The organism is Streptomyces sp. CB02400 (assembly GCF_001905725.1).
Classification (GTDB): domain Bacteria; phylum Actinomycetota; class Actinomycetes; order Streptomycetales; family Streptomycetaceae; genus Streptomyces; species Streptomyces atrovirens.
Genome location: NZ_LIWB01000004.1, coordinates 1 through 450832, shown reverse-complemented (window position 1 = coordinate 450832; position 450832 = coordinate 1). Strand labels below are relative to the sequence as shown.

429 protein-coding genes, 4 tRNA genes, 10 pseudogenes and 3 riboswitches are annotated in these 450832 nt (G+C 71.2%); of the genes and pseudogenes, 282 read left to right on the top strand and 161 right to left on the bottom strand.

Annotation, left to right across the window (positions count from 1 at the left end; genetic code table 11):
* Positions 1 to 67 precede the first annotated feature (67 nt).
* The gene (locus AMK33_RS41350; protein ID WP_073932960.1) at positions 68 to 913 is read right to left on the bottom strand and encodes a hypothetical protein; all 846 of its coding nucleotides are present in this window, start codon (positions 911 to 913) and stop codon (positions 68 to 70) included.
* Positions 914 to 923: 10 nt separating this feature from the next.
* Entirely contained in the window at positions 924 to 1652 is a 729-nt protein-coding gene (locus AMK33_RS13110; protein WP_079194851.1) for a methyltransferase, read from the bottom strand.
* A gap of 340 nt (positions 1653 to 1992) precedes the next feature.
* Between AMK33_RS13110 and AMK33_RS13105 the strand changes: the two genes are divergently transcribed.
* On the top strand, positions 1993 to 3942 hold the full coding sequence (locus tag AMK33_RS13105; protein ID WP_235618085.1) for a helix-turn-helix domain-containing protein: 1950 nt from the start codon (positions 1993 to 1995) through the stop codon (positions 3940 to 3942).
* Between the two features lie 97 nt (positions 3943 to 4039).
* On the opposite strand, the gene AMK33_RS13100 is transcribed toward AMK33_RS13105, so the two are convergent.
* The 4 genes from AMK33_RS13100 to AMK33_RS13085 form a co-directional block, all read right to left on the bottom strand.
* Positions 4040 to 6268: a protein kinase domain-containing protein gene (locus tag AMK33_RS13100; protein ID WP_073932959.1), complete on the bottom strand. Its 2229-nt coding sequence runs from the start codon at positions 6266 to 6268 to the stop codon at positions 4040 to 4042.
* A gap of 7 nt (positions 6269 to 6275) precedes the next feature.
* The gene (locus AMK33_RS13095; RefSeq protein ID WP_143203826.1) at positions 6276 to 8741 is read right to left on the bottom strand and encodes an outer membrane protein assembly factor BamB family protein; all 2466 of its coding nucleotides are present in this window, start codon (positions 8739 to 8741) and stop codon (positions 6276 to 6278) included.
* Between the two features lie 87 nt (positions 8742 to 8828).
* Positions 8829 to 10961: a serine/threonine-protein kinase gene (locus AMK33_RS13090; RefSeq protein WP_079194829.1), complete on the bottom strand. Its 2133-nt coding sequence runs from the start codon at positions 10959 to 10961 to the stop codon at positions 8829 to 8831.
* A 104-nt stretch (positions 10962 to 11065) separates the two neighbouring features.
* Complete coding sequence (locus tag AMK33_RS13085; protein ID WP_073932957.1) at positions 11066 to 12022, bottom strand: hypothetical protein; 957 nt, start codon at positions 12020 to 12022, stop codon at positions 11066 to 11068.
* Between the two features lie 193 nt (positions 12023 to 12215).
* Here AMK33_RS13085 and AMK33_RS13080 point away from each other — a divergent pair, with 193 nt between their 5' ends.
* The gene (locus tag AMK33_RS13080; protein ID WP_073932956.1) at positions 12216 to 12494 is read left to right on the top strand and encodes a heavy-metal-associated domain-containing protein; all 279 of its coding nucleotides are present in this window, start codon (positions 12216 to 12218) and stop codon (positions 12492 to 12494) included.
* An 87-nt stretch (positions 12495 to 12581) separates the two neighbouring features.
* Entirely contained in the window at positions 12582 to 14840 is a 2259-nt protein-coding gene (locus AMK33_RS13075) for a heavy metal translocating P-type ATPase (RefSeq protein WP_073932955.1), read from the top strand.
* Here the strand turns inward: AMK33_RS13075 and AMK33_RS45165 are convergent.
* A complete protein-coding gene (locus AMK33_RS45165; protein ID WP_383462032.1) occupies positions 14824 to 15087 on the bottom strand; it encodes a TetR/AcrR family transcriptional regulator in 264 nt (87 codons plus the stop codon). The two genes, AMK33_RS13075 and AMK33_RS45165, sit on opposite strands and share 17 nt — an antisense overlap.
* Before the next feature lie 17 nt (positions 15088 to 15104).
* On the opposite strand from AMK33_RS45165, the gene AMK33_RS13065 reads away from it, so the two are divergent.
* Both AMK33_RS13065 and AMK33_RS13060 read left to right on the top strand, forming a co-directional pair.
* The gene (locus AMK33_RS13065; protein WP_073932954.1) at positions 15105 to 15323 is read left to right on the top strand and encodes a hypothetical protein; all 219 of its coding nucleotides are present in this window, start codon (positions 15105 to 15107) and stop codon (positions 15321 to 15323) included.
* Positions 15324 to 15487: 164 nt separating this feature from the next.
* Entirely contained in the window at positions 15488 to 15898 is a 411-nt protein-coding gene (locus tag AMK33_RS13060) for a four-helix bundle copper-binding protein (protein ID WP_073932953.1), read from the top strand.
* A gap of 74 nt (positions 15899 to 15972) precedes the next feature.
* On the opposite strand, the gene AMK33_RS13055 is transcribed toward AMK33_RS13060, so the two are convergent.
* The 4 genes from AMK33_RS13055 to AMK33_RS13040 all read right to left on the bottom strand — a co-directional run bounded on the left by AMK33_RS13055 (position 15973) and on the right by AMK33_RS13040 (position 18519).
* Entirely contained in the window at positions 15973 to 16491 is a 519-nt protein-coding gene (locus AMK33_RS13055; RefSeq protein WP_073932952.1) for a DUF4396 domain-containing protein, read from the bottom strand.
* A gap of 144 nt (positions 16492 to 16635) precedes the next feature.
* Complete coding sequence (locus tag AMK33_RS13050) at positions 16636 to 17289, bottom strand: DUF305 domain-containing protein (protein ID WP_073932951.1); 654 nt, start codon at positions 17287 to 17289, stop codon at positions 16636 to 16638.
* Positions 17290 to 17411: 122 nt separating this feature from the next.
* Complete coding sequence (locus tag AMK33_RS13045) at positions 17412 to 17813, bottom strand: DUF6153 family protein (protein WP_073932950.1); 402 nt, start codon at positions 17811 to 17813, stop codon at positions 17412 to 17414.
* A gap of 250 nt (positions 17814 to 18063) precedes the next feature.
* The gene (locus AMK33_RS13040) at positions 18064 to 18519 is read right to left on the bottom strand and encodes a MarR family winged helix-turn-helix transcriptional regulator (protein ID WP_073932949.1); all 456 of its coding nucleotides are present in this window, start codon (positions 18517 to 18519) and stop codon (positions 18064 to 18066) included.
* A 68-nt stretch (positions 18520 to 18587) separates the two neighbouring features.
* Between AMK33_RS13040 and AMK33_RS13035 the strand changes: the two genes are divergently transcribed.
* Complete coding sequence (locus AMK33_RS13035) at positions 18588 to 19415, top strand: alpha/beta fold hydrolase (RefSeq protein WP_073932948.1); 828 nt, start codon at positions 18588 to 18590, stop codon at positions 19413 to 19415.
* A gap of 12 nt (positions 19416 to 19427) precedes the next feature.
* On the opposite strand, the gene AMK33_RS13030 is transcribed toward AMK33_RS13035, so the two are convergent.
* Both AMK33_RS13030 and sigJ read right to left on the bottom strand, forming a co-directional pair.
* Complete coding sequence (locus AMK33_RS13030; RefSeq protein ID WP_073933053.1) at positions 19428 to 19619, bottom strand: hypothetical protein; 192 nt, start codon at positions 19617 to 19619, stop codon at positions 19428 to 19430.
* An 80-nt stretch (positions 19620 to 19699) separates the two neighbouring features.
* The gene (gene sigJ / locus AMK33_RS13025) at positions 19700 to 20608 is read right to left on the bottom strand and encodes an RNA polymerase sigma factor SigJ (RefSeq protein ID WP_073932947.1); all 909 of its coding nucleotides are present in this window, start codon (positions 20606 to 20608) and stop codon (positions 19700 to 19702) included.
* Between the two features lie 101 nt (positions 20609 to 20709).
* On the opposite strand from sigJ, the gene AMK33_RS13020 reads away from it, so the two are divergent.
* Together AMK33_RS13020 and AMK33_RS13015 are read left to right on the top strand one after the other, a co-directional pair.
* Positions 20710 to 21078 carry a hypothetical protein gene (locus AMK33_RS13020; RefSeq protein ID WP_073932946.1) on the top strand — a complete coding sequence of 123 codons (369 nt, stop codon included), beginning with the start codon at positions 20710 to 20712 and terminating at the stop codon, positions 21076 to 21078.
* 267 nt (positions 21079 to 21345) lie between these two features.
* Positions 21346 to 21735, top strand: coding sequence for a hypothetical protein (locus AMK33_RS13015; RefSeq protein WP_235618084.1), 390 nt, complete (start codon positions 21346 to 21348; stop codon positions 21733 to 21735).
* A gap of 13 nt (positions 21736 to 21748) precedes the next feature.
* On the opposite strand, the gene AMK33_RS13010 is transcribed toward AMK33_RS13015, so the two are convergent.
* The 3 genes and pseudogenes from AMK33_RS13010 to AMK33_RS13000 all read right to left on the bottom strand — a co-directional run.
* Complete coding sequence (locus AMK33_RS13010; RefSeq protein WP_073932944.1) at positions 21749 to 22252, bottom strand: DUF6098 family protein; 504 nt, start codon at positions 22250 to 22252, stop codon at positions 21749 to 21751.
* Positions 22253 to 22279: 27 nt separating this feature from the next.
* Entirely contained in the window at positions 22280 to 22507 is a 228-nt protein-coding gene (locus AMK33_RS13005; RefSeq protein ID WP_073932943.1) for a DUF5133 domain-containing protein, read from the bottom strand.
* A 127-nt stretch (positions 22508 to 22634) separates the two neighbouring features.
* Positions 22635 to 22844, bottom strand: a pseudogene (locus AMK33_RS13000) (CBS domain-containing protein); the annotation flags it as partial.
* A 176-nt stretch (positions 22845 to 23020) separates the two neighbouring features.
* Between AMK33_RS13000 and AMK33_RS12995 the strand changes: the two are divergent.
* The 3 genes from AMK33_RS12995 to AMK33_RS44895 are packed head-to-tail and all read left to right on the top strand — an operon-like array spanning position 23021 to position 24284.
* Positions 23021 to 23932: an SDR family oxidoreductase gene (locus AMK33_RS12995; RefSeq protein ID WP_073932942.1), complete on the top strand. Its 912-nt coding sequence runs from the start codon at positions 23021 to 23023 to the stop codon at positions 23930 to 23932.
* 37 nt (positions 23933 to 23969) lie between these two features.
* Positions 23970 to 24146: a DMT family transporter gene (locus AMK33_RS44900; RefSeq protein ID WP_327379178.1), complete on the top strand. Its 177-nt coding sequence runs from the start codon at positions 23970 to 23972 to the stop codon at positions 24144 to 24146.
* 9 nt (positions 24147 to 24155) lie between these two features.
* Positions 24156 to 24284: a hypothetical protein gene (locus AMK33_RS44895; RefSeq protein ID WP_327379177.1), complete on the top strand. Its 129-nt coding sequence runs from the start codon at positions 24156 to 24158 to the stop codon at positions 24282 to 24284.
* Between the two features lie 127 nt (positions 24285 to 24411).
* Here the strand turns inward: AMK33_RS44895 and AMK33_RS12985 are convergent, their stop codons facing one another.
* Positions 24412 to 24999 (bottom strand): hemerythrin domain-containing protein, encoded by a 588-nt coding sequence (locus AMK33_RS12985; RefSeq protein WP_073932941.1) that lies wholly within the window; start codon positions 24997 to 24999, stop codon positions 24412 to 24414.
* Between the two features lie 10 nt (positions 25000 to 25009).
* A complete protein-coding gene (locus AMK33_RS12980; RefSeq protein WP_073932940.1) occupies positions 25010 to 26209 on the bottom strand; it encodes a hypothetical protein in 1200 nt (399 codons plus the stop codon).
* Positions 26210 to 26759: 550 nt separating this feature from the next.
* Between AMK33_RS12980 and AMK33_RS12975 the strand changes: the two genes are divergently transcribed.
* The gene (locus AMK33_RS12975) at positions 26760 to 27443 is read left to right on the top strand and encodes a hemerythrin domain-containing protein (RefSeq protein WP_327379176.1); all 684 of its coding nucleotides are present in this window, start codon (positions 26760 to 26762) and stop codon (positions 27441 to 27443) included.
* 95 nt (positions 27444 to 27538) lie between these two features.
* On the opposite strand, the gene AMK33_RS12970 is transcribed toward AMK33_RS12975, so the two are convergent.
* Genes AMK33_RS12970 through AMK33_RS12960 form a run of 3 tightly spaced genes read right to left on the bottom strand, consistent with a single transcriptional unit; the run spans position 27539 to position 29885 of the window.
* Positions 27539 to 28240 carry a phosphodiesterase gene (locus tag AMK33_RS12970; RefSeq protein WP_073932939.1) on the bottom strand — a complete coding sequence of 234 codons (702 nt, stop codon included), beginning with the start codon at positions 28238 to 28240 and terminating at the stop codon, positions 27539 to 27541.
* An 8-nt stretch (positions 28241 to 28248) separates the two neighbouring features.
* Positions 28249 to 29400, bottom strand: a complete 1152-nt coding sequence (locus tag AMK33_RS12965) for a zinc-dependent alcohol dehydrogenase (protein WP_235618083.1) — start codon at positions 29398 to 29400, stop codon at positions 28249 to 28251.
* Between the two features lie 20 nt (positions 29401 to 29420).
* Positions 29421 to 29885 (bottom strand): hypothetical protein, encoded by a 465-nt coding sequence (locus AMK33_RS12960; protein ID WP_073932937.1) that lies wholly within the window; start codon positions 29883 to 29885, stop codon positions 29421 to 29423.
* Positions 29886 to 30174: 289 nt separating this feature from the next.
* Here AMK33_RS12960 and AMK33_RS12955 point away from each other — a divergent pair, with 289 nt between their 5' ends.
* Positions 30175 to 30705, top strand: coding sequence for a hypothetical protein (locus AMK33_RS12955; protein ID WP_073932936.1), 531 nt, complete (start codon positions 30175 to 30177; stop codon positions 30703 to 30705).
* Positions 30706 to 30712: 7 nt separating this feature from the next.
* On the opposite strand, the gene AMK33_RS12950 is transcribed toward AMK33_RS12955, so the two are convergent.
* From AMK33_RS12950 to AMK33_RS12940, 3 genes are all read right to left on the bottom strand, one after another.
* Positions 30713 to 31255, bottom strand: a complete 543-nt coding sequence (locus AMK33_RS12950) for a DUF1360 domain-containing protein (protein ID WP_073932935.1) — start codon at positions 31253 to 31255, stop codon at positions 30713 to 30715.
* Positions 31239 to 32168 (bottom strand): Rieske 2Fe-2S domain-containing protein, encoded by a 930-nt coding sequence (locus AMK33_RS12945; protein ID WP_073932934.1) that lies wholly within the window; start codon positions 32166 to 32168, stop codon positions 31239 to 31241. Before AMK33_RS12945 ends, AMK33_RS12950 begins: the two co-directional genes overlap by 17 nt.
* A gap of 412 nt (positions 32169 to 32580) precedes the next feature.
* Positions 32581 to 33192, bottom strand: a complete 612-nt coding sequence (locus AMK33_RS12940; RefSeq protein ID WP_073932933.1) for a hypothetical protein — start codon at positions 33190 to 33192, stop codon at positions 32581 to 32583.
* Between the two features lie 241 nt (positions 33193 to 33433).
* Here AMK33_RS12940 and AMK33_RS42135 point away from each other — a divergent pair, with 241 nt between their 5' ends.
* Positions 33434 to 33697, top strand: coding sequence for a hypothetical protein (locus AMK33_RS42135; RefSeq protein ID WP_143203825.1), 264 nt, complete (start codon positions 33434 to 33436; stop codon positions 33695 to 33697).
* Between the two features lie 67 nt (positions 33698 to 33764).
* Here the strand turns inward: AMK33_RS42135 and AMK33_RS12935 are convergent, their stop codons facing one another.
* Positions 33765 to 34577, bottom strand: coding sequence for a hypothetical protein (locus AMK33_RS12935; RefSeq protein ID WP_073932932.1), 813 nt, complete (start codon positions 34575 to 34577; stop codon positions 33765 to 33767).
* A 254-nt stretch (positions 34578 to 34831) separates the two neighbouring features.
* Entirely contained in the window at positions 34832 to 35254 is a 423-nt protein-coding gene (locus AMK33_RS12930; RefSeq protein WP_073932931.1) for an arsenate reductase ArsC, read from the bottom strand.
* 95 nt (positions 35255 to 35349) lie between these two features.
* Between AMK33_RS12930 and AMK33_RS12925 the strand changes: the two genes are divergently transcribed.
* The 4 genes from AMK33_RS12925 (at position 35350) to AMK33_RS12910 (ending at position 39270) form a co-directional block, all read left to right on the top strand.
* Positions 35350 to 35658, top strand: coding sequence for an ArsR/SmtB family transcription factor (locus tag AMK33_RS12925; protein WP_073932930.1), 309 nt, complete (start codon positions 35350 to 35352; stop codon positions 35656 to 35658).
* Entirely contained in the window at positions 35655 to 36764 is a 1110-nt protein-coding gene (arsB, locus tag AMK33_RS12920) for an ACR3 family arsenite efflux transporter (protein ID WP_073932929.1), read from the top strand. Before AMK33_RS12925 ends, arsB begins: the two co-directional genes overlap by 4 nt.
* Positions 36761 to 37825: an ArsO family NAD(P)H-dependent flavin-containing monooxygenase gene (locus AMK33_RS12915; protein WP_073932928.1), complete on the top strand. Its 1065-nt coding sequence runs from the start codon at positions 36761 to 36763 to the stop codon at positions 37823 to 37825. The genes arsB and AMK33_RS12915 overlap by 4 nt, the downstream gene beginning before the upstream one ends.
* 116 nt (positions 37826 to 37941) lie before the next feature.
* Complete coding sequence (locus tag AMK33_RS12910; protein ID WP_143203824.1) at positions 37942 to 39270, top strand: hypothetical protein; 1329 nt, start codon at positions 37942 to 37944, stop codon at positions 39268 to 39270.
* On the opposite strand, the gene AMK33_RS12905 is transcribed toward AMK33_RS12910, so the two are convergent.
* Positions 39262 to 40308 carry a flavin-containing monooxygenase gene (locus AMK33_RS12905; protein WP_073932926.1) on the bottom strand — a complete coding sequence of 349 codons (1047 nt, stop codon included), beginning with the start codon at positions 40306 to 40308 and terminating at the stop codon, positions 39262 to 39264. The two genes, AMK33_RS12910 and AMK33_RS12905, sit on opposite strands and share 9 nt — an antisense overlap.
* Before the next feature lie 46 nt (positions 40309 to 40354).
* On the opposite strand from AMK33_RS12905, the gene AMK33_RS12900 reads away from it, so the two are divergent.
* Positions 40355 to 40702: an ArsR/SmtB family transcription factor gene (locus tag AMK33_RS12900; protein ID WP_073932925.1), complete on the top strand. Its 348-nt coding sequence runs from the start codon at positions 40355 to 40357 to the stop codon at positions 40700 to 40702.
* A 23-nt stretch (positions 40703 to 40725) separates the two neighbouring features.
* Here the strand turns inward: AMK33_RS12900 and AMK33_RS12895 are convergent, their stop codons facing one another.
* Positions 40726 to 41091, bottom strand: a complete 366-nt coding sequence (locus AMK33_RS12895) for an ArsR/SmtB family transcription factor (protein ID WP_073932924.1) — start codon at positions 41089 to 41091, stop codon at positions 40726 to 40728.
* Positions 41092 to 41175: 84 nt separating this feature from the next.
* On the opposite strand from AMK33_RS12895, the gene AMK33_RS42815 reads away from it, so the two are divergent.
* From AMK33_RS42815 to AMK33_RS12885, 3 genes are read left to right on the top strand one after another with little or no spacing between them, the layout of a single operon-like run.
* Positions 41176 to 41346, top strand: coding sequence for a hypothetical protein (locus AMK33_RS42815; RefSeq protein ID WP_167748566.1), 171 nt, complete (start codon positions 41176 to 41178; stop codon positions 41344 to 41346).
* A gap of 31 nt (positions 41347 to 41377) precedes the next feature.
* The gene (locus AMK33_RS12890; RefSeq protein WP_073932923.1) at positions 41378 to 42709 is read left to right on the top strand and encodes an NAD(P)-binding domain-containing protein; all 1332 of its coding nucleotides are present in this window, start codon (positions 41378 to 41380) and stop codon (positions 42707 to 42709) included.
* A 24-nt stretch (positions 42710 to 42733) separates the two neighbouring features.
* On the top strand, positions 42734 to 43984 hold the full coding sequence (locus tag AMK33_RS12885; RefSeq protein ID WP_073932922.1) for an IS701 family transposase: 1251 nt from the start codon (positions 42734 to 42736) through the stop codon (positions 43982 to 43984).
* 582 nt (positions 43985 to 44566) lie between these two features.
* Here AMK33_RS12885 and AMK33_RS12875 read toward each other — a convergent pair.
* The 3 genes from AMK33_RS12875 to AMK33_RS12865 all read right to left on the bottom strand — a co-directional run bounded on the left by AMK33_RS12875 (position 44567) and on the right by AMK33_RS12865 (position 47348).
* Positions 44567 to 45181, bottom strand: coding sequence for an FMN reductase (locus AMK33_RS12875; protein WP_073932920.1), 615 nt, complete (start codon positions 45179 to 45181; stop codon positions 44567 to 44569).
* Positions 45178 to 46278 carry an LLM class flavin-dependent oxidoreductase gene (locus AMK33_RS12870; RefSeq protein WP_073932919.1) on the bottom strand — a complete coding sequence of 367 codons (1101 nt, stop codon included), beginning with the start codon at positions 46276 to 46278 and terminating at the stop codon, positions 45178 to 45180. Before AMK33_RS12870 ends, AMK33_RS12875 begins: the two co-directional genes overlap by 4 nt.
* A gap of 491 nt (positions 46279 to 46769) precedes the next feature.
* Positions 46770 to 47348, bottom strand: a complete 579-nt coding sequence (locus AMK33_RS12865; RefSeq protein WP_073932918.1) for a Dps family protein — start codon at positions 47346 to 47348, stop codon at positions 46770 to 46772.
* A gap of 236 nt (positions 47349 to 47584) precedes the next feature.
* Here AMK33_RS12865 and AMK33_RS12860 point away from each other — a divergent pair, with 236 nt between their 5' ends.
* Together AMK33_RS12860 and AMK33_RS12855 are read left to right on the top strand one after the other, a co-directional pair.
* The gene (locus AMK33_RS12860) at positions 47585 to 48952 is read left to right on the top strand and encodes a dihydrolipoyl dehydrogenase family protein (RefSeq protein ID WP_073932917.1); all 1368 of its coding nucleotides are present in this window, start codon (positions 47585 to 47587) and stop codon (positions 48950 to 48952) included.
* 50 nt (positions 48953 to 49002) lie between these two features.
* A complete protein-coding gene (locus AMK33_RS12855; RefSeq protein ID WP_073932916.1) occupies positions 49003 to 50121 on the top strand; it encodes a low temperature requirement protein A in 1119 nt (372 codons plus the stop codon).
* Positions 50122 to 50332: 211 nt separating this feature from the next.
* On the opposite strand, the gene AMK33_RS12850 is transcribed toward AMK33_RS12855, so the two are convergent.
* The gene (locus AMK33_RS12850) at positions 50333 to 50737 is read right to left on the bottom strand and encodes a RidA family protein (RefSeq protein ID WP_073932915.1); all 405 of its coding nucleotides are present in this window, start codon (positions 50735 to 50737) and stop codon (positions 50333 to 50335) included.
* A gap of 376 nt (positions 50738 to 51113) precedes the next feature.
* Here AMK33_RS12850 and AMK33_RS12845 point away from each other — a divergent pair, with 376 nt between their 5' ends.
* The 5 genes from AMK33_RS12845 to AMK33_RS12825 all read left to right on the top strand — a co-directional run bounded on the left by AMK33_RS12845 (position 51114) and on the right by AMK33_RS12825 (position 56746).
* A complete protein-coding gene (locus tag AMK33_RS12845) occupies positions 51114 to 52991 on the top strand; it encodes an amidohydrolase (protein ID WP_201263021.1) in 1878 nt (625 codons plus the stop codon).
* 131 nt (positions 52992 to 53122) lie between these two features.
* Positions 53123 to 53785 (top strand): hydrolase, encoded by a 663-nt coding sequence (locus AMK33_RS12840; protein ID WP_073932913.1) that lies wholly within the window; start codon positions 53123 to 53125, stop codon positions 53783 to 53785.
* A 56-nt stretch (positions 53786 to 53841) separates the two neighbouring features.
* On the top strand, positions 53842 to 54366 hold the full coding sequence (locus tag AMK33_RS12835) for a DoxX family protein (RefSeq protein ID WP_073932912.1): 525 nt from the start codon (positions 53842 to 53844) through the stop codon (positions 54364 to 54366).
* Positions 54347 to 55084: a YoaK family protein gene (locus tag AMK33_RS12830; RefSeq protein ID WP_073932911.1), complete on the top strand. Its 738-nt coding sequence runs from the start codon at positions 54347 to 54349 to the stop codon at positions 55082 to 55084. The genes AMK33_RS12835 and AMK33_RS12830 overlap by 20 nt, the downstream gene beginning before the upstream one ends.
* A gap of 15 nt (positions 55085 to 55099) precedes the next feature.
* Positions 55100 to 56746, top strand: coding sequence for an MFS transporter (locus AMK33_RS12825; RefSeq protein WP_079194849.1), 1647 nt, complete (start codon positions 55100 to 55102; stop codon positions 56744 to 56746).
* Positions 56747 to 56783: 37 nt separating this feature from the next.
* Here AMK33_RS12825 and AMK33_RS12820 read toward each other — a convergent pair whose 3' ends face one another.
* The 7 genes from AMK33_RS12820 to AMK33_RS12790 all read right to left on the bottom strand — a co-directional run bounded on the left by AMK33_RS12820 (position 56784) and on the right by AMK33_RS12790 (position 65092).
* A complete protein-coding gene (locus tag AMK33_RS12820; RefSeq protein WP_235618081.1) occupies positions 56784 to 57212 on the bottom strand; it encodes an SsgA family sporulation/cell division regulator in 429 nt (142 codons plus the stop codon).
* A 31-nt stretch (positions 57213 to 57243) separates the two neighbouring features.
* Positions 57244 to 58260 carry a helix-turn-helix domain-containing protein gene (locus AMK33_RS12815; RefSeq protein ID WP_073932909.1) on the bottom strand — a complete coding sequence of 339 codons (1017 nt, stop codon included), beginning with the start codon at positions 58258 to 58260 and terminating at the stop codon, positions 57244 to 57246.
* Positions 58261 to 58373: 113 nt separating this feature from the next.
* On the bottom strand, positions 58374 to 59189 hold the full coding sequence (locus tag AMK33_RS12810) for a carbohydrate ABC transporter permease (RefSeq protein ID WP_073932908.1): 816 nt from the start codon (positions 59187 to 59189) through the stop codon (positions 58374 to 58376).
* 12 nt (positions 59190 to 59201) lie between these two features.
* Positions 59202 to 60056, bottom strand: a complete 855-nt coding sequence (locus tag AMK33_RS12805; RefSeq protein WP_073933050.1) for a carbohydrate ABC transporter permease — start codon at positions 60054 to 60056, stop codon at positions 59202 to 59204.
* 31 nt (positions 60057 to 60087) lie between these two features.
* Positions 60088 to 61341 (bottom strand): sugar ABC transporter substrate-binding protein, encoded by a 1254-nt coding sequence (locus tag AMK33_RS12800; protein WP_073932907.1) that lies wholly within the window; start codon positions 61339 to 61341, stop codon positions 60088 to 60090.
* A 180-nt stretch (positions 61342 to 61521) separates the two neighbouring features.
* Positions 61522 to 62259: an alpha/beta fold hydrolase gene (locus tag AMK33_RS12795; protein WP_235618079.1), complete on the bottom strand. Its 738-nt coding sequence runs from the start codon at positions 62257 to 62259 to the stop codon at positions 61522 to 61524.
* Between the two features lie 88 nt (positions 62260 to 62347).
* Positions 62348 to 65092, bottom strand: a complete 2745-nt coding sequence (locus AMK33_RS12790) for a helix-turn-helix transcriptional regulator (RefSeq protein WP_073932906.1) — start codon at positions 65090 to 65092, stop codon at positions 62348 to 62350.
* A 470-nt stretch (positions 65093 to 65562) separates the two neighbouring features.
* Between AMK33_RS12790 and AMK33_RS12785 the strand changes: the two genes are divergently transcribed.
* Positions 65563 to 66399 (top strand): alpha/beta fold hydrolase, encoded by an 837-nt coding sequence (locus AMK33_RS12785; protein ID WP_073932905.1) that lies wholly within the window; start codon positions 65563 to 65565, stop codon positions 66397 to 66399.
* 266 nt (positions 66400 to 66665) lie between these two features.
* Here the strand turns inward: AMK33_RS12785 and AMK33_RS12780 are convergent, their stop codons facing one another.
* Entirely contained in the window at positions 66666 to 67103 is a 438-nt protein-coding gene (locus AMK33_RS12780; protein ID WP_003992141.1) for a hypothetical protein, read from the bottom strand.
* A 473-nt stretch (positions 67104 to 67576) separates the two neighbouring features.
* Here AMK33_RS12780 and hemL point away from each other — a divergent pair, with 473 nt between their 5' ends.
* The 7 genes from hemL (at position 67577) to ccsB (ending at position 75407) form a co-directional block, all read left to right on the top strand.
* Entirely contained in the window at positions 67577 to 68893 is a 1317-nt protein-coding gene (gene hemL, locus AMK33_RS12775) for a glutamate-1-semialdehyde 2,1-aminomutase (RefSeq protein ID WP_073932904.1), read from the top strand.
* A gap of 41 nt (positions 68894 to 68934) precedes the next feature.
* Positions 68935 to 69582, top strand: coding sequence for a histidine phosphatase family protein (locus AMK33_RS12770; RefSeq protein WP_201263020.1), 648 nt, complete (start codon positions 68935 to 68937; stop codon positions 69580 to 69582).
* A gap of 190 nt (positions 69583 to 69772) precedes the next feature.
* Complete coding sequence (locus AMK33_RS12765) at positions 69773 to 71044, top strand: hypothetical protein (protein WP_073932902.1); 1272 nt, start codon at positions 69773 to 69775, stop codon at positions 71042 to 71044.
* Positions 71045 to 71110: 66 nt separating this feature from the next.
* Positions 71111 to 71764 carry a TlpA family protein disulfide reductase gene (locus tag AMK33_RS12760; RefSeq protein ID WP_073932901.1) on the top strand — a complete coding sequence of 218 codons (654 nt, stop codon included), beginning with the start codon at positions 71111 to 71113 and terminating at the stop codon, positions 71762 to 71764.
* A 1-nt stretch (position 71765) separates the two neighbouring features.
* Positions 71766 to 72539, top strand: coding sequence for a cytochrome c biogenesis CcdA family protein (locus AMK33_RS12755; RefSeq protein ID WP_073932900.1), 774 nt, complete (start codon positions 71766 to 71768; stop codon positions 72537 to 72539).
* Between the two features lie 4 nt (positions 72540 to 72543).
* The gene (gene resB, locus AMK33_RS12750) at positions 72544 to 74277 is read left to right on the top strand and encodes a cytochrome c biogenesis protein ResB (protein WP_073932899.1); all 1734 of its coding nucleotides are present in this window, start codon (positions 72544 to 72546) and stop codon (positions 74275 to 74277) included.
* The gene (gene ccsB / locus AMK33_RS12745) at positions 74274 to 75407 is read left to right on the top strand and encodes a c-type cytochrome biogenesis protein CcsB (protein WP_073932898.1); all 1134 of its coding nucleotides are present in this window, start codon (positions 74274 to 74276) and stop codon (positions 75405 to 75407) included. The genes resB and ccsB overlap by 4 nt, the downstream gene beginning before the upstream one ends.
* A 63-nt stretch (positions 75408 to 75470) precedes the next feature.
* On the opposite strand, the gene AMK33_RS12740 is transcribed toward ccsB, so the two are convergent.
* Positions 75471 to 75929, bottom strand: coding sequence for a nucleoside deaminase (locus AMK33_RS12740; RefSeq protein ID WP_073932897.1), 459 nt, complete (start codon positions 75927 to 75929; stop codon positions 75471 to 75473).
* Positions 75930 to 76026: 97 nt separating this feature from the next.
* Here AMK33_RS12740 and AMK33_RS12735 point away from each other — a divergent pair, with 97 nt between their 5' ends.
* The 3 genes and pseudogenes from AMK33_RS12735 to AMK33_RS12725 all read left to right on the top strand — a co-directional run bounded on the left by AMK33_RS12735 (position 76027) and on the right by AMK33_RS12725 (position 79314).
* Positions 76027 to 76791: a CDP-alcohol phosphatidyltransferase family protein gene (locus tag AMK33_RS12735; protein ID WP_073932896.1), complete on the top strand. Its 765-nt coding sequence runs from the start codon at positions 76027 to 76029 to the stop codon at positions 76789 to 76791.
* 125 nt (positions 76792 to 76916) lie between these two features.
* Positions 76917 to 77288, top strand: a pseudogene (locus AMK33_RS12730) (hypothetical protein); the annotation flags it as partial.
* A 217-nt stretch (positions 77289 to 77505) separates the two neighbouring features.
* Entirely contained in the window at positions 77506 to 79314 is a 1809-nt protein-coding gene (locus tag AMK33_RS12725; RefSeq protein ID WP_235618078.1) for a protein kinase domain-containing protein, read from the top strand.
* A 34-nt stretch (positions 79315 to 79348) separates the two neighbouring features.
* On the opposite strand, the gene AMK33_RS12720 is transcribed toward AMK33_RS12725, so the two are convergent.
* Positions 79349 to 79948, bottom strand: coding sequence for a TetR/AcrR family transcriptional regulator (locus tag AMK33_RS12720; protein WP_073932894.1), 600 nt, complete (start codon positions 79946 to 79948; stop codon positions 79349 to 79351).
* 146 nt (positions 79949 to 80094) lie between these two features.
* On the opposite strand from AMK33_RS12720, the gene AMK33_RS12715 reads away from it, so the two are divergent.
* Together AMK33_RS12715 and AMK33_RS45160 are read left to right on the top strand one after the other, a co-directional pair.
* Positions 80095 to 81672, top strand: a complete 1578-nt coding sequence (locus tag AMK33_RS12715) for a serine/threonine-protein kinase (protein ID WP_443030913.1) — start codon at positions 80095 to 80097, stop codon at positions 81670 to 81672.
* A 3-nt stretch (positions 81673 to 81675) separates the two neighbouring features.
* A complete protein-coding gene (locus tag AMK33_RS45160) occupies positions 81676 to 81921 on the top strand; it encodes an RICIN domain-containing protein (RefSeq protein ID WP_443030915.1) in 246 nt (81 codons plus the stop codon).
* Positions 81922 to 81954: 33 nt separating this feature from the next.
* Here AMK33_RS45160 and AMK33_RS12710 read toward each other — a convergent pair whose 3' ends face one another.
* The gene (locus AMK33_RS12710) at positions 81955 to 82296 is read right to left on the bottom strand and encodes a PLD nuclease N-terminal domain-containing protein (RefSeq protein ID WP_073932893.1); all 342 of its coding nucleotides are present in this window, start codon (positions 82294 to 82296) and stop codon (positions 81955 to 81957) included.
* Positions 82297 to 82372: 76 nt separating this feature from the next.
* Between AMK33_RS12710 and AMK33_RS12705 the strand changes: the two genes are divergently transcribed.
* The gene (locus AMK33_RS12705) at positions 82373 to 83824 is read left to right on the top strand and encodes a menaquinone biosynthesis decarboxylase (protein WP_073932892.1); all 1452 of its coding nucleotides are present in this window, start codon (positions 82373 to 82375) and stop codon (positions 83822 to 83824) included.
* Positions 83821 to 84726: a menaquinone biosynthesis prenyltransferase MqnP gene (gene mqnP / locus AMK33_RS12700; RefSeq protein ID WP_073932891.1), complete on the top strand. Its 906-nt coding sequence runs from the start codon at positions 83821 to 83823 to the stop codon at positions 84724 to 84726. Before AMK33_RS12705 ends, mqnP begins: the two co-directional genes overlap by 4 nt.
* A 23-nt stretch (positions 84727 to 84749) precedes the next feature.
* On the opposite strand, the gene AMK33_RS12695 is transcribed toward mqnP, so the two are convergent.
* Positions 84750 to 84950, bottom strand: coding sequence for a type II toxin-antitoxin system VapB family antitoxin (locus AMK33_RS12695; RefSeq protein ID WP_006133221.1), 201 nt, complete (start codon positions 84948 to 84950; stop codon positions 84750 to 84752).
* A 174-nt stretch (positions 84951 to 85124) separates the two neighbouring features.
* Here AMK33_RS12695 and AMK33_RS12690 point away from each other — a divergent pair, with 174 nt between their 5' ends.
* From AMK33_RS12690 to AMK33_RS12650, 10 genes are all read left to right on the top strand, one after another.
* The gene (locus AMK33_RS12690; protein ID WP_201263017.1) at positions 85125 to 85775 is read left to right on the top strand and encodes a UbiX family flavin prenyltransferase; all 651 of its coding nucleotides are present in this window, start codon (positions 85125 to 85127) and stop codon (positions 85773 to 85775) included.
* A gap of 72 nt (positions 85776 to 85847) precedes the next feature.
* Complete coding sequence (locus AMK33_RS12685; RefSeq protein WP_073932889.1) at positions 85848 to 86306, top strand: Lrp/AsnC family transcriptional regulator; 459 nt, start codon at positions 85848 to 85850, stop codon at positions 86304 to 86306.
* Positions 86307 to 86356: 50 nt separating this feature from the next.
* On the top strand, positions 86357 to 87520 hold the full coding sequence (gene mqnE, locus AMK33_RS12680; RefSeq protein ID WP_073932888.1) for an aminofutalosine synthase MqnE: 1164 nt from the start codon (positions 86357 to 86359) through the stop codon (positions 87518 to 87520).
* 235 nt (positions 87521 to 87755) lie between these two features.
* On the top strand, positions 87756 to 88394 hold the full coding sequence (locus tag AMK33_RS12675; RefSeq protein ID WP_073932887.1) for a UdgX family uracil-DNA binding protein: 639 nt from the start codon (positions 87756 to 87758) through the stop codon (positions 88392 to 88394).
* A 16-nt stretch (positions 88395 to 88410) separates the two neighbouring features.
* Positions 88411 to 88935: a GNAT family N-acetyltransferase gene (locus AMK33_RS12670; RefSeq protein ID WP_073932886.1), complete on the top strand. Its 525-nt coding sequence runs from the start codon at positions 88411 to 88413 to the stop codon at positions 88933 to 88935.
* A gap of 96 nt (positions 88936 to 89031) precedes the next feature.
* Complete coding sequence (locus AMK33_RS12665; RefSeq protein ID WP_073932885.1) at positions 89032 to 89343, top strand: DUF4229 domain-containing protein; 312 nt, start codon at positions 89032 to 89034, stop codon at positions 89341 to 89343.
* 151 nt (positions 89344 to 89494) lie between these two features.
* Positions 89495 to 89596 (top strand): putative leader peptide, encoded by a 102-nt coding sequence (locus tag AMK33_RS45155; protein WP_311709939.1) that lies wholly within the window; start codon positions 89495 to 89497, stop codon positions 89594 to 89596.
* A gap of 67 nt (positions 89597 to 89663) precedes the next feature.
* Positions 89664 to 90980 (top strand): dicarboxylate/amino acid:cation symporter, encoded by a 1317-nt coding sequence (locus AMK33_RS12660; RefSeq protein ID WP_073932884.1) that lies wholly within the window; start codon positions 89664 to 89666, stop codon positions 90978 to 90980.
* Positions 90981 to 91174: 194 nt separating this feature from the next.
* A complete protein-coding gene (locus AMK33_RS12655) occupies positions 91175 to 91942 on the top strand; it encodes an SPFH domain-containing protein (RefSeq protein WP_443030912.1) in 768 nt (255 codons plus the stop codon).
* A 24-nt stretch (positions 91943 to 91966) separates the two neighbouring features.
* On the top strand, positions 91967 to 92659 hold the full coding sequence (locus tag AMK33_RS12650) for a TetR/AcrR family transcriptional regulator (RefSeq protein ID WP_073932883.1): 693 nt from the start codon (positions 91967 to 91969) through the stop codon (positions 92657 to 92659).
* On the opposite strand, the gene AMK33_RS12645 is transcribed toward AMK33_RS12650, so the two are convergent.
* Together AMK33_RS12645 and AMK33_RS12640 are read right to left on the bottom strand one after the other, a co-directional pair.
* Positions 92629 to 93495 (bottom strand): MaoC family dehydratase, encoded by an 867-nt coding sequence (locus AMK33_RS12645; protein ID WP_073932882.1) that lies wholly within the window; start codon positions 93493 to 93495, stop codon positions 92629 to 92631. The two genes, AMK33_RS12650 and AMK33_RS12645, sit on opposite strands and share 31 nt — an antisense overlap.
* Positions 93496 to 93502: 7 nt before the next feature.
* Positions 93503 to 94810, bottom strand: coding sequence for a 3-oxoacyl-ACP reductase (locus tag AMK33_RS12640; RefSeq protein WP_073932881.1), 1308 nt, complete (start codon positions 94808 to 94810; stop codon positions 93503 to 93505).
* Between the two features lie 87 nt (positions 94811 to 94897).
* Between AMK33_RS12640 and AMK33_RS12635 the strand changes: the two genes are divergently transcribed.
* Positions 94898 to 96223, top strand: a complete 1326-nt coding sequence (locus AMK33_RS12635; RefSeq protein ID WP_073932880.1) for an acetyl-CoA C-acetyltransferase — start codon at positions 94898 to 94900, stop codon at positions 96221 to 96223.
* 201 nt (positions 96224 to 96424) lie between these two features.
* Positions 96425 to 98344 (top strand): AMP-dependent synthetase/ligase, encoded by a 1920-nt coding sequence (locus tag AMK33_RS12630; RefSeq protein ID WP_073932879.1) that lies wholly within the window; start codon positions 96425 to 96427, stop codon positions 98342 to 98344.
* Between the two features lies 1 nt (position 98345).
* Here AMK33_RS12630 and AMK33_RS12625 read toward each other — a convergent pair whose 3' ends face one another.
* The 3 genes from AMK33_RS12625 to AMK33_RS12615 all read right to left on the bottom strand — a co-directional run bounded on the left by AMK33_RS12625 (position 98346) and on the right by AMK33_RS12615 (position 100417).
* Complete coding sequence (locus AMK33_RS12625; protein WP_073932878.1) at positions 98346 to 99002, bottom strand: class I SAM-dependent methyltransferase; 657 nt, start codon at positions 99000 to 99002, stop codon at positions 98346 to 98348.
* 384 nt (positions 99003 to 99386) lie between these two features.
* Entirely contained in the window at positions 99387 to 99701 is a 315-nt protein-coding gene (locus tag AMK33_RS12620) for an AzlD domain-containing protein (protein ID WP_073932877.1), read from the bottom strand.
* Positions 99698 to 100417 (bottom strand): AzlC family ABC transporter permease, encoded by a 720-nt coding sequence (locus AMK33_RS12615; RefSeq protein WP_073932876.1) that lies wholly within the window; start codon positions 100415 to 100417, stop codon positions 99698 to 99700. Before AMK33_RS12615 ends, AMK33_RS12620 begins: the two co-directional genes overlap by 4 nt.
* A gap of 68 nt (positions 100418 to 100485) precedes the next feature.
* Here AMK33_RS12615 and AMK33_RS12610 point away from each other — a divergent pair, with 68 nt between their 5' ends.
* On the top strand, positions 100486 to 101052 hold the full coding sequence (locus tag AMK33_RS12610) for a helix-turn-helix domain-containing protein (RefSeq protein ID WP_073932875.1): 567 nt from the start codon (positions 100486 to 100488) through the stop codon (positions 101050 to 101052).
* 133 nt (positions 101053 to 101185) lie between these two features.
* Here the strand turns inward: AMK33_RS12610 and AMK33_RS12605 are convergent, their stop codons facing one another.
* Positions 101186 to 101389: a cold-shock protein gene (locus tag AMK33_RS12605; protein ID WP_003992177.1), complete on the bottom strand. Its 204-nt coding sequence runs from the start codon at positions 101387 to 101389 to the stop codon at positions 101186 to 101188.
* Between the two features lie 309 nt (positions 101390 to 101698).
* On the opposite strand from AMK33_RS12605, the gene AMK33_RS12600 reads away from it, so the two are divergent.
* The 4 genes from AMK33_RS12600 (at position 101699) to AMK33_RS43770 (ending at position 107553) form a co-directional block, all read left to right on the top strand.
* Positions 101699 to 102547 carry a menaquinone biosynthetic enzyme MqnA/MqnD family protein gene (locus AMK33_RS12600; RefSeq protein WP_073932874.1) on the top strand — a complete coding sequence of 283 codons (849 nt, stop codon included), beginning with the start codon at positions 101699 to 101701 and terminating at the stop codon, positions 102545 to 102547.
* A gap of 74 nt (positions 102548 to 102621) precedes the next feature.
* Positions 102622 to 104592 (top strand): serine/threonine-protein kinase, encoded by a 1971-nt coding sequence (locus tag AMK33_RS12595; protein ID WP_073933048.1) that lies wholly within the window; start codon positions 102622 to 102624, stop codon positions 104590 to 104592.
* Positions 104593 to 104711: 119 nt separating this feature from the next.
* Positions 104712 to 107024: a serine/threonine-protein kinase gene (locus AMK33_RS12590; RefSeq protein WP_073932873.1), complete on the top strand. Its 2313-nt coding sequence runs from the start codon at positions 104712 to 104714 to the stop codon at positions 107022 to 107024.
* Positions 107025 to 107274: 250 nt separating this feature from the next.
* Positions 107275 to 107553 (top strand): hypothetical protein, encoded by a 279-nt coding sequence (locus AMK33_RS43770; protein WP_235618074.1) that lies wholly within the window; start codon positions 107275 to 107277, stop codon positions 107551 to 107553.
* 101 nt (positions 107554 to 107654) lie between these two features.
* On the opposite strand, the pseudogene AMK33_RS12580 reads toward AMK33_RS43770, so the two are convergent.
* A pseudogene (locus AMK33_RS12580) lies at positions 107655 to 108026 on the bottom strand (helix-turn-helix domain-containing protein); the annotation flags it as partial.
* A 651-nt stretch (positions 108027 to 108677) separates the two neighbouring features.
* On the opposite strand from AMK33_RS12580, the gene AMK33_RS12575 reads away from it, so the two are divergent.
* Positions 108678 to 108905 (top strand): hypothetical protein, encoded by a 228-nt coding sequence (locus AMK33_RS12575; RefSeq protein WP_073932871.1) that lies wholly within the window; start codon positions 108678 to 108680, stop codon positions 108903 to 108905.
* A 54-nt stretch (positions 108906 to 108959) separates the two neighbouring features.
* On the opposite strand, the gene AMK33_RS12570 is transcribed toward AMK33_RS12575, so the two are convergent.
* Together AMK33_RS12570 and AMK33_RS12565 are read right to left on the bottom strand one after the other, a co-directional pair.
* Positions 108960 to 109169, bottom strand: coding sequence for a DUF397 domain-containing protein (locus tag AMK33_RS12570; RefSeq protein WP_073932870.1), 210 nt, complete (start codon positions 109167 to 109169; stop codon positions 108960 to 108962).
* A gap of 7 nt (positions 109170 to 109176) precedes the next feature.
* Positions 109177 to 110028: a helix-turn-helix domain-containing protein gene (locus tag AMK33_RS12565; protein ID WP_073932869.1), complete on the bottom strand. Its 852-nt coding sequence runs from the start codon at positions 110026 to 110028 to the stop codon at positions 109177 to 109179.
* A gap of 218 nt (positions 110029 to 110246) precedes the next feature.
* Here AMK33_RS12565 and AMK33_RS12560 point away from each other — a divergent pair, with 218 nt between their 5' ends.
* The 4 genes from AMK33_RS12560 (at position 110247) to AMK33_RS12540 (ending at position 113894) form a co-directional block, all read left to right on the top strand.
* Positions 110247 to 110672, top strand: a complete 426-nt coding sequence (locus AMK33_RS12560; RefSeq protein ID WP_073932868.1) for an ATP-binding protein — start codon at positions 110247 to 110249, stop codon at positions 110670 to 110672.
* Between the two features lie 602 nt (positions 110673 to 111274).
* The gene (locus AMK33_RS12550; RefSeq protein WP_073932866.1) at positions 111275 to 112018 is read left to right on the top strand and encodes a prepilin peptidase; all 744 of its coding nucleotides are present in this window, start codon (positions 111275 to 111277) and stop codon (positions 112016 to 112018) included.
* A 69-nt stretch (positions 112019 to 112087) separates the two neighbouring features.
* Positions 112088 to 113287 carry a cyclic dehypoxanthinyl futalosine synthase gene (mqnC, locus tag AMK33_RS12545; RefSeq protein ID WP_073932865.1) on the top strand — a complete coding sequence of 400 codons (1200 nt, stop codon included), beginning with the start codon at positions 112088 to 112090 and terminating at the stop codon, positions 113285 to 113287.
* A 7-nt stretch (positions 113288 to 113294) separates the two neighbouring features.
* Positions 113295 to 113894, top strand: a complete 600-nt coding sequence (locus AMK33_RS12540; RefSeq protein WP_073932864.1) for an imidazolonepropionase-like domain-containing protein — start codon at positions 113295 to 113297, stop codon at positions 113892 to 113894.
* Positions 113895 to 113913: 19 nt separating this feature from the next.
* Here AMK33_RS12540 and AMK33_RS12535 read toward each other — a convergent pair whose 3' ends face one another.
* On the bottom strand, positions 113914 to 114939 hold the full coding sequence (locus tag AMK33_RS12535) for a chitinase (protein WP_073932863.1): 1026 nt from the start codon (positions 114937 to 114939) through the stop codon (positions 113914 to 113916).
* A 187-nt stretch (positions 114940 to 115126) separates the two neighbouring features.
* Here AMK33_RS12535 and AMK33_RS12530 point away from each other — a divergent pair, with 187 nt between their 5' ends.
* From AMK33_RS12530 to AMK33_RS12515, 4 genes are read left to right on the top strand one after another with little or no spacing between them, the layout of a single operon-like run.
* Positions 115127 to 115498, top strand: coding sequence for a hypothetical protein (locus AMK33_RS12530; protein ID WP_073932862.1), 372 nt, complete (start codon positions 115127 to 115129; stop codon positions 115496 to 115498).
* A complete protein-coding gene (locus tag AMK33_RS12525) occupies positions 115495 to 117759 on the top strand; it encodes a bifunctional polysaccharide deacetylase/glycosyltransferase family 2 protein (protein WP_073932861.1) in 2265 nt (754 codons plus the stop codon). The genes AMK33_RS12530 and AMK33_RS12525 overlap by 4 nt, the downstream gene beginning before the upstream one ends.
* The gene (locus tag AMK33_RS12520) at positions 117759 to 118850 is read left to right on the top strand and encodes an acyltransferase family protein (protein ID WP_073932860.1); all 1092 of its coding nucleotides are present in this window, start codon (positions 117759 to 117761) and stop codon (positions 118848 to 118850) included. The genes AMK33_RS12525 and AMK33_RS12520 overlap by 1 nt, the downstream gene beginning before the upstream one ends.
* Complete coding sequence (locus tag AMK33_RS12515) at positions 118847 to 119542, top strand: demethylmenaquinone methyltransferase (RefSeq protein WP_073932859.1); 696 nt, start codon at positions 118847 to 118849, stop codon at positions 119540 to 119542. The genes AMK33_RS12520 and AMK33_RS12515 overlap by 4 nt, the downstream gene beginning before the upstream one ends.
* Here the strand turns inward: AMK33_RS12515 and AMK33_RS12510 are convergent.
* Complete coding sequence (locus tag AMK33_RS12510; protein ID WP_073932858.1) at positions 119529 to 119870, bottom strand: PASTA domain-containing protein; 342 nt, start codon at positions 119868 to 119870, stop codon at positions 119529 to 119531. The genes AMK33_RS12515 and AMK33_RS12510 overlap by 14 nt on opposite strands.
* A 120-nt stretch (positions 119871 to 119990) precedes the next feature.
* Complete coding sequence (locus AMK33_RS12505) at positions 119991 to 120497, bottom strand: GNAT family N-acetyltransferase (protein ID WP_073932857.1); 507 nt, start codon at positions 120495 to 120497, stop codon at positions 119991 to 119993.
* Positions 120498 to 120595: 98 nt separating this feature from the next.
* Between AMK33_RS12505 and AMK33_RS12500 the strand changes: the two genes are divergently transcribed.
* From AMK33_RS12500 to AMK33_RS12490, 3 genes are all read left to right on the top strand, one after another.
* Positions 120596 to 121879, top strand: coding sequence for a geranylgeranyl reductase family protein (locus AMK33_RS12500; protein WP_073932856.1), 1284 nt, complete (start codon positions 120596 to 120598; stop codon positions 121877 to 121879).
* A 307-nt stretch (positions 121880 to 122186) separates the two neighbouring features.
* Positions 122187 to 123395, top strand: a complete 1209-nt coding sequence (locus AMK33_RS12495; protein WP_073932855.1) for an RNA-guided endonuclease InsQ/TnpB family protein — start codon at positions 122187 to 122189, stop codon at positions 123393 to 123395.
* Between the two features lie 117 nt (positions 123396 to 123512).
* Positions 123513 to 123692, top strand: coding sequence for a hypothetical protein (locus AMK33_RS12490; protein WP_073932854.1), 180 nt, complete (start codon positions 123513 to 123515; stop codon positions 123690 to 123692).
* Positions 123693 to 123971: 279 nt separating this feature from the next.
* On the opposite strand, the gene AMK33_RS12485 is transcribed toward AMK33_RS12490, so the two are convergent.
* Entirely contained in the window at positions 123972 to 124805 is an 834-nt protein-coding gene (locus tag AMK33_RS12485) for a C40 family peptidase (RefSeq protein ID WP_073932853.1), read from the bottom strand.
* Positions 124806 to 125721: 916 nt separating this feature from the next.
* Between AMK33_RS12485 and AMK33_RS12475 the strand changes: the two genes are divergently transcribed.
* From AMK33_RS12475 to recQ, 15 genes are all read left to right on the top strand, one after another.
* A complete protein-coding gene (locus tag AMK33_RS12475) occupies positions 125722 to 126081 on the top strand; it encodes an NADH-quinone oxidoreductase subunit A (protein WP_003974383.1) in 360 nt (119 codons plus the stop codon).
* 13 nt (positions 126082 to 126094) lie between these two features.
* On the top strand, positions 126095 to 126649 hold the full coding sequence (locus tag AMK33_RS12470; RefSeq protein ID WP_016640165.1) for a NuoB/complex I 20 kDa subunit family protein: 555 nt from the start codon (positions 126095 to 126097) through the stop codon (positions 126647 to 126649).
* Positions 126646 to 127389 (top strand): NADH-quinone oxidoreductase subunit C, encoded by a 744-nt coding sequence (locus tag AMK33_RS12465; RefSeq protein WP_073932851.1) that lies wholly within the window; start codon positions 126646 to 126648, stop codon positions 127387 to 127389. The genes AMK33_RS12470 and AMK33_RS12465 overlap by 4 nt, the downstream gene beginning before the upstream one ends.
* Positions 127386 to 128708 carry an NADH-quinone oxidoreductase subunit D gene (locus tag AMK33_RS12460; RefSeq protein ID WP_073932850.1) on the top strand — a complete coding sequence of 441 codons (1323 nt, stop codon included), beginning with the start codon at positions 127386 to 127388 and terminating at the stop codon, positions 128706 to 128708. The genes AMK33_RS12465 and AMK33_RS12460 overlap by 4 nt, the downstream gene beginning before the upstream one ends.
* The gene (nuoE, locus tag AMK33_RS12455) at positions 128705 to 129625 is read left to right on the top strand and encodes an NADH-quinone oxidoreductase subunit NuoE (RefSeq protein WP_073932849.1); all 921 of its coding nucleotides are present in this window, start codon (positions 128705 to 128707) and stop codon (positions 129623 to 129625) included. The genes AMK33_RS12460 and nuoE overlap by 4 nt, the downstream gene beginning before the upstream one ends.
* Positions 129625 to 130974 carry an NADH-quinone oxidoreductase subunit NuoF gene (gene nuoF / locus AMK33_RS12450; RefSeq protein WP_073932848.1) on the top strand — a complete coding sequence of 450 codons (1350 nt, stop codon included), beginning with the start codon at positions 129625 to 129627 and terminating at the stop codon, positions 130972 to 130974. The genes nuoE and nuoF overlap by 1 nt, the downstream gene beginning before the upstream one ends.
* On the top strand, positions 130971 to 133475 hold the full coding sequence (locus AMK33_RS12445; protein WP_073932847.1) for an NADH-quinone oxidoreductase subunit G: 2505 nt from the start codon (positions 130971 to 130973) through the stop codon (positions 133473 to 133475). Before nuoF ends, AMK33_RS12445 begins: the two co-directional genes overlap by 4 nt.
* On the top strand, positions 133472 to 134848 hold the full coding sequence (nuoH, locus tag AMK33_RS12440) for an NADH-quinone oxidoreductase subunit NuoH (RefSeq protein ID WP_073932846.1): 1377 nt from the start codon (positions 133472 to 133474) through the stop codon (positions 134846 to 134848). Before AMK33_RS12445 ends, nuoH begins: the two co-directional genes overlap by 4 nt.
* Positions 134841 to 135482, top strand: a complete 642-nt coding sequence (gene nuoI, locus AMK33_RS12435; RefSeq protein ID WP_073932845.1) for an NADH-quinone oxidoreductase subunit NuoI — start codon at positions 134841 to 134843, stop codon at positions 135480 to 135482. The genes nuoH and nuoI overlap by 8 nt, the downstream gene beginning before the upstream one ends.
* Positions 135479 to 136336 carry an NADH-quinone oxidoreductase subunit J gene (locus AMK33_RS12430; RefSeq protein ID WP_073932844.1) on the top strand — a complete coding sequence of 286 codons (858 nt, stop codon included), beginning with the start codon at positions 135479 to 135481 and terminating at the stop codon, positions 136334 to 136336. Before nuoI ends, AMK33_RS12430 begins: the two co-directional genes overlap by 4 nt.
* Positions 136333 to 136632 carry an NADH-quinone oxidoreductase subunit NuoK gene (nuoK, locus tag AMK33_RS12425; RefSeq protein ID WP_004927567.1) on the top strand — a complete coding sequence of 100 codons (300 nt, stop codon included), beginning with the start codon at positions 136333 to 136335 and terminating at the stop codon, positions 136630 to 136632. The genes AMK33_RS12430 and nuoK (AMK33_RS12425) overlap by 4 nt, the downstream gene beginning before the upstream one ends.
* A 14-nt stretch (positions 136633 to 136646) precedes the next feature.
* Complete coding sequence (gene nuoL, locus AMK33_RS12420; protein WP_073932843.1) at positions 136647 to 138611, top strand: NADH-quinone oxidoreductase subunit L; 1965 nt, start codon at positions 136647 to 136649, stop codon at positions 138609 to 138611.
* Positions 138612 to 138616: 5 nt separating this feature from the next.
* Positions 138617 to 140188: an NADH-quinone oxidoreductase subunit M gene (locus AMK33_RS12415; RefSeq protein ID WP_073932842.1), complete on the top strand. Its 1572-nt coding sequence runs from the start codon at positions 138617 to 138619 to the stop codon at positions 140186 to 140188.
* Positions 140185 to 141834 (top strand): NADH-quinone oxidoreductase subunit NuoN, encoded by a 1650-nt coding sequence (gene nuoN / locus AMK33_RS12410; RefSeq protein WP_073932841.1) that lies wholly within the window; start codon positions 140185 to 140187, stop codon positions 141832 to 141834. The genes AMK33_RS12415 and nuoN overlap by 4 nt, the downstream gene beginning before the upstream one ends.
* Positions 141835 to 142009: 175 nt before the next feature.
* Entirely contained in the window at positions 142010 to 143959 is a 1950-nt protein-coding gene (recQ, locus tag AMK33_RS12405; RefSeq protein WP_073932840.1) for a DNA helicase RecQ, read from the top strand.
* 111 nt (positions 143960 to 144070) lie between these two features.
* On the opposite strand, the gene AMK33_RS12400 is transcribed toward recQ, so the two are convergent.
* Positions 144071 to 145009 (bottom strand): M56 family metallopeptidase, encoded by a 939-nt coding sequence (locus tag AMK33_RS12400; RefSeq protein ID WP_073932839.1) that lies wholly within the window; start codon positions 145007 to 145009, stop codon positions 144071 to 144073.
* Between the two features lie 169 nt (positions 145010 to 145178).
* Positions 145179 to 146393, bottom strand: coding sequence for a fumarylacetoacetase (fahA, locus tag AMK33_RS12395; RefSeq protein WP_073932838.1), 1215 nt, complete (start codon positions 146391 to 146393; stop codon positions 145179 to 145181).
* Between the two features lie 244 nt (positions 146394 to 146637).
* Here fahA and AMK33_RS12390 point away from each other — a divergent pair, with 244 nt between their 5' ends.
* A complete protein-coding gene (locus AMK33_RS12390) occupies positions 146638 to 147897 on the top strand; it encodes a DegT/DnrJ/EryC1/StrS family aminotransferase (protein ID WP_073932837.1) in 1260 nt (419 codons plus the stop codon).
* Complete coding sequence (locus AMK33_RS43765; protein WP_235618069.1) at positions 147890 to 150577, top strand: lipopolysaccharide biosynthesis protein; 2688 nt, start codon at positions 147890 to 147892, stop codon at positions 150575 to 150577. Before AMK33_RS12390 ends, AMK33_RS43765 begins: the two co-directional genes overlap by 8 nt.
* 31 nt (positions 150578 to 150608) lie before the next feature.
* On the opposite strand, the gene AMK33_RS12380 is transcribed toward AMK33_RS43765, so the two are convergent.
* The 6 genes from AMK33_RS12380 to AMK33_RS12355 all read right to left on the bottom strand — a co-directional run bounded on the left by AMK33_RS12380 (position 150609) and on the right by AMK33_RS12355 (position 157500).
* A complete protein-coding gene (locus AMK33_RS12380) occupies positions 150609 to 151775 on the bottom strand; it encodes a glycoside hydrolase family 26 protein (protein WP_107425093.1) in 1167 nt (388 codons plus the stop codon).
* Complete coding sequence (locus tag AMK33_RS12375; RefSeq protein ID WP_235618067.1) at positions 151772 to 152263, bottom strand: DUF1616 domain-containing protein; 492 nt, start codon at positions 152261 to 152263, stop codon at positions 151772 to 151774. Before AMK33_RS12375 ends, AMK33_RS12380 begins: the two co-directional genes overlap by 4 nt.
* A gap of 25 nt (positions 152264 to 152288) precedes the next feature.
* The gene (locus tag AMK33_RS12370) at positions 152289 to 154205 is read right to left on the bottom strand and encodes a hypothetical protein (RefSeq protein ID WP_235618065.1); all 1917 of its coding nucleotides are present in this window, start codon (positions 154203 to 154205) and stop codon (positions 152289 to 152291) included.
* Positions 154206 to 154345: 140 nt separating this feature from the next.
* Entirely contained in the window at positions 154346 to 155143 is a 798-nt protein-coding gene (locus tag AMK33_RS12365) for a polysaccharide deacetylase family protein (protein ID WP_073932833.1), read from the bottom strand.
* A complete protein-coding gene (locus AMK33_RS12360) occupies positions 155143 to 156414 on the bottom strand; it encodes a glycosyltransferase (RefSeq protein WP_073932832.1) in 1272 nt (423 codons plus the stop codon). Before AMK33_RS12360 ends, AMK33_RS12365 begins: the two co-directional genes overlap by 1 nt.
* A gap of 15 nt (positions 156415 to 156429) precedes the next feature.
* Complete coding sequence (locus AMK33_RS12355; protein ID WP_073932831.1) at positions 156430 to 157500, bottom strand: GNAT family N-acetyltransferase; 1071 nt, start codon at positions 157498 to 157500, stop codon at positions 156430 to 156432.
* A 222-nt stretch (positions 157501 to 157722) separates the two neighbouring features.
* Here AMK33_RS12355 and AMK33_RS12350 point away from each other — a divergent pair, with 222 nt between their 5' ends.
* Entirely contained in the window at positions 157723 to 158595 is an 873-nt protein-coding gene (locus tag AMK33_RS12350; RefSeq protein ID WP_073932830.1) for a Cof-type HAD-IIB family hydrolase, read from the top strand.
* Here the strand turns inward: AMK33_RS12350 and AMK33_RS12345 are convergent.
* On the bottom strand, positions 158559 to 159050 hold the full coding sequence (locus AMK33_RS12345) for a transglycosylase SLT domain-containing protein (RefSeq protein ID WP_073932829.1): 492 nt from the start codon (positions 159048 to 159050) through the stop codon (positions 158559 to 158561). The two genes, AMK33_RS12350 and AMK33_RS12345, sit on opposite strands and share 37 nt — an antisense overlap.
* 3 nt (positions 159051 to 159053) lie before the next feature.
* Positions 159054 to 159223: riboswitch (cyclic di-AMP (ydaO/yuaA leader) on the bottom strand.
* Positions 159224 to 159797: 574 nt separating this feature from the next.
* Between AMK33_RS12345 and AMK33_RS12340 the strand changes: the two genes are divergently transcribed.
* From AMK33_RS12340 to AMK33_RS12320, 5 genes are all read left to right on the top strand, one after another.
* Positions 159798 to 160808: a polyprenyl synthetase family protein gene (locus tag AMK33_RS12340; protein ID WP_073932828.1), complete on the top strand. Its 1011-nt coding sequence runs from the start codon at positions 159798 to 159800 to the stop codon at positions 160806 to 160808.
* 241 nt (positions 160809 to 161049) lie between these two features.
* The gene (locus AMK33_RS12335) at positions 161050 to 162282 is read left to right on the top strand and encodes a LolA family protein (protein WP_073932827.1); all 1233 of its coding nucleotides are present in this window, start codon (positions 161050 to 161052) and stop codon (positions 162280 to 162282) included.
* Positions 162283 to 162323: 41 nt separating this feature from the next.
* Positions 162324 to 163298, top strand: coding sequence for an ABC transporter ATP-binding protein (locus AMK33_RS12330; protein WP_073932826.1), 975 nt, complete (start codon positions 162324 to 162326; stop codon positions 163296 to 163298).
* Positions 163285 to 164157: an ABC transporter permease gene (locus AMK33_RS12325; protein WP_073932825.1), complete on the top strand. Its 873-nt coding sequence runs from the start codon at positions 163285 to 163287 to the stop codon at positions 164155 to 164157. The genes AMK33_RS12330 and AMK33_RS12325 overlap by 14 nt, the downstream gene beginning before the upstream one ends.
* A 47-nt stretch (positions 164158 to 164204) precedes the next feature.
* On the top strand, positions 164205 to 164798 hold the full coding sequence (locus AMK33_RS12320; protein WP_073932824.1) for a hypothetical protein: 594 nt from the start codon (positions 164205 to 164207) through the stop codon (positions 164796 to 164798).
* 13 nt (positions 164799 to 164811) lie between these two features.
* On the opposite strand, the gene AMK33_RS12315 is transcribed toward AMK33_RS12320, so the two are convergent.
* The 3 genes from AMK33_RS12315 to AMK33_RS12305 all read right to left on the bottom strand — a co-directional run bounded on the left by AMK33_RS12315 (position 164812) and on the right by AMK33_RS12305 (position 167158).
* Positions 164812 to 165396: a flavodoxin family protein gene (locus AMK33_RS12315; RefSeq protein ID WP_073932823.1), complete on the bottom strand. Its 585-nt coding sequence runs from the start codon at positions 165394 to 165396 to the stop codon at positions 164812 to 164814.
* Between the two features lie 98 nt (positions 165397 to 165494).
* A complete protein-coding gene (locus tag AMK33_RS12310) occupies positions 165495 to 166667 on the bottom strand; it encodes an amidase (protein ID WP_235618058.1) in 1173 nt (390 codons plus the stop codon).
* Positions 166664 to 167158, bottom strand: coding sequence for a DUF6668 family protein (locus AMK33_RS12305; protein ID WP_073932822.1), 495 nt, complete (start codon positions 167156 to 167158; stop codon positions 166664 to 166666). Before AMK33_RS12305 ends, AMK33_RS12310 begins: the two co-directional genes overlap by 4 nt.
* Positions 167159 to 167318: 160 nt before the next feature.
* Between AMK33_RS12305 and AMK33_RS41330 the strand changes: the two genes are divergently transcribed.
* Entirely contained in the window at positions 167319 to 168524 is a 1206-nt protein-coding gene (locus AMK33_RS41330; protein ID WP_073932821.1) for a hypothetical protein, read from the top strand.
* Between the two features lie 46 nt (positions 168525 to 168570).
* On the opposite strand, the gene AMK33_RS12295 is transcribed toward AMK33_RS41330, so the two are convergent.
* The 3 genes from AMK33_RS12295 to AMK33_RS12285 all read right to left on the bottom strand — a co-directional run bounded on the left by AMK33_RS12295 (position 168571) and on the right by AMK33_RS12285 (position 171121).
* Positions 168571 to 169044, bottom strand: a complete 474-nt coding sequence (locus AMK33_RS12295) for a VOC family protein (protein ID WP_073932820.1) — start codon at positions 169042 to 169044, stop codon at positions 168571 to 168573.
* A gap of 38 nt (positions 169045 to 169082) precedes the next feature.
* The gene (rarD, locus tag AMK33_RS12290; RefSeq protein WP_073932819.1) at positions 169083 to 170102 is read right to left on the bottom strand and encodes an EamA family transporter RarD; all 1020 of its coding nucleotides are present in this window, start codon (positions 170100 to 170102) and stop codon (positions 169083 to 169085) included.
* A gap of 164 nt (positions 170103 to 170266) precedes the next feature.
* Positions 170267 to 171121: an SDR family oxidoreductase gene (locus AMK33_RS12285; protein ID WP_073932818.1), complete on the bottom strand. Its 855-nt coding sequence runs from the start codon at positions 171119 to 171121 to the stop codon at positions 170267 to 170269.
* Positions 171122 to 171219: 98 nt separating this feature from the next.
* On the opposite strand from AMK33_RS12285, the gene AMK33_RS12280 reads away from it, so the two are divergent.
* A complete protein-coding gene (locus tag AMK33_RS12280) occupies positions 171220 to 171600 on the top strand; it encodes a winged helix-turn-helix transcriptional regulator (protein WP_073932817.1) in 381 nt (126 codons plus the stop codon).
* Positions 171601 to 171634: 34 nt separating this feature from the next.
* Here the strand turns inward: AMK33_RS12280 and AMK33_RS12275 are convergent, their stop codons facing one another.
* The 5 genes from AMK33_RS12275 to AMK33_RS12255 form a co-directional block, all read right to left on the bottom strand.
* Positions 171635 to 172693 carry a 2-oxoacid:ferredoxin oxidoreductase subunit beta gene (locus AMK33_RS12275; protein ID WP_073932816.1) on the bottom strand — a complete coding sequence of 353 codons (1059 nt, stop codon included), beginning with the start codon at positions 172691 to 172693 and terminating at the stop codon, positions 171635 to 171637.
* Positions 172686 to 174614 (bottom strand): 2-oxoacid:acceptor oxidoreductase subunit alpha, encoded by a 1929-nt coding sequence (locus AMK33_RS12270; protein WP_073932815.1) that lies wholly within the window; start codon positions 174612 to 174614, stop codon positions 172686 to 172688. The genes AMK33_RS12275 and AMK33_RS12270 overlap by 8 nt, the downstream gene beginning before the upstream one ends.
* A 133-nt stretch (positions 174615 to 174747) precedes the next feature.
* Entirely contained in the window at positions 174748 to 175407 is a 660-nt protein-coding gene (locus AMK33_RS12265) for a response regulator transcription factor (RefSeq protein WP_327379181.1), read from the bottom strand.
* A gap of 267 nt (positions 175408 to 175674) precedes the next feature.
* Entirely contained in the window at positions 175675 to 177039 is a 1365-nt protein-coding gene (locus AMK33_RS12260; RefSeq protein ID WP_073932813.1) for a sensor histidine kinase, read from the bottom strand.
* Between the two features lie 110 nt (positions 177040 to 177149).
* A complete protein-coding gene (locus AMK33_RS12255; RefSeq protein ID WP_073932812.1) occupies positions 177150 to 178421 on the bottom strand; it encodes a sensor histidine kinase in 1272 nt (423 codons plus the stop codon).
* A 232-nt stretch (positions 178422 to 178653) separates the two neighbouring features.
* On the opposite strand from AMK33_RS12255, the gene AMK33_RS12250 reads away from it, so the two are divergent.
* From AMK33_RS12250 to AMK33_RS12190, 13 genes are all read left to right on the top strand, one after another.
* Entirely contained in the window at positions 178654 to 179046 is a 393-nt protein-coding gene (locus AMK33_RS12250) for an NADH-quinone oxidoreductase subunit A (protein ID WP_030860845.1), read from the top strand.
* A complete protein-coding gene (locus AMK33_RS12245; protein ID WP_073932811.1) occupies positions 179037 to 179654 on the top strand; it encodes an NADH-quinone oxidoreductase subunit B in 618 nt (205 codons plus the stop codon). The genes AMK33_RS12250 and AMK33_RS12245 overlap by 10 nt, the downstream gene beginning before the upstream one ends.
* Positions 179651 to 181123, top strand: coding sequence for an NADH-quinone oxidoreductase subunit C (locus tag AMK33_RS12240; protein WP_073932810.1), 1473 nt, complete (start codon positions 179651 to 179653; stop codon positions 181121 to 181123). Before AMK33_RS12245 ends, AMK33_RS12240 begins: the two co-directional genes overlap by 4 nt.
* A complete protein-coding gene (locus tag AMK33_RS12235) occupies positions 181120 to 182088 on the top strand; it encodes a complex I subunit 1/NuoH family protein (RefSeq protein ID WP_073932809.1) in 969 nt (322 codons plus the stop codon). Before AMK33_RS12240 ends, AMK33_RS12235 begins: the two co-directional genes overlap by 4 nt.
* A 2-nt stretch (positions 182089 to 182090) precedes the next feature.
* Positions 182091 to 182642 carry a NuoI/complex I 23 kDa subunit family protein gene (locus tag AMK33_RS12230; RefSeq protein WP_073932808.1) on the top strand — a complete coding sequence of 184 codons (552 nt, stop codon included), beginning with the start codon at positions 182091 to 182093 and terminating at the stop codon, positions 182640 to 182642.
* The gene (locus AMK33_RS12225) at positions 182639 to 183274 is read left to right on the top strand and encodes an NADH-quinone oxidoreductase subunit J family protein (RefSeq protein ID WP_073932807.1); all 636 of its coding nucleotides are present in this window, start codon (positions 182639 to 182641) and stop codon (positions 183272 to 183274) included. Before AMK33_RS12230 ends, AMK33_RS12225 begins: the two co-directional genes overlap by 4 nt.
* On the top strand, positions 183274 to 183681 hold the full coding sequence (gene nuoK, locus AMK33_RS12220) for an NADH-quinone oxidoreductase subunit NuoK (RefSeq protein ID WP_073932806.1): 408 nt from the start codon (positions 183274 to 183276) through the stop codon (positions 183679 to 183681). Before AMK33_RS12225 ends, nuoK (AMK33_RS12220) begins: the two co-directional genes overlap by 1 nt.
* Positions 183678 to 185675, top strand: a complete 1998-nt coding sequence (locus tag AMK33_RS12215; protein ID WP_073932805.1) for an NADH-quinone oxidoreductase subunit 5 family protein — start codon at positions 183678 to 183680, stop codon at positions 185673 to 185675. The genes nuoK (AMK33_RS12220) and AMK33_RS12215 overlap by 4 nt, the downstream gene beginning before the upstream one ends.
* Positions 185676 to 185681: 6 nt before the next feature.
* Positions 185682 to 187256, top strand: a complete 1575-nt coding sequence (locus AMK33_RS12210) for a complex I subunit 4 family protein (protein ID WP_073932804.1) — start codon at positions 185682 to 185684, stop codon at positions 187254 to 187256.
* Positions 187253 to 188752, top strand: a complete 1500-nt coding sequence (locus AMK33_RS12205) for an NADH-quinone oxidoreductase subunit N (protein ID WP_073932803.1) — start codon at positions 187253 to 187255, stop codon at positions 188750 to 188752. The genes AMK33_RS12210 and AMK33_RS12205 overlap by 4 nt, the downstream gene beginning before the upstream one ends.
* Positions 188753 to 188984: 232 nt before the next feature.
* Entirely contained in the window at positions 188985 to 189845 is an 861-nt protein-coding gene (gene htpX, locus AMK33_RS12200; protein WP_073932802.1) for a zinc metalloprotease HtpX, read from the top strand.
* Positions 189842 to 190237, top strand: coding sequence for a YccF domain-containing protein (locus AMK33_RS12195; protein ID WP_073932801.1), 396 nt, complete (start codon positions 189842 to 189844; stop codon positions 190235 to 190237). Before htpX ends, AMK33_RS12195 begins: the two co-directional genes overlap by 4 nt.
* A gap of 106 nt (positions 190238 to 190343) precedes the next feature.
* Positions 190344 to 190910: an SMI1/KNR4 family protein gene (locus AMK33_RS12190; protein ID WP_073932800.1), complete on the top strand. Its 567-nt coding sequence runs from the start codon at positions 190344 to 190346 to the stop codon at positions 190908 to 190910.
* A 239-nt stretch (positions 190911 to 191149) separates the two neighbouring features.
* Here the strand turns inward: AMK33_RS12190 and AMK33_RS12185 are convergent, their stop codons facing one another.
* Positions 191150 to 192406, bottom strand: coding sequence for an APC family permease (locus tag AMK33_RS12185; protein ID WP_073932799.1), 1257 nt, complete (start codon positions 192404 to 192406; stop codon positions 191150 to 191152).
* A gap of 93 nt (positions 192407 to 192499) precedes the next feature.
* Between AMK33_RS12185 and AMK33_RS12180 the strand changes: the two genes are divergently transcribed.
* Positions 192500 to 192766: a GlsB/YeaQ/YmgE family stress response membrane protein gene (locus AMK33_RS12180; RefSeq protein WP_073933046.1), complete on the top strand. Its 267-nt coding sequence runs from the start codon at positions 192500 to 192502 to the stop codon at positions 192764 to 192766.
* A gap of 142 nt (positions 192767 to 192908) precedes the next feature.
* Here the strand turns inward: AMK33_RS12180 and AMK33_RS12175 are convergent, their stop codons facing one another.
* Positions 192909 to 193397, bottom strand: a complete 489-nt coding sequence (locus AMK33_RS12175; protein WP_030823445.1) for a YajQ family cyclic di-GMP-binding protein — start codon at positions 193395 to 193397, stop codon at positions 192909 to 192911.
* Positions 193398 to 193632: 235 nt separating this feature from the next.
* Between AMK33_RS12175 and AMK33_RS12170 the strand changes: the two genes are divergently transcribed.
* Together AMK33_RS12170 and AMK33_RS12165 are read left to right on the top strand one after the other, a co-directional pair.
* Positions 193633 to 193714: transfer RNA gene (locus tag AMK33_RS12170), tRNA-Tyr, on the top strand.
* Between the two features lie 109 nt (positions 193715 to 193823).
* Positions 193824 to 194036 (top strand): hypothetical protein, encoded by a 213-nt coding sequence (locus AMK33_RS12165; RefSeq protein ID WP_073932798.1) that lies wholly within the window; start codon positions 193824 to 193826, stop codon positions 194034 to 194036.
* 10 nt (positions 194037 to 194046) lie between these two features.
* Here AMK33_RS12165 and AMK33_RS12160 read toward each other — a convergent pair whose 3' ends face one another.
* Together AMK33_RS12160 and AMK33_RS12155 are read right to left on the bottom strand one after the other, a co-directional pair.
* A complete protein-coding gene (locus AMK33_RS12160) occupies positions 194047 to 194703 on the bottom strand; it encodes an NAD(P)H-binding protein (protein ID WP_073932797.1) in 657 nt (218 codons plus the stop codon).
* Positions 194704 to 194766: 63 nt separating this feature from the next.
* Positions 194767 to 196065 (bottom strand): amidohydrolase family protein, encoded by a 1299-nt coding sequence (locus AMK33_RS12155; RefSeq protein ID WP_073932796.1) that lies wholly within the window; start codon positions 196063 to 196065, stop codon positions 194767 to 194769.
* Positions 196066 to 196264: 199 nt separating this feature from the next.
* On the opposite strand from AMK33_RS12155, the gene AMK33_RS12150 reads away from it, so the two are divergent.
* The 7 genes from AMK33_RS12150 (at position 196265) to AMK33_RS12120 (ending at position 199612) form a co-directional block, all read left to right on the top strand.
* Positions 196265 to 196337, top strand: a tRNA-Thr gene (locus AMK33_RS12150).
* 46 nt (positions 196338 to 196383) lie between these two features.
* Positions 196384 to 196456: transfer RNA gene (locus tag AMK33_RS12145), tRNA-Met, on the top strand.
* An 89-nt stretch (positions 196457 to 196545) separates the two neighbouring features.
* Positions 196546 to 196710 (top strand): 50S ribosomal protein L33, encoded by a 165-nt coding sequence (rpmG, locus tag AMK33_RS12140; RefSeq protein ID WP_003948671.1) that lies wholly within the window; start codon positions 196546 to 196548, stop codon positions 196708 to 196710.
* A gap of 146 nt (positions 196711 to 196856) precedes the next feature.
* Positions 196857 to 197309, top strand: a complete 453-nt coding sequence (locus tag AMK33_RS12135; RefSeq protein WP_073932795.1) for a MaoC family dehydratase N-terminal domain-containing protein — start codon at positions 196857 to 196859, stop codon at positions 197307 to 197309.
* An 8-nt stretch (positions 197310 to 197317) separates the two neighbouring features.
* Positions 197318 to 197746 carry a MaoC family dehydratase gene (locus AMK33_RS12130; protein WP_073933045.1) on the top strand — a complete coding sequence of 143 codons (429 nt, stop codon included), beginning with the start codon at positions 197318 to 197320 and terminating at the stop codon, positions 197744 to 197746.
* A 59-nt stretch (positions 197747 to 197805) separates the two neighbouring features.
* Positions 197806 to 198861, top strand: a complete 1056-nt coding sequence (locus AMK33_RS12125; RefSeq protein ID WP_073932794.1) for a UDP-N-acetylmuramate dehydrogenase — start codon at positions 197806 to 197808, stop codon at positions 198859 to 198861.
* Positions 198862 to 198922: 61 nt separating this feature from the next.
* Positions 198923 to 199612 carry a hypothetical protein gene (locus tag AMK33_RS12120; RefSeq protein ID WP_073932793.1) on the top strand — a complete coding sequence of 230 codons (690 nt, stop codon included), beginning with the start codon at positions 198923 to 198925 and terminating at the stop codon, positions 199610 to 199612.
* Positions 199613 to 199712: 100 nt separating this feature from the next.
* Here the strand turns inward: AMK33_RS12120 and AMK33_RS12115 are convergent, their stop codons facing one another.
* Together AMK33_RS12115 and AMK33_RS12110 are read right to left on the bottom strand one after the other, a co-directional pair.
* Positions 199713 to 200783, bottom strand: coding sequence for an adenosine deaminase (locus AMK33_RS12115; RefSeq protein ID WP_073932792.1), 1071 nt, complete (start codon positions 200781 to 200783; stop codon positions 199713 to 199715).
* Between the two features lie 123 nt (positions 200784 to 200906).
* Positions 200907 to 202133 carry a pyridoxal phosphate-dependent aminotransferase gene (locus tag AMK33_RS12110; protein ID WP_073932791.1) on the bottom strand — a complete coding sequence of 409 codons (1227 nt, stop codon included), beginning with the start codon at positions 202131 to 202133 and terminating at the stop codon, positions 200907 to 200909.
* 273 nt (positions 202134 to 202406) lie between these two features.
* Between AMK33_RS12110 and AMK33_RS12105 the strand changes: the two genes are divergently transcribed.
* From AMK33_RS12105 to AMK33_RS12055, 10 genes are all read left to right on the top strand, one after another.
* Positions 202407 to 202479 (top strand) — tRNA-Trp (locus AMK33_RS12105).
* A gap of 109 nt (positions 202480 to 202588) precedes the next feature.
* Positions 202589 to 202876, top strand: a complete 288-nt coding sequence (secE, locus tag AMK33_RS12100) for a preprotein translocase subunit SecE (RefSeq protein ID WP_073932790.1) — start codon at positions 202589 to 202591, stop codon at positions 202874 to 202876.
* A gap of 80 nt (positions 202877 to 202956) precedes the next feature.
* On the top strand, positions 202957 to 203808 hold the full coding sequence (gene nusG / locus AMK33_RS12095; RefSeq protein WP_073932789.1) for a transcription termination/antitermination protein NusG: 852 nt from the start codon (positions 202957 to 202959) through the stop codon (positions 203806 to 203808).
* Between the two features lie 178 nt (positions 203809 to 203986).
* Complete coding sequence (gene rplK, locus AMK33_RS12090; RefSeq protein WP_073932788.1) at positions 203987 to 204421, top strand: 50S ribosomal protein L11; 435 nt, start codon at positions 203987 to 203989, stop codon at positions 204419 to 204421.
* Between the two features lie 83 nt (positions 204422 to 204504).
* Positions 204505 to 205230 (top strand): 50S ribosomal protein L1, encoded by a 726-nt coding sequence (gene rplA / locus AMK33_RS12085; protein ID WP_004927356.1) that lies wholly within the window; start codon positions 204505 to 204507, stop codon positions 205228 to 205230.
* A 166-nt stretch (positions 205231 to 205396) separates the two neighbouring features.
* Entirely contained in the window at positions 205397 to 206344 is a 948-nt protein-coding gene (locus AMK33_RS12080; RefSeq protein ID WP_073932787.1) for a hypothetical protein, read from the top strand.
* A 392-nt stretch (positions 206345 to 206736) separates the two neighbouring features.
* On the top strand, positions 206737 to 207267 hold the full coding sequence (gene rplJ / locus AMK33_RS12075; RefSeq protein WP_073932786.1) for a 50S ribosomal protein L10: 531 nt from the start codon (positions 206737 to 206739) through the stop codon (positions 207265 to 207267).
* A 123-nt stretch (positions 207268 to 207390) separates the two neighbouring features.
* On the top strand, positions 207391 to 207774 hold the full coding sequence (gene rplL / locus AMK33_RS12070; RefSeq protein WP_073932785.1) for a 50S ribosomal protein L7/L12: 384 nt from the start codon (positions 207391 to 207393) through the stop codon (positions 207772 to 207774).
* Between the two features lie 580 nt (positions 207775 to 208354).
* Complete coding sequence (rpoB, locus tag AMK33_RS12060; RefSeq protein WP_073932784.1) at positions 208355 to 211840, top strand: DNA-directed RNA polymerase subunit beta; 3486 nt, start codon at positions 208355 to 208357, stop codon at positions 211838 to 211840.
* Between the two features lie 95 nt (positions 211841 to 211935).
* Entirely contained in the window at positions 211936 to 215835 is a 3900-nt protein-coding gene (locus AMK33_RS12055) for a DNA-directed RNA polymerase subunit beta' (RefSeq protein WP_073932783.1), read from the top strand.
* A 123-nt stretch (positions 215836 to 215958) separates the two neighbouring features.
* Here the strand turns inward: AMK33_RS12055 and AMK33_RS12050 are convergent, their stop codons facing one another.
* Together AMK33_RS12050 and AMK33_RS12045 are read right to left on the bottom strand one after the other, a co-directional pair.
* A complete protein-coding gene (locus tag AMK33_RS12050) occupies positions 215959 to 217002 on the bottom strand; it encodes a hypothetical protein (protein ID WP_073932782.1) in 1044 nt (347 codons plus the stop codon).
* Between the two features lie 33 nt (positions 217003 to 217035).
* A complete protein-coding gene (locus AMK33_RS12045) occupies positions 217036 to 217302 on the bottom strand; it encodes a hypothetical protein (RefSeq protein WP_073932781.1) in 267 nt (88 codons plus the stop codon).
* A 218-nt stretch (positions 217303 to 217520) separates the two neighbouring features.
* Between AMK33_RS12045 and AMK33_RS12040 the strand changes: the two genes are divergently transcribed.
* On the top strand, positions 217521 to 218075 hold the full coding sequence (locus AMK33_RS12040) for a DUF1707 and DUF4190 domain-containing protein (protein ID WP_073932780.1): 555 nt from the start codon (positions 217521 to 217523) through the stop codon (positions 218073 to 218075).
* Between the two features lie 46 nt (positions 218076 to 218121).
* Here the strand turns inward: AMK33_RS12040 and AMK33_RS12035 are convergent, their stop codons facing one another.
* From AMK33_RS12035 to AMK33_RS12010, 6 genes and pseudogenes are all read right to left on the bottom strand, one after another.
* Positions 218122 to 219348, bottom strand: a complete 1227-nt coding sequence (locus AMK33_RS12035) for a M48 family metalloprotease (protein ID WP_073932779.1) — start codon at positions 219346 to 219348, stop codon at positions 218122 to 218124.
* A gap of 42 nt (positions 219349 to 219390) precedes the next feature.
* A complete protein-coding gene (locus AMK33_RS12030; protein WP_443030911.1) occupies positions 219391 to 219975 on the bottom strand; it encodes a Pycsar system effector family protein in 585 nt (194 codons plus the stop codon).
* Complete coding sequence (locus AMK33_RS12025; RefSeq protein ID WP_073932778.1) at positions 219972 to 221600, bottom strand: hypothetical protein; 1629 nt, start codon at positions 221598 to 221600, stop codon at positions 219972 to 219974. Before AMK33_RS12025 ends, AMK33_RS12030 begins: the two co-directional genes overlap by 4 nt.
* Positions 221601 to 221613: 13 nt before the next feature.
* Complete coding sequence (locus tag AMK33_RS12020) at positions 221614 to 223827, bottom strand: hypothetical protein (RefSeq protein WP_073932777.1); 2214 nt, start codon at positions 223825 to 223827, stop codon at positions 221614 to 221616.
* Between the two features lie 29 nt (positions 223828 to 223856).
* A complete protein-coding gene (locus AMK33_RS12015; protein WP_073932776.1) occupies positions 223857 to 224735 on the bottom strand; it encodes a hypothetical protein in 879 nt (292 codons plus the stop codon).
* Positions 224736 to 225187: 452 nt separating this feature from the next.
* Positions 225188 to 225886, bottom strand: a pseudogene (locus AMK33_RS12010) (Crp/Fnr family transcriptional regulator); the annotation flags it as partial.
* A gap of 423 nt (positions 225887 to 226309) precedes the next feature.
* Here AMK33_RS12010 and rpsL point away from each other — a divergent pair.
* From rpsL to AMK33_RS11980, 6 genes and pseudogenes are all read left to right on the top strand, one after another.
* A complete protein-coding gene (gene rpsL / locus AMK33_RS12005) occupies positions 226310 to 226681 on the top strand; it encodes a 30S ribosomal protein S12 (RefSeq protein ID WP_003948652.1) in 372 nt (123 codons plus the stop codon).
* Positions 226682 to 226683: 2 nt separating this feature from the next.
* Positions 226684 to 227154 carry a 30S ribosomal protein S7 gene (gene rpsG / locus AMK33_RS12000; RefSeq protein ID WP_003992340.1) on the top strand — a complete coding sequence of 157 codons (471 nt, stop codon included), beginning with the start codon at positions 226684 to 226686 and terminating at the stop codon, positions 227152 to 227154.
* 39 nt (positions 227155 to 227193) lie between these two features.
* Positions 227194 to 229320 carry an elongation factor G gene (fusA, locus tag AMK33_RS11995; protein ID WP_073932775.1) on the top strand — a complete coding sequence of 709 codons (2127 nt, stop codon included), beginning with the start codon at positions 227194 to 227196 and terminating at the stop codon, positions 229318 to 229320.
* 169 nt (positions 229321 to 229489) lie between these two features.
* A complete protein-coding gene (tuf, locus tag AMK33_RS11990; protein ID WP_016434619.1) occupies positions 229490 to 230683 on the top strand; it encodes an elongation factor Tu in 1194 nt (397 codons plus the stop codon).
* Between the two features lie 200 nt (positions 230684 to 230883).
* Positions 230884 to 231772, top strand: a pseudogene (locus AMK33_RS11985) (hypothetical protein).
* A complete protein-coding gene (locus AMK33_RS11980; RefSeq protein ID WP_073932774.1) occupies positions 231772 to 232005 on the top strand; it encodes a hypothetical protein in 234 nt (77 codons plus the stop codon). The pseudogene AMK33_RS11985 and the gene AMK33_RS11980 overlap by 1 nt, the downstream one beginning before the upstream one ends.
* Before the next feature lie 264 nt (positions 232006 to 232269).
* On the opposite strand, the gene AMK33_RS11975 is transcribed toward AMK33_RS11980, so the two are convergent.
* Positions 232270 to 233634, bottom strand: a complete 1365-nt coding sequence (locus AMK33_RS11975; protein WP_079194822.1) for an alpha-lytic protease prodomain-containing protein — start codon at positions 233632 to 233634, stop codon at positions 232270 to 232272.
* Between the two features lie 91 nt (positions 233635 to 233725).
* On the bottom strand, positions 233726 to 234673 hold the full coding sequence (locus AMK33_RS11970) for a LysR family transcriptional regulator (RefSeq protein WP_073932773.1): 948 nt from the start codon (positions 234671 to 234673) through the stop codon (positions 233726 to 233728).
* Positions 234674 to 234894: 221 nt separating this feature from the next.
* Here AMK33_RS11970 and AMK33_RS11965 point away from each other — a divergent pair, with 221 nt between their 5' ends.
* A complete protein-coding gene (locus AMK33_RS11965) occupies positions 234895 to 236067 on the top strand; it encodes an endo-1,4-beta-xylanase (protein ID WP_073932772.1) in 1173 nt (390 codons plus the stop codon).
* A gap of 59 nt (positions 236068 to 236126) precedes the next feature.
* On the opposite strand, the gene AMK33_RS11960 is transcribed toward AMK33_RS11965, so the two are convergent.
* Positions 236127 to 236927, bottom strand: a complete 801-nt coding sequence (locus AMK33_RS11960; protein WP_073933042.1) for an SAM-dependent methyltransferase — start codon at positions 236925 to 236927, stop codon at positions 236127 to 236129.
* A gap of 343 nt (positions 236928 to 237270) precedes the next feature.
* Positions 237271 to 237459 (bottom strand): annotated as a pseudogene (locus AMK33_RS43760) (helix-turn-helix domain-containing protein); the annotation flags it as partial.
* Between AMK33_RS43760 and AMK33_RS11950 the strand changes: the two are divergent.
* Positions 237449 to 237784, top strand: a pseudogene (locus AMK33_RS11950) (transposase); the annotation flags it as partial. The pseudogenes AMK33_RS43760 and AMK33_RS11950 overlap by 11 nt on opposite strands.
* A gap of 76 nt (positions 237785 to 237860) precedes the next feature.
* Here the strand turns inward: AMK33_RS11950 and AMK33_RS11945 are convergent.
* A complete protein-coding gene (locus tag AMK33_RS11945; protein ID WP_073932771.1) occupies positions 237861 to 238391 on the bottom strand; it encodes a hypothetical protein in 531 nt (176 codons plus the stop codon).
* A gap of 208 nt (positions 238392 to 238599) precedes the next feature.
* Between AMK33_RS11945 and AMK33_RS11940 the strand changes: the two are divergent.
* From AMK33_RS11940 to AMK33_RS11930, 3 genes and pseudogenes are all read left to right on the top strand, one after another.
* A pseudogene (locus AMK33_RS11940) lies at positions 238600 to 239037 on the top strand (DUF5753 domain-containing protein); the annotation flags it as partial.
* A complete protein-coding gene (locus tag AMK33_RS11935; RefSeq protein WP_073932770.1) occupies positions 239034 to 239243 on the top strand; it encodes a DUF397 domain-containing protein in 210 nt (69 codons plus the stop codon). The pseudogene AMK33_RS11940 and the gene AMK33_RS11935, both read left to right, overlap by 4 nt.
* A gap of 255 nt (positions 239244 to 239498) precedes the next feature.
* Entirely contained in the window at positions 239499 to 239936 is a 438-nt protein-coding gene (locus AMK33_RS11930) for a hypothetical protein (RefSeq protein ID WP_073932769.1), read from the top strand.
* 47 nt (positions 239937 to 239983) lie between these two features.
* On the opposite strand, the gene AMK33_RS11925 is transcribed toward AMK33_RS11930, so the two are convergent.
* Together AMK33_RS11925 and AMK33_RS11920 are read right to left on the bottom strand one after the other, a co-directional pair.
* Entirely contained in the window at positions 239984 to 240646 is a 663-nt protein-coding gene (locus AMK33_RS11925) for a response regulator (RefSeq protein WP_073932768.1), read from the bottom strand.
* The gene (locus AMK33_RS11920; RefSeq protein WP_073932767.1) at positions 240643 to 241860 is read right to left on the bottom strand and encodes a sensor histidine kinase; all 1218 of its coding nucleotides are present in this window, start codon (positions 241858 to 241860) and stop codon (positions 240643 to 240645) included. The genes AMK33_RS11925 and AMK33_RS11920 overlap by 4 nt, the downstream gene beginning before the upstream one ends.
* Positions 241861 to 242107: 247 nt before the next feature.
* Here AMK33_RS11920 and gdhA point away from each other — a divergent pair, with 247 nt between their 5' ends.
* Positions 242108 to 243466 (top strand): NADP-specific glutamate dehydrogenase, encoded by a 1359-nt coding sequence (gdhA, locus tag AMK33_RS11915; protein ID WP_073932766.1) that lies wholly within the window; start codon positions 242108 to 242110, stop codon positions 243464 to 243466.
* A 16-nt stretch (positions 243467 to 243482) separates the two neighbouring features.
* On the opposite strand, the gene AMK33_RS11910 is transcribed toward gdhA, so the two are convergent.
* Positions 243483 to 244232 (bottom strand): YqjF family protein, encoded by a 750-nt coding sequence (locus AMK33_RS11910; RefSeq protein WP_073932765.1) that lies wholly within the window; start codon positions 244230 to 244232, stop codon positions 243483 to 243485.
* A 130-nt stretch (positions 244233 to 244362) separates the two neighbouring features.
* Between AMK33_RS11910 and AMK33_RS11905 the strand changes: the two genes are divergently transcribed.
* The 37 genes from AMK33_RS11905 to truA all read left to right on the top strand — a co-directional run bounded on the left by AMK33_RS11905 (position 244363) and on the right by truA (position 269213).
* The gene (locus AMK33_RS11905; RefSeq protein ID WP_073932764.1) at positions 244363 to 244695 is read left to right on the top strand and encodes a cupin domain-containing protein; all 333 of its coding nucleotides are present in this window, start codon (positions 244363 to 244365) and stop codon (positions 244693 to 244695) included.
* A 538-nt stretch (positions 244696 to 245233) separates the two neighbouring features.
* On the top strand, positions 245234 to 245476 hold the full coding sequence (locus AMK33_RS11900; protein ID WP_235618052.1) for a hypothetical protein: 243 nt from the start codon (positions 245234 to 245236) through the stop codon (positions 245474 to 245476).
* Positions 245477 to 245539: 63 nt separating this feature from the next.
* A complete protein-coding gene (locus tag AMK33_RS11895) occupies positions 245540 to 247585 on the top strand; it encodes a hypothetical protein (RefSeq protein ID WP_143203823.1) in 2046 nt (681 codons plus the stop codon).
* A 2-nt stretch (positions 247586 to 247587) separates the two neighbouring features.
* The gene (locus AMK33_RS42130; protein WP_143203822.1) at positions 247588 to 248121 is read left to right on the top strand and encodes a hypothetical protein; all 534 of its coding nucleotides are present in this window, start codon (positions 247588 to 247590) and stop codon (positions 248119 to 248121) included.
* Between the two features lie 78 nt (positions 248122 to 248199).
* Positions 248200 to 249390: an AAA family ATPase gene (locus AMK33_RS11885; RefSeq protein ID WP_073932761.1), complete on the top strand. Its 1191-nt coding sequence runs from the start codon at positions 248200 to 248202 to the stop codon at positions 249388 to 249390.
* Between the two features lie 8 nt (positions 249391 to 249398).
* Positions 249399 to 250997 carry a VWA domain-containing protein gene (locus tag AMK33_RS11880; protein WP_073932760.1) on the top strand — a complete coding sequence of 533 codons (1599 nt, stop codon included), beginning with the start codon at positions 249399 to 249401 and terminating at the stop codon, positions 250995 to 250997.
* Positions 250998 to 251427: 430 nt separating this feature from the next.
* Complete coding sequence (gene rpsJ, locus AMK33_RS11875; RefSeq protein ID WP_003948644.1) at positions 251428 to 251736, top strand: 30S ribosomal protein S10; 309 nt, start codon at positions 251428 to 251430, stop codon at positions 251734 to 251736.
* A gap of 17 nt (positions 251737 to 251753) precedes the next feature.
* Entirely contained in the window at positions 251754 to 252398 is a 645-nt protein-coding gene (gene rplC, locus AMK33_RS11870; protein WP_030046373.1) for a 50S ribosomal protein L3, read from the top strand.
* 8 nt (positions 252399 to 252406) lie between these two features.
* Entirely contained in the window at positions 252407 to 253066 is a 660-nt protein-coding gene (gene rplD, locus AMK33_RS11865) for a 50S ribosomal protein L4 (protein WP_073932759.1), read from the top strand.
* On the top strand, positions 253066 to 253485 hold the full coding sequence (rplW, locus tag AMK33_RS11860; RefSeq protein ID WP_073932758.1) for a 50S ribosomal protein L23: 420 nt from the start codon (positions 253066 to 253068) through the stop codon (positions 253483 to 253485). The genes rplD and rplW overlap by 1 nt, the downstream gene beginning before the upstream one ends.
* Before the next feature lie 38 nt (positions 253486 to 253523).
* Positions 253524 to 254360: a 50S ribosomal protein L2 gene (rplB, locus tag AMK33_RS11855; protein ID WP_004927281.1), complete on the top strand. Its 837-nt coding sequence runs from the start codon at positions 253524 to 253526 to the stop codon at positions 254358 to 254360.
* 12 nt (positions 254361 to 254372) lie between these two features.
* A complete protein-coding gene (gene rpsS / locus AMK33_RS11850) occupies positions 254373 to 254654 on the top strand; it encodes a 30S ribosomal protein S19 (RefSeq protein ID WP_003948639.1) in 282 nt (93 codons plus the stop codon).
* Between the two features lie 43 nt (positions 254655 to 254697).
* On the top strand, positions 254698 to 255045 hold the full coding sequence (gene rplV, locus AMK33_RS11845) for a 50S ribosomal protein L22 (protein WP_019329637.1): 348 nt from the start codon (positions 254698 to 254700) through the stop codon (positions 255043 to 255045).
* Entirely contained in the window at positions 255045 to 255872 is an 828-nt protein-coding gene (gene rpsC, locus AMK33_RS11840; protein ID WP_037929573.1) for a 30S ribosomal protein S3, read from the top strand. The genes rplV and rpsC overlap by 1 nt, the downstream gene beginning before the upstream one ends.
* Positions 255873 to 255877: 5 nt before the next feature.
* The gene (rplP, locus tag AMK33_RS11835) at positions 255878 to 256297 is read left to right on the top strand and encodes a 50S ribosomal protein L16 (RefSeq protein ID WP_007443989.1); all 420 of its coding nucleotides are present in this window, start codon (positions 255878 to 255880) and stop codon (positions 256295 to 256297) included.
* Positions 256297 to 256521 carry a 50S ribosomal protein L29 gene (rpmC, locus tag AMK33_RS11830; protein WP_007494763.1) on the top strand — a complete coding sequence of 75 codons (225 nt, stop codon included), beginning with the start codon at positions 256297 to 256299 and terminating at the stop codon, positions 256519 to 256521. Before rplP ends, rpmC begins: the two co-directional genes overlap by 1 nt.
* Entirely contained in the window at positions 256518 to 256805 is a 288-nt protein-coding gene (gene rpsQ / locus AMK33_RS11825) for a 30S ribosomal protein S17 (protein WP_004927263.1), read from the top strand. Before rpmC ends, rpsQ begins: the two co-directional genes overlap by 4 nt.
* A gap of 130 nt (positions 256806 to 256935) precedes the next feature.
* Entirely contained in the window at positions 256936 to 257304 is a 369-nt protein-coding gene (gene rplN, locus AMK33_RS11820; RefSeq protein WP_030831680.1) for a 50S ribosomal protein L14, read from the top strand.
* A 2-nt stretch (positions 257305 to 257306) separates the two neighbouring features.
* Positions 257307 to 257630, top strand: a complete 324-nt coding sequence (gene rplX / locus AMK33_RS11815; protein WP_030860979.1) for a 50S ribosomal protein L24 — start codon at positions 257307 to 257309, stop codon at positions 257628 to 257630.
* Positions 257630 to 258187, top strand: coding sequence for a 50S ribosomal protein L5 (rplE, locus tag AMK33_RS11810; protein ID WP_030860981.1), 558 nt, complete (start codon positions 257630 to 257632; stop codon positions 258185 to 258187). The genes rplX and rplE overlap by 1 nt, the downstream gene beginning before the upstream one ends.
* A 5-nt stretch (positions 258188 to 258192) precedes the next feature.
* Positions 258193 to 258378: a type Z 30S ribosomal protein S14 gene (locus tag AMK33_RS11805; protein WP_003948630.1), complete on the top strand. Its 186-nt coding sequence runs from the start codon at positions 258193 to 258195 to the stop codon at positions 258376 to 258378.
* 212 nt (positions 258379 to 258590) lie between these two features.
* Entirely contained in the window at positions 258591 to 258989 is a 399-nt protein-coding gene (rpsH, locus tag AMK33_RS11795) for a 30S ribosomal protein S8 (RefSeq protein ID WP_030831671.1), read from the top strand.
* 24 nt (positions 258990 to 259013) lie between these two features.
* A complete protein-coding gene (gene rplF / locus AMK33_RS11790; protein WP_073932757.1) occupies positions 259014 to 259553 on the top strand; it encodes a 50S ribosomal protein L6 in 540 nt (179 codons plus the stop codon).
* Between the two features lie 3 nt (positions 259554 to 259556).
* On the top strand, positions 259557 to 259940 hold the full coding sequence (rplR, locus tag AMK33_RS11785) for a 50S ribosomal protein L18 (protein ID WP_030860987.1): 384 nt from the start codon (positions 259557 to 259559) through the stop codon (positions 259938 to 259940).
* A 40-nt stretch (positions 259941 to 259980) separates the two neighbouring features.
* Entirely contained in the window at positions 259981 to 260586 is a 606-nt protein-coding gene (rpsE, locus tag AMK33_RS11780; RefSeq protein ID WP_030860989.1) for a 30S ribosomal protein S5, read from the top strand.
* A gap of 2 nt (positions 260587 to 260588) precedes the next feature.
* Positions 260589 to 260771, top strand: coding sequence for a 50S ribosomal protein L30 (rpmD, locus tag AMK33_RS11775; RefSeq protein WP_004984515.1), 183 nt, complete (start codon positions 260589 to 260591; stop codon positions 260769 to 260771).
* Between the two features lie 2 nt (positions 260772 to 260773).
* Entirely contained in the window at positions 260774 to 261229 is a 456-nt protein-coding gene (gene rplO, locus AMK33_RS11770; RefSeq protein ID WP_030745257.1) for a 50S ribosomal protein L15, read from the top strand.
* Between the two features lie 243 nt (positions 261230 to 261472).
* Positions 261473 to 262786 carry a preprotein translocase subunit SecY gene (gene secY, locus AMK33_RS11765; RefSeq protein ID WP_073932756.1) on the top strand — a complete coding sequence of 438 codons (1314 nt, stop codon included), beginning with the start codon at positions 261473 to 261475 and terminating at the stop codon, positions 262784 to 262786.
* Positions 262786 to 263439, top strand: a complete 654-nt coding sequence (locus AMK33_RS11760; protein ID WP_073932755.1) for an adenylate kinase — start codon at positions 262786 to 262788, stop codon at positions 263437 to 263439. Before secY ends, AMK33_RS11760 begins: the two co-directional genes overlap by 1 nt.
* A 332-nt stretch (positions 263440 to 263771) precedes the next feature.
* On the top strand, positions 263772 to 264608 hold the full coding sequence (gene map / locus AMK33_RS11755; RefSeq protein WP_073932754.1) for a type I methionyl aminopeptidase: 837 nt from the start codon (positions 263772 to 263774) through the stop codon (positions 264606 to 264608).
* Between the two features lie 318 nt (positions 264609 to 264926).
* Positions 264927 to 265148, top strand: coding sequence for a translation initiation factor IF-1 (gene infA, locus AMK33_RS11750; protein WP_003948620.1), 222 nt, complete (start codon positions 264927 to 264929; stop codon positions 265146 to 265148).
* A gap of 59 nt (positions 265149 to 265207) precedes the next feature.
* Positions 265208 to 265321 carry a 50S ribosomal protein L36 gene (rpmJ, locus tag AMK33_RS11745; protein WP_003998809.1) on the top strand — a complete coding sequence of 38 codons (114 nt, stop codon included), beginning with the start codon at positions 265208 to 265210 and terminating at the stop codon, positions 265319 to 265321.
* 192 nt (positions 265322 to 265513) lie between these two features.
* Positions 265514 to 265894: a 30S ribosomal protein S13 gene (gene rpsM / locus AMK33_RS11740; protein ID WP_004984507.1), complete on the top strand. Its 381-nt coding sequence runs from the start codon at positions 265514 to 265516 to the stop codon at positions 265892 to 265894.
* Between the two features lie 67 nt (positions 265895 to 265961).
* Positions 265962 to 266366 carry a 30S ribosomal protein S11 gene (rpsK, locus tag AMK33_RS11735; RefSeq protein WP_003956432.1) on the top strand — a complete coding sequence of 135 codons (405 nt, stop codon included), beginning with the start codon at positions 265962 to 265964 and terminating at the stop codon, positions 266364 to 266366.
* A gap of 144 nt (positions 266367 to 266510) precedes the next feature.
* The gene (locus tag AMK33_RS11730) at positions 266511 to 267533 is read left to right on the top strand and encodes a DNA-directed RNA polymerase subunit alpha (protein WP_003966937.1); all 1023 of its coding nucleotides are present in this window, start codon (positions 266511 to 266513) and stop codon (positions 267531 to 267533) included.
* Positions 267534 to 267719: 186 nt separating this feature from the next.
* Entirely contained in the window at positions 267720 to 268214 is a 495-nt protein-coding gene (gene rplQ, locus AMK33_RS11725; protein WP_073932753.1) for a 50S ribosomal protein L17, read from the top strand.
* 141 nt (positions 268215 to 268355) lie between these two features.
* Positions 268356 to 269213, top strand: a complete 858-nt coding sequence (gene truA / locus AMK33_RS11720) for a tRNA pseudouridine(38-40) synthase TruA (RefSeq protein WP_073932752.1) — start codon at positions 268356 to 268358, stop codon at positions 269211 to 269213.
* Between the two features lie 15 nt (positions 269214 to 269228).
* Here the strand turns inward: truA and AMK33_RS11715 are convergent, their stop codons facing one another.
* Positions 269229 to 269576, bottom strand: a complete 348-nt coding sequence (locus tag AMK33_RS11715; protein ID WP_327379123.1) for a hypothetical protein — start codon at positions 269574 to 269576, stop codon at positions 269229 to 269231.
* Between the two features lie 577 nt (positions 269577 to 270153).
* Between AMK33_RS11715 and AMK33_RS11710 the strand changes: the two genes are divergently transcribed.
* Genes AMK33_RS11710 through AMK33_RS11700 form a run of 3 tightly spaced genes read left to right on the top strand, consistent with a single transcriptional unit; the run spans position 270154 to position 274408 of the window.
* Positions 270154 to 271569 carry a glycosyltransferase family 2 protein gene (locus tag AMK33_RS11710; protein WP_073933041.1) on the top strand — a complete coding sequence of 472 codons (1416 nt, stop codon included), beginning with the start codon at positions 270154 to 270156 and terminating at the stop codon, positions 271567 to 271569.
* Positions 271569 to 272582, top strand: coding sequence for a glycoside hydrolase family 26 protein (locus tag AMK33_RS11705; RefSeq protein WP_073932751.1), 1014 nt, complete (start codon positions 271569 to 271571; stop codon positions 272580 to 272582). The genes AMK33_RS11710 and AMK33_RS11705 overlap by 1 nt, the downstream gene beginning before the upstream one ends.
* Positions 272582 to 274408 carry a glycosyltransferase family 39 protein gene (locus tag AMK33_RS11700; protein ID WP_201263015.1) on the top strand — a complete coding sequence of 609 codons (1827 nt, stop codon included), beginning with the start codon at positions 272582 to 272584 and terminating at the stop codon, positions 274406 to 274408. The genes AMK33_RS11705 and AMK33_RS11700 overlap by 1 nt, the downstream gene beginning before the upstream one ends.
* 14 nt (positions 274409 to 274422) lie before the next feature.
* Here the strand turns inward: AMK33_RS11700 and AMK33_RS11695 are convergent, their stop codons facing one another.
* Positions 274423 to 275310, bottom strand: a complete 888-nt coding sequence (locus AMK33_RS11695; RefSeq protein ID WP_073932749.1) for a hypothetical protein — start codon at positions 275308 to 275310, stop codon at positions 274423 to 274425.
* Positions 275311 to 275384: 74 nt separating this feature from the next.
* Here AMK33_RS11695 and AMK33_RS11690 point away from each other — a divergent pair, with 74 nt between their 5' ends.
* The 4 genes from AMK33_RS11690 to glmM all read left to right on the top strand — a co-directional run bounded on the left by AMK33_RS11690 (position 275385) and on the right by glmM (position 279477).
* The gene (locus tag AMK33_RS11690; RefSeq protein ID WP_073932748.1) at positions 275385 to 276581 is read left to right on the top strand and encodes a glycosyltransferase 87 family protein; all 1197 of its coding nucleotides are present in this window, start codon (positions 275385 to 275387) and stop codon (positions 276579 to 276581) included.
* Positions 276582 to 276813: 232 nt separating this feature from the next.
* Positions 276814 to 277257, top strand: coding sequence for a 50S ribosomal protein L13 (gene rplM / locus AMK33_RS11685; RefSeq protein WP_004927173.1), 444 nt, complete (start codon positions 276814 to 276816; stop codon positions 277255 to 277257).
* Positions 277258 to 277299: 42 nt separating this feature from the next.
* Positions 277300 to 277812 (top strand): 30S ribosomal protein S9, encoded by a 513-nt coding sequence (gene rpsI / locus AMK33_RS11680; RefSeq protein ID WP_004927169.1) that lies wholly within the window; start codon positions 277300 to 277302, stop codon positions 277810 to 277812.
* 306 nt (positions 277813 to 278118) lie between these two features.
* The gene (gene glmM / locus AMK33_RS11675; RefSeq protein WP_073932747.1) at positions 278119 to 279477 is read left to right on the top strand and encodes a phosphoglucosamine mutase; all 1359 of its coding nucleotides are present in this window, start codon (positions 278119 to 278121) and stop codon (positions 279475 to 279477) included.
* Between the two features lie 311 nt (positions 279478 to 279788).
* Here the strand turns inward: glmM and AMK33_RS11665 are convergent, their stop codons facing one another.
* A complete protein-coding gene (locus tag AMK33_RS11665) occupies positions 279789 to 280733 on the bottom strand; it encodes a DUF389 domain-containing protein (protein WP_073932745.1) in 945 nt (314 codons plus the stop codon).
* 113 nt (positions 280734 to 280846) lie between these two features.
* On the opposite strand from AMK33_RS11665, the gene AMK33_RS11660 reads away from it, so the two are divergent.
* Positions 280847 to 281398, top strand: coding sequence for a hypothetical protein (locus AMK33_RS11660; protein ID WP_073932744.1), 552 nt, complete (start codon positions 280847 to 280849; stop codon positions 281396 to 281398).
* 12 nt (positions 281399 to 281410) lie between these two features.
* On the opposite strand, the gene coaA is transcribed toward AMK33_RS11660, so the two are convergent.
* Positions 281411 to 282379 (bottom strand): type I pantothenate kinase, encoded by a 969-nt coding sequence (coaA, locus tag AMK33_RS11655; RefSeq protein ID WP_073932743.1) that lies wholly within the window; start codon positions 282377 to 282379, stop codon positions 281411 to 281413.
* Positions 282380 to 282628: 249 nt separating this feature from the next.
* Between coaA and AMK33_RS11650 the strand changes: the two genes are divergently transcribed.
* The 3 genes from AMK33_RS11650 to glmS all read left to right on the top strand — a co-directional run bounded on the left by AMK33_RS11650 (position 282629) and on the right by glmS (position 286413).
* Complete coding sequence (locus AMK33_RS11650) at positions 282629 to 283435, top strand: hypothetical protein (RefSeq protein WP_073932742.1); 807 nt, start codon at positions 282629 to 282631, stop codon at positions 283433 to 283435.
* A 217-nt stretch (positions 283436 to 283652) separates the two neighbouring features.
* On the top strand, positions 283653 to 284441 hold the full coding sequence (locus AMK33_RS11645; RefSeq protein WP_073932741.1) for a hypothetical protein: 789 nt from the start codon (positions 283653 to 283655) through the stop codon (positions 284439 to 284441).
* A 124-nt stretch (positions 284442 to 284565) separates the two neighbouring features.
* Positions 284566 to 286413 (top strand): glutamine--fructose-6-phosphate transaminase (isomerizing), encoded by a 1848-nt coding sequence (gene glmS, locus AMK33_RS11640; protein WP_073932740.1) that lies wholly within the window; start codon positions 284566 to 284568, stop codon positions 286411 to 286413.
* Here glmS and AMK33_RS11635 read toward each other — a convergent pair.
* Together AMK33_RS11635 and AMK33_RS11630 are read right to left on the bottom strand one after the other, a co-directional pair.
* The gene (locus AMK33_RS11635; RefSeq protein ID WP_073933040.1) at positions 286374 to 286583 is read right to left on the bottom strand and encodes a DUF397 domain-containing protein; all 210 of its coding nucleotides are present in this window, start codon (positions 286581 to 286583) and stop codon (positions 286374 to 286376) included. The two genes, glmS and AMK33_RS11635, sit on opposite strands and share 40 nt — an antisense overlap.
* 8 nt (positions 286584 to 286591) lie before the next feature.
* Positions 286592 to 287428 (bottom strand): helix-turn-helix domain-containing protein, encoded by an 837-nt coding sequence (locus AMK33_RS11630; protein ID WP_073932739.1) that lies wholly within the window; start codon positions 287426 to 287428, stop codon positions 286592 to 286594.
* A 206-nt stretch (positions 287429 to 287634) separates the two neighbouring features.
* Here AMK33_RS11630 and AMK33_RS11625 point away from each other — a divergent pair, with 206 nt between their 5' ends.
* The 5 genes from AMK33_RS11625 (at position 287635) to AMK33_RS11610 (ending at position 290009) form a co-directional block, all read left to right on the top strand.
* Positions 287635 to 288048: an ATP-binding protein gene (locus tag AMK33_RS11625; protein ID WP_073932737.1), complete on the top strand. Its 414-nt coding sequence runs from the start codon at positions 287635 to 287637 to the stop codon at positions 288046 to 288048.
* Between the two features lie 162 nt (positions 288049 to 288210).
* Entirely contained in the window at positions 288211 to 288381 is a 171-nt protein-coding gene (locus AMK33_RS11620) for a hydrophobic protein (protein WP_073932736.1), read from the top strand.
* 195 nt (positions 288382 to 288576) lie between these two features.
* A complete protein-coding gene (locus AMK33_RS11615) occupies positions 288577 to 288948 on the top strand; it encodes a holo-ACP synthase (protein ID WP_073932735.1) in 372 nt (123 codons plus the stop codon).
* Positions 288949 to 288953: 5 nt separating this feature from the next.
* On the top strand, positions 288954 to 289076 hold the full coding sequence (locus AMK33_RS44700; protein WP_268817365.1) for a hypothetical protein: 123 nt from the start codon (positions 288954 to 288956) through the stop codon (positions 289074 to 289076).
* Positions 289077 to 289172: 96 nt separating this feature from the next.
* Positions 289173 to 290009: an RNA polymerase sigma factor SigF gene (locus tag AMK33_RS11610; protein ID WP_079194821.1), complete on the top strand. Its 837-nt coding sequence runs from the start codon at positions 289173 to 289175 to the stop codon at positions 290007 to 290009.
* Positions 290010 to 290068: 59 nt separating this feature from the next.
* Here AMK33_RS11610 and AMK33_RS11605 read toward each other — a convergent pair whose 3' ends face one another.
* Positions 290069 to 291253, bottom strand: a complete 1185-nt coding sequence (locus AMK33_RS11605) for a hypothetical protein (protein WP_073932733.1) — start codon at positions 291251 to 291253, stop codon at positions 290069 to 290071.
* Positions 291254 to 291401: 148 nt separating this feature from the next.
* On the opposite strand from AMK33_RS11605, the gene AMK33_RS11600 reads away from it, so the two are divergent.
* The 4 genes from AMK33_RS11600 (at position 291402) to tsaE (ending at position 295915) form a co-directional block, all read left to right on the top strand.
* Entirely contained in the window at positions 291402 to 292835 is a 1434-nt protein-coding gene (locus AMK33_RS11600) for a bifunctional ADP-dependent NAD(P)H-hydrate dehydratase/NAD(P)H-hydrate epimerase (protein WP_073932732.1), read from the top strand.
* 161 nt (positions 292836 to 292996) lie between these two features.
* The gene (gene alr / locus AMK33_RS11595; protein ID WP_073932729.1) at positions 292997 to 294196 is read left to right on the top strand and encodes an alanine racemase; all 1200 of its coding nucleotides are present in this window, start codon (positions 292997 to 292999) and stop codon (positions 294194 to 294196) included.
* Complete coding sequence (locus AMK33_RS11590) at positions 294193 to 295416, top strand: alpha/beta fold hydrolase (protein WP_073932728.1); 1224 nt, start codon at positions 294193 to 294195, stop codon at positions 295414 to 295416. Before alr ends, AMK33_RS11590 begins: the two co-directional genes overlap by 4 nt.
* The gene (gene tsaE / locus AMK33_RS11585) at positions 295385 to 295915 is read left to right on the top strand and encodes a tRNA (adenosine(37)-N6)-threonylcarbamoyltransferase complex ATPase subunit type 1 TsaE (RefSeq protein ID WP_073932727.1); all 531 of its coding nucleotides are present in this window, start codon (positions 295385 to 295387) and stop codon (positions 295913 to 295915) included. Before AMK33_RS11590 ends, tsaE begins: the two co-directional genes overlap by 32 nt.
* A gap of 28 nt (positions 295916 to 295943) precedes the next feature.
* On the opposite strand, the gene AMK33_RS11580 is transcribed toward tsaE, so the two are convergent.
* Together AMK33_RS11580 and AMK33_RS11575 are read right to left on the bottom strand one after the other, a co-directional pair.
* A complete protein-coding gene (locus AMK33_RS11580) occupies positions 295944 to 296132 on the bottom strand; it encodes a hypothetical protein (protein ID WP_073932726.1) in 189 nt (62 codons plus the stop codon).
* A 288-nt stretch (positions 296133 to 296420) separates the two neighbouring features.
* Positions 296421 to 296969, bottom strand: coding sequence for a hypothetical protein (locus AMK33_RS11575; RefSeq protein ID WP_073933039.1), 549 nt, complete (start codon positions 296967 to 296969; stop codon positions 296421 to 296423).
* Between the two features lie 119 nt (positions 296970 to 297088).
* On the opposite strand from AMK33_RS11575, the gene tsaB reads away from it, so the two are divergent.
* Genes tsaB through AMK33_RS11555 form a run of 4 tightly spaced genes read left to right on the top strand, consistent with a single transcriptional unit; the run spans position 297089 to position 299670 of the window.
* The gene (gene tsaB / locus AMK33_RS11570; protein WP_073932725.1) at positions 297089 to 297742 is read left to right on the top strand and encodes a tRNA (adenosine(37)-N6)-threonylcarbamoyltransferase complex dimerization subunit type 1 TsaB; all 654 of its coding nucleotides are present in this window, start codon (positions 297089 to 297091) and stop codon (positions 297740 to 297742) included.
* Positions 297739 to 298320 (top strand): ribosomal protein S18-alanine N-acetyltransferase, encoded by a 582-nt coding sequence (gene rimI / locus AMK33_RS11565; RefSeq protein ID WP_073932724.1) that lies wholly within the window; start codon positions 297739 to 297741, stop codon positions 298318 to 298320. Before tsaB ends, rimI begins: the two co-directional genes overlap by 4 nt.
* Positions 298313 to 299410, top strand: coding sequence for a tRNA (adenosine(37)-N6)-threonylcarbamoyltransferase complex transferase subunit TsaD (tsaD, locus tag AMK33_RS11560; protein WP_073932723.1), 1098 nt, complete (start codon positions 298313 to 298315; stop codon positions 299408 to 299410). The genes rimI and tsaD overlap by 8 nt, the downstream gene beginning before the upstream one ends.
* Positions 299407 to 299670 carry a hypothetical protein gene (locus AMK33_RS11555; RefSeq protein ID WP_073932722.1) on the top strand — a complete coding sequence of 88 codons (264 nt, stop codon included), beginning with the start codon at positions 299407 to 299409 and terminating at the stop codon, positions 299668 to 299670. The genes tsaD and AMK33_RS11555 overlap by 4 nt, the downstream gene beginning before the upstream one ends.
* Positions 299671 to 299680: 10 nt before the next feature.
* Here the strand turns inward: AMK33_RS11555 and AMK33_RS11550 are convergent, their stop codons facing one another.
* Complete coding sequence (locus AMK33_RS11550) at positions 299681 to 301993, bottom strand: glycoside hydrolase family 3 N-terminal domain-containing protein (protein ID WP_073932721.1); 2313 nt, start codon at positions 301991 to 301993, stop codon at positions 299681 to 299683.
* A 139-nt stretch (positions 301994 to 302132) separates the two neighbouring features.
* Between AMK33_RS11550 and AMK33_RS11545 the strand changes: the two genes are divergently transcribed.
* Positions 302133 to 303185, top strand: a complete 1053-nt coding sequence (locus tag AMK33_RS11545) for a LacI family DNA-binding transcriptional regulator (protein ID WP_073932720.1) — start codon at positions 302133 to 302135, stop codon at positions 303183 to 303185.
* Between the two features lie 99 nt (positions 303186 to 303284).
* Positions 303285 to 304394, top strand: coding sequence for an LCP family protein (locus tag AMK33_RS11540; RefSeq protein WP_073932718.1), 1110 nt, complete (start codon positions 303285 to 303287; stop codon positions 304392 to 304394).
* 15 nt (positions 304395 to 304409) lie between these two features.
* Here AMK33_RS11540 and AMK33_RS11535 read toward each other — a convergent pair whose 3' ends face one another.
* Positions 304410 to 305597: a THUMP-like domain-containing protein gene (locus AMK33_RS11535; RefSeq protein ID WP_073932716.1), complete on the bottom strand. Its 1188-nt coding sequence runs from the start codon at positions 305595 to 305597 to the stop codon at positions 304410 to 304412.
* 135 nt (positions 305598 to 305732) lie between these two features.
* On the opposite strand from AMK33_RS11535, the gene AMK33_RS11530 reads away from it, so the two are divergent.
* From AMK33_RS11530 to groL, 4 genes are all read left to right on the top strand, one after another.
* Positions 305733 to 306617: a polysaccharide deacetylase family protein gene (locus tag AMK33_RS11530; protein WP_073932715.1), complete on the top strand. Its 885-nt coding sequence runs from the start codon at positions 305733 to 305735 to the stop codon at positions 306615 to 306617.
* Positions 306618 to 306646: 29 nt separating this feature from the next.
* Complete coding sequence (locus AMK33_RS11525) at positions 306647 to 307366, top strand: polysaccharide deacetylase family protein (RefSeq protein WP_383612109.1); 720 nt, start codon at positions 306647 to 306649, stop codon at positions 307364 to 307366.
* A gap of 402 nt (positions 307367 to 307768) precedes the next feature.
* Positions 307769 to 308077: a co-chaperone GroES gene (gene groES / locus AMK33_RS11520; protein ID WP_073932713.1), complete on the top strand. Its 309-nt coding sequence runs from the start codon at positions 307769 to 307771 to the stop codon at positions 308075 to 308077.
* Positions 308078 to 308229: 152 nt separating this feature from the next.
* Entirely contained in the window at positions 308230 to 309855 is a 1626-nt protein-coding gene (groL, locus tag AMK33_RS11515; RefSeq protein WP_073932712.1) for a chaperonin GroEL, read from the top strand.
* 74 nt (positions 309856 to 309929) lie between these two features.
* Here the strand turns inward: groL and AMK33_RS11510 are convergent, their stop codons facing one another.
* Both AMK33_RS11510 and AMK33_RS43755 read right to left on the bottom strand, forming a co-directional pair.
* The gene (locus tag AMK33_RS11510; RefSeq protein ID WP_235618089.1) at positions 309930 to 310742 is read right to left on the bottom strand and encodes a pectate lyase; all 813 of its coding nucleotides are present in this window, start codon (positions 310740 to 310742) and stop codon (positions 309930 to 309932) included.
* A gap of 42 nt (positions 310743 to 310784) precedes the next feature.
* Positions 310785 to 311162, bottom strand: a pseudogene (locus tag AMK33_RS43755) (RICIN domain-containing protein); the annotation flags it as partial.
* A 269-nt stretch (positions 311163 to 311431) separates the two neighbouring features.
* Between AMK33_RS43755 and AMK33_RS42810 the strand changes: the two are divergent.
* Positions 311432 to 312481, top strand: coding sequence for a hypothetical protein (locus AMK33_RS42810; protein ID WP_073932711.1), 1050 nt, complete (start codon positions 311432 to 311434; stop codon positions 312479 to 312481).
* Between the two features lie 170 nt (positions 312482 to 312651).
* Here the strand turns inward: AMK33_RS42810 and AMK33_RS11500 are convergent, their stop codons facing one another.
* Positions 312652 to 312999 carry an ATP-binding protein gene (locus AMK33_RS11500; RefSeq protein ID WP_235618051.1) on the bottom strand — a complete coding sequence of 116 codons (348 nt, stop codon included), beginning with the start codon at positions 312997 to 312999 and terminating at the stop codon, positions 312652 to 312654.
* A 568-nt stretch (positions 313000 to 313567) separates the two neighbouring features.
* On the opposite strand from AMK33_RS11500, the gene AMK33_RS11495 reads away from it, so the two are divergent.
* Positions 313568 to 314815: a hypothetical protein gene (locus AMK33_RS11495; RefSeq protein ID WP_143203820.1), complete on the top strand. Its 1248-nt coding sequence runs from the start codon at positions 313568 to 313570 to the stop codon at positions 314813 to 314815.
* Between the two features lie 87 nt (positions 314816 to 314902).
* On the opposite strand, the gene AMK33_RS11490 is transcribed toward AMK33_RS11495, so the two are convergent.
* Positions 314903 to 315226 (bottom strand): DUF3293 domain-containing protein, encoded by a 324-nt coding sequence (locus AMK33_RS11490; RefSeq protein ID WP_073932709.1) that lies wholly within the window; start codon positions 315224 to 315226, stop codon positions 314903 to 314905.
* Between the two features lie 227 nt (positions 315227 to 315453).
* Between AMK33_RS11490 and AMK33_RS11485 the strand changes: the two genes are divergently transcribed.
* The gene (locus tag AMK33_RS11485; RefSeq protein WP_073932708.1) at positions 315454 to 316548 is read left to right on the top strand and encodes a hypothetical protein; all 1095 of its coding nucleotides are present in this window, start codon (positions 315454 to 315456) and stop codon (positions 316546 to 316548) included.
* A gap of 164 nt (positions 316549 to 316712) precedes the next feature.
* Here AMK33_RS11485 and AMK33_RS11480 read toward each other — a convergent pair whose 3' ends face one another.
* The 4 genes from AMK33_RS11480 to AMK33_RS11465 form a co-directional block, all read right to left on the bottom strand.
* On the bottom strand, positions 316713 to 317909 hold the full coding sequence (locus AMK33_RS11480) for an alpha/beta hydrolase family protein (RefSeq protein ID WP_073932707.1): 1197 nt from the start codon (positions 317907 to 317909) through the stop codon (positions 316713 to 316715).
* Positions 317910 to 318074: 165 nt separating this feature from the next.
* Positions 318075 to 318782: an ester cyclase gene (locus AMK33_RS11475; protein ID WP_073932706.1), complete on the bottom strand. Its 708-nt coding sequence runs from the start codon at positions 318780 to 318782 to the stop codon at positions 318075 to 318077.
* A gap of 156 nt (positions 318783 to 318938) precedes the next feature.
* Complete coding sequence (locus AMK33_RS11470; protein ID WP_073932705.1) at positions 318939 to 319712, bottom strand: SDR family NAD(P)-dependent oxidoreductase; 774 nt, start codon at positions 319710 to 319712, stop codon at positions 318939 to 318941.
* A gap of 61 nt (positions 319713 to 319773) precedes the next feature.
* Positions 319774 to 320454: an MOSC domain-containing protein gene (locus AMK33_RS11465; RefSeq protein WP_073932704.1), complete on the bottom strand. Its 681-nt coding sequence runs from the start codon at positions 320452 to 320454 to the stop codon at positions 319774 to 319776.
* Between the two features lie 80 nt (positions 320455 to 320534).
* Here AMK33_RS11465 and AMK33_RS11460 point away from each other — a divergent pair, with 80 nt between their 5' ends.
* Positions 320535 to 321431 carry a LysR family transcriptional regulator gene (locus AMK33_RS11460; protein ID WP_073932703.1) on the top strand — a complete coding sequence of 299 codons (897 nt, stop codon included), beginning with the start codon at positions 320535 to 320537 and terminating at the stop codon, positions 321429 to 321431.
* 122 nt (positions 321432 to 321553) lie between these two features.
* Here AMK33_RS11460 and AMK33_RS11455 read toward each other — a convergent pair whose 3' ends face one another.
* Entirely contained in the window at positions 321554 to 321883 is a 330-nt protein-coding gene (locus AMK33_RS11455; RefSeq protein ID WP_030221185.1) for a WhiB family transcriptional regulator, read from the bottom strand.
* Positions 321884 to 322263: 380 nt separating this feature from the next.
* Here AMK33_RS11455 and AMK33_RS11450 point away from each other — a divergent pair, with 380 nt between their 5' ends.
* The 4 genes from AMK33_RS11450 (at position 322264) to AMK33_RS11435 (ending at position 327678) form a co-directional block, all read left to right on the top strand.
* On the top strand, positions 322264 to 322875 hold the full coding sequence (locus tag AMK33_RS11450) for a response regulator transcription factor (protein WP_003948568.1): 612 nt from the start codon (positions 322264 to 322266) through the stop codon (positions 322873 to 322875).
* A gap of 1286 nt (positions 322876 to 324161) precedes the next feature.
* Positions 324162 to 324749, top strand: coding sequence for a sigma-70 family RNA polymerase sigma factor (locus tag AMK33_RS11445; RefSeq protein WP_030829597.1), 588 nt, complete (start codon positions 324162 to 324164; stop codon positions 324747 to 324749).
* Between the two features lie 171 nt (positions 324750 to 324920).
* Complete coding sequence (guaB, locus tag AMK33_RS11440; protein ID WP_073932702.1) at positions 324921 to 326426, top strand: IMP dehydrogenase; 1506 nt, start codon at positions 324921 to 324923, stop codon at positions 326424 to 326426.
* 127 nt (positions 326427 to 326553) lie between these two features.
* Positions 326554 to 327678: a GuaB3 family IMP dehydrogenase-related protein gene (locus tag AMK33_RS11435; protein ID WP_073932701.1), complete on the top strand. Its 1125-nt coding sequence runs from the start codon at positions 326554 to 326556 to the stop codon at positions 327676 to 327678.
* 588 nt (positions 327679 to 328266) lie between these two features.
* Here AMK33_RS11435 and AMK33_RS11425 read toward each other — a convergent pair.
* Complete coding sequence (locus tag AMK33_RS11425) at positions 328267 to 329475, bottom strand: nucleotide sugar dehydrogenase (RefSeq protein WP_073932699.1); 1209 nt, start codon at positions 329473 to 329475, stop codon at positions 328267 to 328269.
* Between the two features lie 272 nt (positions 329476 to 329747).
* Here AMK33_RS11425 and AMK33_RS11420 point away from each other — a divergent pair, with 272 nt between their 5' ends.
* On the top strand, positions 329748 to 331454 hold the full coding sequence (locus AMK33_RS11420) for a glycerol-3-phosphate dehydrogenase/oxidase (RefSeq protein ID WP_073932698.1): 1707 nt from the start codon (positions 329748 to 329750) through the stop codon (positions 331452 to 331454).
* A 113-nt stretch (positions 331455 to 331567) separates the two neighbouring features.
* On the opposite strand, the gene AMK33_RS11415 is transcribed toward AMK33_RS11420, so the two are convergent.
* Positions 331568 to 332611, bottom strand: a complete 1044-nt coding sequence (locus AMK33_RS11415) for a serine hydrolase domain-containing protein (protein WP_073932697.1) — start codon at positions 332609 to 332611, stop codon at positions 331568 to 331570.
* Between the two features lie 170 nt (positions 332612 to 332781).
* Here AMK33_RS11415 and AMK33_RS11410 point away from each other — a divergent pair, with 170 nt between their 5' ends.
* From AMK33_RS11410 to AMK33_RS11375, 8 genes are all read left to right on the top strand, one after another.
* Positions 332782 to 334854 (top strand): serine/threonine-protein kinase, encoded by a 2073-nt coding sequence (locus AMK33_RS11410; RefSeq protein ID WP_073932696.1) that lies wholly within the window; start codon positions 332782 to 332784, stop codon positions 334852 to 334854.
* A gap of 153 nt (positions 334855 to 335007) precedes the next feature.
* Positions 335008 to 337572 (top strand): protein kinase domain-containing protein, encoded by a 2565-nt coding sequence (locus AMK33_RS11405; protein ID WP_073932695.1) that lies wholly within the window; start codon positions 335008 to 335010, stop codon positions 337570 to 337572.
* Positions 337573 to 337731: 159 nt separating this feature from the next.
* Positions 337732 to 339408 carry a serine/threonine-protein kinase gene (locus AMK33_RS11400; RefSeq protein ID WP_073932694.1) on the top strand — a complete coding sequence of 559 codons (1677 nt, stop codon included), beginning with the start codon at positions 337732 to 337734 and terminating at the stop codon, positions 339406 to 339408.
* An 82-nt stretch (positions 339409 to 339490) separates the two neighbouring features.
* Positions 339491 to 340702 carry a serine/threonine-protein kinase gene (locus AMK33_RS11395; protein WP_073932693.1) on the top strand — a complete coding sequence of 404 codons (1212 nt, stop codon included), beginning with the start codon at positions 339491 to 339493 and terminating at the stop codon, positions 340700 to 340702.
* Between the two features lie 80 nt (positions 340703 to 340782).
* Positions 340783 to 342435 carry a serine/threonine-protein kinase gene (locus tag AMK33_RS11390; protein ID WP_073932692.1) on the top strand — a complete coding sequence of 551 codons (1653 nt, stop codon included), beginning with the start codon at positions 340783 to 340785 and terminating at the stop codon, positions 342433 to 342435.
* 131 nt (positions 342436 to 342566) lie between these two features.
* Positions 342567 to 344180, top strand: a complete 1614-nt coding sequence (locus AMK33_RS11385; protein ID WP_073932691.1) for a succinic semialdehyde dehydrogenase — start codon at positions 342567 to 342569, stop codon at positions 344178 to 344180.
* Between the two features lie 76 nt (positions 344181 to 344256).
* Complete coding sequence (locus tag AMK33_RS11380; protein ID WP_073932690.1) at positions 344257 to 346047, top strand: GMC family oxidoreductase; 1791 nt, start codon at positions 344257 to 344259, stop codon at positions 346045 to 346047.
* Positions 346048 to 346324: 277 nt separating this feature from the next.
* Positions 346325 to 347554 (top strand): hypothetical protein, encoded by a 1230-nt coding sequence (locus AMK33_RS11375; RefSeq protein ID WP_073933037.1) that lies wholly within the window; start codon positions 346325 to 346327, stop codon positions 347552 to 347554.
* A gap of 313 nt (positions 347555 to 347867) precedes the next feature.
* On the opposite strand, the gene AMK33_RS11370 is transcribed toward AMK33_RS11375, so the two are convergent.
* Positions 347868 to 348164: a chorismate mutase gene (locus tag AMK33_RS11370; protein WP_073932689.1), complete on the bottom strand. Its 297-nt coding sequence runs from the start codon at positions 348162 to 348164 to the stop codon at positions 347868 to 347870.
* Between the two features lie 334 nt (positions 348165 to 348498).
* Here AMK33_RS11370 and guaA point away from each other — a divergent pair, with 334 nt between their 5' ends.
* The gene (gene guaA, locus AMK33_RS11365) at positions 348499 to 350079 is read left to right on the top strand and encodes a glutamine-hydrolyzing GMP synthase (RefSeq protein WP_030861174.1); all 1581 of its coding nucleotides are present in this window, start codon (positions 348499 to 348501) and stop codon (positions 350077 to 350079) included.
* Positions 350080 to 350088: 9 nt separating this feature from the next.
* On the opposite strand, the gene AMK33_RS11360 is transcribed toward guaA, so the two are convergent.
* Positions 350089 to 350568, bottom strand: coding sequence for a pyridoxamine 5'-phosphate oxidase family protein (locus AMK33_RS11360; RefSeq protein WP_073932688.1), 480 nt, complete (start codon positions 350566 to 350568; stop codon positions 350089 to 350091).
* Between the two features lie 126 nt (positions 350569 to 350694).
* On the opposite strand from AMK33_RS11360, the gene AMK33_RS11355 reads away from it, so the two are divergent.
* The 3 genes from AMK33_RS11355 to AMK33_RS11345 all read left to right on the top strand — a co-directional run bounded on the left by AMK33_RS11355 (position 350695) and on the right by AMK33_RS11345 (position 353891).
* Entirely contained in the window at positions 350695 to 351489 is a 795-nt protein-coding gene (locus tag AMK33_RS11355; protein ID WP_073932687.1) for a class II aldolase/adducin family protein, read from the top strand.
* A 173-nt stretch (positions 351490 to 351662) separates the two neighbouring features.
* Positions 351663 to 352943 (top strand): hypothetical protein, encoded by a 1281-nt coding sequence (locus tag AMK33_RS11350; RefSeq protein ID WP_073932686.1) that lies wholly within the window; start codon positions 351663 to 351665, stop codon positions 352941 to 352943.
* Between the two features lie 417 nt (positions 352944 to 353360).
* Positions 353361 to 353891 carry a DoxX family protein gene (locus AMK33_RS11345; protein ID WP_073932685.1) on the top strand — a complete coding sequence of 177 codons (531 nt, stop codon included), beginning with the start codon at positions 353361 to 353363 and terminating at the stop codon, positions 353889 to 353891.
* A gap of 7 nt (positions 353892 to 353898) precedes the next feature.
* Here the strand turns inward: AMK33_RS11345 and AMK33_RS11340 are convergent, their stop codons facing one another.
* Together AMK33_RS11340 and AMK33_RS11335 are read right to left on the bottom strand one after the other, a co-directional pair.
* Entirely contained in the window at positions 353899 to 354135 is a 237-nt protein-coding gene (locus tag AMK33_RS11340; protein ID WP_073932684.1) for a hypothetical protein, read from the bottom strand.
* A complete protein-coding gene (locus AMK33_RS11335) occupies positions 354122 to 355489 on the bottom strand; it encodes a PspC domain-containing protein (protein ID WP_073932683.1) in 1368 nt (455 codons plus the stop codon). Before AMK33_RS11335 ends, AMK33_RS11340 begins: the two co-directional genes overlap by 14 nt.
* A gap of 179 nt (positions 355490 to 355668) precedes the next feature.
* On the opposite strand from AMK33_RS11335, the gene AMK33_RS11330 reads away from it, so the two are divergent.
* Both AMK33_RS11330 and AMK33_RS11325 read left to right on the top strand, forming a co-directional pair.
* Complete coding sequence (locus AMK33_RS11330; protein WP_073933036.1) at positions 355669 to 356961, top strand: ATP-binding protein; 1293 nt, start codon at positions 355669 to 355671, stop codon at positions 356959 to 356961.
* Positions 356958 to 357671, top strand: coding sequence for a LuxR C-terminal-related transcriptional regulator (locus tag AMK33_RS11325; RefSeq protein ID WP_073932682.1), 714 nt, complete (start codon positions 356958 to 356960; stop codon positions 357669 to 357671). The genes AMK33_RS11330 and AMK33_RS11325 overlap by 4 nt, the downstream gene beginning before the upstream one ends.
* Positions 357672 to 357680: 9 nt before the next feature.
* On the opposite strand, the gene AMK33_RS11320 is transcribed toward AMK33_RS11325, so the two are convergent.
* On the bottom strand, positions 357681 to 358721 hold the full coding sequence (locus tag AMK33_RS11320; protein ID WP_073932681.1) for a C40 family peptidase: 1041 nt from the start codon (positions 358719 to 358721) through the stop codon (positions 357681 to 357683).
* 361 nt (positions 358722 to 359082) lie between these two features.
* Here AMK33_RS11320 and AMK33_RS11315 point away from each other — a divergent pair, with 361 nt between their 5' ends.
* Positions 359083 to 359436 (top strand): hypothetical protein, encoded by a 354-nt coding sequence (locus AMK33_RS11315; RefSeq protein ID WP_073932680.1) that lies wholly within the window; start codon positions 359083 to 359085, stop codon positions 359434 to 359436.
* A gap of 229 nt (positions 359437 to 359665) precedes the next feature.
* On the opposite strand, the gene AMK33_RS11310 is transcribed toward AMK33_RS11315, so the two are convergent.
* Positions 359666 to 360850, bottom strand: a complete 1185-nt coding sequence (locus tag AMK33_RS11310; RefSeq protein WP_073932679.1) for a C40 family peptidase — start codon at positions 360848 to 360850, stop codon at positions 359666 to 359668.
* Positions 360851 to 360857: 7 nt separating this feature from the next.
* Positions 360858 to 361008, bottom strand: a riboswitch (cyclic di-AMP (ydaO/yuaA leader).
* Between the two features lie 261 nt (positions 361009 to 361269).
* Between AMK33_RS11310 and pcrA the strand changes: the two genes are divergently transcribed.
* Positions 361270 to 363750 carry a DNA helicase PcrA gene (gene pcrA, locus AMK33_RS11305; protein ID WP_073932678.1) on the top strand — a complete coding sequence of 827 codons (2481 nt, stop codon included), beginning with the start codon at positions 361270 to 361272 and terminating at the stop codon, positions 363748 to 363750.
* 30 nt (positions 363751 to 363780) lie between these two features.
* Here the strand turns inward: pcrA and AMK33_RS11300 are convergent, their stop codons facing one another.
* Positions 363781 to 365235 (bottom strand): M23 family metallopeptidase, encoded by a 1455-nt coding sequence (locus tag AMK33_RS11300; protein ID WP_073932677.1) that lies wholly within the window; start codon positions 365233 to 365235, stop codon positions 363781 to 363783.
* A gap of 376 nt (positions 365236 to 365611) precedes the next feature.
* A complete protein-coding gene (locus AMK33_RS11295) occupies positions 365612 to 366478 on the bottom strand; it encodes an esterase/lipase family protein (protein WP_073932676.1) in 867 nt (288 codons plus the stop codon).
* 413 nt (positions 366479 to 366891) lie between these two features.
* Between AMK33_RS11295 and AMK33_RS11290 the strand changes: the two genes are divergently transcribed.
* Positions 366892 to 367308, top strand: coding sequence for a cobalamin B12-binding domain-containing protein (locus tag AMK33_RS11290; protein WP_030871236.1), 417 nt, complete (start codon positions 366892 to 366894; stop codon positions 367306 to 367308).
* Between the two features lie 221 nt (positions 367309 to 367529).
* Here the strand turns inward: AMK33_RS11290 and AMK33_RS11285 are convergent, their stop codons facing one another.
* Both AMK33_RS11285 and AMK33_RS11280 read right to left on the bottom strand, forming a co-directional pair.
* Entirely contained in the window at positions 367530 to 369158 is a 1629-nt protein-coding gene (locus tag AMK33_RS11285; protein WP_073932675.1) for a DUF5691 domain-containing protein, read from the bottom strand.
* Between the two features lie 112 nt (positions 369159 to 369270).
* A complete protein-coding gene (locus AMK33_RS11280) occupies positions 369271 to 370623 on the bottom strand; it encodes an SWIM zinc finger family protein (RefSeq protein WP_073932674.1) in 1353 nt (450 codons plus the stop codon).
* A 132-nt stretch (positions 370624 to 370755) separates the two neighbouring features.
* On the opposite strand from AMK33_RS11280, the gene AMK33_RS11275 reads away from it, so the two are divergent.
* The 6 genes from AMK33_RS11275 (at position 370756) to sucD (ending at position 379226) form a co-directional block, all read left to right on the top strand.
* Positions 370756 to 371922 carry an ATP-binding protein gene (locus AMK33_RS11275; protein ID WP_073932673.1) on the top strand — a complete coding sequence of 389 codons (1167 nt, stop codon included), beginning with the start codon at positions 370756 to 370758 and terminating at the stop codon, positions 371920 to 371922.
* Positions 371919 to 374255, top strand: a complete 2337-nt coding sequence (locus AMK33_RS11270; protein ID WP_073932672.1) for a DUF5682 family protein — start codon at positions 371919 to 371921, stop codon at positions 374253 to 374255. The genes AMK33_RS11275 and AMK33_RS11270 overlap by 4 nt, the downstream gene beginning before the upstream one ends.
* Positions 374252 to 375433, top strand: a complete 1182-nt coding sequence (locus tag AMK33_RS11265; protein WP_073932671.1) for a VWA domain-containing protein — start codon at positions 374252 to 374254, stop codon at positions 375431 to 375433. Before AMK33_RS11270 ends, AMK33_RS11265 begins: the two co-directional genes overlap by 4 nt.
* Before the next feature lie 157 nt (positions 375434 to 375590).
* A complete protein-coding gene (locus AMK33_RS11260; RefSeq protein ID WP_143203819.1) occupies positions 375591 to 376610 on the top strand; it encodes a hypothetical protein in 1020 nt (339 codons plus the stop codon).
* 530 nt (positions 376611 to 377140) lie between these two features.
* Positions 377141 to 378319: an ADP-forming succinate--CoA ligase subunit beta gene (gene sucC / locus AMK33_RS11255; RefSeq protein WP_073932669.1), complete on the top strand. Its 1179-nt coding sequence runs from the start codon at positions 377141 to 377143 to the stop codon at positions 378317 to 378319.
* Between the two features lie 22 nt (positions 378320 to 378341).
* Positions 378342 to 379226: a succinate--CoA ligase subunit alpha gene (gene sucD, locus AMK33_RS11250; RefSeq protein WP_030829714.1), complete on the top strand. Its 885-nt coding sequence runs from the start codon at positions 378342 to 378344 to the stop codon at positions 379224 to 379226.
* A gap of 135 nt (positions 379227 to 379361) precedes the next feature.
* Here sucD and AMK33_RS11245 read toward each other — a convergent pair whose 3' ends face one another.
* On the bottom strand, positions 379362 to 380537 hold the full coding sequence (locus tag AMK33_RS11245) for a helix-turn-helix domain-containing protein (protein WP_073932668.1): 1176 nt from the start codon (positions 380535 to 380537) through the stop codon (positions 379362 to 379364).
* A 96-nt stretch (positions 380538 to 380633) separates the two neighbouring features.
* Between AMK33_RS11245 and AMK33_RS11240 the strand changes: the two genes are divergently transcribed.
* Positions 380634 to 382604 (top strand): cell division protein PerM, encoded by a 1971-nt coding sequence (locus AMK33_RS11240; RefSeq protein WP_235618049.1) that lies wholly within the window; start codon positions 380634 to 380636, stop codon positions 382602 to 382604.
* 9 nt (positions 382605 to 382613) lie between these two features.
* On the opposite strand, the gene AMK33_RS11235 is transcribed toward AMK33_RS11240, so the two are convergent.
* Positions 382614 to 383378: a hypothetical protein gene (locus AMK33_RS11235; RefSeq protein WP_073932667.1), complete on the bottom strand. Its 765-nt coding sequence runs from the start codon at positions 383376 to 383378 to the stop codon at positions 382614 to 382616.
* Between the two features lie 374 nt (positions 383379 to 383752).
* Here AMK33_RS11235 and purN point away from each other — a divergent pair, with 374 nt between their 5' ends.
* Both purN and purH read left to right on the top strand, forming a co-directional pair.
* A complete protein-coding gene (gene purN, locus AMK33_RS11230) occupies positions 383753 to 384391 on the top strand; it encodes a phosphoribosylglycinamide formyltransferase (RefSeq protein ID WP_073932666.1) in 639 nt (212 codons plus the stop codon).
* On the top strand, positions 384388 to 385950 hold the full coding sequence (gene purH, locus AMK33_RS11225) for a bifunctional phosphoribosylaminoimidazolecarboxamide formyltransferase/IMP cyclohydrolase (RefSeq protein WP_073932665.1): 1563 nt from the start codon (positions 384388 to 384390) through the stop codon (positions 385948 to 385950). Before purN ends, purH begins: the two co-directional genes overlap by 4 nt.
* A gap of 47 nt (positions 385951 to 385997) precedes the next feature.
* On the opposite strand, the gene AMK33_RS11220 is transcribed toward purH, so the two are convergent.
* The 4 genes from AMK33_RS11220 to AMK33_RS11205 form a co-directional block, all read right to left on the bottom strand.
* Complete coding sequence (locus AMK33_RS11220; protein ID WP_073932664.1) at positions 385998 to 386747, bottom strand: ALF repeat-containing protein; 750 nt, start codon at positions 386745 to 386747, stop codon at positions 385998 to 386000.
* Between the two features lie 272 nt (positions 386748 to 387019).
* Positions 387020 to 387583, bottom strand: a complete 564-nt coding sequence (locus tag AMK33_RS11215; protein ID WP_073932663.1) for a peptidoglycan-binding domain-containing protein — start codon at positions 387581 to 387583, stop codon at positions 387020 to 387022.
* Positions 387584 to 387672: 89 nt separating this feature from the next.
* Positions 387673 to 388080 carry an ATP-binding protein gene (locus AMK33_RS11210; RefSeq protein WP_073932662.1) on the bottom strand — a complete coding sequence of 136 codons (408 nt, stop codon included), beginning with the start codon at positions 388078 to 388080 and terminating at the stop codon, positions 387673 to 387675.
* A complete protein-coding gene (locus AMK33_RS11205; protein WP_073932661.1) occupies positions 388077 to 388289 on the bottom strand; it encodes a hypothetical protein in 213 nt (70 codons plus the stop codon). The genes AMK33_RS11210 and AMK33_RS11205 overlap by 4 nt, the downstream gene beginning before the upstream one ends.
* A 122-nt stretch (positions 388290 to 388411) precedes the next feature.
* Here AMK33_RS11205 and AMK33_RS11200 point away from each other — a divergent pair, with 122 nt between their 5' ends.
* Complete coding sequence (locus tag AMK33_RS11200; protein WP_201263013.1) at positions 388412 to 389266, top strand: helix-turn-helix domain-containing protein; 855 nt, start codon at positions 388412 to 388414, stop codon at positions 389264 to 389266.
* Positions 389244 to 389447 (top strand): DUF397 domain-containing protein, encoded by a 204-nt coding sequence (locus tag AMK33_RS11195; RefSeq protein WP_073932660.1) that lies wholly within the window; start codon positions 389244 to 389246, stop codon positions 389445 to 389447. Before AMK33_RS11200 ends, AMK33_RS11195 begins: the two co-directional genes overlap by 23 nt.
* Here the strand turns inward: AMK33_RS11195 and AMK33_RS11190 are convergent.
* Both AMK33_RS11190 and AMK33_RS11185 read right to left on the bottom strand, forming a co-directional pair.
* The gene (locus AMK33_RS11190; RefSeq protein ID WP_073932659.1) at positions 389444 to 390781 is read right to left on the bottom strand and encodes a serine/threonine protein kinase; all 1338 of its coding nucleotides are present in this window, start codon (positions 390779 to 390781) and stop codon (positions 389444 to 389446) included. The two genes, AMK33_RS11195 and AMK33_RS11190, sit on opposite strands and share 4 nt — an antisense overlap.
* On the bottom strand, positions 390778 to 391518 hold the full coding sequence (locus AMK33_RS11185) for a hypothetical protein (protein ID WP_073932658.1): 741 nt from the start codon (positions 391516 to 391518) through the stop codon (positions 390778 to 390780). The genes AMK33_RS11190 and AMK33_RS11185 overlap by 4 nt, the downstream gene beginning before the upstream one ends.
* 470 nt (positions 391519 to 391988) lie before the next feature.
* Here AMK33_RS11185 and AMK33_RS11180 point away from each other — a divergent pair, with 470 nt between their 5' ends.
* Complete coding sequence (locus tag AMK33_RS11180) at positions 391989 to 393014, top strand: MarR family transcriptional regulator (RefSeq protein ID WP_073932657.1); 1026 nt, start codon at positions 391989 to 391991, stop codon at positions 393012 to 393014.
* Between the two features lie 82 nt (positions 393015 to 393096).
* Here the strand turns inward: AMK33_RS11180 and AMK33_RS11175 are convergent, their stop codons facing one another.
* Positions 393097 to 393687: a proline-rich domain-containing protein gene (locus AMK33_RS11175; RefSeq protein WP_073932656.1), complete on the bottom strand. Its 591-nt coding sequence runs from the start codon at positions 393685 to 393687 to the stop codon at positions 393097 to 393099.
* Between the two features lie 282 nt (positions 393688 to 393969).
* On the opposite strand from AMK33_RS11175, the gene AMK33_RS11170 reads away from it, so the two are divergent.
* The 10 genes and pseudogenes from AMK33_RS11170 to AMK33_RS11125 all read left to right on the top strand — a co-directional run bounded on the left by AMK33_RS11170 (position 393970) and on the right by AMK33_RS11125 (position 406786).
* On the top strand, positions 393970 to 394824 hold the full coding sequence (locus AMK33_RS11170; RefSeq protein WP_073932655.1) for a bifunctional methylenetetrahydrofolate dehydrogenase/methenyltetrahydrofolate cyclohydrolase: 855 nt from the start codon (positions 393970 to 393972) through the stop codon (positions 394822 to 394824).
* Entirely contained in the window at positions 394814 to 395341 is a 528-nt protein-coding gene (locus AMK33_RS11165) for a DUF3017 domain-containing protein (protein ID WP_073932654.1), read from the top strand. The genes AMK33_RS11170 and AMK33_RS11165 overlap by 11 nt, the downstream gene beginning before the upstream one ends.
* A gap of 742 nt (positions 395342 to 396083) precedes the next feature.
* Positions 396084 to 397262, top strand: a complete 1179-nt coding sequence (locus AMK33_RS11160) for a helix-turn-helix domain-containing protein (RefSeq protein WP_079194817.1) — start codon at positions 396084 to 396086, stop codon at positions 397260 to 397262.
* 453 nt (positions 397263 to 397715) lie between these two features.
* A complete protein-coding gene (locus tag AMK33_RS11155) occupies positions 397716 to 398705 on the top strand; it encodes a malate dehydrogenase (protein WP_073932652.1) in 990 nt (329 codons plus the stop codon).
* 221 nt (positions 398706 to 398926) lie between these two features.
* A pseudogene (locus AMK33_RS11150) lies at positions 398927 to 399244 on the top strand (hypothetical protein); the annotation flags it as partial.
* 299 nt (positions 399245 to 399543) lie between these two features.
* Positions 399544 to 401064: an aldehyde dehydrogenase family protein gene (locus AMK33_RS11145; protein WP_073932651.1), complete on the top strand. Its 1521-nt coding sequence runs from the start codon at positions 399544 to 399546 to the stop codon at positions 401062 to 401064.
* Positions 401065 to 401159: 95 nt separating this feature from the next.
* Positions 401160 to 402701, top strand: coding sequence for a GMC family oxidoreductase (locus AMK33_RS11140; protein ID WP_073932650.1), 1542 nt, complete (start codon positions 401160 to 401162; stop codon positions 402699 to 402701).
* Complete coding sequence (locus tag AMK33_RS11135) at positions 402701 to 403885, top strand: quaternary amine ABC transporter ATP-binding protein (RefSeq protein WP_073932649.1); 1185 nt, start codon at positions 402701 to 402703, stop codon at positions 403883 to 403885. The genes AMK33_RS11140 and AMK33_RS11135 overlap by 1 nt, the downstream gene beginning before the upstream one ends.
* Entirely contained in the window at positions 403885 to 405834 is a 1950-nt protein-coding gene (locus tag AMK33_RS11130) for an ABC transporter permease (RefSeq protein ID WP_073932648.1), read from the top strand. The genes AMK33_RS11135 and AMK33_RS11130 overlap by 1 nt, the downstream gene beginning before the upstream one ends.
* A gap of 1 nt (position 405835) precedes the next feature.
* Positions 405836 to 406786, top strand: coding sequence for an ABC transporter substrate-binding protein (locus tag AMK33_RS11125; RefSeq protein ID WP_073932647.1), 951 nt, complete (start codon positions 405836 to 405838; stop codon positions 406784 to 406786).
* Positions 406787 to 406795: 9 nt separating this feature from the next.
* On the opposite strand, the gene AMK33_RS11120 is transcribed toward AMK33_RS11125, so the two are convergent.
* Both AMK33_RS11120 and AMK33_RS11115 read right to left on the bottom strand, forming a co-directional pair.
* Positions 406796 to 407275 carry a carboxymuconolactone decarboxylase family protein gene (locus tag AMK33_RS11120; RefSeq protein WP_073932646.1) on the bottom strand — a complete coding sequence of 160 codons (480 nt, stop codon included), beginning with the start codon at positions 407273 to 407275 and terminating at the stop codon, positions 406796 to 406798.
* Entirely contained in the window at positions 407272 to 407772 is a 501-nt protein-coding gene (locus AMK33_RS11115) for a carboxymuconolactone decarboxylase family protein (RefSeq protein ID WP_073932645.1), read from the bottom strand. The genes AMK33_RS11120 and AMK33_RS11115 overlap by 4 nt, the downstream gene beginning before the upstream one ends.
* 46 nt (positions 407773 to 407818) lie before the next feature.
* Here AMK33_RS11115 and pdxR point away from each other — a divergent pair, with 46 nt between their 5' ends.
* From pdxR to AMK33_RS11095, 4 genes are all read left to right on the top strand, one after another.
* A complete protein-coding gene (gene pdxR, locus AMK33_RS11110) occupies positions 407819 to 409204 on the top strand; it encodes a MocR-like pyridoxine biosynthesis transcription factor PdxR (RefSeq protein ID WP_073932644.1) in 1386 nt (461 codons plus the stop codon).
* A gap of 156 nt (positions 409205 to 409360) precedes the next feature.
* Complete coding sequence (locus AMK33_RS11105) at positions 409361 to 409699, top strand: hypothetical protein (protein ID WP_073932643.1); 339 nt, start codon at positions 409361 to 409363, stop codon at positions 409697 to 409699.
* 6 nt (positions 409700 to 409705) lie between these two features.
* On the top strand, positions 409706 to 410890 hold the full coding sequence (locus AMK33_RS11100; protein WP_073932642.1) for a glutathionylspermidine synthase family protein: 1185 nt from the start codon (positions 409706 to 409708) through the stop codon (positions 410888 to 410890).
* Positions 410891 to 411067: 177 nt separating this feature from the next.
* A riboswitch (ZMP/ZTP riboswitch) is annotated at positions 411068 to 411169 on the top strand.
* A 29-nt stretch (positions 411170 to 411198) separates the two neighbouring features.
* The gene (locus AMK33_RS11095) at positions 411199 to 412644 is read left to right on the top strand and encodes a glycine hydroxymethyltransferase (protein WP_073932641.1); all 1446 of its coding nucleotides are present in this window, start codon (positions 411199 to 411201) and stop codon (positions 412642 to 412644) included.
* Positions 412645 to 412713: 69 nt separating this feature from the next.
* Here AMK33_RS11095 and AMK33_RS11090 read toward each other — a convergent pair whose 3' ends face one another.
* The 3 genes from AMK33_RS11090 to AMK33_RS11080 form a co-directional block, all read right to left on the bottom strand.
* Entirely contained in the window at positions 412714 to 413424 is a 711-nt protein-coding gene (locus AMK33_RS11090) for a hypothetical protein (protein WP_167748565.1), read from the bottom strand.
* Between the two features lie 152 nt (positions 413425 to 413576).
* Entirely contained in the window at positions 413577 to 414446 is an 870-nt protein-coding gene (locus AMK33_RS11085) for a hypothetical protein (protein WP_073932639.1), read from the bottom strand.
* Entirely contained in the window at positions 414439 to 414999 is a 561-nt protein-coding gene (locus tag AMK33_RS11080) for an RNA polymerase sigma factor (RefSeq protein ID WP_073932638.1), read from the bottom strand. The genes AMK33_RS11085 and AMK33_RS11080 overlap by 8 nt, the downstream gene beginning before the upstream one ends.
* A 152-nt stretch (positions 415000 to 415151) precedes the next feature.
* Between AMK33_RS11080 and trpS the strand changes: the two genes are divergently transcribed.
* Together trpS and AMK33_RS11070 are read left to right on the top strand one after the other, a co-directional pair.
* Positions 415152 to 416144 carry a tryptophan--tRNA ligase gene (gene trpS, locus AMK33_RS11075; RefSeq protein ID WP_073932637.1) on the top strand — a complete coding sequence of 331 codons (993 nt, stop codon included), beginning with the start codon at positions 415152 to 415154 and terminating at the stop codon, positions 416142 to 416144.
* A 231-nt stretch (positions 416145 to 416375) separates the two neighbouring features.
* Complete coding sequence (locus tag AMK33_RS11070) at positions 416376 to 416954, top strand: 2'-5' RNA ligase family protein (protein ID WP_073932636.1); 579 nt, start codon at positions 416376 to 416378, stop codon at positions 416952 to 416954.
* 18 nt (positions 416955 to 416972) lie between these two features.
* Here the strand turns inward: AMK33_RS11070 and AMK33_RS11065 are convergent, their stop codons facing one another.
* Positions 416973 to 417728: a decaprenylphospho-beta-D-erythro-pentofuranosid-2-ulose 2-reductase gene (locus AMK33_RS11065; protein WP_073932635.1), complete on the bottom strand. Its 756-nt coding sequence runs from the start codon at positions 417726 to 417728 to the stop codon at positions 416973 to 416975.
* A gap of 23 nt (positions 417729 to 417751) precedes the next feature.
* Positions 417752 to 419107, bottom strand: a complete 1356-nt coding sequence (locus AMK33_RS11060; RefSeq protein ID WP_073932634.1) for an FAD-binding oxidoreductase — start codon at positions 419105 to 419107, stop codon at positions 417752 to 417754.
* 134 nt (positions 419108 to 419241) lie between these two features.
* On the opposite strand from AMK33_RS11060, the gene AMK33_RS11055 reads away from it, so the two are divergent.
* The 3 genes from AMK33_RS11055 (at position 419242) to AMK33_RS11045 (ending at position 421796) form a co-directional block, all read left to right on the top strand.
* On the top strand, positions 419242 to 419784 hold the full coding sequence (locus AMK33_RS11055) for a phosphatase PAP2 family protein (protein ID WP_073932633.1): 543 nt from the start codon (positions 419242 to 419244) through the stop codon (positions 419782 to 419784).
* Positions 419781 to 420716 carry a decaprenyl-phosphate phosphoribosyltransferase gene (locus tag AMK33_RS11050; protein WP_073932632.1) on the top strand — a complete coding sequence of 312 codons (936 nt, stop codon included), beginning with the start codon at positions 419781 to 419783 and terminating at the stop codon, positions 420714 to 420716. The genes AMK33_RS11055 and AMK33_RS11050 overlap by 4 nt, the downstream gene beginning before the upstream one ends.
* Positions 420717 to 420878: 162 nt before the next feature.
* A complete protein-coding gene (locus AMK33_RS11045; protein WP_073932631.1) occupies positions 420879 to 421796 on the top strand; it encodes a YihY/virulence factor BrkB family protein in 918 nt (305 codons plus the stop codon).
* Here the strand turns inward: AMK33_RS11045 and AMK33_RS11040 are convergent.
* Positions 421744 to 423033, bottom strand: coding sequence for a D-alanyl-D-alanine carboxypeptidase family protein (locus AMK33_RS11040; protein WP_073932630.1), 1290 nt, complete (start codon positions 423031 to 423033; stop codon positions 421744 to 421746). The two genes, AMK33_RS11045 and AMK33_RS11040, sit on opposite strands and share 53 nt — an antisense overlap.
* A gap of 172 nt (positions 423034 to 423205) precedes the next feature.
* Here AMK33_RS11040 and AMK33_RS11035 point away from each other — a divergent pair, with 172 nt between their 5' ends.
* From AMK33_RS11035 to AMK33_RS11025, 3 genes are all read left to right on the top strand, one after another.
* Positions 423206 to 423454 carry an SCO4848 family membrane protein gene (locus AMK33_RS11035; protein WP_030829790.1) on the top strand — a complete coding sequence of 83 codons (249 nt, stop codon included), beginning with the start codon at positions 423206 to 423208 and terminating at the stop codon, positions 423452 to 423454.
* A gap of 24 nt (positions 423455 to 423478) precedes the next feature.
* Positions 423479 to 424795 (top strand): metallophosphoesterase, encoded by a 1317-nt coding sequence (locus tag AMK33_RS11030; protein ID WP_073932629.1) that lies wholly within the window; start codon positions 423479 to 423481, stop codon positions 424793 to 424795.
* Positions 424796 to 425003: 208 nt separating this feature from the next.
* Positions 425004 to 425525, top strand: coding sequence for a cysteine hydrolase family protein (locus AMK33_RS11025; protein ID WP_079194815.1), 522 nt, complete (start codon positions 425004 to 425006; stop codon positions 425523 to 425525).
* On the opposite strand, the gene AMK33_RS11020 is transcribed toward AMK33_RS11025, so the two are convergent.
* From AMK33_RS11020 to AMK33_RS11010, 3 genes are all read right to left on the bottom strand, one after another.
* Complete coding sequence (locus AMK33_RS11020) at positions 425512 to 425901, bottom strand: PPOX class F420-dependent oxidoreductase (RefSeq protein WP_073932627.1); 390 nt, start codon at positions 425899 to 425901, stop codon at positions 425512 to 425514. The two genes, AMK33_RS11025 and AMK33_RS11020, sit on opposite strands and share 14 nt — an antisense overlap.
* 106 nt (positions 425902 to 426007) lie before the next feature.
* Positions 426008 to 427477, bottom strand: a complete 1470-nt coding sequence (locus tag AMK33_RS11015) for a sensor histidine kinase (protein WP_235618046.1) — start codon at positions 427475 to 427477, stop codon at positions 426008 to 426010.
* A gap of 71 nt (positions 427478 to 427548) precedes the next feature.
* Positions 427549 to 428238 (bottom strand): response regulator transcription factor, encoded by a 690-nt coding sequence (locus tag AMK33_RS11010; protein WP_073932626.1) that lies wholly within the window; start codon positions 428236 to 428238, stop codon positions 427549 to 427551.
* Between the two features lie 163 nt (positions 428239 to 428401).
* Between AMK33_RS11010 and AMK33_RS11005 the strand changes: the two genes are divergently transcribed.
* Positions 428402 to 430816, top strand: coding sequence for an MMPL family transporter (locus AMK33_RS11005; protein ID WP_073932625.1), 2415 nt, complete (start codon positions 428402 to 428404; stop codon positions 430814 to 430816).
* Here AMK33_RS11005 and AMK33_RS11000 read toward each other — a convergent pair.
* From AMK33_RS11000 to AMK33_RS10965, 8 genes are all read right to left on the bottom strand, one after another.
* Positions 430809 to 431582 (bottom strand): TetR/AcrR family transcriptional regulator, encoded by a 774-nt coding sequence (locus tag AMK33_RS11000; RefSeq protein WP_073932624.1) that lies wholly within the window; start codon positions 431580 to 431582, stop codon positions 430809 to 430811. The two genes, AMK33_RS11005 and AMK33_RS11000, sit on opposite strands and share 8 nt — an antisense overlap.
* A 31-nt stretch (positions 431583 to 431613) precedes the next feature.
* Positions 431614 to 432117, bottom strand: a complete 504-nt coding sequence (locus AMK33_RS10995) for a thiol-disulfide oxidoreductase DCC family protein (RefSeq protein ID WP_073932623.1) — start codon at positions 432115 to 432117, stop codon at positions 431614 to 431616.
* Positions 432114 to 432521 carry a hypothetical protein gene (locus AMK33_RS10990; protein WP_073932622.1) on the bottom strand — a complete coding sequence of 136 codons (408 nt, stop codon included), beginning with the start codon at positions 432519 to 432521 and terminating at the stop codon, positions 432114 to 432116. Before AMK33_RS10990 ends, AMK33_RS10995 begins: the two co-directional genes overlap by 4 nt.
* A 164-nt stretch (positions 432522 to 432685) precedes the next feature.
* Positions 432686 to 433465, bottom strand: a complete 780-nt coding sequence (locus AMK33_RS10985; protein WP_030829816.1) for a succinate dehydrogenase iron-sulfur subunit — start codon at positions 433463 to 433465, stop codon at positions 432686 to 432688.
* Complete coding sequence (gene sdhA / locus AMK33_RS10980) at positions 433465 to 435219, bottom strand: succinate dehydrogenase flavoprotein subunit (RefSeq protein ID WP_073932621.1); 1755 nt, start codon at positions 435217 to 435219, stop codon at positions 433465 to 433467. Before sdhA ends, AMK33_RS10985 begins: the two co-directional genes overlap by 1 nt.
* A 19-nt stretch (positions 435220 to 435238) precedes the next feature.
* The gene (locus AMK33_RS10975) at positions 435239 to 435721 is read right to left on the bottom strand and encodes a succinate dehydrogenase hydrophobic membrane anchor subunit (protein ID WP_073932620.1); all 483 of its coding nucleotides are present in this window, start codon (positions 435719 to 435721) and stop codon (positions 435239 to 435241) included.
* A gap of 5 nt (positions 435722 to 435726) precedes the next feature.
* Positions 435727 to 436107, bottom strand: coding sequence for a succinate dehydrogenase, cytochrome b556 subunit (sdhC, locus tag AMK33_RS10970; protein ID WP_073932619.1), 381 nt, complete (start codon positions 436105 to 436107; stop codon positions 435727 to 435729).
* A 178-nt stretch (positions 436108 to 436285) separates the two neighbouring features.
* A complete protein-coding gene (locus AMK33_RS10965; RefSeq protein ID WP_107425085.1) occupies positions 436286 to 436948 on the bottom strand; it encodes a 2-oxo-4-hydroxy-4-carboxy-5-ureidoimidazoline decarboxylase in 663 nt (220 codons plus the stop codon).
* A 173-nt stretch (positions 436949 to 437121) separates the two neighbouring features.
* On the opposite strand from AMK33_RS10965, the gene AMK33_RS10960 reads away from it, so the two are divergent.
* From AMK33_RS10960 to AMK33_RS10940, 4 genes are all read left to right on the top strand, one after another.
* Positions 437122 to 438735, top strand: coding sequence for a beta-N-acetylhexosaminidase (locus tag AMK33_RS10960; RefSeq protein ID WP_073933033.1), 1614 nt, complete (start codon positions 437122 to 437124; stop codon positions 438733 to 438735).
* 109 nt (positions 438736 to 438844) lie between these two features.
* Positions 438845 to 439351 carry a hypothetical protein gene (locus tag AMK33_RS10955; protein WP_073932618.1) on the top strand — a complete coding sequence of 169 codons (507 nt, stop codon included), beginning with the start codon at positions 438845 to 438847 and terminating at the stop codon, positions 439349 to 439351.
* Positions 439352 to 439456: 105 nt separating this feature from the next.
* Positions 439457 to 440014, top strand: coding sequence for a hypothetical protein (locus AMK33_RS10950; protein WP_073932617.1), 558 nt, complete (start codon positions 439457 to 439459; stop codon positions 440012 to 440014).
* Between the two features lie 314 nt (positions 440015 to 440328).
* Entirely contained in the window at positions 440329 to 440724 is a 396-nt protein-coding gene (locus AMK33_RS10940) for a hypothetical protein (protein WP_073932615.1), read from the top strand.
* A gap of 91 nt (positions 440725 to 440815) precedes the next feature.
* Here AMK33_RS10940 and AMK33_RS10935 read toward each other — a convergent pair whose 3' ends face one another.
* Positions 440816 to 443446, bottom strand: coding sequence for an FG-GAP-like repeat-containing protein (locus tag AMK33_RS10935; RefSeq protein WP_443030914.1), 2631 nt, complete (start codon positions 443444 to 443446; stop codon positions 440816 to 440818).
* Between the two features lie 360 nt (positions 443447 to 443806).
* Here AMK33_RS10935 and AMK33_RS10930 point away from each other — a divergent pair, with 360 nt between their 5' ends.
* The 6 genes from AMK33_RS10930 to AMK33_RS10905 all read left to right on the top strand — a co-directional run bounded on the left by AMK33_RS10930 (position 443807) and on the right by AMK33_RS10905 (position 449421).
* Positions 443807 to 444238 carry a hypothetical protein gene (locus tag AMK33_RS10930; RefSeq protein WP_073932613.1) on the top strand — a complete coding sequence of 144 codons (432 nt, stop codon included), beginning with the start codon at positions 443807 to 443809 and terminating at the stop codon, positions 444236 to 444238.
* A 320-nt stretch (positions 444239 to 444558) separates the two neighbouring features.
* Positions 444559 to 445353 (top strand): DUF3152 domain-containing protein, encoded by a 795-nt coding sequence (locus tag AMK33_RS10925; RefSeq protein WP_073932612.1) that lies wholly within the window; start codon positions 444559 to 444561, stop codon positions 445351 to 445353.
* 174 nt (positions 445354 to 445527) lie between these two features.
* Complete coding sequence (locus AMK33_RS10920) at positions 445528 to 446145, top strand: RNA polymerase sigma factor (RefSeq protein WP_073932611.1); 618 nt, start codon at positions 445528 to 445530, stop codon at positions 446143 to 446145.
* A gap of 222 nt (positions 446146 to 446367) precedes the next feature.
* Complete coding sequence (locus tag AMK33_RS10915) at positions 446368 to 447264, top strand: hypothetical protein (RefSeq protein WP_073932610.1); 897 nt, start codon at positions 446368 to 446370, stop codon at positions 447262 to 447264.
* Positions 447265 to 447661: 397 nt separating this feature from the next.
* The gene (locus AMK33_RS10910) at positions 447662 to 448336 is read left to right on the top strand and encodes an RNA polymerase sigma factor (RefSeq protein WP_073932609.1); all 675 of its coding nucleotides are present in this window, start codon (positions 447662 to 447664) and stop codon (positions 448334 to 448336) included.
* Entirely contained in the window at positions 448336 to 449421 is a 1086-nt protein-coding gene (locus tag AMK33_RS10905; RefSeq protein ID WP_073932608.1) for a hypothetical protein, read from the top strand. The genes AMK33_RS10910 and AMK33_RS10905 overlap by 1 nt, the downstream gene beginning before the upstream one ends.
* A 200-nt stretch (positions 449422 to 449621) precedes the next feature.
* Here the strand turns inward: AMK33_RS10905 and AMK33_RS10900 are convergent, their stop codons facing one another.
* Positions 449622 to 450488 (bottom strand): L,D-transpeptidase family protein, encoded by an 867-nt coding sequence (locus tag AMK33_RS10900; RefSeq protein ID WP_073932607.1) that lies wholly within the window; start codon positions 450486 to 450488, stop codon positions 449622 to 449624.
* Positions 450489 to 450832: the final 344 nt, after the last annotated feature.

Sequence of the window (450832 nt, the reverse complement as noted above, 5' to 3'; positions counted from 1 at the left end):
GGCATCCCGCAAACGCCGGGCCGCGCAACACCCCCCGCCCACCCACAGCACGCGGCACGCAGCCGCACTACGCAGGCTCCTTCAACCGATGAGCCACCGCCAGCACCGCCGCCACCGCGTCACCCTCCCGCGGCCCCCCGATCACCTCACACCCGGGCAGCAGCCGAGCCAACGTCTCCGTCACCCCGTCGACCCCATTCCGCGCCCCCGTGACGACGAACCGCCGCATCCGCCGCCCCAGTTCCCCCGCGGCCCGCCGCAGCCGCACATCATCCAGATACACCAGATGCGCGTGCGCCAGCCACGGCGCCACCCCCCGAGCCTCCCGCGCCAGCCGCGTCCCGTCCTCCCCGACCGACACCAGACACACCGACTCCTCGCACGCCCCGGGAGACTCCCAGCTCACGACCGGAACCGGAGCCCCGGCCACCAGGTCCCCCCGCGACCGGTACGGCCGTACGACGGTCCCCACCCGGATGTGGAACGGCCGCTCCGCACCGGCCGCCTCCCGCACCACCGCCCGCGTCTCGGCGTCACCGCAGGGCACCGCCAGCGTCACCTCCGCCAGTCGCCGCAGCACCGGGTAGTCCTCCAGGAAACCGGCGTACGGCGTCACCACCGTGGCGCCCGCCTCCAGATAGCGGGTGAGCAGCCCGAGGCTGCCCGCCGTACCGAGGCCGGCGCGCGCGGGGCCGGTGCAGACGAACGGCCGGAACCCGGCGGTGACCAGCCCCGACACCACGTCCACCATGGCGGAGGCGGCACGCGGCAGCCCGAAGAAGCGGTCCGGGTGGGCCAGTTCGAAGGGATGGCCCGCTCCGACGGGTGTCGCCGCGAGGCACACCACGCGACCGTCGTGCGCGGCGAGGGCGGTGAGCTCCTCGCGGTAGGCGTCGTACCCGGAGAGTGACATCGCCTCCTCCTCAGTGGATCTCCAGCAGCAGGTGCTCGACGAGGTCGTCCCCGTACTCGCCCTCCAGTACGGTCATCGACCGCGCCGTGCGCAGCTCGCGCCCGCACGCCCCGGCGAGCCGGTGCAGCTCCGCCACGTCGCCGCGGCTGCTGAAGTGCAGCAGCGCCACCCCGCCCGGAGCGAGCCGCTCCGGGGCCTGCAGCAGATAGCGGCGGTGCGCGCGGTACCCGGGGTCGACATAGGCGTACTCGTGCAGCGAGCGGTAGAGGTAGTCCTGCGGCGCCCGTACGTAGTTGGAGCTCCAGAAGATCGTGTCGAACCGCTCGTCGCCGAGCCCCGAGAACAGGTCGCTGTGCACGGCACGCACCCGCGCCCCGTGACGGTCGGCGTTGATCGTGGTGTTCTCCACCGCGCGCGGATTGATGTCCGCCGCCACCACCGGGGAGCGGCCCGCCAGCGCGGCGAGCACCGCAGCCACGCCGGCCCCGCAGCCGATCTCCAGGAACGAACCCCCCTGACCGCGCCCCGCGTTCCCCGCGTTCCCCGCGAGACCCAGGAACTCCAGCGCCACCTCGGTCGACGGCGAGTAGACCGGCGCGAACACCTCGTCCACCAGGTCCCAGTCGCGTCCCGCGAGAGCGAACTCCTTCGGCCGGTCGCTTCGGCGCAGCGACCGGCGGCTGCGTTCCAGGGAGCGTTCGAAGCTCTGTAACCGCCCCTGCCCATCGGACTCGGCCACGTCCCGCTCCAAGATCGGCGACGCGTCACTGTGGTCGTACGACACTCGGTTCCCCCTGTCGATACGGAGCTGTCGCGGCGGCCTCCCGAGCGGCAGCCGCACGACGATGCTGTCCAACGGGGGCCGTACACATAAGGTGTTCGGACAACCACCTTGCGCACCGACACGGTGCCTGGGTCACCGATCCCCCCGATGACCTGCTGCGACTGCCCGACGGAGCGGGGCGGACGACCCCGTTCCCGCCATTGTTGACGGTGGCGGCGCACACAATTTAGGTTCACCAGGGCCCGTTTGTGGACACTCGCGTCTTCTCCCGGGCTCGCTTGGGGGGTGAGTGAGGGTGGCGGACGCGGACCATCTGGTCTCCGACGGGTTGCTCAGGCTGCTCGAGCTGCTGGCCATGGAGGCGCCTCCGCAGCGGTTCGACGGCCTCACGGAACAGGCGCGGGTCGCCGGCGCGTCCACCGAGGCGGTGGCCGTGCTCGACCGGGCCGCCGGGCTCGCGCTGGACATCCACGGCCTGTTCGCCCGCCGCCAGCAGCGCGAGGCGGGCCTGTCGGCGCTCGTGGACACCGCCCGCGAACTCACGCTCCCCTATGACGTGGACGCCCTGCTCCGGGTCATCGCCCGGCGTGCCCGGCTGCTGCTGGGCTTCGACATGGCCTGGGTGAGCCTCACCGACCGGGCCGACGGCCGCTCCTACGTGGTGAGCGCCGACGGACACGCCAGCAGCATCACCGTCGGCTTCGCGGTGCCGTCGATCGGCGGGGTGGGCAACGCGGCGGCGATCCGCTCCGCGCCGTTCTGGACCCCCGACTACCTCGCCGACCGGCGGTTCGAGCACGACTCGGCCATCGACGAAGTGGTGCGCGAGGAGGGGCTGCACGCCCTGATGGCGGTGCCGCTGAAGGAGGGGCACTCCGTCGTCGGCGCGCTGTACGTCGCCGACCGCGGGGTGCGCCACTTCACCCCGGACGAGATCACCCTGATGTCGTCCCTGGGCGACCTGGCCGCCCTGGCCATCAAGAAGGCCCGGCTGCTGACCCAGGCGCACGACGAGATAAGCGAGCTGGAGCGGGACACCTCCCGGGCCCTCGGCTCCTCCTCCGCGGCCCGGCGGCTGAACCGGGTCCACTCCCGGCTGATCGACCTGGTGCTGCGCGGCTGCGAACTGGAGGAACTGGTCGCCCACGCCGCCGCCGAACTCGGCAGCCCCCTCATGGTGCGCGACGCCGTCGGCTCCACCCTGACGGTGACGGAAGGGTTCCCCGAGGTCGACGAGTCCGAACTGTTCCAGCGCACCCTGGACGTGCACGCCGAGCGGGCCCCGATCCGCTCCTCCGGCGGCCTGTGGCTGTGCCCCGCCATCGCGGGCAAGGAGATCCTGGGCACCCTGGTCCTCGCCCCCGGCCCCCGGCCCGCCGCCGACCGGGTGCGGCTGCTGGAGGCCGTCGCCCAGTCCACGGCCGTACTGCTGCGGATGCAGGCCTCCGCGGCGGCGGCCGAGGGCGCGGGCCGTGACGAGCTGCTGCGCGAACTGCTCGGCGACTCCCCGCGCGCGCCCGAACAACTCGCGTTACGCGCCCGCCGGCTGGGCGTCGCCCTGGACGAACCGCACGTCGTGCTGGTGGTCCGTCCCGAGGGCGGCCCCCAGGGCAGGGTCCTGGTCTGGGCCTCCTCCTACGTCCACCGCCACGCCGGCCTGAAGACCACCACCGACGACTGCCTCGTCCTGGTGCTGCCCGGCACCGACCCGTCCACCGCCGCACGGCACGCCTCCGACACGCTGAACGCGGTCATCGGCCACCCGGTGACGGTCGGTTCGGCGGGCCCGGTCGCCCATCCCGGCGCCATCCACCGCACCTACGCCGAGGCCCGGCGCTGCCTCGACGCGCTCACCGCCCTCGGCGGCACGGGCGGTACCGCCTCACTGCGCGAACTCGGCTTCCTCGGACTGCTGCTCGCGGACACCCCGGACACCTCGGCGTTCATCGCGGGCACCATCGGACCGGTCCTGGAGTACGACGAACGGCAGGCCACCGAACTGACCCGCACCCTGGAGGCGTACTTCACCTCCGGCGGCTCACCGAGCCGCGCCGCGGAGAGCCTGCACGTCCACCCGAACACCGTCTCCCGCCGCCTGGAACGCATCACCGACCTGCTCGGCCCCGGCTGGCAGGAACCCCTCCAGGCCGTCGAGGTCCAACTGGCCCTCCGCCTGCGCCGCACCCGCCACACGGTACGCAACCACACCGGCCCACCGGTCCTCCCGCACGACGAACTGCCCTGAGCGCGCGAGCACGGCGTCCCGGGACCGGCAGCGGGCCCGTCGCCCCGCCTCCCGCGATCGGTGCGGGAAGCCCTGCCGCTCGTGCGGGCCGGTCTCGCTACCGCAGGGGCAGTGCCGTGAGCGTGCCCGCCCGGAGGACGTAGACGTGTCCGGGCGTCGCCGCGAGGGAGTTGGAGACCGTGTCGTGCGCGGGTCCGGAGTAGGTCCACGCGGTCCTGTGGTCACGCAGGTCCACCGCGTACAGCAGCCGGCGCTCGTCGAAGGGGGTCAGCAGGGCCAGCCCGTCGCGCAGCAGGGGCTCGCCGGGCCACAGCCGCAGCGGGGCACGGTGGTCCCAGCGGAACTCACCGGTCGCGGCGTCCAGCGCGATCAGCCGCCAGGCGGCCTGCTCGGCCGTGCCCTGGGTGTCCTCGGGCGCCGCCACGACGTACACCGTGCCGTCCTGGACGGTCGGTGCCCCGTAGACCGGTCCGCCGGGCCAGGTGCTGGGCTCCTCGGCCCCCCAGCGCCAGAGCGTCTCACCGCTGCGCGCGTCGAGTGCCAGTACCTCGCCCTGGCTGACGTGGATCCGCCCGTCCCGTACCACGGCCGCGCTCGGCGCCGGCAGGTCGCTCTCCTCGTCCACGTCGTACCGGGCCGGGTCGACCAGCCGCTCGCCGTACAGCGTCCGGCCGGTGTCGGCGGCGCGGACGGTCAGCCCGAGCCGGGTGACGCAGACCAGCCGCCCGCCCTCGACGACGGCGCTCAGCGGCTCGGCCCCCACCCCCTTCTCCGGCAGTGCTTCGCGCCAGCGCTCCGCGCCGCTGTCGAGGTCGTACGCGCTCAGGAACGGCCGCGCGGGCTCCCCGCCCCGGCCGGGCAGCCCGGCCAGGACGTAGACCGTTCGCCGGTCGGCCGTCAGCAGGGCCGTCGGTTCGAGGGCGGGGTCGCCCAGGGAGTCGTGCAGCGGGCTCGTGCGGCCCGTCTCCGGATCGAGCCGGAGGAGCGCGGGGCGCACCGGGGACGATCCCGCCGCGGTTTCGTCCTCGTCGAGGACGGCGAGCAGCCCGCCGTCCGTGCCCAGGACGTCCCGCAGCGGGTCCCGCGTCCACTTCTTCCGCCCGGTGGCGACGTCCACGGCGGTGTAGCGGGGCCGGATCGCGTCCCTGACCAGGACGACGCCGCCCGCCGCCACGGGCCGGACCTTGTTGTCGAAGGTCCCCTCGAACGTCCAGGCGGCCTCGGGCGGGCCCGTCCCGGCGTCCGCCGCGGTCCGCTCGCCGCCCCCGGGGTCCTGCCGGGTGTACGCGACGGCGCCCGCCGCCAGAGCGCCGGCCGCGAGGAGCCCTCCGCCCAGCGCGAACAGGGCCCGGCGCCGTGACGGCGGCGGCGCGTCCGGTGGTACGTCGGTCGGCGTACGCTCACCGGCGTCCGGGCCGGGTGCCGGTGAGCGTACGGGTTGCAGATCCCACAGTCGCGTGGTGCGGTCGGCGAGGTCGGCGAGGACCGCCTCCGGCAGCGACTCCGCGAACGTGCCCCCTCCCGCCCCGAGTTCCGGGGAGAGCCGGGACGGCGCCGGGCGGTCCGCGGCCTCCTTGCGCAGGCAGGACGCGACGACCGTCCGCAGGCCGTCGGGTACGAGGGTCAGGTCCGGCTCCCCGTACCGGACGCGGTGCAGGATGTCCGCCGCACTGTCCCCCGGGAACGGTGGACGTCCGGTCGCGGCGAAGAGCAGCACACCGCCGAGGGCGAAGACGTCGCCCTCGGGGCCGTGGTCGTGCCCCGTCGCCTGCTCCGGTGACATGTAGGCCGGGGTGCCCACGACCTGTCCGGTCCGGGTGAGCCGCTGGGCGCCGAGCGCACGGGCGATGCCGAAGTCGATGATCTTCGGACCGGCCGCGGTGAGCAGGACGTTGGACGGCTTGAGGTCGCGGTGCACGATGCCCGTGCGGTGGATCTCGCCGAGCGCGTCCGCCAGGTGGGCGCCCACGGCGCGCACGGTGTGTTCGGGCAGCGGCCCCGCCAGGCCCACCGCTTCGTCGAGCGCGGGTCCGAGCAGATACTCGGTGGCCAGCCAGGGCACGGCCCCGTCGGGGTCGCAGTCGACCACGGTCGCGCCGTGCCGGGCGCCGATCGCGCGTGCCGCCTCCGCCTCCAGACGGAACCGGATGCGGAACTCGGGTTCGGCGGCGAACCGCGGGTGCACCGTCTTGAGCGCGACGGTGCGCCCACCGGGCGAACGGGCCAGGAAGACCGTCCCCATGCCGCCGCTGCCCAGCCTGCCGATCAGCCGGTAACGGCCCAGGCGGTCCGGGTCGTCGTGGGTGAGGGGTTGCAGAGTGCTCATGTGACGCTCACTCCACCGGGACGCCGTAGAAGGACCTGCCGTACCGGACCACGCAGATCCCGTCGACGGTCAGCAGCCCGTACGGTTCGAGGCCGCCGGTGTCCTGCTCGCCCACGGCCTGGAACTTCCACAGCCGCTCACCGCTCGCCGCGGCGAACGCGGTGACCTGGACGGCGTCGAGGGACAGCACGGCCGCGCCGGACGCGCTGACGGCCACGGAGGGGGGTGAGTCGACCCCGTCCAGGAAGCCGGTCTTACGGCTCCACTGCTGTCGGCCGCTGACCGGGTCGAGGGCGTACACGACCTGGTCGTTGTCCGCGACGTACAGGGTGTCCCCGGTGAGGACCGGCTCCCCGTACCTGCCGTCCGGGGACGCGTGGCGCATCCGCCAGAGCTCCCGGCCGGTACGCAGCTCGTACGCCCGCAGCTCGCGGTCCTGCGCGGCGTACAGCGTTCCCGTGCCGGACAGGGTGGGCAAGGAGCCGACGGTCAGATCGTCGATCGTCCTCGCCCACACCTCCTCGCCCGAGGCGCGGTCCAGCGTGTAGAACTCCTGCAACCCCTCGGGCTGCTTCTTCCGCGCCTTCGCGTCCCTGGGCCGGGGTGCGTCCCGCGACGACACCAGGAGGCCGCGGTGCGGTAGGGCCCAGGCGACGTATTCGTGCTCCGCGAGGGGTCTCCGCCACAGCGGTTCGCGCCGTACGACGTCGTATGCGAACAGGGTGATCGTCTTCTCGTCGGCGCCGTCGGTCCTCGTGCCGGCGCCCGCGGCCTTCTCGACATTGCCCTTGAACCAGACCACCGCACCGTCCCGGGCCACCAGGTGGGTGCTGCTCATGTCCTCGCCGGTTTCGAGGAGTTGCCCGTAGGGGACCTTGTGCCGGCGGGCACCGTCCTTCACGGAGCGCCACAGCAGCCCCTGGACGCCCAGCACCACGAGAAGCTCGTCGTCGACCCGCACGGGGTGGGAGGCGTTGTCCACCGGCTCCTTGCGCCGCCACAGCTCCCTGCCGGTACGGACGTCGAGGGCGACGAGGGAGTCCCCCGGCAGCAGCAGCACGTCGCCGTGCAGGGCGGGGCTGCCGTAGAACAGCGTGTCCGGCATGTCGTACGCCCACAGCGCCGCCGGGGGCACTCCGGGGACGGGTTCGCGCGGCTTCCGCGCGGCCGGCTTTCCGGTCGCGGCGGGGCGCGGGCGGTCGTCGGTCGCCCACGCCGTGACGCCGCCGCCGAGCGCCAGCCCCGCCGCGCCGGACAGCACCCCGGTCAGCAGGGCCCTGCGGTCGGGGCCCGCGGCACGGCGCGTGGTGGGCCGGGCCGGTGGGACGTCCCGCTCGCCCGCCGGGCCGGCTTCGGACGCCGGGCTCGCGCCGGTGGCGGCCGCCGGGCTCGCGTCCGGCACGGTCGGTGTGGCCGGGACGGCGGGCACGGCCTCCTCCCGGTCATCCCGGTCCTCCCGCGCCTCCAGCCCGAGCACGGCCGACGCCTGCTCCGCCAGGGCGGCGGTCAGCCGGGCCGGCAGCCGGCCCGCGCTCACCGCCGCCGCCGCGCCGGAGGGAGCGAGGACGGCCGCGAGCACGGACGGCTCCGGACGCTGTGCCGGGTCCTTGGCCAGGCACCGGGCGAGCACCGGACGCAGCTCCTCGGGGACGGAGGCGAGATCGGGCTCCTGGCGCGCGATGCGTTCGGCGGCCCGGTGGCGTGCGGCGCTCCCGGAGACGTCCCCGGCGACGGGACGCGCGCCGGAGTGGTCCGCGCCTGCGGGGCCCGTATCCGCGGGGTCCGTACCCGCGTGATCCGCGTCGAGGGGGTCCGCGCCCGCGTCGTTCGCGTCGAAGGGGTTCGTGCCCGTGGCCGCGTACGCCAGCAGTGTGCCCAGTACGAAGACGTCGGCGGGCGGCCCCGGCCGGTGGCCGGCGACCTGTTCCGGTGTCAGGTAGCCGAGTGTCACGGCCAGTCCGCCTCCCGGCCCCTCCGCCGCCGCCGTGGCCGCGCCCAACGGGCCGAACGCGCTGATCCGAGGACCGTCGGCGGCCAGCAGCACCACCTCGGGACCGAGCCCCTGGAACGCCCCGCCGGCCGCCGCGCGGGTGCGCTCGAGCGTCTCGGCGAGGGCCGCGCCCAAGGCCCGTACGACCGGTTCGGGCAGCGGTCCCGTCAGGGCCACGGCCTCGGCGAGCGAGAGGGAAGGGGTGAACGGCGAGGCGAACCAGGGCACCGGGTCGTCCGGGGCGGAGTCGAGTACGGGCTGCGCCCACGGCCCTGCCAGCCGTGCCGCCGCCGCGAGTTCCTGGCGGAAGCGGCTGCGGAAGACGGAGACCGCCGCCAGCCGTGGCTCCGCCGCGGTGACGGTGACGGTGCGTCCGTCGCCCCCTCGTGCCAGGTAGCTGCGAGTGGTGCCCGCCTCCCGCAGCACCGCGAGTGTCCGGTACGGGCCGAACCGCCGTGGGTCTGCCCCGTTCAGATCCCTCAAAGCCCTCAACCCCCCTTTGCCGCAAGGACGGTGGGAAATCCTAGGACACCGCGACGACACGTGTCGGCCCGCGCCGTCACGACCGGGTCACAGTGGAGGCAGGGCGAACAGCCGCTCCCCGCACTGCATGACCGGTACGCCGTGCACCACCGCCACCAGCCACGCGCCCGCCGGATCGCCCGGCGGGACGAAACGGTACTGCTCCTCCATCGTGCTGATCCGTACGGCGAGGACGCCGGCCGCCGGGTCGGCCGGCGTCAGGTGGACGCCGTCGCCCGCGACGACGGGGGCGACACCGGCACGCGGCCCCGACGGACCGCCGAACGGGTCCCACGTCCCGCCCATGTCGAACTCCGCTCCGGAGGCGGGGTCCTGGCGCGCCACCCTGCGCAGGACGTCGCCGTCCGCCGCGTACAGATGGTCGCCGCGTACCGTGGGCGGCCCGAAGCCGGTGGAACCCTCGGCGGAGTCCTGGCTCGGCAGCTCCCAGAGCCGCTCGCCGTCCGCCGGCCGCAGGGCGCGCAGCCGCGCGCCGCCCAGGTAGACACCGCCGTCGCCCGCGGCGGGCCGCAGCGCGGTGTCGGTGCCGGTGTCCTGCCGCCAGGCCTCCGCGCCGTCCCGGGTGCGCAGCGCGTGCACCACGCCGTCGTCCCCGGTGAGCAGGAGCAGCCCGTGGGCGACGGTGGCCTGCGCGGTCGCACCGGTGCCGGAGGGCGCCGTCCGCCGCCAGCGCCGGGTGCCGTCCCCGGTGCGCACGGCCGTGATCCCGCCGGAGCCGTCGAGCCCGTACACGGTGTCGCCGTCGGCGGCCAGGAGCGTACGCAGTCCGCCGGAGCCGCGCCACCGCACGTCCCCCGTGTCCGCTGCGAGGGCGACCGGCGCACCGTCCTCGTCGAGGGCGAGGGGCCGCTCGGCGGTCACCACGGTGCGGATGTTCTCCGTCCGCCAACGCTCCTCGCCCGTACGGGCGTCGAGAGCCACCACGCCGTTGCCGGGGAGCGCGGCCAGCAGCAGTGTTCCCGCCGCGGTCGGCGGGAACGGCGGCTCGGGTGCGAGGCCGGGGACCTCCCACAGGGGATCCGGCTGGGTGCCGGGGGCGCCCGTCCAGCGCGGCACGGGAGCCGCGGCCGCGTCGCTTCGGGCGCCGTCGTCGGCGTACCACCGCCAGGCCGCGGTGCCCGCGCCGGCGAGCAGCAGTGACCCGCCGGCCGCGGCGAGCACCGAGCGCCGTCGCGGTGGCCGCCGGCCACCCGGACGTTCCTCGGGGACCGGGTGCCCGGCCAGTTCGGCGGCGCGGCGCTCGCGTGCGGCGATGTCCAGCAGGACGCCCGACGGCAGCCAGTCCGCCGGAACCGGGACACGGGCGGGTACGCGCCCGAGGAGCGCCGCGCCCGCGCCCGCCCTCGCACGGCCGCCGCCCCCGCTCCACAGCTCCTGGAGCCGCGCCGCCGTCGGCCGCAGCGCGGGGTCCTTGGCCAGGCATCGGGCGAGCACCTGGCGCAGCCCGTCCGGTACGGAGGTGAGGTCGGGCTCCTCGTGGGCGATGGCGAAGTCCACCAGCGCGGCATGGGCGCCGAACGCGTGGTGGCCGGTGCTCGCGAAGGTGAGCAGCGCTCCCAGCACGAAGACGTCGCTCGGGGGCCCGAGTTCACCGCCCAGTACCTGCTCCGGTGACATGTAGCCCGCGGAGCCCGGTCGCTGCGCGGCCAGGGTGAGAGCCGTCGCGTCCGGCATCCGCGCGATGCCGAAGTCCACGACGCGCACACCGTCGGCGGTCAGCAGCACATTGGACGGCTTCAGATCCCGGTGCACGACTCCGGCCGCGTGCAGCGCCAGCAGCGCGTGCGCGAGCAGGGCGCCCAGCACCCGGACCGCCTCCGGCGGCAGGGGCCCCCGGTCGGTGACGGTGCGCTCCAGCGTGGGCCCGGGTACGAACTCTCCGGCGAACCACGGCACACGGCCGTCGAGGTCGGCGTCGTACACCCTCGCTATGCACGGATTGCGCACGGCGCCCGCCGCGCGTATCTCGCGCTTGAAGCGCGCCAGGAAGTGCGGGTCACCCGCGTTCTCGGACCGCAGGGTCTTCACCGCGGCCAGTCGCCGTCCCGCCTGCCCCAGATAGACGGTCCCCATGCCACCGGCCCCGAGCACCCCCAGCAGTCTCCACGGCCCGAGCCGTTCCGGATCGCCGGTCCCCAGAGGCCGCACCAGTTCCGCCACGGCGTTGATCGTATGGGGTCGGGGCCGAAGACGGTGGGGTGCCGGCCATGCCGGTGCTCGTGGGACCGGCCGTCGGCCTCTCGTCCGGCCTCCTTCTCGCGGAGTCAGTGCCGGTGGTCGCCGTCGCTGTGCTCCTCACCGGTCGTCGGCTCCGGTGTGCCGGCGGGAGCGGTCTCTCCGGTGTGGACGGTGAAGGCCGCGGTGCGGACGGTGCCGTCGTGCTGGAAGTCGAGGAAGAGGCGGTACGTCCCGGCGGTGGGCGCGGTGGCGGTGAAGGAGACGTCGGGGCCGGGCTCGGTGGTGCCGTCGCCGGGTTCGCCGTTCGGGTGGACGTGGAGGTAGGCGAGGTCGCCGGAGCGCAGGGCGACCAGGTGGCCGTAGGCGCCGAGGTAGGGCTCCAGGTCGGTGACCGGGCGGCCGTCGCGGCTGACACTCAGGGTCAGTTCGGAGGCCTTGCCGGGGCGCAGGTCACCGCGGAGTGCGACGGTGTAGCCGTCGACCGAGGCGGTGGCGGCGGGTTCGGGCAGGGCCGGCGCCCTGTACGTGCCGGAGGCGGCGAGGTCCGCGCCCAGGGTGAGGTTGCCGGCGCCTCCGGCGGCCGGGGTGAAGTCGGCGAAGACCCGGTAGGTGCCGGCGGCGGGCAGGTCGACGGGGGTGCTCCAGGTGCCGTCGGCTGCCCGTGTGGGATGCAGGTGCCGGTAGGTGACCAGGTCGCGCGAGGCGAGGATGAGGTGGAGCTCCTTGCCGTGCTCGCGTCGGTAGGAGGTCACCTGCCGTCCGTCCCGGTCGCGGACGGTGAAGCGGAGTTCGCTCTTCTCTCCCGCGGTCACGCGGGGCGTCCCGAGGTCCAGGGTGTATCCCGCCTGGGAGACCTGCAGGCCCGCGGGGGCCGTGTCCGCGTGTCCGCCGTGGCCGGAGGGCGCCGGGCTCTCGTGTTCCGCGTGGGCCGCCGGTTCCTGGTCCGGGGCGGCGGGGTCGACCGCCGTGCCGACGCCGTAGGCGGTGCCGAAGGTGGCCGCGAGCGCGGCGGCGAAAGCAGTGATCTTTACGCCGGTGTTCATGACGTGCCCTCTCGTGTCGGTGTCGTGTCGCCGCTTCTGCTGGACTGAGCTCCGACTATATACCCCTGGGGGGTATACGCAAGCGGGTCGTCGATGTTTGCCAAACATACCCGGAGGGGGTATATCTGGTTGGCATCGGCGGTACCCCCCAGGGGTACGCCATCGTCTCGTCTCGTTTCGTCTAGGAGGAACCATGTCCTGCTGCACCCCTGACGGCAGCTGCTCCACCGCCACCGCCACCACCACGGCGACCAAGGGCACCGCCACCGTCTACGACGTCTCCGGGATGACCTGCGGGCACTGCAAGGCCACGCTCACCAAGGAGATCGGCGCCCTGGACGGTGTCCTGGCGGTCGACGTCGACCTCGAGGCCGGCCAGGTCACCGTCACCACGGCGGACGAGCCCGACGACGCGCTGCTGGCCAAGGTCGTCGACGACGCCGGCTACGAGCTCACCGGCCGCGCGGCCTGACGGGCCCGCACACCGGCCGGGCCCGCCCGAGGGCCCGGCCCCCTTCTCCCCACGTTCCCTCTGCCCCGATCAGCCCGAGGAGCAGCAATGGCCACCACGGTCCCCGACACAGCCGAGGTCGAACTCGCCATCGGCGGCATGACCTGCGCCTCGTGCGCCGCCCGGATCGAGAAGAAGCTCAACCGGATGGACGGGGTCACCGCCACCGTCAACTACGCGACGGAGAAGGCCAAGGTCCACTACAGCGGTGACGTGTCCGTCCCGGAGCTGATCGCCACGGTCGAGGCGACCGGATACACCGCCCGCGAACCCGAGCCGGTGCGTACCGGGCCCGCGCCCGGCACGGAGAGCGCCGAGCCCGCCGACGAGCTCCGGCCGCTGCGGGAGCGGCTGATCACCGCCGTACTGCTGGCCGTCCCGGTCATCGCGATGGCGATGGTGCCGGCGCTGCAGTTCGAGTACTGGCAGTGGCTGTCGCTGACGCTGGCGGCACCCGTGGTGACGTACGCCGCCTGGCCGTTCCACAAGGCCGCCTTCACCAACGCCCGGCACGGCGCGGCCACCATGGACACGCTGATCTCGGTCGGCACGTCGGCGGCGTTCCTGTGGTCGCTGTGGGCGCTGTTCTTCGGTACCGCCGGCACGCCCGGCATGACCCACCCCTTCGAGCTGACCATCGCCCGCAGCGACGGCGCCGGGAACATCTACCTGGAGGCCGCCGCCGGGGTGACCGCCTTCATCCTCGCCGGCCGCTACTTCGAGGCCCGCTCCAAGCGCAAGGCCGGGGCCGCCCTGAAGGCCCTGCTGGAACTGGGTGCCAAGGACGTGACCGTGCTGCGTGGCGGCCGTGAGGAGCAGGTGCCGGTCGCCGAGCTGAGGGTCGGCGACCGCTTCCTGGTCCGTCCGGGCGAGAAGATCGCGACCGACGGCACGGTCGTCGAGGGCACCTCGGCCGTCGACGCCTCCATGCTCACCGGCGAGTCGGTGCCGGTCGAGGTCGGCGTCGGGGACGCGGTCACCGGCGCGACCGTGAACGCGGGCGGCCGGCTCGTGGTCGAGGCGACGCGGGTCGGCGCGGACACCCAGCTCGCACGGATGGCGAAGCTGGTCGAGGACGCGCAGAACGGCAAGGCCGCCGCCCAGCGGCTCGCCGACAAGATCTCCGCGGTCTTCGTTCCGGTCGTGATCGCCCTGGCGCTGGGCACCCTGGGCTTCTGGCTCGGCAACGGCGCGGGCCTGACGGCCGCGTTCACCGCCGCCGTCGCCGTCCTGATCATCGCCTGCCCGTGCGCCCTGGGTCTGGCCACGCCGACCGCGCTGATGGTCGGCACCGGGCGCGGCGCCCAGCTCGGCATCCTCATCAAGGGCCCCGAGGTCCTGGAGTCCACCCGCAAGGTCGACACCGTGGTCCTGGACAAGACCGGCACCGTCACCACCGGCCGCATGACCCTGCTCGCCGTGCACACCGCCGACGGCACCGAGGAGGCCGAGGTGCTGCGCCTCGCGGGCGCCCTGGAACACGCCTCCGAGCACCCGATCGCCCAGGCGGTGGCGGCGGGCGCCGCAGGCCGCGTGGGCGCCCCGCCCGTTCCCGAGGACTTCGCCAACGTCCCCGGTCTCGGCGTGCAGGGCATCGTCGACGGCCACGCCGTCCTCGTCGGCCGCGAGAAGCTGCTCGCCGAGTGGGCCATGGAGCTGCCGGCCGGTCTGGCGCGTGCCAAGGCCGACGCCGAGGCGGCGGGCCGTACGGCGATCGCGGTCGCCTGGGACGGTGAGGCACGGGCGGTCATCGAGGTCGCCGACGCCGTCAAGGACACCAGCGCCGAAGCCGTCACCCGGCTGCGCGCCCTGGGCCTGACCCCGATCCTCCTCACCGGGGACAACAAGGCCGTCGCCGAGTCGGTGGCCGCGGAGGTCGGCATAGCCGCCGAGCACGTCATCGCCGACGTCATGCCCGAGGACAAGGTCGACGTCGTCAAGCGCCTCCAGAACGAGGGCCGTTCGGTCGCGATGGTCGGCGACGGCGTCAACGACGCCGCCGCGCTCGCCCAGGCCGACCTGGGGCTGGCCATGGGCACCGGCACCGACGCCGCCATCGAGGCCGGCGACCTCACCCTCGTCCGCGGCGACCTGCGCGCAGCCGCCGACGCCATCCGCCTCGCCCGCAAGACGCTCGGCACCATCAAGTCCAACCTCTTCTGGGCCTTCGCCTACAACATCGCCGCCCTGCCGCTCGCCGCCGCCGGACTCCTCAACCCGATGATCGCCGGAGCCGCCATGGCCTTCTCCTCCGTCTTCGTCGTCGGCAACTCCCTGCGACTGCGGGGCTTCAAGGCCGCGAGCTGAGACGCTCCCCAAGGGGTGGGGGCGGGCCCTCGGGCCCGCCCCCACCCCTTTTCGGCGTCCCGCACCGGTGAACGGCCGAGGGCGGTGCGGGGGTCGGCGGGGTGCCCGCGATGACGGCGGTGAGGAGCGCTTCCTTGCTGCCGAAGTGGTTGTAGACCGTCACCTCGGAGAGGCCGGCCGTGGTGGCGATGGCGTCCATGCCGACGCCGAAGCCCTCCCGGAGGAACGACTCGCGGGCGGCCCGCACGATGGCCTGCCGCTTGAGTGCGGCACGCGCCCCGCTCGGTGGCCGCCTGGTCCGCCTCCGGCTTCCAGCGGGGATCCGCCGACCGATTCTCCGACGCGTTCACGCTGTGCGCGGTCGCCGCCGTCGGCGCGGCCCTCACGCTGTGCGCGGTCGCCGCCGCCGTCGGCGCGGCCCTGGCGCCGGTACTCGTACCACGGGGCAAGCCCCGGAGGACGGGTGGACCGCACGTCCACTGACGCCCTCCTCCGGCGTCCGCCGCGGATGCCGGAGGAAGCCTCGGGGCTTTCCGTCCGCGGGACTCGGGGACGGCCGTTTGAGGCGCGGCGCCCGGTGTCACCCGGCCACCACCGAGGCGAGGGGCACTGTCCGGTGCCCTGCCGGCCGCAGAACAGGAGGTCCCATGACCACTTCCGTGAGCGACATGCTCCGTACGTACCCCGCCGATCTGGGCGGGGTGGACCGGGAAGCCATGGCCAGGTGCATCGAGGAGTGCCTCGCCTGCGCGCAGGCGTGTACCGCGTGCGCGGACGCCTGCCTGTCGGAGGGGATGGTCGGCGATCTGACCAAGTGCATCCGTACCGACATGGACTGCGCCGACGTCTGCAACGCCACCGCGTCCGTCCTGTCCCGGCACACCGGCTATGACGCCAACGTCACGCGGGCCGTCCTGCAGGCCTGCGCCACCGTCTGCAAGGCGTGCGGCGACGAGTGCGCCGGTCACGCGGACATGCACGAGCACTGCCGGGTCTGCGCCGAGGCGTGCCGGCGCTGCGAGCAGGCGTGCGACGAACTGCTGGCCGGTCTGGGCTGAGGCGGGACGGCGGCGGCGACGCCGGGCGGCCCCTGGAAGCTTCCAGGGGCCGCCCGGCGTCGTGGTGGTGCGGGTCAGTGGTAGGCGTGGACGACGGCGTGGCCCTTGCCGCGGCCGATCATCCACTTGTTGACCGGTGTGGTGATCACGAACGCCACGGCGAAGCCGCCGAGCAGCGCGTACCAGAACAGTCCGTCCGACAGGTGTGCGTCCATCGCTCCCGGCGTCAGCGCGATGATGCCGTTGTCGACCAGTTCCATCACCGCGATGGAGACGGTGTCGGCGGCCAGCGCGACCTTGACCGCGGCCTTCAGGGACACCCCGGCGCGCACCACCGCGAAGAGGGTGAAGGAGTAGCCGAAGGCGAAGGCCAGGGTGATCGCGAGGGCCATGGTCGGCACGTTGCCCCACATCAGGGCGGTGCCGATGACCATGCCGAGGATCTCGCCGATGGCGCACCCGGTGAGGCAGTGCAGCGTCGCCTTCATGGCCGTGGCCCAGGTCGTGCCGTGCGCGTGACCGCCGTGGTCGTGGCCACCCGTGTGGGCGGTGTGGTCGTGCGCGGTACCGGAGTGGTGCGTGCTGTGGTCCATGACCCTCATCCCCAATCGACGTGCCGCAAGGACCCGGGCGGCCCCACACTCGGAACCATATACCCCCAGGGGGTATTCCGGAAGCCTGGATCCGCCACGGGGGCGGGCACCGGTGATGCCCGCCCCCGTGCTGACGTGATGCGGTCAGTCCTCGCCGAGCAGCTTGTTCATCTGCTCGATCTCCGCGCTCTGCGAGGTGATGATCTCTCCGGCCGTCTTCTTGGCCGGGGCGTGGGCGCCGTCGGCCTGCTCGGTCTTCGCCATCTCGACCGCGCCCTCGTGGTGCTTGACCATCAGCTCCATGAAGGCGGTGTCGAACGCCTTGCCCGAGGAGTTCTCGAGCCCGGTCATCTCCTCGGCCGTCATCATGCCGCCCATGTCGTGCACGGAGTGGTCCGTGGCACCTTCGGCGGGCACGTCCTCGCCCCACGAGGTCAGCCAGCCGGAGAGTGTCCTGATCTCCGGGTCCTGGGCCTTCTTGATGTCCGCGGCGAGCTTCCTCACTTCGGCCGACTGCGCCCGGCCGGGCGCGAGGTCGGCCATCTCGATCGCCTGACGGTGGTGGGGGATCATCCCCTTCGCGAAGGCCACGTCGGCGGCATTGTGCTGCCCCTGCGACGCCGAAGCCGAAGCCGAAGCCGATGCGGAGGTGGAGGCGGTGGCGTCGTGGCCGCCGTGCCCGGCTGAGGCCGAGGCGTCGCCGTCGCCGCCCCCGCCACACGCGGCGAGAACGAGCGCTGCCGCACCCGCGGCGACAACGGCGGCAGTACGGCGGACGAGTGAACGCTTGTGGATCATGGTGGTGCAACTCCTTGGCGCGCGCCGTTCGCGGCGCGCGGTAGGAACGGATGTCAGAGCGTGCGGAAGCACGGCACCCGTCACCGGAAAACACCGGGCACAGGGGTGTCGAGCGGGCCGCTCTACATCCGCAGGAGCTGCAACTCGGAAAGGTCGGGCGGGGCCCGGCCGTCATGGGGCGACCCCATGGCCGCCGCGGTGGGCGCGAGGGCCTGGGGCGGGGCCGGCAGGGCGCCGGTCAGCGCGGGCGGCGTGTACGCCGACCCGATTCCGGCAGCCGCACACGTCCCGTCGGCGTGATCGAGGTGACTCGGTCCACCGTCCGTGTGCATGCACCCCGCGCCCGCGTGCGGAACACCATCCGCCGCGGCCGTCACCATCTCGTGGCCGGCACCCGCCCGCGCCGGCACCGTCACGCCGGGGGCGAGGCCGTGCATGCCCAGCACACCCGCCAGCACCGTCATCACCAGCAGCGCGAGCAGCCGCCCGGCCGGGCGGCTGCTGGATCGGGTGCTCCTGGTCACGCGCTCATCGTACGGTCCTGTCGTGGGAGCGGCTTCCGGGCCGGGCCCGAAGACCACGGTCCCGGTGGTACCGGCCCTGGCGCGGGCCCTCCAGCACGAGGTGAGGGGCAGGACGTGCCCAAGAGCCACGGCATCGGACACACCGCCCGAAAGACACCCACCCCCCTCGGGCCCTCGGGCCGGACGGCGATGAGCCTGTCGAAGGTCCGCGTCACCACCGGAACCGCCACGACACCGCGCCGCAGCCCCATCAGGCCGAACGCACCCGCCGGGTGGACTCCAGCACCGAGGTCAGAAAGCGACGCACCGTCTCCAGCTCGCCCGCCTCGAAACCTTCCGCGGCCGTCACCACCTCGCCGATCACCGGCCCGAAGAAGGCCCATCCGAGTCGTGTGGCCTCCTCCTCCACCTCCAGCAGCACGCGTCGCCGATCGGCCGTGTCCCTGCTGCGCCGGACCCATCCGAGCCGCTCCAGCCGGTCCACCAGGGCGGTGGTCCCGGACGAGTTCAGGCGCAGTTGCTCGCCGAGCCAGCCGGGCGTGGCACGGGTGCCGGCCCGTGCCGCGTCCAGCAGGTGGATCAGTGCGCGCACATCGGTGGGATGCAGCCCGTGGCGCGCGGCGAACTCGGCGCCGAGCAGGTCGAACTCCACGGTCACCGCGCGCAGCGAGTGAACCAGCCCCATCACCGGACTCTGATCGTCCATGCACACTCCCTCGGACCCTTGCATAGTATCTCGCTGAACGAGATTATCGCCGAGCGAGAGGAACGCCCGTGTCCCTGTCGGCTTTCGACCTTGCCTACGACGAACTCCGCGCCCGCTGGCCCGACTCCACCGAGGAGCGTGACGTCGCCACGCCGTACGGGCGCACCCGGGTCCATGTGCACGGCCCGGCGGACGGCAGCCCGCTCGTGCTGCTGCCCGGCGGATCCGCCACCGGCCTGGTCTGGTTCGCCAACGCACCGGCCCTGGGCGGGCGGTACCGGATCCACGCGGTCGACCTGCTGGGCGACGCCGGCCGCACCGAACGCCGGGGCACCCCGTTGAAGAGCGCCGACGACCTGACAGCCTGGCTGGACGCGCTGCTGGACGGGCTGGGGCTCGCCCGCACGCACCTGTGCGGGCACTCCTACGGCGCCTGGCTGGCCGTCAGGTACGCCCTGCACGCACCACAGCGGGTCGACCGCCTCGCCCTCGTCGATCCCACCCAGGTCTTCGCCGGATTCCGCCCCGGCTACCTGCTGCGCGCGCTGCCCACCCTGATCCGCCCGAGCCGGGCCCGTGCCCGCGCCTTCCTCGCCTGGGAGACGGCGGATGCCCACCCCGACGAGACCTGGCAGCGCCTCTACGCGCTGGCCACCACCGTCCCCGGCCGCAAACTCATCGCCGGCACCCGCCCCCGGGCCGCCGGTCTCCGCATGCCGGTACTGGTCCTGCTCGCCAAGCGCGGTCGCGCCCACGACGCCGCCAGGGTCGCCGACAGGGCCCGCCGGACCCTCTCGCGTGGCGAGGTGGCACTGCTCCCCGGAGCCACCCACCACTCCCTGCCACTCACCGGGCCGAAGGAGTTGAACGACCGGCTGATGGATTTCCTGGGCTGACGGCGCCGGACGTCACCTGCCGCCCGTCCTGATCCAGCGCCAGGCGACGGCGCAGGTCACGACGGGCGCGACGAGCATGGCCACCATCCACAGGCCCACGCTCGCCGGGGAGTAGACGTAGTAGTGCCACTGCTCCGGCAGGAGCGAGGGCGCGAGCAGGAGCAGGACCAGCGCGGTCCACGTGCCCAGTACCGCCGCTGCCATGCGTCCCGCCGTCGCCATCATTCCCGGCCCCCTCGACAACTGCTCATCCCTTCGATTCACGGTGTACCGACGCACAGGCCTCAGCCGTCCCGCGCCCACGGCCGCAGCTTCTCCGGGTTGCGGACCGCCCAGATCCGGGTGACGCGCCCGTCGGAGACGTCGAACGAGGCCACGGTCATGACGACGCCGGCACGCTGGGCCACCAGGCCCGGCACCCCGTTGACCGACCGCTCCAGGAGTTCGAGCCCCGGCGCCTTGTCGGCGATGGCGACCATGTACTGGGCGATGCGCGTGCCGCCCTCGACCGGACGCAGGACGGTACCGACCATGCCGCCGCCGTCGGCGGTCATCACGGCGGCCGGGTCGAGGAGGCCGACGAGGGCTGAGATGTCCTTGGTCTCCCACGCCTCCTTGACGCGCCTCACCACGTCGGCCCGGCCGCTCGCCGTCACCTCGGCGCGCGCGACGGTCAACCGCCGCCGGGCGGACGCCGCCAGTTGTTTGCAGGCCGCGGGGGTCCGGCCGAGAACGTCGGCGATCTCGGCGAACGGGTACCGGAAGACGTCGTGCAGGACGAACGCCACCCGCTCGGCCGGGGTCATCGACTCCAGGACGACGAGGAAGGCCATGGACACCGACTCGTCCAGGACGATCCGGTCGGCGGGGTCCGCAGGGCCGGTGCCGCCCTCACGGTTCCACTCGGTGCGGTCGGGCAGCGGCTCGGGCAGCCACGCGCCGACATAGCGTTCACGGCGGGCCCGCGCCGAGCCGAGCACATCCAGGCAGATGCGTCCGGTCACCGTCGTCAGCCAGGCGCCGGGGGACAGGATCTCCTCCTGCCGGCTCCGTGACAGCCCGAACCAGCGCGCGTAGGCATCCTGTACGGCGTCCTCGGCCTCGGTCACCGACCCGAGCAACCGGTAAGCGACGTTGATCAGCCGGCCCCGCTCGGCGGCTACCGCATCCGTTCCGCTCCCGACGGTCCCCATGCCTTCGGCCCCCTCGCCTTACCTTTCGCGGGCCCGCGTCGTCGGGCTGGTGAGACCATTATCGATTCGCCCTCCCCGAGGGCGGAAAAGGGGACTGTGACATGGCCACTCAGGTGACGGCGGACACGGAGCGCGGTTTCTCGTTCCTGCGGACCGCGATCGCCCTGCAGACCCTGACCATTTTCCTCCAGGCGGTCTCCGCCGGACTGCTGCTGACCTCGGCCTACGGCGAGACGCTGCACAGCGTCGGAGCCCGTGTGATGTACGGGGCGTCGATGCTGTACCTGCTCGCGGCGGTCCTGGCGTGGAAGCCGGGCGGCGGCTCACCCCGACCCGTCCGGCACGCGACGGGTTTCCTCGTACTCGCCTCGACCCAGGTCGTACTCGGCATCGCACACGTTCCGTCGGTCCACCTCCCCCTGGGCGTCCTGATGTTCGGCCTGAGCGTGCTGGCACTGGCCCGGCGCTGAGGTCCGACGCGAAGCCCGCCGGATCGGCCGGGACGCGCATCGGAAGCGAGCCGGGCCCCGGCCGGGCGTCGGATCCGCGGGCCGGCCCCGGCTCCGTCGAAGGGGAGCCCTTCGGTGTGCCGACGCGCGGGGGACCCACCCGGTGCCTGCGGCGCAGGCGGGGCCCGGCCGGCTCGATCGTCTGCATGATCCGGGCGACGCGCTTGTGAACCACCGCCTCGCCGTGACTCCCACGTGCCCGCCCGCACCTTGGAACGTCTGACCGGCATGCGGGAGCATCCCGGTCGTCAGCCCGTGCCGGTGAACCTGGCCATGCACGTGGGGCAGGGTGCCCTCCTCGGCGTGCTGCGGTCGGTGATGGCGCACGCCGGGCTGCGCGGGCCCTGGTCGTCGGGGAAGTTCGCCGTCGTCCGCGTCACCAGTGACCAGATCCTGGAGAACGCCACCGGTGTCGGTGCCCCGCCCCAGACCTGGCCGCGTCGTGAACTGGTCGTCGACCTGCTGCACAAGACGGTGTACGCCTTCGCGACCGGTGCCGTCGCCGACGCCTTGGCCGCCCGTTCGGGTCCCGGCCCGGGACAGCGCCACGCCGCGGTCCGCACCGGCCGACAGGTGGACGTCGGCCCCGTGCCTCGCGACCGGGCCCGGAGGCGGTGACGCCGCCGGAGGGTCACCGGCGGTCGTCCCACCTCGGCGACCGCCCTGGGGATGGCGAGAGCCGCTCAGGAGGCTCGTCCCGTTCGAGCGGACCCCAGCGCCCGGGCTGTTCGGTGATGATGCGGCAGGCGTCCGTGATCACCTGGTCGGCGATCCAGCCGAGGGGTTCGATCTCCGTCACCAGTGGTTCGTTGTCCGGCCCGCGGGCTGTCTCGGAGCCGTGCAGGACCCAGGGTCGGGTGCGGGCGTCCTTGACGTGCGGCAGGTGGCAGTAGTCGTACAGTCGGCGGGCGACCCAGACGCGCACGGGTCGCTCGCCCCACCAGTCTTCGAGGTCCAGCGGGCTGGCCGACAGGCCCGGCAGCTTGATCCCGGTCAGGTCGTCCGTACTGCTCGTCTTCGGCAGGTCGCGTTGCGGCCCGCGGGACCAGCGCACGTAGAGGCCGCGGCGGCGGGTGATGAGCCGGGTGAGCTCATCGAGGCTGCTGAACGTCGGCAGGTCGACGGTCTTGGTCATGGTGTGGTGGGGCGATGCCGGGGGCAGTCAGATGGCCAGAAGGGAGTCGTCTTCGGTACGCGCTCCGGGCAGCCGGTGGCGGGCGGCGACGAGGGCGGCGTCAACGTCGCTGGTCCCGGTCGACACGCACAGCGTGTGAGCGACGTCCTCCATACGCCGACGCGCCTCCTCGGCGCCGTCTTCGGCGCGCAGGGCGCGCAGCGTCTCGTACTGCTCGATGAGGTTCTTCAGCACGACGGGGTGTGCCAAGAGCATCGGGAGCCTCCCTCGTCACCATCGCTCGCGTGGGTCATACACCGACCCGTGTGCCCCGGGCCCGGGCCCGCCAATCCGGTGTGTTCCCGCACCCGGCGGCCAGGAGGTCCGGAGGCCGGTGTCGAGCTCAGCCGGTGGACGGGGCCCGGAGCAGGTCGCCGACCTCGGGGCCGGGCAGGGAGCGGGCTACGCCGGCCTGGGCGACCACGCCGACCAGGCCGTGCCCGTCGATCACCGGCAGGCGGCGCACCTTGTGCTCCGTCATGGTCCGCGGGATCTCCTCCACGTCGTCGTCGGCGCCGATGGTCACGGCCTCGCCCTGGACCGGGTCGCCGGCCGGGCAGAGCGGTGATCCGCCCCCACAGGGGCACGGGGGTTCGCGGTCAGGACTCGGGGTCCGACCTGTGGCGGCCGCGCCCCGGACAGTCATCGGGCCTGGCCGGGGGTGTGCGGGACCGCCCGTGGGATACCTGACTGCCGAGCGCGACCCACGTCCTCAGGAGGCTCACGAACATGCAGGACAACGGCAGGACCGAAAGCGCCGACCCGCAGAACGGCGCCGAGCCGAAGCCGCCCTACCCCAAGCAGCGGCAGCAGGCCCCGGGGCTGGAGCGTGACATGCGCCCACGGCCGCGCTACGAGGCGAAGCGTTACCGTGCGGCGGACAAGCTCCGCGGCAAGGTCGCGCTCATCACCGGCGGTGACTCGGGCATCGGTCGCGCCGTCGCGCTGCTGTACGCGCGCGAGGGCGCGGACGTGGCCATCGTGTACCTGCCCGAGGAGCAGCCGGACGCCGATGAGACCCGCGACGCGGTACAGGCCGCAGGGCGGAGGTGCCTGCTCCTGCCGGGCGACCTCGCCGACGGCTCCTTCTGCCGGGAGGCGGTCGAGCGGACGGTACAGGAGCTGGGCGGCCTGAACATCCTGGTGAACAACGCGGCACACCTGAACAGCCAGACCGACCTCTCGCAGCTCAGCTTCGAGGACTGGGACAGGTCCTTCAAGGTCAACGTGTACGCCTACTACCACCTGGTACAGGCCGCGCGCCCATACCTCGAGACGGGTGACGCGATCATCGCCACCGCCTCGGAAGAAGCCCTCAGGGGCAGCGACACCATGATCGACTACGGGGCGTCCAAGGCGGCGTTGGTCAACTTCACCAAGTCCATCGCCGAGCACCTCGCCAAGGACGGCATCCGCGCGAACGTGGTCGCGCCCGGTCCCACCTGGACGGTGCTGAACGTCGCCGACCCGAACATGCCGCAGGAAGGGCTCGCCCATCTGGGCAGTGAAGGTCCGCTCGCGCGTGTCGCGCAGCCGGAGGAGATCGCGCCGGTGTACGTGTACCTGGCCTCCGACGCCGACTCCAGCTTCACCGTGGGGGAGATCATCGCCGTCACCGGCGGCATCACCACCACCGACTGACCCGCCCACCGTCCCCGTCGACCCGAAGGCACAGACCGTGGCATGGATCGTCCTGATCGTCTCCGGAGCCATGGAGGCCGTGTGGGCCACCGCACTCGGCAAATCCGGGAACTTCTCCCGGCTCGTGCCGACGCTGGTCTTCCTCGCCGGACTGGCCGCCAGCATGATCGGCCTGGCCTATGCGCTGCGCACTCTGCCGGTGGGCACCGGGTAAGCCGTATGGGTGGGCATCGGAGCCGTGCTCACGGTCACGTACTCCATGCTCACCGGCGGTGAGTCGGCGACCGCGCTCAAACTGCCCATGCCGGCGGGAATCGTGGGCTGTGTCGTCGGACTGGAACTCCTGGACTGACACCACGAGCGTACGCGGTCGGCGTACAGGACTCCGGGGAGGCGCCGAGGAGCCAGGCTGCCGAGGCGATGGGACGACCGGGGCCGGGCCATGGGCCCGGCCCCGGTCACGGCTGGCCGTCCCGGACCTACTTGCCCATGGCTTTGCGGACGGTGTCCTTGGTGCGGTCCATGAGGGCGGCGACGGGTCCCAGGGCCATGTTCTTCGCCCCGGACTCGACGCCCGGGTGGGGGCGGGTGGGTGCCATCGCCTCGGCGGCCTTGATCGCCTTGGCCATCGCGGCGAGGCCGGTGACGTCGGTGCTGCGGCGGATGTGGGTGAACTCGTAGCGTTCCTCGGCCCGCGCGTGCTCCTGGACGTCCTTGCGCAGCTTCAGCAGCTGGGGCATGAACTTCGGATCGTCGGTGTCCAGTTCGTCGAGGGCGGCCAGTGTCTCCTTGGCGGCCTTCTCCTCGGCGAGACGGTCCTTCACGACCTGCTCGCCACCAGGGAAACCCTTGCGGGCGAAGGGGTGGACGACCTCTTCCTCGGCGGTCTCGTGCACGGCCAGCAGGCGCACCAGGCGGCGGAAGGCGTCGCGGCGTTCCTCACCCCTGGTGGCCTCGACCTCGTCGAAGAGGTTGCGGATGTCGCCGTGCTGGCGCATCAGCAGGGAGACGACGTCGTCGTCCTTGGCCAGGTCGTCCCCGGCGTGCGGGGTCTTCAGCTCGGACATCGAGGCCTCCCTACTTCTCGCGCTGGGAGGGGTCGGGGTGCTCGCCCTCGGTCTGGACGCGGTACTCGCGGCCGAACATGTCCTGGTGCTCGTGGATCACCCGGTCGCTGGGGGGTGCCTCGCCGCCGTGGATCCGCTCCTGCATCTGCTCGAACCGCTCGTGCGCCTCACGCACGTAGCCGGCGCCCAGTGTCGTGAGGTCCATCTGGGTGTCCAGCAGCTCGCGCAGGTAGCCCTTGTTCGGCTCGAAGGTGAGCACGTTGGGCAGCTCGGGTGCGAGCACGGAGGCGGGATCGCGGCCGTCGTGGCGGCGCATGAGGTCGCAGGCGGCGTGCAGGTGCTCCAGCTCCATGTTCAGGTGCAGCTCCCAGATCGCCTTGACCTTGGGGTCGCTCTCCTGCTCCATGAAGGAGTGGTAGAGGTAGCACTCGTTGTACTCGTGGTTGACGAGCTGCTCCCACCACGTCTCGCCCGGGTCCACGAGGGACTCGTAGTGGGTGACGTGCTCCTCCTCGATCAGCCCGATCTCCTGGTAGAGCTGGCGGGCGATCGGCTCCATGTAGGTGGGGCCGGTGTTCATGTAGAAGTTCATGGTCTGCTGCTCCGCCGACATGATCGTCAGCGCGTGCAGCTTGGACAGCGGGTTCGTCTCGTCCTTGGCGTAGGGGTCGCGGACGTTGTCGACCGGATCGCGGTGGTGGAACCGGGTGGGTCGTCCGGGCATGACCTCGGTCAGGCCGTCGACGATCGACTCCGCCTTGCGGTGCTCGATCATCTCGTACAGGTTCGCGTACCGGTACAGATGGTCGAAGTCCTCCAGCACACCGAACTGGTACGCCTGCTTCAGGTACGGGTCCGGCTCCATCCGGGCCACCCACGCCGTCAGGTCCACCGCCACCTGCTCGTACGCGATCGTCGTCTCCAGCACCGAGGAGACACCGGGGAGCAGCCAGTTCACGACCTTCTGCTGCTGCGCCTCGATGTAGCGCACCCGCGCCAGCTGCCGCTTGATCTCGGGATCGACCGTGTGCCGGGCGAGCTGGTGGCTGAACAGGATCGCCTCCACCTCGATCCCGTTCATCGTGATGATCCGGCACCGGGTGTACGGGTCGCAGTGGTCCGGGTCGATCGGATCCACGTTCAGCTCACGCCAGCTGCGCAACTGGCGGTCCAGCGGGATGCCCCGCTGCTCCAGCGGATTGAACGTCATGGGGGGTGCCTCCTGAAGACGAGGGGACTCGCGCGCCGCTGGGGTACCCCGCCTCAGGCGACGAGCACAGACGTGGTCCTCAGTCTGTTCACGACGGGCGCTTTCCAGCCACCACTCAGGTCCGCGGGCCGCGTGATTCCCCCTGGTGGACCAACCGAGCGGGCGGACGCCGTGCTCATCGGCGAGTGTGTCCGCACCTCACCGGACCGGACGGCACGGCGGCCGGCGGCAGACGACGGTGACCCGCCCGCCACCCGGGGGCGCCGACCTCGGACACACCGGTGTGCCCTCGACGCGCTTCGGCCGCCTGACGGCCCCTCCAGCACCTGGCGAGGGCGGAAAACGAAGGCTCCGTCGACGGCCACGCCGACGGCACGGGCGCAGGAGGCGCGCAGACCAAGGCCGTAGAAGGAAAGGTCGCAGAAGGAGCGGTGTCGGACGGTGGGGCGCGCCTGTGACGGGAACCCGGACTCTGCGGACCGGCCGCCCCTCCGGCACGGAGGACGGCACCGGTCCGGGTATCAGGCGTCACCGCGAGGCAGGAGCGGCCGTGACCATCTCGATCACCCGCCGGGATTCCGCAGCGCTGGGAGGCAACGGCAGCATCCTGATGCGCCAGCGCAGGGACCACGCTCGGCTCGACACGATGATGAACCGCTGGCTGGCCGGTGGTGCGGACGACGAGCTCGACGCCTTGTGGCAGGGCATCGTCCAGCTGGTGTTCAGCCACGCCTTCGCGGAGGAGACCGTCCTGTGGCCCCTCCTGCGCCGTGCGGCCCCCCACGGCGAGGAACTCACCAGTCACGTGGAGGAGGAGCACCAGGCGATCAACGATCTGGTGGCACGGGTCGAGAAGTCGCCCGACGACCCCCGGCGTGCCGAGTGGATCCAGCAGGCGTTCAGCCTCATCCGCCAGGACATCCGGGACGAGGAGGACGAGCTGCTGCCCCGTCTTCGGGACGAGTTCAGCGACCGTCAGTTGCGGCGGATCGGCGCCGCGTGGGAGACGGTGCGGGCGACCGCTCCGACCCGCCCCCACCCTGGCGTGCCGCGGCGCCCGCCGGGCAACGCCCTGCGAGGCGTCCCCCTCAGCGTGTTCGACCGGCTGCGTGACCTCGCGCCGGTCAGCGGCCCCGTCGCCCGCCGCGCCTCCTCGGTCGCCTTGGGCGCCGTAGGAGCCGCGGCCGTCGTATTCTGCGTGGTCCGTACCACCCGTCGTCCGGGGCGCCACTGACGTCCGAGGAAGTCCTGCCGTCCGTGCCGCCGCGTCCGGCGGTCGGGCCTCCTGTCGTCCGCCGGCGGTCGGCACCCACCGTCGGAGGACCCACCTCACTCGTCGCGACCGTCGCCGGTCCGCCCGTGGCGGGAACCGGCGTACGCGGCGTCGCGAAGCCGGCGCAGCCGCCCGGTGGGGCGCAGACCGGTCAGGTTGTGGGCGTACGGGTCGTAGGACACGGTGCGGGAGGACGGAGCGGTGCGCACGGCTTGCAGGCTCAGGTTGGCGAAGGTGCGCCAGTGCTCGTCCGGGGCGGCCGCCCGCAGTGCGAACCGGACGGGCCCGCGGGCGAGCTCCTGCCGCAGCGTCGGCCGCACGTCGTCCCGGCGGCCGTCGGTGACCGGGAAAGCCGCCAGCACGCGCTCTCGATCCCCCACCCGGTAGGACAGCAGGGTCGAGTACGGCCCCTTCAGGGCGTCGGGCCGGGGGAGAGGCAGATGGCGGCCGAACCGGCCGGGGCGGCTGGACGTGAACAGCAGGTCGAGCGTGCTGCCCGGTCCGTCGGCGTCCTCGACGCGGACGGCCAGTCCCAGGCCGTCCGGCAGCCCTCGGGGCAGGCCCAGCGCCCGTGACCAGCGCACCGTCACCGGGTAGGAGCCGGGCCGGTCGAGCCACGGCACGCCCCAGGCGGTGCCCGTGTGGGCGGTGACGGTCAGTGTCCCCGTGCACAGCAGCCCGTGGGGGTGCAGGGCCGGTGCCGAGCGCCACCAGGCCAGGCGCCGGGCGAGTCCGTGGGCGACCCGACTGATGATCATGCGGTCCTTCAGGGCTGGGGGCGGATGACGGCGCGTACGCAACCGTCGGTCTTCTCCTTGAACATGTCGTACGCCGTGGGCGCGTCGTCGAGCGAGAGGCTGTGGGTAGCCAGGTGGGACGTCTGGATCTCGCCCGCGGCGAGCCGGTCGAGCAGCATGGGGATGTAGCGCTGGCCGTGCATCTGGGCGCCGCGCACGGTGAGCCCCTTGTTGATCACGGCGCCGAGCGGGAACTTGTCGACGGCGCCCGCGAAGACGCCCAGGACGAAGACGGTGCCGGCCTTGCGGCAGGCGTGGATGGCCTGGCGTACGGCGGTGGGCCGGTCGGTCTGGAGGCGGAGCTGCTGCTTGGCCTGGTCGTACAGGTGCATCGGACCGTCGCTGTGGGCCTCCATGCCGACGGCCTCGATGCACACGTCGGGGCCGCGTCCGCCGGTGCGCTCGCGCAGTTCCGCGGCGACGTCGGTGGTGGTGTAGTCGATGGTCTCCGCGCCGGCGTACCGCTCGGTCATGGCCAGCCGCTCGGGGATGCGGTCGATGGAGATGACCCGTTCGGCGCCCTTCAGGATCGCCGCCCGGGCGGCCATCTGCCCCACGGCGCCGCAGCCCCAGACGGCGACCACGTCACCGGGCTTCACCCCGGCCAGGTCGGCGCCCATCCACCCGGTGGGCACGGAGTCGGAGACGAACAGGGCGCTGGTGTCGTCGATGCCCTCGGGGATCTTGAAGGCGCCGTAGTCGGCGAAGGGGACGCGGACGTACTCGGCGTGGCTGCCGCGCAGGCCGCCCATGGCGTGCGAGTAGCCGAAGATGCCGGCGGCCTCGTAGCCGAAGAGGGCCTGGCCGATGCCGGGGTTGGTGTTGGTGTTGTCGCACAGGGACCACAGGTCGTTGGCGCAGTACCAGCAGCGTCCGCAGCCGACGAAGGAGCAGACGACGACCCGGTCGCCGACCTTGTGCTTGCGTACGGCGGAGCCGGTCTCGACGACCTCGCCGACGAACTCGTGGCCGATGACGTCGCCGGCGCGCATGGCCGGGATGTAGCCGCCGATGAGGTGCAGGTCGGAGCCGCAGGTGGTGCCCGCGATCAGCCGCACGACGACGTCCTGGTCGTTGCGCGGCTCCGGGTCGGGGACCTGCTCGACGGACAGCTTGTTCACGCCTTCCCAGCACAGCGCCTTCACAGCACTCCCTCCCCACCGGAGCGACGGGTGAACACCTCGACCAGCTTGCCGCCCGGTGTGGAGCGGGTCGTGGGCGGCGCGTCGGGCCGCAGTACCTCGCCCGCCTCCAGCAGGGACTTCGCGTCGCGCAGCGCGCGCCGCAGTTCCTGACGCGGGTCCTGCCCGGCCAGACGCGAGGGCACGGAGGTGGACGCGGCGGGCACGGGCTCCTTGAACCGTGCGGCCAGTTCCGTGCCGCGGTCGCCCGGCGCCGGGCGGATCCGCACGTCGATCCGTTCCGCCAGGTCGTCCAGGGGCGGTGGCGGCTTCCCCTCGGACCCCACGTCCGTGGGCGGCCGGTTGACCGTCACGGTGAGCCAGCGGTCGCCCGCCCGCTCGTCGGCCCGGTGCGCCGGCCGGGACCGCCGCACGGCCGCCGCCCCGGCGACCGCGACCGGAACCGCCCACCACAGCTTCTTCATCGAACGCCCTCCGCTTCCGGTGTCCCGGCGGCCACCGTCGGGCGCCGGGTTTCCGTGGTCACCCGCATGAAACGGTGACGGTCGGGACAAGGCGGGGCCGCGAGTACGCGGAGCCCTCCCGCACGCCGGGACACGGACGGCCCGCCCCCGCCTGCGGGTGCCCTCCGCCTCGGTGCCCGGCGGCCGCCGTCCGGCGCAGGCTTCCGCGGCCTCCCGGACAGGACGGTGACGGCCGCCGGGCGAGGCCGGGGAGCAGGTAGGTCGGGGAGCCTTGGGTACTCGCCGGGGCATGATGAAGCGCGCGCTGTGGCAAGGGCTGGTGGCCGGCACGGCCGGGGTGCTGGTGATGACGCTGGGCGAGAAGGCGGAGCAACGGCTGACCGGCCGCCGTGACTCCCACGTGCCCGCCCGCACCTTGGAACGTCTGACCGGCATGCGGGAGCATCCCGGTCGTCAGCCCGTGCCGGTGAACCTGGCCATGCACGTGGGGCAGGGTGCCCTCCTCGGCGTGCTGCGGTCGGTGATGGCGCACGCCGGGCTGCGCGGGCCCTGGTCGTCGGGGAAGTTCGCCGTCGTCCGCGTCACCAGTGACCAGATCCTGGAGAACGCCACCGGTGTCGGTGCCCCGCCCCAGACCTGGCCGCGTCGTGAACTGGTCGTCGACCTGCTGCACAAGACGGTGTACGCCTTCGCGACCGGTGCCGTCGCCGACGCCTTGGCCGCCCGCTCGGGTCCCGGCCCGGGACAGCGCCACGCCGCGCTGCACTCCGGCCGTCACCCCGACGTAGGACCTCCGCCCCGGGGGCGGTCGGGCGTGTGAGAAGTGGTCACTCGCCGGTCGACTTGGCCACCAGCGCGCTGTACGTCAGCTGCAGGGCGTCCGCGCCGGCCAGCGCGGTGAGCGCCCCCATGGCGGTGCGGGTGGCGCGCGGCCAGAGCAGCTGTCCGGCGGTGAGGGTCGAGGCCACCCAGACGCTCATGCAGAACGGGCACGTCACCAGCTCGCCGGCCGTGCTCTTGGCGCCTTCGGACCGTGCCTCCTCGTGCAGCTCGGCCGGCCCCTGCGAGCCCTGAAACGTGGTGAGGGGGGCCCTCAGCGGGCTGGTCACCGACGCTTTGCTCAGCAGTCGGCTCAGTCGGAAGGTGGCCACCGCGGTCAGTGCCACGTCCCAGGGCGCGGGCCGGTCCGGCACGGGACGACCGCGCATCTTGACCACCGTCGCCCACCCCGCCGTGTAGACGCCGAAAGCCGTCATGGCCGCCGCGTAGCCGCGCAGCGGGCGGTCTTCTCCCGCCGAGTAGGTGCGTTCGACGCGTCGCAGCCGTCGCTTCAGGCGCTCCGTGATACGGCCGTCAGATGCCGGGACCATGGCCTTCGTCCTCTCCTGCCCGCTCCGGTGCCTCGGCCGGGCTCTCCGTCCCGTCCGCACGGCGCAGGCTGATCTCCACGTGTCCGTCGACGACGCGGGTGTCGAAGGCGGGCTGGGGCGCGGTGGCGGGTCCGCGGACGTTCCAGCCGTCCGAGAGCCGGAAGACGCTGCCGTGCCAGGGGCACTGGACACACCCGTCGGCGATCGTGCCCTCGGACAACGGGCCCGCCAGATGACTGCACCGCTCGGCCAGGGCGTGGAAGGTCCCCCCGGTCTCGCGCACCACCAGGACCGGCACGTCGTCCACGGCGCGCCGCACGGGCCGGCCGGCGGGGAACTCGTCCACGGTGCCGATCCTGTGCCAGCCTTCGCCGACGACGTGCGGTACTTCCTCGGCGTGGTTGGCGCCGGAAGCCTGCCGGTATGCCAGGTGGCCGCCCAGCATGCCTCCCAGGCCGACCGCCGTCAGCCCGAGGAAGCCGTACGCGCGGCCCGCTCCGGCCCGTCCGGTGAGGCGGCAGAGGAGCGAGGCGCCGTACAGTCCCACGGCCGCCGTGTTGGTCACGGCGTGCACCAGCCCCACCCGTTTCTGCTGACGATGCAGTTCGGCCCAGTCGGCCGCGCCCGCCAACGCGGCGGGGCCGGCCGCGGCCAGCCCGACGCCCACGAGGAGACCGGCCTCCCGGTCGCGGCCGGGACACAGGTCGAGCACGGCGGCGGACATCCAGGTGCCGATCGGCACCTGGACCATCAGGGGGTGCACAGGATGCCCCAGCCACCTGCCGTGCAACGCGTCTCGCGTCCGGCCTGGCAGGAGCGCTCGCACGCTCCTGGCGAGCTTGTCGATCGCCGCGTCCGCCCTGGGATCACGCTCCAGGGCGTCGAGCAGCCACAGCATCCGGTTCTGGCCCATACGGCGGCGACCTGGCTTCTTGCTCATGGGCGGAGGGTCCCCCCGACGGCAGGGGACAAACAGCCGGCCCAGAACGCGGAGTCGGCCCTCGCCCATGGCTTGGCGCACGGCGTCCGGAGGCAGACAACGACCGCCCACCACCCGCGGCACATCAGCACCCCGGCAAAACCAACGCGCCCCGGCCACCTGACGGCACCTCTCCGGCACGGAAATGGGCGGGGCCCGAAGACCCCGCCCGACCCCTACGAAACCCCGGCTCAGGGCCACACCAGGCAATAAGCCTGATGCCCCGCCTCGTGCAGCCGGTGCGAGAAGTCCTGCCACTCGTGCAGCGATCGGACACGGTGGTGCGCTGACCTGGTCCTTCTCGGTGAAGTGTGCGTTGACCTGCGGAAACTGCTTTCGGTAGTTCTCACGGGCCAACGCCGTCTCCCAGGCTCACGTGCCCTGGATGTGCCCTCGCGGGCGCCTGACGAAGCACGTCGATGAGGCATTCACACAGGGCTTTGGCATCGTCCAGAGCTCGACGGCACGTAGTGTCGGTGAGTACGAGGCATTGGCCGATCCGTGCGGACGACCCCGGCACCCGAGTCAAGTACTTCTGGTCCACAATGCCGTCGTTGTGGGTGAAGACGTGTCGGGCGGCCCAGGTTTCGAGGAGACGCTGCCACGTCTGCGTGCCAAGGTTCGTCCGCAGGTCGGCGAATCCTGCTGCGACGATGAGGTCGGCCATATGGTCGAGGCGTTGGAAGATGGCGCCTTTGCCGTTCAGGAGGCTGTCTGCGTTGGGTACGGCCGAGCGGAAGAGGGATGAAGCCAGAGCTTCCACGGCTCCAACCACGTTCTCAACGGTGTCGACCCAGTTGCGCGTGAAAACTCCCTGCTCGCGGAGGAGGGCCTTCGCGTCAGAGGGCAGGGTCTCCAGCGCGTCCAGCCGGGCGGTATCCGCCTGGAGGGCATCGAAGGCGATCGACGCTGCCGGGAGTTGCCCGCACACGGGGCAGTACCGGTGTTCTCCGAACACTGCATAGTCGTTTTGGCAGCCGGCGACAGGTGCGCACGCGGACGAGTTGCTCCTCGTCGATCTCCGGAAGCGGGCGAGGATAGAAGGGGCGGGACTTGTATGAGAACGAGGAGCTGCCACCGCGCATGCCGCGGGACAACTCGCCGAACGCCTTGGCCAATTCTTGACTCACGGTTTGCATGGCGAAGTCACCTGTGGCTCGCATGACGCGGTTGCGCTGCTGTTCGGTGATGAATTCTGAGTGCTCCGCGTGGTGTCCGCAGTAGACGCACCACAAGGTCAGGTCATCAGGCAGTGCCTTGTACTGCTCGGCATCCATGCGGAAGACCAACGAACAGTCCGGGCACTGTCGGCCTACGAACCCGCTGTCGTCGAAAGGGATACTCACCCGTATCTCGAACGGTTCGTCTTGGCGGCTCACAAGCTCCGCGCCATCGGCCATCCTGAACTCACGATCATTACTCATGACTTGAGCGTCTCCCTCGGCAACGGCAGTGCCTTCTGAACGTGTGCCGTGCGTCTAGTTTGTTGGGGGCATCCGAAGCGACGTGGTCACCGCCGAGGAGTTGAAGTCAGCGATGGCAGGTGGCGCGTTCTTTGAATAGGTCAAAGCCGCGCTGCATCATCGCGACGGTGCGGTCTGTGGCCCAGAACAGCACCATGGTTGAGCTGGTGACCTGCGTGAGATGCACGCGTCTCTGGGTGTCCACGATGTTGCGTTCCAGGACGCTGAGCGTGCCGTAGCCGTCACCGTGGGCTAGTGAACTGCAGCTGCTCCACACGGCCTCGGCCTCGGCGGCTCCCATGGACATGAGAGCTCCTGCCTCTCGCACGACCTCCGAGTAAGGCACTGGCCTGAGAGCCCTTTTTGCGTCGGCCGCGTCTGTGCCTGCATGTATGACGAGGTCCGTCAGCTGCTGCATCCGTACATCCAGTGGTCGCTTGGGCTGTTGCTGGAGCAGCGCTCTCATGCGGTCGGAGTTCTTGTGCTCACCGGCCTGAATGCACAGCCGCTGCTGCACCCGTATCAGGCGCTGGGCAGGACCAGGCATCCATACCGCGCGGGCGCTGTTCTCGAAGGCCCCGCGTAGAAGCGAATATTGCCCGTGGGTGTGGAGCGCGATCGGTACCGACTTGTCCTTTACGTCGTCCGCGAACGTGGAGCGGAAGCAGTGCAGGTGGCCGACGGCCACGCTCAGAGCGTTCCAGACGTTGTGCGACACCTGATAGGGGTCGGTTTTCGCGTCGTCCCCGGCTAGGGCACTGCCGGGCTGGACCTGCCATTGCCGTGAGTCGGACTGGGTGAGGCTCTCGAACGGCCTGGCACTGTCCAGCAAGGCGAGGATCCGTCTGAGGTGGCGATCTTCCTCAGTAATGGTTGTCACGAGTCGTGAGTAGACGTGAGAGTCGTACTAGTGTGCGGCTATTTACGTACTCTGTCGAATCGTCAAGCTGACCGTCCGGGCGGCTTGGTGCATGAGTCGGCTCTCCCGATAGCCCGAGCATTCAGATTGGAAAGGCGATCAATGCAGCCTCGGCGCTCCCGTGGTGAAGTGCGGCGACACGGCGCTCTGCGTTCACTGCGGTCGGCACCCGCTCGCAGCGCGGCGCTAGGTGATGACGACCTCGCGTATCTCGCTCACGCCGTCGCCTCCGGCTTCTCCCGGGCGATCTCGGCGATCAGGCCCTCGACCAGAGTCTTGATCTCGTCGCGGATCGGGCGCACGGCCTCGACGCCCTGGCCGGCCGGGTCGTCGAGCCTCCAGTCGAGGTAGCGCTTGCCGGGGAAGACGGGGCAGGTGTCGCCGCATCCCATGGTGATGCAGACGTCCGACTCGCGGACCGCGTCGATGGTGAGGATCTTCGGCGTCTCCTTGGAGATGTCGATGCCGACCTCGGCCATGGCCTCGACGGCGGCCGGGTTGACCTGGTCGCCCGGGTTGGAGCCGGCGGAACGGACCTCGACGCGGTCGCCGGCCAGGTGGGTCAGCCACGCGGCGGCCATCTGGGAGCGGCCGGCGTTGTGGACGCAGACGAACAGGACGGACGGCTTGTCGGCCATGGTGATCGTTCTCTCTCGTCGCATGGCGGAACCCGGCCGCCAATGACTTCAGCCCCCGCTGGTATCAGCGAGTGGTGATGTGAGAGTATCAGTGCATGCTGACTTCAGTCGATACTGATGTGATCCGGGTGTTGGGTGATCCGCTCCGCCTGAAGATCGTGACCCTGCTGGCGCGCGAGACGCTGTGCACGACGCACCTGGTCGAGGAGACCGGAGCCAAGCAGACCAACCTGTCCAACCACATGAAGGTGCTGCGCGAGGCCGGGATCGTGGAGACCGAGCCCTGCGGCCGCTTCACCTACTACAAGCTCAGGCCTGAGGTCCTGGCCGGCCTGTCCGAGCAGTTCGCCGAGCTCGCCGCCTCCGCCCGTACCGCCGCCGAGAACAAGAGGGCCTGCCCGTGACCTCCACCGAGCCCACCACCTCCGTGCAGACCGGGGGTGGCGACGGCCCGATCGTCAAGAGGCTCTCCACCCTCGACCGCTACCTCGCGGTCTGGATCCTGCTCGCCATGGCCGTCGGCCTCGGGCTCGGACGGGCCATTCCAGGGCTGAACGACGCGCTGGCGAAGGTCGAGGTCGGCGGTATCTCCCTGCCGATCGCGCTCGGCCTGCTCGTGATGATGTACCCGGTCCTTGCCAAGGTCCGCTATGACAGGCTGGACGCCGTCACCGGCGACCGGAAGCTGATGATCTCCTCCCTGGTCGTCAACTGGGTCCTCGGACCTGCGGTGATGTTCGCCCTGGCGTGGATCTTCCTGCCGGACCTGCCCGAGTACCGCACCGGCCTGATCATCGTCGGCCTGGCCCGTTGCATCGCCATGGTGATCATCTGGAACGACCTCGCCTGCGGCGACCGCGAGGCCGCGGCCGTGCTCGTCGCGCTGAACTCGGTTTTCCAGGTCCTCGCGTTCGGTCTGCTGGGCTGGTTCTACCTCGACCTGCTGCCCGGTTGGCTCGGCCTCGGCGACGGAGAGCACCTGGACATCTCGATGTGGGAGATCGCCCTGAACGTGGTCATCTTCCTCGGCGTCCCGCTGCTGGCCGGCTTCCTGACCCGCCGGATCGGTGAGCGGAAGATGGGCCGCGAGGGCTACGAACAGCGCTTCCTGCCGAAGATCGGGCCGTGGGCGCTGTACGGGCTGCTGTTCACAATCGTCATCCTCTTCGCCCTGCAGGGCAAGACCATCACCTCCCAGCCCCTGGACGTCGCCCGGATCGCCCTGCCGCTGCTCGTCTACTTCGCGGTCATGTTCTTCGGCACCTTCCTGCTCGGCAAGGGCCTGGGGCTTGCCTATGACCGCACCACCACGCTGGCGTTCACCGCGGCGGGCAACAATTTCGAGCTGGCCATCGCGGTCGCCATCGCCACCTTCGGCGTCACCTCCGGCCAGGCCCTGTCCGGCGTTGTCGGCCCGCTCATCGAAGTCCCGGTGCTGATCGGCCTGGTCTACGTCGCGCTGGCCTGGCGTAAGAAGTTCGCCGCCGGCGCGGTGACGACAGCACCGTGACGCAGCACACGGACGTGGTGGTGGTCGGCGGCGGCCAGGCTGGGATCGCCGCCGGCTACCACCTGCGCCGCCAGGGTCTCGGCCACGTCATCCTGGACGCCGACGCGGCACCGGGCGGGTCCTGGCAGCACATGTGGGACTCGCTGCACCTCTTCTCGCCGGCGGATCACTCTTCCTTGCCTGGCCGCCTCATGCCCGCCCAGCCCGGTGAGACCTACCCGGACGCCGGGCACGTGGTCGACTACCTCACCGACTACGAGAAGCGGTACGACCTGCCCGTCCAGCACGGCACCCAGGTCGACGCCGTGCACCGTGACGGCGACCGGCTCCTGGTCGAGACCGATTCCGGCACCTGGCGGGCCCGGACAGTCATCAGCGCCACCGGTACCTGGTCACGGCCTTTCGTCCCCGCCGTGCCGGGCAGCACCGATTTCACCGGTCGGCAACTGCACACCGTGAACTACCACCGTCCAGGCGATTTCGCCGGTCAACGCGTCCTCGTAGTCGGTGGAGGGAACTCCGGCGCCCAGATCGCAGCCGACCTCGCACTGGATGACAACGTCGAGACGACCTGGGTGACCCAGCGCCCGCCCCGTTTCCTCCCCGACGACGTCGACGGCCGCGTTCTGTTCGACGTCGCCACCGCACGCCGCCGCGCCCTCGACGAAGGACGCAGCGACACCGGTGGGGTCGCCTCGCTCGGGGACGTCGTCGCCGTCCCCCCTGTCCGCGCCGCCCGTGATGCCGGACTCCTGCGAGCCCGGCCGATGTTCACCCGGCTCACTGCCACCGGCGTCCAGTGGGCTGACGGCAGCCGGTCGGACGCCGACATGATCATCTGGTGCACCGGCTTCCGGCCCGCCCTGGCTCACCTCGCCCCGCTCGGACTGCGCGGCCCGCGCGGCCACGTCGCGACCTCCGGGACCCTCGCCATTGGTGAGCCCCGTCTGCACCTACTCGGTTACGGCGACTGGACCGGACCTGCCTCCGCCACCCTTATCGGTGTGGGTCGCCCTGCCCGCGGGGCCGCCCAACAGATCGCGCGTCAGCTGAATATCTGACTTCGCGACTCGGCCTGCACGATTACCAGAGTTCAGATGCCGGACATGCTGCCGCCGCCAGCGGAGCCGTGGTAACTCGCCGTACCAGCCATGCCGCGCGGCGTCTAATGGGTGCCATGACCGACACGGCTTCCTCTACTACTCAGTTGTGGCGCTACATCCAGGTTGACGACCCCAGCGCGTTCACCCTCATCGTGGAGACGCCCAACGGGCCGTACATGCGACGGATACCTCCGGCGCTGCCGTTGCCGTCCGGCGTCGAGCACGGCCCGGGCGCTGAGGCTGCCGCTCACACTGCAGCGACCACCTGGGGAATGCCCGACTTCGTTTTTCAACAGGCCGAACATGCGACCAAGGGATCGGGCCTACGGGAACTGGGCGATCGACTGCTGCTGGCCGGCCGCCGAGGCGCAGTCGTGCAGGTGAAGGCCCGCACGATCAAGCCCAAGCCGGATGCTCAGGAGACCGCCTGGATCCAGAAGGTGGCGACCAAGGCGATGAACCAGGCCAAGGGCACTGTGCGGCAGTTGCGCATGCTGCCCGCCGAAATGATCAACGGCCGGGGGCGGGCACTGCAGGTCGACGGCAACGCGTACGAGTGGGTCGCGGTGTTCCTGCTGGACCATCCCCAGGTCCCGGAAGAAACTCAGATCAGCTTGAAGCCGATCGGCATACCCGCCATCGCGCTGACCCGCCGCGACGGGGATTTCCTGTTCGACCAGTTGCGCTCCACCACCGCCGTACTCGATTACCTCTTCCGCGCAGCCGACGAAGAGCCCGTTCCGCTGGGCGAGGAGCCGGTCCGCTTCTACGAGCTGGCCGCCGCCGATGCCGCCGCGCCGGCCAAGGACATCGACACAGAGCTGGTCGGTCCGGGTGGCACGCTGTTCTCCACACCGCGGCTGCCGCAGGCTCCGGCGGGGGCCGACGGTACCCATGCCCACCTCATGATCCGCATCATGCTGGAAGACGTTGCCACCAGCTTCCTGCGCGATTCGGTGGCTGAGGCAGACCGCTTCACGGTGCTGTCCGACTTCGACCGGCTGCCGGTGCCGGCCCGGGCTGAATGGGGTCACCTGCTGTTGGACATGCTCCGTGACGTGCCGGAGGTACCGGATGAGCACTGCAAGTGGCGCTTCCGGCGTCTTCTCGAAGAGGACGGAGCCCGTCAGCTGATCGTGGGCGCGGCCACCCGCTTCGATCCCATCGTCCAGGCTTCGTTCTCCGCGTACGTGCAACTGCGCCACCATGAGGTCACCGCGCGCACTGGCATGGCAGAGGAATCTTCCACGCTCGGAGTCCTGCTCACTCCACGCCACGACGGCGTGCGCCCGTGGGATACCAACGTGGTGCGCGTCCACGGCGACCTGGACCTGTCCGAAGAAGAGATCCAGGTCTACAGCGAGGCATGGAACCGTGCGGCCGAGGACGCTGAGTCAGCGTGAGCGACTGAGCCGGGACAACACGTGCGCGGCATCGCGGCCCACGCCACGCAAGGTGTTGGAAGAGAAGCTGCGCTGGAACTCGATGCCGACGAACCCGAGCCCGGGAACGGTGGCGATGCCGCCGTGGTGGCGGGGCCGGCCATCAGTGCCCAGGACACCGCTTCCGTTCAGGTAGGGATAGGCGAGGCGGTACCCGGTGGCCCAGATGACCGTGTCGACAGGTTCCTTGGCACCGTCGGCCCACACGACACCGTCCGGCGTGAGACGGGCGAACATCTCGCGCCGCTCGACGCCGTGGGTGTCGAGAGCCCTGCGGTAGCGCCCGTCGTCGAGGACGGACACCGGCACCTTCTCCAGCATCCGGCTCAGCGGGGCGATGTCGAACCCGGTGCGCCGGAGCCACCAGTGGATGTCCCGGCCCAGCGGGCGCTGCTTCACCCAGCCGATCGGCCGGCGGCTGGCCAGCGTGGTCTCGGCGACTGCGCCGAGTTCGGCGGCAATCTGGACGGCCGAGTTGCCACCGCCCACGACCACGACGCGCTGGCCGGTGAACGGCTCGGGGGCGCGGTAGTCGGCGGCGTGGAGCGACTGCCCGGCGAACTCCTCACAGCCGGGCACGGCCGGCGTGTAGGGACTGCGGAAGGCGCCGGTCGCGGCCACGACCGCACGCGCCGTGAACGCGGCACCGTCCTCCGCGCGAATCACCCAGGCACCGTCGCGCGGTTGTACCGAGGTGACGGTGGTGGAGGTGCGGATGTCGGCGTCGAGCCGACGGACGTAGGCGCGCAGGTAGTCGACCACCTCGTCCCTGGTCGGGTAGCGGTCGCCGTCACCGGAGAAGCGCATGCCGGGCAGCGAGGAGTACCGGGCGGGGGAGAACAGGGTGAGGCTGTCGTAGTAGCGCGGCCAAGACCCGCCCACCTGGTCGGCGGACTCCAGGACGAGCGCACGGGCGAAGCCGTGGCGGGGCGCGAGCGCGGCGGTGGCCAGACCGGACTGGCCGGCGCCGAGAACGATGAGGTCGGCGTGGTGCTCCATGAGAACCTTCTCCTGTAAACGTCGTCGTTTCGGGAAGTGACGAAGTATGAGTCGCGGATCAGCCGAGGAAGTGGCGGGTGGCGGTGCGGGCGAGGGGGTCGACCCGGCGACGGCCGACTTCCTCAAGGCCCTGGCGAGCGAGACCCGTCAACTGGTCATGCAACAGTTCGCGGGCAGTCGCGAACTGACCGTCGGAGAGATCGCCGAGCGGTGCGGCCTCAAGCCGTCAACGGCCTCCGAGCATCTGAGCCTCCTGCGCCGCAGCGGCCTGGTCCTCTCCCGCAAGGAAGGTAAACAGGTCTTCTACCGCGCCGACGGCGCCACCATGGCTGACCACCTGGACGCCCTCAAGGCATACCTGCTGCGCTGTTGTCCGCCCGGCTGCGGCGCCTGACGGTAGCCCGGCTCGGGCGGCGGTCAGTCGCGCAGGTCGAGCAGGGCGGCCATGGCCGCCACCACGGACGGGGCGACCTGGTAGTAGACCCAGGTGCCACGCCGCTCGGAGGTCAGCAGGCCGGCCTCGCGGAGCTTCTTGAGGTGGTGGGAGACGGTCGGCTGGGAGACGCCGACATCGGCGATGTCGCATACGCACGCCTCCCCGCCCGGATGCGAGGCGATCTTGGAGAACAGGCGCAGGCGCACCGGGTCCGACAGCGCCTTGAACATAGCGGCCATCTTCTCCGCGTCCGCCGGGGACAGCTCACCGGCGGTGATCGGCGGGCAGCACGGCACGACGTCACTGTCCTGCAGGACGGGCAGTTCCACGACCTCTGATTTCGACATGTGTCTATGTTGACACTCGTCGATACGGGTGGCAAGCTCCGAGGCGTAGACAGGTATCGACAGACATCGAAATAAGGAGTCGTCGTGGCCACCACCCTCCGTACTGCGCTCACCGCGGCCCGAGCCCGTCGCACCGCCCGCCACCTGGCCGGCGTCAGCTTCTGCGACAGCTGCGCTCAGGTCAGCGACAGCGCCACCCGGGCGGCCGAACGCCGGCAGCACGTCCAGCTGACCGCCCTCACGCACGCGCGCTGACCCCCTTCGCCCTTCAAGGAGATCGAGCATCATGAGCACCCAGCAGCTCCCTGTCGTCGTCATCGGGGCCGGCCCCGTCGGGCTCGCCGTCGCCACCCACCTCGTTGAGCGCGGCATCGAGCCCCTCGTCCTGGAAACGGGCAGCCGTGCCGGTGCAGCCGTGCGTGAGTGGAGCCACGTGCGCCTGTTCTCCACCTGGGGCGAGGTCGTCGACCCGGCCGCCGAGAAGCTCCTCGCCCCCACGGGCTGGACCCGCCCCGACCCGGCGACGTACCCGACCGGCGGAGACTGGGCCGAGCAGTATCTGCAGCCCCTCGCGGACGCCCTCGGCGACCGGGTGCGCACCGGGGCCACCGTCACCGGTGTCTCCAGGACCGGCCGCGACCGGATTGTCGACGCCGACCGGGAGCAGCAGCCGTTCGTGGTGCACGTCGAGTACGCCGACGGCCGCGAGCAGCGCGTCTTCGCCCGCGCCGTGATCGACGCCTCCGGTACCTGGGCCACGGCCGGCCCGGCCGGCGGCAGCGGTCTGCCCGCGCTCGGCGAGAGGGCGGCGGCCGACCGGATCACCTACCGCGTACCGGATCTGAAGGACCCGGCCGTCCGCGCCCGGTACGCGGGTAAGCGCACGGCCGTCATCGGCTCAGGTGCCTCCGCCTTCACCGCGCTCGCGTACCTCGCCGAGCTGGCCGAGTCCGAGGGCGGTACGGGCACGCACGCGGTGTGGATCCTGCGCCGCGGCATCTCCGGCTCCACCTTCGGCGGCGGCACCGCCGACCAACTGCCTGCCCGAGGAGCCCTCGGCCTCGCCGCGAAGGCCGCTGTCGACAAGGGGCACGCGGACGCGGTCACGGGCTTCCGTACCGAGGCGTTCGAACGCGACCGTGACGGCCGCCTGGTCCTGGTGGGTGAGGACGGACGTCGCCTCGACCCGGTGGACGAGGTGATCGTGCTGACCGGCTTCCGCCCCGACCTCTCGTTCTTGGACGAGCTGCGCCTGGGCCTGGACGAACGCCTCCAGGCCCCGCTCGCCCTGGCCCCGCTGATCGACCCGAACCAGCACTCCTGCGGCACCGTCTACCCGCACGGCCACCGCGAGCTCTCCCACCCCGAGCAGGGCGTCTACCTGGTCGGCATGAAGTCCTACGGCCGCGCCCCCACCTTCCTGGCCATGACCGGCTACGAGCAGGTCCGCTCCGTCGCCGCCGCCATCGCCGGCGACCTCGAGTCCGCCGACCGCGTGGAACTCACCCTCCCTGAGACCGGGGTCTGCGGCGGTGCGGGCCTGTTCGACACCCCGGACGCCCAGCAGACCGAAGGCGGCGGATGCTGCGCTGTACTCCAGCAGCGGTTCGTGTCCTGAGCTGGTGATTGTCGTTGTCCTGGTATGGAGGGCATGACTGAAGTCGGTTGCTGGGCTGCGGAGTTGGAGTCGGTGTTCGCCCGGGTGGCGGGCCGGTTCGCTCGGGCGGATCTGCGGTGGCGGATGCGGGACTACGTCCGCGGTCTGCTGGGGCGGGCGGCACGGAAGAACGGCTGGCAGCTCGCGGAATGGGCAGGCCACCGCACACCGGACGGCTTCCAGCGGCTGCTGAACAGCAGCGTCTGGGACGCGGACGCCCTGCGTGACGACGTCCGTGCCTACGTCGGTGAGTCCCTTGGCCCCCATGGAGTGTTGATCATTGACGACACCGGGTTCATCAAGAAGGGCACCACCTCGGCCGGGGCCGGCCGGCAGTACACCGGCACCTCAGGAAAGATCGACAACTGCCAGATCGGCGTATTCGCTGCCTATGCCACCCGTTCGGGCCGGGCCCTGGTGGACCGGGAGCTCTACCTGCCCAAGGCCTGGACGTCCGACCGCGACCGCTGCCGGGCGGCGAAGATCCCCGACGAACGCGGCTTCGCGACCAAGGGAGAGCTGGCCCGGGACATCGTCCGCCGCTGCCTGGCCGCCGGCCTGCCCGCCCCGTGGGTCACCGCGGACGAGGCCTACGGGCAGGACTGGCACTTCCGCCGCCTGCTCGAGCAACTCGACGTCGGCTATGTGGTGGCGGTGCCCAAGTCGCAGCAGACCAAGTCCCTGGCCGGCATCTGGCGCATCGACCAGCTCATCGAGGACGCCCCTGCCGATGCCTGGCAGAGACTCTCCTGCGGCGACGGCGCCAAGGGCCCGCGTGTCTACGGCTGGGCCGCAGCCAAGCTGCCCGCCAACCTCGTCTTCGACCCCGACCCGCCGACCCATCACCGCTGGGTGATGGCCCGCCGCAGCCTGTCCGATCCCGAAGAGGTGGCCTCCTACCTGGCCTACGCCCCCGTCGGCGTCGAGATCGCCGAGCTGGCCCAGGTGGCCGGCTCCCGCTGGGCGATCGAGGAGTGCTTCCAGGCCGCGAAGAACGAATGCGGCCTGGACGAGTACGAGGTCCGCCGCTATCCCGGCTGGTATCGGCACATCACCCTGGCCCTGCTCGCCCACGCGGTCCTGACGGCACTCGCCGCCCAGGCCAGCGAGGCCGCAAAGGGGGCTGCAGAAACGGATCAGCCCTCGTCCCGCTCACCGTGGCAGAGATCCGGCGGCTCCTGGACGCTCTCCTGCCCCACCCATGAGCCGACCGCGACCCCGTCACCCACGCACTGAAGTGGTCGGCCTGGAGAAGACACCGCCAGGCCGTCGCCCGCCGCTGCCACTACCGAAAACGCAGCTCAGAACACGATCCGCTGCTGGAGTACTAAGAACTGACCACCTTCCCCCGTCTGAGGGGCGACGACGACACGGCCCGCAGCAACGGGACGAGTTGGGTGACGCCGTTGCGACCACCACCGGTGAGGGTGGCGGCGACCAGCATGCAGTGACGTCGGTGATCAGGTGGGGGTTTACCGCTCTGCCCCGGTCGACGGGGCTCCGTATTTGGTGTCCCCTGTAGCGCCCGGTCGGCGGCGTCATCGACCGCCCGCCGGGAAACGTTCAGGGCGTTCGCACTACGGAGCTTGGTGAGGAGGGCCCGGGCAGTCGGGCCATACTCAGGCTTCGGCTCATCCGCCGGCGGCGCCAGCAGGCCATACTCGAGCCGAAGCCGAGGTCCTGCGGCAGGTGCTCCAAGGCTGATCCGGTGTGCAGCACGAACAGTATGCCCTGGACCACCAGTCGGCCCGGATGCCACTTGCGGCACAACAGGCCTTCACACGACTGCCTGTTTCGCGTGTGGCAGTGGGAGCGTGCTCAGTCGAAGCGAAGATCGGACAACTGCTTGCCGACCAGAGTGGCGTCGTCGTAGGGGAGGGGATCGGTCGCTCTGGTGATGAGAACTGACGCCATCTCCCGGCCCGCCCTGCGTACGCGGGCGGACAGACCTTCCGCATGCGCGCCGCTGCCGGATCCCCAGTCCTCCGACGCCGCGTATACGCCGGTGGGGAGGACCACGGCTTTCAGATAGGAGAAGAGGGGACGCATGGCATGGTCCAGAACCAGAGAGTGCCGGGGCGTACCACCGGTCGCACCTATGAGGACCGGCTTGCTTGTGAGGGCAACTGGGTCGATCAGGTCGAAGAAGGACTTGAACAGTCCGCTGTAGGACGCTGAAAACACTGGCGTCACAGTCACGAGACCATGGGCGTTGGTCACCGCCCCGATCGCGGCGGCCAGCGGCGGTGGGGGAAACCCGGTGACGAGGTTGTTGGCGATGGCGCCTGACAGGGGGCGCAGTTCGATGACCTCCACCTCCGTCTTGTGGCCTTGAGCAGCGACCTCGTCGCGGACCGCCTCTGTAAGACGGTCGGCCAGCAAGCGGGTGGATGAGGGGGTGCTCAATCCCGCGGACACAGCGACCAGCTTCATGCGGCGGTCGCCTCCTTGGAGGCTGCTTCTGCGGTGGCCAGCAGGGAGGCGTGGGTGGGGGCGTCCGGCACGTTCGCCGGGCGGTTCTTGGCGAACTCCTTCCGTAGCACCGGCACGACCTCCTCGCCGAGCAGGTCGAGCTGCTCGAGGACGGTCTTCAGCGGCAGCCCGGCGTGGTCCATCAGGAAGAGCTGGCGCTGGTAGTCACCGGCGTACTCGCGGAAGGCGAGCGTCTTCTCGATCACCTGCTGCGGGGAGCCCACGGTCAGCGGGGTCTGCTCGGTGAACTCCTCCAGCGAGGGCCCGTGCCCGTAGACCGGCGCGACGTCGAAGTACGGCCGGAACTCGCGCACCGCGTCCTGGCTGTTCTTCCGCATGAACACCTGCCCGCCGAGCCCGACGATCGCCTGCTCGGGGGTGCCGTGCCCGTAGTGGGCGTACCGGGCCCGGTACAGCTCGACCATCCGCTTGGTGTGGTCGGCCGGCCAGAAGATGTTGTTGTGGAAGAAGCCGTCGCCGTAGTACGCGGCCTGCTCGGCGATCTCCGGCGAGCGGATCGAGCCGTGCCAGACGAACGGCGCGACGCCGTCCAGCGGGCGGGGCGTGGAGGTGAAGCCCTGCAGCGGGGTGCGGAACTTCCCCTCCCAGTCGACGACGTCCTCGCGCCACAGGCGGTGCAGCAGGGCGTAGTTCTCGACCGCGAGGTTGATGCCCTGGCGGATGTCCTGCCCGAACCAGGGATAGACCGGGCCGGTGTTGCCGCGCCCCATCATCAGGTCCACCCGGCCGTCGGCCAGGTGCTGGAGCATCGCGAAGTCCTCGGCGATCTTCACCGGGTCGTTGGTGGTGATCAGGGTGGTGGAGGTGGACAGGACCAGCCGCTCGGTGCGGGCCGCGACGTAGCCGAGCATGGTGGTCGGGGACGAGGGCACGAACGGCGGGTTGTGGTGCTCCCCGGTCGCGAACACGTCCAGGCCCACCTCCTCGGCCTTCAGCGCGATGGCGACCATGGCCTTGATCCGCTCACGCTCGGTCGGCGTACGCCCCGTGGTCGGGTCCGGCGTGACGTCGCCGACCGTGAAAATACCGAACTGCACTGGTCCTCCAGTCTTTATACTGATCGGGTACTTTCTGAAGGTATGAGACCCCAGGGCGTGCGAGATGCCTCTACGTGCACAGGAAGTGGCCTCGCAGTGCTCTTGCTCGGGCTTCGACCTCCGATCCGTGGGATCGGCAACGAGGAGGCGCCTGCGACCGCCAGTCGACGTGCCGCTCGCCCACGCCCGCGCGGTGGCCCACTCGCGCGAGGCCGGCGGACTCCCGGGCCGATCCGGCGGCGCGGAGCGTCGCGCGAGAGGTGGAGACGAATGCTCTCGTCAGGGCTAGGGGCGACACGGTGCGTGATGCGCCAGAACCGGAAAGCGTCCAGTTCTGCGGCACGGGCCTCGTTGCACGGTGGGTCCCACTGTGTGGCCACCGCGTCGTAGCAGCGACCGCCCGCGCTCGCCAGAGCAGGCAGGCGGACGGTTGCGCGTCGTATGGGATGCGCTGGATCCCCCTCCAGTGATCCGAAACCGCAGCAGGCTGGTCAGGTACGGACCAGGGGTGTGTCGACCAGGTGCTCGGCCAGGAACCACGCCTGTCGCTCACCGGTCCTGATCACTTGGGAGACCAGCAGATCGTTGGTGCCGTCGTCGCCGTTTCCGGTCGCCCGGGCTGCGGCGTCATGGGCGTCCACGAGGATCGTCTCGTGTGCCTCCAGCAAACGGGAGAGCATGGCGGGCACTTCCTCCGCCCCGTTCGGCGGCCTCGGGATCGACGTGATCTCAGCGACGTGTCGGGAATCTCCCACCGCGACACCGCCCAGCGACTGGACCCGCTCGGCGAGGGCGTCGATGATCTCCAGCTGTTCCCCCGCGTGTTGGTCCAGAACCAGGTGCAACTGGTAGAAGGTGGCACCCCGCATCAACCAGTGGTGCTTCTTGTAGAGGCCGTGGAGGATCTGCGTGTCGGCGAGGACCTTGTTCAGGCGCTGGCAGGAGTACATCCGCGTCTCGTACGAGAGGGCGACCGGGAACTGCTTGACGGTCCCGAACTCCTGGATCACCGCCCCCTCCTGATGCAGCCAAGGCTGACTTCCATGGTGGCCGGACGAGTTGATGGTCATGCGCGTCTCCCGCGTGTGGTGCTGCGTGTACCTCGGGGACGTTAGGTTCCTGGTCCGGTGCCGCCTTGACCGGCAGCGCACGCGGTGGCGACTGACGGCGCACTGTGCCCTGCCCCCGTGCCGGCCTTTCACTCTCGGGCAAGTACGCGTGCGTCGGCGGACTCGGCCCGCCTTCCGGCCGCTCTAGCGTCGGCCGAAGAGCCTGTGCCCTGTGAGCCGGCGGAACGAGGAGAGGTATGAGCGGGAACGAGCAGGCCGACGTTGTGGTCGTCGGACTGGGACCGGGCGGCGAATACGTCGCCGGCACGCTGGCCGAAGCAGGGCTGGACGTGGTCGGCGTCGAGGCGGAACTCGTGGGCGGCGAGTGTCCGTACTGGGCGTGCGTGCCGAGCAAGATGATGATCCGGGCCGGGAACGTGCTCGCCGAGGCAGGCCGGGCGCCCGTCCTGGCCGGAGCGGCCGCTGTGACTCCGGACTGGACGATCGTGGCGGGACGGGTCCGCGACGAGGCCACTGACGACTGGAAGGACGATGCCGCCGCGGGCCGCTTCACGGCGAAGGGCGGAAGACTTGTCCGGGGAACTGGGCGGCTCGCCGGGCCCGGCCGGGTGACGGTGGAGGGCCGCACCCTCGAGGCCCGGTGCGGTGTGGTGCTCGCCACCGGCACCCGGCCCCACATCCCTCCGGTGCCTGGCCTGGAGCGGACGCCGTACTGGACCAGCCGCGACGCCATGGCTGCCGGGGAACTGCCGGCATCCCTGGTCGTACTGGGCGGTGGTGCCATCGGCGCCGAACTCGCCCAGGTCTTCGCCCGTTTCACCAGCGATGTCACGGTGATCGAGGAGCGGGACCGGTTGCTGCCGCAGGAAGAACCGGATGCGGGGGAGTTGGTCGCGCGGGCGCTTCGTGCCGATGGTGTCACCGTTCTCACAGGTGTGCGAGTACGGGAGGTGAGCCATGAGGGCACCGGGTTCACCGTGCGCCTCGACGGCGATGGCAGGCTGTTGAGGGCCGAACGGGTCCTGGTCGCCACCGGACGGTACGCCGACCTGGCCGCCCTAGGGGTCGACACGGTGGGGCTCGATCCGGAGGCGGGAGTGGTCCCCACGGACGGGCGGATGCGCGCCGGTACGAGGCTGTGGGCGGTCGGCGACATCACCGGGCGGGGCTCCTTCACTCATGTGTCGATGTACCAAGCCGAGATCGCCGTACGGGACATCCTCGGGCAGCCCGGTCCCGACGCCGACTACCGGGCTTTGCCCCGAGTCACGTTCACCGATCCGGAGATCGGGGCCGTGGGACTGACGGAGCGGCAGGCCCGGGACCGAGGGCTGCGGATCCGCACCAGCGTGGTGCCTCTGTCCTCCTCCACACGTGGCTGGATCCACGGGCCGGGCAACGAAGGGTTCGTCAAACTCGTCGAGGACGCCGACCGGGAGGTGCTGATCGGCGCGACCTCGGCGGGACCGGTGGGCGGCGAGGTGCTCTACGGGCTCAACGTGGCCGTCCACGCGGAGGTACCGGTCGACCGGCTGCGGCACATGCTCTACACGTACCCCACGTTCCATCGGACGGTCGGGGCGGCTCTGGGAGCTCTCCGCTGAACCGCCGACTCGCCTCGCTGACACCGCGGGACACCAGGCGGTGGCGCACGATGGCCGGCCGCGATTCCGGTGAGCCGCACCGGACCTCCACCCCTCTGGAGCTCTTCTTCGACCTGTGCTTCGTCGTCGCGGTGGCGCAGGCGTCCGGGAGCCTGCACGCAGCCCTGGAGACCGGCGATCCCGTCACCGGCGTGCTGCGCTTCGCGCTGGTGTTCTTCACCATCTGGTGGGCGTGGATGAACTTCACCTGGTTCGCTTCCGCCTACGACCCGGACGACGTTCCGTACCGTCTCTCGGTGCTCCTGCAGATAACGGGATCACTCGTGCTCGCAGCAGGCGTGGACCGCGCCTTCGAAGCCGGTGACCTGACCGTCATCACCGTCGGGTACGTCGTACTGCGCACGGCTCTGGCCGCACTCTGGCTGCGTGCCGCGCTGGCCGACCCCGTTCGGCGCAGGACCGCGCTGCGTTTCGCCTCCGGTGTGGCTCTGTGCCAACTCGGCTGGGTGGGACTGCTTCTCGTCCCGACGAGCTTGATGCTTCCGGGCATAGTGGTGATGATCCTGGCCGAGTTGTCCGTTCCCGTGTGGGCCCAGTCCGCCGGAATGACACCCTGGCATCCGGGCCACATCGCGGAGCGCTACGGGCTGTTCACCCTCATCGTGCTGGGCGAATCCGTGGCGGCGGCCACCGTCGCAGTCCGTGGTGCCTTCAACCGGCACCACGGTACCGGCCCACTCTGGGCGCTGGCGGCGGGCGGCCTGCTCATGGCCTTCGCCATGTGGTGGTTGTACTTCGCCCGCCCCGCGCACGCCCTGCTCGCGACAACCCACCAGGACCACCGCAGGAGGTTCCCCTGGGCCTACGGCCACTACCTCGTGTTCGCCTCGGCGACTGCGGAGGGCGCCGGCCTTGCCTCCTACGCCGACCACGTCACGCGCCACACCACGGCCACGTCGGCCGCCGCGATCACCGTCCCGGCAGCCGTGTTCCTGCTGACGGTCTGGGCGGTGCAACTGCGCCCGCACCAGAAGAGCCCGGCCGAACGCCTTCTGTTCCCTGTGGCGGCGGTCGGGGTCCTGGCGGCTTCCTGGACCGCCGCACCCGCGCTGGTCTCCGGGCTGCTCCTGGCGGCTGCGGCCGTGGTGGCCGGGGCGCGGCGCCGCTGATCCACTCCTTTCCGGTGGGTGGCCTGCGCCGATGTACACAGAGGGGCGCGCGGAACCAACAGGGCCCCTTCGGCCGCCGGCGTGCTGAGCGAAATCACCACGCCGACGACGTAAGGGGCCCTGCCTCGTCACCGCCCCCGATGACCCGCCCACGTCGCCCGCCGGTACCGGATGAAAGTGCTCACTGAAGGAGGCGGAGCGGCTTCTCCACCTATGGCTTCACATCGAGACGCACGAGCGCGCCGATCTCGACGAGTTGGTCCGGCAGTGCCAAGTCGGAAACACCCATGACCGTGCTGGTGGGCCGGTGCTCCCCGAAGTGCTCGGCGTGGAGGCGTGCCGTCGTGTCGAAGTTCTCGCGCAGGTTTCTCACCAGAACCGTGGTCTCTACTACCTGGCTACGCTCGGCCCCGAACTGCCTCAGCACCAGATCGAGATTCTCCAGCGTGGTCCGGACCTGCAGTTCGAAGTCGTCGGCCCCCACGAAATGGCCGTGACGGTCGTGAGACAGCTGCCCCGACACGTAAACCGTGTCACCGACCTGAATGGCTTGGCTGTACCCGTACAACGATTCCCACGGCATGTCGAACCCGAATGCCTTCACTTGAGCGCTCATGGATCACTCCCTTGAAACAGTTCGTGGGCCGTCAGTTGCAGACAGGCCCCTTGAGCGCTGAGGTTATGGGTCCGTGTAGATGATGCTTGTCCGAAAGCGCTGTCGATGTGTTCTCCGCGTGCGCACAATCGGCTGCAATGGGCCCCTCCGGCACAGGATGAAGGCTCGGTGCACTCTGGGAACGCATCCCGTGCACTACTGGAAAAAACGGTTCCTGGGGTGCGGCCTAGGTTTGCGGTGCAGGAAACAAGTGACGACCGAATGCACACGCAGGCAGATTGCTCCCCCGTCCGCTGATCGTGGCGTGCGTTGAAGTCGGTGCGGACGGCATCGGCGTTTCCAGTTCTGTAAGAAGGAGGACGAAAAGGTGTCTACGATGCCGGTCGGTGGGCTTACTCACCGCGCCACCGACAACGCCGCAGACCTGGTCGTTCGCAACGCCAAAATCCACACCGGAGATGCGATCCGTCCGCAGGCCGAGGCGATCGCCATTCGCGACGGCGTCATCACCGTGGTCGGTGACGACAACGACGTCGCCCCGCACGTCGGTCCAGACACGAAGGTGGTCGACGCGCTCGGCCGCCGGATGATCCCGGGCCTGAACGACGCGCACCTGCACGTCATTCGTGGCGGTCTCAATTACGTACTCGAACTGCGCTGGGACGGCGTCCGCACGCTTCGCCAGGGGCTGGCGATGCTGCGCGAGCAGGCGGCACGCACGCCCAAGGGCCAGTGGGTACGGGTCGTGGGCGGATGGTCCGCCGAGCAGTTCGCCGAACGGCGGCTGCCGACCGTCGCCGAGCTGAACGCCGCCGCGCCCGACACTCCGGTCTTCGTCCTGCACCTCTACCAGGCCGCGGTACTCAACCGGGCAGCCGTCAAGGCCGCCGGATTCACTCGGGAGACGCCCGACCCCCAAGGCGGCCAGATCATACGGGGGCGGAACGGCGAGCCGACGGGCATGCTGCTGGCGGCTCCCAGCGCGCTCGTCCTCTACTCGACTCTCGCGAAGGCCCCGATGCTGGAGGGGGAGGACAGGAAGACCTCCACCCGGCACTTCCTGCGGGAGCTGAACAGGTTCGGCCTGACATCGGCGATCGACGCAGCCGGAGGGTTCCAGAACTTCCCGGACAACTACAGCACGGTCGTCGAACTGGCGCAGGCGGGACAACTGTCCTTGCGCATCGCCTATCACCTGTTCCCGCAAACCGCCGGCCAGGAGATCGACGACCTGAGGCGCTGGATCGAAGTGGCCCGGCCCGAGGACGGAGACGAATGGCTCCGTCTCAACGGAGCGGGCGAGAATCTGACGTGGGCGGCGGCGGACTTCGAGAACTTCACCGAGCCCCGGCCGGAACTGAGCGATTACGAGACGGAGTTCGAGAAGGCCGTACGTCTCCTGATGGAGAACGGTTGGGGTTTCCGGCTGCACGCCACCTATGACGAGACCATTCGCCGGGACCTCGCGGTTTTCGAGAAGATAGCGGCGGACGGACTCTTTCCGGCCGACAACCGATGGCTGTTCGACCATGCGGAAACCGTCTCCGCGGACAGCCTGGACCGCATCGCGGCCCTCGGCGGCGCCATGTCCGTGCAGAACCGCCTTTCCTTCCAGGGCGAGGCGTTCCTCAGCCGCTACGGCCCTGGAGCTGCTGCGGACGCCCCGCCGCTGCGGGCCATGCTGGAGCGTGGACTGACCGTCGGTGCCGGCACCGACGCCACCCGGGTCTCCACCTACAACCCGTGGATCGCCCTGCACTGGCTGGTCACCGGCCGCACCGCGGGCGACCTGGTCCTGCGCCCACCGCACAACCGGGTCGACCGCCGGACCGCGCTGGCGATGTTCACCGAGGCGGGCGCCGCACTGACCGGGGAGGAAGGGGTCAAGGGCGTCCTGCGCAGGGGTTTCCTCGCCGATCTGGCAGTCCTTTCCGAGGACTACTTCAACGTCCCCGACCAGGACATCGCGCACATCGAGTCCCTGCTGACGGTAGTCGGTGGCCGGATCGTCCACGCGGCCGCCGAGTACGAGGGCCTCGAGGAGGAACTGCCGCCGGTCAGCCCCGCATGGAGCCCGGTGGCTCACTTCGGCGGCTACCAGGCCACGCCCGCCACGGGATTGTCCGGCGCTCGCCAGGCGGAACTGCTGGGCCAGGCCGTCACCGAGTCCGAGCAGCACCGCCAGTGGCGGGCCCGGCGCACTCTCGACCCTCAGCCGTCGAGCGCGTTCTTCGACCCCTGCTTCTCCCTCTGATCTCCCGGGAACCGCCGGTCACGAGCCGTCCCTCCCGGGTGTTCCACCGCATAGCGGCACACCGCGCACGGCGCGGCCGTACTCACCCGCGGACAACTGTCCGCGTCCATCCCATCAGGAAAGGCTTTTCCATGGTCAACGTCTCCGAGGTCACCGCGGCCCCCAGCCCCGACCTGCTCACCCCGGACAACTGTGCCGTTCTGTTCGTCGATCACCAGCCGCAGATGTTCTTCGGCACCGGCAGCGGTGACCGCACGGCGATCATCAACGCGACCGTCGGGCTGGCGAAGGCCGCCAAGGTCTTCGACGTACCGGTCGTGCTGAGCACCGTGGCCGCCGAGTCCTTCTCCGGACCGCTCATGCCGCAGCTGGCCGGGGTCTTCCCCGAGCAGGAGATCGTCGACCGGACCACGATGAACGCCTGGGAGGACGCCGCCTTCGTCGACGCGGTCAAGGCCACCGGCCGCAAGAAGCTCGTCATTGCCGGGCTGTGGACCGAGGTCTGCGTCGTCCTGCCCGCCCTCTCCGCCCTGGCCCAGGGCTACGAGGTCTACGTGGTCACCGACGCGTCCGGCGGCGTCAGCCCGCAGGCCCACGAGCACGCCGTCCAGCGCATGGTCCAGGCTGGCGTGGTCCCGGTCACCTGGGTCCAGGTACTGCTCGAACTGCAGCGTGACTGGGCGCGCGGCGAGACGTACATGTCGGTCATGGACGTCGTGAAGGAGCACGCCGGTACCTACGGCCTCGGCGTCGTCTACGCGCAGGCCGTCATCGGAGCCCACGCCGCCGGCTGATTCCGCTCACGCACGCCGCGGTCACGGAAACCGAGTCAGGAACAGGCAGGGAAACCATGGATGCTGGACTGCTGGCCCTCCGGCTGGTGACGGGATTGCTCCTCGCCGGTCACGGAGTCCAGAAGGTGAGCTTCCGGCTGGGGGGCAACGGCCTCGCGGGCGGAGCCGAGGAGTTCCGCCGCGACGGGTTCCGCGGTGGCCGGATCACCGCGGTCGTCGCGGGCGCCAGTCAGATCGGCGCCGGCCTGTTCCTGGCCGCCGGCCTGCTCACCCCGTTGGCCGCGATGGCGGCCATGGGAGTGATGACGGTCGCGGGCACCGTCAAGCGGCACAAGGGCCTGTGGGTGCAGAACGACGGATACGAATACCCGACGGTCCTCGTCGCCGTCTTCGCTGCGCTGGCCCTCACCGGGCCCGGCCGGTGGTCGCTCGACCGTGCGCTGGACCTCGACCCCTGGCCGCTGTGGGTCGTCCTTTGCGCGCTCCTGGCCGGCCCGGTCAGTGGACTGCTCACGCGCGCCGTGCTGCACCGCCCGGCCACCGATACGGAAAGGAAGCACAGTGCGCAGGCTGCTGAATGACATGGTCCGCACTCTCGCGCCGCCCAGGCAGGACCGCCACGGCCCGCTGCCTCCCCTGATGCTCACGCTGACGCTGGTGACCGGCCTGGTCGACGCGGTGAGCTATCTGGCGCTCGGGCATGTCTTCGTCGCCAACATGACGGGCAACGTGGTGTTCCTGGGGTTCGCCCTGGTCGGCGCCGCGGACCTGTCCGCGGTCGCCTCCGTCGTGGCGTTGGCGGCCTTCCTCACGGGAGCGCTCGCCGGCGGCCGACTCGCCGACCGGTTCGCGACCCACCGAGGAAAGCTGCTGAAGGCGGCCACAGCCGTACAGACGGTGCTGGTCGCTGTCACCGTGGCCGCCGCGGCGGCCACCGACGGGCAGGTCACCACGGCCGTCCGGTACACACTGATCGTCTTTCTCGGACTCGCCATGGGCCTGCAGAACGCCGCCGCCCGGCGACTCGGAGTCCCCGACCTCACCACGACCGTGCTGACCCTGACATTGACGGGCCTGGCCGCGGACTCCGGCCGGGCCGGCGGCGAGGGACCGCGGCCCGGCCGCCGGATCCTGTCGGTGCTGATCATGTTCCTCGGCGCCTACGCGGGCGCACAGCTGGTGCTGCACGACCACCTCGTGCTCACCCTCGCCCTGATCCTCCTGTTCCTCGCCCTCACGACCGTGATCACGCACCGTCTCTCGGCCGCCGAACCGGCCTGGACCCGGTCGCCGTCCTGAGCCGTGGGTGCCCCGGTGTCAACGACGACGCGTCGACGGCGGGCTTCGGCCTGGTCTCCGCTCACAGCGCGCGTCTTCCGCGCCCTGTGGATCGCACAGCTCGTCTCCAACGTCGGCAGCTGGATGCAGACGGTGGGCGCGCAATGGCTGCTGATCGGGCACAGTGCCGAACTGGTGACGCTCGTCCAGACCGCGTCCAGCCTGCCCGTCATGCTGCTGGCCCTGCCCTCGGGGGCGCTGGCCGACCGTTACGACCGTCGCAGAGTGCTGCTGGCCGCTCAGATCGCCATGCTCTCCGTCTCCTCCGGGCTGGCCGTCCTCGCGTTCGCCGGGAAGCTCACGCCCGGTGTCCTGCTCGGCCTCACCTTCCTGATGGGGTGCGGAACCGCCCTGATGGGTCCGGCCTGGCAGGCGGTCCAACCGGAGCTGGTGGAGCGGGACATGCTCGGCGAGGCCGCCGCGCTCGGCGCCGTGAACATGAACCTGGCCCGTGCGCTCGGTCCGGCCCTCGGCGGCGCGGTCGTCGCGGCGGCGGGCGCCGGCTGGGTCTTCGCCTTCAACGCGGTGTCCTACCTGGGTATCGCCGCCGTACTCCTGTCCTGGAGGCGGCCGCAGCCCCAGGCACCCACGGCCGGGAACGAGAGCGTCCTGACGGCTCTGGGCATCGGTCGCCGGTACGTGTGCAACGCGCCCGGGGTCCGCCGGATCCTGCTCCGCACGGTGCTGTTCATACCGGGCGGCGCCGCGCTGTGGTCGCTGCTCCCCCTGGTCGCGAGCCGCTCCCTGGAACTGGGCTCGGGCGGGTACGGTCTGCTGCTCGGCGCGGTCGGGGTCGGTGCCGTGGGCGGTGCCTTCGTCCTGCCGGCCGTGCGACGCGCCCTCGGTGCCAGCGGCACACTCGCCGCCGGTGCCGTCGTGTTCGCGGCGGTGCTGGCCGTCCTGGCGACGGTGCGGGTTCCCTGGCTGACGGTGGTCGTACTGCTCCCCGCCGGGCTGGCCTGGATCGGCGTGCTGTCCACCCTCAACGCGGTTCTCCAGGCGAGGCTCCCCGGCTGGGTGCGGGCACGGGGGCTCGCGGTGTACCTCCTGGTCTTCCAGGGCGGGCAAGCCCTGGCGGCGCCCGTGTGGGGTGCGCTGGCCGCCGGAGCGGGACTGACCGTCTCCCTCCTGACAGCCGCCGCGTCGCTCCTGGCCTGTGCGGCGAGCACGCGCCGCTGGCCGCTGAACGCGGACGCGGTCGACCCGACGCCGTCCGACCACTGGCCCGCCCCGCCGCTGGTGTTCGTGCCGGGCCCGACCGACGGCCCGGTTCTGGTCTCGGTGTCCTACCGGGTCGGCTCCGAGAGCAGGTCCGCGTTCACCGGCCACATGGCCCACGTGGCTCGTTCGCGTCGGCGTACGGGAGCCTACGCCTGGGGGCTCTACCAGGACGGCAACGATCCGGGAAGGTTCATCGAGAACTACCTGGTCGCCTCGTGGTCCGAGCATCTCGCCCAGCACCACGACCGGCTCACGGCCACCGACCGCGGACACGAGGAGCTCGCCCGTCGCTTGTTGGTGCCGGGTACCGCACCCGAGGTGACGCATTCGTTCGACGTCACCGCCGGGCCCGTGGTGCGCGACGCGACGCGGCCGGCCGACGGGGCCCGCACATCGGGTTGATGTCCACCCGGCAACCCGGCGGGCTGTACCGCGCGGGTCAGTCCCATCGGCCGGTGAGCGCGTCCAGGGTTCGGTCCAAGTCGATGTGGAAGCTCTCCGTTCCAGGCGGTACGAGAGAGACGGACCGCCGCAGGAACGCGGTGACCGGTGACTCCGCCACGTCGATCAGCGCCACGCCGGCCGGGGACCTCAGGACGATCCGCATGGACCGCGGATGGCGACCGTGCCGGGGGATCACCAGCACGTCCCCGATACCGACGGGGCGACGCAGGCCCTCGATGAGCAACGAGCGGGCGAACACCCAGTCCACGGGGTCGGTTGCCGGCGCGCCGAAGGAGAGGCGGACGGCGTATGGGTCATCCGGATCGTAGAGCAGCACCGCGGGGAGCGGGGCCGGCATCCCGCCCGGGACGCTGACGTGCACCGTCGTCCTGTGGGCGACCGACGGTTTCCGCGGATCGTTCACTTACTTTCCCCCCGGAGGAGCGGCGGGTTTCTCAGACATCCGTGAGCTGTGCGGACGAGACGCGCTGCGGCGTCAGTTGTTGAGTCGCCCGCCACTCACGAGGTGCCATGCCGTAAGCGGTCCGGAACACCCGGCTGAAGTGCGCGGCGCTGGTGAAGCCCCACCGGTGTGCCACCGCGGCGATCGCGGTGTTCCTGTGCAGCGTCAGGTCGCGTCGGCATGTCTCCAGGCGACGGCGCTGAATCCATCGGCCGACTGTTGCGTCCTCACTCTCGAACAGCTTGTGCAGATAACGCAGGGATATGTGGTGGGCCTCGGCGATGGCCTGCGGGGTCAGATCGGGATCCGCGAGGTGCCGGTCGATGAACGCCTGGATCCGCAGCAGCAGTGCCCGGTTCCCACGGGGCGTGTCCTCGGTCGCTCGGCCCAGGACGTCGTCGGCCAGCACGTCGAGCAGATCCACCACGTTGCGTGCCATCAGCTCTCCGGTGCGCGGCGCGCAGTTTCCGGCACCGTCCACTAGTCCGGCCAGGAAGGGCGCGAGCAGACCGCCGAGAGACGTGTCGGGGCCGAGTGGACGGGCGGTCACTTGGGCCAGGTCGGACTCGCTCAGACTCAGGACGTCTTTCGGCAGAACAAGGGACTTGGTCCGAAAGGGCTCGAGGAAGGACAACCGGAGGGGGCGTGCCACGTCGTGGACGAAGACGTCTCCGGCGGCCAGGAGCGCCACGCGGCCGTATTGCTCCACGCGGCCGGACCCGCTGTCCAGCAACGTGACCACGATGTACCCACTCCGGCTGTCCCTCGCGACGAGTCGGTGCGTTCGCACGGCGGTCAGGGCGTCGCCGACCACGGTGACGGCCTGGAGGCGCCCGAGCGGTGTGGCACTGACCGTGCCGGTGCCTGCGTCGTCCGGGGCGGTCAGGTCCACGACGCCGAGCATCCGGGACAAGGTCGCGCGCCAGTACGCACGCCGGTGTGGGGCGGAGCGCGAGTCGGGGGTGTGGCGGTCGTGGAGAGGGCTGGGTTCCTGGACGTCTGGGGCCACTGTTCTCTGTCCTTCGGCCGGTGTGTGCCTTCCTCACCACCGTGCCAGCGGGACCGGACCGGCACATCGCGTGAACCCGCTAGATCAGGTCCCCGCTCTGAAGCGACGTGGTGTCACCTGACGGCTCCCTCGGTGGCGCCGGCGGCGATGTGGCGCTGGGCGACGACCAGCAACAGGGCGGCGGGGGCGGAGGCCAGGACCGCGGTGGCCATGGCGGCGTTCCACTGGTCCGTGTGGGCACCGAGGTACTGGTAGACGCCGAGAGTGATCGGCTGAACGGTCTGCGTGGTGGTCAGGGTGAGGGCGAAGAGGAAGTCGCTCCAGGCGAAGAGGAAGGTGAAGACCGCAGCGGTGATCAACGCGTTGACGCTCAGCGGCAGCACCACAGAGCGGAAGACACGCAGCGGGCCGGCGCCGTCCACGCGAGCGGCGTCGATGATCTCTTCGGGGATGGTCCGCATGAACGAGTACAGGATGACGATGGCGAGAGGGGTGCCGGCGGTGGAGTCGGCGAGGATCAGACCGAGGTGGGAGTTCAGCAGACCGAGGTCGGTGTAGGCGCTGTAGAGCGCGTTCGCCACGACGATGCCGGGCACCATCTTCGTGATCAGGACCCCCAGGAGCATGAGGTCGGTACCGGGCAGGGAGAACCGTGCCAGCGCGTGGGCCGCCGGCGCGGCGAGCCCGAGGCTGAGCACCACGCTGCCGAGGGACACGATGATGCTGGTGAGGAGAGCGCGTCCCTGAGCGCGCAGTGCGACGGCATATCCGCTGAAGTCGGGCCGGAGGGGGAACCAGCCTCCTCGCAGCGTGTTCCCGTTCGGCTGGAGGGAGGCGTTCACCACCCAGTAGACCGGGAACAGCATCAGCGCGAGGAGGACGATCCCGACCAGGGTGGACAGGAGACCGCGGCGCGGGACCCGCTTCATGGGCGCTCCGTCTCACACGTTCCGGGCGCGGCGGTCGACGCGCAGGTAGACGAGGGCGAAGAGGAGCGAGAGCGCGATGAGCACGTTGCCCAGCACGGCACCGCGCCCGAACTCGAACTGCTGGAAGGAGAGCTCGTACGCGCGGGTGGCGGCGGTCTCCGTGGCGTCCGCCGGGCCCCCTCCCGTGACCACGAGGACGATGTCCAGCACCTTGACCGTGTAGACCACGTCCAGTACGAGCACGACGCTCACCACAGGCCGCAGCAGTGGCCAGGTCACGTGGCGGAAGGACCTGACCGGTCCGGCACCGTCCAGCTTCGCTGCCTCGAACAGGTGCCCGGGGAGGCTCTGCAGGCCGCTGTGGAGGATCACCGTGTTGAAGGGGATGCCGACCCAGACGCTGACGACGATCACCGACACCAGGGCGTGTGAGGTGCTGGTGAGCCAGGGGACACCGGACGCGGAGAGGTGCAGACCGCGCAGCAGTGCGTTGACGGCACCCGTCTCGGGATCGAGCATCCGCCTCCAGGTCGTACCGGTGACGACCAGGGGCATGAGCCAGGGCAGCAGCAGAAGTCCACGCAGGATGCCACTGAGCGGGAAGCGGCGCTGAAAGAACAGCGCGAGGAACAGGCCGATGACGAACTGCCCGAGGACTGAGGCCGCGGTGAACAGGACGGTGTTCGCCAGGGCTTCGGAGAACAGCTCGGACGAAAGGATCCTCGAGTAGTTCAGCAGCCCTACGAACGGGGCGGCGCCCGTGTAGAACGTGGTGGTCGTGTACTGCTGAAAGCTCATCACGACGTTCTTGACGAGCGGATAGCCGAAGAAGAGCAGCAGACAGGCCGCGGCGGGCAGGACGAACATCCACCGGGCGAGACGCCCGGGGCCGGACAGGTCAGTCACCGGTCGCGATCTGCTGGGCGTGTCTCAGGGCCTGCTCCGGTGTCTGCTCCCCTGTCAGCGCGGACTGGATCGCGGTGTAGATCCCGGTCGCCGCCTTGGGCCACCTGACGCCGAGCTCCTCGGTGCGGGAGCGTGCTCGTTCCACACTCTCGACGAAGACGGCCGATGAGGGGTTCTGTTCGGCGTACCGGGCGGCTACCTCGGTGCGGGAGGGGACCGTGAAGTGCTGCTCGGCCAGAGCGAGCATGTTGGCGGAGTCGTTGAGGCAGGCGAGTACCTGGGCGGCCTTCTGCTGCCGGGCCTTGGAGGGGCCTTGCGGGACGGTCCACACCTCACCGCCCAGAGGGGTGATCAGGTTCTGCCCCGTTCGGGGAACAGGGACGGGGGCTACTCCCCAGTTCAGGTCCTTGTCCGCGTTCAAAGCGGGGATCCGCCACGGACCATTGATCATCATGGCCGTCCGCCCGGCGGCGAACTGGTCGTGGACCTCGGCCTGAGTCCAGTTCAGCACCGACTTCGACATGGACCCGCTAGACACCAGATCAACCCACAGCTGAAGCGCCTGCGCGGCCTGCGGGGTGTCCAGTTGTCTCTCGTGCCCGCCGTTGGACCACAGGAAGGGCAGGAACTGCCAGCTGCTTTCGAAGGTGGCGCTCGCGTCGACCGCCATGCCATATCTTCCCGAGCGGGTCAGCGCGGCCGCCGCCCTCTTCAGGTCGTCCCAGGTTCTCGGCACGGTGACACCGGCTTCGGCGAGCATGTCCTTGTTGTAGAAGAGGGCGACTGTGCTGACATAGGGAGCCAGCCCGTACACCTCTCCTTCGTACGTACCCGCTGACAGGATGCCCTCGGAGATGCCGGAGGTGTCGATGCCGTACGGCTCCAGCGGGGTCAGCGCGCCGGTCTGGGCGATCTGCTGGAGGTCGGCGTTGTCCAGCATCAACAGGTCGGGAAGGGTCCGCGAAGAGGCTTGCCGCAGCACTCTGGGAACGAGTGAGGCCGGTGGGACGCTCGTGTGCTCCACCTTGACGCCGGCCGCCTTGCCGCAGGTCACCAGCATGTCGTTCCATTGGGCGTGCTCGGACGTGTCGGTGTAGTAGTCGAGCACGGTGATGGAGGTGACCTCGTCCCCGGCGGACTCGACGCCGGACCCGTCGACGCATCCGGTGATGGCCGAAGTGAGCGCCAGAATGGCGGCCAAGTGGGTGGAGACGCGCCATGCCCGCCGTCCGGCCGGTGAGATCATGCTGGTGCCCTTACCGAGTGACTGTTCGAGACTGAGGCCGTACCGCGGAGGTGGGGCTCCAAGGGCCGTCGGGCTCGCCCGGACCGGTGATTCTGTTCGAAGGCATCCTAAATGGTCCCGGAGGGCTCACTACGCGGGGCGTTCCCGAGGCGGGATTTCGGGCGGTGGTCGTCGTGGTCGTCAGAGACACCGGCTCTGCTCGGCGGCTTCGAGGATCATCGCCACCACGGCGTCGGGCTGGGACAGAAGCACGGCGTGAGATCCGTCCAGCATGTGCTCGGCTGCTGCCATGCGCTGGGCCATGAAGCGCTGGGCGGTGGGGTTGAGTATCCGGTCGGCGGTCGCGATCGCGTACCAGGACGGTGTGGAGGCCCAGGCGGGCCTGCCCGATCTGCCGGTCAGTGCGTCGCAGGCGATCGGGCGTTGGGTGACGGCCAGTGCCTCTGTGACGAGGGGCGGGAGGTCGGCCGCGTACGCCTGGGGGAACAGGTCCTCGCGAAGGTGGATGCCGCGTTCAGGGCGACCGGAAGTGCGCGCGGGGAGGTCCGCGGTGACGATCGCACCGGCCCCCGGCGCGGGGGCGAAGCGGTTCACGACGTCCAGGACGCACTCGCCCGTGTCGAGACCGAAGGCTGCGACGTAGCACAGGGCCACGACGTTGTCGGTGTCGGTGGCGGCCTGTGTGATGACCGCGCCGCCGTAGTCGTGGCCGACCAGCACGACGGGGACGTCGATGCCCTGGACCACGCTTCTGATCCAGGCGGCATCCTGTGCCAGATCACGCAGTGGGTTCGCCGGGGCGAGTACCGTCCGTCCGTCAATGTGAAGGAGGGCTATGACCTCCGCCCACGACGACGCGTCCGTGAACGCACCGTGCACGAGCACGATGGTCGGCGATGGGTGGCTGGGTCCGTGCATGCCGGTGTCCTCCGACGGGCTGGGGGGATCCCTCAACCAAGCGTGTCCGGTCACGGCGTCGCATCGCGTGAACGTACCAACCTTGTCGTCAGTCCCCGGGCAGGGCCGTGACCAGATTGGCGAGCTGCACCCGGGAGTTGATCGACAGCTTGCGGAACACGGACGTCAGGTGGGTGTTGACCGTGTGCGGGGAGATGACGAGCAGGTCGGCGGCCGACCGGTTGGTGTGGCCCTGGGCCACGAGCCGCGCGATCTTCCTCTCCGACGCGGTGAGGGCCTCCCACCCCTGCACGGGGCGCTGGACGGCCGCCGGCCTGCGACTGCCGCCCCCGGCCTTCTCCAGGTCGCGCTGCACCAGCGTCGCCGCGGCGCGAGCGCCCGTCGCGGCGAGGGTGTCGCGGGCGTGAGTCAGCGCGGGCACGGCCCGGTGTGTCCGGCCCGCCGCCAGGAAGGTGCGTCCGAGATCCGCTGCCGCAGCGGCCCTGACGAGAGGGCGGGGGCCTGAGTCGAGCACTTCCACGGCGCGCTGGAGCGCGGTGAGATCGTTCTCCACGAGTCCACGGGCGTGCGCCGCGACGCCCGTGGCGGTCGGCACGGAGGGGTTGCGTTCGGCGTGGGCCGCGGCCTGTGCGGCCAGTTTCCCGGCCAACTCCTCGTCGGCACCGTTCAGGGCCATACGTATCGCGGGGCCCGCCCAGTCGCGCAGGACACGCCAGCGCATGAAGGGGCCTACCCGTTCCACTTGGCGAATCCTGTCGACGGTAAGGCCGGTGTCCCCGTCGGCGTCGGCGTGAAGCGCTTCGAGGAAGCGCACCGCGGCCGTGTTGCCCGGATTGGGTTTGGCCTCCAGCCCCTCCCGAGCCGCGGCCAGATGCAGCCGCGCGGCATCCCGGTCACCGCACAGCAGTGCGATCCAGGAGCGGATCACCCGGCCGTTCACCTGCTGGACCGGTGCGTTGACCTCGTTCTCCAGGTGCTCCATGGTCGCGAAGGCGGCGTCGGCGTCGTCGAGTCGGCCCAGACCCAGGTCGTGCTGGCCCTGGGCCCACGACAGCATCGCCTGACGCGTCGTGCCGGCCTCCGTCGCCTGCAGGAGCAGCCGTCCACCGGCGTCGAAGTCGTCCACGTGCAGGTGCGCGATGATCTCTTCGGGCAGGAAGGCGGAGTCGAGGGCGCTCAGCGCGGCGAAACGGTCCAGCGCGAGCGCGTTCTCCCCGGCGTTCTGAGCGATCTCGCCCAGCCCGGAAAGGGCCAGGGTGTGCGCGTCCCGGTCACCGGCCTGGACCGCGGCCCGCAGCGCGGCCTCACCGGCCTCGCGCGCGGCCACCAGATCGTGGTCCCGGGACAGAGCCAGGGTTCGCAGGGCGGTCAGCCTCGCGGTGATCCGAGGGACGGCACCTGCCGTGGCGAGGGCCGCTTCGGCCCTTCGCCGCAGTTCCGCTGCGCGGTCCATGTTCCACAGCGCCCCGCCGAGGCCGGCCTGGAGCCGGCTGAACTCCTCCAGGGGCGGTCTCTCCGCCAGCAGCCGGTCTCCCGTCGACAGGGCTTCGCCGTTCCGGCCGGCCCGGGTCAGGAAGAGGATCGTCTGCTCTCCCACGGCGTACCTGAGGGGCCGGGCGGGCGGCACCAGCTCCAACGCGTGAGTCATCAGGTCGGCCGCGAGTCCCGGTGTGACCGGCAGCACGTCCTCGGCCGCGCGCCGCAGGAGCGACACGGCTTCCTCGTCTCCGGGAGCCGCCCCCCTGAGGATGTGCGACACCGCGTCCACCGGGGGACGTCCCGCGGCGACAAGACCCCGAGCGGCCTCCCTGTGGAGGGCTTTCCGGGCCGAGGGTGATATGTCGACGTACACCGCCTGGCGCAGCAGGTCGTGCCGGAAGACCAGGTGATCACCGTCATCGTCCAGAATGCCGGCGCCCACGGCCTCCTCGAGGGCGTTGATCAGGGCAGCGGCCGGTCGGCCACAGAGGGCGGCGGCGTCGTGGAAGCCGAACCTGCGTCCCAGTACGGCGCCCATCTGAAGGAAGCGGAGGGTGTCGGCCTGCAGGGACCTGAGTCTGCCGCGCACCCCCACCACGAGTCCGCGGGGGACGAGGTCATCCGAGGATTGGGCGTCGCGCAGGGCTGCGAGCATCTCGACTGCCAGGAACGGGTTCCCGCCCGCTCCGTCGAGCAGGTCCCGTACCCGCTCGTCGGCCGCCGTACCGAGGGTGTCTCCGGCCAGTTGGGCGATCGCGGCGCCGGACAGGGGGCCCAGGGCCACGGTGGCCACCGGGAGGCTGCCACGTGCAGCCTCGACGATCTCCTCGGCCGGGCCCGCGGGCTCCCGGCGCCCGGCCAGCAGCCACAGCACCGGCGAGGTGCGCAGGCGTACCGGAAGCTGCCGCAGTGCGAAACGGCTCAGCGGATCGGCCCACTGCACGTCGTCCAGGCCGATCAGGACCGGCATGTTGCCCGCCCGGGCTTCGATCGCCTCCGCCAGGCGTTCCAGCAGCCAGATCCGCTGGTCGTGGTTGCGGGCGATATCGGCGAACGTGTCGGCGGACAGCAGCGGTCGATCACCGTGCAGGACACACGCGGCCAAGGACGAGAGCGGCACGATGTGGTGCAGTTCGTCGGCCTTGCCGACGCCGACGGAGTACCCCGACTGCCGGGCCATGGAGACGGCTGCCGCGAGCAGCGTCGTCTTGCCGATACCCGGCTCGCCCCGGATGAGGGCCAGTCCGCTGCTTCCCGTGCGGACCACAGAGGCGACCAGTGCCTCGAGCTCGCCCAGTTCGTGCTCTCGGCCGCGTAGACCGCTGCGGGACAGCGGACCGCCCGCCCCTGCCATGGATGACCCTTTCCGTCCGCGCTCTTCCGTCGAGACCGCTACCTGTCGCAGTGGGTGTGCGTGGATCCCGAAGCCGGTGACGAGCGCGGTCCGACTACGGGGGAGGCGGTGCGTTGGTGAGCCCTTGCCTGTCCGTGCACTGTAACTGGTCCCTGCGTGCACCGTGGGGCGCCTGTCCAGGTCAGGAGGCTGCCGCAGGGGGACACGAAGGTATCCCGGACGATGCCGGAAGATCCGCGGCATCGTCGTTCACCGCCCCCGCGGGCTTTCGGCGCCGCTCGGCGGTCCAGCGGCGAAGGACGAGGGGGTTGCGCACAGGGCCCCCCGGTACATCCGCCTTCCGGCGCTCCCCGGCAAGAAGCGATGCGCTCACGGACAACGCGGGGGAGGTGGCCGTCCTAGCGTCGTTCTGTCCCGTCCCGGCCGCGCATCCGACCGCGCACCAGACACATCGAACGAAGGAAAAGACCTTGCCTTACATCACCGTGGGTCAGGAGAACTCCACCACCATCGACCTGTATTACGAGGACCACGGCTCCGGCCAGCCGGTCGTCCTCATCCACGGGTTCCCGCTCGACGGACACTCCTGGGAACGGCAGAGTGCGGTGCTGCTGCAGGCGGGCTACCGCGTGATCACGTACGACCGCCGCGGGTTCGGGCAGTCGAGCCAGCCGACGACCGGGTACGACTACGACACCTTCGCGGCCGACCTGAACACCGTGCTGGAGACCCTCGATCTCCGGGACGCCGTCCTGGTCGGTTTCTCCATGGGCACCGGTGAAGTCGCGCGGTACGTGTCCACCTTCGGCTCCGCCCGGGTCGCCAAGGTCGCCTTCCTGGCCTCGCTGGAGCCCTGCCTGCTGAAGACCGACGACAACCCCGACGGGGCCGCTCCGCAGGAGTTCTTCGACGGCGTCGTCGCGGCCGTCAAGGCCGACCGCTACGCGTACTACACGGACTTCTACAAGGACTTCTACAACCTGGACGAGAACCTCGGCTCCCGGATCAGCGAGGAGGCCGTGCGCAACAGCTGGAACGTCGCGGCGGGTGGCGGCTTCTACGCCGCGGCCGCCGCGCCTTCCACCTGGTACACCGACTTCCGCGCCGACATCCCGGCCGTCGACGTGCCGGCGCTGATCCTGCACGGCACGGGCGACCGCATCCTGCCGGTCGAGGCCACGGGGCGGCCGTTCCACAAGGCGCTGCCGTCCGCCGAGTACGTGGAGATCGAGGGCGCCCCGCACGGACTGCTGTGGACCCACGCGGAAGAGGTCAACGCCGCGCTCCTCAGCTTCCTCAGGAAGTGAACTTGAACGCAGGCCGCTCGGCGGCCTGCGGACCGCGGCCGTCCGTTCGGGATCACCGAGACAGGTGAACCCGACGGGCGGCCGTGCGTTTGCCGTCCCCACTGTGGCGTGGCCCGCCCGCCCGGAGCAGGCGATCCCGACCACGGGACGCGGCCGGGCCGTGCGGCACAGTGAAAACCAATGTGCCCTGGCCGTCTGACGGCCCCTCCCCGGCAAGCAAAAGGGCGAGGCCCGAAGACCCCGCCCGACCCCTACGAAACCCCAGCTCAGGGCCACACCAGGCAATAAGCCTGATGCCCCGCCTCGTGCAGCCGGTGCGAGAAGTCCTGCCACTCGTGCAGCAGCTGGTACACGTTGAACGCGTCCCGCGGGCCGCCGCGGTCCGGGACCGTCGACCAGATGAAGGCCGCCGCGCCGACCGCCTCCTCGCCTATGCCGCGCAGGGGGTCGACGACCGTCATGGGGAGTTTCACGACCGCGTAGTCGGGGTGCAGGACGACCAGTTCCAGGGGTGGGACCTTGTGCAGGGGGACGCCCTCGATGCCCGTGAGGACCATCGCGGCCATGGTCTCCGGCTTGATCTTGGTGAACATGCCGTTCATGCCGAGTTCGTCGCCGCCGAGTTCCTCGGGGCGCATCGATATCGGGACGCGGGCCGCGGTGGCGCCGTCCGGCGCGCCGAAGTACTTGTACGTCACCCCCACCCGACCACCATTCCTGCTCCCCGCCCCCTTCAGAGGGCCGATCCGCTCCGGCTCGCCGCGTGCCTGACGCGTCTCGTCCGTGTCCTCCGCCTCGCGCCGGTGCCTTCCCCGCCGGGCACGTCGAGGACCCAGGTCATCAGTCCCCTCGCCCAGTCCGCCACCGCGATGCATATCTCCACCCGACTGCTTTTCTAGGACGCGTGGCCCCCGCCGCGCAACCCGATCATCGTGTCAGTGACCTCCCCCACGGCCGCCCGCCGAAACGTGCGGTGAAACATCTGCCCGCGGGATGTCCGCAGCCTCCGGCCGGCCCCGGCCGTGTGAGCTGTGTGTATCAGACGCCAGTTTCGCAGATCACGGCCGAACGGGGGCCGGATGCCGCAGGCCGCCCCTGGCCTACCCTGGACACGTCATACGCACCCGGAGCCGGGAAGCCCCCGGAATGTCGGAGAAGGTCGGAGAAGTCGCAGGTCATGAGCGAACTGCCATATTCATACGAAGCCCCAGCCTCGCAGGCGCTGTTCGACCGTGCCGCGGCCGTCACGCCCGGCGGCGTGAACTCGCCGGTGCGCGCCTTCCGCGCCGTCGGCGGCACGCCCCGTTTCATGGTGTCGGGCACCGGCCCGTACCTGACCGACGCCGACGGACGCGAGTACGTCGACCTGGTCTGCTCCTGGGGGCCCATGATCCTCGGACACGCGCACCCCGAGGTGATCGCCGCCGTACAGGAGGCCGTCGCGCGCGGTACGTCCTTCGGCACGCCCGGTGAGGGCGAGGTCGCGCTCGCCGAGGAGATGACCGCCCGGATCGAGCCGCTGGAGCAGGTGCGGCTCGTCTCCAGCGGGACCGAGGCCACCATGTCCGCGATCCGGCTCGCCCGCGGGTTCACCCGGCGCACCAAGGTGGTCAAGTTCGCCGGCTGCTACCACGGGCACGTCGACTCGCTGCTCGCCTCCGCCGGCTCCGGGGTGGCCACGTTCGCGCTCCCCGACACGCCCGGCGTGACCGGCGCCCAGGCCGGCGACACCATCGTCCTGCCGTACAACGACCTCGACGCCGTGCACGCCGCCTTCGCCGCGCACCCCGGTGAGATCGCCTGCGTGATCACCGAGGCGTCGCCGGGCAACATGGGCGTCGTACCGCCGCTGCCCGGGTTCAACCAGGGGCTGAAGGACGCGTGCGCCGCGAACGGCGCGCTGTACATCTCCGACGAGGTCATGACGGGGTTCCGTACCAGCCGGGAAGGGTGGTACGGCGTCGACGGCGTCCGGCCCGACCTGATGACCTTCGGAAAGGTGATGGGCGGCGGCTTCCCGGCCGCGGCCTTCGGCGGGCGCGCCGACGTGATGGGCCACCTCGCCCCCGCCGGACCCGTCTACCAGGCCGGCACCCTCTCCGGGAACCCCGTCGCCACCGCCGCCGGGCTCGCCCAGCTCCGGCTGCTCGACGACGCCGCGTACGAGAAGGTGAACGCCGTCTCCGGGCAGATCCAGTCGCTCGTCACCGAGGCGCTCGGCAAGGAGGGTGTCGCGCACACGCTGCAGAACGCCTCCAACATGTTCTCGGTGTTCTTCACCGACCGTCCGGTGCGCAACTACGAGGAGGCGAAGACGCAGGAGTCGTTCCGCTTCACCGCCTTCTTCCACTCCCTCCTCGAGAACGGCGTCTACCTCCCGCCGTCGTCCTTCGAGTCCTGGTTCGTGTCCACCGCGCACGACGAGCGGGCCGTCCAGCGGATCGCCGACGCCCTCCCGGCGGCGGCCCGAGCGGCAGCGGAGGCGACCGCGTGAGCACCGTGAAGAAGGACGGCGACGTCACCGTCGTCCACCTCATGCGGCACGGCGAGGTCGAGAACCCGGACGGTGTGCTGTACGGCCGTCTCGCCGGCTACCACCTCTCCGAGCTGGGCCGGCGCATGGCCGACCGGGTCGGCGAGCACCTCGCCTCCCGCGACATCACGTACGTCGTCGCCTCCCCGCTGGAGCGGGCGCAGGAGACGGCCGAGCCCATCGCCAAGGCGCACGGCCTGGACATCGCCGCCGACGAGCGGCTGATCGAGGCGGAGAACGTCTTCCAGGGCAAGACCTTCGGCATCGGCGACGGCGCGCTGCGCCGCCCGGCCAACTGGAAGCACGTCGTCAACCCGTTCAGGCCGTCCTGGGGCGAGCCGTACATCGAGCAGGTCATCCGCATGATGGGCGCGCTGAACGCGGCCAAGGACGCGGCCCGCGGACACGAGGCGGTGCTGGTCAGCCACCAGCTCCCGATCTGGATCGTGCGGTCCTACGTCGAGAAGCGGCGGCTGTGGCACGACCCGCGCAAGCGGCAGTGCACGCTCGCCTCGCTGACCACCTTCACCTACCAGGGCGACAGGATCGTCTCCGTCGGCTACAGCGAGCCGGCCCGCGATCTCGTCCCCGCGCATCTGCTGGCCGGCGCCAAGCCGGTGAAGGGGAAGAGCAAGGCCTTCGGGGCGTAAAGCCCGTCCGGGACCGGCGTAAAGCCCGTCCGGGACCGGCGCGGCGCCCGACGGGAACCACGCTTTCGAAAACCGTTGCGAAACCCTCGCATCCGGCCGGGAACCCCCGGCTCCGTCGCGTCCTCTGAGTGAGTGACCACCAGAGGACGTGACGAACGGGGTTGCCATGCGCAGTCTCACCCGTAGGGGAATGCTCGGGCTCGGGGCGGGAGCCGCTGCCGCCGCCTCGCTGGCCGGCTGCGGCGGCCACAAGGACTCGGACGGACCCGGCGGTTCCGGTCCTTCCGGGGACCGGCCCGACACACCGAAGCCGGACCCGAAGCCGACGAGGACGGCCCGCCCGATCGGTGACGGCTCCACCTCCTTCACCGGCGAGCAGCCCCACCAGCCCGAGGCGCCGGTGCCGCTGGAGCCGGGGCAGACCCCGCCGCAGTTCGTCGTCTTCTCCTGGGACGGGGCCGGCGAGGTCGGCAACGGCCTCTTCCCGCGCTTCCTGGACCTCGCCGAGGAACACGGCGCGTCCATGACCTTCTTCCTCTCGGGCCTCTACCTGCTCCCCGAGTCGAAGAAGCGGCTCTACGACCCCCCGAACAACCCGCGCGGCGCCTCCGACATCGGCTACCTCACCGACGGCCACATCAAGGACACGCTGAAGAACGTCCGCCGTGCCTGGCTCGAAGGGCACGAGATCGGCACCCACTTCAACGGCCACTTCTGCGGCGGCTCCGGCAGCGTCGGCAACTGGACCCCGCAGCAGTGGCGCAGCGAGATCGAGCAGGCCAAGTCCTTCGTCAAGGAGTGGCGGACCAACTCCGGCTGGACCGACCTGGAGCCGCTCCCCTTCGACTACGACAAGGAGCTCGTCGGCGCCCGTACGCCCTGTCTGCTCGGCCAGGACAGGCTGCTGCCCACCGCCCGCGAGCTCGGCTGGCGCTACGACGCCTCCTCGCCCGGCGGACGCCAGGTCTGGCCGACGAAGAAGCAGGGCATATGGGACCTTCCCCTCCAGCAGATACCGTTCCCCGGCCACTCCTTCGAGGTCCTGTCGATGGACTACAACATCCTCGCCAACCAGTCGGTCAACTCGACCAACGCGCCCGCCCACAACCACCCCGGCTGGCGACGGCAGGCGACCCAGGCGTACATATCCGGCTTCAAGCGGGCATACGAGTCGAATCGCGCACCCTTCTTCGTCGGCAACCACTTCGAGCAGTGGAACGGCGGCATCTACATGGACGCCGTGGAGGAAGCGCTCAAGCACATCGCGCGGGAGAAGGAGAAGGGCGGCGACGTGAGGCTCGTCTCCTTCCGGCAGTTCACCGACTGGCTGGACGTGCAGAAGCCGGAGGTGCTGGAGCAGTTCCGCACCCTGGACGTCGGCCAGGAACCGGCCGGTGGCTGGAAGGCGTTCGCCAAGGACACCGGCACCACCACCGGAACAGGTACTGGCAACGCCGCCTGATATGCGGGTTTCCGCCCGCAAGGGGGGTGCTCAAGATCCCCGGAACGGGCATGCGAAACTTTTCACATGAGTGCCGCCAGCCGCGCCCCCCAGCGCTCGAACCGGGCCGTTCCCCGCCCGAACCGCGCCCTCCGCGTCCGCCGTCGCGCCACCCTGGCCGCCGCCGGTGCCGCCGCGGCCGCGCTGCTCGTCTCCGCGTGCGGCTCGGGCGGAACGTCCGGCGGGGGCGGCAACACCAACTTCGTCGCCGGCACCGACGGCATCTCCACGGTCCCCGAGGGCAAGCGGGTCGCCGCACCCGAGCTGTCCGGGGAGACCATCGCCGGCGAGCAGCTCGACGTCGCCGACTACAAGGGCAAGGTCGTCGTCCTCAACGTCTGGGGCTCCTGGTGCAACCCGTGCCGCGCGGAGGCCAAGTACTTCGCCAAGGTGTCGAAGGAGTACGCCGACCAGGGCGTGCAGTTCGTCGGCATCAACACGCGGGACGGCAGCACCACGGCCGCCCTCGCCTTCGAAGAGGACTTCGGCATCCCCTACCCGAGCCTGTACGACCCCACGGGCAAGCTGATGCTCCGCTTCGAGAAGGGCACCCTCAACCCGCAGGCCGTCCCCTCCACCCTGGTCCTGGACCGGGAGGGGAAGATCGCGGCCCGCTCGCTGACCTCGCTCAGCGAGGAACGCCTGCTGAAGATGCTCAAGCCGGTCGTCGCGGAGAAGTGACGTGACGGCCCTGCACACGCTCGCCGCAGAGACGGGCTACAACGGCACGGTGCTCAACGGAGCCCTGCTGGTCGCCCTGCCCATCGCCCTGCTCGGCGGACTGGTCTCCTTCTTCTCGCCCTGCGTGCTGCCGCTGGTCCCCGGCTACCTCTCCTACGTCACCGGCGTCTCCGGCACCGACCTGGCCGAGGCCCGGCGCGGACGCATGGTCGCCGGCGCCTCCCTGTTCGTACTCGGCTTCACCGCCGTGTTCGTCTCCGGCGGCGCCTTCTTCGGCTACTTCGGACAGACGCTCCAGGAACAGTCGGGCGTCCTGTCCAAGGTGCTCGGCGTCCTCATGATCCTCATGGGCGTCTTCTTCATGGGCCTGATGCCCTGGCTCACCCAGCGCGAGTTCCGCTTCCACAAGCGCCCGGCGACCGGACTGGTCGGCGCCCCCGTCCTCGGCGCCCTGTTCGGCATCGGCTGGACCCCCTGCATCGGCCCGACGCTCGCCTCCGTACTCACTCTCTCCGCCCAGCAGGAGAGCGCCGGACGCGGCGCCATACTGACCATCGCGTACTGCCTGGGACTGGGCGTGCCCTTCGTGCTCGCCGCCGTCGCCTTCCGCAAGGCGCTCGGCGCGTTCGCCTGGGTCAAGCGCCACTACACCTGGGTGATGCGCATCGGCGGCACGATGATGATCGTGACCGGCGTGCTCCTGCTGACCGGCGCGTGGAACAGTCTCGTGGCGGAGATGCAGACCTGGTCCAACGGCTTCACTGTGGGGATCTGACCCGATGAGCAAGACGACGACCGACGACGACACCCCCAAGGCCACCGACGACCAGGAGCTCGGCGCCGCCGGCTCCCAGCTGTCCACCGCGCCCAGGGAGGACGCGCCGAACCTGCCCTCCCTCGGAGTCATCGGCTGGGCCCGCTGGTTCTGGCGGCAGCTCACCTCCATGCGGGTCGCGCTGCTGCTGCTCCTGCTGCTGTCGCTCGGCGCGATCCCCGGCTCGCTCATCCCGCAGACCGGGATCGACGAGACGGCGGTCGCCGACTTCCGCGAGCGTCACGACGTCCTCGCGCCGATCTACGACAAGCTCGGGCTCTTCAACGTCTACAGCTCGGTGTGGTTCTCCGCGATCTACATCCTGCTGTTCGTCTCCCTCATCGGCTGCATCGTGCCCCGCACCTGGCAGTTCGTGGGCCAGTTGCGCGGCCGCCCACCGGGCGCGCCCCGCCGGCTGACCCGGCTGCCCGCCCACACCACGTGGCGCACCGAGGCCGAGCCCGAAGCCGTCCGCGAGGCCGCGCTCGCCCTGCTGAAGAAGCGCCGCTTCCGCGCCCACGCCGCCGGTGACGCCGTCGCCGCCGAGAAGGGCTATCTGCGCGAGGTCGGCAACCTGCTCTTCCACATCGCGCTGATCGTGATGCTGATCGCCTTCGGCTGGGGCCAGCTCTTCAAGTCCGAGGGCAACAAGCTGATCGTCGAGGGCGACGGCTTCGCCAACACGCTCACCCAGTACGACGACTTCAAGTCCGGCAACCTCTTCACCAACGACGACCTGGTGCCGTTCAGCTTCGACGTCAAGGAGTTCACCGGCACCTACGAGCGCACCGGACCCAACAAGGGCACCCCGCGCACGTACCAGACCGAGGTCACCTACGCCGAGGGAGCCGACGGCGAGGAGAAGACGGCCCTCATCAAGGTGAACGAGCCGCTGAAGATCGGCGACGCCAAGGTCTACCTCGTCAGCCACGGCTACGCACCCGTCGTCACCGTCCGCGACGGCAAGGGCGAGATCGTCTACCAGGACGCCGTGCCGCTGCTGCCGCTCGACTCCAACGTCACCTCCTCCGGCGTGGTCAAGGTCCTCGACGGCTACCGCAACTCCGAGGGCAAGAAGGAGCAGCTCGGCTTCAACGCCTTCTTCGTGCCCACCTTCGGCGGCTCCGCCACCGGCACGATGCTCTCCCAGTTCCCCGCGCTGGACTATCCGGTGCTCGCGCTCTCCGCCTACCACGGCGACCTGAAGGCCGACTCCGGCATTCCGCAGAGCGTGTACCAGATGGACAAGACCAAGATGAAGGAGTTCAAGGACGCCGAGGGCGAGCTGTTCAAGAAGCTGCTCATGCCCGGCGAGACCATGACGCTCCCGGACGGCGCCGGTTCGGTCACCTTCGAGAAGGACGTCAAGGAGTGGGCCGGCTTCCAGGTCGTCCAGGAGTCGGGCGAAGGCTGGGCGCTCGGCGGTGCCGTCGCAGCGATCGCGGGCCTCGCCGGCTCCCTGTTCATCCAGCGCCGCCGCGTGTGGGTGCGCGCGGTGCGCGGCGACGACGGCGTGACCGTCGTCGAGATGGCCGGCCTCGGCCGCAGCGAGTCCGCGAAGGTGCCCGAGGAACTCGGCGACCTCGCCGGAATCCTCTACGACCAGGCACCGGCCCCGTCCGATTCCACGGACACGGACACAGACCCAGACACCGACACCGATCCCGAAGCCGTACCTGCCGAAGGGGCTGAGAAATGACTCTCGCCGCCGCAACAGATCTGGCCGCCGCGGCCAACGAGAACCTCGCGGAGATCAGCAACGTGCTGATCTACTCCGCGATGGCGGTCTACACCCTCGCCTTCTTCGCGTACATCGCGGAGTGGTCCTTCGGCAGCCGCAGCAAGGTCGCCCGTACCGCCTCCGCCCTCACCCCGAAGACGGCGGCCCAGGAGAAGAAGGCACCGGCCGTCACCGTCAACCAGGCCGGCGGCACCGCCGTACTGGAGCGGCCGAAGGTCGTCGTACGCGCCGCGACCGGCTCCCGCGACGTGCCCGACGGGCCCGGAGCGCACGGCGGCGACGAGAAGGGCGACCTCTACGGACGGATCGCCATCTCCCTCACCGTGCTCGCGTTCCTCCTCGCCTTCGGCGGCGTGCTCACCCGCGCGCTGTCCGTGGAGCGGGCGCCGTGGGGCAACATGTACGAGTTCAACATCACCTTCTCCACCACCGCGGTCGGCGTGTACCTCCTGCTGCTGGCGCTGAAGAAGAACGTCCGCTGGCTCGGCCTGTTCCTCACCACCTCGGTCCTCCTCGACCTCGGTATCGCCGTCACCTGGCTCTACACCGAGAGCGACCAGCTCGTCCCCGCCCTCCACTCGTACTGGCTGTACATCCACGTCTCCACGGCGATCCTGTGCGGCGCGGTCTTCTACGTCGGCGCGGTCGGCGTGATCCTCTACCTGTTCAAGGACGCGTACGAGAACAAGCTCGCGAGCGGCGGCAAGCCCGGCAGCTTCGCCACCTCCGTCCTGGAGCGCCTGCCCGCCGCCGCCTCGCTGGACAAGTTCTCCTACCGGGTCAACGCGGCCGTCTTCCCGCTGTGGACGTTCACGATCATCGCGGGCGCCATCTGGGCCGGCGACGCCTGGGGCCGCTACTGGGGCTGGGACCCCAAGGAGGTCTGGTCCTTCATCACCTGGGTCGCCTACGCCTGCTACCTGCACGCCCGCGCGACGGCCGGCTGGAAGGGCCGCAAGGCCGCCTACCTGGCCCTGCTCGCCTTCGGCTGCTGGCTGTTCAACTACTACGGCGTCAACATCTTCGTCTCCGGCAAGCACTCGTACGCGGATGTGGGCCTGGGCGCGCTCCAGTCCGTGGGCTTCTGAACCCACGCCCCACGAAGGCCGGTTCTCGTGACCTGAGTCACGAGAACCGGCCTTCGCCGTTCTTCAGTCCCCGATGTCCTCGCTCCACAGCCGTGGATGACGGGCGACGAACTCCCGCATCATCGCGGCGCACTCCGGATCGTCCAGCAGCACGATCTCCACGCCGTGCCCGGCCAGCCAGTCGTGCCCGCCGTGGAAGGTGACCGCCTCGCCGATCACCACCCGGGAGATGCCGAACTGCCGGACGAGCCCCGAGCAGTACCAGCACGGGGAGAGCGTCGTCACCATCGTCGTACCGCGGTACGACCGCTGCCGTCCCGCCGCGCGGAAGGCGGCGGTCTCCGCGTGCGTCGACGGGTCGTCGTCCTGTACGCGACGGTTGCGGCCACGGCCGAGCAGGGTCCCGTCGGCGCCGTACAGCGCGGCGCCGACGGGGATGCCGCCCTCCTCCAGCCCGGCGCGGGCCTCCGCGAGGGCGGGGGCGAGCCAGGCGCGGGCGGTGACCGGATCGATCGGCTCCATGGGGTCAGTGTCCCCTGTCGCTGGCCCGTCGTACGTGCTCTGTACCCTGGCCCGATCATCGCCGCACGCGCGGTGGTCGGGCCTGGGGAGGAACGTCATGGGTGCTCCGGTACTGGAGGAGCTGCGGGAGGTCTGCCAGCCGCAGGCCAAGATGGACAGCCGCAACGGCGAACACTGGGCCGGCCGCCTCTACATGCGGAAGATCTCCCTGCGCACCACCCGCCACCTGGTCCGCACCCCCGTCACCCCCGACCAGCTCACCTGGACCATGGTGGTGTGCGGAGTGGCCTCCGGCGCCGCGCTGATGATCCCCGGCCTGACCGGCGCGGTCCTCGCCGTGATCCTCATGCAGCTGTTCCTGCTCTTCGACTGCGTGGACGGCGAGGTCGCCCGCTGGAAGGGCCAGAACAGCGCGGCCGGCATCTACGTCGACCGCCTCGGCGCGTATCTCGCGGACGCGGCGCTGATGGCGGGCGCCGGCTACCGCGCCGCCGAGTCGGGCGTCGGCGGCTGGCTGTCGATCGGCATCGCCACCGCCCTCGGCGTCGTCCTCCTCAAGGCCTCCACCGACCTGGTGGACGTCGCCCGCGCCCGCCGCGGTCTGACCGTCGCCGACGACGAGTCCACCCGCCCGCGCTCGGAGGGCGTCGCGACCGTGCGCCGCATCGCCGCCGCGTTCAAGATCCACCGGGTCACCAACGGAATCGAGGCGTCCCTGGTCCTCCTCGTCGCGGCAGCAGCCGACGTAGTGGTCGACAGCATCGAACCGACCCGCTGGGCCCTGGGCGCACTCGCCGTCATCACCTGGGTGATGGTCCCGGCCCACCTGCTGTCGATCCTGTCGTCGTCCCGCCTGCGCTGATCCCGCCCCGGGAGCGGTGCGCCGCCCCGCCCGCGGAGCCACCCCTGTCGAAATCGGGTGAGCACTTTCCAAGGACGTGCGCACGCCGTGGGACGGCGTGCGTGCCCCCGACTGCTCTTGCCGGAATACTGAAGACCCTGTCCACCGCACTGCGGGACGTGCCCGAAGACATCGCGGACCCCATCGTCGAATTCACCGCACAGGGCCTGGGCAAGCACCCGGCCAAGCACCTCCGGAGGAGCCTGGTGGCCGTGGACCTCTCCTTCTGCAAGTCCTACCTCGTCGAAGAGATCCGAGACGAAGCCCGCGCGGAAGCCCGCGTCGAAGCTGAGGCGCGACGCGCCGCCGAGGACGTCCTGGCGGTACTCGCGGAACGTGGCATCGACGTACCCGAGGACGCCCGTGAGCGCATCACCGGCTGTGATGATCCTCAGACCCTGAGCCTCTGGCTCCGGCGCGCCGTCACCGCCCCGAAGGTCGAAGAGACCTTCGAATGACGGTGACTTCCTGGGCGCCCGACTCCGTGTAGAGGCACCGCGCGGCGTCCAGGAGGGGAACGATGGCCGAAGTGCCGTACGGCGTACGGTACTTCGGCGAACACGGGTGCGATTGGCTTTATGCTTGGCCCTGCCCGCACGGGCCGAGATCGCACGCCGGGAGGCATTTGTGTCAGCGCTGGAGCCGGACGACCCGGGCTCCGTCGGGGGATACCGGTTGATCAGTCGACTGGGCGCGGGCGGCATGGGCAGGGTCTTCCTCGGTCGCTCCCCGGGCGGGCGGCTCGTCGCGGTCAAGGTGGTGCACGCCGAGCTGGTGCGTCGGCCCGAGTTCCGCGACCGGTTCCGGCGGGAGGTCCAGGCGGCCCGGCTGGTCAGCGGTGCCTTCACCGCACCGGTCATCGACGCCGACCCGGACGCGCCCCTGCCGTGGCTGGTCACCAGCTACATCGCCGGTCCTTCGCTGGAGCAGGCGGTCGTCGAGCGGGGGCCGTTCGAGGCGGGGGCGGTTCTCGCGCTGGCGGCCGGGCTGGCCGAGGCGCTGGTGTCGATCCACGCCGCGAACCTCGTCCACCGCGACCTCAAGCCCTCCAACGTGCTGCTCGCCGAGGACGGGCCGCGCGTCATCGACTTCGGGATCGTCCGCAGCGTCGAGGCCGACTCGATCACCGGCACCGGCCTCGTCGCCGGCTCGCCCGGATTCATGTCGCCCGAACAGGTCAACGGCGATGCGATCACTCCGGCCAGCGACGTCTTCTGCCTGGGCGCGGTGCTGGCCTTCGCGGCGACCGGCGCCAATCCCTTCGGCGAGGGACCGACCCCCGCGCTGCTCTACCGCGTGGTGCACAACACCCCCGACATCGGCGCCGTCACCGACCCCGCCCTGCACGCCCTCATCGGCGACTGCCTCGCCAAGGACCCGGCCCGTCGCCCCACCCCGCAGGAGATCCTCGCCCGGGTCGGCGCACTGGGCGACGAGAGCACGATGGCCCTGCGGCACCTCGGCCCCTGGTCGCAGCAGGGCAACGGTCCCGGGTCCCCGACTCCGGCCGGTACGCCCTTCCCGGGTGCCCGTGCCACGGATCCGGGGGCCCCGACGAACGTACTGCCGCGCGACGCCGGACCCGGTGCCCTCCCGCAGCAGGCGACCACGGTGGCGCCGCGGTTCCACGACCAGGCCACCCGCGTGGGCGCCACCCCGGAGCCCGCCCCCGCCGCGACGGAGCCCCCCGGCCGCCGGGCGGGCCGGGAACGTGGCGGCAGCCGGCGGGCCTTCCTGTTCCTCGGCATCGGCGGGGGCGCGGTCGCCGCGGCCGGTGTCGGGACGGGGTTCTGGCTCAACCGGTCGGCCGCCGCGGACCGGGACCGGGCCACGTCCCCCTCCTCGGCCTCCCCTTCGTCCTCACCCTCCGCCACCGCCCCTCAGCCCGTCGGGCACTGGCCCCTCGACGAGACCTCGGGCACGGTCGCGAGGGACACCGCGGGCGGCCACCACGGCACCGCGACCGGCGTCACCTGGGGGCCCGGCGGAGGCGGAGCCGTCTTCGACGGGCGGGGCAGCCAGATCGTGACCGGGGGACCGGTGCTGGAGACCGGGGAGGGCCGGAGTTTCACGGTCGCCGCCTGGGTCCGGCTCTCCACCGCGCCGGGGAACTGGGCCACCGCCGTCAGCCAGGACGCCGAGGACGCCAGCGCCTTCTACCTCCAGTACGCCGTCGGAGAGAACCGCTGGGCCCTCTCCCGCCCCGGTCAGCGCGCCGTCGGCCGCAGCGAGCCCGCCGTGAACGTCTGGACCCACCTCGTCGGCGTCTGCGCCGGCCAGGCGCGCACACTGCGGCTGTACGTCAACGGCGTACAGGAGGCGGAGGCCGAGGACACCAACCCGATGTCCGCCACCGGCCCCTTCATCATCGGCCGGGCGTCGTACGGCGGTCAGGCCGTCGACTTCTTCCCCGGTGCCGTCCGGGACGTACGGGTCTTCGACCGGGCCCTCACCGCCGCCCGGATCAAGAACCTCGTCGGCTGACCCGCCCCGGCGCCCCGCCCGCGCTCACTCGCACTCACCCCGGATCCGCGCTGATCGACCGCCAGATCCGGTCCGGCAGGACGCGGGCCGCCTCGTCGAGGTCGACGTCGCCGAGGGTCAGCCAGCGGCGGCTGACGCCGATGACCGGCCCCAGGATCAGGGACTCGAGCAGGGGCACCGACAGGGGTGCGACCTCGCCCGACTCGACGTGCCGGCTCACCCACGCGGACAGCGGTGACAGCCGGGCCTCCTGGGCGTCCCGCAACTGCTTCGCCTGGCGCATCCCGATCTCGTCGGCGCGGGAGGAGTGCAGGAGGAGGCCCGCGTCCCGGTGGTCGCGGATGAACGCGAGATACGCGTCCACGAGGGCGTGGACGCCGGCCCGGGCGGAGTCCGACTGCTCCAGGGCCGTGACCATCCGGACCAGCAGCCGTTCCAGCCAGCGCATCAGCAGGGCGGTCAGCAGGCCGTCCATGCTGCCGAAGTGGTGGTAGAGGCTGCCCGGACTGACGCCGCTCGCCGCGGTCACCGCGCTGACGGTGAGGCCCTGCTCACCCGCTTCCCCGTAGACGCGCAGCGTCGCGTCCAGAAGCTGGTCGGCGGTGACCTCACCACGGTGCTGCTTGGGGCTCATCGCAGGGTCGCTGTACCTTCCAGGTGCTTCTGGAGCGAATTTCTAGAATTCCCTTCCAATTCTAGTCCGCGCTGGTTCAGACTGACCCGTGCCGACGTGCGGTCCGCCCGCCACGGGGGAACGGGCGGGCCGCCATCAGTGGCGCGGTGACGGAACACGACGACGGGGCAGGCGTGATCGAGCTGGGCGGAAGCGGCGCCGAGCCGCTGGAGGACGAGGACCCGCGACGGATCGGACCGATCCCGCTCGTCGGACGGCTCGGGGCCGGCGGCATGGGCCGTGTCTATCTGGGCGTGCACGAGGGGCGGTACGCCGCGGTCAAGCAGTTGCTGCCGTCGGTCGTCGCGGAGGACAAGGACTTCCTGCGCCGCTTCGGACACGAGCTGGACAACCTGGCCCGCTTACCCGAACACGCCACGGCCCCGCTGCTCGCGGGCGACCGCACCGCCCGGCCCCCGTGGTTCGCCACCGCCTACGTCCCCGGCCTCACCCTGCGGGAGGCCCTCGAAGCCCACGAGGGGCCGCTGCCCGCCGCCGCGCTGTGGCTGCTGCTGCGGGAGGCCGCCGCGGGGCTCGCCGAGGTGCACGCGCTGGACATGGTGCACCGGGACATCAAGCCGTCCAACGTCATGCTCACCCTCGACGGCCTCACCCTCATCGACTTCGGTGTGGCCCGTGCCGCCGAGCAGAGCCAGCTCACCCGGACCGGCATGGTGGTGGGCACCCCCGCCTACATGTCCCCCGAACAGGCCTCGGGGGCGCGCAGCTCGACCGGGGCCGTCGACATCTTCGCGCTCGGTTCCGTCCTCGCGTACGCGGCGAGCGGCCGGCCGCCCTTCGGCGACGAGTCCGGGCACGGCGTGCTGTACCGGATCGTGCACGAGGAACCCGACCTCGACGCCGTACGGGCCCTCGACCCCGAACTCGCCGAGGTCGTCGCGGCCTGCCTGGACAAGGACTACGAGGGCCGGCCCACCGCCGCCGAACTGGTCGAACTCGCCGACCGGCACGGCCCGTTCAGCCCGCCCCTGTGGCCCGAGGCCATCACGGCGCAGCTGACCGAACGGGCCGCGTTCACGGAGCGGACGCCGACCGTTCCAGAGGTCCCGGAGGAACCGGAAGAGCCGGAAGAACCGGCGAAGCCCCAGGAACCGGAAGAGTCCGGGGCGTCCGGGCCGGCGCGGGAGAAGCACGGTCGCCGGACCCGGGTGATCCCCGTGGTCGTCCCCGTCGTTGTCGTCACGACGGGCGCCACCCTCGCCTTCACGCTCCTGCCGTACACCTTCGACACCGACGACGAGGCGGGACCCACCCCCTCCGCGTCGGTCACGGTCTCCGCCACCGCGACGCCGTCGGGGACGGCCGGCGGGTCCGCGAAGCCGTCGCCGTCCACCGGCGCGTCCTCCGTGAAGGACTCGAAGAACCCCAAGGACTCGAAGGACTCGAAGGACTCGGACAAGCCGGGATCCGGCTCCCAGGAGTCACCGGCCGCGGCCGGGGCGGAGGGCGCGGGCGCCGGCTCGGACGCGGACGACGGAGCCGCGAAGGGCAGCGGCAGTGACGGGGACGGCTCCTCCTCGGACACGGACACGGAGGTCGAAGCCCCGTCGACGGGCGGCTTCACCCTGCGCAACGCGTCGAGCGGACAGTGCCTCACCGCCTCCGACACCGCCTCGTACGGCAATGTCGGCGGGGGCGGCTGCACCGCCGCGACGGCCCGCTAGAGCCTGCGGAGCGTCTCCTCCGGCACCTACCGGATCGTCCACCAGGCGTCCGGCACCTGCCTGTCCGGCTACGGTTCGATGCACAGCGCGACCTGCGGTGCGGACAACGCCCAGGAGTGGCGTCTCGGTTCGGGCGGCACCGTGATCCTCACGAACAAGGGCCTGTGTCTGGAGCACGCCACCCCGAGCGGCATGGTCATGCGGCGGACGTGCACCGGCTCGGCCGCCCAGAGCTGGACCCGGGGCTGACGCGGGGCTGACGCAGGACTGACGCGGGGGCGGTCAGGCGGGTCCGCCCCGCTCGCCGTCCCCCGGCCTGTCGTCCTTGTCCTTCTCCTCGTCCAGTGACTTGAGGAACTCGGGGTTGTCGTCCGGCGCGACCCATTGCTGTCGGCCGCCGCCCCGGCTCCAGGCGGAGCCGACGGCACCACCCGGGCCCGCGGGGTGCCGCTTCTTGCCGGCGATCAGCCAGGAGATCGAGCCGACCAGCGGGAACAGCAGGACGAGGATCGCCCACAGGGGCTTGGGCATGTGCCGGATGTCGTCGTCCTTCGTGCTGATGCAGTCGATGAACGCGTACACGCTCAGGGCCAGTGGCACGAGGAACATCAGCACCCGCAGCATGGGCCTCTCCAGCGAAAGCAAGCGAAAGCGGTGGGCGGTACAGGGCCAGCGTAACCGCTCGGGGATACTTGACCGCATGGCTTACGACGATCTTCGCTCCCTGCTCAGGGCGCTGGAGCGCGAGGGTGACCTCAAGCGCATCAAGGCCGAGGTCGACCCGTATCTGGAGGTCGGTGAGATCGTCGACCGGGTGCAGAAGGCCGGCGGTCCCGCCCTGCTCTTCGAGAACGTGCGCGGCTCGGACATGCCCCTCGCGATGAACGTGTACGGCACCGACCGCCGCCTGCTGAAGGCGCTCGGCCTGAAGTCGTACGCGGACATCTCCGAGAAGATCGGCGGGCTGCTGAAGCCCGAGCTGCCGCACGGGTTCGTCGGGGTGCGCGAGGCGTTCGGGAAGCTCGGCGCGATGACGCACGTACCGCCGAGGAAGGTGAAGGACGCGCCCGTGCACGAGGTCGTGCTCACCGGCGACGACGTGGACCTCGACCGGCTCCCCGCGCTGTTCACCTGGCCCAAGGACGGCGGCTCCTTCTTCAACCTGGGGCTGACCCACACCAAGGACCCGGAGACGGGCATCCGCAACCTCGGCCTGTACCGGCTCCAGCGCCACGACAAGCGCACCATCGGCATGCACTGGCAGATCCACAAGGACAGCCGCAACCACTACCAGGTGGCCGCCCGGCGCGGTGAGCGCCTGCCCGTCGCCATCGCCTTCGGCTGCCCGCCCGCAGTGACGTACGCCTCCACCGCCCCCCTCCCCGGCGACATCGACGAGTACCTGTTCGCCGGGTTCGTGCAGGGCAAGCGGATCGAGATGGTCGACTGCAAGACGGTCCCGCTCCAGGTCCCGGCGCAGGCGGAGGTCGTCATCGAGGGCTGGCTGGAGCCCGGCGAGATGCTGCCCGAGGGGCCGTTCGGCGACCACACCGGGTTCTACACCCCGCAGGAGCCGTTCCCCGCGCTGAAGATCGACTGCGTGACGATGCGGAAGCGCCCGCTGCTCCAGTCGATCGTGGTCGGCAGGCCCCCGACGGAGGACGGGCCGCTGGGACGGGCGACGGAACGCTTCTTCCTCCCCCTCCTCAAGATCATCGTCCCGGACATCGTGGACTACCACCTCCCCGAGTCCGGCGGCTTCCACAACTGCGCGATCGTCTCGATCGACAAGAAGTACCCCAAGCACGCGCAGAAGGTCATGCACGCCATCTGGGGCGCCCACATGATGTCGCTGACCAAGCTGATCGTGGTCGTCGACTCCGACTGCGACGTCCACGACCTGCACGAGGTGTCCTGGCGGGCCCTCGGCAACACCGACTACGCCCGTGACCTCACCGTCGTCGAAGGCCCCGTCGACCACCTCGACCACTCCTCGTACCAGCAGTTCTGGGGAGGCAAGGCGGGCATCGACGCGACGAAGAAGTGGCCCGAGGAGGGGTACACGCGCGACGGCGGCTGGCCCGACATGGTCGAGTCCGACCCGGACACGGCCGCGCTCGTCGACCGCCGCTGGAAGGAGTACGGACTGTGACCTCGGCCTCCGCCGCGCTTCCGCAGCAGCCGGGACGCACGAAAGCCTTCCTGCGCCTGGTGATGATCGAGCACTCGGTCTTCGCCCTCCCCTTCGCCTACATCGCCGCCCTCACCGCGATGTACGAGTGGGACGAGAACATCCACTGGGGCAGGCTGCTCCTGGTCACCGTCGCCATGGTCGGCCTGCGCACCTTCGCCATGGCCGCCAACCGGATCATCGACCGCGAGATCGACGCCCGTAACCCGCGCACCGCCCACCGCGAGCTGGTCACCGGCGCGATGTCGGTCAAGCACGCCTGGACGGGCGCGCTCGTCGCCCTCGCCGTCTTCCTGGGCGCGGCGGCCCTGCTCAACCCGCTCTGCCTCGCCCTCGCGCCCGTCGCCGTGATCCCGATGGTGGTGTATCCGTACGGCAAGCGGTTCACCAACTTCCCGCAGGCCATCCTCGGACTCGCGCAGGCGATGGGCCCGGTCGGCGGCTGGCTGGCGATCACCGGGTCGTGGTCCTGGGACGCGGTGGTCCTCGGCCTCGCGGTCGGCGTCTGGATCGGCGGCTTCGACCTGATCTACGCCTGCCAGGACGTCGACACCGACCGCGAGATCGGCGTGAAGTCGGTCCCGGCCCGCTTCGGCATCCCGGCCGCGATCTGGGGCGCCCGCGCCTGCCACACCGTGACGACGGCCCTCTTCGTCTGGTACGCGATCCTCACCGACGCCGGCGCCTTCTTCTGGCTCGGCCTGCTGATCGTGGCCGGGGCCTTCGTCTACGAGCACACCATCGTCCGCCCGACCGACCTCTCCCGCCTGAACCGGGCGTTCTTCAGCGTCAACGGCTTCATCGGCATCGCCCTGTTCGTGTGCGCGCTGCTGGACCTGCTGGTGAGGGGGCTGACGGTGTAGGGCGCCGGTGCGCGGCCGGGGACTCAGCCCTGGGGCTCCTGCGGCTTGGCGTCGACCTCGCGCAGGCCCTGGTCCCTGAGTTCGGTGCGCGCCTCGGTGCGGTGGCCGCGGGCGATGTAGTCCCGTACGACCACCTCGATCGCGTCCTGGGGCGAGCCGACCCCCGCCAGGACCATCACTTCCACCACGAGTTCGGCGTCGAGACTGATATTGACCTTGGCCACCGTGTCCCCCTCATCGCGTCGCACCGGCACTCTATCCACCCGGGGCACGGCGGTACGAGATCGAGGCCCGACCGGTGGCCATGTACCGCCGGTGGGGCCTCCGACCGGTCCTGAGCGCGGCTGCCTGCCGTCCGCCGGTAGGCTCAAGATGTGAACGCAGGAGAAACGCGGCGCATGCCTTGGATCGTGGGGGTGTCCGGGGCATCCGGGACGCCCTACGCAGCCGCTGTGCTGCGTGCGCTTCTGGCGGCGGGCGAGAGTGTCGACCTCGTCGTCAGCCGGGCCTCCCGGCTCACCCTGCTGGACGAGACCGGCCTCGCCTTCCGGGACGCCCACTGGCGGGACGACCTGCGGGAATGGCTGTCCCGAGGCGCGGACGGCAAGCCGGACACGTTCACCGTCGACCTCGACGGCGTACGGCACTGGGCCGCCGGTGACCTCGCGGCCGGGCCGTCCTCGGGGTCGTATCCGAGCAAGGGCATGCTGATCGTGCCCGCCTCCACGGCCTGTGTGGCCGGGGTGGCGCTCGGGCTGTCCAAGGACCTGTTGCAGCGGGCGGCGAGCGTCACCCTGAAGGAGGGGCGCACGCTGATCGTGGCCGTACGGGAGACCCCGCTGAACGGCCAGACCCTGCGGCACCTGGTGACGCTGGACGACGCGGGCGCGACCGTGGTGCCCGCCTCGCCGGCCTTCTACGCGGGCGCGACGCACATCCAGGACCTGGTGGACTTCGTCGCCGGACGCGTACTCGACGCGGCGGGTGTCGAGCACCGGCTCTACCGTCGCTGGAAGGGCGAACTCGGCGGCGGATCCCGCACGGACTGAGCACTTCCCGCAACACCCCGGCACGTGCAGAACTTTCAGACCTCTTCAGTTCCAGTGGAAGGCTTCGATTCGATGGACGCGGTGGACAGGCAGCTCATCCAGGCCCTGAGAGAGAACGGCCGGGCCTCCTACGCGGAGCTGGGACGCCTCGTCGGACTGTCGGGCCCCAGCGTCACCGACCGCATCAACCGGCTGGAGGCGGCCGGTGTCATCACCGGCTACCGCGCCACCGTGGACGCCGCCTCGCTCGGCCTCGGCGTCACCGCCCTGATCGGCATCTCGCTCTCCGACGCCGCCGACCACGAGGACGTGGCGCAGCGGCTGAAGGACCTGCAGGAGATCGAGGACTGCTGGTTCATCGCCGGCGACGACTCCTTCATGCTCAAGGTGCGGGCGACCGACGTGGACGGCCTGGAGAAGATCATCCGCCGGCTGTCCGGCACCAAGGGCGTCTCCCGGACCCGTACGACCATCGTGCTCTCCACCAAGTGGGAGAACCGCGTCGGTGAGCTGCCGGAAGAAGTGGAGTAGCCGGGGCGTACGGTTGACCAGGTCTGCCTAAGAGGGAAAGAGGGATCGGCATGGACGTCGGGCTCAAGCGCGAGCTGGAGGAGAAGGTCAGGGCGGGCGAACGCCTGACCCGTGAGGACGGCATCGCGCTGTACGAGTCGGACGACCTGGCCTGGCTGGGCGGGCTGGCGCACGAGGTGCGGACGCGGCTGAACGGCGACGTCGTGCACTTCAACGTCAACCGTCACCTCAACATGACGAACGTGTGCACCGCCTCCTGCGCGTACTGCTCCTTCCAGCGCAAGCCGGGGGAGAAGGACGCGTACACGATGCGCATCGAGGAGGCGGTGAAGCTCGCCAAGGCGATGGAGTCGGAGAACCTCACCGAGCTGCACATCGTCAACGGGCTGCACCCCAACCTGCCGTGGCGCTACTACCCGCGCTCGCTCAGGGAGTTGAAGGCCGCGCTGCCGGAGGTCTCGCTGAAGGCGTTCACGGCGACGGAGATCCATCACTTCGAGACGATCTCCGGGATGTCCGCCTCCGACATCCTGGACGAGCTGATCGACGCCGGTCTGGAGTCCCTCACCGGCGGTGGCGCGGAGATCTTCGACTGGGAGGTGCGGCAGCACATCGTCGACCACCGGACCCACTGGGAGGACTGGTCGAGGATCCACCGGCTGGCGCACGAGAAGGGGCTCAAGACGCCGTGCACCATGCTGTACGGCCACATCGAGGAGCCCCGCCACCGCGTGGACCACGTGCTGCGGCTGCGTGAACTCCAGGACGAGACCGGCGGTTTCCAGGTCTTCATCCCGCTGCGCTACCAGCACGACTTCGTGGACATGAAGGACGGCAAGGTACGCAACCGGCTCCAGGCGCGGACGCAGATGGCGACCGGGGCGGAGGCGCTGAAGACGTTCGCGGTGTCGCGGCTGCTGTTCGACAACGTTCCGCACGTCAAGGTGTTCTGGGTGATGCACGGCGTGCAGACGGCGCAGCTCGCGCTGCAGCACGGGGCGGACGACATGGACGGGTCGGTGGTCGAGTACAAGATCACGCATGACGCGGACGACTTCGGTACGCCGAACAAGCTCACCCGTGAGGATCTGCTGGACCTCATCCGTGACGCGGGGTTCCAGCCGGTGGAACGGAACACCCGGTACGAGGTGATCCGGGAGTACGACGGTCCCGACCCGGCGCGTCGGGAGTCCCCCCAGCCGATGCGGGTGTGAGGCGAAGGGGCTCCGCCCCTTCGACCCCGCCAGGGGGCCCCCGCCCCCTGGACCCCCGGCCTGCGCCCACCCACCACCCGACTCGGCACCTCGAAAAGCGAGGCCCGGCGCTCGGCAAGTGAACAGCGCGGGGTGCCTGGTCCCACCTATAAGGGGAGCGGGGGACTGCGCGACCAGCCCCCACTCAGCCGCAGCCGGCACGGGTCCGAAGCCCCGCGGCGGGTACCCGGCCGCCATGGCCTCCGAAGACGCCTACACGGCGGAACCCTTCGTGCCGTCCCGCGGCGGCCTCCCCGCCCTGCGCAAGGCAGCCGCCGACTGCCGAGGCTGCCCCCTGCACAGGGACGCCACGCAGACCGTGTTCGGCACCGGAAACCCCCACGCCCGCGTCATGCTCATCGGCGAGCAGCCCGGTGACCAGGAGGACCGCCAGGGCGAACCCTTCGTCGGCCCCGCGGGCAAACTGCTCGACCGGGCGCTCGAAGAAGCCGGCCTGAACCCGGCGGACGCGTACGTCACCAACGCCGTCAAACACTTCAAGTTCACCCGGGCCGATCCCCACAAGCGCCGCATCCACAAGTCCCCCACCCGGCGCGAGGCGACCGCCTGCGCCCCTTGGCTCGCCGCCGAGCTGGCCCTCGTCGAGCCCGAGATCGTCGTCGTACTGGGCGCCACCGCCGGAAAGGCGCTGCTCGGCTCCTCGTTCCGGGTCACCCGGGTGCGCGGCACGGTGCTGGAGGAGGAGATCCACGGGCGCCCCGAGCGGCTGGTGCCCACGGTCCACCCCTCGGCGGTGCTGCGGGCGGACGACAGGGAGGCGGCGTACCGCGGACTGGTCGCCGACCTGAAAGTAGCTGCACAAGCCCTGGGGTAATGGTTAGTATCGCCGCATGCCCCTTACTTTTACCTTCGATCCCGTCGTCACCCCCGAACTCCGCGACGGCGTCCTCGACCTGTGGACCGATGTCACCAACGCCGGCGGAGCCGTCGGCTTCGTACCGCCCGTGACCCGTGAGGACATCCGCCCCGGCCTGGTGCGCCAGTTCGTGTCGATGGCGGAGGAGCGCTCGCGCCTCCTCGTCGGGCACGACGAGGAGGGCAGGGTGGCCGCGACGGCGTTCCTCACCTTCAACACCCACCACCTGATGACCCACTGGCTCTGGCTCTACACGGTGATGGTCCACCCCCGCCACCAGGGCAAGGGCTACGGCCGTGACCTGCTCGCCGCCGCCGAGGAGTCCGCCCGCACCGTCGACGGCATCGAGGCGATACGGCTCACCTGCCGCGGCGGCCTCGGCCTGGAGCGCTTCTACGCCTCCTGCGGCTACAAGGAGGTCGGCCGGGTCCCGGACGCCATCCGCGTGGCCCCGGGCGACGACCGCGACGACGTCGTCATGCTGCTGCCGCTGACCTGAGCCCCGTACCCCGCTGAAAGATCCGTGCCCGGTCGTGCTTCACTGGACGTCGTCCCTTTGGGACGTTCTGACCGTACGCAGGGAAGAGTGGATGAGATGCTCCGCTACACACTGATGCGCCTCGGGATCTTCGTGGGCTGCCTCGTGGTCGTCTGGGGCCTCGTCTACTCCGGCCTCGCCCCGCGCGGCCTCGGCGACTCCAACGGCCTGTGGATCGTACTGCTCGCGCTGCTGATCTCGGCCCCGATCAGCTTCGTCGTGCTCCGCAAGGAGCGGGACCGGGCCTCCGAGCGGATCGTGCAGCGGGTGGACCGGGCCAAGGCCAACCTGGAGGCCAACCGCAACATGGAGGACACGGCCGACGAGGCCGCCCGCACGCAGGGGCAGGCGCAGGGCCAGGCCTCGTAACGTACGTCACACCCGCGCACCGCACTCGGTCGCCCCGGTTTCCGAACTTCCCTGGAAACCGGGGCGCTTTGCGTTGTATGGGTGCCTTTGGTTCCCCACCTCTCAAAGCAAGGCTTTGAGGATCCCAAAGCTCAGGTGTTACGGTCTTCGGGTGAAGTCAGCAGCCGTGTTCCCCACGCCCCGGAGTGTTCCGCTCGTGGCGCGCCTGCACGTGGACCTCTGCCGGGTCACCGCCGCGAACTGTCGTCCCTGACGTTCCGCCGCCACCCGCGTCACCCGGTCCCACGTCACCTTCCTTACGCGTCCCCCCTCAACGGAGCATGTCCGTGTCCACGAACACGCAGTTCAAGCTGCCCATACGCGCGCCCTTCTGGGCCCAGATACTCGCCGGCCTCGTCCTGGGCGTCCTGCTCGGCTGGCTCGCCCGCAGCCAGGACGTCTCCTGGCTGGTCACCACCCTGGAGAAGGTCGGCGGCACCTTCATCGGCCTGCTGAAGCTGGCCGTCGCCCCGCTCGTCTTCTTCGCGATCCTGGTCTCCATCACCAACCTGCGGAAGGTCAACAACGCGGCCCGGCTGGCCTCGCGCACCCTCCTCTGGTTCATGATCACCTCGCTGATCGCGGTGGCGATCGGCCTGGTCATCGGCCTGGTCACCAACCCGGGCGCCGGCACCGGCCTCACCCCGGCGGACGGCGCCGCACCGGAGAAGTCCGGCTCCTGGATCGACTTCCTGACCGGCATCGTGCCGACCGACGTGATCACGCCGTTCACCGAGCTGAACGTCCTCCAGATCGTCTTCATGGCCGCCGTCGCCGGTATCGCCGCCCTCCAGCTCGGCGAGAAGGCCCAGCCGATCCTCAACCTGAGCGAGTCCGTCCTCGAACTCCTCCAGAAGGCCCTGTGGTGGGTCATCCGCCTCGCCCCGCTCGGCACCGTCGGCCTCATCGGCAACGCCATCGCCACCTACGGCTGGGACCTGATCGGCAAGTACGCCACCTTCACCGCCGACATCTACGTCGGCTGCGCGCTCGTCCTCTTCGGCGTCTACCCGGCGCTGCTGGCGACCGTGGCCAAGGTCAGCCCGGTGCAGTTCTTCAAGGGCGCCTGGCCCGCGATCCAGCTCGCCTTCGTCTCCCGCTCCTCCGTCGGCACCATGCCGCTCACCCAGAAGGTCACCGAGCGCCTCGGCGTACCGAAGGAGTACGCCTCCTTCGCCGTCCCGTTCGGCGCGACGACGAAGATGGACGGCTGCGCCGCCATCTACCCGGCCATCGCCGCGATCTTCGTCGCCCAGATCTTCGACATCCAGCTCGGCGTCGGCGACTACCTGCTGATCGCGTTCGTCTCGGTGGTGGGCTCCGCCGCCACGGCCGGCCTCACCGGCGCCACGGTCATGCTCACCCTCACCCTCTCCACCCTGGGCCTGCCCATGGAGGGCGTGGGCCTGCTCCTCGCCATCGACCCGATCCTGGACATGATCCGCACCGCGACCAACGTCGCGGGCCAGGCCCTGGTCCCGGTCATCGTCTCCGCCCGTGAGGGACTGCTCGACCGGAAGGCGTACGACTCGGTCCACGCCTCGCCGGTCGACGAGAACCCGGCCGACGAGCCCCGGCGGGTCCCCGCGGTGGCCTGACCGTCCCCGTCCCCGGGTGTGAGGGGCGCTTCCCGGCAACCACCGACAGGTGACCGTTGCTGGAGGCGCCCCTTACTCCTGTCCCCCTGTCGAGCAGGGCACCAACGGTGTGCTGACCCGCTACGGCGCCGTCACCCGCACCCTGGACGCCGGCCGACACTACCTGTGGCACCGTTCCTGGTCAGTGAGCAGGAGTGGGTCCTGGACCCGTTGCTGCTCGCTGCGGACATCCCGAACGGGTGCTGTCCAGCGCCGTACAGGACGCGATCCGGCAGCGGGCCCGCCGGATGCGCACCCAGCGCGCCTACGACCTGCGCGGCTCGGACGTGGCCGACATGCAGGAACTGCTCAACCGGCAGCTCTCCGGCCACGGCGTGCGCATCACCGGCTGCAACATCCCCGACGTGCGGCTTCCGACGCAGTACCAGCACCACCTGGCCACCCGGGAGCGGATCGCCAAGGAGCGCACCGCCTACGAGCAGGAGTGGGGCCTGACCCGCAAGCGGCGCATCGACAGCCTGGGCATGGACATCGAGCGGGCCAAGAAGGTGCGCGACGCCCGGATCGTCGAGGTGAAGGCCGCGCTGAACCGGGCCCGCGAGGAGGCCGCCCAGTTGCTGGAGCGGCAGGAGACCGAGGCCCAGCGGGTGCGGTTCGAGATCGAGACGCGCGGCCGCAGCGGGCTCATCGCCGCCGAGAACGAGGCCCGCGCCCAGCGCGCCCTGGCCAAGGCCTACCGTGACAACCGGGCGGTGCTCCAGTACGAACTGGCCCGCAGGCGCCTGGAGGTGGGCGCCGGGCCGGCCGGGAAGGCCCCGCAGCCGGTGGTGGTCCGTACCGACGGCGGCACCGACACCTCGGCGCTGTCCACGCTGTTCACCGCGCAGCTCCTGCCGCGGCTGACGGCGGGCGAACGGCCCGTCCTCGGTGACCGGAGCCACGGCGGCCGGGACTCCGAGTGAGGGACGGACCGTACGCTGTGTCCCATGGGTGCCGTGAAGACGAAGCGGATGCCGCGTGCGGTCCGTGAACAGCAGATGCTGGACGCCGCCGTACGGACCTTCGGTCAACGGGGGTACATGGCCGCGTCGATGGACGAGATCGCCGAACTGGCGGGCGTGTCCAAGCCGTTGGTGTACCTGTATCTGAACTCCAAGGAGGACCTGTTCACCGCGTGCATCCGGCGTGAGGCGAAGGCCCTCACCGAGGCCGTGCGCGCCGGTGCCCGCCCGGAGCTGCCGGCCGACCGGCAGCTCTGGTCGGGTCTGACGGCGTTCTTCACGCACACCGCCCGGCGTCCGGACGGCTGGGCGGTGCTGCACATCCAGGCCCGCACCCACGGTGAGGTGTTCGCCGCCGAGGTCGCCGCGATGCGCGCGGAGATCGTGGCGTTCGTGACGCAGCTCATCCTGGTCGCCGCCCGCGACGCCCACCGGGACCCGGATCTGCCCGAGCGTGAGGTCTCGGGGCTCGCGGAGGCCCTGGTCGGGGCCGCCGAGTCCCTCGCGGACTGGGCCAACGCCACCCCCGGTGTCACGGCCCGGCAGTCGGCGGGGACCCTGATGAACTTCGCCTGGGCGGGGCTCGGCGACCTGATGGCCGGCCGCCGCTGGACCCCGCCGGACGACGAGCCCGGCCCGGAGACGGCTCAGAGCGGGCCGACCTCCCCGGTCACGTGAACCCGGCCGCCGTCGCCGCGTAGTTCGAAGCGTCCGCCCTCCGCCGCGTACGTCACCGTCCCCGGCAGCAGCACCGGCGCCCGGAAGTCCGCGCGGACCTCCGCCGCGTCCGGGGTGCCGTGGGCGGCGAGGCAGCGGGCCACGGTCCACATGCCGTGCGCGATGGCGCGGGGGAAGCCGAAGAGCCGGGCGGTGAGCGGGTGCAGATGGATCGGGTTGCGGTCGCCGGACGCGGCACCGTAGCGCCGTCCGACGTCCCCGGCCAGCCGCCACTCGTCGACGGCGGGCAGCGGCTCGCGTTCTTCCTCCTGGCCCTTCCGGTGTCCGGAGGTGGTCCGGTGGCGGGCCAGATACGTGCTCCGCGACTCCCATACGACGTCCCCGCCGTCCCGCATCTCGGTGACCACGGCGGCCTCCGTGCCGCGCCGGTGCGGGGCCAGTCCTTCGACGTACACCGTCAGCTCGTACGCGCCCGTGGCCGGTGCCGCCCGGTGCCGGGTGATCCGTATCGACGTGTGGACGAGGCCGAGGAGCGGGAGCGGGAAGTCCGGCCCGCTCATCAGGCGCATGGCGAGCGGGAAGCCCAGCACGTGCGGATACGTCACCGGCAGCGCGTCTTCGTGGCTTGCGGAACCGGTCGGGAAGCCGCACACCCGCTCGTACGCGACGAGCCGGGCGGTGTCGGCGCGCAGGGCGGGCAGCACCAGCCGGGTGCGGGGGTGGGCGGCGTCGGGACGGGGGCGCTTGAAGGGGGACAGCAGGGCGCCGCGGGCGAGGAGCGGCGCGAGGGCGGGGGCGTCGGAGAGCTCCACGGTGGGCGCGGGTGCGGACGTCATGGAGCGTTCACGCCCCCAGCAGGCTCTGGCCGCAGACCCGTACGACCTGCCCGTTCACCGCGCCGGAGGCCGGGTGGGCGAGCCAGGCGGTGGTCTCGGCGACGTCGATGGGCAGGCCGCCCTGGGCGAGGGAGTTCATCCGGCGGCCCGCCTCCCGGATGAACAGCGGAACGGCGGCCGTCATCTTCGTCTCGATGAAGCCGGGCGCGACCGCGTTCACCGTCACCCCGTGCCCGTCGAGCGCGTGCGGCGCGAGGGCGCGGACCAGGCCGGTGACGCCCGCCTTGCTCGCCCCGTAGTTGGTCTGGCCGGCGTTCCCGGCGATCCCCGCGATGGACGCCGTGGCGACGATCCGCCCGCCGCGCCTCAGGGTCCCGGCGGCGAGCAGCGCGTCGGTGGTGCGCAGCACGCTCGCCAGGTTCACCTCCAGCACCGGGCTCCAGAGCTCGGCCGGCATGTTGACCAGCCGCCGGTCACGGGTGATGCCCGCGTTGTGGACGAGCACGTCGAGGCCGTCGGGGAGGGCTTCGGCGATGCGGGCGCCCGCGTCGGCGGCGGTGATGTCGAGGGGGAGCGCGGTCCCGCCGAGCCGCTCGGCGACGCGCCGGGCGTCCGCCTCGGCCCCCGGTACGTCGAGGACGACCACCTTGGCGCCGTCCCGCGCCAGCGTCTCGGCGACCGCCTCGCCGATGCCGCGCGCGGCGCCGGTCACCAGGGCGGTACGGCCGGACAGGGGACGGTCCACGTCGTACGGGGCGGCGGTCTCGTGCGCGCCGACCCCGATCACCTGGCCGCTGACGTAGGCCGATCCGGGGGAGAGCAGGAAGCGGAGGGTGGACTCGGCGGCGGGGGCGTCGGTGAGGCGGACCAGGTTCACGGTGATGCCCCGCCCGGTCTCCTTGCCGAGGGAGCGGGTGAAGCCCTCCAACGCCTGCTGGGCGGCGGCCTGATGGTGGTCGGCGGGGTCGAGCGGGGCACCGAGCACCACGATCCGGCCGCTCGCGGCGACCGACCGCACGACGGGATGCAGGGCCGCGTGCACCTCTGCGAGCCCCTCCACGTCCCGTATCCCGCTGGCGTCCAGGACGACGGCGGCGGGCCGGCCCGTGGCGTCGTCCGGGGCGGGTCCGGTACGGGCCAGGACGGGGGCGAGGTCGAGGTCGGACTTGCCGGCCGTGAGGTGGAGCAGGCCGCCGTCCAGGTCCGGCCGCTCCGGTGACCGGCGCCGCAGCGGCGCCGGCCGGGGGAGTCCCAGGCGGCGCGTGAGGAAGCGGCCGGGCGCGGTGCCGGTGAAGCTCAGATAGCGGTCGGCCATGGGGGACTCCCGGTGTGGTCTCGCTTTGCTTACTCTGGAGTAAGGTTACTGGAGGTAAGGGTATGTCACAGTGAGGAGCAGGTCGAGATGAGCACCCTCAAGCCGAGCCCCCCGGGGCCGGCCGCCGTCCGGCGCGTCGCGGTCATCGGCGGCAGCCGCGTCCCCTTCGCCCGCTCCGACGGCCCCTACGCCACCGCCTCCAACCAGGAGATGCTCACCGCCGCGCTGAACGGACTCGTGGAGCGGTACGGACTGCGAGCGCCGGGCGCGGTGGGGGAGTTGGTCGCCGGGGCGGTCCTCAAGCACAGCCGTGACTTCAACCTCGCCCGCGAGACCGTCCTCGGCTCGGCGCTCGACGCCCGCACCCCCGCCTACGACATCCAGCAGGCCTGCGGCACCGGGCTCCAGGCGGTCGTCGCCGCCGCCAACAAGATCGCCCTCGGCCAGACGGAGGCCGCGATCGCCGGTGGCGCCGACACCGCGAGCGACGCGCCCCTCGGCGTCAACGACACTCTGCGCAAGGTGCTGTTGGAGGCGCGGCGCGCCAAGTCGCTCGGCGGCCGGCTGAAGGCCCTGGCGAAGGTGCGCCCCGGCCACCTCGTCCCCGACATCCCGCGCAACGCCGAACCGCGCACGGGTCTGTCCATGGGCGAGCACGCCGCGGTCACCGCACGCGCCTGGGGCGTCAGCCGCGAGGACCAGGACGAACTGGCGGCGACCAGTCACCAGCGGCTGGCGGCGGCGTACGAACGCGGTCTGTTCCAGGACCTGGTGGTGCCCTTCCGGGGCCTGGCCCGCGACCAGAACCTGCGCCCCGGCTCGACGGTGGAGAAACTCGCCGCGCTGAAGCCGGTGTTCGGCCTCGACGACCCCGACCCGACCATGACGGCGGGCAATTCGACCCCGCTCACGGACGGTGCCGCGCTGGTGCTGCTGGCGAGCGAGGAGTGGGCGGCGGAGCGGGGCCTGGAACCCCTCGCCTACCTGACCGCGTACGAGACGGCCGCCGTGGACTTCGTGCACGGGGACGTCGCCGACGGCGAGGACGGCCTGCTGATGGCACCCGCGTACGCGGTCCCGCGCATGCTGGAGCGGGCCGGTCTCGGCATGGCGGACTTCGACCTGATCGAGGTGCACGAGGCGTTCGCCTCCCAGGTGCTGGCCACGCTGGCCGCCTGGGAGAAGCGCGGGCTGGCGCCCGTCGACCGCGCCCGGCTGAACGTGGCGGGCTCGTCCCTGGCCACCGGCCACCCCTTCGCCGCCACCGGCGCCCGCATCGTGGCCACCCTGGCGAAACTCCTCGCCGAACGGGACGCCCCCGCACGCGGGCTGATCTCGGTCTGCGCGGCGGGCGGCCAGGGTGTGACGGCGATCCTGGAACGACCGGGCGTTTCCGGGGACGTACGTGAGTGACCCTCACGTAACCCGCAAGATTGCACACCCCCGGCCCGGGACCATCCCCGGACCCGCACAGACCTTCCACGTCAGGGCCGTACGATCTCCGCACCGACCGGTGGTGACCCCTTTCCCCGACGGCCGCCGGTGAGCGCCTCGGCGTGCGGGGCACGTACGTCGTTGCATCACGCAGTTCCCCTGCACGCCCAGGAGCCGCCCGTGTCCACCGCCTATTCCTCCGCTCTCGACGACGACGTCTACGGAGCACCCGTCCTGGTCGAGCCGGAGACCCGGCGGCTGGACGGCGTCGTACGGGAAGCGTCCGTACCGCCGTTCGCCCGGCAGGTGCGGCACGGATCGCTCGCCGACCTGCCGTTCGAGAACGCGGGCACGGCACCGGACGCGGTGGTGCTCAGCCGGAAGACGGCGGACGGCAGTTGGCGGGACGTGACGGCGCAGCGATTCGCCGCCGAGGTCCTGGCCGTCGCGAAGGGCCTGATCGCCGAGGGCCTGATGCCGGGCGACCGGATCGCCGTCATGGCCCGCACCCGCTACGAGTGGACGGTGCTCGACTTCGCCGCGTGGGCCGCCGGACTGGTCACCGTTCCCGTCTACCCCACCTCCTCAGTCTTCCAGGCCCGCTGGATCCTGCACGACTCCGGCGCGGTCGCCCTGGTCACGGAGACGGCCGGCCAGGCCGCCGCCCTCGGCCCCGAGCTTGTGCACCTCCCCGACCTGCGGCGGGTGTGGGTCGTGGAGAAGGGCCACGTCGACGCGCTCGCGGAAGCCGGTGCGCACGTACCCGACCAGGAAGTCGAGGTGCGCCGCGGCGTCCTGGGCCCCGACACCCTCGCCACCCTCGTCTACACCTCGGGCACCACCGGCCGCCCCAAGGGCTGTGCCCTCACCCACGGCAACTTCTTCGCCGAGGTGGACAACGCCATCGAGCTGCTCTACCCCATCTTCAAGGCCCGGACCAGCGAAGAGGCCTCCGTCCTCCTCTTCCTGCCGATGTCCCACGTCTTCGGCCGGATGGTCGCCGTCGCCTGTGTGCGCGCCCGGGTGCGCCTCGGTCACGCGCCGAGCCTGGCGCCCGCGGACCTGCTGCCGGACCTGGCGAGCTTCCGGCCCACCTGCCTGCTGACCATCCCGTACATGCTGGAGAAGGTCTTCAACACCGCTCGGGCGAAGGCGGAGGCGGGCGGACGGCTCTCGGCCTTCGACCGCGCGGAGTCGGTGGCCCGCCGCTACGGCGAGGCCGTCGAGGCCCGCCAGACGGGGGCGGGGGCCGGACCGTCCCGCTCCCTGAAGACGGCCCGCGCCTTCTACGACCCGCTGGTCTACCGCAAGATCCGCAACGCCATGGGCGGCAAGGTGCGCTACGCCATCTGCGGCGGCTCCCCGCTCGGCCCCCGCCTCGCCGCGTTCTACGCCGGTGCCGGCATCGAGATCTTCGAGGGCTACGGCCTGACGGAGACCACCGGCGCCTCGACGGTGACACCCCCGCTGAAACCCCGTCTGGGCACGGTGGGCTGGCCGCTGCCGGGGACGAGGATCCGCATAGCGGCGGACGGCGAGATCCTCGTCGGCGGCGACCATGTGCTGCGCGGCTACTGGGACCCGCAGGCGGGCGGGGTCGTGCCCGCCGCGCCCGACGGCTGGCTGCCCACCGGCGACCTCGGCGAACTGGACGACGAGGGCTACCTGACCATCACGGGCCGCAAGAAGGAGCTGATCATCACCTCCGGCGGCAAGAGCGTCGCCCCGGCCCCGCTGGAGAACTGGCTCCGATCGCACCCGCTGATCTCCCAGGTCATGGTGGTCGGCGACAACCGCCCCTACGTCTCCGCCCTGATCACCCTCGATCCCGACGGCATCACCCACTGGCGCCGCATGAACGGCAAGCACCCGGTCCCGCCGGAACTCGTCCTCGACGACGAGGAGTTGCACGCGATCCTCCAGCGCGCGATCGACGAGGCCAACAAGATGCTCTCCCGCCCGGAGTCGATCCGCCGCTTCACCGTCCTCCCGGTGGACTTCACGGAGGAGGCGGGCCACCTGACCCCGTCGATGAAGCTGCGGCGCGAGGAGATCCTGCGGGACTTCGCGGCGGAGGTGGAGGGGCTGTACGCGGGGTAGGTCACCCCGTCGCCGCGCGGGCGATCAGGAACGCCTGGGGGGTCGACTCGCCCTGGTCCGTGTCGGCGGTGCGCACCGTGTGCTGGACGAGGGTGAAACCGGCCGCCTCCAGGAGCGCGACGACGCGTTCCGGGCGCATGCGCCGGAAGTCGAGGGTGACCGGGTGGCCCCAGGGGTGCTCGTGGCGGCGGGGTTCGTCGCCGCACTGGAACGCGAGCAGCAGATGGCCTCCGGGTGCCAGGACCCGGCGGAACTCGGCGTATACGGCGGGCAGTTCGTCCTGCGGGGTGTGGATGGTGGAGTACCAGGAGACCACGCCGGCGAGGGCGCCGTCAGGAAGGTCCAGGTTCCGCATCGAGCCCTGTTCGAAGCGCAGGCCGGGATTCTCGCGGCGGGCGATCGCGAGCATCCCCTCCGACAGGTCGAGGCCGAAGACGGAGAGCCCGAGGGAGGCGAGATGCGCGGTCACCCGGCCGGGACCACACCCCAGGTCGGCCACCTGGCCGCCCTCGCCGACCAGTTCGGCGAAACCGGCCATCACCGCCCGGTCCAGCGGCATGACGGAGAGGGAGTCACGGAACAGGGTGGCGTAGTCCTCGGCGATGGCGTCGTAGAAGGTGCGGGTGGCGACTACGTGATCGGCGTCGGTGGCGGTCATGGGTGAGGACCCTACCCACGCCCACTGACAGCTCCGGGGGCATGGGGGTGAAACCGGCCTCGCGCTCTTCGCGACCGGGCGGGCACGCACCGGACACACCGTTGTGCCTGCTCGGTCCGGGGCGGCTGTGCGGCTTTCGTACCCGCTTGGTCTGGGGGATGGCCACGCGGCTTTCGTACCTGTTCGGTCTGGGGGATGGCCACGCGGCTTTCGTACCTGTTCGGTCTGGGGGATGGCCACGCGGCTTTCGTACCCGCTGGGTATGGGGGACGGTCACGTGACTGCCGTACCCGCTCGGCATGGGGGACGGCCACGCGATTTCCGTACCCGCTCGGTATGGGCGACGGTCACGTGACTGCCGTACCCGCTCGGCACGGGGGACGGCTACCCGATCCCCATGCCCCGCAGCACCGCCGTCGTGGCCGCCGCCCCGAGGACGACCACCGCGAACGGCGCGCGCCGCCACGCCAGTACGCCGCCCACCAGCACCCCGGCCGGACGTGCCCACCCCGCGAACCCGCCGCCCTCGGTGAGCGCCCCCGTCGCCAGCAGTGCCACCAGCAGGACCACCGCACCGGCGGACAGCAGCTCCCGCACCCGGACCGGCAGCTCCACCCGCCCGTGCAGCGCCGGCCCGACCAGCCGGAAGGCGTACGTCCCGACCGCCAGCGCCAGGATCACCGCGACCGTCGCGCTCACACCGACCGCCCTCGCCCGCGCCCATGCCCGCGCTCTCGTCCGCCCCCGTGCAGTGCCAGCCCCGCCAGTGCCACCAGTACCGGCACGCCCGCCGGTGCCGCCGGTGTGACCGCCAGCGCCAGCGCCGCTCCGGGCAGCGCGGCCCGGCGGACGCCGGCGTCCTCGCGCAGGGCGGGCAGGACGAGGGCGACCAGTACCGCGGGGAAGGCCGCGTCCAGTCCGTAGCGCGCCGTGTCCCCCAGCGCGCTGCCGGCCAGCGCGCCCGCCAGCACCCCGGTGTTCCACACGGCGAACATCCCGAGCCCCGAGATCCAGAACGCCGCCCGTCGCCGTGCCGGGTCCCGCTGGGCCAGGGTGAAGGCCACCGTCTCGTCGGTCACCAGGTGCGCCCCGACCAGGAGGGCGAGCCGTCCCGGGCCGATGTGCTCGGCGACGGCGAGGCTGAAGGCGGCCGTACGGGTGTTGAGCAGCAGCCCCGTGACCGCCGCCGCGACCGGACCGCCCCCGGCCAGCAGCACGCCCACCGCGCTGAACTGGGCGGAGCCCGCGTACACCACCAGCGACATCACCACCGGCACCCACACCGGCAGCCCGCCGGCGACGGCGATCGCCCCGAACGACACGCCGACGACGCCCCCGGCCAGACAGACCAGGGACACGTCCCGGAGCAGACCGGGGTCGAGAAAGGCGGGAGTTGTTCGTTGTGCCGAACGCATGTTTCCTACCATGGACAGAAGAGACGCCGTTCGTCAAGGCGAACGACCGTACCGCTGGAGCGAACGACATGACCGATGGCCCCCCGCCCCGCCTCCCCCTCGACCGGATCGCCGCCGCCCTGCGCCGCGAACGCACCCGCGTCGGCCTCTCCCTCTCCGAACTGGCCAAACGCGCCGGAATCGCCAAGTCCACGCTGTCCCAGCTGGAGGCGGCGAGCGGAAATCCGAGCATGGAGACGATCTGGGCGCTGGCGGTGGAGCTCGGGGTGCCGTTCAGCGCGCTGGTGGAGTCCCCGGTGCCGTCCGTGCGGGTGATCAGGGCGGGAGAGGGGCCGACCGTGCACTCCGAGCAGTCCAGTTACGTCGCCACCCTGCTGTCGGCGAGCCCGCCGGGCGCGCGGCGCGACATCTACGCCGTCGGACTGGAACCGGGGACCGTACGCGCCTCCGAGCCGCACATTCCGGGGACCGTGGAGCACATCGTGGTCAGCGCGGGGCGGGTGAAGGCGGGGCCCGGCGGAGAGAGCGCGGAACTCGGTCCGGGGGACTACATGACGTACCGCGGGGATGTGCCGCATGCGTACGAGGCACTGGAGGCCGGTACGAAATTCGTACTGATCATGCAGCACGTATGAGGGGAATTCCCCGAATGTTCACCGAGGCCTTTCGGCGGCGGGATCGGTGAGGGGAGGGGAAAAGGCAGGAGCCCCGTCGCCTGACGGCGCGGGGCTCCTTGGGTACTGCTAGTCGTTCCCGGATCGGCGAGGATCAGACCGGGGTGACGTTCTCCGCCTGCGGGCCCTTCGGACCCTGCGTGACGTCGAAGGACACCTGCTGGTTCTCCTCAAGGGAGCGGAAACCGCTCGCGTTGATCGCGGAGTAGTGGACGAAGACGTCGGGGCCGCCGCCTTCCTGGGCGATGAAACCAAAGCCCTTTTCGGCGTTGAACCACTTCACGGTTCCGGTAGCCATAAGCCCTCCTTGGGCCCAAAGGGTTGCCCTGCTCCAGAACCAGCAAGTGTGAAGACCAATTCCGCACAAGTGCATCCGTCTGAGAACGACGAGAGCCCGCGGTCACATGCTCCGCAGGCTCTGTACTGCAAGGGAAACCAAACTGCAACTTGCGGAAGAGCCTAGCACGCAGGTCCCCGAATGCAATAGAGGTCAAGATCACGTCACCCGAATGTTTGAACGCCCCGTCCGTCACGGGCGTCCGGTCGAACGTTTGGGCGATCGGGGGGTGGGAGTCGGCCCACCGGGGACGAGGACTAGCCTCACGTTGTGGACAATCCTCGCACCCGGCCGCGCGTCGGCCACATCCAGTTCCTGAACTGCCTGCCCCTGTACTGGGGGCTCGCGAGAACGGGCACGCTCCTCGACTTCGAGCTGACGAAGGACACCCCGGAAAAGCTCAGTGAGAAGCTGGTGCAGGGCGACCTCGACATCGGGCCCGTCACCCTCGTCGAGTTCCTCAAGCACGCGGACCAGCTCGTCGCCTTCCCGGACATCGCCGTCGGCTGCGACGGCGATGTGATGTCCTGCGTGATCGCCTCGCAGGTCCCGCTGGACCGGCTGGACGGAGCGCGGGTCGCCCTCGGGTCGACCTCCCGCACCTCCGTACGCCTCGCCCAGCTCCTCCTCGCCGAGCAGTACGGCGTACGGCCCGACTACTACACCTGCCCGCCCGACCTGAGCCTGATGATGCAGGAGGCCGAGGCGGCCGTCCTCATCGGGGACGCGGCCCTGCGCGCCAACATGCTCGACGGCCCCCGCTACGGGCTCGACGTGCACGACCTGGGCGCGCTGTGGAAGCAGTGGACGGGCCTGCCGTTCGTCTTCGCGGTGTGGGCGGTGCGCCGCGACTACCTGGAGCGCGAGCCGGTCATCACCCGCAAGGTGCACGAGGCCTTCCTCGCCTCCCGCAACCTCTCCCTGGAGGAGGTCGGCAAGGTCGCCGAGCAGGCGGCCCGCTGGGAGGCCTTCGACGAGGCGACCCTGGCGCAGTACTTCACCACCCTCGACTTCAGTTTCGGTCCCCCGCAGCTGGAGGCGGTCGCCGAGTTCGCCCGCAGGGTGGGACCGACGACGGGCTTCCCGGCCGACGTGAAGGTCGATCTGCTCCAGCCCTGAGGCTGCGGGCGACCCGCCCACTACCCTGCTGGAAGGTTCCGGCGTACGGGCGTGACGGGGGAGGGGTGGACGCCATGCGGCCGCTCGAAGCGGACGAGCCCACGGTCGTGGGCCCCTACCGGCTGCTCGGCCGGCTCGGCTCCGGCGGCATGGGCCGGGTCTATCTGGGCCGCAGCGCCGGGGGCCGCACGGTCGCGGTGAAGATCGTGCACCCCCACTTCGCGCTGGACGAGGAGTTCCGCGCCCGCTTCCGGCGCGAGGTCGACGCCGCCCGCCGGGTCGGCGGCGCCTGGACGGCCCCCGTCCTGGACGCCGACCCCGGCGCCCGTGTCCCCTGGGTCGCCACCGCCTACGCGGCCGGCCCGTCCCTCGCCGCGGCGGTCACCGACACCGGCCCGCTGCCCGCGCCCACCGTACGGGCGCTGGGCGCGGGGCTGGCCGAGGCGCTGACGGCCGTACACGCACTGGGCCTGGTGCACAGGGACGTGAAGCCGTCGAACGTCCTCCTCACCCTCGACGGACCCCTCCTGATCGACTTCGGCATCGCCCGCGCCACGGACGGCACGGCGTCCCTGACGTCGACGGGCGTGTCGATCGGCTCCCCCGGCTACATGTCCCCCGAGCAGATCCTCGGCAAGGGCGTGACGGGCGCGGCGGACGTCTTCTCCCTCGGCGCGGTACTGGCGTACGCGGCGACGGGCAGCCCCCCGTTCCCCGGCGACTCCTCGGCGGCCCTGCTGTACAAGGTCGTGCACGAGCCGCCCGAACTGGGCGAACTGGACGGCGAACTGCGCGAACTCGTCGAGGCATGCCTCGACAAGACCCCGTCGGCCCGCCCGACCCCCGCCGAACTGGCCCACCGCCTGGCCCCCGAGGGCGGCGCGGCCCGCCTGGTGACGGCCGGCTGGCTGCCGGGAGCCCTGGTGGAGCAGGTGAGCCGGGCCGCGGTACGACTCCTGAACCTGGAGGCGACGGGGGAGGGTCCGTCGGGGCCGGTGGGGTTCAGCAGGCCGTCGGTGGGGGAGGGGGCGGCGGGCGATGGGGTCGGTGGGGCGTCGGCGGGTGGGGCTCCGTCGGCCGGGGGCTTCGGTGATCCGAGTGCGGGTGGCTCCGCGTCAGCCGAGGGCCTCGGTGGTGCGGCGGCAGGTGGGGCTCCGTCGGGTGATGGGCTTGGTGGTGCGGCGGCAGGCGGGTCTCCGTCGGTCGGGGGTTTCGGCGGTGCGTCGGTGGCCGGGGGCTTCGGTGATCCGAGTGCGGGTGGCTCCGCGTCGGTCGGAGGCCTCGGTGGTCTGTCCGCGGGTGGCTCCCCGTCGGCCGGCTCGGTGTCCGGGGCCTTCGGCCCGCCGCCCGTGATGCCGGTGACACAGGGGCCGGGCACAGCCGCCGTCCCCGAGCCGCGCGACGCACCGCCCCACGCCCCCGCGACCCCGCACCCGCCCACCCAGCCGGTGGACCGGGACGGCCGGGGCGGCCCCGGGAAACTCTCCGTCTCCATGGCGGCCACCTCCTCCGCCCAACCCGACGGCCGGGGCCGGCGCGTCAGCTGCACGGTCGCCCTCGCGGTGGCGGGCGCGCTGGCCGCGGTGACCGTCGGCTCCGTGTTCGTGCTCGACCTGCTGCCGGGCGGTTCCGAGGGCGGTGCCGCACAGTCCGACGGCGGGGGCAAGTCCGAAGAACCGGCCTCCCCCACCACCGTCCCCGCCGCCTACCTGGGCACCTGGGAGGGCCAGGCCAACTCCCGCGAGAGCATCGCCATTCCGCTCGGCACGTTCCGCGTCACCCTCGAACAGGCGAAGGTCGGCGAGCAGGTGGGCACCCTCCGCCACACGGACATCTTCGGCGGCGTCTGCGACGACGTCCTCACCCTGAAGCAGGTCACGAAGAAGCAGCTCGTCACGGTGTCCGTCGGCGCGAAGTCCAACCGCGACGTCTGCAACCAGGCCGAGCACACGGTCCGCCTCACCCCGGTCGGCGACGACCTGGTCTACGAGTCGGACAGCAAGGAGTCGGGGTCGCCGAAGGCCCGGTTGTCGAAGATCGAGTAACTGTCTTTCGGCTCCTCCCGGTCGCTGTCCGTCCCCCGCCACTCACTAATGTGTCTGCGTCGGCGAACGACACCAGGCGCAGCACACGCCGCACGGGCATCACGACGGGGAAGGCCACCATGGAGACGTTGCAGTCGGACGACCCTCGCGAGCTGGGCGGTTACCGCCTGCTGCGAAGACTCGGCGCCGGCGGCATGGGACGTGTGTACCTCGCGCGTTCGCCCGGTGGCCGTACCGTCGCCGTGAAGGTGGTGCGCCCGGATCTCGCGGCGGACGCCGGCTTCCGGGAGCGCTTCCGGCACGAGGTGGAGATCGCCAAGGCGGTGTCCGGCCGCTACACCGCGCCGGTCGTGGACGCCGACCCGGAGGCGGCACTGCCGTGGCTGGCGACGTCGTACGTGCTCGGTCCGGACCTCACGGACGTGGTCGCCGCGCACGGCGCGCTGCCGGAGCGCACGGTCCGTGCCCTGGCCGCCGGCCTCGCCGCGGCACTGCAGGAGGTGCACGCGGCCGGCCTGATCCACCGCGACCTCAAGCCGTCCAACGTCCTGCTGGCCGCCGACGGCCCACGTGTCATCGACTTCGGCATCGCACGGGCGGTCGACGGAAGCCGTATGACACAGACCGGAGTCGTGGTCGGATCGCCCGGCTACATGTCCCCGGAGCAGGCCCAGGGCAAGGACATCGGCACGGCGGGCGACGTCTTCTCCCTGGGTGCCGTGCTCGCGTTCGCGGCGACCGGCCGGGGGGCCTTCGGCGACGGGGCCGCCTCGCACGCCGCGCTGCTCTATCAGATCGTGCACGGCGAGCCCGACCTCACCGGCGTACCGCAGTCGCTGCTGGGCCTGGTCCGTGCCTGCCTGATGAAGGATCCCGCACAGCGTCCCGCACCGGCGCAGATCGTGACGTCCCTTGCTCCACAGGGCGTTGAGCCAGTCCTGACCGACTGGCTGCCGTCGGCCGTGGCGTCGACGATCGCGACACACGCGGCGGGGATCCTCGACCTGGAAGCCCCCGACCCGGCTCCGGCCGGAGCGTCCTTCGGCCCGGCGCCGACCATGACGGCGGGGGCGGCTGCCCCGGCCCAGGCGTACGGCGGTCCGCCGCCCCCGGGATACGGCAGCGCGCCGGCGCCGGGATACAGCACCCCGGCTCACGGAGGTGATCCGGGCACGCCCCTCCCCGGCACGGTGCAACTCGGCGGGCAGCCCACCGGCCGGTCCCGTCGCCGCGTACTCGGCCTGGCGCTCGGCGCCGCCGCCGGTGTCGCCGTGGTCGGAGGCGGAGCAGCCTGGTGGCTCACGCAGAACGAGGACGACACCCCCACGACGGACGCGGCGGGCCGGGGCGGAGCGGCCGAAGCGGCCGGGGAGCGGTTCACCACGCCGCCCCCCGGCGTCGCGCCCCAGCCCCTGTGGCACAAGTCGGTGGCGGAGGACAGCACCAGTGCGCTCGTGCCGCTGCTCACCCACGAAGGCCTCCTGCTGATCAGTGGCGATCCGCTCGTGGCCTACGACGTGAGGACGGGCAGGGCCCGTTGGTCGAAGAAGGAGGCGTGCCGTCCGGGAGAGCCCCTTCTCTTCCACGACGGCAAGGTGTTCCTGGCCGACGGCGGCTACGACGGAGTGCTCGTCGCCCTCGACGTGAAGACCGGCGAGGAGGTCTGGCGGAGCCGGCTGGGCAAGTCCCTGTCGGTCGATTCCGCCATCGCCGTCGACGACAAGAACGTCTACGTCACGGCCAAGGACTTCGGCGAGTCCAGGAGCGCCACGGAACACCGCACGGCCGTGGCCGCCGTCAGCCACACCACCGGCAAGAAGACGTGGCTGCAGAGACGGGACTGGGGTACCAAGGACTACGACGTCCAGGGCAGCGTCTCCGGCAAGCACCTGGTGTACGCCGACTCCAACTACAACCTCACGGTGCGGGACACCGCCACGGGTGCGCAGTTGTGGACCAGGAAGATCGGCGAGGACTGGACCTGGCAGCCCACGGTCGCGGGCGGCCTCGTCTTCCTGCCGGGCGACAAGCTCACGGCCCTCGACGCCGACACGGGCGACACCCGCTGGACCCTGTCCTCCAACGGCCGCCGGGCCTTCCGCAACCCCTCGGTGATCGACGGCGTACTGTACGTCAGCGACTACGACGACGGCGTCTGGGCGGTGGACGTCAAGACGGGCAAGCGGATCTGGCTCTGCGACGACCTGGAAGCCAACGGACCGGAGACGTTCCTGCGCGCCGGCTCCTCCTTGTACGGGGCGACCGGCGGCCTGTCCGGCGGCGGCGTCGTCGCACTGGAAGCCCGGACCGGCAAGGTCCGCTGGGTCTACGACGACAACAAGGACAACGGCGAACCGTGGCAGGTGACCGTCTCCGGCAACCTGCTGCTGGTCACCCACGGACCGGAGATCTACGCTCTGCCGGCGGTATGAGGATGCGGTGCATATCGCGATGAAAGGCGGAGAAAGCCCAACGTAAAGGAGAGGTGACCGCTGCATGCCCGGACCTGAATCCTCCGTGTACGAAGCTCGATACCCCTGGACACCTTTTCAACTTCTCAGCGGAGCTTGGGCGAGGCGACTTGTCGCGTTCTGCGTCGACGACCGGGGTGTCACCTTGGGCGGAGCACCCGCACGCCATGCCGGCCAGACTGCATTCGTACCGTGGCACGACGTCTCTGCCGTGGTTCTCTGGCAGCAAGAAACGGCCGCGCTGACACCCATGTGCTACGTGGGGCTGCGTCGTCGACCGGGGGCTCCGGCGCTCCCCGGCCCGAACGCATCGCTCAGCCGAGACCAGACGACCCGGCTCGCGCCGCACATTGATCACGACCTGTTCCTGGCGAGCAGGCACATCAATCTGTGGACCCTTGACCGTGAACGTCTCGTGAATGCTCTGCGCGCATTTGCCCCTCAGGTGTCGTTGGAGGAAGTGGGACAGGCCAAGGCTGACGGTTACTGACCTTCAAAGCGTGATGTCGTCATGATGATTTGCGTAGACCGGTGCCGGTCAGGCAGCCGTCGAGGACGTCGTGTCGGTACTGGAGCTGGCGTAGGCCGCGTCGAGCGCCGCCACGGTCCTTCCACCTGGGGCCAGGTCTCCTTCACCCAGCCGGCCACCACGTTCTCGTCCCGCTCGATCGCGCGGCGGGCAGGAACCTGGCAGCTTCAGCCATGCTCCCTGAGCAGGGCTGCCACCCCTTGCACGGTGTAGCTCTTGTGGAACCGGCGCCCGATCAGCGTATTGATCCGCGACAGGGTCCAGGTCTGGTCCGGCCAGCCGTGCGCGACCGGACCCTTGAGCAGTTCCCTCTCGAGCACGGCGAACAGTTCGTCGCTCGGCAGCGGCAACGACGGCGGGGGCTCGCGTCGGGCGGCCGACCCGGCTGGGGTTCGGCGCAGGGGTCGTCTCCACATATCTGCTCGTGTGATGGAGCGCCCGGTATTGGTGGTCCGCCTTCTGCGAGGGGCGGCGCGAGGAAGCGGTGGCCGAGCCGGACGCCTGGCCCTGGTGTTCGGCGGTCCTTCCCTCACGGTGATGGTCCTGCAGGTGTGGGAGTGGTCCTCCGAGCGGTCGCGCCGCGAGCCGGTCGTGCCCGCCCAGCCCGTCGAGCCGCCGCGACCATGGCGGGACTGGGGCCGACCGGGAGGTGAGCCAGGATGCACGGGGTGGCAGTGTCGGAGAACGAGGTGGGCTGAGGCCCGCGCCTGCCCCGTGGTTGCGTCCGCCTCGAAACATTCCTCGGACCTGCACGCCGTTCACCGGGAGGTCGCACGGAACGTGAGGGATTCGGGGGAGCCGGGAGCCGAGGGCGGGAAGCCGCCCGGAAAAACCCGGTTCGCGGCGGCCCGTTCGGTGCGCGAACCGGCGGAAGACGTGAAGGCGAAGGCCGATTCCGTGACGGTACGGCCACACTGGTGAATCCGGTGACGCCGGTCGCACGTCCGCCGACAGCACGCCAGTGGTCGGCTGTTGTCCGGCGTGCTTTGATCGGTGCGCGCGGCTCGCCGGTGATCGGTCCCGGTTCCGGGCTTCCGGCGAATTCCCCGCCGTCGCGATCCTTGATACGAACGGAAAGGCCAGCCATGACTTTCGCCCCGCAGGTAGAAACGGCCGAGATCTCCGACGCGGAACTGGACGACGTATCCGGCGGTCAGGCCGTCTCCGCCAGCCTCGACGCCGGTGTGGCCGTCGTCGCGGACCACGATTCCTTCGGCGTGGGTGTGTACGCCGAGGCGGGCCCCTTCAGCGTCTCCGCCGGTCTTGGCGGCTCGGTGGCCCACGAGGGTGCGGTGCGCACCACGATGCTCTGAGCGTCGCTTCCGACGTGAGCCGGGTCCCGGTCTGTTCGCAGACCGGGACCCGGCTCATTCGTCTCCGAGCCCGTTCCCGCTGCCTGTCTTGAGGGCTTCGACGAAGGTGTTGAAAGCGGGGGACGGGAAGGAGAGGGGGGCGTGGGTGGGGTGTTTGGAGTCGCGTATGGCTGTGCGGGTGGGGGAACGCGCTATTTCCACGCAGTTGTTGCCGTCGCCGCTTCCGGAGTAGGACGACCTTTGCCAGGTTTCGGGTGTGGTCACGGTTGCCTTACAGCTCCTTCGCCAGACGGTGGATGAAATCGCGTGAGCATGCAGGTTCGAGAGACGCGGACTCCACCATATGGAACAACGTTTGAAAAGCGCTGAGTTGGGCTTCGGAGTCGATGAAGGCGGCACCTTGCGGTGCGTCCCGTACGGCAGTGTCCAGCCTGGGTACGGCACCGCTCACGTACATCATGTCGTTGGTGGCTCCCGCGAAGCCGTCCAGGTCGAAGGGGATGACCCGCACGGTGATGTGGTGCGCTTCGGAGAGTTCCAGGACGCGAAGGAGTTGAGCACGCGCTGCGGTCCGGTCGCCCACACGGATGCGCAGAGCCGCCTCGTGGATGACGGCTGTGTACGGGACGGACCGGGGTTCCTCGATGATCCGCCTGCGTTCCATCCGGTGGTTCACCCGCAGTTCGAGGTCGTCACGGGGCAGTTCGGGGACCCGGTAGGAGAAGATCGCGCGAGCGTAGTCCTCTGTCTGGAAGAGGCCGGGTACGTGCAGGAACTCGATGTCCTGTCGGCGGATGCAGTGGTGCTCCAACTCGGCGAGATCCAGGAACGAAGGGGGCAGCAGGCCCTTGTACCGCTCCCACCACCCGCGTGTCCGGTCGGTGGCCATGGCGACCAGTGCCTCGACCAACTTCTCGTCGATGCAGGAGTAGTGGGCGGCGAGTTGTCGTACGCGCGTTTCGCTGACGCCCGCCACGCCGGCCTCGATTTGACTCACCTGTGCCGAGTCGGTACCGAGCAGCGCGGCGGCTTCGCGCCCCTTGAGCCCTGCGGCCTCCCGTAGTTTCCGCAGTTCAGCGCCCAGTCGCTCCTGGCGTGCGGTGGCCTGCTGCCTGCGCGGCATGGCGTGCTCCTCGCCTTCAACTGCCGACTGGCAGTGACACGTTCGGGGTGGAGGGTATGACAACGGCTTGCATGGGCCCAAATTTTGTCCCTACCGTCAGTGATGCAACGCATACTCTGCGGCATCCGGGGTCCCGAGAGCGCACCGCTCCGTCATGCCATGACGGACGCGGCGGAGCCACCGCCCGGCCATCTCCCATCCCTGACAGGAGTCCACGCATGCCCGAAACCGGCGTCGAAGAGGCCGCCGCCTCCTGGGAGCACACCCTGCCCATCCCCAACGACCCACGCGCCGTGACCATCTGCCGCCGCACGCTGCGGCTGATCCTCACGATGCACGGCCTGATCGGTCTCGTCGACACCGCCGAGCTGCTGGCGACGGAGCTGGTCGCCAACTCCGTACGGCACACGAAGGGGCCGGCGGCGCTGCGCGTGCGCTGGTCGGACGGCGTGCTGCGCATCGGCGCGTGGGACACGGACCCGGAACCGCCCGAGCCGCCGGGACGCTGGGAGCAGCTCGCCGAGGCGGAGGAGGGACGGGGGCTGGCCCTGGTGCGGGCCTGCGCGGACCTCTGGGGCTGGCAGCCCCACGCGAGGGACGGCAGCCGGGGCAAGTACGTGTGGTGTGACCTCGTCGCGGCTTGACGCGTTGATCACGCCGGCCAGGAAGGAGAGCTGATGGCCAGTTCGTCGCACGGGTCGGCTGCTGAGCACCGCGACTGCCATGACGAGAGCAGGGTGCACGCTGACGCTTCTTTTCGAGCACCCCGTCTTCCTGCGGGCTTACTTGGAGATGACCGCTGAGGCGAACTGGTCACCGGCTTCACTCGCAGAGCTCGTCCTGGCTCTCGCGGACACTGGGCCCCTTGAGATTACGGACGACATTCGCGTAAGGGTGAATGCCTGCTCCGACCCGGAGCAGCTCAGGGTCTGGGCGAGCCGGGCCATGCAGGTGACCGATCCGGACGCTTCGTTCGCCGATCGGACCGGCTGATGTACCGCTGAGGTGCCGGCCTCAGCGGTTGGCCGACCGATCTGCCAGTGCCGTCGGGGAAGTCGCGGCGGGAGGAGGCCTTCGACTGGGACCGTTCGAGTCCATAGGATCTCCGGAGGTTCAGCAGATCCTCCTCCCACACACCCAGGAGACCTGTCATGCCGCGACGCCGCAGTCCCGGCCCGTCCAGCTCGACGGCTCCGAGGAACAGGACGCCGCTGCCGGTCCGGCGTGACACGGTCGCGGCGGCGAGATGAGCGAGTACAGCGAGCACCTCGACGCCCTGCTGATCGCCGTCGCCGCGCTGTGGGGCGCGTCGGCCGGCCGGGTGCTGCCCCGCGCGGCCTACCGGTTCTCCGTCCCGGCCGGGGAGGCGTGGCGGACGGCGTGCCCGGCGGGGCACCCGGTCGGCGGCTGGCTCGGGCGGGCCCGGTGCGGGCCGTGCGCGGGACCGTCGTACGGACCCGGCGCCGCTCCCGTCGTCGTCACCGCCCTCGTCTGCGCCGCCCTCGCCGCCGCCACCGGGACCAGGCCCGAGCTGTTCGTCTGGCTGCTGCTCGCACCCGTCGGCGTGCTGCTGGCGGTGGTCGACTTCCGGGTGCAGCGGCTGCCCGACCCGCTCACCCTCCCCTTCGCCGGGGCCGCCCTCGTCCTGCTCGGCCTCGCCGCCCTCGCCCCCGAGCACGCGGGGGAGTGGACCACCGCCCTGCTGGGCGCGCTCGCGCTGGGCGCCGGCTACTTCGTGCTGTTCCTCGTCAACCCGGGCGGCATGGGCTTCGGCGACGTCAAGCTCGCACTCGGCGCGGGCGCCGTCCTCGGCTGGTACGGCTGGCCGACCGTGATGCTCGGCACCCTCGCCGGGTTCGTGTTCGGGGCGCTGTACGGGGGCGCCCTCGTCGTCACCCGGAAGGCGGGACGCAAGACGGCGATCCCGTTCGGTCCCTTCCTGATCAGCGGGGCCTTCGCGGGGCTGCTGATCGGCGCGTACGCGGCCTGACGTCAACCGGCACAACCGGCTGACGTACGCTGGATCGGTCCGTTCACACCTTTCGCGAAAGGGACACCGGTGACCGAGAAGGCCGACCTCCAGCCCATCCTCGACCGTGCCGCCGCCGGTGGGCGGATCACCCCCGAGGAGGCCCTCGACCTCTACCGCGACGCCCCGCTGCACGCGCTGGGCGCCGCCGCCGACGCCGTGCGCAGGCGCCGGTACGCCGGTACGGAGCACATCGCGACGTACATCATCGAGCGGAACATCAACTACACGAACGTGTGCGTCACGGCGTGCAAGTTCTGCGCCTTCTACGCGGCCCCCAAGGACACCGCCAAGGGCTGGACCCGCGACCTCGACGACATCCTGCGGCGCTGCGCCGAGACCGTCGAGCTCGGCGGCACGCAGATCATGTTCCAGGGCGGTCACCACCCGGACTACGGCGTCGAGTACTACGAGAAGCACTTCGCCGCCATCAAGAAGGAGTTCCCGCAGCTCGTCATCCACAGCCTGGGGGCGAGCGAGGTCGAGCACATGGCGCGGATCAGCAAGGTGAGCGTCGACGAGGCGATCACCCGCATCCACGCGGCCGGCCTCGACTCCTTCGCCGGCGCGGGCGCCGAACTGCTCCCCGCCCGTCCCCGCAAGGCCATCGCGCCGCTCAAGGAGTCCGGCGAGCGCTGGCTGGAGATCATGGAGATCGCGCACAACCTCGGCGTCGAGTCCACGTCCACCATGCTGATGGGGACCGGCGAGACCAACGCCGAGCGGATCGAGCACCTGCGGATGATCCGTGACGTACAGGACCGCACGGGCGGCTTCCGCGCGTTCATCCCGTACACCTACCAGCCCGAGAACAACCACCTGAAGGGCCGCACCCAGGCCACCCTCTTCGAGTACCTGCGGATGATCGCCATCGCCCGCGTGTTCCTCGACAACGTGGCCCACATCCAGGGCTCCTGGCTGACCACCGGCAAGGAGGTCGGCCAGCTCTCCCTGCACTACGGAGCGGACGACCTGGGCTCCATCATGCTGGAGGAGAACGTCGTCTCCTCCGCCGGCGCCAAGCACCGCTCCAACCGGCTGGAGATCATCGACCTGATCCGCAAGGCGGGACGGGTCCCGGCCCAGCGGTCGACGACGTACGAGCACATCGTCGTCCACGACGACCCGGCGAACGACCCCGTCGACGAGCGCGTGGTCTCCCACATCTCCTCCACCGCCATCGAGGGCGGCACGGCCCACCCGGAGCTGAAGCTCCTGTCCGCCAACTGACGTCCCCGTGCTGACCCTTCACACCGCCGACGCCTCGCCCGAGGCCGCCGTCGTGGTCGACGGCGGGCACATCGCCGCCGTCGGCCCGTACGAACAGCTGGCCGCCGGTCATCCGGGCGCCCGGGTGCGGCGGTGGCCCGGCATCCTGACGCCCGGTCTGCTCAACCCCTACGGTCCGGAACTGCTGGAGCAGGCGTACCACCCCGACCCGCGCGAGGCGGACCGGCTCGGTACCGAGCCGGTGTTCGGGGAGCGCGCGCGGGCACTCCTGGCCGCCGGACCGTCCGCGCGGGGCGCCAGCGCACGCCGCGGAGTACAGCGCATGCTGGCGCACGGAACGGTCGCGGTCGCCGGTGAGCTGCGCGGCCGCGAGGCCCTGGACGCGGTGCGCAGGGCCGGGCTCGCCCTGGCGGGGCGTCCGGCCGCACTGCCCGGGCCCGCGGCGCTCTCCCCGGTTCCCCTCGTGCTGCTGCCGGGCCTCGGCGCCGGGAAACCCGCGCGGTTCGCGGTGTTCGACGTGCCCGACCGGGACGCCCTCGTGCGGGACGGCGCGTCCACGTGCGTGGCCACCGTCGTGGGCGGCCGCCTGGTGTACCGGCGGCGCTGACCCGTGGCGGCGCCGGCCGTCACCCCGCGAACGCCTCACCGAACGCCCCGTCCTCCTGCTCCACCCCGCTGCAATTGGTCAACGCGTCGTCTGCGGAGGCGCCCTCCCCACACTCCGTGTCCCGGAACGTCGACCACATCGACACCCACGCGATCCCCTTCTCCTCCGCGAACGCCCGCACCTCCGCCGCGTCCGCGAGCGTGAACGTCTCCCCCTCCACGTCGTTGACGCCGATCATCGAGGTGAGCGCCATGCCCCGCCAGGCATCGGCCTCCGACAGCCCGAAGACCTCCTGGAGCTGGGCGTTCGCCGCCTCGGCGGAGGCGAGGGCGTACTCGCCCATGTCACCGTCGTAGGACTCGCCGTAGTTCATCGTCATGAGGTTGACGGTGGCGACCCGGGCGCCGTGATCGTTCGCGGACTCCAGCAGGGCCAGCCCGTCCTCGTCGAGCCCGGACGGCATGACCGGGAGGGTGAACGACACCTCCAGATCCGTACGTTCCTCCTGGAGCAGCGCGATCGCCTCCGAACGCAGGTCCACGGAGGCGGAGTCGGTGAGTTCGTCGCCCTCGATGTCGAAGTCGGCGCGGGTGGCGCCGGCCGCGTCCAGCGCGGTGCCGTACGCGTCCGCCAGTTCCGCCGCGGTGTCGCAGGTGGCCGCCAGTTCGTCCCCGGAGGCGCCGCCGAAGGAGACCCGGACGTCGGCGCCGGACCCGGTGAGCCCCGCGATCCGGGACGTCACGCTCTCGTCGTCGATGTCCTGGGTACCGTTCCAGTACGGGGTGCAGCCGCTGCCGGAGGAGATCACGAACGCCAGGTTGTATGTCGTGGGGGAGCCCGCAGAGTCGGTGCCGGAGGCCGCCGAGGCACTGACGTACGGGGCGTACGCGGTGACCGGCGCGGACGACGACGAGGCCGAGGGGACGGGGTCCGCCGGGGCCGCGTCCGTCGTGGTGTCCCCGGCGGAACAGCCGGCGGTGGCCGCGACCAGGGCCAGGGCCGGGAGGAGGGCGAGCCCGGCAACGGACTTCAGTGGACCGCGCATCGTGCTCGTTCCATTCGTGAGACGTCGGGTGGACGGCCAACGTGGCACACGGGTCTGTGTGCTTTCTGAGGATGTACGCCCGGTTCCCGGACGATTCTCAGGGGACGGAGAGGTTCGCGGCCTTCCCACGGGAGACTCACAGGGAACGCCGGGTTTTCCCCACACAACGGCCCTTACCGTCCGGGCCATGCATTCCGATCCCGCCATCGAGAGCCGCGCCGAGACGCGCGGCCGTCGCCGCAAACGCCGCAACGGGTCCGGCGAAGGGCCCGTCTTCGTCGACTCCTCCGGACGCCGGGCCAGGCTGCTGCGCCGGATCGGCCTGCTCCTGGGAACCGTCTGCGCCGGGTACGCGGTCGTGCTGGGTCTGGCCTTCATGGGCATCGGCACCTCGGTCACCCCGGCCTCGCTGCTGCCGTTCGGAGGCGGACAGGGGGAGGCGGGACCAGGTGGCGGCGCGGGCCCGCGCGGCGGGATGGCCCCGACCGGCGCACCGCCGTCCCCGCCGGCCGGCACTCCGAGCGCCACCGCCGTACCCACCCCCTCGGCGACGTCATGACCGAGGCGCCCCCCGCGCGCGGCCGGCGCCGCGCCCCCACCCGTATCGAGCGCGCCGCAGGGCGGGCCGCCGCCCTGCACCGGCCGCGGGTCCTCCTCGCGCTGCTGCTCCTGCTCGCCCTGACCTGCGTGATGCTCCTCGACGGCTATCTGCGCGCCGAGGTCGGCGACGACCAGCGGGTCCGCACCGGGGCCTCGTCCTCCGAGGTGCCCGACGACATCCTCGACGGCGGCCCGATCCTCAGCTTCCCCGGCGGGCAGGCCGAGACCACCTCCGTCCCGGACAAGACGATCGTGCTCACCTTCGACGACGGACCGGACCCCACCTGGACGCCGAAGGTCATGGAGGTCCTGGAGGAGCACGACGTACCCGGCACGTTCTTCGTGGTCGGCTCGATGGTGTCGCGCTACCCCGACATCGTGGAGGACCTGGTCGAGCAGGGCAACGAGATCGGCGTTCACACCTTCACCCACGTCGACCTGTCGTACCAGAGCTCCTCCCGCGTCACCCGCGAGATGGAGCAGACCCAGCTCGCGCTCGCGGGCGCGGCGGGGATCACCTCCACGCTGTTCCGGGCGCCGTACTCCTCCAAGACGGACGCCATCGACAACTACAGCTGGCAGGTCTACCAGCAGCTCGGCGAGGACGGGTACACCAGCGTCTTCATCGACACCGACAGCGAGGACTGGAAGGAACCGGGCGTCTCGAAGATCGTCGAGGGGGCCACCCCGGAGGACGGGGAGGGCGCCTCGGTGCTCTTCCACGACTCCGGCGGCGATCGTACGCAGACCGTCGAGGCGCTGGCGGAGTACATCGAGAACATGCAGGCGGAGGGCTACACCTTCACCACCGTCAGCGGTGCCATGGCCGAGCAGCAGCAACAGCAGCAGCCCGCCGGGGCCGACGGATCCGGAGCGGGCGGACCCGCCGCCGGCGCTCCGTCCGGCACCGGCGACCAGCTCCAGGCCTCCCACCGCACCGCCACCGGCACGACCCTCTACGAGGGCAAGGCGCTCATCGCGGCCGTCACCGTCGCCGAGTGGACGGTGCCCGCGCTCTCGGCCGGCCTGGTGATCGTGGGCGTGGCCGTCATGGGGCGGTTCGGTCTGATGCTCGTCCTCGCCCGGCGTCATTACCGGCAGCGCAACAGACGCCGTTTCAGCTGGGGCCCGCCCGTCACCCGGCCGGTCAGCGTGATCGTCCCGGCGTACAACGAGAAGGAGTGCATCGAGAACACCCTGCGGTCGCTGGCCGGGAGCACCCATCCGATCGAGATCGTCGTCGTCGACGACGGCTCCACGGACGGCACGGCGGAGCTCGCCGAAGGACTCGGACTGCCCAACGTCCGGGTGATCCGGCAGGAGAACGCGGGCAAGCCGGCCGCCCTGAACAACGGCATCCGCAGCGCCCGGCACGACATCGTCGTGATGATGGACGGCGACACCGTCTTCGAACCGGACACCGTGGGCCGCCTGGTGCAGCCCTTCGCCGACCCGTCGGTGGGCGCCGTCGCGGGCAACGCCAAGGTCGGCAACCGCTCCACGCTCATCGGCGCCTGGCAGCACATCGAGTACGTGATGGGCTTCAACCTCGACCGGCGCATGTACGATCTGCTGCGCTGCATGCCGACCATCCCCGGCGCGATCGGCGCGTTCCGCCGCGAGGCGGTGCTCCAGGTGGGCGGGATGAGCGAGGACACCCTCGCCGAGGACACCGACATCACCATCGCGCTGCACCGCGAGGGATGGCGGGTCGTCTACGAGGAGCACGCCCGCGCGTGGACCGAGGCCCCCCGGTCGCTGCGGCAGCTCTGGTCACAGCGTTACCGCTGGTCGTACGGCACCATGCAGGCGCTGTGGAAGCACCGCAGGTCCCTCACCGACAAGGGGCCCTCGGGGCGGTTCGGGCGGGTCGGCATGCCGCTGGTGGTGCTCTTCCAGATCGTCACGCCGGTGTTCGCGCCGCTCATCGACGTGTTCACCGTGTACTCGATGCTCTTCGTCGACTTCGAGGCCGCCCTGCTGGCCTGGCTGGCCGTCCTGGGCGTGCAGCTGGTGTGCGCCGCGTACGCCTTCCGGCTCGACCGGGAGAAGTACCGGTATCTGCTGATGATGCCGCTGCAGCAGTTCGCGTACCGGCAGATGATGTATCTCGTCCTCATCCACTCCTGTGTCACCGCCCTGACCGGCGGCCGGCTGCGCTGGCAGAAGCTGAAGCGGACGGGCGAGGTCGGGATGCCGTCGGCGGGGACGGGCGGCTGATGGGGGCGCACCGCAAGGGGGCCGTGCGCCGGCGGGCCACGGCCCCGGCGGGCCGTGACGGGTACTTCGACCTCCTGCGCGCGGTGGCCCTCGTCCGGGTCGTGGCGTACCACACCTTCGGCTGGGCCTGGGCGGGGATGGTCTTCCCGTCGATGGGGGTGATGTTCGGGCTGGCCGGCACCCTGATGGCCAGGTCGCTGCGGCGTCCCGCGCTCACGGTGATCCGGGGCCGGGTCCGCCGCCTGCTGCCGCCGTTCTGGTTCTGGGGCTTCTTCGTGGTCACCGCGATGCTGGTGCACGGCTGGATGCCGGGGTGGCGGATCGTGTACTGGATCGTGCCGCTCGGCGATCCGCCGGGCAGCGCCTGGGCCGAGCAGTCCTGGGAGGTCGTCTGGTACCTGCGGACGTACCTGTGGTTCGTGCTGCTCTCCCCGCTGCTGCTGCGGGTGTTCCGGCTGTCGCCGGTCGTGGTGCTGGTGCTGTCGCTCGTCCCGGTCGTCGTCCTCACGTACGTGTGGCAGCCGCCGGAGGGGCGGCTCGGCAGCGCCCTCACCGACCTCGCGACGTTCCTGTTCTGCTGGCTCCTCGGCTTCGCCCACCACGAGGGGGTGCTCGGGCGGCTGCGCCCCCTCGCCGTCGCCGTGGCGTCACTCGCCGCGCTCGCCTACGGCGGCTGGTACGCCCTCGCCCACCGGTCCGCGTACGGCGGCACCTACGACCTGGACGACAACCCGCTCGCGCAGGCCTTCTGGTCGGCCGGGTTCGTGACGCTGCTGATGTACGCCAAGGAGTACGCGGGCCTCGTGGGACCGTCCCGCTCCCGGCTGGTCACCGTGTTCAACGCGCGCGCCGTGACGATCTACCTCTGGCACGAGGTGGCGCTGGTCCTGGCCGTGCCGCTGATCGACCGGTTCTGGGAGGTGCCCGCGTTCGAGGCGCATCTGCCGCTGGAGAGCCAGTGGTTCCTGTTCGGCGTCGGCTGGGTCCTGATCGGGGGCTTCGTGCTCGCGTGCGGCTGGGTCGAGGACGTCGCCGCCCGCCGGAAGCCGACGCTCCTGCCCGGCGGGCGGGCTGCAAGAATGGGCGCGTGACCCGCGCATCCCTGGACAAGCAGCCGCACGAAGTCGCCTCGATGTTCGACGACGTCGCGGAACGATACGACCTGACGAACGACGTGCTGTCCCTCGGCCAGGACCGGCGATGGCGCAAGGAGGTCGCGAAGGCCGTCGACGCCCGGCCCGCGCAGAAGATCCTGGACCTGGCGGCCGGCACGGGCACCTCGTCGATGCCCTTCGCCCGCGCCGGCGCCTACGTCGTGCCCTGCGACTTCTCCCAGGGCATGCTCCGGGTCGGCAAGCGGAACAACGCCTGGCTGCCGTACACGGCCGGCGACGCGACCCGGCTGCCCTTCAAGGACGACGTCTTCGACGCCGTCACCATCTCCTTCGGGCTGCGCAACGTGCAGGACACGGACGCGGCGCTGCGCGAGATGCACCGGGTGACCCGGCCCGGCGGGCGGATCGTCATCTGCGAGTTCTCGCACCCGACGTGGGCGCCGTTCCGCACCGTCTACACCGAGTACCTGATGCGCGCGCTGCCGCCGGTCGCCCGGTCGGTGTCGTCCAACCCGGACGCGTACGTCTATCTCGCCGAGTCCATCCGCGACTGGCCCGACCAGCCCGCGCTGGCCGGACGGCTCCAGGGCGCCGGCTGGTCGAAGGTGGCGTGGCGCGACCTCACGGGCGGCGTGGTGGCGCTGCACCGGGGGTTCAAGGAGAGCTGAGCAGCACCGCGCGGGGCAGGGCGGGCTCCTCCAGTTCCCGCTGGAGCCCGCCCGTCGGCGGCACCGGTCCGCGTGGCTCGCGCACCCCTCCGCCGCCCTCGCCCTCACCGAAGTCGAACCACACGTGGACCACGGAGTCCCGCGGCACCTCCGTGCCGGGCTGCGGATACTGCCGTACGACGTAGTCGACGACGACGAACTGGAAGTCCGCCCGGTCCGGGGCGTTCACGGACAGGCCCCGGGCCCGGGCCGACTCGCGCGCGTCCACGGCCATCAGTCCGACCAGGCGCGGCACGCGCACTTCGGGCGTCGGTGTCCTGGGTGTCATACGCACGGACGTCACCCCCCAAGCGGTACCGGCAGAGTAGACCCGGGTCCGTGCCCGCCGGAAGCATCAAGTGGCTTTCCGTGACAATTGGTCACCATGAGTGACGATCGGGTGTCGGGTTCACAGGTCCAGCCGGTAGCAGTGGCCCTCCCGCCGGGAGGGCGGGATCGTGAACGTCTCGGCGAGGCGCATCCCGAGCCGCCTGGTGACCGCTATGGAACGGGAGTTGCGGGCGTCCACCATCGCCACCACGCCCGTCAGGCCCGCCGCCGTCACCCGCTCCAGTGTCTGCCGGGCCGCCGCGGTGACGTACCCCTTGCCCCAGTGTTCCCGCGCGAGCCGCCAGCCGATCTCGATCTCGCCCGTGGGGCCCCAGTCGCGCTCCCACGGCTGGGCGCCGGTGAAGCCGATGACCCGGCCGGACTCGTCGAGCATGGTCCACAGGCAGAAGCCGAGTTGGGCGTCGTGCCGGCGCTGGCGGGCGGTGAGCTCCTCGTAGACCGACAGTTCCGCCGACGCGCCGCCGTGGAACTCCATGACGTCCGGGTCGTCGAAGATCCGGTGCCAGGCGAAGGCGTCCTCGTGGGTGGGGACGCGCAGCCGTACAGCGGGGAGAGCTCGGTTCACGGGGGCAGCCCTTCAGCCGGGTGATCACTCGTGCTGAATAGACTGCCCGTGTCCAGTGCCGGTCGGCACGCAGATTTCGAACTTGGGGAGATCCCGCCGTGACCGAGCCCCTCTCCGACAACACCGCCGATGTGATCGTCGTGGGCGCGGGGCCAGCCGGCTCCGCCACCGCGTACCACCTGGCCCGGTCCGGACTCGACGTGCTCCTGCTGGAGAAGACCGAGTTCCCGCGGGAGAAGGTCTGCGGCGACGGCCTCACCCCGCGCGCCACGAAGCAGCTCGTCGCCATGGGCATCGACATCTCCGAGGAGGCCGGCTGGCTGCGCAACAAGGGCCTGCGCATCATCGGCGGCGGGGTCCGCCTCCAGCTCGACTGGCCGGAACTCGCCTCCTTCCCCGACTACGGCCTGGTCCGCAAGCGCGACGACTTCGACGAGCAGCTCGCCCGGCAGGCCCAGAAGGCGGGCGCCCGGCTGTACGAGCGCTGCAACGTGAGCGCGCCCGTCATCGACGACCGCACCGGGCGCATCACCGGTGTGAAGGCCAAGCTCGGCGAGGAGAAGCGGGAGGTCACCTTCCACGCCCCGCTGGTGGTGGCCGCCGACGGCAACTCCACCCGGCTGTCCCTGGCGATGGGCCTGCACCGCCGCGAGGACCGCCCGATGGGTGTCGCGGTCCGTACGTACTTCACCTCGCCCCGCCACGACGACGACTACCTGGAGTCCTGGCTGGAGCTGTGGGACCGCCGAGGCCCGCAGGACCGGCTGCTGCCCGGCTACGGCTGGATCTTCGGCATGGGCGACGGGACGAGCAACGTCGGTCTCGGCGTGCTCAACACCTCCGACTCCTTCAAGGAGCTGGACTGGCGCGAGGTCCTCAAGGCCTGGTGCGCCTCGATGCCGGAGGACTGGGGCTACACCCCGGACAACATGACCGGCCCGATCCGCGGCGCCGCGCTCCCCATGGCCTTCAACCGTCAGCCGCACTACACGCGCGGTCTGCTGCTGGTCGGTGACGCGGGCGGACTGGTGAACCCCTTCAACGGCGAGGGCATCGCCTACGCCATGGAGTCCGGGCAGATCGCCGCCGACGTGATCGTCCAGGCCCACGCGCGGGCCACCCCGGCCCAGCGGGAGATCGCCCTCCAGCGCTACCCGCGCGTGCTGAAGGACACCTACGGCGGCTACTACACGCTCGGCCGGGCCTTCGTGAAGCTCATCGGCAACCCGAAGATCATGCAGATCGCCGCCCAGCGCGGACTGACGCACCCGATGCTGATGAAGTTCACCCTGAAGCTGCTCGCCAACCTGACCGACCCGACGGGCGGCGACGCGATGGACCGCATCATCAACGGCCTGAGCAAGGTGGCGCCGAAGGCGTGACCGGTCGGACGGTTCTGACGGTTCTGACGGGGCGTCCGATCGTGATCATCGCGTAATGCGCCGGTGGACAACTGATCGGCCGCGGCCGGTGTCGTACGGGACGTAACCACTCAGGCACGTCCCGTACGATGAAAGAGCCTTCCATCAGAACCTGGCCAGGGGACGTCCCGCTTCAGCGGGGTGGGGAATGGCTTCTCTCACTGCTCTGACCTCGTCTTTCTGTATGGATCCGCGCTGTTGTCAGTGGGGCCCGCTAGGTTGTCTGTACTGGCTGTGACCGTGCGATGGCGACAGGGGGGTGGTGGGGGTGGTGCGTGCCTACAAGTTCCTTCTGCGGCCCACGGTGCGCCAGGAGCAGGCGCTTGCCGGGATGCTGGCCGATCACTGTTCGCTGTACAACGGCGCGCTCCAGGAACGCCGGGATGCCTACCGGCACGCCTCGAAGACCACCGTTCGTTACGGCGGTCAGTCCGCGCAGCTGAAGGAGATCCGGGCGTTCGATCCGGGGCGGCAGGGCCGCTGGTCGTTCTCCTCCCAGCAGGCCACGCTGCGCCGTCTGGACAGGGCGTTCGCCGCGTTCTTCCGCCGGGTGAAGGCCGGTCTCACGCCGGGATACCCCAGGTTCAAGGGGGTCGGGCACTTCGACACGGTGGTCTTCCCGAAGGACGGGGACGGCTGCCGCTGGGACTCCACCCCGCACGACGGGCAGACCCGGGTGCGGCTGCAGGGTGTCGGGCACGTGCGGGTGCACCGGCACCGGCCCGTACGCGGCCGGGTCAAGACGATCGGTGTCAAGCGGGAGGGCCGCCGCTGGTACGTGGTCCTGGCCTGCGACGAGGTGCCGGCCGAGCCGCTGCCCGCGACGGGAAGCACCGTCGGCATCGACATGGGCGTGACACACTTTTTCACCACGTCCGACGGTGAGCACGTGGCCAACCCGCGCTTTGTGGAGACGATGGCGAAGGAGTTGGCCGCCGCCCAGCAGCACCTCGCGACGTTCCCCCGCCGCACCCGGCGCCGCACGAAGAAGCACCGGGCCGCAGCCCGGAAGGTCGCCAAACTCCACGCGAAGATCCGCAGGCAGCGGCTCGACCACCACCACAAGGCCGCGAACACGCTCGTCACCGGGCATGACGTGATCGCGCACGAGAAACTGAACACCGCCGGGATGACCAAGAGCCCGGCAGCCAGGCCCGACCCCGAGACTCCCGGCGGCTTCCTGCCGAACGGGGCCGCCGCCAAAGCGGGCTTGAACCGCAGCATCCTCGACGCGGGTTGGGGGTTGTTCCTGTCGATCCTGGCGCAGAAGGCTGAGAGTGCCGCTCGCCGCGTGATCCCGGTGGACGCCCGCAACACCTCCCGCATTTGCCCCGACTGCGGGCACGTCGCCAAGGAGAACCGCCTCACCCAAGCCGACTTCGAGTGCACCGCGTGCGGCTTCACCGCCAACGCGGACCACGTCGGCGCGCTCAATGTGCTCAGCAGGGCCGGGCTGGTCCTCTGCGACGTGGCTTAGCCACCAACACAGGAAGCCCGCAACTTCAGTCGTGGGTGGAGTCACGACACAGCAGGCAAAACGGGGCCTGGACCGCTCAGCGCCCTGCGGTCCGGCGGTGATCCCTTCCCCTTCACGGTGGAGGTTCCCGAAGGGGCGACCGTCACCAAGGCCCCGGAGAAGTGCCGGGGGACCACCCTCGCCAAGGGCGGGGTGGCGCTGATCGGCGGGGCGGCGCTGCTGGCGCTGGGCCTCGGCGCGGGCGTGACCGTGCTGCTGCGTCGCCGGGCACGGCAGACGGGCGGGGCCATCGCCTGAGAGGCGTGAGTGAGCGCCCGCGCGGCACGAAGCCGTGAGCGGCGCTGTGGACGGCCGGGGTCCGGAGGAAGGACTCCGGCCGTCGGCGTCCGTACCGGGGCGCCGTGAAGGGCCGTCACGGGGCTGTACGGCGCCCGGTGGGTGCGCATCGACGCCACCAACCCGCCCGAGCGGCGGGATGATTCGGGCAATCGGGCGATCTCGGCCCGGTGTGCGGGAACACCGGAGGGCCGCTGCCCCCGAGCGGCAGCGGCCCTCCGGCCCACGACGGGGCGCGGCTCAGAGCACGCGCACGGCACCCGACGCGGGGTAGCCGGAAAGGTCCTGGATGACGACGCCCTTGGAGGGGTTGGCCGCGTCCAGGTACTGGCCGCCGCCGATGTAGACACCCACGTGGTACGCGGAACCCTTGCCGCCCCAGTAGAGGATGTCGCCGACCTGGAGGTTGGACAGCGAGACATCGGTGCCGGACATCGACTGGTCCTGCGAGACGCGCGGCAGGTCGACGCCGACCTGCTTGAACGCGGCCTGGACCAGGCTGGAGCAGTCCCAGGCGTTGGGGCCCGAGGCACCCATGACGTAGGCGTCGCCCACCTGCGCCTTGAGGAAGGCGATGACCGTCGCGACGCTGCCGCTGGCCGGCGCGGAGGCGGTCGTGGTGGTGGCGGTGGTGGTGAGGGTGGTGCGCTCGGCGCTGCGGGCGGCGCGCTCGGCGGCGGCCTTGCGGGCCTCCTCGGCGGCCTTCTTCTTCGCCTCGGCCTTCTTCTTGGCCACGGCGAGGTCGGCCTTGGCCTCCTTGGCGGCCTGCTCCGCGGCCGCGTCACGCTCGGCCTGCAGCTGGTAGTTCGCGGCGGCCTGCTGGGTGGCGTCCGCGGACTGGGCGATCTGAGCGGCCAGGTCCGCCGTCAGGGTGGGCAGTTCGAGGGTCTGCGTCACCGGCTCGGCAGCGTTCGCCGAACCCGACGCCCCGGCCACTGCCAGGGTGCTGAGGACGCCACCGGCAACTCCGGCCCGCATCGCCATCGTGGACTGGGCGGTGCGGCGGGGCTTCCGGTGGCTGCGTATGTGAGCGGTGTGGGACATAGGGACAACCGGTACCAGGCGCTGCTTCATATCTTCAAGAAACGTGTGCTGCGCCACAGTTGTTCAATCGGGACTCCGAATCCCGGGCGTGTCGCTTTTTATTGACGCCCTAACGGACATTGCGGGCGCCCGTGATCGGCCCGTGATCACGTACTTTCATCGTTACGTCCGAATTGCCCCGCGCTTACCACTGGTTGGACTGGTTGGCCAATCCCTCCTCTCATGCGCCTCTCATGAATGTGGCGGAGGTCACGGAACGATTACCCGTGCCGTCGCGTCAGGGAGTGCCGACCGGGCCCCGGCCGCCCGCGGGGATCGATGCGGGGATCGATGCGGGGGGTGACGGTCGGATCGGCGACTGGAGCGAGGGTCGGATCGACAGCCGGGGTGGTGGCCGGACCCGACGGCCGGACGGTGGCCGGGGCGGTGGCCGGATCGACAGTCGAGACGGTGGCTGGGCCGGCGGCCGGGGTGGCGGCCGGGCCGATGGCCGGATCGCGTCGCCGGGACTTCGTGAACGCGTGCACACGTCCACATCCCGCTCCCGATCCCCTCTGATGTGTGAACGCGCCTCTATCAAGAGATCAAGTCCAGCACCAATTTGCATGCGCGGGAAGCCTCTTGATATGGAGACGGACGCCCTGAGCTGCACTGACGAGGCAAAATGTCACCTTTGGTGATCGCCTGGATGCTTGGCGTGTGAAGATCACCGCTCATCCGACTTCATGATCGTTCGTCAGGTGGTGGAGATCACAAAGCTTGTGCAATACCCCGTGTCGCAGATCACAGACTCACGGGCATAGGATGCGGAGCGGTTGGGCTTGTGACCTGCTTCACATGTTCTCGATCTTCGCCGGGGCGGGCGTGGTTCGTGGGGCTGTTGAGGCGGGGCGAGCCCGATGCACAACCGCCAGCAGTCAATGCCGACTGAGAGGAGCGAGGAGCGGTGAACGCGTATGCGCCCATCCTCGTACTGGGAGCCCTCGGGGCAGGCTTTGCGATCTTCTCCGTGGTCATGGCCACGCTGATCGGTCCGAAGCGGTACAACCGCGCCAAGCTCGAGGCCTACGAGTGCGGTATCGAACCGACCCCCACGCCGGCCGGCGGCGGGCGCTTCCCCATCAAGTACTACCTGACGGCGATGCTCTTCATCATTTTCGATATCGAGATCGTCTTCCTCTACCCCTGGGCCGTCACCTTCGACGCCCTGGGGATTTTCGGGCTCGTGGAGATGCTGCTCTTCGTGCTCACCGTCTTCGTCGCGTACGCGTACGTATGGCGGCGCGGCGGCCTGGAATGGGACTGAGGGGCCACTAGTCATGGGACTCGAAGAAAAGCTGCCGAGCGGATTCCTGCTGACCACCGTCGAGCAGGCCGCGGGCTGGGTGCGCAAGTCGTCCGTCTTCCCCGCCACGTTCGGCCTCGCCTGCTGTGCCATCGAGATGATGACCACCGGCGCCGGCCGCTACGACCTGGCGCGCTTCGGCATGGAGGTCTTCCGCGGATCACCGCGGCAGGCGGACCTCATGATCGTCGCCGGGCGGGTCAGCCAGAAGATGGCGCCGGTGCTGCGGCAGGTCTACGACCAGATGCCGAACCCCAAGTGGGTGATCTCCATGGGGGTCTGCGCCTCCTCGGGCGGCATGTTCAACAACTACGCGATCGTGCAGGGCGTCGACCACGTCGTCCCGGTCGACATCTATCTCCCCGGCTGCCCGCCCCGCCCCGAGATGCTGATGGACGCCATCCTCAAGCTCCACCAGAAGATCCAGACCTCCAAGCTCGGCGTGAACGCCGAGGAGGCCGCCCGCGAGGCGGAGGAGGCGGCGCTCAAGGCCCTGCCCACGATCGAGATGAAGGGGCTGCTGCGATGAGCGACGCGAACGGGTCGAACGGGACCAACCCCGAGAAGGACCTCTCCGCCGAGAACCTCCCCGGCCAGCGCGGACAGGGCGGCGAGGAGATCCGCGTCCAGCGCGGCATGTTCGGCGCCGACAACGGCGGTGACACCTCCGGCTACGGCGGACTCGTCCGCTCCGTCCGGCTCCCGGGACCGGCGTCCCGCCCCTACGGCGGCTGGTTCGACGAGGTCGCCGACGAGCTGGAGGGCGCGCTGGAGGAGCAGGACCTGCTCCCGGAGAACGCCATCGAGAAGACGGTCGTCGACCGCGGCGAACTCACCTTCCACATCGAGCGCGAGCACCTGGTCCGGGTCGCCCGCACCCTGCGCGACGACCCCGCCCTGCGCTTCGAGCTGTGCACCGGCGTCAGCGGCGTGCACTACCCGAACGACAAGGGACGCGAGCTGCACGCCGTCTACCACCTGCGCTCGATCACCCACAACCGGCTGATCCGTCTCGAAGTCAGCGCTCCCGACAGCGACCCGCACATCCCGTCGCTGTTCTCCGTCTATCCGACGAACGACTGGCACGAGCGCGAGACGTACGACTTCTACGGCATCGTCTTCGACGGTCACCCGGCCCTCACGCGGATCATGATGCCGGACGACTGGCAGGGCCATCCGCAGCGCAAGGACTATCCCCTCGGCGGCATCCCCGTCGAGTACAAGGGCGCCCAGATCCCGGCTCCGGACCAGCGGAGGTCGTACTCATGAGCACTTCGCACGCCTCCCCTCGGGAGACCACCGAGGGCACCGTGTACACGGTCACCGGCGGAGACTGGGACGAGGTCGTCGAGACCGCGGCCCGCGCCGACGACGAGCGCATCGTCGTCAACATGGGTCCGCAGCACCCATCCACCCACGGAGTGCTCCGTCTGATCCTGGAGATCGACGGCGAGACGGTCACCGAGGCCCGCTGCGGCATCGGCTACCTCCACACCGGCATCGAGAAGAACCTCGAGTACCGCACGTGGACCCAGGGCACCACGTTCGTGACGCGCATGGACTACCTGACGTCGTTCTTCAACGAGACGGCGTACTGCCTGGGCGTCGAGAAGCTCCTCGGCATCGAGGACCAGATCCCGGACCGGGCCACCGTCATCCGGGTGCTCCTGATGGAGCTGAACCGGCTCTCCTCCCACCTGGTGTGCATCGCCACCGGCGGCATGGAACTCGGCGCCACCACGATCATGATCTACGGATTCCGTGATCGTGAACTGATTCTCGACATCTACGAGCTGATCACCGGCCTGCGGATGAACCACGCGTACATCCGCCCCGGCGGACTCGCCCAGGACCTGCCGCCCGGCGCGGTGGACCAGATCCGCGAGTTCGTGAAGAAGATGCGGAAGAACCTCCCGGAGTACGACAAGCTCGCCACCGGGAACCCCATCTTCAAGGCCCGCATGCAGGACGTCGGCTACCTCGACCTGGCCGGCTGCATGGCCCTCGGCGCCACCGGCCCGATCCTGCGCTCCACCGGCCTGCCGCACGACCTGCGCAAGGCACAGCCGTACTGCGGATACGAGACCTACGACTTCGAGATCCCGACCGCCGACACCTGTGACTCCTACGGCCGCTTCCTGATCCGGCTGGAGGAGATGCGCCAGTCGCTGCACATCGTCGAGCAGTGCCTGGACCGGCTCCAGCCCGGACCGGTCATGGTCGCCGACAAGAAGATCGCCTGGCCCGCCCAGCTCGCCCTGGGACCGGACGGACTGGGCAACTCCCTCGACCACATCAAGAAGATCATGGGCACCTCCATGGAGGCCCTGATCCACCACTTCAAGCTGGTCACCGAGGGTTTCCGCGTCCCGCCGGGACAGGCGTACGCGGCGGTCGAGTCGCCCAAGGGCGAGCTCGGGGCGCATGTCGTTTCCGACGGCGGCACCCGCCCCTACCGGGTCCACTTCCGCGACCCGTCCTTCACCAACCTGCAGGCCATGGCGGCGATGTGCGAGGGCGGCCAGGTCGCCGACGTCATCGTAGCCGTCGCGTCCATCGACCCCGTGATGGGAGGCGTCGACCGGTGACCACCTCTTCTTCGGAGCGGTCCGAGCGGGGCGTCAGCCTGGGCATGCCCGAACTGCCCGCACCCGCCTACCCGGACGACGTCCGGGCCCGGCTGGAGACCGACGCGCGCGAGGTCATCGCCCGCTACCCGGACTCCCGGTCCGCCCTCCTGCCTCTGCTGCACCTCGTGCAGTCGGAGGAGGGCCACGTCACGCGCACCGGGATGCGGTTCTGCGCGGAGATGCTGGACCTGACCACCGCGGAGGTGACCGCGGTCGCCACCTTCTACACCATGTACCGGCGTCGGCCGAGCGGTGACTACCAGGTCGGGGTGTGCACCAACACCCTGTGCGCCGTCATGGGCGGCGACGCGATCTTCGAGGAGCTCCAGGAGCACCTGGGCGTCGGCAACGGCCAGACCACCGACGACGGCAAGGTCACCCTGGAGCACATCGAGTGCAACGCGGCCTGCGACTTCGCGCCCGTGGTGATGGTGAACTGGGAGTTCTTCGACAACCAGACCCCCGAGAGCGCCAAGCGCATGGTCGACGACCTGCGCGCCGGCCGCCCGGTCGAGCCCACGCGCGGGGCGCCCCTGTGCACCTTCAAGGAGACCGCCCGCATCCTGGCCGGCTTCCCCGACACGCGCGAGGGAGCCGTCGAGGCCACCGGCAGTGCGGGCCCCGCTTCCCTGATCGGCCTGAAGCTGGCCAAGGGAGAGGCCGCACCCGCGCGTGTGGTGCACCCGCGCGGTGAGGCACCCCGGGACACCCCGCCGCACGAGCCGTCGCCGACGGAGCACCTCAGCTCGCACGACGCGCCGCAGGACACGTCGGCCTCCGATCCCGCCCACCCGTCACCCGCCACCACCCGTGATGGAGAGGCTTCGCCTCGCCCCTCCAACCCGTCGGGTCCCGTCGCCGAGGAGGGGGAGTGATGACCTTGGCACCCGAACTCAAGGACATGAGCCCGGAGAAGCTGCTCGCACCCGTGCTGTCGGCCTTCTGGGACGAGGACGAGTCCTGGACGCTGGACGTCTACAAGAGGCACGAGGGGTACGAGGGGCTTCGAAAGGCGCTCGCCATGTCACCGGACGACGTCATCGCGTACGTCAAGGAGTCCGGTCTGCGCGGGCGCGGCGGCGCCGGCTTCCCGACGGGAATGAAATGGCAGTTCATTCCCCAGGGGGATGGAAAACCCCACTATCTAGTTGTCAACGCCGACGAGTCGGAGCCCGGAACGTGCAAGGACATTCCGCTCCTCTTCGCGAACCCGCACAGCCTCATCGAGGGCATTGTCATCGCCTGTCATGCCATCAGGTCGTCTCATGCCTTCATCTATCTGCGTGGTGAAGTCGTACCGGTGCTGCGGCGGTTGCACGAGGCCGTGCGCGAGGCCTACGCGGCCGGCTTCCTCGGCGAGAACATCCTGGGCAGCGGACTCGACCTCGAACTCACCGTGCACGCGGGCGCGGGCGCGTACATCTGCGGTGAGGAGACCGCACTGCTCGACTCGCTCGAAGGCCGCCGGGGTCAACCGCGGCTCCGTCCCCCCTTTCCTGCCGTCGCGGGCCTCTACGCGTGCCCGACTGTGGTGAACAACGTCGAGTCGATCGCGTCGGTTCCCGCCATCATGAACCGGGGCAAGGAATGGTTCCGCTCGATGGGAAGCGAGAAGTCCCCCGGCTTCACTCTCTATTCCCTCAGCGGCCACGTCGCCAGCCCCGGACAGTACGAGGCGCCCCTCGGCATCACGCTGCGCCAGCTGCTGGAGATGAGCGGCGGGATGCGCCCGGGCCACCGGCTGAAGTTCTGGACGCCGGGCGGCTCCTCGACGCCGATGTTCACCGACGAGCACCTCGACGTCCCTCTCGACTACGAAGGAGTGGGCGCCGCGGGTTCCATGCTCGGCACGAAAGCCCTGCAGTGCTTCGACGAGACGACCTGCGTCGTCCGCGCCGTCACCCGCTGGACCGAGTTCTACGCCCACGAGTCCTGCGGCAAGTGCACGCCCTGCCGCGAGGGCACGTACTGGCTGGTCCAGCTGATGCGGGACATCGAGGCCGGCAAGGGACAGATGGCCGACCTCGACAAGCTGAACGACATCGCCGACAACATCAACGGCAAGTCCTTCTGCGCCCTCGGCGACGGCGCCGCCTCGCCGATCTTCTCCTCGCTCAAGTACTTCCGCGAGGAGTACGAGGAGCACATCACGGGCCGCGGCTGCCCCTTCGACCCGGCCAGGTCGACGGCCTGGGCCGACCACCGTACGGAGGTGAACGCATGACTGTGACCACCAGCGCTCCCTCCGGAGGCGGAGAGGCGGCGGTCCCGCCCGAGGACCTCGTGACGCTGACCATCGACGGCGCCGAGATCAGCGTGCCCAAGGGCACCCTGGTCATCCGGGCCGCCGAGCAGCTCGGCATCGAGATCCCCCGGTTCTGCGACCACCCGCTCCTCGACCCGGCGGGCGCCTGCCGCCAGTGCATCGTCGAGGTCGAGGGCCAGCGCAAGCCCATGGCGTCCTGCACCATCACCTGCACCGACGGGATGGTGGTGAAGACCCAGCTCTCCTCGCCGGTCGCGGAGAAGGCCCAGAAGGGTGTGATGGAGCTGCTGCTCATCAACCACCCGCTGGACTGCCCGGTCTGCGACAAGGGCGGCGAGTGCCCGCTGCAGAACCAGGCCATGTCGCACGGCCAGGCCGAGTCCCGCTTCGAGGGCAAGAAGCGCACCTACGAGAAGCCCGTCCCGATCTCCACGCAGGTGCTGCTCGACCGCGAGCGGTGCGTGCTGTGCGCCCGCTGCACCCGGTTCTCCAACCAGGTCGCCGGCGACCCGATGATCGAACTGATCGAGCGGGGCGCTCTCCAGCAGGTCGGCACCGGCGAGGGCGACCCCTTCGAGTCGTACTTCTCCGGCAACACCATCCAGATCTGCCCGGTCGGCGCGCTCACCTCGGCGGCGTACCGGTTCCGCTCCCGCCCCTTCGACCTGATCTCGTCGCCGTCGGTGTGCGAGCACTGCTCCGGCGGCTGCGCCACCCGCACCGACCACCGGCGCGGCAAGGTCATGCGGCGGCTCGCCGCCCACGACCCCGAGGTCAACGAGGAGTGGATGTGCGACAAGGGGCGCTTCGGGTTCCGGTACGCGCAGCTGCGGGACCGCCTCGACACGCCGCTGGTGCGCAACCCGGAGGGTGAGCTGGAGCCGGCGTCCTGGCCGGACGCGCTGCGGATCGCGGCACAGGGACTGCTGGCCTCGCGCGGTCGCACCGGTGTCCTGACCGGCGGCCGGCTCACCGTCGAGGACGCCTACGCGTACAGCAAGTTCGCGCGGGTGGCGCTCGCCACCAACGACATCGACTTCCGCGCGCGCGTGCACAGCGCCGAGGAGGCCGACTTCCTCGCCGCGCGGGTGGCGGGCCGCGGCCGTGATCTCGACGGTACGGGCGTCACGTACACGCACCTGGAGAAGGCGCCCGCGGTTCTGCTGGTCGGGTTCGAGTCCGAGGAGGAGGCGCCCGGCGTCTTCCTGCGGCTGCGCAAGGCCTGGCGCAAGCACGGACAGAAGACGTTCGCCCTGGCCACGCACGCCACGCGCGGGCTGGAGAAGGCCGGCGGCACGCTGCTGCCGGCGGCTCCCGGCACCGAGACCGAGTGGCTGGACGCCCTGGCCGGCGGCGTCGGCCTGCAGGGCGACGGGGCCGGGGCCGCCGAGGCGCTGCGGGGCGAGGGCGCGGTCATCGTCGTCGGCGAGCGGCTGGCGGCCGTACGGGGCGGCCTGACCGCGGCCGTCCGGTTCGCCGCCGCCACCGGCGCCCGGCTGGTGTGGATCCCGCGCCGGGCCGGGGAGCGGGGCGCCGTGGAGGCGGGTGCGCTGCCGGCGCTGCTGCCCGGCGGCCGCCCGTCGACCGATCCGCGCGCGCGTGAGGAGATCGCCGCCGCGTGGGGCGTCGCCGAACTGCCGCACCGCTACGGCCGCGACACCGGGCAGATCGTCGAGGCGGCGGCCCGCGGCGAGCTCCAGGCGCTGCTGGTCGCGGGCGTGGAGGTCGCCGACCTGCCCGACCCGGCACGCGCGCGTGCGGCGCTCGCCGAGGCCGGGTTCGTGGTGTCGCTGGAGCTGCGGCCCAGCGAGGTCACCGAACTCGCCGACGTCGTCCTGCCGGTCGCCGCGGTCGCGGAGAAGACCGGCACCTTCCTCAACTGGGAAGGCAGGGTCCGCATGTTCGAGGCGGCGCTCAAGCCCGACCAGATGACCCGGCGGCTCGCGCCCACCGACGCGCGCGTGCTGCAGATGCTGGCCGACGCCATGGACGTCCACCTGGGACTGCCGGACCTGCGCACCATCCGCGCGGAGCTCGACCGGCTCGGCGCCTGGGACGGCCCCCGGGCCACCGACCCGCTGGAGACCGCGGGCGCGCTGCCCCGGCCGGCCGCCGGGGAGGCCGTGCTCGCCGGGCACCGGCTGCTGCTCGACCACGGCCTCCTGCAACTCGGCGACGAGGCGCTCGCCGGCACCCGGCACGCCGCCCACGCGCGCGTGTCGGCCGCCACGGCCGCCGAGGCCGGCGTCAAGGACGGCGACCTGCTCGCGGTGACCGGCACCGCCGGAACGGTCCGGCTGCCCCTGGCCGTCACCGAGATGCCCGACCGCGTGGTGTGGCTCCCGCTGAACTCCGTCGGCGGCGGCGTCGCCTCCGGCACCGGGGCACTGCCCGGCTCACTCGTCCGTATCGGCCCGGCGACGCCCGCCGACGAGGCCACCGAGGAGGTGGAGGCATGAGCCCGTACCTCGCCGCTGAAGACCTCTCGATGTTCGGCACAGACCCCTGGTGGCTGGTCGTCGTCAAGGCGGTGTTCTGCTTCGCCTTCCTGATGGTGACCGTGCTGATCTCCATCGTCATGGAGCGCAAGGTCGTCGCCTGGATGCAGCTGCGCATCGGCCCCAACCGGCACGGCCCCTGGGGCATGCTCCAGTCGCTCGCCGACGGCGTGAAGCTGATGCTCAAGGAAGACGTCATCGTCAAACGCGCGGACAAGGCCGTCTACGTCCTCGCGCCGATCGTCGCGGCCATCCCGGCCTTCATGGCGTTCGCGGTGATCCCCTTCGGCCCGGCCGGCAACGAGGTCTCGATCTTCGGCCAGCGCACCACCATGCAGCTCACCGACCTGCCGATCGCGATGCTGTACATCCTCGCGGTCGCCTCGGTCGGCATCTACGGCATCGTCCTGGCGGGCTGGAGCTCCGGCTCCACCTATCCGCTCCTCGGCGGCCTGCGCTCCTGCGCGCAGATGATCTCGTACGAGATCGCCATGGGCGCCGCGTTCGCCTCCGTGTTCCTGTACTCGGGGTCGATGTCGACGTCGACGATCGTCGAGCAGCAGACCGACCGCTGGTACATCCTGCTGCTGCCGGTGTCCTTCCTCATCTACATCGTGACGATGGTCGGCGAGACCAACCGCGCCCCCTTCGACATGCCGGAGTCCGAGGGCGACCTGGTCGGCGGCTTCAACACCGAGTACTCGTCGATCAAGTTCGCGATGTTCATGCTCGCCGAGTACATCAACATGGTGACCGTCTCGGCCGTCGCCGTGACCCTCTTCCTGGGCGGCTGGCGGGCCCCGTGGCCGATCAGCACCTTCTGGGAGGGCGCGAACCACGGCTGGTGGCCGATGCTCTGGTTCACCGGCAAGCTCCTCTCCCTGCTGTTCGGCTTCGTGTGGCTGCGCGGCACGCTCCCGCGCGTGCGCTACGACCAGCTGATGAAGCTCGGCTGGAAGGTCCTCATCCCGGTCTCCCTGGTGTGGCTGATGCTCGTCGCCACCGTGCGGGCGCTGCGGAACGAGAACTACGACTTCGCCGACATCGCCCTCTACATCGGCGGTGCCGTCCTCGCCCTCCTGCTGCTGTCCTTCGTCGCCGACCTGTTCCGCGGCAAGGGGAAGGAGGCCGGGCAGCCCGCCGGGGGCCCGCCCGCCTTCGACCCCATGGGCGGCGGATTCCCCGTACCACCGCTGCCGGGACAGGAGTCGCCGCCGGTGCCGCGACGCCGTCCGCGCCGGGAGCGGGAGCTGATTGTCAGTGGTGCCCCCGATACTCAGAGTGACGGATCTCCGGTCGGATCCACGGATGGAAAGGAGGCGTCCGATGGCTGAGGAGCCCAAGGAGACCGAGCCCGGTTTCCTGAACCCCGTGGCCGGCTTCGGCGTGACCTTCAAGGCCATGTTCAAGAAGCGGCTGACCGAGCAGTACCCGGAGCAGCAGAAGACCACCGCTCCGCGTTTCCACGGACGGCACCAGCTCAACCGCCATCCGGACGGCCTGGAGAAGTGCGTCGGCTGCGAGCTGTGCGCCTGGGCCTGTCCCGCCGACGCGATCTACGTCGAGGGCGCGGACAACACCGACGAGGAGCGCTACTCGCCCGGCGAGCGGTACGGCCGCGTCTACCAGATCAACTACGCCCGCTGCATCCTGTGCGGGCTGTGCATCGAGGCGTGCCCCACACGCGCGCTGACGATGACCAACGAGTTCGAGCTGGCGGACTCCAGCCGCGCCAACCTCATCTACACCAAGGAGCAGCTGCTCGCCGGTCTGGAGGAGGGCATGGTCGACTCCCCGCACGCCATGTACCCGGGCACCGACGAACAGGACTACTACCGGGGCCTGGTGACCGAGGCCGCGCCCGGTACGGAGCAGCAGGCAGCCCACTCCAAGGGCGAGGTCGTGCAGGAGGCCGCCTCCACCTTCGGCCCGGAGGAACCGGCGTCGGAGAAGGTGATCGGGCGATGACCGGGCAGCTCGCCGCCGCGGCGACTCTCTCTGCCGGCACCTCCACCGGAGAGGCCTTCCAGTTCTGGATCCTCGGCACGGTCGCCGTGATCGGCGCCCTGTGCACCGTCTTCATGAAGCGGGCCGTGCACAGCGCGCTCTGCCTCGCCGGCACCATGATCATCCTGGCGGTGTTCTACCTGGCCAACGGCGCCTACTTCCTGGGCGTCGTCCAGATCATCGTCTACACCGGCGCGATCATGATGCTGTTCCTGTTCGTGGTGATGCTCGTCGGCGTCACCGCGGCGGACTCCCTGAAGGAGACCATCAAGGGCCAGCGCTGGCTGGCCCTGCTGTGCGGGCTCGGCTTCGGCATCCTGCTGATCGGCGGGATCGGGAACGCCTCGCTCAGCGAGTTCAACGGCATCGGCGAGGCGAACGCGGGCGGCAACGTGGAGGGCCTGGCGGCCCTCCTCTTCACCAAGTACGTCTTCGCCTTCGAGATCACCGGCGCCCTGCTCATCACGGCCGCCGTCGGCGCCATGGTGCTCACCCACCGGGAGCGCACCGAGCGCGCCAAGACGCAGCGGGAGCTGGCCGAGCAGCGCGTGCGCGAGGGCAAGTACCTGCCGCCGCTGCCGGCGCCCGGTGTGTACGCCCGGCACAACGCCGTGGACATCGCGGGCCTGCTGCCCGACGGCACCCCGTCGGACCTCACCGTCAGCAAGACGCTGCGGGAGCGCGGCCAGATCCGTGACGTGTCGCAGGAGGCGATCAACGACCTGCGGGCGATGGAGCAGCGCGCGGAGGAGCGCCTGGAGCGCACCGCGATCGACGCGCCGACCTTCAAGCGGGCCGAGGAGGCGTCGAAGTGAACCCCGTGAACTACCTGTACCTGGCCGCGCTGCTGTTCACGATCGGCGCCACCGGCGTACTGATCAGGCGCAACGCGATCGTCGTGTTCATGTGCGTCGAGCTCATGCTCAACGCCTGCAACCTCGCGTTCGTCGCCTTCTCCCGGATGCACGGCAACCTCGACGGTCAGATCATCGCGTTCTTCACGATGGTCGTCGCCGCCGCGGAGGTCGTGGTCGGGCTGGCGATCATCGTGTCCCTGTTCCGTTCCCGCCACTCGGCCTCGGTCGACGACGCCAGCCTGATGAAGCTGTGAGGGGCTGCTGAATCGTGGAGAACCTGATTGCGCTGCTGGTGGCGGCGCCCCTGCTCGGAGCGGCGGTCCTGCTGTGCGGCGGACGCCGGCTGGACGCCGTCGGCCACTGGATCGGCACGCTGCTCGCGGCCGTCTCCTTCGTGCTCGGCCTGGTGCTGTTCACCGACCTGCTGGGCAAGGGCGCCGAGGAACGCACCGTCACGCAGCACCTGTTCAGCTGGATCCCGGTGGAGGGCTTCCAGGCCGACGTCGCCTTCCGGCTCGACCAGCTGTCGATGACGTTCGTCCTGCTGATCACCGGCGTCGGCTCGCTGATCCACCTGTACTCCGTCGGGTACATGGAGCACGACGAGCGGCGCCGCCGCTTCTTCGGCTATCTGAACCTGTTCCTCGCGGCGATGCTGATCCTCGTCCTCGCCGACAACTACCTGCTGCTGTACGTCGGCTGGGAGGGCGTCGGACTCGCCTCCTACCTGCTGATCGGCTTCTGGCAGCACAAGCCCAGCGCGGCGACGGCGGCGAAGAAGGCCTTCCTGGTCAACCGCGTCGGCGACATGGGCCTGTCCATCGCGATCATGCTGATGTTCCTGTGGTTCGGCACCTTCGCCTTCGGGCCGGTGCTCGGCACCCTGGAGGAGCCCGGTCTCGCCGGGCAGGCCGGTGAGGGCAAGCTCACCGCGATCGCGCTGATGCTGCTGCTCGCCGCCTGCGGCAAGTCCGCCCAGGTGCCGCTGCAGTCCTGGCTCGGGGACGCGATGGAGGGCCCGACCCCCGTCTCGGCCCTGATCCACGCCGCGACCATGGTGACGGCGGGCGTGTACCTGATCGTCCGCTCGGCGGCCGTCTTCAACGGCGCCCCGGACGCCCAACTGGTCGTCACCATCGTCGGCGCGGTCACGCTGCTGTTCGGTGCGATCGTCGGTTGCGCGAAGGACGACATCAAGAAGGCGCTGGCCGGCTCGACCATGTCGCAGATCGGCTACATGGTGCTCGCCGCCGGCCTCGGCCCCATCGGCTACGTCTTCGCGATCATGCACCTGGTGACGCACGGCTTCTTCAAGGCCGGACTGTTCCTCGGCGCCGGTTCCGTGATGCACGGCATGAACGACGAGGTCGACATGCGACGCTACGGCGGCCTTCGTAGGTACATGCCGGTCACGTTCGTCACCTTCGGCCTCGGCTACCTCGCCATCATCGGCTTCCCGGGCCTGTCCGGCTTCTTCTCCAAGGACAAGATCATCGAGTCCGCTTTCGCCAAGGGCGGCACCGAGGGCTGGATCCTCGGCGCCTGCGCCCTGCTGGGCGCGGCCATCACCGCGTACTACATGACGCGCGTGATGCTGATGACGTTCTTCGGCGAGGAGCGCTGGCGCAACGCCCCGACGCCGTCCCCGGCCGAGCCGGACGTGGAGCCCGCCGCCGAGACGCGCGGCGAGTACACGCCGCCGCACCCGCACGAGTCCCCGAAGGTCATGACGATCCCGATGATCGTGCTGGCCGTCGGATCGGTCGCGGGCGGTGCCTTCTTCAGCATCGGCGACCGCTTCATGCACTGGCTGGAGCCCGTCACCGGCCACGACCACGGTCACGCGCCGATCAGCGCGATGACGGTGACCGCCTCCACGGTCGCCGTGATGGTCATCGGCGTGGCGGTCGCCTGGGCCCAGTACGGGCGCCGTCCGGTGCCGGCCGTCGCCCCGCGCGGGTCGCTGCTCACCCGGGCCGCCCGGCGCGACCTGCTCCAGGACGACTTCAACCACGTGGTCCTGGTCCGCGGCGGTGAGCACCTCACCCGCTCGCTGGTGTACGTCGACCACACCCTGGTCGACGGGGTCGTCAACGGCACGGCGGCCTCCATGGGCGGCCTGTCCGGGCGGATGCGCAGGCTGCAGAACGGCTTCGCGCGGTCCTACGCGGTCTCGATGTTCGGCGGCGCGGCGGTCCTCGTCGCCGCGACCCTGCTGATGAGGGCGGTCTGATACCGATGTCCTTTCCTCTGCTGACAGCGACGGCGGCGCTCCCGGCCATCGGGGCGATCGCCACGGCCGCCGTACCGGCCGCGAAGCGCACGGCCGCCAAATGGCTGGCCCTGCTGTTCTCGCTCGCCACGCTCGTCCTGGCGGTCGTCGTCCTGGTGCGGTTCGACCCGGACGGCGACCGCTACCAGCTCACCGAGTCCCACGCCTGGATCGCGGACTTCGGCGTGCGGTACGAGCTGGGCGTGGACGGCATCGCGGTGGCGCTGATCGCGCTGACCGCCCTGCTGATCCCGTTCATCGTCCTCGCGGGCTGGCACGACGCCGACCCGCTGGAGACCGGTAGCAAGAGGTGGCGGCCGACGCAGGGCTTCTTCGCCCTGATCCTGGCCGTCGAGGCGATGGTGATCCTCTCCTTCGAGGCCACCGACGTCTTCCTCTTCTACATCTTCTTCGAAGCCATGCTCATCCCGCTGTACTTCCTCATCGGCGGCTTCGGGGACCGTGCCCACGAGCACGGCGAGGAGACGGCGGCGACGCAACGGTCGTACGCGGCGGTGAAGTTCCTGCTCTACAACCTGGCCGGCGGTCTGGTCATGCTGGCCGCGGTGATCGGGCTGTACGTGGTCGCCGGGAACTTCTCGCTCACCGAGATCGCCGAGGCGCGGGCCAACGGCTCGCTCGACATGGCGACGAACACCGAGCGCTGGCTGTTCCTCGGCTTCTTCTTCGCCTTCGCGGTGAAGGCGCCGCTGTGGCCGCTGCACACCTGGCTGCCCAACGCCATGCAGGAGTCCACCGCCCCGGTGGCCGTGCTGATCACGGCGGTCGTCGACAAGGTGGGCACCTTCGCGATGCTCCGCTTCTGCCTCGGGCTGTTCCCGGAGGCCAGCAAGTGGGCGACGCCCGCCATCCTCGTACTGGCGGTCATCAGCATCATCTACGGCGCGCTGCTCGCGGTCGGCCAGCGCGACATCAAGCGGCTGATCGCGTACGCGTCGATCTCGCACTTCGGCTTCATCATCATGGGCATCTTCGCGATGACCAGCCAGGGCCAGTCCGGGGCGACGCTCTACATGGTCAACCACGGCATCTCGACCGCCGTGCTGATGCTGATCGCCGGGTTCCTGATCTCGCGGCGCGGCTCGCGGCTCATCGCCGACTTCGGCGGTGTGCAGAAGGTGGCCCCGGTGCTCGCCGGCACCTTCCTGATCGGCGGGCTCGCGACCCTCTCGCTGCCGGGGCTCGCGCCCTTCGTCAGTGAGTTCCTGGTCCTGGTCGGCACGTTCACGCGCTATCCGGTGATCGGCATCATCGCCACCTTCGGCATCGTCCTCGCCGCGCTCTACACCCTCGTCCTGTACCAGCGGACGATGACCGGCCCGGTGAAGCCCGAGGTCTCCGCGATGCCCGACCTGCGGGCGCGGGAGATCGCGGTGGTGGCGCCCCTGGTCGTGCTGCTGGTCTTCCTGGGCGTCTACCCGAAGCCCGTCACGGACGTCGTGAACCCGGCGGTGAAGCACACCATGTCCGATGTTGAGAAGAAGGACCCCCGGCCCGAGGTGGAGGCGGCCAAGTGAGCGCAACAGCCGTCCACAGCCTGTGGACAACGGCGGCCGACCCGATCTCGAAGATCGACGCGCCGAAGATCGAATACGGGCAGCTCGCACCCACCCTGATCATCGTCGGCGCGGCGATCGTCGGGGTGCTGGTCGAGGCGTTCGTACCGCGCAAGACCCGCTACTACGCACAGATGTTCGTCGCCGTGGTCGCGCTCGTCGCCGCCTTCGCCGCCGTCGTGGCGCTCGCCGCGGACGGCTACGGCACGACCAAGGCGGGCATCGCGGCGATGGGCGCCATCGCCGTCGACGGGCCGGCCCTGTTCCTGCAGGGCACGATCCTGCTGACGGCCCTGGTCGGCCTGTTCACCTTCGCCGAGCGCCGGCTCGACCCGGAGGCGCACGGCAACCGGGTGGACTCCTTCGCCGCGCAGGCCGCGTCCGTACCGGGCAGCGACAGCGAGAAGAAGGCGGTCAAGGCCGGGTTCACCACCACCGAGGTGTTCCCGCTGCTGCTCTTCGCGGTCGCCGGCATGCTGGTCTTCCCGGCGGCCAACGACCTGCTGACGCTGTTCGTGGCGCTGGAAGTCCTCTCGCTCCCGCTGTACCTGATGTGCGCGCTGGCCCGCCGCAAGCGGCTGATGTCGCAGGAGGCGGCGGTCAAGTACTTCCTGCTCGGCGCGTTCGCCTCCGCGTTCACGCTGTTCGGCATCGCGCTGCTGTACGGCTACTCGGGCTCGATGTCGTACGCCACGATCGCCCAGGTCGTCGACGGCACCGTCCCGGAGGTCACCCCGGCGCTCGCCGACACCATGGGCAACGACGCGCTGCTGCTGGTCGGCGCCGCGCTGCTGGTCATGGGCCTGCTGTTCAAGGTCGGCGCCGTCCCCTTCCACATGTGGACGCCCGACGTGTACCAGGGCGCCCCGACGCCGGTGACCGGTTTCATGGCGGCGGCGACCAAGGTGGCCGCGTTCGGCGCGCTGCTGCGGATCCTGTACGTCGTGCTGCCGGGCCTGCGCTGGGACTGGCGGCCGGTCATGTGGGCCGTCGCCATCGTCACCATGCTGGTCGGCGCGATCGTGGCGATCACCCAGACCGACATCAAGCGGCTGCTGGCGTACTCGGCGATCTCGCACGCGGGCTTCATCCTCGCGGGTGTCATCGCGACCACGCCGTCGGGCATCTCGTCCGTCCTCTTCTATCTGGCGGCGTACTCGTTCGTGACGATCGGCGCGTTCGCGGTGGTCACGCTGGTGAGGGACGCCGGCGGCGAGGCGACGCACCTGTCGAAGTGGGCTGGGCTCGGCCGTCGCTCCCCGCTGGTGGCGGCGGTGTTCGCGGTGTTCCTGCTGGCCTTCGCGGGCATCCCGCTGACCTCCGGCTTCGCCGGGAAGTTCGCCGTGTTCAAGGCGGCGGCGGAGGGCGGGGCGGCCCCGCTGGTCGTGGTCGGTGTGATCGCGTCGGCCATCGCGGCGTTCTTCTACATCCGCGTGATCGTCCTGATGTTCTTCAGCGAGCCGCGCCCCGAGGGCCCGACCGTCGCGGTGCCGTCACCGCTGACGATGACGGCGATCGGGGTCGGCGTGGCCGTCACGGTGGTGCTGGGCGTCGCACCCCAGTACTTCCTGGAGCTGGCGGGGGACGCGGGAGTGTTCGTGCGCTGACACGGCCCTCACCGGCACGTCGACGGCGGCCCGGCACCCTTCGGGGGGTGCCGGGCCGAAGTCGTCGGGTGAGCGGCCTGTGGATAACTCCGGGGCTGTCGGTGCGGACCCCTATCGTGGAGGCAGTGGTCGAGGGACGGCTTACGGGGGCACGGTGACGGACGGTAGTGGCGGGATGGCAGTGACGGAGAGCGAGGCGCTGGCCGCGCTGCACCGGGTGTTCGGGTACGACGCCTTCCGTGGTGAGCAGGAAGCGGTCATCGAGCATGTGATCACGGGCGGCGACGCCGTCGTGCTCATGCCGACCGGTGGCGGAAAGTCGCTCTGCTACCAGATTCCGGCCCTGGTCAGGCCGGGTACGGGAGTCGTCGTCTCCCCGCTCATCGCGCTGATGCAGGACCAGGTGGACGCGCTGCGGGCGCTGGGCGTGCGGGCCGGGTTCATGAACTCCACGCAGGACTTCGACGAGCGGCGCGTCGTCGAGGCGGAGTTCCTCGCCGGCGAGCTGGACCTGCTGTACCTCGCACCGGAGCGGCTGCGGCTGGACAGCACACAGGACCTGCTCTCGCGCGGCAAGATCTCCGTCTTCGCGATCGACGAGGCGCACTGCGTGTCCCAGTGGGGGCACGACTTCCGGCCGGACTACCTCATGCTGTCGCTGCTCGGCCGGCGGTGGCCGGACGTGCCCCGCATCGCGCTCACGGCGACGGCCACGCACGCCACGCACCGGGAGATCACCGAGCGTCTCGGCATGCCGGACGCCCGGCACTTCGTGGCGAGCTTCGACCGGCCCAACATCCAGTACCGGATCGTGCCCAAGGCGGACCCCAAGAAGCAGCTCCTGAGCTTCCTGCGCGGGGAGCACGCCGGGGACGCGGGCATCGTCTACTGCCTGTCGCGCAACTCGGTGGAGAAGACCGCCGAGTTCCTCTCCCGCAACGGCGTCGAGGCGGTGCCGTACCACGCGGGCCTCGACGCGGGGACGCGCGCCGCGCACCAGGCGCGGTTCCTGCGGGAGGAGGGCCTGGTCGTGGTGGCGACCATCGCGTTCGGCATGGGCATCGACAAGCCGGACGTCCGCTTCGTCGCCCACCTGGACCTGCCCAAGTCCGTCGAGGGCTACTACCAGGAGACGGGCCGCGCGGGGCGCGACGGGCTGCCGTCCACGGCCTGGATGGCGTACGGGCTCAACGACGTCATACAGCAGCGCAAGCTGATCCAGTCCGGTGAGGGCGACGAGGCGTTCCGGCGGCGGGCGGGCCAGCACCTGGACGCGATGCTCGGTCTGTGCGAGACCGTCCGGTGCCGGCGCGGCCAGCTCCTCGCCTACTTCGGCCAGGACCCCGACCCGGCGGGCTGCGGCAACTGCGACACCTGCCTCACCCCGCCGGAGACCTGGAACGGGACCGTCGCGGCGCAGAAGGTGCTGTCCACGGTGGTGCGGCTGCAGCGGGAGCGCGGGCAGAAGTTCGGCGCGGTGCAGATCGTCGACATCCTGCTGGGGCGGCGCACGGCCAAGGTCATCCAGTTCGACCACGACCAGCTCTCCGTGTTCGGCATCGGCGAGGAGCTGACCGAGGCGGAATGGCGGGGCGTGGTGCGCCAGTTGCTCGCCCAGGGGCTGCTCGCCGTCGAGGGGGAGTACGGCACGCTGGTGCTGACCGAGGCGAGCGGGGCGGTGCTGCGGCGGGAGCGGGAGGTGCCGCTGCGCAAGGAGCCGAAGAAGCCGGTGACCTCCCGGTCGGGTGGCTCGGGTTCGGGGCGGGGGGAGCGCAAGGCCAAGGCCGCCGCTGCCGAGCTGCCCTCGGAGCTCGTCCCCGCGTTCGAGGCGCTGCGCGCCTGGCGTGCGGAGCAGGCGCGGGAGCAGGGGGTTCCGGCGTATGTCATCTTCCACGACGCCACGCTGCGGGAGATCGCCACGGTGTGGCCGACGTCGGTGGGCGAGCTCGGTGGGATCAGCGGGGTGGGGGAGAAGAAGCTGGCGACGTACGGGGAGGGGGTGGTGGCGGTGCTGGCCGGGCTGACGGCGCCGGGGGACGCCGGCGCCGGTGCCGGGGCCGAGGACCCCGGCGGCCCGGACGACTGGCCCGACGTGGACGCCGAGCCGGAGCCCGACTGGACATGAGCGCCGCGTGATCGGGCTGGGCGGGGGTGTCGCGCAGCCCGGCGCTTGCGGGGTGCCGGTGCGCCCACCCGTGCCGCCCTGCGGCACGACTGCCCGCATGGGGCGTCTGGGCTACGGCAGGGCCGTCAGGCCCGGCGCGAAGGTGATCAGGAGGGGGACGAGGGGGACCAGGGCGGCCGCGGCCGTCGTGAGGGCGCGGTGGTGGCGGTCGAGGCGGGGTGGGGGTTCCAGGAGGCGGTCGACGCGTTCGCCGAGGAGGCGGTGGCTGGAGGCGCAGGAGAGGACGCCCCGGTGCTGGTTGAGCTCGATCAGCGCCAGCGCCGTGGTCAGGTGGCCGCAGCGGCGGGAGGCCGTGTCGTCGGCGGACAGTTCTACCAGGCGGTGGGTCTGGTCGCAGAAGTGCGCGAACAGCGGGATGCGGGGGAAACCGGTGGCCAGCGCGGTGGACAGGTGCAGCAGCCAGTCGTGGCGGGCGCGGGCGTGGCCCCGCTCGTGGGTGAGGACGGCGTCGAGCTGGTGGTCGGTGAGCCGCTGCAGGGCGCCGGTGGTGACGATGAGCTGGGGCGGGCTGCCCGGCATCCACCAGGCGTCGGGGTACTCGTCCTCCAGCACCAGCAGGGGACCGCGGGCCTCGGGGAGTCCGGCGGGCAGGTCGGGGGCGCGTTCCCGCAGATGCGCCCGGGACCGGGCGCGCCGGCGGCGGGCCTCGACCAGCTCCCGCCCGAGCATGGCCGTCGTCCAGGCCGCCCCGGACGCCAGCAGCACGGTGAGGGCGATGGTCCAGGGCGAGGCGGCGGACAGGTCGTACGCCGCGGTGACCGCGGGCGGGGCCGGGGCGAAGAGCTGGGCGCGGACGGTGCCGAAGACGGCGGCGGCGCCCAGGGCGAGCGCCGTGACGCAGCACAGCAGGACGGTGGCGACCAGGCACTGCCACACCCACAGGGCGACCACCGGTTCCCGTTCCGGCCATTTCGCCCGGGTCAGCGCCCGGGGGACGGGCACGGCGGCCGTCACGGCGACAACGCTCAGCAGGAGCAGGCAGACGGTCATGCCACGGGCTCCGGATCCTGTCGGAAGAGGGCGGCTTCGGGTCGTGCTGGGGGCGTGCGGGAAGTACGAAGGGAGCGCGGCGCGAACGCACACACCACCCGACGCCAAGTATGACGGCGAAGGGCGGTGTGAGTCAGGGGTCGTCGAAGATCGGTGAGGGCCGGGCGGGTCAGACCGTGGGGACCACCCGTCCCGTGACCTCGCCGAGGCCCACGCGGACGCCGTCCGGGCCCGGCGCCCAGGCCGACAGCGTCACCACGTCACCGTCCTCCAGGAACGTCCGCTTGCCGTCGGGGAGTTCGAGGGGGTCGCGGCCGTTCCAGGTCAGTTCCAGCAGCGACCCGCGTTCCCGCTCGGCGGGGCCGCTCACCGTGCCGGAGCCGTACAGGTCGCCGGTGCGCAGGGAGGCGCCGTTGACGGTCATGTGGGCGAGCTGCTGGGCGGCCGTCCAGTACATGGTGGAGAAGGGGGGTTCGGAGACGACATGACCGTTGACGGTGACGGTGATCCGCAGGTCGTAGCCGCCGGGTTCCTCGGCCGCGTCGTCCAGGTAGGGCAGCAGTTCGTGCGTGCGCTCCGGCGGCGCGACGCGGGCCTCGTCCAGGGCGTCCAGCGGGGTGATCCAGGCCGACACCGAGGTGGTGAAGGACTTGCCGAGGAACGGGCCGAGGGGGACGTACTCCCAGGCCTGGACGTCGCGGGCGGACCAGTCGTTGAGGAGGCAGAGGCCGAAGACGTGGTCGCGGAAGTCGCCGAGCGGCACCGGCCGGCCCAGCTCGGACGGCACGCCGACCACGAAGCCGACCTCGGCCTCGATGTCCAGCCGGACGGACGGCCCGTAGACCGGGACGGCGTCCGTGGGCGCTTTGCGCTGGCCCGAGGGGCGTACGACGTCGGTGCCGGACACCACGACCGTGCCGGCGCGGCCGTGGTAGCCGATCGGCAGGTGCTTCCAGTTGGGGGTCAGGGAGTCGGCGGCGTCGGGGCGGAACATCCTGCCGACGTTCCGGGCGTGGTTCTCGGAGGCGTAGAAGTCGACGTAGTCCGCGACCTCGAAGGGGAGGTGCAGGGTCACCTCGGACAGCGGGTGGAACAGCGGCTCGACGGTCTCCCGGTGCGCCGGGACGGTCACCCACGCCGTGAGCGCCCGCCGCACGTCCGACCAGGCCGTGCGGCCCGCCGCCAGCAGCGGGTTGAGGGTCTGACGGGCGAGCAGGGAGGCGTACGGCGAGCCCAGGGCGTGCGCCGCCGCGCCGGCGTCGAGGACGTGGTCGCCGAGCCGGACGCCCACGGTCCGCTCCGACGAGCCGGGGGGCGAGAAGACGCCGTACGGCAGGTTGTGCGGGCCGAAGGGATCGCCCTCGGGGACATCGAAGGGGGGCATCGGGTGCTGCCTCGCTTTCGTGTGCGCAGGTGCTCCACGTGTCCGTGGCCGTGCCACACGTTACGGGTGACACGGCGGTCTTGGGCAGAGCCGACGTGGTGGCGCCCCCCGCTTTCCCTTGCGTACCGGAAGTTATCCACAGGAGGGGAGGCAATCTTGACGGAGCGGTGCGAACGGGGCGACTCTGGGCGGGTGCCGGAAGGCCTCGGGGAGGGGGCGTTTCCGAAGGCACACTGGGGGGCGGATGGCCATTGGGGAGGCCGGACCGCGCTCGGCGCGCTCGGGATCGCAGTCGAAACGGCTGGAAGAGACCATGCGCGGCCGGCTCGGCCGGGAATGCGTGTACGTGCCGTCATGCAGGTTCGGGCTGTTCGTGGCGTTGCGCCACTGGTGCCCGCCGGGCGGCAGGGTGCTGATGTCGCCGGTCAACGACGACGTGATCTTCTTCGTGGTGCTGGCGGCGGGACTGCGGCCGGTGCAGGCGCCGTTGAACCCGTTCGACGGGTCCATCGACATCGACGCCGTGCCCGAGGAGACGTGGGGCTCGCTGTCCGCCGTGCTGACGACGAACCTGTACGGAAACCCGGACCCGGCGCCGGAACTGCGGGCGCGTTGCGACGCGTTGGGCATTCCGCTGCTGGAGGACGGGGCGCACGCGATCGGCAGCGAGGTCGGCGGGCGGCCGGTCGGCGCCTGGGGCGAGGCCTCCGTTTTCAGCCTTTCCAAGCATGCCGGCGCCCAGGCGGGCGGCATGCTCTCGCTCGCCGACCCGAGCCTGGCTGAGACCATGCGGGCCGGCTGTGACGAGCTGCTCGCCCCGCCCAGGGCGGCGTCCGAACTCGCCTATGCCTTACGGCCGTACGCCGAGGCCGCCGTACGGGGGCTGGGGCTGCGACGGGCCGCCTGGGCGGCGCTGGGACTGCTGGGGCTGACGGAGCGCGACGGGATCAGGATGCCGCTGCGTCCGGACGCGCTGGCCGCGGCCGTCGGCGCGGCCCCGGACCTGACCGCGCACGACCCCTGGGTCCGCGTCGACATGCACACCTACCGCCTGCGGTCGGGACCGCTGCGGCTGCGGCGGATCCGGCGCAGGCTCGGACGGCTGGACGAGGTGCTCCAGGCCTGCCGGGACGGCACCGAACTGCTGCTGTCGACCCGGTGGGCCCGGCCGGGGGAGGGGAGCCGGGCGCAGCCGCTGTTCCGGGTGCCGCTGCTGGTGGCGGACCGGGACGCGGCGATCGCGGCACTGGCCCGGCGCGGGATCGTCGTCGGCTACCTCTACGACCCGCCCCTCGACGACTACGCGGGGAAGGCCTTCACGGACCCGTCGCCCGCGCCGGAGGCGGCCCGCTGGTTCGCGCGGCACGCGCTGCCGGTGGACCCGCTGCGGGCGAGGGAGGCCGTCGACGTGCTGGAGCGGTCCGGCGCGCGGCCGGCCGAACCGCCGGAGGACCTGACACGGCCGGGGACACCGGCCGACGGGCCGGGGCCGGCCCGTGACTGACACCCAGGTGCACGAGCCCGCCGCGGCGCGCGCCGACGGCGGGTCCCGGCCCGCCGGGAGCCCGTCCGGCTCCGACTCCCTGTTCAAGAACGCCTACTTCCTGATGCTCAGCACGGGCGTGTCCGCCGTCCTCGGCCTGGGGTTCTGGCTCGTGGCCGCCCGCTACTACTCCGAGGACGCCGTCGGCCAGGGCTCCGCCGCGATCGCCGCGATGCGGCTGCTCGCCAGCATCACCGCGACCACGATGATCGGCGCCGTGGTCCGCTTCGTACCGCGGGCCGGCCGCGAGACCGGGCGCCTGGTGTGGGGCGTGTACCTGGCGAGTTCGGTGGTCGTCACCCTGGCCGCGGGCGTCTTCCTGCTCACGCTCGACCAGTGGGGCCCCTCCTACGCGCCCCTCGGCACACCACTGGCCGGGGCGCTGTTCGTCGCGGCGTGCGTGGCGTGGGCGCTGCTCACCCTCCAGGACGGCGTGCTCACGGGGCTGCGCAAGGCCGAGTGGGTGCCGGCCGGGAACGCGGTGTTCTCCGTCGGGAAACTGGCCCTGCTGGCCGTCTTCGCGAGCACACTGCCCGTGCTGGGCATCTTCGTGTCCTGGGCCGTGGCCATCGCGTTCTCCACCCTGCCGCTCGGCTGGCTGATCTTCCGCCGGCTCATCCCGCGCCAGGCCGCCGCCGACCACGACGTGGAACCGCCCGGCCTGCGCTCCATGGGCCGCTTCCTGGCCGGCGACTCGCTCGGCGCGCTGTTCAGCCTCGCCATGATCAATCTGCTGCCCGTGATGGTCGCGGTCCGCTTCAGCGCGGCGGAGAACGGCTACTTCTACGTGGCGTACACCGTCGGCGGCACGATGGAGTTCATGGCCATCAACATGGCCTCGTCGCTCACCGCCCACGCCTCGCACGATCCGCGTCAGCTCGCCGAGGGCGTGCGCGGGGCGCTGCGCAGGATGACGCTGCTGCTGGTGCCGGTGGTCGCGGTGCTGGTCGTCTTCGCGCCCCGGATCCTCACGCCGTTCGACGCGGACTACGCCGAGCACGGCTCGACCGTGCTGCGGCTGCTCGCGCTCGGCGCGCTGCCCCGCGTGGTCGTGGAGCTGTACATCGGGGTGCTGCGGGTGCAGGGGCGCACCGGTGTGCTCGCCGCGCTCCAGGGCGCGATGTGCACGCTGGTGCTGGGCAGTGCGGCCGTGCTGTTCACCCCGGCGGGGATCGCGGGGGCCGGATGGGCGGTGCTGGTCAGCATGACGCTGATCGCGGTCGTCTCGGTGTTCGGGCTGCGTGCGGCGCTGCGCGAGAAGACCGGCGGGCCCGTGGAGCGGTCCGCCGCCGTCCCCGACTACGGCACGCGCTGGGCCCGGCTCAACGCCACCGCCGGATACGGCACGAACTGGGCGCGCCGGGCGGCGTACGAGCACAAGGACGCGGAGGGCGACGAGGACGACGAGGAGACCGTCACGCTGTTCATCGGCCGCCCCGGCTACGAGCGGGAGGCCCTCCAGGCGGACACGGTGGCGTTCATCGTGCGGCCGCCGGTCCCGGACGAGCGGGGGGACGACGCCGACGGCGAAGAGCGGTCGCCTCACGAGGAGAGCGGCCTCCGGAAGGACGCGCCGGGGGCGTCGTGGGCGGCGCGGGCGGCGCGGGGGGAGCCGGACCGGGGCGAGGACCCGGTGGGAGCCGCGACGTCGGACCACATCGGGAAGCCCGACGACGAGGGGCCGGACGCCGGCGAAGAGCAGCCCCCTCCGCCCGTGAGGGGTGCCGGCGCACCCCCGGCCGTGGCCTCGTGGGAGAGACGGGCACCGGCGGAGGCGAGCGGGACGCCGTGGGTCGGTGAGGCATCCGCCGGTACCTCGGCGTGGGTCGGTGAGGCGCCCGCCGGTACCTCGGCGTGGGTCGGTGAGGCATCCGCCGGTACCTCGGCGTGGGTCGGTGAGGCGCCCGCCGGTACCTCGGCGCGGACCGGTGAGGCATCCGCCGGTACCTCGGCGCGGACCGGCCACCCGGACCCCGCCGGGCCGTCGGCACCCGGCACCGACCCCGACCGGCGGGTCGTCGGGATCCTGTGGGCCCTGCTCGCGCTCGCGGCCCTCGTCTTCTGGTTCTCGATACGCGGGCTCCCCTGGTCCGACGGCGCGGGCGAGCCCACGGGACGTCAGGTACTGGAAGGCCTCCCGTTGCCCGCGTCGGCCACGGGAGGAGTGCTGCTCCTCGTCTTCGTCGCCTCGGTGACCTTGTTCGGACGGCCGGTCCCCTGGCTCTCCGGCCTCTCGCTGACCTCCGCCCTGCTCGCCCTGCACACCGCGCCCGTCGCCCTCGGGCGGCGGCCCGAGCCGGTGGACGGGGCGCTGTACGCCGACGCGGCCCGCTCCCTCGCGGAGGCGGTGGGGCTCGATGGCCCCGGTGCCGTGCTGCGGTGGGCCCCCTTGGTGTTCCAGCTGCTGTGCCTCGTACCGCTGTGGCTGCTGCTCGCACGCGCGGGCGGGCGGCTGACGTGGCCGGCCCGCTGGGGCGTGCTGTATCTCGCCGGGGTGGCCGGCTGGGTGTTCCGGGAGGCACTCGCACCGGTCGCGCTGCCCCTGCTGGTCGCGCTCCTCGGGCTGCTGCTGCTCAGCCGCGCGGTGCCGGCGGCACGGCTCGCGCTCCGCGGCGGACGGAACGGCCCGCCCGGCCACTGAGCGGCCGGGCGGACCGGGCACCGGCCACCGCTCAACGGGGCGGCACGGGCTGCTGGAAGTACTCGCTCCGCCCCGCTTCCCGGTAGCCCTCCAGCCCCGGGCCGGCGTTGACGGTCAGATCGCACTCGGGCTTCTCCGAGGTCGGCCGGTTCCAGTGCACCAGGGCCTTCACCTCAGGAAGCTTCTTCACGGCGCCGGGGATCTCGGTGTACCAGTCGCGCTGGCGCCCCGGGTCGTCGGTGTCGGGCGCGGTGGCGAACTCCGCGAGCATCACCGGTTTGTCGTCGGTGATGTTCGCGCGCAGCCATTCGTAACTGGGCCGCTGGCTGCGCAGGAAGTCCTTCCAGTCGGTGGTGTCGTGGCAGCCGTAGTAGTTGTACTGGTCCATCGCGATCCAGTCGACGTACTCGTCCCCGGGGTAGAGGGCCTTCATCTCCTTCGCGCTGCCGAGGTAACCGGAGACGGTCCACACCCACACGACGTTGTCGGCGCCCAGTTCCCGGAACCGGTCGTGGAGATGGCGGTACGCCGCGACGAACTCCTCCGGGGTGCCGGCGCCCTCCTTGATGCGGGCGTCGGTCTCCTGGTCGAAGGAGAAGAAGACACGTTTGCCGTAGGCCTTGAGGCGCCGGATCTGCGGGTCGATGATCTCCTCGTCGTACTTCCCCGAGGCGATGTTCTTCCAGCCGAGCTGGGTCTCCGTCCAGTTCTCGTGGTGCGGCTCGGTCCAGACGGTGGACTCCCAGGCCAGCATGAGCAGCCGGTCCTTGCCGAGCTCCTGCTCGTCGGGGGTGAGCAGTTGTCCGTCGAGCTCGGTGCCCGACATGTCGTGGTAGTTGTAGACGAGGTCGAGCCTGCGGCCGATCCGCTCCTCGAAACCGAGCACGGCGTCCTTGAGCGAGCCGTTCGCCGCGTACGGCACATACGCCCCCCACCAGGCGCCGCAGGGCGGAACCAGTGTGCCGGTGGGGGCGCAGGGGCCGGTGGGCAGTTCGCCGGAGGCCGCGTTGCCGGGCAGGCCCTGACCGGAGGGGTCCATGTCGTCGGGGCGGCCGGCCCAGAATCCGAGCCCGGTCAGCAGCGCGGCGACCGTCACCAGGACGACCGCCGTGTAACCGCGCCTCGCGCGCACCGCCTCCTTCAGCCCGCGCCACCTGGACCGCTTGTGTGGCTCGCGCAGCCGGTGCAGCCCTGTCATGTGCCACCGCCGTCCGCGGGCCTGTGCCTGACGCGCTCCACCGCGCCGCGCCGGGCGGCGGGCAGCGGCAGCCCCGGCAGGGCCGCGACGACCGTGGTGAAGACGGCGAGCGAGACGAGGAAGGAGGTCGCCGAGAACCCCTCCACCAGGAACAGCGAGGTGGCGGTGAGCACACCGAGCGCCAGGCTGATCGGCGCGGCGAGCGCGACGGCCTCCAGCCTGGCGCCGGTGGCCAGCCCGCCCGGCTGCGGATACAGCGCCGCCCAGCCCGGACCGAACAGGGTGAACACCAGCACCGGGATCCAGCGCAGCGGCGAGGGGCCGGGGACGGCGGTGGCGGCCAGCGCGAGCCAGCCCGAGGCGCCTATGAGGACTCTGACGTGCGTCTCGGTCACCCGTGGGCTTCTGAGACCACGGGCCGCACTGGCTCCGGAGGAGCCCGTGGAACCAGTGGAGTCGGTGGAGTGCGAGGAGTCGATGCTGCTCATGGGCTGACCTTCGACGTCACTTCGATCACCTTGTGGTCGTTCCTCGGGCGGCCGGACGGTACTCCAGCACGACCCCGTACGCATGGCTTTCGACGGTCCGGAAGAGAGGTGAGGCGGAGAGTCTCGTGCGCAGCGTCTCGAAGCCGCCGGCCGGCAGCAGGCCCTCGCCGGCGGTGTAGACGTCCTGGGTGCGGGTGAGGACGACGTACGTCCTGGTGCCCGGCGGGATCCCGTCGGCGAGGTAGCGGGCCGGGTCCTTCAGCATCCGCTCGTTCTCGGGCAGTTCCTGCTCGGCGAAGAACCAGTGCTCCAGGCGGTCGTACCGGTGCAGTGCCTGCGGGAAGGAACCGCTGGTGGAGAGGATCAGCGAGCCGTCGGGGGCGTTGTCGAGGGCGCGGGTGACCAGCGCGGTCTCCTCGGGCGGTGTGTAGTACATCTTCTCCTTGCCGTAGTACGACGGCAGGAAGCCGGCCAGGAGCACCAGCAGAACGGCCGGCAGGGCGACGGCCGCGGCTCCGCGCTGCAGTGCCCGCGCCCGGCCGCTGCGGGTGCCCGCGGCGGGCACGAGCGCGGCGGCGGCGAAGAACGCCGCGCCCGGCAGGCCGAACAGGTAGACGCGGAACAGCATCTCGCCGCCGTAGTCGTTGACGGCGAAGAGCGGAACCGGGGCGGCGGAGACCAGCAGCAGCGGCAGCGCGCTGCGGACCAGCCGGCGCCGCAGCACGAGGGCGATCCCGGCGAGTGCGGCGACCGCGAGCACCATCAGCACGTTGGCGGTCCCGGCGAGTTCGGGTCCGGGCCCGGTCAGTTCACCCGCGTACCCCGCGCGGGAGTTCTGCGTCAGTTCGCCTATCGACTCCTTGAGCGTGGACAGCGTCTCGACGAACAGCGGCCGCCCCATGGTCAGGTCCCAGGTGAGCATCAGCAGCACGGCGACGGCCAGCAGCCCGTGATTGCGGTAGCGGCGCGTGAGGCTGAGCGCGAACAGGCAGATGCAGAGCATCACCGGGGTGAGCTGGTGCGTGGCGTTGATCGCGGCGATCAGCGGGGCGAGGATCACCACGCAGACCGCGCGCTGCCGGGTGCCCGTGGGCGCCGGCACGCCGGCGGCGGCCGGGTCGAGGACGGTGCGGTCGCGCAGCCGCCCGGCGGAGCCGGGGCGCACGAAGTGACGCAGCACCACCGCGATGACCGTCAGGTGCAGCAGGTACGCGAGCCCTTGCGGGGCGAAGTAGTCCTGGCCCACCCAGTTGGCGAGCTGGAAGATCCACACGGCGGTCCACACCAGCCGCCAGTCCTGGCAGAAGGTGCGGTAGATCAGGACGAGCACCGGCATCATCAGCAGGCCGAAGACGATCGGCGCCCAGTTGGCGTACGCGGCGGCGCTCTCCACGCCGAAGGCGCGCACCAGCCCGGAGTTGAGCGTGAAGAAGCCCGGCCACTGGTCGTACGCGGACATGTTGCCGGACAGCGCCGCGCCGGGCCGCAGTTCACCGTTGGCGAGCATCGTGTCGACGACGGCGTCGTGCTTGGAGGCCCACGGGTAGCGCACGGCGTCGTACAGCATCGCCGGCGGCGCCTTGAGCGCGAACAGCAGCGCGGCGCAGTGCGCGGCCGGCCACCAGGGCGCGGTGCCCGCGCGCCGCAGGCTGAGGACGAAGCCGGCGGTGAGGACCAGCAGCGACAGGTAGTAGGCGGCCGGGAGGCGGTCCAGCAGGCCGTAGTCGCCCATCTCCCGGAAGCCGATGCGGGGCAGCGCGTAGAACCACAGTCCGGCGGCGAGCAGCAGCGTCAGCAGCCCGGCGTCGGGCGGACCGCTCGGGACCGGCCAGGATCTGCGGCCACCGCCGGAGTTCCCTCCCGGCTCCGTCGGGCCGCCGGCCGGCTCGGGGCTGGGCAGCGCGCTGCTCTCAGTGGTCGGTACGGGCACATGTTGTTGCACGCCGAGACTCCCCTCCCCCGCAACGAGTATAGGAATTACCTCTGCTTTTCACACCAAAAACGTCGGACTCGCCTGCGAAGCGAAAGCTGTCCGGTACCTCCCGCGCGACCCGTCCCGTGATCACGTCCGCTCGTCCCTCCTCAGCCGGCGAACGCGGGCCGGCCCCGTAGGACGGTGCGGGTCCGGCGGTACCACCGCCAGCCGACGGTCTTCGGGCCGTCCCGGTACGGGGCGATCCGCGCGCCGTCGCCCGCCAGCCAGGCCTCGACGTCGGCGACGGTGTGGCCGCGCCGGACGATCAGGCGGGCGATGCGGTAGCGCTCGTCCCGCTCCGAGCTGAGCGCGTGCCGCACGGCGGTCGCCGTCCGGTAGCCGGCGCGGGCGGCCATGGCGCGCACCCGGGGGCTGTTGTAGCCGTGCGGATAGGCGAGGTGGGGGACGGGATGGCCGAGGGTGTCCTCCAGCACGGCCTTGGAGTCCAGCAGTTCGGCGCGGAGCTGTGGGGTGGTCAGGGTGTCGAGCTGGGCGTGGGTGACCGTGTGGCTGCCGATCTCCATGCCGGAACGTTCCAGCTCCACCGCCCGGTCCAGGGTCATCATCGGGGCGGGCGGCAGCAGACTGTGGCCGCCCGGGGCGATGGCGCCGGTGGTGAGGTACGCGGTCGCGGGCAGCGCGCGCCCGGCCAGGGCATCGGCGGTGGGGCCGGGCAGGTCGGCGAAGCCGTCGTCGAAGGTGAGCAGCACCGGCCGGGGCGGCAAGGGGGCCCGCCCGGCGAGGTGGTCGGCGAGGACGCTGATGGTGACGGGTGTGCGGCCGCTGTCCACGACGGCGTCGAGGTGGGCCGTGAACTCCTTGGGCGTGACGGTGAACTCGGCGATCCAGTCCGGCGGATCGTCCATCACGGCGTGGTAGAGGAAGACGGGTATGGCCGCGGTCATCACCTCCCCCTCCCCGGTGCTCGCCGCGCCCGCAGGTATCCGAGCGGCCCGTACAGCATTCCCCTGCGCTGCAGCCGCGACAGTCGGCGTGGCCAGGGGTGCGTGCGGGTGTCGTGCGCCCCCGGCGCACCACCGTCGCCGTCCGTGTCGCGCACCTCGGTCAGCGCGCGGGCGTGCGCGAGACCGCGCGGCAGCCGGGCGAGGAACGCCGGCAGCAGCGCGGGCCGGTTGACCAGGACCGCGGTGAGGTAGGCGGTGAGGCCGGCGCCGTAGCCGTACGCCTGGGTCTCCAGGTCGGCCCAGGTCTCCCGGTGGTGGTGCCACACCAGCGCGTACGGCGTGTAGCGCAGCCGGTGCCCCTGGGCGAGGACGCGGACGAAGCCGTACAGGTCGTCGCCGCCCCGCGCGGGTGTTCCGGCGCCAGTGGCCGGGTCGAAGCCGCCGACGGCACGCAGCACCTCCGTACGGAAGGCCATGTTCGCGCCGGAGCCGAAGCGGCCCGCGGTGAAGGGGAACAGCGGCTCGTCGCGGGGCGGGTCCTGGGGGTCGTACGTCGTCGGAGTGAAGCCCTTCGCGAAGCCGCCGTGGCTCTCCAGCAGGACCTGGGCCGGGGTGCGCAGCCGGGCGGGCAGGATCAGGCCGGTGGCGCAGCCGAGCCGCGGGTCGGCTGCGAACGGGGCGGTCAGTTCGGTGAGCCAGCGGGGATCGGCGACCACGTCGTCGTCGGTGAACGCGATCACCTCGCCCCGCGCCTCCGCCAGCCCCCTGTTGTGCGCGACGGCGAGTCCGGGCACCGGCTCGCACACGTACCGCACCCGCTCGCCGTACTTGCGTTCCACCAGTTCACGGGTCTCGTCGGTCACCGGCGCGTTGTCGACGACGACCACCTCGAACCGCGGGTGCTCCTGCGCGAGCAGCGAGTCCAGCGCCCGGGCGAGCTGTCCGGCCCGCTCCCTGGTGGCCACGACGACCGAGGCGTACGGCGGCTTCCCGCCGCCCGTCACCTCCACGGCCTTCCCCGCCACCGCGGAGGCGGCCTCCGTCAGGGCCGCCTGCGGGTCCGCGCCCTCCGGTACCCGGGTCAGCAGCGTCCCCACCGGGCGGCCCGCCCGTCTGACCAGCAGGAACACCTCACCGTGGGTGATCGGTGGGCTGCCCGGTCCGGGTCTCGGCGCGGCCTCGTCACCGTCCAGGTCGATCTCGGCGACCTGCACCGCGCCGATGGCCAGGAACCGTCGTATCTCCTCCTGCGTACGTGCTCTTCGGGACACCCGTCCTCCCCCTTCTCACGACCGGCGCAGCCGTGCCGCGCCCTTCAGGGTCCGTGCCGCCAGCGCCGCCAGGCGCGGACGGGTGCGGACGAAGCCGTGCGCGCGGCGCGCGGGCTCGCGGCTCAGCCGGTGCAGCGCGGCGCCCACGCCCGGACGGGTCACCGCCCCCTCGTAGACGGCGAGTTCGCCGGTCTTCAGCGAGTCCTTGTACTCGGCCGGACCGCGCCCCATGTCGAGCATCCCGATGCCCTCGGCCGCCGCCGCCTCGGCCATCCGCAGATGCAGCACCAGACCCGGCGAGTACTTCGCGAACTCCGGGTCGTACGCCGGGAACCAGCAGGCCAGGACGGACGCCGAGCGCAGCCCGAAGTGCGCGGCGACGGGGCGGTCACCTGCGTACAGGACCGACAGCGTGCCCGTGCACTGGGCGGCGCGGGTCCCGGCGAGCCGGCCCACGAGCCGGGCGATCCACTCCTGCGCGAACCGGTCGCGCCGCCCGGTCCTGCGGTACTGCGCCGACTTCCACTCCATGAGCGTGCGCAGCGCGGCCGGGTCGCGCTCGTCGAAGACGAACCGCACGGCTCCGGCCTGGCGGCCCAGCCTGCGCTCCTTGGCCAGCGTGGTCTTCAGGAACTTCGGCGACTGGGTGCGCAGCACCGACTCGTACGTCTCGTAGCCCTTCTCCACGTCGATGACGTAGGTGGCGTGCTCCTCGGCCGCGTACGGCACGAACAGCCCCTGGTCCGCCTCCAGGTTGTCGAAGGCGAAGCTCGACACCGAGCAGCCCCGCAGCAGTTCGTCCGTCTCCAGGGCGACACCGGGACCCAGGACCGCGCCCTGGCAGTCCGACACCCCGAGCCCGATCGCCCGGCCCTGCCCCAGCGCACCCCGCTCGTACGGCAGGAAACCCACCGGCTGCGCACCCTCGTACAGCACGGCGACCCGGGCCCGCGGGCGCACCCGGGCCACGGCGACGCTGAACTCCGGTTCCATGAACGGGTTGCGCGGTGCGTCCGTCGCGGCGCGCAGTTCCCGCCAGCGCTCCCGCTCCCCCTCGCCGAGCTCCCCGGGCCCCAGCACACGCATGCGTCCACTGCTCACCTGACCCCCCGATCAAGTCCCCCCTGGACCCTTGGAAGGTACCGCCCCGGACCGGGCGGACGGTAGATAGCGGACCATGTTCTTGCCAAACGGGGAAAGAGACCTGAACCGGTCCTTACCCGGCGTCGAGAGAAGGGGAACCGCACCGAAAGCGAACGCAAACGGGCACGGTGAATCGGACCGTCGGGTTGTCCGTATTCTCTGATCATGGCCGCACCCACCGCGTACTCACTCATCGCCACCGACCTGGACGGGACGCTGCTGCGCGGCGACGACACCCTCTCCGACCGGTCCCTCGCCGCGCTCGCACGGGCGGAGCGGGCCGGCGCGCGGCATCTCGTGGTGACGGGGCGACCGGCCCCCAGAGTGCGGCCGCTCCTGGACGACCTCGGCTGCGCGGGGCTCGCGGTGTGCGGACAGGGCGCGCAGGTGTACGACGCCGGCGCGCACCGGCTGCTGTGGTCCGTGACCCTGGACCGGGAACTGGCGGAGACGGCGCTCGGCAAGATCGAGGCCGAGGTGGGGGAGGTGTACGCCGCGGTCGACCAGGACGGGGTCGACGGGCTGACGCTGATCGAGCCCGGCTATCTGATGCCGCACCCGACCCTGCCCGCGGTGCGGGTCGAGCGGCGGGCCGAGCTGTGGGACCGGCCGATCAGCAAGGTGCTGCTGCGCCACCCGGACCTGTCCGACGACGCGCTGGCGGCGGCGGCCCGGTCGGTGGTGGGGTCACTGGCCACGGTCACCATGTCGGGGCCGGGCACCGTGGAGCTCCAGCCGTGCGGGGTGACCAAGGCGACCGGGCTGGCGCTGGCCGCCGAGCACCTGGGGCTGAGCCCGGCGCGGACGATCGCCTTCGGCGACATGCCGAACGACGTCCCCATGTTCGACTGGGCGGCCCACGGCGTCGCCATGGCCAACGCGCATCCCGAACTGAAGGCGGTGGCGGACGAGGTCACCACGTCGAACGAGGACGACGGCGTGGCCGTCGTCCTCGAGCGACTGTTCGGTGGGGCGATGAAGCTCGCCCGTCAGCGGGTGGCTCAGTACGCGCCGAAGACGTTGTCGATGGAGCCGTAGCGGTCGGCCGCGTAGTTGCAGGCCGCCGTGATGTTGGCGACCGGGTCGTACGGGTCGAAGGCGGTGCCGGGCACGTGGTAGGCCGCGAAGGTCGGGTCGATGACCTGCAGCAGACCCTTCGACGGGGTGCCGGCGGCGGCGTTGGAGTCCCAGTTGTTGATGGCGTACGGGTTGCCGGAGGACTCGCGCATGATGTTGCGGTGGATGGCGTCGTAGCTGCCCGGGATGCCGTGCTGCGCCATGATGTCCAGCGACTCGCGGATCCAGCCGTCGAGGTTGTCCGGGTACGCCGTCACGGAGGCGGCGGTCGTCGTCGGCTCGGTGGTGGTGGCGGCGGAGGCGCTGGTCGCGCCGAACAGCGGCAGGGCGACCATGGCGACGCCGGTGCCGGCGACGGCGAGGGAGCGGGCGAGGCGGCGGTTGCCGAAGCGGCTGAGCTGACCGAAAGCAGGCATGTCTGGGTTCCTCTCCTACGCCTGCGAGGTGAGCTGTCGGGTTCGGGCGGGAGAGTGCCCGGCCGTGCCCCTGCGGGCATGGCTTCACCCCTAGCCGTCCCGGTGCGATGTCCGGTGCGGCGACCTACCTGGGTCCCCCACTCCTGCCGTCTTGAGTTCGTCGTCGGGTGTGATGCGGGCGGCGGCAGGATTAGGCGTCCACCCGGCAGGCCCGGAACGTATGCGAGAGCACATGTCGGGAACAAGTGCGGGCATCACAGAAGATGCCGTTTGATCTTGCGATGGGGGTTTTGGGGTGCTTGATCCTTTGCTACTGCCAAGGGTCAACTCGGCGCCGGGGGAAGGGGAAAGGCGAGTGGCGGCCGGTGGCGGGGGTGCCGGATCGCGCGTGACTCACTTCACTGGGGATCGCCTGTGAGCGCATTTTTCGCCAAGGGGAATTAGCTCGGTATTTGCGGCAAATCGGACGTCGGGGCGGGCAGGATGGTCCGCGTGGCGAGGCGGGGCCCGGGAGGCGGGCCGGGAGCCGGGTCGAGGAGTGGATTGCTACGTCCGGGAAAGCCGAAGAATGTCCGTTGTTATCAACCGATCAAAAGCACTCCGCTCCTGATCCCGTATCGCCCTGCCCGTAACCCTGGGCGCTGGCGGTGATCGAAACGTGACCGGATACGCTGACTTGAGTGATGGCAGCGACCTATCGACATTCCGTGTAACCGCCAGTGGACACCAGCAGACAGGAGACCCCTCGTGACCGTCGTCGGGCCGTTCGGGCTGAGCGTGCGGGACCAGGCTCTGGAAGCCGATGTCCAGGCCGGAATGACGGCTGTCGAGGAAGGGCTGCTCGAGGCCACCAAGAGTGAGGTCCCCTTCATCACGGGAGCCGCCCAGCACCTGGTGCGGGCCGGCGGCAAGCGGTTCCGCCCGCTGCTCGTGATGCTCGCCGCCCAGTTCGGCGACCCCTACGCGCCCGGTGTCGTGCCCTCGGCCGTGGTCGTGGAACTCACCCATCTGGCCACGCTGTACCACGACGACGTGATGGACGAGGCCGAGGTGCGGCGCGGCGTCGACAGCGCGAACGCCCGCTGGGGCAACTCCGTCGCGGTCCTCACCGGCGACTTCCTCTTCGCGCGGGCCTCGCACATCCTGGCCGACCTCGGTCCTGAGGCCGTGCGGGTGCAGGCCGAGGCGTTCGAGCGGCTGGTCACCGGGCAGATCCTGGAGACCGCGGGACCCCAGGACGGCCGCGACCCGGTCGACCACTACCTGGACGTGCTCGGCGGCAAGACCGGCTCGCTGGTCGCCGTCGCCTGCCGGTTCGGCGCGATGATGTCCGGCGCCGACGAGACGGTCGTGGACGTGCTGACCCAGTACGGCGAGCGGCTCGGCGTCGCCTTCCAGCTCGCCGACGACGTCCTGGACATCGCCTCCGACTCCCACGAGTCCGGCAAGACCCCCGGCACCGACCTGCGCGAGGGCATCGCCACCCTGCCGGTGCTGCGGCTGCGCGAACGGGCGGCCCGGCTGGGTCTCGCCGACGACATCGCCCTGTGCGAGCTGCTCGACTCCGACCTCACCGACGACGCCCGGCACGCCGAGGCGCTGCGACTGCTGCGCGCCCACCCCGCGCTGGAGCAGGCCCGCCGGGACACCGTGCGCTACGCCGAGGAGGCGCGCGCGGCGCTCGCCCCGCTACAGGAGTGCGAGGCGAGGACGGCACTCGTGCAACTGTGCGACGCGGTGGTGCACCGCGCGGGCTGAGCCGGCCCGAACTCCCCCCTGACCCCTACTGGTCGGGGGAGGGAACCGCCCTCCGTGTCATACCCCAGCAGTACGTGGAGTTGCGTCCGGGGTCTGACGAATCCGCCTGCCGGATTTGGTCAGATGGACCACGACGGACAACACCACTTCTCACCGATTCGGGTGAGAATGGCGGCTCAGGGTGAGACTGGTGCGAGGTCACGAGACGAAAGCCGCCGCCGACCACGGAGGTAGGGCACACATGGCACCGTACGAATCCGACGACATGACGACCGCGCGGGAGGCCGACGAGCCGCGCGCGAGGCGGCGCAGGGCCGCGCGGTACGTCGTCCCGGTCACGGTGATGGGAGTGGCGGCCGCGACCATCGGGCTCGTCCCCGCGATCGCCGACTCCGGCGACCCCGACCTGCCGGAGATCACCGCCGCGCAGCTCATAGAGAAGATCGCGAAGTCGGACGTCGAGCGGCTGTCCGGCACCGTGAAGATCACCACGGACCTCGGTCTGCCGGACCTCGGCGGCCTGGAGAACAGCCTCGCGTCCGGCGCCATGGGGCAGGGCGAGGACGGCGGCTCCTCGGCCGACCCGTCCGCCAAGCTCACCGAACTGGCCTCCGGCACGCACACCCTGCGCGTCGCGGCCGACGGCCCGGACCGGCAGAAGGTGTCGCTCCTGGAGAACGCCGCCGAGTACAGCCTGATCCACAACGGCAAGGACGTCTGGGGCTACGACAGCGGCTCCAACGAGGTCTACCACGGCACCGTCGACGCCTCCGGCGAGGACCGGGAGCAGCAGCCCCCGGCCACCCCGAAGGACTTCGCCGAGGAGGCGCTGAAGTCGGTCGACGACACCACGTCCGTGACCGTCGACGGCACCGCCCAGGTGGCCGGCCGGGACGCGTACAAGCTGGTCGTCAAGCCCCGGCAGTCCGGCTCCACGGTCGGCGCGATCAGCATCGCGGTCGATCACAAGACCGGTATGCCGCTGAAGTTCACGCTCACCCCGTCCAGCGGTGGCGCGGCCGTCGTGGACGTCGGCTTCACCAAGGTGAGCTTCGACAGGCCGGCCGCCTCGACGTTCGACTTCACCCCGCCCAAGGGCGCCGAGGTGACCGAGGACGGCGAACTCGACCACGGCCGGGAGCACTCCGGGAAGCCGGAGAACGCCCCGAAGTCCGAGGAGGACCTGGCCAAGGGCCTCGACGGGCTGAAGATGCTCGGCGAGGGCTGGAACACCGTCGCCACCTTCGACACCGGCACCGAGGGCGGCCTGCCCACCGACCTGCCCACCGGCGGGGCCGGCGGCGACCTCGACGGCTTCCTCGGCTCCCTCGGAGACCAGGTCGAGGGCGAGTTCGGCACCGGCACGGTGTTCAGCACCCGCCTGGTGAACGCCCTGATCACCGAGGACGGCAAGGTCTACGTGGGCACCGTCACCAAGGACGCGCTCGTGAAGGCGGCCGACGCGGGGAAGTAAAGCACCGGGGCCAGTGACGTAGTCAAGGAACGAGGGAGCCGATGGGCGAGGCGTCCGCCAGCGAGCCGGACGGGGTGCGCGCGGGTGAGGGAGTCATCACCACCCGCGCGCTCACCAAGCGCTACCGCGGCGGACAGCTCGCCGTCGACGGTCTGCACCTGACCGTCCCGGCGGGCAGCGTCTTCGGCTTCCTCGGCCCCAACGGCTCCGGCAAGACCACCACCATCCGCATGCTGATGGGCCTGATCGAGCCGACCTCCGGCACGGCGCACGTCCTGGGGCGCCCCATGCCGCGCTCCGCGCGCGCCGTGCTGCCCCACGTCGGCGCCCTCATCGAGGGCCCGGCCCTGTACGGCTTCCTCTCCGGCCGGGACAACCTCCTGCGCTACGACGCCGCCGACCCGACCGCGGACCCGCGCACCCGGCGCGCCCGCGTCGCCGCCGCCCTGGACCGGGTGGGCCTCACGGCCGCCGCCGGCAAGAAGGCGAAGGCGTACTCCCTCGGCATGAAGCAGCGCCTCGGCCTCGCGGCCGCCCTGCTCCAGCCGCGCCGGCTGCTCGTCCTGGACGAGCCGACCAACGGCCTCGACCCGCAGGGCATGCGGGAGATCCGCACGCTGGTGCGCGAACTGGCCTCGGACGGCACCACCGTCTTCCTCTCCTCCCACCTCCTCGACGAGATCGAGCAGGTGTGCACGCACGCCGCCGTGATGGCCCAGGGCCGGCTGATCACCCAGGGCCCGGTCGCCGACCTGGCCGCGGGCGCCCGCGGCCGGCTGGTGGTGACCACACCCGACCCGGCGGACGCCGCCCGGGTGCTCAAGGAGCAGGGGGTCGCCGATGTCGTCGTGGACGGGGAGCGGGTGACCGGCGAGGTGCCCGAGCGCGACCTCGCCGAGGTGAACGCGGCGCTGGTGACGGCAGGCGTCCGGGTACGCGGCTTCGGGGCGGAACGGGCCTCGCTGGAGGACGCGTTCGTGGCGCTGACCGGGGAGGGCTTCGATGTCGCAGGCTGAAGCGGTGCGGAGGGTGAACCCGCTGTGGACCCTCGGCCTGTTCCGCAGCGAGCTGCTCACCACCTTCCGGCGGTGGCGCACCCTCGCCCTGCTCGGGGTGCTGGCGGCCGTACCGGTCCTGGTCGGCATCGCCGTACGGATCGAGACCGGTAACGGCTCGTCGGCCGGTGGCGGGGGCGGCGGGGGAGGGCCGGCGTTCATCTCGCAGATCACCAACAACGGACTGTTCCTGGTCTTCACCGCGCTCGCCGCCACCCTGCCGTTCTTCCTGCCCATGGCGATCGGGGTCGTCGCGGGCGACGCCGTCGCCGGCGAGGCGAACGCCGGCACCCTGCGCTACCTCCTGGTCGCCCCCGCCGGGCGGAGCCGCCTGCTGCTCACCAAGTACGCGACGGTCATGACCTTCTGCCTGGTCGCCACGCTCGTGGTCGCCGTGTCGGCGCTGGTCACCGGCGCGCTGCTGTTCCCACTGGGCGACCTCACGACCATCTCGGGCACCCGGATCAGCTTCTCCGAGGGACTGGCCAGAGCCCTGCTGATCGCCCTGGTCGTCGCCGTGTCACTGATCGGGGTGGCGGCGCTCGGCCTGTTCGTCTCGACGCTGACCAACAGCGGCATCGCGGCGATGGCGACCACGGTAGGGCTGCTGATCACGGTCCAGATCGTCGACCAGATCCCCCAGCTGCACGCCCTGCACCCCTACCTCTTCTCCCACTACTGGCTGTCCTTCGCCGACCTGATGCGCGAACCGGTCTACTGGGACGACCTGACGAAGAACCTCGGCCTCCAGGCCCTCTACGCGGCCGTGTTCGGCTCGGCGGCGTGGGCGCGGTTCACGGCGAAGGACATCACCGCGTAGGGAAATGCGCTGGCACTGGCGGGCCGGGGCGTGTGACGGTTCGGTCCATGGGCAATTCACGGGCGTATCCCGTCCTGCGGACCACCGACGCGGGCGAGGCGTACCGGCAGGCCAGGCGGTTGTGCGCGTTGCTGGAACACATCGGGGACAAGGTATGGCTGTCCGCCGAGATACGGACGCCCGGGGACGCGCGGCGGATGGCCGGGATCGTTCCCGGGGCCGATTTCGACTACGTGGACGCCCGCACCGATCCGGCAACCGGTGACTTCCTCTTCTTCGACCTCGACGTGACGCGACTGGACGACGCCGGACTCCAGGCGCATCTGCCGCTGCAGTTCATGGAGGACGTCGGGCGCGGGGACGTCGAGGAACGGTTCCTGACCGCTCTGGGCGAGGGAACGGCGTCCATCGAGTGGCACGGCCGCTGGCCGGACGACCCGGAGATCGACTCCCACGGACACTGGAACTACGACGGGGTCCAGATCGTGTTCCACGGCGACGAGGCGCAGTACGGCGACACATGGACCGAGGACCACACCGTCTTCGTCCATGTGACCAAGTACGGCGATCTCGAGCGCGCCCAGAAGCTCGCCGCCCACATCGGCAGCGAGGTCCTGGGCGAGGAACAGCTCGGCTGGTGAGGCGGCGCCGGTGTCAGCCGGCCTCGTACGGGAAGCGGGCGAGGGGCGCCTCCTGGGCGAAGAACGTCTTGGCCCGTGCCAGCGCCTCCGTGTCCTTCAGCACGTCGCCCGGCTTGCTGCCGTTGCCGAGCAGGACCCCGCCGAAGCGCATCCCCATGTACGCGGCCGAGTTGTTCAGCGTGCCGACCAGCGGATCGGCGACCTCCGGCTCCTCGTGCGCGAGCGCGGTGACGCCCCACAGGGTGCGCCCCGCCAGGGTCGCCTTGAAGTCCAGCCCCGGGGTGCGCAGCCAGCCCGACCAGTGGTCCAGGTAGCGCTTGGTCTGGGCGGACACCGAGTACCAGTACAGCGGCGAGGCGATCACGAGGTCCGTCGCCGCGAGGGTGGCGTCCAGCAGCGCGGCCACATCGCCCTCGGTGGGGCGGGTGTGGTCGCTGTCGTGGCGCAGGTCCTCGAAGTCGGGCAGGGGGTGGGCGGCGAGGTCGATCCACTGCTGTTCCACGTCCGGGGGCAGCTGTTCGGCGGCCCGGCGGGCCAGCAGTTCGGTGTTGCCGTCGGGGCGGGCGCTGCCCAGGACGAAGAGGAAACGACGAGTCATGATCATCCTCAGATGCTCGGCGTGCGTCAAATACAGGCATCTGCATCATATGCGCGTGCATCTATATGTCAAAGGGGCGGCGTGGCTCCACGGGCCGCTCAGCCGGTGGGGGCGCCCCCGCGCCGCTCCGCCTCCGCCGCCACCGCGAGCAGCAGATCCTCCCGCCCGCGCGGTGCCACCAACTGGAGCCCCGCCGGGCAGCCGTCGGCGCCGAACCCGGCCGGGAAGCTCAGCGCGGGGTGCCCGCTGAGGTTGAACGCCCAGGTGAGGGCGGTCGAGTAGACCTCGCCGGGGCCGTCGTGACCGTGCGGTGCGGTGGGCGCCGTGGGGGTGAGCAGCAGGTCGGCACGGGCGAAGAGGTCGTTCAGGCGCCGGTCGTTCTCCGCCCGGACCCGGTGGGCGTCGGTGGGATCGGCACCGGGGGTGCGCAGGGCGAGCCAGGCCGGGGCGGGGTCGAGGAGCCGCGGTGGCGACGAGGGGCGTACGAGCCGTACGACCCCGGTGTCGACCAGCCGGTCGGCCGCCGTACGGGCCAGGGCGACGGGTTCCGGGTCGGGGGCGGCGAAGCCGAGGCCGGGGGACCAGCAGGCGGAGACGGGAAGGGGCGCCGGGGCCTCGTCGGCGATGGGCCGCCCCGACACCACCCGCCACCAGGCCGCCGCGTCCGAGGCCGTGCGGGTGAGGACTCCGGGCGCCGCGAGGCCCGTACGGTCGGCCGAGGGGAGGCGGCCGTTCGTGACCTTCAGCCCGACGGTCCCGCACCACGCCGCCGGGATCCGCACCGAGCCCGCGCCGTCGCTGCCCGTCGCCAGCGGCACCAGCCCGGCCGCCACCGCCACCGCCGCCCCGGCCGAGGAGCCGCCCGGCGTACGGTCCGCCCGCCACGGATTGACGGTACGGCCGTGCGCCCCGAGCCCCCAGGTCTGCCAGGGCGTTCCCGGACCGGGCACCGACGTGGCACCCACGGCGACACCACCGGCCGCGAGCAGCGGCTCCGCCGCACGCAGCCCGTGCCGCCCCTTGACCGCGACCGGCACCCCGGCCAGCGGCAGCCGCTCACCGGCGGCGACCCGCGTGTCCACCTCGTCCGCCCGCCGCAGCGCCTCCTCGCCCCACACCTCGAGGAACGCGCACAGCGCCGGATCGGCCCGCCCGATCCGCTCCAGCGCCTCCGCGACCACGTCCACGGCCCGCCTCCGCCGCCCGCGCACGGCGGAGGCGATCCCCGCGACCGAGGCGGGCGTACGAGGGCCGTCCTCCCGGCCGCTCAACGCGTCGCGTCCGCCAGGCGGGCCAGTGGCTCCGTCTCGCGGGGCGGCCGGCCGGTCAGGTCGCCCAGGCGCCACTCGTTCACCCAGGGCACGCGGTACACGTCGATCACCGACTCGATGAGCCGGATCCGGTGGGCGAGGGGACGCGGCAGCCGTCCCGGCGCGTCCGCCACCAGGACCACGGCGTCCAGGTCGAGCCCCTGCGGCGCCTCGCCGCGCCGGACCATGTCCACCGCCGGGAGCACGGCGTCCAGGCCGGCCGCGTGGGTCCGGGCGACGAGCAGCACCGACGGCGGACCGGCGGGGCCGGGCCAGGAACGTCCGCTGTCATGACCGCCGTAGACCGCGGCGAGCGTGGAGACGCCCGCGCCGCCGTGCAGGCCGACCCAGGAGAAGCGGCGGGCCGTCGCCCGCGCGGGGGCGGGCTCCGGAGGGGCCGTCTCCGGTACCGCCACCGGTCCTCGGATCCAGATCTCCGGTCCCTGTCCCATGTCCCCTCTTCTGCTCGCCACCTCGATCTTCATGCCGCCGGGCGGACGGGTAAACCCGCGCGGGCGGCCGTTGGGACGAGCCTGTGACAACGCGGTGACGTGAGAAGCGCGAGCGAGCGGACAGACTCGACGGTAGGTGTACGACCCGAATGAGGGAACGATGTCTCGACTCAGCCGCGAGAAGAAGCGGGAACAGCAGCAGGCCGCACATGCGGCGAACCTTGCGGCAGCGCCGATCGACGTCCATGTCCCCGTGGGCGGGGCGGGCACGCGCGGGGCGTCGGTCGGCGGGGTGACGGTGATCGCCGGGCCCGGCGAGGAGATCCAGCAGGCGGTGCTGAACCGCCTCCACCGCATCGCCATCGCCTCCGGACACGCCGTCCTCGCCACCGTGCACGACGAACGCATCGGCTGCGTCGTCCCGCTCCGGGTCGACCCGGACGGCTCCAGCCACTTCACGGCGCAGCCGGTCCTGACGGCGCCGGCGCGGGAGTCCGACGCGGACCGGCCGACGCACCTGCTGCGCTCCGTGCCCGAGCCGGCGCCGGAAGGGACGTCCGGACCGGATCCCGTACGGGACGCCACTCCCACCTTCGAGCTGCGCCCCGTACCCGAGTCGGAGGCTCCCCGGGACGCCGTACCGACGTTCGAACTGCGGGCCGTACCCGGGTCGGCGGAGGTCACGCCGCCCGGCACGGTCGCGCCCCCGACGGGCGAGTTCGGCCCGCCCCCGGCCATGGACGCGAGGCCGCACCCCGACCCCGGGACCGACCGGCCCCGGGCGCACGAGACCGCGCCGTCCCCCGAGCCCGAGCCCGTGCTCGACCCCGATCCCAAGCCCACCCCGCCCCGCGGTTTCGACGCCGTGGCGGAGGCGGTGCTCGGTGACGAGCCCCTCGCCACCGACGAGAGCCACCTCGCCGAACCCATGGCCCGGGTCAACGACGCCGTCCGGACGGGCAGGATCGACACGGCGGCCCGGCTGGCCGAGGAGACCGTCGCGGAGGCCTCGGGCACCCTGGGACCGGAACACCCGGAGGTGCTGCGGCTGCGCGAACTCGCCGCGTACATCGCCTACCTGGCCGGTGAGCCGCTGCGCGCCTTCCGGATCTCCCTCGACCTCGCCGTGATCTGCCGCCGCGCGGGGGACGCGGAGGCCGCCTACGGCAACGTCCGCAGCGCGGCGACCGCATGGCGCGCGGTGCGCGACCCGCTGCTCGGACTGGAGCTCGGGCACGAGCTGATCGCCCAGTGGACCGAGCTCACCGCCGAGGACGGGCCCGCCGCCGACGAGATCGAGGAACTGGAGTCCGCCCGTGCCCGCATGGGCCGGCTGACCGAACGCGCCCGCACCCAGCAGTCCTGAGAAGCCTCTGCCTCAGGGGACATCGGGGGGAAATCGGCCGAAACCCCTAATGCAGGCAGAACTCATTGCCTTCCGGGTCGGCCATCAGGAGCCATCCCCCGGAAGGCTCCTCCACCCGCCGCAGCACCCGCGCGCCGAGCCCCTCCAGCCGTGCGAGCTCCTCCTCGCGGCGTCCCGCGCCGGGGTGCAGGTCGAGGTGGAGCCGGTTCTTGACCGTCTTCTCCTCCGGTACGCGCTGGAACAGCAGCCGCCGTCCACGGCCGGTGCCGCTCTCCTCGTCGTACGGGTCGTCGGGGTGCCGTACCGCGGCCAGGTCGCGCCAGGCCCGGCGGTCGTGGGACTCGACGGTCAGCTCGGCCGGGACGGCGCCCGCGGCCAGCAGTTTCTCGATGAGCGCGCTGTTGTCCTCCACCACGTACCGGAGGGCGGCGGCCCAGAAGTCGGCCTGCGCGTGCGGGTCGGCCGCGTCGATGACGACCTTCCAGTGCACGGGGGTGGCCGGTGTCGGTGTCTGCGTCATGCCCTCAGTTATAGGGCTCGGCACTGACACGCGTTGCTCTACGGCCTGGCCTCCAGCCGGCCCGCCTCGGCCGCGGCGGGCACGCTCCCGGCGGTCGGAGCCGCGTCCGCCGCGCCGGCCGGGACGCTGCTCCCGCGCACGCCGGTCTCCCCGGCGAGCGCGCGGGCGGCCCGGCGGGCGGTGCGCAGCGCGTCCCAGGTGAGGAGGATGAGCGCCAGCCACACCAGGGCGAAACCGGCCCAGCGCTCGGGCGGCATGGCCTCCTTGAAGTAGAGGACCCCGAGCAGGAACTGGAAGACCGGCGCCAGGTACTGCAGCAGGCCCAGCGTGGACAGCGGCACGCGGATCGCGGCGGCGCCGAAGCAGACCAGGGGGAGCGCGGTGACGATCCCGGTCGCGGCGAGCAGCGCGGCGTGCCCGGCTCCTTCGGCGGCGAACGTGGAATCGCCCTGGGCGCTCAGCCACAGCAGGTAGCCGAGCGCGGGCAGGAACTGGACCGCGGTCTCGGCGGCGAGCGACTCGACGCCGCCGAGGTTGACCTTCTTCTTCACCAGTCCGTACGTGGCGAAGGAGAAGGCGAGACAGAGCGAGATCCACGGCGGCTGGCCGTAACCGACGGTGAGGACGAGCACCGCCGCGGCGCCCACCCCGACCGCCGCCCACTGCACGGGCCGCAGCCGCTCCTTCAGCAGCAGCACGCCCATCGCGATCGTGACCAGCGGGTTGATGAAGTAGCCGAGGGAGGCCTCGACGACGTGCCCGGAGTTCACGGACCAGATGTAGACGCCCCAGTTCACGGTGATGACCGCCGCGGCGACCGTGATCAGCGCCAGCCTGCGCGGCTGCCGCAGCAGCTCGCCGAGCCAGGCCCAGCGGCGTATGAAGAGCAGGGCGGCGGCCACGAAGAACAGTGACCACACCATCCGGTGGGCCAGGATCTCCACCGCCCCGGCGGGCTTGAGCAGGGGCCAGAACAGCGGGACGAGCCCCCACATCCCGTACGCCGCGAAGCCGTTCAGCAGTCCTATGCGCCGCTCTGCGGCCGACTTCCCGGTCACGGGCCCCTCCTTCGTGTCCGACGCGTGTCCTGTCTCCCGCGATGCCCGCGCACGCGCGCGCGGTGCTCGCCGGACGACGGTAACGCCGGACACCCCCGCGTGTCATGCCCGTACCGGCATACGGTCATGACGCGCGGGGGTGGCAGGGGCGGCGGCCCTCCAGGTCAGCCCCTGAGCGCGGCGGTGACGGCCTCGGCGAGCGGGGTGGTCGGGCGGCCGGCCAGCCGGGACAGGTCGCCGCTGTCGACGACCAGCTCCCCCTTCTCGATCGAGACGTCCACGCCCGCCAGCACGGCGGCCATCGGCTCGGGCACCCCGGCGCCGGTCAGGATGCCGGTGAGCGCCTCGGGCGTGACCGGGTTGTAGACGATCTCCTTGCCGGTCTGCCGGCTCAGCTCGGCCGCGTACTCGGCGAAGCTCCACGCCTCGTCGCCGCCCAGCTCGTACGTCTTGTTCTCGTGCCCCTCGCCGGTGAGCACGGCGACGGCGGCGGCCGCGTAGTCGGCCCGTGAGGCGGAGGAGACCCGGCCCTCCCCGGCGGCGGCGAGGACCGCGTCGTGCTCCAGCACCGGGGCGAGGTTCTCGGTGTAGTTCTCGTGGTACCAGCCGTTGCGCAGCAGCACGTACGGCACGCCCGAACCCAGCAGCGCCTCCTCGGTGCCGCGGTGGTCGTCGGCGAGCGCGGCGGTCAGGGAGCCGGGCGCGCTGGTGTAGGCGAGCAGGGCGACACCGGCGGCCTCGGCGGCGTCGATGACGACCCGGTGCTGGCCCACCCGGCCCCTGTCGAACTCGTTGCCCGAGATCAGCAGCACCTTGTCGCCGGCCGCGAACAGGCCGTCGAAGGTCTCGGGGGTGTTGTAGTCGGCGACCGCGATCCGCACTCCGCGCCCGGCGAGGTCCGCGGCCTTCTCCGCGCTGCGGACGACGGCGGTGACCTGCTCGGCCGGGACCTTGTCCAGCAGCTGGTCCACGACGTGACGGCCGAGGTGTCCGGTGGCGCCGGTGACGACGATGCTCATGGTTCGGAACTCCTGTGGGGTGCGTGTGCGGGTATGTCACCCACCCTAGGAGTTACGCTAACTAATGGAAAGTACCCACTTTGAAGTAAGGTACTGGCATGGCGGTAAGTGATGGTGTCCGGTGGACCGACGGCGAGGAGATGTGCCCGCACCGGCTGGTCCTGGAGCATGTGACCAGTCGCTGGGGCGTGCTCGTGCTGATCCAGCTCCTGGAGCGCTCGTACCGCTTCAGCGAACTGCGCCGGGCGATCGGCAGGGTCAGCGAGAAGATGCTCACCCAGACCCTCCAGACCCTGGAGCGCGACGGCCTGGTCCACCGCGACGCCAAACCGGTCATCCCGCCCCGCGTCGACTACTCCCTCACCGGCCTGGGCCGCGAGGCGGCCGAGCAGGTGCGCGACCTGGCGCTGTGGACCGAGAAGCGCATGGCCGACGTCCTCGTCGCCCGGCAGGCGTACGACGAGACCCGGGCGCCGTAGGGCACCCGGGCCTCGTCTCGGCCTTTGGCAGGGGTCAGCCCACGACGGTCCAGGTGTCGCCGCCGGTGAGCAGGGTGGCGAGGTCGCCCTTGCCGTGCTGTTCGACGGCGGTGTCGAGCTGGTCGGCCATGAGGGTGTCGTAGACGGGCCGGTCGACGGAGCGGAAGACGCCGATCGGGGTGTTGTGCAGGGTGCTGGGGTCCGCGAGCCGGGACAGCGCGAACGCGGTGGTCGGGGACGCGGAGTGGGCGTCGTGGACGAGGACGTCGGCCTCGTTGTCCGCCGTCACGGTGACGACCCTCAGGTCACCGGTGGCCCGGTCGCGTACGACGCCCTTGGAACCGTCGGCGCCGAAGCGGACCGGCTCACCGTGCTCCAGACGGATCACGGCCTCCTCGGCCTGCTGCCGGTCCTTGAGGACCTCGAAGGCGCCGTCGTTGAAGATGTTGCAGTTCTGGTAGATCTCCACCAGCGCCGTGCCGGGATGGTCGGCGGCCTGGCGCAGCACCTCGGTGAGGTGCTTGCGGTCGGAGTCGACCGTACGCGCCACGAAGGACGCCTCCGCGCCGATCGCCAGCGACACCGGGTTGAAGGGCGCGTCCAGCGAGCCCATCGGCGTCGACTTGGTGATCTTGCCGACCTCGGAGGTGGGGGAGTACTGGCCCTTGGTCAGACCGTAGATCCGGTTGTTGAACAGCAGGATCTTGAGGTTGACGTTGCGGCGCAGGGCGTGGATGAGGTGGTTGCCGCCGATGGAGAGGGCGTCGCCGTCACCGGTGACGACCCAGACGGACAGGTCGCGGCGGGAGGTGGCCAGGCCGGTGGCGATGGCGGGGGCGCGGCCGTGGATGGAGTGCATCCCGTAGGTGTTCATGTAGTACGGGAAGCGGGAGGAGCAGCCGATGCCGGAGACGAAGACGATGTTCTCCTTCGCCAGGCCGAGCTGGGGCATGAAGCCCTGCACGGCGGCGAGCACGGCGTAGTCGCCGCAGCCGGGGCACCAGCGCACTTCCTGGTCGGACTTGAAGTCCTTCATCGACTGCCGGCCCTCGGCCTTGGGCACCAGCTGGAGAAGGGCGTTGGGATCAGTCATCGATGGCCTCCTTCAGCGCCGTGGCGAGCTGCTCCGCCTTGAACGGCATGCCGTTGACCTGGTTGTACGAGTCGGCGTCGACCAGGTACTTCGCCCGGATGAGGGTGGCGAGCTGCCCCAGGTTCATCTCGGGGACCACGACGCGCTCGTAACGGGCGAGCACGTCACCGAGGTTGTGCGGGAACGGGTTGAGGTGGCGCAGATGCGCCTGCGCGATCCGGCCGCCCTCCTTGCGGATACGGCGCACGGCGGCCGTGATCGGCCCGTACGTCGACCCCCAGCCCAGCACCAGGGCCTTCGCCCCGTCCGGGTCGTCGACCTCGATGTCCGGTACGTCGATGCCGTCGACCTTCGCCTGCCGGGTGCGGACCATGAAGTCGTGGTTGGCGGGGTCGTAGGAGATGTTGCCCGTGCCGTCCTGCTTCTCGATGCCGCCGATGCGGTGCTCAAGACCCGGGGTGCCGGGGACGGCCCAGGGGCGGGCCAGTGTCTGCGGGTCCCGCTTGTACGGCCAGAACACCTCGGTGCCGTCGTCCAGCGCGTGGTTCGGCCCCTGCGCGAACTGCACGGTCAGATCCGGCAGCTCCTCCAGGTCCGGGATGCGCCAGGGCTCGCTGCCGTTGGCGAGGTAGCCGTCGGAGAGGAGGAACACCGGCGTGCGGTAGGTCAGGGCGATACGGGCCGCCTCCAGGGCGGCGTCGAAGCAGTCGGCCGGCGTGCGGGGCGCGACCACCGGGACCGGTGCCTCGCCGTTGCGGCCGTACATGGCCTGGAGCAGGTCCGCCTGCTCGGTCTTGGTCGGCAGGCCGGTGGACGGGCCGCCGCGCTGGATGTCCACGATCAGCAGCGGCAGTTCGAGGGAGACCGCCAGGCCGATGGTCTCGGACTTCAGCGCCACACCGGGACCGGAGGTGGTGGTGACCGCGAGGGAGCCGCCGAAGGCCGCTCCCAGTGCCGCGCCGATGCCGGCGATCTCGTCCTCGGCCTGGAAGGTCCGCACACCGAAGTTCTTGTGCCGGCTCAGCTCGTGCAGGATGTCCGAGGCGGGGGTGATCGGGTAGGAGCCGAGGTAGAGCGGCAGGTCCGCCTGGCGGGACGCGGCGATCAGTCCGTAGGACAGGGCCAGGTTCCCGGAGATGTTGCGGTAGACGCCGGGCGGGAACGCCTTCGCCGCCGGGGCCACCTCGTAGGAGACCGCGAAGTCCTCCGTCGTCTCGCCGAAGTTCCAGCCGGCCCGGTAGGCCGCGATGTTGGCGGCGGCGATGTCGGGCTTCTTGGCGAACTTCGACCGCAGGAACCTCTCCGTGCCCTCGGTGGGCCGGTGGTACATCCAGCTCAGCAGCCCGAGGGCGAACATGTTCTTGCTGCGCTCGGCCTCCTTGCGGGTGAGGTCGAACTCCTTGAGCGCCTCCACGGTCAGCGTGGTCAGCGGCACCGGGTGCAGGCTGTAGCCGTCCAGCGAGCCGTCCTCCAGCGGGCTGCTGTCGTAGCCGACCTTCTGCATCGCCCGCTTGGTGAACTCGTCCGTGTTGACGATGACCTCCGCGCCGCGCGGCAGGTCCCCGATGTTGGCCTTCAGTGCGGCCGGGTTCATCGCCACCAGCACGTTCGGCGCGTCACCGGGGGTGAGGATGTCGTGGTCGGCGAAGTGGAGCTGGAAGGACGAGACACCGGGCAGGGTGCCGGCGGGCGCGCGGATCTCGGCCGGGAAGTTCGGCAGCGTGGAGAGGTCGTTGCCGAAGGACGCGGTCTCCGAGGTGAAACGGTCACCGGTGAGCTGCATACCGTCACCCGAGTCCCCCGCGAACCTGATGATCACTCGGTCGAGCCGGCGGACGTCCTTCGCCCCCGCCGCTGTGCGCTGCTCCCCTACGACTGCTCCGTCGGCCTGCTCCGCTGTGCTGCTGACCTGGCTGGTCACTGAACTGGACCTCCTCGAGGGCGGCTGTCCGGGACGGCCTTCCCACAGGCCTTCCCCGCATAAACCCTACGTCCGTAAGGGTCGCCTTCCCTGGGTCATTCGCATGTTGGACACGACTTCGAGACGTCCTCGATCAGGAGTTGAGGTAGGTGAGAACGGCCAGCACCCGCCGGTGATCGCCGTCGCTCGGGGACAGCCCCAGCTTCAGGAAGATGTTGCTGACGTGCTTCTCCACGGCACCGTCGCTGACCACCAGCTGCCTGGCGATCGCCGAGTTCGTCCTGCCCTCCGCCATCAGTCCCAGGACCTCCCGCTCCCGCGGGGTGAGCCCCGCGAGCACGTCCTGCTTACGGCTGCGCCCCAGCAGCTGCGCGACCACCTCGGGATCCAGTGCCGTACCGCCCTGGGCCACGCGCACCACCGCGTCCACGAACTCACGGACCTCGGCCACCCGGTCCTTGAGCAGATAACCGACGCCACGGCTGGAACCGGCGAGCAGCTCCGTGGCGTAGCGCTCCTCCACGTACTGCGACAGCACCAGCACGCCGACGCCCGGATGCGTCTTGCGTAGCTGTACCGCGGCCCGCACCCCCTCGTCCGTGTGCGTCGGCGGCATCCGCACGTCGGCCACCACGACGTCCGGGAGCTGGTTCTCCCCGTCCAGCTCGGTGATGGTCTTGATCAACGCGTCACCGTCACCGACACCGGCCACGACCTCGTGCCCACGGTCGGTCAGCAGCCGGGTCAGGCCCTCCCGCAGCAGCACCGAATCCTCGGCGATGACCACCCGCACCCTGTCCTCCACGTTCCTCGGCCCCCCATGCCCCTGATCCGGGCCCGCCCTCGTGGCGGGCCCGGTCGTCAGGTCCAGCATCCCAGCATCCGGTGGGGGATGGGGCGGGGCAACGCGATCGGGGGGTGCCGTCGAGGCGGGTGGGCGCGAGCCCACGGCTCGCACCCACCCGCTGGTTATGTCTGTTCTGCCGGTTCTGCCGTTTCCGCCGGTTTCTCCTGTGGAGCCGGTCCGCCGGTCCGCCGACCTGCCGGTCTCAGCCCGTTCTCATCGTGTCCGCTCCGCCCGCCAGGGCAGTTCGGCGGTCACCCGCGTCGGGCCGCCCGCGGGGGAGTCCACCACCAGGATCCCGTCCACCGCGTCCAGCCGCTCCGCCAGCCCGGCCAGTCCGGAACCCCCGGACACATCGGCGCCGCCCACGCCGTTGTCCACGACCTGGAGCATCAGCCGGTTCTCCGTCCGCCACACCTCCACGGCCGCCCAGGTCGCCCGCGAGTGCTTGCTGATGTTCTGCAGCAGCTCCGAGACCGTGAAGTAGGCGATGCCCTCGATGGCCGGCGCGGGCCGCTCCGTCAGGTCCACCTCCACCTGCACCGGCACCGTGCACCGCGAGGCGACCGAGGACAGCGCCGCGTCCAGCCCCCGGTCGGTGAGGACCGCCGGGTGGATGCCGCGGGCCAGGTCCCGCAACTCCTGCAGCGCCGTCTTCACCTCGCCGTGCGCCTCGTCCACCATCCGCGCCGCGACCTGCGGATCCTCCCGCAGCTTCTCCTTCGCCAGCCCCAGATCCATGGCCAGAGCCACCAGCCGGGCCTGCGCCCCGTCGTGCAGATCGCGCTCGATGCGCCGCAGGTCCGCCGCCGCCGTGTCCACCACGACCCCGCGGTCCGACTCCAGCTCCACCACCCGCGTGGCCAGCCGGGACGGTCCGAGCAGTCCGTGCACCATCACCCGGTCCACCATCGTCAGCGCCCGCACGATCCACGGCGTGGCGAGGGTGAACAGCAGACCCACTCCCGCGGTCACCGTGATCTCGAACGGGTTGTCCAGGTAGATCCGGTGATGCTCGTCGCCGTACAGCTGTATGCCGTCCTGCCCGGCGTGCATCGGGAAGACCCAGAACCACAGCGGATACGTCAGCAGCGACCAGCCCACCGACCAGACGGTCACGGTGACGACGAAGGAGAGCACCGCCCACGGCAGCTGCAGCACCGCGTACAGCAGGGCCCGCCAGGAGGCGCCGCTCTTGAGCACGGCCCCGGTCCACGCCATGAACCCCTGCCGCTTCATCCGCAGCGGCTCCGGCTCGGCCACCTCCAGCCCCAGCAGCCCTCGTGCCCGCGCCCGCTCCACCGCCCCGAACCCGCGGCAGCCGGCGAGCGCCGCCGCCAGCACCGGGACGCCGAGGAACGTCACCAGCAGGCCCGCCCCCAGCGACACCATCGTGATCGCGTAGGTGAACAGCAGAACGCTGATCGGCAGGCTCAGCAGCACATACCCCAGCTCGCGCCAGGTGCGCCCCTCGACCGGCGCCCGCAGCGCGGCCGGCAGCCGGTGCCGCCGTCCCTCGGTGTGCCCGGGATACCCGGACTCCGTGGGGAGCCCGTAGCCCTGTCCGTACTCCGTGCTCATCGGCGTCGTCCTTCTCCTCGTCCGGCGGCTGTGCTGTCGTACCTCCAGACTGGTCCGCCGCAGGTCGGCGGACCATGGAGTCCGTCGCAGTCTTGGGCGGGGGGTTTTCCCTACCCCCGGCCGCGGACGGACGCCTCCTTGGACGCCCTCTTGGCCCTGCCCGGGCCCTCGGCCAGGGCACCGGAACGGTCCCGCCACGGCAGCTCGGCCGTCACCGTCGTCGGACCGCCCTCCGGCGACTCCACGACGAACAGACCGTCCACCGCGCCCAACCGGTCGGCGAGACCCCGCATACCCGTCCCGCCGTCGAGGCTCGCGCCCCCGCGCCCGTCGTCCCACACCTGTATGAGCAGCCGCCCCTCCGACCGCCACACGTCCACTGCGGCCGACCGGGCCCGGCTGTGCTTGCTGACGTTCTGCAGCAGCTCCGAGACGGTGAAGTAGGCGATGCCCTCGATGGCGGCGGCCGGCCGCTCGTCCAGGTCGACCGTCACCTTCACCGGCACCGTGCAGCGCGAGGCGACCGAGGACAGCGCCGCGTCCAGACCCCGGTCGGTCAGGACCGCGGGATGGATGCCCCGGGCGAGATCCCTCAGCTCCTGCAACGCCAGCTTCACCTCGCCGTGCGCCTCGTCGACCATCGACGCCGCGGCGTCGGGATCCTCCAGCAGCTTCTCCTTGGCCAGACCCAGCCCCATCGCCAGATTGACCAGCCGGGCCTGCGCCCCGTCGTGCAGATCGCGCTCGATGCGCCGCAGGTCCGCCGCCGCCGTGTCCACCACGACCCCGCGGTCCGACTCCAGTTCGGCGATGCGCCGCTCCAGTTCGTCGGAGGGCGACAGCAGGCCGCGCACCATCGCCCGGTCGGCGTTGGCCAGGCCCCGCACGATGAACGGCAGCACCGGCCACAGCACGAACAGACCGGTCAGCGTGACGACGAAGGTGAGGATGCCCCACGGCAGCCGTATGAGCTCGTACAGGACGGTGCGCCAGCCCACCGGGTCCTTGACCGCCATCCACAACTGCGGCCAGAACCCGTCGGGGCCGCGCACCGGCAGCCGGCTCGGCTCCTCCACCCGCACCCCGAGCAGCTTCCTGGCCCGCGCCCGCTCCATCCTGCCCAGCAGCCGGGAACCCATCAGCCCGAGCGCGAGCAGCGGGAACCCGATCACCGTGACGGTCAGCCCCACGCCGGTGAACAGCATGGTCACCGTGTAGACGAAACCGGCCAGCGACACCGGCAGGTTCGCCAGGAGGTGGGCGATCTCCTTCCAGGTGTGCGCGTCGTACGCGAAACGGGCCGGTGGCGGGCGGTCGCCGCGCTCGGCCGGCTCCGGGAGTGCCGTCACGGGCGTGCCCGGATTCGGGAATGGTTCGGTCATGGGCACAAGCGTGCCCGGAGCCGAGGGGCGGGCGCCATGAGGTGGACCGCCAGGATGCACTGAGGAAAACCCCACCCCCGCATGCCGAGCGGTGACGGGCTGCTTACGGTGCATTTATAAGGGCCTAGACTCCCGTGCGTACAGATCGTCGAACCGTGACGTTCACCGGCACGGATCAAGGGCACGGCACAGGCATGAGCCAGGGCGCCGATCAAGGGAGTGAGGGGCGGACGTGCGGGAAACGACCGTCGTCGCGGCGGACTACTTCCAGTCCTACTCGGTCGTCGGACTGCTCGCCGTCGTCGGCCTGCTGTTCGTCGCCGTCGCCTTCGGGGCGGGACGCCTGCTGCGGCCGGTGGTCCCCACCCCCGAGAAGCTCCTGACGTACGAGTGCGGAGTCGACCCCGTCGGCGAGGGCTGGGCCCACACCCAGGTCCGCTACTACGTCTACGCCTTCCTCTACGTGATCTTCGCCGTCGACTCGATCTTCCTCTTCCCCTGGGCGACCGTCTTCGCCGCCGACGGCTACGGCGCGACCACCCTCGTGGAGATGTTCATCTTCCTCGGCTTCCTCGCCGTGGGACTGCTGTACGCATACAAGAAGGGCGTCCTGACATGGACGTGAACCCTGCCGCCCCCGAGCCCGTCCTGCTTCCGGAACCGAAGAGGCTCGGCGCGCTCGCCCGGCTGGCACCCGAGCCGATGAAGGTGGTCCTCAACTGGGGCCGCCGCTACTCGCTGTGGGTCTTCAACTTCGGCCTCGCCTGCTGCGCGATCGAGTTCATCGCCGCGTCGATGGCCCGCCACGACTTCATCCGCCTCGGCGTCATCCCCTTCGCGCCGGGGCCGCGCCAGGCCGACCTGATGGTCGTCTCCGGCACGGTCACGGACAAGATGGCGCCCGCGGTGAAGCGCCTGTACGAGCAGATGCCCGAGCCCAAGTACGTCATCTCCTTCGGCGCGTGCAGCAACTGCGGCGGCCCGTACTGGGACTCCTACTCCGTCACCAAGGGCGTGGACCAGATCATCCCGGTCGACGTCTACGTCCCCGGCTGCCCGCCCCGGCCCGAGGCGCTGCTCCAGGGGATCCTGAAACTCCAGGAGAAGATCGCACGGGAGTCGCTGGGGGAGCGGTACGGGTCCGCTTCCGGCGGGGGGCGGCCGTCGGCGGCGGCGCTGCAGAGCGGGCTGGTCCGGCCTCCGGCGCCGTCCGGTGAGGGGGAGGGCCGATGACCGCGGTCGGCTGGCTCCCCGCCGACGCCGAGGAACTGTTCGGTACGGAGGCCACGGCGGAGGAGTCGTACGGCGTCCTGACCGTCGACGTACCGCCCGCCTCCTGGATCACCGCGCTGGAGGCCGCGCGCGACCGGGTCGGCTGCACCTTCTTCGACTGGCTGAGCGCGGTCGACGAACCCGGCACCGGGTTCCGCGTCACCGCGCACGTCGCCGCCCTGGCCCCGGTACGGCGCCTGCTGCTGCGCACCACGGTGCCGCACGAGGCCCCCACGCTGCCCTCCGCCGTGGACGTCTACGCGGGTGCCGCGTGGCACGAACGCGAGACGCACGAGATGTTCGGCGTCGACTTCACGGGCCACCCGGGCCTGGACCACCTGCTCCTGCCGGACGGTTTCGAGGGCCACCCCCTGCGCAAGGACTTCGTCCTCGCGGCCCGGGTCGCCAAGGCCTGGCCCGGCGCCAAGGAGCCCGGCGAATCCGAGCACGGCGGCCCCAAGCGCCGCCAGATGCTCCCTCCCGGCGTCCCCGACCCCAACGAATGGGGCCCCCTCAAGGGCCAGCTCCCCCCGGCCCCGGCCCGCCCGGCCCGAGGCACGGGCAGAACGGCGGCAGGCGCGACACGAGCAACAGGAGACCGCCCGCGCCGTACCCGTACGGCGGCGGAGGGTTCCGCGAGCCAGTCGGCCACCCCGGAGGCGCCTGCCCAGCCCGCGACCCCACCCCGCCGCACCCGCACGGCGGCGGAAGGCTCCACGAGCCAGGCGGCGGAGGTGCGTCCCGAGCCGGCTGCTCCGTCCGAGACGAGCGCTGCCCCCGCACGACGTGCGCGGAGCGCGAGTGAAGGGTCGGCGTCGCAGCGTTCCGGTGCCTCCGCGGCCGGCGGCCCCCGCCGGGCGCGTACCGCGTCCGAGGGGTCCGCGAGCCTGCGCGCCGCGTCGGGGGCTCCGGAGTCGTCCGGCGAACCCGCGGCAGCGGGCGACGAATCCGCCCCCGTGCCCACCGATGACCGCCGGGACCAGAAGCTTCCCGCCGCTCCCCGCAGCCCGGACGCCCCCTGGCACCACGCCCGCCCCGCCTTCGCCCAGCCCGAGGCGGAGGCAGAAGCGGAGGCGAAGCCCGATGCCGGCCCGGGCCGCGAGGCCCGAGGGGACGTGGCTCCGGACACCGGATCGGAGCCCGAAGCCGAAGCCGACGCCGACACCGGCTCCAGGTCGGTCCCCGAGACCGGCTCGGAACCCGAAGGCGAGCCCGAGTCGGCTCGCGGACCGGCCCGCGAGGCCGAGGCGGTTCCCGAGACCGGCTCGGAACCCGAAGGCACCGCCAAGTCGGGAACCGGGCCGGTCCGAGAACCTGCCCCCGAGGCCGGTGCCGACGCGGACCCCGAGCCCGGCCCCGAGACCGGCCCCGAGACCGGAAGCGGCCCCGGGACCCCCACCCCCGAAGACCCCTCAGGAGGCCCGCGGTGAACGACGTGCTCGACGTCGCCCTGCGACTCCTGGTCGTGTTCGTCGTCTTCCTCACCTTCCCCCTGATCGTGGGTCAGACCGAGCACAAGGTGATGGCCCACATGCAGGGCCGCCTCGGCCCGATGTACGCAGGCGGTTTCCACGGCTGGGCCCAGCTCATCGCCGACGGCGTGAAGTTCGCGCAGAAGGAGGACGTGGTCCCGGCCGGCGCGGACCGCCGTATCTTCCAGCTCGCCCCCGCCGTCGCCCTCCTGCCGTACCTCCTCGTCCTGCTGGCCATCCCGATCGGCCCGGGCGAGGGCGCGGTCGGCCAGGTGATCGACGCGGGCGTGTTCTTCGTCCTCGCCGTCATGGGCGTCGGCGTCCTCGGCTCGCTCATGGCCGGCTGGGCCTCCGCCAACAAGTTCTCCCTCCTCGGCGGCCTGCGCACCGCCGCCCAGCTCCTCGCCTACGAACTCCCGATGCTGCTCACCGCCGCCTCCGTGGCGATGGCGGCCGGCACCGTCTCCCTCGTCGGCATCCTCGACGCGTTCGAGTGGTGGTGGCTGCCCTGGCAGATCACCGGCGCGCTCGTCTTCTTCGTCGCCGGCCTCGCCGAACTCCAGCGCCCGCCCTTCGACATGCCGGTCGCCGACTCGGAGATCATCTTCGGCGCGTACACCGAGTACACCGGCCTGCGCTTCGCCCTGTTCCTCCTCGCCGAGTACGCCGGGATCGTCGTCCTGTGCGGTCTGACCACCGTCCTGTTCCTGGGCGGCTGGCACGGCCCCTGGGGCGCCGACGGGCTCGGCTGGGTCTGGACCCTGCTGAAGACCGCGGTCCTCGCCTTCGTCGTCATCTGGCTCCGCGTCACCTACCCCCGACTGCGCGAGGACCAGCTCCAGAAGCTCTCCTGGACCCTCCTCGTCCCCCTCTCCCTCGCCCAGATCGCCCTCACCGGCATCGTGAAGGTGGTGATCCGGTAACCATGGCTCCCATCCCCGGCTCCGGCCTGGCCAAGGGCCTGGCCGTCACCCTGCGGACGATGACGAAGAAGTCCGTCACCGCCCCCTACCCGGACACCCAGCCCGACCTCCCGCCCCGCACCCGCGGTGTGATCGGCCTGTTCGAGGAGAACTGCACGGTCTGCATGCTGTGCGCCCGCGAGTGCCCGGACTGGTGCATCTACATCGACTCCCACAAGGAGACGGTCCCGGCGGCGACCCCCGGCGGCCGCGAACGCAGCCGCAACGTCCTCGACCGCTTCGCCATCGACTTCTCCCTGTGCATGTACTGCGGTATCTGCATCGAGGTCTGTCCCTTCGACGCCCTGTTCTGGTCCCCGGAGTTCGAGTACGCCGAGACCGACATCCGCGACCTCACCCACGAGCGCGACAAGCTCCGCGAGTGGATGTGGACCGTCCCGGCCCCGCCCGCCCTCGACCCCGGCGCCGAGGAGCCGAAGGAACTCGCCGCCGCCCGCAAGACCGCCGACAAGCTCGCCGCCGCCCAGGCCGAACCGCAGGAGGAGGAGTCGTGATCCTCGCCGCAGCGGCGGGAACGGCCGCGCACGCCACGACCACCACCACCGCCGCCGGGACGCACGGCTTCCTCTCCCCGACCGGCGTGGAGATCGCCTTCCTCCTCGTCGGCCTGGTCACCTTCGGGGCCGCCGTCATCACCGTCACCACCCGGCAGCTGGTGCACGCCGCCCTGTGGCTGGTGGTGGCCCTCGGCGGCCTCGCCGTCGAATACCTCCTGCTCACCGCCGAGTTCATCGCCTGGGTGCAGGTCCTCATCTATGTCGGTTCCGTCGTCGTCCTCCTCCTGTTCGGGCTGATGCTCACCAGGGCCCCCATCGGCCGCTCACCGGACGCCGACTCCGGCAACCGCTGGGTCGCCCTCGCCGTGGCCGTCGCCGCCGCGGCCGCCCTGGTGTGGGTCGTCGTCGACGCCTTCCGCACCACTTGGATCGACCTGGACGGCGCCCCCGCCGGCTCCACGGACGTCACCGGCGCGAGTCTCTTCCAGCACTGGGTCCTCCCCTTCGAGGCCCTCTCCGTCCTCCTCCTCGCCGCCCTCGTCGGCGCGATCGTCCTGTCCCGCAAGGCGAAGGCCGACGCCGCGTCCGGCGCGACGGACACCCGGCGCGACACGGAAGGGGCCCGCTGATGCACCTCGCCTATCCCGCCGTCCTGTCCGCCCTCCTCTTCTGCACCGGCCTGTACGGCGTCCTCGCCCGCCGCAACGCGATCCTCGTCCTGATGTCGGTCGAGCTGATGCTCAACGCCGTCAACCTGAACCTGGTCGCCTTCGACGTCTGGCTCAGCCGGACCGCCGAGGAGACCCTGCACTCCGGCCAGGCCCTCACCCTGTTCACCATCGCCATCGCCGCCGCCGAGATCGGCATCGGTCTGGCGATCGTCCTCGCCGTGTACCGCAACCGCGGCACCTCGGACATCGACAAACTCCGCGACACCGCCGAGGGCCACGAACCCGACGGCCCCGACAGCGACGCCACCGGCCGCGAAGCCCCCGCGCCCCGGGCGGCCGGCGAGAAGGCCGAGGCCACCGCGTGACCACGACCACCCTCGCCGTCCTCGTCCCCCTCCTCCCGTTCCTCGGCGCGCTCGCCGGGCTGCTCCTGGGCCGCACGGCCCCCGGCTTCGTCCGCCCGCTCGCCGTCCTGCCGACGCTCACCTCCCTCGCACTGGCCGCCACGGTCGCCTGGCGCCAGGGCGGAGACCAGGCCGTCGACGCCGCGACCGAGCTCACCCCCACCGGCTCGGTCCCGATCGAACTCGCCCTGCACATCGACGGCTTCGCCGCGCTGACCGCCGTCCTGGTCACCGTCGTCGCCGGCTGCGTGCAGATCTACTCGACGGGCTACCTGCGCGACGACCCGCGCTACCCCTCCTACGCCGCCCTCGTCTCCCTGTTCACCTCCGCGATGCTCCTGGTCGTCTACTCCGGCGACCTGATGGTGCTGCTGGTCGGCTGGGAAGTCATGGGCATCTGCTCCTACTTCCTCGTCGGCCACTACTGGGAGACCCCCGAGGCCCGCGCCGCCTCCCTCAAGGCCTTCCTGGTCACCAAGCTCGGCGACGTCCCCTTCCTCATCGGCCTGTTCGCCCTGGCCACCGAAGCCGGGTCCTTCCGCATCACCCGGATCCTCGGCGCCGTCGCGAACGGCGGCATCGAACACCCCACGCTGATCGCCCTGCTGCTCCTGGCGGGCGTGGCCGGCAAGTCGGCGCAGTTCCCGCTGCACACCTGGCTCCCCGACGCGATGGCGGGCCCGACCCCCGTCTCCGCGCTGATCCACGCCGCGACCATGGTCGCCGCCGGTGTCTACTTCATCGCCCGTCTCCTCCCGCTCTTCGAGGCCTCGCAGGCCGCGATGGTCGTCCTCGCCGTCATGGCCGCCGTGACCATGGCCGGCTCGGCGCTCGCCGCGCTCGCCCAGGACGACATCAAACGTGTCCTCGCCTACTCGACGATCGGCCAGCTCGGCTACATGACCGGCGCCCTCGCCGTCGCCGACCGCGGCGCCGCCGTCTTCCACCTCCTGTCCCACGGCGCCTTCAAGGCGCTGCTGTTCCTCGCGGCCGGCGTGATCATCCACGCCGCCGGCACCAACTCACTGGCCGCCATGACCCGCATGGGCCATCTGCGGGACCGGGTCCCCGACGCCTACTGGACGATGACCGTGGCGCTCCTCGCGCTCGCCGCGATCCCGCCGTTCAGCGGCTTCTTCTCCAAGGAGGCCGTCCTCGGCGTCGCCGAACACGTCGTCACCGGCCACACCGAACACGCTCCCGCCGCGGCGGGCTGGATCGTCCTCCTCGCCGGCCTCGTCATGGCCCTGCTGACCGCCGCGTACGCGATGCGGCTGTGGCTGCTGGCCTTCCGCGGGTACGGAACCGAGGCGCCCGACCACGGCAGGCAGCCGCTGACGATGACCATGGTGCTGTGGGTGCTCGCCGTACCGTCCCTCGCGCTCGGCGGGTTCGCCTTCCGCGTACTGCCCGACTGGTTCGACGGCCACGACCTGACCCCGACGCTCACCACCTCCGTGCTCGGCACGGGCGTGGCCCTGGTCGGCGGCATCATCACCTACGCCACCTGGCGGCACACCACCGCACACGCTGCCGCCCGCGTCCCCCTCGGTGCCGTCGCCGCCCACCCCGAGGGCGACGCCGGACTGGTCGAGGCGGAGGCCATCGCCACCCACGAACCGGCCTACGGAGACATCGCGTACGCACCCGATCCGTCGGACCCCGGACGGCTGCTGCTCGGCCCGCTGCACCGCCACGCGGCCGCCGGCTTCCATCTGGACGCCGTGTACACGACCCTCTTCGTCCGCCCGGTCCGGGCCGGCGCGAGCCTCGTGCGGTTCCTCGACCGCGAGGTCGTCGAGACCTACGTACGCGGTGCGGGCACGCTGCCCCGCTGGCTCGGCGCCGCCGTACGACGGGCCCAGACGGGCAATCTGCAGACCTATGTGAGCGCGCTGCTCGCCGGCACCGTCGTCCTCGCGGTCGCCGTCGTCCTCGTCGCCACGGGAGCGTGAGCAGGCGTGATCGATATCAACGAGTCCGTGATGCAGTTCCTTCTGGCATTGATCGTCGTCGGCCCGCTCCTCGGCGCCGCCGCCGCTCTCCTGCCGGCCCCGCCCGGACTGAAGGGGAAGTCACCCGACCAGGCGGTGCTCCGCCACGGCGTGACCGTCACCGGCGCGATCCTCATCGCGGCGATCGTCCTCGCGCTCGGCTTCGACCACGACCAGCCGTCGAAGATGCAGGCCACGACCGACATCAGCTGGATCCCCGCACTGGACGTGCGCATCCACCTCGGCACCGACGGCATCTCCCTCCCCCTCCTGGTCCTGACCGCGCTGCTGACCTTCCTCTGCGCGCTCCACTCGTACTTCAAGCCGCCCACGGGCCCGTCCCCGAAGGCCTTCGTCGCCCTGCTGCTCGTCCTCGAGTCCGGCACCCTCGCGACCTTCGCCGTCCTCGACCTGATCCTCTTCTTCCTCGCCTTCGAGACGGTCCTCATCCCGATGTACTTCCTCATCGCCCGCTGGGGCGGCGAGGGCCGGGCCGAGGCCGCCTGGAAGTTCATCCTCTACACGCTGCTCGGCTCCGTGGTCATGCTGCTCGGCCTGCTCCTGATCGGAATCAAGGCGGGCACATTCGACATGGTGGCACTCGCCACTGACAACGGCCGGTCCCTGACCACATCCGTGCAGGTCATCGCCGTACTGGCGGTCGGGATCGGGCTCGCGGTGAAGACCCCGATGTGGCCGCTGCACAGCTGGCTGCCCGACGCCCACACCGCCGCGCCGACCGTCGGCTCGGTCCTGCTGGCCGGTGTCCTGCTGAAGATGGGCACGTACGGGTTCGTACGGATCCTGCTGCCCGCCGCGCCGGACGGCTTCCGCACCTTCGCGCCGTACCTCGCCGCGTTCGCCGTCGTCGGCATCATCTACGGATCCCTCGCCTGCCTGGCCCTCGCCAAGCGGGGCGCGAAGGGCGACCTCAAACGCCTCATCGCCTACTCCTCCGTCGGCCACATGGGCTTCGTCCTCCTCGGCGTCGCGACCATGACCCCGACCGGCGTCAACGGCGCCCTGTTCGCCAACATCGCCCACGGCCTCATCACCGGCCTGCTGTTCTTCCTGGTCGGCGCCCTCAAGGACCGCACCGGCAGCACCGACCTCGACACCCTCGCGAAGGAGACCGGCGCCGCCCTCTACGGCAAGGCCCCGCGCCTCGGCGGCCTGCTCGCCTTCGCCGCCGTCGCCTCCCTCGGCCTGCCCGGCCTCGCCGGATTCTGGGGCGAGATGCTCGCCCTGTTCGGCGCCTTCGACCCCGCCGAAGGCCTCAGCCGCCCCGCCTTCCTCACCTTCATGGCCATCGGCGCCTTCGGCACCCTGCTGACGGCCGCGTACCTGCTGGTCGTGGTCCGCAGGGTCTGCATGGGCGCCGCACCCCAGGACGCCCCGGAACTCACCGACGTGCGCTCCTACGAATTCGCGGCCTGGACCCCGCTCGTCGTCCTCACCGTCGTCGCCGGCCTCTGGCCCAAGGCCCTCCTCGGACTGACCGACCCGGCCGTGCAGCAGCTCCTCGCAGGAGGCACCCGATGAGCTCCCTCGTCCAGTCCGTCGACTGGCTGGCCATCGCGCCGCCCACCATCACGGCGGTCGTCGGACTCGTCGTCCTCGTCGCCGACCTGTTCGTCGACGAGAGGCGGAAACCGCTCCTGGGCTGGCTCTCGGTGGCCGGACTCGCCGCCGCCACACTGTTGCTGCTGCCCCTCCTCGACGCGGACCGCAGCACCTTCTGCCTGGTCGGCGACGAAGGCGTGTGCAGCTACACCGCGGACCGTTTCACCCTCGTCATCCAGTTCCTGGTCCTCGGCGGCGCCCTCCTGACCGCCCTCCTGTCCGTCACCGCCCTGAAGGACGAAGGCAAACGGCTCCCCGAGGGCGAGTACTGGTTCCTGTTCCTCTCCTCCGCGGCCGGCGCCGCCCTCCTGCCCGCCTCCCGCGACCTCGCGACCCTCGTCGTCGCCCTGGAGGTCGCCTCCCTGCCCGCCTTCGCCCTGGTCGGCCTCAGGCACGGCGACCGGAAGTCCTCCGAAGCGGCCCTGAAGTTCTTCCTGTCCTCCGTCACCGCCACCGCCGTCAGCCTGCTGGGCATCAGCTTCGTCTACGCCGCCACCGGAACCCTCCACCTCACCCTGGTCGCCGAACGCATCCAGAACGTCGACGGGCAGCTCCACACCCTCACCCAGACCGGTGTCGTCCTCACCCTCATCGGCTTCGCCTTCAAGACCGCCGCCGTCCCCTTCCACTTCTGGGTCCCCGACACCTACGTGGGCGCCCCCCTGCCGATCGCCGCCTACCTGTCGGTCATCGGCAAAGCGGTCGGTTTCTCCGGCCTGATCCTCGTCACCGTCGTCGCCCTCCCGTCGTACGCCGACGTCTGGGGTCCGGCGCTCGCCGCGCTGGCCGCCCTCACCATGACCGTCGGCAACGTGGGCGCCCTCAGACAGCAGGCCACGCGCGCGTACAGCGCGGTACGCCTCCTCGCCTGGTCGTCCGTCGGCCAGGCCGGCTACCTCCTGGTGCCGATCGCCGCCGCCGCGTACTCCGGCGACGCCGAGAAGTCGATCGGCTCCACCGTCGCCTACGCCCTCATGTACGGCGCCGTGAACCTCGGCGCGTTCGCCGTGGCCGCCCTCGTCGGCCGCGCGCACCGCCTCAACCGCGTCGCCGACTACCGCGGCCTCTACGCCTCCAACCCCCTCACAGCGCTCCTCCTGGGCTTCTTCCTGCTCTGCCTCGCCGGACTCCCGCCGGGCGTCATCGGCCTCTTCGCCAAGGTCACAGTGTTCTCCGCGGCCGTCGACGCCGGACTCGGCTGGCTCGCCGTCGTCATGGCCGTCAACGTCGTCATCGCGCTGGTCTACTACCTCCAGTGGACGGCCCTGCTGTTCCGCGCCCCCGAGGGCGAACCGGTCAAACACCGGCTCCCCGCCCCCCTCACCGCCGCCCTCGCCCTGACCGGCGTCCTCGGCATCGCCCTGTCCGGCGCACCCCAGCTGGTCCTGCGCTTCACCGGCACCGGGCTCTTCTGAGAAACCGCCCATTCGGGCACGCGCGCGTGCCACCCGGGACGCTCCGGACGGCCGTCACCCGGACGGTTGACACGCGCCACCGCGCGCACAAGGGAACTAGTGCCCTTCGCCTGGCGTTGACCGGTACGGGAGGGTCCACTGGACGTGACACCACGAGACCAGTGGGCAGCGCAGGTCAGAAGGAAGATCAGCAAGCAAGGGTCCCCCTGCCGCACGACTTGGAGGGCGTACCGTGCACCGCCGGCACAACGGGCTCAGGACAGCAGTCCTCCTCGGGGGACTGTCCGCACTCATCATCGTCATCGGCAGCTTCTTCGGCCGCATGGGGCTCGTCGTCGCCGTCCTGATCGCACTGGGCACCAACGCGTACGCGTACTGGAACAGCGACAAGCTGGCCCTGCGCGCGATGCGCGCCCGCCCGGTGAGCGAGTTCGAGGCCCCCGGGCTGTACCGCATGGTCCGCGACCTCTCCACCCAGGCCCGCCAGCCCATGCCGCGCCTGTACATCTCCCCGACCGAGGCCCCCAACGCCTTCGCCACCGGCCGCAACCCGCGCAACGCGGCCGTGTGCTGCACCGAAGGCATCCTGCGCCTGCTCGACGAGCGGGAGCTGCGCGGCGTCATCGGCCACGAGCTCAGCCATGTCTACAACCGCGACATCCTGATCTCCTCGGTCGCCGGCGCCCTCGCCTCCGTGATCATGTTCCTGGTCAACTTCGCCTGGCTGATCCCGATCGGCCGCTCGGACGACGACGACGGCCCCGGTCTCCTCGGCATGCTGCTGATCATGATCCTCGGCCCGCTCGCCGCGTCCCTCATCCAGCTGGCCATCAGCCGCTCCCGGGAGTACGAGGCCGACGCCTCCGGCGCCCAGCTCACCGGCGACCCCCTCGCCCTCGCCGGCGCCCTGCGCAAACTGGAACACGGCACCAGACAGCTCCCCTTGCCCCCCGAGCCCCGCATCGAGACGGCCAGCCACATGATGATCGCCAACCCGTTCCGCCCGGGCCAGGGGCTCTCGAAGATGTTCTCCACCCACCCGCCGATGGCGGAACGCATCGCCCGGCTCGAGAAGATGGCAGGTCACCAGTGAAGACCATCCTGAATCTCATATGGCTCGTCTTCAGCGGCTTCTGGCTGTTCCTCGGCTACCTGCTCGCGGGCGTGCTGCTCTGCATCACGGTCATCGGCATCCCCTTCGGTGTCGCCGCCTTCCGTATCGGCGTCTACGCCCTGTGGCCCTTCGGGTACACGACGGTCGAGCGCCGGGACGCGGGGGCCCCGTCCTTCCTCGTCAACGTGCTGTGGCTGCTCCTCGCGGGCTGGTGGCTGGCGCTCGGCCACATCGTCACCGGCATCGCCCTGTGCGTGACGATCATCGGAATCCCGCTCGGCATCGCCAACTTCAAGCTGATCCCGGTCTCACTGCTCCCGCTGGGCCGCGAAATCGTGCGGACGGACCAGCCGTTCACACAGCGCGGGTGAGGTGGGAGGCGCCCCGCCGGTCACGTCATGACCCGGGCGTTGTCCACAAGCCGGAGGTTGTCCACAGGCCCGCACGGATGTCAGTGGCGGCCCGCATGATGAACCCATGACCGAGCACGAGCTGTTGCTGACACAGGTGGCGGAAAAGGCCCGCAACACACGCCCATGGGGCTGGCCTTCCCTCCCCGAGCCCATCGACGCGGCCACACTGGCACGCGCCGAGGCCACGCTGGGCTTCACCCTGCCCCCGCTGCTCGCCGAGCTCTATCTGCGCATAGCGGACGGCGGATTCGGCCCCGAGTACGGATTGCTGCCCCTGCTGGACAGCGCGTCCTCCGGTGAACCCGCCGCCGTGGCCCAGTACCTCGCCAACCGAGAGAGCGGCCGCGAGGACCCCGACTGGCCCTGGCCCGAGGGAATGCTGCCCATATCCCACTGGGGCTGCGGCATGTACGCCTGTGTCGACTGCCGCTCGCCCCAGGCCACCGTCCTCCTCTTCGAACCCAACCCGGGCGACCCCGACCACGCCTGGTTCCTCGACGCGCCCGGCCTCACGGACTGGCTCCGCTCCTGGATCCAGGGCACGGGCTGGTACGAGGAGGAGAACGAGGGGGCGGACCTGGCCCCCTGGACCGGTTCCGCGGGCCGAGGGACGTCGGCGCCGGTGTCCTGACCGGACTCCGCGAAGGCCGCCGCGGCGCCCCGGAAAACACCCCGGAACTCAAGGCTCGAAAGGACCGGACACATCCGGGAACCCGCCGCACCTGCGAACACGCCTCACCTCGCACCCGGAACCCGCCACGGCTATCGCCCACCCGCTGCTCGCCACGGCTATCGCCCACCCGCTGCTCGCCACGGCTATCGCCCACCCGCTGCTCGCCACGGCTACTGGCCACCCGTTTCCCGCCACGGCTACTTGCTACCGCCCGCCCCCGACCCCCGCCGCACGCCGTAAGCCGCCACCCCCACCACCAGCACCCCCGCGCCCACGGCCACCGAAACCCACGGCAGCGAGAACGCCAGCACCAGGCACCCGGCGAGCCCCACCGCCGGCACCACCCGCGTCGCCGGCCGTGGATCGAGTGTCCAGGCCGATGCGTTGGCCACCGCGTAGTACGTCAGCACACCGAAGGAGGAGAACCCGATCGCGCCCCGTACATCCACCGTGGCGGCCAGGACGGCGACCACCGCGCCCACGGCCAGTTCCGCCCGGTGCGGCACCTGGAACCGTGGATGCACGGCGGCGAGGGCACCCGGCAGATGCCGGTCCCGGGCCATGGCCAGCGTCGTCCGCGAGACCCCCAGGATCAGGGCGAGCAGCGAACCCAGCGCGGCCACCGCCGCCCCCACCCGCACCACCGGCACCAGCCCGGGAACACCGGCGGCCCGCACCGCGTCGGCGAGCGGCGCGGTGGCGTCGCCCAGCCCCTTCGACCCCAGCACCGAGAGGACGGCCACAGCGACAGCCACGTACACGACCAGCGCGATGCCCAGGGCCAGCGGGATCGCCCGGGGGATGGTGCGCGCCGGGTCCCGGACCTCCTCGCCGAGGGTCGCGATACGGGCGTACCCGGCGAAGGCGAAGAACAGCAGACCGGCCGCCTGCAGCACCCCGCCGGCACCGTCGGAGACCCCGATGCCCAGCCGCCCGGCTTCGGCTTCCCCCGACGTCAGGCACACCACCATCACGGAAGCGAGGACAGCCAGGACCACACCTACGATCGCCCGCGTCAGCCACGCGGACTTCTGGACACCGCCGTAGTTCACCGCGGTCAACGCCACCACGGCGGCCACCGCCACGGCGTGCGCCTGCCCCGGCCAGACGTACGCGCCCACGGTGAGGGCCATCGCCGCGCAGGAGGCCGTCTTCCCGACCACGAACGCCCAGCCCGCGAGGTACCCCCAGAAGTCCCCGAGCCGCTCGCGCCCGTACACGTACGTGCCGCCCGAGGCCGGGTAGCGGGCGGCGAGGCGCGCAGACGACATGGCGTTGCAGTAGGCGACCACGGCGGCGACCGCCAGCCCGAGGAGCAGCCCGGAACCGGCCGTGTGCGCGGCGGGAGCCAGGGCGGCGAAGATCCCGGCTCCCACCATCGAGCCGAGACCGATGACCACGGCATCGCCGACGCCGAGCGTGCGCCGCAGCGCGGGACCGGACGTGTCTGTCACGAGGCCGCACCCTACTGATCACACGCAACCGGCGCGTGCACGCGCGGCGTCTTTCAAGGTGCGAGAACAGCGGGAAAGGGGCAGGTGTACGGCATGACGATCATCGGCTGGATCATCCTGGGACTGTTGGCCGGAGCCATAGCGAAGTTCCTGCTGCCCGGCCGTGACCCGGGTGGCCTCATCGGCACGACGCTGATCGGCGTCGCCGGTGCCTTCATCGGCGGCTGGATCTCGGCGCGTTGGCTCGACCACCCGATCACCAAGGACTTCTACGACGGCACCACCTGGGCCGCCGCGATCGGCGGCTCGCTGGTCCTCCTGATCGCCTACCGCATCCTGTTCGGCCACTCACGCGACTGACCGCGCACCGCGCGCGGCGGCCCCTGAGCCGCAGCCGGCAGGCGAGAAGGGTGGTCACCACGCAGGTGCCCACCCTTCCTCGTGCCTCGTGCCCATGCGGTGTGCGAACGCCACCGGCCCCGGTCCGGCCGGCCGACCGGACCTACCGGTAGTTCACGAACTGCAGGGCGAAGTCGAAGTCCTTGCCCTTGAGCAGCGCGATGACGGTCTGCAGGTCGTCGCGGCTCTTGGAGCTGACCCGCAGCTCGTCGCCCTGCACCTGGGCCTTCACGCCCTTCGGGCCCTCATCGCGGATGATCTTCGCGACCTTCTTCGCGTTGTCCTGGGAGATGCCCTCCTCGATCGACGCGAAGATCTTGTACTCCTTGCCCGAGAGCTGGGGCTCACCCGCGTCCAGGGCCTTCAGGGAGATGCCCCGCTTGATCAGCTTGGACTGGAAGACGTCGAGGACGGCCTTCACCCGGTCCTCGGAGTTCGCCTCCATGAGGATCTTCTCCCCGGACCACGAGATCGAGGCACCCACGCCCTTGAAGTCGTAGCGCTGCGAGATCTCCTTGGCGGTCTGGTTGAGGGCGTTGTCGACCTCCTGCCGCTCGACCTTCGAGACGATGTCGAAACTGGAGTCGGCCATGTCCTGTGGCTCCTTGTATCGGGGTGCGTACCGGGCTGCGCACCGGATGCGTACCGGCGTACGTGAAGCGGCCCCCGAGCCCGGCATCGGTCCCCGGCCGCATCCGGACCAGCCTAGTCACCCCCCGGCCTCCGGGTGGCGATCAATCGGGTGGCGAAGCACCCCTGTCCATCGGGTATTGTTTACGTCGTTGCCACGGAGCACCGCCGAAAAGCGGTTCGACGGCAGCGACCCAGGCGGTGTGCCCGAGCGGCCAAAGGGAGCAGACTGTAAATCTGCCGGCTCAGCCTTCCCAGGTTCGAATCCTGGCGCCGCCACACTGGGGAAGACCCCCTCCGGACTGCGGAAACGCAGTCCGGAGGGGGTCTCTTCGTGTGCGCGGGCGCCTTCTGTCCGCGGGCGGAGGCATCGGGGCACACTGGCCCCATGTCGTCCCGTCGCCGTTCCTGTCCCGAGTGCCGCCGTGAGATCGCCGTCGTCGCCGGGCGGTACGCGCGGCACGATCCGCCCGGCGCCCGGGGGAGCGGGGAACTGACCTCGTGTCCCGGGTCGCGCAGGCACGCCCGGCTCGGTGCGGAACAGCCCTCGCTGGACGGCTACGTGGTGCCGGAGTTCCCGGGGCAGATGCCTCTCTTCTAGCCCGGTCGGCTCAGTTGCCGGCCACCGACTTCACGGCCACCGACACCGGCGCGGGGCCGCTGATCAGCTCCAGGGTCAGACCGGCCGTCGCGGGGGTGTCCACCAGCTCCGCCAGCACGGCGGCCACGTCGTCGCGCGGGACCGGGCCGCGGCCCGTGTGGGCCTCCAGGCGGACCAGGCCGGTCCCGGCGTCGTTGGTGAGCTGACCAGGGCGCAGGACCGTCCAGTCCAGGGCGTCCAGACCGCGCACGTACGCGTCCGCCTCGCCCTTGGCGCGCAGGTACACGTCGAAGACCTCGTCGCCCTCGTGGGCCGGGTCCGCGCCCATGGACGACACGATCACGAAACGCCGTACGCCCGCGCGGACGGCCGCGTCGGCGAAGAGGACCGCCGCCGCCTTGTCCACCGTCTCCTTGCGGCCCGCACCGCTGCCCGGCCCGGCGCCCGCCGCGAACACCGCCGCGTCCGCGCCCTCCAGCCGCTCCGCGACCTCCTCCACCGACGCCGACTCCAGGTCGAGCACGACCGGTTCGGCACCCAGCTGCCGCAGTTCGTCCGCCTGTTCGGGTTTACGGATGATGCCCGCCGCCTCGTCCCCGCGCGCGGCGAGCAGCCGCTCCAGCCGCAGCGCGATCTGACCATGACCACCAGCGATGACAATGCGCATGCCTCCGACCGTACGCCGGGGCCACCCCATCCGCCGCGCAACGCACCAGGGACCCGTCCGGCTCTACGCGGTGCCCCGGCCCTGCCGGGGCAGTCCCGGTTCCTCCTCCGCCGACGCCGATGCCGACGACGCCGCCGGACCGCAGTACTCCCGCACCGCGCTCGTCCGCGCCACCACCCGCCCCCCGTGCACCACGATGCGGCTGTACCCCAGCGACAGCGCCCCTGGGAGCCCGTCCCCGCGGACCGCCAGCAGCTCGGCCGGGAAACCGGCCTCCACGCGCACCTCGGGCAGCCCCAGGGCAGCCCGCGCCGACGTGCTCACCGCGGCGTAGGCGTCCTCGGCGGACAGCCCGTGGCGGGAGGCCAGCAGGTACGCCGCCTCCAGCGGGTCGCCGCGGCCCACCGGGTTCGACACGTCCCGCAGGGCACCGCTCCCGGCGGCCACCCGTACCCCCGCCGACCGCAGCAGCCGTACCGGTGCCGCGCCCCGGCGGTCCACGGCGCCGCAGCCGCCCTGCGGCAGGCACACCACCGTCACCCCGGCCGCCGCGAGCCGGTCCGCGGTCCGCGCGGCCGGCTCGGCGGGCAGCCGGGCGAGACCCCCGCACGGGCCGAGGGCGACCCCCGGCCGCAGCCCGCCCGCCATGGCCGCGAACCGGGCCAGCCGGGCGGGGTCGGCGGCGTCCGTGTGCAGGTCGACGGGGCAACCGTGTTCGGCGGCGACCTCCAGGACCGCCTCCACGTACCCCGTGGGATCGGGGTCGAGATCGGGGCAGCCGCCCACCACGGACGCACCCATCTTCACCGCGTCCCGCAGCACCGCGAGCCCGTCCGCCCCGGCCACCCCGGTCAGCACCCGCGGCACCGCCACCGCCGTCAGTTCGGCCAGTCCGCGCAGCGAGCGCTCCGCCCGCAGCACGGCGGTCAGCGCGCCGAGCCCGGCCACGTCGCCCACGCGCACATGCGCCCGCAGCGCCGTCGCGCCGTGCCCGAGCTGGAGCAGTGCCGCCTCCGTCGCGCGGCACTGGACGTCCCGGGGGTCGTACGAGACGGGGCCGCCGGCGTCGGCGGACAGGGCGGTGTCCGCGTGGGCGTGGGGCTCCGCGGGGGCCGGCAGGAGCAGATAGCCGGTGAGGTCGACCTGTGTTGTGCCGCACGCGCGCGCGCCGTCCGCCGCCAGGCTGCCGGCCGTACCGACCGCCTCGATGCGCCCGCCGCCCAGTCGTACGTCCACGGTCCGGCCGTCGGTGAGACGCGCGCCGCACAGCAGCAGCGGGGCCGGATCGGCCGCAGCCGGCCCCGGAGCCGGACCCGTGGACGAGGGCGGACGGGACGGTGGCTGCGGCCGGCTGTCGGGCATCGCGTTCCAGGGGCTCGGGCTGCGCACGGAGGGCAAGGTCACGCAGGCAAGATCACGCAGAGTGAGTCCGAGCCTAGGCCGGGGGCCCGTCCCTCGCCGGGAGGAGCCCAATAGTCGTACCGGCGTGGTCCGCCCGGGAGAGGGGGGCCGAAACGGATTTGGGCGAACGGCGGCGGACCGTGTAATGTCTTCATCGCTCGCCCCAATAGCTCAGTCGGCAGAGCGTCTCCATGGTAAGGAGAAGGTCAACGGTTCGATTCCGTTTTGGGGCTCTGGTGTGAGAGGTTCCCGCCGCGAGGCGGGGCCCGATCGCATCAAAGCGGTGTAGCTCAGTCGGTAGAGCAAGCGGCTCATAATCGCTGTGTCACCGGTTCAAGTCCGGTCACCGCTACAGACAGTAGCCGATTGCGGGGTCGGTCCTTCGATCGGCTACTCTTTATTGCGTAAATACAGTCAATCCGTTCGTCAAGGAGCACTCACGTGGCTGCCACCGACGTCCGCCCGAAGATCACGCTGGCCTGCGTGGAGTGCAAGGAGCGGAACTACATCACCAAGAAGAACCGGCGTAACAACCCGGACCGTCTTGAGATGAAGAAGCACTGCCCGCGTTGCAACGCGCACACCGCGCACCGCGAAACGCGATAAATCAGGCTCGTACACGAGGCCGTCCCCCCAGCCAGGGGGGCGGCCTCGTGTCGTTTTCCCGTCGGCCGGACACGGTCAGACCGGCCGACCGCAGGCAGACCAGGCAGACCAGTCGGACACAGTCAGACACAGGAGGTGCCGCGCGCATGGCGCTCGACCAGTCCTTCGTGGGGCGGAGCTACCCGCCCACCGAGCCCTACGAGGTGGGCCGGGAGAAGATCCGCGAGTTCGCCGAGGCGGTGGGGGACGCCAACCCGGCGTACACGGACGCGGAGGCCGCCAAGGCGCTCGGCCACCCCGATGTGATCGCCCCGCCCACCTTCGTGTTCGCGATCACCTTCAAGGCCGCCGGGCAGGTCATCGCCGACCCGCAGCTCGGCCTGGACTACAGCCGGGTGGTGCACGGCGACCAGAAGTTCGCCTACGTCCGTCCCGTGCGCGCCGGTGACCGGCTCACGGTCACCTCGACCATCGAGGCGGTCAAGTCGATGGCCGGCAACGACATACTGGACATCCGGGGCGAGGTGCACGACCAGGACGGCGAACACGTCGTGACCGCCTGGACCAAGCTGGTGGCCCGCGCGGCCGAGGAGGCGTGACCCACACCATGACGGCGAAGATCTCCTACGCCGACGTCGAGGTCGGCACCGAGCTGCCCGCACAGACGTTCCCCGTGACCCGCGCCACCCTCGTCCAGTACGCGGGCGCCTCCGGCGACTTCAACCCGATCCACTGGAACGAGAAGTTCGCCAAGGAGGTCGGCCTCCCCGACGTCATCGCGCACGGCATGTTCACCATGGCCGAGGCGATCCGCGTGGTGACCGACTGGGCGGGCGACCCGGGCGCGGTCGTCGAGTACGGCGTCCGCTTCACCCGGCCGGTCGTCGTCCCGAACGACGACCAGGGCGCCACGATCGAGGTCAGCGGCAAGGTGGCCGCCAAGCTCGACGACCACACGGTCCGCGTCGACCTCACCGCGACCAGCGCCGGACAGAAGGTGCTGGGCATGTCGCGGGCGGTCGTCCGGCTGAGCTGAGCAGAGCCGGACGCGGCGGGGACGAGGGCTTGTCGGTGCCGTCTCGTAGTCTTGGGCCCGTGCAGGAACTCCACGACGCCCCCCTCGCCCCGCTGACCACCTTCCGGCTGGGCGGCCCCGCGACCCGGCTGGTCACCGCGACGACCGACGACGAGGTGATCGCCGTCGTCCGCGAGGCCGACGACAGCGGTACGCCGCTGCTGGTCATCGGCGGCGGCTCCAACCTGGTCATCGGCGACAAGGGCTTCGACGGCACCGCCCTCGTCGTCGCGACCGAGGGCTTCACCCTGGACGGCACGCGGCTGGAGCTGGCCGCCGGCGAGGTGTGGACCGACGCCGTCGCCCGCACCGTGGAGGCGGGCCTCGCCGGCATCGAATGCCTGGCCGGCATCCCCGGCTCGGCGGGGGCCACCCCGATCCAGAACGTCGGGGCGTACGGCCAGGAGGTCTCCTCCACCATCACCGAGGTCGTCGCCTACGACCGCCGTACCCGCGAGACCGTCACCCTCGGCAACGAGGAGTGCGCCTTCTCGTACCGCCACAGCCGCTTCAAGGCCGACCCCGAGCGCTACGTCGTCCTGCGGGTGCGCTTCGAGCTGGAGGACGCGGGCGGCCTCTCCGGGCCCGTCAAGTACGCCGAGACGGCCCGCGTCCTCGGCGTCGCGCCGGGCGACCGGGTACCGCTGGCCACGGCCCGCGAGACGGTGCTGAAGCTCCGCGCGGGCAAGGGCATGGTCCTGGACCCCGAGGACCACGACACCTGGTCGGCCGGCTCCTTCTTCACCAACCCGATCCTCGACGACGAGGCGTTCGCGGCCTTCCACGCGCGCGTGCGGGAGCGGCTCGGCGACGGCGTGGAGCCCCCCGCGTACCCCGCGGGCGAGGGACACACCAAGACCTCCGCGGCCTGGCTGATCGACAAGGCCGGCTTCACCAAGGGCTACGGTCAAGGCCCGGCCCGCATCTCCACCAAGCACACCCTCGCCCTCACCAACCGGGGCGAGGCGACGACCGAGGACCTCCTCGCCCTGGCCCGGGAAGTCGTCGCGGGCGTCCACAGCGCGTTCGGCGTCACCCTGGTCAACGAACCGGTCACGGTGGGCGTCAGCCTGTAGCCGAATCTCCGTTGCCGTCCGGCGCACGGGCCCGCGATCCTGGGCGCGTGAGGCCGACCCCATGCACCTGAGACTGCGCGAGTTCCGTCCCCGGACCGGCCCGCGCGAGCACCGCGTCGTCCAGCCCCGGCACACCCTGCGCCACACCTCGCTGCGCGCCCCGGAACCGATCGGAATGCTCCTCGGCGACCACGACGGGCTGAACCGGCTCGCCGGCCTGTTCTCCTTCGCCGCGTACTCGCGCCGCACGATCGTCCATGTGCCGCTGCGGGGTGGCGTTCCGCCGGACGAGGGACTCGGGGAACTGGTCGACCTCGTGCTGGTCCACCACTCCTACGGGCTGCGGCCCAGCAAGTGGCCGGAGCTGCGTCGCTCGCTCGGTCCGGGTACGCCGCTGTCCGTACGTACCGACGAGGCGCGTACGGATCGGGATGCCGCGGACTGGCGACGGCGCTCATGGCGCGCGGACTGCCGGGACGAGCTGCGGCACGCCGACCATGCTCGTACGTTCTTTCTCTTCGGGAGCCGGGACGTCTTCGCCGAGGCGGCCATGTCCTTCGCGTACGCGGCGGGGTGGGGGCCGCGTCAGAAGGGCGTCGTGAAGGGACGGGCGGCTCTGGTGTCGGGTATCCGGGGGCTCACGCAGAAGTCCGGCGGCGGGCATCCCCACGAGGTGCTGGTCTGCTTCAAGCCGTATCCGCCTTACGCCCACTTCAAGCGGCCCGGAGCGGGGGTGGGCCGGGGGGTGTGACGCGGCCCGGCGTTTGCGGGGTGCCGCTGTGCCCACCCGTGCCGCCCTGGGGGCACCGCCCAGGCCCTTGAGGCACTGGGGGAGGCACGATCGCCCACAGTCACGCCGGGGCGGTCAGCCAGTCGTCCACACCCGACAGCAGCTTTGCCTTCGTGTCCTCCGGGGCCGTTGAGCCTCGTACCGACTGGCGGGCCAGTTCGGCCAGCTCCGTGTCCGTGAAGCCGTGGTGGTTCCGCGCGATCTCGTACTGGGCTGCCAGGCGGGAGCCGAACAGCAGCGGGTCGTCCGCGCCCAGCGCCAGCGGTACGCCCGCCTCGAACAGGGTCCGCAGAGGTACGTCCTCGGGCTTGTCGTAGACGCCCAGCGCCACGTTCGACGCCGGGCACACCTCGCACGTCACCTGGCGGTCCGCGAGCCGCCGCAGCAGCCGCGGGTCCTCCGCCGCCCGCACCCCGTGCCCGATGCGGTCCGCCTCCAGGTCGTCCAGGCAGTCCCGTACCGACGCCGGACCCGCCAGCTCGCCGCCGTGCGGCGCCGACAGCAGCCCGCCCTCGCGCGCGATCGCGAACGCGCGGTCGAAGTCGCGGGCCATCCCGCGCCGCTCGTCGTTGGAGAGGCCGAACCCCACGATCCCCCGGTCCGCGTACCGCACCGCCAGCCGGGCCAGCGTGCGCGCGTCCAGGGGATGCTTCATCCGGTTGGCCGCCACCAGCACCCGCATCCCGATCCCGGTGTCCCGCGTCGCCGCGTCCACCGCGTCCAGGATGATCTCCAGCGCCGGGATCAGCCCGCCCAGCCGGGGCGCGTACGACGTCGGGTCCACCTGGATCTCCAGCCAGCCCGAGCCGTCCCGCACCTCCTCCTCCGCCGCCTCCCGCACAAGGCGCCGGATGTCGTCCGGCTCCCTGAGACACGAGCGCGCCGCGTCGTACAGCCGCTGGAAGCGGAACCAGCCGCGCTCGTCCGTGGCGCGCAGTCTCGGCGGCTCCCCGCTGGTCAGCGCGTCGGTCAGCGCCTCGGGCAGGCGCACGCCGTACTTGTCGGCCAGCTCCAGCAGGGTGGCGGGCCGCATGGACCCGGTGAAGTGCAGGTGCAGATGGGCTTTCGGCAGTTCAGATAGATCACGTACACGCGGGGGGTTCGGGGGGTGCCCCCCTGAAGAGCTCAGCATTCGCCGATCCTGCCGTACGTCTCCGCCGTCCCGGTAGGGCTTTCCCCTTTCGTGGTCTTGCTCGCACAAACAAACAGGGGCGCACGGGAGGAGACCCGGGCGCCCCTGTGGCGAAGGACGACGTCAGTCGCGCGCCTCCGCCAGCAGCTTCTGGATCCGGCTCACGCCCTCGACGAGGTCCTCGTCGCCCAGCGCGTACGACAGCCGCAGGTAGCCCGGCGTGCCGAACGCCTCACCCGGCACCACCGCGACCTCGGCCTCCTCCAGGATGAGCGCCGCCAGCTCGACCGAGCTCTGCGGCCGCTTGCCCCGGATCTCCTTGCCGATCAGCGCCTTCACCGAGGGGTAGGCGTAGAACGCGCCCTCGGGCTCCGGGCAGACCACGCCGTCGATCTCGTCGAGCATCCGCACGATGGTCTTCCGCCGGCGGTCGAAGGCCTCGCGCATGGTCGCGACGGCGTCCAGGTCGCCGGAGACGGCGGCGAGCGCCGCCACCTGGGCGACGTTGGAGACGTTCGACGTGGCGTGCGACTGGAGGTTGGTCGCGGCCTTCACCACGTCCTTCGGGCCGATGATCCAGCCGACCCGCCAGCCCGTCATCGCGTACGTCTTCGCGACACCGTTGACCACGATGCACTTGTCGCGCAGCTCGGGCAGGAGCGCGGGCAGCGACACCGACGAGGCGTCGCCGTAGACCAGGTGCTCATAGATCTCGTCCGTCAGCACCCACAGGCCGTGCTCGACGGCCCAGCGGCCGATCGCCTCGGTCTCGGCCTCGCTGTAGACCGCGCCGGTCGGGTTCGACGGGGAGACGAAGAGGACGACCTTCGTCTTCTCGGTGCGGGCCGCCTCCAGCTGCTCAACGCTCACCCGGTAGCCGGTCGTCTCGTCGGCGACCACCTCGACCGGGACGCCGCCGGCCAGCCGGATCGACTCCGGGTACGTCGTCCAGTACGGCGCCGGGACGATGACCTCGTCGCCCGGGTCGAGGATCGCGGCGAAGGCCTCGTAGATGGCCTGCTTGCCGCCGTTGGTGACCAGGATCTGCGACGGGTCGACCTCGTAGCCGGAGTCGCGCAGCGTCTTCGCGGCGATCGCGGCCTTCAGCTCCGGCAGACCGCCGGCCGGCGTGTACCGGTGGTACTTCGGGTTCTTGCAGGCCTCGATCGCGGCCTCGACGATGTAGTCCGGCGTCGGGAAGTCGGGCTCACCGGCGCCGAAGCCGATCACCGGTCGCCCGGCGGCCTTGAGGGCCTTGGCCTTGGCGTCCACGGCGAGGGTGGCGGACTCGGAGATCGCGCCGACTCGGGCGGAGACCCGGCGCTCGGTGGGAGGGGTTGCAGCGCTCATGGGGCCCATCGTTCCAGACCGGAAACCCACGCGGCACGGGGGTTTCACGTACTGAACAACACCGGGCAAACCCCTGAACACCAGTCCGGATCGACGCCGCCGGTCCACCACTGCCGGGACGATCTTCCGCCGGAACGGCGCCTCCCGGGCACTTTCTGTTCGACGCCCGGCCCAGGAACACGTACACTCTCACCTCGTTGGCCTTCAGCGGCCCGCGCTCAACCGGTGCACACCAAGCATCCGGTCGGATGCGGTACGTTGGGGAACACACAAAGGGTCGTAGCTCAATTGGTAGAGCACTGGTCTCCAAAACCAGCGGTTGGGGGTTCAAGTCCCTCCGGCCCTGCTACACACACCTTCGCCAGGATGTGTGCGCATGTACGTACAGCAATGCACCGCCGTGCGGGCTCGGACCGGGCGCGGCACGGCCACGACCCGGAATCAGGTGAGGACGAGTGACGGACGCCGTGGGCTCCATCGACATGCCTGATGCCCAGGATGAGGCGCCGGACTCCCAGAAGAAGACCCGCAAGGGCGGCAAGCGGGCCAAGAAGGGTCCGCTGAAGCGCCTCGCGCTCTTCTACCGCCAGATCGTCGCGGAGCTCCGCAAGGTCGTCTGGCCGACCCGCAACCAGCTGACGTCGTACACGACCGCCGTGATCATTTTCGTCGTCGTGATGATCGGTCTGATCACCCTGATCGACTATGGCCTCAGCCACGCCGCCAAGTACGTCTTCGGCTGAGCCGAGAGCGAAGAGCGCCGAGGTATCCGGCGCTCCTTTTCGCATGTTCCACCCCTTGTATCCAGGAAGAAGCAGCCACCGTGTCTGACCCGAACGTGAACGACGCCGTTGAGCCTTACGGCGAAGGGGCCGAGTCCGCCGAGGACGCGCTCGCCGCCGTCGAGGGCGCGGACGTCGAGGACACCGAGGCCTCCGCCGAGGCCGAGGCTGCCGACACCACCGCGGACGAGAGCGCCGAGGCGGACGAGACCACCGCGGACGAGACCACCGAGGCCGAGAAAGCGGCCGAGGAGGCCGAAGAGCCCGAGGACGACCGTGACCCGGTCGAGAAGCTCCGTGAGGAACTGCGGACGCTGCCCGGCGAGTGGTACGTCATCCACACGTACGCGGGTTACGAGAACCGGGTGAAGACCAACCTGGAGCAGCGCGCCGTCTCGCTGAACGTCGAGGACTACATCTTCCAGGCCGAGGTGCCGCAGGAAGAGGTCGTCCAGATCAAGAACGGCGACCGCAAGACGATCAAGCAGAACAAGCTCCCGGGTTACGTCCTGGTCCGCATGGACCTGACGAACGAGTCCTGGGGCGTCGTCCGCAACACCCCCGGTGTCACCGGCTTCGTGGGCAACGCCTACGACCCGTACCCGCTGACGCTGGACGAGATCGTCAAGATGCTCGCCCCGGAGGCCGAGGAGAAGGCCGCCCGCGAGGCCGCCGAGGCCGAGGGCAAGCCGGCCCCGCAGCGCAAGGTCGAGGTCCAGGTGCTGGACTTCGAGGTCGGCGACTCGGTCACCGTCACCGACGGCCCGTTCGCCACGCTGCAGGCGACCATCAACGAGATCAACGCCGACTCCAAGAAGGTCAAGGGCCTGGTGGAGATCTTCGGCCGCGAGACTCCGGTCGAGCTCTCCTTCGACCAGATCCAGAAGAACTAGTCCAGGACAGTCCTTCTGGCACACAGCTTCCGAGCAGGTCAGACGGGCGTGCGAGCGCCCGTCTGACCTGCTCGGTTTTTGGCCGCGCATCTATACCCGTTATCGTTGTGCGGTATGCCTGCGTCCGGGTTGTCCCCATGACGTGGGCAGGACCCGAATCGAAAGGACCCGGAGAGCCATGCCTCCCAAGAAGAAGAAGGTCACGGGGCTCATCAAGCTCCAGATCCAGGCCGGTGCCGCGAACCCGGCTCCGCCGGTCGGCCCCGCGCTGGGTCAGCACGGCGTGAACATCATGGAGTTCTGCAAGGCCTACAACGCCGCGACCGAGTCGCAGCGCGGCTGGGTCATCCCGGTGGAGATCACGGTCTACGAGGACCGTTCCTTCACCTTCGTCACCAAGACCCCGCCGGCCGCCAAGATGATCCTCAAGGCCGCGGGCGTGGAGAAGGGCTCCGGCGAGCCGCACAAGACCAAGGTCGCGAAGATCACCGCCGACCAGGTCCGTGAGATCGCCACGACCAAGATGCCCGACCTCAACGCCAACGACCTGGACGCCGCGTCGAAGATCATCGCCGGCACCGCCCGTTCCATGGGCATCACGGTCGAGGGCTGACCTCCACCCCCGTAAGCCAAGCAGTAGTGGAAGGGCCGGCTCGGCCCGGACCACGACTCCTCGACAATTCACAGGAGCTTTCAGTGAGCAAGCGCAGCAAGTCTCTCCGCGCTGCGGACGCCAAGATCGACCGGGAGAAGCTGTACGCCCCGCTCGAGGCCGTCCGTCTCGCCAAGGAGACGTCCACGACCAAGTTCGACGGCACCGTCGAGGTCGCCTTCCGTCTGGGTGTCGACCCGCGCAAGGCCGACCAGATGGTCCGTGGCACCGTGAACCTCCCGCACGGCACCGGTAAGACCGCCCGGGTCCTGGTCTTCGCGACCGGTGACCGTGCCGAGGCCGCGCGTGCCGCGGGCGCCGACATCGTCGGCGCCGACGAGCTGATCGACGAGGTGTCGAAGGGCCGTCTGGACTTCGACGCCGTCGTCGCCACCCCGGACCTCATGGGCAAGGTCGGCCGCCTCGGCCGCGTGCTCGGTCCCCGTGGCCTGATGCCGAACCCGAAGACCGGCACCGTGACCCCGGACGTCACCAAGGCCGTCAACGACATCAAGGGCGGCAAGATCGAGTTCCGCGTCGACAAGCACTCGAACCTGCACTTCATCATCGGCAAGACGTCGTTCGACGACACCAAGCTGGTGGAGAACTACGCCGCGGCGCTGGAGGAGATCCTCCGTCTGAAGCCGTCCGCCGCCAAGGGTCGCTACATCAAGAAGGCCGCCATCACCACCACGATGGGCCCCGGCATTCCGCTCGACTCCAACCGCACCCGCAACCTCCTCGTCGAGGAGGACCCGGCCGCCGTCTGAGCCGGGCGGGCCGGATGACCGGCCCGTGCACACCGCGGAAAACCCGTCCCCGCGTCTCGTCCGAGGCGCGGGGACGGGTTTTTTCGTACGACAGTGTCAGTGGCGTGGGTTACCTTTCTTCTGACTTCACAGGTGTGACACAGCGAAACAACCAGGGGTGGGATTCATGGGCATGGCCGCATGGAAGCGCGTGGGTGTCTGTCTGACGGCCGTGGCCGTCGTCGCGGGCGTCGCGGGCTGTCAGGACGGTGACGGGGGCGGGACGAAGAAGAAGGCCGCCGACTCGGCGGAGCCCGAGATCCAGACGCAGAACGAGATGACGAAGGTCCTCCAGGCGGCCTTCAAGAACACCTCGGAGGCCAAGTCCTCCAAGGTCCGGATGACCATGACGATGCCGGCCGCGGTGGACGGCGGCGGCACCATGGAGATCTCCGGCGTGCAGGGCTGGGACCCGGCCGTCATGGACGTCACCATGAAGGGCTCCGCGTTCACGGCGGGCGACCCGGACGCGCCCGAGCGGATCCGCATGATCATGCTCGACAACGTCATGTACATGGACATGGGCGCGAAGCAGGCCGCCGAGATGGACGGCAAGCGCTGGATGAAGATGGACTTCGCCGCCATGGCCGAGGAGTCCGGTGACGCGGAACTGCAGAAGCAGATGACCGGCAGCCTGGAGAACATGAACCAGGACCCGGCGCAGCAGCTCGCCCTGCTGCTGGAGTCGCCGAACCTGAAGCACGTGGGCCCGGAGAAGATCGACGGCGTCCAGACGCAGCGCTACAAGGGCACGCTGAGCTTCGAGGAGATGCTCGACGCCAACAAGGCGACGGACGGCCTGCTCTCCGCGAAGGAGCGCGAGGAGCTGATCGCCAACGTCGAGAAGACGGGCCTTGAGGGCTACGACACCGAGGTCTGGGTCAACGAGGACAACTACCCGGTCCGGATGGTCGTCGGCATGAAGTCGCCGCAGGGCACGATGAAGATGACGGCCGACTACTCCGACTACGGTGCCGCGGCCGAGGTCGAGGCGCCGGCGGCGGAGGAGACCTTCGACCTCATGGAGATGCTGGGGGAGCTGGGCGCGGACTCCGAGGCCGGTCTCGGCGCCTGAAGGCTCTGAAGGCCCCGGATCCCGGAGGTCCTGGAGGTCCCGAGGGTCCCGGAGGCATCAAGGGCCCCGGAGGCCTTGATGCCCCCGACGCTCCCGATGCCCCCGATCAGCCGATTTGCTTGACGCCGATCCGTTCGCGTACTCTTCCACGGAAGCCAAAGACCGCTGGTCGTTGCCGTGTGCTCGTCAGAGTTCACGGTGGCCGAAGGATCCGCTGAACTGCGGACGACCCGCGCAGGTGTCAGTGGAAGAGTTCCCGGAGTTCGCTGCCGCAAGGAAGCGAGTGACCGGTTGAGCTACGCCCCGTGCGCCTGCGCCCGGGGCGTTTCGTTTTCCCCAGTCCTCCTTCGGGTCCGCGCGGTCCGAATCACCCGGAAGGAGGCCGAGGCTCTATGGCGAGGCCCGACAAGGCTGCCGCGGTTGCCGAGTTGACGGACCAGTTCCGCAACTCCAACGCTGCCGTGCTGACCGAGTACCGCGGTCTCACCGTGGCCCAGCTCAAGCAGCTGCGCCGTTCGCTCGGTGAGAACGCCCAGTACGCCGTGGTGAAGAACACGCTGACCAAGATTGCGGCCAACGAGGCCGGGATCTCGACGCTGGACGACCTGTTCAACGGTCCGACGGCAGTCGCCTTCGTCACCGGTGACCCGGTGGAGTCGGCGAAGGGTCTTCGTGACTTCGCCAAGGACAACCCGAATCTCGTCATCAAGGGCGGTGTCCTTGACGGCAAGGCGCTGTCCGCCGACGAGATCAAGAAGCTTGCGGACCTCGAGTCCCGCGAGGTTCTGCTCGCCAAGCTGGCGGGCGCTTTCAAGGGCAAGCAGACGCAGACTGCTCAGCTCTTCCAGGCGCTCCCCTCGAAGCTCGTCCGCACCGTGGACGCGCTCCGTGCCAAGCAGGACGAGCAGGGCGGTGCCGAGTAATTCGGCTCGCTTTCCGATCCTCGCCGCACGCGCCGCGTGAGGTGAGGGTCGACGCGGGCCCGACGTACGCCCGCCTCACCCCGTACACCCGGCACCTGCCGATTTAGTGGAAGGACCGCCATCATGGCGAAGCTCAGCCAGGAAGACCTGCTCGCGCAGTTCGAGGAGATGACCCTCATCGAGCTCTCCGAGTTCGTGAAGGCCTTCGAGGAGAAGTTCGACGTCACCGCCGCCGCCGCGGTCGCCGTCGCCGGCACCGCCGGTCCGGCCGCCCCGACCGAGCAGGCCGAGGAGAAGGACGAGTTCGACGTCATCCTCACCGGTGCCGGCGACAAGAAGATCCAGGTCATCAAGGTCGTGCGTGAGCTGACCTCCCTGGGTCTGAAGGAGGCCAAGGACCTCGTGGACGGCGCCCCGAAGCCCGTCCTCGAGAAGGTCGCCAAGGACGCCGCCGAGAAGGCCGCCGAGTCCCTCAAGGGCGCCGGCGCCTCCGTCGAGGTCAAGTAACACCTTCGGGGTCCCCACGGGTCCCCTGCGCGTCCTCAGGGACGTGTAACGCTCAAGCGCTGAGGAGCGATCATCCATCCGGGTGGTCGCTCCTCGGCGTATGAGGGGTCCGGCGGCGGCTGCCTTGCACCCGTGACGGCGGGGAGTAAGGTGATCTTCGTTGTGCCTCCGGGGACCGCGAGGATCTGCCTGGTGGCAGGCGGTCCCGGCAAGGGGGGCCTTGACGAACCGCACGCAGCGCGCAATTCTCAGGACGCGTCGCCACAAGGATCCGGATCCGAGGCATGGATCGGCGGCAAAGAGGGCAGTATGAACGTGCGTTGAGGGCAGCGCCTTGTCGCAGGAGTTGAGAAGAACGAGGGCCTCCACCGGTTCTGTAAACCGGCATTGGACATCAGTGTGCCAAATGGCTACACTGACCCTTTGCGCTGCCTGTTAGCTGTCCCCTGCCCGTCACCAGGGGCATGCCCTCGCTCGAGCACCGACGACTAGATCATCTCTGACCTGGGATGTCTGTCTCTCTGCCCAGTGGGGGGCCGGTACGCGCGTAGTGAGTCCGAGCCCTCGGAAGGACCCCCTCTTGGCCGCCTCGCGCAACGCCTCGACCGCGAATACGAACAACGGTGCCAGCACCGCCCCGCTGCGCATCTCCTTTGCAAAGATCAAGGAGCCTCTCGAGGTTCCGAACCTGCTCGCGCTGCAGACCGAAAGCTTCGACTGGCTGCTCGGGAACACCGCTTGGCAGAGTCGGGTCGAGGAGGCTCTCGAGAACGGGCACGACGTCCCCACCAAGTCCGGTCTGGAGGAGATCTTCGAAGAGATCTCCCCGATCGAGGACTTCTCCGGGTCGATGTCGCTGACCTTCCGCGACCACCGCTTCGAGCCGCCGAAGAACTCCATCGACGAGTGCAAGGAGCGCGACTTCACGTACGCGGCCCCGCTCTTCGTCACCGCCGAGTTCACCAACAACGAGACCGGCGAGATCAAGTCCCAGACCGTCTTCATGGGCGACTTCCCGCTCATGACGAACAAGGGCACGTTCGTCATCAACGGCACCGAGCGTGTCGTGGTGTCGCAGCTCGTCCGTTCGCCCGGCGTCTACTTCGACTCCTCCATCGACAAGACGTCCGACAAGGACATCTTCTCCGCCAAGATCATCCCGTCCCGGGGTGCCTGGCTGGAGATGGAGATCGACAAGCGCGACATGGTCGGTGTGCGTATCGACCGCAAGCGCAAGCAGTCCGTCACCGTCCTCCTGAAGGCGCTCGGCTGGACCACCGAGCAGATCCTCGAGGAGTTCGGCGAGTACGAGTCCATGCGCGCCACCCTGGAGAAGGACCACACCCAGGGCCAGGACGACGCGCTGCTCGACATCTACCGCAAGCTGCGTCCGGGCGAGCCCCCCACGCGTGAGGCCGCGCAGACGCTGCTCGAGAACCTGTACTTCAACCCCAAGCGCTACGACCTCGCGAAGGTCGGCCGCTACAAGGTGAACAAGAAGCTCGGCGGGGACGAGCCGCTGGACGCCGGCGTGCTCACCACCGACGACATCATCGCCACCATCAAGTACCTGGTGAAGCTGCACGCCGGTGAGACCGAGACGGTCGGCGAGTCCGGTCGCTCGATCATGGTCGAGACCGACGACATCGACCACTTCGGCAACCGTCGTATCCGCAACGTCGGCGAGCTGATCCAGAACCAGGTCCGTACGGGTCTCGCCCGTATGGAGCGCGTCGTGCGCGAGCGCATGACCACCCAGGACGTCGAGGCGATCACGCCGCAGACCCTGATCAACATCCGGCCGGTCGTCGCCTCCATCAAGGAGTTCTTCGGCACCAGCCAGCTCTCGCAGTTCATGGACCAGAACAACCCGCTGTCGGGGCTGACGCACAAGCGTCGTCTGAACGCCCTCGGCCCGGGTGGTCTCTCCCGTGAGCGGGCCGGCTTCGAGGTCCGTGACGTGCACCCGTCGCACTACGGCCGCATGTGCCCGATCGAGACGCCCGAAGGCCCGAACATCGGTCTGATCGGTTCGCTCGCCTCGTACGGCCGGATCAACCCGTTCGGTTTCATCGAGACGCCGTACCGCAAGGTCGTCGAGGGCCAGGTCACCGACGAGGTCGACTACCTGACCGCCGACGAGGAGGACCGCTTCGTCATCGCGCAGGCCAACGCGCCGCTCAACGACGAGATGCGGTTCGTGGAGAACCGGATCCTGGTCCGCCGCCGTGGCGGCGAGGTCGACTACGTCCCCGGTGACGACGTCGACTACATGGACGTCTCGCCGCGCCAGATGGTGTCGGTCGCGACCGCCATGATCCCGTTCCTCGAGCACGACGACGCCAACCGTGCCCTCATGGGCGCGAACATGATGCGCCAGGCCGTGCCGCTGATCAAGAGCGAGTCCCCGCTCGTCGGCACCGGCATGGAGTACCGCTCCGCCGTCGACGCCGGCGACGTGGTCAAGGCCGAGAAGGACGGTGTGGTCCAGGAGGTCTCCGCGGACTACATCACCACCGCCAACGACGACGGCACGTACATCACGTACCGCCTGGCCAAGTTCTCCCGCTCCAACCAGGGCACCTCGGTCAACCAGAAGGTCATCGTCAACGAGGGCGACCGGATCATCACCGGCCAGGTCCTCGCCGACGGCCCGGCCACCCAGAACGGCGAGATGGCGCTCGGCAAGAACCTGCTGGTCGCGTTCATGCCGTGGGAGGGTCACAACTACGAGGACGCGATCATCCTGTCGCAGCGCCTCGTGCAGGACGACGTCCTCTCCTCGATCCACATCGAGGAGCACGAGGTCGACGCCCGTGACACCAAGCTCGGCCCCGAGGAGATCACCCGGGACATCCCGAACGTCTCCGAGGAGGTCCTCGCCGACCTCGACGAGCGCGGCATCATCCGCATCGGTGCCGAGGTCATCGCCGGTGACATCCTCGTCGGCAAGGTCACGCCCAAGGGCGAGACCGAGCTGACCCCCGAGGAGCGCCTGCTGCGCGCGATCTTCGGTGAGAAGGCCCGTGAGGTCCGTGACACCTCGCTGAAGGTGCCGCACGGCGAGACCGGCAAGGTCATCGGCGTGCGCGTCTTCGACCGCGAGGAGGGCGACGAGCTTCCCCCCGGTGTCAACCAGCTGGTGCGCGTCTACGTCGCGCAGAAGCGCAAGATCACCGACGGTGACAAGCTCGCCGGCCGCCACGGCAACAAGGGCGTCATCTCCAAGATCAACCCGATCGAGGACATGCCGTTCCTGGAGGACGGCACCCCGGTCGACATCATCCTCAACCCGCTGGGTGTCCCGTCCCGAATGAACCCGGGACAGGTCCTGGAGATCCACCTCGGCTGGCTCGCCAGCCGCGGCTGGGACGTCTCCGGCCTCGCGGAGGAGTGGGCCGAGCGGCTCCAGGTCATCGGCGCCGACAAGGTCGAGCCCGGCACCAACGTCGCCACCCCGGTCTTCGACGGTGCGCGTGAGGACGAGCTCGCGGGTCTGCTCCAGCACACCATCCCGAACCGCGACGGCGAGCGCATGGTGCTCCCGTCCGGCAAGGCACGGCTGTACGACGGCCGCTCGGGCGAGCCGTTCCCGGAGCCGATCTCGGTCGGCTACATGTACATCCTGAAGCTGCACCACCTGGTCGACGACAAGCTGCACGCGCGTTCGACCGGCCCGTACTCCATGATCACCCAGCAGCCGCTGGGTGGTAAGGCTCAGTTCGGTGGCCAGCGGTTCGGCGAGATGGAGGTGTGGGCACTCGAGGCGTACGGCGCCGCCTACGCGCTCCAGGAGCTGCTGACCATCAAGTCCGACGACGTCACCGGCCGCGTGAAGGTCTACGAGGCCATCGTCAAGGGCGAGAACATCCCCGAGCCCGGCATCCCCGAGTCCTTCAAGGTCCTCATCAAGGAGATGCAGTCCCTGTGCCTGAACGTGGAGGTGCTGTCCAGCGACGGTATGTCCATCGAGATGCGTGACACCGACGAGGACGTCTTCCGCGCTGCGGAGGAGCTCGGCATCGACCTGTCCCGGCGCGAGCCGAGCAGCGTCGAAGAGGTCTGACGGGAGTTGGGCGGCCCGCCGAACAACGGGCCGCCCGCCCCAGGACCCCCGTATCAGACCCCAAGACTCACGACCCTGAGAGGGATTGACGCATAGTGCTCGACGTCAACTTCTTCGACGAGCTCCGGATCGGCCTGGCCACCGCTGACGACATCCGTCAGTGGAGCCACGGCGAGGTCAAGAAGCCCGAGACCATCAACTACCGCACCCTCAAGCCCGAGAAGGACGGACTCTTCTGCGAGAAGATCTTCGGTCCGACCCGGGACTGGGAGTGCTACTGCGGCAAGTACAAGCGCGTCCGCTTCAAGGGCATCATCTGTGAGCGCTGTGGCGTCGAGGTCACGCGCGCCAAGGTGCGCCGCGAGCGGATGGGCCACATCGAGCTGGCCGCGCCCGTCACGCACATCTGGTACTTCAAGGGCGTTCCGTCGCGCCTCGGCTACCTGCTCGACCTCGCCCCGAAGGACCTGGAGAAGGTCATCTACTTCGCGGCGTACATGATCACGTACGTCGACGAGGAGCGCCGCACCCGCGACCTGCCCTCGCTGGAGGCCCACGTCTCCGTCGAGCGCCAGCAGGTCGAGAACCGCCGCGACGCCGACCTCGAGGCCCGCGCCAAGAAGCTCGAGACCGACCTGGCCGAGCTGGAGGCCGAGGGCGCCAAGGCCGACGTGCGCCGCAAGGTGCGCGAGGGCGCCGAGCGCGAGATGAAGCAGCTGCGCGACCGCGCGCAGCGCGAGATCGACCGCCTCGACGAGGTGTGGACCCGGTTCAAGAACCTCAAGGTCCAGGACCTCGAGGGCGACGAGCTGCTCTACCGCGAGCTGCGTGACCGCTTCGGCACGTACTTCGACGGCTCGATGGGTGCCGCGGCGCTGCAGAAGCGCCTGGAGTCCTTCGACCTCGAGGAGGAGGCCGAGCGTCTCCGCGAGATCATCCGCACCGGCAAGGGCCAGAAGAAGACCCGTGCGCTCAAGCGGCTGAAGGTCGTCTCCGCGTTCCTGCAGACGTCCAACAGCCCCAAGGGCATGGTGCTCGACTGCGTGCCGGTCATCCCGCCGGACCTGCGTCCGATGGTGCAGCTCGACGGTGGCCGCTTCGCGACCTCCGACCTGAACGACCTGTACCGCCGTGTCATCAACCGCAACAACCGCCTGAAGCGGCTTCTCGACCTCGGCGCGCCCGAGATCATCGTGAACAACGAGAAGCGCATGCTCCAGGAGGCCGTCGACGCGCTCTTCGACAACGGCCGTCGTGGCCGCCCGGTGACGGGCCCCGGCAACCGTCCGCTGAAGTCGCTGTCCGACATGCTCAAGGGCAAGCAGGGCCGCTTCCGTCAGAACCTGCTCGGCAAGCGAGTCGACTACTCGGCGCGTTCCGTGATCGTCGTCGGCCCGCAGCTCAAGCTGCACCAGTGCGGTCTGCCCAAGGCCATGGCGCTGGAGCTCTTCAAGCCGTTCGTGATGAAGCGCCTGGTCGACCTGAACCACGCGCAGAACATCAAGTCGGCCAAGCGCATGGTCGAGCGCGGCCGCACGGTCGTGTACGACGTGCTGGAAGAGGTCATCGCGGAGCACCCGGTTCTGCTGAACCGTGCGCCCACGCTGCACCGCCTCGGCATCCAGGCCTTCGAGCCGCAGCTCGTCGAGGGCAAGGCCATCCAGATCCACCCGCTCGTCTGCACCGCGTTCAACGCGGACTTCGACGGTGACCAGATGGCCGTGCACCTGCCGCTGTCCGCGGAGGCGCAGGCCGAGGCCCGCATCCTGATGCTGTCCTCGAACAACATCCTCAAGCCGGCCGACGGCCGTCCGGTGACGATGCCGACCCAGGACATGGTCCTCGGTCTGTTCTTCCTCACCACCGACGGCGAGATGCGCGACCTCAAGGGCGAGGGCCGTTCCTTCGCCTCGGTCGCGGAGGCGATCATGGCCTTCGACGCGGGCGAGCTGTCGCTCCAGTCGAAGATCGACGTCCGCTTCCCGGTCGGCACCATCCCGCCGCGCGGCTGGACCCCGCCGGCGCGCGAGGAGGGCGAGCCCGAGTGGCAGCAGGGTGACAGCTTCCGGCTGAACACCACCCTGGGCCGTGCGCTCTTCAACGAGCTGCTGCCCGAGGACTACCCGTTCGTCGACTACGAGGTCGGCAAGAAGCAGCTCTCCGAGATCGTCAACGACCTCGCCGAGCGCTACCCGAAGGTCATCGTGGCGGCGACGCTCGACAACCTGAAGGCGTCCGGCTTCTTCTGGGCCACCCGCTCCGGCGTCACCGTCGCCATCTCCGACGTCGTCGTTCCCGAGGCGAAGAAGGAGATCGTCCGCGGCTACGAGGCGCAGGACGAGAAGGTCCAGAAGCAGTACGAGCGCGGTCTGATCACCAAGGACGAGCGCACGCAGGAGCTCATCAACATCTGGACCAAGGCGACCAACGAGGTCGCCGAGGCGATGAACGACAACTTCCCGAAGACCAACCCGATCTTCATGATGGTGAACTCGGGCGCACGAGGCAACATGATGCAGATGCGTCAGATCGCCGGTATGCGTGGTCTGGTGTCGAACGCGAAGAACGAGACGATCCCGCGTCCGATCAAGGCGTCGTTCCGTGAGGGCCTGTCCGTGCTGGAGTACTTCATCTCCACGCACGGTGCCCGTAAGGGTCTGGCGGACACCGCTCTGCGTACCGCCGACTCGGGTTACCTCACCCGTCGTCTGGTCGACGTCTCCCAGGACGTCATCATCCGCGAGGAGGACTGCGGCACCGACCGCGGTCTGCGCCTCAAGATCGCGAGCCGGGACGAGACGGGCGTGCTCCGCAAGGAGGGCGACGTCGAGACCTCCGTGTACGCGCGCTGCCTCGCCGAGGACATCGTGGTCGACGGACAGGTGCTGGCCCCGGCCGGCACCGACCTGGGCGACGTCCTCATCGAGGAGCTCGTCTCCCGCGGCGTCGAGGAGGTCAAGACCCGCTCGGTCCTGACCTGCGAGTCCGCCGTCGGCACCTGCGCGATGTGCTACGGCCGTTCGCTGGCCACCGGCAAGCTGGTCGACATCGGTGAGGCGGTCGGCATCATCGCCGCCCAGTCCATCGGTGAGCCCGGTACCCAGCTGACGATGCGTACCTTCCACACCGGTGGTGTGGCCGGTGACGACATCACCCAGGGTCTGCCCCGTGTCGTCGAGCTCTTCGAGGCCCGTACGCCCAAGGGTGTCGCCCCGATCTCCGAGGCCTCCGGCCGCGTGCGGATCGAGGAGACCGAGAAGACCAAGAAGCTCGTCGTCACCCCGGACGACGGCAGCGACGAGACGGCGTTCCCGATCTCGAAGCGTGCCAAGGTCCTGGTCGGCGAGGGCGACCACGTCGAGGTGGGCCAGCAGCTCACCGTGGGTGCCACCAACCCGCACGACGTGCTGCGCATCCTGGGTCAGCGTGCCGTCCAGGTCCACCTGGTCGGCGAGGTCCAGAAGGTCTACAACTCGCAGGGTGTGTCGATCCACGACAAGCACATCGAGATCATCATCCGGCAGATGCTGCGCCGTGTGACGATCATCGAGTCGGGCGACGCCGAGCTGCTGCCCGGCGAGCTGGTCGAGCGCTCGAAGTTCGAGACCGAGAACCGTCGTGTGGTCCAGGAGGGCGGTCACCCGGCCTCCGGTCGTCCGCAGCTGATGGGTATCACCAAGGCCTCGCTGGCGACGGAGTCCTGGCTGTCGGCCGCCTCCTTCCAGGAGACGACCCGAGTTCTGACGGACGCGGCGATCAACGCCAAGTCCGACAGCCTCATCGGCCTCAAGGAGAACGTCATCATCGGTAAGCTCATCCCGGCCGGTACGGGTCTGTCCCGTTACCGCAACATCCGGGTCGAGCCGACCGAGGAGGCCAAGGCCGCGATGTACTCGGCCGTCGGCTACGACGACATCGACTACTCGCCGTTCGGCACGGGCTCCGGCCAGGCCGTTCCGCTGGAGGACTACGACTACGGTCCGTACAACCAGTAAGGCGTACGTCTGAAGCACTGAGGGGCGGTCACTCCGTAAGGGGTGGCCGCCCCTCGGCGTTCGTACGGCGACGACGCCGCCGCGTCCGTACGGCGCCGCTCGGGCGCCCGCGCGCGGAACCGCTCAGGCGGCCGGGTCGCGTAGCTTCCAGTCCCCGATCGTGTCGATCCGCAGGACGCAGCGGCCCGGAACCGGGATGTTCAGCCTCGCGCCGCCCCGGCCCTCGGCGAGCACGCCGGCCGGGCGGAACGAACGGTTGAGCCGGCGGACGGTGAAATCCGTGTCGCCCCGGTGCTCGAACTCCACCACCCTGGACCCGCCACGCCTCAGCACGGTCTCCGTGCCGTGGCCGCGCAGCCATCCACCGTCGGTCAGCTGCCGGGCCTCGCCGATGCGGCGCAGCGCGATGCGCCAGGGCCCGGACGCGGTGACCTCCACGAACAGGACGTCGGTGTCCTGCGCGGGCACACCCACGTGCGCGCTCGTCGGGCCCATCCCGCCGTCCAGCAGGATCTGCCGGCGGCCCCCGCGGCCCGAGCGGGTGTGCACGGAGAAGGGCTGCTTCACGTCGGTCTCGAAGACCAGCACCGCGGGCACGCCTGGAGCGGGCCTGGGCAGGGCCAGCTTCATCGTGCCCCGCCCTCGGCTCCAGGCGATGTCCGAGGCGCTGCGGTTGCCGGCGCTCAGCCGGTCGAGCGCCGCCCGGCCGCCGGCCAGGACCGTCGGCACCTGTCCGGGCGCGACCTGCTTGGCCTGCTCGTACGCGTCGAGCGCCGTGCGGTAGTCCGCCAGCTCGTCGGCGTTGGCCGCCTCGCCGGGGGAGTAGGGGTGGGCGTGCAGCAACTCGCCGTACCGGGTGATGGCCCGCTCGGCTTCCGCGGCGGCTTCGGCCGTGGCCTTCGGCGCCTCGCGCTTCGGCCGGATGCCGGGGTGTGGCCGGGTGCGGGGCAGCAGGCGGTACGAGACGACCGTCGGCGACACCGTCAAGGCCAGGTAGAGCACCAGGAACGCGGTGCCGTCGCCGAGCGGGAGCGCGCCGATGACGACCAGCAGGAACAGCATGGTGGCGGTGCCGCCGATCCAGCCGTGCAGCAGGGCCTTCGGCCAGCGGCGGGTGTGGCCGGCGCCGGTGCGGGCGAGCGTGCTGTCGTCGGGTGTGCGGTTCATGGTCCCCCCGTTCGGTCCTGTCGGCGGTCCCGCTCAGCGGTGGAGAGCGCGGTGGACGCGGAGCAGCGCTCTGGTGCCCACGGCGAGCAGCGCGGGTACGTCGCCGGTGGGCACGCGGCGGGCCAGGGCGAGGACGTCCAGGGCGATCGCGTAGTCGTCGAGGACATGCCCCGGGACGGTGGTGTCGTCGGCGCGCGGACCGTAGGCGGCGAGGCAGTCGTCGTACTCGATGACGGCCAGACGGACGTCGACGTCGACTGTGTCGAGGCCGCCGGGCCGGATGCTCGGGTTCGGTGTCATGGTGAAGTCCCCCGTCGAACTCGTTGTGTCGAACGGCTGTACCGGTGCCAGAGTGCAGGAGGGCGGTCCGGGCAGACAGGTGTCGACGTCGGCTGTTTTGTACGGCCGTAACTTGCCGGTGTTCGGCAGCGGTCGGGGATCCGGGAGACGCCCTGATGTCGGGAACGGTGGTGGGGCGCATCATGGAGGGAGCCCGACCATTACGGGGGAGGTGCTCCATGACCCATCCATCGTGGCAGCCGTGGCAGCCGTGGCAGGGGAGCGGAGTTCCGCAGCCGTGGGCCGGCGCCGGTGCCGCCGCGATGCTCGCCTCACACGCCGACCGCGAGCGCGCCGTGGACGTCCTGAGAGCCGGGTACGGGGAGGGGCGGCTGGAGAAGCCCGAGTTCGACCGGAGGGTCGCGCGGGCGTGCGCCGCCCGTACGGTGGGGGAGCTGGCGCTGCTGGTGGCCGACCTGCCGCAGGGGCCCGTACCGCATGCGGTGCCTGTGGTGCCCGCCGTGCCGGCGGTGTTCCGGCCGGTGCCCCGGGCGCGGGTGAACGGCAAGGCGGTCGCCTCCGCCGTCTGCGGCGGGCTCTGCCTGGTCACCTTCGGGCTCACCGGCATCCCGGCGGTGATCCTGGGGCACACGGCGCGGGCCGAGATGGCGCGCACGGGGGAGGAGGGCGACGGACTGGCGCTGACCGGTCTGGCGCTCGGCTGGCTGGCGAACGGGGCGTGGGTGGTCCTGATGCTGCTGTCGTTCGCCCTCGCGCTGGCGGGTTCGGGCTGACCGGCCCGACGCGGCCTTCCTCGGGGCGCCGGGCGGGGTGGCGGGCTCAGCGGGTCGGCTGGAGGTACGGCTGCAGGTGGTGCAGCCGGGTGTAGTAGTCCGGGTGGGAGGACAGCAGCTTGCTCACCGGCGTCTCGGTCACCGGCGCGCCCCCGTCGGCCGCGGTGAGCGCGGCGGCCTGCTGTTCCTGATGGTGCAGCTTCTGCAGTACGGCGGCCAGCATCGGGGCGAAGCCGAGCGCGGCGGCGTGCTGGTCGGCGCGCAGTTCGGAGCGGCGTCCGACAGCGGCGAGCGCGTACGGCACGGCGAGGAGCAGCAGCGGCAGCCCGTACAGGGTGCTGATCGTGGCGAGTGCGAGGCCGCCGACGAACAGGCCGAAGAACAGCACGCCGAAGCAGGAGAACACCTGTGACACCCGGAACATGAAACCGGTGACCGCGCGCAGCACCCGCCAGGCGATCCGGCCGGGCAGCGCGTACCAGTAGCCGAGCAGCGAGGACCAGGCGTGGCCGCCGACGTGGTGGCCCAGCTCGTGGGCCATGACGGCGGCCAGCTCGCCGTTGGGCAGCTGGTTCATGGCGAAACGGGTGACACCGACGATGTGCCCGGCCGCGGCGACCGCGTTGAGACCGTCGCTGTCCTCGACCCACAGCTCGTAGTTCCGGCCCTCGACGCCGGCACGGGCGGTGACTTCGCGCCAGACCGGTTCGAGTTTGGCCCTCTCCTGCGGAGTGGGGTAGCGCAACCGGAGCAGATGGCGTGCGAGGGCGCTTTCCGTCGGGCGGTGGAACACGAGTGCGCCGCTGGCCAGCCAGGCCAGGACCACCAGGACGCCGAAGCCGCCGAAGAGGGCCGAGACCAGGCCGACGACGACGAGGCTGCACAGGAAGTTCGGCAGATGGAGGAGCAGGTTGCTGAAGGCGGTGGCGTCGGTGTGGCGCTGCCGGCCGGAGACGTGGACCCGGCCACGGTCGGTGTTGATGTGGTGCGGGTGCAGCGGGGAGTCGGGCGCGGGAGGCGGAGCGGCCTGCGGGTACGGGGGCGGGGACGGGTACTGAGGGGCCTGCGCGCTTGTATCCGGGTACTGCGGGGCCTGCGGGTACCGGGGGGCCTGCGCGCCCACGTGCGGGTACTGCGGTGGGACGTGGGGCCGGGTTCCGGGTGGGGTCTGTGGTGCGGGCTGCTGGGGGTAGGGCGGCGGCGGGACCTGCGGCTGGTGGGGACGGCCGGTCGGCTCCGGGTACTCCGGTGGGACCGGCGGGGGCTGGGTCATGGTGCTTCCTTCACTTGACGTGAGCAGTGGCCGACCCGTGGGTCAGCCGATCAGCAGGGAGGCGGGCAGCAGGAGCGTCCCGGTGCAGAAGGCGATCAGACCGGTGCGGATCCACTGGTGCTTGCGCCAGGCGATCCGGCTCGTCTCCGTGAGTGCCGCCGTCAGACCGGCCACCGGGTCGGCCTCGGTGTCGGCGAGCGCGGTGTCCAGCCGGCCCGCCCGCACGGCCCGCTGGATGTCCCCGAAGTACGACAGTGGCTGCCCCGCGACCCACGCCCCGTTGCGGTAGCGGGGCAGTACCGCCAGGAGCAGCGCGAACAGGGAGAGGACGAGGGACGAGGTACCGGCCCACCACACCGTCGAGCCGGACGCCGACAGGACGTCCGGCGACCAGTCCTGGCCGGCCAGCAGTCCGCTGAAAACGCCTGCGGTGATGCCGAGCGCGGCGACCAGGACGGCCGCCTTGCTGTCGGCGCGGGCGATCTCGGTACGCAGGTCCGCCAGCAGTCGCTCGCACAGCTGTGTACGGGCCGCCGTGGGCGGTGACGGGAGGCGCGGGGGCGCCGGGGCGGGGGCGGGGGCGTGCCTGGCCGTCGTTGTCGGGGCGGGTACCGGGTCGGCCGTCACGAGCCTTCCCCCTCGGCTGTGTCGCCCTGCAGGGTGCTCTCCGGCTGCCTCGCGAGCCCATCGGCCTCGGTGTGACCGGTGGCCGCGGCGGGCGGTGTGTGAGGGGCGGCCTGCACCGGTGCGGTGGGCGTGGTGCCGTAACCCGGCGGCGGCTGCCACGCGGGTGAGGGGGCTGCCGGTGTGACGGGTGGTGCTCCCGGTGTGTACGGCGATGAGGGGTCCGGGAACGTGTGGGGCGGCGCCGGTGTGTGGCTCGGCGGCATGGTCGGCGGTGTTCCCGGCATGTACGGGCCGGGGGCCGCCGGGTACGGCGTAGGGGGAGTGTGTCCCGCAGGTGGGACGTACGGCAGGCCGGTCGGAGCGGCGGGCGGTGTGTGCGGGGCTGCCGGCGGGGGTGGCGGACTCGTCCCTGTCCCTGGGCCCGCGCCTGATCCTGCCTCCGGTCTCACGTCCGGTGCCGTCCCCGTCCCCGCACTCGGTCCTGTCCCCGGGGGCGGTGGCGCGGCAGGGCCGGCATGGTCCGCCGGGGGGAGCAGGGGAGGGTTCTGGGGGACGCCCGGGAGGCGCTGGTTGAGGATGTCGCTGACGGTGCGCAGCGCCAGCTGTTTGGGCCCCTCCAGCTCGAACTTCTCCGCGCCCTCGCTTCCCAGCAGTTCCTTCACCAGCTCCATCTGCGCCTGGATCATGCGTAGTTGGTCCTCGCGCATGCTGTTCATCACGAGCTGCGAGTCCTCCGGGTGCTGGGCGAGATGGAGCGCCCAGGAGTGCACACCGCCCTGCGACAGATGCCACTGGTAGAACTCGATCTTCTGCGTCTCGATCTGCTGCAGCTCCAGCGCGTGCCGGCCCTGGAGCATCATCTGCTCGTGCTGCCAGCGCTGCTGTTGCAGGACCAGTTCCTGCTGCCGGCGCCCGTACTCCATGGCCCGTTCGAGCTGCAGCTCGTCCAGCTGCCGGTGGCGTTGGTCCATCTCCACATCGACCTGCATGCCCTGCTGCGCCGTGCGGATCTGTTCGGCCGCGGAGTGGTCGATCGCCTGGAGTCGCTGCTGGTGGTCGATGTTCGCCTGGTCACGGCGTAGCCGCAGGGTCCAGGTGACCTGGAGCCCTGCCGTCGCGCCGAGCGGGCCGAGGAGCGTGACCGCCCGTAGCAGTTCCCGCTCGGCCGCCCCGCTGTCGGCGATGGCGAAGCCGCGGGTGACCGGCCTGGCCGCCTGCTGCAACTCACCGGTCAGCAGCGCGGGCACGTCCCGGATGCCGCTCGCCACGAACCGCGCCGCGTCCAGCACCTGCCAGGAGACGTCCACCTCCGCCGTGAATTCGAACGCGTCGTTGTCGCTGGGCAGGGCGAGGGTGTCGGTGAAGGGATGGACGCCCATGTCCACCTCGTACACCGCGGTGTACCGGCGGGCCGCGATCTCGCTGCGGCTCGGGCGGGTCGGCGGGGGGTAGGCCTCGTACCCGCCCTTCGGGTTGGAGAAGACCAGCGCGTGGTCGATGCGGATCACGTGCTTCAGGGACAGCTCGAAGCGGGACAGCTGCCGCACGGTGAGCACCGGGTCGATCAGCCGTGTATGCCGGTCGGCGGGCTGCTGCCACTCGGGTGGGTGGTGGAAGGAAGGCATGGGACGTCTTTCGTCAGCGGGGCGGGAGCGTGCTCAGCAGCCGGGCGGCCACCTCCGGGGGAGGGTTGCCGTCCTCGCCGGGCATGGTGCGCAGCAGATGGCTCAGCCGCTGGTACTCGGTCGAGGTGGTGACGAGCCTCGGCAGGAGCGCGGCGAGGGCCCATTCGGTGGTCGTGGAGCGGCTCGCGGCGAGCACCCAGTCACGCAGTGAGTCGAGCGCGAACCGGGTGTGCCGGGGGTCACCGAGGGCTTCCCGCCACAGGTGTGCGATGCCCTCGGCCACGTCCCGGTCGTCGTCGGTCGCGGCGCGGGCGTACCACCGCAGGACCAGCGGGGCGCCGTACCGCTCGTCGCCCTCGGTGCGGCGGCAGGCGTTGACGAAGCCGCCGAGGGACAGGTCGCGAACGGCCGGCTCGTCGTCGAGGCGGGAGAGCAGGTCGGTGAGGACCTCGGCGTCGGCCGGTGACAGCAGCAGCAGTTCCACGGCCTGGGCCAGTTCCCGGGCCATCTCCACGTCGAAGTCGTCCGGATCGCCGGAGTGCCGGTACAGCGCGCGAGTGGCGTCGCGCAGCGCGGCGAGCGCCTGGGCCGGCCGTTCGGGCCCGATCAGTGCGTACGCCCGGACGGCCACCCAGTGCAGCCGGCGGTCCTCGGCCGTGGACCAGGCGTCGAGGATGCGTGGGATGTTGGGTGTGCCGATGTGGTGGGCCAGGGTGAGCGCGTTGACAGCGACGAGCCGGTGGCGGAACCGGCTGGAGGTCGCCCACGGCTCGATGACCAGCGCCATCGCGGAGGGCAGGTCGGTACGGGCGAGGACGGCGACGGTGGACGCGGCTCGGGTACGGACGAGGGGCCGGCCGTCGTCGGCGAGGTGGCGCAGCCAGGCGATCAGCGCGGGCCGGGCGGACGGGTGCCCCGTCCACACCTCCCGCAGCAGCACCAGGGAGGCCCGCTCGTCGTGGAACGCGGCCTTCGTCTGGATCACCGGGCCCCACTCGGTGTGCTCCTCGTCCTCGTGGCGACGGGCGCGGGCGAGCTGGAGGCGCTTGCCGATGTGGGTGCCGAAGACGGGGATCTCGGGGACGCGGGCCCGGTTCTCGGTCTGCTGCAGGAAGCCGTAGAGCAGGTCGCTGAGTTCGGCCGTGAGCGCGTAAGGGCCGTCGTCGAAGGCGGCGAGGGCGATGAGGAACGCCTTGTCGCGAAGGTGGACGGTGTTCTCGTCCTCTTCGAACCACTCCTGGACCTGGTTCTCCAGCGATACGAGTGAGAAGTCGGCGACCGCCTGCTCGGTGACCTCGCCCGCGGCGTACCAGCCGAGGAGCTGGGCGAACGCGGCGACCTCGCGCAGCTGGTGGCCGTGGTGCAGGAACTCCTTGACGTCCGGGAGGCCGAGCAGGCGTTCGGCGGTCTCCTCGGTGGTGCGGGCACGCAGGTGTGCGGCCAGCACGTCCTCGGCCGTGGGTGGCCGCCAGTCGGCGGGGGACACGTCGTCCTCCAGGACGGCGGTGGGGCCGACGGTGATCACCGCGTACGCGTCCTGCTCGGCGAGCCGGTCCGCGGCGCCGAGCAGATGGGTCTCGCGCAGGGCGTTGCCGCGGCGGGTCGCGAGGTCGCACAGGACGTATCCGCGGGCGCGGCCGCTGCCCGTGTCCGCGCCGGTGCCCGTGTCGTCGTCGCGGGCGGTGAACCGGTCGGCGAGGGAGCCGGGTGTGGTGTCGCGGTCCAGCGCGAGCACGGGGGTGGCGCCGAGCCGGTGCAGCAGCATCAGGGCGGCCGTGCGGCGGCCGGTGAAGCGGGCCCCGGACAGCACCAGGACACGGTCGCGGCGCAGCCGGTCCACGAGGTCGTCGAAGGTGTCGCCGACCGTGACGAAGGAGGCAGCGAGCCGTTCCAGGGTGCGGCGCGGAATCTCACCCGAGGCGGAGGCGGCCGTGGACAGCCCGGAGAGCGACCAGTGATGCACCGTCTTGGTGCCCATGACCACATCGCCGGTGACCTGGCCGCCGGAGACGCCGTGCTGGTCGCCGGCGACGTAGCCGCCGCCGAAGCGGGAGTGCGAGCCGACCTTCATGGTGCGCGGGCTGTGGTCGACCAGGTCACGCCGGGCCGACCAGGCGTTCTGCGGCTGGTCACGCTCCTCCGGCTCCTCGGTGGAGCCGTCCTTGAGGGCCTCGTCGGGGGCGGTCTCGCCGGGCGTGGAGGCGGCCCCGGGACCACCGTCCGCCATCCCACCGCCGACCGGGGGCTCCTGGCCGCTCACGGCCGCTCACCCCGCTCCGTCTTGCCGCCCATGACGACATCGCCGGTGACCTGGCCGCCGGAGACGCCGTGCTGGTCGCCGGCGACGTAACCACCGCCGAAGCTCACCGTGCCGCCGCTGATGTCGAGGACCGGGCCCGGCGCCGGGGCTCCCCGATGTCCGGCCGGCGCCGGGCGGTTCTGGTGAGGACCCGCCTCCGGAGCGGACGCGGCCGGCGCCGGGCGGTCCCCCGATCCGCCCGGCGTCTCCCCCGCCCCCCGGCCACCGTGGTCCTGGGAATCCCCGCTCCGCGTGCCGGGGCCCTCCGGTACGGGACCGTGCAGCCATGCCGTCAGCGGGCCGTTCTTGCTGTCGACCGTCACGCGGTGGAAGTCGGCGGCCGGGACGCCCGGGTGGTCGTGCCGTACGACGCCGGTGTACACGGCGTCCGAGACACAGAGGGCGAAGTCGTCGGCGCGTTCGCGCAGGGCCGCGCGGAGCAGGGCGGCGTCCAGCAGCCGGCAGGCGTGGTTCAGATCGGAGCCGACCCAGCCGTCGTGGCGGTCGACGGCCACGTATCCGCCGGCGACGACACCGCGCAGCCGGATCTGCGCGGATCGGGACGCCATGCGGTTGACCGCCCGCAGCTGCTCGGGCACCGCGGTGAGCAGGGCCCGCAGCAGCGCCGTGACCGGGGCGTTCGCGTCGATCAGCTCCATCACGGAGTCCCCGCGGTCGGCCCGCATGCGCAGGGTCTCGTCGATGCCGGCGGTCTCCAGTGCGCGGTCGGTGACGTCGTAGAGCATGCGCCGCAGATACGCCTGTTCCACGTCGTCCCGGTCGCTGAACCTCTCGATGTCCAGCAACAGGATCGTGCGGCTCACGGGGTCGGTCATGGTCGCCCTTCGAACGGTGAGGATGGCCGTGCAGGGCAGCAGAGTGGTTCGAGCGGGGGGTGGGGCGTGAGGGCGTATGACCCACTGGAACTGTGACTGTGTACACAAAACCCCGACACCACGGTGCGGGTGCTGGGTGGAGGTGTCGCGCAGCCGGAGGTCGGCGGGGTGCCTCCCCCCGCTCTCGGCTTCGCTCGAGCCGGAGGGACCCATGAGCGGGAGGACCCCCATCGCCCGCCCGTGCCGCCCTTGAGGCACCTCCCAGGCCCTCGAGGCACTGGGGAGGCAGAGACTGCCCGCAGTTATGCGACGGGGCCCGTCGCCCCACTGGGTGTGCCGACCGGGCCGTCCGGTGCTGTCGAGCCCCCCTTGGCCACCGCCCTCCGACGTGCCGACGGGGCCGCGTCGGGCGGGCGCTGTGCGGACGGGATGCCGGGGGCGGACTGGTCCGCGGAGGCGATTCTGCGGAGGACGCCGGGGCGGAGGATCAGCAGTGTGCGGCGGCCGGTCGAGACGGCTTCCTTCTCGCGCAGTTCCCGCAGCAGGCGCTGGACCATCTCCCGCGACGCGCCGACCGAGCCCGCGAGTTCCTGTTTGCTGAGCGGTACGGCGATCTCGATGCCCTCGGCGGTGCGGCGGCCGTGGCTGCGGGCTAGATCCAGCAGGAGCACCGCGAAACGCTGGCGGACGCTCATCGACGCGAACTCCAGGCGCCGCCGGTCGGCCGCCCGGGTGCGGTCCGCCGTGAGGCCGAGGAGAGCGAAGGACACCGCGGGGGAGTGGCCCAGGAAGTCCTTGAAGCGCCCGTGCTCCACAGCCACTGCCCGCACCGGCTCCAGTGCGGTCACCGTCGCCGACCGGGGGCGCCCGGTCAGCGCCGCCGACTCGCCGACGACGTCGCCGGCGCCGCGCAGGGCGAGCAGCGCCTCGTAGCCGTTGGCCGCCGCGGCCGTGACCTTCGTCCAGCCCTGGACCAGGAAGAGGACGTGAGAGGAGGGCTCACGCTGGTGCAGCAGGACGACCCGGGGAGCGAAGCGCAGCTCACGGCCGAGTGAGAGCAGCGCGGTCCGTTCCTGGCCCTCCAGACGGGCCAGGAACGGTACCCGGTCCTCCAGACCGCCGTCATCCGGTCCCTGCGGCGCCGATGTCATCAGGCTGACCCCCCGTTCCTCTGCGGCGGACGGATCAAAGTACTGGCCGCCGCACATGTAAAGGGCGCGATTCGGCCAACACGGGATACCGGCCACGGACCGGCCGGGGTCGGCCACGGACCGGCCGGGAGTGCTCACGGAGAGTTCGCTGGACGAAGCGGGAGAAGTCCGGCGTGCCGGGCCGCACGCCATTTGTTTTGACCGCAGCGAATGCGATAGGTACGCTCAGACCTTGTGCCTGGGGTGTGCCCTGGCCTTCGTGCGTGCCATCACACCGCACCGGGGGCCGATGAACGGCCACCGCAATCCACACGTTCTTTCCGTCTTGCTGCGGAAGGCCGCGGGATTCGACACACCCGACCGCGTGGGTCGGTGACGTTCCAGGTTAGCTTCACCATTCGGCACACAGAAACCGGAGAAGTAGTGCCTACGATCCAGCAGCTGGTCCGCAAGGGCCGGCAGGACAAGGTCGAGAAGAACAAGACGCCCGCACTCGAGGGTTCCCCTCAGCGTCGTGGCGTCTGCACGCGTGTGTTCACGACCACCCCGAAGAAGCCGAACTCGGCCCTGCGTAAGGTCGCGCGTGTGCGTCTGACCAGCGGCATCGAGGTCACGGCCTACATTCCGGGTGAGGGACACAACCTGCAGGAGCACTCCATCGTGCTCGTGCGCGGCGGCCGTGTGAAGGACCTGCCGGGTGTTCGCTACAAGATCATCCGCGGTTCCCTCGACACCCAGGGTGTCAAGAACCGCAAGCAGGCTCGCAGCCGTTACGGCGCCAAGAAGGAGAAGTAAGAATGCCTCGTAAGGGCCCCGCCCCGAAGCGCCCGGTCATCATCGACCCGGTCTACGGTTCTCCTCTGGTGACCTCCCTGATCAACAAGGTGCTGCTCAACGGCAAGCGCTCCACCGCCGAGCGCATCGTCTACGGCGCCATGGAGGGTCTGCGTGAGAAGACGGGCAACGACCCGATCATCACGCTGAAGCGCGCGCTGGAGAACATCAAGCCGACCCTCGAGGTCAAGTCCCGCCGTGTCGGTGGTGCGACGTACCAGGTTCCGATCGAGGTCAAGCCCGGTCGCGCCAACACGCTCGCGCTGCGCTGGCTGGTCGGTTACTCCCGCGCCCGTCGCGAGAAGACCATGACCGAGCGTCTGCTCAACGAGCTTCTCGACGCCTCCAACGGCCTGGGTGCCGCTGTGAAGAAGCGCGAGGACACGCACAAGATGGCCGAGTCCAACAAGGCCTTCGCGCACTACCGCTGGTAGTCGCTACCCACATCGAGACCGAGAGAAGACTGAAGCCTTATGGCTACCACTTCACTTGACCTGGCCAAGGTCCGCAACATCGGGATCATGGCCCACATCGACGCGGGCAAGACGACCACCACCGAGCGGATCCTGTTCTACACCGGTGTGTCGTACAAGATCGGTGAGGTCCACGACGGCGCCGCCACCATGGACTGGATGGAGCAGGAGCAGGAGCGTGGCATCACGATCACGTCCGCTGCCACCACCTGTCACTGGCCGCTCGAGGACAACGACTACACGATCAACATCATCGACACCCCGGGGCACGTCGACTTCACCGTCGAGGTGGAGCGCTCCCTGCGTGTGCTCGACGGTGCCGTGACCGTGTTCGACGGTGTCGCCGGTGTCGAGCCGCAGTCCGAGACGGTGTGGCGTCAGGCCGACCGTTACGGCGTCCCGCGCATCTGCTTCGTCAACAAGCTGGACCGTACCGGCGCCGAGTTCCACCGCTGCGTGGACATGATCTCGGACCGCCTGGGCGCCCAGCCGCTCGTCATGCAGCTCCCGATCGGTGCCGAGGCCGACTTCCAGGGCGTCGTGGACCTGGTCCGCATGAAGGCGCTCGTGTGGTCCGCCGACGCGGCCAAGGGCGAGATGTACGACACCGTCGACATCCCGGCCACGCACACCGAGGCCGCCGAGGAGTGGCGCGGCAAGCTGGTCGAGGCCGTCGCCGAGAACGACGAAGAGATCATGGAGCTGTACCTGGAGGGCCAGGAGCCCACCGAGGAGCAGCTGTACGCCGCGATCCGTCGCATCACCATCGCCTCCGGCAAGTCCAGCGAGACCACGGTCACCCCGGTGTTCTGCGGCACCGCGTTCAAGAACAAGGGCGTCCAGCCCCTGCTCGACGCGGTCGTGCGCTACCTGCCGACCCCGCTCGACGTCGAGGCCATCGAGGGCCACGACCCGAAGGACGCCGAGACCGTCGTCAAGCGCAAGCCGTCCGAGGACGAGCCGCTGGCCGCGCTCGCGTTCAAGATCATGAGCGACCCGCACCTCGGCAAGCTCACCTTCGTCCGGGTCTACTCGGGCCGCCTGGAGTCCGGCACCGCCGTGCTGAACTCCGTCAAGGGCAAGAAGGAGCGCATCGGCAAGATCTACCGCATGCACGCCAACAAGCGTGAGGAGATCGAGTCGGTGGGCGCCGGCGACATCGTCGCCGTCATGGGCCTGAAGCAGACCACCACCGGTGAGACGCTGTCCGACGACAAGAACCCGGTCATCCTGGAGTCCATGGACTTCCCGGCGCCGGTCATCCAGGTCGCCATCGAGCCCAAGTCGAAGGGCGACCAGGAGAAGCTGGGCGTCGCGATCCAGCGTCTGGCCGAGGAGGACCCGTCCTTCCAGGTCCACTCGGACGAGGAGACGGGCCAGACCATCATCGGTGGTATGGGCGAGCTGCACCTCGAGGTGCTGGTCGACCGTATGCGCCGTGAGTTCAAGGTCGAGGCCAACGTCGGCAAGCCCCAGGTCGCCTACCGCGAGACGATCCGCAAGGCCGTCGAGCGCGTGGACTACACCCACAAGAAGCAGACCGGTGGTACCGGTCAGTTCGCCAAGGTGCAGATCGCGATCGAGCCGATCGAGGGCGGCGACGCCTCGTACGAGTTCGTGAACAAGGTGACCGGTGGCCGCATCCCGAAGGAGTACATCCCTTCGGTGGACGCCGGTGCGCAGGAGGCCATGCAGTTCGGCATCCTGGCCGGCTACGAGATGACGGGCGTCCGCGTCACGCTCATCGACGGTGGCTACCACGAGGTCGACTCCTCCGAGCTCGCGTTCAAGATCGCCGGTTCGCAGGCCTTCAAGGAGGCCGCGCGCAAGGCTTCGCCCGTGCTCCTGGAGCCGATGATGGCCGTCGAGGTCACCACGCCCGAGGACTACATGGGTGAGGTCATCGGCGACATCAACTCCCGCCGTGGCCAGATCCAGGCCATGGAGGAGCGGGCCGGTGCCCGCGTCGTGAAGGGTCTCGTGCCCCTCTCGGAGATGTTCGGCTACGTCGGCGACCTGCGCAGCAAGACGTCCGGCCGTGCCAGCTACTCCATGCAGTTCGACTCCTACGCCGAGGTTCCGCGGAACGTCGCCGAGGAGATCATCGCGAAGGCCAAGGGCGAGTAACGGACTCCGTTTAACGGACCCCGTTCACACGCTTTAGGCTTGACCCCGGAGCCTGCAAGGGGCATTCCACCGCCAACCCGGCGGAATGCCCCGGGCCCGGGTTTCCCAGCAAAGATCACCTGGCGCCGATGAAGTAAGGCGTACAGAACCACTCCACAGGAGGACCCCAGTGGCGAAGGCGAAGTTCGAGCGGACTAAGCCGCACGTCAACATCGGCACCATCGGTCACATCGACCACGGTAAGACGACCCTCACGGCCGCCATTACCAAGGTGCTGCACGACGCGTACCCGGACCTGAACGAGGCCTCGGCCTTCGACCAGATCGACAAGGCTCCCGAAGAGCGCCAGCGCGGTATCACCATCTCCATCGCGCACGTCGAGTACCAGACCGAGACGCGTCACTACGCCCACGTCGACTGCCCCGGTCACGCGGACTACATCAAGAACATGATCACGGGTGCGGCGCAGATGGACGGCGCCATCCTCGTGGTCGCCGCCACCGACGGCCCGATGCCGCAGACCAAGGAGCACGTGCTCCTGGCCCGCCAGGTCGGCGTTCCGTACATCGTCGTCGCCCTGAACAAGGCCGACATGGTGGACGACGAGGAGATCCTGGAGCTCGTCGAGCTCGAGGTCCGTGAGCTGCTCTCCGAGTACGAGTTCCCGGGCGACGACCTGCCGGTCGTCAAGGTCTCCGCGCTCAAGGCCCTCGAGGGTGACAAGGAGTGGGGCAACTCCGTCCTCGAGCTGATGAAGGCCGTGGACGAGAACATCCCGCAGCCCGAGCGTGACGTCGACAAGCCGTTCCTGATGCCGATCGAGGACGTCTTCACGATCACCGGTCGTGGCACCGTCGTCACCGGTCGTATCGAGCGTGGTGTCCTCAAGGTCAACGAGACCGTCGACATCGTGGGCATCAAGCCGGAGAAGACCACCACCACGGTCACCGGCATCGAGATGTTCCGCAAGCTGCTCGACGAGGGCCAGGCCGGTGAGAACGTCGGTCTGCTGCTCCGTGGCATCAAGCGCGAGGACGTCGAGCGCGGCCAGGTCATCATCAAGCCCGGTTCGGTCACCCCGCACACCGAGTTCGAGGCCCAGGCCTACATCCTGTCGAAGGACGAGGGTGGCCGTCACACCCCCTTCTTCAACAACTACCGCCCGCAGTTCTACTTCCGTACGACGGACGTGACCGGCGTCGTGACCCTCCCCGAGGGCACCGAGATGGTCATGCCGGGTGACAACACCGAGATGAAGGTGGAGCTCATCCAGCCCGTCGCCATGGAGGAGGGCCTGAAGTTCGCCATCCGTGAGGGTGGCCGGACCGTGGGCGCCGGCCAGGTCACCAAGATCAACAAGTGAGCTTGCTGATCTGACCTGGTAGCTCCTGCCGCGAGCACCTGAGAGGGCCCGTACGACTTCGGTCGTGCGGGCCCTTTCGTTTGTGCGGTGCTTGTGCGGGGCTTGTGGGCGTCAACTTCGCCGCCGTAGTGGTCACTCGATCGCGGGAACGGTGGTGCATTTGCGTATGGCACATGCCGTTCCGCCCATAGCTTCGCCTCATGGTCAGCTCATCCCATGAGGCCCTGCACCGGATCTTCCAGCAGGAACCGGGCCTCTTCGCCCGCGTCGCCAGGAACCTCGGCGTCGCCTTCCCCCCCACCCGTGTCCGCCTCCGAACTCTCCACCGACCTTACGGAGACCCGGCCGCTGGAGCGGCGGGTGGACACGTTGCTGCGCATGGACACGGAGGATGGCAGTTTCGTCCTGGCCGTGGAATCGCAGAGCAAGCCGAGCTCGCACAAGCCGGCCAGTTGGGCCTACTACTTGTCCCACGTGTACGCCAAGTACCGCGTCCCGCCGGTACTGCTCGTCGTGTGCCCGGACCGGAAGACGGCGGCCTGGGCAGCCCAGCAGTTCGACATCGGCCCACGCCAGTGGCCCTCGCTCACGCTGCGGCCACTGGTCCTGGGGCCCAACGACCTGCCGGTGATCGACAGCCCTGCCGAAGCGGCTCGTGACATCCCGCTCACGATCCTGTCGGCGGCTCTTCACCGCTGCGAGCCGGAAGCCGATGCCATACTGAATGCGCTGGCAAAGGCACTGAAAGGCCTGTCGGCCGACGACGAGAGCACCGCAGGCACCTTCATCGAACTCATGGAACAAGGCCTCGGCACGACGCAGGCCGCGGATCTCTGGAGGCATCTCATGGCCGTCGACCTCTCGTTCTTCCAGTCGCAGACCGCCCAGCAGCTTCGGGCCGAGGGGGAGGCGAAGGCTCTTCTGCGTCTGCTGGCTCATCGGAGCGTCGAGGTCAGTGAAGGGGACCGGGAGCGGATCGTCGGCTGTGGTGACCCTGACGTACTGGACCTGTGGTTCACGAGGGCCCTCACAGCGACGTCGACGGCGGAGGTCTTCGCGTCGGCCGGTGAGGCGGGGCGCGTGGACTGATGGACCTTTCCTGGTTCCAGTCGCAGACCGCCCAGCAGCTTCGGGCCGAGGGCCGGGCGGAGGGCGAGGCGAAGGCCGTTCTGGTTCTGCTGGGGCACCGGGGTGTCGAGGTCAGCGAGGAGAACCGGGAACGCATCGCAGGCTGCCGGGACCTCGACACACTGCACGTCTGGTTCATCCGGGCCATCACCGCGACGTCGGCGGCCGAAGTCTTCGAGGGCGCGACAGACTGAGCCGGCTCGGTCAGGGTCTCGGCGGCCTCCGGCGCGCTGGGCCCGGCCCTGAGGACCGTCCAGCCGGAAATGGTCCCCCGCAGTGCCGGGCACCCCGGCTGCCTCCTGGCCGGCCCGTAGGACACGCCGGGTAGGTGATCATCCCGCACCGAACGGTGATGTCGCCGTCCTTCGCCTCCCATGGGACCGGCCCCGGGCGCGCGGTCAGGTGCGCGTCCGGGGCCGGTCCGGTCCCCCGTCGGGATGGTCAGGTGCGGGTCGGGGTCAGACGCGCTGCCACAGCGCCGGGACGTTCGACGGCTCCCAGCCGGTCTGGGCCTGGTGGCCCTGGAGGCAGCGGTAGGTGGCGCCGCCGTACGTCACCGTGTCGCCCGGCTGGTAGACGGTGCCCGCGGACCAGGTGCCTCCCGGCTCCTCCTCCCCGGGCGGCTGCTCGTCGTCGCCGGTCGTCTTCAGGGTGAGGCCGTAGTTCTGCAGCAGCGGGTTGAGCGGCTGGAAGAACGTCGTACCGCCGCTGCTGCAGTTGCCCGAGCCGCCCGAGGTGACGCCCTGCGCCTGGCTGCCGGAGATGTACGAGCCGCCCGAGTCACCGGGCTCCGCGCACACCGTGGTCTGGGTCACGCCGGTGATGGTGCCCTCGGGGTAGGTCACGCTGGTGTTCAGCACCTGGATGGTGCCGCAGTGCCAGCCGGTGGTGGAGCCGGAGCGGCAGACCGAGGCGCCGACCGGGGCCTGCGTGGAGCCGGTGACCTGGACGTTCTGGCCGCCCTGGCCCTTCACGTAAGGAGTCGCCGTCCACTGGGAGTTGGTGGCCACCCACGCCATGTCCCGGCCCGGGAAGATCGAGCCCTGGAAGGTGCCCTGGGCCACCCGGTTGTGTCCGCTCGTGCTGCTACCGGTCCGCCCGCAGTGACCGGCGGTGGCGTAGCCCTGCTGGGTGCCCTTGGTGACGGGGAAGCCGATCGAGCAGCGGCCGCTGTTGTTGATGTAGTACGCCTCGCCGCCCCGCAGGTCGTACAGCGCGCGGGGCCGGTCGGCCGACTTCTCGATCCGGGTGAGGGAGTGGTCGATGCCGGCCGCCGACAGGAGGGCGCGGGCGGCGGAGGGGCGTACCGCCTGGACGACCACCGTGTTCGTGCGGACGTCCACGTACCAGACGGGGGCGTCGGTGGTGTCGTTGCGCTGAGCCGCCCGGTCCAGGCGGGACTTGGCCGCGTCCAGGTCGGTCAGGGAGTGGCGTACGACGGTGGCCTTCGCGCCCTGCGCCTCGATGGCCGGGACGTCGCGGGCGTCGGTCGTCGCCACGGTCAGGGTGCCGGATTCGGCGCCGCGCACCCAGGCGCCCGCGAAGTCGGCGCCGAGCGCCGCGCGCAGGCGGCCCGCCGTCGCTCCGGCCTCCGCCTCGTTGGCCAGGCGCCGCTCGGCCTGCGCCCGGTCCAGACCGAGGTCGCGTTCCATGGCCTTGAGGAGGGCGGGCGGGGCGGCGTCCGTGCGCAGCGCCTGCGCCGCCGCCGAGGTGGTCGGCTCCGCGCTCGCGGAGCCGCTGAGCCCGGCCACGAGCAGGGCGGCCGTCGCCGCGGCGGCGGCACCCACGGATCTGGTGCGTCGGGGGAGGTGTCGGTGGAGCATGGGGCAACTCCTCGGTTCGGTGGGGAGGTGCCGAAACCGTAGGGAGGGCCGAGCGGCGGGCGTAAGAGCCCGGCCGGCCCTCCCCCCGGTGTTATGGAACGGGCTGGGCGGCGAGCCACTCCGTATAGCTGTCGCTGCGCGCCGCCACGCCCGCGTGGGCCAGCCGGGCCTGTTCGAGGACGGTGGCGGCGGTCTCCGCCCGCTGTGTCACGGCGTGCCAGCCCAGCAGGTGCCGCCAGGTCAGTGGAGTGCCCGTGAGCGGCCGGGTGGTGATTCCGGGCGTGGTCGGGAAGGTCGCCCGGCACAGCCCGACCGCCCGGCCGACCTGCACCAGGTGGACCAGGGACGAGGTGTCCGTCTCGTACATCCGGCGCGGGGTGAAGCCGGCGCGGGCGCAGGCCGCCGTGAAGCAGTCCCCGAAGCAGCCGTCGCCGGGGACGCAGGCCCACTGCTCGCCGGCCAGCTCGGTCAGGTCCACCTCGCCGGGGTGGGCGAGCGGATGGCCCTCCGGCACCATGACGAACACCGGGTCGACCGCGACCTCCCGCCAGACCAGGCCCTCCGCGCCGGGCGGTTCGGCCGAGCCGCAGGTCCCGGCGAGGGCGAAGTCCAGTCGGCCTTCGACGAGCAGTGCGGCCAGCTCCCGCTCGGACCAGGACGTGCAGGTGGTGACGCGGGCGTCCGGCGTCGCGTCCGCCAGCCGGTCCACCAGGGCGCCCAGCAGCGGACCGTGGGTGCCGCCCAGCCGGAAGCAGGCGGTCGCGCGCGAGGTGCGGGCGAACCGCGCCGCCTCCTGCTGCAGTTCGGTCACCGCGGGCAGCACGATCCGGCTGCGCTCCAGCACGAGTTCGCCCAGCGGGGTCGCCCGTACTCCGTGCCGCCCGCGTTCGAACAGCTCACCGCCCAAGGCGCGTTCGATCCGCTTGAGCTGTGCGCTCAGCGCGGGCTGCGCGAGCCCGAGGGCCGTCGCCGCCCTGGTCAGGCTGCCGGCGTCGGCAATCGCCCGGATCGTCTTCAGATGCCGCAACTCCAGCTCCATGAGGGGAGCTTGCGACGTGATGGGTGCGGGAGCAAGGGGTTGGTACGGACCTGCTGTCCGACCGGTCGTCGGAGCGGACGTGAACTGCGCACGGGTGCGGACATGACCTGCGCACAGGTATTGACGCGCGGCTCCGCCAGAGCTTAGCGTCCGCCCATCCCTAATGTTTCGGATTCAGGTTCGAAACTTTCGAGAATGACGATGGGAATGAGACTCCCCGCATGAGATCCATTCGTTTCGCCACCGTGGCCCTCGCCACCGCCGCCCTGGCCCTGCCGCTCGCGACGGGCTCGGCCGCCGCCGACCCGTCGGCCGGCAAGGAGGCGGCGCCGCACTCCAACGCCAGGTTCGACCGGCTGCGCTCGGCCGCTCCCGAGGGCTTCGTCGTGGGCACCGCCGTGGCAGGCGGCGGCCACCACCTGGAGCAGGACTACCCGGACCCCTTCACGTACGACAGGGAGTACCGGAAGGTCCTGGGGCGCCAGTTCAGCTCGGTCTCCCCCGAGAACCAGATGAAGTGGGACTACATCCACCCCGAGCGGGACCGCTACGACTTCGGACAGGCCGACGCCATCGTCGAGTTCGCCGGGCGCAACAAGCAGGTCGTGCGCGGCCACACCCTGCTGTGGCACAGCCAGAACCCGGCGTGGCTGGAGCAGGGCGACTTCTCCCAGGAGGAGCTGCGCGAGATCCTGCGCGAGCACATCACCACCGTCGTCGGCCGCTACGCCGGCAAGATCCAGCAGTGGGACGTCGCCAACGAGATCTTCGACGACCAGGGCAAGCTGCGCACCCAGGACAACATCTGGATCCGCGAGCTGGGACCGGGCATCGTCGCCGACGCCTTCCGGTGGGCCCACGAGGCCGACCCGAAGGCCAAGCTGTTCTTCAACGACTACAACGTCGAGGGCGTCAACGCCAAGAGCGACGCCTACTACGCGCTCATCCAGGACCTGCTGGAGCAGGGCGTACCCGTGGACGGCTTCTCCGTGCAGGGGCACCTGAGCACGCGGTACGGCTTCCCGGGCGACCTGGAGGACAACCTGCGCCGGTTCGACGCGCTCGGCCTGGAGACCGCCGTCACCGAACTGGACGTCCGCATGGACCTGCCGGAGAGCGGTGTGCCCACCGAGGCGCAGGAGCAGAAGCAGGCCGACTACTACCAGCGGACGCTCGAGGCCTGCCTGGCCGTCGACGGCTGCAACTCGTTCACCATCTGGGGCTTCACCGACAAGTACTCATGGGTGCCGGTGTTCTTCGAGGGCGAGGGCTTCGCGAACGTCATGACCGACGACTACAAGCGCAAGCCCGCCTTCTACGCCCTGCGGGACACGCTGAAGGAGGCGGCCCGGGAGGACGACTGCAAGAAGGGCCACAAGCACCGGAAGGGCTGAGAACGCCCGGCGGGGCCGCCCCTGACAGGGGCGGCCCCGCCGTCTTGCTCCGCGAGGGCTCACACCTTGCGGGCCACCGCCACGTACGCCCCGCTGTGGACGCCCTCCTGCCCGGGAACCGGCTCACCGAGCTCCGGGTGCCACTCCTCGGCCGCCACGATGCCGGGGGCGACGATCTCCAGCCCCTCGAAGAAGCGGGTGAACCGGTCCCGGCTGCGCATGTCCATGGTGAGCCCGCCCGCCCGGTACAGGTCGGTCACCTTCTTCGACGCCTCCTCCGGGTGGAAGTCGGGCGTGAGGTGCGACATGACCAGGTAACTTCCCGGCGCCAGCGCGTCCTTGAGCCGCTCCACCAGCTCGTACGCCCCGTCCCCGTCGCCGATGAAGTGCAGCAGCGCGATCAGGGAGAGCGCGACCGGCCGCTCGAAGTCCAGTGTCCCGCGGGCCCGTTCGACGATCGCGGCGGTGTCACGGGCGTCCGCCTGCACGTAGTCGACGACCCCCTCGGGAGTGCCGCGCAGCAGCGCCTCGGCGTGGACCAGGACGATCGGGTCGTTGTCGCAGTACACGACCCGCGCGTCGGCGGCGATCCCCTGAGCGACCTGGTGCAGGTTCGGCTCCGTCGGGATACCCGTCCCGATGTCGAGGAACTGCCGCACACCCTGGCCGGCCGTCCAGCGGGTGGCACGGTGCATGAACGCCCGGTTCATCCGCGCCATGACCGGGATACCCGGCGCGAACCCCACGAGCTGCCTGCCCAGCGCCTCGTCCACCGGGTAGTTGTCCTTGCCGCCGAGGAACCAGTCGTACATCCGCGCGGGATGCGGCTTGCCGGTGTCGATCCGCGGGGGAGCGTGCATGCCGGAGTTCTGCTGATCCACGTCGATTCCCCTTGTCGCACGGGCAGTTGACCTTTTCGGTCGTGATCGACACGATAACCGGCCCTTGGTCGACCCGATGCGCCGGGCACCCGTCGCCCTGCCGCCCCGGGACACCTACCGGGCTCCAGGACGGCGTTGAACTCCCGTGTCACCGGTGGTCAAGGTACGAGGGTCACCAGCCCAGGTAGGTGATCTGGACGATGCAGACGCGTTCGCTGCGTACGACGACCTGGTAGGTGAACATCCCGCCGCAGACGGTGATGTCGCCGCCCTTCGGGTCGTCCCCGCCGTGCGCGCGAACGTCACGGTGTCCTTCCTCCGCTCAGTGAGTGGGTGAGGCGGCTGTGCGGCGGGCGCGGCAGTGGGTTTCGGTTTCGGGGGCGCGGAAGGCGTGGTCGCAGCCGTCGCAGTTGCGCAGCCGGTGGTGGGCCGGTGGTGGGGTGGCCGGGGCGCGGTACGGGGGTGGGGGTGGCAGTTGCGCCGCCAGGCGGTGGGCGAGGAGGGCGGCGGGGCTGGGCGAGGGTACCGCCTTCGCGACCAAGCCGGAGCTGGCCCGCACGGTGATCGAGCGGTTTCTGGACGCCGGGCACCGCATTGGCTGGGTGACCGGCGACGAGGTCTACGGCGGCAACCCGAAACTGCGGGCGGCCCTGGAGGAACGTGGCCTGGGCTATGTCCTCGCGGTGGCCTGCTCGGCCGATGTGACCACCGGTGCAGGAAAGTTCCGCGCCGACGCGCTGGCCAGGAAACTCCCGCAGCGGGCCCGGCAGAAACTGTCCGCCCGACGCGGCGCGAAGGGGCACCGCTACTACGACCGGGCCGTCATCGACCTCACCTACCGGCGGCAAGCCGCAATTCAGGCATGAATGATCTCTCGCTGCGAAGGTCGAGCGTTCTCACCGAAGACTGGGATCAGGTCCGGCGGCGTCGGTAGTACGCATACGTGAGGACCAGAAGCAGTGGACCCCACAGGTTCATCAGCCCGCTCATCGCCATCGCGAGGACATCCCAGCCCTCGTCGTACGGCCAGGCCGCCGTGCCGGCGGTAGCGGCTTCGTACAGCCAGTGGATGCAGAGCGCGGTGAGGAAGAGGCCGCCTAGGGTTGCGGGGATGATCGCGGCGGCCGGCGGGACGCGTCGCCCGCCCAGCCTCGGCACCCAGTGGGGAACGACCTCACCCCAGCGGCGGACCAATCCGAAGCTGAGCAGCGCGAGGATTTCGGTGAGGATCGTCAGCCCGATGACGTAAGGGGCGTTGTACCAGGCAGGGGGCATGGGCTCTCCGCCCATGCCGTACCCGAAGCCAATCGGTAATCGCCAGATGCCGACGGGCAGTACGACCAGAGGGATGGCGTGCGCGACGCGCTCTGCCCAGGCGGGCACGCTGTGCTGTGCGGGGCCCGTCGCTTCGGAGTCCGGGTGGGAGTGCCTTGTCGTCGTCATGCATCCACCCTGCCGTGAGGCACGGCGACGCGGATCAACTCGGAGGCCGGCCTTGTCCCGCCCCGCGTCCGCCCCGCGGTGGAGCAAGGTCAGCCTCCGAGATGATGAGGGTGGAGTTTCGCGACTCGGGGTCGCGACGAACCTGCACACCAGGCAGCCCACTTCGGGGGCGTCGAAGAGTCGATCGCCCAGAAGTCGTTATCGATGGCAGCCGCCGTACTCGGAGGAGGAGGCGGAGCGTCTGGTCGCTGCTCGCATGGCGCGCAAGTCGATCTTCGAACGGTCTCCTGCTCCGGCTCTCAGCTTCGTCCTGGAAGAGGCCACGCCGCGTCGACCTGTTGGAGGCACAATGGTGTGGCGACAGCAGCTCGAACACCTGCTGGAGGTGGGGCGGTTGCGTAACGTCACGTTGCAGGTGATGCCTACCAGCGCGGGGGGTCACCCTGGGCTGGACGGCAGGATCGAGGTGCTGAAGTTCGCCGACGGTACGGCGGCAGGTCGTTCCGACGGCGCGTTCAGCGGTCGGCCGACTTTCGATCCGAAGCAGCTAAGGATCCTTGAGCTGCGGTATGGGGCGATCCGGGCGCAGGCTCTCACCCCTCGGGAGTCGCTGGCCTTCATCGAGCAAGTGCTGGGAGAGACATGATCCGCGAGGCTTCTGCCGGGGACGCTGCTGAACTGGTCTGGTTCAAGAGCAGCTACAGCGACGGCCCCGATGGCAACTCCTGCGGGGAGATCGCGATAGCACCCCGCACCGTCCACGTCCGTGACTCCAAGAACCTGGGCGGTCCTCGACTCGCGGTCACCCAGGGCGCGTGGGCGGACTTCGTGACGTACGCCTCGGAGCGCTGACACCCCGACACCACGCGCCCCACGCCCGGTTGTCGCCGGGAGTGGGGCGCGTCGGCGTGCGGGGCCCCGGGGGCGGTGTCAACCACAGGCATACGGCGGAGAGCGCACGGTGGCCGGCGTATCTCAGGTCTGGGCCGGACGACGGGCCGGTGCGGCGCTCGTAGTGTCATGCGCAGGTCGAACGACGACCTGTCAGCGTGAGGCCGTCGCGGCAAGGAACGCGGCGGCCGACGACACCGAAATGGGGGATGCACCATGAACTTCCGTGCCATTGCCGCCCGTGCGGCGTTCACCACCACGGCGGTCGCCGCCGCGACGATGCTGTTCGGCGCCCAGGCCGCCGTCGCCGCCACGAACGACAGCTTCGCGGTGGGCACGACGAGCGGCGGATGCGGCGTGGTCAACTTCGTCGACTACGGTGCGGGCGCCCCGGGCGGCGGCAACAACGACGACTACCTCGTCATCCACGACTACTGCGGGGACGGCAAGGGCGTCAGGGCGTACGCCTGGATCGGCAGCACATACCTCGGGGCCAAGAACAACACCAACGGGCTGGCCGGCTCCGCCGTCGTCTGGGATCCCTTCGGCAACGTCACCGGTGGTCAGAAGGTGGGCATCAAGGTGTGCCTCTTCGACAGCAACAACACGCTCAGTCGGTGCGCCGAGGCGTCGCGGGTGAGCGCGGACGGCTGAGGCCGAACACGTGGCGCACCACCAAGGGGGAGTGGTGCGCCACGCGGTCACCGGGCCTGTCCGGGGACGACCAGCCCGCTCTCGTACGCCATGACGACCGCCTGGGCGCGGCTGTTGAGGGAGAGCTTGCCCATGATCCGGTACAGGTGCGTCTTGACCGTGCCCTCGGTGACGTGCAGCTGCTGGGCGATGGCCTCGTTGTCGATGCCCAGGCCGACCAGCCGCAGGACCTCCCTCTCCCGTGCGGTCAGCTCCGACACCGCCTCCAGCTCGACCGTCGAGGCGGACTGCCGGGTATAGGCCTCCACCAGGCGTCGGGTCACGGCCGGGGCGAAGAGCATCTCGCCGCGGGTCACGACCTCGACCGCCTCGACGAGCCGCCGCGGCGACGTGTCCTTGAGCAGGAAGCCGCTGGCGCCGGCGCGTAACGCCGCGTACACGTACTCGTCCACGTCGAAGGTCGTCAGCACGATCACATGGGGCGGGTCCGGTGCCTTCTCCAGGATCTCCTCGGTGGCGGTGATGCCGCTCATGCCCGGCAGCCGGATGTCCATCAGGACCACGTCCCACCGCTCGCGGCACGCCGCCTCGACGGCCGCCTCGCCGTCGGAGATCTCCCGCACGTCGGTGATGTCCGGCGCCGTCCGGAGCAGGGAGGCCAGGCCGGCTCTGACGAGCTCCTGGTCGTCCACCACCAGTACGCGTGTCATGGTCCTTGCCCCTCCGACTCCTCCGGGCGCGCACGACGGGACGCGTGCAGCGGGAGGACCACTTCGACCTCGAACCCGCCTCCGTCGTGGGGTGCTGCGGACAGGTGTCCACCGCAGATCCTGGCCCGTTCACGCATGCCGATCAAGCCGAGTCCCGAGCCGGGGACGGTTTCAGGTCGCTCGCCTGTGCGAGCGCGGCCGTCCGGGCCGCCGTCGTTCCGGACCATGAGGACGACCTCGTCCGGGGTGTAGTCGAGGGTGAGGGCCACCCGTGCGCCGGGGGCGTGCTTGATGACGTTGGTGAGCGCCTCCTGGGCGACCCGGTAGACGCACACGTCGACCACGGGCGGCAGGGGGACCGGCTCACCCGCTGCCGTGAACCGTATGTCCAGGCCGGCCGCGGTGGCACTGCTGACCAGCTCGGGCAGCCGGTCGAGGCGGGGCGCCGCCTCGTACGGGGCCTCCTGCCCGTCGTCGTCGGACTGGACGCGCAGAACGGTGAGCAGGCGCCGCAACTCGTCGAGCGCGCCGCGCCCGGTCTCCGCGACGGCCCGCAGGGCGCTGCGGGCCGCCGGGGCGTCCGAGGTGAGCACCGTCTCCGCGAGCCCGGCCTGAATGGTGATCACCGACATGTGGTGGGCCACCACATCGTGCAGTTCCCTCGCGATCGCCATGCGTTCCAGCGTGACGGCGTTGCGGGCGCGTGCCTCCTGCTCGGCCACCAGGTCCGCGGTGACGACGCGGAGCCTGGCGTTGGCGCGGACGAGGAGATAGCGGGTATGGCCGAAGGCGATGGCCACCACGGGGACGAGGACGGCCTGGGCGGCCACCAGCGCGGGGTGCAGCCGACCGGTGAGGCCGCTCAGCGCCATGACCGCGGCCACGGGGACGCTCCCGGCCCAGGCGACGGGGAGCGGACGGCATCCGGCCAGACTGAGCAGGCCGACGACCGGCGTCCAGACGTTCACGGACGGCTGGTAGCCGCAGCCGAGATAGACGGCGTACGCGCCCGCCGACGCCAGCACCGTCGAAACCGGCAGCCGTCGTCGTAACGCCAGGGGCAGCGCGGTCAGGCAGGCCAGGACGTAGCCGAGTCCGTCGAACGCGTGCCAGCCGGGCGGCCGGTAGTAGGCGCCCGCGAGGCAGCCGACCGCCGCGAAACCGAGGGCGACGACGGCGTCGGTCGGCGACGGCCGTGAGCGAGACAGGGTCATCGCGGGATGCTACGGCCGGCGGAGGTGATCGGACACCGGTCCGCCGTCCCGTTTTCCGCATGCCAAGTCTCAAATAGCGGACAATCGGGCGAGCTTCTTGCCGTTCCGGTTTACACAGAGGTAACACTGGAAAGCTGGCCGCCTTGGGCAACGTCCCCCAACCGGCCGCTTTCCTGCGCGCGGCAACGGCGCCGAGCGCCCATCACCGGTTTCCATACCGGTGTCAGCCGCGCCAGAAAGGGACCTCGTGACCTCACGACCCGACCCCAAGACCTCGCTCGACCTGCTGCGCGCCGAGATAGAGCGCCGTAACCCGGCGGAGCCCGAGTTCCACCAGGCAGCGCGCGAGGTGCTGGAGACCCTCGCCCCGGTGCTCACGGCGCGCCCCGAGTACGCCGAGCCGGGGCTCGTCGCGCGGCTGGTCGAGCCGGAGCGGCAGATCATGTTCCGGGTGCCGTGGCAGGACGACCAGGGCCGGGTCCACGTCAACCGGGGCTTCCGGATCGAATACAACAGCGCCCTCGGCCCCTACAAGGGCGGCCTGCGCTTCCACCCCTCCGTGAACCTCGGAATCATCAAGTTCCTGGGCTTCGAGCAGATCTTCAAGAACGCCCTGACCGGTCTCGGCATCGGCGGCGGCAAGGGCGGCAGCGACTTCGACCCGCAGGGCCGCAGCGACGCCGAGGTCATGCGCTTCTGCCAGTCCTTCATGACCGAGCTGTACCGGCACATCGGCGAGTACACCGACATCCCGGCCGGTGACATCGGCGTCGGCGCCCGCGAGATCGGCTACCTGTTCGGCCAGTACCGGCGGATCACCAACCGCTGGGAGGGCGGCGTGCTCACCGGCAAGAGCGCCGGCTGGGGCGGCTCGCTGATCCGCCCGGAGGCGACCGGATACGGCAACGTGCTGTTCGCGGAGGCCATGCTGCGCGCCCGCGGCGAGGACCTGGAGGGGCAGACCGCGGTCGTCTCCGGCTCCGGCAACGTCGCGATCTACACCATCCAGAAGCTGACCGCCCTCGGCGCCAACCCGGTGACCTGCTCCGACTCCAGCGGCTACGTCGTCGACGAGAAGGGCATCGACCTGGAGCTGCTGCGCCAGATCAAGGAGGTCGAGCGCGGCCGGGTGAGCGACTACGCGGAGCGCCGGGGCGCCTCCGCGCGGTTCGTGCCCGGCGGGCGGGTCTGGGAGGTCCCGGCGGACGTCGCCCTGCCGTCGGCGACCCAGAACGAACTGAACGCCGTCGACGCCGACGCCCTCATCCGCAACGGCGTGAAGGCGGTCTCCGAGGGCGCGAACATGCCGACCACGCCGGAGGCCGTGCAGCTCTTCCAGCGGGCCGGTGTCGCCTTCGGCCCCGGCAAGGCGGCCAACGCGGGCGGTGTCGCGGTCAGCGCGCTGGAGATGACGCAGAACGCGTCGCGTACGTCGTGGAAGGCCGACCAGGTCGAGAACGAGCTGGCCCGCATCATGACCGACATCCACACCACCTGCGCGGAGACCGCCGAGCGCTACGGCGCCCCCGGCGACTACGTGACCGGCGCGAACATCGCCGGCTTCGAGCGGGTGGCGGACGCGATGCTCGCGCAGGGCGTCATCTGACGCATACGTCGAGGCATCACGGAGTGGGGATGCCGGCCGGACGGGCCGGGCGTCCGAAGCGGGCGGGGACGCCCGGTGAGTACAGCACGCTCACCGGCTCCCCGGCCGGTCCCGGCAGCCCGGCCGCGGTGACCAGGTCCTCCTCGCACTCCAGCAGCTCGGCCCGGTGCAGGGGCCAGCGCGGATGCGCGTTGGGCAGGTACGTCGACCGCCCGAAGAAGGCGCCGTGCATGCCCCAGCGGGCGGTCAGGAAGTGCTCCAGCTCGGTCGGCTCCGCGATCAGCTCGCCCCTGCGCACGGTGATACGGCCACCGGCGCCCCGCGGTCCGGGCCAGCGCCGGGAAGCGGTGTACGTCACCGTGCCGCCGTCGAGGTGCTCCACGCGCATCCGGGACCAGAGGTACGGCATCCGGAACCCCAGCCGGCCGACCGCCACCGGGATCAGCCGGGAGGCGTCCAGGGAGAGGAAGACGACCCCGCGCCGCCCGTGCGCGTCCACCGAGTACAGGCGGACGTTGGTCTCCGGGAAGTTCCCGAGATAGGGGACACCGGGCAGCCGCAGCCACCCCACCCTGTGCATCCGGAACGCGACGAGGCCGACGTACGTGACCCCGTCCAGGGTGTCCGGCACGGTGCCCGGCGGCAGCAGCGGGGCCACGTCGGCCGGGTCCACCGCCCAGTGGACGAACGTCAGGTCCAGCCACGACTGGGTGAGCAGCGGACGCGCGATCGCCTCCGGCGGGTCGGGCGTGATCGGCTGCGGCACCGTGCCAGTATCGCGGAGGGCGCCGGCAGTCGTACGGCAGCACGAGTGAACGTGGCGGACGCCACGGACACCACGATGTACCCCACATGGCCCTGGTGACCGTCAAGGGCCCTCGGGAAAGCTCGGTGCCATGCAGAAGCTCTCCCTCGACGCCCTCGCCCGCGAACACCTGGAACGCGCCGCCGCCTCCTCCAACGGCCGCAGCGCCACCACCGTCCACGGCGGCCATGAGCACACCCTGCGCCAGACCCTCCTCGCGCTGACCGCCGGCACGTCCCTCGCCGAGCACGACAGTCCCGGCGAGGCCACCCTGCTGGTCCTGCGCGGACGCGTCCGCCTCACCAGTGGTGACACCGACCGGGAGGGCCGCACCGGGGACCTCATCGTCATCCCTCCCGCCCGGCACGGCCTGGAGGCACTGGAGGACGCGGCGGTGCTCCTCACGGTCGCCAAACAGGGCTAGGCCCTCACTTCTCCGGTTCTCCGGTACCGGCTTCTGCGCCGTTCTCAGACCGGCAGGACGTCCGTGGCGGCGGACGCGTCACCGGGTACCCGACGACGACCGCTGCCGCCCCGGCCGCAATGAGTGGCAGACAGCCCGTGAGGTGGCTTGCCGTGCCGGGCAGGGCGCAGCCGACCACGGCGGTGCAGAGGACGACCGGCAGCAGACGGACGCCCGGCGACGTACCGCACAGGCCGGTCAGGCACGGTGTCACGTTCCGTGATTCCGCGATACCGTAGCGTTTGCGACGGCGATCACGCCTCTGACACCGGTGTGGTCGCGCGGGAGGGCCACCGGAACGGGGAGGACGGTTCGTGGCGACGGGCACCGCTGAAACGGAGCAGACGGTCGGGACGGGGCCGAACCGGCTCCCGGCGGAGCGGGGCGGGGGAGCGTCGACGGGCGGTCGGAAGGACCTGGCCTCGTCGCCCGCGCAGAAGAAGGCCGCCGCGAGGGTGATCGAGGAGCACATCGAACCCGACACGGCGAAAGCCGGACGATGGGCGGACGAGGACACCGGCACAGCGCGGTCAAGGCGTCCCGGGCGGAGGCCGGGGACGGCTGGGCCACATCGACGGCGCTGAAGAAGGCCCACGAGGCCTGGGGCGGGCAGGTGGAGAACCCGAAGGACCGGCTCGACGCGGAGAAGGGCGCGCTGCGCAGCGCCAACACCGTGCTGCGGGGCACGGATCTCGCGATGGGCGCCGAAGCCAGGCGGACCTCCCCGCCCGACCGCTGTTGACCGCAGACGACGAGCCCTGCCGAGACACCCCGGGGGACCGAGATGCCGACCTACCACGAGATCATGACCACGGACCTCGGCGCACTCACCGCGGCTGCCGAACGATGGGACGGCATGGCAGGTGAGTTCGCCGAGCAGGAGAAGGCCTACCGCCGGGACGTGCACGGCATCTCCATGGACACCGGCTGGGCGGGACTGAGCGCCGACGCGGCCAACAGGCGTTTCGACATCACCCTCCAGCAGTTCCAGTACGCGCAGACGGAGGCCAAGGCGGTGGCCGCGCTGCTGCGTGACGCGTACACGCAGTTCGTCGAATTGCGCGGCCGACTGAAGTCGGCCCGGCAGGACGCCGTCGACGCGGGCATGAAAGTGTCCGAGAGCGGACGTGTGAGCTTCGACATCGAGCGATTACCGGAGGAGTCACGCAGGGCGGTGCGCCAGGATCCGGGATACCTGGAGGCCGTCCAGTCGTGGCAGGAGCGCATCGACAAGGCGGTGCGGGACGTCACGGACGCGGACACGGGCGTCCGGATCGCCCTGCAGGCCGTCGTGACCGACTCCAGTGCCATCGCCGGCGGCAAGGGCTTCAACGGCGAAGCGAAGGGCGACATCGAGAAGTACGAGGGTGAGGCGGCCGAGGAGGCACTGGAGCGGCTCCGCAAGGGCGAGCGCCTGTCCGACGAGGAACTCGCCGAGCTCGAGCGGACGTTCCGCGACAACGACGACGACCCCGCGTTCTCCCGCACGCTCCTGGACGGCCTGGGCGCCGAGGGCACCATCAGGCTGACGAACGAGCTGAACGACCTCATCCACGTATGGGGTGACGGCCGCGTGGACCACTACACGAAGATCGAGACAGGCCTGGCCCATGCCCTCGCCTCGGCGACCCGGGACACCGGCTCGTCGTGGTACGAGGGCTGGCGCGAGGACATGCGGGAGGCGGGTGTGGCACGCTACGGCACCGACGCCCAGGGCGCCCGCCTCGACAAGGCGGTCGGCTACCAGTCACTGGTCACCCTCATGCAGAAGGGCGAGGGGTACGCGCCGGACATGCTCGGGCACCTGACCGACGACATGATCGCGGCCGAGAAGAAGGCCCCGGGCATCTGGCGCCTGAAGCACGAGTACAGCGGAGAGCGGGGCGGCTGGTTCGCCAACGACCCGGTGGACGGCATGCTCGGCCTCATGAGCCGGAACCCCGCGGCGGCGGCGGACTATCTCAGCTCCGACGACCACATGAAGTACCTCATGAAGGAGCGGGACTGGGAGGTCACCCTGCACGAGCGGGAGGGGATGAAGGTGACCACGTACACACGCGGTGTGGACGGTGACAGCCGCGCGGGCTTCGGCGCCGCCCTGCAGGCCGCGGCGACCGGTATTGACCCGTCGGACGAGAACGCCCGCTACGTCGAGCACACCGAACAGAACGAGGCGGTTCTCAGGTCGGCCCTGACGACTCTGGCCGGCCAGGGCGACGACTTCCCGCCGTCCCTGCGGGAGCCCGTGGCCAACATTCTCGTCAACCACGGGGACACCGTGCACAGGGCGATGAGTGAGGTCGCCGTCGCAGGAGCCCCCCTGGACCAGACCGATCTCTTCGAGGTCACCAAGCAGATCTCCAAGGACCAGGACGCCTACGGCACGCTGAACGGCGGGCTGAACCAGGCGATGGTCACGGACTTCCATGCCGACACCCGGCCCGACTCGACGGAGTCCCTAGTACGTGCCGGGCGGACAGTGGGTTTCCTGGAGGAGGCACGCACCCAGGCACAAGGCGATCCCGAGGTTGCGGAATTCGCGGCCAAGTCACTCATCGACGAAGCGATCAGTTATATCCCTGTGGTCAGTGACAAGGTGCAGCAAGGATTCGATTACGTCACGGGCATGTGGCTGGAGGACGAGCAGAAGAGGATCGACGATCAGAGAGTCGAGAGCAACATCGAGGTTGCCGAATCGAGAAACAGGCAACTCATGGCGCTTGTGGACGAATGGAAGGATGCGCGCGAAGGCGAATTCGATGGCGCCTACGATGCGCAGAACACCATCGACACGGCAGCCGGCCGGGGTGAAGCAAAGGGCAGGGATGTGTCCGGGGTGGAGCCGAAGTGAGAGTGGGCAGCCTGACGAGACGGACCGCAGCCCTCGGCCTGATCCTCACCTGCCTCGTAGTGTCCTGCGGGCGAGGTGACAAGCCCCAGCCTCCTGAGAAGATCTGTGGTACGCCGGTCGATTGGGAACTCGCCGAACCGCTTGTCGAGTCTGCGGAAGATCTTCATGAGTACAGCCGGGTGGACCGTTCGAAAGCGATATCCGCCCCGTGTACGCTTTTCTCCGGTGATGACCGAGAGATGGAGTTCAACTTCTACTGGACCTCGGACGCGCCCGGATTGGCTCAACGGTCAGAATTCGATCCAGTGCTCGAAGGCGTCTCACAGTTCCGCAAAGCGGACATCGGCGACGAGGCGGTCATCGGCAGAAATGGTGCCATCGTGAGTGTCTCATGCATCACTGATCGCGGGCGATATTTCACGCTCAAGTTGCACTTGCCGCAGGCGAGCATCCTGGACGAAGCCAACCGTGCAAAAGTGGAGAAGTTCATGCGCGCCTACTTCCCCGCCGCGGTGAAGACGCTGGACTGCCGCTGAGCCGTCCGGTCGTCGGACCGGACGTACGGCATCGTGGACCGAGGGCCGCGGGGCGTACGCGAGGAAAGGGGAGGGGCCATGGGCGCGGAGGACACGGCCGGGAGGCTGCGGGCGATCGGTGACGAGTTGTCGGAGCGGTTCTACGAACGCGCCGACGTCGTACGGACGTTGCTGGTGACCCTGCTGGCCGGACAGCACTCGCTGCTGCTCGGACCGCCCGGAACGGCGAAGTCCGAGATGGCGCGGGAGCTCACGGGCCGGATCGAGGGCGCCGCCTACTGGGAGATCCTGCTGTCGAAGTTCACCGCGCCGACGCGGATGTTCGGCCCCATCGACGTCGCCGCGCTCGCCCGGGGCGAGTACCGCCAGGTCTACGAAGGCCGCGCCACCACCGCCCACGTCGCGTTCATCGACGAGATCTTCAAATGCTCCACGGCGGCCCTGAACGAGACCCTGGGCTACCTCAACGAGCGGATCTACCACCCCGAGAACGGCGGCGAACCGATCCGCTGCCCCCTCATCGGGGCCATCACCGCCAGCAACGAACTCCCCGGTGGGGAGGACTCGGCCGCGATCTACGACCGGCTGCTGGTGCGGATCGAGGTCGGCTACCTGGAGGACCCCTCGAACTTCGCCGCGCTCGTCCGCTCCGCCGTCCACCGCCCGGCCGCCCCGGCCCGGACGACCATCGAGCTGACCGCGCTGCGGCACGCCGTGACCGAGGCCGTCCCGGCCGTGGACGTCCCCGACGCGATCGTCGACGCGGTGTGCACACTGCGGGCCGCCCTGCGCCGCAAGGAACTCGTCGCCTCCGACCGCCGCTGGCGGCAGGCGGTGGGCCTGCTCCAGGCCTCCGCGTACCTCGACGGCCGTACGACGGTCGCCGAGACCGACCTGCCGGTGCTGACCCATGTGCTGTGGGACTCCCCGGCCCAGCGCCCGACCGTCGAACGCGAGGTGCTGCACCTGGTCAACCCCGACGCCAAGGAGGCGCTCGACCTGGCCGACACCATCGAGGAGCTGGAGGCCCAGCTCGACGCCATGGCCGGGCAGTCCCGCGAGGCGCTGAGCGAGTGGGTCATCAAGAAGGCGCACCACCAGCTCGCCACGGCGGGCAGACGGCTGGAGAGGCTGAGGGCCGAAGCGGTGGGCGCCGGCCGCTCGACCACCGCCATCGACCGGGTCGCCGGCCGCCAGCGCGCCGTCCGCGCCCGCGTCCTCACCGAGGCCCTCGGCGTGGACGCGAGCACGGTGCAGGCGCAGCTCTGAGCGGCGCCATGGACGAGCTCGCGACCAGGGCCGGGGCATGGCTCGCCCGGACCGCCTCCGCCTCCCCCCTCGAACGGCACACCGGCGCCGTGATCGCGGACCGGTTCGACCGCGTCACCTGGCACGACACCTACGAGCAGTCGGCCGCACTGCGCGAGCTGGCGGCGGAGCTGGGCGACCGCCACGGCCACCACACCGCCGACCTCCTCACCGACGTGTTCCTCGCCGCGTACAAGGCCGGCCCCCGGCTGCGCGAACCGGCCGCGATGGACCCCTCCCGGCTGGTCAACCACCAGATCATGACCGCGCTGATGGAGTCACCGGAGTCCGTCGGGCTGCGCCGGGAGACGGCCGGCGACCCCTACGCCGCCGCCATGGCCGTACTCGCCCAGGCCGGCGCGCTGCGCGGGCTGCTGGAGCGCGCCCGGGACGCTCAGGAGCGGGGCGAGCGGGCGAAGCGGGCCCAGCGGGCCGCCGCAGCGGCGGAGGCCGCCGTGGACGAGACGCTCCAGGAGGCCGCCGAGGAGGCCGACGAGGCCGGCGCCGCGCAGGCCGCCGACGCCGTACGCCGGGCGATCGAGGCCGCCGAAGCGGCCGAGGCGGCCGAGGCCGCGGCACGGCAGGCCGCCCTGGCCGCCGCGACGGCCGTCCCCGGAATCCGCGCCACCGCACGCGGCGCGACGGCGAAGGCCGCGGAGACCGTCCGGCAGGAGGCCGCGCTGATGCGGGCGTGGGGAGTCGGATCCGGCGAACTGGAGCGGATGCCGTTCGCCGAGCGTGCCCGCCTCGCCGAACGGCTGCGCACCGGCCGCCTCGCCCGGTGGGCCGACCTGATCGGCCGGTTCCGGCAGATGGCCGACGGCGAGCGCGCCCGCAGGGTGGAGAACGCCACCGGGGAGCTGGTCGGCGTCACCCTCGGCGACGACCTCTCCCGCGTCATCCCCTCCGAACTGGCCCACCTCGGCCTGCCCGAACTGCGCGCGGTGTTCGCCGCCCGCTACGCCGCCGGGGAACTGATGCTCTACGACAGCCAGGGCGAGCAGACCACCGGCCGGGGCGCGATCATCGCCTGCGTGGACACCTCGCACTCCATGTACGAGGAGGGGCCCGACGGGATCACCCGGGAGGCCTGGTCCAAGGCGTGCGCCCTGGCCCTGCTCGACCAGGCCCGCGCCGCGGGACGCGACTTCGTCGGCATCCTGTTCTCCGCCCCCGGCAGACTCCAGGTCTTCCGCTTCCCGGCGGACGAGCCGGCCCCCGTCGACCGGACCGTCGACTTCGCCGAGACCTTCCTCGGCGGCGGCACCAGCTACCAGACCCCGCTGTCGGCGGCGGGCGAGCTGCTGGAGGCGGAATTCGACGACACCGCCCGCATGCGCGGCGACATCGTGATGATCACCGACGACGACTGCGGCGTCACCGAGCAGTGGACGCGTGCCTGGAACGACACCAGGCGCCGGCTGGGCTTCCGGGTCTTCGGCCTGGTCATCGGCGCCCCACGCGCCGCCGCGGCCGACTCGGTCCTTCAGGCCCTGTGCGACAACCTCCGCCTCGTCGAGGACCTCACCGACGTCCACACCACCGCCGACCTCTTCCGCGTGATCTGACCGGCGGGGCGGGTGCGCGTTTGATTCCCGTCACCTCCGGGGTAATCTCTTCCGCCCGATTGGCCAGCCCCGGTCCCCGTATGGCAAACTGTCGGAGTTGCTCGGTCGAGTGTTGATGCTGCGCGCCTCCCGCCGGGAGGACCGGAAGCGAGTCCCACAGTACTCGTCGTCCCACGTATTACATCGAAAGGTGTAGGGGCGGACGTACGGGAATCTTTCGGGAAGCGGGGCGCGGCACCGGCCAGGCGCCCGGTGGGTCTTTCGCCCCCGGTCCGCGGTTCTGGTAGGGCCGTGTCAATCCCGCGGGGATGTTCGAACAAGGGACATTCATGTCAGCGGGAGTGCGACACGCCCGACCGCGTGGGTCGGAGGACGAAACCTGGAACATCGGGTTCCGGAGCGTAAAGAGAGACAGGACTACGAAGTAGCCATGGCGGGACAGAAGATCCGCATCCGGCTCAAGGCCTACGACCACGAGGTCATCGACTCCTCGGCGAAGAAGATCGTCGAGACGGTGACCCGCACTGGTGCGTCGGTCGCGGGCCCGGTGCCGCTGCCCACTGAGAAGAACGTGTACTGCGTCATCAAGTCGCCGCACAAGTACAAGGACTCGCGCGAGCACTTCGAGATGCGCACGCACAAGCGCCTGATCGACATCCTCGACCCGACCCCCAAGACCGTTGACTCTCTGATGCGACTCGACCTCCCGGCCGGTGTCGACATCGAGATCAAGCTCTGAAGGCCGGTGATCTGAGAATGGCTAAGCAGATCAAGGGCATCCTGGGCGAGAAGCTCGGCATGACGCAGGTGTGGGACGAGAACAACCGTGTTGTTCCGGTCACCGTCGTCAAGGCCGGCCCCAACGTCGTCACCCAGGTCCGCACGAACGACGTCGACGGCTACGAGTCGGTCCAGATCGCCTTCGGCGAGATCGACCCGCGCAAGGTGAACAAGCCCCTCAAGGGCCACTTCGCCAAGGCCGACGTCACCCCCCGTCGTCACCTCGTCGAGATCCGCACCGCGGACGCCTCCGAGTACACGCTGGGCCAGGAAGTCACCGCTGAGGTCTTCGAGTCGGGCGTGAAGGTCGACGTCACCGGCAAGAGCAAGGGCAAGGGCTTCGCCGGTGTCATGAAGCGTCACAACTTCAAGGGCCTCGGCGCCGGACACGGCACCCAGCGCAAGCACCGCTCGCCCGGTTCCATCGGTGGCTGCGCCACCCCGGGTCGCGTGTTCAAGGGCCTGCGCATGGCGGGCCGTATGGGCAACGAGCGGGTCACCACCCAGAACCTGACCGTCCACGCCGTTGACGCGGAGAAGGGTCTGCTGCTCATCAAGGGCGCGGTTCCCGGTCCGAACGGCGGCCTCGTCCTGGTCCGCACCGCGGCCAAGGGGGCCTGAGGTAACCGATGAGCACTGTTGACATCCTTTCGCCGGCGGGCGACAAGGCCGGTACCGTCGAGCTCCCCGCGGAGATCTTCGACGTCGAGAAGGTCAGCATCCCGCTGATCCACCAGGTCGTCGTCGCGCAGCTGGCCGCTGCCCGCCAGGGCACCCACAAGACCAAGACCCGTGGCGAGGTCCGTGGTGGCGGCAAGAAGCCGTACCGCCAGAAGGGCACCGGCCGCGCCCGTCAGGGCTCGACCCGCGCGCCGCAGTTCGCCGGTGGTGGCGTCGTGCACGGTCCCGTGCCGCGCGACTACTCCCAGCGCACCCCCAAGAAGATGAAGGCTGCCGCCCTGCGTCACGCCCTCACCGACCGGGCGCGCCACAACCGCATTCACGTCGTCTCTGGCGTGATCGAGGGCGAGACCCCCTCCACGAAGGCCGCCAGGTCGCTGTTCGGCAAGATCTCGGAGCGCAAGAACCTGCTCCTGGTCGTCGACCGCGCCGACGAGGCCGCGTGGCTGTCCGCCCGCAACCTGCCCCAGGTCCACATCCTGGAGCCGGGCCAGCTGAACACGTACGACGTTCTCGTCTCGGACGACGTGGTCTTCACCAAGGCCGCTTTCGAGTCCTTCGTCGCCGGCCCGAACAAGGCCAACGACAACGAAGGGAGCGAGGTCTGATGGCTGCCCGTCACCCCTCCATCGCCTCCAAGGCGGCCAAGAAGGCCAAGGCCGCGCGCGTCGCCAAGGCGCGCCGCCACGAGGCCGAAGGCAAGAACACCGTCGTCACCCCGGCGAGCAAGGCGTACACGGACCCCCGTGACGTCCTGCTGAAGCCGGTCGTGTCGGAGAAGAGCTACGCGCTCATCGACGAGAACAAGTACACGTTCATCGTCGACCCCAACGCGAACAAGACCCAGATCAAGCAGGCCGTCCAGGCGGTCTTCGAGGTCAAGGTCACCGGGGTCAACACGATCAACCGCATCGGCAAGCGCAAGCGCACCCGCACCGGCTTCGGCCAGCGCGCGGCGACCAAGCGCGCGATCGTGACCCTCGCCGAGGGCGACCGTATCGACATCTTCGGCGGTCCGACCGCGTAAGCGGTCAGGATCGTTCGATATCGGACGAGGACTGAGAAATGGGTATCCGCAAGTACAAGCCGACGACTCCGGGCCGTCGTGGCTCCAGCGTCGCCGACTTCGTCGAGGTCACGCGGTCCACGCCGGAGAAGTCGCTGGTCCGTCCCCTGCACAGCAAGGGCGGCCGTAACAATTCCGGTCGTGTGACCGTCCGCCACCAGGGCGGTGGCCACAAGCGCGCCTACCGAGTGATCGACTTCCGTCGTCACGACAAGGACGGCGTGCCGGCGAAGGTCGCGCACATCGAGTACGACCCCAACCGCACCGCGCGCATCGCGCTGCTGCACTACGCCGACGGCGAGAAGCGCTACATCCTCGCCCCGCGCAACCTGCAGCAGGGCGACCGCGTCGAGAACGGTCCCGGGGCCGACATCAAGCCGGGCAACAACCTGGCCCTCCGCAACATCCCGGTCGGTACCACGATCCACGCGATCGAGCTCCGTCCCGGTGGCGGCGCCAAGTTCGCCCGCTCCGCCGGTGCCTCCGTGCAGCTGCTCGCGAAGGAGGGCTCGATGGCCCACCTGCGCATGCCGTCCGGAGAGATCCGCCTGGTCGACCAGCGCTGCCGCGCCACGGTCGGCGAGGTCGGCAACGCCGAGCAGTCGAACATCAACTGGGGCAAGGCCGGCCGCAAGCGGTGGCTGGGCGTCCGCCCGACCGTCCGTGGTGTCGTCATGAACCCGGTCGACCACCCGCACGGTGGTGGTGAGGGCCGTACCTCCGGTGGCCGCCACCCCGTGTCCCCGTGGGGCAAGAAGGAAGGCCGTACTCGTTCGCCCAAGAAGGCGTCGAACAAGTACATCGTCCGCCGCCGCAAGACGAACAAGAAGCGCTAAGGACGGGTTGAGATGCCTCGTAGCTTGAAGAAGGGACCCTTCGTCGACGACCACCTGATCAAGAAGGTGGACGTCCAGAACGAAGCCGGTACCAAGAACGTCATCAAGACCTGGTCCCGTCGCTCGATGATCGTCCCGGCGATGCTGGGCCACACGATCGCGGTGCACAACGGCAAGACCCACATCCCGGTGTTTGTCACCGAGTCCATGGTCGGCCACAAGCTCGGCGAGTTCTCGCCGACGCGCACCTTCCGGGGTCACGTCAAGGACGACCGGAAGTCGAAGCGCCGCTAGTCAGCGGGGTGGATTGACCATGACAAACACTGAAGGGACAACCATGGAAGCCAGGGCCCAGGCGCGGTACATCCGCGTCACGCCCATGAAGGCCCGCCGCGTGGTGGACCTCATCCGTGGCATGGACGCCACGGAGGCTCAGGCGGTCCTGCGTTTCGCCCCGCAGGCCGCGAGCGTGCCGGTCGGCAAGGTGCTGGACAGCGCCATCGCCAACGCCGCGCACAACTACGACCACACCGACGCCGACAGCCTCTACATCTCCGAGGCGTACGTCGACGAGGGCCCGACCCTGAAGCGGTTCCGTCCGCGCGCCCAGGGCCGTGCCTACCGGATCCGCAAGCGGACCAGCCACATCACCGTGGTCGTCAGCAGCAAGGAAGGAACCCGGTAATGGGCCAGAAGGTAAACCCGCACGGGTTCCGGCTCGGTGTCACGACCGACTTCAAGTCGCGTTGGTACGCCGACAAGCTGTACAAGGACTACGTCAAGGAAGACGTCGCCATCCGTCGGATGATGACGTCCGGCATGGAGCGCGCCGGCATCTCGAAGGTGGAGATCGAGCGCACCCGTGACCGCGTGCGTGTGGACATCCACACCGCCCGTCCCGGCATCGTCATCGGCCGCCGCGGCGCCGAGGCCGACCGCATCCGCGGTGACCTGGAGAAGCTGACCGGCAAGCAGGTCCAGCTCAACATCCTCGAGGTCAAGAGCCCCGAGACGGACGCTCAGCTGGTGGCCCAGGCCGTCGCCGAGCAGCTCTCCTCCCGCGTCTCCTTCCGTCGTGCCATGCGCAAGAGCATGCAGGGCACGATGAAGGCCGGCGCCAAGGGCATCAAGATCCAGTGCGGTGGCCGCCTCGGTGGCGCCGAGATGTCCCGCTCGGAGTTCTACCGCGAGGGCCGTGTGCCCCTGCACACGCTCCGCGCGAACGTGGACTACGGCTTCTTCGAGGCCAAGACGACCTTCGGCCGCATCGGTGTGAAGGTCTGGATCTACAAGGGCGACGTCAAGAACATCGCCGAGGTCCGCGCCGAGAACGCCGCTGCCCGTGCGGGTAACCGCCCGGCCCGCGGTGGCGCCGACCGCCCGGCCCGTGGTGGCCGCGGTGGCGAGCGTGGCGGTCGCGGCCGTAAGCCGCAGCAGGCTCCCGCTGCCGAGGCCCCCAAGGCCGAGGCTCCGGCTGCCGCTCCGGCTGAGAGCACCGGAACGGAGGCCTGACCGACATGCTGATCCCCCGTAGGGTCAAGCACCGCAAGCAGCACCACCCGAAGCGCCGCGGTATGGCCAAGGGCGGTACGACCGTCGCGTTCGGCGAGTACGGCATCCAGGCCCTCACGCCGGCGTACGTGACCAACCGCCAGATCGAGGCGGCCCGTATCGCGATGACCCGCCACATCAAGCGTGGCGGCAAGGTCTGGATCAACATCTACCCGGACCGCCCGCTCACGAAGAAGCCGGCCGAGACCCGCATGGGTTCCGGTAAGGGTTCGCCGGAGTGGTGGATCGCGAACGTGCACCCGGGTCGGGTCATGTTCGAGCTGTCCTACCCCAACGAGAAGATCGCCCGTGAGGCGCTGACCCGTGCGGCCCACAAGCTGCCGATGAAGTGCCGGATCGTCAAGCGCGAGGCAGGTGAAGCGTGATGTCGGCCGGTACCAAGGCGTCCGAGCTGCGCGAGCTGGGCAACGAGGAGCTTCTCGCGAAGCTCCGCGAGGCCAAGGAAGAGCTGTTCAACCTCCGTTTCCAGGCGGCGACCGGTCAGCTCGAGAACCACGGTCGGCTGAAGGCCGTCCGTAAGGACATCGCGCGGATCTACACCCTGATGCGCGAGCGCGAGCTGGGCATCGAAACGGTGGAGAACGCATGAGCGAGAACAACGTGACTGAGACGAACACCGAGGCTCGGGGCGACCGCAAGACCCGTGAGGGCATCGTCGTCAGCGACAAGATGGACAAGACCGTCGTCGTCGCCGTCGAGGACCGCAAGAAGCACGCGCTGTACGGCAAGGTCATCCGCAGCACGAGCAAGCTCAAGGCCCACGACGAGCAGAACGCCGCCGGCGTCGGCGACCGCGTCCTCCTGATGGAGACCCGGCCGCTGTCCGCCACGAAGCACTGGCGCATCGTCGAGATCCTCGAGAAGGCCAAGTAGGTAATTCCCGCAAGGGAATTCCCAAAAGTACGTTCCTGCGGGGCATCCCTCGCAGGGCAGTTCCGCCAGGCTCCGGGGGCCGTTCAGCCGAACGGCCCCCGGGGAACCGGCAGACAAACAGGAGATAGACGTGATCCAGCAGGAGTCGCGACTGCGTGTCGCCGACAACACGGGTGCGAAGGAAGTCCTCTGCATCCGTGTGCTCGGTGGCTCCGGTCGCCGCTACGCGGGCATCGGTGACGTCATCGTCGCCACCGTCAAGGACGCGATCCCCGGTGGCAACGTGAAGAAGGGTGACGTCGTCAAGGCGGTCATCGTTCGCACCGTCAAGGAGCGCCGCCGTCCGGACGGCTCGTACATCCGCTTCGACGAGAACGCCGCCGTCATTCTGAAGAACGACGGCGACCCTCGCGGCACCCGTATCTTCGGCCCCGTCGGCCGTGAGCTGCGCGAGAAGAAGTTCATGAAGATCATCTCCCTCGCGCCGGAGGTGCTGTGAGCATGAAGATCAAGAAGGGCGACCTGGTCCAGGTCATCACCGGTAAGGACAAGGGCAAGCAGGGCAAGGTCATCGCGGCCTACCCCCGCGAGGACCGTGTCCTGGTCGAGGGTGTCAACCGGGTCAAGAAGCACACCAAGGCCGGCCCGACCGCCGGTGGCTCGCAGGCCGGCGGCATCGTGACCACCGAGGCCCCGGTCCACGTCTCCAACGTCCAGCTGGTCGTGGAGAAGGACGGCAAGAAGGTCGTCACGCGCGTCGGTTACCGCTTCGACGACGAAGGCAACAAGATCCGCGTTGCCAAGCGGACGGGTGAGGACATCTGATGACGACCACCACCACTCCGCGTCTGAAGACGAAGTACCGCGAGGAGATCGCGGGCAAGCTGCGCGAGCAGTTCTCCTACGAGAACGTCATGCAGGTTCCCGGCCTCGTCAAGATCGTGGTCAACATGGGTGTGGGCGACGCCGCCCGCGACTCCAAGCTGATCGAGGGCGCCATCCGCGACCTCACCACGATCACCGGTCAGAAGCCGGCCGTCACCAAGGCCCGCAAGTCCATCGCGCAGTTCAAGCTGCGTGAGGGCCAGCCGATCGGTGCCCACGTCACGCTCCGTGGCGACCGCATGTGGGAGTTCCTGGACCGCACCCTGTCGCTCGCGCTGCCGCGCATCCGCGACTTCCGCGGCCTGTCCCCCAAGCAGTTCGACGGCCGTGGCAACTACACCTTCGGTCTCACGGAGCAGGTCATGTTCCACGAGATCGACCAGGACAAGATCGACCGCACCCGGGGTATGGACATCACCGTGGTGACCACGGCGACCAACGACGAAGAGGGCCGCGCCCTTCTCCGTCACCTCGGCTTCCCCTTCAAGGAGGCGTGAGCGAGATGGCGAAGAAGGCTCTGATCGCGAAGGCTGCTCGCAAGCCCAAGTTCGGTGTGCGTGGCTACACCCGCTGCCAGCGCTGTGGCCGCCCGCACTCCGTGTACCGCAAGTTCGGCCTGTGCCGCGTGTGCCTTCGTGAGATGGCTCACCGTGGCGAGCTGCCGGGCGTGACCAAGAGCTCCTGGTAATCCGGTAGTTCCGGACTCCCAGGGCTCTCGGTAAGCATTGGGAACGGCGGGAGGCCCGCTCCGTATGGCTTAGGCTTGCGGGGTTGGGCACCTGCCGTGCCCCAGACGACTTACTACGCCGTAGGTCCACCGCGCCGCACCCGTCCCGTCTCGGATCGGGGAGAGGGATGGCGCACCAGGAAACCCCGGCGAGAGAGGCCGAAGGCCAATTCATGACCATGACTGATCCGATCGCAGACATGCTTACGCGTCTGCGGAACGCGAACTCGGCGTACCACGACTCCGTGGCGATGCCGCACTCGAAGATCAAGTCGCACATCGCGGAGATCCTCCAGCAGGAGGGCTTCATCACGGGCTGGAAGACCGAGGACGCCGAGGTCGGCAAGAACCTCGTCCTCGAGCTGAAGTTCGGCCCGAACCGTGAGCGCTCCATCGCGGGCATCAAGCGGATCTCCAAGCCCGGTCTCCGGGTGTACGCGAAGTCCACCAACCTGCCGAAGGTGCTGGGCGGCCTCGGCGTGGCGATCATCTCCACGTCGCACGGGCTCCTCACCGACAAGCAGGCCGGCAAGAAGGGCGTGGGTGGGGAAGTCCTCGCCTACGTCTGGTAGCGGAAGGGAACGGAGGAAACAGCTATGTCGCGCATCGGCAAGCTCCCCATCGCGGTTCCCGCCGGCGTGGACGTCACCATCGACGGCCGTACGGTCTCGGTCAAGGGCCCCAAGGGCACGCTGACCCACACCGTCGTGGCGCCGATCGAGATCGTCAAGGGTGAGGACGGCGTGCTGAACGTCACCCGCCCCAACGACGAGCGTCAGAACAAGGCCCTTCACGGCCTGTCCCGCACGCTGGTGGCGAACATGATCACCGGCGTGACCCAGGGTTACGTGAAGAAGCTCGAGATCAGCGGTGTCGGTTACCGCGTTGTCGCCAAGGGTTCGAACCTGGAGTTCTCCCTCGGCTACAGCCACTCGATCACCGTCGAGGCGCCCGAGGGCATCACCTTCAAGGTCGAGGCTCCGACCCGTTTCTCGGTCGAGGGCATCGACAAGCAGAAGGTCGGCGAGGTTGCGGCCAACATCCGCAAGCTGCGCAAGCCCGACCCGTACAAGGCCAAGGGTGTCAAGTACGAGGGCGAAGTCATCCGCCGCAAGGTCGGAAAGGCGGGTAAGTAAGCCATGGCATACGGGCAGAAGATCCTCAAGGGCGACGCCTACAAGCGCGCCGCGATCAAGCGCCGTCACATCCGGATCCGCAAGCGGATCGCGGGTACCGCGGAGCGTCCCCGTCTGGTCGTGACCCGCTCCAACCGCCACATCGTGGCGCAGGTGATCGACGACCTGAAGGGTCACACCCTGGCGTCGGCGTCCACCCTGGACGCGTCGGTCCGCGGTGGCGAGGGCGACAAGTCCGCGCAGGCCAAGCAGGTCGGCGCCCTGGTCGCCGAGCGTGCCAAGGCCGCCGGTGTCGAGGCCGTCGTGTTCGACCGTGGTGGTAACCAGTACGCCGGGCGCATCGCCGCTCTGGCGGACGCCGCCCGCGAAGCCGGCCTGAAGTTCTGAGCCGGTTCCGAGCTAGCGGAAACAGAGAGAGGTAATTCCAATGGCTGGACCCCAGCGCCGCGGTGGCGGTGCCGGTGGCGGCGAGCGGCGGGACCGGAAGGGCCGTGACGGCGGCGCAGCTGCCGCCGAGAAGACCGCGTACGTTGAGCGCGTCGTCGCGATCAACCGCGTCGCCAAGGTTGTGAAGGGTGGTCGTCGCTTCAGCTTCACCGCGCTGGTCGTGGTGGGCGACGGTGACGGCACCGTGGGTGTCGGATACGGCAAGGCCAAGGAGGTGCCGGCCGCCATCGCCAAGGGCGTTGAGGAGGCCAAGAAGCACTTCTTCAAGGTCCCCCGCATCCAGGGCACCATCCCGCACCCCATCCAGGGTGAGAAGGCTGCCGGCGTCGTGCTGCTCAAGCCCGCGTCGCCCGGTACCGGTGTGATCGCCGGTGGTCCGGTGCGCGCCGTGCTCGAGTGCGCCGGTATCCACGACGTGCTGTCGAAGTCGCTCGGCTCCGACAACGCGATCAACATCGTGCACGCGACCGTGGCGGCCCTCAAGGGCCTGCAGCGTCCCGAGGAGATCGCGGCCCGCCGTGGTCTGCCGCTCGAGGACGTCGCCCCCGCGGCTCTTCTCCGCGCACGTGCCGGGGCGGGTGTGTGATCATGGCGCAGCTCAAGATCACGCAGGTCAAGTCCTACATCGGCAGCAAGCAGAACCACCGTGACACCCTGCGTTCGCTTGGCCTGAAGAAGGTCAACGACGTGGTCGTCAAGGAGGACCGCCCCGAGTTCCGCGGCATGGTGCACACCGTCCGCCACCTCGTGACGGTCGAGGAGGTCGACTGATCATGGCGGAGCAGAACCCGCTCAAGATCCACAACCTCCGTCCCGCCCCCGGCGCCAAGACCGCCAAGACCCGTGTCGGTCGTGGTGAGGCGTCGAAGGGTAAGACGGCCGGTCGTGGTACGAAGGGCACCAAGGCCCGTTACCAGGTTCCGGAGCGCTTCGAGGGTGGCCAGATGCCGCTCCACATGCGCCTCCCGAAGCTGAAGGGCTTCAAGAACCCGTTCAAGACCGAGTACCAGGTCGTGAACCTCGACAAGCTGGCCGCGCTGTACCCCGAGGGTGGCGAGGTCACCGTCGAGGGCCTGGTGGCCAAGGGTGCCGTTCGCAAGAACAGCCTCGTCAAGGTCCTCGGCCAGGGCGAGGTCTCCGTGGCGCTGCAGGTGACGGTCGACGCCGTCTCCGGCTCCGCCAAGGAGAAGATCACCGCCGCCGGCGGTACCGTCACCGAGCTCGTCTGACCCTTTCAGGTGTCTCGATGACGTAGAGCGATCCCGACCGGGGATACCCCACATTTGGGGTATCCCCGGTTGGTCGTTCCTAGGGCGGCATGGTCGCCGGTAAGGTGGCCTGCGCTGCCCACTGACCTCGGGCGCCCCAAGCGGGCACTCAGGGCGGCAGTTGACCGTTACGTATTCGTCCTTAGTCGGAATCTCAAGACCGTCACCCTTGACGCAGTTGCGCGGGGGGTCGCAGGAGGCACCGTGCTCACCGCGTTCGCCCGGGCGTTCAAGACGCCCGACCTGCGCAAGAAGCTGCTCTTCACGCTCGGCATCATCGTGGTGTACCGCATCGGTACCAACGTTCCCATTCCGGGCGTCGACTACCGCAACGTCCAGACCTGCATCGACAACGCCGAAGCCAATTCGGGTCTGTTCGGTCTGGTCAACATGTTCAGCGGCGGGGCGCTGCTCCAGATCACGATCTTCGCGCTGGGCATCATGCCCTACATCACCGCGTCGATCATCCTGCAGCTGCTGACCGTGGTGATCCCGCGTCTGGAAGCCCTCAAGAAGGAGGGCCAGGCCGGTACGGCGAAGATCACGCAGTACACCCGTTATCTGACGGTGGCGCTGGCCATCCTCCAGGGCACCGGCCTGGTGGCCACCGCCCGCAGCGGTGCCCTGTTCCAGGGCTGCCCGGTCGCGAGCCAGATCGTCCCGGACCAGTCGATCTTCGTGACCGTCACCATGGTCGTCACCATGACCGCCGGTACGGCCGTCGTCATGTGGCTCGGTGAGCTCATCACCGACCGCGGCATCGGCAACGGCATGTCGATCCTGATGTTCATCTCGATCGCCGCGACGTTCCCCTCCGCCCTGTGGGCCATCAAGCAGGGGGGCACCCTCGCGGGCGGCTGGATCGAGTTCGGCACCGTGATGCTCGTCGGGTTCGTCATGGTCGGCCTGGTCGTCTTCGTGGAGCAGGCCCAGCGCCGGATCCCCGTGCAGTACGCCAAGCGCATGGTCGGCCGCCGTTCCTACGGCGGCACGTCGACGTACATCCCGCTCAAGGTGAACCAGGCGGGCGTCATCCCCGTCATCTTCGCCGCGTCGCTGCTGTACATCCCGGCGCTGATCGTCCAGTTCTCCAGCTCGACGGCGGGCTGGGCGACGTGGGTCGAGGCGAATCTCGCCGACCCCGCGGCCACGGCGCACATCGTTCTGTACTTCCTCCTGATCGTGTTCTTCGCCTTCTTCTACGTGGCGATCTCCTTCAACCCCGAGGAAGTCGCCGACAACATGAAGAAGTATGGTGGCTTCATCCCGGGCATCCGGGCTGGCCGACCGACCGCTGAGTACCTCAGCTACGTACTCAACCGGATCACCTGGCCGGGTTCGCTGTACTTGGGTCTGATCTCTCTCGTGCCGACAATGGCGTTGGCTGGTTTCGGGGCGAACCAGAACTTCCCGTTCGGCGGGACCAGCATCCTGATCATCGTGGGTGTCGGTCTCGAGACGGTGAGGCAGATCGAGAGCCAGCTCCAGCAGCGCAATTACGAAGGGTTCCTCCGCTGATGCGAATCGTCCTCGTCGGGCCGCCGGGTGCCGGTAAGGGTACGCAGGCCACCCGCCTTGCCGAGAAACTGCGCATCCCGCACATTTCGACAGGCGACCTGTTCCGCGCCAACATCAGCCGGCAGACCGAGCTGGGGAAGCTCGCCAAGTCCTACATGGACGCGGGCAATCTCGTCCCCGACGAGGTCACCATCGCCATGGCCAAGGACCGTATGGAGCAGCCCGACGCCGAGGGCGGCTTCCTGCTGGACGGCTTCCCGCGCAACGTGTCGCAGGCCGGGGCGCTGGACGAGCTGCTGCAGACCGAGGGCGTCAAGCTGGACGCGGTCCTCGATCTGGAGGCCCCCGAGGACGAGGTCGTCAAGCGGATCGCCGGCCGGCGGACCTGCCGCAACGACTCCGCGCACGTGTTCCACGTGACGTACAGCCCGCCGAAGCAGGAGGGTGTGTGCGACGTCTGTGGTGGTGAGCTGTACCAGCGGGACGACGACTCCGAGGAGACCGTGCGGACGCGGCTGGAGGTCTACCACACGCAGACCGAGCCGATCATCGACTACTACCGGGCGCAGGGGCTGGTCGTGACCATCTCCGCGCTGGGTCCCGTCGACGAGGTCACGGGGCGGGCGCTGGAGGCGCTGAAGAGCGGTAAGTAGTTTTCTGTACGTCGGTCGCAGCCGCGGTTCCTCTGGGTAAGGGGCCGCGGCTGTGGCTTGGCGGGGGTGGGTTCGCGCAGCCCGGCGCTTGCGGGGCGCCTCCTCACTCTCGGCTTCTCCCCCACTCTCGGCTTTGCTCGAGCGGGAGGGACCCCCATGACCGGGAGGTGCCCCCATCGCCCACCCGTGCCGCCCTGGAGTACCTCCCAGGCCCTTAAGGCGCTGGGGGAGGCACGATCGTCCGCGGCTGGCGCGGTGCTGCGGCACGATTGCCCGCGGTTATCGTGGATAGCGTTCGTATCCCTTCCTGGTCCAGAAAGGCCGTCCTCCCCATGGTGCAGATCAAGAGCCCTGAGCAGATCGCCAAGATGCGTGAGGCGGGGTTGGTGGTCGCCGCCATTCACGCGGCCACCCGTGAGGCCGCCGTACCCGGGGCCACGACCAAGGATCTGGACCAGGTCGCCCGCAAGGTGCTCGCGGAGCACGACGCCAAGCCGAACTTCCTCGGCTACGGCGGCTTCCCCGCGACGATCTGCACCTCGGTGAACGACGTCGTCGTCCACGGCATCCCCTCCGACGACGTCGTCCTCAAGGACGGCGACATCATCTCCATCGACTGCGGCGCGATCATCGACGGCTGGCACGGCGACGCCGCGTACACCGCGTTCGTCGGGTCCGGCCACTCCCCGGAGCTGGTCGAGCTGTCCCGGGTGACCGAGGAGTCGATGTGGGCCGGCATCGCGGCCATGAAGCAGGGCAACCGGCTCGTCGACATCTCCCGCGCGGTCGAGACGTACATCCGCCGCCAGCCCAAGCCGGGCGGCGGCAAGTACGGGATCATCGAGGACTACGGCGGCCACGGCATCGGCACCGAGATGCACATGGACCCGCACCTGCTGAACTACGTCGAGCGCAAGCGGGGCAAGGGCCCCAAGCTGGTCCCGGGCTTCTGCCTCGCCATCGAGCCGATGGTCTCCCTGGGCACCCCGAAGACGAAGGTCCTCTCCGACGACTGGACGGTCATCACCACCGACGGCACCTGGTCCTCCCACTGGGAGCACTCCGTCGCCCTCACCGAGCAGGGCCCCCTGGTCCTGACGGCCCCCGACGGCGGCAAGGCCAAGCTCGCGGAGATGGGCATCACGGCGGCTCCGGATCCGCTCGGCTGAGGTCGTCGGCCCCGGGCGGTCCGCCGGTCGGAGGCCGGCGCAGCCGCTCGAAGCCTGTGAGGCGCCCCGGCGCCGAGCCCGCGAGAGTGGCGTCAAGGATCGGGTCGGCGGCAAGGCCGAGCTCGCGGAGATGGGCATCACGGCGGCTCCGGATGCGCTCGGTTAAGGATCAGCTTCGTGGGGCAGACTTCCCCGATTCGTGTTTCCGGGTGCGCTGACGTAGACTGACTCGTCGGCTCTTGTGCACCCGCATGTCTGCATGTACTACACACGGTGCACGCCAGAGTCGATCAAGGTAGTCGATTCGAAGGGCGAAGCGTGGCCAAGAAGCAAGGTGCCATCGAGATCGAGGGCACTGTCGTCGAGTCTCTTCCGAACGCCATGTTCAAGGTCGAGCTCCAGAACGGCCACCAGGTCCTGGCACACATCAGCGGCAAGATGCGCATGCACTACATCCGCATCCTCCCTGACGACCGGGTCGTGGTGGAGCTGTCTCCGTACGACCTGACGCGTGGCCGGATCGTCTACCGGTACAAGTAGATCTTGCCCGCTCCCCGGCCCGCCGGGGTGATGGCACTGACCCGGAGAACCTCACACCCATGAAGGTCAAGCCGAGCGTCAAGAAGATCTGCGACAAGTGCAGGGTGATCCGCCGTCACGGCCGGGTCATGGTCATCTGCGAGAACCCGCGCCACAAGCAGCGCCAGGGCTGACCGCAGCACGATCGACCCTCTGCGACTTCCGCAGAAATTCGCGCGACGCGAGCAACACACGTTCATACGCAGGTCCCGAGCCGCACGGCTCGACACCCCCGGCTCGGAGGCCGGGGACCTGGTCCGTACCTGGTACGGCGGGCCGGGATCCGGTCCTGTGGAAGACCTCCGACAATCAACTGGAGCCATTGAATGGCACGCGTTTCCGGTGTTGACATCCCGCGCGAAAAGCGCGTGGAGATCGCCCTCACCTACGTGTTCGGCATCGGCCGGACCCTTTCGCAGCAGACGCTGGCCGCCACCGGCGTCGACCCGAACACCCGCGTTCGCGACCTCTCCGAGGAGCAGCTCGTCGCGATCCGCGAGTACGTCGACAACAACATCAAGACCGAGGGTGACCTCCGTCGCGAGATCCAGGCCGACATCCGCCGCAAGGTCGAGATCGGCACCTACCAGGGTCTGCGTCACCGTCGCGGTCTGCCCGTCCGCGGTCAGCGCACCAGCACCAACGCGCGTACCCGCAAGGGCCCGCGTCGCGCCATCGCCGGCAAGAAGAAGCCGGGCAAGAAGTAGTCCGCAGCGGACTTCGCCGTCCAGCGGTCTTCGCTGTAGGACCGACCACCTCCCGTAGGAGTTACAGATGCCCCCCAAGGGTCGTCAGGGCGCTGCCAAGAAGGTGCGCCGCAAGGAAAAGAAGAACGTCGCTCACGGCCACGCGCACATCAAGAGCACGTTCAACAACACGATCGTGTCGATCACGGACCCGTCCGGCAACGTGATCTCCTGGGCCTCCGCCGGCCACGTCGGCTTCAAGGGCTCCCGGAAGTCCACGCCGTTCGCCGCGCAGATGGCCGCCGAGTCGGCTGCCCGTCGCGCCCAGGAGCACGGCATGCGCAAGGTCGACGTGTTCGTCAAGGGCCCGGGTTCGGGTCGCGAGACCGCCATCCGTTCGCTTCAGGCGACCGGTCTTGAGGTCGGCTCCATCCAGGACGTCACGCCCACCCCGCACAACGGCTGCCGTCCGCCGAAGCGTCGTCGCGTCTGATCCGTCGCGTCGTTCCCGACGCGTCTGATCTTGCTTCACCAGGGTTTTCACGGGCGGTACGACTCTTTCGGGTCGTATCGCCCGTACCCTTGCAGTACTGGTCGGGCGTCAAATAGCGGGCGCCCCTGACTGAAGGATCACCACATGCTGATCGCTCAGCGTCCCTCGTTGACCGAAGAGGTCGTCGACGAATTCCGCTCCCGGTTCGTGATCGAGCCGCTGGAGCCGGGCTTCGGCTACACCCTCGGCAACTCGCTCCGCCGTACCCTCCTGTCGTCGATCCCCGGTGCCGCCGTCACCAGCATCCGCATCGACGGCGTCCTGCACGAGTTCACCACCGTGCCGGGCGTCAAGGAGGACGTCACCGACCTGATCCTCAACATCAAGCAGCTGGTCGTCTCCTCGGAGCACGACGAGCCCGTCGTGATGTACCTGCGCAAGCAGGGCCCGGGTCTGGTCACCGCCGCCGACATCGCCCCGCCGGCCGGTGTCGAGGTGCACAACCCCGACCTCGTCCTCGCCACGCTCAACGGCAAGGGCAAGCTGGAGATGGAGCTGACCGTCGAGCGCGGTCGCGGCTACGTCTCCGCCGTGCAGAACAAGCAGGTCGGCCAGGAGATCGGCCGTATCCCGGTCGACTCGATCTACTCGCCGGTCCTCAAGGTCACCTACAAGGTCGAGGCGACCCGTGTCGAGCAGCGCACCGACTTCGACAAGCTGATCGTCGACGTCGAGACCAAGCAGGCGATGCGTCCGCGCGACGCCATGGCCTCCGCCGGTAAGACCCTGGTCGAGCTGTTCGGTCTCGCCCGCGAGCTGAACATCGACGCCGAGGGCATCGACATGGGCCCGTCCCCCACGGACGCCGCCCTCGCCGCCGACCTGGCGCTGCCGATCGAGGAGCTGGAGCTCACCGTTCGGTCGTACAACTGCCTCAAGCGTGAGGGCATCCACTCCGTGGGTGAGCTCGTCGCCCGCTCCGAGGCGGACCTGCTCGACATCCGCAACTTCGGTGCGAAGTCCATTGACGAGGTCAAGGCGAAGCTGGCGGGTATGGGCCTCGCGCTCAAGGACTCGCCTCCCGGGTTCGACCCGACCGCTGCCGCGGACGCCTTTGGTGCGGACGACGACGCGGACGCGGGCTTCGTCGAGACCGAGCAGTACTAAAGCTCGGGACTTTCGGTCCGTACTTGGCTGCCGACCGGCTGTGGCTGGTCGCGCCCACGCGACGGAGTCGCATATCGACACCTCCCCGCGCCCCTTTGGGGCGCGGGGTCTCCGACAGACGACCGTCTGCTCGGATACTGACCCCGGTACCTGATACGGCCGGGGCAGACACCTAGGAGAAACACCATGCCGAGGCCCACCAAGGGTGCCCGTATGGGCGGCAGCGCCGCGCACGAGAAGCTGCTCCTCGCGAACCTCGCGAAGGCGCTGTTCGAGCACGGCCGCATCACCACCACCGAGGCGAAGGCGCGCAAGCTGCGTCCGTACGCCGAGCGTCTGGTCACCAAGGCGAAGAAGGGCGACCTTCACAACCGCCGTCAGGTGCTCCAGGTCATCACGGACAAGAGCATCGTCCACACGCTCTTCACCGAGATCGGCCCGCGGTACGAGAACCGTCCCGGTGGCTACACCCGCATCACCAAGATCGGTAACCGCCGTGGCGACAACGCGCCCATGGCCGTCATCGAGCTGGTCGAGGCGCTGACGGTGGCGCAGGAGGCCACCGGCGAGGCCGAGGCCGCGACGAAGCGTGCGGCCAAGGACGCCGAGGCCGCCGAGACCAAGGTCGACACGACCAAGGCCGACGACGAGGCTGCCGCCGAGGAGTCGAAGGACGCGTAAGCGTTCTGCCGGGGGACTGTGCGTCGGCGGCTGCGGCTGCGTCGTGGCTGGTCGCGCAGTTCCCCGCGCCCCTTAAGGCGTTGGCGGGTCCGTTCCTTTCGAGGGGCGGGCCCGTTTTCGTGTGGGTGAGAGGATCTCTGTGTGAGTGACGAAGTGCAGGCCGGGTTCGTACGGGTGCGGCTGGACCTTTCCTACGACGGGGCCGAGTTCTCCGGGTGGGCCAAGCAGGCTGGTGGGCGGCGGACCGTGCAGGGGGAGATCGAGGACGCGCTGCGGACCGTGACGCGGTCCGGGGGGACGACGTACGAGCTGACCGTGGCCGGCCGTACCGACGCAGGGGTGCACGCGCGGGGGCAGGTCGCGCATGTCGATCTGCCGCGGGAGGTCTGGGTCGAGCACCACACGAAGCTGCTCAAGCGGCTCGCCGGGCGGCTGCCGAGGGACGTACGGGTGTGGGCGCTCAGGGAGGCGCCCGACGGATTCAACGCCCGGTTCTCCGCGATCTGGCGGCGCTACGCCTACCGCGTCACCGACAACCCGGGCGGGGTGGACCCGCTGCTGCGCGGCCACGTGCTGTGGCACGACTGGCCGCTCGACGTCGACGCCATGAACGAGGCGGCCCGCGATCTGCTGGGGGAGCACGACTTCGCCGCGTACTGCAAGAAGCGGGAGGGGGCCACGACCATCCGGACCCTCCAGGAGCTGAGCCTGGTGCGCGGCGAGGACGGGATCATCACCGCCACCGTCCGGGCCGACGCCTTCTGCCACAACATGGTCCGCTCGCTGATCGGCGCGCTGCTGTTCGTCGGTGACGGCCACCGCCCGCCGGACTGGCCGGGCAAGGTGCTGGCGGCGGGCGTACGGGATTCGGCCGTCCATGTCGTACGCCCGCACGGCCTGACCCTGGAGGAGGTCGGTTACCCGGCCGACGAACTCCTCGCGGCCCGCAGCAAGGAGGCCCGCAACAAGCGGTCCCTCCCGACGGCCGGCTGCTGCTGAACCGGGACGGGCCGCTCAGTCCTCCGCCCAGGCGGTGAGCAGGCCGGCCACGGCAGCCGCTGCCTCGTCGGAGTCGCGGCCGTCACCCCGGGCGCCGGGGGCCAGCTCCAGGTGGACGAAGGTCGCGTGCTGCCGTTCGGCGGCCCGGCCCTGGACGTTCGTCGTGCCCTCCAGCGGGCAGCGCGCCGACCAGCCCCGGCAGACCCGCAGCCCGTCCGACTCCATGCGGTCGGCCAGGGCGGAGACCTCCCCGGGCGCGCTCTCCGCGGCACCGGTGGACACGACGGCGTCATAGCGGTCCGTGGTGGACTCGGCGAAGCCGTGCAACTGGACACCGGGCACGCCGCGCTCCTGCAGCTCCACGACGATGGCGTGGAAGGCACTGTCCTCGCGGTGGGCGACATCGGCGGCGTCTCCCGCCTGGACGGCAACGGCTACTACGCCAAGACGCTGCGCAGCGCCAAGCGGCTGTGACGCGCCCGCCCCGCGGCGGCTACTCGTCGGCCGCAGCAGGGAGGCCCGCAACAAGCGGTCCTTGCCCGGGGGTTCAGGATGTGCGACCTGCTGGTTCTGTCCCGTTCCCGTCCTTGCGTCCCTCCTGGCACATTCGGAACGTAGTACTCCAGTCATCCCCTTACCGTCCTCTTGTCTCTCGTATAGCCTTGGGGCGCTCGGCCATGGGGTAGGGGAGGCCGGGCGAGGGCGGGGGTCGACGGGCCGGTCGGGGTCCGGGGAGTTTCATATGGGTTCAGTGGGCCCGGTGCGGGCCGGGGGGCGTCGTGATCCGCGCCGGAGCGGCGGACGACGCAGGGCGTCACGCGGTGGCGGAGCCCCGCTGGGGCTGTTGCCGCTGCCGCCGACGGACAGGGAGAAGTACGCCTACGCGCGCCGGCACTTATGGATCCTGACGGTCAGTTCGCTGATCAGCTTCTGCTGCCTGGTGGTCAGTCAGTTCAAGCTGGCGCAGGCCGCGCCGCTGCTGTGGGCGTACACGCCGCTGCTCGTCTTCACGGTCGTCTACTACCTGGTGTCGCTCCGGGTGAACGGTTTCAGCCGTGACTTCGACATCGCCCGCCACAAGCGGCTGGTCCACGACTGGCGGCCGGAGGTGTACCCCACCGTCGACGTGTTCCTGCCCGTGTGCGGTGAGCCCATCGAGGTCCTGCACAACACCTGGAAGCACGTGCGGGCGATGGCCGACCACTATCCGGGCGTCTGCGTCCCGTTCGTGCTGGACGACGGTGCCGGCCCCGAACTAGAGGCGATGGCCCGCGACTTCGGCTTCCGCTACGGGACCCGCGAGAACCGCGGCTGGTTCAAGAAGGCGGGCAACCTGCACTTCGGGTTCGGCCGGTCCGACGGCGAGTACATCCTGATCCTCGACGCCGACTTCACGCCGCGCGCCGACCTGCTCCAGGAACTGCTGCCGTACATGGAGGCGGATCCGCGCATCGGCATCGTCCAGTCGCCGCAGTACTTCCGTGTCCTGGACTCGCAGAACTGGATCGAGCGCGGCGCGGGCGCCGTGCAGGAGCTGTTCTACCGGTCCGTGCAGGTCTCCCGGCAGGGCAGTGACGGCGCCATCTGCGTGGGCAGTTGCGCCGTCTACCGGCGCGCGGCCCTGGACACCAACGGCGGCACCACGCTGATCGAACACTCCGAGGACGTGCACACCGGCTTCGACCTGCGTGGTCTCGGCTGGGACCTGCGCTACATACCGGTCGCGGTGTCGACGGGCGTGTGCCCGGACAGCGCGGGCGCCTTCTTCAACCAGCAGTACCGCTGGTGCTCCGGCTCCATGAGTCTGCTGGGCAGCAGGAAGTTCTGGCAGATGAAGATCAGGCCGGCGAGCCGCCTGTGCTACATGTCCGGCTTCTTCTACTACATCCACACGGCGCTGTTCACCTTCGCGGCCCCCGTGATCCCGATCGTGCTGCTGCTGGCGATGCCGGAGAAGCTCCTGGTCGAGCACCTGTTCCTGGTGCTCCCCAGCATCATCTACACCACGATCGTCTTCCCGATGTGGCACAAGGCGCCCTACCGCCTGGAGGCCTGGGCGACCCGCATGATGTACGGCTGGGCGCACGTCTTCGCCATCTGGGACATCCTGCGCAAGAACCGCATGGGCTGGCAGCCCACCGGCTCGTCCGGCGCCAAGAAGAACAAGACCCGGCGCTTCTGGATCGGCCTGTGGGTGTGGAGCGGTGGCACCGCCGTGGTGTGGGTGGTCGCCGCGGTGTACCGCACGTTCACCATGAACGCCCCGGACTTCGCGCTGATCCTGTCCTCCGGACTCTTCTACGCCCTGGTGGTGGCCCGCGCCCTGGTGCAGCCCCGGGCGGAGGTGACGGCCTGATGCGCCTCCTCTCCCGCACCCGTACGGTGCTGTCCTCCTGCCTGCTCGCGACACTGCTGCTCGGCGGCTGCTCGTCGCCCGGCGACGAGCCGGCCGGACCGGACGCGGCAGGCGGCGGCCCGAACGCCGGGAGCGCCGGGGGCTCCGAGGCGAGCGTCCCCTACGACGTCGTACCGCTGCTGAAGCCGTCGAGGAAGTACTTCGGCGCCGCCGTCGAGGGCTCACCGCACTCGATGAAGGGCGTCGACGCCTACACCGAGATGGTCGGCAAACAGCCGAACCTGATCGAGTACTACGCCGCCTGGGGCGACGGTTTCGACGCCACCGGTGTGCGCAACGCCTGGGCGGAGGGCGCCCTGACGCTGATGTCCTGGGAGCCCTTCGACACCCCGCTGGCCGACATCGCGGCCGGCGGGTCGGACGCCTACACCGAGGAGTACGCGACGGCGGTGCGCGAGCTGAACCTGCCCGTCGTGATCTCCTTCGCGGACGAGTTCAACGGCCACTGGGAGAAGTGGGGCACCGAGCACACCACCCCCGAGGAGTACGTGGCCGCCTGGCGGCGCGTCCACGACACCTTCGTCGACGTCGGCGCCTCGAACGTCATCTGGGCCTGGTCGCCGAACATCGTCAACCCGGTCAGCGAGGTCGAGCTCGAGCCGTACTACCCGGGCGACGGCTACGTCGACTGGATCGGCCTGATCGGCTACTGGACGCTGGAGGAGGACAGCGCCTTCGACAGCGTCTTCGGACCGACCCGGGACCAGGTCCGCGCCTTCACCGGGAAGCCGATGCTGCTGCTGGAGACGGCGGCCATGGCCGGTGAGCGGCGGCGGGACGACATCCGCAACCTCTTCGAAGGCGTCACGGCCGACGACGACATGCTCGGCTTCGTCTGGTTCAACCACAAGAAGCGCGCCGACTGGCGGCTGGAGGCGAGCCCTCTGGCGCTGGAGGAGTTCAGGCGCCTGGCCGCCGACGACCGGTTCGGCTTCGACGTACGGAAGCCGTGATGACCCGACACGACCACCACACGCCGGGGCCCCACGACCCGTACGCCGAGGAGGACACGGCCGGCGGCTGGTTCAACTCCGACGGGTTCGTACCGCGGCAGCCGAGCCGTCCGCAGGACGGATACGACTACGGCCACGGTCACGGCTACAGCTACGACGCCCAGACCTACCCGTACCAGCAGCAGTCGTACCAGCCCGGCATCCCGGAGCAGCCGCAGGGCGGCCGCGACGACCGGCCGACCCACGCGCTGCGGACCGTGGCGGAACAGGCGCCGGCCGAGCCGGGCTACCACGTGCCCGACACCCCCGAGGTGAGCTGGGACATGGCCGCCAGCAGACGGCGGGCCTGGGTCAGCCGGGCCGTGCTGCTGTGCGTCCTGACCGTCCAGGCCGTGCTCTCGCTGCGGCTGTCCAACACCGCCTTCCAGGACGAGGCCCTGTACCTGGCGGCCGGACACGCCCAGCTCGACCAGCTGCTGCACGGCACCCCGCTCCCGAAGGACTACGCGGCGTACTTCTCCGGCTCGCCGCAGCTCTACCCGGTGCTCGCCGCGCTCGTGGACGGGTGGTTCGGGCTCGCGGGGGCGCGGTCACTGAGCCTGGTGTTCATGCTCGCCACCACCGGGCTGCTGTACTCCCTCACCCGCCGCCTGTTCAACGAGCGGGCGGCACTGGCCGCGGCGGCGCTGTTCGCGGTACTGCACTCGACCGTCGTCATGGGGTACTACGCCACCTACGACGCCGCCGCCGTGTTCCTGCTGGCGCTCGCCACCTGGATCGTCGTCCGCACCGACCGGGCGCCCGCCGCGGCCGTCCTGCTCGCCGCGCCCGTGGCGGTCCTGGCCGTCGGCGTGAAGTACGCGGCCGCGCTGTACCTGCCGACCGTCGTCGTGCTGGCCCTGCTCACCGCCTGGCCCCGTCGGGGCGCCAGGTCGGCGGTCGGGCGGATGGTGCTGCTCGGCCTGGGCATCGGGGCGCTCCTCGCGGCCGGCGTGTACGCCACCGACCTGATGGCCGGCGTACGGCAGACCACCACCGACCGGGAGCACGGCACCGACGGCGCCGGCTTCCTGCTGCGGCGGTCGGCGGAGTGGGGCGGCCTGATGTTCCTCACCGCCGTCGGCGGCGCCGTCTCCTACGTCCGGCGCAGCCGCATGCACGAGTCACCCCTCGCGCGGCGGCTGGACGACCCCGGCTGGCGCCGGCGGGCCCTGCTCGGGCTGGTGCTGTGCGGCACGGCGGTGCTCGCGCCCGCCTACCAGGTCCACCTGGCCACCCAGGTGTCGCTGTTCAAGCACATCGGCTTCGGGCTGCTCTTCGCCGCGCCCATGGCCGGTGTCGGCGTGACCCGCCTGGTGGGCGCGCACTTCCGGTACCCGCAGCTCGGCATCATGCTGTGGACGGCGATGCTCTGCCTGGGCATCGCGCAGGCGGACTGGCGGTTCGCCCTCTGGCCCGACTCCTCGAAGATGGTCCGGGCCATCGAGCCCTACATGAACTCCCGGGACCACTACCTCAGTTCCACACCCGAGGTGCCCCTCTACTACTTCCGCGAGGAGACCACGCACCGCCAGTGGCAGAGCGTCTTCGGCATGGAGTACACGGACGAGAAGGGCACGTACCTCTCCGGGGACGACGCCTACCGGGCGGCGCTGCGCGACGGCGAGTTCGACCTGATCGTCCTCGACGGGCTCACCAACCCGCGTGTGGACGACATCATCGCGGAAGCGGTCAGGGGCAACCCGCACTACCGGCTCCTGGCGGACCTGCCGTTCCGCAACTCCGCCGGCACCGGCGAGTACCGGATCTGGATCAAGACCTCCTGAGCGCCGGGCGGCGGCTACTCGTCGGCCGCCGCCGACGCCTGGGCCTCGCCCCTGCGGCGGATCTGGCGGAACGTGAACTCCTGGAGGTCGTCGCCCGTGGCGAAGACGGCCGTGTCCTTCGTCGTCACGTCCTTGCCGGCCGTGAAGCCGGCGATGGTGAAGTAGGCGTAGCGGCCGTAGGAGTTGGTGGTGGAGCGGCAGACCGCGCCGGAGCAGAAGTCCTTGATGCCGCCGCCCGACAGCGACTTGACGATGCTCTTCTTGTCGGCCTGCTGCTTCGCCTTGGTCGCCTGCGCCTCGGTGTCGAAGACGGCCACGCCGACCGTCACCGCCATGTCGTCCTTGGTGTAGGTGACCCGGATCAGGCGGGTGCAGTCGTTGTCGTTCAGGACCTTCGGGAGCGTGGACTTCGCGGCCGAGGCGCAGTTCCCGGTGTCCGCCGTCGGGCCCTTCTTGTACACCGTCTCGCCCATGGTGAGCTGGGTGCCGGGGAAGAGGATGTCGGGGCTCAGCGGGGCCTTGTCCTTCTTCGCGCTGGCGATGAAGTCCTTCGGGTCCAGCGGCGGCGGGGCGCTCGTCGGGGCGAACGACGGGACCGTGCCCGTCGGGCTCGGGATGTCGAAGTCGGTGGCCCCGGGCACTTGGGAGGAGGTGCCCGGCGAGGCCTCGTCGCTGCCGTTCGCCGAGACGACGGCGACCGCCACTGCCGTGCCTATCGCGACGGTGGCGAGCGCCCCGCCGCCTATGAACAGCAGCCGGCGCCGCTTGGCGCGGGCCTCGGAGGCGTCGGCGAGCGCGGCCCAGTCGGGTGACTCACCGGAGCCGCCGCCGCTCCAGGGCTGCTGGGAATTCGGTTTCCAGGGATCCCACTGCTGTTGAGGTCCCCCCTGCCCAAAACTCATGGGGCGCATCTTAGACGGGGCGCCGGGCGTGCTGGTCCCCGTCAACGGGCCTCGGGGGCCCTAGCGTTGCCCGCATGGCGACGGGCAAAAGCGACATCTCCGGGTGGTTGGTGCGACCCGCGAGCGGCCCCCTGTGGGCCGGACTCGTGGCGGTGCTGGGGGCGCTGACGGTGCATACGGTGCTGGTGACCTCGGACGGAGGGATGGACAACGCGATCGTCGTGGACGCCGGGCGGACCTGGCTGGACGGCGGTTCGCCGTATGACGACCGGCACTTCCTCTATTTTCCGAGCGCGGTCGTGGCCGCCGCCCCGCAGGCGCTGCTGCCGCGGTCCGTGCTCGACGTGGCCGTGCCGGTGGCGGTGGTCCTCGCCCTCGCGCTGGGCTGGGCCTGCGCCCTGCTGCTGCACCGGGTGCCGCTGCGCAGCAGGCTCGCCGTCCTCGGGCTGCTGGGCCTCGCGGCCGGCTTCGCGCCGTTCGGGCAGCTCGTGCGGCTGGGCAACTGGACGGTGACGGCCGTACTGGCGCTGCCGCTGTGCCTGCTGCTGGCGAGCCGGGGCCGGTGGGTCGCGGCGGGCGCCGTCGTCGGGGTGGCGGTGGCGCTGAAGCCGCTGCTGGCCCCGATGGCGCTGCTGTTCCTGTTCGCGCGCCGGTGGCGGGCGCTGGCGGTGCTGGTGCTGGTCCCGGCGGTCGCCTCGGCGGTGGCGGCGCTGTTCCTGCCCGACCCCACCGGCTTCCTCACCCGGACCCTGCCCTTCCTGCTGAGCGGGGACGACGCCTTCGTGCGGCTCTACGAGGCCTCGCCGGCGGCCGTGCTGCCCCGGCTCGGCGTGCCCAGGGTCCCGGCCGCGCTGCTCGCGCTGCTCGCGGCCGCCGCGGGAGTGGTGTGCGCGTACCGGCGCTGGCGCGGGCCGGGCCCGGCGGAGCCGCGGCTGGCGGAGACGTCCGCGGGGCTGATGCTCTCCGCGTTCCTGGTCTCCCGCCCCTCCTACAACCACTACCTCCTGGTCGTCCTGCCGCTGCTGCTCGCCGGTCTGCCGTACGCCGGGGCGGTGGCGCGGCGGCCCTGGTTCTGGCTCGCCCTGGTGCCGCAGCTTCCGGGGGTGACCTGGCCGTGGCTGGAGTCGGGCAGGCGCCGGGCCTTCCGGGACGCCTTCACGCTGTGCGTCCTGGCGGTGACGGTCGCGTACCACTGCGTGCGGAGGACACGGGACGCGGACGGCCCGAGCGGTGCGCCGGGGGAGCGGCGTACGGCCGTGGAACCGGCGTAGCCCGCCGGGGGCGGAGCCGTTTTGACCCGCCCGGCCGGGGGCGGGTATTCTGCGTGTTCGTTGTGTGTAGTGGCTTGCTCATTCTCACGTGAGGGGCCCTTACACCGGTCCACCGGACCGATGACCAGCGACCAGCATGCGGTTTGCGTCACCGTGATGCGGTCAAGGCTGTCGTGATCGTCTTCGGTGACCTTGTCAGGACCATTCACTGAAGAAGCGAAGGCTACGAACCGTGCGTACGTACAGCCCCAAGCCCGGCGATGTGACGCGCCAGTGGCACGTCATCGACGCTCAGGACGTCGTCCTGGGTCGTCTGGCCTCCACTGCGGCCTCCATCCTGCGCGGCAAGCACAAGCCGATCTACGCGCCCCACGTCGACACCGGTGACTTCGTCATCATCATCAACGCCGACAAGGTGCACCTGTCCGGCAACAAGCGGACCCAGAAGATGGCGTACCGCCACTCGGGCTACCCGGGTGGTCTGCGCTCCGTCCGTTACGACGAGCTGCTCGACAAGAACCCCGAGAAGGCCATCGAGAAGGCCGTCAAGGGCATGCTCCCCAAGAACACCCTGGGCCGTCAGATGCTCTCGAAGCTGAAGGTCTACTCGGGCGACCAGCACCCGCACGCTGCCCAGCAGCCGGTGCCGTTCGAGATCACCCAGGTCGCGCAGTAAGTCCGGCCACCCCCTAAGACTGAACAGAATCTGAGGAGAATCGTGGCCGAGACCACTGCCGAGCAGCCGCTCGAAGAGCTTGACATCGACAGCTACACCACCGAGTCCGAGGTGCCCGTCGAGGGCGAGTACACCTCGGAGTCCATGGCCTCCCGCTTCGGTGAGCCCCAGCCGGCCGCCGGCCTGGGCCGCCGCAAGAACGCCATCGCCCGCGTCCGGATCGTCCCGGGCACCGGCAAGTGGAAGATCAACGGTCGCACCCTCGAGGACTACTTCCCGAACAAGGTGCACCAGCAGGAAGTCAACGAGCCCTTCAAGGTGCTCGAGCTCGAGGGCCGCTACGACGTCATCGCCCGCATCGCGGGTGGCGGCGTCTCCGGTCAGGCCGGTGCGCTCCGTCTCGGTGTCGCCCGCGCGCTGAACGAGGCGGACGTCGACAACAACCGCGGCCCGCTGAAGAAGGCCGGCTTCCTCAAGCGCGACGACCGCGCGGTCGAGCGCAAGAAGGCCGGTCTGAAGAAGGCCCGTAAGGCCCCGCAGTACAGCAAGCGCTAAATCGCAGGCGCTCGCGCGTACTCCGAACGCCCCGGCGGCACGCCACAGTGCTGTCGGGGCGTTCGTTTATTCATTGCCGTGGGCGTATAACGGCACAAGGCGCTCAAAGGCTAATGTGATCGGATGGTCGGGCATGTCGTTATGGCGCGCCTGCCGGATGACGATGCGGAGCCGCATACGCATCACGACCGTCGAACACATCACAAGCTCCGTCAGCGGTCCGACCGGCGACCGCGCGGACGGGTCCAACGCCCCGGCACGGCCTCGGCGACGGCTTTCGATACTGACGCTTCCTCAGGAGGACAAGTGGGACGACTCTTCGGCACGGACGGCGTGCGCGGTGTCGCCAACGCGGACCTGACAGCGGAGATGGCGCTCGGCCTGTCCGTCGCCGCCGCGCACGTACTGGCCGAGGCGGGCACGTTCGAAGGACACCGGCCCACCGCCGTGGTCGGACGTGACCCACGCGCGTCCGGAGAGTTCCTGGAGGCCGCCGTCGTCGCGGGCCTCGCCAGCGCGGGCGTGGACGTCCTGCGGGTCGGCGTGCTGCCGACACCGGCCGTGGCGCACCTCACCGGCGCGCTCGGCGCCGACCTCGGCGTCATGCTCTCCGCCAGCCACAACGCCATGCCGGACAACGGCATCAAGTTCTTCGCCCGCGGCGGCCACAAGCTCGCCGACGAGCTGGAGGACCGCATCGAGTCCGTGTACGAGGAGCACCGCACCGGCGCCCCCTGGGACCGCCCGACCGGCGCCGGCGTCGGCCGAGTACGGGACTACGAGGAGGGGATCGCCCGTTACGTCGACCACCTCGTCGGCGCCCTCCCGAACCGGCTGGACGGTCTGAAGATCGTCCTCGACGAGGCGCACGGCGCCGCCGCGAAGGTCTCCCCGGAGGCGTTCACCCGGGCCGGGGCCGAGGTCGTCACCATCGGCGCCGACCCGGACGGGCTCAACATCAACGACGGCTGCGGCTCGACCCACCTCGACCAGCTGAAGGCCGCGGTCGTCGAGCACGGGGCCGCGCTGGGCATCGCCCACGACGGCGACGCCGACCGGTGCCTGGCCGTGGACCACACCGGCGAGGAGGTCGACGGCGACCAGATCCTCGCCGTGCTCGCGCTGGCGATGCGGGAGCGCTCCGCACTGCGCTCCGACACCGTCGTCGCGACCGTGATGTCCAACCTCGGCTTCAAGCTCGCCATGGAGCGCGAGGGCATCCGGTTCGTGCAGACCGCGGTCGGCGACCGGTACGTGCTGGAGGAGATGAAGGAGAAGGACTACGCCCTCGGCGGCGAGCAGTCCGGCCACGTCATCATCCTCGACCACGCGACGACCGGCGACGGCACGCTCACCGGCCTGCTGCTCGCGGCACGGGTCGCCGGCACCGGCCGTACGCTGCGGGACCTGGCCTCGGTGATGGAACGCCTCCCGCAGGTCCTGATCAACGTCCCGGACGTCGACAAGTCCCGCGTGAAGACCTCCGCGGAACTCGCCACGGCCGTCACCGAGGCCGAACGCGAACTCGGCGAGACGGGCCGCGTACTCCTCCGCCCCTCGGGCACGGAACCCCTGGTCCGCGTCATGGTCGAGGCGGCGGACATCGACCAGGCCCGCTCGGTCGCGAGCCGCCTGGCGGACGCGGTGAAGTCGGCGCTGGGCTAGCCCAACGCGGATGCCGCCGCCGTTCCCGCGGGTACCCGCGCCTGTCGCCGTTCCCGCGGGCAGTCGTGCCTGTCGCTGTTCCCGCGGGTACCCGCGCCTGTCGCTGTTCCCGCGGGCAGTCGTGCCTGTCGCTGTTCCCGCGGGCAGTCGTGCCTGTCGCTGTTCCCGCGGGCAGTCGTGCCTGTCGCCGTTCCCGCGGGCAGTCGTGCCGCTGGGGCGGCACGGGTGGGCGCGACGGCACCCCGCCGGCGCCGGGCTGTGCAACCCACCCCCGGCCCCCCCCCAACGCCGGGCAACCACTGAAGCGCCGGTCAGGCCCCGCGCCCGCGCAGCCGCTCGTGCTGTCTGGCCCAGAAGTACTTCTGGGCCAGCAGGGTGGCGGTGCCCGCCAGGGTGATGCCGAGGAGGTTGAGCAGGAGCTGCTCGGTCGACCCCCAGGTCTGCACCGTGTCGCCGTAGCTCAGAGCCACGGCGGCGTTCGCGGCGGCCGGGACCGTAGTCACCGAGATGGCGACGCCCACCAGCGCGCCGGACTTCGCGGAGGTCAGCGAGAGCGTGCCGGCCGCTCCGGCCAGTACCGCCACCACGAAGGAGAACCAGTCGGGGGCGTACACGAAGCCGGTCTGCGGCCGTTCGCCCTTTAACTGCTCCTCGGTGAACAGCCCGACCGCGTCCATGAAGAGGCTGAAGGCCACCGTCACCACCATCGCCACCGCGAAGCCCACCAGCAGGGCGACCACCGAGCGCAGCGCGAGACGCGGTCGGCGCTGCGCCGCCGCCGTGCAGATGCCGGCCAGCGGTCCGAACTCCGGGCCCACCGCCATCGCGCCCACGATCAGGATCGCGTTGTCCAGTACCACACCGCAGGCCGCGATCATCGTGGCCAGCGTGAGGAACGCGAGATAGGTGACCGAGAGCGTCGACTCCTCGTGGGTGGCCTCGGTCAGTTCCTCCCACAGCACCGCGTCCGCCGGCTCGCCCGGCGCTTCCTCCTCCGCCTTCTCGGCCCGCTTCGACAGCGACAGACCGATGTTCTCCACCGCGATGGAACCGCTCGTGTCCAGCCCCAGCCGCTGGAGCCTGCTCAGCAGGTCGTCGCCCGCCTCCCGCGCCACGTCGCACATCACCACGTCCCCGGCGGGATCGCGGGCCGCACCCGGCAGCACGCACAGATGCGCGGTGCCGATCGTCCCCTCGATCAGTCGGACCACGTCATCGGTCTTCTCGGCCGGTGTGATCAGTCGCAGGTGCAGCATGGCGGCAGCGTAGTCGTCGGGTGATTCCCTGATGCCATCGTCCCGTGATCACCGGGAGACCTGCGATCACTACCGTTCAGGGCACGTGAGCCGAGGCGAGAGGTGCCCCAGTGATGAGCAGGAACGGGAAGCGGGCGCGGACGGCGCTGACGGTGGCGCTGGCCTGGGCGGCGGCGGGCGGTACGGCCGTGGCGGGGACCGGTACCGGTACCGGCGCCGTGCTGCCCTGGGGCGGGGGCCGGGCGGCGACCGCCGTGGCGTCGCAGGCGGCGGCGCAGGAGCTGGCCGCCTGGGAGGCGGGGCAGGACGCCGCGTACGAGGCGGCGGTGCGGAAGGCCGTGTCCGACGCGGAGAAGTGGCGGGCGGCGGCAGCGACAGCGGCAGCGGGGGCGAGTACCGGTTCCGGGGCGGGCGGTCAGTCGTCGGCGGCCCAGGACCAGGACCAGGACCAGGACCAGGTCCAGGACCAGGGCCGGGAAGCGACGGCCGACCACGGATCGGGTCAGGCCCAGGGGACGGACTGGGGCGCCAGGATCAAGGAAGCCCTCGAAACGCCCCACCCGCGCCCCGAGTCCACGCCCGGCACGGACCCGGAGCACCAGCAGCGGGTGGAGGACGCCTACACCGACCCGGTCAAGGACCTCACGTACGAGCCCGCCCCCTGACCACCCCGCTGTTCACAGCTTGCGCAGGCTGAGGCGTTGCACCTTGTGGTCGGGGCCCTTGCGCAGGACCAGCGTGGCCCGGCCCCGGGTCGGGGCGATGTTCTCCACGAGGTTGGGCTTGTTGATGGTGCGCCACATCGTGCGGGCGTAGTCGAGGGCCTCCTCCTCGGAGACCTGGGTGTACTTGCGGAAGTACGACGACGGGTCCTGGAACGCGGTCTCGCGCAGCCGCTTGAAGCGGTTGAGGTACCAGCGCTCGATGTCCTCCGTGCGGGCATCGACGTACACGCTGAAGTCGAAGTAGTCGGCGAGGCCCACGCGCGTGCGGCCGTCCTGGCCGGGCAGGGCCGGCTGGAGGACGTTGAGTCCCTCGACGATCAGGATGTCCGGGCGGCGCACGGTGAGCTTCTCGCCGGGCACGATGTCGTAGATCAGGTGGGAGTAGACGGGGGCGGAGACCTCCTCCTTGCCCGCCTTGACGTCGGCGACGAAACGGGTCAGCGCGCGGCGGTCGTACGACTCGGGGAAACCTTTCCGCGACATCAGGCCCCGCTCCTGGAGCTCCTTCGTCGGCAGCAGGAACCCGTCCGTCGTCACCAGCTCCACGCGCGGGTGCTCGGGCCAGCGGGACAGCAGGGCCCGCAGGAGACGGGCGACCGTGGACTTGCCGACTGCCACGGAACCGGCGACCCCTATGACGAAGGGCGTGCCCGACTGGGAGCCCTGCTCGCCGAGGAACGTGTTCAGCGCGCCCCGCAGTCCGTCGGTGGCGCCGACGTAGAGGTTGAGCAGCCGGGACAGCGGGAGGTAGATGTCCCGCACCTCGTCGAGGTCGATGACGTCACCGAGGCCGCGCAGCTGTTCGACCTCCGCCGCCGACAGGGGCAGCGGAGTCTTGTCGCGCAGCGCGCTCCACTCGGCGCGGGTGAGGTCCACGTAGGGAGTCGCCTCCGGCCGCTGCCGGTGGGCGCTCCGGGGCATCGAGGAGACCGGAGAGATCACAGTCCATTGTTAACGGAGTTTGAACGAGGTGACAGGTGGGGTGTGTCACGCCGGCCGGTCCGTAGTGGCCGGCGATCCCGTCGAGGTCACGGTCGGGTCTCGGGCCGCCGATTATCGATCGTCTGTGCGATTGCTGTGTGTACGGTGCGTTCAAGATCGAACGGGGCCGGGCTCCGGTCCCGACATGCCTCAACAGACTCCGACGCAATACAACGAAAGAGTGCCGACGTGAAATCGACCGTTGTCCGCCGCGCCGCCCTCACGGCCTCCGCCGCCGCGCTGACCCTGCTCGCCACCGCCTGCGGCGGGTCGTCCGACGACGACGGCGCGGCCGGTGACGCCAAGGCCAAGGCGGACCGGTCCGCCCCGGCGGGCAAGGCCGACGAGTCCGCACCGGAGGGCAAGGCGCTGACCGCCGCCGAGCTGGAGAAGGTCGCCCTCGCCCAGGCCGACGTCGAGAACGGCGAGGTCACCACCAAGGTCCCGGCGAAGGACGACATCGCCAAGGACCAGGTCTCGACGGACGACGAGGCCTGTCTGCCGCTCGCCCACGCCCAGGCCGCGATCGCCCAGGGCGAGCCGGCGGCGAACGTGAAGCGCTCCTGGACGGGTCAGACGGAGTCGCAGTCCGAGAGCTCGGGCCCGGACGGTCAGGACATGACCACCATCGACGTGAACAAGATCATGCTGAACCTCGCCTCCTACGAGGCCGGCGGCGCCGAGCAGGCGCTGACGGCGCTGAGCGCGGCCGCCGAGAAGTGCGCCGGCGGCTTCACCGCGACCGTGGGCAGCGACGAGCTGCGGATCGCCGAGGTCACCACGACCGCCGCCCCCGACGGCGGCGACGAGGCGGTCGCCGTCACCCTCGGTGTGGACATCGGCAAGGACGCCAACGGTCTCATGAAGATCGTCGTGGTCCGCAAGGGCTCCACGCTCGCCTCCTTCAGCGCCGTCAACCTCTCCGCCATGATGACCGGCGCGGACTTCGAGGTTCCCACGGCCGTCATCGACGCACAGGTCGCCAAGCTCGGCTGACACCGGATCCACCGGCGATGGCCTCGCCGCCCTTGCCCGTCTCGAGCCGGGCGAGGGGAGCGGAGGGGGCCGCGGTCCTCCGAGATCACGTGGTTGTCACGGTCGCATACCGGGTGATCGTCCGGTGATCATCTGTGCGGCGGCTGTGTGCGAGATCCGTTTAAATTGCGCGCAATGCGCTGCGGATCCCTCCGCGCCTTCGAGAAAGAGTTCCTCCGTGAGAACCATCGCCGTCCGCCGTACCGTGCTCGCCGCCTCCGCCGCCGCGCTCGCCCTGCTCGCCACCGCCTGCGGTGGCTCCGGCGACGAGGACAAGGCCGGCGACAGCAAGGGCAAGGCGGAGTCGAGCGCCTCCGCCTCCGCCGCGCCGGCGGCCAAGGCGCTCACCGCCGCCGAGCTGGAGAAGGCCGCGCTGGCGCAGGCGGACGTCAAGGACGGCAAGGTGACGAAGGTGCCCGCCACGGACGACATCGCCGCCGACAAGGTCAAGGCGGAGGACGCGGCCTGCCAGCCGCTCGCCCACCTTCAGATGGGCGTGCCCGTCGGCTCGCCGGCCGCCACGGTGAAGCGTTCCTGGACGGGCGAGCCGCAGAAGCCGGCCGCGGACGCCAGCCCCGAGGACGCCCTGCTCGCCGGACTCGGCGCGGAGAAGATGATCGTCACGCTCGCCTCCTACGAGGACGGCGGCGCCGAGCAGGTCATCAAGGACGTGGACGCCGCTGCCGGCAAGTGCGCCGGAGGCTTCACCTACGACGCCATGGGCGAGCCGTTCAAGATCCTGTCGGCCGAGAAGACCGAGGCGCCCGGCGGTGCCGACGAGGCGGTCGCGATCACGGCGCTCCTGGCCGCGGACGAGGACGTGAAGACGCCCATGAAGCTGGTCGTCGCGCGCAAGGGCGCCACCGTCGCCTCCTTCACCGTCACCAACTTCGCCTCCGCCGTCACCGGCGAGGACTTCGACTTCCCGACGGCGGTCTCCGACGCCCAGCTCGGCAAGCTCGCCTGACGCATCCCGGATCCCGCGTTCCGTTCCCACCGGTGCCCGTACGCTTTCGTGCACCGGTGGGAATTTCCGATTTCGGGCAGGGAAAGGCCTTTTCCGGCGGCTGACGGACCGTAGGCTGCCGGGCATGTGCGGAATCGTGGGATACGTGGGGCCGCAGTCGGCGCTGGGCGTCGTGACGGCCGGACTGAAGCGGCTGGAGTACCGGGGATACGACTCGGCGGGCGTCGCCGTGCTGGCCGACGGCGGTCTGGCCACCGCCAAGCGGGCCGGGAAACTCGTCAACCTGGAGAAGGAGCTGGCCGAACGGCCGCTGCCGACCGGGACCACCGGCATCGGGCACACCCGCTGGGCCACCCACGGCGGCCCGACGGACGCCAACGCCCACCCGCACCTCGACAACGCGGGCCGGGTCGCCGTCGTCCACAACGGCATCATCGAGAACTTCGCCGCCCTCCGTGCCGAGCTGGCCGAGCGCGGTCACGACCTCACCTCCGAGACGGACACCGAGGTCGTCGCCCACCTCCTCGCCGAGGAGTTCTCCGCCTGCGCCGACCTCGCGGAGGCGATGCGGCTGGTCTGCCGGCGCCTGGAGGGCGCGTTCACCCTGGTCGCCGTCCACGCGGACGAGCCGGACGTGGTGGTCGGCGCGCGCCGCAACTCCCCGCTGGTGGTGGGCGTGGGGGAGGGGGAGGCCTTCCTCGCCTCCGACGTGGCCGCGTTCATCGCGCACACGCGGGACGCCGTCGAGCTGGGGCAGGACCAGGTGGTCGAGCTGCGCCGGGACGCGGTGACGGTCACCGACTTCGACGGGGGCGCGGCCGACGTCCGCGAGTACCACGTCGACTGGGACGCCTCCGCCGCCGAGAAGGGCGGCTACGACTACTTCATGCTCAAGGAGATCGCCGAGCAGCCGAAGGCGGTCGCCGACACCCTGCTGGGCCGTATCGACGGGTCGGGCTCACTGACCCTGGACGAGGTCCGCATCCCGGCGGGCGTGCTGCGCGAGGTCGACAAGGTCGTCATCGTCGCCTGCGGTACGGCCTTCCACGCCGGGATGATCGCCAAGTACGCCATCGAGCACTGGACCCGGCTCCCCTGCGAGGTGGAACTCGCGAGCGAGTTCCGCTACCGGGACCCGATCCTCGACCAGCAGACCCTCGTCATCGCCATCTCCCAGTCCGGCGAGACCATGGACACGCTGATGGCCCTGCGCCACGCCCGCGAGCAGGGCGCGCACGTGCTGGCGATCTGCAACACCAACGGCTCCACGATCCCGCGCGAGTCCGACGCCGTGCTGTACACCCACGCCGGCCCGGAGGTCGCGGTCGCCTCGACCAAGGCGTTCCTGACCCAGCTCGTCGCCTGCTACCTGGTCGCGCTGTACCTGGGCCAGGTGCGGGGCACCAAGTGGGCGGACGAGATCCGTGCGGTGGTGCGGGACCTGTCGTCGATCTCCGGTGCGGTGGAACGCGTCCTGGAGACGATGGAGCCGGTACGGGAGCTGGCGCGATCGCTGGCCGCGAAGAACACGGTGCTGTTCCTGGGCCGGCACGTGGGCTACCCGGTCGCGCTGGAGGGCGCGCTGAAGCTGAAGGAACTCGCCTACATGCACGCGGAGGGCTTCGCGGCGGGCGAGCTGAAGCACGGCCCGATCGCGCTGATCGAGGACGACCTGCCGGTGGTCGTGGTCGTACCGTCACCGCGCGGCCGCTCCGTCCTCCACGACAAGATCGTCTCCAACATCCAGGAGATCCGGGCACGGGGTGCGCGGACGATCGTCATCGCGGAGAAGGGGGACGAGGCGGTCGCCGAGTACGCCGACCACCTGATCCGCATCCCGGCCACCCCGACACTGCTCCAGCCCTTGGTGGCGACGGTGCCGCTCCAGGTCTTCGCCTGCGAGCTGGCGACGGCGCGGGGGAACGAGGTGGATCAGCCTCGGAACCTGGCGAAGTCGGTGACGGTGGAGTAGGTCTTCACACCGTCCAGGAATGCGGCGAAGGCTCCGGCCGGGAAGGTGAGGGTTGCCCTGGCCGGGGCTTTTGAGTCGCGGATGCCCACGTGGGCGGGAGTGTTCGCGATCTCGACGCAGTCGTTGCCGTCATCGGGGCCTGAGTAAGAAGACTTGCGCCAGTTGTCCATCGAGTGCCTCACAGCTCTTTCGTCAGACGGTTGATGAAGTCACGTGAGCGTTCCGGTTCCAGTGACGCGGCTTCAATTTTACGGAAGCGCATTCGATAGGCGCCGAGCTGTGCCTCGGCGTCGACAAAGGCCGAGCCGTGGGGTGCGTCGCGCACGACCGTGTCCAGCTTGGCAACGGGACCGCCCACGTAGGTCATGGTGCCTGCGGCCAGGCCGAATCCATCCAGGTCGAAGGGGATGACGCGCACGGTGATGCCGTCCGCTTCCGACGAGTTCAGGAGCGCGGTGAGCTGAGCGCGGGATGTCGTGCGGTCACCGACCCTGATGCGCAGGGCCGCTTCATGGATCACCAGTTTGTACGGGAAGTCGGCTTGCTTGCGTGCCATCCGGTGCCGTACGCGCATTTCCAGCTCGTCAGCGGTCAGTTCGGGCACCCTGGCGGAGAAGACGGCTCGGGCGTAGTCCTCGGTCTGCAACGGGCCAGGTACGTAGAGGATCGCGACCTCGTGGCGGAATGTGGCGTGGTGATCCAGTTCGGCGAGGTCGAGGAACGAGGTGGGCAGACGCCACCGGTACTCCTCCCACCAGCCGCGCATTCGGTCGGTGGCCATAGCCACCAGCGCGTCGATGAACTCCTGGTCCGTGCAGGCGTAATGGGATGCGAGTCGACGCAGGCGCTCCTCGCTCACTCCTGCGATGCCCGACTCGATCTGGCTGATCTGTACGGAGTTCACGCCGAGCAGTGCCGCTGCCTCGCGTGCGCTGAATCCCGCCGCCTCGCGAAGTCTGCGCAGCTCGACCCCCAGTCGCCTTTGTCGCGCCGTTGGCTCGCGCCTGGTTCCCATCGGTTGCCCCTCGGTTCAACACGCCTTTTGCGGCGACTCTTTCAGGTTCAGATTACGGGAACGGCTTGCTTGGTCTTAAAACCAAGGTCTACCGTCAGTGACATGACGTAAGCGCAGCGGAAGCGCACCGTTCCGTCCTGCCGTGACGGCTGCGGCACTGCCACCGCCCGTGAACCAACCCCACCCCCGCTGAACGGAGTTCACGCATGCCCGAAAACGAGTCCTGGGAGTACTCCCTCTCCATCCCCAACGACCCCCGCGCGGTCACCGTCAGCCGCCGCACCCTCCGTCTCATCCTCACGATGCACGGGCTGATCGGGCTCGTGGACGTGGCCGAACTCCTCGCCACGGAGCTGGTCGCCAACGCCGTACGGCACACCAAGGGGCCCGCGACCCTGCGGGTGCACTGGACGGCCGGCGTGCTGCGGATCGGGGCGTGGGACACCGACCCCGCGCCGCCCGACGCGCCGCTGCCCTTCGAACGGTCCGCGGACCTCGGCCTGGAGGACGGGCGCGGACTGGCGCTGGTGCGGGCGTGTTCCGACCTGTGGGGCTGGCAGCCGCTGTCCCGGGACGGCAACAAGGGGAAGTTCGTGTGGTGCGAACTCGGCGCGGCTTGACGGGGTTCGCAGGTGGCCGCCGGGCCACTCGCTCCTGCTGATCCGACCCGCTGCGGGGGCGGCCGTCCCGCGTAAATTCCCCCGAGGCTGTGAAACTAACGTGGAGTCGGAGAGCTTGTGCGTGGGATGCCGGGGCACTCGCGGGACCGGAGGTTGATACACATGGTTCCCCTGCTTCTGGTTCTTCTCCTGGCGCTGATCCTGTTCGGTGCTGGCTTCGCACTCAAGGTGCTGTGGTGGGTCGCGGCCATCGTGCTCGTGCTGTGGCTGGTGGGCTTCTTCGTCCGCCCGGCGGGCACGGGTGGCGCGCGGGGCCGCTGGTACCGCTGGTAGGGCGGCGGAATGTGTGCGGAGGGCTCCGGCGATTCCGTCGGAGCCCTCCGCATGTGCGTGGAAAGGGTGAAATGGGGCGTGACGGGTGGAGCGACGGGCACCCGCCCGCCCGTCGGGCGCCGGTGCGCACGGGAACCGGCGGCCTCCACGCCGGCGTCCGACGTCCCCCCGGCGCGGGCTCGTAAGGTGCTGCGCATGAGCATCATCGGAGTCGGGATCGACGTGGCCGAGATCGAGCGGTTCGCGGAGTCGTTGGAGCGGACGCCCGCGCTGGCTCAGCGGCTCTTCCTGGAGAGCGAGCTGCTGCTGCCCAGTGGTGAGCGGCGCGGTGTCGCCTCGCTCGCCGCGCGGTTCGCGGCCAAGGAAGCGCTCGCCAAGGCGCTCGGGGCGCCCGCGGGGCTGTACTGGACCGACGCCGAGGTGTGGTGCGAGGACAGTGGGCAGCCGCGGCTGCGGGTGAAGGGGACGGTGGCCGCCCGCGCCGCCGAGCTGGGCGTGCGGTCCTGGCACGTCTCGCTCAGCCATGACGCCGGGGTCGCCTCGGCGGTCGTGATCGCGGAGGGGTGAGGCCCGTGCTCTCCTTCCCCGGGGTCGGGGTCGACCTGCCGGTCTGGGGGGACGCGTTCCTCGTCGCCGCCGCCGTCCTCACCGTCGTCTTCGCCCTCGTACGGCTGCTGCGCCACCGCCGTCGTTAACCCGGATGCGTGCTTCGAGTGGACCGGGGTAGACGCGTGGAGCCGGCGCCCGAAGCCGGGCCGAACGAACAGGGAGGGCGAACAGTGACGTCGACGATGGCGCGGACCGACCGAGCTCAGACGGTGACCGAGCTGCCGGAGGTCGCCGATCCCGGTCAGGTCGCGCCGAAGGACGCCCGGGAGCTGTCCAAGCAGTTCTTCCGCCGGCTGACGGAGCTGGAGGAGGGCACGCACGAGTACCAGTACGCGCGCAACACCCTCATCGAGATGAACATGTCCCTGGTCCGCTTCGCGGCCGGCCGGTTCCGCAGCCGCGGGCCGGAGGAGATGGAGGACATCGTCCAGGTCGGCATGATCGGGCTGATCAAGGCGATCGACCGGTTCGAGCTGTCCCGCGAGGTGGAGTTCACCTCCTTCGCGATCCCCTACATCGTCGGCGAGATCAAGCGGTTCTTCCGGGACACCTCGTGGTCCGTGCACGTGCCGCGCCGGCTCCAGGAGGCCCGGGTGCAGCTCGCCCGCGCCACCGAGGAACTGCGCAGCCGGCTGGGCCGCACGCCCACGACCGCCGAACTCGCGCAGCTCATGAGCCTGACCGAGGAAGAGGTCAACGAGGCCCGGATCGCCTCCAACGGCTACAACTCCGCCTCCCTGGACGCCGCCATCGGCAGCGAGCCCGACGGCGAGAGCGTGCTCGCGGACTTCATCGGCACCGAGGACGCCGCGCTGGAACTGGTCGAGGACTTCCACGCACTCGCCCCGATGATCGCCGATCTCGACGAGCGCGAGCGCAAGATCGTGCACTGGCGGTTCGTGGAGGAGCTGACGCAGGCGGAGATCGGCGAGCGGCTCGGCTGCTCCCAGATGCATGTCTCGCGGCTGCTGTCCCGCACGCTGAAGCGGCTGAGGGCGGGGATGCTCACCACGAGCTGAGGCGACGCGCGCAGGGCGTACGTACGGGGTGCGGCTCGGTGAGCCGCACCCCGCGTGTGTCAGCAGATCGACTGGCTGCTGTTCACCAGACGGTTGTTGCGGAACGTCGTGTTCTCGCCGCAGGGGCTCTCACGGATCGACGAGTTCGTCACCGTGAGGTTCTGGACGGTGACGTCCCTGTTGTTCGCGAACTCCGAGCGCGCCGCCAGCCGGATCTCGCCGCCGCCGGTGACCGTGCCGCTCTGGGCGGCGAGGTTCACGTTGTAACAGTTCTCGATGAGGATCGCGTTGTTGCCCGTGTCCGAGAGCGTGATCCTGTCGATCGTCGCGCCGCCGCTCTCCGAGACGCAGAACACGCCCCGTCCGCCGCCGCGTGCGACGACCTCGCCGACGCGGATGTTGGTGGGGTAGGAGCTGCCGATCCGGCCGTTGCGGTTGGCCATGCGGAAGGCGGCGTACCCGGTGCCGGTGCCCGCGTTCTCCGCGTCCACCTTGGAGACGGTGGCGTTGACGGTCTGGTTCAGCAGCAGGCCCGACTCGCCGACGTTGCGGGCGGTCACCGTGCCGATGGTGAGGCCGTCGACGCCGTACGTCTCCACGGCGTGGCTGGACGCGCCGGAGACGTACACGTTGTCGATGCGCACGTTGCGCGTCCACTGGCTGGTGTCGCCGCGGTTGTCGATGCGGACGCCGAGGCCGCGCGAGAGGCGCATGTCGATCTGGCCGAGGACGACGTTCTGCACGTTGCGCATGAAGATGCCGTACAGCGGGGCACCGGTGACGTTGAGGTGCTGCACCTCGATGTCGCGGGTGCCGCGGGAGTAGACCGGGGCCTGGTCGCCGGAGCCGCTGCCGGTGACGTTGATGGTGCCGCAGACGTCGAGGGTCGTGTAGCTCGGCAGGGAGATGCGGGAACCGGCGGAGATGGAGCCCGAGCCGCGGACCACCACCCGTTCCTTGCTGGTGCGGCCGGAGGACAGGCTGCTGATCGCCGCCTGTACGGCCGCGCGCATGTCGCCGCCGGTGTAGACCGTGCTGCCGCCGCGCCTGGCGGTCCAGGTGCCGCCGTTGAGCACGGCCTCGGCCTGGTAGGAGCCGTCGCCGCAGGCCGCGGCGCGGGCGGGGGCCGGGGCTGCGGTGGCCGTGGGGGTCGTGGCAGCGGTTGCCGGGGCCGTCATGACGCCGGCCGTGGTGAGGAGTGCGGTGGCGCCGGCTGCGGCGAGAAGTGCGGCTCTGCGTCCCATGGGTCCTCTGCTTCTGTCGTCGAACCGATTCGACTGAATCGATTCATCCTGTGGGGGGCCGAGAGTTTGGCAAGGGCATGGCAAGGAGTCAAGCGGTCCGCCTCTCTGTTACGGGAGTTGACGGGCCGTCTGCGGGAGACTCGGACGCATGCGTACTGCGTACAGCGTGGAGACGGTCAGGACGGCGGAACGGGAACTGATGGCACGGCTGCCGGAGGGGGCGCTGATGCGGCGCGCCGCCGCCGGTCTTGCCGCTGCCTGCGCGGATGTGCTGGGGCGGGTGTACGGCAGCAGGGTCGTCCTGCTGGTCGGCAGCGGGGACAACGGCGGTGACGCCCTGTACGCCGGTGCGCGGCTCGCCCGGCGTGGGGCGGGCGTGAGCGCGGTGCTGCTCGCGCCGGAACGCGCCCATGGCGGGGGGCTCGCGGCGTTGCGCCGGGCGGGCGGGCGGACCACGGACACGGACGGCGCCGAAGGGCTGATCGAGCGGGCCGATCTCGTCGTCGACGGCATCGTCGGGATCGGCGGCAAGGGCGGGCTGCGTCCGGAGGCGGTACCGCTCGCCGACGCGGCCGGGCGGGCGCGGGCGGCCGTGGTCGCCGTCGATCTGCCGAGCGGGGTCGACGCCGACACCGGGGAGGTGCGGGGGGCGGCGGTCCGGGCCGACCTCACGGTGACCTTCGGGACGCACAAACCGGGGCTGCTGATCGATCCGGCGCGGGAGTACGCGGGGTCGGTGCGGCTGGTCGACATCGGGCTGTCGCTCCCGGAGGAGCCGGAACTGGAGGCGTTGCAGCACGCGGACGTGGCCCGGCTGCTGCCGGTGCCGGCCGTGGAGAGCGACAAGTACCGGCGGGGCGTCGTCGGGATCGCGGCCGGGTCCGCCCGGTATCCGGGGGCGGCGGTGCTCGCGGTGGCGGGGGCGTTGCGGGGCGGGGCGGGGGCCGTACGGTACGTCGGTCCCGCCGGGCAGGCCGTGATCGCCCGCTTTCCCGAGACGCTGGTGTCGGACGGGGGGCCGAGGCGCGCGGGGCGGGTGCAGGCGTGGGTGGTCGGGCCGGGGGCCGGGGACGACGCGGGGACGGTCGCGGAGGTGCTGGCGGCGGATGTGCCGGTGCTGATCGACGCGGACGGGCTGCGGCTGGCGGAGGCGTCGGCGGTGCGGGGGCGGCGGGCGCCGACGTTGATGACTCCGCATGCGGGGGAGGCGGCGGCGCTGCTCGGGGTCGAGCGGGAGGAGGTCGAGGGGGGTCGGCTGGCGGCTGTGCGGGAGTTGGCGGGACGGTACGGGGCGACGGTGTTGTTGAAGGGGTCCACGACCCTGATCGCCTCCTCGGGTGGGGGTGTGGTGCGGGTGAATCCGACGGGGACGTCGTGGCTGGCCACGGCGGGGAGTGGGGACGTGTTGTCGGGGCTGGCCGGGTCGCTGCTGGCGGCGGGGCTGTCGGCGGTGGACGCGGCGAGTGCGGGGGCGTATCTGCACGGGCTGGCGGGGCGGTTCGCGGCGGACGGGGCGCCGATGGGGGCGCACGATGTGGCGGAGGGGATCGCGGGGGCGTGGCGGGATGTGGTGCGGGGGTGACCGGGGGCTCGGCGTGGGGGTGGGGCGGGGGTGGGTTGCGCAGCCCGGCGCTTGCGGGGTGCCGTCGCGCCCACCCGTGCCGCCCTGCGGCACGATTGCCCGCGGTTTGCGGGGTGACTGCCCGCGGTTTGCGGAGACGGGGCTCTGAGAGACTGGGGCGGATGAACGAGACAGTTGCCCCGGGTGGTGCGGAGCTGCGGGCCCGTGCCGAGATCGACCTTGCCGCCGTGCGGGCCAATGTGCGGGCCCTGCGCGGGCGGGCGCCCGGCGCTGCCTTCATGGCCGTGGTCAAGGCCGACGGGTACGGGCACGGCGCGGCCCCCTGCGCCCGGGCGGCCGTCGAGGCCGGGGCGACCTGGCTGGGCACCGCCACCCCGCAGGAGGCGCTCGCGCTGCGCGCGCCCGGTGCCGGGGTGCCGGACGACGTACGGATCATGTGCTGGCTGTGGACGCCCGGCGGGCCCTGGCAGGAGGCGGTCGAGGCCGGCCTCGACGTGTCCCTGAGCGGCATGTGGGCGTTGGACGAGGTCACCAGGGCGGCCCGCCTCGCCGGGCGGCCCGCGCGGGTGCAGCTCAAGGCCGACACCGGGCTCGGGCGGGGCGGCTGCCAGCCCGGCGACGACTGGACGGAGCTGGTCGCCGCCGCGCTGCGCGCCGAGGCCGAGGGGCTGCTGCGGGTCACCGGCCTGTGGTCGCACTTCGCCTGCGCCGACGAGCCGGGCCACCCCTCCATCGCCGCCCAGCTCACCCGGTTCCGGGAGATGGTCGCGTACGCGGAGGGACAGGGCGTCGACCCCGAGGTCCGGCACATCGCCAACTCGCCCGCCGCCCTCACCCTCCCCGAGAGCCACTTCGACCTCGTCCGCCCCGGCATCGCGATGTACGGCGTCTCGCCCAGCCCCGAGATCGGCACCCCCGCCGACCTGGGGCTGCGCCCGGCGATGACCCTGTCCGCCTCGATGGCCCTGGTGAAGCACGTCCCCGGCGGGCACGGCGTCAGCTACGGCCACCACTACGTCACCCCGGGCGCCACCACCCTCGGCCTCGTCCCGCTCGGCTACGCGGACGGCATCCCGCGCCACGCCTCCTCCACCGGTCCGGTGCTGGTCGAGGGCAAGTGGCGCACGGTCGCGGGGCGGGTCGCGATGGACCAGTTCGTCGTCGACCTGGGCGGGGACGAGCCGGGGCCGGGCGCCGAGGCCGTCCTCTTCGGGCCCGGCGACCGCGGTGAGCCCACCGCCGAGGACTGGGCACAGGCGGCCGGGACCATCGCGTACGAGATCGTCACCCGCATCGGAACCCGCGTCCCGCGCGTCTACGTCAATGACGGGAACGACGGAGACGGGGGGAGCGGTACGTGAGCGAGAGCAGCGCGGAGGCCGTCGCGGCCGTCGCCTCCGCGTCCGGCGGGGGCTGGCGCCGCGCCACCGGTGTCGCGGGTGTCGCGATAGGCGTGCTCGCCACCGGGGCCGCCGCGGGCGTCGCGATAGAGCGGATGACGGTCGGCCGGGGCATGCGCAAGAAGGCCCGGCTCGCCCTCGACTCCGCGGGACCGTACGGCGCGCTGCGGGGCACGCCCGGCAAGGCGTACGCCGATGACGGCACCGAGCTGTACTACGAGGCCGACGACGTCGACCCCGCCCCGACCCCCGAGCGGCGGCGCCGGCTGTTCGGGCGCAAGGCCCCGGCCCCGGTCACCGTCGTCTTCAGCCACGGCTACTGCCTCAACCAGGACTCCTGGCACTTCCAGCGGGCCGCGCTGCGGGGCGTCGTACGGACCGTGCACTGGGACCAGCGCAGCCACGGCCGGTCGGCGCGGGGCGCGGCGCAGGTGGAGCGGGACGAGCCGGTCACCATCGAGCAGCTGGGGCGGGACCTGAAGGCCGTCATCGACGCGGCGGCGCCCGAGGGGCCGCTGGTGCTGGTCGGTCACTCCATGGGCGGGATGACGGTGATGGCCCTCGCCGACCAGTACCCGGAGCTGATCCGGGAACGGGTCGTGGGCGTCGCCCTGGTCGGCACGTCGTCGGGGCGGCTCGGGGAGGTCAACTTCGGGCTGCCGGTGGCCGGCGTCAACGCGGTGCGGCGGGTGCTGCCGGGGGTGCTGAAGGCGCTGGGGCAGCGGGCCGAGCTGGTGGAGCGGGGGCGCCGGGCCACCGCGGACCTGTTCGCGGGGGTCATCAAGCGGTACTCGTTCGCGTCGCGGGACGTGGATCCGGCGGTCGCCCGGTTCGCCGAGCGGATGATCGAGGGCACGCCGATCGACGTGGTCGCCGAGTACTACCCGGCGTTCAACGACCACGACAAGACCGAGGCCCTCGCCCACTTCGCCGGCCTGCCGGTGCTGGTGCTGGCCGGGGTGGACGACCTGGTCACGCCCAGCGAGCACAGCGAGGCGATCGCCGGTCTGCTGCCCGACGCGGAACTGGTGCTGGTCCCGGACGCGGGGCACCTGGTGATGCTGGAGCACCCGGAGGCGGTCACCGACCGCCTCGCCGACCTGCTCGTCCGCGCGGGTGCGGTGCCCGCAGGGGCTACCGTTGGTCGCTATGGAAGCAGCAGCACCGCACAACCCGGCTGAGCCGACGCCGACCGCGAACACCGTCGGGCTGACCGTCACCTCCCCCGAGCAGATGCGCGAACTGGGCCGCAGGCTCGCCAAGCTGTTGCGCGCCGGTGACCTGGTCCTGCTCTCGGGCGAGCTGGGCGCGGGCAAGACGACCCTGGCCCGGGGCCTGGGTGAAGGGCTCGGCGTGCGGGGCGCGGTCACCTCGCCGACGTTCGTGATCGCCCGGGTGCACCCGTCCCTGGGGGACGGTCCGCCGCTGGTCCACGTCGACGCGTACCGGCTCTCCGGCGGTCTGGACGAGATGGAGGACCTCGATCTCGACGTCTCGCTGCCGGAGTCGGTGATCGTCGTGGAGTGGGGCGAGGGCAAGGTCGAGGAGCTGACCGAGGACCGTCTCCAGCTCGTCATCCACCGGGCGGTCGGCGACACCACCGACGAGGTGCGCCAGGTGACCGTGACCGGCCTGGGCGGACGCTGGGCGGCGACCGACCTGACCGTGCTGTCGGCCTGACCGGTTCCGTACGTACGCCCACGCGCGCCTACGCGGCCTCGCGGTGCCCCTTGGCCGGTTCGCAGGGCCGGGGTTCCGGTGCGCGGGGCGGGGTGGAGACCGCGGCGGCCGCGGCGCAGGACGCCAGCAGGTCGCGCATCGGGATTCCGGAGAGGCCGGAGACCGGCTGTGGCCGTGACTGCGCCGTGGTTCGGCGGGCGCTCTGGTGGGCCGGCATGGACGCCTCCTGAAGGACGGGGGCGGGCGTGGTTAGGTAGACCTAACCACGAGCTGGATACCATGTGACCACGCCCGGGACACCGAACGCAACATCTTGCCGACGCCTTGTCGGAATACACGGGCCCCGTTCACACGATCCGGCCGGAACGCGCACACCGGGACTCGCCGGGACACCGGGACTCACCGGCACCCCGGGTATCCCGGAACCCACCGGCATGCCGATGCACCGGGACTCATCGGCACGCCGACGCACCGGGACTCACCGGCACCCCGGGCACCCCGGGACTCACCGAACGACGACGACCGTCCGCCCGATCGTCGCGAACCCCCACATCGCCTCGCCGTCCGCGCGCGTCTCCCGGATGCCGCCCGTCCGCTGCTCCGGGTCGAGCCGCGGTGCCGAGCCGTCGATCGCCGCGCTGAACCCGATCGCCGTGCCCTCGACGGAGGCGAACCGCACCACGTGTTCGACCGGGACGCCATCCGATCCGGTGACCGCCTTGGACCGGGACGTGACCCGGTAGGTGCCCGGCTCCGGGTCCACCGTGCTGGGGCTGACCCCGTAGGTGCGCCGCACCTTGCCGCTCTCCTCGACCAGCCACACCCGGTCCCTGTCCAGCGCGTACACGACCCGTTCGCCCGTCCCCGACCGTGCGGGCAGGGCGGCGGGGTGGCCGTTGTCCCGGAGGGTCTTCTGGACGGCCGCCACGGTGCCGGGCGCCGGATGGCGCAGCTCGGCCGGGGCGGTCACCGCCGCCCGGTGGCCGAGGTAGCCGATCGTCGCGAGGGCCGCCGCGGTCAGCCCCGCCACGATCGCCGAGCTGGTGCCTGCCACCGTCGTCACCTCTGTCCCGTTCTGCCCCGTTATTCACGTACGCCGTCGTGACCGTAGCAGCACGTGACCGGCCGCCCCGTGCGGCCGTGGCCGGGGCTCGGGAGCCGTAGGCTGTTTGCGTGCTCTTGCTCGCTCTGGATACCGCCACCCCCGCCGTCACCGTCGCGCTGCACGACGGCCACGACGTCATCGCCTCGTCGAGCCAGGTGGACGCCCGCCGCCACGGCGAGCTGCTGCTCCCGACGATCGACCGGGTGCTCGCCGAGGCGGGTTCCCGGCTGGACGCCGTCACCGGGATCGTCGTCGGCGTCGGCCCCGGCCCGTACACCGGGCTGCGCGTCGGCCTGATGACCGCGGACACCTTCGGGCTCGCGCTCGGCGTGCCCGTGCACGGTGTGTGCACGCTGGACGGCCTCGCCTACGCGGCCGACCTGGAAGGCCCCTTCGTCGTGGCGACCGACGCCCGCCGCAAGGAGGTCTACTGGGCGCGCTACGCCGACTCCCGCACCCGCCTCACCGAGCCCGCCGTGGACCGGCCCGCCGACATCGCCGAGCAGGTCGCGGGTCTGCCCGCGGTCGGCGCCGGCGCGCTGCTCTACCCGGACACCTTCCCCAAGGCGCACGAGCCCGAGCACGTGTCCGCCGCCGCCCTGGCCCGGCTGGCCGCCGAGCGGCTGGCGGCGGGCGAGGAACTGCCCGCGCCCCGGCCGCTGTACCTGCGCCGGCCCGATGCCCAGGTCCCCAAGAACTACAAGGTGGTCACCCCCAAGTGACGGGAACCGATACTGCCGTGCTGCGCGAGATGCGCTGGTGGGACATCGACTCCGTACTGGAGCTGGAGCGTGACCTGTTCCCCGAGGACGCCTGGTCGCGCGGGATGTTCTGGTCCGAGCTGGCCCACGCGCGCGGACCCGGGGCGACCCGGTGCTACGTCGTCGCCCAGGAGGGCGACCGGATCGTCGGCTACGCGGGCCTCACCATCTCCGGCGCGGAGTCCGAGGGCGGCGAGGCCGGCGACGGCGACAGCGTCCAGGCGGCCGACGTGCAGACCATCGCCGTCACCCGGGACCACTGGGGCACCGGCCTCGGCTCACGGCTGCTGACCGAGCTGCTGCGGGCGGCGACCGCCTTCGAATGCGCCGAGGTGCTGCTGGAGTGCCGGGTCGACAACGTGCGCGCCCAGAAGCTCTACGAGCGCTTCGGCTTCGAGATCATCGGCGTCCGGCGCGGCTACTACCAGCCGGGGAACGTGGACGCCCTGGTGATGCGACTGACCGATCCGTCCACCTCTGTGAACCCGGCGAATCCCGTCGACGGGAACGGCGTACAAGGAACCGAAACCAATGGCTGACGAACCCCTGGTCCTGGGGATCGAGACCTCCTGCGACGAGACCGGTGTCGGCGTCGTGCGCGGGACCACCCTGCTGGCGGACGCCGTCGCCTCCAGCGTCGACGAGCACGCCCGCTTCGGCGGCGTCGTCCCGGAGGTGGCGAGCCGCGCCCACCTGGAGGCGATGGTCCCCACCATCGAACGCGCGCTGAAGGAGGCGGGCGTCAGCGCCCGCGACCTCGACGGCATCGCCGTCACCGCAGGACCCGGACTCGCGGGTGCGCTGCTGGTCGGCGTGTCGGCGGCCAAGGCGTACGCCTACGCCCTCGGCAAGCCGCTCTACGGCGTCAACCACCTCGCCTCGCACATCTGCGTCGACCAGCTGGAGCACGGCGCGCTGCCCGAGCCGACGATGGCGCTGCTGGTCTCCGGCGGCCACTCCTCGCTCCTGCTCTCCACGGACATCACCTCCGACGTCCGTCCCCTCGGCGCGACCATCGACGACGCGGCCGGCGAGGCCTTCGACAAGATCGCCCGTGTGCTGAACCTCGGCTTCCCCGGCGGCCCGGTCATCGACCGGTACGCGCGCGAGGGCGACCCGGAGGCGATCGCCTTCCCGCGCGGACTGACCGGCCCGCGCGACCCGGCGTACGACTTCTCCTTCTCCGGGCTGAAGACGGCCGTGGCCCGCTGGATCGAGGCGAAGCGGGCGGCGGGCGAGGAGGTCCCCGTGCGCGACGTGTCGGCGTCCTTCCAGGAGGCGGTCGTGGACGTCCTCACCCGAAAGGCCGTACGGGCCTGCAAGGACGAGGGCGTCGACCACCTGATGATCGGCGGTGGCGTGGCCGCCAACTCCCGGCTGCGGGCGCTGGCCCAGGAGCGCTGCGAGGCGGCCGGCATCCGGCTGCGCGTGCCGCGCCCCAAGCTGTGCACGGACAACGGCGCGATGGTCGCGGCGCTGGGCGCGGAGATGGTCGCCCGCAACCGCCCCGCCTCCGACTGGGACCTGTCGGCGGACTCCTCCCTCCCGGTGACGGACCCGCACGTGCCCGGCACCGCCCACTCCCACGACCACGTCCACGAGGTCGGCGAGGAGAACCTGTACTCGTGACCGTCGCACTGATGTGGGAGGCCCGCGCGGTCCCCGGCCGGGCCGCGGAGCTGCTGGCCTGGACCGAGGAGCGGGCACGGGAGCTGACGGAGCGCCCCCTGCGCCGCGAGACCTTCCGCGCCCCGCAGGACCGCGTCCTGGTCGTCACCTGGTGGGACGCCCCGTACGACGCGGACCTCCCCGAACTCCCGGAGCCAGGAGACGACTTGACCGCCCGACCGGTGCACCGGTGGCGGTTCGAGTCGCTCGGGAGCGTCTGACCGGGCACCTTCACGCGCCCGCCGGTGACACCTCCGTCTCGCACCGCAGCCGCCGGTCCGGGCCCAACTCGCGTACCGGGCCCGTGAGGCGCAGCCGAGCCGTGTGGCGGACGTCCGCGCTGGAGGCCGCCAGCCGCAGCTCCAGCTCGCCCGGTTCGACCACCCGGCGTCCGGAGCGGTCGGTGAACGACGACAGGTCCGGGTGGAAGCGGAACGTCACCCGGGACGCCTCGCCCGGCGCCAGTTCGACCCGCCGGTAGCCGATCAGGCGGACGTCGGGGCGGGTCACCGACGCCACCGGGTCGTGCAGGTAGAGCTGGACGACCTCGGCGCCGGACCGGTCACCGGTGTTGCGGACGGTCAGTGAGACGTCGTACGAGCCGTCCGTGCCGGTCTCCCCGTCCGCCGCGTGGTCGTCGGGGGTCCAGTCGAACGTCGTGTACGAGCCGCCGTGACCGAAGGGGTACAGCGGGGTCGGGTCGAGGTTGCTGACCTCGCCGGCCAGGCCCAGCGGGGGCTGGAGGTAGGTCCAGGGCTGGCCGCCGGGCAGGCGCGGGACGCCGACCGGGAGGCGGCCGGACGGGTTGACGCGGCCCGACAGCGCTCCCGCCACCGCCGGGCCGCCCTCCTCCCCCGGGAAGAATGCCTGGACGACGGCGCCCAGGCGGCCGTGCCAGCGGCCGAGCGCGTACGGGCGGCCGGTGAGCAGTACCAGGACGACCGGTACGCCGGTCGCGACGAGCGCGTCCAGCAGTTCCGCCTGGACGCCGGGCAGGTTCAGGTCCGTCGCGTCGCAGCCCTCGCCGGACGTGCCGCGGCCGAACAGGCCCGCCCGGTCGCCGAGCACCGCCACGCACACGTCCGCCTCCGCCGTCCGAGCGACCGCCTCCGCGAAGCCCGTCGTGTCCGGGTCGGAGGTGTCGCAGCCCGGCGCGAACGTCACCTTGGCGTCGGGGAGTTCGGTGCGCAGCGACTCCAGCACGGTCGGGATCTCCATGCCGGTCGGGACGCCGGGGTGGTGGGGGAGGACGTGGGACGGGAAGGAGTAGCAGCCCAGCATGGCGAGGGCGTCGTCCGCGCGGGGGCCGACGACCGCGATCCGGGTGTCGGGGGAGAGGGGGAGCAGGCCGTCGGGGTTGTCGAGGAGGACCACGGACTCCTCGGCCAGGCGGCGGGCCAGGGCGCGGTTCCCGGTGGAGTCGAGGTCGATCGGTGCGGCCGGCTCCGGGGTCCAGTCCTCGTCGAGGAGGCCCAGTTCGCACTTCTGGAGCAGGACCCGGCGGGCCGCGCGGTCGACCAGTTCCTCCGGGACCTCGCCGGCGCGGACCGCGTCCCGGAGCGGTTCGCCGTAGCACTTGAGCGTGGGCAGTTCGACGTCGATGCCGGCCAGCAGTGCCGCGTGCGCCGCCTGGGCCGGGGTGCCCGCCACCCGGTGCAGGCTCTCCAGGAAGCCGATGCCGAAGTAGTCGGAGACGACGGTGCCGGTGAAGCCCCATTCGCCGCGCAGGAGTCGGGTGAGCAGCGCCGGATCGGCCGACGCGGGCACGCCGTCGGTCTCGGTGTACGCGGCCATCACCGAGCGCGCCCCGCCCTCGCGCAGCGCCATCTCGAACGGCGGCAGGGTGATGTCCGCGAACTCCCGCGTCCCGGCCCGCACCGGCGCGAGGTTGCGCGCCCCGGCGGAGGCGGCGTACCCGGCGAAGTGCTTGAGCGTGGCGACGACCCCGGCGGACTCCAGCCCGCGTACGTAGGCGGCGCCGATCGTGCCGACCAGGTACGGGTCCTCCCCGATGGTCTCCTCCACCCGGCCCCAGCGCAGATCCCGTACGACGTCCAGGACGGGCGCGAGTCCCTGGTGGACGCCCGCCGCGCGCAGGTCGTGGCCGATGCGGCGGGCCATGTCCTCCACCAGATCGGGGTCGAAGCTCGCGCCCCAGGCCAGGGGGACGGGGTAGGCGGTGGCCTGCCAGGCGGTGAATCCGGCCAGGCACTCCTCGTGCGCGACCGCGGGGATGCCGAAGCGGCCGGCCGCGGCGATCTGCCGCTGCGCGCGGGCCAGCGCCCGCGCGCCGAGTCCGGGGTCGACGGGGGCGGTGCCGTAGGAGCGGGTGAGCTGGCCGAGGCCGAGGGTGATCAGCTCGTCCCAGTCGTAGGTGGCGGTCATGTCGTGCTGGTGCGGGGCGACGCCCTCGCCGCCGGTGTCGGCGCCCACCCACACCCCGTACAACTGGGCGGTCTTCTCCTCCAGGGTCATCCGGGAGAGCAGGTCGTCGACGCGGGCGGCGGCGGGCAGGTCGGGGTCACGCCAGGGCGCGGTGGTCATGGAGCTCCTGTCGGGTGGACGGACGGCCCTCACACGTACGGTTCTCGGCGAATGTTTCGACTTCAAAGCCGAATGTTCCGGGAACTTATGGCTCCCGTGAGGGTTCGTCAAGAGGGCCCGCAGGGTTACGATCGCGGCCATGACTTCCCCGCAGCCCGCTGAAACACGGACGCAAGGGCGCAGAGCCCAGACGGCGACCCTCGCTGAGATCGCCCGCGAGGCCGGTGTCTCCGCCCCGACTGTTTCGAAGGTCCTCAACGGCCGTGCCGACGTCGCCCCCGGCACCCGGAGCCGGGTCGAGGGGCTGCTGCGCGCCCACGGCTACCGGCGCCGCCGCGCCGAGGCCACCCGCTCGCCCCTGATCGACCTGGTCTTCCACGAACTGGAGAGCGCCTGGGCGATGGAGGTCATCCGGGGCGTGGAGAACGTGGCCCGGGACGAGGGCCTGAGCGTCGTCCTCTCCGAGAGCGCGGGCCGGCTCACGCCCGGACGCACCTGGGCCGACCAGGTCGCCGCGCGCCGCCCGCACGGCGTGATCCTCGTGCTGTCCGGCCTCGACGAGTCCGGGCGGGCGCTGCTGACCAGCCGCTCCATCCCGTTCGTGGTGATGGACCCGGCCGGCGACCCGGGCACCGACGTGCCCTCCATCGGGGCGACCAACTGGCAGGGCGGGCTCGCCGCGACCCGGCACCTGGTGGACCTGGGCCACACCCGGATCGGTGCGATCAGCGGACCCACGCAGATGATGTGCAGCCGCGCCCGCGTCGACGGCTACCGGGCCGCCCTGGAGACCGCCGGGCTGCCGGTCGACCCGGGGCTGATCATGACCGGGGACTTCCACCACGAGGCCGGCTACCGGCAGGGTCTCGCCCTGCTGCGCCGCGAGGACCGGCCCACCGCGGTCTTCGCCGGCAACGATCTCCAGGCCCTCGGGCTGTACGAGGCCGCGCGCGAGCTGGGGCTGCGGATCCCGGAGGACCTGAGCGTGGTCGGGTTCGACGATCTGCCGGTGGCCCGCTGGGTGGGGCCGCCGCTGACGACCGTACGGCAGCCGCTGACGGAGATGGCCGAGGCGGCGGCCAAGCTGGTCCTCGATCTGGGCAGGGACGAGGACTCGGCGGCGGCGACCCGGGTGGAACTGGCGACGAGCCTGGTGGTGCGGAGCAGTACGGCGGCGCCCGCGGGGGCGTGAGCCGGTCCGAAAGTTTCGGGCCGTCGGACGCCGCACCGGAAGTCTGAGAATTTCACAAGAAAACTGTCCGGGGGTCGCCGCTCAACATAATTCGGACTTATGTTCCTGCCCGTGAGGGGACACGAGAAGAGCGGCGGGACCGGGGACGACGGGGACGAAGCCGGGGGCGAGGCCGAGGGCTCGGGCATACGAACGGGCCGGCGGGCGAAAGCACTGAAGATCACGGGGCTGACGCTGGCCGGCCTGCTGGTCCTGGGCGCCGGAGCGGCCGGCTGGGCGTACTGGCAGCTCAACGACAACATCGACAGCGTCGACATCGACAGCGCCCTGGGCGACGACCGCCCCGCCAGGGCCGTGACCGCACCGTCCCCGGACGCGTCCGCCACGGCCACGCCCCTGCCGACCGGGTCCCTGAACATCCTGGTGCTGGGCTCCGACTCGCGCAGCGGCGAGGAGAACCAGGCGCTCGGCGGTGGCGACAGCGGCGGCGCCCGCTCCGACACCGCCATGGTCGTCCACCTCGACGCCGGCCGGACCGCCGCGACGGTGGTCAGCATCCCCCGCGACACCCTCGTCGACCGGCCCTCCTGCCCGCTTCAGGACGGGGAGTCGACCCGTCCGGCCTCCGGGGTGATGTTCAACACCGCGTACGAGGTGGGCGGGCCGGTGTGCGCCGTGAAGACCGTCGAGTCGCTCACGGACGTCCGCATGGACCACTACATCGAGATCGACTTCTCCGGCTTCGCCCGCCTGGTCGACGCGCTCGGCGGGGTCACCGTCACCACCGAGGAGGACATCGACGACGACCGCAGCCACCTCACCCTGGACGCCGGCACCCACCACCTCGACGGTAAGGACGCCCTCGCCCTGGCCCGCACCCGGTACGACATCGGCGACGGCAGCGACCTCGGCCGCATCGGGCTCCAGCACCAGCTGGTGAAGGCGCTGCTGGAACAGATCGCGGAGGAGGACCTGCTGGCCGGCCCCACCCGGCTGTACCGGATCGCCGACACCGTCACCGACAGCCTCACCACCGACACCGGCCTGGACTCGCTCGGCGAACTCACCCGCCTCGCCCAGAGCCTGCGGGACCTCCCGTCCGACGGCGTCACGACCCTCACCATGCCGGTCGTCCCGGCCCCCTGGGACCGCAACCGCGTGATCGCGGACGAGCCGGAGGCGGGGGAGCTGTGGGAGTCCCTGAAGTGAACGTCCCGGCGGACCTCACCGCACCGGGTGCCCCAGCAGCATCGTCGGGGCGCCGGCGACGCGGGTCAGGAAGACCGTGACGGACTCGGGGCCGTGTGGCTTGGGCAGGACCTTGCGGCGCAGCTCCTCCGGTTCCACCGCCGAGCCGCGCTTCTTGACGGTCAGGACGCCGACCCGGCGCTCGCGCAGCAGTGCCTTCAGCTTCTTGACGTTGAAGGGGAGCCGGTCGGTGATCTCGTAGGCGGTGGCGTACGGCGTGCGGTGCGCTTCGTCGGCGGTGACGTAGGCGATGGTCGGGTCGATCAGCCCACCCTCCACCTCCTCGGCCACCTCGGCGACCAGGTGGGCGCGGATGACGGCGCCGTCCGGCTCGTACAGGTACCGCCCGACCGCCCGGACCCCGGGGTCCGGGCGCATGGTCTTGGGCGTCACGTAGATGCCGGCGACGGCGGGCAGCAGCGTCGCCCGCCGCGCCCCCGGCGTCACGTCCTGACCGAACCACAGCATGGCCTCCTTCACGTCCCCGCCGTCCGAGACCCACTCGGCCGTCGCTTCCGCGGGGATCGCCTCGTGCGGAATGCCGGGCGCGATCTTCAGCAGGCCGAGCGGCGCCCCGAGCGCGGCGGACACGGCCCAGGACAGGGGAGGGGAGTAGGCCTCCGGGTCGAAGATCCGGCCGCGTTTGGAGGAACGCCGGGCGGGGTCGACGAACACGGCGTCGTAACCGGCCGTGTCCACCTCCGTCACGTCGGCCTCGCGCACCTCGATCAGGCCGGCGAGACCGAGCGCGTCGGCGTTGGCGCGGGCCGCCTCGCAGGTCAGCGGGGACCGGTCGACGGCCAGGACCCGGATCCCGGCGCGGGCGAACGCGATCGCGTCGCCGCCGATCCCGCAGCACAGGTCGGCGACGGACCGCACCCCGAGCGCCCGGAGGCACTCGGCCCGGTACGTCGCCACACTCGCCCGCGTCGACTGCTCCACCCCGTTGGGCGTGAAGAACATGCGCCGCGCGTCCTCCGCCCCGAACTTGGCCACCGCCCGCTGCCGCAGCCGCGCCTGGCCCAGCGCCGCCGACACCAGTTCGGCGGGGTGCTCGCGGCGCAGCCGGGTCGCGACGGCGAGTTCGTGCGCCGGATCGGTGTCGCGCACCTCGTCGAGGAGGGCGCGGCCTTCGGGGGTGAGGAGGGGAGCGAGGTCGTTCACCGGGTCATTGTGGGCCAGTCGGTGGACCGTGTGCCTCCGGCCGCGGTGTCGGGCCGGGTTCCCGGTGGCGGACTGCGAGGATCCGGCACCATGCGAGCAGTAGGACAAAACGATAAAAAGTGGCCGTTCGGTGGTGTGCGGATCGGCCTCGCGGTACTCGCTCTCGCCTCCATCGCCTCCGGCTGCGGAGCGGGCGGCGGCGATGGCGCCCAGGTCGAACCGGCGGGCGGCCAGCAGCCCCTGAAGGCGCCCCCGGCCCGCGCGCTCGACGCCTACGCCACCCGACTGCGCGCGGCGCACACCGCGCGGGTCGCCGCCGCGAAACGCTGGGGCCTGAAGAAGGTGCCCCTGACCGCCCCGCCGCCCCCGGCGAGGAAACCGAGGATCACCACCCGCGACGGCTTCGAGGTCGACGGCCACCGCCGCCTGGAACTCCCCCCGGTCTTCACCACCGTCCCCACCGACGAGAAGATCCTCTTCCTCACCATCGACGACGGCGCCGAGAAGGACCCGGCGTTCCTGCGGATGATGAGCGAGCTGAAGATCCCGTACAGCGCCTTCCTCAGCGACTACCTCGTCAAGGAGGACTACGGCTACTTCAAGGAGATGCAGGACCGGGACGTCGCCCTGCACAACCACACCCTCCACCACCCCTACCTGCCTGCCCTGTCCTACGCCCGCCAGAAGCGCGAGATCTGCGGCATGCAGAAGGTCATCGAGAAGCGCTACGGCGAGCGCCCCGTCCTCTTCCGCCCGCCCTACGGCAACTACGACAAGGCCACCCTGCGCGCCGCGAAGGCCTGCGGGATCACCCACGTCCCCCTGTGGAACGAGGAGGTCTTCGTCGACCACTGGGAGTACCGCGAGTGGGACCGCGACCTGCACCCGGGCGACATCGTCCTCACCCACTTCCGGGGCCGCGAGGACTGGGAAGGCACGATGCCGGACATGGTCCGCCGCTTCATGGACAAGGTCACGGCGGAGGGGTACGCGGTGGCCCGTCTGGAGGACTACCTGTGAGGGTCCGTCTCCTGGCGGGCGCCGCCGCCCTGCTGGCCGTGATCGCCGGATGCGGTCCGTCGGGCGGGACGGGGGAGAGGGCGGAGGACGGTGCGGGACGGTCCCCGGGAGCCGGTGCGGGACGGTCCCCCGGAGCCGGTCCGGCACCGGAGGCCGGTGCCCTCCCGCCCGTCGTCGACCACATCCCCACCCGCGACAAGGTCGTCTTCCTCACCTACGACGACGGCGCCGAGCGCGACCCCCGCTTCATCGACCTGGTGCGCGAGCACCGGCTCCCCGTCAGCCTGTTCCTCACGGACACGGTGGCCGGCCCCGGATACGCCCACTTCGCCCGCCTGCGCTCGGTCGGCGCGAGCCTGCAGAACCACACCCTCGACCATCCCGCCCTGCGCGGTCTGCCGTACGCCGGCCAGCGCGCCGAGATCTGCGGCCAGCAGCGCAAACTCAAGTCCCGCTTCGGCGTCCGCCCCCACCTCTTCCGCCCGCCCTACGGCACGTACGACACCACCACCCTGCGAGCCGCCGCCGACTGCGGCATCGAGACGGTGGTCCTGTGGAGAGCCACCCTGGAACCCGACGGCCACCTGACGTACACCGACGCCCCCCACCACCTGACCCCCGGCGACATCATCGCCGTACCGTCGGGCGAGGCCCCGTCGTTGTCGTTGACGGAACGGACGACACGGCTGCTGGCCGAGTTGGAGGAGCGGGGCCTGAGGGTGGGCAAGTTGGAGGACTACGCCGGCTGAAGTCAGCCCGTCGGCGGTCCCCGGCGGGCACCGCTCACCTCTCAGCCCGGCGGCGGTCCCCGGCGGGCACCGCTCACCTCTCAGCCCGTCAGGCGTTTGAGGACGAGGCCGTTCAGGCCGAAGCGGGGGCCTGGGGGCGGCAGCCCCCGGTGGACGGTCACCGCAGCACCGGCAAGCCGCGCACCCCGGTGTGAACAACGCCCCCACTCCACGACGCGCCGCAGGCAATTGGCACTCCGCTTGACCGAGTGCTAACCACAGTCATAGTCTCAGGTCTGGCACTCCCCCCTGGAGAGTGCCAACACACGCGACGGGCAGGTCCGGCACCCGCGACGACGGATCCACCTGGTCGCCACCTCAGACAGTTAACCCCGTGAGATCTCCGAAGGGGGAGGTCGGATCGTGACGACCGCCAGCTCCAAGGTTGCCATCAAGCCGCTCGAGGACCGCATCGTGGTCCAGCCGCTCGACGCCGAGCAGACCACGGCTTCGGGCCTGGTCATTCCGGACACCGCCAAGGAGAAGCCCCAGGAGGGCGTCGTCCTGGCCATCGGTCCGGGCCGCATCGAGGACGGCAAGCGCGTCGAGCTCGACGTGAAGGTCGGCGACGTCGTTCTGTACAGCAAGTACGGCGGCACCGAGGTCAAGTACAACGGCGAGGAGTACCTCGTCCTCTCGGCCCGCGACGTCCTCGCGATCGTCGAGAAGTAAGGGGAACCCGGGGTCAACCCCCCGGACGACCCGACCTCGAAGCAAGCACTTTTGCTCGAACCACTGCGCCCCTGGCCCCAGCATCCGACAAGGAGCCGGGTGACCGGGGGCGCGGTGATTTCACCTAGATTTCCGAGAGGGCTCCCGCTGCCATGGCGAAGATCCTGAAGTTCGACGAGGACGCCCGTCGCGCCCTCGAGCGCGGCGTCAACAAGCTTGCCGACACGGTGAAGGTGACGATCGGTCCGAAGGGCCGCAACGTCGTCATCGACAAGAAGTTCGGCGCCCCCACCATCACCAACGACGGTGTCACGATCGCCCGCGAGGTCGAGATCGAGGACCCGTACGAGAACCTCGGCGCGCAGCTGGTGAAGGAGGTGGCGACCAAGACCAACGACATCGCGGGTGACGGTACGACCACCGCCACCGTGCTGGCCCAGGCGCTGGTCCGCGAGGGCCTGAAGAACGTCGCCGCCGGTGCTTCCCCGGCCGCCCTGAAGAAGGGCATCGACGCCGCCGTCGCCGCGGTCTCCGAGGACCTGCTCGCCTCGGCCCGCCCGATCGACGAGAAGTCCGACATCGCCGCCGTCGCCGCGCTGTCCGCCCAGGACCAGCAGGTCGGCGAGCTCATCGCCGAGGCGATGGACAAGGTCGGCAAGGACGGTGTCATCACCGTCGAGGAGTCCAACACCTTCGGCCTGGAGCTGGACTTCACCGAGGGCATGGCCTTCGACAAGGGCTACCTGTCGCCGTACTTCGTCACGGACCAGGAGCGTATGGAGGCCGTCCTCGACGACCCGTACATCCTGATCACCCAGGGCAAGATCGCCTCCATCGCGGAGCTGCTGCCGCTGCTGGAGAAGGTCATCCAGGCCAACGCCTCCAAGCCGCTGCTGATCATCGCCGAGGACGTCGAGGGCGAGGCCCTGTCGACCCTGGTCGTCAACAAGATCCGCGGCACGTTCAACGCGGTCGCCGTCAAGGCCCCCGGCTTCGGTGACCGCCGCAAGGCGATGCTGCAGGACATGGCCGTCCTCACCGGCGCCACGGTCGTCTCCGAGGAGGTCGGCCTCAAGCTCGACCAGGTCGGCCTGGACGTGCTGGGCTCCGCCCGCCGCGTCACCGTCACCAAGGACGACACCACGATCGTCGACGGCGGCGGCAACAAGGAGGACGTGACCGGTCGCGTCGGCCAGATCAAGGCCGAGATCGAGACCACCGACTCCGACTGGGACCGCGAGAAGCTCCAGGAGCGCCTCGCGAAGCTCGCCGGCGGCGTGTGCGTCATCAAGGTCGGCGCCGCCACCGAGGTGGAGCTGAAGGAGAAGAAGCACCGTCTGGAGGACGCCATCTCCGCGACCCGCGCCGCGGTCGAGGAGGGCATCGTCTCCGGTGGTGGCTCCGCGCTGGTCCACGCCGTCAAGGTCCTCGAGGGCAACCTCGACAAGACCGGCGACGAGGCCACCGGTGTCTCCGTGGTCCGCAAGGCCGCCGTCGAGCCGCTGCGCTGGATCGCCGAGAACGCCGGCCTGGAGGGCTACGTCATCGTCTCCAAGGTCGCCGAGCTGGAGAAGGGCAGCGGCTACAACGCCGCCACCGGCGAGTACGGCGACCTGGTCAAGGCCGGCGTCATCGACCCGGTCAAGGTCACCCGCTCCGCCCTGGAGAACGCCGCCTCCATCGCCTCCCTGCTCCTGACGACCGAGACCCTGGTCGTCGAGAAGAAGGAAGAGGAAGAGCCGGCCGCCGCGGGCCACGGCCACGGCCACGCCCACTGAGCGACCCGCTCACAGCGCCACGAGGGCCCGGTACCGCCGCTGTTCGGCGGTGCCGGGCCCTCGCCCCGTGTGCCCTACTTGTGCGTCACGTCGGAACTCTCGTAGACGCACGACGTGCCGTCGGGACCGCTGCCGAGGGCGGTCGGCTCGTCGCCGCTGTCGTTGCCCTCGAAGCGCTCGCAGACGATGATCTTCTTCTTGCTGTCACCGACGATCGTCACGTCGGAGAGGGTCGCGGTGTCACCGTAGTTGGAGTTGACACCGGCGATGACCTTGCCGGGGCTCGTGACCAGGACGTTGTCGATCACGACGTGGCGCTCGTACTGGGTCCCGCAGTTGCCGCAGGAGCGGTAGAGCTTGCCGAAGTCGGACACCTGGAAGTTCTTGATGGTCAGGGTGCCGGCACCGTTGTGCTGGAAGACCTTGTCGTCGGCCTTGCGGGCACCGCCGCCGTCGACGGTGTAGGCCGCCGAGGCGGACTTGCCCTTGAAGCTGGCGGCGTCCTCGCCGACGTCCTCCCACCACACGTTGACCAGGGTGCAGCTGCCCGAGCAGTGCACTCCGTCGGCGGCGGGCGAACCCAGGATCACGTTCTTCAGCGTCGCGCCGTCGGCGAGCTTGAACATCGGGTCCTGGCCCTCGTCCTGGCCGCTGCCGCCGAGGTCGCCCGAGCCGTGGAAGCGCTTCAGGGAACCGTCGTACACGCCGCTCACCTCGATGGTCGAGGAGACGGGCTGCTCGTCGGTGGCGGTGGGCCAGGAGGCGAACGCGGTGTCACCGGCCGGCTCGTCGTCAGCGGAGGGGGAGGGAGAGGGAGAGGCGGGGGCGCTCGCCGTCGGGGTCGCGCTCGCCGTCGGAGTGGACGGCGGGGGCGTCGATCCGTCCACCTCCCGCAGGGTCCAGGTCTTGCCGGCGGCGCTGTCGCAGGAGTTCTGCTGCACCAGGCCGTTCTTGGGGTTCAGGCACTTCTCGCTGTGCGCGTTGACCAGGTGGTAGGCGTCACCGACGGCGCTCACCTTCCAGACCTGGGAGGAGCCCTCGCCGCAGTCCTGCTGCTGCACGGCCTTCCCGGCGGAGGTCGAGTCGCCCTTGACGCCCGCGCACAGCCCGGTGGCGGACGACGTCACGGTGAAACCGTCGCCGGAGTCGGCCAGTTCCCAGCTCTGGTCCGCGCCCCCGTCACAGTCGGCCAGGGCCAGCTGCACGCCGGCGCCCGTGCCTCCCGACGGAACCTCCAGACAGGTGTCGCTCGCCGCGTTCACCAGGCGGTAGGTGCCCGCGCCCGGTTCCGCCGCGGACGCCGACATCAGCACGCCGCCGACCACGGCGCCGCCCACGAGCGACGTGGTGAGAGCGCCGATCAGGACGGTGCGGCGCCGGCCGTTCTTTCTCCGGTGCCCCGCGCGCGGGGCGGTGTTACCAGTACTGCGCATGTCACGGCTTTCGTTCGATGTGCGATGGCCCTCGTTGTCCACCGCCCTGAAGTCGCCGCCGCACGTCAGGGGGTTGCCGCGCGGCCGCGATATTTTTTGACGGCGGCCAGGTGCGTGAGGCCGGGGAGCAGGAGGGGGATGTGATGAGCCAGGTGCTCTACGGGGAACGGTCCCGGAACCCGTTGGCGCGGACCGTGGAACTCACCGAGGACGGACTGCGCAGAGGCGGCCGGACGACACCGCCGGCCGAGCTGAACCTCGGCGCCATGGCGGAAGCGTTTCTACGGGGGTGCTGGCTCGGCGGCGCCGGCACGGAACGCCCCCTGGCCTCGCTGGCGCAGGGCCCCGGCGCCGTACCGGTCACCCGCGTGACCGGTACGACCACGCCTCTGAAGGTGCGCCAAGCCGCCGACTTCGCCCGCGCCCTGGGCGAATGGGCGGTCCACAGGTGCGGCGGGGCGGACCAGGTGGCCGCGCTCGCCGCGCGGGCGCACGCGGAGGGCGTACCGCTGTGGATCGCGCGGCGCTACGCGCACGGCCCCGCCGGACCGGTCGCCGTCGCCGTGGACCGGCGCCTGGTCCGCGTGGACGCGTGGGGCCCGCACGCCCCGGCCGTACGCCTGCGGGCACCGTACGGCTTCCGCGGCGACTCCACCGTCCCGGGCAGCGGCCTGGTCATGACCGTCGGTGACACAACGGCCCGGCTCGTCCTCCAGAAGAAGTTCCGCAAGTCCAAGAGCAGCGTGGAGATACGCCTGCCCGACCGGCACTGGACACTGCGGCGCGAGAACGCCGAGAGCTCGTGGCTGCTGCGCGACGACCGCCGGGTCGCGCTGCTGACCCGTCCACCACGCAGGCCGGACCCCGTACCCGGCACGGTGCTGCTGCCGCTGGCCGCCGTGCACCACGAGAGCCCCGATCCCCTGGACGCCGTCATGGCCCACGCGGTCGCCGTGTCCTTCGGCCTCGGGGACACGACGGGCCTGGCCAGGTTCCGCCCCCGCTCCCGCTCCGGAGGAGAGACGGACACCGGCACCTGGGACCTTCCCTGGTTCAGCAACCTCGGCACCGGCCGCGACGACAACGAACCCGGCGGCGGTGACGGCTGGGGCAGCGACGGAGGAGACGGCGGCGACGGCGGTGTTGGTGACGGCGGTGGTGGTGACGGGGGCGGAGGCGGAGGCGGCGACTGACCGGCCGGCTGGCGCATCGCGACCAGGACGACGCTGCTGAGCACACTCGTGACCACGAGGAACGGCCCGTCGAGGACGCCGTAGTACAGCGGGCGCGGGAAGTTCGGGTCGATGGCGATCTGGAAGGTCATCGCGCCGAAGTGCCGGAACGGGCGGCCGAGCCGCCGCGGCTACGGCGCACCGGGCACCGCGACCACCGCTCGGACGGTCTTGCCCGGCGCACCGGGCCGCGGGGCGACACCCCACTCCTCGGCCGGCGCCGCGACGAGGACGAGACCACGTCCGCCCTCGTCCTCGTCCTCGGGCAGGCCGCCCGGGGCGGTGGCGGGATGCCGTTCCCCGCGCGCGTCACTGACCTCGACGCGGACACGGCCGGTGGCACCGAACCTCGCCAGACGCAGCCGGGCGTCCCGTCCGGGCACGCGCCCGTGGGACACGGCGTTGTCCGCCAGCTCGGCGACGATCAGCTCCACGGCGTCGTGCACGGGTGCGTCGTGGCGCCACCCCCAGGCGTCCATCCGGCAGGACGCGAGCCGACGGGCGAGCCGGGCACCGCGCGGGGACGGGTGAAGCGGAACGAGAGCACCGTCTGGCCGGCGAGCGGGAGCGGCAGCGCGGACCGCCGCTCCTGGCGGGGGGAAAGTGGTCATGCCCCGAAGATCCCGTGCCGACACCCCGCCCACCAGGTACGACGCCCCCACGGCGGCTGTCTGTCGGGGCGGCGGGCGACAGTGTCGGGCCTGTCGGAGGTGACTTCCGGGCAGCCCGGTGCGGACCGTGTGAGGCGCTGACGCCTCAGGGAACCTGACGGTAGACCTCGCAGCGGTTGCCCACGGTCAGCACCCACACGACGAGCTGGCCGTCCCCACCGGCTGATTCCCTCCGTCTGCTCATATCTGATCGGATGATCGCACTTTCCTTTCGCTCTGTTTATCGATTTCAGTTCGAGCTCCGTTCAGGCGACGGGAAAGTGACGGGGAGGGTGTATGGCGGTGAAGTAAGGGAATCGGCTAATCTCCACGGGGGTGTCGATCGGCTGCATCCCCGCGCGTGTGCGACACGTGTACGACAGTGGGGAAGCGTGCCGTGAAATTCCTGAAGTCACTCATATCGAAAATCAGGCGCGCATCCGTCAGGGTCCGCAGTGCCCTGGATGTCTATTCGGAGAAGATCACTCCGAAGAGCAAGGTGAAGCAGGCTTTCTTCATTCCGTCCTTCCCGTTCGTGGTCATGCTCGCCGTGTTCGCCGCATGTGCCGCGGTCGGGGTGGAATCGTCGCGGGAATGTCCTCCTTCCACTCTTCTGCACCTGGCCGTCCCCGCCTTCCGGGAGCACCCTTCGGAGTGCCGCGAACTGCCTCTCGTCGCCGACCTGCCGAGCGTCGCCCTCGGCGTCACCTCCACACTCGCGGTGACGCTCTATCTCACCCTGGTCAGAAGACTCTCCCGGCTCCAGAGGGACCTCGTCGCCTCCGGGCTCGTGCGGCCGGAGAAGTTCAAGGTGGGGAAGCTCGCCGAGAAGCTCGAACGCCTCAACGGGGAGATCCGCCTCGGGCGCCTGGTCAAAGTGGTGCTGCTCGCCGTCAGCGCCATCGGGAGCGGCTACCTGTACTGGGCGGCCTACAAGGGCGGCCGCGCCTTCTCCGATCTCTCCGAGATATCGAGGGACCATCCGAGCGAAGACGTCCTGCGCGCCTCCTGGTGGGCGAACTACACGGAGCATCCGCTGCTGGCCGCCACCTGGATCGCCGTGGGGACGATCGGGGTCTACTTCGCGGCGAAGCAGGCCTACATCTATCAGAAGATCCTGATGTTCTCGATCAGGTCCAGGAAACACTGGGTGTTCCAGTACGTACCGAGGGACCGCGACGACGACTTCGGCTGGAAGCCGGTCGGTGACGTCAACGCGATGGTTTATCTCGGCTTCCTGAACTTCACCGTCTCCCTTTTCGCCGTGGCCTACATCTTGCAGGGTGCCCCCGGGAAATCGGGCAACACGGTCATCGGCGTCATGGCGCTGGTGGGAATCTGGGCGAACCTGGGTATCGTGCTGGCGCTCCTCTGGGTGATGGTCAAAAATCACCGGAAGATCATCATTCGGAAAAGAGCCGAAGTGAAAAGGCGCCTGCTGGAGCGTGGAGACGGTGCGGTCGTGTCGCGCGGCCCCTCCGCCGGCGAAAGGGACTTCTCCTACCTCTCCGTCCAGGGGAAACTGCTGTACGAGGCGCCCCGCTGGTACCCCCTGAGAGGCCGACTCCGTCCCCTCCTGTCAGTGGCCCCCGGCCTCTTCGCCTTCTACAAAGCCGGCGCGGAACTCATCAAGCTCATCCAATGAGGGCGGGCCGGGCGGCGCAGCGGGGACAGTGATCCGGGGCACGCACGGGATACATGCCCATCGCTCTGCTCCTGCCTACGCCTACGCCTACGCCCGTCCGGACGCCGCCCATCCGCTCACCACCCATCCGCTCACCGCCACGGCGCCGCTTCCGCACGCCAGGACCCGCCAGGCGTCGGGGGACCAGGCGAACACCGCGTCCTGGCCGAAGCGGCGCCCCAGAGCACGCGCCGCCGCATCGCTCAGTCCGACGGCGGCGCTCTCCTCCCGGTGCGTGCCGCTCACGTCGCCTCCCGCCGCGGGCCACGAGGTGAGACCACGGCGACGGACCTCGTCGAGCAGCAGACGCTGGTCACGGGCGTTGGCGTCGTCCGACGCGGTACGGCCGCGGGGGTTCCAGGCGGTGATCACATGGACGGTGGTATTGCTGCCGTCCGGTACCGGGAAGAGACCCTCGGCCGTGCCCCGAGGACGTGGCGCGGCGCGTCGCCGTCACGGAACGGCCGTCCCCACCCTGTGCGTTCGCGGTGCCGTGACCACCGTCCACACGGTGGTGCCGGGCCGCGGGGACGCCCCACGGTCCTCGGTGAGCGCGAAGGGCGGTCCACCCTGTCAGTGGGGCCCGTTACCTTCGGGTCATGTCGATCACCGCACAACTGCGCGACTCGGTGAGGCTGCCGGGTGGGCGCGCACTGGTCAACGGCTTCGCGCTGGAAAGCCGCAGGGACGGTCCCTGCCGCGCCTTGCTCCGGAACGGGCACGAGCTGGAGGTCTACGACCTCCGGGAGTTGTTCGCGGGGGAGCGCGCGCCGACGGCCGTCTTCCCCCTGCCCTGGCCCCGGTGGGACCACGGCGTTCACTCGGTGAGCCCGGACGGCACCTTCGCGGTCTTCTCGGGGCAGCGCGCGGTACGGGCCATGGGGACGGACGGGAAGACGCTGTGGGAGTACCGGCACAACTGCTGGGGTCCCGAGCTCGATCACCCGCACACGGGCGACGAGCAGGAGGTGTGCCGTGGTTCGGAGCACGGCTCCTGCCGGATCTCGGACGACGGCAGGCTCGTATGGGCGCATGTCGTGGCAGAGCCGGAACCGGGCGACTGGCAGGAGCGCTGGGTGGTCCTGGACGCCCGCGACGGACGGGAGTTGGGGTGGCTGCCGCTGGACGGCGGGACGGCCGGTTCGCACCACCTCTCCCATCCGGACGGTGTCCACATGGGGCTGAGTATCGGCATGGGCCAGGACGGCATCCTGCTGTACTGGGCGCGCCGGGACGGCGAGAAGCTGACCGGCTGGGACGTGAACGAGGGCCTGGACCGCATCCTGACGGACGTCCACGCGGGACACCCCGGCTTCCTGACGGTCGAGCACTACGGGGCGGACCTGCAACTCCACGCCCTGGACGGCACGGTGATCGCCGAGCAGGAACCCGAATCGGCCGACGACGACGAAGACGACGACGAGACTTACTGGGACTACTCCTGCGGCTTCGTCGACGCCGACACCGTCATCGCCTCGACGGTCGAATCCGACGAGGACCCGGAGGGGGCCCGCCACTGGCTGCTCGACGCGCACACGTTGCGCATACGCGGGGTGGTCACGTACCCGACGGGCCCCGTCGACAGCTACGTACGCCCGCTCGGCGACGGGACCTGGCTCACGTACGACGACAAGAGCGAGACGCTCCACCGCTGGGCGCGGGCGGCGGCACCCGAGCCCCGAGCCGCCCGGTAGCAGGTGACCAGGCCACCCGGTCACTCTCGTGATCGCCACGCTCCTCGTCCGGCACGAGGAACACGAGCGCGCACCCGCCTCCGCGGTCAACCGCTGAAAGCCACGACCGGTGCCCCGGACGCGGCACTCGGCGGTACTCGGCGGCACTCAGCGACATCGCCCGGTCACGGCTGCCGGGACACGACGTCGGGATATGTGTTCGCGGAGCCGTCCAGGAGCGGCTGCGGCAGGCCCCGCAGGTGGAGGTCGAAGAAGGCTGCCACGTAGTCACGGGTGATGCGCCATCCGCGTTCCGCGGAGAGCGGTACGGCGGGGTCCGCCAGCCCCAACCGGTCGGCGAGGTGGGGCAGGTCCGTGAAGGAGAAGTGCCCGGCGCCGGTCACGGTCAGCCAGCGCTTCCAGCCGTCCAGGTGCCGCCATGCCTCGGACCAGTCGCTCACCGCGCTGCCGGGACCGTGCGTGGACTCGCTGCCGAGCATCATGAACGGGCGCCGGCCGAGCCCCGCCGCGGCGGGGCTCAGGAAGAAGTTGCCGTCCAGGTCGGCCCCGGCCCGCACGCGGTGGTCGGCGGCCATGGTCGCCGCGGCGGTCGCGCCTCCGATCGAGTGCCCGGCGACGCCGATCCGGTCCGGGTCGATGGCGCGGGACAGCGCCCCCGTGCGTCGCCGGCCGGTCAGCTCGTCGATCACGAACGACATGTCCTCGGCCCGGCCGCGCACGACCGACGCCTCCCCGGCCGTGCCGACCTGTTCACAGGCCGCGCAGGTCAGCACCCGGCCGCCGGGAAAGGCGGTGCCGACGGATTCGTACGCGTGGTCCACCAGGGCGACGACATAGCCGCGACTGGCCAGGTCGTCGGCGAGCGAGGTGAGCGTGGCGCGCGGCATCGAGAAGCCGGGGGAGAGCAGCACCAAGGGGAAGCGCCCCGCTGCCGGGAGCGCCCCCTCCCGGGCATGCGTCCGCGCCCCGGACACCGTCTCGGCGGGCACGATGCCACCGAGTCCCCGCGCCTCCAGGAGGAGCCGTGCCTCGTCGGTGGTCATGTACGCCGCGCGGGGGCCGCCGGCCCGGCGGGACGGGTAGGACACCGACACCATCAGCTCCCGGTCGCCGGCCGCCGGTACCCACGGGTCGGTGCGGTGCCGGTCGACCAGGTGCAGGGTGCGCCGGCCCACCGGGTACGGGCCGGTGGGGTACGGCAGTTCCAGCCCGTCCGGGTGGAAGGACCGGGGTGAGGTCCGGACGTCGGCGGCCACGTCGGCCACGGCGACCGGTGCGGCCGGTGCGGCACCCAGGAGAGGGACGGACAGGGCGAGGGCGAGCAGGGTGGCCGGGGCGGCTCTGCGGGGTCTGGTGATCATGCGGCCGACGCTAGGTCCCGGGATGTTCTCAACACATCGCCCCGCAGGCGCGCTTGGGCGTACCGCTTCGGTCTGACCCCGTCCGCCCCAGGTATCACGAGGGGGCGGCAAGAGGCGTGGGACCGAGGCGGTCGTCCGTCGGCGCCGGCTCAGAGATCCGTCGGCTCAGAGATCCGTCGGCTCCAGCGCCCCCAGCCGCGCCATCAGCCCCAGCCGGTCGTACTGCCACCAGCCCTCGACGATCTTCCCGTTGTCGCCGAAGCGGAAGATGGTCGTGCCCGTCATGGTGGCCTTCCTCCCCGTCGCCGGGATGCCGAGGAAGTCGCCCTTGTGGGTGCCCTCCCAGCTCCACCGGGTGCACACCCGGTCCCCCTCGGCGAGCTGGTCTTCGATCCGGAACGCGAAGTCGAAGCCACCGCGCCACACGTCCATCTCGCGCCGGAGGTGGTCGAGGCCGATGACGTCCTGCTCGTTGGCCGGATCGTGGTCGTGGTAGTGCTCCTCGATCAGACCCGTCATCGGGGAGAGGTCGTCCTCGGTGGCCAGGATCTCGAAGAAGCGCCGCGCGGAGTCCGCGTTCAGCCGCGCGTCGCGCACCACGTCCAGGTCCGTGAAAGTCGGCATACCGTCACACAGGGCCACCATCTCCCGGAAGATCCGGTCGGTCTCCGGCAGCTTGGAGTTCCGCATCGCCTCCTCGTACGACGGGAACTCCACGATCTCGACGACGTGCGACGTGTCCGCGCGGTCCTTGCCGACCACCGCGTGCGTCGCCGTCCGCTTCCCCCTGGTCTGCTCGGCCCACTGGTCCAGGAGCCGGTCCATCTCCTCGAACCGGCTGGTCCTGCAGTCGATGAGCTGTAGGAAGGTCATGGCTCTCGCCTCCGGTCCCCCTGCGTCCGGGTCGGTTCCGTCAGCACCCATTTTCTCCCGGGGAGCGGGCTCCGTCCCGCTGTGGCGGGGCGGCCGTCGGGTCACCCGTACAAGGTCTGCCGGGGCCTGCCGGGGCCTGCCGGGGCCTGCCGGGGCCTACCGAGGCCCGTACTTCCGTCCCGTCCGCGACGAGATCCCGCCCAGCAACCCGCGCGGGACCAGCTTCGCCGCCCCCATCAGCGCCTTGTAGCGCGGATCCGGGATCGACAGAGTCTTGCCCCGGGCCAGGTCCGCGAGCGCCGCCGCGGCGACCTTGTCCGCGTCCAGCCACATCCAGTTCGGGATGTTGTCCGTGCCCATCCCGGCCCGCGCGTGGAACTCGGTGCGCACGAAACCGGGGCACAGCGCCATCAGCCGTACGCCGTGGCCCGCCAGGTCCTGTGCCGCGCCCTGGGTGAACTGCACGACCCACGCCTTGGACGCCCCGTAGGTCCCGCGCGGCACGAACGCGGCGGTCGAGGCGACGTTCACGACACCTCCGCGCCCGCGCTCGCGCATCGCCTCCACCGCCGCCGACGTCAGCCGGAGCACCGCCTCGCAGTGCACCTTGAGCATCCTCAGCTCGTCGGCCATGGGGACCTCGAGGTAACGGCCCCGGTGGCCGAAGCCGGCGTTGTTGACCAGCAGGTCGACGGGGTTCTTGCGGTCGCCGAGACGGTCGGCCACCGCCTCGATGCCCTTGTCCTCGGCCAGGTCGGCGGTCAGCACCTCCGCCTCGATGCCGTGGCGGTCGTGCAGCTCGGTCGCCTGTTCGCGCAGCCGGACGGTGTCGCGGGCGACCAGCACCAGATCGTGTCCGTCGGCCGCCAGCCGCCGCGCGAACGCGGCACCGATCCCAGCCGTCGATCCCGTAATCAGAGCCGTTGTCATGGCGCAAGAGTAGTTACCCGGAGGAGGGGCGTCCGCTTCGTGTCATCCCATGGACATGCCGTCAGGCCGTCGGCTCCGTCCCGTGCTTCTCCACGTACGTCCGTGCCGTCGCCAAAGCCTCCGGATGCAGCGCCCCGCCCGCCGCCAGCAGCCGGGGCAGCAGCGCCCGCTCGGTCGTCACCGCGCGGAACTGCAGCGCGACCGTCACCTCGTGATCCGGCCGGTGCACGATCCGTACGGCGTCACCCGCGCGTATCTCACCGGGCCGGATCACCCGGAAGTACGCCCCCGGCGCACCCCGCCGCGTGAACCGCTTCACCCAGCCCTTCTCACCCAGATGGCCCTGGAAGGTGCGGCAGGGGATACGCCCGGAGGTGACCTCCAGCACCACCTCGGGACCGACGGCCCAGCGCTCACCGATCAGGGCGCCGGACACGTCGATCCCCTCGGTGGTGAGGTTCTCGCCGAACATGCCGTTCGTCAGCGGGCGCCCCAGCGTGCGCTCCCACTCGTCGAGGTCCTCGCGGGCCATGGCGTACACCGCCTGGTCGTCCCCGCCGTGGTGCCGGGTCTCGCACACGGCGTCCCCGGCCAGGCCGCTCGCGCCGATCCCCTTCGGCCCCGGCGCGGCCACCCGCACCGGCCCGTCCACGGGCTGCTTGTCGATGCCGGTCACACCCTCGCGGTGGTCCGTGTAGGGCACGGCCTTGGGTCGCCCCAGGTTCACAGACAGAAGCTTCATGAGTCGCACGGTAAGCGATGAACATCAAAGCGTCGACGCATTATCCGGCGCCGTGTCAAAGTTCGGCTTATCCTTGAGGTGTGATCGAAGCCCGTCATCTCCGCGTGCTGCGTGCCGTGGCCACCTCCGGTTCCTTCTCCGCCGCGGCCCGCGAACTGGGCTGCACCCAGCCCGCCGTCAGCCAGCAGATGAAGGCCCTGGAGGCGTCCGTAGGGACGCCCCTGCTCATACGCAGCGGCCGCGAGATGCGCCTGACGCAGGCCGGAGAGGCGCTGGTGCGGCACGCGGCCGGGATCATCGCCGGACTGACCGCCGCCGAGGAGGAGGTCGCCGCCATCGCCGGGCTCCGCGCGGGCCGGGTCCGGCTCGTCTCCTTCCCCAGCGGCAGCTCCACACTCGTCCCCACGGCCCTCGCCGCCCTGCGCGCCGCCCACCCCGGCACCCGGGTCTCCCTGGAGGAGGCCGAACCGCCCCGCTCCGTGGAGATGCTGCGCGAGGGCGACTGCGACGTGGCCCTCGCCTTCCGGTACGAAGGGGCGGCGGGCGCCGAGGAGTGGGACGACCTCGTCGTACGGCCGCTGCTGTCGGACCGGCTGGTGGGGCTCGTGCCCGAACGGCACCGGCTCGCCCGCGCGGAGTCCGTCGCCATCGGCGAACTCGCCGACGAGCCCTGGATCGCCGGCTGCCCGCGCTGCCGGGGCCAGCTGGTCGAGGTGTGCGAGACGGCCGGCTTCACCCCGCGCATCGACTTCGCGACCGACGACTACCCGGCCGTCGCCGGACTGGTCGGCGCCGGACTCGGGGTGGCGGTGCTGCCCCAGCTCGCCATCGAGTCGGTACGGCCCAGGGGAGTGCGCACCGTGGCGCTGGAGCCCGCCGTGCGCCGGGAGATCGTCGCGCTCACCCTCCCGGACCTCGCCCAGGTGCCGGCGGTCACCGCGACGCTGGAGAAGCTGGCCGGGGCGGCCGCCCGGTAAGGGGGTTCAGGGTACGTGGTCACCGCGTGTGAGGAGCGGTTGATCACCCCCAGTGACGAAGCAAGGGTACGGGTGCGTGCCCCGTGTTCTCGGTGTGTCGGTGTGCTTGAAGAAACGTTCCTTCAATTGTTCGAAGCGGTGTGCCCGCCGGCGGCCGATGCCGACACCAGCCGGTTGCGCGCCCGCCCCATCAGCTCTTCGCGCTCGTCCTCGGTCAGTCCGCCCCACACGCCGTACGGTTCGCGTACCGCCAGCGCGTGTGCGGCGCACTCGGCGCGCACCGGGCACCTCATGCAGACCTCTTTGGCCGAGTTCTCGCGAGCGCTTCGAGCCGCACCACGCTCGCCCTCCGGGTGGAAGAAGAGCGAGCTGTCCACCCCGCGGCAGGCAGCCAGGAGCTGCCAGTCCCACAGGTCCGCGTTCGGTCCGGGAAGGCGGGAGAAATCTGCCATTGCGTGACCCCTTGTAGCCGTTCTGGGCGGATCCGGTGTCCACGACCGTACAACTACGATCCAAGGAGATGAAAATATGACTCATTGCGAATCTAGCCCCGGACACCAACAAAGGGGAAGAAAAGGGGCTGAATGGGGCATGGCTTGTGGTGAAAGTTCGGAGGTCCGTCGCGCGTATCTCCATCGTGTCCGCCTCCTCACGTAGAGTGCCGAAGGTGGCAGACGGCCCCGTAACTCTTTCGAGTGACCGTCGTTGAGAGTGCGAGGCGGTTGAAGGGACAAGCGCTCGGGCGGGCGTCCGAGACGGTCGACCGCACAGGTGACGATTTCGTACCAGCCTGGAGGCTCAAGGTGACGCGCATCAGCTGCGGAGGGCGGCCATGACTTCCGTCCTCGTCTGCGACGACTCCCCGCTTGCCCGAGAGGCGCTCCGCCGCGCGGTTGCGACCGTGCCCGGCGTCGAGCGCGTGACGACGGCTGCCAACGGCGAGGAAGTCCTCCGCCGCTGGGGTGCCGACCGCTCGGACCTGATTCTGATGGACGTACGCATGCCCGGATTGGGCGGCGTCGAGACGGTCCGGCGACTGCTGTCCGCCGACCCCGGAGCGCGCATCATCATGCTCACGGTCGCCGAGGACCTCGACGGTGTGGCGCTCGCGGTGGCGGCCGGCGCGCGCGGCTATCTGCACAAGGACGCCTCCCGCGCGGAGCTGCGGGCCACGGTCACGCAGGCGCTCGCCGACCCGACCTGGCGGCTCGCCCCGCGCCGGCTGCGCTCCGCCGAGATGGGCGCGGCGCCCACGCTCACCGCGCGGGAGATCCAGGTCCTCGAAGGCATGAGCCACGGCCGCTCCAACGCCGAGATCGGCCGCGAGCTGTTCCTCTCCGAGGACACCGTCAAGACGCACGCGCGGCGGCTCTTCAAGAAGCTCGGCGCGTCGGACCGGGCCCACGCGGTGGCGCTCGGCTTCCGGTGGGGCCTGGTGCGCTAGGGCCGACTTACGTCGGGATCACGCCGGGCAGCGAGCAGGGCCCCGGGCCCTGCACCGCGGGACGGTGGCGGGCCCTGGTGCCTGGGCGTGTGTGGCCTGACGGGGATTCGGGGCCACGTGCCCGGCGACGTGGACCGGCGGGGCAGCCGGGGCGCGGCCGGCGCGGAACCGGGAGCCCCGGGTTCGACACGGTCCGAACGAGAGGCCCTGGGCCCCTTCCGCCCCGGACCGGTCCACCTCGCCGAGCGGCGCCTGTGAACGCTCCTGCCCGGTCCCCCGGCCACCGGGACCAGCGCGACACACCCGTGCGACCGGCCGCGCACGCTCCGGGCCCGAGCGAAACCCGCCGGCCACGAGGTTCCGCGCCCTGAGGGGACGTGGTTCCGGCGGGACACGGAGCCTGCGGCTGCACAGGGTGCGCGGTGCGCTTCCGGTGGCGGTGGGTATGCGGGTTGTGGCTCCGGGCGGTGTGTTTTTCGGTGCGCGGGGTGTGGCTCCGCGCGGTGCGCTTCCGGTGGGCACGGGGTCTGCGGCCTCGCGCGGTGTGCTGTCGGTGGGCACGGGGTCTGCGGCCTCGCGCGGTGTGCTGTCGGTGGGCGCGGGGTTCGTGGCCTCGCGCGGTGTGCTGTCAATGGGCACGGGGTTCGTGGCCTCGCGCGGTGTGCTGTCGGCGCACGGAAAGTCCGTGGCTGCGGTGGCGTGCTGCCGGTGGGGTGAAGCCCGTGGTCCCGCGCGGCGCAACACGGCCCCACGGACCCGAACCGAGCCGCACGGCAGACCATGGAGCCGACCGGGCGGGTCCCGGAGCAGGCCGCGCCGGCCCTGGAGCACGCCGAGTCGGCAGAGCCGGCCGGATCCGCCGGGCCCGGGGTGTGCAAGCCCTCGTCGTCGGCTGTGCCCGGAGTGTGGGCATGCCTGTCGTCCGCCGTGCGGGGTGTGGAAGCCCCGTCAGCCTGGCCTGGGGCGCGAGCCCCTTGTCGTCGGCTGTGCCTGGGGTGCGGGCACGCCCGTCGTCCGTCGCGCGGGGCGTGGAAGCCCCGCCGTCTACCGCGCCCGGGGTGCGAAAACCCCCGTCCACCAGCGCCTCGGCGGCAGCCGCCCGGTGCCCACTGCTCGTTTCGCCGCGGATGCCGCATCCTTGAGGTGTGGAGTTCCTCGGGGACGAGTCGGTCGAGCGGAAGGGGAGGGCGCAAGGGATGAGTTCCGGCGCACCTGCTCATAACGCTTCGGTGCACAACCAGGGACACGGTGCCGCGGACCAGACGTCCGCAAGGCACCATGGACCGATGCGCGACGACGAGGCGGGCACTGCCCAAGGGGCGATCGGTGCGCTCGTCCATCGCGCGGTCGACGGAGACGAGCAGGCCACGCACGATCTGCTCGCCCATGTCCACCCCCTGGCACTGCGCTACTGCCGCACCCGGCTGTCGCGGCTGCCCGGCGACGCCCGGCACTTCGTCGAGGACCTCGCCCAGGAAGTCTGCGTCGCGGTGCTCCTCGCGCTGCCCCGCTACAAGGACACCGGCCGGCCCTTCGAGGCGTTCATCTTCGCCATCGCCTCCCACAAGGTCGCCGACCTGCAGCGCGCGGCGATGCGGCACCCCGGCTCGACGGCCGTGCCCTCCGACGAGATGCCCGAACGCCCCGACGACTCCCTCGGCCCGGAGGAGCGCGCCCTGCTCAGCAGCGACGCGGAATGGGCCAAGAAACTGCTGGCCAACCTGCCCGAGAACCAGCGCGAGCTGCTTCTGCTGCGGATCGCCGTGGGCCTCACGGCGGAGGAGACTGGACAGATGTTGGGAATGTCACCCGGCGCCGTCCGGGTGGCCCAGCACCGCGCGCTGAGCCGGCTGCGCGCCCTGGCGGAGCAGTAACCCCCGCCACCGCGCCGCCCCTTCGGCGTACGAACGGAATATGAACGGAAGATCAGCCGTTCCCGTACGAACATACGAAGCCTGGAGCCGTGCGAAACCGTGGAATGAGACACCCGCGCTTCCCGTTAGCATGGACATCCGCACCGATCAAGGCCATTTGGGGAAGGTGTCATGACTGCCAACGTCGACGGAGTGCCCGGTAAATTCGCGACACTCGGGCTGACCTACGACGACGTGCTGCTGCTGCCGGGCGCGTCGGACATGGCGCCCGACCAGATCGACACCGCCTCGTACGTCTCCAAGAACGTGCGGGTCAACATCCCGCTGCTGTCCGCCGCCATGGACAAGGTCACCGAGTCGCGCATGGCGATCGCGATGGCCCGCCAGGGCGGCGTCGGCGTACTGCACCGGAACCTGTCCATCGAGGGCCAGGCCAACCAGGTCGACCTGGTGAAGCGCTCCGAGTCCGGCATGGTGACCGACCCGATCACCATCCACCCGGACGCCACGCTCGCCGAGGCCGACGCCCTGTGCGCCAAGTTCCGCATCAGCGGCGTCCCGGTCACCGACGGCAACAAGAAGCTGCTCGGCATCGTCACCAACCGCGACATGGCCTTCGAGACCGACCGCTCCCGTCAGGTGCGCGAGGTCATGACGCCGATGCCGCTGGTCACCGGCAAGGTCGGCATCTCCGGCCCGGACGCCATGGAGCTGCTGCGCCGCCACAAGATCGAGAAGCTTCCACTGGTCGACGACAGCGGCGTCCTCAAGGGCCTGATCACGGTCAAGGACTTCGTGAAGGCCGAGAAGTACCCCAACGCCGCCAAGGACGCCGAGGGACGCCTCCTGGTCGGTGCCGCGGTCGGTGTCGCCGGTGACGCCTTCGAGCGCGCCCAGGCCCTGATCGAGGCGGGTGTCGACTTCATCGTCGTCGACACCGCGCACGGCCACTCCCGCCTGGTCGGCGACATGGTCGCCAAGATCAAGTCGAACTCCTCCGGCGTCGACGTCATCGGCGGCAACATCGCCACGCGCGACGGCGCCAAGGCCCTCGTCGACGCGGGCTGCGACGGCATCAAGGTCGGTGTCGGCCCCGGTTCCATCTGCACCACGCGTGTCGTCGCCGGCGTCGGCGTCCCGCAGGTCACGGCGATCTACGAGGCCGCGCTGGCCGCCAAGGAGGCCGGTGTCCCGGTCATCGGCGACGGCGGCCTGCAGTACTCCGGCGACATCGCCAAGGCTCTCGTCGCGGGCGCCGACACGGTGATGCTGGGCTCGCTGCTCGCGGGCTGCGAGGAGTCCCCGGGCGAGCTGCTGTTCATCAACGGCAAGCAGTTCAAGTCGTACCGCGGCATGGGCTCGCTGGGCGCCATGCAGACGCGCGGCGACCGCAAGTCGTTCTCCAAGGACCGCTACTTCCAGGAGGGCGTCGCCTCCGACGAGCAGCTCGTGCCCGAGGGCATCGAGGGCCAGGTGCCCTACCGCGGCCCGCTCTCCTCGGTCGTCCACCAGCTGGTCGGCGGCCTGCGCCAGTCGATGTTCTACGTCGGCGGACGCACCGTGCCCGAGCTCCAGGACAACGGCCGCTTCGTACGGATCACCTCCGCGGGCCTCAAGGAGAGCCACCCGCACGACATCCAGATGACGGTCGAGGCACCGAACTACAGCCGCAAGTAGACAGAAGGCCTTCCAGGGCGGTCCCGGAACATCCGGGGCCGCCCTCGCCGTACGTCCGGGGCGGTGGGCGCCGCGGCCGTCGGGGATACTGGAAGGCGCTGCAACGCATCAGGGAAAGGCCACAGACGTGACTGAGATCGAGATCGGGCGCGGCAAGCGCGGCCGCCGGGCGTACGCCTTCGACGACATCGCCGTCGTCCCCAGCCGCCGTACGCGGGACCCGAAGGAGGTCTCGATCGCCTGGCAGATCGACGCCTACCGCTTCGAGCTGCCGTTCCTGGCCGCTCCCATGGACTCGGTCGTCTCGCCGGCCACCGCGATCCGCATCGGCGAGCTCGGCGGCCTCGGCGTGCTGAACCTCGAGGGCCTGTGGACCCGCTACGAGGACCCGCAGTCCCTGCTGGACGAGATCGTCGGCCTGCCCGCCGAGACGGCCACCCGCCGCCTCCAGGAGATCTACGCCGCCCCCATCAAGGAGGAGCTGATCGGGCAGCGCATCAAGGAGGTGCGCGACTCGGGCGTCGTCACCGCCGCCGCGCTCTCCCCGCAGCGCACCGCCCAGTTCTCCAAGGCCGTCGTCGACGCGGGCGTGGACATCTTCGTCATCCGCGGTACGACGGTGTCGGCGGAGCACGTCTCCGGCGCGCACGAGCCGCTGAACCTGAAGCAGTTCATCTACGAGCTCGACGTCCCGGTGATCGTCGGCGGCTGCGCCACGTACACGGCCGCCCTGCACCTGATGCGCACCGGCGCGGCGGGCGTCCTCGTCGGCTTCGGCGGCGGCGCCGCGCACACCACGCGCAACGTGCTCGGCATCCAGGTGCCCATGGCCACCGCGGTCGCCGACGTGGCCGCCGCCCGCCGCGACTACATGGACGAGTCCGGCGGCCGGTACGTGCACGTCATCGCGGACGGCGGTGTCGGCTGGTCCGGCGACCTGCCCAAGGCGATCGCCTGCGGCGCCGACTCCGTGATGATGGGCTCCCCGCTGGCCCGCGCGACGGACGGCCCGGGCAAGGGCAACCACTGGGGCATGGAGGCCGTCAACGAGGAGCTGCCGCGCGGCCAGAAGGTCGACCTCGGCACGGTCGGCACGCTGGAGGAGATCCTCACCGGCCCGTCCCACACCCCCGACGGCTCGATGAACCTCTTCGGCGCCCTGCGCCGCGCGATGGCCACGACCGGCTACAGCGAGCTGAAGGAGTTCCAGCGCGTCGAGGTGACGGTGGCGGACTCGCAGCACCGGCGGTAGTCCTTCTCACGGCGCGCGAAGGGGCCGATCACCTGGGTGGGGTGATCGGCCCCTTTCGCGTGTCCGCGTGCGCGGACGAGGCGCCCCATATCCGAGGGCGCGCTATGGGCCGTCTCCGCAAGGCCCACCACCTGGGACCGGATCCATCTGCGGATGGTGAAGTTCCGGAGGAGGCGTGTCGTGTGGCTCTGCGGGAAGTGAGCGGCCACCGTTCCTTCGAACTGAGCAGGAGTGAGCCCATCCAGCCGCACGCCCCGAACGATCTTGAGCGCACTGGTCCCCGGCATACTCAACCCCAGGGCGGCGACACGCATCGTGTGCGTGGTCCGGTCCCAGGAGGCCAGTTCCCTGCGCGACCTGCTACGCACGTACGGTCGGAGGCGACGAGGAGGCCCCGAACCATCACTCTGGTGGAGCGGGGGCCCCGCACGCCCGGCGCCGTACCAGCGCCCAGATCGCACGATCACGCTAGCCCGGTCGGCCCAGTGCACCGCAAGCCCGCGGGTACGCCTTCACTCGATCGAGTCAACTCGTCCTCCGCGCACTCCCTGGTAGGCATTACCAACCCGCCGGCCACCCGGCGCCCCCTCACAACCGGTGCGCCGCCCCCGTAGGCGTAGCCCCCCGCGTGTCCAGCATCAGCTGGGCCTTCACCGACAGGCCCTGGAGGTCGTACGTGCGGTGCTGCTGGAGGAGGATCGTCAGGTCGGCGTCGGCGGCGGCCTCGTAGAGGGAGTCCGCGCGGGGGACGGGGTGGTCGAGGACGTTCCAGGACGGTACGTGCGGGTCGTGGTAGCTGACGGAGGCGCCCAGCTCCATCAGCCGGGCCGCGATCTCCTGGGCCGGGGAGCCCTGCTGGTCGGCGAGATCGGGCTTGTAGGTGACGCCGAGAAGCAGCACGCGCGCGCCGCGCGCGGACTTGCCGTGCTCGTTGAGGAGCGCGGCGGCGCGCTGCACGACGTAGCGCGGCATACGGCCGTTGACCTCCCCGGCCAGTTCCGCCATGCGCAGGGTGCGGCCCGCGTGGGCGGTCAGGTCCTGGGGGACGGCGTGGCCGCCGACGCCGGGGCCGGGGCGGAACGCCTGGAAGCCGAAGGGCTTGGTCTCCGCGCATCTGAGGACGTCCCACAGGTCGATGCCCAGGTCATGACAGAGGGCGGCCATCTCGTTGACGAGGGCGATGTTGACGTGCCGGAAGTTGGTCTCCAGGAGCTGTACGGTCTCCGCCTCGCGCAGGCCACGCGCGCGTACCACCTTGTCGGTGATGCGTCCGTAGAAGGCGGCGGCCGACTCCGTGCAGGCGGAAGTGAGGCCGCCGATGACCTTCGGGGTGTTAGCGGGGGTGTGGTCGCGGTTGCCGGGGTCGACCCGGCTCGGGGAGTAGGCGAGGTGGAAATCGTGCCCCGCGCGCAGGCCCGAACCCGATTCGAGCAGGCGCAGCAGGGGCCCCTCCGTCGTCCCGGGGGGTACCGGGGACTCGAGGATCACCGTGGTGTGCGGGCGCAGCCGCGCGGCGAGGGTGCGGGCGGCCGTCTCCACCTGGCCCAGATCCAGCCCGCCGTCCGCACCACGCGGAGTAGGTGAGCAGATGACGGCGGTGCGCACCCGGCCGAGCTCGGCGGCGTTGGCGGTCGTGCGGAAGCCCTGCGCGAGCATGCGTCGCTGTTCGGCGGCGCTGAGGGAGCCCGGCTCGGGGCCGGTCCGGTAACCGATGGTGGAGATGCCGGCGGCGACGGCGGCCTGGGCCAGGGGCAGGCCGTACGGGCCGAGTCCGATGACGGCGAGATCTGCGGGCATGGCGTGGGCCGTCCTTCCCAATAACCGGAGTGCGACAGGTGCGCAAGCCCTGTGGACTGGACAGGCGAGCGCAATGTCAGACTAGGAGTAAATATGACCGATATATGGGATTGGTCGGCTGAGTTTCGGTGAGTCGTTCCGCAGGGTTGTCCACAAGCCGGGGTCCGTGGTGGCCGAAGTCGGGCAAGCCGGTCAGAATTTGGGCATGAGGGTGGGGGACCGGGCTTCGCCCGACGGGTGCGGCCGATGCGACCGATGAGCGGGAGGCAGCGGTGAGGACAGCGACACTGGGGCCGGCGCAGCGCGCCGAATCACTCGCGTCCATGGCCGAGCACGAGCTGGACGTGCTGGTGGTGGGCGGCGGCGTGGTCGGCGCGGGTACGGCGCTCGACGCCGCGACGCGCGGCCTGTCCACGGGCCTGGTCGAGGCGCGTGACTGGGCGTCGGGCACCTCCAGCCGGTCCAGCAAGCTGATCCACGGTGGCCTGCGCTATCTGGAGATGCTCGACTTCGTGCTCGTACGGGAGGCGTTGAAGGAGCGCGGCCTGCTGCTGGAGCGGCTCGCTCCGCATCTGGTGCGCCCGGTGCCGTTCCTGTACCCGCTGCAGCACAAGGGCTGGGAGCGGTTGTACGCCGGATCGGGCGTCGCGCTGTACGACACCATGGCGATGGCCCGGGGACACGGGCGCGGCCTGCCCGTGCACCGCCACCTGACCCGCCGTCACGCGCTGCGGGTGGCACCCTGTCTGAAGAAGGACGCGCTGGTCGGAGCCCTGCAGTACTACGACGCCCAGATGGACGACGCCCGGTTCGTGGCGACGCTGGTGCGCACGGCGGCGGCGTACGGCGCGAAAGCCGCCAACCGCGCGAGGGTCACGGGGTTCCTGCGCGAGGGCGAACGCGTCGTGGGCGCCCGGGTGCAGGACGTCGAGGGCGGCGGCGAGTACGAGATCCACGCCAAGCAGGTCGTCAACGCCACCGGGGTGTGGACCGACGACACCCAGGCGATGGTCGGCGAACGCGGACAGTTCCACGTACGGGCCTCGAAGGGCATCCACCTGGTCGTCCCCAAGGACCGCATCCACTCCACGACCGGGCTCATCCTGCGCACCGAGAAGTCCGTGCTGTTCGTCATACCCTGGGGCCGGCACTGGATCGTGGGCACCACGGACACCGACTGGGACCTCGACAAGGCGCACCCGGCCGCGTCCAGCGCGGACATCGACTACCTGCTGGAGCACGTGAACTCGGTGCTCGCGGTGCCGCTGACGCGGGACGACGTGGAGGGCGTGTACGCCGGTCTGCGGCCGCTGCTCGCCGGTGAGTCGGACGCCACGAGCAAGCTGTCCCGCGAGCACACCGTGGCACATCCGGTACCCGGACTCGTCGTGGTGGCGGGCGGCAAGTACACGACGTACCGGGTCATGGCCAAGGACGCGGTGGACGCGGCGGTGCACGGACTCGACGTGCGTGTCGCCGACTGCGTCACCGAGGACACGCCGCTGGTCGGCGCCGAGGGCTACCACGCGCTGTGGAACGCGCGGGCGCGCACAGCCGCGCGCACCGGCCTGCACACGGTACGGGTGGAGCACCTGCTGCACCGGTACGGCGCGTTGGCGGAGGAGGTCCTGGACCTCATCGCCTCGGACCCCTCGCTGGGCGAGCCGCTCCGGGCCGCCGACGACTATCTGCGTGCCGAGATCACCTATGCCGCCTCGCACGAGGGTGCGCGGCACCTGGACGACGTGCTGACCAGGCGCACCCGTATCTCGATCGAGACGTTCGACCGGGGGACGCGCAGCGCCCGTGAGGCGGCCGAGCTGATGGCGCCGGTGCTGGGCTGGGACAAGGACCAGATCGAGCGCGAGGTACGGCACTACGAGAAGCGGGTGGAGGCCGAGCGGGAGTCGCAGCGGCAGCCCGACGACCTGACGGCGGACGCGGCACGGCTGGGTGCCCCGGACATCGTGCCGTTGTAGCCGAAGGCCGCAGGTCGTGGGCCGTGGGCCGCGAGTCGTGGGCCGCTGGCCACCGGCCCGAATCACTCGAACGGGTGGCGGGATCCGGGATCTCCGTTCGGAACCCGGTCGTTCTAGGAGGTGCGAGGGCAGAACTCGGCCGCGAGCACCGCGGGTTCGAGACCGGGGTCCGCCATCGACTCCGTGTTCACGCGGAAGGTGAGGACACGCCGGCCGTCGACCGTGGCCGCGGTGCGCACGTAGCTGCCGGAGATGCGCCCGTTGTGTCCCCACACCGTGGTGCCGCACGGAAGCGTCACAGGAAACAGGCCCATGCCGTACGAGCCGTGTGCGGTGCGGGTGTCGAGCATCTCGCGCAGCCGGCGCGGGGGCAGCAGTTCACCGCCGAGCAGGGCCGCGTAGAAGCGGTCCAGGTCGGCGAGCGTGGTCACCAACTCGCCCGCGGCGCCGGCCACCCGCGGGTCGAGCCGGGTGACGTCGGTTCCGTCGGTCGCGTAGGAGCGGCCGTGCGGCGAGGGCAGAGAGGTCAGGGAACCCGGGAAGGAGGTGCCCGTCAGACGCAGCGGAGCGATGATGCGGCGCTCGACCTCGGCGGCGTACGAGCGGCCGGTGACCTGTTCGACGACCAGGCCGAGCAGGACGTAGTTGGTGTTCGAGTAGGAGAAGCGGCCGGGGTCGGCCGGGGGGTGGGTGAGCGCGATGCGTACGGCCTGAAGAGGGGTGACCGGCACGGTGCCTCGCGTGTCCACGGAGAAGTCGTACAGGCCGCTGGTGTGGGTGAGCAGGGAACGCAGGGTCAGCGCGCGGCCGTCGTTGCCCGCTCCCCGCACCAGGCCGGGCAGATGTTCCTCCACGGTGCCGGACAGTGACAGGCGGCCTTCGTCGGCCAGTTGCAGGACGACCGTGGCGACGAACGTCTTGGTGATGCTGCCGGCGCGGAAGTGGTCGGCACGCTCGATGCCCGGGCCGGTGTCGGCGTAGCGGGCGCCGGTCTCCTCCAGGGCCAGCAGGGCCGCGGCCGGGGCGCCGCCCCGTGTGACCAGCAGCGGAAGGAGCGCGTCCGTAGGCGGGACGGCCGGGGCCGGGGAGGCGGTCGGGGCCAGGGCGAGCAGGGCCAGGGACACAGGAACGGCCAATAGTGTCCGAAGCGGCGGCATCCCTGCTCCTCCCATGTCGGAGGCCCATCATGCAGGGCGGGGGGACGTGTCCGTCACCCGGGTGCCGTGCCGCCGGGCCCGGTGTGCGGCCAGAGGCACCCTGGGCGTCGACCACTTGTCGGGTGAGGGACAATGAAGGCTCTGTCAGGGCGGGTTGCATGAGGGGACGCATGTCGGAGGCGGAGCGGGCGGGGACATCCCGTCAGGACAAGAGCGCACGTCTCCTCGCCGGGCGGTACCGGCTGGGAGATGTGCTCGGCCGCGGCGGCATGGGCACGGTGTGGCGGGCCCAGGACGAGACTCTGGGGCGGACCGTCGCCGTCAAGGAGCTCCGCTTCCCGTCGAACATCGACGAGGACGAGAAGCGGCGGCTGATCACGCGGACCCTGCGCGAGGCCAAGGCGATCGCGCGGATCCGCAACAACAGCGCTGTGACGGTCTTCGACGTGGTCGAGGAGGACGACCGGCCCTGGATCGTGATGGAACTCGTCGAGGGCAAGTCGCTCGCCGAGGCCATCCGAGAGGACGGCCTGCTGGAGCCGCGGCGCGCGGCGGAGGTCGGCCTCGCCATCCTGGACGTCCTGCGCTCCGCGCACCGCGAGGGCATCCTGCACCGTGACGTGAAGCCGTCGAACGTGCTGATCGCCGAGGACGGCCGGGTCGTGCTCACGGACTTCGGCATCGCCCAGGTCGAGGGCGACCCGTCCATCACCTCGACCGGCATGCTGGTCGGCGCCCCCTCCTACATCTCCCCGGAGCGGGCCCGCGGGCACAAGCCGGGGCCGGCGGCCGACCTGTGGTCGCTCGGCGGGCTGCTGTACGCGGCGGTGGAGGGCACTCCGCCGTACGACAAGGGGTCCGCGATCGCGACGCTCACGGCGGTGATGACCGAGCCGCTCGACGAGCCGAAGAACGCGGGGCCGCTCAGGGACGTCATCTACGGGCTGCTCAACAAGGACCCCGCCCAGCGGCTCGACGACCGCGGCGCCCGGGCCATGCTGAACGCGGTCCTCGACGCGCCCGCGCCCAAGGAGGCCGGGGAGCCGGCGGACGCGACGAAGGTCGTGCCGCTGCCCGAGCAGCCGGACGAGCGGGCGGGCGCCGGGGGCAGGCGCGGCGAGGAGGCCGGGGAGAAGCTGCGGGGCGCGCTGCGTTCCGTGCGGAAGGCGGCGGTGGCGGCCGGCTCGGCCGGTGCCGCCGCGGCGACCCGCGCCAAGTCCGGCGGTGGCGGCACCGCTTCGGCCGCCGAGCCGGCCGCGGGAACCAGGAGCACGTCGGCGGGTGCCTCCGGGACGAGGCCCGGCGCGGCATCGCCCTCCGCTCCGGCCGCGAAGCCCGCCGCGAGGCCGGCCCAGGCGTCCGGCCCGGGTGCGCAGGGGACCGCGCGGCAGAAGCCGGACGCCGGTGGCCGCAGTTCGGGCTGGCCGGTGATGACGCCGCCGGACCTGCCGGCCAGGGCCGTGCCGCGGGCGCCGCTCACCGATGTGGTGCCGCGCCGGACGCTGATCATCATCGCGGTGGTCGTGGTGCTCGCCGTGCTCGGCGCCGTGCTGGCCCTCACGCTCGGCGGCGACGACGAGGGCGACAAGGGAGCCAAGGGCAGCGGCGGCGGGACCGTCGTCAGCGGGACCCCGAGCGCCGACACCAAGGGTGACGAAGGGGACGGCACCCGCACCGACGGCACGGCGACCGAGCCGACGGGCACGGGAACGGGTTCGGCGACCACCACCGCGGGCACCGGCACCGGCGGATCGGCCGGGGACGAGGACGAGGCCGGGGAAGAGGCCGGAGAAGAGGACGGCGGCGGTACGTCGGCGGCGGAGACGTACGAAGGGAACCAGGGGTACTCGATCGGGCTGCCCGAGGGATGGAAGTTCCAGTCGACGGGGGCCGCCGGGGACCGGTTCACCGGGCCGAACGGACAGAAGCTGCTCATCGGCTGGACGACCACGCCGAAGGACGACCCGGTCGCGGACTGGAAGAACCAGGAACGCAGCATGGTGCGTTCCCAGTACCAGCGGATCCGTATCGAGGCGGTGGACTACCGCGGTTGGAACACGGCCGACTGGGAGTTCACCTATGTGGAGAGCGGGACCAAGTACCGGTCCATCGACCGGGGGACCGTCGTCGGCGACCGGCTCGGGTACGGGCTGATGTACACGGCCAAGGCCGCCGACTGGGGCAGCGACCAGCGCAAGGACACCTGGCGGACGCTGACGAAGACGTTCCGGCCGAAGTCCTGAGCATGACCGGCCCGCGGAATGGGGAGGCAGATGTGGCATCCCCTCTCTGCGGGTTGCCTCCGGCACGTATCGTGAATGCTTGCGGACCGTACGCAGCCGGAACGGCCCGCCGGGCGAACGGAACCGATCGACCGTAGTGCCGGGGGAGGCAACGTGGACGACTATGCGGGACGGGTTCTCGCCGACCGCTACCGCCTGCCGCTGCCGCCCTCCGACGAGTACGAACTGACCGAGACCCGCGCCTTCGACACCTACAGCGGGCAGGAAGTCCTGGTCAGACAGGTCCCGTTGCCGGAGGTCGTCGAGGCCGAGGTGCTGGACGCGGAGGGGCTGCCCGACGGTTTCACCGCCCGTGACAGGGGTGCGCGGCGTGGCGGACCCGGGCCCGCGTCCGCGCGCGGGGGCACGCGACGGCCCGCCGACCCGGTCGTGCGGCGCGCGGTCGAGGCCGCGCAGGCGGCGGCCGCCATCCCCGACCACCCACGCCTGGACCAGGTCTTCGACGTGTTCGCGGAGGGCGGTTCGCTGTGGATCGTCAGTGAACTCGTGTCCGCGCGTCCGCTCGCCGCCCTGCTCGCCGAGAAGCCGCTGTCCCCGTACCGGGCGGCGGAGGTCGCCTCCGACGTCCTGACCGCGCTGCGGGTACTGCACTCCCACGGCTGGGTGCACCGCAACATCACCGCGCGCACGGTGCTCGTCTGCGACGACGGCCGGGTGATGCTCACCGGTCTCGCGGTCGGTGCGGCGGAGGAGGCACTGTGCGGGTACGACCCGGTGCCCGCTCCGGACGAGGAACCGGGGCGGACAGCGGGGGCGATCGAGGCCCTGGGACCGGCGGCACCCGCGGGCGCGCCGGACGCCGGGCGCGGCCCGTCCTGGCCGCCCGGGTTCACCCGCGAGCCCGACGCCGACCCCGATGCCGCGCGCCGGGCCGCCATCGAGGCTCGGGCCGGCCGGATGTCCGGCGGTGGGGCGGACACGGCGGGTGGTCTTTCGCCCGTGGCGGCCCCCAAGGCCCTCGACAGCGCGGGCGACGTGCGGGCGGCCCGCGCGGGGGCGATCGCCGCGTACCGGGCGGGTGCCCGGGCCGCCGCCCGGGTGCAGGAGGCCCAGCAGAGCGGCCGTGCCGCCCTGCCCGGCGCCCGGCCCGCCCCCGAGGACGGCGGGGGCCCGGCCTCCGTCCCGCAGCACGGCAGCGGCTCCGCGCAGCCGCCGTACGTCTCCCGGCCGGGGGACGAGGGCGCGGGCACGACGGCCGCCGCGATTCCGCCGGGACAGATAGCCGACCCCTACGGTGTGGGCGCCACCGGCTGGCACGGGGCCGCGCCCCGTGCGGGCAGCGGGGGCGGCAGCGGACGCACCGCCCCGGGAACACCCGAAACCCCCGCGGCCCCCGCGGCCCTCGAACCGGCGGCCGCCCCCGCCCCGCCCGCACGCTGGGACGACCTGGTGGCCCACGCCCCCGCGCGCCGCGGCCCGACCACCGCGCTGGCCGCCGAGCGGGCGCGGCAGGCGCGCATGGCCGTCGTCGGGCCCGTGACCGAGCGGTGGGCGCCGGAGCAGGCCGGACCCGTGCACGAGAACTGGCAGCTTGCCGCCCCGATCGGCCCCGCCACCGACCTCTGGGCGCTGGGTTCCCTGCTGTTCCGGGCCGTACAGGGACACGCGCCCTACCCGGAGGAGTCGACGGCCGAGCTGGTGCAGATGGTGTGCGCCGAGCCGCCCGCGTTCGCCGAGGAGTGCGGGCCGCTGCGGCCGGTCGTGGAGTCGCTGCTGCGTCAGGACCCCACCGAGCGCCTCGACTTCGAGGAGCTGCGCGGCTGGCTGCGTTCGCTGGTGCGCTCCGCGCCCGAGCCCGAGGCGGGTGTGCACGTCATAGCGGCACCGCCCGCCGACGCGAGCAAGCTGCCCGTCATACGGCGCCGGGGCGAGCTGGTGCGCAGGCGCCGCGCCGGGCTCCCCGCGCACCACGGGCGGCACAAGCGGGCCAGGCGGGACGCCGGTTCCCCGCGCCGGCTCGGCCGCACCCTGCTCCTGCTGGTGCTGCTCGCCATGGCGGCGGCGATCGCGTACGCCATGCTGTTCATGCCGAAGTCCGGTGAGGGCGACTCGGGTTCGGCCGACCGTACCGGAGCCGCCGGTGAGGTGAGCCCCGCGCCGAGCCCACCGGACGCCGAGCAGAAATCGCCGAAGCCCGAGGACAGTCCCAAGAACGGCCCCAAGGAGTCGGCCGCCTCCACCGAGACGCAGACCACCGGCCCCGAGGTCGCCGACGGCTTCACCCTGGCCAAGGACCCGGAGGGTTTCCGGGTCGCCGTCGCCGAGGGCTGGCAGCGCACCGCGAAGAACGGCAGCGGCCAGGTCGTCTACTCCGAGGGGGACTTCGAGCTCATCGTCGTACCGGGCCGGGACAGCGCGCAGCGGTACGGCAGTGATCCCATGGCCTACCAGCGGGACGACGAGCGCGAACTCCAGCCCTACCGCGACTCCAGCTGGGCCACCTCCACCGGCCTGAAGACCATCGAGGTGGGCGGGCGGACCATGGCCGAGGGCCAGTTCACCTGGACCGGCGACGGCGGCGAACTGTACGTCCGCAATCTCGCGGCGCTGATCGACGGCCGTTACCACGTGGTGCAGGTACGCGGACCGGAGGCCGAACGGGACGAGGTGACCCGGCTCTACGAGCAGGCGGCGGCGACCTACCGGTTCACCGGCTGAACCACCGACTCCACGCGGTCACAGGGGTTTTGGTTGCCTGACGCCCCATACGGCGACAACTGTCACAGTGCGGTCTCCATGGCACCCCCTCGGTTCCCAGGACGCGCCGGGGTACTTACGCTGACCCTGTCAAGACCATTGCGGGGCAACGTGAATCAGATGCAGGGCTCGCTCGTCGCGGGCCGCTACCGGCTCGGTGAATCCATCGGGAGCGGTGGCATGGGCCGGGTGTGGCGCGCCCATGACGAGGTGCTGCACCGGGTCGTCGCCATCAAGGAACTGACCGCGGCGCTCTACGTCTCCGACAGCGAACAGGCCATGCTGCTGGCACGCACCCGCGCGGAGGCACGGGCCGCCGCGCGGATCAACCACTCCGCCGTCGTCACGGTGCACGACGTGCTGGAGCACGACGGCCGGCCGTGGATCGTGATGGAGTTGATCGAGGGCCATTCGCTGGCCGACGCGGTGAAGGAACGGGAACGCGTCGACCCCCGCGAGGCCGCGCGCATAGGCCTGTGGGTGCTGCGCGCCCTGCGCGCCGCGCACGCCGCCGGCGTACTGCACCGTGACGTCAAGCCCGGCAACGTCCTCCTCGGCGACGACGGCCGGGTCCTGCTCACCGACTTCGGCATCGCGCAGATCGACGGCGACACGGCCATCACCCGCACCGGTGAGGTCGTCGGCTCGGTCGACTACCTCGCGCCCGAGCGGGTCCGCGGCCACGACCCCGGCCCCTCCTCCGACCTGTGGGCGCTCGGCGCGACGCTGTACACGGCGGTGGAGGGCAGATCACCGTTCCGCCGCACGTCACCGCTGACCACCATGCAGGCGGTCGTCGAGGAGGAAGCCGACGAGCCGGAGCACGCCGGCCCGCTCGGGCCCGTCATCAGCGCACTTCTGCGCAAGGATCCGGCCACCCGGCCCGACGCGGACCGGGCCGAGCAACTGCTCGCCGAGGCCGCCGAGGGGCGCCGGCCGCAGGCGGCGCAGGAGTACGTGCCGACCCAGGCGGTCGACGCCCGTGCTCCCCTGCCGTACGAGACCAGGCCCGAGGCGGTCCCGCCGTACCCGCAGGCCGGTCCCACCACGGGTCGGCAGCCGTACCCGCAGGCCGGTCCCACCACGGGTCAGCAGCCGTACCCGCAGGGCGGTCCCACGACCGCTCAGCAGCCGTACATGCCGCCCGCCGCGCCCCGCCGGCGGGTGCGCGGGCGGGTGATCGCCCTGGTCGTCGTCCTGGCGGCGATCATCGGCGGAGGAACCGCGGTGATGCTCCAGCAGGAGGACCGGGGCGGCACCACGGCCGGTCCGTCCCCGACCCCGACGCCCAGCCCCACGGAGACGGGGAAGACCGAGTCACGGGGAAACCTCCCGGAGGGCTGGGTGCGCCGCAGCGACCCCTGGGGCTTCAGCATCGTCCTGCCCGGCGACGACTGGGAGCGCGCGGTCTTCGACGAGGAGACCCGGCAGGTCGACTACACGCCCGACGGCGGCAAGCACTTCATCCGCATCGCCATCGACGACTCGCCCGACTTCGACGACCCGTACGAGCACCTGAGGGACCTGGACCGGCAGATAGGGCAGCGCCTGGTCGGCTACCAGCGGATCGGTCTGGACCGCCGCGTCTACCGGGACCGCCAGAGCGCCCGGCTGGAGTACACCTGGACCGCGCTGGCCAAGGACACCGACTTCCCGGGTCCGCGCCGGGCGGTCGACCAGATGTACCTCTCACGGGACGGCGTCGAGTACGCGGTCTACATGTCCGGACCGGCCGAGGACTGGGCCACGACCAGCGCGCAGTTCGAGACGGTGCTGAAGGGGTGGCGCGAGCCCTGACCCCCGTGGCGGGCGCGGAGGCGCGCCGCTTGGCCGAATCGCCGTACCGGAGGGCACACATCCGGTGGGGCATGATGGGCCCATGGGGACCGACGGGGACGCCGAGAACGCGACCGCCAGGACCAACGGACGTGTCATAGCGGGCCGTTACCGTTTGGAGGCGAGGCTCGGACGCGGTGGCATGGGCGTGGTCTGGCGGGCCACCGACCAACTGCTCGGACGGGGTGTCGCCGTCAAGGAGCTCCCCCTCGACGAGACGCTCTCCGCGGCGGACGCCCGGCGGCAGCGGGACCGCACCCTGCGCGAGGCGCGTGCCCTGGCCCAGTTGAGCCACCCGCACATCATCGTCGTCCACGACGTCGTCGAGGACGACGAACGCCCGTACATCGTCCTGGAGCTGATCGACGGGCCGTCCCTCGCCGACCGGGTCGCCGAGCGGGGCCCGGTCGACGCCGCGGAGGCCGCGCGGATCGGCGTCGACCTGCTCGGGGCGTTACGGGCCGCGCACACGGCGGGCGTACTGCACCGCGACCTCAAGCCCGCCAACGTCCTGCTGGAGAACGGCACCGACCGGGTCGTCCTCACCGACTTCGGCATCGCCCGGGTGTCGGGCGCCACCACGCTCACCGAGACCGGTTCCTTCGTCGGCTCGCCCGAGTACACCGCCCCCGAGCGGATGTCCGGCGCCAGGACGGGACCGGAGTCCGACCTGTGGTCGCTGGGCGCGCTGCTGTGCACGGCGCTCAGCGGCGAGTCGCCGTTCCGGCGGGACTCCCTCGGCGGGGTCCTGCACGCGGTCGTGGTCGACGAGATCCGGCCGCCCATCGAGGCAGAACCGATTCTTCCCGTGGTGCGCGGCCTGCTGGAGCGCGACCCCGACCGCAGGCTGGACGCGGACCGGGCCGAACGGATGCTGCGGGCGTTCCGGGAGACGGGCCGTACGCCGGAATCGGCGCCCCCCGGACTGCTGCCCCCGCACCGGGACGCGCCCCGCCGACGGCCCCCGGTGCGGCGGGAGGAGGCGGGAGGGGGGCCCGAGGCGCGGCGGATCCGGCGGCAACCCACGAGGGGCGCGCTCGTCGCGGCCCTGGCCGTCGCCGCCATGGCGGGAGCGGGGGTGTCCGCGGCGGCACTGCTCCTGCAGGACCGGGGCGGCGACGGGGGCGGTACGCCGACGAGCACGGCGCCGGAGACACCCGCGAGCGAATCACCCACCGGGACCCCGACGCCCTCGCCCACTCCCACGGCGACCGACTCCCCGATCCGGCCGCATAACCCCGTAAACGGGAGATAAGTCCCGACGAGAGTCACGGGTCTGTGACCGGTCGGCATCCGCAGTGGATACGGGAGGGCTTGGCGCGATATGGATGAACCATGAGCAACAACGGGGGAGCCCGCCACGGGGCCGACGAGCCAACCAGTTTTGGTCTGCAACCGCCGAACCCGAACCCGCCCACGTCCGTGCCGCTCCCCGACAACCCGTACGCGGTACCGACCAAGGTGGTTCCGGCACAGACGCAGCCGCAGAACGACCCGGGCGCAGGGCGGCTGATCGCCGGCCGTTACCGGCTGCTCGCCAAGCTCGGGCACGGCGGCATGGGCACGGTGTGGCGGGCCAAGGACGAGACCGTGGACCGCGAGGTCGCCGTCAAGGAGCCCCGCTTCCCGGACCACCTTCCCGAACGCGAACGCGCCAACGCCTCCGAGCGGATGCGTCGCGAGGCCCGCGCCGCCGCCCGGCTCGACCATCCCGCGGTGGTCAACGTCCATGACGTCGCGGTGGTCGACGGCCGGCCGTGGATCGTGATGGAACTGGTCCAGGGCCGTTCGCTGGGTGCCGTGCTCCAGGAGGAGGGCACCCTCTCCGCGCGCGAGGCGGCCAGGGTCGGCCTGGAGGTGCTCGGCGCGCTGGAGGCCGCCCACGCGGCGGGCATCCTGCACCGGGACGTCAAACCGGACAACGTGCTGCTCGGCCGGCACGGCCGGGTCGTCCTCACCGACTTCGGCATCGCCCAGATCGAGGGCGAGACCAATCTGACCGACACCGGCGGCTTCGTCGGTTCGCCCGAGTACATCGCCCCGGAACGGGTGCTGGGCCAGCGCCCCGGTCCCGCCTCCGACCTGTGGTCGCTCGGCGTGGTGCTGTACGCGGCGACGGAGGGCGTCTCGCCGTTCCGCCGCAGCAACACCCCCGCCACCCTCCAGTCGGTCCTCAACGCCACCCCGGCACCGCCCGCCTCCGCGCAGGGACCGCTGGCCGAGGTCATCACCGGCCTGCTTCAGAAGGACCCGGCGCGCCGTCCGGACGCCGCCCGGGTCCGTGCCGCACTGGAGACGGCCGCGAACCCGCCCGCCCCGCAGCCCACGCAGGTCGCCCGGTTCCCGGACGGGGGCTCCGGCGGCAAGGGCATCCGGATCGGCCGCAAGACGCTGACGGGGCTGGGCGCGGCGGTCGTCGCGGGAGCGGTGGCCGCGTACCTGGTGATCGCCGACCCGTTCGCGGGGCCGCTGCCGGACGGTTGGAAGAAGCACGATCTCGGGAGCAAGGTGGGCGCCGGGATCGCGGTGCCCGAGGGCTTCGTACAGGACGAGCAGGCCGAGGACTCGGACGGGACCGTCGCCTCCTTCACCGATCCGAGCGGACTGGTGCGGGTCGAGGTCGACCGCGACATCAAGGCCGAGGACAAGAACGGCGACATCGAGGCATCGGCCTCGGAACGGGCGTTCGCGCACTGGGAGGACCTGAGGGACGGCGAGTACGGCTGGGGCATCGCCGACACGCCGGCCCCGAAGGGCCAGCCGCGCGAGACGACGTACCAGGACCACGAGGCGGCCACGAACACCATCGTCTACACGACGACCACCACTCCGGCGTTGGTGCGCGAGGCGCAGGTCATGTACTACCGGAACAAGGACGGCGACATGTACCGGCTCTGGATCGTGTACCCGGGCAAGGGCTACTTCGCCGAGGACGGCCGGGAGATCGCCCGTACGGTCATCGACTCGTGGGACATCCACCAGCTCTGAACGGGCAGATGTCCGCCAACGCCCTGATCAGGGGCTTTGTTGCCAGCGCTCACTGGCGTGATGTGTGAGCGGTGGGTGAATCTGTTACCGCCGGGTACACAAAGTGTTCTCCCGGGCATACCCTGCGGCTCATGACGGACGCGCAGACCCGGGAAACGACCGGCACCAACCCCCTCGCCCCCGCGCCGGCGGGTGCCCGCACCGCCGCCGACGTGGTCACGCCCGAGCTGGTCGCCCAGCTCACCAAGGGCGTGGCCGGCTCCGGCCGGACCGCCAACCACACGCCGTTCACCGGCGAGAAGCTGGCCGACCTGCCCGAGTCGACGCCCGAGGACGTCGAGAAGGCCTTCGCGGCGGCCCGCGCCGCCCAGGCCGTCTGGGCGAGGATCCCGGTACGGGAGCGCGCCGCCGTCCTGCTGCGCTTCCACGACCTGGTGCTGAGCCGCCAGGCCGAGGTGCTCGACCTGATCCAGCTCGAGACCGGCAAGGCCCGGCTGCACGCCCACGAGGAGGTGCAGGCCGTCGCCGTCGCCGCCCGCCACTACGGCCGCCGGGCCGCCGCCTACCTGCGCCCCAAGCGGCACGCGGGCGCCATGCCGACCCTCACGAAGGTCACCGAACTGCGCCACCCGCGCGGTGTCGTCGGCCAGATCGCCCCCTGGAACTACCCCCTCGAACTCTCCGTCGGCGACGCGCTCCCGGCGTTCGTCGCGGGCAACGCGGTCGTCATGAAGCCCGACACGGAGACCTGCCTCACCGCGCTGTGGGCCCGTGACCTGCTGATCGAGGCCGGACTGCCCGCCGACGTCTTCCAGGTCGTCCTCGGCGAGGGCCCGGTCGTCGGCCCCGAGGTCGTCCGGCACGCCGACTACGTCTCCTTCACCGGCTCCACCCGCACCGGCCGCGAGGTCGCCCAGGGCGCCGCCGCCCGCCTGGTCGGCGTCTCCCTCGAACTCGGCGGCAAGAACGCCATGCTGGTCCTTCAGGACGCCGACCTCGACAAGGCCGCCGCGGGCGCCGTCCGCGCCTGCTTCTCCTCCGCCGGCCAGCTGTGCATCTCCATCGAGCGGCTGTACGTCCACGAGTCGGTCGCGGACGCCTTCCTGGAGCGCTTCGCCGCCCGCACCAAGGCGATCCGCCTCGGCACCTCCCTCGCCTACGGCGCCGACATGGGCTCCCTGGTCGGGCAGCGCCAGCTCGACGCCGTCACCCGGCACGTCGACGACGCCGTCGCCAAGGGCGCCGAGGTGCTCGCGGGCGGCACGGCCCGCCCGGACATCGGCCCCTACTTCTACGAGCCGACCATCCTCGACGGAGTCGAGGCCCCGATGAGCGTCTGCTCCGAGGAGACCTTCGGCCCGGTCGTCTCGGTCTACCGCTTCTCCTCCGACGACGAGGCGGTCGAACGCGCCAACGCCACCCCGTACGGCCTGAACTCCTCCGTCTGGACGAAGGACACCCGGCGCGGCCGCGAGGTCGCCGCACGCCTGCGCACCGGCACGGTGAACATCAACGAGGGCTACGCCCCCGCGTACGGCAGCGTCCAGTCACCGATGGGCGGCATGAAGGACTCCGGCCTCGGCCGCCGCCACGGCTCCGAGGGCATCCTCAAGTACACCGAGGCCCAGACGGTCGCCCACCAGCGCCTCCTCCCGATGGCCCCGTCACTGGGCATGGACGACGAGAAGTACGCGGCCTTCATGAGCCGCAGCCTGAGGGTGATGAAGGCACTCCGGTTCAGGTGACCGACCTCAAAGGGGCGCGGGGAACTGCGCGCTCGGCCAAAGACGACCCGCACGCGAACTCAAAGGGGAGCCCTCCGTGCCTAAAGACGCTTACGACTACGACGTCCTCGTCATCGGCTCCGGCTTCGGCGGCTCCGTCTCGGCCCTCCGCCTGACGGAGAAGGGATACACCGTCGGCGTCCTGGAAGCCGGCCGCCGCTTCACGCGGCAAACCCTGCCGAAAAACTCCTGGGACCTGAAGAACTACCTCTGGGCGCCGAAACTCGGCATGTACGGCATCCAACGCATCCACCTGCTGGGCAACGTCATGGTGCTGGCCGGCGCAGGCGTCGGCGGCGGCTCGCTCAACTACGCCAACACCCTCTACGTACCGCCGAAGCCGTTCTTCGACGACCCGCAGTGGGGACACATCACCGACTGGCAGGAGGAGCTGGGCCCGTACTACGACCAGGCGAAGCGCATGCTCGGCGTACGGCTCAACCCGACGATGACCCCGTCGGACGTGCACCTGAAGGCGGCGGCCGAGCGGATGGGGGTGGGCGACACCTTCCACATGGCCCCGGTCGGCGTCTTCTTCGGCGACGGCGAGGACGCCGACGGGAAGGCGAAGGTGAAGCCGGGGCAGGAGGTGCCCGACCCGTACTTCGGCGGGGCGGGGCCCTCGCGCCGGGCCTGTGCCGAGTGCGGCGAGTGCATGACCGGCTGCCGGCACGGCGCGAAGAACACCCTCAACGAGAACTACCTCCACCTCGCCGAGAAGGCGGGCGCGATCGTGCACCCCATGACGACGGCCGTGTCGGTGACGGAGGACTCCCGAGGCGGGTACGCGGTCGCCACGCTCCCGACCGACGACCGCCGCAAGGGCGAGGGCCGTACCTTCCGCGCCCGCCGGGTCGTCCTGGCCGCCGGCACCTACGGCACCCAGACGCTGCTGCACCGCATGAAGGCGGGCGGTCAGCTGCCGCACCTCTCGGAGCGGCTGGGCGAGCTGACCCGTACCAACTCCGAGGCCCTCGTCGGCGCGCAGACCGACGACCGCCGCTACCGCAGGGCCACCGGCGCGCCGAAGGCCGACTTCACCCGCGGTGTGGCCATCACGTCGTCGATCCACCCCGACGAGAACACCCACATCGAGCCGGTCCGCTACGGCCGCGGCTCCAACTCGATGGGCGGGCTGTCCATCCTCCAGGTGCCGTACGCGGGCGGCGGCTCGGGTGCGGCCCGGGTGCTCGGCTGGCTGGGCAGCGCGGCGAAGCACCCCTGGCTGCTGCTGCGTTCCCTGTCCAACCGGCGCTGGTCGGAGCGGACCATCATCGGGCTGGTGATGCAGTCGCTGGACAACTCCCTGACGACGTACCTCAAGCCGTCCGGGGCCGGCCGCGGGCTGCTCACCGCCCGGCAGGGCCACGGCGCCCCCAACCCCAAGCAGATCAAGGCGGCCACGGACGGCGCGTCGGCGCTGGCGGCCGAGATCAACGGCTTCGCCGGCTCCAACGTCGGCGAGCTGACGGGGATGCCGCTGACCGCCCACTTCCTGGGTGGCTGCCCGATCGGCGCGTCCCGCGAGACCGGTGTGATCGACCCGTACCACCGTCTCTACGGCCACCCCGGCATCTCGGTCGTGGACGGGGCGGCGGTCTCGGCGAACCTGGGCGTCAACCCCTCCCTGACCATCACGGCACAGGCCGAGCGGGCGATGTCGTACTGGCCCAACAAGGGCGAGGCCGATCCGCGCCCCGCGCAGGGGGAGGCCTACCGGCGTCTGGAGCCGGTCGAGCCGAAGTCCCCGGCGGTCCCGGCGGAGGCGTTCGGCGCGCTGCGGCTGCCGTTCCTGGGGATGCCGGCGGTGCCGCCGAAGCAGAACTGAGACGGCCGAGGAAAGACGGCGCCAGGGAAAGACTGCCAAGGAAAGCCAGGGAAAGACGGCCAAGGAAAAAGGACCTGTGCCCCCCTCCGAGCTCAGGTCCTTCTCCCTTGTCCGTGTGGTCCGTGAGGATCTCAGTGAGTGTGATCAACAGGGCACGCAGATGGTTGTCCTGCCGTTCAGGGAATTTCCATGTGAGTTGGATCACACGTGAGGGGTGATCATCGCTGGCGTACGCTCGGCCGCCTACGACCGCCATCGAGAGAAAGTCCGCGACCCCGTGGCCGAGCAGCCGTCCGAAGAGAACAGACCGGAGTCCTCGTCCCTCCCTGATGACGTCTGGGAGAAGTTCGTCCAGGACAGTGAGCGCGACATCCGTGCCTCCGCCCCCAAGGAGCCGTCGGCGCGGGCGCGCATGGTGACCGAGCGGCTGCGGGCCATGGACGAGGCGCAGGCCGAGGCGGCCGGGAAGCGCCGTTGGAACGGGAAGCGGCGGCCCGCGCAGCCGACTCGGCCCGAGGGATGGCGTACGGGGCCGGCCCTGCAGGAGACGGGCGGCCGCTCCTCGCGCCGGCGCCGGGTGTGGAGCGCGGTGGGAGTGGTGGTGGCCGCGGCGCTTGCGGTGGTCGCCGTCAATCCGTCCGCCGCGCTGTCCTGGCCGCCCGGCGGCCTCGGTGAGGGGTCCGGCACGTCGGACGGGGCGCAGGCGGCCGACGCCACGCCGCTGGCGCCCGAGACGGCCCGTCCCAGCGCCGCGCCCTCCGACGCCCCCGCGGGCATCCCGACGAGGGAGAAGCCGTTCGCCGGGTCCCCGGCCGCCCGGTGGGAGGCGGGGGCGGACGCCATCCGGCTGCCCGAGGCGAAGGCCGTCAACGGGGTCCCCGCCGCCCGGATCCGGGCCGTGCTGAAGGGGACGAAGGAGTTCCTGGTCGCCTCCAACCTCGATCCCGCGGTACTGAGGGGCGAACACCCGAAGAAGGCGCTGGACCTCGTGGACCCGGCGGAGAAGGAGTACCTCGCCGAGCTGCGCGCCGCCCTGCGCGAGCCCACGGTGAAGAACGACCCGGTGTGGACGTTCACCCGGTTCGACCCCGAGGAGGTCGAACTCGCGGGCGACGTGCGGGTGCGTGGCCGTATGACGGTCGAGGCCGTGAAGGGAACGGCCGGGAAGGCCGTGATCAAGGCCGACTACACCTTCGTGTACCCGATGGCCCGCGTCGGTGGCGGTGACGAGGTGAGCCGGTCCATCGTCCGCCGGTCGGTCGAGGTGGAGGCCGTGGACCCGGCCAGGTTCCAGGCCGGCGAGGGACACATCTGGATCACCGACCTCAACAGCGAGATATCCAACGACGACTGCCGGGAGGGCGACGGCCTCATCCGCCCGGGGTTCTTCACCCACCGGGAGACCGGCCCCGAGCCGTCCGGGAAGGCACATGACCCGTACGACCGCAGCAAGGAGCTGAAGCCGGCCGAGGACGACGAGGACTGCGGCGTCGTGTCCCGCACCTGAGACGTACGGCGGGTTTCCGCGCGCTCTCCGCCGGCCGGTCCCGGGCGTCCCCGGGACCGGCCGTTCTCTGGGGTGACCGGGCCGCTGTCCCCTGCCGTCCGGTCACTTCTCCGGAGCGAGGTCCCACGACGTACGGCATGATCCGCACGTCTCATCGCTCCGGCGAGCCACGCGTGGTTCTGCTCGGGCCCGCCCCTGGCCGACGCGGACACCGGTACCAACGAAGCGGTTGCGGTGCCGGTCACGCGCCGTACGGGTGAGGAGTGTGCGTACGGGTGAGGGGTGTGCGTACGTCTGTACCGCGAACGCGGATTCAGATCCTGCCGCGGCACAGCTCCAGCAGGGTCATCGCGAGCGTGGTGCCCGGCTTGCCCAGGGCGTCCCGGTAGTGGGCGAGGACCTCCATCTCGCGGGACAGGTTCACCCGCCGCCCGCCGGAGGCGATCCGTTCCTTCTGGATGACGGCCGACACGGCCATCCGTTCCTGCATCAGGCCGATGATCCGGTCGTCGAGCGCGTCGATCCGCTCGCGGGCGCCGGTGATCAGCTCGGCGGCCTCGGTGGTGCGGGCGCCGGTCTTCTCGGTCGACTCCGTCGTGGTGGCGGTCATGCCGGGGCTCCTCGTGGGTGGGTGCGGTGCCCCGGAGCGACAGGGTCCGGAGGAAAACGCCAGGCGCCCCGGACCTTGTCGGCCCGGGGCGCCTGGGAAGTCGCTTGTCAGTTGCTCAAGCAGCACGACCATGGCAGCCGGCGGGCCGGTCGCCATAGGTAAAGAGGAAGGTCGGGTGCGTGAGCATGGGGCAAGTATGCCCGGCCGGCCGCGGCTGTCCAACACGGATCGCATAGTGAGACGGGGCCCGGTTCCGGTGGCGGGACGTGGTCCGCCGCCGCCTCGGTAGAATTGGGAGGCACAAGACCCCCGCCCCACCGCCGGAAGGCACCTCGTGTCATCAGCGTCTCCCGCTGCCAACGCGCCCGACACCGTCCTGGTCGTCGACTTCGGCGCGCAGTACGCCCAGCTCATCGCCCGTCGCGTCCGCGAGGCGCGGGTCTACAGCGAGATCGTGCCGAGCACCATGCCGGTCGAGGAGATCCTCGCCAAGAACCCCGCGGCGATCATCCTGTCCGGCGGCCCCTCGTCCGTGTACGAGGAGGGCGCCCCGAGTCTCGACCGCGAGATCTTCGAGGCCGGCGTCCCCGTCTTCGGCATGTGCTACGGCTTCCAGCTCATGGCTCAGAGCCTGGGCGGCCAGGTGGACAACACCGGCGCCCGTGAGTACGGCCGTACGGACCTGCACGTCGCCAAGAACTCCTCCACCCTCTTCGAGGGCACCCCGGACGAGCAGGACGTCTGGATGTCGCACGGCGACGCCTGCTCCGCCGCCCCCGAGGGCTTCACCGTCACCGCCTCGACGGACATCGTCCCGGTCGCCGCGTTCGAGAACGACGACAAGAAGCTCTACGGAGTCCAGTACCACCCCGAGGTGATGCACTCCACGCACGGGCAGCAGGTGCTGGAGCACTTCCTGTACCGGGGCGCGGGCCTCACCCCGGACTGGACCACCGGCAACGTCATCGACGAGCAGGTCGACGCCATCCGCGAGCTGGTCGGCGACAAGCGCGCCATCTGCGGCCTGTCCGGCGGCGTGGACTCCGCCGTCGCCGCAGCCCTCGTCCAGAAGGCCATCGGCTCCCAGCTGACCTGCGTGTACGTCGATCACGGCCTGATGCGCAAGGGCGAGACCGAGCAGGTCGAGAAGGACTTCGTGGCCGCGACCGGCGTACAGCTCAAGGTCGTGGACGCGCAGGAGCGGTTCCTCACGGCTCTGAAGGGCGTCTCCGACCCAGAGGAGAAGCGGAAGATCATCGGCCGGGAGTTCATCCGGGTCTTCGAGCAGGCCCAGGCAGAGATCATCGCGGACGAGGGTCCGGCGGTGGAGTTCCTGGTCCAGGGCACGCTCTACCCGGACGTCGTCGAGTCCGGCGGCGGCACCGGCACCGCCAACATCAAGTCCCACCACAACGTGGGCGGCCTGCCCGAGGACCTCGAGTTCAAGCTGATCGAGCCGCTGCGCAAGCTGTTCAAGGACGAGGTCCGGATGGTCGGCCAGGAGCTCGGCCTGCCCGAGGAGATCGTCCAGCGCCAGCCGTTCCCCGGCCCCGGCCTGGGCATCCGCATCGTCGGCGAGGTCACCAAGGAGCGGCTCGACCTGCTCCGCGAGGCCGACGCCATCGCCCGCGAGGAGCTGACCGCGGCCGGTCTCGACCGGGACATCTGGCAGTGCCCGGTCGTCCTGCTCGCGGACGTGCGCTCGGTGGGCGTCCAGGGCGACGGCCGCACCTACGGTCACCCGATCGTGCTGCGCCCCGTCTCCAGCGAGGACGCCATGACCGCCGACTGGTCGCGGCTGCCGTACGACGTCCTCGCGAAGATCTCGACCCGGATCACCAACGAGGTGCGGGACGTCAACCGCGTCGTCCTCGACGTGACCTCCAAGCCGCCGGGCACCATCGAGTGGGAGTAGTCCCCACGGTCATGTCCGTTTGAGAGCGCGCACCGGCTCTCCGGGCTTCCAGACCTGGACGACGAGGTACTTCTCGTCCTCCACGTAGGTCCTCACGACCTCCGTCAGCTCGGTGCGGAAGAGGTGGAACGGCTCCGGCGGTTCCACCTCTTCGGCGTACCGGCGCCGGGTCTCCGTGTCGTCGTCGGCGATCTCGACCGCCCGGCCGCCGATACGGACGTCGCCGCCGCCCATGCCGGTGCCGTCGCCCGGGTTCGCCTGGAGCGCGAAGCGCGGGTCGCGGCGCAGATCGAGCGCCTTGAGCGAGTCCGGCATCATGCCGAACCACAGCTCCCCGTTCAGGAAGCGGACCTCCAGGCCCGTGGTACGCGGTGAGCCGTCCTTGCGCAGGGTCGCGAGAACGTGGTGGGTGTACGCGGCGAAGCGCTCCTCCACGGTCTTGGCGAGCTCCGGTTCGGCGGCGGTGAAGGCCGCCCAGTTCGTGTGCATGGACCGAGTGTGACGGGGATACCGGACATCTTGTGTCGGGTATCCGGTGTTACGGAACAGAGCTGTCGTCCGGCGCGTCCCGCCGGTAACTTCCGCCCCGTACGCACACCCCCCGCGGGAGGACTCATGCACGGGCCCACGCCGCCCCTGCCGCTGCCCACCGACAAACTGCGCTTCGCCATGCCGCCCATGCACGAGTCGGTCGACGACGAGCGCCGGCACCGCAAGGAGCGGCTCGCGGGCGCGCTGCGGCTCTTCGGGCGGCTCGGCTACGAGGACGGTGTCTCGGGGCACATCACCGCACGCGACCCGGAGTTCAGCGACTGCTTCTGGGTCAACCCGTTCGGGATGCCCTTCCGGCAGGTCACCGTGAGCGACCTGGTGCTCGCCAACCGGGACGGCCAGGTCGTCGAGGGCGGCCACCACGTCAACCAGGCCGCGTTCACCGTGCACGTCCAGGTGCACGCGGCCCGGCCCGACGTCGTCGCCGTCGCCCACTGCCACTCGGTGCACGGCCGCGCCCTCGCCGCCCTCGGCGACCTGCTCGACCCGATCACCCAGGAGAGCTGCGCCTTCTACGAGGACCACGCCCTCTACGACGCCTACAGCGGCGTCACCGTCGACGCCGAGGAGGGGAGGCGGATCGCGGATGTGCTCGGCTCCCACAAGGCACTGGTGCTGCGCAACCACGGGCTGCTCACCGTGGGCGACTCGGTGGACGCGGCGGCCTGGTGGTTCGTGACGATGGAGCGGTCCTGCCAGGTGCAGCTCACCGCGAGGGCGGCGGGCCGGCCCGTCCTCATCGACCACCGGCAGGCGGTGGCGACGAGGGAGCAGCTGGGCGGGGACCTGGTGGCGTGGATCAACTACCAGCCGATGTGGCAGGACATCAGCCGGAGCGAGCCGGATCTGCTGGGCTAGCCGGCAGGGTCAACCCGGCGCCGCGAAATTCACTCGTCCGGACCGGACCTGCCGGACGGGGAGAGGGCGAGGTAGGGCACAATTCGCTTTCGTCGTGGGGGACTTGTGTCGTGTTTTCTTGACGGCTTCGATGATTTCGATGGCTTTGACGGTGGGGAAGGCGGGCTTCGGGCGTGGCGGTGCAGGAGGCTAGGCGGGGCGGCCCCGACATGGGCGCCCACGAGGGGGGCTGCACCTGCGGGGACTGTCCGCACGGGGCGCGTGAGGGGCATCGGCGGGCGGTCGCCGCGTTCCTGCTGAAGCGGGACGAGTTCGCGGCCGGACAGGGGGTGCCGGCCGCGGTGGCCCACTCCGCCTCCGCCTCCCGGCAGTGGGTGTCGGAGGAGCTGACGCAGGCCGCGGAGGTCGTCGCCGAACGGGGGCGGGCCGAGGGCGCGGCATGGCTGGTACGGCTGTGGCGGCGGACCGCGGGTGTGGTGTGGGCGGGCGTCGTGCTGCTGCTCCTGGGGCAGGCGCTCACGGCGATCGGTGCGGGGTGGACCGCCGCGCGCACCGCCGGGCTGCTGGCCGCGCTGGTGGTGGCCGGGGCGCTGACCGCCGCGTCGTGGTTCCACCGGGCGCGCGGGGGTGCGCTGGCGCCGGTGATCGGGGAGGACAACCGGCTCTCCACGTCCCGTGCGGTGGCCGCGTGCTGGGTGCTGTTCCTGGCGTTCGCGGTGCTCGTCCTGGTGGGGCGGCTCGCGGCCGCCTCCGGGAACCGGGAGCGGGACGCGCTGATCGACGGGCTGGAACTCGCCCGCGGTGCCGGTGTGGTGACCGTGCTGGCGGTGGTGTGCGGGATCGCCGTGCTGGTGCGGCGGGTGGTCGGGCTGCGGGTGCTGGGGCAGCGGCTGCAGAAGGTACGCGCGTACCGGCCCAGGGCGGCGGACCTGCTGACCGACGACTCGGGGCGGGGGAGCTTCGCCGACATCCAGTACGTCGTGATCAGCGGTGTCGCCCTGGTGTTCGCGGCGGTGCGGCTGGCCCGGCGGCCGGACCAGTTGCCGGATCTGCCGTGGGGGCTCGCGGTGGTGGTGCTGGTGTCGGCGGCGACGTATCTCGCGGGGAAGTACGCGGAGGGCGGCCGTCCGGTGATCCTTTCGGTGGTGCGGGCGCGCGAGGCCGGTGACCTGGACGCGCCGATCCGGACGGGGGACGACATCGAGATCCGGGGGGCCGGGTTCGTTCCGGTGGGCGCCCAGGGGGCGGACCGGCTGTCCCGGATGGTGGTCCGGGTCGGACCGGTCAACGTGCACGTGCCGCTGGTCCCGGTCACAGGCGGCTTCGACAACCCGACAGACACACTCCTGACCGTCCCGGTCCCGGCAGAGGTGGAACCGGGACGGGTGGAGGTCCAGGTCATCACAGCAGCAGGAGCAGAAACAAACCGCTACACGATCGACGTGACGGACTAGGTGCTGGCCTGCGGCACGCCCGCAGACAACCGCTCCCCGCGGGCAGCCGCGTGCCGCCGTTCCCGCGTGCCGCCGTTCCCGCGTGCCGCCGTTCCCGCGTGCCGCCGTTCCCGCGTGCCGCCGTTCCCGCGTGCCGCCGTTCCCGCGTGCCGCCGTTCCCGCGTGCCGCCGTTCCCGCGTGCCGCCGTTCCCGCGTTCCCGCGGGCAGTCGTGCCGCTGGGGCGGCACGGGTGGGCGCGACGGCACCCCGCAAGCGCCGGGCTGCGCGGACACCCCCCGGCCCACACCAACGAGGGACACCCACAAGCACCGCGCTCCGAAGAAAAACCCCGTCCACAGGATTGAGCCGCCCTCATTCGTCATACGTATCCTCGTGTCGAGGAGTGCCGGCACGGCAGTGAGAGGCGGCGGACAGCGATGACTCACGGTATGCGCACGGAAACGCACTCCCCACACCTCGACGGCGACAGAGACTGGCGGGACACCGCCACCCGCTACGCCCTCGTCCCCCTACGCCTCTTCCTCGGCATCACCTTCATCTACGCCGGCCTCGACAAACTCACGGACAGCGCGTTCATGAAGGACTCCGGCGCCGGCTCGATCGGCGACATGATGCGCGGCGTCCGCGACTCCTCCGCCCTCCCCGCCCTGGTCGACATGGCGCTGGAGAGCCCGGTCGCCTTCGGTTACGCCATCGCCCTCGGAGAGCTGGCCGTCGGCATCGGCGCCCTGCTCGGCCTGCTCACCCGCCTGGCCGCCCTGGGCGGCGCGCTGATCTCCCTCAGTCTGTGGCTGACCGTGAGCTGGGCCGCCGATCCGTACTACTACGGCAACGACCTCCCGTATCTGATGGCCTGGACCCCGCTGGTGCTGGCGGGCGCCCCGCTGCTGTCCGTGGACGCCGCTCTTCGCGCGCGGCGGCGGCAGCGGGCGGGGGAGTACCGGTAACCCCCGCTCAGGGCGCCGTCTCCGCGTCGGTCCTCCGGGGAACCGTCCGGCCCCGGCGCCGCCGTACGAGGCCGGTCAGGGAACCCACCGCGCCGGCCAGACAGAGCCCGCCGGTGACCACGGGGATCACCACGAACCACGGGGTGTCCCAGGCACCGCCCGCGTCACCGGCGTAGATCACCGCGGCGAGGATGAGGAAGGCGCCGGCCACCAGCCTGCCCGGCTGGAACTCATGACGCAGCACGGCTCACCTCCGCCTGTCCCGCGCCGACCTGGAGATCGAGGACGAGCGTGCCCGCCTCCTCGACGCCGGCCGGCGGCTCCAGGGTCACCTCCTTGTGCTTGCCCGGTGCCACGTCCACGTCCTTCTGCCTGTCGCCCGGCAACTGGATGTCACCCACTCCCACATCGACGCTCAGCCTCACGGTCACGTCCCTGGGCACGATCACATGGATCCGGCCCAGGCCGACATCGGCCCGTGTCGAGACGGTGCGGTCCTCGGGGATACGTATCGTGGACAGGTCCAGTTCGCCCTCGCCGGCGCCCAGGTCGTAGGCCGGGCGTATCTGCGCGACCGAGGCGGGCTCCCAGGTCGTCTGCTTCCAGTCGGTGCCGATGTCCTTGGGCAGGGCGGCCGAGCCGGCGAGCAGACCCGCCGTGACGACCGCCAGGATGATCGATCCCACCCCGGTGCGGCCGAGGAACGCGCTGACGGCCACACCGAGGCCGAAGACGGCGAGCGCGCAGGCGAGACCTGTCTGCAGGCTGGTGCCGAGGGGGTGGTTCTCCCACGTCAGCCCGGTGCCGAGGCCGCCCGCGAGCAGGGCGAGCAGGAAGACCCGGCCGCCGATCCCGCCACGGGGGCCGCGCGGGAGCGGGGGACGGAGGGGCGGTGCGTACACCTTCCCGCGGGTGCCGGTGCGGGGGTCGAAGCCGGTGTCGACGTCGACGGCGGCGGCGATGTCCATGTCGCGGGAGTCCCGGGGGCCCCACAGATAGCCCGTGCCCCCGACATGGGTGCCGTCCTTGACGATGGGGTCACGCCACCACGACGGGAAGGCGGAGGGGGCCGGTGGTGCCTGGGGCTCCGGCGGGGCGTCGGCCACGGCCTGGGCGGCGATGTGGTCGGGGCTGGGCGCACCGCGCCGCCGTGACCAGTACCCGGCGCCGGCGAGCAGCAGGGACAGTATGACGGCGAAGCTCAGCACTCCGTCGTTGCTCAGCATGGTGAGGAAGACGCCGCAGCCGACCAGCGCGAACAGCACGGCCGTCAGGGTGTGGCCGTCGACCCGGCCGGTCAGCAGCCGGCGGATCTCGTTCTCCTCCTCGTCCTCGTACGGGACGAAGAGCCAGGCGAAGCCGTAGAAGATGAGGCCGATGCCGCCGGTGGCGGACAGGACCGCGAGCGTGATCCGGAAGATCACCGGGTCCATGTCGCACTGCCGGCCGAGCCCCGCGCACACCCCGCCGAGCATCTGGTGCCGGCGGTCGCGCCGGAAGTGCCCGCTCTCGTCGGCCGGCTCCGGTGGCGGGGCGGTCGCTCCCTCCGGGCCCGAGACGGGTCCCGGACCCGTCGTGGCGTGCTGGTGATCGGTCATGGGTCCATGGTGACGGGCGAGCCGCCGTGGCGGCAGTCGGTACGACCCTGGCCGGACCCTGATATCGGTCCCCGAGTGGGACCGGGGGAGCGTTCGACGGACCCGGCCCGCGGAGATCAGGGGAGTCTCCGGGACCGACCCTGATGCTCCGGTACTCCGGGCGTGTGACCATCATTGGCATGTCGGAAGCCGCAGCAGCGCCCGTAGCCGAGCCGCGGCCGCCGCGCAAGCTCTACCGCAGCAGTGACGGACGCTGGCTCGGTGGTGTGGCGCGGGGGCTCGCCGGACACCTCGGGCTGCCCGTGATCTGGGTACGTCTCGTCTTCGTCGGCCTGTTCATGGCCGACGGCCTCGGCGCGCTGCTGTACGCCGCGTTCTGGTTCTTCGTACCGCTGGGCGTCGGCGGCGTGGACGCGCAGAAACCGCCCTCGCTGGTGACGACGGAGACCTCGCCGGACGGCCGGCGCAGACTCGTCACCCGGAAACCGGACAAGGGGCAGATCGTCGCCCTGCTCCTCATGGTCGTCGTGGCCATGATCTTCGTGGGCAACGTGAACCTGACCAACGGGGCCAGGGCCTACCTCTGGCCGACCGTGCTGGTCGGCGCGGGCGTCGCCCTGGTCTGGCGGCAGGCGGACAACGCCCGCCGGGCCCGCTGGATGGAGGTCGGCCGCCGCCGGCGCACGGTCACGCTGCTGCGGGCCGGGGCCGGTGTGCTCCTGGTGACGGCGGGCGCCTCGGGCATCTTCGTCCTGCGGGGCTCCGGCAGCCACCTCGGCTCGGTGCTCCAGGCGGCCCTCGCGGTCCTCGTCGGCATCACCCTCCTCGCCGGCCCCTACCTCGTGCGCATGACCCAGGACCTCTCCGAGGAGCGCCTGATGCGCATCCGTGCGCAGGAGCGTGCGGAGGTCGCCGCCCATGTCCACGACTCGGTGCTGCACACCCTCACCCTGATCCAGCGCAACGCGGACAACGCGGGCGAGGTGCGCCGCCTGGCCCGGGCCCAGGAACGCGACCTGCGCGCCTGGCTCTACAAGCCGGAGGGCAACGGCAAGGACGAGGACGACGAACCCACCACCCTCGCCGAGGCGGTGAAGCGCAATGCCGCCGAGGTGGAGGACAAGCACGGAGTCCCCCTCGAGGTGGTGGTCGTCGGCGACTGCCCGCTCGACGAGAGAATCGGCGCACAGATGCAGGCCGCGCGCGAAGCGATGGTCAACGCCGCCAAGTACGGTGGCGAGGGAGGCGCGGTGCAGGTCTACGCCGAAGTCGAGGGAAGGACGGTCTTCGTGTCCGTCCGGGACCGCGGCCCCGGCTTCGACCTGGACTCGATACCCGCCGACCGCATGGGCGTCAGAGAATCGATCATCGGCCGCATGGAGCGTAACGGCGGCACGGCGCGGCTGCGCGCGGTGCCGGACGGCGGCACGGAGGTCGAGCTGGAGATGGAGAGGGCGGAGAGGACGTCATGAGCGAGCCGACCGAGGCGAACGGAACGACGGGACCGGCGGAGAGCGCCGGGCGTCATGTGCGGGTGGTCCTCGTCGACGACCACCGCATGTTCCGCACGGGCGTCCAGGCGGAGATAGGGCAGACCGCGCAGACGGGTGTCGAGGTGGTCGGCGAGGCCGCCGACGTCGACCAGGCGGTCACGGTCATCACCGCGACCCGGCCCGAGGTGGTCCTGCTCGACGTGCACCTGCCCGGTGGCGGCGGCGTCGAAGTGCTGCGCCGCTGCACCCCGTTGATGGGTGACGCCGAGCAGCCGGTCCGTTTCCTCGCCCTGTCCGTGTCGGACGCGGCGGAGGACGTGATCGGGGTGATCCGGGGCGGAGCCCGCGGCTACGTGACCAAGACGATCACCGGCACCGACCTGGTCGACTCGATCTTCCGGGTCCAGGAGGGGGACGCCGTCTTCTCCCCCCGCCTGGCCGGCTTCGTCCTGGACGCCTTCGCCTCGACCGACGCCCCGCCGGTCGACGAGGACCTCGACCGCCTCACCCAGCGCGAGCGGGAGGTGCTGCGGCTGATCGCCCGCGGCTACGCCTACAAGGAGATCGCCAAGCAGCTTTTCATCTCGGTGAAGACGGTCGAGTCCCACGTCTCGGCGGTCCTGCGCAAGCTCCAGCTCTCCAACCGCCACGAACTGACCCGCTGGGCGACGGCGCGGCGACTGGTCTGAGCGGGCCGTTCAGACCACGCGCGTGGCGCCCGCGAAGGGCATCTCGTCGATGGGGGCCACGCGGACCGGGGCCGAGGGGTTCGGGGCGTGGATCATGCGGCCGTCGCCGACGTAGATGCCGACGTGGCTGATGCCGGAGTAGAAGAAGACCAGGTCCCCGGGACGGAGTCCGGAGCGGGGGACGCGGCGGCCGGCGTCGATCTGGGCGTAGGTGGTGCGGGGCAGGGAGACACCGGCGGAGCGGTACGCGGCCTGGACGAGGCCCGAGCAGTCGAAGGCGTCCGGGCCGGTCGCGCCCCAGACGTAGGGGCTGCCGAGCTTGGCGTAGGCGTAGGAGACGGCCTCCGCCGCGCGAGGGCCGGGGGCTGCCAGGGCGGCGTCCCGGGCGTCCGTCGAGGAGTGTGGGGCGCGGCCGGTGCCGTCGGTGAGTCCCGCGCGCTGCTCGGGAGTCAGCCGGGACAGCAGCCGGCGGGCGGCGGTCAGCTTGGTGTTGATCGTCTTCTTGTGCCGTTCGAGTTCGGCGCGGCGGGACGTCAGCGATGTCACCTCGACGCGTGCGGCGCCGCGCAACTGCTCGATCTCCCGGAGCTGTGTGCGTACGCGCCCCACCGCCGCCTGGCGGCGGCTGCCCGCCCGTTCGGCGAGCGCGGCGCCGTCCAGATAGCCGTCGGGGTCCTCGGAGAGGAAGAGCTGCAGGGCGGGGTCGAGGCCGCTGCCGCGGTACTGCGCCGCGGCGACCGTGCCCAGGGCGTCCTGTGCGGAGTTGAGCCGGTCCTTCCTGCGGGCCGCCTCGTCCTGCAGGTCGTGCAGCCGCCGCTGGGCCGACTCGGCCTTCTCCTTGGCGCCGTTGTACTTCTCGGTGGCGGTCTCCGCCTCCCGGTAGAGCCTGTCGACCTCGGCCTTGACCTGGCCCGGTGTCAGCCGTGGTTCGGCGTGTCCCGTTCCGTCGAAGCCGGTCGCGGTGGCCGCGCCGGCGAGGGCGACGGCGGTGGCCGCGCGGGCCGTGGTGCCGCCCGCGACGCGCTGTCGGGTCCTGCGGTGCGCTGCCACCTGGAGTTCCGTCCTTTCCGACGACCGCGCGGAGCGGACTGCCGTCCGGTGGTCCGGCGGCGGGGGTGCACAGGGGGAGCCGTCCGCCGCCGGACCTTCTCGGCGGTGGTGTCCGGTTGCCGCCCCTGGACCGGGCGGCGGTGGGGAGCCGGTCACCTGGAGGAGGACGCTAGGCCCGGCCGCGCGGCCCCGGTAACGGGTTGTGCGGAAGTGGCGTGAGCGGACCGCCGGGTGACCGTAAGTGACCAGGATCCCGTTCCGGCTTCGTCGTCTTCACTCAGGGTGATGACCGATATGGCGGAGGAAGGACGGATGAGGGCGCCGGAGTGCTACGAGGCGGCTATGGCTAGGCTCCGGCCTCATGGACGTACTCATCCACCTCTTCGTCGGTCTGCACATCATCGGCATCGCGTCGCTCCTCGGCGGCTTCCTCACCCAGATGAAGGCGATGGGCGCGGGCACCGCCCGGTTCGTCCCCGCGATGCTGCACGGTGCGCTGACGATGCTGGTCACCGGTGTGGTCCTGGTCGGCCTCAACCAGGCCCAGGACTACTCCGTCGACAACATCAAGATCGGCGTGAAGCTGGCCCTGCTGATCGTGATCCTCGGCCTGGTGTACGTGAAGCGGGACGACGAGAAGGTGGAGAAGGGCCTGTTCGGTCTGGTCGGGCTGCTGACCGTGACGAACATCTTCATCGCGGTGCTGTGGACCTGACCCCCTGCTCCACGGGCCCGGACGTGACCGCGGCCCGCGACAGGACATGCCCCGGGCCCCCGAGCCAGGGGATGCCGGCGGCGGTGGACGCGGACAGCGTCACCGCCGTCGGCATTTCCAGGGGGAACACGGCCGCCCGGCACCGCGTGCCGTGGCGCGGGCCTGCACGGAAAGGGGACGGTGCCGGAGGAACCCCCCCGTGCTCCGTCCCCTTCCCCTCCCGGGCGGATCAGGCGGGGCGCACCACGCTGTGGATCGAGGACTCGCCGTCGTAGTAGATCGACTCCTCGCGGACGTACGTGCCGGGCTTCGGCGCGTGGATCATCATCCCGTTGCCGATGTAGATGCCCACGTGGGTGACGTCGTCGTAGAAGAAGACCAGGTCACCGGGTTGGGCCTGGGAGACGGGGACCGTCGTGCCCGCGTTCACCTGGTCGTAGGTGGTGCGCGGAACGGTGACGCCGGCGGCCTTCCAGGCGGCCTGGGTGAGGCCGGAGCAGTCGTAGGAGCCGGGGCCGGTGGCGCCCCAGACGTACGGCTTGCCGATCTGCGCGCGGGCGAAGGCGAGGGCCTTCTCGGCCTTGGTGGCGTACGAGGAGTCCGTCGACGGCGTGGTGGTCGAGCCGGAGGACCCGGAGGTGCTGCCCGAGGTGCCGCTGTCCTGCTGGGCGGCGGCCTCCTCCTGGGCCTTCTGCTGCTCCGCCTGCTGCCGGGCGAGCTCGGCGGCCTTGCGGGCGGCCTCCTTCTGCTTCTCCTTCTCGATCGCCGCGAGCCGCGCCTTCTCCTCGGCGGTCAGCTTCGACATCAGCTCGCGCGCGTCGGTGAGCTTCTTCTGGACGGTGGCCTTGGCCGTCTTCAGGTCGCCCTGGGTCTCGGTGAGCGTCTGAAGGCTCTCGGTGGCCTCCTGGCGCTTCTTCATCGTCTCGGACTGCCGGGTGACGTAGTCGTCGACCGCTTCCTTCTGGCGGCCGGTCATCCGGTCCATCACCTGGCGCTGGTCGAAGATGTCCTGCGGCGTGTCCGCGAGCAGGAAGGTCGCGGTGTCGGGGATGCCGGCGCCGGTCCGGTACTGGGCGGCGGCGAAGGAACCCAGCTCCGCCCGCGCCTCGTTGAGCTTCTGGGTGCGCTCGGCCACGTCGTCGAGGAGCGTGTCCACCTGCTTGCGCTGCTTCGCGGTCTTCTCCTTGGCCGCGTTGTACTTCTCGGTCGCCGACTCCGCCTGGCGGTAGAGGTCGTCGACCTTCTTCTCGACCTCCTCCAGGCTCGGCTTGCCGTCGGCGGAGGGGGCGGAGGGGGCGGCGGTGGCCGTCTGGGACAGCAGGGCCACGGAGGTCAGCGCGGCCGTGGCGAAGGCCGGGGTCCGTATGCCTGCCACGCGCGTGCCGGGGGTGCGCGACTTGCGGTGCGACGCCAAGGGAGGCGACTCCTTCCAAAGCTCCGCCTACCGGGTTAGCTGTCGGGTTCGGGCGGGTGGTTCGGAAGGGTTGCCCTACGGCCGCTCCGTGAGGGAGTGGGCCGATTCACCCCATGGTCTCGGTGGGTCCCCGGCTCCGGCTGCCGCGAGGGCAGTGACGGACTCGGCGGAGGCCGCGCGGCCCGGCGAGGTTCGCCGGTGGGGGTCGTACGGCCCGCCCGCACCGTAGCCAACTGGTGTGGCCCCTGTGAAGGTTGATGGGTGATATGCCCGATACATTTTCGTGACCTTGCGCGTGGTGTCACTCAGGGTGAGGCGGTGGTTCTGGAGGGTGCGCGTCCCGTCCCGGCCGCCGGATTCCGGGGATGTTCCCGGGGTGGCCCCGGGTTGTCGGTGGGGCGCCCTAGACTCGGAGAGCGATGAGCAGCCTCTTTGACGACAGCTTCCTGGCGGACCTCCAGGCCCAGCGGGGCCCCGAGGGCGAGCCCCCGCCACCGCCCGAGGACGAGCACGTACCGGAGCAGATCCCGGACGACCTGTTCGGCGGGAAGTTCGACGTGCCGCCGGACCGGGACACCTACTACCGCGACGGCGCCCCGCGCCCGGTGATCGACGCCGCCGCGCTGCTGGAGGGGCTGAACGACAACCAGCGCGCCGCCGTCGTGCACTCCGGCTCCCCGCTGCTCATCGTGGCCGGCGCCGGCTCCGGCAAGACCCGCGTGCTCACCCACCGCATCGCCCACCTGCTGGCCGAGCGGCACGTCCACCCGGGCCAGATCCTCGCGATCACCTTCACCAACAAGGCCGCGGGCGAGATGAAGGAACGCGTCGAGCAGCTCGTCGGCCCGCGCGCGGGCGCCATGTGGGTCATGACGTTCCACAGCGCGTGCGTGCGCATCCTGCGCCGCGAGAGCAAGAAGCTCGGCTTCACGTCGTCGTTCTCGATCTACGACGCCGCCGACTCCAAGCGTCTGATGGCCCTGGTCTGCCGCGACCTGGAGCTCGACCCCAAGCGCTTCCCGCCGAAGTCCTTCAGCGCCAAGATCAGCAACCTGAAGAACGAGCTGATCGACGAGGAGGACTTCGCCGCCCGGGCCGCCGACGGTTTCGAGAAGACCCTCGCCCAGGCCTACGCGCTCTACCAGTCGCGCCTGCGGGAGGCCAACGCCCTCGACTTCGACGACCTGATCATGACGACGGTCAATCTGCTGCGCGCCTTCCCGGACGTCGCCGAGCACTACCGCCGCCGCTTCCGGCACGTCATGGTCGACGAGTACCAGGACACCAACCACGCCCAGTACGCGCTGGTCCGCGAGCTCGTCGGCACCTCCGAGCGCCCCGCCGGCGCACCGTCCGAGCCCGAGGTGCCGCCGGCCGAGCTGTGCGTGGTGGGCGACGCCGACCAGTCGATCTACGCCTTCCGCGGTGCGACGATCCGCAACATCCTCCAGTTCGAGGAGGACTACCCGGACGCGACCACGATCCTGCTGGAGCAGAACTACCGCTCCACGCAGACCATCCTGAGCGCCGCCAACGCCGTCATCGAGCGCAACGAGTCGCGCCGCCCCAAGAACCTGTGGACCAACGCCGGCACGGGCGCGCGGATCACCGGGTACGTCGCGGACACCGAGCACGACGAGGCGCAGTTCGTCGCCGAGGAGATAGACCGTCTCACCGACGCGGGCGAGGCGAAGGCGGGCGACGTCGCCGTCTTCTACCGCACCAACGCCCAGTCCCGCGTCTTCGAGGAGATCTTCATCCGCGTCGGCCTGCCCTACAAGGTCGTCGGCGGCGTCCGCTTCTACGAGCGCAAGGAGGTCCGGGACGTCCTGGCCTACCTGCGGGTGCTCGCCAACCCCGAGGACTCGGTGCCGCTGCGCCGCATCCTCAACGTCCCCAAGCGGGGCATCGGCGACCGCGCGGAGGCCATGATCGACGCCCTCGCGCAGCGCGAGAAGATCAGCTTCCCGCAGGCGCTGAGGCGCGTCGACGAGGCGTACGGCATGGCCGCGCGCTCGTCGAACGCCGTGAAGCGGTTCAACACGCTGATGGAGGACCTGCGTACGGTCGTCGAGTCCGGGGCGGGCCCGGCGACGGTCCTGGAGGCGATCCTGGAACGCACCGGCTACCTCGCCGAGTTGCAGGCGTCCACCGACCCACAGGACGAGACCCGCATCGAGAACCTCCAGGAACTCGCGGCCGTCGCCCTGGAGTTCGAGCAGGAGCGCGGCGAGGGCGAGTCGGTCGCCCTGTCCGACTTCCTGGAGCAGGTCGCCCTGGTCGCCGACTCCGACCAGATCCCCGACGAGGACGAGGACGGCTCCGGCGTCATCACGCTGATGACCCTGCACACCGCCAAGGGCCTGGAGTTCCCGGTCGTCTTCCTCACCGGCATGGAGGACGGCGTCTTCCCGCACATGCGCGCCCTCGGCGAGACCAAGGAGCTGGAGGAGGAGCGGCGCCTGGCGTACGTCGGCATCACGCGCGCCCGGGAGCGGCTGTACCTGACCCGGTCGACGCTGCGCAGCGCGTGGGGCCAGCCGTCCTACAACCCGCCCTCGCGGTTCCTGGAGGAGATCCCGGCCGCCCACCTGGAGTGGAAGCGGACGGGGGCGAGCACGCCCGTGTCCTCCGGTCCGGCGTCGGGAGTGGCGGCCTCGCTGTCGTCGTCCCGCTCGCGCTCGTCGGCGTCGGGCGGCTCCGGCTTCGCCACCCGGCGGACCGCGGACAAGCCCGTGGTGTCGCTGGCGATCGGGGACCGGGTCACGCACGACCAGTTCGGCCTCGGCACCGTGGTCGCGGTGAAGGGCACGGGTGCCAACACGGAGGCGACGATCGACTTCGGGGACACCAAGCCCAAGCGGCTGCTGCTGCGGTACGCGCCGGTGGAGAAGCTGTAGCCGCGGGCCACGACCCGTCGGGGGTTGGTCCTACGACGGGTCGAGGCCGTGGCTGCGGAACCAGGCGAGCGGGTCGATCGCCGAACCGCCGCCGGGACGGACCTCGAAGTGCAGGTGCGGGCCGGTCGAGTTGCCGGAGTCTCCGGAGAAGGCGATCGGGTCGCCGGCCTTCACGGTCGTACCGGAGGCGACCTGGTAGCTGGAGAGGTGGCAGTACCACGTCTCCGTGCCGTCCTTCGCCGTCACGATCATCATGTTGCCGTAGGCGGGGTTGAGCTGCGTGCGCACCGTGCCGTCGGTGGCGGCCATCACCGTCGCGCCGTACAGGACGGGGAAGTCGATGCCGGTGTGGACGGACATCCAGTTGATGCCGGACTGGCCGTAGTAGGCGCTGAGTCCGTGCTGCGCGACCGGGAGCGCGAACTTCGGTCGCAGCCGCTCCTTGCGGGCCGCCTCCTGGGCGGCCGCCTTGCGCTCGGCGTCCTGCTGCGCCTTGAGGTCGATGCGTTCCTGGGTGCGGCTGGCCCGGTCGGCGAAGTCGTCGGCGCCGGCGGCGAGGCTCTCCAGCTGGGTGTCCAGCTTGACGTTGGCGGCCGACGGTTTCACCGGCTGGGCGTCCGCCGCGGCCGTCGCCGTTTCCTGGCCGCCGTCGTCGGTCAGGTTGCCGACCGAGGCCGCGGCGATACCGGCGACGCCCATCACGCACGCCGAGGGCACGGCCACCGTCAGCAGCGCGGAGCGCTTGGCGGGCGTACGGCGGCGGGAACGCGACCCGGCGCGCGAGGCCGCGCGCGGCGACGGGGCGGGAACGGTCTCCTCCTGCCCTTCGAGCAGGTGCACCGCGGGCAGCTCACCGGTGTCGGCCGGCTCCTGGGCGGTGGGCTCCTCGTGGGGTTCCTGGTCGAAGGACTCGGCCTGCGGCTCGTAGGCGTCGGACGCGGGCGCCGGGGCGGCGGCGTCGCCGCCGTCGGAGTTCCACTGCGTGGCGTCGTAGACACCGCTGTCGAAGGTCTGTGTGCCCCAGTCCCACTGCTGGGTCCGGTCGGCGGGGTTCCCGGCCTGATCGGGCTGGAGCCACTCACCGGCGTCCCACTGACCGCTGGTCTCCGGCGAGGCGGCCTGCGGCGGGATCACCGTCATCGGGTGATGACCGGTGGTCCAGGCGGTCGTGTCATAGCCGCCGGTGTCGTACGAGGACACGTGCTGGGCCGCGTACAGGTCGTAGTGGCCGGTGTCCTGGCCGTCCGTGGGCCAGTGTCCGGTGGTCTCGTACGCGCCCGTGTCCTGACCGCCGCCAGGGAGGTCGCCGAAGAGGGGATCCGTGGCGAAGCCCCCGGTGGTGTGGCCGCCCGTGCCGAAGTGGGTGGCGGCATAACCGGTGGCGTCGTAGCCGCCGTACGTGGTGAAGTCGCCGTACTGGGCTTCCTGGGTGCTGTACGACGCATAGGGCGCCGAAGTGGCATCGGAAGCCGGAGCCGGGTCCATGGTCCCCGACGGGTGACGGTCGTTCACCAACTTCTCTTTCGCCTCGACAACAGGGGCTGCCAGAGCAGTGCGGCGACTGTACCCGGCGGTATGCGGGCACGACAATCTTCCGCAGGTTTCGCGCGCGCAGGAAACGGGCAATCGGATGCCTTTTGGCGGACGGCGGGCGCGGTCTTGGCTTTTTGTTCGAGTTTTGTTCGAGGCGATGGGTGGTCGACGGCGATAAGTGGGCCGTCTCGGACCGTTGTTGTTCGGATTGCTGTCGAGGGGGGCGCGCGGTTCCGGTTGTCCTGTGGCGCCGGTGCCGGGCGTGTCGCGCTCGGGCGGCGGCCAGGTCGCGGTCAGGCCACCGTCAGGCCTTCCGGGCGGCCGGTCGTCAAGCCACCGTCAGGCCTTCCGGGCGGCCGGTGGACGGCTCCCCGGGGTGCGCCGTGTCCAGGGCCTGCCGTATGCGGGTCGCCACGGCCGGGTGCACGGGCAGGGCGAGATGGCCCACGCCGCTCACCCGTACGTTCACCGACGTCAGGTCGGGGTGCTCGACGCACGCCGACTCCAGCGGGTCCATGATGTGGTCGAGGTCGCTCCAGAAGGCGACGAAGCGCGTGCGGCAGCCCGGCGCGGGCTGGGTGAGCTCCTCGAGCACCGGTGAGCCGGGGCGCATCTGGCGCACGATGGGGTGCGCGTTTGCCAGCGGTGCGACGCGTGTGCCGGAGTGCGGGGTGCCGAGCGTGACGAGCGTCCGCACGCGGGTGTCACCGCCCAGTCGCTGCACGTAGTACCGCGCGATGAGCCCGCCGAGGCTGTGCCCGACCACATCGACCCGGCGGCTGCCCGTGCGTTCGCACACCTGCTCTATGTGGCGGCCGAGCAGTTCGGCCGCGATGCGGATGTCGCAGGTCAGCGGCGAGTAGTTGAGCGACTCGATCTGCTGCCTGCCGTGCTGGGCGAGGCTGCGGCGCAGCAGGACGAAGACCGACCGGTTGTCGATGAAGCCGTGCAGCAGCACCACCGGGGGCTTGGCCTCCGCCGGTAGCTGTGCGGTGCCGTCCGGGGAGGGCAGCGCGGGGCGCGCGCCCCGGCGCTCCTGGACGATGCCGGCGGGATAGAGCAGGAGGTGGCCCGCCAGGATCGCCAGCTCCAGGGCGGTCGCCTTCAGCAGGGTCAGGGAGAGATCCGCCAGCCGGGTCGGCAGAAGACGCCGGCAGAGCGGCAGGAAGGGGAGAGCTGTCTCGGTGACCTTCATGGCCGACCTCCTGTCGGCACGCGGGAGGACAGCCCTGTCCCCCGTGTGCCCTCATGGGAAATCGCTGTGAGAGCGGTCGACGGTGCGCGCGTGCGATGCGTGGAGGGGGCGCGGCGGTACGGCGGCCTCGGTGCGAATCCCTTGTGCGCATGTTCCCACCGCTGCCCGAGTGGTGCACGGGCGTGCGGTGCGCGGGGCCCGGAGCCCGGGAACGCTGCGCGGTGAACGTGTCCCTCCGTGTGATTTGCCCCTCGCTGTGCACCGTGAAACTGCCGGTTGCGGGATGCTGGAGATAACGTTCGTTCACTTCCCCGGCCGGTTCGGGCCGGGGTGCCCGGGCGATGTGTACGGCATGACGGATGTGTGCGGTACTTGTCGGCAGGGATGGATGTAGTCGCTTCATGGAGGCAGTGATGGGTGTGGCAGCCGGTCCGATCCGCGTGGTGGTGGCCAAGCCGGGGCTCGACGGCCACGATCGCGGGGCCAAGGTGATCGCGCGGGCGCTGCGCGATGCCGGTATGGAGGTGATCTACACCGGGCTTCACCAGACCCCCGAGCAGATCGTCGACACCGCGATCCAGGAGGACGCCGACGCGATCGGTCTGTCCATCCTCTCCGGGGCGCACAACACGCTTTTCGCGGCGGTGATCGAGCTGCTGGCGCAGCGGGACGCGGCGGACATCCTGGTCTTCGGGGGCGGGATCATTCCCGAGGCGGACATCGCTCCGCTGAAGGAGAAGGGTGTCGCGGAGATCTTCACGCCGGGGGCGACCACGGCGTCCATCGTGGACTGGGTGCGGGCGAACGTGCGGCAGCCTGCGGAGGCGTAGGTCGCGTTCGTGGCGCCTCGCCGGGACCTCAGCTCCGACGCCCCGGAGTTGGCGCGGGGCGGGGGTGGGTCGCGCTGCCCGGCGCCGGCGGGGTGCCGTCGCGCCCACCCTCCCCCACTCTCGGCTCCGCTCGAGCGGGGGGACCCCCATCGCCCCAGCGGCACGACTGCCCGCGGTGGACGACGCGGTGCGGCTGCCCGCGGAGGTGTGACCGGGGGCGGTCACGGAGTGGGTGGGGTCAGTTCTGTGAGGATGGTCGCGCGTAGGTGCAGGGTGGTGACCAGGCGTTGGAAGGCTTCCGACCAGTAGCCTCCGGCTCCGGGTGACGCGTTCTCCGGCTCGTCCGGTATCGCCAGGAGCGCGTCGAGGCGGCCGGCCTCGGACGGGTCGAGGCAGCGTTCGGCCAGGCCCATGACTCCGCTGAAACTCCATGGATAACTCCCTGCGTCACGCGCGATGTCGAGCGCGTCGACCACCGCCCGTCCGACCGGCGCCGCCCAGGGCACGGCACACACCCCGAGCAGCTGGAACGCCTCGGACAGGCCGTGCGTCTCGATGAATCCGGCCACCCACTCGGCCCGTTCGGCGGCGCCCAGCGTGCCGAGCAGCTTGGCGCGTTCGGCCAGGGACACCGCCCCCGGACCGCCCGCCTCCGGCGCGGAGGGCTCCCCGAGCAGCGCCCGGGACCACGCCGCGTCGCGCTGCCGCACCGCCGCCCGGCACCAGGCCGCGTGCAGTTCGCCCTGCCAGTCGTCCGCCACCGGCAGCGCCACGATCTCCCGCGGCGTACGCCCGCCGAGCCGCCGCGACCAGCTTCCCAGGGGCGCCGCCTCCACCAACTGGCCGAGCCACCAGGACCGTTCGCCCCGGCCCGCCGGGGCTCTGGCCACCACGCCGTCGCGTTCCATGCCCGCGTCGCACTCGTGCGGCGCCTCGACGGCGATCGTCGGCGTGTCCCGCGTATGGTCGACGGCCACACACGACCCGGCCCGGACCGCCATGCGTTCCGCCAGCGCGGAGCCGGGCAGCGCCGACAGCAGCTCCGCGGCCGTCGCCCGTACGTTGCGGCTGCGGTCGGCCAGGGCCTGCTCCAGGAAGGGCTCGTCGTCCGGGCCGAGTCCGGTGCGCAGCGAGTCCAGGAACATCAGGCGGTCCTCCGCCCGCTCCGTCGCCCAGCTCTCCGCGAGGAGTTCCCGCGCGGTGGCCGGCTTGCGGGAGCGGAGGGCGGTGAGGAGGGCGACCCGTTCGGCGAAGAGGCCCTCCTGCCAGAACCGCCGTATGCCCTCCGTGTCGTGGAGGCGGGGCACGGACGTGCCCCCGCCCGGTGTGGAACGCAGGGCGAACCGCCAGTCCGGGTTGAACCGGGCCAGCCACAGGGCGCGCGGCCCCGCGAACCGCAGCGCCGCCGGACGCAGGTCGGTCCGTCCCCGCGCGGCGTCGAGCAGGGCGGGCAGCGCGGCCGGGGGCGCCGCGAAACCGCGGGCGTTCGCCGCCGCCAGCCACTGGGGCAGCAGCTCGATGAGGTCCGGAGCCGCGCCCCGGCGGCCACCGCCCGCGGCGCCGGGACGGTCGGCGAGCAGCATCGTGAGCCGGCGCGCGGCGGCGGACGGCAGTGGAGGGCGCGGGTCCTCGGGGGCCGGCCGCGGACGCTCCGCGGCCGGCGCGGGCCGCAGCCCGGCGCGTCGCCGTACGGTCGCCACGGCCGCCGCGTCCAGCAGGGCCGACGGCGCGTCCGGCCCGGGCGCGGAGCCCGCCGGTGTGCGCCGGTCCGTGCCCAGCAGGGCCGTGGTCACCAGCTCCTCCCAGGAATCCGGGAGAGGCGCGTCCACGGCGGTGGTCGTCCTGCTCATGAGCTTCCTTTCCGACGGGCGTCCCGGCACGGTCGAAGACTCACACGCGCCGAGTGTCCAGTGATGTCCGAAAGATTCCTGGGGTGGACGGGAACGGGGATGAGCGCCCCGCTCAGCACAGCGGCACCGCCTCACCGGGCCCCTCCGGCCATACCGCCAACGGAGTGAATCCCTGGTGGCCGCACTCGCCGAAGACCCTGACCGGGGCGCCGCCGGACAAGGCGACCAGACGCCACAGACCGGGGCGGGACCGCGCGGCCGGAGTGAGCGGCAGGGCCGCGTCCTCGTCGGCGTCGGCCAGCTGCCAGCCGTCACCGTCCGGAGCCGGTATCACCCGGTCCAGCGTCACCGGGACCGAGTCCAGCCAGGGGTCGTCGCGCAGCGCCTCGCCGTAGCGGGCGACCGCCCGGGCCGTCGTCGTCCCCGGTGGCCGTACGTCCGTCGGCGTGGGCGGCGCGAACCGCTCGCCCAGGGCCATCCGCGGCTGTCCCGCGCCCGGGTACGCGGACAGCTCCGCGTCGAGGGCCGGCCCGACCGGCAGCGAGAGCTCCGGGGCGCGGCCCGCCGCACCGTAGGAGAGGAGCAGCGCCGTACGCCCCGAGTCCGTGCCGTACAGCCAGATACGGCGGGTCGTCAGACGGCTGTCCGCCGTGTCGTACTGGGCGAGGACCAGCCAGCGGTCCCGTATCGCCGGGCCGTCCGCCGACGCGGGCAGACCGACACGGGACCGGACCGTCGCGGCCAGGCCCTCCGGCAGCCGCTCCCGGCGCAGCCAGCCCCGGCCGAGGAGGTGGAGCAGCGCGCACTCCTCCAGCAGCCGCACCGGCCGGTCCGGCCCGGTGCCCGCGAGCGCCCCCAGCTCCCGCACCCGGGCGGCCAGCCCCGGCGCCTGGGCGTCGACCATGCGGGCCGCGGTCTCCTCCCACAGCCCGTACCCCGACTGCTCGGCCGCCGCCAGGCCGCCGCGGAGCAGATCCGCCAGGCGCTGCTCCAGCTCCACCGCGCCCGCCGTCACCCGCTCGGCCCGGCGCTCCGCCCTGCGCCGCGCCGCCTCCGGACCGGCGGAACCCGAGGAGCCCGAGGTGCCCGCGGTCCGCTTCTCTTCCGTACGTGTGCGCCGGCCCGCGATCCACTGCTCGGCCCATTCCGGCGCTTCTCCCCGCGGCACCGCCCCGTCCCCGCCCGACCAGAGCAGCAGCAGACCGAGCGCGTGCTTGCACGGGAACTTACGGCTCGGACAACTGCAGTGGCAGGCGGGCCCGGAGGCGTCCGCGATGTCGACGACCGTCCGGTACGGAGTGCTCCCACCGCCTTCGCACAGCCCCCACACCGTCCCCTCGCCCGAACTGCCGGTCCCGGACCACGGACCGGCCGCGCCGAGTCTGCTCCCCGCCGTGCGTGACGCGGGGTCAGGCGCCAGTGCCAGTACCTGGTCCGCGGTCCAGCGCACCCCCTGCTGAGTCATGCCACCGAAACTAGATCCCGGCACTGACAATCGCCCCGGCGAGCGCGTTCGTGCAGGTCAGAGCGATTGTCAGTGGCGTGGTGCACGGTTGGTGGCAGATCCGAACCGGCCGAGCTGGAGGGGGACTCCGCCATGACTGTGTCCGTTGGACCGACGCCCGTCGACCCGACGCGGAACGGCTCCGCGCCCGCGAACGCCGTACCCGCGACCGCGTCGCCCGCGCAGACGCTGCGCCCGCACGCCGAGGACGCCTTCGCCGCCGAACTCGCCGCGCTGGCGGCGCAGGACGACCGTCCCCGCCCCGCCCGCTGGCGGCTGTCACCGTGGGCCGTCGCCACCTACCTGCTCGGCGGCACGCTGCCGGACGGCACGGTCATCACGCCGAAGTACATCGGTCCGCGCCGCATCGTCGAGGTCGCGGTGTCCACCCTCGCCACCGACCGCGCCCTGCTCCTGCTCGGCGTGCCCGGCACCGCCAAGACCTGGGTCTCCGAGCACCTGGCCGCCGCGGTCAGCGGCGACTCCACCCTGCTCGTGCAAGGCACGGCCGGCACCCCGGAGGAGGCCATCCGCTACGGCTGGAACTACGCCCGGCTGCTCGCCCACGGCCCCAGCCGCGACGCCCTCGTGCCCAGCCCGGTGATGCGGGCCATGGCGGAGGGCACGACGGCCCGCGTCGAGGAGCTGACCCGCATCCCGGCCGACGTCCAGGACTCGCTGATCACCCTCCTGTCGGAGAAGACGCTGCCGATACCGGAGCTGGGCCAGGAGGTGCAGGCGGTCCGCGGCTTCAACCTGATCGCCACGGCCAACGACCGCGACCGCGGGGTCAACGACCTGTCCAGCGCCCTGCGCCGCCGCTTCAACACCGTGGTGCTGCCGCTGCCGGAGACCCCGGAGGCGGAGGTCGACATCGTCTCGCGCCGGGTCGACCAGATCGGCCGCTCCCTCGACCTGCCGGCCGTGCCCGACGGCATCGACGAGATCCGCCGGGTCGTCACCGTCTTCCGCGAGCTGCGCGACGGGGTCACCGCCGACGGCCGTACGAAGCTCAAGTCGCCCAGCGGCACCCTGTCGACCGCCGAGGCGATCTCCGTCGTCACGGGCGGGCTGGCGCTCGCCGCCCACTTCGGCGACGGCGTGCTGCGGGCCGGGGACGTCGCCGCGGGCATCCTCGGCGCGGTCGTCCGCGACCCGGCGGCGGACCGCGTCGTCTGGCAGGAGTACCTGGAGACCGTGGTCCGCGAGCGCGACGGCTGGAAGGACTTCTACCGGGCCTGCCGGGAGGTCAGTGGATGAACGGCGGGAAGGCGGACACCGCGGGGCCGCTGCTGCTCGGCGTGCGGCATCACGGGCCGGGGTCCGCGCGGGCCGTGCGGGCGGTGCTGGAGGAGGCCCGGCCGGACGCCGTGCTGATCGAAGGCCCGCCGGAGGCGGACGCGCTGGTCCCGCTCGCCGCCGAGGAGGACATGCGACCGCCCGTCGCGCTGCTCGCCCACGCGGTGGACGAACCCGGCCGCTCGGCCTTCTGGCCGCTGGCCGAGTTCTCCCCGGAGTGGGTCGCGCTCCGCTGGGCGCTGGAGCACAAGGTCCCGGCCCGGTTCATCGACCTGCCGGCCACGCACACCCTGGCCTGGGAGGACGACGAGGGCCCCGACCCCGGCGCGGGCGACGACGTGCGGGTCGACCCCCTGGGGGCACTCGCCGAAGCCGCCGGGTACGACGACGCCGAGCGGTGGTGGGAGGACGTCGTCGAGCACCGGGGCGTGGGCGAGGGGGACGCGATGGCGTCGTTCACCGCGCTCGAGGAGGCCATGACCGCGCTGCGGGAGGAGTACGGAAACGGGGGACACCGGCGGGACCTCGTGCGCGAGGCGCACATGCGGCTGCGGATCCGGGCGGCGCGGCGGGAGTTCGAGGACGGCGTGGCCGTGGTCTGCGGGGCCTGGCACGTGCCGGCGCTGCGGCGGAAGGCCACCGTCGCCGCCGACCGTGCCCTGCTGAAAGGGCTGCCCAAGGTGAAGACGGACATGACCTGGGTGCCCTGGACCCACCGCAGACTCTCCCGGACGAGCGGCTACGGCGCGGGCATCGACTCCCCGGGCTGGTACGGGCATCTGTTCGGCGCCCCCGACCGGCCGGTCGAGCGGTGGCTGACCGAGGTGGCCGGGCTGCTGCGGGCCGAGGACCGGATCGTCTCCCCCGCGCACGTCATCGAGGCCGTACGGCTGGCGGAGACCCTCGCCGTGCTGCGCGGACGTCCGCTGCCCGGCCTGAGCGAGACGACCGACGCCGTACGGGCGGTGATGTGCGAGGGCTCCGACGTGCCGCTGGCACTGGTGCACGACCGGCTGGTCGTCGGCGACGTGCTCGGGGAGGTACCGGCGACGGCCCCCGCCGTGCCGTTGCAGCGGGACCTCGCGCGGATCCAGCGCCGGCTGCGGCTGAAACCCGAGGCCGGGGAGCGGGAGCTGGAGCTCGACCTGCGCAAGGAGACCGACGCGGAGCGCGGCAGACTGCTGCACCGGCTGCGGCTGCTCGGCATCGGCTGGGGGGAGCCGGCCGCCGCACGCGGCGGCACGGGGACCTTCCGGGAGACCTGGCGGCTGCGCTGGGAGCCCGAGCTGTCCGTGCGGGTCGCCGAGGCCGGGGTCTGGGGGACGACCGTACTCGCCGCCGCGACCGCCAGGGCGGAGGCGGACGCCGTCGGCGCGCGGGGCCTCGCCGAGGTCACCGGGCTCGCCGAGCACTGCCTGCTGGCCGCACTGCCCGAGGCGCTGCCCACGGTGATGCGGATCCTCACCGACCGCGCGGCCCTCGACACGGACGTCGGCCATCTCGCCCAGGCGCTGCCCGCCCTGGTCCGCTCGCTGCGCTACGGCGACGTACGCGGCACCGACACCGCGGCGCTGGCCGAGGTCGCCGCCGGTCTCGCCGAGCGGGTCTTCGTCGGACTACCCCCGGCCTGCGCGGCGCTGGACGCGGACGCCGCCGAGGAGATGCGGCGCCATGTCGACGCGGTGCACGGCGCGGTGGGTCTCCTCGGCGACGCCCCCGCACCGGGCCACGGGAAGCTGCGCGCCCGCTGGCAGTCGGTGCTGCGGGCCCTGTCCGCACGGGACACCGTGCCCGGCGTCATACGAGGGCGGTCCGTGCGGCTGCTGCTGGACGACGGGGAGCTGGCGCAGGACGAGGCGGCGCGGCTCATGGGGCTCGTGCTGTCGCCGGGCACGCCGCCGGCGGACGCGGCCGCCTGGATCGAGGGCTTCGTCGGCGGCGGCTCGGGCGGCGGACTGCTCCTGGTCCACGACGAGCGGCTGCTCGGGCTGGTCGACACCTGGCTGACGGGCGTACCGGCGGAGGCGTTCACGGACGTACTGCCACTGCTGCGACGGACGTTCTCGGCGTACGAGCCGGGGGTGCGGCGCACCCTCGGTGAACTGGTCCGGCGCGGACCGGGGACACGCGGGAGCACGGCGACCGCGGTGTCCGGCACCCCCGGCTTCGCCCCCGATCCCGACACCGCCCGCGCGGACGCCGTGCTGCCGGTCCTGCGGCTGCTGCTCGGGCTGGACGGGGACGGCGGGGACGACGAGGGAGCGCGCGACGAACCGGCGGGGGTGACGGCATGACGGACACACAGGGCGATGCGGCCACGACGACGGACCCGGCGCGGGAGCGGCTGCGGCGCTGGCGGCTCGTGCTCGGCGGGGACCCGGCCGACGGGACCGGACACGCCCTGTCCGGGCAGGACGCCGCGATGGACGGAGCGCTCGCCGCGCTCTACGGCAAGGGGGACAAACCGCAGGCGGGCCGGGACCGCTCGGCGGGGCTCGGCGCGTCGGCACCCTCGGTGGCCCGCTGGCTCGGGGACATCCGGACCTACTTCCCGTCCTCCGTCGTCCAGGTCATGCAGCGCGACGCCATCGACCGGCTCGGCCTCGCCACGCTCCTGCTGGAACCGGAGATGCTGGAGGCCGTCGAGGCCGACGTCCACCTGGTCGGCACACTGCTGTCGCTGAACAAGGCGATGCCGGAGACGACGAAGGAGACGGCACGCGCGGTCGTGCGCAAGGTCGTCGAGGACCTGGAGAAGCGGCTCGCCACCCGCACCCGGGCCACCCTCACCGGCGCCCTCGACCGCAGCGCCCGCGTCAGCCGGCCACGCCACCACGACATCGACTGGAACCGCACGATCGCCGCCAACCTCAAGCACTACCTCCCGGAGCACCGGACGGTCGTGCCCGAGCGGATCGTCGGCTACGGGCGTGCCTCGCGGTCGGTGAAGAAGGAGGTCGTCCTCTGCGTCGACCAGTCCGGGTCGATGGCCGCGTCCGTCGTGTACGCGTCGGTGTTCGGGGCGGTGCTCGCCTCCATGCGGTCGATCGACACCCGGCTCGTCGTGTTCGACACGGCGGTCACCGACCTCACCGACCAGCTCGACGACCCCGTCGACGTGCTCTTCGGCACGCAGTTGGGCGGGGGCACGGACATCAACCGGGCGCTGGCGTACTGCCAGTCGCGGATCACCCGGCCGGCGGAGACGGTGGTCGTGCTGATCAGCGACCTCTACGAAGGGGGGATACGCGACGAGATGCTCAAGCGGGTGGCGGCGATGCAGGCGTCGGGGGTGCGGTTCGTGACGCTGCTCGCGCTGTCCGACGAGGGGGCGCCCGCGTACGACAGGGAGCACGCGGCGGCACTCGCCGCGCTGGGCGCACCGGCGTTCGCCTGCACACCCGATCTGTTCCCGGAGGTGATGGCGGCGGCGGTCGAGAAGCGGCCGTTGCCGATACCGGACGCGGGATGAGGAGCAAACTCGGGCCGGTGAAAACGGACATGAGTACCCATCGGTAACGGAGGGCTTGCGCAACCTCGGGAGTCGCGTGCAAGGATCGGCGCTGTTCGATTACAGGGACCCGTGAAGTGTCTTCAGCCGTCCCGCCGTCCGGGAGGACCCGCCCCCCTTGACCTGGTCAGCAGCCGTGCCCGGTGCCGCTCTGCGCGCGATGCGCACGGCGGCCGGGTGGCGTGCGGTCCGGTTGGCACTGCTGGTGGGCGCGGTGTTCGTGCTCGGCGTGCTGTGCGGGGAGCGGGCACGGGCGGCGGACGGCGGGCCGGTCGAGGGAACCTCCTCCGCCGTCGGGGCCTCCGCCGTCGGGGCCTCCACCATCGGGTCCGTCACCGTCGGGTCCGTGGTGCCGACCGGCTCGGACACCGCGCCCGACTCGAACGGTCCAGCGTCGGTCATCGAGGCCCTCACCGTGCCGCGCCCGGACGTGGCCGATCCGATCCTCCCGCTGACCGAGACCGTGGTCCGGTCCGTGGACGAGCGGGTCGTACGGCCGGTCGGGGAACTGGTCGGCACGGTGACCGGCCGACTGGACGAGGCGACGCCGGGACAGCTCCCCGCCCTGCCCGCGCTGCCGACCCTGCCCGCCCTGCCCACGCTCCCCGGCCTGGAGCAGCCCGCGCCGCTGCCGGAGCTCCCGCACCTGCCCGACGCACCGGAGCGGCCGCTCCCCGAGCCGAGCACGCCCGACCCGCAGCCGGACACCTCGACACCGCCGCCCGACGCGCCGGTGCAGGACGCCCCGGACGAGCCGAAGGGGCCGGACAGACCGTCCGGGACCCCGGGACCGGTCGCCGGCCCCGTCGCCCACGGCCCGGAGCCGGCCCGTGCCGTCGGCGCGACGCACGACGACCACGGACACCGGCCCGCGCGGGACGCCGTACAGGAAGCCGTGCGGGCCGGGGGCCCCACCCCGGCCCCCGCACCGCACGCTCCCGGCGCTCCCGCCGGTCAGCCGGACGGTACGACGGGCAGCCGCTCGGCCGTGGACCACGGCACGCCGCGGCACGGTGACGCCTGCGCCGTCACCGCGCATCACCGGCCGCCGCTCCGGCCCGTACCCGACGCCGCCGAGCGCGCCGAGGTGACCGGTGCGCGGGCCCCGTACCGGGACGTTCCGGTCTCACCCGCTTAGGGCCGGCCCCCCTCGCCGCGGACACGTGCGTGCGAGGGCGGCACGGCAGCCTGCCCGTCCGGGCACCCTCCGTGTCCCACCCGTGCCCGACCCACGGGTGACAAAGGCTCCGCGGGGCATCAGGACCCGGACAGCCGAAAGCCGTCGGTCTGTCCGGTCGGAACCTCGTGGAGGGATGGCCGGCCCCCATTGGGGTGGGGGCCGGCCACCCCGCATCCCGGAGAAACAGGGCGTTCACCGCCCCTCCGGGCTGTTCGAAAGGGCCTCACCGGGCCAACCCCAGCCCGGTGAGGCCCCTCACGCCCGGCACGCCGTGCCAGAGATGGAGGCATCATGTGACAGGTATCACCGCTCACGTGTGAGCCGCGATTTAGAGAGGTCCCCCAAGCGGAGATAACCTGCGAGACGGACATGCCGCGCGCTCGGACACCGTGTGCGCCTCCCTTGTGACACAGCGGACGTCACGTTGCCCTTCGCGGCACGCCCACGCATCCAACGAACCGCGAGATCACTGATAGGGACGGAAGCGCGTGGACCTGTTCGAGTACCAGGCGAGGGACCTCTTCGCCAAGCACGATGTACCGGTGCTGGCCGGTGAAGTCATCGACACGCCTGAGGCGGCCCGCGCAGCCACCGAGCGTCTCGGTGGCAAGTCCGTCGTCAAGGCCCAGGTGAAGGTCGGCGGCCGCGGCAAGGCCGGCGGCGTCAAGCTCGCCGCCACCACCGACGAGGCGGTCGAGCACGCGACCAACATCCTCGGCATGGACATCAAGGGCCACACGGTCCACAAGGTGATGATCGCCGAGACGGCCCCGGAGATCCTGGAGGAGTACTACGTCTCCTTCCTCCTCGACCGTGCCAACCGCACCTTCCTCTCCATCGCGTCCGTCGAGGGCGGCATGGAGATCGAGGAGGTGGCGGCCACCCGTCCGGAGGCCGTTGCCAAGACGCCGATCGACGCCAACGAGGGCGTGACCCCCGCCAAGGCCCGCGAGATCGTCGAGGCCGCGAACTTCCCGGCCGAGGTCGCCGACAAGGTCGCCGACATCCTGGTCACCCTGTGGAAGACCTTCGTCGCCGAGGACGCGCTCCTCGTCGAGGTCAACCCGCTGGCCAAGGTCGCCTCCGGTGACGTCATCGCCCTGGACGGCAAGGTCTCCCTGGACGAGAACGCCGAGTTCCGCCAGCCGGAGCACGAGGCCCTCCAGGACAAGGCCTCGGCCAACCCGCTCGAGGCGGCCGCCAAGGAGAAGAACCTCAACTACGTCAAGCTCGACGGCGAGGTCGGCATCATCGGCAACGGCGCGGGTCTCGTCATGAGCACCCTGGACGTCGTCGCCTACGCCGGTGAGGCGCACGGCGGCGTCAAGCCCGCCAACTTCCTCGACATCGGTGGTGGCGCCTCCGCCGCCGTCATGGCGAACGGCCTGGAGATCATCCTCGGCGACCCGGACGTCAAGTCCGTCTTCGTCAACGTCTTCGGCGGCATCACCGCGTGCGACGAGGTCGCCAACGGCATCGTGCAGGCGCTGCAGCTGCTCGCGGACAAGGGCGAGGAAGTCACCAAGCCCCTCGTCGTCCGCCTCGACGGCAACAACGCCGAGCTGGGTCGCAAGATCCTCTCCGACGCCAACCACCCGCTGGTGCAGCGCGTGGACACCATGGACGGCGCGGCCGACAAGGCCGCCGAGCTCGCGGCTGCGAAGTAAGGGAAGAGGGACTAAGACAGCCATGGCTATCTTCCTCAACAAGGACAGCAAGGTCATCGTCCAGGGCATGACCGGTGCCACGGGCATGAAGCACACCAAGCTCATGCTGGCCGACGGCACGAACATCGTCGGTGGCGTGAACCCGCGCAAGGCGGGCACGTCGGTCGACATCGACGGCAACGAGATCCCGGTCTTCGGCACGGTCGCCGAGGCGATGGAGAAGACGGGCGCCAACGTGTCCGTCCTCTTCGTGCCGCCGGCCTTCGCCAAGGCCGCCGTGGTCGAGGCCATCGACGCCGAGATCCCGCTCGCGGTCGTCATCACCGAGGGCATCGCGGTGCACGACTCCGCCGCCTTCTACGCGTACGCCGTGGAGAAGGGCGACAAGACCCGGATCATCGGCCCGAACTGCCCGGGTCTGATCACCCCCGGTCAGTCGAACGCCGGCATCATCCCGGGCGACATCACCAAGCCGGGCCGTATCGGCCTGGTCTCGAAGTCCGGCACGCTGACGTACCAGATGATGTACGAGCTGCGTGACATCGGCTTCTCCTCCGCCGTGGGCATCGGCGGCGACCCGGTCATCGGCACCACGCACATCGACGCGCTCGCCGCGTTCGAGGCCGACCCCGACACCGACCTGATCGTGATGATCGGTGAGATCGGCGGCGACGCCGAGGAGCGGGCCGCGGCGTTCATCAAGGAGAACGTGAAGAAGCCGGTCGTCGGCTACGTCGCGGGCTTCACCGCGCCCGAGGGCAAGACCATGGGCCACGCCGGCGCCATCGTCTCCGGCTCCTCCGGCACGGCCGCCGCGAAGAAGGAGGCCCTCGAGGCCGCCGGCGTCAAGGTCGGCAAGACCCCGACCGAGACGGCGAAGCTGGCGCGCGCGATCCTCGCCGGCTGAGTCACGGCTGATCCACAGCTCAACCACGGTTGAGCCGCAGCCGGGTCACCGGCGCGGAGCGACACCGAGCGACACCGTACGGGTGGGCCCGTTCCCCGCAGTGGGGGACGGGCCCACCGTCGTCTCCGCCCCGGGTCACCGCGCCTGCGGCGCCAGCCGTTCCGGTCCCCGCGGCAGCTCCTCCCGCAGCCGGTCGCGCAGCTCCCGATCGTCCTCCGAGAGGGGCCCGGGTGCCACCCGCGGCGGAACGCCCCGCACCGTCTCGCCCGGCGGCACCGGTGGCTCGTAGCCGGTCGGGGCCGTGCGCAGGGTGAGCGCCGTGGTGCCGATCAGCGCGACCGTGAACGCGACGGCGGCCCGGGCCCAGAACCGGGCCCGGCGCTCGCTGCCGCCGCGCACCACCGGCGGCTCGGCCGCCCGCAGCCGCCCGGTGAAGGCCAGCTCGGCCAGCCGCCGGTGCAGCTCGTCCGGGTCCGACAGTTCCGGGAGCCGGGCGGCGACGGTCTCGCGCGCGTACGTCAGCCGGCCGGCCGTCGCCCGGGTGCTGGCCTCCGTCTCCGCCGCCGTCTCGGGCAGGCCGAGGCCGAGGCCGTCGTACAGCAGGAGCGTGCGGCGGTACGGCGGCGGCAGGCGCAGCAGCGTCTCCAGGAGCGCCCGGTCGTCCTCGTCGGGGGGCGGCGGTTCGGGCTGCCGGTGGCGGCGGCGGTACCGGTGCCACGGGGAGAGCGCCCACTCGTACGCCGCCGCGCGCACCCAGCCGGCCGGGTCCGGGTCCCGGGCCACCTCGGGCCAGCGGTCCCAGGCGAGCTGGAAGGCCCGCTCCACGGACTCGCGGGCGAGTGCGCGGCGGCCGGTGAGCAGATAGGTCTGCCGGACGAGGGCGGGGGCGCAGAAGGAGTACAGGGCGTCGAAGGCCTGAGCGGGCGTCAGGCGTTCCGCACGGGAGGCGGACGACGGCGGGGGCGCCTGCGCGAACGCGGAGGGTTCCGGCGCGACCGCGCCGAGACGGCCGTCGCCGCCCGGTTTCTCCAGGCGCATCGTCGTCACCACCGCCGCGGCCTCCTCCTGACGAACGGGGACGGACTCCCGGGTCCCGTCGGCGGCGGCCCCTTCCGCCAAGCCGGCCAGCAGCTTCGCGTACGCCTCCCGGTTCCGGCCGCGCGGTGTGCTGCGGCCGGACTCCCACGCACGCACCGTCTCGGGCCGGACGCCCACACGTTCCGCGAGCTGACGCCGCGTCAGCGAGGCCGCCGCGCGCAGGCGTCGGCGTTCGTCGGGTGAGGGGAGCGGGGTGACGGGGCTCCGTGTCACTGGGCGCCCCTCCGTCCAGAAAAGTACATAAACGTATATTGAGCGACACAGCCGCGCTTCGCCCGTTACACCGGGAAAGCGCGTGTCGTTGGGAGCATGGCGGACGTGACCCAGATGACCACTCGCCGTACGACGCCGGCCGCCCTGCTCACCCGCGTGCGCGACCGCTCGCCGGGGCTCGCCTCCGCCCTCCTCGGCGGCGCCCTCGCGGCCGGACTGGGGCTCGCGGCGTTCGCCGTCCTCGTGATCCTGCTGTGGATCAGCTCGCCCTACCCCGACAGCGGACCCGGCGGCGCCCTGCACATCGCGGCGGCGCTGTGGCTGCTCGCCCACGGCGCCGAACTGATCCGCACCGACACCCTCTCCGGCGTCCCCGCACCCGTGGGCGTCCCGCCGCTGCTGCTGCTCGCGCTGCCGGTGTGGCTGCTGCACCGGGCGGCCCGTGACGCGGCGGAGGGCGGCGCGGGCGGCGCCGGCGGCGAGGCCCCGCTCGTCCCCGGCCGTACGGCGTGGGCGGGCGTCCTCCTCGGCTACCTCGCCGTCGGCGTGCCCGCCGCGCTCTACTGCGCGGGCGGCGGGCTGCGGCCGGCGTGGGAGGGGACCGTCGTGTGCGTGCCGCTGGTCGCCGGACTGGCCGCGGGGGCGGGGGTGTGGACGGCGTACGGCCGTCCGAGCGGACCGCTGGAGCGGGTGCTGGGCGCGGTGCTGCCGAGGGGCGCACGCCACCTGGTCCTCGGACCGGAAGGCCGTCCCGGAGTCGTGGTGCGGGCGGCGGCGGCCGGGGTGACGGTGCTGGCCGGCGGCGGGGCGCTGCTCCTCGTGGTGTCGCTGGGATGGCACGGCGGGGAGACCCGGCAGGCGTTCCTGCGGCTGACGGAGGGCTGGTCGGGATGGCTGGCGGTGCTGCTGCTCTGCGTCACGCTGGCGCCGAACGCCGCGGTGTGGGCGGCGGCGTACGCCCTCGGCCCCGGCTTCCTCCTCGGGACCGGCACCCGGGTGACCCCGCTGTTCTCGCCGTCCACTCCACCGCTGCCGCCGTTCCCGCTGCTCGCTGCGGTGCCGGACGCGGGAACGGGGACCGCGCCGAACTGGGCGGCGGCGGCGCTGCCGGTGGCGGCCGGACTGGTGGCGGGATGGTTCGTGGGCCGGGGCGCCGCGCGGAGCGGACCGGCGCCCGCCCCGGCCTGGACCAGCGGCCGGACCGCCGGTGCGGCGGGACTGGCGGCCGTGCTGTGCGCGGCCCTGCTGTCCGTGCTCGCCGCGCTCGCGGGCGGGCCGCTGGGAGTGGCCGCGCTCTCCCGGTTCGGTCCGGTGTGGTGGCAGGTGGGAGCCGCGACACTGGCCTGGCTCACGCTGGTGGCGGTCCCCACGGCCCTGGTGGTACGAGCCTGGCGCCGCCGCCCACCCGGAGGAGAGGCGGGGGACCGGCCCCCGGGGCCGGGATCACCACGGAGCCGCCGGGTCCCGGGGGAGCAGCTCCCGAGTCCCGGATCGTCACGGGACCGTCGGGGCCTGGGGGACCGGATGTTGAGTTCCGGATCGTCACGGGACCGTCGGGGCCTGAGGAGCCGGTTTCTGGGGATCGGGTCGTCACGGGGCCGCCGGATCCCGGGGGAGCAGCTCCCGAGTCCCGGATCGTCACGGGACCGTCGGGGCCTGAGGAGCCGGTTTCTGGGGATCGGGTCGTCACGGGGCCGCCGGATCCCGGGGGACCGGATGTTGAGTCCCGGATCGTCACGGAACCGCCGAATCCCGGGGAACCGCCGAATCCCGGGGAACCGGCTTCTGGGGATCGGGTCGTCACGGGACCGACGGATCCCAGGGGACCGGCTCCCGGAGCCCGGTGCACCACGGGACCACCGCACCCCGGAGGGGGCGAAGTCGGCGCCGCCCGTACGTGGCAGGCCGGTCCCGCCCTTCCCGTGCGACGACCCCGACGAGCCGTACCTGCTCCACCACACCCGGGAACCCGCGTCCGACCTGTGGGACTGGGACATGCCGTTCGGCGTGCGGGACGCGGTCACCGCCCCCGGCGAGGAGGGCCCCACGTCCGGCGCACGGGAGTGAGAGCGGGTGTCAGCCGCCGTCCCCCAGGAGGTCGCGGAGCTGCTCCGGGAGGAGATCGCTGCAGGACTGGCGGGCCTCCTGGGTGAGGGCGTCGTTGGTGCAGGTGTAGTAGTCGCTGTAGACCAGCTGGGCCGTGAAGGACGCGGCGACCAGGGCGAGCGCCAGCGACCCCGTGACCAGTCCGCTCACCGCGGCCGTGGTCTGCGGGCGGCCCTTCGGCTCGGGCGCCGGGGTGTCCGGGTCCTGCGCGCGGGGCTTGCCGCGCAGGGCGCTGATGCCCCAGTACAGGGCGAGCGCGCCCAGCAGCAGCGCGACGTACGGCCAGCTGAACAGGCCGAAGAAGAAGGCCCACATGCCGGACAGCAGGGCGAGGCGCGCACGGCGCTGGGCCGGGTCCGTGGGGTCCCAGCGCATGCCGGGTCCCTGGGGGCCGCCGCCCTGCCCCTCGGGGCCGCGCGGGCGCTCGCCGAAACCGCCGGGGGAGCGGCCGGGCTGCCGGTCGCTCCAGTTCCGGCCCCAGGAAGAGCGGTCGCCGCCCTCCCCGCCGGACGGGTGCCTCGGCTGCCAGGGCTGGTCGGGAGTCCCCTCCGGCGGCGGCGCGAACGGATTGTCGTCCTGGGAGCCCTGGGCCCCACGGCGCCCGTCGTCGCCGCCCTCGCCCCGGGGCGCGTCGGGCGGCGAGGCGGGGCGCTCCCGCAGCAGCACGGCGCTCCGCTGCCCTCCCTGGGCGGACTGCTGGGGGAACGTGAGAAGTCGCAGGCTGCGGTCCGGCATCAAGTGAGCGTCTTCCCCTTAATGAAGCACGGCGTGGTCCGGCGTGACCGCCTGGCACGACGTATTCGACTACGACTGGGCTGGTGAACCGGTGCGTTCCCGTCGGCTCTCCGCTGCCCGGGTCCGTCATCCTGTGAACGCCCGGTGCACGGTTCGCGTTCCCACGCGCCCCGACGTTCCAGGACCGGCTCTTCCCAGACGCTACCTTCCGGCCACGCCCCCGTCCCGTGGGGGCCGCCCGGTGTGCCGGTATCGTTGCTGACGGTCGGCCGCTTCGTAGGCTTCCCCGTATCCGGGGACGCGAAGCATTCGTAGGAATATACAAAGCGCTGTGCCGCCGACCGTACAGACGCTCCCCGAGAAAGGGCCCCACCGTGGCCGCCAAGCCCGTGGCCGAGCGCGCCAGGCGTCTCGTCGTGCTGGTCTCCGGATCCGGCACCAACCTCCAGGCGCTCCTCGACGAGATCGCCGCCACCGGCGCCGAGGCGTACGGGGCCGAGGTCGTGGCCGTCGGCGCCGACCGCGAGGGCATCGAGGGGCTGGCCCGCGCCGAGCGCGCCGGGCTGCCGACCTTCGTGTGCAAGGTCAAGGACCACCCGACCCGCGAGGAGTGGGACGCGGCGCTCGCCGAGGCCGTCGCCGCCCACGAACCCGACCTCGTGGTGTCCGCGGGGTTCATGAAGATCGTGGGGAAGGAGTTCCTCGCGCGCTTCGGCGGGCGGTTCGTCAACACCCACCCCGCCCTGCTGCCCAGTTTCCCCGGAGCCCACGGCGTACGGGACGCACTCGCGTACGGCGCCAAGGTCACCGGCTGCACCGTCCACTTCGTCGACGACGGCGTCGACACCGGACCGATCATCGCGCAGGGCGTGGTGGAGGTCCGGGACGAGGACGACGAGAGCGCTCTGCACGAGCGCATCAAGGACGTCGAGCGAAGGCTGCTCGTCGAGGTCGTGGGGCTCCTCGCCCGCAACGGCTACCGCATTGAGGGACGAAAGGTAGTTATCCAGTGACCGCCGAGAGCAACAAGCGGGCCATCCGACGGGCGCTCGTCTCCGTCTACGACAAGACCGGCCTCGAGGACCTCGCGCGCGGCCTGCACGAGGCCGGCGTGGAGCTCGTCTCCACCGGGTCCACCGCCGCGAAGATCGCCGCCGCGGGCGTCCCCGTCACCAAGGTCGAGGAGCTCACCGGCTTCCCCGAGTGCCTAGACGGCCGCGTCAAGACCCTGCACCCGAAGGTCCACGCCGGCATCCTCGCCGACCTGCGCCTGGAGGACCACCAGCGGCAGCTCGCCGAGCTGGGCGTGGAGCCGTTCGACCTCGTCGTCGTGAACCTCTACCCGTTCCGCGAGACCGTCGCCTCGGGCGCCACGCCCGACGAGTGCGTGGAGCAGATCGACATCGGCGGCCCGTCGATGGTGCGCGCCGCCGCCAAGAACCACCCCTCGGTCGCCGTCGTGACCAGCCCCGCCCGCTACGGCGACGTCCTCGCCGCGGTCCAGGACGGCGGCTTCGACCTCACCACCCGCAAGCGGCTCGCCGCGGAGGCCTTCCAGCACACGGCCGCGTACGACGTGGCGGTGGCATCCTGGTTCGCCTCGTCCTACGCCCCGGTGGACGACTCGCAGTTCCCCGACTTCCTCGGCGCCACCTGGGAGCGCAAGAACACCCTGCGCTACGGAGAGAACCCGCACCAGCCCGCAGCGCTCTACGTCTCGGGCACGGGCGGCCTCGCCGAGGCGGAGCAGCTGCACGGCAAGGAGATGTCGTACAACAACTACACGGACACGGACGCCGCCCTCCGTGCCGCGTACGACCACGACATCCCGGCCGTCGCGATCATCAAGCACGCCAACCCCTGCGGCATCGCGACCGGCGCGGACGTCGCCGAGGCGCACCGCAAGGCGCACGCCTGCGACCCGGTCTCCGCGTACGGCGGTGTGATCGCGGTCAACCGTCCGGTGTCCAAGGAGATGGCCGAGCAGGTCGCGGAGATCTTCACCGAGGTCATCGTCGCGCCGGACTACGAGGAGGGCGCCCTCGACGCCCTCACCAAGAAGAAGAACATCCGCGTCCTGCGCGCCCCCGAGGCCCCCTCCGCCCCGGTCGAGGTCAAGCCGATCGACGGCGGCGCCCTGCTCCAGGTCACCGACCGCCTCCAGGCCGAGGGCGACGACCCCGCCACCTGGACGCTGGCCACCGGCGAGGCCCTGACCGAGGCGGAGCTGGCCGACCTCGCCTTCGCCTGGAAGGCGTGCCGCGCGGTGAAGTCCAACGCGATCCTGCTCGCCAAGGACGGCGCCTCCGTCGGCGTCGGCATGGGCCAGGTCAACCGCGTCGACTCCGCGAAGCTGGCGGTGGAGCGGGCGGGCGCCGAGCGCGCGGCCGGTTCCTACGCCGCCTCGGACGCGTTCTTCCCGTTCCCCGACGGCCTGGAGATCCTCACCGAGGCCGGAGTGAAGGCCGTGGTCCAGCCCGGCGGCTCGGTCCGCGACGAACTGGTCGTCGAGGCCGCGAAGAAGGCGGGCGTGACGATGTACTTCACGGGCACGCGCCACTTCTTCCACTGAGGCTCCGTCCGCCCGGCCGCTCGTGCGAGCGGCCGGGCGGAGGTGTCCTACTCGTCCACCTCGTACTGGCCGGTCTCCAGGAAGTACCGCAGCTCCTCCGGCGTACCGTCGATGACCTCTTCCGCGGCCGCGCGGAGGGCGTCGCTGATGTCCGGATCGGCCAGCATCCGCGCGACGGCCACGCGGTCGTCCTCGGCCTGCGCGAGCCGGTAGCCGGTCTCCAGCCAGGTGCGGAGCTTTTCGGGGGTGGGTGCGTCGAGGAGTGCGTAGATCTCCTGCTTGACGCGCTTTCCGGCGTAGGGCTTGCCGAGGATGGTGAAGAGGGCGACCTTGTCGTCTTCGTACTGCGCGAGCCGGTAGCCGGTGTCCAGCCAGGTGCGGAGCTTTTCGGGGGTGGGTGCGTCGAGGAGTGCGTAGATCTCCTGCTTGACGCGCTTTCCGGCGTAGGGCTTGCCGAGGATGGTGAAGAGGGCGACCTTGTCGTCTTCGTACTGCGCGAGCCGGTAGCCGGTCTTCAGGAACGTCCGCATGTCCTCCAGGGTGCCGTCCAGGGCCGCGTTGGCGTCCCGTGTGACGCGCTTGCCCGCGTAGGGCTTGCCGAGGATCGTGAGGATGGCGGCGCGGAGCTCGTGCTCTGACATCTCGTCCACCGGCGTACCGGGGTCGTCGGTGCCGGCCGCCGCTGTGGCGGCGACAGGAGCCGGCACCGAGTCCGCGGCGAACGCCGGACCGGTGAGAAGGAGGGCCGGCGTGAGCGCAGTGGCGGCCACCGCCAGAACACCGCGGGTCAGTCTCATGCGTGAACCTGCCTGTTCGGTAAGGGCTTTCACGGAAGACGGCGACTGCCGTCCCGAACATCCTTTCACCACCCCGGACCGGAGATCACTGCCGGATACAGGCAGTCCTGACGCACCGTCATTGCCGGAACACCCTCGGACCGTGACGCTTGCCGTCGGGGGACACGGCGGGGCCCGGCATCAGCCGATCGGCTGATGCCGGGCCCCGCCGTACTGGATGTCTCCGTGCCGCCGGACCGTCGGGCCGGGCCGCACAGGGCCGTCCGCCCGGATCAGTCGCAGGTGTTGGAGGTGTAGCTCGTGGTGTGCCACGCGCCGTTGTGGTAGATCCGGTACTTTCCGTCTGTCCGGTAGACGTCGAAGTAGTACTTCGCCCCCTGGTAACGGACGTGCAGGTTCCCGCCCGAGGCCGTGCTGCCCCCCAGGTAGCGCAGCTTGCTGTCGGCGTAGCCGAAGGTGTTCGGGCCGACCTTGCCGTCCGCGTCGCTGAACGAGTCGGCGAGTCCCCAGCTCACCTGCAGCCGCTTGGTGGCGTGCTGCGTGTTGGGGCCGAAGTGGCCGTCGATGTCCGACATGTCGAAGTCGGTGCCGTCCGACTCGTTGGCGCCCTCCGCCAGGAGAATGATCTGCCACAGGCAGGTGGCGTTCGAGCTGTTGTGCGAGGACGTGGACAGGAGGCCCTCGTCGCCGAAGTCGTCGGTGTACGTACCGGCGCCGCTGACGTATCCGCTGGAGGCCGAGGCGGAGGCGGGCGAGGCGCCCACGGCCAGAGCACCGGCGGCGAGCGCGGCGACGGCCGCGGCGCCCAGGCGAGTGCGTGTCGTACGGAGGTTCATGGAGGTTCCTTCCCCGTTGGTCCGGTGGCACTGGTGTTTCGCCGTGACCATGCTGGGCGGAACAGGCGATCGGAGGTACCTGCAAAGTTTCAGGTGTGCGGGGCGGAACCACCCGTGTATCCGGGCGCGTCTCCCCGCAACTCGCACCACACCGTCTTGCCCACAGGCGTCAGCCACACACCCCAGCGCCGTGCGAGCGCGTCGAGCAGCAGCAGACCGCGGCCGGTCTCGTCGTCCTCGTCCGGTCTGCGTGCGACGAGCCAGGCGTGCTGGTCGGAATCGGTGAGTTCCACGCGGGTACGGCCGTCCGCCGTGCGGATCAGACGGAGGATCACCGGCGTGCCCTCGCCGACGTGGTCGATCACGTTGGTCAGCAGCTCGCTGACGCAGAGCTGGACCTCGGGGCAGGGTGCGCCGAGGTGTTCGCGGACCACCCGACGAACCTCGGGTACGGCCTTGGGCAGCGCGAGCAGTTCGAGCGTGAGCGGTTCGGTCACCGGCCGGCCGCCTTGCGCAGGGCGGCGGTCAGGGCGCGGGCGGTCTCCTCGTTGCAGTTGCCGAGGGGGATGAGCGTCTGTCCGGCGTACGCGCCTGCGAAGGTCGGCAGGTCCACGGTGGGGGAGGGGAGTGTGATGCCGTGCGCTTCCAGCGCGGTGCGGAGTTGTTCGACACGGGTTTCCGTGCCGTCGTCGTGGTGGTGGTGCATGCCGTGCGCCTTTCTGCGACCTGTGCGTTCTGTGATGAACCACTCACAGAGTGACGTCACGCCGCGTACCGTGAAAGGTGTTCGGGTTGCGCACGGTAACCGGCAAACGGGGGTGGTGGGTTGTGCCCGCACGCAAGGATCCCGACGCGTCGACGAGCGTCCCCTGCTTCTACGGCGCCGAGTTGCGCTACAAGCGGGAGCAGGCGGGGCTGACGCTGGAGCAGTTGGCGAGGGACAGTTTCCGGGGTCTCTCGTTCCTGAGCCAGATCGAGCGGGGTGAGCGGCGGATGCCGATGGACCTCGCCAGGCATGTGGACGAACGGCTGGGCACGGATGGGTTCTTCCAGCGTCGGTGTGAAGACGCGGCCAGGGCGCGAGGCATCGGGCACCCGCTGTACTTCGCCGATGTGCCCGAACTGGAGAAGCAGGCGGAGACACTCGAGGAGTGGGCTCCCAACGTCATCCCCGGTTTGCTCCAGACCGAGGCGTACTTCAGAGGGCTGCTTCGGCATGAGGCGCCACATCTGCCGCCCGCGACGGTCGAAGAACGGGTTCGCGCGCGGATTGCACGTGCGGAGCTGTGGAAACGCCCGGACCGGCCGGACTACTGGGGAATCGTGCGCGAGTCGGTCATCCAGAGGACGTCGCTGTCACCTGCGGAGATGGCCGAGCAATTGGAGCACATCCTCGACGTGATGCGGACTACCCAGAGCGTTCTGCAGGTCGTCCCGGAAACCAGGGCCTGGCATCCGCTCATCCACGGCATGGCGAAGATCATGACCTTTGCAGATGCTCCGCCCGTCGTGTGGACGGAGGGGAATCACGACGGGCAGATCGTCGACTATCCGGCCTCCGTGAAGGGTTACCGAAGGTCGTACGATCGGCTCAGGGCCGTTGCACTCCCACCTGACGCGTCCCTGGCGTTGATCGAACAAGCAGCGAGGACCTACGGACATGAAGCCCAGCAGCAAGCCTGATCTGAGCTCCGTCTCTTGGCGTAAGAGCAGTTACAGCAACAGCGATGGTGCCGACTGCCTCGAAGTCGCCGACGATCTCCCCGGCCTCACCCCCGTCCGCGACTCCAAGAACCCCCAGGGCCCCGCCCTGCTCTTCACGGCGGACGCCTGGAACCGCTTCGTCGCGTCCCTCGGGAACTAGCGCGCCTTGCGCAGGGCGCGCCACGTGGCCGGGTCCACCGTTCCGTCCGCTGCCAGCCCGGCCCGCTCCTGGAAGGTGACGACGGCTCGGTGGGTCCGCGGTCCGAAGTCGCCGTGGACGTCACCGGCTTCCGTGAAGCCGTGCAGGTGTCCGAGGAGGCACTGGACCTCTCGGACCTGGCCGCCACCGTCGCCCTGCTCGATGGTGAAGTCCCAGGTGCCGTTCTGGCCCGCCGTGTAGCCGAGGCCGTGGGCGGGGTCCTTGAACACCGCCGGCTTCTCGCAGGTGGGCGGGGTGTGGGCCGCCGGGGCCTCGTCCCGCAGGGCCGTGTACGCCACGCCGGAGCCCGCGAGTTCCAGCGCGGAGAGGACCGTCACCAGTGCCGCGAGGCGCCGCCACCGCCGGAGCTTCAGCCGGGGAGGGCGGGGCGGGTGTGCGGTGCCCGCGGCCCGCTCCACGCGACGCAGCAGCGCCGCGGTGTCCGCGGCGCGGCCTTCGTGGGTGGGGGCCAGACAGTCCCGTACGATCTCCCGCCACTTCTCCGGGAGTCCGGGAGACAGCCGCAGCTCCTCCGTGCCGCGGACGTAGCGCAGCGCCGCGTCGTCGCGCGCCTCCGTGGTGCCGCCAGGGAACGGGAACGAACCCGTGAGGACGACGTGGGCCAGCACACCGAAGGCCCAGATGTCGGCCGACGGACGGACCCGTGTGCCCCGCTCGTCGATCTCGGGCCAGAGGAGTTCGGGCGGGGTGTAGTCCGGGGTGGCGAACGCGGGGGCGTAGGCGTGGGTGCCCTCCAGTTCGGCGGCCGTGTTGAAGTCGGCGAGCCGTGCCGAACCGTCCGCCATCAGCAGGACGTTGGCCGGTTTCAGGTCCCCGTGCACCCAGCCCGCGTGATGGAGCTGGTGCAGGCCCTCGCAGATCTGGGCCAGCAGGGCGGCTCCGGCCTCCGGGACCGGGCTCCGGTCCAGCACGGCGTCCAGGGACTCCTCGGCCCGCTCCAGGACCAGGACCGTGGCGCCGTCCAGCTCCGGCCGGCCTGGGTCGTCGACCGTCAGGGTGTCGTACATCCGGATCAGCCGCGGGGAGCGGAGCCGGCGCAGCAACCGCACCTCGCGTTCGGCCAGATCGCGCAGGTGGTGCGGTTGGCGGGGGGCGCGGGTGCCGGTCGGGAGGAACTTCAGCGCCGCCCGGCGCGGTAGTCCGCCCCCGTCCGCGGTGTGCCGGACCGCGTGGTAGACCGTGGCGAACGCGCCGGACGCGAGCGGTTCGCGCACCTCCCACGCGCCGAGGCGGTAGCCCTTGGGGACCGGAGTCGCGTACGGCCGCCCGGTCACCGCGGTGCCCCGCTCGGGACCGGGGTGAGCACCACGAGGTCGTCCTCGCGGACGAGGTCGAAGCGGAGCGCCAGGGAGACCAGCGACTCCTTCTTGCCGTGCACGCGACGTCCGGGCTCGGCCTCGTCGGGGCCGGGCCGCAGGCGCAGTTTGACGGCCAGGTAGTCGATGTTCCAGTAGACGGCGGAGCGGGTGACCTTGGGCCAGCTGGGGCGCAGCCGCTCCACGATCTCCTCGACCGCGGGCAGCGGGGCACTCGGTTCACCCCGCAGGCGGCGCTCGCACAGGACGGCCAGCACCGCGAAGTACCGTTTGGTGCGGTCCAGGGCGAACGCCGGCACGGTGGCGGATCCCGCGAGCCCGCTGCGCTCCACGCTGCGGAAGGTGTGCCGCGGTGCCCAGACGTCGAAGGAGAGCAGGTCGCCCGCGGCGGGCAGGGTCACCCGGGAGAATTCGAACGGCACGGGCGCGTCCACACGGCCCGGTGCGACCTTGATGTGCTCACCGGCGCCCTCCGGATTCTCCACCACATAGGTCTGGTCCTCGCTGAGGTTGCTCAGCAGCCAGAACGTGCGGTGCGCGGTGATCTCCCCGGCGATCCGGGGCACTCCCTCGTGCGCGATGGCGAGGCCGTTCCGCCGCCGGGCCCGACCGAACTCGACGCGTTCACCCGCGCCCAGTCTTATCTGTCCGTCCCCGATGCCGTTCGACGGCGGCACGACAATGACGCTGTACATGGAGTCGTTCCCCCTTCCCCGATTTCTCGGGGTCGACTTTCCCCAGTCCATTGGAAGGAAGGGTAAGCGATGCCAGGGGCGTTCGGCGGCCTGACTTTCCCGTCCGTACCCCCGCGTATGCCTTGTGAGCTGGGCTTTTGCGGTGAGTGTCAAGTGTGTTGATTGGTCGCGGGCGGACTGCGAGCATGAATTCGACAGGGTGTGCTCTCCACTGCACAGGTGGCCCTTTCGTTCTCTCCGGAAAACGAAGAGGACCTTTCTTCTGGGAGAAGGGTGCCGAATCTCGGAGAGTCGCACTCTTTGTCCAGGGAATGCGGGCAAGGACAACGCGCCCGCGTCCCGGCCGCACGCCCGTTCATCCCCCGTTTATCGGATCCTGATCCCGGCTTCCTACGATCGTCCGGCCGACCCGCGCCGGGCGACCGCTGGTGCGCCGTAGAGCAGGATCCGGACTCGACTGGGGGAACGACATGCTCCGCATTCACTTCACCGACGTGGATCTGGCCAGGACCCGGCTCGCCTCCGCTCCCGACCCGCTCTTCGAGATCGCCGCGAGTCTGCACCGGTTCCAGTCCCGGAGGGGGCGGTGGGCCTACGCCGGGTGGTACCGCAGCGCACGGGAACAGATGCGGGAGAAGGGGCTGGAGCGGACCCTGCGGAGTGTCCTGCTGCCCCTGTACCCGAGGGCCGCGTACTTCCCGGACTTCCTCACCCCGGTCGACGCCGTGAACGGTCTGGACGCGGGACTGGAGTCGATACTGGCCACGCCCCCGGAACGGGTCATGGCGGAGATGGGCATCCTCGACCGGACCGTCGGAGCACCCGCGTGGAGCGGGCGACTGGCCGAGCACAGGGCGCGCAAGGAGTTGGTGGGGGCGCTGCGCGCGTACCACGAGACCGTCATCGTCCCCCACCGGGAGCAGGTCCAGGCACGTATCGAGGCCGAGCGGGCCGCACGCTGCCGGGGACTGCTCGACGGCGGGGTGGAGGGCATGCTCGCCGGACTCGGGCCCCTGCTGCGCTGGCGTCCGCCCGTCCTGGAGGTCACCTACCCCCGGCAGACGGCGGACCGGGACCTGTACCTGAACGGCCGTGGGCTCACGCTGGTCCCCTCGTACTTCAACTGGGGCGAGCCGGTCGCCTACGCCGACCCGGGGCTGCCGCCCGTGCTCTGGTACTCGCTGCTGCACGAGCCCGGGGCCCGCTCCCCGAGCGCCGACGACCCCGGGCGGTCCCTGACGAACCTGCTCGGGCGGGCCCGCGCGGTCGCCCTGCACGCCGCGTCCGGCGGCGCCACGACCGGTGAGATCGCCCGCGCCGCCGGGGTCTCGGCCTCCGCCGCCAGCAGACACGCCACCGCGCTGCGCGACGCGGGACTCGTCACCACGGTCCGCAACGGCCCGTCCGTCCTGCACACCCTCACCCCCACGGGCGCCTCCGTGCTGCGTGCCGCCCTGCGGAAGGCGGACGAGGACTCCGCGGGCACGCCGGTCTGAGCCGGTGGCCCCGGACGCACCAGGGCCGTGTCCCCCTCGTGCGGGTGGGACACGGCCCTGGTGCGCGGCGGTCGGAGCCGGCTCAGTACTGCGGGCGGTTGAACCAGAAGCCGCCGTTCTTGTTGGCGCAGAACACGATGATCAGGATGCCGAGCACCAGGCTGATCAGCGCGAAGACGTTGGCGCCGAGCAGGCTGATGACGCTGAACAGCGTGACCAGCGAGGCGTAGATGATGGCGGAGACGCGCACGCCGCCGCGGCCCTTGGAGAACTTGGCGGCCGTGAAGATCGCCCAGAACGCGAACGCCAGCACGATGACACCGAGCGCGATCATGATGCCGGCGCCGATGCTGGCGGCGGTGTCCACGTCCTCGGCGGAGACGTTCGGTTCGGAGGAGAGGATGTCCTCGAAGTAGTCCGCGAACCAGGCACTGGCGGCCACCATCAGCACGCCGCCGAGCGCCTGGAAGCCGCCGAGTACGTACAGCATCACGCGCGCGGCCTTGACGCTGCCGGGCATGATCACCGGCGGGGCGGGCTGGCCGTAGGGCTGCATGGGCGGGGCCGAGGGGTAGCCGTAGGCGGGCTGGCCGGGCTGCTGCTGAGGGTGGCCGTAGCCGGGCGGCTGACCCTGCGGGGCACCATAGGGGTTGTTCGGGTCGCCGAAACTCATGGCGGTTCTTCCTCCGTTGCGCTTCAGGTGCGGGGACGACGCGAGACTCGGCGCGGAGGAAGTTCTACAGATGCGGTCCGTCCCCCCGGTTCTGCCCGCGGCACTGTGTCCTCATCGTTCTTGACCGTTCCTTTCCTTGTCCAGGCGTAAGCCGTATGTGTTGTGCAAGTGCAACATCACGATCTTGGCCGGAAACGGGTGATACGTGGTGAGAGGGTGCCGTGGCCGCCCGCAATGCGGGCGGATTGGAACCGGGGCCCGGTCATCCGCGAGGATGGGGGCATGACCGCCCAGATTCTCGATGGCAAGGCCACCGCAGCCGAGATCAAGTCCGATCTGACCGCCCGCGTGGCGGCGCTGAAGGAGAAGGGCGTCACGCCCGGCCTCGGCACGATCCTCGTCGGGGAGGACCCCGGCAGCCAGAAGTACGTCGCCGGAAAGCACCGCGACTGCGCCCAGGTGGGCATCGCCTCCATCCAGCGCGAACTGCCGGGCACGGCCACGCAGGAGGAGATCGAGGCGGTCGTCCGCGAGCTGAACGAGGACCCCGCCTGCACCGGTTACATCGTCCAGCTTCCGCTGCCCAAGGGCATCGACGAGAACCGCATCCTCGAACTGATGGACCCGGGCAAGGACGCCGACGGCCTCCACCCGATGAACCTCGGCCGTCTCGTCCTCAACGAGCCGGCCCCCCTGCCCTGCACCCCCAACGGCATCATCACCCTGCTGCGCCGCCACGGCGTGGAGATCAAGGGCGCCGAGGTCGTGGTCGTCGGGCGCGGTGTGACCATCGGCCGCCCGATGCCCCTGCTGCTGACCCGGCGCAGCGAGAACGCCACGGTGACCCAGTGCCACACCGGCACGCGTGATCTTTCGGCCCACCTCCGGCGCGCGGACATCATCGTGGCCGCCGCGGGCAGCGCCCATCTGATCCGTCCCGAGGACGTCAAGCCGGGCGCGGCCGTCCTCGACGTCGGTGTCTCCCGCAGCGCCGAGGGCAAGATCCTGGGCGACGTCCACCCGGGCGTGGCCGAGGTGGCGGGCTGGGTCGCTCCGAACCCCGGCGGTGTCGGCCCGATGACCCGGGCCCAGCTGCTGGTCAACGTGGTCGAGGCGGCGGAGCGCAGTGTCGGCTGAGCGGAAGACCCCGGACGTCTCCGAGGAGCGGGCCGAGGGGCAGGCCGAGGAACGAGCCGAGGAGCGGACCGAGGACATCACGGTCCGTGATCCCGTCAGCGCGCCCGACGCCGAGGGCAGGCCGCGCCGCACCACCCGGCGGTTCCCCCTGTTCACCAGGGACACCGCGCGGCCCGAGGGCGGGGGCAGGGCCGCCCCCGGCGACGCGCCCGCGCCCGCCCGTCAGTGGCCGATCCTCTCCGTGCTGCTCGCGGTCGGAGCGGGGCTGCTGCTGACCGCGCTGGACCAGTTCCGGCTGGGCACGCTGCTGGTCGGCGTGGCGCTGGTGGCCGGGGCCGTGCTGCGGTGGCTGGTGCGGGACGTGGGGATGCTCGCGGTGCGTTCCCGTTTCACGGACATCGTGACGTACGGGGGGCTGGGGCTGGTGATCGTGATGCTGGCGCTGATGGTGCAGCCGAAACCGCTGCTGGAGATTCCGTTCCTGAAGGACACGCTGCACTTCACGGTCGACAGTTAGTCCGAGTTTTGTGAGCGGCGGCCCGTCCGCACCCCCGTGAGAGGACGGGCCGCCGCCGGGAACTACGTTCCTGCACCGTGAAGGGCCTGTTCAACGGCTGTCCGGGGGCTGTGGCACGGAAGTGACCGTTCCGCTACGGTCTCCGGAATCCCCGTACAGGCTTGCGATGTCGCTGCGCGGGCGGCCGGCGTCGGTGCTGGGCGGGGGGTGTTTGCGCGGCCCGGCGTTCGAGGGGTGCCTCCCCCACTCTCGGCTTCTCCCCCACTCTCGGCTTCGCTCGAGCGGGAGGTGCCCCCATGAGCGGGAGGTACCCCCATGAGCGGGAGGTACCCCCACCGCCCACCCGTGCCGCCCTGGGGGTGCCTCCCAGGCCCTTGAGGCACTGGGGGAGGCACGACTGCCCGCGGATCGCGGAGTGTGTCGATGTATTGACAAGTTTGTCGTTGTGCGTCGAAGTGGGGGGACGGCGGGCTAGCGTGAAGGCAACGGGGCGGGCCGGACGCTCCGTGCGCTTGTGCCGGGTTCCGTTCGGTCGAGGGGGCGACCGATGGGACACTGGACCGCGAGTGAGTAGGCGCGCGACGATGCCTGCCCGCGGCCCCGACGCTCCCGTGCGCCCCCGCCCCGGGAACTGAGACCCTGCCTGGCAGCATCCTCGTGGGTATCCACAACGGGGACTCGGCAAGGGGCACCATGCGCGAGGGAACAACCAGCACCAACCGGGGGGAAGAGGGGGGAAGCAATGCCTCGTTGGAAGGCCTTGCCGGATGAACTCGATCCGCAGATCAGGGAGTTCACGAGCCAGCTCAGGCGAGTCGTGGACCGCAGTGGCCTGAGCGTCGCGTCGGTCTCCGACCGCACGGGCTACAGCAAGACGTCCTGGGAGCGTTATCTGAACGGCCGGCTGCTCGCGCCCAAGGGCGCGATCGTGGCTCTGGCCGAGGTCACCGGGACCAACCCGATGCACCTCACCACCATGTGGGAGCTCGCCGAGCGCGCCTGGAGCCGCTCGGAGATGCGTCACGACATGACGATGGAGGCGATCAGGATCTCGCAGGCGCGCGCCGCGCTCAGCGAGTTCGCCGGTCCGTCCTCCGGTTCGGGCGGCGGATCCGCCCGCAAGGGTGGAGCCGCGGTCCGTCCGGGTGTCGCGGGACCGGCCGGGGTCGCGCCGAGCGTGCCGCCGCAGCCGACCGCCTCGGAGGTGCGCGACGCCACCGGCGGCGTACGGGAGAACGGCGCGCGGGGCGGTTCGGCCGGGACGAACTCCTGGGGGGTCGCCGCACCGGCCGACTCACCGCGGGCGGGCCACCGCGGCTCCGGGCCCGCGACGGGCGGGCGCACGCCGGGCGCCTCCGGGACGTACGGCGCACCGCCCCCGGGCGCGTCCGGCCAGGGCGGTCAGGGCGGACCGGGCCGTTCCGGCGGCAAGCGGCGGACGTCGACGTTCATCGCCGGAGCGGTGGGAGCGCTGGTGGTGGTCGCCGCCGCGTTCTACGTCACCAGCACCGAGGGCGACAAGAAGAAGGACGAGACCCAGAAGTCCCCCTCGCCCACCGCCACCGCCAGTGTCGACCTGCCCCCCGGCGTGAAGTGCAGCGGCGACAGTTGCGCGGGCAAGGACGCCGAGGCCATGGGGTGCAGCGGCGACCTGGTGACCACCACGCGGACCGCGGCCGTCGGCGCCACCACGGTGGAGGTCCGCTACAGCAAGACCTGCGCCGCGGCCTGGGGACGCATCACGCAGGGCACGCAGGGGGACAAGGTCGAGATCAGCGCGGGCGCGTCGAAGCAGAGCGACAGCATCACCGCGGCCGGCGACACGGTCACGTACACCCCGATGGTGCCGGTGAAGGACGCGACGGACGCGAAGGCCTGTGCCGTACTGGCCGCCACCGGTGAGAAGGGCTGCACCGAGTAGCACCCGCCAGTACCCGCACATGGCTCGGCACGCCACATGTACGGGCCCGTACGGGTCCATACGGGTTCGTATATGTGGGGGAAATGTGGGGATGTGCATGGTGTGACGAAAGGCGGGCACGCGGAAAGTACCCCCACGGGAGTCCGGCACGATCGGTCCCCGACGGCGGCCGCCCCGCCCCCACCTCTCCCGGACGGAGCGGCCGCCCTTCTCGTGCCCGCTCGGCTACCCGCGTACCCGGGCCGTCACTCTGTGGGGCGGGCCACAGGGAGCCCGGCCGTCCGCGCCCGTGGATGCGCGATAGCCTGACCGCTGGATCTCTCTTGACGCCAAGAGATCGATCATCCGAACCGATGATCGATCATCGTGGTGGACGCCGGTCACGAGCCGGAGCGGGATCCCGCACCCCGGGGCAGGGACCGCCCCACCGCCAGCTGTCATACGGAGAACGCCATGACCCGCACTCCCGTGAACGTCACCGTCACCGGCGCGGCCGGCCAGATCGGTTACGCCCTGCTCTTCCGCATCGCCTCCGGCCAGCTGCTCGGCGCGGACGTGCCGGTCAAGCTGCGCCTGCTGGAGATCACCCCGGCGCTCAAGGCCGCCGAGGGCACGGCCATGGAGCTGGACGACTGCGCGTTCCCGCTCCTCCAGGGCATCGACATCACGGACGACCCGAACGTGGCCTTCGACGGCGCCAACGTCGGCCTCCTCGTGGGCGCCCGCCCGCGCACCAAGGGCATGGAGCGCGGTGACCTCCTCGAGGCCAACGGCGGCATCTTCAAGCCGCAGGGCCAGGCCATCAACGCCCACGCCGCGGACGACATCAAGGTCCTGGTCGTCGGCAACCCGGCCAACACCAACGCCCTGATCGCCCAGGCCGCCGCCCCGGACGTACCCGCCGAGCGGTTCACCGCCATGACCCGCCTGGACCACAACCGCGCGCTGACCCAGCTCTCGAAGAAGACCGGCGTCCCGGTCTCCGAGATCAAGAAGCTGACGATCTGGGGCAACCACTCCGCCACCCAGTACCCCGACATCTTCCACGCCACGGTCGCCGGCAAGAACGCCGCCGAGGTCGTGAACGACGAGAAGTGGCTGGCCGAGGACTTCATCCCGACCGTCGCCAAGCGCGGCGCCGCGATCATCGAGGCCCGTGGCGCCTCGTCGGCCGCCTCCGCCGCCAACGCCGCCATCGACCACGTGTACACCTGGGTCAACGGCACCGCCGACGGCGACTGGGCCTCCATGGGCATCCCGTCGGACGGCTCCTACGGCGTACCGGAGGGCCTGATCTCGTCCTTCCCGGTCACCGTGAAGGACGGCAAGTACGAGATCGTCCAGGGCCTGGAGATCAACGAGTTCTCCCGCGCCCGCATCGACGCCTCCGTCAAGGAGCTCGAGGAGGAGCGCGAGGCGGTCCGCGGCCTCGGCCTCATCTGATCCGACCCGCTCCAGGGTTTCGGGCCCCGTACCGGTTGTGCCGGTGCGGGGCCCGCCGCGTTCGTCCGGCCGGGAACCCGGCGGTCCATGGCCAAAGATTGACGCATTTCACATGATCGGGATATTGACATTCCGGTTTCCCTCCCTGTAAAGCGCCCTCTATGCTGATGCCCTTTCGGCTCAGTGGTCACCACAGACCCATACGCACTCGGGGGATCGGCATGAGTACCGCCTACGTGCCGCCACAGCCGCACCGCACCAACGCCCCGGCGCCTCCACCTCCGGAACCGCCGCCCGTACCGCCGCACGCCAGCGAGGCCACCCGGCTGCTGTGCGCGGGGACCTACCAGGACTCCGAGTACCGGGACCGCGTCATCGAGGAGCTGCACCTCGACGAACAGCGGGTCGTCGCCCCGTCGTCCGGCTTCGACGCGGCCCGCTTCCTCGCCCACGCCCTGCGGGCCCGGCGCCAGGAACTGCTGTGGTCCACCGCCGTCATCGGGCTCTGGGCGGTGGGCGTGCCGCTGAGCGGCGGGATCTGCACGTTCGCCGCGTACGGGGCCGACGCGGACGGCCGTGACGACGAGCGCGAGCTGCTGCGGACGGCCCTCGGCCACTTCTGCCCGCCGGACGCCCCCTGCGGCACCGACACACAGTGACCGCCCGCCCACAAGGTGGGCGATTTCTTCCGTTCCGCCCTTGCTTTCAGTGACGCGGCGCACTTCCGGCCTTCGATTCCGCATGCATACGGGACTCAAGGGCAGGAGCACCCGGTCCCGTGGACGACACCTGTGCGACTCACGGGTGCTGAACAGGAACGGAAGGCAACGGACCGATCATGGCGGACAGTACAGAACTTCGGGTGCGCGACACCATCCACGCGGGGGGCGAGTGGCGGGCGGCCGTCTCGGGGGCCACGCGCGAGATCCTCGACCCCGCGGACGCCCTGCCGTTCGCCGTGGTCGCGGAGGGCGACGAGAAGGACACCGACCTCGCGGTGGCCGCCGCCCGCCGCGCCTTCGACGAGGGCCCGTGGCCGCACACCCCCGTCGCCGAACGGGCCGCGCTGCTGCGCCGCGTCGCCGACCTGCTCGTACGGGACCGGGAGAAGCTCGGTCTGCTGGAGAGCCGGGACGCGGGCAAGACCGTGGAGGAGGGGCGCGTCGACATCGACTGTGTCGCCGACGCCTTCCGCTACTTCGCCGACCTGGTCGCCGCCGAGGCCCCCGGACGGGTCGTCGACGCGGGCTCGCCCGACATCCACAGCGTCGTCGTGCACGAGCCGGTCGGCGTCTGCGCGCTGATCACACCCTGGAACTACCCGCTGCTCCAGGCCAGTTGGAAGATCGCCCCCGCGCTCGCGGCCGGCAACACCTTCGTGGTCAAGCCCAGTGAGATCACCCCGCTGACCACGATCGCCCTCATCGACCTGCTGACCGAGGCCGGACTGCCCGCCGGGGCCGCCAACCTCGTCACCGGCCCCGGCCACACCGTCGGCGCCCGGCTCGCCGAGCACCCCGACGTCGACCTGGTCTCCTTCACCGGCGGCCTGGTCAGCGGCACCAAGGTCGCCCAGGCCGCCGCCCCCGGCGTCAAGAAGGTCGCCCTCGAACTCGGCGGCAAGAACCCCAACGTCGTCTTCGCCGACGCCTGCGCCACCGACGAGGGCTTCGACACCGCCGTCGACCAGGCCCTCAACGCCGCCTTCATCCACAGCGGCCAGGTCTGCTCGGCGGGCGCGCGGCTCATCGTCGAGGAGTCGGTCAGGGACCGCTTCGTCACCGAACTCGCCCGCCGCGCCGAGCGGATCAGGCTCGGCCGGGGCACCGAGGACGGCGTCGAGTGCGGCCCGCTCGTCTCCGAGCAGCAGCGCGCGAAGGTCGAGGCGTACGTCGAGTCCGCGCTCAAGGAGGGCGCGGTGCTCCGCTCCGGCGGCAAGCGGCCCGCGCCGTCCGCCGAGCGCCCCGGGAACGGCTACTTCTACGAGCCGACCGTCCTCGACCGCTGCCACCGCGAGATGAAGGTCGTACGCGAGGAGGTCTTCGGACCGGTCCTCACCGTCGAGACCTTCCGCACCGAGGAGGAGGCCGTCGCGCTCGCCAACGACACCGAGTACGGGCTGGCCGGCGCCGTGTGGACCGCCGACGCGGGCCGCGCCCGCCGGGTGGCCGGACGGCTGCGCCACGGCACCGTGTGGATCAACGACTTCCACCCCTACCTCCCGCAGGCGGAGTGGGGCGGCTTCGGCAAGAGCGGAGTGGGCCGCGAACTCGGCCCGGCCGGCCTCGCCGAGTACCGCGAGACCAAGCACGTCTACCAGAACCTGGCGCCCAGGCCGGTGCGCTGGTTCGCGGGCTGAACCACGGACCACCGGGCGGTGCCCGCACCCCGCCGCCCTTCCCCGAAGCCGCACTCCACCCACCTGTCCCCGATCCCCGGAGGAGTACCACCCGGATGCCCGCTCACACCCACGAACACGATCACGCATACGACTACGTCGTCATAGGCGGCGGCACCGCAGGCTCCGTCATCGCCTCCCGGCTGACCGAGAACCCGGACGTCACCGTCGCCGTCATCGAGGGCGGCCCCAGCGACGTCGGCCGCGACGACGTGCTGACCCTGCGCCGCTGGATGGGCCTGCTCGGCGGCGAGCTGGACTACGACTACCCGACCACCGAACAGCCGCGCGGCAACTCGCACATCCGGCACAGCCGCGCCCGCGTCCTGGGCGGCTGCTCCTCGCACAACACGCTCATCGCGTTCAAACCGCTGCCGTCCGACTGGGACGAGTGGGAGCGGGCGGGAGCCAAGGGCTGGGGCGCGGTGCCGATGGAGGCGTACTACGCCCGGCTCAAGAACAACATCGTCCCGGTCGACGAGAAGGACCGGAACGCCATCGCCCGCGACTTCGTCGACGCGGCGCGGACGGCCCTCGAGGTCCCCCGGGTCGAGGGCTTCAACAAGAAGCCGTTCGACGAGGGCGTCGGCTTCTTCGACCTCGCCTACCACCCGGAGAACAACAAGCGCTCGTCGGCGTCGGTGGCGTATCTGCACCCGGTGATGGACGAGCGCCCCAACCTCACGATCATGCTGGAGACCTGGGCGTACCGGCTGGAGCTGAACGGCACCCGCGCCGAGGGCGTCCACGTGCGCACCAAGGACGGCGAGGAGATCCTCGTCAGGGCGCGGAACGAGGTCGTGCTGTGCGCCGGCGCCGTCGACTCGCCCCGGCTGCTGCTGCACTCCGGCATCGGTCCGAGGGCCGACCTGGAGGCACTCGGCATACCCGTGGCGCACGACCTGCCCGGCGTCGGCGAGAACCTGCTCGACCACCCCGAGTCGGTGATCGTCTGGGAGACGAACGGGCCCATCCCGGAGAACTCCGCGATGGACTCCGACGCCGGCCTGTTCGTGCGCCGCGACCCCGAACACGCGGGCCCCGACCTGATGTTCCACTTCTACCAGATCCCGTTCACGGACAACCCGGAGCGACTGGGGTACGAGCGTCCGCCGTACGGCGTGTCGATGACCCCCAACATCCCCAAGCCGAAGAGCCGGGGCCGGCTGTACCTCACCAGCGCCGACCCGTCCGTGAAGCCGGCCCTGGACTTCCGGTACTTCACCGACGAGGACGACTACGACGGCCGCACCCTCGTCGACGGCATCCGCATCGCCCGCGAGATCGCCAGGACCGAACCCCTCGCCAACTGGCTCAGGCGCGAGGTCGCCCCCGGACCGGACGTCACCGGCGACGAGGAGCTCGGCGAGTACGCCCGCAAGGTCGCGCACACCGTCTACCACCCGGCGGGCACCTGCCGCATGGGCGCGGTGAACGACGAACAGGCCGTCGTCGACCCCGAGCTGAAGGTCCGTGGCCTGGAGGGCATCCGGATCGCGGACGCCTCCGTCTTCCCGACCATGACCGCCGTGAACCCGATGATCGGGGTCCTGATGGTCGGTGAGCGCGCCGTCGACCTGATCGGCGGTGACGCGTGATGAGTACCGCCACCGGCACCCCCGTCTTCTCCGTCGACGGCCTGTGGAAGGTCTTCGGACCGAAGGCCGACCGCGTCCCCGGCGACCCCGGACTCACCGCCCTGGACCCGGCCGAGCTGCGCTCCCGCACCGGCTGCACCGCCGCCGTGCGGGACGTGAGCTTCGACGTCCGCAAGGGCGAGGTCTTCGTCGTCATGGGCCTGTCCGGCTCGGGCAAGTCCACACTGGTGCGCTGTCTGACCCGGCTGATCGAGCCGACCGCCGGCACCATCGCCATCGACGGCGAGGACGTCCGTGCCATGGACAAGGCCCGGCTGCGCGAACTGCGCCGGCACCGCGCCGCGATGGTCTTCCAGCACTTCGGCCTGCTGCCGCACCGCACCGTCCTCGACAACGTGGCCTACGGCCTGGAGATCCAGGGCATGGGCAAGGCGGAGCGCCGGGAGCGGGCCGCCGAGGTGGTCGCCAAGGTCGGCCTGGAGGGCATGGAGCAGCGCAGACCCGCCCAGCTCTCCGGCGGCCAGCGCCAGCGCGTCGGCCTGGCACGGGCATTGGCGGTGGACCCCGAAGTCCTCCTCTTCGACGAGCCGTTCAGCGCGCTCGACCCGCTCATCCGGCGGGACATGCAGGAGGAGGTGGTGCGGCTGCACCGCGAGGAGGGCCGCACGATGGTCTTCATCACCCACGACCTCCAGGAAGCCCTGAAGCTCGGCGACCGCATCGCCCTGATGCGCGACGGCCGCGTGGTCCAGCTCGGCACCCCCGAGGAGATCGTCGGCTCACCCGCCGACGACTACGTCCGCGCCTTCGTCCGGGACGTCCCCCGCGAACAGGTCCTGACGGCCCGCACGGCGATGCGCCCCACGACCTCCACGGACGAGGCCACCACAGGCCCGGCGCTCCGCCCCGACGCCACGGTCTCGGAAGCCATAGAGGCGGTAGCCCGCGCAGGCACCCCGGCCCGAGTCATGGACGACGGCCGCTGCCTGGGCATAGTCGACTCGACCACACTGCTGGACGTAGTAGCGGGCACCGCCGCAGCTGCGGGCAGTCGTGCCGCTGGGGCGGCACGGGTGGGCGATGGGGGTCCCCCCGCTCGAGCGAAGCCGAGAGCGGGGGAGGCACCGGCAAAGCGCCGCGAGCCAAAACCCACCCCCGCCACCACCACCGAGGAGCCGGTGTGATGGCAACGCTCACAGCAACTCCCCGTAAAACCGCACCGCCGGGCATCCTGACCACCCCGGCCGCCCGCAAGCTCCTCACACTGGGCGTACTCGCAGCCGTCCTCGTCCCCCTGGCAGCCGCCCGCTGGGCAAACGGCACCTGGCCCGAGGCCCTCACCATCGACGTCTCCGACCCCCTCGCCGGAACCAGCGACTGGATCATCGACAACAGGGACACCCACCCCCTGTTCCTCCACTTCCTCGGCCACGTCAGCAACGCCGTGGTCATCGCCGTACGCGCCGTCTACCTCGCCCTCCTCGCCGTCGGCTGGGCGGGAGTGACCGCCGTATCCGCCCTGATCGCCTGGCGCGCGGCCGGCCTCCGCCTCGCCCTCGGCACCGCCACCGCGTTCCTCGCCTGCGGCCTGCTCGGCATGTGGGTGCCGACGATGCAGACGCTCGCCCTGATGGTCGTAGCGGTAGCCGCGTCCGTCGCGGTCGGTGTCCTCCTCGGCCTGGCCGCCGGCCTCTCCGGCCGCATGGACCGCGTCCTGCGCCCGGTCCTCGACACCATGCAGGTCCTCCCGGCCTTCGCCTACCTCCTCCCCGTCGTCCTGGTCTTCGGCATCGGCGTCCCCGCGGCCGTCCTGGCCACCGTCGTCTACGCCGCCCCGCCCATGGCCCGCCTCACCGCGCTCGGGCTGCGCGGCGCCGACAAGGAGGTGCTGGAGGCGGTCGAGTCGCTCGGGACCACCGCCCACCAGCGCCTGCTGACCGCCCGCATCCCGCTGGCCCGCAAGGAACTCCTCCTCGGCCTCAACCAGACGATCATGATGGCGCTGTCCATGGCCGTCATCGCCTCCGTGATCGGCGCCGGCGGTCTCGGCGACCGCGTCTACCAGGCGCTGGCCTCGGTCGACGTCGGCGCCGCGCTCGCCGCCGGCATCCCGATCGTGCTGCTCGCCGTCGTCCTCGACCGGGTGACCGGCGCGGCCGGCGCGCGGCTCGGACAGGCGCCCCCGCCGAACGCCCGCGCGCTGTGGGCGTACGCCGGGATCGCCGCCGTGGCCGTCGCGGTCGCCGGACGTCTCGCGGACCGCCTGGAGTGGCCCGACGGGTGGGTCCTGAGCATCGCCGAGCCGGTCAACCGGGCCGTCGAGTGGATGACCGGCCACCTCTACTCGGGCGTGCCCGTCATCGGCGGCACCGCCGACTGGGCGGGCCGCTTCACCACCTGGGTCCTCGACCCCCTCCGCGACGGCCTGCAGTGGCTGCCCTGGTGGTCGGTGCTCCTGATCGTCGCCGCCCTGGCCTGGCTGATCGGCACCTGGCGCACCGCGCTCACCGCCGTCCTCGCCATGGCCGCCATCGGGGTGCTCGGCGTGTGGAAGCCGTCGCTGGACACCCTCTCCCAGGTCCTCGCGGCCGTCGCCGTCACCCTCGTCATCGGCTTCGCGACCGGCATCGCCGCCGCCCGCAGCGACCGCTTCGAACGACTCCTGCGCCCGGTGCTCGACGTGTTCCAGACGATGCCGCAGTTCGTGTACCTGATCCCGGTCGTCGCCCTGTTCGGCGTCGGCCGCGCCCCGGCCGTCGCCGCCGCGATCGTCTACGCGCTCCCCGCCGTCGTCCGCATCACCACCCAGGGGCTGCGCCAGGTCGACCCGGCCGCCCTGGAATCGGCCCGCTCCCTCGGCGCGACCAGCGCCCAGCAGTTGCGCCAGGTCCAGCTCCCGCTGGCCCGCCCGGCGCTGCTGCTCGCCGTCAACCAGGGCGTGGTCCTGGTCCTCGCCGTCGTCATCATCGGCGGCCTGGTCGGCGGTGGAGCGCTCGGCTACGACGTCGTCTTCGGCCTCGCCCAGGGCGACCTGGCGACCGGCCTGGTCGCCGGGGCCGCGATCGTCTGCCTGGGTCTGATGCTCGACCGGGTGACGCAGCCGACCGAACGCCGTACGGCGAAGGGAGCCTGAGATGTCCCGCACGCGTATCACGGCGGCCGTCGCCGTGCTGGTGCTGGCCACCGGCTGCGGCGCCGCCGACATGACCAAGCAGGCGTCGCCCTTCGCGAACGCCCGGGGCGCCCGGACGGTCACCCTGTCCGTGCAGTCCTGGGTCGGCGCGCAGGCCAACGTGGCCGTCGCCCAGTACCTGCTGGAACACGAACTGGGCTACCGCGTCGACACCGTCCAGGTCGACGAGGTGCCCGCCTGGGACGCGCTCAGCCAGGGCCGCGTCGACGCGATCCTGGAGGACTGGGGCCACCCCGAGCAGGAGCAGCGGTACGTCGAGGACAAGAAGACGATCGTGAACGGCGGCGACCTCGGCGTCACCGGGCACATCGGCTGGTTCGTGCCGACGTACTTCGCCAAGCAGCACCCCGACGTCACCGACTGGAAGAACCTCAACAAGTACGCCGACCAATTCCGCACCCCGGAGAGCGGCGGCAAGGGCCAGCTCATGGACGGCTCCCCGTCCTACGTCACCAACGACAAGGCGCTGGTGAAGAACCTGAAGCTGGACTACCGGGTGGTGTTCGCCGGCTCCGAGGCCGCGCAGATCACCCAGATCAAACAGTTCGCCAAGGAGAAGAAGCCCTTCCTCACCTACTGGTACACACCCCAGTGGCTGTCCGCGAAGGTGCCGATGACCGAGGTGAAGCTGCCCGCGTACGAGGAGGGCTGCGACGCCGACCCGGCGAAGGTCGCCTGCGCCTACCCGGTCACCCCGCTGCAGAAGTACCTCAACGCGGACTTCGCGCAGCACGGCGGGGAGGCGGCGGAACTGCTCAAGAAGTTCAAGTGGACGACCGAGGACCAGAACGAGGTCTCCCTGATGATCGCCGAGCAGAAGCTGTCGCCCCAGGAGGCGGCGAAGAAGTGGGTGGACAGCCACGAGTCCACATGGCAGGCGTGGCTGTCCTGACCTCCTGGCTCACCACTCGGTGGAGCCCGGCGGGATCCGGCGGCCGACCATCAGCCGGTTCCAGCTGTTGATGGCGGTGATCAGCGCGACGAGGTGGGCGAGCCGGGCGGCGTCGAAGTGCCCGGCCGCCCGCTCGTACACCTCGTCGGGCACGAAGCCTCCCCCGGACTTCGTCCGGGAGGTGCCCCCGGTCAGCACCGTGACCGCCTCGGTCAGCTCCAGCGCGGCCCGCTCCCGCGCGTCGAAGACGTCGTCCCCGGCCTCCTCCCAGGCATCCAGGAGATCGAGCTGCGCCTCGCGCACCGCCCCGTCCCTGCGGGCGAGGGCGAGGTGCATGTCGAGGCAGAACGCGCAGTGGTTGAGCTGCGAGGCACGGATCTGCACCAGCTCGGCCAGCCCGGGATCGCCGAGGCCCTTCTTGGCGGCGGCGCTCACCGCCCGCAGCGCGCTGCGGACACCGGCGTCGAGGTGGGTGGTACGAGCCGTCACCCGTGCTGTCCCGGCGTGTAGTGGCCCGGGGTCATCCGGCAGGTCACACCGAACCGGTTCCACGCGTTGATCACCGTGATCGCGGCGATGAGCTGCGCCAGCTCGGCCTCCTCGAACTGCTTGGCGGCCCGCTCGTACACCTCGTCCGGCACGAAGCCGTCCGTCAGCACGGTGACCGCCTCCGTCAGCTCGATCGCCGCGAGCTCCTTCTCCGTGTAGAAGTGCCGCGACTCCTCCCACGCGCCGAGCTGGATGATCCGCTCGACGCTCTCGCCCGCCGCGAGCGCGTCCTTGGTGTGCATGTCCAGGCAGAAGGCGCAGTGGTTGAGCTGGGAGGCGCGGATCTTCACCAGCTCGTACAGCTTGGCGTCGAGTCCCTTCTTGGCGGCGGAGTCCAGCCGGATCATCGCCTTGTAGACCTCGGGGGCGTGCCGGGCCCACTCCAGCCGGACGGGCAGTTCGGCGGCGTACTCGGTGTTCGTCTCAGCAGTGGTCATGCCTCGACCCTAGGAGCGAGGCAGCCCAGGAGTATGGTCCACTTCCATGGCAGAACGATGGGCCACTTTCGGCATCGACCTCCACCTCGAACCGACCGGGCCCGGCCTGCGCCGCGGCCTGACCGACGCACTCCGCGAGGCCGTCCGCACCGGCCGGCTCGCCCCCGGCACCCGGCTGCCCTCCTCCCGCTCCCTCGCCGCCGACCTGGGCATCGCCCGCAACACCGTCGCCGACGCCTACGCCGACCTGATCGCCGAGGGCTGGCTCACCGCCCGGCAGGGCTCCGGCACCCAGGTCGCCCCCCGCACGGTGCCCAGCCCGCCGATCCGCCCGCCCTCCCCTCGCCGAACCCCCGGCCGGCTTCCGTACGACCTCGTCCCGGGCACCCCCGACCTCGCCTCCTTCCCCCGCGCCGAGTGGCTCAAGGCCGCCCGCCGCGCCCTCGCCGCCGCCCCGCACGACGCCCTCGGCTACGGCGACCCGCGAGGCCGCCCCGAACTGCGCACGGCCCTCGCCGACTACCTGGCGCGCGTCCGGGGCGTACGCGCCGACCCCGAACGGACCGTCGTCTGCTCCGGTTTCGCCGACGGCCTCCGCCTCCTCTGCGAGGTCCTGCGCGCCCGCGGCGCCCGCACCCTCGCCGTGGAGTCCTACGGACTGGACGCCCACTGGGACCTGGCCGCCCGCGCCGGCCTGACCACCACCCCGCTCCCCTTCGACGCGCTCGGCACCCGCGCCCAGGACCCGGGCTCCGCCGACGCGGTCCTGCTCAGCCCGGCCCACCAGTTCCCCCTCGGCGGCGCCCTGCTGCCCGAGCGCCGCGCCGCCGTCGTCGACTGGGCGCGCCGCACCGGCGGACTGATCCTGGAGGACGACTACGACGGCGAGTTCCGCTACGACCGCCAGGCCGTCGGCGCGCTCCAGAACCTCGACCCCGACCACGTGGCCTACCTCGGCACCGCCAGCAAGTCCCTCGCGCCCGGCCTCCGCCTCGGCTGGATGGTCCTGCCCCCGTCCCTGCTCCCGGACGTCGTCGCCCACGGCGGCGGCCGCTCCGTGAGCGTCCTCGAACAGCTCACCCTCGCCGAGTTCCTCACCTCCGGTGCCTACGACCGCCACGTCCGCGCCGCCCGTCTGCGCTACCGCCGCCGCCGCGACTCCCTGGTCGAGTCCCTCGCCACCCGGGCGCCCGACGTCCGGATCACCGGCATCGCGGCCGGCCTGCACGCCGTCCTCCAACTCCCGCCCGGCACCGAACGGTCCGTGGTCCAGGCCGCCACCTGGCAGAACCTCGCCGTCCACGGCCTCTCCCGCTTCCGTCACCCCGCCACCGCCACCACGGCGGGCGACGCCCTGGTCGTCGGCTACGCCACCCCGCCGGACCACGCCTGGACCGGCACCCTGGACGCCCTGTGCCGGGCACTGCCCTGACGCATCAAGCCGGTATAACGCACCAAGAGTTACAAATGGACGGCGGGGGAGCGCTGCCGGCGGGGGGCTCCTGTGCGTGCCGTCCGGGCGGTCTCTAGGCTGTCCGCCGCGAGCCGGGAGAGGTGACCCGGGGGTATGCGAGGGGGAGTGAAGGGCATGGCGGAGACACGGCGGCGGCTGCGGTCCAGCACGGTGGTGCTCGGGGGAATGGGTGTGCTCGCGGCGGCGCTGTCGGCGTGCGGGTCGGACCCGGACCGGCGGTGCGTGGACCGGGACAGCTACGACTACATCAACGGCTACAAGGTCGTCGCCGACAAGAACTGCAAGTCCTCCGGAAGCACCTCCGCTTCGATCGGCAAGTCCCGCACCAACGCCGACTGGTACTACGACGCCGACGTCAGCAACGGCTACGCCGACTACGGCACCTTCAGCCGCAGCGAGGCCGTCGACCGGGGCGGCTTCGGCTGCTCGGGCTCCGGCAGCGGCGGCGGCTGACAGATCATGGAACGGCGTACGACCGAGCCCCGTCCCGGCTGGCAGGAGACCGTCGAGGAGCAGGGGCTCATCTATCCGCTCACCCGCTACCCGGACGGCTCCCTGCGCCCCTACTGGGACGAGAGCGCCTACTACGTCTTCAGCCTGGAGGAGATCGAGGCGCTGGAGGAGGTCGTCGAGGAACTGCACGGCATGTGCCTCGCCGCCGCCGAGCACATCGTCACCGCCGACCGCTTCGCCGACCTCGGCATCACCGACCCGCGCATCGCCCGCGTGGTCGCCGAGGCCTGGCACCGGCGCGCCGAACTCCCCTCCGTCTACGGCCGCTTCGACCTCCGCTACGACGGCACCGGCCCGGCGAAGCTCCTGGAGTACAACGCCGACACCCCCACCTCCCTGGTGGAGGCCGCCTCCCCCCAGTGGTTCTGGATGGAGGAACGCTTCCCCGGCGCCGACCAGTGGAACTCCCTCCACGAACGCCTCATCGACGCCTGGAGGAAACAGGCCCCCCTCCTCCCGCCGGGCAGCCCCCTGTACTTCGCCCACTCCTCCGCCGACGAACTAGGCGAGGACCTCATGACCGTCGCCTACCTCAAGGAGACCGCCGAACAGGCCGGCCTCGACACCGACTGGCTCTCCATGGAGGAGATCGGCTGGGACCGCCTCTCCGGCCGCTTCGTCGACAACGGGCTCCGGTTCATCCGCAGCATCTTCAAGCTGTACCCCTGGGAGTGGCTCACCACCGACCGCTTCGCCGACCACGTCCTCGACACCCTCGACAACGGCGGCGGCACCGGCACCACCCTGTGGATCGAACCCGCCTGGAAGATGCTCCTCAGCAACAAGGCCCTCCTGGCGATCCTCTGGGAGCTCTACCCCGGCCACCCCAACCTCCTCCCCGCCCACCTCGACGGCCCACGGGACCTGGCGGACACCACCGGCTGGGTCGCCAAGCCCCTCCTCGGCCGCGAGGGCGCCGGCGTGACCATCCACGAACCCGGCACCACCCCCACCCTCCGCGAGGAACCCTGCTGCTACCAGCAACTCGCCCCCCTCCCCACCTTCGACGGCAACCACGTCGTCCTGGGCACCTGGGTGGTGGAGAACGAGTCGGCGGGCCTGGGCATCCGCGAGTCGTCGGGCCTGGTGACGGACGGGTACGCCCGCTTCCTGCCACACGTGATCTTGTAAGCGGAGCTCACGGGGAGCGCCCCTGAAGGGGCGCGGGGCTGTGACATATGCGGCTCCGCCGCGTGGGCGCGACCAGCCCCCACGCACTCGCGGACAACCGCCGGCAGGAACCACGCAGACGCTGTCGCCCGCATGGTGGACGCCGGCGCCAATGCCAAGACGCCGCCCGCTAGGCTGGCACCGGGCCGTGACTGGCGCGCTGGGATGGGAGCAACCATCGGGAAGCGGCCCCGGACCCTTCGGGTCCGGAAACATGTGCCGTGCGCCTGGGCCGACCCGAACGCCGACCACAACGTCCGGAGGTCCCCATGTCAGCCGAGCCCACCCCCGCCTCCAAGGCCTACCGAGCCGCGCTCGACGTCATCCGCACCGTCGAGCCGCGCGTCGCCGACGCCATCGGCCAGGAGGTCGCCGACCAGCGCGAGATGCTCAAGCTGATCGCCTCCGAGAACTACGCCTCCCCGGCCACCCTCCTCGCGATGGGCAACTGGTTCAGCGACAAGTACGCCGAGGGCACCATCGGCCGCCGCTTCTACGCCGGCTGCCGCAACGTCGACGCCGTCGAGTCGCTCGCCGCCGAGCACGCCAAGGAGCTCTTCGGCGCCCGCCACGCCTACGTCCAGCCGCACTCCGGCATCGACGCCAACCTGGTCGCCTTCTGGTCCGTACTCGCCGACCGCGTCGAGGCCCCCTTCCTGGAGAAGACCGGCGCCCGCCAGGTCAACGACCTCTCCGAGGCCGACTGGGCCGAGCTGCGCCAGGCCTTCGGCAACCAGCGCATGCTCGGCATGTCCCTGGACGCCGGCGGCCACCTCACCCACGGCTTCCGCCCGAACATCTCCGGCAAGATGTTCGACCAGCGCTCCTACGGCACCGACCCGGCCACCGGTCTCATCGACTACGAGGCCCTGCGCACCTCGGCCCGCGAGTTCAAGCCGCTGATCATCGTCGCCGGCTACTCCGCCTACCCCCGTCTGGTGAACTTCCGGATCATGCGCGAGATCGCCGACGAGGTCGGCGCCACGCTCATGGTGGACATGGCGCACTTCGCCGGTCTCGTCGCCGGCAAGGTCCTCACCGGCGACTTCGACCCGGTCCCGCACGCCCAGATCGTCACCACCACCACCCACAAGTCGCTGCGCGGCCCGCGCGGCGGCATGGTGCTGTGCGACGACTCCCTCAAGGACCAGGTCGACCGCGGCTGCCCGATGGTCCTCGGCGGCCCGCTCCCGCACGTCATGGCAGCCAAGGCCGTCGCCCTCGCCGAGGCCCGGCAGCCCGCCTTCCAGGACTACGCCCAGCGCATCGTCGACAACTCCCGCGCCCTCGCCGAGGGCCTGATGCGCCGCGGCGCCACCCTGGTCACCGGCGGCACCGACAACCACCTCAACCTGATCGACGTCGCCACCTCCTACGGCCTCACCGGCCGCCAGGCCGAGGCCGCCCTGCTCGACTCGGGCATCGTCACCAACCGCAACGCCATCCCGGCCGACCCCAACGGTGCCTGGTACACCTCCGGCATCCGCATCGGCACCCCCGCGCTGACCACGCGCGGCCTGGGCACGGCGGAGATGGACGAGGTCGCGGGCCTGATCGACCGGGTCCTGACGACGACCGAGCCCGGCACCACCAAGTCCGGCGCCCCCTCCAAGGCCGCCCACGTCCTCGACGCGAAGGTCGCCGACGAGATCTCCCGCCGCGCCACCGACCTCGTCGCCGGCTTCCCGCTCTACCCGGAGATCGACCTCGGCTGAGGCGGCCCGGCCCCGCTCGACGCGCCCCGCGGCGGTCCGGTCATGTACCGGGCCGCCGCGCGCCCGTCATCAGGCGTCCAGCAGCTCCTGCCGTGGCCCCGGATCATCCTTCCGCCGGCGGATCGGCGGCCACCGCGTCACATACGGGCGCAGCACCAGGGCCAGCGCCGCTCCGGCCACCATCCCCGGTATCGCCCACCACCAGTCGGTGCCGTCGCCCGCACCCGACGCGGCCCGTGTCCGCGAATCCGCCGCCGTGTCCTGCTCCGCACCGGAGCCCGGTGTGCCGGATCCCGCGGTGGCGCCGGCGGTCTCGGTCTCCCAGGGCACCGGGTAGATGTCGGGGGCCGGGTCGGTCCCTGTCGTGTGGCCCATCACGCCCAGCCCGTACAGCAGCTTGTGCAGGTCGGACGGGTCCTCGGCGCGGTGCCAGACGCCGTTCGGCGTCTCCGGGAGTTTCGCCGCTGTGTGTATCCACACATCCTCCTCGATGCTCCCGAGGAAGACCCGGTCCACCCGCCAGGGCGTCACGTCGTGCAGCATCCACGACACGTTGATCAACCGGACCGAGGCCAGGTCGGCCTCCGGCGGCTTGTCCCGGGTGCCCTTGTCGGACGGGCCGAGCAGCCGCTCCAACTGTCCGTACTCCGCGTCGGAGTAGTACAGCGAGGCGGTCTCCTCGCTCCCCGGCGAGACCACCAGCACGCTCGTCGGCCCCCCGGCGGAGGCCGGCGCCGCTCCCCACACCATCAGGGCCAGCGCCGCTGTGAGCGCACCCATGCCCGCCGTCAGTTGTCGAATCCTGCCCTTCCACCCGCGCATCCGGACCCCCACTCGGCCGGTCGATCCCCCTGCGACCCGCCCACGAGCCGCCTGTCACTTCTGGTACACCGGCCGCCCCGCCGGGGTTCCCAGTCGGCGCACCACGAATTTCACGACGCGGGGACACCGGGCCACCGGCCCGCCTCCTCGACCGCCTCCGCGATCTCCAGTGCCCGCGCCTTCGACGCCACCCCTTCCAGCCGCAGCGTCACCCCCTCACCGGCTCCGCCGCCGTGCGGCCACAGCAGCGTCGGCCCCGCCGTGCGCTCCTCCCGGGTGAACCGGTGACCGTCCGTGTCCACCAGCCAGAAGCTCAACACGTGCGGCCGGGGGAACCACAGGACCGGCTCCGGTACCCCGTCCTCCTCGCCCAGCGACAGCCATTCCGGCTGCTCGCGCACGCTCTTGACGAAGGTGACGTCCAGGTGGGCCGGGAACTCGTCGAGACGGATCGTCCGCCCTTGCTCCCGCCAGCACAGACTCACCAGGAACCGCCCCCGCGGCAGCCCGCTCACCGTCACCGCGTCCGGAGCGCCCAGCGCCTTCGGCACCAGCGGCGCGAACCCGGCCCGCCGCTCCGCCTCGCCGAGCGACAGCGACCGCCCGCAGCCCGGCACCTCCGCGCCCGGGGAGGGCACCGCCGACGGGTCGTACCGCACCTCGACCCCGCCGAAGCCGAACCAGTCGGCCACCGCAGCCCGCACCGGAGGCGTCAGCGTCAGCACCGTCAGCAGACCGCACAGGGCCGCGACCAGCGACCGCCACCGCGCGCGCGTCCAGCTCCGGGCCGCCCGCAGCCGCGCGCCGGGGCCCGTCGGCCCGGCCGCCGGAACCGGCAGTTCCTCGGCGAGTATCCGCCCCAGCACCCGCTCGACCATCGACTCGGACTGCTCGGGCCCACCCGGCCCGTCCAGGGACCGGCCGAGGGCCCGCAGCTCCTCCCGCAGCCGCTCGGCCTCGCCGTCGTACCGCTCACTCACGCCTCTCACCCCCTCCCCGGGGCCGGAAGTCCGGCAGCAGGCGCTCCAGCTTGCGCAGGGCGCGGTTCAGCCGCGACTTCACCGTGCCCCGTGGCCAGCCCAGGGCCTGGGCGGTCTCCCGCTCGTCCATCTCGAGCAGATAGCGGTAGGTGACGACCAGACGGTGCTCCTCGCTCAGCTTCTCCAGGGCGGACACCAGCGCCCCGCGGCGCTCCGTCTCCAGCGTCGCGACCGCCGGGTCCGTCGACTCCGGTATCACCGGCTCCGCCTCCATGAACGCCGCCTCCCGGTCGGCGAGGCCGCTCCGGCGCACGGCGGCGCGCACTGTGTTCCTCGTCTCATTGGCCACGATCGACAGCAGCCACGGCCGGAACGCCATGCCGTCCCGGAACCGGCCCAGCGCGCAGTACGCCTTGACGAAGGCCTGCTGCACCACGTCCTCCGCGTCCGCCCCCGCCCCGAGCGCGGCGGCCGCCCTGAGCGCGATGCCCGTATGGGACCGCACCAGCTCCGCGTACGCCTCCGGCTCCCCGGCGCGTACGCGTGCGATCACCGCGGCCTCATCGACGATGCGGCCCCCCTCCCGCGTCCTCACGTCTTTGTTACACCGCCGGGGACGGATCGGTTCCCACCTGTTTCCGGTCCGTTCCGGACCGCTCCGCGAGACCTGAGAGAATGGTGGGCATGGCGACTGACCGACCCCGCGTGCTCTCCGGAATCCAGCCCACCGCAGGCTCGTTCCACCTCGGCAACTACCTCGGCGCCGTCCGCCAGTGGGTGGCCCTGCAGGAGACCCACGACGCGTTCTACATGGTCGTCGACCTGCACGCGATCACGGTCCCGCAGGACCCGAAGGAGCTGCGCGCCAACACCCGGCTGGCCGTCGCCCAGCTGCTGGCGGCCGGTCTCGACCCGGACCGCTGCACGCTCTTCGTGCAGAGCCACGTGCCCGAGCACGCCCAGCTCGCCTGGGTCATGAACTGCCTCACCGGCTTCGGCGAGGCATCCCGCATGACCCAGTTCAAGGACAAGTCCGCCAAGCAGGGCGCCGACCGCGCCTCCGTCGGCCTGTTCACGTACCCGGTCCTGCAGGTCGCGGACATCCTGCTCTACCAGGCCAACGAGGTGCCGGTGGGCGAGGACCAGCGCCAGCACATCGAGCTCACGCGCGACCTCGCCGACCGTTTCAACGGCCGGTTCGGCGAGACGTTCACGATGCCGAAGCCGTACATCCTCAAGGAGACGGCGAAGATCTACGACCTCCAGGACCCGACGGTCAAGATGAGCAAGTCGGCGTCCACGCCGAAGGGCCTCATCAACCTCCTGGACGAGCCGAAGGCCACCGCCAAGAAGGTGAAGAGCGCGGTCACCGACACCGACACGGTCATCCGCTACGACGTCGTGGAGAAGCCCGGTGTGAGCAATCTCCTCACGATCTACTCGACCCTCACCGGAGCGGACATCCCCGAACTGGAGGAGAAGTACGCCGGCAAGGGCTACGGTGCGCTCAAGACGGACCTCGCCGAGGTCATGGTCGAATTCGTGACCCCCTTCAAGGAGCGCACCCAGCAGTACCTGGACGACCCCGAGACGCTGGACTCGATCCTGGCCAAGGGCGCGGAGAAGGCGCGTGCCGTCGCCGCGGAGACCCTCTCCCAGGCGTACGACCGGGTCGGCTTCCTGCCCGCCAAGCACTGACCTGCCGAGTACCGACCCGCCGAGTACCGACCGCCGAGCACTGAACCGGCGCTGAACCGGCCCGCGGCGGCGATCCGTACCACCGCACAGCGCTGCACATCACTCCGGTTGCGCCTGCCCGCATCCGGGTCGTGGTCGTACAGTCGATAACCGGGTGACCGTTTCCGCGGTCATCCGGTGCTCACCGCAGCTTCACCGCCACGCTTCACCACCACAACGACAGGAGACGACGTGGGGACCGTAACGATCGGCGTGTCGATCGCGGTCCCGGAGCCTCACGGCAGCCGGCTTCAGCAGCTGCGCGCGGGTTTCGGCGACGCCGCGGCTCACGGTATCCCCACGCACGTCACCCTGCTGCCGCCGACCGAGATAGACGACGCCGACCTGCCGGCCGTCGAGGCGCATCTCGGCGAGGTCGCCGCGGCCGGCCGCCCGTTCCCGATGCGGCTGTCCGGCACCGGCACCTTCCGGCCGCTGTCGCCGGTGGTGTACGTGCGGGTCGTCGACGGCGGCGAGGCCTGCACCTGGCTGCAGAAGCAGGTCCGTGACGCCTCCGGCCCGGTCGCCCGCGAGCTGCAGTTCCCGTACCACCCGCACGTCACCGTGGCGCACGGCATCGAGGAGGCGGCCATGGACCGCGCCTTCGAGGAGCTCGCCGACTACGAGGCCGAGTGGCCCTGCACCGGCTTCGCGCTCTACGAGCAGGGCGCCGACGGGGTGTGGCGCAAGCTGCGCGAGTTCCCCTTCGGCACCGCGGTGGTGCCCCCGCAGTCCGGGAGCGTGGACCGGGGATCCGTCTCCGCCCACTGAACACCCCCGGCCCGGTGCTCAGACCGGCAGCCGGCGGAACACTCCGCGCGGCAGGTGCCGTAGCGCCGACATCACCATCCGCAGCGTGCCCGGCACCCACACGGTCTCCGCGCGGCGCCGCAGCCCCAGCTCGACGGCCGCCGCGACCGCCTCCGGCGTGGTGGCCAGCGGCGCCTCGGGGAGTCCGGCGGTCATCCGCGTACGGACGAATCCGGGGCGTACGACCATGACGTGCACCCCCGTGCCGTACAGCGCGTCGCCGAGGCCCTGGGCGAAGGCGTCCAGGCCGGCCTTGCTGGAGCCGTAGATGAAGTTCGCGCGGCGGGCCCGCTCGCCCGCGACGGAGGACAGCACCACCAGGGAGCCGTGGCCCTGCGCCTGGAGGGCGCTCGCGCACACCAGGCCCGCCGAGACCGCGCCGGTGTAGTTGGTCTGCGCGACCCGCACCGCGGCCTGGGGGTCCCGTTCGTCGTGGGCCTGGTCGCCCAGGGTGCCGAAGGCGAGCAGCACCATGTCGACGTCGCCCTCGGCGAAGACCTTGCCGAGCGTGTCCTCGTGGGCGGCCGGGTCGAGCGCGTCGAAGGCGACGGTGCGGACCTCGGCGCCGAGGCCGCGCAGCTTCTCGGCGGCCTCGTCCAGGCCGGAGGAGGGGCGGCCGGCCAGCCACACCGTGCGGGTGCGGCGGGCGATCAGCCGCCGCGCGGTGGCCAGCGCGATCTCGGACGTGCCGCCGAGGACGAGCAGGGACTGGGGGAGGCCGAAGGCGTCCTTCATGACAGCTCCTAGCTGGATGTGGCCTAGAGGTGGAGGCGGCGGGCCAGGTCGGAGACGAACACCCCGCGCGGGTCCAGTGCGGCGCGCAGTGCGCGGAAGTCGTCCAGGCGGGGGTACATGGCCGCGAGCAGCTCCGGGCGCAGCCGGGAGTCCTTGGCGAGGTAGACGCGCCCGCCGGCGCCGACGACCTCCTCGTCGAGTTCGTCGAGGAAGCCGCCGAGGCCGGGCAGCGAGGCCGGGATGTCCAGGGCCAGGGTCCAACCGGGCACCGGGAAGGAGAGCCAGCCCGGGTCGGCCTCCCCGAACCGCTTGAGGACGGCGAGGAAGGACGGGCAGCGGCGCTCGGAGATCCGGCGCACGATCCGGCGCAGGGCGTCCTCCCGGCCGTGCCCGACGACGAACTGGTACTGCACGAAGCCGCCCCGGCCGTAGACCCGGTTCCAGTGCGGTACGCCGTCCAGGGGGTGGAAGAACGCGGGGATCCGCTGGAGCCGTCCCATCCGCGCGCGGGGCGCCTTGCGGTACCAGAGCTCGTTGAACAGCCCCACGGTGGTGCGGCTGAGCAGGCCCTCGGGGACGAAGGAGGGGGCGGCCGGGAGGCGGGAGGTGCGGAAGGAAAGGGGCTCCCCGCGCGCGCGTGCGTTCCGGGGCAGCGCGTCCAGGGGGGCGTGGTCGCCGCGCGTGAGCACCGCGCGGCCGGTGGCGGCGCCGCGGGCCAGCAGATCGATCCAGGCGACCGAGTAGCGGTAGCGGTGGTCGGTGTCGGCGAGGCGGGCCATCAGGTCGTCGAGGTCGTTCGCGCGCTCGGTGTCGACGGACATCAGCGAGGTCTCGACCGGCTGGAGCCGGATCGTCGCGGTGAGGATCACCCCGGTCAGGCCCATGCCGCCCGCGGTCGCCTCGAACAGCGGCGTGCCCGGCACGACCGTACGGACCCGACCGTCGGCGGTGAGCAGCTCCAGGGAGAGCACATGGCGGGAGAAGGAGCCGGAGACGTGGTGGTTCTTGCCGTGGATGTCGGCGCCGACCGCCCCGCCGACGGTCACGTAGCGCGTGCCGGGAGTGACCGGCACGAACCAGCCGAGCGGCAGCAGCACCTCCATCAGCCGGTGCAGGGAGACGCCCGCGTCGCACAGCACGGTGCCGCCGTCGGCGTCGATCGCGTGCACGCGGTCCAGGCCCGTCATGTCGAGCACGGCACCGCCCGCGTTCTGCGCCGCGTCCCCGTACGCCCGTCCCAGCCCCCGCGCGATGCCTCCGCGGGCCCCGCACTCCCGTACGGCCCGGGCGGCCTCCTCGTACGTCCGTGGGCGGATCAGCCGGGCGGCGGTGGGAGCGGTTCGGCCCCATCCCGTGACGGGAACGGTCTCGGCAGGCATGACGGTGACCGTATCGCCCTTATGTGACTGGTTGGTTTTGAAACGTCATCCCCGTCCCTGAAACGGGTGATTAATGGGATGTCGCTCCCTGGTGACGGGAATTCCGGCCCGCCGGGCGTGAACAGTGAGTCCTCATGGACGAGCTCCACGACTCCCACGACTTCCCCCGCCCCCGCGGTCTCCACGGCATGGACCACCGGATCGTCTCGGCGCTCAGAGCGTGCGGCGCGGACCCGCGCGTGGCCGGTGCCGCGCGGGCGCTGTCCCTGGCGGGGGAGCACGGGGCGGTGTGGCTCGTGGCGGGGCTCGCCGGAGCCGTCGTGGACCGTCCCCGGCGCGGCGCCTGGCTGCGCGGCACCGCGCTCACCGCGGGCGCCCACGCCGCCGGTTCGGTCGTGAAACGGGTCGTGCGCCGTCCGCGCCCCGCGCACGTCGAACCCCTGGTCGGCACGGTCGGCCGGCACTCCTTCCCCAGCGCGCACGCCACCTCCGCGGCGGCCGCCGCCGTCGCCTTCGGCGCGCTGGGCGCCCGCGCGGTGCCCCCGCTCGCCGCCGCCGTCTGCGTGTCCCGCCTGGTGGCCGGCGTCCACTACCCGTCGGACGTGGCGGCCGGCGCCGTCCTCGGCGCGCTCACGGCCCGCCTGGGCGCCCGCTGGATGACGGGAGGCCCCGCGTGACCCTCCTGCGCGAGCGCTCCGGCCGACGGCAGACCGCACCGCCCGACAGGGGCGGCCTCCTCAAGGGCCTGCTGCTGACCGCGCGGCCCAAGCAGTGGGTCAAGAACGTCCTGGTGATCGCCGCCCCGGCCGCCGCCGGCGAACTGTTCTCCGTCCGCGCCCTGACCCGGCTCGCCCTGGTCTTCGTCCTGTTCACCGCCTGCGCCGCCGCCGTCTACCTCGTCAACGACGCGCGCGACGCGGACGCCGACCGCGCCCACCCCGTCAAGTGCCGCCGCCCGGTCGCCGCCGGGCAGGTCCCCGTGCCGGTCGCCTACGCCGCCGGGATCGCCCTCGGCGTCCTCGCGCCCGCCGTCGCGGTCCGGTTGTGCCCCCCGGAGGCCGCCGCGCTGCTGACCGCCTACCTCGCCGTGCAACTGGCGTACTGCGTCAGCCTCAAGCACGTCCTCGTCGTCGACCTCGTCGTCGTCACCACCGGCTTCGTGATGCGCGCGGTGATCGGCGGCCTCGCCCTCGGCATCCCCCTGTCCCGCTGGTTCCTCATCACCACCGGGTTCGGCGCACTGTTCATGGTCGCCGCCAAGCGCTACTCCGAAGCCGTGCAGATGACCGGGAAAGCGGGCGCCACGCGCGCGTTGCTCACCGAGTACACCACCGGCTACCTCCGCTTCGTCTGGCAGCTCGCCGCCGGCGTCGCCGTCCTCGGCTACTGCCTGTGGGCCCTGGAGGAGGGCGGCGTGCCGCACACCAGCGTGCTGCCCTGGCGGCAGCTTTCCGTGGTCGCCTTCGTCCTCGCCGTCCTCCGCTACGCCGTCTTCGCCGACCGCGGGGCCGCCGGCGAACCCGAGGACGTGGTGCTGGGCGACCGCGCGCTCGCCGTCATCGGCCTGGTCTGGGCGGCGATGTACGCCCTGGCGGTGGCCGACTGGTGAGGGACCGGCCGGTGAGGAACCATCCGGTGAGGGACCGACCGGTGAGGAACCATCCGGTGAGAGACCGACCGGTGCGGAACCGTCCGCTCCGCCACCGGTCACGGAGGTCCGGTTCCGGGGTACCAGGACATGGGTCTTCCGCGATGGGGGCAGAGTCGGATCATGGACTGGCTGAAAAGGCTTCCGGTCGTCGGGCCGTGGATGGCCCGGCTGATGCTCACGCACGCGTGGCGGTCGTACGAGCGTCTGGACCGGGTGCACTGGGCGCGACTGGCCGCCGCGATGACCTTCAGGAGTTTCGTCGCGCTCTTCCCGCTGCTCACCGTGGCCGCCGCGATCGGCGCAGCCACGCTCAGCCAGGACCAGCGGGACACCCTCCAGGACAAGATCACCGACCAGGTGCCCGGCATCTCCGACCAGCTGGACATCGGGGACCTGGTGGAGAACGCCGGCACCGTCGGACTCATCGCCGGTGCCGTGCTGCTGTTCACCGGCATCAGCTGGGCCGGTTCCATGCGCGAATGTCTCCGCGCGGTGTGGGAGCTGCCCGACGAGGAGGAGAACCCCCTCCTGCGCAAGGGCAAGGACCTGGGCATCCTCGTCGGCCTGGGCGGCGCGGTCCTGATCACCCTGGGCGCCTCCACCGTCGCCTCCGCGATGGTCGGCCGGATCAGCGACGCCATCGGGCTGGAGAAGGGCGGCTGGGGCGGGATCGTCCTGCACATCGCCGCGTTCGCCGTCGCCGTCGGCGCCGACTTCCTGCTCCTGCTGTACGTCCTCACCCTGCTGCCCGGCGTCGAACCCACCCGGCACCGTCTGATCGTCGCCGCACTCACCGGCGCGGTCGGCTTCGAACTGCTGAAGCTGCTGCTCAGCGGCTATATGCAGGGCGTGGCCACGAAGAGCATGTACGGCGCGTTCGGCGTCCCGGTGGCCCTGCTGCTGTGGATCAACTTCACCTCGAAACTGGTCCTGTTCTGCGCCGCCTGGACGGCGACGCGGAGCAAGCGGGACGAGGTTCCCGGGGTCACGGACGCGAGCGGCGACGCACCAGGTCCGGCAGCGGCCAGCGCCGGTTGACCAGGAAGGCGCCGCCCGCGAGCAGCACGACCACTCCGCCGGCGATGCCCAGCGCGACCCCGATGCCGTCGGTGCCGCCGCCCGGCGCGGCACTCGCCACCGGCTTCGAACCGGCCGCGACGGCACCGTCCCCGGTGCCCCCGGCCTCACCCGGGGAGGCGGACGGGCCCGGCTGGGGGCTGGCCTGCGTCGCGCTCCTCGGCCCCACCAGCTCACCCACCGGCTCGACCTTGCCGACCGCCTTGAAACCCCAGTCGAAGAGCTTCGCGGTCTCCTTGTAGACCTCGTTGCTCGCGTTCTTCTGCGGGTTCATCACGGTGACCAGCAGCACCTTGCCGTTCCGCTCGGCGACACCGGTGAAGGTGGCGCCGGCGTTGGTGGTGTTGCCGTTCTTCACACCGGCTATGCCCTGGTAGACCGGCACGTCGGTGTCACCGGCCAGCAGCCGGTTGGTGTTCTGGATCTCGAAGGACCCGCGGACCTTCTTGCCCTTCTTGTTCTTCTTCGTCTCGCCGGGGAACTGCGCCCTGACCGTCGAGGCGTACTCCCGGAAGTCCTTCTTCTGCAGCCCGGAACGGGCGATCAGCGTCAGGTCGTACGCGGACGACACCTGCTTCGGGGCGTCGTAGCCGTCGGGGCTGACCACGTACGTGTCGAGCGCCTGGAGCTCCTCGGCGTGCGCGTTCATCTCCTTGACGGTGTTCTCGACGCCGCCGTTCATCGCCGACAGCACGTGCACCGCGTCGTTGCCGGAGCGGAGGAAGACACCCAGCCACAGGTCGTGCACGGTGTACGTCTCGTCCTCCTTGACGCCGACCATGCTGGAACCGGAGCCGATGCCGGCCAGGTCGGACGGCTCGACCTTGTGCTCCGTGGTCCTCGGCCACTTCGGCAGCAGCGTGTCGGCGAACAGCATCTTCAGCGTGCTCGCCGGGGCCAGCCGCCAGTGCGCGTTGTGCGCGGCGAGCACCTCGCCCGACTCGGCGTCGGCGACGATCCAGGAGCGGGCCGACAGCTCCTTCGGCAGCACCGGCACCCCGCTCGCGAGGTTGACCTGCGTCCCCGCCTGGCCGAGCCGGGCGCCGCCCACCTTGGACATGTTCGCCGGGGGTGTGGCCGACGGACTCGTCGACGGCTCGGGGGCCGCGAGCGCGACGGGCGCGGTCAGCGCGGTGGACAGCAGGACGGCGGAGGCGACCAGCAGCGATCGCCGGACGGTGTTCTTGGGTGCGGGCACGACCGGAAACGTACATGCCATACCTGACGAAGTCCCGGGCAGGTCCCCACCCCGGGCAAGGATCCGGACACCGCCCGGTGATACTGGACTCATGCCGTGCTCTTCCGGGGGACAACCCCCGGACCCCCGGCCGACCGAGGGTGCCCGGCGCTGTGAGGAAAGGTCTCTTCTGGTGAAGCTCAGCCGCCCCGTCTCCTGGTTCCTGCTCGCCTTCGGGGTGTGGAGCTGGGTCATCTGGGTCACTTTCGTCAAGAACCTGGTCAAGGACAGCAGCGGACTCGCGTTCGAGGACGGGCACCCGACGGCGTACTTCTTCGTTCACCTGACGCTCGCCGTCGTCTCCTTCGTACTGGGGACGGTCATCGGGGGCATCGGGTTGCGCGGACTGCGCGCACTGAGCCGGACGTCACGGACGTCCTGACCGGGAACAGGGGAACCGCACCTCGTGGTCATCGTCTTCGTACTCATCGCGCTGCTGGTCGTGGCCGTCCTGGTGACGGGCAACTGGTATGTGTGGCGGCGCCTGTTCCGGGACACCACGGAGGGCCCGGGCGCGGTGCGCCGCGCGGGCGCCGTGGTGATCGCCGGCGGCTGGGCGCTGACCGTCGGCGCCCTCGTCGCCGAGCGTGCCGGCGCCCCGTTCTGGCTCCAGCAGGTCCTGGCCTGGCCCGGCTTCCTGTGGCTGGCCCTGGCCCTGTACCTGCTGCTGGCGGTGCTCGCGGGCGAACTGGTACGGCCGGTGCTGCGGCGGATCCTGGAGCGGCGGGCGAGGGCGCGGGAGTCGGAGGCGGCGGCACCCATATCCGCGCGGCCGGAGCCGATAGCGGCCGGGCAGGGCGCGGGGCGCGGTGCTGGTGGTGGGACGGACGGCGAGGCGGACGGGGGCGACCCGGCGGCCGACGGCGCCGTCTCCGGCCCGCAGGAGACGCTTGCCGCCCCCTCCCGGCGGCTGTTCGTCTCCCGTGTCGTCGGCGGGGCAGCCGCCGCGGCGGCCGTGGGGACCGTCGGCTACGGGACGTACGGCGTGCTGCGCGGTCCGCGCGTGAAGCGGGTCACCGTGCCGCTCGCCAAGCTTCCCCGCGCGGCGCACGGTTACCGCATCGCGGTGGTCAGCGACATCCACCTCGGGCCGGTGCTCGGGCGGGGCTTCGCGCAGAAGGTCGTCGACACGGTCAACTCGACCCAGCCGGATCTGATCGCGGTCGTCGGCGACCTGGTGGACGGGAGCGTGAAGGACCTCGGCCCGGCCGCGGCTCCCCTGGCGCAGCTGAGGGCACGTCACGGGTCGTTCTTCGTCACCGGCAACCACGAGTACTTCTCCGGTGCCGAGCAGTGGGTCGAGGAGGTGCGGCGGCTCGGGCTGAACCCGCTGGAGAACGCCCGCACGGAGCTGCCGCACTTCGATCTGGCGGGGGTCAACGACGTGGCCGGTGAGGACGAGGGGCAGGGCCCGGACTACGCGAAGGCGCTCGGGGACCGGGATCGGGGGCGGGCGTGCGTGTTGCTCGCACACCAGCCGGTGCAGATCCATGATGCCGTCGACCATGGTGTCGACCTTCAGCTGTCCGGGCACACCCACGGGGGGCAGCTGTTTCCCGGCAACCTCGTGGCCGGTCTGGCCAACCCCACGCTGGCGGGGCTCGATCGGTACGGGGACACCCAGTTGTACGTCAGCCGGGGGGCCGGTGCGTGGGGGCCGCCTACGCGGGTGGGGGCGCCGTCGGACGTCACGGTGATCGAGCTGGCCTCCAGGCAGGCCTGACGGTGCGTTGGGGTGGGCCGGGGGCGGGTTCTGCTCACCCGCGCTTGCGGGGTGCCGCTGCGCCCACCCGTGCCGCCCCAGCGGCACGACTGCCCGCAGTGGGGGGAAAGGGGCGCCGCTGTGCCCACCCGTGCCGTCCTGGGGCACCTCCCAGGCCTTTAAGGCACTGGGGGAGGCACGATTGCCCGCAGTGGGGGAGGGGGAGCCGATGAGTCACGTTCGTACAGCGCTCGTGCTGGTTGATCTGCAGCGGTGGATCGTCGACATGGCGTGGGAGCCGGTCGGCGGGGACGTCGTCGTCGAGGCGTGCGGGCGGCTGCGTGACCGTTTCCCGACGGTCGTCCTGGTCCGGCACGTGCGTGCCGACGGGGCGGACGGCGGGCCGGACGCCGTACCCAATCGGCTCGTGCCCGGCTGTGCGCCGCGCCCCGGCGACCACCTCGTGACCAAGCACGGCCTCGACGCCTTCGAGGGCACCGGGCTGGACGACGTACTGCGCCGCGAAGGGGTCACCGGGATCGTGGTCGCCGGGCTGTCCACCGCGCACGGCGTCGCCGCGACGGCCGCGACCGCGCTGCGGCTGGGCTACGGCGTCGTCGCGGCCGAGGACGCCACCGCGAGCCCCGACGAGGCACAGCACCGTGAGGCCCTCGACCGGCTGACCGCGCTCGGCGCACGCACCGCCCGGGTCGCGGACCTCACGGCCACGTCGTCCGTCACTGACAGCTGACCGCCGTCGGCCTGACCACGTACACGATCCGGTGCTCGGCGTCCGCCGGCGGGCCGTCCAGCTTCTTGCCGTACCGCTCGGCGAGTTGTGTGAAGAACTCGGCCGAGGAGTCGTCGTCGATCCGCACCACCTCGCCGCGGATCTCCAGGTAGCGGTAGGGCTGTTCGGGGTCGCTGACGGACACCGCGACCATCGGGTTGGCCGTGATGTTCTTGTACTTGTGGCGGACCGTGGTGTTGGTGAAGCGGATGTACTCGCCGTCCCAGGAGAACCACATGGGGTTCACCTGCGGGCCGCCGGCCGGGCGGATCGTGGCGAGGTGGCCGAAGAGCGGCCGTTCCAGCAGATCCCGGTGGCTTTCCGGAATGAGACTCATGCCGTGGGTGCCTGCGCTTTCTTCTCCGGTCGGTCGTGCCCGTACTGCGTGGGCGTCCCTGCTGGTGCGCCACGGTACGCACGCCGGACGCGTGTCCGGGAGGCTTTCAGCCGGACGAGGAAACCGGCCGCCCGGCTTGGTCCTCCGACGGCCTTCCCCGACCGGACGGCACCCGTGCGGGCGCCTCGTCGGGTTCCGGGCACGTTCCCGGCCGGGCCGGCAGTGTCACCGTCACCGCCAGCCCCTCGCCCGGCGCCGTCCGTACCGCCACCTCACCCCCGTGCGCCCGCACCACGCCCTGCACGATCGCCATGCCGAGACCGCTCCCCGCGCCCCCGCCCGCGCGGAAGAAGCGGTCGAAGACGCGCGCCGCGTCCTCCGCCGCGAGGCCCGGCCCGTCGTCCGCCACGGACAGCCGCACCACCCCGTCCGCGCGGACCACCCCGAGCCGTACCGCGACGTCCGCCGGAGTGTGCGTCCGTACATTGCCCAGCAGGTTGCCCAGGACCTGCCGCAGCCCCGACTCGTCCGCGCGCACCAGCACCGCACCGTCCGCGTCCACGGTCACCGCCCGCTCCGGCTGCTGCACCCGCAGGTCCTCCGCCGCGTCCCGCACCAGCCGGCACACGTCCACGTTCCGCAGCCGCAGTTCGGGACGCTGGTCGAGGCGGGCCAGCACCAGCAGTTCGTCGACGAGTCGCCCCATGCGGTCGGACTCGGCCAGCATCCTGTCCCAGGCCCGCCTGCGCTCCGTCGGCTCCCGCAGCATCCCCCGGTCGTAGAGCTGGAGGTAGCCGCGTATCGCGGCCAGCGGCGTCCGCAGCTCGTGCGAGGCGTCCGCGACGAACCGCCGGAGCTGGGCCGCGCTGCGCTCGCGCGTGCGGTACGCCGACTCCACCTGCTGGAGCATCGAGTTGAGGGCGAGCCGCAACTGCTCCACCTCCAGGATCGTCTCCCGGCTGGAGGGCACGCGCCGGGTCAGATCACCCTCCGCGATCGCCGACGAGGTCTCCACCATGTCCTCCAGCGGCCGCATCCGCCGCCGCACGCTGAACATGGTCAGACAGGCCAGCAGCAGCAACAGCAGCGTCCCTATGGCCAGGTCGAACTTGACCGCCTTGGTGACACCGTCGTGCACCGCCTCGGTGGAGCCGGCGATCAGGATGTACGTGCCGTCCGCGAGCCGGGTGGCGGTGACGCGGTAGGCGGCGCCGCGCACGGTGACGTCGTGCGGCTCCGGGTCCTGGAACAGGGTGCGCGCGTCGCCCACGGTGTCCACCAGGTCGCGCTGGGCCTTCGTCGGTTCGAAACCGAGGATGCCGACGGGCTCGCCCCGGCCGTCCACGGCGGCGAAGATCGAGTCCGGGTCGTCCTCCCGGTTCCAGTCCGGATCCACCCGGTCGCGGAAGAAGCTCAGCACGTTCAGCGAGTCGATCTGCCGCAGCGTCAGCTCCGAGCCGCCCAGCGACTCACGGGTCCGGGTCAGCTCCGTGTCGATCTGGTCCAGCAGGTAGTAGCGCATGCCCATCACGCTCACCGCGGTGGCCGCCACGATGCCGAGGGCCAGCAGCACCACGTTGGCCAGGGTCAGTGCGCCGCGGAGTGAGTGAATACCCCGTCGGGGGCCCGGTTTCCGGATCGGGAGCCTCACGTCAGGCCGTACCCGACCCCGCGCCGGGTGGTGATCACCGGCGGGCCCAGGGCGTCGAGTTTGCGCCGCAGATAGCTGATGTAGGTCTCGACGACGGTCGACTCGGCCGGGGTGTGCTCGTACTGCCAGACGTGGCGCAGCAGTTGCTCCTTGGGCACGATCCGGCCGCCGTTGCGCACCAGGAAGCGCAGCAGCGCGTACTCGGTGGGGGTGAGCTCGACCGAGCGGCCCGCGCGGCGCACCGAGTACGTCGTCTCGTCCAGCTCCAGGTCGCCGTGGCGCAGCGGCGCCCGCTGCGGGAGCACGTCGGCGGGGCGGGTGCGGCGCAGTACGGCGGTGACCCGGGCGACGACCTCGTCGATGTTGAACGGCTTGGTGATGTAGTCGTCGCCGAAGCCGAGCGCGCCGACGACCTCGGCGGGCGCGTCCCGCGCGGTGAGGAACACCAGCGCCAGCTCCGGCCGCCGGGACCGCAGTTCACGGCCCAGGGCGCGGCCGTCGCCGTCCGGCAGCATCACGTCGAGCAGGGCGCAGTCGGGGCGGGTGTGCTCGGTCAGCGCGAGCGCCTCGCGGACCGTGCCCGCGGTCATGACCTCGAAGCGGTGGTAGCGCAGGGCGATGGCGAGGACGTCCGCGATGCTCTCCTCGTCCTCCACGACCAGCACGGTGCCGGGAGCTGTCGTCATGCCCCCAGTATCGGCAAAACCCCCGCCGGTCGTACCGGTGTTCGCTTTGGAGTTCCTTGAGAGTCCCGCCCGAGTCGTGTCCCCGCGCGGGTGCCGCCGTCGATTCTGCTGCCCAGGACCTGGGGGACCGACCGAGCGACGAAGGAGCGGAAACGTGGCGGTATTGGCACGCTGGTGCTATCGGCATCGGCTGGTGGTCCTGTTGCTGTGGGTGGGGGCGCTGCTCGGACTGGGGGTTTCGGCGAGCAGCGCGGGCACGAACTACGCGGAGGTCTTCTCGCTGCCGGACACGGACTCCAAGCGGGCGATCGACCTGATGGAGCGGGCGTTCCCGGAACGCGCCGGCGACACCGACACCGTGGTGTGGAAGGTCGACGAGGGCTCCGTGCGGGACGACTCCGTACGGTCCCGGATCGAGCCGGCGCTCAAGGAGATCGGGCGGATGGAGGGCGTGGGCGCCGTCACGGATCCCTACGGCGCCCAGGGCGCGGCGCAGATCAGCGAGGACGGGCGGATCGCCTACGCGCAGGTCACGTTCGCCGAGCAGGCGGACGCCGTGCCGAAGGAACTGGTCCAGGACGTCGTCGACACCGCGCAGGGCGCCGCGCGCGACGGGCTCCAGGTGGAGCTGGGCGGCCAGGCCATCACACGCGTCCAGGAACCGCCGACGGGCATCGCCGAGCTGGTCGGCATCCTGGCCGCCGCGGTCGTGCTGTTCGTGGCCTTCGGGTCGCTCTTCGCGATGCTGCTGCCGATCGTGGTCGCCGTCTTCGGCGTCGGCACCGGCATGTTCGGCACCCAGCTCCTCAGCCATGTCACCAACGTTCCCGAACTCGCCACGCTGCTCTCCACGCTGATCGGTCTCGGCGTCGGCATCGACTACGCCCTGTTCATCGTCACCCGGCACCGGCGCGGCATCCTGCGCGGCGCCGACCCGGAGGAGGCGGCGGTCACCGCCCTCAACACCTCCGGCCGGGCGGTGCTGTTCGCGGGCGGCACGGTGTGCATCGCGCTCGCCGGGATGCTGGTGACGAACCTGCGGTTCCTGGACGGCGTGGTCATCGGCACCACGCTCACCGTCGTGCTGAGCGTGCTCGCCGCCGTCACCCTGCTGCCCGCGCTGCTCGGCCTGCTCGGCCACCGGGTGCTCAGCCGCCGCCAGCGCCGCAGGCTCGCGGCGAAGGGTCCGGAGACCGAGACGGCGAGCGGTCTCGCCGCCCGCTGGTCCGCGGGCGTCCAGCGCCGCCCGCGGTCCGTGGCCGTCCTGGCCGTGGTCCTGATGGCGGCGCTCGCGGTCCCGCTGCTGTCGCTGCGCCTGGGCACCGTGGACCAGGGCAACGACGACGCCTCCATGACCACCAGGAAGGCCTACGACCTGCTCGCCGAGGGCTTCGGACCCGGCTTCAACGGGCCGCTCCAGGTGGTCGTGGACGGCGAGGCGTCCGACAGCCTGGTGACGGTCCTGGAGAAGACCGAGGGCGTCGCCCAGGTCGCCGCCGTACCGCCCGCGAACGGTGTCAGCGTCATCCAGGTCGTCCCCACCACGTCCCCGCAGGACGCGGAGACGGACCGGCTCATCGACACCCTGCGCGACGACGTCATCCCGGACGCGGGCGTGGAGGCCCATGTCGGCGGGGTGACCGCGGTGTCCAAGGACTTCGCGACGGTGACCGGCGAACGGCTGCCGCTGTTCATCGGCACGATCATCGGCCTGGGCTTCCTGCTCCTGCTGCTCGCGTTCCGTTCCCTGGTGGTGCCGCTGACGGCCGCCGTGATGAACCTGCTCGCGGCGGCGGCCTCCTTCGGCGTCCTGGTGATGATCTTCCAGTGGGGTTACGGCCTGGACCTGCTGGGCCTCGGCAAGGAGGGCCCCATCGCGTCCTTCCTGCCGATCATCATGCTGTCGCTGCTGTTCGGGCTCTCCATGGACTACCAGGTGTTCCTGGTGAGCCGGATGCACGAGGAGTGGGTGCACACCCGGGACAACGCCCGCGCGGTGCGCGTCGGCCTCGCGGAGACCAGCCGCGTCATCAACTCCGCGGCCCTGATCATGGTCTGCGTCTTCCTCGCCTTCGTGCTCAGCGGTGACTACGGCGCCGCCATGGCGGGCGTGGGGCTGGCCGCAGCGGTCGCCCTGGACGCGTTCATCCTGCGTACGGCACTGGTGCCGGCCGTGATGCACCTGCTCGGGAAGTCCAACTGGTGGCTGCCGGCCGGTCTGGAGAAGCGGCTGCCGCATCTGGCGGTCGAACCGAAGGAGGAGGCCGTGGCGGCCGAGCAGGGCCCCGCCCGGCACGAGGGCCCCTCCTCGGTGGTCCACGGCTTCGTCCGCACGGCCGACGGCGAACCCGTCGAGGGCGCCGCCGTCACCCTGCTGACCTCGGGGGGCCGCCAGCTGGACCGTGTGGTCTCCCTCGCCGACGGCGCGTACATCGTCTCCGTACCGGCCCCGGGCACCTATCTGCTCGCGGCCACGGCGACCCCGCTCGGCTCCCGCGCGGCCCACGTGACCGTGACGGACGGTCCACTGGTGCACGACGTGGAACTCGTGCCCGGTGAGGTGGACGCCGTCAACTGACGGTGCCGGGGCGCCCGTCGTCGGCGGGCGCCCCCTTCTCCCTCTTCGCCGGGTTCGGAAGCGCCTTCGTCATGCCGGGCAGGAACTCCGTGAACAGCTCGTGCACCTCGCGCACCAGGGGCCGCAGCACCCGGAAACGGGCCAGGGCGATGCCCCGCGCGGTGATCCGGGCGCCGCGCTCGGCCAGCCGGTAGCTGCGCTCCCGGCCCTCGGTGCGGTCGAAGATCCAGTACAGGACGAGCCCCATCTGGGACAGCCACATCAACTCGGGCAGGATGTCCCGCAGCTCCTCCGGCACCTTGCTCTTCGTCCCGGCGAGCACCGCGCGGTGGACGCTGATCGCCTCCACGCGCGCGTGCTCCGACTCGGGGGAGAAGGGGCTGAGCGGGCTGTCCGGGTCGGCGGCGTTCTTGAAGAACTGCACCGCGAACTCGTGGTACGGCGTGGCGATGTCCAGCCACGCCTTCAGCACGCCCGCGAGCCGGGCCTCCAGGTCGGTCTCCCGGCGCAGGACCTCCCGGACGGCCACCTGGTGCTCGGCGGCGATCCGGTCGTAGAAGCCCTGGATCAGGTGTTCCTTGCCCTCGAAGTAGTAGTACGCGTTGCCGACGGAGACGCCCGCCTCCTTGGCGATGGCCCGCATGGTCGTCTTGTCGTACCCGCGCTCCTGGAACAGCCGCATGGCGGTCTCGAGGATCAGGGCGCGGGTCTGCTCGGACTTGCTGAGGGTGGCGCCGTCGTCGGGGCCGTCGTTCTTCGCGGGCACGGAAGGAGCCTAACGCCAGGGAGGGGCCGCCCTACGGGGCGGTGCAGGTGCCCGCCTCGCAGCTCGGCGCGGTGTAGCTCCAGCCGTCGCGCGGATCGTACGTCCACCCGTCACCCCGGCGGTACACGCCGCCGCCCCACCCGGACGCCATTCCGCGCCACTTGGCGGCGGCCAGCACCGCGCCCTTGGCGAGCCGGGCGCCGGCCGGGGTGCTCAGCCGGTGGGCCAGCCGCCGGTGCTCCCGCAGCGCCCACAGGGTGACGACCCAGGCGGCGGCGCCCCGGTACACCTGCCCGGCGTCACCCACCACGGTGATCTCCTCCAGGGTGGACCCGTGGTCGAGGCCGGGGAACCGGGCCCGCGCCGCCTCCGAGGCCGCCGGGACCAGCTCCAGGGGCACCAGTTGGGGCTGGCGCACCAGCCAGTCCCGTACGAAGGCGCACAGGGAGCACTCGGCGTCGTACAGCACGGTGAGCCGGCGGACCGGGACGCGCGCGGCGCCCCGGTCCTCATGCGTGGCCGTCACGCCGCTCACGCCCCGGCCTGAGGGGCCGCCCAGCCCTGCGGCGGCACCGGCGGGACCTGCTCCCGCTCCATCACCCCGCGGCGCCGGATCTTGTTGAGCACGTACACGTTGCCCAGGTGCATCACGCCCAGTACCAGCAGCACCACGCCGAGCTTGGTCGACAGGGCCTCGAAGATGCCGCGCGTGTCGGTGATCGTCTCGTCGTCGCTCAGGTACAGCGCGACGAACCCGAGGTTGACGAGGTAGAAGCCGACCACCAGGAGGTGGTTGACGGCGTCGGCGAGCTTCTCGTTGCCGTGCAGCACGTCGGAGAGGAAGATCCGCCCGTTGCTGCTGAGCGTACGAGCGACCCAGACGGTCAGCCCGATGCTGACCACCAGGTAGATGACGTAGGCGATGACCGTACGGTCCATGTCCCCCAGCCCTTCTTGAACACGTTCAAAACGCTGACGGGAGAGACTCTAGACCCTTCTTTTGAACGTGTTCAACTCAAGGGTGCGGTGGGCTGCGTCACGGATCGCCGAAGGGCCCCGTCTCCGGCGGAGACGGGGCCCTCAGGGACGTACTGCGGCGTGCCTCAGTAGCGGCGCGTGATCAGCGCACGCTTCACCTCGGCGATCGCCTTCGTGACCTCGATGCCGCGCGGGCAGGCGTCCGTGCAGTTGAAGGTCGTGCGGCAGCGCCACACGCCGTCGCGGTCGTTGAGGATCTCCAGGCGCTGCTCGCCGGCCTCGTCACGCGAGTCGAAGATGAAGCGGTGCGCGTTGACGATGGCCGCCGGGCCGAAGTACTGCCCGTCGTTCCAGAACACCGGGCACGAGGACGTGCAGGCGGCGCACAGGATGCACTTCGTCGTGTCGTCGAAGCGCTCGCGGTCCTCGGCGGACTGCAGACGCTCGCGCGTCGGCTCGTTGGTGTCCTTCGTGATCAGGAAGGGCATCACGTCCCGGTACGCCTGGAAGAACGGCTCCATGTCCACGACCAGGTCCTTCAGGACCGTCAGGCCCTTGATGGCCTCGACCGTGATCGGCTTCTCGGGGTTGATGTCCTTGATCAGCGTCTTGCACGCCAGGCGGTTCTTGCCGTTGATCCGCATGGCGTCGGAGCCGCAGATGCCGTGGGCGCAGGAACGGCGGAAGGTCAGCGTGCCGTCCAGGTCCCACTTGATCTTGTGCAGCGCGTCGAGGACACGCTCCTTCGGGTCGATCTCCAGCTGGAAGTCTTCCCAGACCGCCTCGGCCGAGACCTCCGGGTTGAACCGGCGGATCCGCATCGTGACGGTGATGTACGGGGAGTCGGCGAAACCGGGCTCGGGGGAACCGGCCGCGTCCGCCTTGTCCAGAACAGGGGTAGCCATCAGTACTTACGCTCCATCGGCTGGTAGCGGGTCTGGACGACCGGCTTGTAGTCCAGACGGACGGTCTCGGTGCCGTCGGCGCCGACCTCGCGGTACGCCATCGTGTGGCGCATGAAGTTGACGTCGTCGCGGTTCGGGTAGTCCTCGCGGTAGTGACCGCCGCGGGACTCCTTGCGGGCGAGGGCGGACACCGCCATGACCTCGGCGAGGTCCAGCAGGTTGCCCAGCTCGATCGCTTCCAGCAGGTCCGTGTTGAACCGCTTGCCCTTGTCCTGGATGGCGACGTTCTTGTAGCGCTCGCGCAGCTCGGCGATCTTCTCGACCGCCGTCTTGATCGTCTGCTCGGTGCGGAACACCATGACGTTGGCGTCCATGGTCTCCTGCAGCTCACGGCGGATGGTGGCCACCCGCTCGTTACCGGTGGAGGACCGCAGCCGCTCGATCTGCTCGACGACGAAGGACTCCGGGTTCTCCGGCAGCTCGACGAAGTCGGCCTTCTGGGAGTAGTCGGCCGCCGCGATACCGGCCCGCTTGCCGAACACGTTGATGTCCAGCAGCGAGTTGGTGCCCAGCCGGTTGGCGCCGTGCACGGACACACAGGCGACCTCGCCGGCCGCGTACAGGCCCGGCACGACGGTGGTGTTGTCCGACAGGACCTCGCCCTCGACGTTGGTCGGGATGCCGCCCATCGCGTAGTGCGCGGTCGGCTGGATCGGGATCGGGTCCGTGTACGGCTCGATGCCGAGGTACGTCCGCGCGAACTCCGTGATGTCGGGCAGCTTGGCGTCGAGCTGCTCCGGCGGGAGGTGCGTGAGGTCCAGGTAGACGTGGTCGCCCTCGGGACCGCAGCCGCGGCCCTCGCGGATCTCCGTGTAGATGGAGCGCGAGACGACGTCACGCGAGGCGAGGTCCTTCATGACCGGCGCGTACTTCTCCATGAAGCGCTCGCCGTCCTTGTTGCGGAGGATGCCGCCCTCACCGCGGGCGCCCTCCGTCAGCAGGATGCCCATGCGCCAGATGCCGGTCGGGTGGAACTGGAAGAACTCCATGTCCTCCAGCGGCAGCCCGCGCCGGTACACGGCCGCCTGGCCGTCACCGGTCAGCGTGTGCGCGTTCGACGTCACCTTGAAGAACTTGCCGGTGCCGCCGGAGGCGTAGATCACGGACTTCGCCTGGAAGACGTGGATCTCGCCGGTCGCCAGCTCGTACGCGACCACACCGGCCGACTTCTTGACGCCGTCGACCTCGGTGATGAGCTGGTCCAGGACGTAGAACTCGTTGAAGAACTCCACGCCCTCCTTGACGCAGTTCTGGTACAGCGTCTGGAGGATCATGTGACCGGTGCGGTCGGCCGCGTAGCAGGAGCGGCGGACCGGGGCCTCGCCGTGGTTGCGGGAGTGACCGCCGAAGCGCCGCTGGTCGATCGTGCCGTTCGGCGTCCGGTTGAACGGCAGGCCCATCTTCTCCAGGTCGAGGACCGAGTCGATGGCCTCCTTCGCCAGGATCTCGGCGGCGTCCTGGTCGACCAGGTAGTCACCGCCCTTGACCGTGTCGAAGGTGTGCCACTCCCAGTTGTCCTCCTCCACGTTGGCCAGCGCGGCGGCCATGCCGCCCTGCGCGGCGCCCGTGTGGGAGCGGGTGGGGTAGAGCTTCGTCAGCACGGCGGTGCGGCTGCGCTTGGTCGACTCGATGGCCGCGCGCATGCCGGCGCCACCGGCGCCGACGATGACGGTGTCGTACTTGTGTACCTTCATGATTTTCGCAGCCCCGTGCCTAGCGGATGTTCGGGTCGAAGGTGAAGATCACCAGCGTGCCCAGCAGGATGGTGAACACCGTGGCGGTGTAGAGCAGGCCCTTGAGCCACAGCCGGGTGTTCGGCCGCTCCGCGTAGTCGTTGATGACCGTGCGCAGGCCGTTGGCGCCGTGCAGCATCGCCAGCCACAGCATCAGCAGGTCCCAGACCTGCCAGAACGGCGAGGCCCAGCGGCCGGCCACGAAGGCGAAGCCGATCTTGGAGACGCCGCCGTCGAGCACGAGCTGGATCAGCAGGTGGCCGATGACGAGGACGACCAGGACGACGCCGGACAGGCGCATGAACAGCCAGGCGGCCAGCTCGAAGTTGCCCCGGGTGGACTTCGGGGTCTTCTTCGTCCGCTTGCGCGGGGGCTCGATGACCGGCGCCGGGTTGTCGACGGAGTAGAGCGAGGTGCCCTCGACGGGGCCGATGCCCGAGGCGGTGGTGTCAGTCGTGGACATGGGCGTCAGCTCCCGAACAGTTCACGAGCGGCGTGGCCGAGGACGGGGTAGATCGCCCCGAGCATCAGCACGACCCAGATGGCGACGACGGTCCAGAGCATCTGCTTCTGGTAGCGGGCGCCCTTGGCCCAGAAGTCGACGGCGATGACACGCAGGCCGTTGAGCGCGTGGAACAGGATGGCGGCGACGAGGCCGTACTCCAGCAGCGCGACGATCGGCGTCTTGTACGTGGCCACGACGGTGTCGTAGGCCTCGGGGGACACCCGCACGAGAGCGGTGTCCAGCACGTGAACGAACAGGAAGAAGAAGATGAGGACGCCGGTGACTCGGTGAGCCACCCAGGACCACATTCCTTCCCGGCCGCGGTACAGCGTTCCAGCCGGCACGGAAGTTTCCTCCGGGAGCGGGGTTCGGGGCCGCGCCGGCTTTCCTTGTCGGTCGGGCCCGGCCGGGTACGGTCCACCGGCCCCCAGCATGTTAGCGACGGATGCCTGTGGTGCTTACAGGGGGCCTGCCGGTGTGATCAAACTTGCACTCAAAGGGGTGCGGGGCGGGCCTTGGCGGCTACCGGGGTGGGGCTTTGTCGCGTTTGCCGGGTGCGGGCCCGTCGGTGGCCGGTCGCGCAGTTCCCCGCGCCCCCAGGATGTCGATCAACCGCCCCCTGGCCAGGCGCCGGAGTTGCTCGGCTGCCACCACCCGCTCGTCCTCCGGATCGTTCGCCAATCGTGACCGGATGTTCTCCAGGACCCGGTCCAGGGTCTCCTCCTCGGGGACGTCGTCCAGGCAGATGACGAAGACATGGCCGAACTTGGTCTCGTACGCCGTGTGGGCCGCGGTCAGGGCCGTGTGGGCGGCGGAGTAGGTGTCGTCGGGGAGGGTGGGGCGGGGTTCCGCGGCCAGGGCCTCCGCCAGTTCTTTGGAGGAGAGGTCGTACGTCGCCTCGTCGGAGGCCGCCAGGAGGGACGGCAGGTCGGGGTAGGGGCGGTGGCCGGAGAGGCGCAGGGCCCAGCGCAGGCTGCGCAGGCAGGTCAGGAGGGCGCGCTCGGCGTCCTCGGCGGGAGCGGTGTTGAACCGCTCCAGCGCGGGCGGGATGCCGGGCGCGCCGCGGGACTGTCCGGGTATGGCGACTCGGCCGGGGAGGTCTGGGAGACGGTGCGCAGGCAGCGTGGGTCCTCGTGGGCGTCGCGTGTGTGTCGGTGGAAGATGCTGTGAGAGTTGTGACGTCACGTTATCGAGTGAGTCCGAGACGTGTCCGATCGGTACCCCGAATTCACCCGGACGGCAGAGTTTGAGAACGGCTCGTCGATGCCCTTCACTCGTTCGGGTCGTACGTTGGCTGAGTGAGTCAGCACAGGCAGCACGGGCAGCACCGGCAACCCAGGCAGCACCGGCGACGGGTGCTGATCACGGCCGTCGCCGCGGGCGCGCTGGTGGCCGCGTCCGGCGTGAGCCTCGGACTCTGGGCGACCTCGGACGACGACGGCTCGCCCGCGGGCTCGACGGCGGCGTCCTCCGCCGAGACCCCCGCCGGTTCCGACGAGGCCGCCGGGACGACACCGGGCGGGAGCCCGAGCCCCAGCCGCACCTACCCCTTGTCCGAGGCGCCGCGCACCATACCCGCCGTACGCGACCACACCGCGGAGCGCGGTCCGGGCTGGCGCCCCGCGAAGGACCACCGGGTGGTCGTGGACGACCCCGCGCTGGCCGACGAGGGGCGCCTGATAGCCGGCGAGCTGGGACTGGCGTACGCGGGGGAGAAGGGCGACCGGCGGGCCGGGGACCTGAGGCTGGAGCTGAACCGGGCCGGGGGCGCGAACCCTGAGTCGTACACGATGACCGTGCGGGGCGGGAGCGTGACCGTGAGCGCCCCCGGTGAGCCGGGCGTGTTCTACGGCACCCGCACGCTCAAGCAGGCGATACGCGGCACCGGGACCGCCCCCGAGGGCGTGGTGCGCGACGAGCCCGCCAAGCAGCGGCGCGGACTGATGCTGGACATCGCGCGCAAGCATTACGACGCCGGCTGGATCGAGGACCGGATCCGTGAGCTGGGCGATCTGAAGTTCAACGAGATCGGCCTGCACTTCTCCGACGACCAGGGCTTCCGCATCGAGTCCGACTCGCACCCGGAGATCGTCTCGGCGGACCACCTCACCAAGGCGCAGGTCAAGAGGATCGTCGACCTCGCGGAGAGCCGGCACATCACCGTCGTCCCCGAGATCGACTCACCCGGACACCTCGGCGCGGTCATCGCCGCCCATCCGGACCTGCAACTGCGTGACGCGAGCGGCAGCGCGGTGCGCGGCGCGATCGACATCTCCGAGGCCGGGTCCGCCGAGATCGTCGACGACCTGCTGAACGAGTACGCAGGGCTCTTCCCTGGCGGGCAGTGGCACCTGGGCGGCGACGAGTACCAGGCGCTGGTGGTGTCCGACCCCGAGGCGTCGTTCCCGGGCCTCGCCGCCGCCGCGCGGGAGAAGTACGGCTCCGGCGCGACCGTGGAGGACCTGACCACCGGCTGGCTCAACGACCGGGCGGCCACGGTCCGCGCCCACGACCGCACGCCCCGCGCGTGGAACGACGGCTTCTTCCGGGGCGGCTCGGTGCAGGCGGCCGAGGACATCCAGGTCGCCTACTGGACCGGCAAGGAGATCGGCGCCCGGCAGCCGGCGGAGTACCTGAGCGAGGGCCGCGAGGTCGTCAACTACAACGACGAGTTCCTCTACTACGTGCTCGGGGAGCCCCTGACCTTCGTCTATCCGACGGGGGAGCGGATCTACGAGCAGTGGACGCCGCTGGTGCTGCGCGGCACCACCGCCGTCCCCGAGCGGTACGACGACCGGATCCTCGGCGGGTCCTTCGCCGTCTGGGGCGACATCCCCGGGGCCCAGACCCAGGACCAGGTCGCGGACGGGATCCGGCTGCCGCTGGCGGCGACCGTCCAGAAGCTCTGGGACCCGGACGAGCCGGAGCTGTCGTGGGCGGAGTTCCGGGACCTGGCGGGCGAGCTGGACTGACGACTCCCCGTCAGGGGGTGGATTGCCGCATACAGCTGCGAACCCCCGTACGACTGTGGTGGTGTTCTGGACAGGACGGAGAACCGACACAGCGGGGGAACACCGGCACATGGGCTACTGGGGGTATTTCGTCGTGGGCCGCGGGGAGCGGCCGCTCGCCGAGCTGGACACGCTGGCCGGCGCGGCCGGGGGCATGACCCTGCACACCTCGGCGCCCGACGGCTGGCAGGTGTGGGAGTACCCGGGCGGCCAGGGCGACATCGGGAACATGAACGATCTGGCCCGGGAGACCGGGGCGCCCGCGCTGTTCGGATACGTCATGGACAGCGACTGCGTGGTGGTGGAGGCGGCGTCACCGGAGAGCGGGGCGTGGACGACCTGTCTGGCGCGGGCCCGCATGGCCGGTTACCTGGAGGGACAGCGGGAGGGGCTCACGCTGGAGGACTACTTCCTGGAGCCCTCCGACGCCGCCGAACGGGCCGTCTTCTGGGCCGAGGAGGCGGGGCGCACCGCCTCCGCCGAGGACCTGGCCGAGGTGCTGACCGCCGACCCCGACCCGATGGCCGAAAACCTCTTCTTCCGCCTGCTCGACCGGCTCGGCGTGGTGCCCCTGTGACACTCCGGGCCCGTCGCACGCAGTAAGGGGAAATGCGGGCTCCGTGAGGGATGGGGCACGTGAGGGCCTCGCCGGGGCCCGCGAACATTCCTTGAGGAGGCGTGGATGAGCCTGGTGGAACTGATCGCACAGGCCGACGAGCGCGGGCTGGCCGTGAGCGGGTTGGCTTGTTTGGATCGGTGCGTGCCGCTGCTGGGTGGCGGCGACGAGGTGCTGCGGCCGCTGTGGGCGAGCCTCGCTCAGGCCGCGCCCGCCGGTGACTGGGCGCAGCGGCTGGAGCAGGCCCGCGGCACGCTGGACGCGGCGGCCGGCGGCGCGGACGAGGCCGTCACGCTCGCGCACCGGATGCTGGCCGGCGCCCCCGCCGAGCGGTCCGCCGCCGGGCTGCGGGAGTGGGCCGACGAATGCTCCGTCGCCGCACTGCGGATCCACCGGCTGCTGGACGGCGCCGCCGACGACTCCGGTCTCGCCGACGCCCGCCGTGACGGCCGCACCGACGGCCTGTCACCGCTGCTCGCCGCCGAACTGCGCCGTCAGCTCACGGTCCTGGAACTGCTCGCCGCCCACGGCCCGGGGGGCCTGCGCGGAGCCCTCGAGGTCTCGACGGAGGGGCGCCGGGTACTGCGCGCCGCGGTGTCCCGCCGCAGCCGCAGGGACACCTAGGGGGGTGTCGTTCGGATCAGGCGCTCCAGTGGGCGGTGCCTTGCAGTCGAGCCGAGCGGGGTCCGGTGGCGGGGGTACCTCCCACGCCCTTCAGGCAGTGGGGGGGGCATCGCAAGGCGGAGGAGGGCGCCAGGGCGGAGCCCTGGCGACCGACGACAACGCGGCGAGGTGCGGTGCCAGACCCCGCGACCCCGGCAGGATCCGAACGACACCCCCTGGGTCCGCGACCCCGACAAGATCCGGAGCAAGATCCGAACAGCAGTGACGAAACGGTTCGTCGGAGCGCTTACCAGGATGTGACGACTGCGACGACTGTGACCACACAGCAGGAGACCAGGCCCTCGGCCGCGACCAAGCCGGTCCGCTGGGCGGCGGACGCGGTGGCGGCGATGCGCGAAGGGGCACGGCTGCGCCTCGACTACTCGGCGCGCAGTCTGTGGAGCGTCGACCGGATGATCGAGGACATACGCCAGGAGGCGGCCCCGTTCGCCGCCGTGGAACTGGTGCTGCGCGGGTTCGGCGCCTACGCCGGCGAGGTGATAGCCCGTCAGACCGGCGGCGAGTGGTGGTCCTCCGGCGGCGACCACTGGGTCCGCACCCCCGACGGCCGCCTCTGGGACCCCATCGACGAGGCCCGCCGCTGCTACACGGGCGACGGCTCCCTCCGCCTGCTGTGCCGCGACGCGTCGGACGGGACGGCACGGACCTGACGACCGTGCCGTCCGGTACGACGGCGGCCGGGGTCCCGCATGGCGCGCGGGGCCCCGGCCGTCGTCGTACCGGTGATGCGGTGGTGCGGCGTTACGGCGTCAGCGTCTGCCCGATCCGCACGTCCGCCGCCAGGCCGAGGGTGCCCTTGCCGAAGACGTACGAGTCGCCGAAGCCGAGGCCCGAGCTGTTGCTCGGCAGGTACAGGAGCACGCCGTCCGACGTGTCCTCGCCGTCGGCCCCGACCGTCAGGTCCGCGCGGCCGTAGCCGGACAGGTCCGTCAGGGACACCGCGGAACCGAACCGGTCACCGGACTCCGTGGAGCCGGGGACGCCGGAGGTGTCCTGGGAGACGCCGGTCGCGCCGGAACCGGTGAGGCCGGAGGAGCCGCCGCGGAACAGGATCGCCTGGCCCGCGTCCCTGCGGGTGCCGCTGCGGGAGAGGTCCTCGCCGGGGGCGCCGGCCAGGACGTCCGCGTAGCCGTCGCGGTTGTAGTCGCCGGCCGAGACCGAGGTGCCCAGCCCGTCACCGGACTCGTTGGCGCCGGGAACGCCGGAGGTGTCCTGGTGGATCGTCCTCATGCCGGTGGTGGTGAACCCGGACGACGTGCCCAGCACCATGGTGATCCGCCCGCCCGGCGTGGTGCCGCCGGACTCGGCGGCCGCCGGCTGGCCGATGACGATGTCGTCGTAGCCGTTGTCGTTGAAGTCGCCCACGGCGATGGAACGCCCGCCCTTGACGGAGATGACGCCCGCCTTGGTCAGGCCGGACGCGGAGCCCGCGAAGCGGACGACACGGCTGGTGCCGCCGGTGTCGCGGTAGTTGAGGGCGATGTCCGCGTAGCCGTCCCGGTTGAAGTCGCCGCTCGCGGCGTCCAGGTAGGAGACGGCGCCCGTGGCGCTGGTGAGCGTGCCGTACTCGGTGGCGCCGTCGGTGTGACGGGCGTTCCAGTTGCCGCCCCCGCCGGTGCCGGCCGCGAACACGTCCGCCTTGCCGTCACCGTCGAAGTCGCCGACGGCGACCGTGGTGCCGAACCTGGCGCCGGTCTCCGTGACACCCGTCGTGCCGTACGAGAAGCCGGTGTCCAGCTCCGGGCCGTACATCACCGCGACGCCGCCGCGGTCGGCGTCACCGGTGGTGTCGTCCTCGCCGGGGATGCCGATCACGAGGTCGGCGTACCCGTCGCCGTTGACGTCGCCCCACGCGGTGGAGGTGCCGAAGCCGTCACCGGACTCGTTGGAGCCGGGGACGCCGGCGCTGCTCTGGGTGATCGTCTTCTTGGCGCCGGTGACCGGGCCGTTCAGCCCGCCGGGGATCACGGTCACGCTGCCGCCGCCCGAGGCCTTCGGGGTGCCGGCGACCAGGTCGGCGAGGCCGTCCCGGTTGTGGTCCGAGGTGGCCAGGGCGTGCGAGATGCCCGGGGTCCTGGCGAGCGAGGCGATCCGGGACAGCTTCGGGTACAGGTTCTTGCCGGGGCAGGCCGTGTAGTTGGTGTCCCGGTGGCCGAAGACCCGCGGCAGGGTGACCGACTCACCCTCGTCGATCTTGTTGCCGCTGTCGCCGGCCGCCGAACCGGAGGTCAGCGTGACCTTGCCGGTCGGGTCGATGCCGTACATGCCGAACTTCCAGGCGACGACCCGCGCGATCGAGTCCAGCGCGGCCCGGCTCGGGTGGGCGCTCTCGAAGTTGCCTATGTACGAGATGCCGAGCGTGTCGGTGTTGAAGCCGATGTCGTGCGCGCCGACCACCGGCAGGTCCATGCCGCCGCTGCGGCCCTCGAAGATCTGACCGCAGCGGTCGACGACGAAGTTGTAGCCGATGTCGTAGTAGCCGCGGGCGAAGTGCTCCTGCTGGATGGAGCGCATCCGGGCCCGCGAGTCGGCGCAGGAGACGCTGTTGTCGCTGTCGACGCCGGTGTGGTGGATGACGGCGGCCTTGATGTCGGTGCCGTAGCTCGGCGTGCCGTCGTAGTCCGTGGACGCGCCCCACTCGGCCTGCGTGATGATCGGCGGCTTCACGACCGTCGACGGGCGGGGCTCGGGGACGGTGGGCGTCGGCTCGGGGGACGCGGTGTCCGTGGCCGCCGTCTCCGACGGGGTGCCGGTCGGCTCCGCGGACGTGGTGTCCGTGGGGGAGGCCGTCTCCGTGGCGGCCGGCTCCGACGGCGTCCCGGTGGTCTGCGTCGGCGCCGGCTCCGTGGTCACCGGCGCCGTGGTCTCCGCCAGGAACGCGGCCGGCTCCATGCTCGCGACCGTCGGCGCGCCCTCGGGGTCCGTGCCCGGGTCGAGGAGCTTGACGTCCATACCGGCCGGCTGACCGCCCACCTGGGTGCCGTCGGCGTTCACCACGCGCACCTCGACGCCGTCGGCGTCGTCGGTCCACAGCGACGCCGTGCCGCCGCGGGTCGCCGCCCGCTCGCCCTCCGCGCCGTCGGCCTGGTTCGGCTCGTCCTCCAGCTCCTGCCAGCCGGACCACTTGCCGGTCTCCAGGTCCCGGGTGCGCACCTCGGGCGTGCCCTTGGCGTCCGCCTCCGGGTTGTCCCAGGTCACCAGCACCGCGCTGAAGCGCTCCGTGTCCTGCCGGTCGAGACCCCGGCGGCCCCCGCCCCGGTTCTCCAGCTCCAGCGTGTGGACGCTCGGCTCGCGGGCCTCCTCCCGCGGGTCGGCCGGCGCGGACGACGGATCGGCCACCGCGTACGTGACGACACCCGCGCCACTGAGCACGACGGCGCCGACGGTCAGCCAGGCCCGCCGTTTCAGGCCGAGCGGCTTGTACGCATGGGTCCTGCGTGGACTCAACTAACCCACCCCTAGAAAAAGCACATGGACACCACCTGTCCCACAGGTGGCACTCATCCAGCGCCGAGCGCGGGCCAAACGTCACACGTGGCGTCACCGGACCCGCACATCCCCCGAGGAGCCTCGCGGACGTACGAGAAGCGGAAAGGTTGTATGCGCCCTGTGAGTTGACTGTGTGGTGATCGCCACGTCCGCGACACGTGATGATCACGGCCTGACGTCCGCTTGGTTTCCAGGAGAATTCGAACGACTGCCCCAGTGGGGCGAGTTGAGGGGCGGTGTCGTATGGAGGCGACGGACGAGTGGATACCGGGTGCGGGACGGATGCGGTCGTACGCGGCGGCCTTCGTCGCCCGTGCGACCGCCCGCGGCCGGCTTCCGCTGGACTACTCCGTGGCCAGCCTGCGCCTGGTCGACGCCCTGGTCGACGGGCTCCGCAAGGGCGGGGCGGACCGCGAGCGGGCGCACGACACGCTGTTCGGCCTCGGTGCCTACGTCGGAGAGGTGCTCGTGCGCCGCGCGGGCGGGGTGTGGGTGGACCTCGACGAGCGGCAGCGCGCGTACTTCGGGCAGCCGGTCGGGGTCCGGATGCCCGACGGCCGGATCTGGAATCCGGTCGGCAAGGTGCACAACCGGTTCGAGGCGGGCGGCCCGCAGGAGTCGCTGGGGACCTTCTACCTGGTGCTGCACGGGCGGGCCCGGGGGACCGCCGCCTGACCATTGACACAGAAAGACATGGGGGGATTCCCATCGTAAGGAAGCGCGATGGACGCGAGGAACGACATGGACGGGGGGAACGGTCCGGACGAGGGGAACGGTCCGGACGGGGGGAACGCCACGGGCACGGGGAGCGGTCCGAGCGGGGAGAGCGGCACGGGCACGGGGAGCGGTCCGGACGAGGGGAACGGTCCGTACGTGGAGAGCGGTCCGTACGGGCAAGCAGCGGACCGGGGCGCCGGTCCGGCCGGGGCCGGTCCCGCGCCGGCGGGCCGCGCTGGACCCGGACCGCGCCGGCCGGGCTGGCCTTCGCCGTCGTGATGGTCGCCTCGGGCGCCGCCGTGGCCTACTACCAGGACCGGCAAGCGCCCGCGGCGGGCGACGCGTCCGTGGACGCGGGGGACATGCTGGAGGGCGGCACCGCGCAGCCCCGCGCGGAACGGACTCCCCGCGTCTCCGAAAGCCCCGACCCCTCCACCTCCCCGTCCCCCAGCACATCCGCGTCCGCGTCCGCCTCCGCCTCCCCCTCGTCCACCGTCATCGACATCCCGGCCACCGGACCCGGCACCTTCACCACCGCACAGGCGGACGGCAGCGTCGTCGGTACGGGCAGCCGGATGCGGCGCTACAAGGTGCTGGTCGAGGACGGCATCGACGTGTCGGCGAGCGCGGCCGCGGCCGAGATCTCCGACGTCCTCGCCGACCGCAGGGGCTGGACCCGCGACGGGGTGAACTCCTTCCAGCTCGTCAGCTCGGGCTCGTACGACTTCGTCGTGAAGATCGCCACGCCGGGCACCACGGACAACATCTGCGGTGCCGCGGGCCTGCTGACGCGCGGTGAGGTCAACTGCAGCGTGGGCACGGACGTGGTGGTCAACCTCAAGCGGTGGGTGCTGGGCTCGCCCCAGTTCGACGGACCCATCGGCGAGTACCGCGCGCTGATCGTCAACCACGAGGTCGGCCACCGCATCGGACACGGCCACGAGACCTGCCCGGGGCCCGGACGCCCGGCCCCCGCGATGATGCAGCAGATCAAGGGACTGAAGGGCTGTGTCGCCAACGCCTGGCCGTACGGCCGGGACGGCACCTATCTGGGCGGCCCCGCCGTTCCTTGATGTCGGGGCCAGGGGCGGACCGGCGCGCTCGCGTGTGCCGCACGAGGCGTGTGACGAGCTGTGACACTTTCGTGGCGCCGGACGCTGATGACCGTGGGGGTGTGGGCGCTGCCAGACGTGCTCACGCCAAGCGATAGCGGTGCGCTACGCGCTCGGTACGGACGAGGACAGTTCTTGGGCCACGGAGGGGAACCCCGCCGCGCACAGGCGTACGACGGGGAACTGGGCGCGGCCGTCGCGCGGGCCCAGAAGGGCGACGAGGCCGCCTTCGCCGTGGCCTACCGGCTCATACAGCCCGGCCTGCTCGCCTATGTGCGCGGGCTCGTCGGGGACGACGCCGAGGACGTGATGTCGGACGCCTGGCTGGAGATAGCCCGCGACCTGGGGAGGTTCAAGGGCGACGGGGCCGGGTTCCGCGGCTGGACGGCGACCATCGCCCGGCACCGGGCGCTGGACCACCTGCGCCGGCAGCGGGTACGGCCCCGGCCCTCCACGCTGGAACAGGACGTCCTGGACCTGCCCGGACCGCACAGCACCTACGACCAGGCCATGGAGGCCATGTCCACCGAGCACGCCCTCGAACTGGTCGGCGGGCTGCCGCGCGACCAGGCCGAGGCCGTGCTGCTGCGGGTGGTCGTCGGCCTCGACGGTCCCGCCGCCGCCCGCGTCCTCGGCAAGCGGCCGGGCGCGGTACGGACGGCCGCGTACCGGGGGCTGAAACGTTTGGCGAAGCAGCTCGGCGTCGAGAGTGTGACGGATGAGGCCTCGCGGACGCTGGGTGAGTCGACATGAACGTCGGCCGGGACGGCGGACACGGCGGGCGGCGCGACGGCGTCCGCCCCGGGCCGGCCGCACCCGGCGGCCCACGACGGCCCCCGAGGGCCGCAGGCTGAACAGGCCGGACATGCGGAACGTATCCGTCGGTCCGGGCGGTGCCGCTTGTGCGGCCGGTCCGCACGGTCGTGGCGGGCCGAGCGTGGGTATCAAGTGGAACGAGCAGGAACGGGAACGGACATGGGTGAACGGCAGAACGACGGCGGGCCGGCCGGCCGTCGGCGTGTGCACCCTGAGAGGGGCGCGCCGCCCTGGTCCGGCGGTCCGGACTCCGTCACGGGCGGGCGCCGGGTCGTCGACGCCGCCGACCTGGAGGCGCTGCTCGCCGCCGCGCTGATCCGCCGCGGCGTGGACGCCGGGGCCGAGCAGCGGGCCGTCGCCGCGTTCCTGGCCGCCCGGGAGGCGGGGGCGCACGGCGCGCGCACCCGGCGCCGGGACGACTGGCGGACCCGTCGGAGCCGGTTCGGCCGCCACTCGCTGAAGGCCACGCTCTCCGTGCTGGTCGCCGGTCTCACCCTGAGCGGGGTCGCGGTCGCCGGCATCGGCGTGACGGACTCCCCCACGGACAGCCCGGCGGAGGACGACAAGGGCACCCACGCCCCGTCGTCCGGCGCCACCGGCCCGTCCACCGGCGGCCCGTCCACCGGCGGCTCGGCCGACCCGGACGCCGGCCGTGACCGGCCGGACCCGGACCGTCCGGGGACCGCCCGGGACACAGAGGCCAACTGCCGCGCCTACGAGCAGGTGGGAGAGCGCGGCAAGGCGCTGGACTCGGCGGCCTGGAAGCGGCTGACACAGGCGGCGGGCGGCGCGGCGAACGTCGATGCCTACTGCGCCGGGCAACTGGCGGGGACCGGGGCCGGGGCGCCGTCCGTCAACACCGGGGCGCCCGAGAAGAAGGACAACAATTCGGCCGACCGGTCCGGAAACGGCTCCTCGGGCAACGCGAGCGACAACGCCACGCGCGGCGCGGACAACGGCTCGGGCAACGGCTCCGGAACTGCGGGCAACGGCTCGGGCGGCAGTGCGGACAACAGCACGGGGAAGCCCGGGAACCCGGGCGCCAAGCACCCGTAACGCATCTCATACGATTCTTGTGACCAGGGAAAACGCGGAGTCCGCGGGGCTCGGCGCGCTCGCGCCGCTGCCGCCGAGGCAACGGCCGGAGCCGCCACCCCCCACAGGAGAGGCCCCGGCCGTCGCGCGGCACGGGCCGCGCGGCGACCCGTACTTCCTACAGCGCCGTGGGTGCGTTTTCTGTCACACCCCCTGTGTCACGGGTTAGTTGCATCTTGGACGGACATGGACGGGCAGAGGAATCAGGCCGTAACGTGCCTTTCGCGCCAGGCCGCGACGGACACATGACCACGAACCGCCCGCGACCTGGAGCCCGCAACCACTGATTGATCGACCACGACGCCGAGAACCCGGTCCGCGAGAGCGGTGCCGGCTGAGAGCGCAGAAGGGCGCGCGCGTGCTGGGGGACGACGCGGAGCTGACCGCCGCGGTGCGTGCGGCACAGGACGGGGACGAGACCGCGTTCCGGACTGTGTACCGCGTCGTGCACCCGCGGCTGCTGGGATACGTACGGACATTGGTCGGCGAGCCCGACGCCGAGGACGTGACGTCCGAGGCGTGGCTGCAGATCGCCCGTGACCTGGAGCGTTTCACCGGCGACGCGGACCGGTTCCGCGGCTGGGCCGCCCGTATCGCCCGCAACCGCGCGCTGGACCACATACGCATGCGCGGACGCCGCCCCGCGATCGGCGGCGACGAGACCGAGCTCACCGGGCGGGCCGCCGAGTCCGACACCGCCGGCGAGGCCATCGAGGCGCTGGCCACCGACGGCGCGTTCTCCCTCATATCCCGGCTGCCGCAGGACCAGGCCGAAGCCGTCGTGCTGCGCGTGGTCGTGGGCCTCGACGCCAAGTCCGCCGCCGAGACACTGGGCAAACGACCGGGTGCCGTACGGACGGCCGCGCACCGGGGTCTGAGACGTCTGGCCGAGCTGCTCGGCGGCGATCCGGAAGCCCAACCGGAATCCGCCGGGGTGCTCGACGCCCTCCCTCCCCAGAGAGAACCACGCCGTCGTACGGTGACGTCCGCGAGTGTGACGCAGATGCGAACGCGGACACAGAAGGACATGTGATGGCCGATGAGCAGCACAGGTGGCTGGACCGCGGGACCGCGGAGCGCTTACTGAGCGGAGAGCCCCTGGAAACTGCCGATCCCGCCGCCCGTGACCAGGCCGGACGGCTCGCCGGAACACTGCGCGCACTCTCCGCGCCACCCCCTTCGGACGGCGGGGAACTCCCCGGAGAGGCGGCTGCCCTGGCCGCCTTTTGCAAGGCGCGCGAGGAGCGGGAGGGGCGGACCGAGGCGGCCCAGGGTGGGGACCGGCCGGCCGGAACGCGTCCCTCCGACATCGGAGCGGTCCGTATCGGCGTCCCGCACGGTGATCGTTCCGGAACCGCGGACGGACCCCGGCGGGGGCGTCCCCTGAGCCTCGGGCTGGCCGCCGCGCTGGTCGCCGGCATGGCCGGGGGCGTCGCGGTCCTGGCCGGAACCGGAGTCCTCTCCCCGCCCGACGGCTCCCGCTCCGACCCGGCCGCCTCCGTCACGGCCACCGGCACGCACCCCGAACGCCCCCTGGTGTCCCCTCCGCCGGAGGGCGCCGCACCGGGCGGAGCCACGCCCGAGGGCCGGCATCCCGGGAGTGCCGCCGGTACGGCCGAGGACGGCGTGGATGCCGCCGGGGACGCCGACGGGTCCCGTGCGCCGGGGAAGCCCGATGCGGACACCGGTGACGGCGCGGTCCGTTCCGGCCGCGGCGGGAAGCAGATCGCCGCGGCCTGTCGCGCGTGGCGCGACGGCAAGGCACTGAACGGCGAGCGCGAGCACCTCCTCGAGGAGGCGGCGGGCGGCTCCTCCCACGTCGGCACGTACTGCGAGGACGTGCTGTCCACGTCGGACACCTCCGGCGCGTCCGGTACGACCGGCGCCGACGGGGGAGCCCACAGCGGCAACGGGAACGGGAAGGCCGACAGTCAGAGCAATGGCCAGGGCCAGGGGCAGAGCCAGGGGCAGGGGCATGGGCATGGTCAGGATCAGGGACAGGGCAACGGTGCCGACAACGGCAACGGCGGCAACAGCGTCAGGAAGGACGACAGCGGAAACGGTGGCAACAACGGCAACGGCGGCAACAACGGCAACGGCGGCAAGAAGAACCCATGACACCGCCCCTGACCTGCCCTTTTGTTGACCGCTGAACTTTCCTCCCCGGCAGGTGTGACACTTTCGGCCCTCGTGGCGCAGTAATGAGTGAGCCGACTGGTCATCGGCTGTCGCACGGAGCCGGGGTTCCCCCCGTACCCACGGCTCGTGCACCTCGGCGCGGGCGGGACACGTTCCCCCGGTCCCGCCCGCGCCCCGTCTCACCAGTGCACGACGACCTTGTCGCCGTTCCGCACCTGGTCGTACAGCCGTGCGATCGCCGCCTCGTCCCGTACGTTGACGCAGCCGTGCGAGGCGCCGGCGTATCCCCGCGCGGCGAAGTCGGCCGAGAAGTGCACGGCCTGGCCGCCGCTGAAGAACATGGCGTACGGCATGGGCGAGTCGTAGAGCGTGGACACATGGTGCCGGGACTTCCAGTAGACGTGGAAGACACCCTCACGGGTCGGCGTGTACTCGGAGCCGAAGCGCACCGGCATCGTCGACACCGTCCGCCCGTCGATCATCCAGCGCAGGGTGCGGCTGGTCTTGCTGATGCACAGCACCCGGCCGGTCCGGCAGCGCGCGTCGGGCGCGTCGGCCGGCTGGCCGCCCATCAGATACAGCTCCCACTTGCCCGGCTCGCGCGTCATGCCGAGCAGCCGCTGCCAGGTGACGGAGTCGGTCACCCCGGTCCTCGGCAGTCCGCGCTTGCCCTGGAAGCCCCGGACCGCCTCCGCCGTCAGGTCGTCGTACGTCCCCGTCGGCCCGTGGAAGATCCAGGCGACCTGCCGCAGCCGGGCCTGGAGTTCCCGTATGTCGCGCCCGGAGTCACCGGGGGACCACAGCACGCGCGGCGCCGGGGCGCCGGGGGAGGGAGAGGACTTCTCGCCGTCCGGAGTCCGCGACGGCGACGGTGACGCGGGCGGCGACGGCGACGCGGACGGCGTCCGGCTCGGCACCTCTATCCGCACCGGCGACTTGTGCTCCCCGCCCGCCCCGGCGGGCTGCACCGTACAGCCGGCCGTACCGCCCGCCAGCGCGGCCAGGGCCGTCAGCGCCGCGACGGCCGCGATTCCCTTCCTCCCCATGCCCGTACTACGCACACCAGCCCCCCGTCGTCTCACCGGCCGCGCCCGGCCGTCACCGGAGATGTTTCCCGGACGTGACCCCCGACGAACAAAGGGGCATGGTGGTGAGTGACCGGAAGACGACCGCCGAGGTGGTGCTGTGAGCGGGGTCCCACCGAGGCTGTGAGGAAGGTCCCAGCGTGTGCCCCTCCACCGGGCCGCACGCGCACCGCTACAGTCCGTCGAAGGGTCGGCCTGTACTGACGAGTAACTGACGGGTACCGGGCGAGCGAATCGAGCAACGCTGCTCAGCGGGAGGCATCACACCATGGCGCGCGAGTCGGAGTCCGGTCTGCCCATCGAAC

What these genes read in the sequence shown, in the direction of transcription:
- AMK33_RS41350 (WP_073932960.1), bottom strand. Translation starts at nt 913, where the DNA reads ATGTCACTCTCCGGGTACGACGCCTACCGCGAGGAGCTCACCGCCCTC.
- AMK33_RS13100 (WP_073932959.1), bottom strand. Translation starts at nt 6,268, where the DNA reads ATGAGCACTCTGCAACCCCTCACCCACGACGACCCGGACCGCCTGGGC.
- AMK33_RS13085 (WP_073932957.1), bottom strand. Translation starts at nt 12,022, where the DNA reads ATGAACACCGGCGTAAAGATCACTGCTTTCGCCGCCGCGCTCGCGGCC.
- AMK33_RS13080 (WP_073932956.1), top strand. Translation starts at nt 12,216, where the DNA reads ATGTCCTGCTGCACCCCTGACGGCAGCTGCTCCACCGCCACCGCCACC.
- AMK33_RS13075 (WP_073932955.1), top strand. Translation starts at nt 12,582, where the DNA reads ATGGCCACCACGGTCCCCGACACAGCCGAGGTCGAACTCGCCATCGGC.
- AMK33_RS13060 (WP_073932953.1), top strand. Translation starts at nt 15,488, where the DNA reads ATGACCACTTCCGTGAGCGACATGCTCCGTACGTACCCCGCCGATCTG.
- AMK33_RS13055 (WP_073932952.1), bottom strand. Translation starts at nt 16,491, where the DNA reads ATGGACCACAGCACGCACCACTCCGGTACCGCGCACGACCACACCGCC.
- AMK33_RS13050 (WP_073932951.1), bottom strand. Translation starts at nt 17,289, where the DNA reads ATGATCCACAAGCGTTCACTCGTCCGCCGTACTGCCGCCGTTGTCGCC.
- AMK33_RS13040 (WP_073932949.1), bottom strand. Translation starts at nt 18,519, where the DNA reads ATGGACGATCAGAGTCCGGTGATGGGGCTGGTTCACTCGCTGCGCGCG.
- AMK33_RS13030 (WP_073933053.1), bottom strand. Translation starts at nt 19,619, where the DNA reads ATGGCAGCGGCGGTACTGGGCACGTGGACCGCGCTGGTCCTGCTCCTG.
- sigJ (WP_073932947.1), bottom strand. Translation starts at nt 20,608, where the DNA reads ATGGGGACCGTCGGGAGCGGAACGGATGCGGTAGCCGCCGAGCGGGGC.
- AMK33_RS13020 (WP_073932946.1), top strand. Translation starts at nt 20,710, where the DNA reads ATGGCCACTCAGGTGACGGCGGACACGGAGCGCGGTTTCTCGTTCCTG.
- AMK33_RS13015 (WP_235618084.1), top strand. Translation starts at nt 21,346, where the DNA reads ATGCGGGAGCATCCCGGTCGTCAGCCCGTGCCGGTGAACCTGGCCATG.
- AMK33_RS13010 (WP_073932944.1), bottom strand. Translation starts at nt 22,252, where the DNA reads ATGACCAAGACCGTCGACCTGCCGACGTTCAGCAGCCTCGATGAGCTC.
- AMK33_RS13005 (WP_073932943.1), bottom strand. Translation starts at nt 22,507, where the DNA reads ATGCTCTTGGCACACCCCGTCGTGCTGAAGAACCTCATCGAGCAGTAC.
- AMK33_RS12995 (WP_073932942.1), top strand. Translation starts at nt 23,021, where the DNA reads ATGCAGGACAACGGCAGGACCGAAAGCGCCGACCCGCAGAACGGCGCC.
- AMK33_RS12985 (WP_073932941.1), bottom strand. Translation starts at nt 24,999, where the DNA reads ATGTCCGAGCTGAAGACCCCGCACGCCGGGGACGACCTGGCCAAGGAC.
- AMK33_RS12980 (WP_073932940.1), bottom strand. Translation starts at nt 26,209, where the DNA reads ATGACGTTCAATCCGCTGGAGCAGCGGGGCATCCCGCTGGACCGCCAG.
- AMK33_RS12970 (WP_073932939.1), bottom strand. Translation starts at nt 28,240, where the DNA reads ATGATCATCAGTCGGGTCGCCCACGGACTCGCCCGGCGCCTGGCCTGG.
- AMK33_RS12960 (WP_073932937.1), bottom strand. Translation starts at nt 29,885, where the DNA reads ATGAAGAAGCTGTGGTGGGCGGTTCCGGTCGCGGTCGCCGGGGCGGCG.
- AMK33_RS12955 (WP_073932936.1), top strand. Translation starts at nt 30,175, where the DNA reads ATGATGAAGCGCGCGCTGTGGCAAGGGCTGGTGGCCGGCACGGCCGGG.
- AMK33_RS12950 (WP_073932935.1), bottom strand. Translation starts at nt 31,255, where the DNA reads ATGGTCCCGGCATCTGACGGCCGTATCACGGAGCGCCTGAAGCGACGG.
- AMK33_RS12945 (WP_073932934.1), bottom strand. Translation starts at nt 32,168, where the DNA reads ATGGGCCAGAACCGGATGCTGTGGCTGCTCGACGCCCTGGAGCGTGAT.
- AMK33_RS12930 (WP_073932931.1), bottom strand. Translation starts at nt 35,254, where the DNA reads ATGGCCGACAAGCCGTCCGTCCTGTTCGTCTGCGTCCACAACGCCGGC.
- AMK33_RS12925 (WP_073932930.1), top strand. Translation starts at nt 35,350, where the DNA reads ATGCTGACTTCAGTCGATACTGATGTGATCCGGGTGTTGGGTGATCCG.
- AMK33_RS12910 (WP_143203824.1), top strand. Translation starts at nt 37,942, where the DNA reads ATGACCGACACGGCTTCCTCTACTACTCAGTTGTGGCGCTACATCCAG.
- AMK33_RS12905 (WP_073932926.1), bottom strand. Translation starts at nt 40,308, where the DNA reads ATGGAGCACCACGCCGACCTCATCGTTCTCGGCGCCGGCCAGTCCGGT.
- AMK33_RS12900 (WP_073932925.1), top strand. Translation starts at nt 40,355, where the DNA reads ATGAGTCGCGGATCAGCCGAGGAAGTGGCGGGTGGCGGTGCGGGCGAG.
- AMK33_RS12895 (WP_073932924.1), bottom strand. Translation starts at nt 41,091, where the DNA reads ATGTCGAAATCAGAGGTCGTGGAACTGCCCGTCCTGCAGGACAGTGAC.
- AMK33_RS12890 (WP_073932923.1), top strand. Translation starts at nt 41,378, where the DNA reads ATGAGCACCCAGCAGCTCCCTGTCGTCGTCATCGGGGCCGGCCCCGTC.
- AMK33_RS12885 (WP_073932922.1), top strand. Translation starts at nt 42,734, where the DNA reads ATGGAGGGCATGACTGAAGTCGGTTGCTGGGCTGCGGAGTTGGAGTCG.
- AMK33_RS12875 (WP_073932920.1), bottom strand. Translation starts at nt 45,181, where the DNA reads ATGAAGCTGGTCGCTGTGTCCGCGGGATTGAGCACCCCCTCATCCACC.
- AMK33_RS12865 (WP_073932918.1), bottom strand. Translation starts at nt 47,348, where the DNA reads ATGACCATCAACTCGTCCGGCCACCATGGAAGTCAGCCTTGGCTGCAT.
- AMK33_RS12860 (WP_073932917.1), top strand. Translation starts at nt 47,585, where the DNA reads ATGAGCGGGAACGAGCAGGCCGACGTTGTGGTCGTCGGACTGGGACCG.
- AMK33_RS12855 (WP_073932916.1), top strand. Translation starts at nt 49,003, where the DNA reads ATGGCCGGCCGCGATTCCGGTGAGCCGCACCGGACCTCCACCCCTCTG.
- AMK33_RS12850 (WP_073932915.1), bottom strand. Translation starts at nt 50,737, where the DNA reads ATGAGCGCTCAAGTGAAGGCATTCGGGTTCGACATGCCGTGGGAATCG.
- AMK33_RS12845 (WP_201263021.1), top strand. Translation starts at nt 51,114, where the DNA reads ATGCCGGTCGGTGGGCTTACTCACCGCGCCACCGACAACGCCGCAGAC.
- AMK33_RS12840 (WP_073932913.1), top strand. Translation starts at nt 53,123, where the DNA reads ATGGTCAACGTCTCCGAGGTCACCGCGGCCCCCAGCCCCGACCTGCTC.
- AMK33_RS12835 (WP_073932912.1), top strand. Translation starts at nt 53,842, where the DNA reads ATGGATGCTGGACTGCTGGCCCTCCGGCTGGTGACGGGATTGCTCCTC.
- AMK33_RS12810 (WP_073932908.1), bottom strand. Translation starts at nt 59,189, where the DNA reads ATGAAGCGGGTCCCGCGCCGCGGTCTCCTGTCCACCCTGGTCGGGATC.
- AMK33_RS12805 (WP_073933050.1), bottom strand. Translation starts at nt 60,056, where the DNA reads ATGTTCGTCCTGCCCGCCGCGGCCTGTCTGCTGCTCTTCTTCGGCTAT.
- AMK33_RS12800 (WP_073932907.1), bottom strand. Translation starts at nt 61,341, where the DNA reads ATGATCTCACCGGCCGGACGGCGGGCATGGCGCGTCTCCACCCACTTG.
- AMK33_RS12795 (WP_235618079.1), bottom strand. Translation starts at nt 62,259, where the DNA reads ATGCACGGACCCAGCCACCCATCGCCGACCATCGTGCTCGTGCACGGT.
- AMK33_RS12790 (WP_073932906.1), bottom strand. Translation starts at nt 65,092, where the DNA reads ATGGCAGGGGCGGGCGGTCCGCTGTCCCGCAGCGGTCTACGCGGCCGA.
- hemL (WP_073932904.1), top strand. Translation starts at nt 67,577, where the DNA reads ATGAGCGAACTGCCATATTCATACGAAGCCCCAGCCTCGCAGGCGCTG.
- AMK33_RS12770 (WP_201263020.1), top strand. Translation starts at nt 68,935, where the DNA reads ATGCGGCACGGCGAGGTCGAGAACCCGGACGGTGTGCTGTACGGCCGT.
- AMK33_RS12765 (WP_073932902.1), top strand. Translation starts at nt 69,773, where the DNA reads ATGCTCGGGCTCGGGGCGGGAGCCGCTGCCGCCGCCTCGCTGGCCGGC.
- AMK33_RS12760 (WP_073932901.1), top strand. Translation starts at nt 71,111, where the DNA reads ATGAGTGCCGCCAGCCGCGCCCCCCAGCGCTCGAACCGGGCCGTTCCC.
- resB (WP_073932899.1), top strand. Translation starts at nt 72,544, where the DNA reads ATGAGCAAGACGACGACCGACGACGACACCCCCAAGGCCACCGACGAC.
- ccsB (WP_073932898.1), top strand. Translation starts at nt 74,274, where the DNA reads ATGACTCTCGCCGCCGCAACAGATCTGGCCGCCGCGGCCAACGAGAAC.
- AMK33_RS12740 (WP_073932897.1), bottom strand. Translation starts at nt 75,929, where the DNA reads ATGGAGCCGATCGATCCGGTCACCGCCCGCGCCTGGCTCGCCCCCGCC.
- AMK33_RS12735 (WP_073932896.1), top strand. Translation starts at nt 76,027, where the DNA reads ATGGGTGCTCCGGTACTGGAGGAGCTGCGGGAGGTCTGCCAGCCGCAG.
- AMK33_RS12720 (WP_073932894.1), bottom strand. Translation starts at nt 79,948, where the DNA reads ATGAGCCCCAAGCAGCACCGTGGTGAGGTCACCGCCGACCAGCTTCTG.
- AMK33_RS12710 (WP_073932893.1), bottom strand. Translation starts at nt 82,296, where the DNA reads ATGCTGCGGGTGCTGATGTTCCTCGTGCCACTGGCCCTGAGCGTGTAC.
- AMK33_RS12705 (WP_073932892.1), top strand. Translation starts at nt 82,373, where the DNA reads ATGGCTTACGACGATCTTCGCTCCCTGCTCAGGGCGCTGGAGCGCGAG.
- AMK33_RS12690 (WP_201263017.1), top strand. Translation starts at nt 85,125, where the DNA reads ATGCCTTGGATCGTGGGGGTGTCCGGGGCATCCGGGACGCCCTACGCA.
- AMK33_RS12685 (WP_073932889.1), top strand. Translation starts at nt 85,848, where the DNA reads ATGGACGCGGTGGACAGGCAGCTCATCCAGGCCCTGAGAGAGAACGGC.
- mqnE (WP_073932888.1), top strand. Translation starts at nt 86,357, where the DNA reads ATGGACGTCGGGCTCAAGCGCGAGCTGGAGGAGAAGGTCAGGGCGGGC.
- AMK33_RS12675 (WP_073932887.1), top strand. Translation starts at nt 87,756, where the DNA reads ATGGCCTCCGAAGACGCCTACACGGCGGAACCCTTCGTGCCGTCCCGC.
- AMK33_RS12670 (WP_073932886.1), top strand. Translation starts at nt 88,411, where the DNA reads ATGCCCCTTACTTTTACCTTCGATCCCGTCGTCACCCCCGAACTCCGC.
- AMK33_RS12665 (WP_073932885.1), top strand. Translation starts at nt 89,032, where the DNA reads ATGCTCCGCTACACACTGATGCGCCTCGGGATCTTCGTGGGCTGCCTC.
- AMK33_RS12660 (WP_073932884.1), top strand. Translation starts at nt 89,664, where the DNA reads ATGTCCGTGTCCACGAACACGCAGTTCAAGCTGCCCATACGCGCGCCC.
- AMK33_RS12650 (WP_073932883.1), top strand. Translation starts at nt 91,967, where the DNA reads ATGGGTGCCGTGAAGACGAAGCGGATGCCGCGTGCGGTCCGTGAACAG.
- AMK33_RS12645 (WP_073932882.1), bottom strand. Translation starts at nt 93,495, where the DNA reads ATGACGTCCGCACCCGCGCCCACCGTGGAGCTCTCCGACGCCCCCGCC.
- AMK33_RS12640 (WP_073932881.1), bottom strand. Translation starts at nt 94,810, where the DNA reads ATGGCCGACCGCTATCTGAGCTTCACCGGCACCGCGCCCGGCCGCTTC.
- AMK33_RS12635 (WP_073932880.1), top strand. Translation starts at nt 94,898, where the DNA reads ATGAGCACCCTCAAGCCGAGCCCCCCGGGGCCGGCCGCCGTCCGGCGC.
- AMK33_RS12625 (WP_073932878.1), bottom strand. Translation starts at nt 99,002, where the DNA reads ATGACCGCCACCGACGCCGATCACGTAGTCGCCACCCGCACCTTCTAC.
- AMK33_RS12615 (WP_073932876.1), bottom strand. Translation starts at nt 100,417, where the DNA reads ATGCGTTCGGCACAACGAACAACTCCCGCCTTTCTCGACCCCGGTCTG.
- AMK33_RS12610 (WP_073932875.1), top strand. Translation starts at nt 100,486, where the DNA reads ATGACCGATGGCCCCCCGCCCCGCCTCCCCCTCGACCGGATCGCCGCC.
- AMK33_RS12605 (WP_003992177.1), bottom strand. Translation starts at nt 101,389, where the DNA reads ATGGCTACCGGAACCGTGAAGTGGTTCAACGCCGAAAAGGGCTTTGGT.
- AMK33_RS12595 (WP_073933048.1), top strand. Translation starts at nt 102,622, where the DNA reads ATGCGGCCGCTCGAAGCGGACGAGCCCACGGTCGTGGGCCCCTACCGG.
- AMK33_RS12590 (WP_073932873.1), top strand. Translation starts at nt 104,712, where the DNA reads ATGGAGACGTTGCAGTCGGACGACCCTCGCGAGCTGGGCGGTTACCGC.
- AMK33_RS12575 (WP_073932871.1), top strand. Translation starts at nt 108,678, where the DNA reads ATGACTTTCGCCCCGCAGGTAGAAACGGCCGAGATCTCCGACGCGGAA.
- AMK33_RS12565 (WP_073932869.1), bottom strand. Translation starts at nt 110,028, where the DNA reads ATGCCGCGCAGGCAGCAGGCCACCGCACGCCAGGAGCGACTGGGCGCT.
- AMK33_RS12560 (WP_073932868.1), top strand. Translation starts at nt 110,247, where the DNA reads ATGCCCGAAACCGGCGTCGAAGAGGCCGCCGCCTCCTGGGAGCACACC.
- AMK33_RS12550 (WP_073932866.1), top strand. Translation starts at nt 111,275, where the DNA reads ATGAGCGAGTACAGCGAGCACCTCGACGCCCTGCTGATCGCCGTCGCC.
- AMK33_RS12535 (WP_073932863.1), bottom strand. Translation starts at nt 114,939, where the DNA reads ATGCGCGGTCCACTGAAGTCCGTTGCCGGGCTCGCCCTCCTCCCGGCC.
- AMK33_RS12530 (WP_073932862.1), top strand. Translation starts at nt 115,127, where the DNA reads ATGCATTCCGATCCCGCCATCGAGAGCCGCGCCGAGACGCGCGGCCGT.
- AMK33_RS12525 (WP_073932861.1), top strand. Translation starts at nt 115,495, where the DNA reads ATGACCGAGGCGCCCCCCGCGCGCGGCCGGCGCCGCGCCCCCACCCGT.
- AMK33_RS12520 (WP_073932860.1), top strand. Translation starts at nt 117,759, where the DNA reads ATGGGGGCGCACCGCAAGGGGGCCGTGCGCCGGCGGGCCACGGCCCCG.
- AMK33_RS12510 (WP_073932858.1), bottom strand. Translation starts at nt 119,870, where the DNA reads ATGACACCCAGGACACCGACGCCCGAAGTGCGCGTGCCGCGCCTGGTC.
- AMK33_RS12485 (WP_073932853.1), bottom strand. Translation starts at nt 124,805, where the DNA reads ATGAAGCAGCGCCTGGTACCGGTTGTCCCTATGTCCCACACCGCTCAC.
- AMK33_RS12470 (WP_016640165.1), top strand. Translation starts at nt 126,095, where the DNA reads ATGGGACTCGAAGAAAAGCTGCCGAGCGGATTCCTGCTGACCACCGTC.
- AMK33_RS12465 (WP_073932851.1), top strand. Translation starts at nt 126,646, where the DNA reads ATGAGCGACGCGAACGGGTCGAACGGGACCAACCCCGAGAAGGACCTC.
- AMK33_RS12460 (WP_073932850.1), top strand. Translation starts at nt 127,386, where the DNA reads ATGAGCACTTCGCACGCCTCCCCTCGGGAGACCACCGAGGGCACCGTG.
- nuoF (WP_073932848.1), top strand. Translation starts at nt 129,625, where the DNA reads ATGACCTTGGCACCCGAACTCAAGGACATGAGCCCGGAGAAGCTGCTC.
- AMK33_RS12445 (WP_073932847.1), top strand. Translation starts at nt 130,971, where the DNA reads ATGACTGTGACCACCAGCGCTCCCTCCGGAGGCGGAGAGGCGGCGGTC.
- nuoH (WP_073932846.1), top strand. Translation starts at nt 133,472, where the DNA reads ATGAGCCCGTACCTCGCCGCTGAAGACCTCTCGATGTTCGGCACAGAC.
- nuoI (WP_073932845.1), top strand. Translation starts at nt 134,841, where the DNA reads ATGGCTGAGGAGCCCAAGGAGACCGAGCCCGGTTTCCTGAACCCCGTG.
- AMK33_RS12430 (WP_073932844.1), top strand. Translation starts at nt 135,479, where the DNA reads ATGACCGGGCAGCTCGCCGCCGCGGCGACTCTCTCTGCCGGCACCTCC.
- AMK33_RS12415 (WP_073932842.1), top strand. Translation starts at nt 138,617, where the DNA reads ATGTCCTTTCCTCTGCTGACAGCGACGGCGGCGCTCCCGGCCATCGGG.
- recQ (WP_073932840.1), top strand. Translation starts at nt 142,010, where the DNA reads ATGGCAGTGACGGAGAGCGAGGCGCTGGCCGCGCTGCACCGGGTGTTC.
- AMK33_RS12400 (WP_073932839.1), bottom strand. Translation starts at nt 145,009, where the DNA reads ATGACCGTCTGCCTGCTCCTGCTGAGCGTTGTCGCCGTGACGGCCGCC.
- fahA (WP_073932838.1), bottom strand. Translation starts at nt 146,393, where the DNA reads ATGCCCCCCTTCGATGTCCCCGAGGGCGATCCCTTCGGCCCGCACAAC.
- AMK33_RS12390 (WP_073932837.1), top strand. Translation starts at nt 146,638, where the DNA reads ATGGCCATTGGGGAGGCCGGACCGCGCTCGGCGCGCTCGGGATCGCAG.
- AMK33_RS12380 (WP_107425093.1), bottom strand. Translation starts at nt 151,775, where the DNA reads ATGACAGGGCTGCACCGGCTGCGCGAGCCACACAAGCGGTCCAGGTGG.
- AMK33_RS12375 (WP_235618067.1), bottom strand. Translation starts at nt 152,263, where the DNA reads ATGAGCAGCATCGACTCCTCGCACTCCACCGACTCCACTGGTTCCACG.
- AMK33_RS12365 (WP_073932833.1), bottom strand. Translation starts at nt 155,143, where the DNA reads ATGACCGCGGCCATACCCGTCTTCCTCTACCACGCCGTGATGGACGAT.
- AMK33_RS12355 (WP_073932831.1), bottom strand. Translation starts at nt 157,500, where the DNA reads ATGCGTGTGCTGGGGCCCGGGGAGCTCGGCGAGGGGGAGCGGGAGCGC.
- AMK33_RS12350 (WP_073932830.1), top strand. Translation starts at nt 157,723, where the DNA reads ATGGCCGCACCCACCGCGTACTCACTCATCGCCACCGACCTGGACGGG.
- AMK33_RS12345 (WP_073932829.1), bottom strand. Translation starts at nt 159,050, where the DNA reads ATGCCTGCTTTCGGTCAGCTCAGCCGCTTCGGCAACCGCCGCCTCGCC.
- AMK33_RS12335 (WP_073932827.1), top strand. Translation starts at nt 161,050, where the DNA reads ATGGCACCGTACGAATCCGACGACATGACGACCGCGCGGGAGGCCGAC.
- AMK33_RS12330 (WP_073932826.1), top strand. Translation starts at nt 162,324, where the DNA reads ATGGGCGAGGCGTCCGCCAGCGAGCCGGACGGGGTGCGCGCGGGTGAG.
- AMK33_RS12325 (WP_073932825.1), top strand. Translation starts at nt 163,285, where the DNA reads ATGTCGCAGGCTGAAGCGGTGCGGAGGGTGAACCCGCTGTGGACCCTC.
- AMK33_RS12320 (WP_073932824.1), top strand. Translation starts at nt 164,205, where the DNA reads ATGGGCAATTCACGGGCGTATCCCGTCCTGCGGACCACCGACGCGGGC.
- AMK33_RS12315 (WP_073932823.1), bottom strand. Translation starts at nt 165,396, where the DNA reads ATGACTCGTCGTTTCCTCTTCGTCCTGGGCAGCGCCCGCCCCGACGGC.
- AMK33_RS12305 (WP_073932822.1), bottom strand. Translation starts at nt 167,158, where the DNA reads ATGGGACAGGGACCGGAGATCTGGATCCGAGGACCGGTGGCGGTACCG.
- AMK33_RS41330 (WP_073932821.1), top strand. Translation starts at nt 167,319, where the DNA reads ATGTCTCGACTCAGCCGCGAGAAGAAGCGGGAACAGCAGCAGGCCGCA.
- AMK33_RS12295 (WP_073932820.1), bottom strand. Translation starts at nt 169,044, where the DNA reads ATGACGCAGACACCGACACCGGCCACCCCCGTGCACTGGAAGGTCGTC.
- AMK33_RS12285 (WP_073932818.1), bottom strand. Translation starts at nt 171,121, where the DNA reads ATGAGCATCGTCGTCACCGGCGCCACCGGACACCTCGGCCGTCACGTC.
- AMK33_RS12280 (WP_073932817.1), top strand. Translation starts at nt 171,220, where the DNA reads ATGGCGGTAAGTGATGGTGTCCGGTGGACCGACGGCGAGGAGATGTGC.
- AMK33_RS12275 (WP_073932816.1), bottom strand. Translation starts at nt 172,693, where the DNA reads ATGACTGATCCCAACGCCCTTCTCCAGCTGGTGCCCAAGGCCGAGGGC.
- AMK33_RS12260 (WP_073932813.1), bottom strand. Translation starts at nt 177,039, where the DNA reads ATGAGCACGGAGTACGGACAGGGCTACGGGCTCCCCACGGAGTCCGGG.
- AMK33_RS12255 (WP_073932812.1), bottom strand. Translation starts at nt 178,421, where the DNA reads ATGACCGAACCATTCCCGAATCCGGGCACGCCCGTGACGGCACTCCCG.
- AMK33_RS12245 (WP_073932811.1), top strand. Translation starts at nt 179,037, where the DNA reads ATGGACGTGAACCCTGCCGCCCCCGAGCCCGTCCTGCTTCCGGAACCG.
- AMK33_RS12240 (WP_073932810.1), top strand. Translation starts at nt 179,651, where the DNA reads ATGACCGCGGTCGGCTGGCTCCCCGCCGACGCCGAGGAACTGTTCGGT.
- AMK33_RS12230 (WP_073932808.1), top strand. Translation starts at nt 182,091, where the DNA reads ATGGCTCCCATCCCCGGCTCCGGCCTGGCCAAGGGCCTGGCCGTCACC.
- nuoK (WP_073932806.1), top strand. Translation starts at nt 183,274, where the DNA reads ATGCACCTCGCCTATCCCGCCGTCCTGTCCGCCCTCCTCTTCTGCACC.
- AMK33_RS12205 (WP_073932803.1), top strand. Translation starts at nt 187,253, where the DNA reads ATGAGCTCCCTCGTCCAGTCCGTCGACTGGCTGGCCATCGCGCCGCCC.
- AMK33_RS12190 (WP_073932800.1), top strand. Translation starts at nt 190,344, where the DNA reads ATGACCGAGCACGAGCTGTTGCTGACACAGGTGGCGGAAAAGGCCCGC.
- AMK33_RS12180 (WP_073933046.1), top strand. Translation starts at nt 192,500, where the DNA reads ATGACGATCATCGGCTGGATCATCCTGGGACTGTTGGCCGGAGCCATA.
- AMK33_RS12175 (WP_030823445.1), bottom strand. Translation starts at nt 193,397, where the DNA reads ATGGCCGACTCCAGTTTCGACATCGTCTCGAAGGTCGAGCGGCAGGAG.
- AMK33_RS12165 (WP_073932798.1), top strand. Translation starts at nt 193,824, where the DNA reads ATGTCGTCCCGTCGCCGTTCCTGTCCCGAGTGCCGCCGTGAGATCGCC.
- AMK33_RS12160 (WP_073932797.1), bottom strand. Translation starts at nt 194,703, where the DNA reads ATGCGCATTGTCATCGCTGGTGGTCATGGTCAGATCGCGCTGCGGCTG.
- AMK33_RS12155 (WP_073932796.1), bottom strand. Translation starts at nt 196,065, where the DNA reads ATGCCCGACAGCCGGCCGCAGCCACCGTCCCGTCCGCCCTCGTCCACG.
- AMK33_RS12135 (WP_073932795.1), top strand. Translation starts at nt 196,857, where the DNA reads ATGGCGCTCGACCAGTCCTTCGTGGGGCGGAGCTACCCGCCCACCGAG.
- AMK33_RS12130 (WP_073933045.1), top strand. Translation starts at nt 197,318, where the DNA reads ATGACGGCGAAGATCTCCTACGCCGACGTCGAGGTCGGCACCGAGCTG.
- AMK33_RS12120 (WP_073932793.1), top strand. Translation starts at nt 198,923, where the DNA reads ATGCACCTGAGACTGCGCGAGTTCCGTCCCCGGACCGGCCCGCGCGAG.
- AMK33_RS12115 (WP_073932792.1), bottom strand. Translation starts at nt 200,783, where the DNA reads ATGCTGAGCTCTTCAGGGGGGCACCCCCCGAACCCCCCGCGTGTACGT.
- AMK33_RS12110 (WP_073932791.1), bottom strand. Translation starts at nt 202,133, where the DNA reads ATGAGCGCTGCAACCCCTCCCACCGAGCGCCGGGTCTCCGCCCGAGTC.
- rplK (WP_073932788.1), top strand. Translation starts at nt 203,987, where the DNA reads ATGCCTCCCAAGAAGAAGAAGGTCACGGGGCTCATCAAGCTCCAGATC.
- AMK33_RS12080 (WP_073932787.1), top strand. Translation starts at nt 205,397, where the DNA reads ATGGGCATGGCCGCATGGAAGCGCGTGGGTGTCTGTCTGACGGCCGTG.
- rplJ (WP_073932786.1), top strand. Translation starts at nt 206,737, where the DNA reads ATGGCGAGGCCCGACAAGGCTGCCGCGGTTGCCGAGTTGACGGACCAG.
- rplL (WP_073932785.1), top strand. Translation starts at nt 207,391, where the DNA reads ATGGCGAAGCTCAGCCAGGAAGACCTGCTCGCGCAGTTCGAGGAGATG.
- AMK33_RS12050 (WP_073932782.1), bottom strand. Translation starts at nt 217,002, where the DNA reads ATGAACCGCACACCCGACGACAGCACGCTCGCCCGCACCGGCGCCGGC.
- AMK33_RS12045 (WP_073932781.1), bottom strand. Translation starts at nt 217,302, where the DNA reads ATGACACCGAACCCGAGCATCCGGCCCGGCGGCCTCGACACAGTCGAC.
- AMK33_RS12040 (WP_073932780.1), top strand. Translation starts at nt 217,521, where the DNA reads ATGACCCATCCATCGTGGCAGCCGTGGCAGCCGTGGCAGGGGAGCGGA.
- AMK33_RS12035 (WP_073932779.1), bottom strand. Translation starts at nt 219,348, where the DNA reads ATGACCCAGCCCCCGCCGGTCCCACCGGAGTACCCGGAGCCGACCGGC.
- AMK33_RS12025 (WP_073932778.1), bottom strand. Translation starts at nt 221,600, where the DNA reads ATGCCTTCCTTCCACCACCCACCCGAGTGGCAGCAGCCCGCCGACCGG.
- AMK33_RS12020 (WP_073932777.1), bottom strand. Translation starts at nt 223,827, where the DNA reads ATGGCGGACGGTGGTCCCGGGGCCGCCTCCACGCCCGGCGAGACCGCC.
- AMK33_RS12015 (WP_073932776.1), bottom strand. Translation starts at nt 224,735, where the DNA reads ATGACCGACCCCGTGAGCCGCACGATCCTGTTGCTGGACATCGAGAGG.
- rpsG (WP_003992340.1), top strand. Translation starts at nt 226,684, where the DNA reads ATGCCTCGTAAGGGCCCCGCCCCGAAGCGCCCGGTCATCATCGACCCG.
- fusA (WP_073932775.1), top strand. Translation starts at nt 227,194, where the DNA reads ATGGCTACCACTTCACTTGACCTGGCCAAGGTCCGCAACATCGGGATC.
- AMK33_RS11980 (WP_073932774.1), top strand. Translation starts at nt 231,772, where the DNA reads ATGGACCTTTCCTGGTTCCAGTCGCAGACCGCCCAGCAGCTTCGGGCC.
- AMK33_RS11975 (WP_079194822.1), bottom strand. Translation starts at nt 233,634, where the DNA reads ATGCTCCACCGACACCTCCCCCGACGCACCAGATCCGTGGGTGCCGCC.
- AMK33_RS11970 (WP_073932773.1), bottom strand. Translation starts at nt 234,673, where the DNA reads ATGGAGCTGGAGTTGCGGCATCTGAAGACGATCCGGGCGATTGCCGAC.
- AMK33_RS11965 (WP_073932772.1), top strand. Translation starts at nt 234,895, where the DNA reads ATGAGATCCATTCGTTTCGCCACCGTGGCCCTCGCCACCGCCGCCCTG.
- AMK33_RS11960 (WP_073933042.1), bottom strand. Translation starts at nt 236,927, where the DNA reads ATGCACGCTCCCCCGCGGATCGACACCGGCAAGCCGCATCCCGCGCGG.
- AMK33_RS11945 (WP_073932771.1), bottom strand. Translation starts at nt 238,391, where the DNA reads ATGACGACGACAAGGCACTCCCACCCGGACTCCGAAGCGACGGGCCCC.
- AMK33_RS11935 (WP_073932770.1), top strand. Translation starts at nt 239,034, where the DNA reads ATGATCCGCGAGGCTTCTGCCGGGGACGCTGCTGAACTGGTCTGGTTC.
- AMK33_RS11930 (WP_073932769.1), top strand. Translation starts at nt 239,499, where the DNA reads ATGAACTTCCGTGCCATTGCCGCCCGTGCGGCGTTCACCACCACGGCG.
- AMK33_RS11925 (WP_073932768.1), bottom strand. Translation starts at nt 240,646, where the DNA reads ATGACACGCGTACTGGTGGTGGACGACCAGGAGCTCGTCAGAGCCGGC.
- AMK33_RS11920 (WP_073932767.1), bottom strand. Translation starts at nt 241,860, where the DNA reads ATGACCCTGTCTCGCTCACGGCCGTCGCCGACCGACGCCGTCGTCGCC.
- AMK33_RS11905 (WP_073932764.1), top strand. Translation starts at nt 244,363, where the DNA reads ATGCAGAAGCTCTCCCTCGACGCCCTCGCCCGCGAACACCTGGAACGC.
- AMK33_RS11900 (WP_235618052.1), top strand. Translation starts at nt 245,234, where the DNA reads ATGGGCGGACGAGGACACCGGCACAGCGCGGTCAAGGCGTCCCGGGCG.
- AMK33_RS11895 (WP_143203823.1), top strand. Translation starts at nt 245,540, where the DNA reads ATGACCACGGACCTCGGCGCACTCACCGCGGCTGCCGAACGATGGGAC.
- AMK33_RS11885 (WP_073932761.1), top strand. Translation starts at nt 248,200, where the DNA reads ATGGGCGCGGAGGACACGGCCGGGAGGCTGCGGGCGATCGGTGACGAG.
- AMK33_RS11880 (WP_073932760.1), top strand. Translation starts at nt 249,399, where the DNA reads ATGGACGAGCTCGCGACCAGGGCCGGGGCATGGCTCGCCCGGACCGCC.
- rpsJ (WP_003948644.1), top strand. Translation starts at nt 251,428, where the DNA reads ATGGCGGGACAGAAGATCCGCATCCGGCTCAAGGCCTACGACCACGAG.
- rplC (WP_030046373.1), top strand. Translation starts at nt 251,754, where the DNA reads ATGGCTAAGCAGATCAAGGGCATCCTGGGCGAGAAGCTCGGCATGACG.
- rplD (WP_073932759.1), top strand. Translation starts at nt 252,407, where the DNA reads ATGAGCACTGTTGACATCCTTTCGCCGGCGGGCGACAAGGCCGGTACC.
- rplW (WP_073932758.1), top strand. Translation starts at nt 253,066, where the DNA reads ATGGCTGCCCGTCACCCCTCCATCGCCTCCAAGGCGGCCAAGAAGGCC.
- rplB (WP_004927281.1), top strand. Translation starts at nt 253,524, where the DNA reads ATGGGTATCCGCAAGTACAAGCCGACGACTCCGGGCCGTCGTGGCTCC.
- rpsS (WP_003948639.1), top strand. Translation starts at nt 254,373, where the DNA reads ATGCCTCGTAGCTTGAAGAAGGGACCCTTCGTCGACGACCACCTGATC.
- rplV (WP_019329637.1), top strand. Translation starts at nt 254,698, where the DNA reads ATGGAAGCCAGGGCCCAGGCGCGGTACATCCGCGTCACGCCCATGAAG.
- rpsC (WP_037929573.1), top strand. Translation starts at nt 255,045, where the DNA reads ATGGGCCAGAAGGTAAACCCGCACGGGTTCCGGCTCGGTGTCACGACC.
- rplP (WP_007443989.1), top strand. Translation starts at nt 255,878, where the DNA reads ATGCTGATCCCCCGTAGGGTCAAGCACCGCAAGCAGCACCACCCGAAG.
- rpmC (WP_007494763.1), top strand. Translation starts at nt 256,297, where the DNA reads ATGTCGGCCGGTACCAAGGCGTCCGAGCTGCGCGAGCTGGGCAACGAG.
- rpsQ (WP_004927263.1), top strand. Translation starts at nt 256,518, where the DNA reads ATGAGCGAGAACAACGTGACTGAGACGAACACCGAGGCTCGGGGCGAC.
- rplX (WP_030860979.1), top strand. Translation starts at nt 257,307, where the DNA reads ATGAAGATCAAGAAGGGCGACCTGGTCCAGGTCATCACCGGTAAGGAC.
- rplE (WP_030860981.1), top strand. Translation starts at nt 257,630, where the DNA reads ATGACGACCACCACCACTCCGCGTCTGAAGACGAAGTACCGCGAGGAG.
- AMK33_RS11805 (WP_003948630.1), top strand. Translation starts at nt 258,193, where the DNA reads ATGGCGAAGAAGGCTCTGATCGCGAAGGCTGCTCGCAAGCCCAAGTTC.
- rpsH (WP_030831671.1), top strand. Translation starts at nt 258,591, where the DNA reads ATGACCATGACTGATCCGATCGCAGACATGCTTACGCGTCTGCGGAAC.
- rplF (WP_073932757.1), top strand. Translation starts at nt 259,014, where the DNA reads ATGTCGCGCATCGGCAAGCTCCCCATCGCGGTTCCCGCCGGCGTGGAC.
- rplR (WP_030860987.1), top strand. Translation starts at nt 259,557, where the DNA reads ATGGCATACGGGCAGAAGATCCTCAAGGGCGACGCCTACAAGCGCGCC.
- rpsE (WP_030860989.1), top strand. Translation starts at nt 259,981, where the DNA reads ATGGCTGGACCCCAGCGCCGCGGTGGCGGTGCCGGTGGCGGCGAGCGG.
- rpmD (WP_004984515.1), top strand. Translation starts at nt 260,589, where the DNA reads ATGGCGCAGCTCAAGATCACGCAGGTCAAGTCCTACATCGGCAGCAAG.
- rplO (WP_030745257.1), top strand. Translation starts at nt 260,774, where the DNA reads ATGGCGGAGCAGAACCCGCTCAAGATCCACAACCTCCGTCCCGCCCCC.
- AMK33_RS11760 (WP_073932755.1), top strand. Translation starts at nt 262,786, where the DNA reads ATGCGAATCGTCCTCGTCGGGCCGCCGGGTGCCGGTAAGGGTACGCAG.
- map (WP_073932754.1), top strand. Translation starts at nt 263,772, where the DNA reads ATGGTGCAGATCAAGAGCCCTGAGCAGATCGCCAAGATGCGTGAGGCG.
- rpmJ (WP_003998809.1), top strand. Translation starts at nt 265,208, where the DNA reads ATGAAGGTCAAGCCGAGCGTCAAGAAGATCTGCGACAAGTGCAGGGTG.
- rpsM (WP_004984507.1), top strand. Translation starts at nt 265,514, where the DNA reads ATGGCACGCGTTTCCGGTGTTGACATCCCGCGCGAAAAGCGCGTGGAG.
- rpsK (WP_003956432.1), top strand. Translation starts at nt 265,962, where the DNA reads ATGCCCCCCAAGGGTCGTCAGGGCGCTGCCAAGAAGGTGCGCCGCAAG.
- AMK33_RS11730 (WP_003966937.1), top strand. Translation starts at nt 266,511, where the DNA reads ATGCTGATCGCTCAGCGTCCCTCGTTGACCGAAGAGGTCGTCGACGAA.
- rplQ (WP_073932753.1), top strand. Translation starts at nt 267,720, where the DNA reads ATGCCGAGGCCCACCAAGGGTGCCCGTATGGGCGGCAGCGCCGCGCAC.
- AMK33_RS11705 (WP_073932751.1), top strand. Translation starts at nt 271,569, where the DNA reads ATGCGCCTCCTCTCCCGCACCCGTACGGTGCTGTCCTCCTGCCTGCTC.
- AMK33_RS11700 (WP_201263015.1), top strand. Translation starts at nt 272,582, where the DNA reads ATGACCCGACACGACCACCACACGCCGGGGCCCCACGACCCGTACGCC.
- AMK33_RS11695 (WP_073932749.1), bottom strand. Translation starts at nt 275,310, where the DNA reads ATGAGTTTTGGGCAGGGGGGACCTCAACAGCAGTGGGATCCCTGGAAA.
- AMK33_RS11690 (WP_073932748.1), top strand. Translation starts at nt 275,385, where the DNA reads ATGGCGACGGGCAAAAGCGACATCTCCGGGTGGTTGGTGCGACCCGCG.
- AMK33_RS11665 (WP_073932745.1), bottom strand. Translation starts at nt 280,733, where the DNA reads ATGCTGCACCTGCGACTGATCACACCGGCCGAGAAGACCGATGACGTG.
- AMK33_RS11660 (WP_073932744.1), top strand. Translation starts at nt 280,847, where the DNA reads ATGAGCAGGAACGGGAAGCGGGCGCGGACGGCGCTGACGGTGGCGCTG.
- coaA (WP_073932743.1), bottom strand. Translation starts at nt 282,379, where the DNA reads ATGCCCCGGAGCGCCCACCGGCAGCGGCCGGAGGCGACTCCCTACGTG.
- glmS (WP_073932740.1), top strand. Translation starts at nt 284,566, where the DNA reads ATGTGCGGAATCGTGGGATACGTGGGGCCGCAGTCGGCGCTGGGCGTC.
- AMK33_RS11635 (WP_073933040.1), bottom strand. Translation starts at nt 286,583, where the DNA reads ATGGACAACTGGCGCAAGTCTTCTTACTCAGGCCCCGATGACGGCAAC.
- AMK33_RS11630 (WP_073932739.1), bottom strand. Translation starts at nt 287,428, where the DNA reads ATGGGAACCAGGCGCGAGCCAACGGCGCGACAAAGGCGACTGGGGGTC.
- AMK33_RS11625 (WP_073932737.1), top strand. Translation starts at nt 287,635, where the DNA reads ATGCCCGAAAACGAGTCCTGGGAGTACTCCCTCTCCATCCCCAACGAC.
- AMK33_RS11620 (WP_073932736.1), top strand. Translation starts at nt 288,211, where the DNA reads ATGGTTCCCCTGCTTCTGGTTCTTCTCCTGGCGCTGATCCTGTTCGGT.
- AMK33_RS11615 (WP_073932735.1), top strand. Translation starts at nt 288,577, where the DNA reads ATGAGCATCATCGGAGTCGGGATCGACGTGGCCGAGATCGAGCGGTTC.
- AMK33_RS11610 (WP_079194821.1), top strand. Translation starts at nt 289,173, where the DNA reads ATGGCGCGGACCGACCGAGCTCAGACGGTGACCGAGCTGCCGGAGGTC.
- AMK33_RS11605 (WP_073932733.1), bottom strand. Translation starts at nt 291,253, where the DNA reads ATGGGACGCAGAGCCGCACTTCTCGCCGCAGCCGGCGCCACCGCACTC.
- AMK33_RS11600 (WP_073932732.1), top strand. Translation starts at nt 291,402, where the DNA reads ATGCGTACTGCGTACAGCGTGGAGACGGTCAGGACGGCGGAACGGGAA.
- alr (WP_073932729.1), top strand. Translation starts at nt 292,997, where the DNA reads ATGAACGAGACAGTTGCCCCGGGTGGTGCGGAGCTGCGGGCCCGTGCC.
- tsaE (WP_073932727.1), top strand. Translation starts at nt 295,385, where the DNA reads ATGGAAGCAGCAGCACCGCACAACCCGGCTGAGCCGACGCCGACCGCG.
- AMK33_RS11580 (WP_073932726.1), bottom strand. Translation starts at nt 296,132, where the DNA reads ATGCCGGCCCACCAGAGCGCCCGCCGAACCACGGCGCAGTCACGGCCA.
- tsaD (WP_073932723.1), top strand. Translation starts at nt 298,313, where the DNA reads ATGGCTGACGAACCCCTGGTCCTGGGGATCGAGACCTCCTGCGACGAG.
- AMK33_RS11550 (WP_073932721.1), bottom strand. Translation starts at nt 301,993, where the DNA reads ATGACCACCGCGCCCTGGCGTGACCCCGACCTGCCCGCCGCCGCCCGC.
- AMK33_RS11545 (WP_073932720.1), top strand. Translation starts at nt 302,133, where the DNA reads ATGACTTCCCCGCAGCCCGCTGAAACACGGACGCAAGGGCGCAGAGCC.
- AMK33_RS11540 (WP_073932718.1), top strand. Translation starts at nt 303,285, where the DNA reads ATGTTCCTGCCCGTGAGGGGACACGAGAAGAGCGGCGGGACCGGGGAC.
- groL (WP_073932712.1), top strand. Translation starts at nt 308,230, where the DNA reads ATGGCGAAGATCCTGAAGTTCGACGAGGACGCCCGTCGCGCCCTCGAG.
- AMK33_RS42810 (WP_073932711.1), top strand. Translation starts at nt 311,432, where the DNA reads ATGAGCCAGGTGCTCTACGGGGAACGGTCCCGGAACCCGTTGGCGCGG.
- AMK33_RS11500 (WP_235618051.1), bottom strand. Translation starts at nt 312,999, where the DNA reads ATGGACGCCTGGGGGTGGCGCCACGACGCACCCGTGCACGACGCCGTG.
- AMK33_RS11485 (WP_073932708.1), top strand. Translation starts at nt 315,454, where the DNA reads ATGTCGATCACCGCACAACTGCGCGACTCGGTGAGGCTGCCGGGTGGG.
- AMK33_RS11480 (WP_073932707.1), bottom strand. Translation starts at nt 317,909, where the DNA reads ATGATCACCAGACCCCGCAGAGCCGCCCCGGCCACCCTGCTCGCCCTC.
- AMK33_RS11475 (WP_073932706.1), bottom strand. Translation starts at nt 318,782, where the DNA reads ATGACCTTCCTACAGCTCATCGACTGCAGGACCAGCCGGTTCGAGGAG.
- AMK33_RS11470 (WP_073932705.1), bottom strand. Translation starts at nt 319,712, where the DNA reads ATGACAACGGCTCTGATTACGGGATCGACGGCTGGGATCGGTGCCGCG.
- AMK33_RS11465 (WP_073932704.1), bottom strand. Translation starts at nt 320,454, where the DNA reads ATGAAGCTTCTGTCTGTGAACCTGGGGCGACCCAAGGCCGTGCCCTAC.
- AMK33_RS11455 (WP_030221185.1), bottom strand. Translation starts at nt 321,883, where the DNA reads ATGGCAGATTTCTCCCGCCTTCCCGGACCGAACGCGGACCTGTGGGAC.
- AMK33_RS11450 (WP_003948568.1), top strand. Translation starts at nt 322,264, where the DNA reads ATGACTTCCGTCCTCGTCTGCGACGACTCCCCGCTTGCCCGAGAGGCG.
- AMK33_RS11445 (WP_030829597.1), top strand. Translation starts at nt 324,162, where the DNA reads ATGCGCGACGACGAGGCGGGCACTGCCCAAGGGGCGATCGGTGCGCTC.
- guaB (WP_073932702.1), top strand. Translation starts at nt 324,921, where the DNA reads ATGACTGCCAACGTCGACGGAGTGCCCGGTAAATTCGCGACACTCGGG.
- AMK33_RS11425 (WP_073932699.1), bottom strand. Translation starts at nt 329,475, where the DNA reads ATGCCCGCAGATCTCGCCGTCATCGGACTCGGCCCGTACGGCCTGCCC.
- AMK33_RS11415 (WP_073932697.1), bottom strand. Translation starts at nt 332,611, where the DNA reads ATGCCGCCGCTTCGGACACTATTGGCCGTTCCTGTGTCCCTGGCCCTG.
- AMK33_RS11410 (WP_073932696.1), top strand. Translation starts at nt 332,782, where the DNA reads ATGTCGGAGGCGGAGCGGGCGGGGACATCCCGTCAGGACAAGAGCGCA.
- AMK33_RS11400 (WP_073932694.1), top strand. Translation starts at nt 337,732, where the DNA reads ATGCAGGGCTCGCTCGTCGCGGGCCGCTACCGGCTCGGTGAATCCATC.
- AMK33_RS11395 (WP_073932693.1), top strand. Translation starts at nt 339,491, where the DNA reads ATGGGGACCGACGGGGACGCCGAGAACGCGACCGCCAGGACCAACGGA.
- AMK33_RS11390 (WP_073932692.1), top strand. Translation starts at nt 340,783, where the DNA reads ATGAGCAACAACGGGGGAGCCCGCCACGGGGCCGACGAGCCAACCAGT.
- AMK33_RS11385 (WP_073932691.1), top strand. Translation starts at nt 342,567, where the DNA reads ATGACGGACGCGCAGACCCGGGAAACGACCGGCACCAACCCCCTCGCC.
- AMK33_RS11370 (WP_073932689.1), bottom strand. Translation starts at nt 348,164, where the DNA reads ATGACCGCCACCACGACGGAGTCGACCGAGAAGACCGGCGCCCGCACC.
- AMK33_RS11360 (WP_073932688.1), bottom strand. Translation starts at nt 350,568, where the DNA reads ATGCACACGAACTGGGCGGCCTTCACCGCCGCCGAACCGGAGCTCGCC.
- AMK33_RS11355 (WP_073932687.1), top strand. Translation starts at nt 350,695, where the DNA reads ATGCACGGGCCCACGCCGCCCCTGCCGCTGCCCACCGACAAACTGCGC.
- AMK33_RS11345 (WP_073932685.1), top strand. Translation starts at nt 353,361, where the DNA reads ATGACTCACGGTATGCGCACGGAAACGCACTCCCCACACCTCGACGGC.
- AMK33_RS11335 (WP_073932683.1), bottom strand. Translation starts at nt 355,489, where the DNA reads ATGACCGATCACCAGCACGCCACGACGGGTCCGGGACCCGTCTCGGGC.
- AMK33_RS11330 (WP_073933036.1), top strand. Translation starts at nt 355,669, where the DNA reads ATGTCGGAAGCCGCAGCAGCGCCCGTAGCCGAGCCGCGGCCGCCGCGC.
- AMK33_RS11325 (WP_073932682.1), top strand. Translation starts at nt 356,958, where the DNA reads ATGAGCGAGCCGACCGAGGCGAACGGAACGACGGGACCGGCGGAGAGC.
- AMK33_RS11315 (WP_073932680.1), top strand. Translation starts at nt 359,083, where the DNA reads ATGGACGTACTCATCCACCTCTTCGTCGGTCTGCACATCATCGGCATC.
- pcrA (WP_073932678.1), top strand. Translation starts at nt 361,270, where the DNA reads ATGAGCAGCCTCTTTGACGACAGCTTCCTGGCGGACCTCCAGGCCCAG.
- AMK33_RS11300 (WP_073932677.1), bottom strand. Translation starts at nt 365,235, where the DNA reads ATGGACCCGGCTCCGGCTTCCGATGCCACTTCGGCGCCCTATGCGTCG.
- AMK33_RS11295 (WP_073932676.1), bottom strand. Translation starts at nt 366,478, where the DNA reads ATGAAGGTCACCGAGACAGCTCTCCCCTTCCTGCCGCTCTGCCGGCGT.
- AMK33_RS11290 (WP_030871236.1), top strand. Translation starts at nt 366,892, where the DNA reads ATGGGTGTGGCAGCCGGTCCGATCCGCGTGGTGGTGGCCAAGCCGGGG.
- AMK33_RS11285 (WP_073932675.1), bottom strand. Translation starts at nt 369,158, where the DNA reads ATGAGCAGGACGACCACCGCCGTGGACGCGCCTCTCCCGGATTCCTGG.
- AMK33_RS11280 (WP_073932674.1), bottom strand. Translation starts at nt 370,623, where the DNA reads ATGACTCAGCAGGGGGTGCGCTGGACCGCGGACCAGGTACTGGCACTG.
- AMK33_RS11275 (WP_073932673.1), top strand. Translation starts at nt 370,756, where the DNA reads ATGACTGTGTCCGTTGGACCGACGCCCGTCGACCCGACGCGGAACGGC.
- AMK33_RS11270 (WP_073932672.1), top strand. Translation starts at nt 371,919, where the DNA reads ATGAACGGCGGGAAGGCGGACACCGCGGGGCCGCTGCTGCTCGGCGTG.
- AMK33_RS11265 (WP_073932671.1), top strand. Translation starts at nt 374,252, where the DNA reads ATGACGGACACACAGGGCGATGCGGCCACGACGACGGACCCGGCGCGG.
- sucD (WP_030829714.1), top strand. Translation starts at nt 378,342, where the DNA reads ATGGCTATCTTCCTCAACAAGGACAGCAAGGTCATCGTCCAGGGCATG.
- AMK33_RS11240 (WP_235618049.1), top strand. Translation starts at nt 380,634, where the DNA reads ATGGCGGACGTGACCCAGATGACCACTCGCCGTACGACGCCGGCCGCC.
- AMK33_RS11235 (WP_073932667.1), bottom strand. Translation starts at nt 383,378, where the DNA reads ATGCCGGACCGCAGCCTGCGACTTCTCACGTTCCCCCAGCAGTCCGCC.
- AMK33_RS11220 (WP_073932664.1), bottom strand. Translation starts at nt 386,747, where the DNA reads ATGAGACTGACCCGCGGTGTTCTGGCGGTGGCCGCCACTGCGCTCACG.
- AMK33_RS11215 (WP_073932663.1), bottom strand. Translation starts at nt 387,583, where the DNA reads ATGAACCTCCGTACGACACGCACTCGCCTGGGCGCCGCGGCCGTCGCC.
- AMK33_RS11205 (WP_073932661.1), bottom strand. Translation starts at nt 388,289, where the DNA reads ATGCACCACCACCACGACGACGGCACGGAAACCCGTGTCGAACAACTC.
- AMK33_RS11195 (WP_073932660.1), top strand. Translation starts at nt 389,244, where the DNA reads ATGAAGCCCAGCAGCAAGCCTGATCTGAGCTCCGTCTCTTGGCGTAAG.
- AMK33_RS11185 (WP_073932658.1), bottom strand. Translation starts at nt 391,518, where the DNA reads ATGTACAGCGTCATTGTCGTGCCGCCGTCGAACGGCATCGGGGACGGA.
- AMK33_RS11180 (WP_073932657.1), top strand. Translation starts at nt 391,989, where the DNA reads ATGCTCCGCATTCACTTCACCGACGTGGATCTGGCCAGGACCCGGCTC.
- AMK33_RS11175 (WP_073932656.1), bottom strand. Translation starts at nt 393,687, where the DNA reads ATGAGTTTCGGCGACCCGAACAACCCCTATGGTGCCCCGCAGGGTCAG.
- AMK33_RS11170 (WP_073932655.1), top strand. Translation starts at nt 393,970, where the DNA reads ATGACCGCCCAGATTCTCGATGGCAAGGCCACCGCAGCCGAGATCAAG.
- AMK33_RS11160 (WP_079194817.1), top strand. Translation starts at nt 396,084, where the DNA reads ATGCCTCGTTGGAAGGCCTTGCCGGATGAACTCGATCCGCAGATCAGG.
- AMK33_RS11155 (WP_073932652.1), top strand. Translation starts at nt 397,716, where the DNA reads ATGACCCGCACTCCCGTGAACGTCACCGTCACCGGCGCGGCCGGCCAG.
- AMK33_RS11145 (WP_073932651.1), top strand. Translation starts at nt 399,544, where the DNA reads ATGGCGGACAGTACAGAACTTCGGGTGCGCGACACCATCCACGCGGGG.
- AMK33_RS11140 (WP_073932650.1), top strand. Translation starts at nt 401,160, where the DNA reads ATGCCCGCTCACACCCACGAACACGATCACGCATACGACTACGTCGTC.
- AMK33_RS11135 (WP_073932649.1), top strand. Translation starts at nt 402,701, where the DNA reads ATGAGTACCGCCACCGGCACCCCCGTCTTCTCCGTCGACGGCCTGTGG.
- AMK33_RS11130 (WP_073932648.1), top strand. Translation starts at nt 403,885, where the DNA reads ATGGCAACGCTCACAGCAACTCCCCGTAAAACCGCACCGCCGGGCATC.
- AMK33_RS11125 (WP_073932647.1), top strand. Translation starts at nt 405,836, where the DNA reads ATGTCCCGCACGCGTATCACGGCGGCCGTCGCCGTGCTGGTGCTGGCC.
- AMK33_RS11115 (WP_073932645.1), bottom strand. Translation starts at nt 407,772, where the DNA reads ATGACCACTGCTGAGACGAACACCGAGTACGCCGCCGAACTGCCCGTC.
- pdxR (WP_073932644.1), top strand. Translation starts at nt 407,819, where the DNA reads ATGGCAGAACGATGGGCCACTTTCGGCATCGACCTCCACCTCGAACCG.
- AMK33_RS11105 (WP_073932643.1), top strand. Translation starts at nt 409,361, where the DNA reads ATGGCGGAGACACGGCGGCGGCTGCGGTCCAGCACGGTGGTGCTCGGG.
- AMK33_RS11100 (WP_073932642.1), top strand. Translation starts at nt 409,706, where the DNA reads ATGGAACGGCGTACGACCGAGCCCCGTCCCGGCTGGCAGGAGACCGTC.
- AMK33_RS11095 (WP_073932641.1), top strand. Translation starts at nt 411,199, where the DNA reads ATGTCAGCCGAGCCCACCCCCGCCTCCAAGGCCTACCGAGCCGCGCTC.
- AMK33_RS11090 (WP_167748565.1), bottom strand. Translation starts at nt 413,424, where the DNA reads ATGGGTGCGCTCACAGCGGCGCTGGCCCTGATGGTGTGGGGAGCGGCG.
- AMK33_RS11065 (WP_073932635.1), bottom strand. Translation starts at nt 417,728, where the DNA reads ATGAAGGACGCCTTCGGCCTCCCCCAGTCCCTGCTCGTCCTCGGCGGC.
- AMK33_RS11060 (WP_073932634.1), bottom strand. Translation starts at nt 419,107, where the DNA reads ATGCCTGCCGAGACCGTTCCCGTCACGGGATGGGGCCGAACCGCTCCC.
- AMK33_RS11055 (WP_073932633.1), top strand. Translation starts at nt 419,242, where the DNA reads ATGGACGAGCTCCACGACTCCCACGACTTCCCCCGCCCCCGCGGTCTC.
- AMK33_RS11045 (WP_073932631.1), top strand. Translation starts at nt 420,879, where the DNA reads ATGGACTGGCTGAAAAGGCTTCCGGTCGTCGGGCCGTGGATGGCCCGG.
- AMK33_RS11025 (WP_079194815.1), top strand. Translation starts at nt 425,004, where the DNA reads ATGAGTCACGTTCGTACAGCGCTCGTGCTGGTTGATCTGCAGCGGTGG.
- AMK33_RS11020 (WP_073932627.1), bottom strand. Translation starts at nt 425,901, where the DNA reads ATGAGTCTCATTCCGGAAAGCCACCGGGATCTGCTGGAACGGCCGCTC.
- AMK33_RS11010 (WP_073932626.1), bottom strand. Translation starts at nt 428,238, where the DNA reads ATGACGACAGCTCCCGGCACCGTGCTGGTCGTGGAGGACGAGGAGAGC.
- AMK33_RS10990 (WP_073932622.1), bottom strand. Translation starts at nt 432,521, where the DNA reads ATGGACCGTACGGTCATCGCCTACGTCATCTACCTGGTGGTCAGCATC.
- AMK33_RS10985 (WP_030829816.1), bottom strand. Translation starts at nt 433,465, where the DNA reads ATGGCTACCCCTGTTCTGGACAAGGCGGACGCGGCCGGTTCCCCCGAG.
- sdhA (WP_073932621.1), bottom strand. Translation starts at nt 435,219, where the DNA reads ATGAAGGTACACAAGTACGACACCGTCATCGTCGGCGCCGGTGGCGCC.
- AMK33_RS10975 (WP_073932620.1), bottom strand. Translation starts at nt 435,721, where the DNA reads ATGTCCACGACTGACACCACCGCCTCGGGCATCGGCCCCGTCGAGGGC.
- AMK33_RS10955 (WP_073932618.1), top strand. Translation starts at nt 438,845, where the DNA reads ATGGGCTACTGGGGGTATTTCGTCGTGGGCCGCGGGGAGCGGCCGCTC.
- AMK33_RS10950 (WP_073932617.1), top strand. Translation starts at nt 439,457, where the DNA reads ATGAGCCTGGTGGAACTGATCGCACAGGCCGACGAGCGCGGGCTGGCC.
- AMK33_RS10930 (WP_073932613.1), top strand. Translation starts at nt 443,807, where the DNA reads ATGGAGGCGACGGACGAGTGGATACCGGGTGCGGGACGGATGCGGTCG.
- AMK33_RS10925 (WP_073932612.1), top strand. Translation starts at nt 444,559, where the DNA reads ATGGTCGCCTCGGGCGCCGCCGTGGCCTACTACCAGGACCGGCAAGCG.
- AMK33_RS10915 (WP_073932610.1), top strand. Translation starts at nt 446,368, where the DNA reads ATGGGTGAACGGCAGAACGACGGCGGGCCGGCCGGCCGTCGGCGTGTG.
- AMK33_RS10905 (WP_073932608.1), top strand. Translation starts at nt 448,336, where the DNA reads ATGGCCGATGAGCAGCACAGGTGGCTGGACCGCGGGACCGCGGAGCGC.
- AMK33_RS10900 (WP_073932607.1), bottom strand. Translation starts at nt 450,488, where the DNA reads ATGGGGAGGAAGGGAATCGCGGCCGTCGCGGCGCTGACGGCCCTGGCC.